A 461,373-nucleotide genomic window follows, 5' to 3' on the forward strand; every position below is an offset into this window, starting at 1 on the left:
ATGAGCGAACGTCTTGTGAAGGACGATGTTTATACATCTATTCACATTGAAGAATATGAATCAGAAGCACGTGATACAAAACTTGGACCGGAAGAAATCACTCGTGATATTCCGAACGTCGGGGAAGACGCGCTCCGCAATCTTGACGAACGCGGAATCATCCGTATCGGTGCTGAAGTGAATGACGGAGATCTTCTCGTAGGTAAAGTAACGCCAAAAGGTGTGACTGAACTTACAGCTGAAGAACGCCTGCTTCATGCCATCTTTGGTGAAAAAGCACGCGAGGTCCGTGACACGTCTCTTCGTGTGCCTCACGGCGGCGGCGGAATCATCCACGATGTGAAGGTCTTTAACCGTGAAGACGGTGACGAACTTCCTCCGGGTGTAAATCAGCTAGTACGTGTATATATCGTTCAGAAACGTAAAATTTCTGAAGGAGATAAAATGGCCGGTCGTCACGGTAACAAAGGTGTTATCTCTAAGATTCTTCCAGAAGAAGATATGCCTTACCTTCCTGACGGCACACCGATTGATATCATGCTTAACCCGCTTGGCGTACCATCACGTATGAACATCGGGCAAGTATTGGAGCTTCATATGGGAATGGCAGCTCGTTACCTAGGCATTCACATTGCTTCGCCGGTATTTGACGGAGCACGTGAAGAAGACGTGTGGGAAACACTTGAAGAAGCCGGAATGTCCAGAGATGCGAAGACTGTTCTTTACGACGGACGTACTGGAGAGCCGTTTGACAACCGTGTATCTGTCGGTATCATGTACATGATTAAACTGGCTCACATGGTTGACGATAAACTTCATGCACGCTCTACAGGTCCTTACTCACTTGTTACGCAACAGCCTCTTGGCGGTAAAGCTCAATTTGGCGGACAGCGTTTTGGTGAGATGGAGGTTTGGGCACTTGAAGCTTACGGTGCTGCTTACACTCTTCAAGAAATTCTTACTGTTAAGTCCGATGACGTGGTTGGCCGAGTGAAAACATACGAAGCCATCGTGAAAGGCGATAATGTTCCAGAACCAGGTGTTCCGGAATCATTCAAAGTATTAATTAAAGAACTTCAAAGCTTGGGTATGGATGTTAAAATCCTTTCCGGTGATGAAGAAGAGATAGAAATGAGAGATTTAGAAGACGACGAGGATGGCAAGCAAGCTGACGGTCTGGCTTTATCAAATGATGAAGAGCCGGAAGAAGCTGCTGCACCTGCAGACGTTGAACGTGATGTAGTAACAAAAGAATAGTCTCTAAGTTATAAAGGCAAGTGACATCGGTTAATCCGAAGATAAAAAGGGAGGTAGGCCCCTTGCTAGATGTGAACAATTTTGAGTATATGAACATCGGTCTTGCTTCACCGGATAAAATCCGTTCATGGTCTTTTGGTGAAGTGAAAAAGCCTGAAACGATAAACTATCGTACGTTAAAACCTGAAAAGGACGGCCTGTTTTGCGAACGCATTTTCGGACCGACTAAGGACTGGGAATGTCATTGCGGGAAGTACAAGCGAGTTCGTTATAAAGGCGTTGTTTGTGACCGTTGCGGAGTTGAAGTAACGAGGGCTAAAGTCCGTCGTGAGAGAATGGGGCATATTGAACTTGCTGCCCCTGTTTCTCACATTTGGTATTTCAAAGGAATCCCAAGCCGGATGGGACTTGTACTGGATATGTCACCGCGTGCATTGGAAGAAGTGATTTACTTTGCTTCTTACGTTGTTACAGACCCGGCAAACACACCGCTTGAAAAGAAACAGCTTTTATCTGAAAAGGAATACCGTGCGTATCTTGATAAATACGGCAGCAAATTCCAAGCGTCAATGGGTGCGGAAGCGATTAATAAGCTTCTTCAAGACATTGATCTGGTAAAAGAAGTGGACACGTTAAAAGAAGAGCTGAAAACATCTCAAGGACAGCGCCGTACGCGTGCGATCAAACGCCTTGAAGTATTGGAAGCCTTCCGTAACTCAGGAAACAAGCCTTCATGGATGATCCTTGACGTGCTTCCTGTTATCCCGCCTGAGCTTAGACCGATGGTTCAGCTTGATGGCGGACGTTTTGCGACGTCTGACTTGAACGACCTTTACCGTCGTGTTATCAACCGTAACAACCGTTTGAAACGTCTTTTGGATCTTGGTGCACCAAGCATCATCGTTCAAAACGAAAAACGTATGCTGCAAGAAGCTGTCGATGCTTTAATTGATAACGGACGCCGCGGACGCCCTGTTACCGGTCCTGGTAACAGACCGTTGAAATCTTTATCACATATGCTGAAAGGGAAACAAGGACGTTTCCGTCAAAACCTTCTTGGTAAACGTGTCGATTACTCCGGACGTTCTGTAATCGTCGTAGGTCCTCATTTGAAAATGTATCAATGCGGTCTGCCGAAGGAAATGGCGCTTGAACTCTTCAAACCTTTCGTCATGAAAGAGCTTGTCGAAAAAGGCCTTGCACATAATATTAAAAGCGCAAAACGTAAAATTGAGCGAGTACAGCCTGAAGTATGGGATGTATTAGAATCAGTCATTAAGGAGCATCCGGTTCTTTTAAACCGTGCACCTACGCTTCACAGACTCGGAATTCAGGCGTTCGAACCAACTCTTGTTGAAGGTCGCGCAATCCGTCTTCATCCGCTCGTATGTACAGCTTATAACGCTGACTTTGACGGAGACCAAATGGCGGTTCACGTTCCGTTATCTGCAGAAGCACAAGCTGAAGCTCGTATTCTTATGCTTGCTGCTCAAAACATCTTGAACCCTAAAGATGGTAAACCGGTTGTTACACCGTCTCAGGATATGGTATTAGGAAACTACTACTTAACTCTTGAGCGTGCTGGAGCTGTCGGTGAGGGTATGGTCTTTAAAAATACAGATGAGGCGCTTCTTGCTTATCAAAACGGATATGTTCATCTTCATACGAGAGTAGCTGTTGCAGCTAACTCACTTAAGAACGTGACATTTACCGATGAGCAGCGTTCAAAACTGTTAATTACAACTGTAGGAAAACTTATTTTCAATGAAATTCTTCCTGAATCATTCCCTTATATGAATGAACCTACGAAGAGCAATATTGAAGAAAAGACACCTGAGCGCTTCTTCTTAGAAAAAGGTGCCGATGTAAAAGCTGTGATCGAACAACAGCCTGTCAACGCACCGTTTAAGAAAGGCATTTTAGGTAAAATCATTGCGGAGATCTTTAAAAGATTCCACATTACCGAAACATCTAAAATGCTTGACCGTATGAAAAACCTTGGCTTCAGATATTCAACAAAAGCCGGTATTACAGTAGGGGTTTCCGATATCGTCGTTCTTGATGATAAACAAGAAATCCTTGAAGAAGCACAGGGCAAAGTTGACAATGTGTTGAAGCAGTTCAGACGTGGTTTGATTACGGAAGAAGAACGTTATGAACGAGTGATTTCAATTTGGAGTTCGGCTAAAGATGTAATCCAAGGTAAACTGATGCAATCATTAGATGAAGTCAACCCGATTTACATGATGAGTGACTCAGGTGCCCGTGGTAATGCATCTAACTTTACGCAACTTGCGGGTATGCGTGGTCTGATGGCCAACCCGGCTGGACGAATCATTGAATTACCGATCAAATCAAGTTTCCGTGAGGGTCTTACTGTATTGGAATACTTTATCTCTACTCACGGTGCACGTAAAGGTCTTGCTGATACAGCCTTGAAAACGGCTGACTCAGGTTACCTTACTCGTCGTCTTGTTGATGTTGCACAGGACGTTATAATCCGTGAAACAGATTGCGGAACTGACCGAGGTATTTTGGCTAAACCGCTTAGAGAAGGCACTGAAATTATCGAGCGCTTAGAAGAACGTCTTATCGGCCGTTTCTCTAGAAAACAAGTAAGACATCCTGAAACAGATGAAGTGCTTGTGAACGAAAACGAACTGATTGATGAAGATAAAGCTCTCGAAATTGTTGAATCTGGTATTGAAGAAGTTTGGATCCGTTCCGCGTTTACATGTAACACGCCTCATGGTGTGTGTAAACGATGCTACGGCCGAAATCTTGCTACAGGCACTGATGTTGAGGTTGGAGAAGCAGTCGGAATCATTGCTGCCCAATCTATCGGAGAGCCTGGTACACAGTTAACAATGCGTACCTTCCATACAGGCGGGGTTGCAGGAGACGATATTACACAAGGTCTTCCGCGTATCCAAGAGCTTTTCGAAGCGCGTCATCCTAAAGGTCAAGCGACAATTTCTGAAATTGACGGTAAAGTTGCCGAAATTAATGAAGTCCGTGATAAGCAGCAGGAAGTTGTGATTCAAGGTGCGGTTGAAACACGTTCGTATACGGCTCCTTATAATTCTCGCCTTAAAGTTACGGTTGGAGATGAAATTACTCGAGGCCAAGTTCTGACAGAAGGATCAATTGATCCGAAAGAACTTCTCAAAGTAACTGATATTACATCAGTTCAAGAGTATCTTCTTCATGAGGTTCAAAAGGTTTACCGTATGCAAGGTGTGGAAATCGGTGATAAACACGTAGAAGTAATGGTTCGCCAAATGCTTCGCAAAGTCCGTGTAATTGATGCCGGAGATACTGATGTACTTCCTGGCTCATTGCTTGATATTCACCAATTTACTGAAGCGAACAAAAAAGTATTGCTTAAAGGCGATCGTCCAGCTACTGGCCGTCCTGTCTTACTCGGTATTACAAAAGCTTCGCTTGAAACTGACTCATTCTTATCAGCTGCTTCCTTCCAGGAAACAACACGTGTCCTTACAGATGCAGCAATTAAAGGTAAGCGTGATGAACTTCTCGGCCTGAAAGAAAATGTTATCATCGGTAAACTTGTTCCGGCTGGTACAGGTATGATGAAATACCGAAAAGTACAGCCGATTTCAAAGGTACAGCCGACTGATGATATGGTGCCGGTTGAATAGAGTAGAAAAAACTGATGCTTGCTGTTTGAAGGGCTGTTTCGACAGCCTTTCAGCAGTATCATTAGTGAAATATGTCATTCTTTGAGAACATTGACACTAAAAATTGTCATGCGATGTTGACATCCTTCTCCTAGAGTGATAATATAACCAAGGTGCTCGAATTAAACCTGTTACTTTGGAGGATATGTTTATGTCTTATGATAAAGTATCGCAGGCCAAATCAATTATTATTGGTACGAAGCAAACAGTGAAAGCTCTAAAACGAGGTTCAGTAAAGGAAGTCGTCGTTGCAAAGGACGCTGATCCCATTCTTACGTCAAGCGTTATAAAGCTTGCGAAAGATCAAGGTATCGCAGTCTCTGTGGTTGAATCCATGAAAAAGCTCGGCAAAGCCTGCGGAATTGAGGTAGGAGCAGCAGCTGTTGCCATTATGTTATAACGTACTTGTTGTTTTTGCGTAAGATTTTTTCTTGTGTAAAGACATTGTTTTTTGCCTTTTGATGAACCACCTGGGTATGTGGGTTATAAAACATAATGAAGGGAGGAATTACAAAATGCCTACAATTAATCAGCTAATACGTAAAGGACGCGTGAGTAAAGTTGAAAACTCAAAGTCTCCTGCACTTAATAAAGGATACAACAGCTTTAAAAAAGAGCACACTAACGTATCTTCTCCACAAAAACGCGGGGTTTGTACTCGTGTCGGTACAATGACACCGAAAAAACCGAACTCAGCACTTCGTAAATATGCTCGTGTACGTCTAACTAACGGAATTGAGGTTACTGCTTACATTCCAGGTATCGGACACAACTTGCAAGAGCACAGTGTTGTACTTATCCGCGGCGGACGTGTAAAAGACTTACCAGGGGTACGTTACCACATCGTTCGTGGTGCGCTTGACACTGCTGGAGTTGAAAACCGTGCGCAAGGCCGTTCTAAATACGGAACTAAGCGTCCTAAAGCAAAATAATAAACGTTAAGAATTATAATAGATGAAGGGAGGATATTCAGATGCCACGTAAAGGTCCTGTAGCAAAAAGAGATGTTTTACCTGATCCGATTTACAACTCTAAGCTTGTATCTCGTCTTATCAATAAAATGATGATCGACGGTAAAAGAGGTAAATCTCAAACAATCCTATACAAGTCATTCGATATCATTAAAGAACGTACTGGCAATGATGCAATGGAGGTTTTCGAACAAGCATTGAAAAACATCATGCCTGTACTTGAAGTAAAAGCACGCCGTGTAGGTGGTGCGAACTACCAAGTGCCTGTAGAGGTTCGTCCAGAACGCCGTACAACTCTTGGGCTTCGCTGGTTAGTAAACTACGCTCGTCTTCGCGGAGAAAAAACGATGGAAGAGCGTTTAGCTAACGAAATCCTTGACGCAGCTAACAATACTGGTGCTGCTGTTAAGAAACGCGAAGATACTCATAAGATGGCTGAAGCAAACAAAGCGTTCGCTCACTATCGCTGGTAGAATATATAGTTTTAAAAATCATAATTTCCTAATAAGGAAGGAGAAATTACCCAATGGCAAGAGAGTTCTCCTTAGAAAAAACTCGTAATATCGGGATCATGGCTCACATTGATGCCGGTAAAACGACAACAACTGAACGTATCTTGTTCTACACAGGCCGTATCCATAAAATTGGTGAAACTCATGAAGGAGCTTCACAAATGGACTGGATGGAGCAGGAACAAGAACGTGGTATCACAATCACATCTGCTGCAACAACTGCACAGTGGAAAGGTTACCGCGTAAACATCATCGATACACCTGGACACGTAGACTTCACAGTTGAAGTTGAACGTTCACTTCGTGTACTTGATGGTGCAGTTGCTGTACTTGATGCACAATCCGGTGTTGAACCGCAAACAGAAACTGTTTGGCGTCAAGCAACTACTTACGGAGTACCGCGTGTCGTATTTGTTAACAAAATGGACAAAATCGGTGCTGATTTCCTTTACTCCGTAGGAACTTTGAGAGACCGTCTTCAAGCAAACGCTCATGCAATTCAATTGCCGATCGGTGCTGAAGATAACTTTGAAGGTATCATCGACCTTGTAGAAAACGTTGCGTATTTCTACGAAGATGATCTTGGAACTCGTTCTGATGCGAAAGAAATCCCTGAAGAGTACAAAGAACAAGCTGAAGAGCTTCGCAGCAGCCTGATTGAAGCTGTCGCTGAGCTTGATGAAGAGCTTATGGAAAAGTACCTTGAAGGTGAAGAAATCACAATCGATGAGCTGAAAGCTGCTATCCGTAAAGGTACATTGAATGTTGAATTCTATCCTGTACTTGTCGGTTCTGCTTTCAAAAACAAAGGTGTTCAGCTAGTGCTTGACGCAGTTCTTGATTACCTTCCTGCACCGACTGATGTTGAGGCAATTAAAGGTATTCTTCCTGATTCAAATGAAGAAGTGGTTCGTGAATCTTCTGATGATGCGCCATTCTCAGCACTTGCATTTAAAGTTATGACTGACCCTTACGTTGGTAAGCTGACGTTCTTCCGTGTGTACTCTGGAACACTTGATTCCGGTTCATATGTAAGAAACTCATCTAAAGGCAAACGTGAGCGTGTCGGACGTATTCTTCAAATGCACGCCAACAGCCGTGAAGAAATCTCTACTGTATACGCAGGAGATATCGCAGCTGCTGTAGGTCTAAAAGATACTTCTACTGGAGATACTCTATGTGACGAGAAAGACCATGTTATCTTGGAATCAATGGAATTCCCAGAACCGGTTATCGACGTTGCGATCGAGCCTAAGTCAAAAGCTGACCAAGACAAGATGGGTATCGCTCTAGCTAAGCTAGCTGAAGAAGATCCGACTTTCCGTACACAAACAAACCAAGAAACTGGCCAAACAATCATCTCTGGTATGGGTGAACTTCACCTTGATATCATTGTTGATCGTATGAAGCGTGAATTTAAGGTTGAAGCTAACGTTGGTGCACCTCAGGTTGCATACCGTGAAACTTTCCGTTCCGCTGCAAAAGTTGAAGGTAAGTTCGTACGTCAGTCTGGTGGACGCGGTCAGTTCGGACACGTTTGGATCGAATTCGAACCAAACGAAGAAGGCGCTGGCTTTGAATTCGAAAATGCGATTGTCGGCGGTGTGGTTCCTCGTGAATACATTCCTGCTGTACAAGCTGGTCTTGAAGATGCACTTGATAATGGTGTAATCGCTGGATTCCCGCTAATCGACATTAAAGCAAAACTTTTTGATGGTTCTTACCATGACGTTGACTCAAACGAAATGGCGTTTAAAATCGCTGCTTCTATGGCATTGAAAAATGCGGTCAGCAAATGTAACCCTGTTCTTTTGGAACCGATTATGAAAGTTGAAGTCGTTATTCCTGAAGAATACATGGGAGACATCATGGGCGACATTACTTCTCGTCGTGGCCGTGTAGAAGGTATGGAAGCTCGCGGTAACGCTCAAGTTGTTCGCGCTATGGTTCCTCTTTCTGAAATGTTCGGGTACGCTACTGCACTTCGTTCTAATACGCAAGGCCGCGGTACGTTCACAATGCACATGGACCATTACGAAGAAGTGCCGAAGAGCATCTCTGAAGAAATTATCAAAAAAAATAAAGGCGAATAATTGATTTTGCCACTTAACTCAAGTATAACTACTATTGTAAGATGAGAAAGTGAAAGCCTGCTTTCACTTTCTATCACTCTATACATTACTAATTTAAAGCTCTTAAGGAGGATTTTAGAATGGCTAAAGAAAAATTCGACCGTTCCAAATCACATGCCAATATTGGTACAATTGGACACGTTGACCATGGTAAAACAACATTAACTGCTGCTATCTCAACAGTACTTCATAAGAAATCTGGTAAAGGTACAGCTATGGCGTACGATCAAATTGATGGTGCTCCAGAAGAACGCGAGCGCGGTATTACTATCTCTACTGCACACGTTGAGTACGAAACTGACACACGTCACTATGCACACGTTGACTGCCCAGGACACGCTGACTATGTTAAAAACATGATCACTGGTGCTGCGCAAATGGACGGAGCTATCCTTGTAGTATCTGCTGCTGATGGCCCAATGCCACAAACTCGTGAGCACATCCTTCTTTCTAAAAACGTTGGTGTACCTTACATCGTTGTATTCTTAAACAAATGCGACATGGTAGACGACGAAGAGCTTCTTGAACTAGTTGAAATGGAAGTTCGCGATCTTCTTAGCGAATACGATTTCCCTGGCGATGATGTTCCTGTTGTTAAAGGTTCTGCTCTTAAAGCTCTTGAAGGAGACGCTGAGTACGAAGAAAAAATTCTTGAGCTTATGGCTGCGGTTGATGAGTACATCCCAACTCCAGAACGCGACACTGAAAAACCATTCATGATGCCTGTTGAGGACGTTTTCTCAATCACAGGTCGTGGAACAGTTGCTACTGGACGTGTAGAACGCGGACAAGTTAAAGTCGGTGACGAAGTTGAAATCATCGGTCTTCAAGAAGAAAACAGCAAAACAACTGTTACTGGTGTTGAAATGTTCCGTAAGCTTCTTGATTACGCTGAAGCTGGAGACAACATTGGAGCACTTCTTCGCGGTGTAGCTCGTGAAGATATCCAACGTGGTCAAGTACTTGCTAAACCAGGTACAATCACTCCGCACAGCAAATTCAAAGCTGAAGTTTATGTTCTTTCAAAAGAAGAGGGTGGACGTCATACTCCATTCTTCTCTAACTACCGTCCTCAGTTCTACTTCCGTACAACTGACGTAACTGGTATCATCCAACTTCCAGAAGGCGTAGAAATGGTTATGCCTGGAGACAACACTGAAATGATCGTTGAGCTTATCTCAACTATCGCTATCGAAGAAGGAACTCGTTTCTCTATTCGTGAAGGCGGACGTACTGTTGGCTCTGGTGTTGTTTCTACAATCACTGAGTAATCGTATAAATGAAACGAGGCCCTTTGGGCCTCGTTTTTTCTTTGTGTCTGATTAAATGTATAATAAAGCTTATCTAAATGTAGGAGATAAGGGCATGTGTGAAAACAATCATAAGAACCTTCATATTTCTATACTAAAAAAATATCAGATAGGGAACACCGAACAGGTTCTGATGATCAATGGAGCCAATAGAGCCAATCCTTTACTGTTGTTCTTGCATGGCGGCCCGGGAACTGCACAAATTGGCTATGCGAGACATTTTCAAAAGGAATTGGAACAGCACTTCACTGTTGTGAATTGGGATCAACGAGGCGCTGGATTATCCTATTCAAAACAGGTCCTAAAGAGATCAATGACAATCAGGCAGTTTACTGAGGATGCCATTGAGATTGCAGAGATGCTTGTCAATTCTTTTAAGGTGCAAAAAATCTATTTGGCCGGCTATTCATGGGGAGCCTTATTAGCTCTAACTGCGCTGCAGGCAAGACCGGATTTATTTTATGCTTATTACGGTATCAGCCAAGTTGTTAACGTGCGAGAAGAAGAACAGGCTGCATATCGGTATCTTGAGGAAATGAATCATGAAAACAAAAAATCCATACCTGCTATTTTGCTGCGGTTAATCGGGCCTCCGCCATGGAATAAACAAATCCGCCATGAGATATTTCGATTGTGTATCGAGCTGAGAAGGGGAGGCTTTACTCATAAGAGGCAGCAAGCTATTAAGATATTCAGCCAAATGTTGTTTGGGAAAGAATATGGTGTAAAAGGCTGTTTGCAATATATACGAGGACAAAGCTTCAGCTCTAGAACTTTAATGGATGAACTATATCACTTTGATGCTTTTAAATCAGTTCCTTCTATTAAAGTACCATGTTGTTTTATTTCCGGCAGGCATGACTTGATTATCCCTGGTACGATACCGGAATCTTACTACCAAAGATTATCCGCTCCCGATAAAAGCTGGCATTGGTTTGAAAATTCAGCTCACTCACCTCATTTAGAAGAGCCTAAATTGTTTGCGGACATACTCAGCACACATGGAAGATACCATTTATGATAGAGATGTTACTGCAGTGTGCACTCAACCTTGATTAATTCAAAGATCACCTGTATAATAAAAAAAGTGTGCAAAACACGTATTATTTAATTAGGTCTTGCAACATGCGTCTATTTTTTGTATAATAGTGCATGTTGGTCTTTGACTGCGATGAAGTGAGAGGTTGCTGACACACCCGGCCGCTTTGCCATGGCAAGGTGATCAGGTTTTTCTCACGGAGAACTGTCTAACGTGAAGTAGGCGAAAAGGAGGGAAAATAATGGCAAAACAAAAAATTCGTATTCGTTTAAAAGCATATGATCATAGAATCCTTGATCAATCTGCAGAGAAGATTGTTGAAACGGCAAAACGTTCTGGTGCTAGTGTATCTGGTCCGATTCCGTTGCCAACTGAAAAATCAGTTTACACGATTCTTCGTGCGGTGCATAAATACAAAGATTCTCGTGAGCAATTTGAAATGCGTACACATAAACGTTTAATCGACATTGTGAACCCAACACCACAAACTGTTGATGCTCTAATGCGATTAGATTTACCATCTGGTGTTGATATCGAAATCAAACTTTAATTCTAAAATATAGAATGATCATAATAGGAGGTGTGACGAATGACCAAAGGAATCTTAGGAAGAAAAATTGGTATGACGCAAGTATTCGCAGAAAACGGTGATCTTATCCCGGTAACTGTTATTGAAGCAGCTGCTAACGTTGTTCTTCAGAAGAAAACTGCTGAAAATGACGGCTACGAAGCTATCCAGCTTGGTTTTGACGACAAGCGTGAAAAGCTTTCAAACAAACCGGAAAAAGGACACGTTGCAAAAGCGGAAACTGCTCCTAAGCGCTTCGTTAAAGAATTACGCGGAGTGGAAATGGATGCGTATGAAGTTGGTCAGGAAGTCAAGGTTGAAATTTTCTCTGCTGGAGAAATCGTAGATGTAACAGGAGTATCTAAAGGTAAAGGTTTCCAAGGTGCAATCAAGCGCCACGGACAATCTCGCGGACCTATGTCTCACGGTTCACGTTACCACAGACGTCCTGGTTCAATGGGACCTGTAGACCCTAACCGTGTTTTCAAAGGCAAATTATTGCCTGGACGTATGGGCGGAGAGCAAATCACTGTTCAAAACCTTGAAATCGTAAAAGTTGATGCAGAACGCAATCTTCTTTTGATCAAAGGTAACGTACCTGGTGCGAGAAAATCTTTAATCACTGTTAAAAGTGCGGTTAAATCTAAATAAGTCTCTTAGGAAAGGAGGAAATTGATCATGCCAAAAGTAGCATTATACAACCAAAACGGTTCTACTGCTGGTGATATCGAATTAAACGCTTCTGTATTTGGAATTGAGCCAAATGAAAGTGTTGTATTCGACGCTATTCTTATGCAAAGAGCTTCCTTACGTCAAGGATCTCATAAAGTGAAAAATCGTTCTGAAGTTCGTGGCGGAGGTCGTAAACCATGGCGCCAAAAAGGTACTGGACGTGCCCGTCAAGGTTCTATCCGTTCACCACAATGGCGCGGAGGCGGTGTCGTATTCGGCCCAACACCACGCAGCTATTCTTACAAATTACCTAAAAAAGTTCGCCGCTTGGCAATCAAATCAGCATTGTCTTCTAAAGTGGTAGACAACAATATCGTTGTTCTTGAAGATCTTACTCTAGATGCGGTTAAAACTAAAGAAATGGCAGCTATCCTTAAAGGGTTATCTGTTGAGAAAAAAGCTTTAATCGTAACTGCAGATGTAAACGAAACGGTTTCCTTATCGGCTCGTAACATCCCTGGAGTTACAGTTGTTCAAGCTGACGGAATCAACGTATTAGACGTTGTCAACCATGAGAAGCTTCTGATTACGAAAGCTGCGGTTGAAAAAGTAGAGGAGGTGCTTGCATAATGAAAGATCCTCGTGATGTTCTTAAGCGCCCCGTCATTACTGAACGTTCTGCTGATTTAATGACTGATAAAAAATATACTTTTGAAGTTGATGTAAGAGCTAATAAAACAGAAGTGAAAGATGCAGTAGAAAGTATCTTTGGAGTGAAAGTTGACAAAGTCAACATCATGAACTACAAAGGGAAATCTAAACGTGTCGGCCGCTACTCTGGTATGACTAGCCGTCGCAGAAAAGCGATCGTGAAACTTACTGCAGACAGCAAAGAAATCGAAATTTTTGAAGCGTAATTATCTGTAAAAAGAAGGAGGGAAATTCAAAATGGCGATTAAAAAGTATAAACCGACCTCTAATGGACGTCGTGGAATGACAACTTCAGATTTTGCTGAAATCACGACTGACAAGCCGGAAAAATCCTTGCTTGCTCCCCTTCACAAAAAAGGCGGACGTAACAACCAAGGTAAATTGACTGTACGTCACCAAGGTGGCGGACATAAACGCCAATACCGTGTTATCGACTTCAAACGCGATAAAGATGGTATACCTGGACGCGTTGCTACAGTTGAATACGATCCAAACCGTTCAGCTAACATCGCACTAATCAACTATGCAGACGGAGAAAAACGTTACATTCTTGCTCCTAAAGGAATTCAAGTGGGTACTGAAATCATGTCAGGTCCAGAAGCTGACATCAAACCAGGTAATGCACTTCCACTTATCAACATCCCTGTTGGTACAGTTGTGCATAACATTGAATTAAAACCTGGTAAAGGCGGACAGCTAGTACGTTCTGCCGGTACTTCTGCTCAGGTTCTTGGTAAAGAAGGTAAATACGTTCTTGTACGTCTTAATTCTGGTGAAGTTCGCATGATCCTTTCTGCTTGCCGCGCTTCTATCGGTCAAGTAGGTAACGAGCAGCACGAACTTATCAACATTGGTAAAGCAGGACGCTCACGCTGGAAAGGTGTTCGCCCAACAGTCCGCGGTTCTGTAATGAACCCTAACGATCACCCACACGGTGGTGGTGAAGGACGTGCGCCAATCGGACGTAAATCACCAATGTCTCCATGGGGCAAACCAACTCTTGGATTCAAGACACGTAAGAAAACGAACAAATCTGATAAATTTATCGTACGTCGTCGTAAAAATAAATAACGGGGTTGTCTACGGTTCATATCGGACCGTAGTGCAATCACGAAGGGAGGTTCCAAAATGGCTCGCAGCTTAAAAAAAGGACCATTTGTCGATGGACACTTGATGACAAAAATCGAGAAATTAAATGAAACGGACAAGAAGCAAGTTGTAAAAACTTGGTCTCGCCGTTCTACTATTTTCCCACAGTTTATCGGTCACACAATCGCAGTCTATGACGGACGCAAACACGTGCCTGTTTTCGTATCTGAGGATATGGTAGGTCACAAGTTGGGTGAATTCGCACCAACTCGTACGTACAAAGGCCATGCTAGTGATGACAAAAAAACAAGACGCTAAGAGAGGAGGCTTTTAAATGCAAGCAAAAGCTGTCGCAAGAACAGTCCGTATTGCTCCTCGTAAAGCACGTCTAGTAATGGACCTGATTCGAGGCAAGCAAGTAGGTGAAGCAGTATCTATCTTGAACCTAACACCGAGAGCTGCTTCTCCAATTATTGAAAAAGTTTTAAAATCTGCAATCGCAAACGCTGAGCATAACTATGAATTGGACGCTAACAGTCTGGTTATTACTCAAGCTTTCGTTGACGAAGGCCCTACGTTAAAAAGATTCCGCCCACGTGCTATGGGACGTGCGAGCCAAATCAACAAACGTACTAGCCACATTACAATCGTTGTATCAGAAAAGAAGGAGGGATAAGTCGTGGGTCAAAAGGTAAATCCAGTCGGTCTTCGTATCGGAGTCATTCGTGATTGGGAATCTAAGTGGTACGCTGGTAAAGATTACGCTGACTTCCTACACGAAGATTTAAAAATTCGTGAATACATTAGCAAACGCCTTTCTGACGCTTCAGTTTCTAAAGTTGAAATCGAGCGTGCAGCAAACCGCGTTAACATTACGATCCACACTGCTAAGCCTGGTATGGTAATCGGTAAAGGCGGATCAGAAGTCGAAGCACTTCGTAAAGCCCTTAACAGCCTTACTGGCAAGCGTGTACACATCAACATTCTTGAAATCAAAAGAGCAGATCTTGATGCTCAGCTAGTTGCTGACAACATCGCTCGTCAATTAGAAAACCGTATTTCTTTCCGCCGTGCGCAGAAGCAACAAATCCAACGCACAATGCGTGCTGGAGCACAAGGTGTGAAAACAATGGTTTCTGGTCGTCTTGGCGGTGCGGATATCGCTCGTTCTGAATACTACAGTGAAGGAACTGTTCCATTGCACACATTGCGTGCTGATATTGACTATGCAACATCTGAAGCTGACACAACTTACGGTAAGCTTGGTGTGAAAGTCTGGATCTATCGTGGAGAGGTTCTTCCTACTAAGAAGAAAACTGAGGAAGGAGGAAAATAATATGTTATTACCTAAACGCGTTAAATATCGCAGAGAGCATCGCGGAAAAATGCGCGGTCGCGCTAAAGGCGGTACTGAAGTACATTTCGGTGAGTACGGTATCCAAGCTCTTGAAGCTTCATGGATCACAAACCGCCAAATCGAAGCTGCCCGTATTGCGATGACTCGTTACATGAAACGTGGCGGTAAAGTTTGGATTAAAATTTTCCCTTCTAAACCTTACACTGCTAAACCACTTGAGGTACGTATGGGATCCGGTAAAGGGGCTCCTGAAGGTTGGGTAGCTGTTGTAAAACCGGGCAAAGTTTTATTTGAAATTTCTGGTGTGTCTGAAGAGGTTGCTCGTGAAGCACTTCGTCTTGCATCTCACAAATTGCCAATTAAAACGAAGTTCGTAAAACGTGAAGAAATTGGTGGTGAATCAAATGAAAGCTAATGAAATTCGTGACCTTACCACTGCTGAAATTGAACAAAAAGTAAAGTCTCTTAAAGAAGAACTTTTCAATCTTCGCTTTCAATTAGCGACAGGACAACTTGAAAATACTGCTCGCATTCGTGAAGTGCGCAAAGCTATCGCGCGCATGAAAACTGTGATTCGTGAAAGAGAAATTGCTGCTAATAAATAATCACTGAGGGGAGGTCGTGAGCATGAGCGAACGTAACCAACGCAAAGTTTACCAAGGCCGTGTTGTTTCTGACAAAATGGATAAAACCATTACTGTTGTTGTAGAAACTTACAAAAAACATTCACTTTACGGTAAACGCGTAAAATACTCAAAGAAATTCAAAGCACATGATGAAAATAATCAAGCTAAAATCGGAGACATCGTTAAGATCATGGAAACTCGTCCATTATCTGCGACTAAACGTTTTCGTCTAGTTGAAGTTGTCGAAGAAGCTGTTATTATCTAATAAAGTTCGGAATTATGTTTTCCGAAGGGAGGTAACAAAAAATGATTCAACAAGAGACTCGTTTAAAAGTAGCTGACAACTCTGGCGCTCGTGAAGTACTTACAATTAAAGTTCTTGGTGGTTCTGGACGTAAAACGGCTAATATTGGTGATGTAATTGTTTGCACGGTTAAACAAGCAACACCAGGAGGCGTTGTCAAAAAAGGTGAAGTCGTAAGAGCTGTTATCGTTCGCACGAAAAGCGGAGCGCGCAGAAAAGACGGATCATACATCAGCTTCGATGAGAATGCATGTGTTATCATCCGTGACGACAAAAGCCCGCGTGGAACTCGTATCTTCGGACCGGTTGCTCGTGAATTACGTGAAAACAACTTTATGAAAATTGTTTCTCTAGCTCCAGAAGTTATTTAATGAATTAAATGCCTTAGTCAAGGAGGTGCGATCAGGATGCATGTTAAAAAAGGCGATAAAGTAATGGTTATCTCTGGTAAAGATAAAGGCAAACAAGGAACGATCCTTGCTGCTTTCCCTAAAAAGGACCGCGTTTTAGTTGAAGGTGTGAACATGGTGAAGAAACACTCTAAACCAACTCAAGCAAACCCTCAAGGCGGTATTTCTAATCAAGAGGCGTCAATTCATGTATCAAACGTTATGCCGCTCGATCCTAAAACAGGTGAAGTGACTCGCGTAGGATACAAAGTGGAAGATGGCAAAAAAGTTCGTGTAGCAAAGAAATCTGGGCAAGTCTTAGATAAATAGTATTAAAAGGAAGGGAGGTCTATCTCATGAACCGCCTTAAAGAAAAGTACACAAAAGAAATTACACCTGCATTAATGACAAAGTTCAATTATGATTCTGTCATGCAAGTGCCTAAAATCGAAAAAATCGTAATCAACATGGGTGTTGGTGACGCTGTTCAAAACGCTAAAGCAATCGACAGTGCTGTTGAAGAATTAACGTTTATCGCAGGTCAAAAACCTGTCGTTACTCGTGCGAAGAAATCAATTGCTGGATTCCGTCTTCGTGAAGGAATGCCGATCGGTGCGAAAGTAACTCTTCGCGGAGAGCGCATGTATGATTTCCTTGATAAACTAATTTCTGTATCTTTACCGCGTGTACGTGACTTCCGCGGGATTTCTAAAAAATCTTTCGACGGTCGCGGTAACTACACACTTGGTATTAAAGAACAGTTAATCTTCCCTGAAATTGACTACGATAAAGTAACAAAAGTTCGCGGAATGGACATCGTTATCGTAACGACAGCTAATTCTGATGAAGAGGCTCGTGAGCTATTAACTCAAGTAGGTATGCCATTCCAGAAATAATCAATGAAAGGGAGGCGAAATCGTGGCTAAAAAGTCTATGATTGCGAAACAACAACGCACACCAAAGTTTAAAGTACAAGAGTACACTCGCTGCGAACGCTGCGGGCGTCCGCACTCAGTTATTCGTAAATTTAAACTTTGCCGTATTTGTTTCCGTGAACTTGCATATAAAGGACAAATTCCTGGCGTGAAAAAAGCCAGCTGGTAAACCCCGTTAATGGGAAGGAGGTTATTAAATAATGGTTATGACAGATCCAGTTGCAGATATGCTGACTCGCATTCGTAATGCAAACATGGTGCGCCATGAGAAGCTTGAAATCCCGGCTTCTAAATTGAAGAGAGAAATTGCTGAAATTTTAAAGCGTGAAGGTTTCGTTCGTGACGTTGAGTTCGTAGAAGACAGCAAACAAGGTATCATCCGCGTTTTCTTGAAATACGGCCAAAACAACGAGCGCGTTATCACTGGTCTTAAAAGAATCAGCAAACCAGGTTTGCGTGTTTATGCTAAATCTAATGAAGTACCTCGCGTACTTAACGGTCTTGGAATTGCAATTCTTTCTACATCACAAGGTGTTTTGACGGACAAAGAAGCTCGTGCAAAACAAGCTGGTGGAGAAGTTCTAGCATACGTTTGGTAAGAAGTTTAACATGAATGGAGGTGTTTGGTATGTCTCGTGTAGGTAAGAAGTTACTTGAGATTCCTTCTGAAGTTACAGTTACGTTGAACAATGACAATACTGTAGCAGTGAAAGGACCAAAAGGAGAATTAACTCGTACGTTTCATCCTGATATGGAAATTAAAATAGAGGACAATGTGCTTACAGTCGCTCGTCCTTCTGATCATAAAGAGCACCGTGCATTGCATGGTACTACTCGCAGTCTGCTTGGAAACATGGTTGAAGGTGTATCTAAAGGTTTTGAAAGAGGTTTGGAATTAGTCGGTGTCGGTTATCGTGCAGCTAAATCCGGAAATAAACTTGTTTTAAACGTTGGGTACTCTCATCCTGTTGAGATCGTTCCTGAAGAAGGCATCGAAATCGAAGTTCCTTCTCAAACAAAAGTAGTCGTGAAAGGTACAGACAAAGAACGTGTAGGAGCTACTGCTGCTAACATTCGCGCTGTCCGCTCTCCAGAGCCTTACAAAGGTAAAGGAATCCGCTACGAAGGTGAAGTTGTTCGCCGTAAAGAAGGTAAATCTGCTAAGTAAGACCGTTTAAAGTGAAGAAAGGAGTGACCTAGATGATTACGAAAACAAGCAAAAATGCTTCTCGTCTTAAAAGACATGCTCGTGTTCGCGCAAAACTTTCGGGTACTGCTGAAAGACCTCGTCTTAATGTTTTCCGTTCAAACAAGCACATTTATGCTCAAGTCATCGATGATGTGAATGGTGTTACACTTGTAAGTGCATCTACTCTTGATAAAGATTTGAACATTGAAAGCACTGGCGATATTTCTGCTGCTACTAAAGTTGGAGAACTAGTTGCGAAACGCGCTGCTGAAAAAGGCGTTTCAAACGTTGTGTTTGACCGCGGCGGATACTTATACCACGGACGTGTAAAAGCGCTGGCTGATGCAGCTCGCGAAGCTGGACTTAAATTTTAATAAAAGAAGGAGGGACACATGACTATGCGTCGTATTGACCCAAGCAAATTAGAGTTAGAAGAACGCTTAGTTACGGTTAACCGCGTAGCGAAAGTTGTTAAAGGTGGTCGTCGTTTCCGTTTCGCAGCTCTTGTCGTTGTCGGCGACAAAAACGGTCACGTAGGATTCGGTACTGGTAAAGCGCAAGAAGTACCAGAAGCGATCCGTAAGGCTGTTGAAGATGCGAAAAAGAATTTGATTGAAGTACCAATGGTTGGAACTACAATTCCACACGAAATCATCGGACGTTTCGGTGCAGGTAACATCTTGTTAAAACCTGCTTCTGAAGGTACTGGAGTTATCGCTGGAGGCCCTGTACGTGCGGTACTTGAGCTTGCTGGTGTAGCTGACATCCTTTCTAAGTCTTTAGGTTCTAACACACCGATCAACATGATTCGTGCAACACTTCAAGGTTTAAGTGAGCTTAAGCGTGCTGAAGATGTTGCGAAGCTTCGTGGAAAATCTGTAGAAGAACTGTTAGGATAAGGAGGGAACATTAATGGCTAAATTAGAAATTACCCTCAAACGCAGTGTAATCGGTCGTCCGGAAGATCAGCGTGTTACTGTGAGAACGCTTGGTTTAAAGAAAACTAACCAAACCGTTGTGCATGAAGATAACGCAGCGATCCGCGGAATGATTAACAAAGTATCTCATTTAGTTTCTGTTAAAGAACAATAAAAATAAATTATAGGCTAAGGAGGTGTCCTAATGAAACTTCATGAATTAAAGCCTTCAGAAGGTTCACGTAAAACGCGTAACCGCGTAGGTCGTGGTATTGGTTCTGGTAACGGTAAAACAGCTGGTAAAGGTCACAAAGGTCAAAACGCTCGTTCTGGCGGCGGTGTACGCCCAGGATTCGAGGGGGGGCAAATGCCTTTATTCCAACGTCTTCCTAAACGCGGTTTTACAAACATCAACCGTAAGGATTACAGTGTAGTCAACTTAGATAAATTAAACGGTTTTGCAGAAGGAACGGAAGTAACTCCTGAACTTCTTCTTGAGACTGGTGTTATAAGCAAACTTAATGCAGGAGTAAAGATTCTTGGCAACGGTAAATTAGAGAAAAAATTAACTGTAAAAGCCAATAAATTCTCTGCTTCTGCGAAAGAAGCTGTTGAAGCTGCTGGCGGTACAGCTGAGGTGATCTAACTTGTTTAAGACAATCTCCAACTTTATGCGTGTGAGTGATATTCGGAATAAAATCATATTCACTTTACTCATGCTTATCGTCTTTCGCATAGGTGCGTTTATTCCTGTACCTTATGTTAACTCTGAGGTATTACAGGCACAGACTCAAATGGGGGTATTTGATCTCCTTAATACATTTGGCGGCGGGGCGCTTTACCAATTCTCTATTCTTGCAATGGGAATTACCCCTTATATCACTGCTTCAATCATCATTCAGCTTCTACAGATGGATGTTGTGCCGAAGTTTACCGAGTGGTCTAAGCAAGGTGAAGTCGGCCGCCGTAAATTAGCTCAGTTTACGAGATACTTTACAATTGTGCTTGGTTTTATCCAAGCATTAGGTATGTCATATGGATTTAACAATCTCGCCAATGGTGCGCTGATTCAAAAATCCGGTATATCCACATACCTAATTATTGCTTTAGTGCTTACGGCTGGAACTGCTTTTTTAATGTGGCTTGGAGAACAAATTACATCACATGGAGTAGGCAACGGAATTTCGATCATCATCTTCGCGGGGATTGTGGCTAGTATTCCGAAAACAGTTGGGCAAATATATGAGACTCAATTTGTCGGTGGCGATGATCAGCTATTTATGCATATTGTAACAATCGCTCTTTTAGTAGTTGCGATTTTAGCAGTTATTGTTGGAGTTATTTTTATTCAGCAAGCCGTTAGGAAAATTGCGATTCAATATGCTAAAGGCACAGGTCGTTCACCTGCTGGCGGAGGACAGTCAACACACCTTCCGCTTAAAGTGAATCCAGCAGGGGTTATTCCGGTAATCTTTGCGGTTGCGTTTCTTATAACGCCGCGTACGATCGCGTCATTTTTTGGATCTAACGATGTTACAAAGTGGATTCAAGCAAACTTTGATAACACGCACCCGGTTGGTATGATTGTATATGTTGCTTTAATTATTGCCTTTACGTACTTTTATGCTTTTGTCCAGGTTAATCCTGAACAAATGGCTGATAATCTTAAAAAACAGGGTGGCTATATCCCGGGGGTTCGTCCAGGGAAAATGACTCAAGATAGAATTACGAGCATTTTGTATCGACTTACGTTTGTGGGTTCTATATTTTTAGCCGTGATTTCCATTCTTCCTATCTTTTTCATTCAATTCGCTGGATTGCCTCAAAGTGCGCAAATTGGCGGTACATCTTTGTTAATTGTTGTCGGAGTAGCCTTAGAGACAATGAAACAACTAGAAAGCCAGTTGGTGAAACGAAACTATCGAGGTTTTATGAAAAATTAGAGGAAATGGTTTATCCATTCCCTCTAAAAAAAGAGAAGACGGGGGAAATCCGAAATGAACTTAGTCTTAATGGGGCTTCCTGGTGCCGGTAAAGGTACACAGGGCGAACGAATTGTTGAGGATTATGGGATACCTCATATCTCAACAGGAGATATGTTTCGTGCTGCTATGAAAGAGGAAACATCACTCGGACTCGAAGCAAAATCTTATATTGATAAGGGAGAGCTCGTACCTGATGAAGTCACAATCGGCATTGTCAAAGAAAGACTCGGCAAGGATGATTGTGAAAGAGGTTTTCTTCTGGACGGATTTCCGCGAACAGTCGCTCAAGCTGAAGCTCTTGAAGCAATTCTTGAGGAATACGGCAAACCGATTGATTATGTCATCAACATTAAAGTGGATAAAGATGCTTTAATGGAACGTCTGACTGGACGCAGAATTTGCAGTGTTTGCGGCACAACCTATCATTTAGTCTTTAATCCGCCGAAAACGCCGGGTATTTGTGATAAAGACGGAGGCGAACTCTATCAACGGGCAGATGATAATGAGGAAACCGTCTCTAAACGGCTTGAGGTAAACATGAAGCAAACTCAGCCTTTACTCGATTTTTATTCTGAGAAAGGATCTCTTGTTAACGTCAATGGCCAACAGGACATTAAAGACGTTTACGGTGATATTAAAGAGCTTCTTGGAGGATTGAATAAATGATTATCTGTAAAACCCCACGTGAACTTGATATCATGCGGGAAGCAGGGCGAATCGTGGCTTTGACTCATGAAGAGATGAAAAAGCACATTAAACCAGGTATCTCGACAAAAGAATTGGATCAAATTGCCGAACGTTTTATAAACAAGCAGGGTGCAATCCCATCTTTTAAGGGGTATAATGGGTTTCGCGGGAGCATTTGTGTATCAGTTAATGAGGAACTCGTTCACGGGATCCCTGGTGACAGGGTGCTGCGTGACGGTGACATCATCAGTATTGATATCGGTGCAAAATTAAATGGCTATCATGGTGACTCTGCTTGGACATATCCTGTAGGAAACATCAGTGATGATGATAAAAAACTGCTGGAAGTGACAGAGGAGTCTTTATATAAAGGCTTGCAGGAAGCAAAACCAGGTGAACGTTTGTCGAATATTTCCCACGCAATACAAACTTTTGTCGAAAATGAGCAGTTTTCAGTTGTTAGGGAGTATGTTGGACATGGTGTTGGTCAAGACTTGCATGAGGACCCGCAAATTCCTCATTACGGTCCGCCAAACAAAGGGCCTCGGCTAAAACCTGGTATGGTTCTGGCTATTGAACCAATGGTGAACGCTGGCAGCCGCTATGTGAAAACATTGGCTGATAACTGGACTGTTGTAACGGTAGATGGGAAAAAGTGTGCTCATTTTGAACATACAATTGCGATTACGGAAACGGGTTTTGATATACTGACAAAAGTCTAGGTGATGAGATGATTCCGAAGACAGTTGTTTTTCCGCCTGAAGTAGGGCAGATTGTTCGGATCAAACAGGGGCGGGAAACAAATCATCTTGCTGTTGTCATAAGAATTGTTGATCATCATCATGTGCTAATAGCAGACGGAGAAAAGCGTACTTTTCATTCTCCTAAGAAAAAGAATATCAATCATTTAACCCTTTATGATTGCGTATCTCCGGAAGTTCAGAACAGTATAAACGAAACAGGGCGTGTGACAAACGGAAAACTGAGATTTTCTCTTTTGAAATTTGTCAGAGAGCAAGTTACTGATTTGAAGAAGGGAGAACACTTGAATGGCGAAAGACGATGTAATTGAAGTGGAAGGTACGATAGTCGAAACGTTGCCAAACGCGATGTTCAAAGTTGAACTTGAGAATGGTCATACAGTTTTGGCTCATGTATCTGGTAAAATCCGCATGCACTTCATTCGCATTTTACCTGGAGACAAAGTTACGGTAGAATTATCTCCATATGACTTAACTCGTGGTAGGATTACGTACCGTTACAAATAAAGCACTCCGGAAACTGAAGGAGGTTGGAAACACATGAAAGTGAGACCATCAGTTAAACCAATCTGTGAAAAATGTAAAGTTATTCGCAGAAAAGGAAAAGTAATGGTGATCTGTGAAAATCCAAAGCATAAACAAAAACAAGGATAATTTATAAGGAGGTGCCCAGAGAATGGCTCGTATTGCTGGTGTAGATATCCCACGTGACAAACGTGTTGTTATTTCATTAACATATGTCTTCGGAATTGGCCGCACAACGGCTCAACAAGTCTTGAAAGAGGCTGGTGTTTCAGAAGATACTCGTGTACGTGATTTGACTGAAGATGAACTTGGTAAAATCCGTGATGTTATTGACAAACTTAAAGTAGAAGGTGACCTTCGCCGTGAAGTTTCTCTTAACATCAAGCGTCTGATCGAAATCGGAAGCTACCGCGGAATTCGCCATCGCAGAGGATTGCCTGTTCGCGGACAAAACTCTAAAAACAACGCGCGTACTCGTAAAGGTCCGCGTCGTACTGTAGCTAACAAGAAAAAATAAGTAAGGGAGGTACCTAAACAATGGCTGCTGCTCGTAAAACAAACACGCGTAAACGTCGCGTGAAAAAGAATATTGAGTCTGGAATCGCTCATATTCGTTCAACTTTCAATAACACGATCGTTACGATCACTGATACTCATGGTAATGCTATTTCTTGGTCAAGTGCCGGAGCTCTAGGTTTCAGAGGATCTCGTAAATCTACTCCTTTTGCTGCGCAAATGGCTGCTGAAACAGCTGCTAAAGGATCAATCGAACACGGACTTAAAACTCTAGAAGTTACTGTTAAAGGACCTGGTTCTGGTCGTGAAGCTGCTATCCGTGCACTTCAAGCTGCCGGACTGGAAGTCACTGCTATCAGAGACGTAACTCCTGTTCCTCATAACGGATGCCGTCCACCAAAACGTCGCCGCGTGTAATTTGTTTGTATAGATTTTGTGTCCCTGTCAATAATGGGTTATGATACAGTTATTTATGAAACGAATGCACCGACTCGTTGCCTGAGCACATACGGGACTAAACAATGGGGAATTTCGGATGGAATCTCATATGATTCTATTCGAGGTTTCGACGTTTTGAAGGAGGGTTTTAAGTAATGATCGAGATTGAAAAACCAAAAATCGAAACGGTTGAAATCAGCGACGATGCCAAATTTGGTAAGTTTGTCGTAGAGCCACTTGAGCGTGGATATGGTACTACTCTGGGTAACTCCTTACGTCGTATCCTCTTATCCTCACTCCCTGGTGCCGCTGTAACATCGATCCAGATAGATGGTGTACTACACGAATTCTCGACAATTGAAGGCGTTGTGGAAGATGTAACAACAATTATCTTACACATTAAAAAGCTTGCATTGAAAATCTACTCTGATGAAGAGAAGACGCTTGAAATTGATGTACAGGGTGAAGGTACTGTAACAGCAGCTGATATTACACACGATAGTGATATTGAGATCTTGAATCCTGATCTTCATATTGCAACTCTTGGTGAGAATGCGAGTTTCCGAGTTCGCCTTACCGCTCAAAGAGGACGTGGGTATACACCTGCTGATTCAAACAAAAGAGACGATCAGCCAATCGGCGTGATTCCGATCGATTCAATCTTTACGCCAGTTTCTCGTTTATCTTATCAGGTAGAGAACACTCGTGTAGGCCAGGTTGCAAACTATGATAAACTTACACTTGATGTTTGGACTGATGGAAGCACTGGACCTAAAGAAGCGATTGCGCTTGGTTCAAAGATTTTAACTGAACACCTTAATATATTCGTTGGGTTAACTGACGAAGCTCAGCATGCTGAAATCATGGTTGAAAAAGAAGAGGATCAAAAAGAGAAAGTTCTTGAAATGACGATTGAAGAATTGGATCTTTCTGTGCGTTCTTACAACTGTTTAAAGCGTGCGGGTATTAACACGGTTCAAGAGCTTGCGAACAAGACGGAAGAAGATATGATGAAAGTTCGTAATCTAGGTCGCAAATCACTTGAAGAAGTGAAAGCAAAACTAGAAGAACTCGGACTCGGCCTTCGCAAAGACGATTGACTAGTTTCGATGTGAACTAGGATTTTCGTGTGTTTTTTATTTCAGAACAGCATTCCAATAAAGGAGGGGACATCACATGTCATACAGAAAACTAGGACGTACGAGTGCACAGCGTAAAGCTATGCTTCGTGATCTTACAACTGATTTGATCATCAACGAAAGAATCGAAACAACTGAAACTCGTGCGAAAGAACTTCGCTCAGTAGTTGAAAAAATGATCACGCTAGGCAAGCGCGGTGACCTTCATGCTCGCCGTCAAGCTGCTGCTTACATCCGCAACGAGGTTGCCAATGAAGAAAATAACCAAGATGCACTTCAAAAATTATTCTCTGACGTTGCAACTCGTTACGAGGAGCGCCAAGGTGGATACACACGTATTATGAAGCTTGGTCCTCGCCGTGGTGACGGAGCACCAATGGCAATTATCGAATTGGTTTAATCACATATCTTTGTGTATCTAAAGAAGGGCGGGACAGTTTCTAACTGGATCTATGCCCTTTTTTTAGATACAAAAGCTTTTTGTACAAGAAGATGAAGAGAAAAGCAGAGTTTTAGTTGAGAGGAGGCCAGGCTGTCCATGAATGAAAAACACTTGATATCAGTAAATGACATTACTTTTCGGTATCGAAAAGATGCAGAAAGACCGGCACTTGACGGTGTATCCCTGCAAGTGTATGAGGGCGAATGGCTTGCAATAGTTGGTCACAATGGTTCTGGGAAGTCAACGCTGGCCAGAGCATTAAACGGCTTAATTATGCCTGAGACAGGTGAGATTGAGGTAGGCGGCATACCACTGACTGAGGAATCAGTTTGGGATGTTCGAAAAAAGATTGGAATGGTCTTTCAAAATCCGGATAACCAATTTGTCGGAACGACGGTTCGCGATGATGTGGCTTTTGGTTTAGAAAACAATGGTGTACCGCGGGAAGAAATGATAGAGAGAGTAGATTGGGCGACAAAACAAGTCAACATGTTTGATTTTCTCGATCAAGAGCCGCACCATCTCTCCGGAGGCCAAAAGCAAAGAGTTGCGATTGCGGGAGTTCTCGCCGCACGTCCTGATATTATTATTTTAGATGAAGCAACCTCTATGTTAGATCCGATTGGCAGAGAAGAAGTGCTTGAAACGGTAAGACATTTAAAAGAGCAAGGCATGGCCACAGTTATATCCATTACCCATGATTTGAATGAGGCCGCTAAAGCTGACAGAATCATTGTGATGAATGGCGGCAGGAAGTATGCTGAGGGACCGCCTGAAGAGGTTTTTCGATTAAATGAGGATCTTGTTCAAATCGGCCTTGATCTGCCCTTCTCATTCCAGCTCAGCCTACTGTTGAAAGAAAGCGGAGTGGCTCTGGAAGGAAACCATCTGACTCAGGAAGGGCTGGTGAAAGAGCTATGGACATTACGATCAAAGATGTAGAGCATCGCTATCAGGTGAAAACGCCGTTCGAACGGCTTGCCTTATATGATATCAATGCTTTGATTAAGGAAGGAAGCTACGTGGCAGTAATAGGGCACACAGGTTCCGGCAAATCAACTCTTCTTCAGCATTTGAATGGACTGCTGAAGCCGACAAAGGGACAGATATCGCTGGGGGATACTGTGCTTCAAGCCGGTAAAAAAAATAAACAGCTTAAAGCCCTTCGGAAAAAAGTCGGAATCGTTTTCCAATTTCCGGAGCATCAGCTATTTGAAGAAACAGTTTTGAAAGATATTTCTTTTGGTCCAATGAACTTCGGCGTGAGAAAAGAAGATGCTGAACAGAAAGCCAGAGAAATGTTAAAACTCGTCGGGCTGTCTGAGGAACTTCTTGATCGATCACCCTTTGAATTAAGCGGCGGACAGATGCGCCGAGTCGCAATAGCCGGCGTTCTTGCCATGGAGCCGGAAGTGCTTGTCCTGGATGAACCGACAGCCGGACTCGATCCAAGAGGGCGTCAAGACATTATGGGCATGTTCTATGAGCTTCATACCAGAGGTAATTTGACGACCATACTTGTCACCCACAGTATGGAGGACGCTGCTGCGTACGCCGATGAAATGATTGTGATGCACCAAGGGACAATTAAAGCAACGGGAACTCCCCGGGATTTGTTTGCAAAGGGTGAAGAAATGGCCGATTTGGGTCTTGATCTCCCTGAAACGATTAAATTTCAAAGGCAGCTGGAGACGGCACTCGGCGTCAAATTTGAAAAGCCTATGCTGACAATCGAAGACGCTGCAGCCGAAATCCGCGCTCTCTTTCAGGAGGAGAAAACCTTATGATGGATAGCATGATTATCGGCAAGTATGTACCCGGTTCTTCACTTGTTCACCGTTTGGATCCAAGAACAAAGCTGATTACCATCTTTATGTTTGTTTGTATTGTTTTTTTTGCTAATAATGCCCTGACGTATGCTTTGCTTGGTGTGTTTACATTTGGTGTTGTCTCCTTAACGAGAGTCCCGTTTCACTTTTTGCTGAAGGGTTTAAAGCCGATTATATGGATTGTGCTGTTTACCTTTCTGCTTCATATTTTAATGACGCGTGAGGGACCGGTCCTCATAGATCTGGGACTCATCAAAATTTATCAAGGCGGACTTGTTCAGGGGATTTTTATTTCTCTCAGATTTGTGTACCTCATCTTAATAACCACACTTCTGACTTTGACCACAACGCCGATTGAAATAACAGACGGAATGGAACAGCTGCTTCACCCTTTTAAAAAGCTCAAGCTTCCCGTCCACGAGCTTGCACTCATGATGTCGATTTCTTTACGTTTTATACCGACTTTGATGGAAGAGACGGATAAGATTATGAAGGCTCAGATGGCAAGAGGGGTGGACTTCACAAGCGGTCCTTTAAAAGACAGAGTAAAGGCAATTGTTCCATTGCTTGTTCCGCTGTTTGTCAGTGCGTTTAAACGGGCGGAGGAGCTTGCTGTCGCCATGGAAGCGAGAGGCTATCAAGGCGGAGAAGGACGTACGAAATACAGAAAGCTTGTATGGACGGGGAAGGATACAGCAGTAATTCTTACTCTTGTACTTTTGGCTGTTCTGTTACTTTTCTTAAGGTCGTAGAGGTGCCGTATGAAAATGAAATGCACGATTTCTTATGATGGACATTTGTTTAACGGATATCAGGTACAGCCGGGAAAAAGGACGGTTCAGGCTGAGCTTGAGAAAGCCTTGGCCATTCTCCATAAGTCTGAAGACAAGGTTCCGGTGATTTCTTCCGGAAGAACGGATAGCGGGGTTCATGCGGCCGGACAGGTCATTCATTTTGATACCCCGTTATCTATTCCGGCAGAGAGGTGGCCGTATGCATTAAATGCATTGCTTCCGGGAGATATCGCCGTAAAAACGGCAGAACATGCGGATGATGGGTTCCATGCGCGATTTAGCGCGATCAAAAAAGAGTACCGCTACTTTGTGTACACGGAAAAACACCCGGACGTATTTAAACGGCATTACGCTTACCATTTTTCATATCGTCTCAATGTGCAGAAAATGAGAGAAGCATCAGAGCACCTTATAGGCACTCATGATTTTACGAGCTTTTGCTCCGCTAATACAGAAGTGCGGGATAAAGTCAGGACTATTTATGAACTGGACTGGACCGACACGGATGACGGTTTGCAAATGCGGATTGTAGGGAGCGGTTTTCTATACAATATGGTCAGAATTATCGCGGGCACGCTGTTAGATGTCGGTACTGGAAAATTTTCCGCAGACGATGTGAAAGGCATGCTTGATGCGAAAGACCGAGAAGCTGCGGGGCGTACAGCACCCGGGCATGGACTATATTTATGGCACGTTTACTATGACAACTAAACCAGGTGTAACATTTTCTTGACAGAGTCTGCATAAAGTTATAAGATATCATATGGTATGTATTTCAACCCCACGATAAGCCCCGGAACTTATTGTGTTGTGAAATAGAACGTAACAGAAGTTTATTGAAAATGACAGATTATTTAGGAGGGAAATTCAATGCGTACAACACCTATGGCTAATGCAAGTACAATTGAACGTAAATGGCTTGTTGTTGATGCTGCTGGCAAGACTCTAGGACGTCTTTCTACAGAAGTTGCATCTATCCTTCGCGGAAAACACAAACCAACTTACACACCACACGTTGACACTGGAGATCATGTGATCATCATCAACGCTGAACAAATCGAGTTAACTGGTAAAAAGTTAACTGACAAGATCTACTACCGTCACACTCAGCATCCAGGCGGTTTGAAATCTAGAACTGCTCTTGAGATGCGTACAAACTACCCTGAGAAAATGCTTGAGCTTGCGATCAAAGGCATGCTTCCAAAAGGTTCTCTAGGTCGTCAAATGTTCAAGAAATTGAACGTATACCGTGGTTCTGAGCATCCACACCAAGCACAACAACCTGAAGTTTACGAACTTCGCGGTTAATTAAAAGGGAGGTTACCAATTTGGCACAGGTTCAATATTACGGTACTGGCCGTCGTAAAAGCTCTGTAGCGCGCGTGCGTTTAGTTCCAGGAGAAGGCCGTATCGTCGTTAATAATCGTGAAATCAACGAATACATTCCATTTGAAGCGTTAATCGAAGATATTAAACAACCTTTAACTCTGACTGAAACAGCTGGAAGCTATGATGTTTTAGTAAGTGTTACAGGAGGCGGTTTCGCTGGACAATCTGGCGCAATCCGTCACGGTATCGCTCGTGCTTTGCTTGAAGCAGATCCTGAATACCGTTTAACTCTTAAACGCGCTGGACTTCTTACTCGTGACTCAAGAATGAAAGAGCGTAAGAAATACGGACTTAAAGGCGCACGTCGTGCACCTCAGTTCTCAAAACGTTAATTTCATCTTGTCAAAAGACTCTCACCCTTTATGGGCTGGGGGTCTTTTTTTTGTCTGAACATAACTCCGCTGAACTTGGGGGGGACAACCATATGGTTTCCCAAGTAATAATGTGTCATTCACTGTATCAGTAATCTGTATATCCCTTCTTTCTTTTACAGGAGGAGCTGGTGAAACTGATTACCTCCTCACTAAAGTTTCAGCGGGAGTTCTGGCAAGTACGGCTAAATTTGCTATCTCAGACTTATTTGAGTAACCAAAGCACTGCGATTTATATAAAGAGTAAGAAACCCTAAAACTCAATTGTTGCAAATTTTTGAATTTTTTTCTATTTTCAAAGAGGGATAGCGATGAAAATCTAGAAATATTTGATATACTCTAAACGACTATGACTAAGGAGCACGATTCATGAACTCGCTAGTAACACACAACAGTAAGGCATGGGATAATAAAGTAGAATCAGGCAATGAATGGACTGTTGCTGTAGAAAAAAGGACCATTGAAAAAGCCAAAAACGGGGAGTGGGATATAAGGTTAACGCCGACTAAGGATGTCCCAAAGGAATGGTTCCCGTCTGTAAAGGGCCTAAAAGTGCTTTGTTTAGCTGCGGGCGGAGGCCAGCAAGGCCCAATTTTAGCTGCGGCGGGGGCAGACGTCACCATCTTAGACAATTCAGAAAAACAGCTTCAGCAGGATCAATATGTGGCTGAACGTGACGGCCTTACATTACATACTGTAAAAGGAAGCATGAATGATCTTGGGCGCTTTAAGGATGAATCGTTTGATTTCATTGTACATCCCGTCTCAAATGTTTTTATTGATAATGTGCTGCCGGTATGGAAAGAGGCGCATAGGGTACTGAAAAAAAACGGCACATTGATTTCCGGCTTTGTCAATCCGGTGGTGTTTCTCTTTGATATTGAGTTAGAAAAGCAAGGCATTTTAAAAGTGAAGCACTCCATCCCTTACTCCGATCCAGCAGATCTTCCAAAGCAAAAAGTAAAAGAACTTATCCAAAACAATGAAGCACTTGAGTTTGGACATTCATTAGAAGACCAAATCAAGGGACAGATTGATGCTGGATTTATGATTTCCGGCTTTTATGAAGATAAAGGCGGATTTGTATTGGACGAGTATATTAATACATACTCAGTGACAAGAAGCATTAAAGTGTGAAACCAACAGCATCCTCTTATTGGATGCTGTTTTCTGAGGAAGCAGTTATATCGTTCTGTTGAAAAAGTTTGCTGCCACAGGAGGGATTCCGGCAAACAGACAGCAGTTTCCCGATGTGATGGATTTCATGAGTCATGACGTGTCTTAGAATGTCGGCTTTACTAAATTGTTTAGCCACCAGCTTACTGTAACCTGAATACACTCCATCCTCTTCCCCGCAGCTGTTGATTACCTCAACTGATAATCCACTGAAAGCTGTTTGATTGCTGATGCTTTTAAAGATACATAATCGGAGTGGAAAACTTTTTCCCCTAATATTTCATATATCCAGCTTATTTCTCCGTCGATTACGTGGAATCGTGTCTTTAGTATGCTCCCCATACCGCCCGTTCTGCTCTTTAGTAATTCTTCTTCGCTTATTTGCTCGCACCAAGAGCAAATAGTTTACTCATTAAAAACTCACCTCTGTTATTAAATTCGCTCGTTTTTTTACAGACACCTTCTTTTGGCGGAATTTCCATCTGAATGCGGGCATGGTTTTCCCAGCCCAGCTTCAAAATAAATGTTAAAAGGAGGGTGCGTTGTATGGCAGAGGTTTTATCATTTATAGAAGTAAAACGTCAGAAAGATTTTGAACTTGAAAAAAATTTACTCAAAGAACTCTCGCTTAGGGAGATCATTCAGTCTGTAAAAGCTTGTCTCACCCCGTTATTTCCATTTCTGCATGACGAAAGGGATATCATCAGTGAAGGCTGTATAGATTTTGCTATAGAAGCTTACCTATTGGGAGGGCGCTTTGGTATTTTCGGTTATTACGGTGAATCCATGCAAAGCATAAATGCCCGCTCTGAAAGGGAAGAGGAAGAATTGCGGTTGGAGTTTTTTGATTATCTATATAATTGGACACACGAGCAATACTCCACTTTTGATAAAAAAATGGTTTATGAAGCCTCACGTCAGTTTATTAAAGACTGGTGGACGGAGGGCTTTACCCAAAGAGAAAAACAATGTAAGCTTCGCATGCGGTAATCATAATTCCCGACCCTGTCCCATATTTATTAATAACGGACAAGCGGGAGGGAAAGGGATGAGGAAAAAGCTTAAATGGCTCAGTTTTTTGCTAGGCTTTATCATATTACTGTTTTTATTTAAATATCAATTCAACAATAATGATTCCTGGAAGCCATGGAGTCTGCCTTTGAGCGGGAAGATCATTTACCTGGATCCGGGGCATGGCGGACCGGATGGAGGAGCTGTTGGCGGAGAGCTTTTAGAGAAGGATATTACACTTGAGGTTGCTGACAGGGTAAGGGATTATCTGCAAGAGCAAGGCGCCCTCGTCATTATGACCAGAGAAAGTGATACTGATTTGGCTCCTGAGGGTATGAAAGGCTATAGCAGACGAAAAGCTGAAGATTTAAGAAAACGTGTGACACTGATTAATAAATCAGAGGCGGAACTCTATATCAGCATCCATCTCAATGCAATCCCGTCCCAAAAATGGAGCGGGGCACAAAGCTTTTATTATGGAAAATACAAAGAAAATGAAAAAGTAGCGAAATACATTCAAGACGAATTAAGAACAAATCTTGAAAATACAACCCGAAAAGCAAAGAGGATTCACGGGATATACTTAATGCAAAATGTCACAAAACCTGGAGCGCTTATAGAAGTCGGCTTTCTATCCAATCCCGGGGAAGCGAAACAGCTGGGGAAACCAAAATATCAAGATAAGGTCGCATCTTCTATATATAAAGGCATATTAAGGTATTACACTGAAAAAGGAGACCCTCCGGAATAAGGAGGGTTTTCTCATGCGGTCCTTACTGTTTATGTATGATATAATAACGTTTGTAAACGAATACACAAAAGGGTGAGGTTCGATGATAAGAGAAGATGAAGTAAGAAAGATAGTTGGGGAAATGCGCGAACCTTTTCTTCAAAGACCTCTGGGAGAATTGGATGCAGTAAAAGAAGTGAAAATAAAGCCTGAAAAGCAGCATGTCAGCGTGAAAGTTGCTCTTGCTAAAACGGGTACTGCTGAACAAATGCAGATCCAGCAAGAAATTGTAAATGTGCTAAAAGGTGCAGGAGCTGAAACTGTCGGACTCCGTTTCGAAGAACTGCCTGAAGAAACAGTAGCGAAGTTCAGAGCGCCCTCTGCGAAGAACGAAACGCTGTTAAATAGGGATCAGCCGCCGGTATTTCTTGCGGTAGCAAGCGGGAAAGGCGGAGTAGGCAAATCAACAGTATCTGTAAATCTGGCTATTTCTCTTGCGCGGCTTGGAAAAAAAGTCGGTTTGATTGATGCTGATATTTACGGATTCAGTGTCCCGGATATGATGGGTATCACAGTACGGCCAACCGTAGAAGGAGAAAAATTACTTCCTGTCGAAAGGTTTGGAGTAAAGGTCATGTCTATGGGCTTCTTTGTAGAAGAAAATGCTCCGGTTGTATGGAGAGGACCTATGCTGGGCAAAATGCTCAACAACTTTTTCAATGAGGTCGAGTGGGGAGAAGTGGACTATATCGTTCTTGATCTTCCGCCTGGTACTGGAGATGTGGCACTTGATGTTCATACCATGCTTCCGAGCTGTAAAGAAATTATCGTATCCACACCGCATCCGACTGCTGCGTTTGTAGCCGCACGGGCCGGATCTATGGCCATAAAAACCGATCATGAGGTCGTAGGTGTTATTGAGAATATGGCTTATTATGAAAGTGCAAAAACTGGTGAAAAAGAGTATGTCTTTGGAAAAGGCGGAGGAGATAAGCTTGCAGAAGAGCTGAAAGTGCCGCTGCTTGGCAGAATTCCTTTGAAACAGCCTGATTGGAATAAAGACCAGTTCGCGCCATCTGTTTATGATAGAAGCCACCCTATCGGTGAAATTTATTATGAGATTGCAAAAGAAGTTGCTGAGAAAGCTTCTGTTAATGCATAAAGGGGAACCGGGATGATTGTAATCCCGGTTGCCGTCTTATTCTTTTTCTTTAGCGGAACTGCTGGCTGCTTTTTTTAATTCATCCTCGAATTGTTTCTTGTATAAAGGACTTGAAAGGGTTTCAGTGATTACTTCCTCTAAGTAACTGCGGAATTCTTGGCTCTTAGCAAGCTCGCTGTATTTCTTATTCATTTCAGGATCCTGCATAATCTGCATCAGCATTTTTTGATAATCAGGATCTTTCATCAGTTTTTTAATGACTTTCTCATGTTCAGATTGAAGGGTTTTAGCAAAGCTCTCGGAAAACTCGGTGTCTTCAAAGATGTTCTTCCAGAAATCTGCGCCCTTTTTAGATGTCAGTGTTTTCTCAATCGTTGACTTAATCGCATCCTGATCAATCACCAACGCTTCATTCATCGCATCATCGTTTAATAATTCCTTAATCGCTTTTTTTCCATCATCCGTCTTTAATATATCGACAACCATTTTTTTAGTCTGGTCATAATCCATATCCGCTGCTTGGTCTTTTGGAGCGCAAGCTGTTACAGATAATAATAAAAAACAGCTTATCAATAGCGTTTTGGCTTTTGACATGCTTAAGCTCCTTTCACATACTTGTCTTACTTTTAATATGAAGAATCCGTCTGAAAATATACATAACAAAATATCGCTATTTGCGATTTTTAGGGGTTGGATAAGAAATGAAAAGCCGTGGACTTGTTCGTTTTTTCTTTTCTATATTGGCAGTAGGTGCACTTATCACGAGTATCGTTGGTTTTGCATTAAAATGGGGAGAATACAAAGAATTGTTTATAAACCTGGAGATAGGTGAGATCTTCTCTGTATTATTGTGGTTTGTAGGGGTGGGCATGATATTCAGCGTAATCAGTCAGATGGGCTTTTTTGTGTTTTTAACTGTTCATCGTTTTGCACTGGAAATCCTAAGATCCTCATCGTTATGGAATTGGCTCCAATTGTTTTTAATCTTATTTGTAGCGTTTGATTTAATGTATGTTCGGTTTTTATTTTTTGGAGGCAGCGGAGAGTCCATCATAGGCTATGCCTGGCTGCCGTTGTTTTTGCTGGTGTTTGGATTGCTTGCGGCATACATGAAGCAAAAGCAGTCCTCAAAAAAAACATTTATATCATCTCTGTTCTTAATGGTTGTCATCACTGCTTTAGAATGGTTTCCGGCTCTAAGAGTAAATGAAGAGGACTGGCTTTATTTAATGCTCTTTCCTTTAATGGGCTGTAATGCTTTTCAATTGCTGATGCTGCCTAAGTTTGCGGAGAAATAAACTCATTTGATTTCTGAAGATTTAGCTTCGGTATTTGCAATGAGATCCCCGACGGAGACATTTTTTAATCCTTTTTCTTTTAAACGGTTTATAATTTCCGGTAAAGCTTCTTCAGTCTGTTTTGCGGAATCTGAGGCGTGTAAAAGGACGATGTCTCCGCCCGCAAGCTGGCTGCTTACATTATCAATAACTTTTTGAACGCCCGGATTTGTCCAGTCGTGTGAGTTAATACTATAGTGAACGACAGTATAATCATACTGGTTCGCAATCTTCAATACATCTTTGTTGAATTGTCCGGTAGGCGGTCTTAATAGATGCACATCTTTAATGCCTAATTTTTCAAATGCGTTCTGAGCCCGGACAATATCCTTCTTAATATCGCTGTTCTCCAGATTTGCGTAGTTTTTATAAGCATAACCCATGCTCCCTATTTGGTGGCCGTCCTTTACGATGCGTGCAACTGTGTCAGGATGACGCTCAGCCCAAGAGGCAGATAAAAAAAACGTCGCGTTTTTAATTCCGTTGGCTTTCAGGGTGTCGAGAATAGGTAAGGCTCTTTCGTCTCCCCAGCTGATATCGAAGGTGAGAGAAACAGAATCAGACTTTGTTTCTCCTTTATAAATTGCTTTTGGACCGCTGTCAGTCGAAAATACAGGAAGGGGAACTGCTTTTTGTATATAAAAGAAACCGGCTGTGGCAAAAGCTGCGATGATGATAATGATTATTTGTTTTACACGTTTTATATGCCACACATAAAAATGATTCACCAGATGACGCCTCCTTATCTTGTCCATAATCCTTGCTTAATCGTATGAAACAAGCCGGACAAATATAACAATCAAAAAGACTTTGAAAAAAAACGAAATTAACTGTTGACCTTTTTAAAGAAACCATGGTATATTATTATTCGTCGCTGATGAACAGCAGACAAAACATAAAAGCTTCAAAATAACTTTTAAAAAAGTTGTTGACATAAAAGAAGCTGAATGGTATAGTAATAAAGCTGCTTCAAACGAAGCGGACAAGATGATCTTTGAAAACTAAACAAGACAAAACGTACCTGTTAATTCAAAGTTTTAACATAAAAATCGCACAGCGATGTGCGTAGTCAGTCAAACTACTTTATCGGAGAGTTTGATCCTGGCTCAGGACGAACGCTGGCGGCGTGCCTAATACATGCAAGTCGAGCGGACAGATGGGAGCTTGCTCCCTGATGTTAGCGGCGGACGGGTGAGTAACACGTGGGTAACCTGCCTGTAAGACTGGGATAACTCCGGGAAACCGGGGCTAATACCGGATGCTTGTTTGAACCGCATGGTTCAAACATAAAAGGTGGCTTCGGCTACCACTTACAGATGGACCCGCGGCGCATTAGCTAGTTGGTGAGGTAATGGCTCACCAAGGCAACGATGCGTAGCCGACCTGAGAGGGTGATCGGCCACACTGGGACTGAGACACGGCCCAGACTCCTACGGGAGGCAGCAGTAGGGAATCTTCCGCAATGGACGAAAGTCTGACGGAGCAACGCCGCGTGAGTGATGAAGGTTTTCGGATCGTAAAGCTCTGTTGTTAGGGAAGAACAAGTGCCGTTCAAATAGGGCGGCACCTTGACGGTACCTAACCAGAAAGCCACGGCTAACTACGTGCCAGCAGCCGCGGTAATACGTAGGTGGCAAGCGTTGTCCGGAATTATTGGGCGTAAAGGGCTCGCAGGCGGTTTCTTAAGTCTGATGTGAAAGCCCCCGGCTCAACCGGGGAGGGTCATTGGAAACTGGGGAACTTGAGTGCAGAAGAGGAGAGTGGAATTCCACGTGTAGCGGTGAAATGCGTAGAGATGTGGAGGAACACCAGTGGCGAAGGCGACTCTCTGGTCTGTAACTGACGCTGAGGAGCGAAAGCGTGGGGAGCGAACAGGATTAGATACCCTGGTAGTCCACGCCGTAAACGATGAGTGCTAAGTGTTAGGGGGTTTCCGCCCCTTAGTGCTGCAGCTAACGCATTAAGCACTCCGCCTGGGGAGTACGGTCGCAAGACTGAAACTCAAAGGAATTGACGGGGGCCCGCACAAGCGGTGGAGCATGTGGTTTAATTCGAAGCAACGCGAAGAACCTTACCAGGTCTTGACATCCTCTGACGCCCCTAGAGATAGGGCTTCCCCTTCGGGGGCAGAGTGACAGGTGGTGCATGGTTGTCGTCAGCTCGTGTCGTGAGATGTTGGGTTAAGTCCCGCAACGAGCGCAACCCTTGATCTTAGTTGCCAGCATTCAGTTGGGCACTCTAAGGTGACTGCCGGTGACAAACCGGAGGAAGGTGGGGATGACGTCAAATCATCATGCCCCTTATGACCTGGGCTACACACGTGCTACAATGGACAGAACAAAGGGCAGCGAGACCGCGAGGTTAAGCCAATCCCACAAATCTGTTCTCAGTTCGGATCGCAGTCTGCAACTCGACTGCGTGAAGCTGGAATCGCTAGTAATCGCGGATCAGCATGCCGCGGTGAATACGTTCCCGGGCCTTGTACACACCGCCCGTCACACCACGAGAGTTTGTAACACCCGAAGTCGGTGAGGTAACCTTTATGGAGCCAGCCGCCGAAGGTGGGACAGATGATTGGGGTGAAGTCGTAACAAGGTAGCCGTATCGGAAGGTGCGGCTGGATCACCTCCTTTCTAAGGATATTTAACGGAATATAAGACCTTGGGTCTTATAAACAGTACGTTCCCTGTCTTGTTTAGTTTTGAAGGATCATTCGATTCTTCGAGATGTTGTTCTTTGAAAACTAGATAACGATAAGTAAGACATCACATTCAAAAGTAAGACCAAGAATAACTGTAGTGATTCTTTTTTAACGGTTAAGTTAGAAAGGGCGCACGGTGGATGCCTTGGCACTAGGAGCCGATGAAGGACGGGACGAACACCGATATGCTTCGGGGAGCTGTAAGCAAGCTTTGATCCGGAGATTTCCGAATGGGGAAACCCACCACTCGTAATGGAGTGGTATCCATATCTGAATACATAGGATATGAGAAGGCAGACCCGGGGAACTGAAACATCTAAGTACCCGGAGGAAGAGAAAGCAAATGCGATTCCCTGAGTAGCGGCGAGCGAAACGGGATCAGCCCAAACCAAGAGGCTTGCCTCTTGGGGTTGTAGGACACTCTATACGGAGTTACAAAGGAACGAGGTAGATGAAGAGGTCTGGAAAGGCCCGCCATAGCAGGTAACAGCCCTGTAGTCAAAACTTCGTTCTCTCCAGAGTGGATCCTGAGTACGGCGGAACACGTGAAATTCCGTCGGAATCCGGGAGGACCATCTCCCAAGGCTAAATACTCCCTAGTGACCGATAGTGAACCAGTACCGTGAGGGAAAGGTGAAAAGCACCCCGGAAGGGGAGTGAAACAGATCCTGAAACCGTGTGCCTACAAGTAGTCAGAGCCCGTTAACGGGTGATGGCGTGCCTTTTGTAGAATGAACCGGCGAGTTACGATCCCGTGCAAGGTTAAGCAGAAGATGCGGAGCCGCAGCGAAAGCGAGTCTGAATAGGGCGCATGAGTACGTGGTCGTAGACCCGAAACCAGGTGATCTACCCATGTCCAGGGTGAAGTTCAGGTAACACTGAATGGAGGCCCGAACCCACGCACGTTGAAAAGTGCGGGGATGAGGTGTGGGTAGGGGTGAAATGCCAATCGAACCTGGAGATAGCTGGTTCTCTCCGAAATAGCTTTAGGGCTAGCCTTAAGGTAAGAGTCTTGGAGGTAGAGCACTGATTGGACTAGGGGCCCCTACCGGGTTACCGAATTCAGTCAAACTCCGAATGCCAATGACTTATCCTTAGGAGTCAGACTGCGAGTGATAAGATCCGTAGTCGAAAGGGAAACAGCCCAGACCGCCAGCTAAGGTCCCAAAGTATACGTTAAGTGGAAAAGGATGTGGAGTTGCTTAGACAACCAGGATGTTGGCTTAGAAGCAGCCACCATTTAAAGAGTGCGTAATAGCTCACTGGTCGAGTGACTCTGCGCCGAAAATGTACCGGGGCTAAACGTATCACCGAAGCTGCGGACTGTTCTTCGAACAGTGGTAGGAGAGCGTTCTAAGGGCTGTGAAGCCAGACCGGAAGGACTGGTGGAGCGCTTAGAAGTGAGAATGCCGGTATGAGTAGCGAAAGAGGGGTGAGAATCCCCTCCACCGAATGCCTAAGGTTTCCTGAGGAAGGCTCGTCCGCTCAGGGTAAGTCGGGACCTAAGCCGAGGCCGAAAGGCGTAGGCGATGGACAACAGGTTGATATTCCTGTACCACCTCCTCACCATTTGAGCAATGGGGGGACGCAGGAGGATAGGGTAAGCGCGGTATTGGATATCCGCGTCCAAGCAGTTAGGCTGGGAAATAGGCAAATCCGTTTCCCATAAGGCTGAGCTGTGATGGCGAGCGAATTATAGTAGCGAAGTTCCTGATTCCACACTGCCAAGAAAAGCCTCTAGCGAGGTGAGAGGTGCCCGTACCGCAAACCGACACAGGTAGGCGAGGAGAGAATCCTAAGGTGATCGAGAGAACTCTCGTTAAGGAACTCGGCAAAATGACCCCGTAACTTCGGGAGAAGGGGTGCTCTGTTAGGGTGCAAGCCCGAGAGAGCCGCAGTGAATAGGCCCAGGCGACTGTTTAGCAAAAACACAGGTCTCTGCGAAGCCGTAAGGCGAAGTATAGGGGCTGACGCCTGCCCGGTGCTGGAAGGTTAAGAGGAGCGCTTAGCGTAAGCGAAGGTGCGAATTGAAGCCCCAGTAAACGGCGGCCGTAACTATAACGGTCCTAAGGTAGCGAAATTCCTTGTCGGGTAAGTTCCGACCCGCACGAAAGGCGCAACGATCTGGGCACTGTCTCAACGAGAGACTCGGTGAAATTATAGTACCTGTGAAGATGCAGGTTACCCGCGACAGGACGGAAAGACCCCGTGGAGCTTTACTGCAGCCTGATATTGAATGTTGGTACAGCTTGTACAGGATAGGTAGGAGCCTTGGAAACCGGAGCGCCAGCTTCGGTGGAGGCATCGGTGGGATACTACCCTGGCTGTATTGACCTTCTAACCCGCCGCCCTTATCGGGCGGGGAGACAGTGTCAGGTGGGCAGTTTGACTGGGGCGGTCGCCTCCTAAAGAGTAACGGAGGCGCCCAAAGGTTCCCTCAGAATGGTTGGAAATCATTCGCAGAGTGTAAAGGCACAAGGGAGCTTGACTGCGAGACCTACAAGTCGAGCAGGGACGAAAGTCGGGCTTAGTGATCCGGTGGTTCCGCATGGAAGGGCCATCGCTCAACGGATAAAAGCTACCCCGGGGATAACAGGCTTATCTCCCCCAAGAGTCCACATCGACGGGGAGGTTTGGCACCTCGATGTCGGCTCATCGCATCCTGGGGCTGTAGTCGGTCCCAAGGGTTGGGCTGTTCGCCCATTAAAGCGGTACGCGAGCTGGGTTCAGAACGTCGTGAGACAGTTCGGTCCCTATCCGTCGCGGGCGCAGGAAATTTGAGAGGAGCTGTCCTTAGTACGAGAGGACCGGGATGGACGCACCGCTGGTGTACCAGTTGTTCTGCCAAGGGCATCGCTGGGTAGCTATGTGCGGACGGGATAAGTGCTGAAAGCATCTAAGCATGAAGCCCCCCTCAAGATGAGATTTCCCATTCCGCAAGGAAGTAAGATCCCTGAAAGATGATCAGGTTGATAGGTCTGAGGTGGAAGTGTGGCGACACATGGAGCTGACAGATACTAATCGATCGAGGACTTAACCACACTTTTGAATTAGTGCTTACGCGTTATCTAGTTTTGAGAGAACACTCTCAAATTGTTTGGTGGCGATAGCGAAGAGGTCACACCCGTTCCCATACCGAACACGGTAGTTAAGCTCTTCAGCGCCGATGGTAGTCGGGGGCTTCCCCCTGTGAGAGTAGGACGCCGCCAAGCAGTTTTTGTTTTATTTTCTACCATGTTTGTATATGAAGCCTATATCATTCCGCAGTAGCTCAGTGGTAGAGCTATCGGCTGTTAACCGATCGGTCGTAGGTTCGAGTCCTACCTGCGGAGCCATTGCTTCCATAGCTCAGCAGGTAGAGCACTTCCATGGTAAGGAAGAGGTCAGCGGTTCGAGCCCGCTTGGAAGCTTATCTGAATACGTTGACATGACGCAGTTTTCCGCATTGGTGGGACTGTTATTTTTTTTGTCTAAAATAATTGGGTGTCATACGGGTGGCAAATTAGAGAGATATCTCTAAAATGTCCCCGTTTTTAATATATTATTGATTGCATCAGCAACTAATATATCTGATTCACGGTTAGCATGAGTGTAAATATTCAATGTGGTTTGAACGTTCGCGTGGCCAAGCCTTTGGGAAATTGCTTTAATGTTCAATCCAGGTACTTTCCCAATTTGATTTATTAACATTGTCGCGTGTGAGTGTCTCATATCATGGAGACGCCCAGGCTTGATATTGTGCCTCTTAGTGAATCTCTGCCACCAAGTATTGGGGGAGGTTGGATACTGAGGCTGCCCCATATCCCCACCAAATAATAAAAGCTTGTCTGTTCCTCTCCACAATTCACCCAACAGTAATTTGTTCTTCTTGATCTCTCGTAACAAAATAGCTGCTTCCTGCATTACATTAGGTGGCATCGTTATTTTACGGAAAGAGTTACTTTTAGGGTCTTTAAACCGGTAGCCTTTCTTCTTTGTATATTGCAAAGACTCATCAATTCTGACTTCATTCGTATCAAAAAATAAGTCTGTTTCATCGATCGCCAATAGCTCACCCCTACGAAGACCACCTGTAAATGCAAATTTAATCATAACTCTGTTCCTCAATGGAGCGTGTTCATCAAGTAACATAAAGATTTCCTTTATTTCTTCTTCAGTATAAATTTCATATTCATTGTATTTTTGTTTTGGACGCTTTACATTTTCAGTAGGGTTTTCGTCTATGATTTTCCACTCAGCTGCTCGTCCTAAAATATCTCTGATAATCCGATACCTTGCATGAATGCTTGAGGTGGAAACTTCATTCTCTCGTTGATATTCTTCCAGAAAATTTAGTATGTGTATTGGTTTGATCTCGTCTAAGTACATATCTCCAAAGTAGGGCTTTATTTCTTTCCCCATAATATATTCATAAGTCTCAAGAGTTTTATCATCGAGATGTCCGTAGGCGTATTTTTTCTCCCAGTCCTCTATAAACATGTTGAATGTTCTCTCGTGAGGTGTGATATAAGCGCCGGCTTCAACTTCTGTTTTGAACTTATACCATTCACTCTCCAGGTAATTACGCAGCTTCTTAGTGGTTTTTAATAAAGCCGGATCATCTATTCTAATTGTTTTAACCTTTCTTTTCCGCTTACTCTTTGTACCAATATCAACAACTAAACGGAATGATTTTTCGCCTCTTTTTTCAATTGTTGGCATATAAGATTTTCTCCCTTTCTTGATTTTTTTGAATCATAAATGATTGGTATTTAAAGCTGAATAGCTTACGGAGGTGCATATCCAATCTTTTTTCCGCAAAAGGATGAGTAACCTGAAAAAGATCAGATATGAGGCTTATAGATTCCCGCTTGGTTGCCGCTAATTTGATGTTTTTCAGCATAAAGCTTGGTACAGCAAAGTGATACATAAATGCATTTGCTTGATTCTCCTGTAATTCTCTAAAAAGTGGGGGTAATTTGTATTGAACACCTACATGATTTATGTGATGGCATAGTTCATGGGAAAAGTCTTCCCATTGCTTCTTTTTGGATATTCGTGAATCAAGTATAATGCAAGCCATGCCCAACAACTTTACTGCTGCTGAAGATCGATTCTTATAATGAACTATTATTTTTAACCTATCAGCGATTAGCTCTAAGTTCCATGTACTCGGATCTGTAATTCCAATACCGGTGTATATTGTCTTGATTCGATCTTCAAGAAGTGATAATTGATACAAGATAAAGCCTCCTACTAACGTAACACAAACTTATGTTCGGTTTTGCGGTGTAAAGAAAAGCCCCCTAAAGAGCTTAAATACTATATTTAGTTTATATCTAATTTAATAGTCTTTTCTTTTGTTATAGTTTTATATGATTCGCTATCATAAGTGTGTCCCAGAACAAGAGTCAAAGAATTTATCTCTTCTGGATCCCCGTCATATATAACTCCTATTGTGTACTCATCTTTAGCGTTCCCGTAGATATCATGTGGCCCATTCTCCATAAGGTTATTTTTATCTACTTCTATTTGTTCCTTTGTGTTTGGGATGACCGTAGTAATACCTTTCCATTTTACAAGTGCATCTCCTGTATTTTCAGCTGTAACAGTTATTTGAATATAACTTAACGGTTCATCAAGCTGTTTGGCGACTTTCAGTTCATACATCTGGAGAGTATCGCTAGGAATATTTGTGCGAGTTAACACTTTTATATCGTCTATTGTCACTTTAAGAGGTGAAATATCGATATGTTTATCTGGATTCTTTATTTTATTTAATTCAACAATCTCCCCGGTATCTTCTTTGTACTTTTGACCGGGTTCAGTTAAAGAACGGTTGTTTCCTGTTTGATATGTATCTTCCTGATTTTCGCTTGCTGTGTCCGCTTTATTGTTTGCCTCATTTGACGAATCAGAAGAGCTGCAAGCAGTTAAGTATAAACTCATCATAAATAATAAAAGTAATACGAGTCTTTTTTTGAAAAGCTGCAAGTAATTGTCCCCCTCAATATGAATACACTTTTTGATGAATTAATTTTTCTTTATCTTTCATTTAACTTAATGAATGTTAAACAGTTTGTTTTACAGTGTGCACCCTTAATAAACCCTTGATATATCTATGTTTTTAGGGGGTGCAAAAAGTTTTATTTAACACTTAGACTTCGTTTTATTAAACAAATGTTTAACGAATGTTTTACCAGAAGAAGAATTAAAGAATTAAGAATAAAGAATAGCTGCTACTGTTCATCGAACCCTTTTTTCAAAAGATAATCCAAAAGTTCTTTTGCTTGTTCTTTAGTGATTTTTCCATCACGACCAGCAATTAATGTTTCGGGATCATTTAAAAGTTCATCTATTTGAGAGTCGTTAGAAGTTCCCTTTAACAGATAGTCTGTAGTGACATCCAAGACTTCAGCTAACTTAATTATTTCTGAATCAGTAATAGGTCGAGTGCCTTTTTCTATACGGTTCATAACAGCATAATTTAGGTCTACACGGCGGGCTAATTCCCTTTGGGACCAACCTTTTCTTTCTCTTAATAAAACTATCCGATCACCTATATTCATTGTTTTCACCACTTTCTAAGTAAGACAAATAATAACATGTTTCCGTTATGGAAACAAAAAAAGTTTCTAAATCGTAAACGAAACTTATTGACATTTCTGTTTTAGAACTGTATTATGTGGTTACAAAGTTTCTGAAACAGAAACGAAAGGAGTGAAAGATATGCAGAAACTCGATTTAGTTTTTATCAAGAATAGAAGAATCGAATTAAAAATTTCTCAGCGAGATATGGCAATAAAGCTAGGTTTTAAAACTGGTTCAAGTTATTTAAAGTACGAGCAGGGTGTTTATGCATTTAAAGCAGAGCAATTGCCAACCTTAGCGCAACATTTAAAATGCAAAATCACAGATTTTTTTGCTGAAAATGTTTCTGATTTAGAAACAAACAGTGCTTAGGAGGATTTCATTATGAGCAACAAACCATTAAACCCTCAGGAAGCTGCTAGTGTACTGAGGGTTCATAAAGAAACCATTTATTCCATGGTTAGAAATAAGGAAATTCCGCATTTCAGAATTGGAAAGAAAATATTTTTCCGACCAGAGACCCTAAATGCTTGGATAAGCCAATTAGAACAGAGCAGTGTTGATGATTCTGCTTAATATCTTTTATCTAAAGTTTACCAATTCGCAGTTAAAAATTTGGTAGAAAAAGGAGAGGTTTAAAGTGAAATTTGGTAGAGCACCGAAAGCACTAAAAAGCGCTCGTAAAGAGGCTGAACTTACACAACAGCAGTTGTCTATGGACGATGAATTATTTCTTTCACGTGAATCTGTATCTCATCAGGAATGCGGCCGCCATAAAGTTCAGCCGGAGGTGGCCCAGTATTTTGCTGAGAAACATAATGATCCGCGGCCTGCCCTTGAAGCTGCTTCTGATTATACAGGCTGGGGACCTTTAATCTTGGATGGGGAAACAGCTGATTTGCACAGGGTGAATCTTCTTGTTCAATCCAAGATACAAATGACAGAAGCCATGGACGCCCTACAAAATTCAGTCGAACATATTTCAGTCAATCCCAAAACATTGTCAGATACAAATATGATTGAGAAATCGATTCAGGAATGTTTAGACGTCATAACAGCTTTAACTCAACTAATCGTTGTTCTCTGTAAGGAATACTCGATTTCATGGGTGAAGATGTGGGGCAAGCATAAAATGAAGCTTTTAACGAGGGGGTTAATCAAAGGTGCTTCTTGAGGACATGGTTTTAAAAAAACATTGCGATTCAGCAAGGCGGGAACAAATTTTTATTGAGGAATACTCAAAGTTCTTGATCAAAGCTGTTGCCAACGGAGATATGAAAAAGGCGAATGAAACGGTTAACGAACTTCGTAAATCTGTAAAACAACTAGATCACTACATAAAATCCAAGCGAGACTTCAATCGCATTGTTGAAGTTATTCCGTCAAAAGATTTTTTTGAAAAAAAGTTAGAGGGGATGATTTAAATGTCATTTGTATTTTCTGCAAGCCGTTTGATGAAAGCTTCCGAGGTTGTGAAACATTGTCGAGAAGTAAAGAGAAATCCAGCTCTTATCCTTATGGCAAATACCCAAGCAAAAGAAGCTATAGAGAAAATAAAAAAGCAGCAAGCTCCTACACTCACTGCTTAAGCAAATAAAACGTTACGGAAGTATTATAGCGCTCTTTTATGAGCACGGCAAGCTTGTTCTTGTCGTCAGGCCAGGGGGAGATCTTTTTTATCCATCCATTCCCCCTTTTAACTTACCGCCACTCTCTCTGGTCTGACGATGCGTACAAGCATCAGAAAGGAGGATTTCAGTGTTTTACCTGGTTATTCCGCCAAGAAAGTGCCCTAATTGCGGAAAGATTGAAGAACAATCTTACAAAATTTATTGCAGCAAATGTGAACACAAAATTCCTGATAGTGTTCAGGAACTACTTCAAAAAGTGAAATAAAAAAAGCTCGCTTTGCAGAGCGAGCCGTAGAAGGTGTTACAAACTTTGGTATTCATAGTTTACTGTATCACCTTCCAAAAATCAATCTTTGGAGGTCTTTGACAAATGAATAATGTTATTTACACTGAACCATTTAGTGATCGTCGGCGTGATCAGATTAATCTTGTTACTGTAGGCGGATCAATTTCCTTTGATCTTAAGGGGAATACATGCTTTCACTTCCCGACAGCTGAGGCACGAAATGAGTATCTTTCTCTCAAGTCTAAAGAGAAAGGACGTGATGCCGAATGAAGAAGGAAATTAAACTGCTCAAATTAGAACTTCGTAATTTTAAGGGGATTAAACATTTTACTCTCGATACTCAAGGCGAGAACGTCAAGGTCTACGGTGATAATGCAACAGGAAAAACAACTTTGTTTGATGCTTTTATTTGGCTCTTATTCGATAAGGACAGCCAAAACAAAAAAGATTTTCAGATTAAAACTCTCACAAAAGAAAACAAGCCTATTAGCGGACTGAATCATGAAGTCAGCGGCTTGTTTTTGGTAGATGGTGCTGAATTGTCTTTGAAAAAGGTGTACTCCGAGAAGTGGACAAAAAAGCGGAGTAGTGCTGAAGCTGTATTCTCTGGCCATACCACTGATTATTTTATTAACGAAGTACCATCAAAGAAAAAAGAGTTTAATGATCGAGTCAGCTCAATTATTGAAGAAGATAAATTCAAACTCATTACTTCCCCATCATTCTTCAATGAGCAATTGAAATGGCAAGACAGACGGAAGATTTTACTTGAGATCAGTGGCGATGTAACAGCCGAGGAAGTATTCAGTAAAAACCCTTCTGTGGCTGCCCTGGAAAGCATCTTAAAGAAACGGTCGCTTGAAGAGCATAGAAAGGTGATCGCGGGAAAACAGCGTGAAATAAATAAACAGCTCGATGCAATACCGGTAAGAATCGATGAAGTCCAGCGCACAGTCGAAGATACATCTGGTCTAGATGAACAAGAATTACATGACGAGATAAATTTTCTTCAAAAAGAAGTTGAGTCATTGGAGGAGAAACTTCGTTCAGCTCGTAATGGTGAAGCTATTTCTGAGAAGAGGAAAGTAATTCTCCAGCTGGAGAATGATCTTCAGGAAATCAAAAATGGTCATCAGGAAAAAGAATACAAAAAGATCAATGAGATTAAAGAGCAGCTATACCCTGTGAAAAGCAAGATTGATGAAATTTCAATGGAGATTAAATCGAATCAGCGGCAGTTATCACTTGAAAAAGACAATTTGGATCGATTAAATACGGAAATCGAGTCGCTGCGCCAGAGTTGGTGCGACAAGAATGAGGAGACGTTTGATCAACATCAAACTGAATGCCCTACATGCGGCCAAGAATTACCGAAAGAAAAAATTGATCAAGCCATTGAAAAATTCAATTTTCATAAAAGCCAAGCTTTAGCTGAAATCAATGAAAAAGGCAAGTCGGTTAAGAGTCAAAAAGAAAAGTCTGAGGATGCTATTCAGGAATTAGAAGCTGCAATATCTAATTTGCAGGATGCCTATAAGAGTGAAGAAGAGACTTTATTATCACTTGAAAAAGAATTAGAGGGCGCGCAAAACAATAGATCAGATATTTCAGCGGATCCAATTTATCAAAATAAACAAGCTGAGATCGAGGACATCCAGAAGGAAATTCAGCAATTAGAATCTTCCACAGATCAAGCCGTTCAATTGATTAAGGATGATATCAACAGTAGAAAACAAGAGATTTTGCTGCTTCAAAAAGATCAAGCGAAAATTGATCACGCAAAGCACGTTAATGATCGAGTAAGACAGCTTGAGCAAGAACAAAAAGAGTTAGCAGAACAATATGAATATCTACAGCATCAGCTCTTTTTGACTGAAGAATTTGTTCGTACTAAGGTGCATCTCCTCGAAGAGAAGATAAACAGTAAGTTTAAATATGCTCGTTTCAAGCTCTTCAAGGACCAGATCAACGGGGGACTGGAAGAGACATGTGAAACCCTTTATGAAGGTGTGCCGTATTCGTCCGGCTTAAACAATGCTGCACGTATTAACGTTGGGCTGGACATCATTAATACCCTTAATGATTACTACGGGATCGCTGCTCCTATATTTGTTGATAACTCTGAAGCGGTGACGAAATTGATCAACACAAATTCACAGATCCTCAGTCTGATTGTTTCCGAGAAAGATAAGCAGCTTCGTGTGGAGTTTCAAGACGAACTCGTTCAGGAGGCAATCTAATGGGATCCTATTACATTATCGAACAGGTTGAGACCAAAACTACTAAATCGTTAATTGTTGCTGACAGCGCACAGGATGCTTACAAATGTCTTGAACGCGGCTATTATGACGAGTTTGACAGTGAAATCAAAGTTGAAACTCGTGTAAGTGTCAAAGAAGCATGTACTCCAAGGGAGAAGCAACTATTATTGACTGCGCCACAAGAGGGGGATTCAAATGAATAGCCAGAATCAATTGGCAATTATTCAAAAAGATATAACTGATGATGTGAACAAAAGTTTAACCAGATTGCAGGACGATGGTTTAGTCCTGCCTTCTAACTACAACGCAAGTAATGCTTTAAAAAGTGCTTTTTTTAAACTGCAAGAAGTAAGAGATAAAAACGGAAAGCCAGCATTGGAAGTGTGTTCTAGGGAATCAATAGCTAACTCTTTGTTAGATATGGTTGTTCAAGGTTTAAGTCCAGCAAAGACACAGTGCTACTTCATAGTTTATGGAAATCAACTACAACTTAACCGTTCTTATTTTGGAACACAAGCTGTGCTTAAACGGCTGACCAATGTCAAGGATATTTGGTCAAACGTAATTTTTGATGGTGATGTATTCGATTACGAGATTGTGGGCGGGCGCGAAAAGCTACTTAAGCATGAAACCAAATTCCAGAACAGAGACAACGATATTTTAGGGGCTTATGCAGTTATAAAAACAATAGAAGATGAAGAAATATTAACTGTTATGACGCGTAAAGAAATTGAAACTTCATGGACTCAAGCGAAAACAAAGAGCGTTCAAAACAAGTTTCCTCAGGAAATGGCCAAAAGAACTGTTATCAATCGTGCCGCAAAATCTTTTATAAACACAAGTGATGACAGCGATTTACTTGTACAGGCGATTAATAATTCAACAGAAAATGAATATGACAACGAACGTGTAGATGTAACTCCAGCCGAAGTACAGAAGCAAATTGACGAAAACGCGAATACAGAGGTTATCGATATCGAACCAATTCCGGATCCACAAACAGAACAGCCGGAGCCCCAACCAACAAAAAAAGATGAGAAGCCTTCAGTCTTTGAATCGGACGGACCAGATTTTTGATTGAAATTACAGCCCTGTCATCGAGCAGTAAGGGGAATTGCTATCGGGTCACCGATGGTAAGACCCCGCTTCTTTTGGAATGCGGCATCAACTTTAAACAAATGCAAAAGAGCTTTCAGTATAAAATGTCTCAATTCGCTGGCTGCCTTGTTTCTCATGAGCATGGGGATCACTGCAAAGCAATTAAGGATGTTCTGAAAGCCGGCATTGATTGTTACATGTCTCCTGGGACGGCCGGAGCAATTGGCATTTCTCATCACAGAATAAAGCCTGTGCGCGCTAAACAGCCGTTTAAAGTTGGTTCTTGGTCTATTATGCCCTTTGACGTGCAGCACGATGTGGCGGAGCCGTATGGCTTCCTGTTGGCTAATGAGGACGGTGACAAGCTTCTGTTTGCCACTGATACCTATTACATCAAATACAAGTTTCCAGGACTCACTCACATTATGGTGGAATGCAATTACTCGAATGAAATACTGAACGAAAACATCGAAAGCGGCCGTACACCGCCTTTTATGAAAAGACGACTCTTACAGTCGCACTTCAGTTTAGAAAACGTAAAAGAGTTTTTGAAGGCAAATGACTTGAGCAGGGTTCAGGAAATTTTGCTGCTGCATCTTTCTGAATCAAACAGCGACGAGGAGCTTTTTAAAGAAGACATCATGAAATTGACTGGAAAGGTTGTTTATATACCATGACTGACAATGACTTAATTGCGGTTCCTTACCCTTATTGTTATGTGTCATTGGCCAAGACAGTGGCTCCAGATATGCGTAAGGACATTCTATTAATGTACGTTTCAACCTATTTTCGAAAATATGAACCCAATCTTACTCTTGTGACAATCAAAGGGTTAAAAGCTATCTGCAGAAAGAAATAGCGATGGAAAGGAGGCGAGGCCCTTGGCTGGATGGGTGAGACTATATAAGTCAATGGTCGATCATGAGATCTTTACAGATAATGTCGGCTTTAGGTTGTTCACTTTCTTAATTGCCAAAGCTGCGTTTCAGGACGGTATGAAGATTAATGATTATGAGTTGAAAAAAGGTCAGTATATCCGCTCATATTCAAAACTATGTGATGACTTAGCAATTAAAAAGGGCAGAGGTTTAACAAAATTCACTAGAGCCGCAGTAAAGGCTGCAGCTGAAAGGCTTCAGGCAAAAGGAATGATTACTGCAGAGGAAACTGAATACGGGATGCTTTGGACCGTATTAAATTATTCGAAATTCCAAGGTGCTGTTGAAGAACCTGCATATGAAAATAAGGCTAAAGAAAAGCCAAAAGCACCTCAGCCGAAGGACGAGGGCTCGACTTCTTTCCAAAAAATCGAAGAAAAATTCACTTCGAGAAAAGGCTCTCTATTTTTATCTGCTGTAGATACAGCGGCAATCAAAAGAGTCATAGAGGCAGAGATACCTATCGACGAAGTTTTGACTTGGATAGATGAAATTTTTGATCAATATAAACCTAAATATCCAGGAGACAAGATAAATTCTTTTTCTTACTGTGAACCAATTATTCGTGATAGATGGGCTGCTAAACAAAGCGAAAAACAGCCTTCTAATGTCTCAGAATTTAGGCCGCGAGGATCGATACAGGAAAAAAGCTTTGCCGCTCTCGAGGATTATGCAAAAGAGAACGGCATTAAGGTGAATTAGGAAGGTGATTAATTTGGAAAAAGCAGAAGCAATGAAATTATTGTTGCGGCTTTCCGCAGCATATCCTCGTTTTGATTTAAGCGGCGAGGTCGGGAAAGAGCGAATTGAATTGTGGATGGATCATCTTCAAAAAATGCCGTTCGAAGCCGCGAAAACAAAGATCAATGAGCATATTGCAAATAAACCATTCCCTCCAACAATTGCGGAGATTAGCGTCAAACAACCAGAGAAAAATGAATTTTTAGAGCAACAGAAAGAGTGGGAACGAAATGCAAAACATGCTAAAAAACCTTGAAGCAGAAGAGAGCCTGTTGGGATGTATCCTTGTTGAAAGCGAGCTGATTAAGGAAACCACTTTGGAGCCAAAGCATTTTGCAGATGAGCGGCATAAACGGATTTTTAAGGCTATGCGTGATGTAGATTCCTCCGGACAGCCTGTTGAAATGGTGACAGTAGTTACAGAGTTAGGGGATACAGTCGAAGCGATCGGCGGCACCTCTTATCTTGTAGATCTAGCAAGTGCGGTTCCTTCCGTTATTAATTTTGAAACCTATCAAACACTAATCTATGAAGCTTTTAAACTTCGAGATATGCAAAAGACAGCGCTTGATTTTGCAAACAATCCAAGCGATGAGGGTATTTTGCAAGTCTATCAGAAGACCGTGGAGCTGCAGGAGATTGGAATTAAAAATAATCGTACAAAGATGGATGTTTTAACTGAAATATACAACGACATGTATCAAGAGAAAGGCGAAATAACAGGAGTGGAAACTGGGCTAGCTGATCTAGATGCTATGACTGGAGGCTGGCAGGATAGTGATTTAATTATCGTAGCTGCACGGCCTTCCATGGGAAAAACAGCTTTCGCTCTAAATTTGGCGCAGAATGCGGCGCTAAAAGGTGGGGTTGTGGATGTTTTTTCTTTGGAGATGTCCGACCGTCAACTCGTTAACCGGATGCTCAGCAATTTAGGTTCAATCGAAGGTACAAAATGGAGAAACCCGCACAAGTATTTCAGTGAAAAAGACTATGAAAACGCGAATCGGGCCATCGGTGAATATGAAAAGTTAGACATCTATATTCACGACAAACCATCACAGTCAGTGGCTGATATTCGTTCTGCCATTCGGAAGACCACAAAGGACCACCCGGATCAAAAGCATTTGGTTGTGATTGATTATCTTCAATTAATCCGACCTATTGGCAAATTTGAAACGAAAAACTTAGAGGTCGCAAGCATAACAGGCGAATTGAAGAACATAGCCCGGACCTTCAATGTTCCAATCATTCTGCTTTCTCAACTTTCTCGCGGTGTTGAGCAACGGCAAGATAAGCGGCCGATGATGTCTGATCTTCGAGATTCGGGCAGCATTGAGCAAGATGCCGATATCGTTAGTTTTCTCTATAGGGATGACTATTACGATAAGCAAAGCGACCTTAAAAACATAGTGGAGATCATTTTTGCAAAACAAAGAAACGGCTCGGTTGGCACTGTGATGGCAGCCTTTATTAAAGAGTACGGACGATTCTTAAACCTTGATAGACAAATGGAAGCCCTTGTGGGTTGAAAAGGAGCGGTTTTATGCCAAGGAATGAAGTGAAGAAGCGGAGAGAATTTCTGATCAATGAATTGATTCGGTATGGCTATCCGATCGAAAAAGGAGAAGCTTCGAGTCATTTGACACTATTTGATCTGGAGAATCTCACAATAACAGTAAAATGCCGGTTTGGCCGTGAAATGTCCTTCGAGGAGGGAGATTGATGCTCGGCACGCTCCGCTCCTTAACATTCATTATCATGAACGGAGATTTAATAATGACGGAAATTGAGCAGCTGGAGGCAGCTGACGGGAGGTAACAGTATTGATCAGATTCACAATTTACGGCGAGCCGGTAGCGCAAGGGAGACCGAGAGCTACTACGATTAATGGTATGACCAGGCTGTATGATCCAAAGAAATCAAGGGACTTTAAGCAATATGTGAAGCTGGCCGCTTCAGATTATCGTCCATCAAAATTGCTAGAAGGACCACTTGAATTATCTGTAAAGGTTTATAAATCCACTTTGAAAAGCTTTAGTAAGAAAAAAACTGCAGAAGCAGAACAAGGACTGTTGAGGCCGAGCAAAAAGCCAGATGTTGATAACTATATAAAGGGAATCAAGGACGGTTTAAATAAGGTTATCTGGCATGATGACAGCCAAATAGTAGACCTTCATGTCAGCAAGTTTTATAGCCAAAAACCAAGAATTGAAATACAGGTAAAACCACTATCACAAGAGGAGGAACAGTTATGTCTTTCGTTGATTTCAAAGGATTAGTAAAAAAGGTGAATCATAAACCAAAAGGTATCACTGAAGTTGTTGTAGAGGTCTCAACTAAAGAACTTGGAAACAACATTCAAAATTTAGCTGAAATGATTGATAGAGAAGTAGAAACACAACTTGAATCTGAAGTAATTCAATACACAGTAGAAATTAATACTAAAACAGATCGACCGATTACAAATTACACAGTGGATCAAAATGGCATCGTAAATGTCTCTGATCCAGAACCGGAACAACTTGAGGCAGATCTCGGACTTCCTAAAGAAAAGCCTAAAATCGAAGAAAAATCAATGGAAATTGAGCGAGAAATCGTTGATTCTTTCATCACTGAAGGTATGGCTCCCACTCTTGATGGATTCCCTGAAAATATTGATGAAATTGCGAAACGCCGGATTGAAGGTGAATCATACAGCAAACTGGCGAATGAGCTTGAAATGTCATCTGGTGTCATTGTGGACCTCATTAACGAGTACAGAAAAGAGGTTGCTCCGCTTGCTGTAGCTTGGTGGGATTGGAAGCAAGATCAAGAGGCTGAAGCTGAGCCTATGGAAGAAGAAAAGCCGTCTGTTCCTTTGGATGAAAGCAGTGAATACGATTTGCCTTCAAACGATGAAAAAGAAGAAGACAACCAGGATGAGGGCGAACACGGAGCGGCTTAATGGTTAAAAGGCAGCGGCGTTGGTATTTGCTGTTTCGCATGGAGGATGGACGAGCAGTCCACCTCTATGAGCCTTTAAGAAAATACGAGCTGCTTCAGCGGCTTAAAAATGGATGGAGGGTTATTGGTGGTCTCAAGGAGAGAGTATCTTATAAAACGTCTTACGGAAGATTTCAGGATGGTCCCAGGACACGGACCGGATCTTTCTAAGATGACAGTTGAAGAACTTGAAAAGCGATTGAGATTTTTAGAATCTGCGTTCAAGATGGCTTGGGAAGAAGAGGACGAGGAAGAGGACGAGGATATATAAAAAAACCGCAGCATAAGGCCCCGGTTTAGTTAATCTCGACAATTAATTATAACACGGGGAGTGCTGCAAAATGAACCGACCTATTGAACTTGAAAACTTACACCAACTTTCCGTTGGAGACTTGATTGAACGAAACAAAATAAAGCTAGTTATTCTTGATGGTAAGGATGGCTGCGCATATTTAGCAGATACACCTGAGTACGGCATTACAAACGTGCATACCAGGGACAATGAATATACAAGAATCCATTTTGATTATGGATTTAAGAAGTAAAGCGGAGGGGCACCCTCTGCTGTTATTGGGGGGAGTGTTTATGGCCATGAAAGGCAAATGTCTCAGTTCGGACATTACACCATTAGACAAAGGGCGAGAATACTTCCTCTTCCCTTTAGGAGATAGCCACTATTATGTATCTAAATTTGACAGTGTAAACGCCCATTGCGGAGCTTATGAAAAGAAACATTTTAAAGTCATCGATGCGGGCTTAGGAGAAGAGCCGCCTGCAGGTAATTATGAGCATCTGGATTCTTCAAAGATTTACAGCGCAGAACTTATTTGGATGAAGCCGGCTTATGCTCTCTTAGAGCCGCTTGGCACATATTATGTTAGGCCGAAGGCTCCAAGGATGACGCACTGCTATTACTTCCATGATAGAGAGTTAACAAAATACGGAGGGATTTTTCCGCTCCATTGGTTTATAAATTTTCAAGAAGTGGATGAAACTCTGCTTGATCAGATAGAAGAGAAAAAGGAGCTGCCGTCAAGTGAATGGCAGCAAATGAGCTTGTTCTGAGATAAGGAGGAGCCAATATGAAAGATAAGATACAGAGAATCGAAAATGAGGTCAGGCAGCATATGGGGCTATCTCTGGCCTCAACGGAGTGGCTGATTGATACGGTTAAGCAACAACTGGCCGTCATCGAGGAAAACAAACGGCAGGAAGAAATAGCAGTCAATCAGTTCAAGCAGGCCCAGCAAGATATCCGACGCCTGAGCGGGGAAAGCAACAGATATAAAAAGGCTTTACAGCAAGTTATCAAGAACCTGCAATTCACAATAACAGCTGCTAAAAATGAATTAGAAGGTGAGAATAGTTGATACGAATTTATGAAAAAAGTGATTCGCAGTTTAATAACCTGGCTGCTGCCTGGTCTAAAATGACTCACCTTGATAAAAACTTGTTTGAAGTGAGCGCCATCATTCTGGCATCGGATCATCAAGAAGAAGAGGCTGAAAAAGTAGCTGCGGCTTTGAAAGGATCAACAGCATCGAGAACGGAAAAATTCACTTCTGTAATGCCTTGTACCATGGTTTGTTTGTTATCTGAGGTGAAAAAGGAATAATCTTGTTATTTTTATCACAACCCCCATAAAAAGGATATAATCAAACTTAAAAGAGAAAAAATGGGGGGATTCAAATGAGTGAAGAAGGTAAAAAGAACAAGTGGTTCGACAATGAAAATAGTTGGGCTAATGCAGGAAAAACAGTATCTGTGGTAGCCGTTATAACACCCTTTATAATTTTGTTTTTTGTTTGGGTTATTGCAAAAAGTATAAATTTTAATGATTTAGGACCTGTTGGTGATTTTTTCGGAGGCATTACAGTTGGACTATTTAATTTAGCCAGTATACTCCTAGTTTTATCTACAGTTAAATTACAAGGGGAAGAACTAAAAGAGACACGGAAAGAATTTAAAACTACAAATGAAACTTTATTAAAGCAACAAACTGATAATACATTTTTTAATATGATCAACCTTCATAATCAGATTGTTAGTGAATTAAATATTTTTGGCTACCAGGGCAAATATGCACTTAATAAATTAAACAAAGAGATTAAATCTCGTTATAAGACTGTTTTGTTAGAAGATAAGAAAGAAAGGATATTGAAACCATACGAAGATTTATATAACGAGTATTATTTTGGCCATTATTTTAGGAATATGTATAGAATAATGAAATTTATAGATCAAGCTAAAGAGTTAAGCGAAGATGAAAAAAAGAATTATATTGGTATTTTAAGAGCACAGCTATCAACAGGAGAATTGTTACTAATTTTTTATAATGCTTTAAGTAAAAGAGGGGAAAAGTTTAAAGAGCTAATTCTTAAATATGATTTTTTTGATGACTTATTAGATGATGATGTTTTCTATAAACAACTTAAACATTATTTGAAATAATAAAGAAAGAGCGGATACTGACCATTTAGCTAATGTTAAATGGGACGTGCCCGTTTTCTTATAGTAAGGGAGGAATTTGGATGACAGCAGCAGAGCAATTATCATTTCTTCCGGAAGTGAATGAAAAGGAAGTTCGTAACCTTGTTATTAAAGAGCTGAAAACCTATAGATCATTAAAAGTTCAGGCGGAGAATAGGAAAGAACAAAAGGAAAAGGGAGTCATTGGATTATTTCCGCAGCTTCGTAAAAACACCGAATATAATCAGCTGAAGGTCAAGCAGATGGACAGGGCGCTAAAGCACTGCCTTGATCAAGATGAATATAGGATCATAGAAAAGAAATATTTGTCTCCGGAAAAAATAAAAGATCTTGAAATCATGATAGAACTGGGTCTCAAAAGAGATAAGTTCTACCAGGTGAAAAGACAGGCTATATACAACATCGCGACAGCGCTCGGAATAATCTGAGGGCTGTTTTTTTATGTGTATATTATTACCAAACTTTATGCTATAAACTAAAGGTAAGGGGGTATAGAATATGATGAATGGTTGGCTTATAAAATTTTTAAGACCAGAACATGTGTCTGAGTTTTTAGATGGTTCCCTTTTCTTTATGAACACTGGTTATTTTATTGACTTAGAAAAGAATGGTCAAAATAAAGGGATTGGAGACAAGTATGAAGGTTCTCTATTTAAACTTTTAGATCCTAAAAAAAATATAATACAAATTGAAATTGAAGGTGAGTGCCTTACACTTCCTTTTGAAAGGGCATTTTCGACAGAATCAAGAGAGGGGATTCGGTCATTACTCTTAAATTGCTTTACTTTCATAAAATTTGACGGTTTCACCGAGGATTTTAATAATTTTTACCTTGATTATCATGAAGATATCGGTCATGCCTGCAAAGTCAAACCAAATATTTTGGACAGTTTAGAAAAAGAATTTGAAGGGCGTATACCAGTTTGGATACACAATAGTAAACTCTTTATGGAACGATTTGAAGCTGAAACTGAGAATATTCGTTATAGACATGGACCGGTTGTGTATTTTGATGAATTCTCAGATTACCCATTGTCTTTAGAAGAAGTAAAGAAAGACTTTGCTAATACACTTTTTTGTAAAAGGAAGTTCTATGAAAATCAACGGGAATACAGAATTATACTAAAAAACCCAAAGGAATTAGATAATTTTAAAATTAACATTGGTGATTTAAGAGATTGCGCAAAACCATTAGAAAGTGTCCAAGATTTACGAGGGGCATTCTGGTCAATTGAACAAACTGAGGAGCATTCTGTTTAATGAATGCTCTTTTTTGTTGGGGGATAATGAACCGATAAAATACCGACAAAAAGCCGACAAAATGGGGGATAAAATGGGTACTTTTTTCAATCGCGTTTTGTCATACGATAGAAACAAGAAAACGAACGTGAATAACAGTCCAAAAAGGAGATACCTACGGACGCTGATCTTTTGTACATGGAAATTTGTACAGCTGATTAGTGGCCGTTTTTTTATGGCCAAACCAGGAGACGCACCTTTCCTTTATCAAGTGTGCACCCGGATGTATCGAATGACTATGAAGGTCGTTAGCTTCACAGGAGGAGCGACTGGAGTCTATGCAGTATTGCGCGCGATAGTCACGGGGAACGCTAGCGGTGAGATCCCGCTTGCAAGGAAAGTCTTAAACCGGCTCTCCATTTTCTTTGCTTACCTCCTGGGGGAAATCGGCGGGCCACAAATAAATAAAAGCGAATAGCGTAAGGCGGTGCTTATTCGGCAAGGAGAAATAAAAGATGAAGATGAGAGACGTTTTATCTGCTGACACGAAACAGCAGCTTAAAAAAGTGTTAAGTCCCTCAACAAAGGCAGATGAACCTTTGACGAGAAGGGATTGGGAAAAAATCATGGGAACGAAACGTGACACCTTCAGACGTGTAGGCGGCCGGATCCGGAGAAATTAGGTTTTGAAAAAATAGGGTTAATAATGATCCCTATTTGTAAATGGATAACAAATTTTTGGGCAAAATTCCTTTTTTTTAATATACTTAAGTAGCAGGGCTGATATGTTGATATTAGCCTTGCAAAAAAAGGGGGAATAGAAGATGAGTGAATTTACTGGTAAAGAAGTAAAAAGGGCTATAAGAGATTTTGAATCAGCAGTAGAAGATGTAATGAATGCAGGCTATAACACTTATAAGTCAAGGATTAAGCGACTTGTAAATTTATCGCAAACTAACAGAGTTGTGAATTCAATTGTTGGTCCCATCTTTAATTTAGATGTGAATTTATCGGAAATTCATTATCATAGAAACGGTAGTGGTTGGATTGATATTAAACTACCGATAACTATAGATGAACAAATCGCTTATGTTATCAAAGTATTTCAATTAGTTTCTGAAGAAAGCCTATCACTCGATAACTTAACCTTTACAATTTATAAACAGCAGAGAATTGCTGATAACATAAATATGTATTTATCTGAAGTTTGCTATCCATGTTTAAGAGAACTTATTTATAAACTCCGTGACTTAATTGAGGATGAGGTTGAAGGCAAAGAAGAGGTACCAAAGGCAGCACTTCAAATTATTAATTATGGGAATTTATCAGCTCAGAATGGAAGTTCTATTGCCGTAGGTAAAGATATTCAACAAAATATAAATTACAAAAATTTGAGAGAAGAAATTATGGAGAAGGTTAAGGAAGCTCAATTAGTACATGAAGATTCTCTTGAGGAAGTAGAAAGACTATCAGGTGAAGTGGAAGAAGAGCTAAATCAACCTGAACCCTCTCAATCCAAATTGAAAAGTCTAGCTAAAAAAGCGTATGAGATTGGAGAGAGTGGCCTGCTTAAAGTGTTCACAACTGTTGTTAACGACCCGCGTTGGGGACAGGCTGCGGCGGAAGCTCTACTAAATATACAATAATAGCTTTAAGCATCCTTAGATGGGATGCTTTTTTGTTTGGAGGTTAAAACATGATAATAAAATCTATTCCAGTTAAAAAAATTAACCCCGCTGCATACAACCCTCGGATTGACCTTCAGCCCGGCGATCCGGAATATGACGCCCTCAAAAAATCTATAGAACAATTCGGATACATTGATCCACTTATCTGGAATGAAAAGACCGGTCATCTTGTTGGTGGCCATCAGCGCTATAAGATCCTGATGGAGAATAAACCGAAAGAAATCACCGTCTCCGTTGTCTCCTTAGATAATGATGAAGAGAAGGCTCTCAACATTGCACTAAACAAGATCGGCGGTGATTGGGATGAATCCAAACTCGAACAAGTCCTTACGGAACTAAAAGAAAATGATTTCGATCTAAGTCTTACTGGTTTCTCAGAAGTTGAGTATGAGGAGTTGCTATCTAATTTGAATGTGGACACAGGAATCACAGTGGTGGAAGAGGATGATTTCGACGTTAAAGAAGCACTGGATAATATTCGTGAACCTGAGACTAAGTACGGTGATATATGGCGTCTCGGCCGCCACACTTTAGTATGTGGTGATGCGACTAAGCCAGAAGATGTTGATAGATTAATGGATGGTCATAAAGCGGATTTGGTTGTGACTGATCCTCCATATAATGTGGCTGTCAAAAGTGACAGTAAGAAATTAAATGAAGATGGCCACGCATCTATCATGAATGATGAAATGGATGCCGATCAGTTTGATGAGTTCTTGAGAAGTGTTTTTCAAAACTACTCATCCGTAATGAATAATCGAGCGGCTATTTATGTATTCCACCCGTCGTCCTATCAACGTGCCTTTGAAAATGAAATGAGAAATGCAGGTATCGATATTCGATGTCAGTGTATTTGGGTAAAGAATTCACCAACATTCGGATGGGCTCAATATCGTTTCATGCATGAGCCTGTTTTCTATGCTTTCAAAGAAGGGTGTTCACCGCATTGGTATGGTGATCGAAAACAGACAACAGTCTGGAGATCGGATTTACCTGAGGAGCATGTACCTGATACCGTTTGGGAAATTTCAAGAGGAGACATTTCAAAATATGTCCATCCTACTCAGAAGCCATTAGAGCTCTTAAATATCCCGATCAGTAACAGCAGTAAAAATGGTGATACTGTCCTTGATTTCTTTGGTGGAAGCGGCTCGACCCTTATGACTTGCGAACAAACAGATAGAGAATGTCGTTTACTCGAATTGGACCCGTATTTTTGTGATGTCATTAAAATGCGTTTTCAAGAAGCAACTGGAGAAGAGCCAGTACTTATCAGTTCTTTATAAATAAAAAAGAGGGTGCTGACAACACCCTCTCTTTCTAAACAGAGATAAACTCCCTGTCAAGGAGCGTGATCAAGACGCGGCCGCGTTGTGGGAAAACATCACGCTCTCATCTCATATTGTAATGGAGGACAGGGAGTATGGCAATAGAAAACAGAAACGTATGTTCCTTTTCTGACGATGAAAAAGAAAATCTCCTTCTCCTGCATAGTGCCGAGTTGTTAGAGAACATCAGTCAATCAAAAGAGAAATACCGAAAAATCGTTCAAGCAGGTATCGCCCAGTGGGTCAAAGATTTTCAAAGTGGCCATATTAAGGTGAACACTGTGGACGATTTGAAAAAGCTCATAGAGCTTGATATAGAGCTTCAGAAAGATGAAGAAATTTGAAATTTAGTCAATTTCGATTTCTATTCTATCCATAATTACCCTTGTGGCGTTTATTCCACAATTATAAGTCCCTGTACCCGTTGGATAAACAATTCTTACAAAATTATCCGGAGTAACATCTGCAATAAATATTCGCGTAGGATTACTTAATTCAGCTATACCTTCAACTGAGGCTGTAACGAACTTACCAGCTTCAATTTGACTTGCAGTTGCTTCTTTAATTGGATCTCCTTGAAAACTATGTTGTACGTTTGAATATCCATGGGAACTTTGCTGCACATTTGGAATTCCGTGGTAACTTTGCTGTACGTTTGGGTATCCAAGGTAACACGGAACAAATAGAGGGTATTGATAATGCATGATCATATCTCCTTTGAATTTAATTTACAAATTATGTATATGAAAGACAATCTCCTACTCGGAACAGGAGAAAATACTCATTTTAAAAACAAACACAAACTCAAACATGAGGTCCGGGGGTGGGTGAAATGTAATGCCGAGACCAAGAAATCCACGCAGAGACGAAGCTTTTCGTTTGTGGGAAGAAAGCGGCGGAAGCAAGAAATTAAAAGACATTGCCGAGCAATTAAACGTTACAAGCAGCACTGTCCGCAAATGGAAAGCAAACGATAAATGGGAAGAAAAAATGAATGGGAGCGCTCCTAAATCGAAAGGGAGCGCTCCTTTTCGTCCAGGTGCTCCAAAAGGTAATCAAAACGCCAAAGGAAATAAGGGAGGGAAGGCGCCTCCTGGCAATCAAAACGCTAAAGGAAACAAAGGCGGCGCAGCCCCTAAAGGGAATAAAAACTCTGTGCGTACTGGCGAGTATGAATCAATCTTATTTGATTTCATGGATGATACAGAAAAAGAGCTGTTTGGCCAGATCGAAACAGACCCGCTCTATCAAATTGATCTAACAATAAGGGAGCTGAGCCTGCGGGAGCGGCGGATGATGCAGAGAATAAGTCGAATTGAAAACGGCTTAACAGAGAAGCAGCGTCGGGTCCTTCAGCAGATGCGAAAGGTTAAAGATATCGTACAGACTCCAGAGAAAAACGGACTGGTTAAATCCGTCCCAATCATTAATGAGCGGCTTGTGGTTACTGAAATTGAGGAAACTGAAATGAGGGCGATTGATGATATCTTAAACATCGAGGAAGCAATGACCCGTGTAACGGATAAGCGTCTGAAAGCCATTCGCCAGAAATACGATATGATCCGCTTATTGGATGAACACGAACTGAAGCTGCGCGGCATTTACCTTTCAAATGAGACGAAACAGGCAGAGCTTGAACGGCTTACAGCCCGTCCGGTTGATAATTCTGTTCACATTACTATTGAGCGTAAGCATAAGGATGAGGACAAATGATTAACAAGGAAGTAAATCCACACTTTGAAAATTTCCTCTTTGATTGGAATCAAAAGTTTCAGTTTCTAGTCGGTGGTTATGGATCCTCGAAGAGTTATCATGTGGCGCTCAAGATTGTTCTGAAATTACTGGAAGAGAAGCGGACCGTTCTTGTCGTGAGGGAAGTATACGACACACACAGGGACTCAACCTTTTCCCTCTTTGATGAAATTATCAATGACCTTGAGATCGATCATATTGTTAGATGCGTTTCTTCACCAATGCAGATCCGCTTTCCAAACGGCGGCCGGATCATATTTAAAGGGCTGGATAAGCCGGCCAAGCTGAAATCAATCAATAACGTTTCTCTCATATGGATTGAGGAATGTTCTGAGGTGAAGTATGAGGGATTCAAGGAGCTGCTTGGACGTCTGCGTCACCCGACATTGCCGCTTCATATGATTCTTTCAACAAACCCGGTCGGAGAAGATAACTGGACATATAAGCATTTCTTCAAAGATGACCGACAAAAACGGTTTGTGCTCGATGACAAGGAATTATATTTTAAACGAACAATTGTTTTAAATGACACCTACTATCACCATTCAACCGCAGAAGACAATCTATTTCTTCCGGAAAGCTACGTGAAGCAGCTCGATGAAATGAAAGAATACGATCCAGACCTTTACCGAATTGCGCGGAAGGGTCATTTTGGCGTGAATGGGGTTCGTGTGTTGCCACAATTTGAAGAACGGCCACATGAAGAGGTTATGACAGCAATCGCTAATATTAACCGTCCGCTTATGAGGGTTGGCATGGACTTTGGTTTTGAAGAATCATATAACGCCATTGTCCGCCTCGCTGTGGACCATGAAAAGAAATACCTCTATATCTATTGGGAGTATTACAAAAAAGGCATGACGGACGACAGGACGGCTGAAGACATCAAGGAATTTGCTGAGTCAAAGGAATTGATCAAAGCCGATTCCGCTGAGCCGAAAACGATCCGGTATTTTATTCAGCAAGGCTTCAATATGGTGGGTGCTCGTAAATACCAGGGCTCGCGTCTCCAGTACACAAAGAAGATCAAGCGGTTTAAGAAAATCATTTGCTCCGATCTATGTGAAAATACGATCTATGAACTGAAGCCGCTCACCTACGCTAAGGATAAGCTAGGACACATCATAGAAGACGAGTTCACCATAGACCCACATACACTTTCAGCGATCTGGTACGCCCTTGATGATTACGAGGTGACTGACTTGAAAGATGAACCAAAAGGAAGGCCACAGCGGACAAGACCAGAACGAAAAGAAAGGGGGTAAATCTTATGTCGAAGCAATCAGTTAAGGCCAGGGTAATTAAAGCAACACCGCCTACCGAAACCACAAAACAAATATATGAGGATGATTTCGCAGGCAGATATACGGAAAACATGATAGAGCCTCCATACAACCTAAAGGAATTAAAAATGATTGCTGAGTATTCAACCATGTTACAGCAATGTGTGGATGCCTACAGGACAAATATTCTCGGCTTTGGCTTTGATTTGAAATACTCAAAGGATATCAATTCAGATGAAGTGGATTCTGCAGAAAAAACGGCTGCGGATAAAGAATGGCAACAGCTTGAGGAGTTCATAAAGTATCTGCATTTTGATGAATCAGCCGAAACGCTGCTCGGCTTCTGTTTAGAAGATCGGGAAAAGACAGGGAACGGATATATAGAGGTTATCCGTAACGGTAAAAATCAGCCTGCCGGCATCGAATATATGGCCGTGGAATATATCCGGGTATGCAAGCTGTCTGATCCGATAGAAGTTGTTTTTAATTACTTTGAATCAGGTCAATTAAAGAAGATGAAAAGGCAGAAGCGGTTCCGTAAATATGCTCAAATGATCGATGGTCGAGTCATTTATTTTAAGGAGTACGGCGACCCACGCACTCTCAATCTCGAAACAGGGGAATATGATGAAAACACTCCTTTTGAAAAGCAGGCCCATGAGGTCGTGCATTTTAAGATAGGGAGCGGCGCATATGGTAAGCCCCGTTGGATCGGTCACATTGTCAATCTATACGGCGCTCGGAAAGCAGAAGAGCTGAATTTCATGTACTTCAAACAGGGCCGGCATATTCCCGCGGCTATTACCATTGAGAACGGAATGCTTTCTGAGGATTCATATAAACAGCTGCAGGACTATATGAATGGTCTTGAAGGTGTGGAAAACGCACATAAGTTTCTGTTGCTTGAAGCGGAAGGGATAGCGAAAGGAAAGAATATTCATGGTGATGAAGAAATCGTTCCAGTCAAAGTAGACATCAAGTCTCTTGCTGAGATTCTTCAGGAAGATGCTTTGTTTCTGGAATATGACCAAAAGAACCGTGATAAAATCCGCTCTGCCTTCCGTCTCCCGCCGATCTATACCGGAGAAGCGCAGGACTACAATAGAGCGACAGCTGACACAGCGAGAAAGATTACAGAAGAGCAAGTCTTTCAACCGGAACGAAAGATACTTACCAGCAGGCTAAACGCCTTATTTTTAAATGACCTTGAAATTCATAAAGTAGAGCTGCAGTTAAAAGGCCCGGATTTTCAGGATCCGCTTGAAATTGCAAAAGTGCTGACTCCTTTCATTACGGCTGGGGCTGTATCGCCTAATGATCTGCGGGATCTGGCTGGACGTGTACTTGGCAAGACGCTTGAGGAATGGCCGGAGGAAGAATACAATCGGCCGATTGGTAAGAATGAAGCGACGCCTGCCTCGGATCCATTTGCAGCGCTGTTTAAATCCAATAGCGGCACTCCGGATATGATTGGGCTGTTGAAGGATATGCGGGATGTTTTGGAGGATTTGAAGCAATGAACAAAACGGATAAGCTGCTAGAAAGCTTAAATGCCTTTATTCAAAAAGCCGAGGAAGATGAGAAAGAGAAGCTCGTGGAGGTCGTACCTGATTTCCCCGGTCTTTCTAAGATACCCGGATTTGTTGAAGAATATGAAAAAGGCATCGCCAGATTACTCAGACGCCAGCGTAAGAAGTTTTTAGATGGTCTGAATGGTTTTATAGGCAAAGACTCAACAGAGACACTGGAAGCCCTTCTGGTGTTTTTTACGCAGAACCTATTTGCTGAGGATGACTTTGAGGAAGAATTTCAGGAGCTTACCGAGGGATTTCTGCAGCAGACCGTTGAAGAGCTGGCCGGGGTGATCATGGATTCATTGGATCCGGAAGTCCCGTTCAAAGCTTTATCAACCAGGGCAGTAGATTGGATCAAAGGCTGGTCTGAAAAGCTTGCCGAAATCATGAAGTTAAACACTCATGAAGCGGTGGAAGACGTGCTGACAGATGCCATCGAGAACGGATCATCCATCCAGGACATTGAGTTGACTCTCAAAGACATGCCGCAATTTGATAGGGAGCGGGCGCGTACTACGGCCATTACTGAAGTGCTTGCCGCTTCCTCAGCCGCGCAGCATGAATCATATGCACAATCACCGGTAGTAAAGAAAAAGAAATGGCGACACAGCGGAGGGAAGAAGAACAATCCGCGTGAAAATCACATCGATCTTGACGGCACAATCGTTGAGGTGGATGAAGAATTTCAGATACCAGGAAGCAGCGAGACTTGCATGTTTCCGCGGGATCCTAAACTCTCAGCAGGAGAGCGGGTTCATTGTCATTGCGTTCTATCGCCTGTGGTTGATAACGAGATTTTGGGATTGTCAGCCGAGGAAAAAGAAGAGATTCGAAGAGAAGCCTTAGCAAACATGGAATAAAATAGTATAATTACCTCATTACTTTCGTAAATGGGGTTTATATATGAATTGGATGGAATTTATATCATCAGTAGTAAAATCAATTGTTTGGCCTGTAGCTATTATTATCATAGTTATAAAACTGAAAAGACCTGTATCAAATTTAATCAGCACGTTGGCGAAAATAAAATATAAGGACTGGGAATTCGAGTTTCTAATAAATAAGAAGTTGGATTTGGTTGAGTTTTCACTTTCAAATGAAAGTTCTAAAGAAACTAATGTTAAAGATAATCCAACTAGTGGTGTAACAATAGAGGTAGAACGTCCTCCTCGCCAAGGTTATGTGGAAATGGAAGTAGGGACCGGCAAAACTAACCCCTTTCTTCGTACTATAAGAAATGATTTATACCGTCTGGATAGTGCAATTATTGACCTGTATTATACCGTGAAAAGCAGAAAAAATGAAACGCCTCAGAAAGCATCGATTGGGAAGATAATTGGATATTTGGTCAGTGAAGATATAATTGAGGATAAATTAGGTGAGGCCATACTGCTACTAAGGCAAACTCCAGACGAGCTTGAAACAGTGTCGGTAATACCAGAGTCCATAATAGACAGGGCCCGAAAATATATAAAAACTCTTACAAAATATTTTAATTCAAAAAATGAATTATTAGCTGCTAACACTAAGTCTTCTGAATAAAGAAGGCTTTTTCTTTTTGAAAGGAGGTGAACACATGCCAAGAGAACTGATAAACGCAAAAATCACACATGTTTCTTACGTAGACAAGGCTGCTAATCAGAAGCAGTTCTTTTTTATGAAATCAGAAAAACAGCCGGACTTTCAAAAGGAAGTCAAGGTCCTTGCGAAAGAAGCGGACGAGCAAAAACTTGTTTACGGTATCGTTTATGAACCGGACACCGTGGATGCTCACGGGGATTTCATGACAGCTGCAGAAATTGAGAAGGCCGCTCACGGCTTCCTGAAAGATGCCCGTGAAATTGATAAGCAGCATGACTTTCAGGGCGGCGTTGGTGAAGTGGTTGAATCTTATGTCGCTCCTGCTGATTTTGAAATGAATGGTGAAACCATCAAAAAAGGATCATGGGTGCTTGTGACAAAGGCTTCCGAGGCAGTTTGGGATGAGATCAAAAAGGGTGAGATTACCGGTTATTCAATGGCCGGCATCGCAGATATCGCAAAACAAGAAGAAAAGCCTGTTTCTCCAGAGGACAACAACGAGAAAGGGCTTTTTAATTTGGTCAAAAACTTTTTTAATGGTAATGCCAATGTTACCAAGGGCGCAGTTCGGGACAAATATGACGAGGGGCGCCAACGCCGTGAATTTTGGGCCGCGCAAGATGCATTAAACTCAGCTTTATTCAAATGGGACTATCCCGGAGAAATGGAAAATGATCCTGCGAAAATTAGAGAAGCCCTTCAAGACTTCGTGAATATCGCCCAGGAAGTATTGATTTCTGATGACGTTCTGAAAGCGATCGGGCCAAAGCCTGAAGAGCTGCAGAAGGCTGGCCGTAAATTATCGGCCGCTAATGTACAGGAGCTTAAAAATATACAGGACAATATCAGCAACTTGTTAAGCCAAGCAGAAGAAAAGGAGGAAGAAGAGATGACTTCAGAAGAAGTAACAAAATCCATTCAAGAAGCATTAACACCGATTGAAAAGCGGCTCACTTCTTTAGAAAAAGAGGAAGATCCTAAAAATAAAGATGAGAAAAAAGCAGCAGAGGAAGAAGAGGCTGAAAAAGAGGCAGAGAAGTTGAAAAAAGCCATCACAGATGCTGTTCAACCGCTCGCTGAGCGTATTGAAGCTATTGAAAAAAGCCGTGGCACCTCTAAACAAAAAGAGGAAACGGGAAATGAAACGAACGTCGAAAAATCTATCTGGTCAGGGTTGCTTTAATCCCTGGCTTATAACACACAAGGAGGAAACATATGAGAAATCAAGATGTAATTGAAAAAGCAGAGATGACGCTTGCCAGCTTAAAGAGCGGCGGCATTATGAACCCAACACAAGCAAATGCTTTTATCCGAATGGTTCAGGATACACCAACAATCTTAAATGATGCACGGGTCATTCAAATGGATCATGATACTCAGAAGATCGAAAAAATCGGTTTTGGCCAGCGTATTCTTCGCTCAGCACAAGAGGGAATCTCTTTGACAAAAGACCAAAAGGCAGTTCCATCGACAAGTACAGTCGATCTAAGCACGAAAGAAGTCATTGCAGAAGTGAATATCACCTATGACACACTTGAAAACAACATTGAAAAAGACGGCTTGCAAAATACAATCATGCAAATGCTTGCTGAACGTGCTGCCGTTGATATTGAAGAGCTGCTGGTGAACGGGGATACGACTTCCTCTGACTCTTATCTCGCTCAGTTAGACGGTATCAGAAAGCAAGCAACTTCTCATATTGTTGACGCAGCGGGCGAAGAACTGACGCGCCAGACATTCAAGCGGGGATATAAAGCAATACCTTCTAAATATTTGCGTATCCCGCAGGAGTTCCGCTTCTATACGTCGCCTGGCATGGAAGTCGAGTGGAAAGACCGAGTGGCTGACCGTCAGACATCTTTAGGGGATACCGCTGTACAAGGTGGGCTTTCTTCTGCTTTTGGTGTTCCGGTCAAAGGCATTGCGAATATGCAGCCGTACACCATTGGCGAAGGGGATACAACATCTGACGTTTCTGATATTATCCTTACCCATCCGAAGAATATCATTCTTGGATTCTCTCGAAACATCCGAATCGAAGTGGACAAAGATATCAGAGCGCGTAAATTTATCATCGTCCTGACAGCTAAGCTGGACAGCAAATTCGAAGAGGAAAATGCTGTGGCCAAGATCGTGAAAGTGAAAGAGTAGGTGAAAAAATATGGCCGACACATATACAGCGGAGTTGATAGCGGGCAAGACATATGACGTTATGGGGTATGTCTTCCTGCTCAACCAAAAGCGTGAAGTGGAGAAAGCCGTCTATTCTTATTTGCGGAATAATGAGCAGTTTGAGTGTCATTTGATTAAAGAAGAGCCAAAGGAAACGGAAAAACCTAAAAGCGATTATGACATCGCATCAAAGAAGAAGTACACAGAAACAGAATTGAAGGGCATGAATAAAACTGAACAAGAAGCCATTGTTACTGATCTTGGTGGCAATCCGTCTGACTTCAAGAATGCAGATGAAAGAATTGCCTTCATCCTTGAACAGCAAGGAAAAGAAGAGTGAGCGGCATGTTAATTACACCCGCTGATCTAAAGGCTTATTCAGTTTTTGATTCGGTCAAGGATCGGGCGGACGAACTGCTCGCCCAGGATATCATTGAAGCCGTTGCTGAAATTTCGTTAGAAGTTGGCCATGATTTTTCAGGAGAGAAATATGACCCTCTTCCTGAAAAGGTCCGGCTTGCCGTTATAAAGATGGCGCAGTTTTATGCTCTGATCAATTCTGATGAGTCGATTACAAAAGGATATACGACCGAGAAGATAGGAGATTATTCGTATACTCTCGGCAATGGAAGCACCATTCAAAAACCAGATGTTTATGCACTGATTAAAGGTTACGTGATGCCGGCTGATTCAACTCTTGAGGGCACAGAAGTAAAAATGAGGATGAGGTCCATATGAGTTACTTCTCCTTATTGACACACCGGTGTGATGTTTATCATCTGCAGGAGAAACACGAAGGGCAAGAAAAGAGATACGGCGTGCCTGTTCACGATGCGCAGCCGGTCTATTCTTACCCCGCTGAGCCTGATATAAAGAGTCAGCCCTGCTATTTCACTGAGAAGAGCCAGTCAATTGTCCAGCAGGAGCCAAACGCATCAATCTATCAGTCATTTATGGTTCATTTCCCTGCTTCTGCAGATATTCGTATCAATGACAGAGTGAAGTGGGAGGGGACTGCCTACAAATTGCAGCAGCCGCGCTTAATTAAAAAGCATCATTGGGAAGTGACGGCGGTAAGGGAGGTTAATTACCTATGAGAATTAAGGGACTTGATCAATTCGTTCAGGCGCTGCACCACGCATCCCACGGAGGGCTGCGGCAAGAATATGAGACTTGGCTTGAAGCAATGGGGTATCAATTCCTTGATATTGTTCAGGATGAAGTAATTCGGACTCAGACAGTAGACACACGCCGCCTGCTTAACTCGTTTCATAAGGGCGATCAGGAAAATATCTTTTCGATAACAGCTGGTAAATTAAAGCTGGACGTAGGAACGAATCTCGATTACGCCTCTTACGTTAATGACGGGCATTTCACCATAGACCCATCTAAAAATCAGGACCGTCGCTGGGTGCCGGGCCGCTGGAAAGGTGATCGCTTTGAATATGATCCGGCTGAAAAAAACTCCGGAATGCTGCTGAAATTCCAATGGATTGACGGTTCAGGATATTGGGATAACGCAATGGCCATCTTTGAAATGATGTTTGAGCGCAGCCTTGAGCGGAAGCTTCAGCAATGGATTGAAAATAAATTTTAAGGTGGCGGCAACATGAACAGTGAAGTTGGCTCAATCATGGGCTATCTATACAAATTGTATCCTGTACAGGTGTATGAGGAAGAGATACCGCAAAATTTCGCTGTCCCATCTCTTTACTTCCCTCCAGCTTCTACCGTCGATGGGCCGGACACAGTCTCAACATTTCAGAAAGCCTACGTACTAAACGTGAAACTCTTCCATGAAAACGCACAGAAGGCTCATACAGAGGCGGAAAGGATTGCGGATACTCTTAGGAGTAAAAGGGGGATCATTCCGCTCATACAGGAATCTGGAGAAGATACGGGTGATTTTATTCGTCTGTCTCGGATAGAAACCCGAGTGACGGATGATTTCGCAAGCATAGTCTTGAATTGGACAGGCCGCTACTGGTACGAGCGAGAAGAAAAGCCTGCACTAAAAAATATTGATTTCACAAGCGGGGTGAAATGATGGCCACTAAATTAGAAAAAGCAGAAACTGCTTTCTATATCAATGATTTGAGGGAGCACAGTCGTGAGCTCTTTGGGGTAAAGCCCGAAGTATTTGACGGTGCTCTTTTTCATGTAGACAAAAAAAGAATTACAAAAACAGAGGCGAAGAAGCTCATAACTCAGTTTCTTCAAAAGGAGGTTAAATAGATGAACGGCGGAACATTTACACCAGGCAAGGAAAAAGAGCGTGCCGGTATTTACTTTAATTTTAAAACAACCGCTGAGGAGCGCGTATCTGTCGGCGAAAGAGGAACCGTAGCGCTGCCGATCGCTTCAAGTTGGGGAGAACTGAAAAAATTCATTTCTATCTCTTCCATTGAGGATCTAAATAAAAAAATCGGATTAAACATTGATAATCCTTCTCTTCTTCTGCTGCGTGAAGCAATGAAAAAGGCAAAAACAGTCTTGCTCTATCGACTGACTGAGGGTCTTCGTGCTTCTGCTGATATTAGCGAAGGAGTCAAGGCAACCGCTCTTTATGGCGGAACCAAAGGGAATGACATCATTATCCGGATCGCTGAAAACGTCGTTGATTCAAAAAAGGTTGATGTCATTACGTATCTCGATCAGTCAGAAGTTGACAAGCAGACTGTCTCCGCTGCCGAGGAACTGAAGGCTAACAGTTATGTAACGTTTACCGGGAAAGGAGATTTGACTGTATCTATCCCGCTTACCGGTACATCTCCGGCAGATGCAAGTGGGGACTTAACTGCTTCAGCCGGAACCCGTCTTTCTGGTGGTACGGATAAAACACCGACTAATGCCGACTATATGGATTTCTTAGAGGCAGCCGAAACGGAATACTTTGATACAATCGCTCTTCCGGTAGAAGATAACGAGCAGTTGAAAGCAACATTCGTAGCGTTTGTGAAGCGGTTAAGGGATAACCAAGGCCAAAAGATTCAAGGCGTCCTCTCAAAATATAAAGGGGATCATGAAGGAATCATCAATGTGACAGGCGGGGTTTTGCTGGAAGACGGGACTGAAATCACTCCTGAAAAAGCTACCGCTTGGGTAGCTGGTGCAAGTGCGGGGGCTACCTTTAATCAGTCTCTCACGTTTGTCGAGTATGAAGGGGCAGTGGACGTTTTAATCCGCATCGACAATGATGAAATCATTGAACGACTGGCGAAAGGTGAATTTTTGTTCACTTATGATCCCCGCGATAAGGCGGTATCTGTTGAAAAGGATATTAATTCCCTGACCAGCTTAACGGCTGAGAAAAACAAGGTATTCCAGAAGAACAAAATTGTTCGGGTCCTTGATGCCATTAATAACGATCTGACATCACAGCTGAAAGCATTAATCAAATCCAGAAAAGCGAGCGGCAGCGATGTCCCGGCTTCGGACGATGGTCTGCAGTTCGTGAAAACCCTCATCACTCAATACATGGGAATCCTTCAAGATGGGGGCGGCATTACGGGGTTTGACTCCGAGACTGATATTGCGATTGTTCTGAATGAAGATCGAGACGGCTTCATCATTGACTTGGCCGTGCAGCCTGTTGATGCAGCAGAAAAATTCTACTTTAACGTGGAGGTGAAGTAAGGTGGGTTTTAAAGCACAGAATACGATATCTGGTAAAGAGGGGCGCCTTTTCTTGGATGGTGAGGAATTGGCTTTTATCAAAACGTTTGAAGCGAACGTGGAGAAAAATAAAGCGGAAGTCAATGTCATGGGCCGACGCATGACCGGTCATAAAACGACTGGCGCAAACGGAACAGGAACAGCGACATTCTATAAGGTCACGTCCCGATTCGTGCAGTTGATGCTCAATTACGTGAAAAAAGGAGAAGATCCGTATTTCACCCTGCAGGCGGTGCTTGATGATAAATCATCTGGCCGCGGGACTGAGCGGGTTACTCTCTATGATGTGAACTTTGACTCTGCGAAAATCGCCGGGCTGGATGTGGATTCCGAAGCGTTGGAAGAGGAAGTGCCGTTCACCTTTGAGGATTTCGATCTTCCTGAAAAGCTGAAGGATGCGTTTTAAAAATGAGATAAATAATGTAACAAAAAGCAAATAACAAATAATGATATAAAATAATGCTTTGTGTTATAATCACATTGATGTTAAATGTAACACAACATTATCGTCAGCTATGTTGTGTTACATTCAGATAACATTTCTGATGACAATATTGTAATTTGTTTTGTCGTATTTCTTTCTAAAGAAATGCATATAATAAAAAGACCCGGCAGCCACCGGGTCAGTGCAAATGAATATGCCCTTGTTGGGCAGCTCATTACTGTTTTTTTGATGAATAGACTTTATTCCTTAGAACTTTGCAGGGTCCATAAGGAAGGGTCTATTTTTTCTTTAGTAGCGACAACAATGAAACGATTATGGCCAGAAGGCTTACGGTATACGTACCAAAAGCAATCATTAAGTAAATCGCTTGATAAGTTGTCATGGCAACTCCCCCTTTCGAAAGGGTGTAGCTGCCTACTTAAAGCCGATTCATTTGCACTCTAATATATATTATATTAAAACACTCAAACTTTCACAGAAAACGAGAGTGTTTTTTTTCTTGATCAAAGACATGAAGGGAAAATGGTTCCGTTCATCTTTGTGTAATGCATTTCTTGCAATGCATTTCAGGTTTTATACTCTTAGAAATCCCTAAATTCTAGTGGAATCTAACAAAATCTAATAAAAACCAGTACATTAACACTTGCTATCGCTGGGGCGAAGTGGTTACAATATTAGTGTAATAGTAGTATAGTTAGTATCAATACTACTGTTAGTATCAATACTACTGGCATTAAGGTATTCATGAATACCGATGTAATGCATTTCGTTTTTCTTGGTTTTCCATGTATTTCTTTTACAAGAAATGCATAAAATAAAAAAGACCCGGCTGCAACCGGGTCGGTATAAATGTTGGCCCATCAAGAGGGCTGGCTTAACAACTTCATGAAAGATTTAAGGATAGACTTAACCCTTTAACTTTTCGACGAGCTCAAGGGTGGGTCTATTTCTTTTTTATATAAGTCAACAGGGCAATTATAAAAGACCCGAAAGCAAGCATGAGCATTAATGCTTGAAACGTTGACATGAGCATCACCCCCCTTCATGAGGGAGTGAGCCAGACCGCCCTTGAGGTGTTGAAAGCCAATTCATTTATACTAAACCATATTGTACCATAACACTCTCAAAAACCGAGAGTGTTTTTTTATTGCCTGAAGACAATCAAAACAAAAAAGGAGCTAATTAACATGAGCGAAAAACAAAACGAAAAAGTATACGATCTTTCATTCTTTATGCCAGGACAAACAATTGAAGCGGAAGAGGTAAAAGTACCGATTTCAAAACGGTTTAAAGATAAAGCAGGGAACGTGATTCCATTCGTATTCAAAGCAATCACGACAGAGCGTATTGACGAGCTAGAGAAAGAGAATACAACATACAAAAATGTAAAAGGCCGCGGTCGCGTAAAAGATTTGGACAGCCAACGCTTTTATGCTCGTATTGCTGTTGAATCAACCATCTATCCGGATTTCCGTTCCAAGGAGCTGCGAGAAGCATATAAAACAGCAGACCCTGTCGAAGTCGCAAAACGTGTACTTGCAGTCGGCGGGGAATATGCTAACTGGCTGAATAAGGCTATCGAGATCAACGGTTTCGAAGATGATCTGGAGGACCTTGAAGAAGAAGCAAAAAACTAATACGAGGCGGGGATAAAGAGGCTGTGTATTTCTATTACGCTATGCACGAGCTGAAATACTCTCCGTCTGAATTAAGAGAGCTATATGAAGCGCCTCGTGAATACAAGGCGCTTTTGTATGGTGCCATTGCTTATAAACTTGACGTGCTTGAAAAAGAAGCGAAAAAAGCAGGGCAATAATTATTGAGCTGTTAGAAAAAGGAGCAGAGGAAGGAGGAAAATAACCATGGCTAAACTAACAGCCACATTTGATCTTCACGATAAGATGACAAAAAAACTCCGTAAAATACAAGGAAATGCTGAAAGACTCCAGAGGGCCGCTAATGGCCCTCTTATTTTTGAAGCTGATGACCGGACGCAGCGAACCATGCGCAGAATAGACCGATCAGCCAGCCAATTGACGCGGCGTCCCCGCTCTCTTGATGTCCGTCTCGATGATCAGGCTTCAGGAGGGTTAACCCGCATAAGGCGGCAGACTGAGGACATCACAGAAGGAGAACATGAGGTCAGGGTATCGGTGGAAGACCGGGCGACCCCCCGCCTGCGTTTAATCAGGGGAAGTCTGTCTGATTTAGATCGATCAGACGCAGCGCCGACTGTCTCCGTCAGAGACCGCGCATCCGGGGATTTAAATTCCCTTCGGCATCGCGTTTCCGATTTAGATGGATCTGAGGCGACGCCTACTGTATCTATTAAAGACAAAGCTTCCGCTGCTCTCGATGCTATTGAAAAGAGATTGGATGGTTTAAAGACTGTCACGATTACGTTAGCGGCAGCGGGTGGATTATCTGGCGGCGCTATTATGAATTCGGGAAAAAATGCGATGGCCCAAGATGCCTATGTCTCAGCAACTTCAAACGTGAGTAAAAAAGACGCAGCGCGGATGACTGACGACATTTTCTATAAAAACAAAGTGGGCGGATCACGGGAGGAAGTCAGCTCAGCATTAAAGGGGCTCTCGCAATTGACGGGGGCATCCGACCGAGCTCTCGCAGAACTCACTGAGTCATCAAGTAAAGTCGCTCAACTGATGAATGCTGACCAAGCTGAAGTAGACCGGGCATTCAGTGCTATGTATAACAACTTGAAAATGACCGGGAAAGAGAGCGGGGACACCATCGCCTACATCTACCGTAATGCTGGCGACCAGGCCGACGATTTGCTGGACACAATGAATGAATACAGTTCCACTTTCAAAGACATGAAGCTCACAGGCGGTCAAATTGCTAACGCCATGATAAAAGGGACCAAGGGCGGCGCACGGAACTTTGACAACCTCGCTGACAGTATGCGTGAGTTCAACATCCGCCGTACGGAGATGTCGGATAACCAAGTCGCGGCATTCGAACAATTATTTGGCGGTAAAGAAACGCAAAAAATGTTCAAAGGCTTTAAAGATGGCTCAATCAGTGGACAGGAAAGTCTTTTTAAAGTGGCTGATGCGCTATCCAAGGTCAAAGATAAGACCAAGCGTGCTGCTATAGCAACTGAGCTGATCGGGACACAGTACGAGGATTTAAAGCAGCCTATTCTTGATATGGCTGAAGGGATCGGCACAAGTGCAAAAACAACTGGCGAGCTAAACCGCAGCTTTACTCAACTCCGGAATAACAATCCGATGACGCCTGTAAATGATGCGTTGAGGGATTTTGAAAGTATATCTAAGGATATGGGAACTTCATTGTTAACCGGCCTTGGCCCTGCTTTTGATAAGATTAGTGACTTCCTGAATAGCAAAGAAGGCAAGGAAAAGCTGAAAGAAATCAAGGCGGACATTACTGATCTTGGAGAAGCCATCGGTGACAAATTGAATAAGGCTATCGAATTTACGGTGAATCACTGGGATGAACTGAAAACAGCGTTTAAGGTTGTGGTCCCGCCTCTGATCGGTTTAATAGCTTATCTGAAGATTCTCCGCCCGCTCCTGAAAGGAATAGGCACAGCCGGTGGCGATGCTGCCCGAGTCATAAAAAGCCTGATTCCTTCCCGATCGCCTTCCGCTTCTGCAGATCCTAACACGAGAAGTGGCAGAAGAAACGGGAGGTCTGGAAGAAGAAGTCCAACAAGTATAGCACGGAGTGGAAGTTTAACCGGCTGCTGCTGTGCTGGAGGTTTTGGTGGGGAAGACCGGGCATCTGGCCGGCAAGGAGGCCCCGCCCGAAGAAATCCCGCTCGCGGGACAATCAGCGTGCCTGCTGATCGTTTAGGAAGGCAAAGTGGACGTACAGGGTCGGGCTCTGCTGCAGGTCGGGCAGGAGTTTCAACGACAAGAACTGAACTTCGCTCTGCTGGACAGGCTTCATCTAAAATGGGGAAAATACTCAAGCCGCTTTCAGGTGTTGGCAAGTTTGCAAAAGGGATCCCTTTACTTGGTACAGCTTTAGCTGCTACGGGGCTTATCGGTATGAATAAAGATAATGCCGGCGAAAAGCTCGGCTCTTTTGGAGGCAATATGGCAGGAGCGGCCGCAGGTGGTGCAACCGGCGCGGCAATAGGCTCTGTCGTTCCTGTTGTTGGAACTGCTGTCGGCGGAGTTGTCGGTAGTATCGCAGGCGGTATCGGGGGTTCTGATTTAGGATCATCTATTGGCAAATGGTTTGATGATGGTGGCGCTTCTAAAGCATGGGATGGAATTGTTGACGGTGCAGAAAAAGCCGTTGATTGGATCAGCGATACTTGGTCTGATTTCTCGGATTGGTTTATGGATAATGTCTGGAATCCTTATAGTGATTGGGCCGGAGATAAGATTGATAAGATCACCAAAAAATTCGAGGATGCTAAGAAATGGCTGACGGATACCTGGAATGACGTGTCATCCTGGTTTGTGGATAACGTGTGGACACCTATTTATAACACAGCAGTCCCGATCATTAATTTAGTAGTAGGTGCCTTTTTATTTGCCTGGGATGGTATCAAGGCTCTCTGGAAGATTGTTTCAACCTGGTTCATGGATAATGTTTGGGATCCATTAGTTGACGGTGTCACTGACGCCGCAGATTGGATTTGGAAAAAAATAAATGACGCTTGGAAATGGATTTCGGATGTATGGTCCACTGTCTCAACTTGGTTCATGGATAACGTGTGGACGCCGGTGAGTGATGCGGTCACGACAGCGGCAAACTGGATTTGGACGAAGCTTAACGAAGCGTGGACATTTATTTCTGGCTTATGGTCCACTGTCTCAACTTGGTTCATGGATAACGTGTGGACACCGGTGAGTGATGCAGTCACGACAGCCGCAAATTGGATTTGGACGAAGCTTAACGAAGCGTGGACATTTATTTCTGGCTTATGGTCCACTGTCTCAACATGGTTTATGGATAACGTGTGGACGCCGGTGAGTGATGCGGTCACGACAGCCGCAAATTGGATTTGGACGAAGCTTAACGAAGCATGGACGTGGATATCTGACAAATGGAGTGCTGTTTCAGTTTGGTTCAGTGAAAATGTTTGGAATCCAATTGTCTCAAAAGTGGAAGATGCCAAAAAATCCATTTCGGAAAAATTTGAGTCAGCGAAAAAAGCTGTTAAAGATGCCTGGAATGGTATTTCTGAATGGTTTAGTGAAAATGTAGGAGATCCCCTTGAAAAGATAGCTGACGGAATTAAGAAGAAGTTTGAAGATACCTTCTGGTGGGTCATTAAGCTGAAAGGATTAGCTGACGCTGGAGGAGAGATCATAGGCAATATCATAGGGAGAGGTGAGGAAGCTACTGGATTAACAACAAAGAAATCCGGTAAGTCTTCATCTGGTAAAAATACTAGCGGTGGCGGAGGAATTGCTGGTCTTGTTCAGTCGCAGTCATCAGGGCCAACAAGTATTTTCCCTAAACAAAAAAGCGTTCTTGAAAAGAATGCGACGGGCGGCTATATTACGAAACCAACTATTTCTTGGATTGGTGAAGCAGGTAAAGAGTTTGTGATCCCTGTTGATAACAACAAGGGTCGCGGTAAAATGCTTCTTTCTCAGGCAGCTTCAAAACTTGGAATGAGCGTTGTTGACGACATGGCTTCTGCTTCATCTGCAGGTGGAGAAACTGCTGTTTCACCATTAGCCGGCGGAGCAACAGTTTCCGCTACGGTATCTCCTACCGTTGATACTTCGAGCCTTAATGAACAGGCTACTTCTTTCGGTCAACAGTTCACGCAAGGTTTTGATCAAGGTATTGGCGATAATGTCGTTTCAATGGATGCTTGGAAACAGAAAAACGTTGGCCAGCCTATGAAAAATTTGGTCTCCTACTCTCCGAATTACGGAAAACAAGTGGTCAATGGTTATGCTAACGGTCAGAACAGTACGGCAACCGGAACAGATGGCTTCCTGCAGACGAAAGTCAAAACACCATTCCAGAACACTGTGAATAAATCCACTTCATGGGGAAGCGGTACAATCAAAGGGTTTGCTTCCGGACAAAATAGTTCCCAGACCGGTACTGATCAATACGTAAATACTCATGTGAATAAGCCATTTTTGCGATCTAAAGAATCATCAAACGGCTGGGGAACAGGAATGATGGGGAATTTTGTTTCAGGCATGACTTCAAAGGGCAGTGAGGTCCATGAGGCTGCCAAGGAACTAGCAAAAAAAGTCGAGAAAGCTTTTCGTGAAGAGTTAGATATCCATTCACCTTCTCGTGTCATGATGAGCTTGGGGCGTTTCGCCTCTGTTGGTGTTATAAAAGGTCTGGATTCTGTCGATGTGAAAAAATACGCTGAGAAGCAAGCCGGTTCACTGGCAGCTGCTTATTCCGGAATGGGCGCTGTAGGGGGAAATGTGAAACAGTGGCTTATGACAGCAATGATGGCCACAAAGACACCATTGAGCTGGCTACCGGGATTAATGACGATTGCTCAGCATGAATCAGGGGGCAACCCGAACTCTATTAACCTGTGGGATAGCAACGCGAAGGCGGGAAATCCATCACAAGGACTCATGCAGACAGTCCCGACCACATTTAATGCTCATAAAGCACCGGGCATGGGTAACATTCGAAACCCAATTCACAATGCAGCTGCAGCGATCGGATATATTAAGAGCAGATACGGCTCAATTGACAATGTGCCTGGCATTAAAAGCTTGAGACATGGCGGTCCGTATGTTGGTTATGCTAACGGTGGCCTGATCACAAAAGAACAAATTGCTCGTGTCGGGGAAGGAAATAAACGTGAATGGATCATTCCGGAAGAGCGTGGCATACGTGGCCGTTATTTATTGGGACAGGCTGCTAATGCACTAGGTATGGAAGTATCTGATCCCGCACAAACTGGTCAAGCTGAACTGTCTTCTGGACAGTTGAATGCTGCCACTTCGGGAAGCACACGGACGCCGGTAGCTGTTTCCGGCGGTAAAGAGGTTGTCATTCAATTTAATGGAGATCAACATTTTCACAATGATCAGGACACGGAAAGCTTGATTGCAAAAATCAAGCAGGCGCTAATTAACGAATTAGAACAGGACATCAACATCGGAACGAAAGGAGTCGTGGCTTATGACTAAATCCGTCTATGAATTTTGGATTTCACAGGGGAAGGACAAGCTTCGGCTTCCCGTTCTTCCTGAACAAATTGATATATCTAATACTATTCAAAATGAATCGGTTAAAGTGGCCAGTTTTGGGGAGATCACTTTTATTGATAATCCGGGAGCGAAAGAAATTTCGTTCTCTTCTTTTTTTCCAAAGAGATATAGTCCGCTTGCCGAATATAAAGGCTTTCCGTCTCCTGAAAATGCAATCGCCAAAATAGAGAAGTGGGTGAAATCAAAAAAGCCGGTTCAATTTTTAATCACTGGTACAAAAATAAATTTCACCTGCAGCATTGAAGGCTTTTCTCATAACGAGGGCCAGAAAGACATTGGGGATCGAGATTTTGAAATCAAGCTAAAAGAATATAAAACCGCCTCACCGCGGAAGATCAAGCAAAAGAAAAAGACGAAGAAAAAACGGCCGTCCAAGTCTGCTCCTAAAACCTATACAGTCAAAAAAGGAGATACATTGTGGGACCTTGCCGGGAAATTCTACGGTAACAGTACCAAATGGCGTAAGATTTGGAATGCCAATAAAACGGCCATGATTAAACGCAGCAGACGAAATATCCGGCAGCCGGGGCACTGGATTTTTCCCGGACAAAAATTAAAGATACCGCAATAAAAGCAGGTGATGACCAATGATAGAGTTATTTGTCATTAAAGAAACGGAATGGCTTGAGCTGGTGACAGAAAGTGTTTCCCTTGAAGGGCAACGATACCAGGCACCGCGAACAATTACAGCCAAGATTGTTACGAAACAAGACAATCATTCATATTACAGTGTGTCGGAAGGGGATACGGTTTTATTTAAGTGGAAAGGGAAAGAGCTTTTTCGCGGTATCGTGTTTTCTCGAAACCCAGAAGAACATGGATTGACATTCACCGCTTATGACCAACTGCAATATCTGGTGAAGAATAAGGATGTATATGTGTTTTCTAATCAGCGAGCTGACCAGATCGTCAGACGCCTTGCTCGAGATTTTCAGATTCCGACTACAACTATTGCCAATACAGGTTACACCATAAAGTCGCTTGTCTTCAAAGATGATACGAGTCTTTATGACATCATACTAAAGGCATTGAAACAGACAAAAAGCCAAACTGGCCATAATTTTCAATTGTACTCTGCTAAAGGAAAGTTGGGCCTTAGGGCTTGGCCGGACCCGACAGAAATATGGGTGCTGGAAACAGGAGTGAATATCACAGGATACCAATACAGCACTTCTATCGAAGACACTGCAACCCGCGTTAAACTTCGCCGGCAGAAAGACAATAAGACGTATACGGCTACAGCCAGTGATAGTTCAGGAATAAGTAAATATGGGGTGCTGCAGTATGTTGAAACGGTTTCAGATAACATCAACCAGGCGCAGCTTCAGCAGCGCGCCAATGTACGGCAAGCGCAGAAAAAAGGTGTTAAAAAAGAATTGAAAAGTATTCAGGCCATTGGTATTCCTGATTTACAGAGCGGCTTGCCTGTTTATATCTCTATTCCGGAAGTTGGGGTCAAAAAAACATATTGGATTGATTCAGACAAACACGAATTTAAAGGCAGCTCCCACACGATGACAATCGATGTGGTTGAGAAAAACTCTATTCCGGATGGTGTTTCTTCATGAGGTTAAGTGAAGCAATCAAACATTTGGCTGTCGGCGCCGTTGGTTCTGAGTCGCCGTTGGATATGCTGCCGGCTGAAGTGGTTTCTGTTTCTCCTATTGAAATTAAGCTCAATGAAAATGACAAATTGGTTATACCTTCTGATTTAATTATTGTTCCTAAACGGCTGCGCGCCGGTGAAGAGGATGAACTGAATACAGGTGAGAGTGTGATGGTTGTCTCCTTAAAAGGCGGACAATCATTTTTTATTCTCGACAAAATATAGGGGGTGCTTGGATTGGCCCTTTCACCAGAAATAGAATTTGATGATATTGAAGATGACAGCGAGGTTATAGAGACATCGCGAACATATAGAATCGACTTTGAAAACGGGCGAATTACCAACGAGCTGATTACAGGACTTGAGGCAGTTAAGCAATTTGTTTACATGGCTCTTCATACAGAACGCTATTCCTATTCCGTTTTCAGTCACGATATCGGAAATGAGCTTCAGGAGGTTCTTTCTGACAACGAAACAACAGACGCATATAAAAAAATGGAGATTCCGCGGCTGGTCGAAGAAGCTCTAATTTATGATGATCGAATTTCTTCTGTTACTGAGTTTGAAATTGAAAAATCAGGTGATAGGTTTTTAGTTTCTTTTATTGTAGAGACAGATGAAGGCACGCTGGAGATCGAGGAGGTGCTTGGAAAGGATGTTTGAGGATCAAACGTTTGAAGAGATTATGGACCGTATGCTGGCCCGTGTCTCCGCAGATATTGATACGAGAGAAGCCAGCGTTATTTATAGCGCATTAGCGCCTGCTGCCGCTGAACTTGCAAAATCGTATATATGGCTGGATACAGTGCTGGAACTCGTTTTCTCTGATACCGCACAAGGTGAATTTTTAGACCGACGAGCGGCTGAGGCCGGTATAGAAAGAACAGCTGCTACGAAAGCTGTGCGAGCGGGAGAATTTACAGCCGGTGTAAAAATCCCCGTGGGATCCCGCTTCTTTGTTGATAATCTCTATTTTCAATATACAGCTGATGGAACACTAGAATGTGAGACTGCCGGTGAAGCTGGCAATGCGAATATTTCCGGCCAAAATCTTTTATCACTTGATACGATACCAGGACTTCAAAAAGCCATAGTGAAAGAAATTCTGATTCCTGGTCGTGAAGAAGAAGATGACGACAATTTAAGAGAACGCTATTTTATCCGCGTGCGCCGAGAAGCAGTCAGTGCCAATAAAGAGCATTATAAACAGTGGGCTGAAGAAGTAGACGGAGTGGGGAAAGCAAAGGTCTTTCCGCTTTGGAGAGGGGACGGCACGGTCAAAATTATAGTTACAGACGCAAAGCTGGAACCTGCCTCAGATATTTTGATAGCAAAGGTCAAAGATTATATCGACCCCGAACCCGGACAAGGAGAAGGACAGGCGCCGATCGGAGCATTTGTGACAGTAGAAAGTGCAGAATGGAAAGAGATTGAGATTTCCGCTTCTGTGCTTGCTGAGATTAATAGTTCAATTGATCAAGTTAAGGCTGAGATAGAAGCGGGGGTCTTAAATCTTTTCAAGAAGATGGCTTTTGAAGACAATGTGATCCGGCTCTCCCAGATCAATAACATCGTATATAATTCACCATCCGTCAGCGACTATTCAGATATAAAAATCAATGGTCTGTCTGAAAACTTGGTTCTGGATGATATTGAAATCCCTAAGCTTAGGCAGGTGACGATCGTTGAGCAAACTCGATGAAATGACGGCTTACCTGCCGCCGTTCCTAACCAAGTTGAAAGAAATGGCCGAACTCCTTCAGGCGGAAGCGCCAGAATTTGAGAAGCAAAATAATGGCATCTTTGATCTGACAGATCAGCTGTTTGTTACTACGGCAACCTGGGGGCTTGAACGGTGGGAAAAAATATTGAACGTACCGAGAGAGTCCGGCGATACGGATGAAATCCGCCGGCTGCGCCTGATCTCCAAAATGTCCAATATTCCACCGGCAACTTATCGGGCCATTGAGCGGGCACTTAATAGGTTCCTTAAAAACCCGTCTGCCTTTGTTCGGCTGATACCTGGTGAATATCGTTTCAATGTTGATATCAATATAGATGATCTGCAGCACATGACTGAGCTTATTGAAACGTTAGAAAACATGAAGCCGGCACATCTGGCCTACACTCTCAGACCGGCTTTTAATGAACATCTGCAGATAAAGGATACAATCATCCTAAATCATCGGAGATACCGCAGAGTAAGTGAGCTGAAGGTGGGATATTCCGTAACACTTGATAATAATGAGGTGATCTTGACTTGATCTCAAAAGCTTATAGGAAAAGAACTGCTGCTGATTTAAAAAGCAGAATCAGTAAAGTGCTGTTGAATGGAAAAGAGACTGAAATTGTGGAGCTGTCGATCAGTGGCGCGGTGGTTACGGTTCTCACGCATCGTGAAGAAGATATCAAGCATATCGAAACCGTGCAGGTCATTGATGATACAGGAAATGTGATTACTGAACGGGTCACTGATTTAGACGTCAGTGACAACAGAACTCTGGATTTTAGATTTACCTTTGAGGTGGTGTAACGATGGCTTACGAAGAAAAAACAGATTGGCTTCCGGACGATCCGATTAACGAAGATGACGTCAACCGCTGGGAAAAAGGCATAAAAGACGCTCATGCGGATCTGGCAGCCCATAAAATCGACATGAACAACCCACATAAAACGTCAAAGGGACAAGTCGGGCTCGGAAATGTGGACAATATACAGCAGGCTGCGAAAAAAGATTTTGATAATCATGTCGAAGATAATGAGCGTCATATCAGCAAAGCAGAGCGGGAAAATTGGGACGGTAAAGAGACGCCTGATGGGGCTCGACAAAAGGCTAATCAAGCATTGGATGAAGCTATGAAGTATGTGGATTATAACATCACAAACGAGAAGTTAATTTGCATACGTGATGGAGATGAAAGAGCCATCGTCGATGCAAGAACGCCAGGCACTGAATATCCTGAAGGAATAACCTTTATGGGGATTTATGAAGCGAACACTACAGGTTATCCCCTCAGTTATGGATTCGTTAAAAACGAAAACTTAAACAAATGGCGTTTTGCTCAGTATTTCTATGGTAATGCTGATTCAACCAACGGGAAAAATCACATGACCGGAATTTGGGTTCGTCATTGGTGGGATAGCTCCGGTTGGACAAAATGGGAGAAAATCTCGGGTTTCGTACATGCAAATATTGGTGTATCGGATGTTCAATATTTAAAGCAGATTGATCACACCAAGATTGCTTTTAACCGAAAAATAAAAGACAGTCACAATGCTTTTGACACTAAAAATAATCGATTTGTGGCGCCGAATGACGGCGTGTACTTAGTTGGTGTCGGGCTTTATATGATCAACTATGCTATGTACATCAACTTTCATTTAAAGGTGTATCTGAATGGAAAAGAGTATAAAACACTTGATCACTATAGAGGGTACTTCGACAATGGCAAAGAAATGAATCTGGGCTTAAATGGGACAGCAACTATACCGATGAACAAAGGGGATTACTTGGAAATCTTCTGCTACTGTAATTATGGCGGAGACGAAACTGTTAAGAGAGGCATTACTGATAAAAATGAGGTTTACAACTATTTTGATATCCAGGAAATCGGAGGACTAAACTATCCAAGAGTGTAAGGAGGTAAAGAATGAATTTAGGTGAAGCGATTCTTTATAAATATCCAAATGCAGATCCGACTACTGATTTTATCATACAGAATAATGGCGATGGCACGCCCTCTTATATTGCACAGTGGAATATGCGGGCGCCTATCCCGACCGAAGCGGATTTACAAGCTTGGTGGGACGAACTAAAGCAGACACCGCCATTTGAGCCGCCCGACCAAATTCAATTACTGGCACAGGAGCTCTCGGAAGAAAAACTGGCCCGTAAGCAGCTTGAAGAATTAAACCAGACACTTGGACGGCAGCTGTCAGAAATGAAGCTTGCTATTATGTCATGGAAAAAGGGGGATGAATCAAAATGAATTATTGGGTATGGGCGCTTTATTATAAATGGGCCACCACAGAGATGGTGAAAAAAGCAATTTATTATGAAGACTGCTCTGAAGAAGACTTGCAGCAGGGGGTTGAAAGAGAGCTCGTTACTCCGCAACAGTATAAAGAGATTACAGGTAAAGCCCTTTAGGCTTTTTTTATTTTGCCTGAAAGGGGGTGAGGGCATGCGGTGAGAGGAGAAGAGTGGTCGTTACAAATCTAAATTATTATGAAGGAGGACAATCATGTTATCTTTAGGATTTACATTTCCAACGGATGCCGCGGGAAAGCCGGGCGCAGTAAAACCATTTAGAGAAGGGAAAAGTGACTTTGTTGAGCCGGTTGCTGATATTTCAGGCACAGCAGAACTTCTGACCAATGCAACATTAAAGGCAACAGATTCTTATAGCCAATACGGCCAGGATAGATTGGGATCGATCTTAATCTCTAAAGTGAAAGGCTATGCTTATTCAGATCGTGAGGGAACCTTATTCGTTGAGCAAAGTAACGATAACGTCTCATGGTCCACCATCACATCATTAGAAGTGAAAGCCAATACTCTTTCTGAAACTGATTGGATTTATTTATCACAGAGATACTATCGTTTCAGATATGCGAATGGAAATCTGCAGCAGTCTGAGTTTTTGCTGTATCAATCTCTCGGAGCTGGGCAGGAGGATTTGAAAATTAGAGACTCAGTCTCAATCACATCTGATAAACCGCTCCCGCTTCAATTTAATTCAAGTAACGTATCGAAAGACGGCCGATTAAAGGTAGAAACTCAGGGGGTCTCAATTAATCCGTCTGATTTTGAAAATGTTCAGGCTAAAACAGCGGATATCGTTTTTCATGACAAAGTGGAGACGAAGGGTGAAGGAAATACACTGACAGTCGGAGCCTTTAAAACACTGCTTATCGAAGTGTATGGTACAGCTGAAACAAGCGAATTAAAATTTTGGGGTAAATCTCTTTCAGGGACAAAACGACCAATCCGCGGCCAGAAGATTGATGATGGCACCATGGCAACGAGCACAGTCGGTAAGTCAGAGACTTGGACTTTTGATATTACAGGATTTAAAGAAATCATTATGGAACTCACATCTGTAACGAATGGAAACTTTTCAGTAAAAGGGACAGCCGTCTCATAATTTGCGGCTGTCCCTTTTACTATGCCTCGAAGGAGGTGATCAAAAAATGGAGGGAACGAGAGTGCTTATAAACTTTGAAACTTTAGATTTAGCGAGAATATATTTATTTGGAGGTGTGAAATACCTTGATTTGTTGTTAATCCTTAGCATCATTGATGTAATCACAGGAGTGATCAAGGCATGGAAATTCAAGAAGCTACGTAGCCGGAGCGCTTGGTTCGGTTACGTTCGCAAGATGCTCAGCTTTCTTGTAGTCATTGTGGCAAATATAGTTGATACGATTACGAACCTGAACGGCGTCCTGACTTTCGGAACCGTTCTTTTTTATATTGCTAATGAAGGCTTGTCAATTACCGAGAACCTTGCACAAATCGGGGTGAAAATACCGGCGGCCATTACAGACCGGCTGCACGTAATTGAAAATGACAATGAACAGACAACAAATAAAACAGATAAAGCTGCTGGCTAACCCGCGGCTTTTTTATATTCAAAAACAGAATAGGAGTGAAAATCTATGACAATAAAAGTAGTGAAAAACTTAGTTTCAGATGATAAATACAAGTTAAAATGTCCTAACGGTATGACTGCAGAGTATATCACAATCCACAATACGGCCAATGATGCGCCAGCTAAAAACGAAATCAGTTTCATGAAGAATAATACAAGTTCGACAAGCTTTCATTTTGCGGTTGATGACAAACAGGTAATTCAAGGGCTACCGTTAAATCGCAACGCCTGGCACACTGGTGACGGCACAAACGGCCCAGGAAACCGTAAGTCTATCGGCGTTGAAATCTGCTACAGCAAGTCAGGAGGCGCAAAATATAAGGCTGCTGAAAAGCTGGCAATCAAATTTGTGGCGCAGCTTCTTAAAGAGCGCGGCTGGGGTATTGATCGTGTCCGTAAGCATCAAGACTGGAACGGCAAGTATTGTCCCCACCGGATTTTGTCAGAGGGTAGATGGGATGAAGTAAAAGCCGCTATTGCTGATGAATTAAGCAAGATCGGCGGTAAAAGTTCAGCAGCTTCAGGCGGTTCATCAGGATCCGCAACAACATATACAGTCAAAAAAGGAGATACTCTTTCCGGAATTGCGAAGGCTGAAGGGGTAAGTGTTGCAAACCTCCAGAGCTGGAATAACATTAAGGATCCAAATAAAATCACAGTTGGCCAAAAGTTAAAACTGAAAGGATCCAGTTCATCCAGCAGTACTAAAACAAGCAGTAAAAAAACATCATACTCCTTGCCTTCTGGTGTCTTTAAAGTGACAAACCCGATGAGAAAGGGAGCAGAAGTCACAAAGATTCAAAAAGCGCTGGCGGCTCTTTACTACTATCCGAACAAAGGAGCAAAGAACAACGGAATCGACGGCTATTACGGACCGAAAACAGCAAATGCGGTCAAGCGATTCCAGTCAATGTACGGATTGACTGCTGATGGAATTTACGGGCTGAAGACGAAATTAAAATTAGAGTCTTTGCTGAAATAATAAAAAGCTCTCTCTTTTTCTTAGGGAGAGAGGGCTTTTCAAAGTTATTAGATACCTCAGTTGTATAAAAATTTTAAAAATGCAAATGTTAAATTGAAAGGAGATGATTACTGTGAAAAAAATAATTGTAATGGTGATCTTATGTTTTTCGTTAAGTTCTATCACAGTAGAAGCTGCTAAACAAGAACAATACCAGAACACAGAAGTTTCACAAGAACTATTTGGTGTTTTTATGCATGAACTTTTCTTTAAAGATATATTAGACAGTGTCCGGGAATTTTATAAAGATGACTCAATCTCTGTTACCATTAAAGGAGGCGTTGAATTATCGGAAGACAAAGAAGGAAGATATATAATGAAGTTTATTGTGCTGCCTCATTCAAGGCTTTCAGGGAAAAAGGACAAGACTTCAGGAACCGATACTTTGACTTTCAGAGTAAACCCATTCCTTTTGGGTACTGAATCTAAAGATAGAAAATCAGCAGTCACATTCCTAAATCTAGAACATAACGATTCAGCAAAATAAAAATGATAAAACAGGGCGCTCTACATAACGTCCTGTTTTGACATTTCAAATTACTCATGTTAAAAATGAAAGATTTTTCAATTTCCCTCATTCGTATCATACAAATGCTGTTCATGAAAAGTATCTATGGATATAAAAGAAAATGTTTCATTAAAATGGATTTATTAGAAGGTATTACCTGAAAAATATAGAACCTATTATATATGAAATATATAAAGGGGGTGAAAAAATGGGAGATATCTTAATATTTACTTGGCTACAATTAATACCATTATTGATTATTTATTCAGCAGTGATGTTTTTACGTTATCGAAAAAGGAAAACTTCTTTCATTCAACAAATTGTTTACCTTTCCTTCTTTATTTATTCAGTACTAGTCATAAGCAAAACATTCCTTCCTATTCCGATAAGTAAACGTTATATTCAGATTATTATAGAGTCAAACACCGCACAAAAAAATAACTTTATTCCTTTCTCTGATATTTATAAACTCCTTATGGTTAACCCCAATCATCTTTTAGATGTAATACTCAAACAAATTGGAGGTAACATACTATTATTATTACCTCTAGGATTTTACGCTCCAATCTTATGGAAGCGCTTTAACAAAGTCAAGTCTGTTTTAGCTTTAGGTTTTTTGGTTTCTAGCGGGATTGAATTAACACAATTAATAACTTCTACAATTTTAGGAGTTACCTATCGTAGCTTTGTTGTTGACGATATTATCTTAAACACGATTGGAGTATTAACTGGATATTGCTTATTTAAAATCATCAGTCCATTGTTGATAAATATTATCAAAAGCATTGACACACAAAACAATAAAAATTTAAAACTATTAAATTTATGGAGGGATTAATTAATGAAACTCAAAAAAACTATTCTATCTTTTGTTCTTCTATGCACACTCACACTGCCGACAGTAGCTTTTGCTGCTGTTGATACTTATACTTTTTCATATGATTTTAAATATAGATTAAATTCGCAACTGTTCAGTTTTTCCAATGGAACCCATTCGAGAACTTTGAAAATTACTCCTCAAGTTCCAGGTAATTTTAGTGTCGATTTATACAGGGCTAATAATGCGGGAGTAGGAGTATTACAGGATACCAAAAGTTTTTCAGGGGATAAGGAAGTATCAAAAAAGTTTTCTGTAAAAAATAAAAATGGGAAATTCCAGTTTAGAATGAGGAAAGCTGATAATGGAAAATATGTTGTCGGTCATGGATTATTCATAGACAAATAAGATGATAACAGGTAGTGAGGATCTACGGTCCTAAAATGAAAGTAAACTTAAAGCACTTTTTAAATAACAAAAGAAAAGCCCTTCTCATCACGAGAGGGGGCTTTGTTTATTTAACAAGATAATCCAATCAAACTCAAACAGCTTCGTTAATATAACCATTTATTGATTGAATAAAACCGGTGTCAGCTTTGATCTTTGCGTTAATTTCACCTGTTACATTAATGTCTAATAAGCCTTGTTCATCCTTAGTTATCTCAATGTTTCCTCTGTATGTATCTGAAGAAGTTTTCATTTCTAAGGAATGGATATCGAAGAAGTCCACTTGAAGGGCGATTGAGTTGTATCCCAGATTAGCCCATTTCTTAGGTGGATTCTCGGCATAGAATGGCATATCAAAATGTAATGTTACTTTTCTACCTTCTTCTTTTATATAAATACCCTCAATGCGTACATTATCTAAGTCTGGTATCTCGTTATATAAACTTTTTAAAAAATGACTTTCTTCTAAATTCATGTACCACATAAAATCACCTCAAATTATTTGTTAAAAGGATAATGTTCTTTTGTGCCAGGAACCTTTCCTGTTCGAGTATTGTCAATTGGTCTAACGTTAAAGTGCGGACCTTGACCACCTTTTTCATGTCCAGCGCTATGATCCTGTATGATAATCTTTTCACCTTTATTATTAGTGAAGGTGTATTCCCTAGTCCTTATGATTTTACCATTTTTATCTTTAATTACACGACCGCCTTCGTGAGGAGCAGTACGCATTTCTACACGATTGATTGACTCTGGTTGTTGAGCACGTTGTATACCGGCATCTCTTTTCGCTTCTTTAAAAGCTCCTTTTCTACTAACTGTAACTTGAGTTACGGTTTCAGTTGATGATGAAGCTTTAAGACCGGTTTTTCCGGAAAACCCCTTTGCACCAAAAGGCATTAAAACAGCAAGTGCTGCATTTATACTGTTATGCTGCTGTTCTTTTGAAATCTTATTACCAAACATGTCGCGGCCAGTTATAGCTTCGCTAAAACCGTTCGCAGAAGCAAGACCATAAAGACCTTTACTTGAATTTTGAAGGACGTGGAATGTCTTTGGCGTTTTGTAGACATCAAGTGCTTTGTCTGCTTTGTAGAGTGCTTTACTGGTTGAATAAACAGCTTTTCCGCCTTTTGCTAATTTTCCAGCCCATCCCACAATCGGGACATAACCTGCCGCAGCCATCGCTCCAGCTGCTACACGTTGGCCCTCTGTCAACTTTTCGCCGGTAACAGGATCAACTCCATCAGCGGCTCTTTTATAATCATAATATCCAGAGACTTCCCCTGTAAAATTACAAACAACATCCCACGTCTTTTCGTACCATGTCCTGTTCGCTAGCTCTTCCTGTTCTTTTACTATCCTTCTTTGTTCAGCCTGCTGGTCTTTAAAGGCGATATAATCAGTTGATTGTTTTTTTACATCCTCAGTCATCTTGTGAATTTCACTGTCTCTATAAGCCTTTGCGTTATAGTGGATGGGAGAGGCACTCTTGCCTTGTGCTGTCGCGTTCATAAGTGCCTGATAATCAGCCTGTATCATTTGTTCATTGGCTTCCGAAAGGGCGTATTCTGACGTTAGATTCTCATCGACTTCACTTATTCTCTCGACTGCATTTTTCCGTTTTTTCTCAGCAGAAGATAACTCATCTTTAAAATCTTCTGTTGAAAAAACATCTAAGGGAAGGATCTCGTGTATGTCATTTAAGATGTCTTTGATCGCCTTTTTGTGTTCTGAAATGATAGATTTTGATTTTGTGTAGGCGTTAGCCAACTCATGTTCTAAGAAGGATTCCTCTATGTAGGCATCTGATAAGCTGGCGTCTTCCAAGATACCAGAAATACTCGTTAAAAAAGAAATTTTCATCTCGATTAGATCAATCCATTGGTCAGCAATGCCGGCCTGATCTTCATAAAATGATTTGATGTTATTGGCGCCTTTACCAGAAAACTCACTATCATCTAAATCAGCGACAGCTTTGAATGCTTTCTTTAATTTGACCATTTGATTCCTTGTTTCTTTGTATTCTTTTGCACGGTTTTCAGCTTCGGAAAGCAGTGATTTAGCTTCAAATACCTTCATGATCATATCCTTTCTTATTAAGCTTTGTGGTTCACTGATTAACAAAATTTTACCATATAAAGATATCAAGAAATACAAAAAACCTTTTATTTGGAAAATGAACCCCGAACAAAACTAACCGAAGAAAATGTTTGCGGTTTTTTTGCGGACATACATATTGTTAGAAATGTTAGAATATTACATAAGAGAGTATATAAGGAGGGGTCATGTGAATCCGGTTTTACCATCGTCAAAAGTTGGAATAAAGATCAATGAATGGTATAAAATGATTCGCCAATTCAGCGTCCCGGATGCGGAGATTTTAAAAGCGGAAGTGGAACAAGAAATAAACCAAATGGAAGAAGATGAATATTTACTGATTTATTTTACTCTCATGAAATTCCGTCACCAGCTCATGTTAGATTATTTAGAACCGGTGACCACACGGGTAAGACCGACAATTGACGAGTTACTAGAAAAAATAGAAGCATCAAATAAAGGTATCTCGGGTCTTCTGAGTTATTATTCTTTGTTTTTCCGTGGAATGTATGAATTTGATAAAAAGCAGTATATGAAGGCAATTAGCTTCTATAGAGAGGCTGAAAAACAACTTATGCACGTTCATGATGAAATTGAAAAAGCAGAATTTCATTTTAAGCTGGCAGAGGCTTATTACGGTATGAAGCAAAGTCATGTATCAATGCACCATGTCAAACAAGCGTTGGACGTTTATAATCAATATGAGCTTTATAAAGTGCGAAAGGTGCAATGCCTTTTTGTCATATCAGGGAATTATTGTGATTTTAAACGTTATGAAAAAAGTCAGCCGCATCTTGAGAAGGCTCTTGAATTATCAAAAGAGTTAGATAATAAGAGGCTGATTAGTTCTGCTCTTTATAATTTGGGTGCAAATTACTCCGATAGGGGCGAACATTCACAGGCTGAAATCTTTTTAAAACAAGCTGTAGAAATTACAGAAAAAGAAAAGCTGAGCAATTTACCGCATTCCTTATTTACTTATGCAAAGGTCCTTTTTAAACAGGGAAAAATGGGAGAAGGAATTCAAGCGAGCAAGAAAGGGTTATCGGCCGCAGTATACCAAGGGGATAAGCTTTTCGAGACATTACAGGGCTATCTAAAGGCTCTTTATGTTGATGCGGTGGATCAGCAAGGGGTTAACAATACGATAGAATACCTAGAGAAAAATAAGAATTACTCATATGTTGAGGATATCGCTTGCGAGACTGCTTCTGTTTATGCAGACTCAAGGGAGTTTGAAATATCCTATTTTTATCATAAAAAAATGGTTGATACGCAAACACAAATTCAAAGGGGAGAATGCCTGTATGAATTTTAAAAAAAGCGTCTTCATTATTCTTGGTTTATCATTGACTTTAGTAACCGGCTTGGGAGTAAGCTTAGCGGAAAAACAAAATCAAGATACAATGCAAGCTTCTGACCGTTTTCAAACATGAGCATTATTTCACCTTTTCTTCGGAAAAGGTTTTTTTAGTTTCTTCATTATAATGTGTCAAAACATCCATTTGTTCTTTTTCTTATCCCATTTCAACAAACGCTGCCTCATGAGATTCTTGACCGCTTCTCGTATAGCGCATTCATCCTTCCCGGTTTTTCTCTTCAATTCGCCCAAAGAGGGATTTTTCCCGAAGTGGGTCATGTTAAAAATGATCCGGTATACTTTCCGCTCAAAGTCATTCATCCCGATTGCCTCCTCCTCCGAGTAAATAATACCAGAACAAACATTCCCTTTTCAACTTGAAACAGAACAAAAGTTCGTATAAAATGATGGTAACGAAGGAGGAGTGCAGCATGGATACACTGTTAAAAAAATCGTTAAGAGAACAAACATCTTTAGATATGATTTATATGAAAATAGACGGTTCTATTTCAAAAAGAGCTATAATCGTACATCAACTTAATAAACATTACATAAGAGCATTTTGCTTCAAAAGCCGGCAAACAAAGACATTTAAAACAGAAAATATCCTAGCTGTTGCTCCGGCCAGATATAGAAAAGGGGACGTCAATTTTGCGTAAAATTACAAAGCGGCAATCAGAGGTATTAGAAACTATATCTCAATTTATAGATCAAAAAGGATATCCACCTTCGTACAGACAGTTAATGAAGGAACTGGGGGTAAACTCGCCAAGTACAGTAAAAGGATTGCTGGATGCATTAAAAAGGAAAGAATATATAACGTGGCAGGAAGGATTACCGCGTACACTTAGATTATTAGAGGAAAGAGCCCAACAGAATTGAGGGCTCTTTTTTATTTGTTGTCAGCTTGCATATAGGTGGAAAGGGTGGCAGAAAGGTGGCAAACACGATTATTCGCCACCTTTCTAAATTTGTCTAAATCATTTTGTCATTTATCAAAACCCTGATAGAACAGTGTTTATCAGTCTAAACTATTCTAAGACTTTCACTAAACTCTTCCATGGTAAGGAAGAGGTCAGCGGTTCGAGCCCGCTTGGAAGCTTATCTGAATATACTGATCTGACGAGGTTTCTCAAGAATGAGAAAGCTTTTTTTGTTTATTAAAAAACTGCACACAAATACAGTGCTCAAATAATTTATTCCTTAAACAGATTCTTTCCACAATCATATGTGCAATGTTGTCTGTTTTTATATCGGCAAACCAGTCTCTCATGCTTCTGATTAAAAGCCCTTTGTATTCGGGGAGAATCATCTTACTGAATCAGCATCAACAGCTCAAATTCAAAAAGCTAATGACCCTATACATGGTCATTAGCTTTTTTTACTTCTATATGGATTCGGTTTTGGATTGTCCATGTGTACGCATTTTAGCTGATTCCAATATCTTTAACGCAATAACAAGAATCAGCATGAATGCCATTAAAATAGTAAATAACCAAAAGGCTGTCTGTACTGGGAATTCGTCTAAACTCCAGCCAACTGCTATTGGCAAGAGTGAACCGCCGAGTCCGTTGGAAGCGAGCAAAATGCTTGTCGTTTGTTCAGTTTTCCCCGGGAAAAACTGATTTGTAATGATCAAGGCAATGGCGAACATACCGGCCATAAACAGGCCTAAAAAGAAACAAAGAGCAAATCCGACCCAAACGGTTTGACTGACCGCTAATATGGCCAGTGCAATCAGACCGCCTATGTTTATGAAACGGAGAAAGCGATGGTATGTTATTTTTTCAGAAACTGGTCCTGTCAGTAACCGTCCAATGATCATTCCTGACCAATAAATCGTTACCGTTATCGTCGCTAATGAATTGGGAATATCCCATTTTTCAGCGAAAATGGAAGGTATAAAGTGTACAATGGATACTTCACTGCCGCCATAAAAGAAGAAATAGGCTGCTGCTAAAGCAATAAATAGGAAACCCTTGCTGCGATAGCTTGTATGGCCTTGTGTTTTAATATCCGGACTGCTTTCTTTGCGAATAAGTAAGTGGTCTAAACTGCCAAAACTCATTTGTCTCCAAACGATCATAAGCAGAAATGAGCTTACTCCTAACACAAGAAATGCCAATGCCCATAGGCCGTTGCTGATTAAGAAACTTGATAATAGCGGCATAAAGAGCGCTCCCAGCCCATAAGCAACTTCCATCTTACTCATGGCAACGGCTTGTTTCTCTTTAATCGCTGTAAGGATAATCGTCCCTACACATGATTCAACTAATCCAGCTCCAAGCCCCGCCATACTTACAAACAAAAAGAGTAACGGCCACGGCGGTAAAAAGAAAATGAACAGCTCACAGCTAATCATGGCCAAGCCGACTACAACCACATTTTTTCTGCCTAGTTTCTTAACGAGTAAAGGCATTCCCAGTACGCCTATTAAAAAACCCATAAATTGAGAAAATACTAACACCCCGCCATTACTATAACTTTGGGTGTAATGTGAAAGTAATTCAGGCAATACGGCTCCTAGTATAACGAGTGTAAAAGCAATTAATCCGTAGGAAACACAACCGATCCACAGCAGACGAGTTTTCATCATTTAATCTCCTTATTAGTCAAATAAGCACCATTTTGTACCTGCTAATTTTAGTTGACGGGAGCACTATTTTATTGGAGGGCTGCAATGATTAGTTCAGAAGAACCTTTTTAAAAATAGTAAATATTGTCCTGTATCAGTTTTGAAAACCTATTGCATACAGGTTTTTTTTACATTATATACAATTATTGTTATCGTATCATACAATTTTTAGCCGCGCATCCCTAATCGCAGAGTTAACAAATATTTAACATATTTAACGAAAATATCGTTGACATTATTTTCTATACTGAATACGATAGTTAACAGTTTCACATGTTTCTATTAAAAATTAGGGGTGGTAATGTGGGGACGAAGGAAATTACAAATCCAGACAGTTTGTATTACAAAGTGGACGATGTGGTGATGGAAAGAGGAGAAGGAATCTATTTATACGATCAAGAAGGAAATGAGTATATTGATTGTGCATCCGCCACGTTCAACTTGAATTTGGGATATAGCAACAAGGAAGTGATAGACACAGTTAAAGATCAAGCGGACAAGCTTATTCATGTCACTTCTTCTTATCAAACAGACGCCGTAAATAAACTAGCTGAAAAACTTGTAGAAATTTCCCCCGACAATCTCACAAAAGTACACCCTAAAGTCAGCAGCGGTTCCGCTGCAAACGAAGGAGCCATAAAAATGGCTCAGTACTACTCCGGAAAAACGGATGTCATCTCACTATTTCGAAGCCACCTCGGACAAACTTATATGATGTCAGCTTTATCCGGAAATTCATTTCGAAAAGAACCATTCCCTCCACAATTCTCTTTTGGCTTGCAAGTTCCCGATCCTTATTGTAATCGTTGTTTTTATAACCAGAAACCAGGCTCGTGCGGTATGCTGTGCGTAGAAAGAATCAATGACTTTATTGAATACGCTAGCAATGGGAAAGTTGCCGCAATGATTGTTGAACCGATCTCCGGGAACGGAGGAAATGTCGTTCCGCCTAAAGATTACTTTAAACAGTTAAGGAAATTATGTGATGAGCATGATATTGCCCTCATTTTTGATGAGATCCAGACTGGATTTGGAAGAACCGGAAAGATGTTTGCTGCCGACCACTTTGATGTAAAACCGAATATGATGACTGTCGCAAAGGGGTTAGGAGGTACAGGATTCCAAGTCGCCGCCACCCTGACGGAAGAAAAGTATACTGGATTGCCAGGCTACACTCACTCCTTCACTTACGGTTCCAACGTGTTGGCATCTGCCGCTGCATGTAAAACCATTGACATCATGCAACGACCTGGATTTTTAGAGAATGTTACAGTTGTTGGAAATTACATTATGGATTCACTAGAAAAAATGAAAGAAGACTTTACATTTATTGCAGATGTAAGAGGTGTCGGTCTGATGATCGGCGTTGAGATTGTTAAAGAAAACAATGTGCCGGATGTAGAACTGACAAATTACATTGCGGATAAAGCAATGGAGTATGGACTGATCCTTCGTACTTCTCGATATGGATTCGGAAATGTGTTCAAAATCCGTCCGCCATTGACGATTACGCTCAGTGAGGCTGAAGTGCTTTGCTTCAAACTCCGTAAGTTATTGGAGGATATAAAGTGAGAGACTATATTATTGGAATGGGGAAGTTTGTTTATCAAAAGGTGAAAGATCAAAAAGGGACATTGAAAAATCGGCTGGTCAACGGTTATTCTCCGGGTGGAGATGCACAGTTTAATATTGATGCAGCCGCTGAAGATGCCGTACTTGAATATATACAAAAGCAAGAAGTGCCAATCGCGTTCTATACGGAGGATGGCGGATTAAAGTTGTTTGGGGAGAATCCGCAATACATTTTAATCGTTGATCCTATTGATGGGACCCGCCCGGCTGCTGCCGGTCTTGAAATGTCATGTATCTCCATAGCATTAGCTGCGTACAAACCGAATGCGCAAATTAAGGATATTGAATTTGCTTTTCTGTTGGAGCTTAAAACCGGTGCCTACATGTACGGCGATATCTACTCCGACTGTATTCACTATGAAGGGTTTCAGGGAGAACTGCCAAATTTAAGCGAGGTAAAAGAAATAAAAAATATGTTCTGGAGCCTTGAGTTCAATGGACACCCCGCTCACCTTATGATTGATGCATACGGCCATTTGATTGACCAGTCAGCAAATAATGGAGGAGTCTTCGTTTTTAATAGTGCCTCCTACTCGATTTCCAGAATCATCACGGGACAGATGGACGCTTATGTGGATATAGGCAATCGTTTACTCAAAGACAATCCTGGGTTACTATCCGATTTTCAGAATGTAGGGAACGGACAAGTTCTGCATTTGTTTCCATACGATATTGCGGCCAGCGTATTTTTGGCTAAAAAAGCCGGCGTTATGATAACAGACGCCTATGGAAATTCTTTGGATAGCACGCTTCTTACGGATCTCAGCTACGATAACCAGCAATCTTGCATTGCAGCGTCAACAAAGGAACTCCATCAAATGTTGTTAGACCAAATCCGCTGGGACAGAAAGGAAGAGAGCTATGAAGGCGTTGGTCTGGACTCCTAACGACAAACTTGAATATGTAGAGGTGGACGAGCCTCAGATACGGAAACTGAATGATGTAAAAGTGAAAATATATGGTACCGGTATATGCGGTACCGATCTTAATGTACTGAAAGGAAAAATGAATGCCACTCACAACATGATCATGGGACATGAGTCAGTTGGTGAGGTAGTGGAAATTGGTGAAGATGTCAGAGATGTAAGGGTGGGCGACCGAGTTGTCATTGACCCTACCCAATTCTGCGGGAAATGTTACTATTGCAGAAAGGGTTTAACCTGTTATTGCGAGTCCTTTGAAGATTGGCAGTTAGGCCTTGGAGCACACGGAACTTTTGCGGATTACTATGTGGGCGAGGATCGATTCATGTACAAAATACCGGAATCTATGGAATGGGAACGAGCAACTTTAATTGAGCCCCTTTCCTGCGTCTTGAATGTTGTGGAAAAGGCCGCGATAAAACCGGATGATTCCGTATTGGTTTTAGGATCGGGTCCGATCGGGCTCCTTGTTCAGATGATGGTAAAAAAATCAGCAAGGCTGACTGTTGCGACCGAGATTGGAAAATTCAGATCGGAAGCGGCGCAACATATATCCGATTATGTTTATCATCCTGAAACATTGACTGTTGAAGAGGTTGAACGAATCAATCAAGGAAGAAAATTTGATGTTATTTTTGATGCGATCGGCAATCAGCTGGATTGGGCTTATCCGTTAATAGAAAAAGGCGGAAGACTTGTGCCTATGGGTTTTGACGATACGTATGAAATGAAAATCAGACCTTATCAATTACTCTCCAATGGAGTGACCATTATAGGAACCGGAGAGGCAAGGCAGATCATGGAGACTGCGTTGTCATGTGCGATTGACCTTCCTCAGCTCTCTGATTTGATCACAGAGAAAGTAGAATTAGAGAATTTTGAACAAGCTGTTCAGAACCTCATGGGCATAGATCCGAATTCAAAGGAAAGAAAAGATATAACAGCTATAAAAACGATCCTTGTATCTGATCCGAAGCTGGTGTAAGCAACAATGAACGGCTCATGTCACCCTTGATTTGAGCCGTATTTGTATGATGATGCATGTGATTGGTCTGGACGTAAACGGAGCGAGGGAATATAATCCAATTGTTTTGTGGCACAATTTGACCTTGCATATCCTAAATAAATTTATTATGATACTCTTTGTATATAACTCCTTTCCCCTATATCCTATACTCTGAACGTTTCCCCTGTTTCTCCGGAAGAAGTTGCTTCTTGCTTTCCCGTATATTAACAATTAAAGCTCCCAACTGACATGATGCGGAATTTTACATTTAAAAAAGGAGTCGTTATATTTGAAAGGTTTTTCATTAAAACAGCAATGGTTCGGGAATGTACGTAAAGATGTTCTGGCCGGCATATTGGTTGCATTGGCTTTAATTCCTGAAGCGATTGGTTTTTCCATTATTGCCGGTGTCGATCCGATGGTCGGTCTTTATGCGTCATTTTGTATTGCTATTATTATTTCTATTTTTGGCGGCAGACCGGGAATGATTTCCGCTGCCACAGGGTCTATGGCGCTTGTTATGGTGTCCTTGGTTGCAGATTACGGACTGCAGTACTTGTTTGCGGCCACTATACTGACAGGCATTATACAAGTCATATTGGGCATAAGTAAGATTGCAAAACTAATGAAGTTTATACCTAGATCAGTCATGATAGGATTTGTGAATGCACTGGCTATTCTTATTTTTTCAGCCCAGCTTCCGCAGTTTGCAGGAGCTTCTTGGATGATGTATGCCATGGTTGCAGGTTCTTTGTTGATTATATATATCCTTCCTAGGTTTACAAATGCCGTTCCTTCACCGCTTATAGCGATTATTGTAATGACCATTATCGCTATTACCCTTCACGTGGATGTGCGGACGGTTGGTGATATGGGTGAGTTAACAAGCTCATTGCCGGGATTTTTGATCCCCGACGTTCCGTGGACGTTTGAAACACTTCAAATCATATTCCCATATTCCATTGCATTGGCGCTTGTCGGGCTGCTTGAATCACTGCTCACAGCACAGATTATTGATGAAATGACGGATACGGATAGTGATAAAAACAAAGAAAGCCGCGGACAAGGGATTGCCAATATCGTGACTGGGTTTTTTGGCGGCATGGCGGGCTGTGCTATGATCGGCCAATCCGTGATTAACACGAAAGCAGGCGGCCGCGGCAGGCTATCTGCATTTGTCGCCGGGGCTTTTCTGATGTTTTTAATTGTGGTGTTAAGCGATGTGGTCGTGAACATCCCAATGGCGGCGCTTGTTGCCGTAATGATTATGGTTTCTATTGGTACGTTCGACTGGTCTTCGCTGAAGGGTTTACGGAAATCGCCGCTTACTGATTCGATTGTTATGGTTGTTACCGTCATTACAGTCGTTCTGACTGATGATTTATCAAAAGGCGTTTTTGCCGGTGTCTTATTAAGCGCGGTGTTTTTTGTAGCAAAAATATCGAAATTGAAAATCATTTCTCATGCAGATGATCAAAAACTGAGAACATATAAAGTAACAGGACAGATCTTTTTTGCTTCAGTATCTGATCTGATGAATGCGTTTATGTATCGAGAGGATATCGAACGGGTTGTAATTGATTTAAGTGAAGCTCATGTATGGGATGATTCCGGTGTAGCTGCGCTTGGTAAAATCGTTGCGAAGTTTAAAGAACAAGGAATTGAAGCAGAACTGAAGGGCTTAAACGAAGCGAGTCAGGCTCTTTTAAAACAGATGGCGTAAGAATGAAAGTCCAGATTATAAATGTCTGGGCTTTTCACTGTGTAGAAAAATTGATCCGGACATAAGAATATAAGATATTTGGTTAAAACTGTTGATTGTCATTGATATAATAGAATGAAAACACATTAATAGGAGACTTATATATGATGCTTCAGAAGTTGAACCAAGTGCTGGGCCGGATTATGCCGTTGTTAACACCGTCTAGTGTGGTGATCGGTGTGCTTCTGTCTCAGTATATAAGCGGATGGAACGGCGCGGTGCCTTGGATATTTGCTTTTATCACGTTTGCAGGCAGCCTGAGCGCCAATTTTCAATCGCTTAGACATGCTCTGGCTCATCCCCTGCCTATGATTCTTGCTTTGTTTGTTCTCCATATCTTCATGCCGGTTTTTGCTTGGGGCAGCGGTCATCTCATTTTTAAAGGCGACCCCTTGACTATTACCGGACTTATATTGGCGGTTGTGATACCGACTGGGATTACGAGCCTGATTTGGGCCTCGATGTATAAAGGGAATGTCGGTTTGACGCTTTCCATTATACTTGTGGATACGATTTTGTCGCCTTTGATTGTACCTGTGAGCCTTTCTCTATTAGCAGGCGCCCAGGTCCATATGGATGTATGGGGTATGATGAAAGGGCTTATCATTATGGTGGTGATTCCATCATTTTTGGGGATGCTTGTCAACCAGTTTTCTCCTGCAGAACGAACAGCCGTTTTAAGCCGGACGTTTTCTCCTTTTTCTAAAATATGCTTGATGGCAGTCATTGCGATTAACAGTTCTGTGATTGCCCCTTATTTTCAAGTGATTGATTTGAGATTCGCCGGGATTGCTGTGATGGTATTTTGCATTGCTTTGACCGGATATGCGGTTGCTTGGATGATAGGAAAAGTAATGAAAAGAAGACAGGAAGAAATCGTGGCTCTCATTTATACCGGAGGCATGAGGAACATCAGCGCGGGAGCTGTTCTTGCTGTTGGCTTTTTTCCTTCGCAAGTCGCGGTCCCTGTTGTGATCGGTATGCTGTTCCAACAGATATTGGCCGCTTTGTTCGGCCATTTGCTCAAGCGCTATGAATTAAAGCCTGTATTGCAAAAAGCGTAAAAAAAACCGCTCAAAGGGATGAGCGGTTTTTTTCGTAAAGCCATTCTAACGCGTTTGCAAATTGCCGGGTAAAAAACTTGTGATGATGATCTGCGTCCTCTTCAATTGTGAATAGCAGCTGATCCGGTGTGAAGCCTTTATTCTTAAGGCTGTTATACACTTGTTCTGTTTTGGAGAGCATTTCTTTTTGAATGGTTTGCTTTCCGATTCCTTCTTTACTTCCGACAGACATATAAATCCGCTGTTTTGCAGGCTGTATGGCGGATCGGTTGATGATATCCGCCGCATTCTCATACCAGAAAGAGCCGGAAATAGAGCCGATGTTCCCAAACATGTGCGGATGTTTCAAGAGAGCAAACATGGAGATCAGCCCGCCCAAGGAGGAGCCGATAAATCCTCTTGTTTGTGGGCTTCCGTCTATGTTCCAGTTTTCCTCAATATAAGGAATCAGTTGATCTATGATTTCGGACAGATATTGATCCCCTTTTCCGCCAAAATCATCAAAGGCTTCATGCAGTGATGCCGCAGGCCAAGGCGTGTACTCATTTAGTCTGTTTTTGGGTTCAATGCCGGCAATAATCAGTTCGGGCAGCTTTCCATGGTGAAATTTCTCCTCCAAACACTCGATTTGTTCTTCAAACAGCGATCCGCCATCCTGCACGTATACGCACGGAAATGATGTGCGGCGGCGGTGGTATGAAGGCGGGAGGTAAAGCTTGAATGTTCTTGTACGGAAGATGTGTTCGTTGAAAGAGCCATTCATTTGTTAGTCGCCTTTTTTTGCTTGAAAAGCAGGTATAAGAAATATGGTACACCGAGTATAGCGAGAATGATTCCTGCCGGGACCTCTGCCGGCTGGAAAAACAGTTTACCCGCAAAATCAGCACATAACACAAGCAGCATGCCTATCAAACCGCTTAACGGCAAAATATAGCGGTGTTCAACGCCGGCCAGTCTGCGTGCAATATGCGGTGCGATCAGACCGACGAATCCCATACTGCCTGCTACTGATACGCAGGCGCTGATAATGGCGATGCAAGAAATCAATAAAATTGTTTTTTCTTTATTAGAAGAGATGCCTAGGCTTTTGACCGTATCTTCGTTAAATCGGATGGTATCCAGCAGTCTGGATTTAGCAAAGAGAGCAGGAATAAATACCAAAAGCCATGGAAGAATGGCTGTGATGTACGTCCAATTTGCCGACCAAATGCTGCCGTTTTTCCATACCATGGCCATTTCATAGTCTTGAGGATCCATTTTTAAGGACAAGAATAAAGTAAGCGCACTAAAACCTGAATTAATTGCAATTCCCACGAGAATGATTCTGCCTGAATCCAGATTTCCCCTGTGCCAAGCAAACATATAGATCAGCGCTGCAGCTAACAGGCCGCCTATCAATCCGAAAAAAGGTGTTCCCATTGCGGCTGCAAGAGTCGTTGTTTTCGCTTGTCCTTGAAAGATCAGCATGAATCCGACAATACCTGCTCCCGCTCCAGCGTTAATCCCGAGAATCCCCGAGTCAGCCAATCCATTTTTCGTAACGGCCTGTATAACGGCGCCGGCTATTCCGAGCCCGAGTCCAACGATAGCAGCCAGTATGATACGGGGCAATCTTAAATCAAACAGCAAAATTTCATATTGAGGATTGGGGTTAATTTGAAAAAAAGTGGAGAGCAGCTCTCCCGGACGTACAGCGAATGACCCGCTCGTCAGGCTGAAATAAGCGACAGTAAGGATCAGTACAGCTAAGATGATATACATTCCCGTCATTTTTTTAACCATGTTGCTCTCCCCCTTTTCTTTTGATCAAATAAAGGAAGAAAGGCACGCCGATGATGGATGTGACGACTTCGATCGGTGTTTCAAACGGATAATTGATAAATCTGCTGGCGAGATCGCATAGTGTTAAAAAAACGCCCCCTATGACACAGGAACAAGGAATCAGCCTGCTGTAATCAGAACCAACTAGAAATCTTGTTATGTGGGGAACGACTAATCCCACGAAAGCGATTTTTCCGGCGAGGGCTACAGCGCTACCAGTCAGGATGACCACTGAAATCATCGCCATGAGTTTGATTGCCTTTTTCTTTTGCCCCAGACTTTTTGAAATATCGTCTCCTAATGAGACCGCCGTGACCTTTTTGCTGAGTGAAGCGGCGATCACTATTCCTATAACGAAAAAAGGGACGGCGAGCTTTAATATGTCTGGGTTCATTTGGTGAAGTCTTGCACTGTACCAAAAGGTTAGATCTTGCGAAATTTGAAAGTAAATCGACATGGCAGCCGACAAACTGCTTAACAGCATGCTCGTGACAGTGCCGATGATCGCAAGCTGCACGGGAGTAAAACCGTTAGGCAGCATGGAGGCCAGACCGAAAACAAGCGCGGCGCCTAACGCCGAGCCGATAAATGAGTAAATGATCATCTCGATTGAAGATGATTGAGGGAGCAGCACCATACAAAGCGTGATGATAAATGCAGAGCCGTCAGATACGCCCATGATAGAGGGCGAAGCTAAGTAGTTGCGTGTAATGCCCTGCATGAGCGCTCCTGAAACAGCTAGGGCCGCCCCGATCAAAAGAGCGCCGGCAGCCCTGGGAATACGTGAATGCCATATAATCTGATGGTCTGTATTTTGCGGATCAAAATGCAGAATCGATGTGAAAATGATATCTGCATGAAGATGTTTCGCGCCATATAGAACAGAGAACAACAGAGATAGAGCAATGGCAAATGGAGAACTGATCATAATGATACGTGTCCACTGTTTTGAATACATATAAAAACCTACTCTAAGTTAGTCTTGTGTCAATTTTTCAGTTGCTGCTTTCAGGAAACGGACTTTGCTCCAAGCTGTGCCGCCTTGTGCAAGAGGATCTACTGAATTGACATAAACATGATCTTCTTTAACCGCAGTGAGGCTTGACCAGATCGGGTTTTTTTCTAAGTCTTTTAAAGCATCAGGCTTATCTGCGTTTTCATCATCAGAAAATTGGACGAAAATATGGTCAGGATTCATTTCACTTAGTTTTTCTAACGAGATGAGTTCTTGCGCTTTTGCCGCTTTGACTTCATCAGGAGCGGTGAGGCCTAAATCTCCGTAAAGAGTTGAGTTGAAATATACTTGTTCCGGGTAGATATAAATATTACCTTGTCTGATTCTGATGACAAGAGCATTTGAATCTTTCGCTTTGCCGTTTATTTTCGTTTTTGTGTCTTTAAGATCCTGTTCGTAGTCCGCAATGATTTCTTTTGCTTTTTTCTCTTTTCCTGTAAGCTGGGCAAGCAGCATCATGTTTTCCTTCCAGTTAGAAGAAATGTGGGAAACGGGAATGGTGGTCGCTGTATTACTTAGTTTTTTTATTGTGTTTTCCGGAAACTTCGTAGATGCCAAAATGACGTCAGGCTGAAGCTCAAGAATCTTTTCTATGTTCGGTTCCATTTTTTCACCGGTAGAGGTTGCTTTGTCTGTAATGTCTTTAAACATATCCGGGAATTTGCCTGAGAATGAGATGGCACCGGCTGGGTGGACATCGAGCAATTTCGCATCTTCCATAGATTCGACGCTTCCTGTAATGGCGATCTTGTCTGTTGGTACTTTCACTTCATACGTTTTGTCGAGATATTCTATTTTCTTTTTTTCTGATTTTGTTCCAGCGGCGCTGCTGCCGTTGGTTTCCTCTTTACTGCCGCACGCCGCAGCAGTCAATGCGAGAAGCAAAATCAATATCGCAATGTACATTTTTTTCATCTATAGTGCCCCCTGTTCAATTGATAACTATTATCAATTGAGATTATAGAGAATGAATAGATATAACACCATGGACAATTTCCGGCATTATGATGGACTATTACCGGAAAGTAATGAAATGGTTTGCTGAATGATCCGTTCATGGCCGCAAGCTGAATATTCACACCAAGGGTCCGGTGTAATGTGATAAACCTGTTTGTTGCGCACCGCTGTTAGGTTTTGCCATGTTTCGGTTTCCTGAATTTGCTGATAATAGGCTAATGTTTCCGGTTCTTTGAAAACCAAAAGCATAAGACAATCAGGTTGGTAATTTGTCAGCATTTCCAAGGAAATCTTTTGTTCCGGAGGTGTGTGTTCGGGTTTTGCTGATGCAAAATCCAGATCTCCAAAGAACACATCTTGAATGCTTCGGTTATGCGACAGGTAAAAATGTTGTTTATGCAGGCGCACAAACAGAAAACGTTTCTCCTGCATATGGCGAAAAGATTTTCTGACCGCTGCGGCCTGCTGCTCATACGTCTCAAGCCAATTGCGGACTTCAGATTCTTCCTCCAAATATGAAGCGGTGAGCATCAGGTGGATTCTCCAATTTTCCTGTGAAGGAAGATAGAAAACGTCAGCGATTCGTTTCAAACGCGTTTGTTCCTCTTGGGAAATGGAATCCATGCTGACAATCACTTCAGGTTTCGCGCGCGATAACGTATGGAGATTTTCTTCCCATTGTTCATTAAAACGGTATGCGCTAAGGTGAACCGGGATATCGGATGAAAAATGTTTATAATAATGGGCTGTCCATTTTGGGTGAAGCGGTGCCGCAAAAGGAATGAGATGGAGCGGGATAAGCTGTCCCATTGTCCCCTTTCCGTATGCAGCTATTTGTTTTCGCCTTTTTTTCATATAGCTTGTAGGTGAACATCCCGTATGTTTTTTAAATGTTCGGCTGAAATAAAATTCATCTTGATAGCCGGTTTGGTTAGCAATTTCTCTAAGTTTGTAGTTTGCTTTGGCCATCAGCCGTTTTGCTTTTGTCATTCGGGTTTCTGTAATGAATTCAGTCACACTTTGCCCGTACCATTTCTTAAAGGTTTCGCTGTAATGCTTCGCGCTGATACCTGCCATTTGAGCGAGCTGGTCTAAGGTGATTTTTGTATCGGCGTGATTCTTGATAAATTCTTTTGTTTTTACGATTGCTGATTTTGTATCAGTTTGGCAGTAGGTTTTCGCTGAAAAGATGTCATAAACCAGGCTTTGAACATCTATGCTGCACTTCATCTGCTGAAGCGGTGAAGAAGCGGGCCATACATCAGCAAGCTGTTGAAGCCGGCTTGCAAGATTTTCGACAGGCTGTACATTCATCATCTGAAGATCAGAAAAAACATCCCAATCCGTGTTTGGAATCAAGGTCCTTTGATCAGCTTCATAAGAATAGGTGTGCAGTCTGACCAGATAGATACTGATTTCTTTTGCGGAACGGGGGAAAATACCGAATGTTTCAAAGGGAGGACAAATATAAAGTGTTTCTTTTTGCAGCGGAAGGCTGCTGGTCCCGATGGAAATGGCGCCGTCACCTTTTAAATGAAAAATCAGAACGAAGGAGTCGGCGAGCTGTTGTTCTGTATGGATTTCACTTGTTTTTTTTATAAGTTTTATTTGTATCGGCTGATAAATAAGTGAAGAATGCAATGGAAAGACCACCTTTTCTGAAAACATTCATTTAAATGATAATCATTATCAATAAAATTGTACCAAATAAATGAATGTTTTCCTATAAAAAGCGGTGAAAACATTACAGCCAAGTTCCTTTAGCGATCAGATGGTCCCTTCCGCCGCCGCAACGATGATATAAAAATCCATTTTCTCCACACTCCTTTTCTCATATTACAGAGAAACTCTTTCTAAATCATAGGAAAAAGCCCCTGCTCGTGAGGCAGGGGCTGGAAAGCTATAGCATACATGAAAGTTACACGTGTAACTTTCATGTATGCTTTTTTAGAAACATTATATTGCTATGCTAGTAGATGAGATATTTTTTTCTGAGTTTCTTAAATTCCTTGAGGGGCTTCTGATAGGCATCTGTAATTTCTTGTATGTCCGCGCCTTCTTCAATTTTTGTTCTGACCCAGCCGTTGCCGATTAATTTGTCAAAAGAGCCTGTCGCCAGAAATTCAAAGTCATCAGGGTAGAGGTCGTGTATGGTTTTAATGAGCGAGAGTCCTGTTTTGACTGCTTCGAATTTTTTTCTGTCCGTCACATACATTTGAACCCCGTGGCATAGTTTGCCTTGATGCTTGGAGAAGGTTGGGATATAGGATGCTGCTCTGAACGTGACGCCCGGCAGGCCGAGGCTGTTTAACTTTTCCTCCAGTTGTGTGCTTTTCATGTAGGGAGCGCCGATGAATTCGAACGGTTTTGTTGTGCCTCTGCCTTCGGATACATTTGTTCCTTCTATTAAACCTGTTGCAGGGTAAACGAACGTGCTGTCAATCGTCGGCATATTAGGCGAAGGGAGGACGAAAGGAAGTCCTGTATCTTCAAAATTCATCTTCCGCTTCCATCGTTTCATTTTGACGACGGTGAGGTCGGCGTTGATCTTAAACTCTTTGTTAAACAGTAAGGCTAACTCTCCAATCGTCATCCCGTGTTTTAAAGGGATAGGATAAAGACCGACGAAGGAAGAGTAGCCAGGTTCAAGGACCGGCCCTTCAACTTTCTGTCCTCCTTGCGGGTTCGGACGGTCTAACACAATAAAGGGAATGCCGTTTTCCTTGGCGGCTTCCATCGCATAAGCCATCGTGTAAATATACGTGTAATAGCGTGTTCCGACATCTTGGATATCAAATACGAGGATATCGACATTTTTCAGCATCTCAGGTGTCGGTTTTTTTGTTTTGCCGTATAGGCTGTAGACTGGCAGCCCTGTTTTTTCATCAATATAAGACGCAACTTCGTCTCCGGCCTGAGCATCCCCGCGGACGCCATGCTCAGGACCATATAATGTTGTGAGCTGAATGTCAGGATCTTGGCTGAGGACATCGACACTGCTTTTGAGTGAGGAGTTTACGCCTGTCGGATTGGTAATCAGCCCGATTTTTTTGCCTTTCAGTTGTTTTTTATAATCGGATAAAAGGATGTCGATGCCCGTTTGGACCTTGGGTTTTTTGACTGCTTGGTTTTCTTGGTCTTGGGAAGCTGAGGCGGCCGTCATGGTTCCGATCATAAGCATTCCTGCGAGAAGCGCTAATCCTGTTTTTTTCATATTCAGCCCTCCTTGTTACAGCGGTTTTCCGGTTTTGAGGTTTACCCCATGGCCATACGGATACAATATGTCTCCCGGTCTGGTGACAGATGGAATGTTAACTGGGAGTGTGCCTTTTGGTTTGGTCTGCCCGAAGATCGCTTCAATGCCTGCTGGGATATTCGGCTGAAGATAACGGCCGTCGGCATATCCTTTGAAGCCGTAGACGGCAATAAGGGCCTGAGCTTCTTCAAAATTGGCCGCATCATATGGATTACGCAGGCTCATCAGTACAAATTTCTTATGATTTTGCTGTGCTGACTTCATGACGGCTCTCGGAAAAACTGTCGCCCATTTGCTTGAATCGGTCACAGTGTCGTCGATGACGCCATCGTTGATGACAGGATCATTTTTTACGACATAAGAGCCGGTAATCACATAATCAGCCTCTTTGATTTGTTTCTCAGTTTCAGCATCGAATACTCGGCCCTCAAAGTTCAGTTTACTGAGGGAAACGGGTTTGATTTTCTTTCGTTGGACAAGATCGGTAATGGTTTGCGCGATGGCTTCTGTCTGTTCTTCGTAAGGTGCAGCGATTAAAATCGAGCTTCCTTTTTTAGGTTTAAAGGGCAATGTATGCTGCTCGTTTTTAAGAATCGTCACTGCTTTTTCAGCTATTTGTTTCTCAGCTTTCCGGTGTTGTTTCCTTCCTACGGTTTTGAGGGCTTTTGCAATTTTTTTATCTATACTGCCTTTGTTCTGAGCGGGGTAAATACCGCGTTTTATTTTCAGGGAAATGATTCTTTCAACTGATTGGTTAATTTGCTGTAAAGGAATGTCTCCCTGAGTAACTGCTTTTTTTAAGGCTTGAAGAACGCTGTCGAAACGGTTTTCTGTTTTGAGAGAAGTGACTGCGGCAGGCATTAATGCGATATCGACGCCCGCCTTAACTGCCATGACGACGGCTTCTTCCTGGCCGAAATGATCCGCAATGGCTTTCATATTGAGTGCATCAGTGACGATGACGCCGTCAAATCCCATTTCCTCACGGAGCAGCCCTGTCATGACTTTACGTGAAAGTGTTGCAGGAACAAGGACATCACTTCCGTCCAGCTTGCTTTTATAGGTCGTGTCGTCAAAGGCAGGAAATTGAACATGTGCTGTCATCACCATATCCGCACCAGCATTTATTGCTTTTTGAAAAGGATAGAGTTCAACCTCACGAAGGCGCTCTTTGTTATGAGAGACGAGCGGCAATCCGTAATGGCTATCAACATCTGTGTCTCCATGTCCCGGGAAATGTTTAACCGCTGAAGCAACATTTTGTTTTTGTAAGCCTTTCATTGAGTACATCCCAAGCTTTGCGGTTACCTCTCGATTTGAACTGAAAGATCTTACGCCGATGACTGGGTTATTGGGGTTGTTGTTAATGTCCAGAACAGGTCCGAAATTAGTGTTAATGCCCAAGGCTGAGAGCTCCTTGCCGATCACAGTCCCCGTAAGATACGCATAGTTGCTGCTCCTCGCTGCACCGAGAGCCATATTGCCTGGGAAATTAGTTCCCTCTCCGAGTCTTGTCACGATCCCGCCCTCTTGATCAATACTGAGTAACAGCGGAATATTGGGACTCGCTTTTTGAAATGCATCTGTCAGGCGAACGGTTTGTTCGGTTGTTTTTACGTTTTCTGCAAAGAGAATGACTCCGCCAAATTGATATTTCTCAACAAGACCGGCGACTTCATCATTCATTTCAGTGAGTGCAGCAGGAGATGCCGCCCCTTCTTTTTGCCAGTTTCTGAAATCAGGCATCAGCATCTGGCCCAGCTTTTCATCTAATGTCATTTGTGCCGTCAGCTGTTTAGCTGTTGTGGCCCCGGAAGGTTTTGCAGCTGAGGCCGGACTTGCCACAAGACACGCTGATAAACATAATACGGTTGATAGAGTAATGGAAATGATCGACTTCATAAAACGTCCTCCTATCGTTGTAGTCTAGACAAAAGACTTGTAATTTCATTCCATTGCTTCATAAATCGCGGTAATCACGCTTCCGTAACTGCCGGTTGGAAATTGATCTCCCTCAAACACATTCGGATTTACATCGGGATTCACTACAGGTGAATGTTTTTTATTTGTTAAAAGCGCGATGCCTAAGTTGTATTCAGGGTCAATGATTGTAACCGTGCCGGTCCAGCCTGTATGGCCGTAAGCTTTCTCGCTCGCGTAAGGACCGAACATCCACTCCATATCTTTACTGCCATTTCTTCTCCAGCCAAGTCCGAACGTCGGATCTGTTTCGGATGGAGCCGTAAATAGATCTGCGGTTTGCCGGTTAAATAATGAAACTTTTTTGTAGCTTCCGCCGTTTAACATGACTTGCAGAAGAACTGCCATATCATCCACCCGTGAAAATAATCCGGCATGGCCTGAAACGCCGCCCATCGAGTAAAATGCTTTTTCATCGTGGACTTCCCCTTGCAGGGTTTCGGATCTGATATTAGGGAAATGTATAGCGCCGTCTCTTGTATTGCCCAGCCTCTCGGTTGCAGCGAAGTTCTTTGGCTTAAAGCCTTTTTGAAGCGGATTATAGACTGTATGTGTCAGTCCGAGCGGCTTGTAAAGCTCTTGCTCCGTATAGACATCAATTGGCTTGCCGGTGATGTTTTCGATGATACACCCCAGCAGCATATACCCGATATCACTATATACGTGTTTTGTCCCGGTTTCGTATTCTAAGGGGATTTGAGTAAGGTACTGAATCGTTTTTTTACGGTCCTGTGAATAATAATCCCCGGCAGAATCCGGTCGATAAAAATAAAAGCTGGATGGCAGCCCTGATCGGTGCTGAAGGACATCAATCACACGAACAAGGCTTTTTCCTTTGATTTTATCTTCTTGGTGATCTTTGAATTCAGGCAAGTAGGCAGAAACCTTTTGATAAATGTCCAGTTTCCCTTGGCTGACTAATCGCTGAAGAGCAAAGTTGGCTGCGTACATTTTGGTGTTAGAAGCTAAATCAAACATCGTATCGGTTTTCATTTTCATTGGATGACGCAAAAGTGTGTCCCCATCGTATTTTTTGCTGTAGCCATATGCTTTCTTTTTGATAATGCGTCCGTCCTTGACGACGACAAGAACGGCTCCCGGAAAGCCTGCTGCAATGTCATGTTCAATCATTCGATCAACCTTCCTTAATTTCTTGGACGAAAAGTGTGATTTTTCTGTATTTAATGGTTTTGTATAGACTGGATCGACTGTTTGTCGGAGGGATGTTTGTGCCAATGCCCCATGCGGCGTCAAAACTGAGACTGTCAATAATGAGCTGAGTATCGCCAGAGTCATGATTTTCATAAGATCGCTCCTGCTATAAAAGTGTCGCCATGCCGTTTACTATCCCAAAACAGCCCGGCCTTAATCGAATTCATCCGCCATTTCATCTTTAAAACCGAATGCGTACGTTAACAAAAAGCCAGCCGCGTATGCAATCAACAGTCCTATTAAGTACAGAACGATTTGGTGTGTATGGACGAGAAAAGTAAGCGGCAGTCCTGATACTCCAATTGATGTCGTGGCAATTTGAAATTGGGCTTGAAAGGCGCCGCCGACGCCTGCTCCTAAACAAGCTGTCAAAAATGGGCGGCCGAGCGGAAGTGTCACACCGAAAATAAGCGGTTCGCCGATACCGAGCAGACCTGACGGAATCCCGCCTGCGATCGCTCTCTTTAACGCGGTCTTTTTTGTTTTGATGAAAATGGCAAAGGCTGCGCCGACCTGTCCTGCGCCTCCCATAGCTAATATAGGAAGGAGCGGGTCATCCTTGATGGACTGAATTAATTCAAGATGCACCGGCGTTAATCCTTGATGAAGGCCTGTTACGACAAGCGGGAGGAAGGCTGCGCCCAGTATAAACCCGGCAAACACACCGCCAACTTGTAAAATGGCTAACAGACCCGAAGTGATCAGATCGGAAATGAATCCTCCGGCCGGCATAAAGATTACATATGTCAAAATGCCGGTTAGAAGCAGCGAGATAGTAGGAGTAAGGATGATATCAAGTGATTGAGGAATAAAACGGCGAACGAATTGTTCTGTATAGGCAATGAATATAGCTGCGAATAAAACGCCGATCAGTCCTCCCCTGCCTGGAAGCAGGTGTTCACCGAATAAACTGATGTTCGCAATCTCTGGATTGATAATCAAAATGCCTGCCAGAGCGCCAAGCGCGGGTGTCCCGCCAAATTCTTTGGCTGCATTGATGCCGACGAGAATGCCGAGATAGGTGAACAGCCCGGAACCGATAACCGTTAAAATAAGCGCTATTTGAGATTCTTTAGGGAGCCACCCCGCCTGAACGACGGCTTTGGTAATTCCCGTGATCAGTCCTGATGCGACGAGTGCGGGAATAAGAGGGATAAAGATGCTGGCGATTTTCCGCAAAAACAGTTTAAACGGAGTCGCATTCTTTTTATTAATGGCCGCTTTCTTATTCGCGGCCGCTTCTTTTAAATTGAAATCTTCGCCTGATGACAGAAGCTTAGAGAATGCGGCAGTGACATGGTTGACGACTCCTGTGCCAAGGATGATTTGCAAGGTTTCGGCTTCGACAACGCCAAGAACGCCGTCAAGCTGTTTTAAAGCCTTAATATCAGTTTGGTCAGAATCATAAGGCGTGATCCGCAAGCGTGTCATGCAATGGGTATAGGATGAGATATTGGCTTTACCGCCGCAATACTCTAGGATTTTTTCCGCCAAAGTGCTGTAATATTCTTCTTTGCTCATGCAAAACCCCTCCCAATTTTGAAAAGCTTATGTCTTTCTCATGGATCGGATGGCTTCTCTTGTTTTATCTATATAACCGACTGTTTCTTCATATCGCTCCGCTGCCATGCCTAAAAATAGCATATCAATCATAAAAAGCTGAGCGAGGCGGGAAGATGTGGCGGCACTGCGAAATGGCGCTTCATTTGAATGAGCGGTATATAAGGAAACATCAGCTAAAGAGGATACAGAGGTCTGGCTGAATTGCGTAAGGCTCATTGTGGTAATCCCCTTTTCCCGCGCCATAGAAAGAAGGTCAATCATTTCCTGTGTTTCTCCTGAAAAAGAAATGGCAAAGACAATGTCACGCTCGTCGGCATTCGCGATTAAAGACGCCACCAGATGTGTATCTGTAAAAGCTGTCGCCTGTTTATGAATGCGGAGCCATTTTTGCTGAGCGTCTTTGGCGACAATACCGGAGGCACCGACGCCGATAAAATGAACGGTGTGGGCTTGGCAAAGCATAGAAACTGCTCGTTCCAGCTCTTGATAATCGAGCATATCAGAGGTATCTTGGATGGCTTGAATGGCATTGCCTGCCGTCTTTTCAGCAATCGAGTATAGCGGCTCGTGGGGAGCGATGTCTCTGTACCCTTGAAGAGAGGGCTTCATAAGATCTCCCGCTATTCTCATTTTGAGATCTTGAAACCCTTTTAAACCGAGTGATTTACACAGCCTGATGACTGCCGCGTCACTCGTGTCGGCTGAGGTGCTGATTTCATTGACAGTGCTGTTTATGGCTTCATGGGGATGCTTTAATATGTAGTCTGCAAGTTTTCGTTCTGATTGAGGGAGTTTTTGCTTCATTGATTGAATGATAGACAATCCGCCGGTAGCCATATGACTCTCTCCTTATGTTGAATGGTAGTGTTCAATTGCTTTGTCGATAAAACCGTCTGCTTTGTTAAGTAAAGCCGTCGCGCGGTGTTGGTCTGTATTGGTTTTCAGCATGACAATGGCTGTTTTGACGTGAAGATCGGCTTTTTCGAGTGTTTCTTTAGCTATTTCATATGAAACTCCTGTGACGCTTTGAATAATCCCGATAGCGCGTTCTTTTAGTTTTTTGTTGCTGATTTTGACATCTACCATCAGGTTTTCATACACCTTGCCGATCCGAATCATCACGGCAGTTGATATCATGTTTAGAATCATTTTATGAGCGGTTGCCGCTTTCATGCGTGTAGAGCCTGTAATCACTTCAGGGCCGACGAGAACTTCAATGCTGTGGTCCGCTTCTTTACTGATAACTGAATCTTTATTGCAGGTGAGAGATACTGTCTTTGCCCCGATTTTTCGGGCGTATTTCAGCGCGCCGGCGGCATATGGTGTCCTGCCGCTTGCCGCAATTGCGATGAGTGTGTCGTTTGCGGTGAGCCCTATCTTCTTCAAATCTTCGACTCCGGCCTCTTCATGATCTTCAATGCCTTCTGAAGCCCGCAAAAATGCGTCCGCGCCGCCCGCCATTAATCCGATCACTTTCTCAGGGCTTACGCTGTAGGTGGGAGGGCATTCCACTGCATCTAACACGCCGAGTCTGCCGCTCGTGCCTGCCCCCGCATAAATGAGCCGGCCCTTATTTTGAAATGAATCAAATGCAAAATCGACTGCGGTTTCTACATCAGGAAGAACTTGTTGAACGGCCTCTGCGACCTTAAAGTCTTCATTGTTGATCATTTGTAAAATCTCCAGTGTTTTGGCTGTATGAATACTGGAGGTTTGTTTGTTTCGCGATTCGGTTGTTAGATGATGGATGTTCGGTTGTTCTGACATTTACATGCCTCCTTATGAATAATTCTTACTATTCAGTATATGATATTTTGGAATGATATTTCAATAACGACTAGGTAATTATAAAATTTTATTTCAGTCATCACATTTTAGAGGTAATAATGAAGAATTAATTGTTCGCCGATCGGTCCGATTTTTCTGCGCCCTTTATCCAAAAAACCTGTTTTCAGATAAAGGTGTTTCGCACGGGTGTTAAGATGATTGACTGCAAGCAAAATTTCATCACACCAAGGGAAATATGCGCTTACAAACGCGGGAAGCTGGAGCATTGCATGTTTTGCATAGCCTTTCCCGTGATGAACAGAATTAATCGACAAGGCGCTGAGTAATATGGCGTACGGATTATTGGAATAGGGAGCGATGGTTTCTTTAGATATATGTAAAATGAAAAAACCGACTGGAAGATCTTCTTTTAAAATAACGACAGGATAACGGTCTTGGATCGTTATTGCTTGCGTAAGCACATCCTTAGGCAGCGCCGTGAAGCGTTTATCGGTCTCCTTAAGTTCAAAATCAGCAAGCTCTGATAAGTGTTCCGGCTTGTATAAGGATAAAGATACATCGTTGTTCATAGGTTTGCCCCCTTTTACATGATGTCGTCTAGCTGATGTTCAGAAATGACACGGTAGCCTGCCTGCTTTAAAAGAGCGGAGGTCACACCATTACCGGCGATTTTTTGGCCTGAGAAATCTCCATTATAAATAAAGCTGCTTCCGCAGGACGGACTGTTCTCTTTCAAAATGACAGCAGAAGCCTGTATCTCTTCAGCATAGGCCAATGTTTTGGCAGCGCCCTCCACATATAAATCAGTTACATCCTCGCCTGATGCGGTGATGATTTTTGCTTTGCCTGAAAGTACGTCTTCGCCCGTGCCTCCAATGATTTCGGCCGGTTCGCGCGGAGTCGTGAAGCCGCCGAGAAGCTCTGGGCAAGCCATCACCGCTTTATTTTCTTCGATAAGCCGCCGGATTTTTTGTGAAGCTGCATGGGAGCCGTTATACCGGCATTCAATACCCGCCAGGCATGAGCTGACTAATATCATATGAATGGTCTCCTCTCATAGCGTGTGATAGCTCTATCATAAAATAAATGTCCGCGAATTGAAGGACTTTTTCAGTTAAAAAAGGGGTAAAAAAGTTTGAAAATAAAAAAAATAAATTTTCTCTTTACAAAAGGTGTGCAACCTGTATATAATAACTTTTGTCAGCTTAACGGAAACAAAAACGGCCCGTTGGTCAAGCGGTTAAGACACCGCCCTTTCACGGCGGTAACACGGGTTCGAATCCCGTACGGGTCACCAAATGGAGGATTAGCTCAGCTGGGAGAGCATCTGCCTTACAAGCAGAGGGTCGGCGGTTCGAGCCCGTCATCCTCCACCATTTGCCGGCCTAGCTCAATTGGTAGAGCAACTGACTTGTAATCAGTAGGTTGGGGGTTCAAGTCCTCTGGCCGGCACTGTTTTCCAAATGAATATGGAGGGGTAGCGAAGTGGCTAAACGCGGCGGACTGTAAATCCGCTCCCTCAGGGTTCGGCAGTTCGAATCTGCCCCCCTCCACCATTTTTGGGCTATAGCCAAGCGGTAAGGCAACGGACTTTGACTCCGTCATGCGTTGGTTCGAATCCAGCTAGCCCAGTCACAGACACCTTTTGTTAAAAAGGTGTCTTTTTCTATGCTGATTCTTTTCGTTTTTTGATTATTAACCATATATACTATTTTTAAGCATATATTAAGGTAGTATATTGTCGATTTTCCATCTACACCCTGCCAAAAATTTGATAAACTATTTTTATAATAAAAAATGAAACCTTTTGAAACGAAGTTCGTATACATACAGACCGGTGAAGGCAGAGGTTAGATAAAACATGGAAACAATGATCAAAAAAAGAATCAAGCAAGTAAAAAAAGGCGACCAAAACGCATTCGCAGACATCGTAGATATTTATAAGGACAAAATTTATCAGCTTTGCTACCGTATGCTTGGCAATGTGCATGAGGCGGAGGATATTGCACAGGAGGCTTTCATCAGAGCGTACGTCAATATCGACAGTTTTGATATTAACCGGAAATTTTCAACATGGCTTTACAGAATTGCAACCAATTTGACCATCGACCGTATTCGTAAAAAAAAGCCGGATTATTACCTGGATGCAGAGGTGGCGGGCACAGAAGGCCTGACTATGTATTCGCAGATCGCCGCAGACGGGGTTCTCCCCGAAGACGCAGTACTGTCGCTTGAGCTGTCGAGCACCATTCAGCAGAAAATATTAAAGCTTCCAGACAAGTACAGGACTGTCATCGTATTAAAATATATTGATGAACTCTCATTAATTGAAATCGGCGAGATTCTGAACATTCCTGTGGGAACGGTGAAAACAAGAATTCACAGAGGCAGAGAGGCTCTCAGAAAACAATTAAGGGATCTTTAAGTGGGGTGATGAAATGAGCTGTCCGGAACAAATTGTTCAGCTTATGCATAAACATCTTGATGGAGATATCCTTCCGAAAGATGAAAAAGAATTAAAAGACCATTTGCGATTATGCGAAGGGTGCAGAAAGCACTTTTACGAGATGGAGAAATCCATAGCGCTTGTCCGGAGCACATCGCATGTTGAGGCCCCTGCCGACTTTACCGCTAATGTGATGGCGAAACTGCCTAAGGAGAAGAAAAGAGCGTCAGTTAAAAGATGGTTCAGATCCCATCCTATTATCGCGGCCGCGGCGGTATTCATTATCCTGATGGGCGGAGGGTTTTTCAACAGCTGGCACAGTGACCACAATTTCAGCGTGTCAAAGCAGCCGAATCTCCTGGTGCATAACAGCACTGTCATCGTGCCTGAGGGCGAGACGGTGAAAGGCGATGTCACTGTAAAAAACGGCAAGCTTATTATTAAAGGGAAAATAGATGGCAACGTAACAGTGGTAAACGGTGAGAAATACATGGCGTCTGCAGGACAAGTTACCGGTGAGATCGAGGAGATTGATGAATTATTCGACTGGGTTTGGTATAAAATGAAGTCAGCGGGACAAAGTGTAGTACACGCCGTAAACCCGAACGGAGAAGAGTAAAGCATTTCTGCTTTACTCTTTTTTTATAAAGCAATTACAATTTTTGGGCGGCTGTGCGATTTCACTTGAGAAAACAAAATGTGGTATAATGGGCTCGCTATGTAAAGTACATATGCCATTGTTGAACGAAAATTGACATAAGAAACGAAATGACTGAATTCTTGGAGGACGAGGAAATGGCTTTTGAGGATATCCCTTTTTTGCAGTACCTCGGCAATGCCGTTGATATTCTCCTTGTTTGGTATGTGATATATAAATTAATTATGGTGATACGGGGCACGAAAGCGGTCCAGCTCTTGAAAGGGATCGTTGTCATCGTGTTAGTCCGGACCGCCAGTTCATATTTGGGATTCAGCACACTATTGTGGCTGACAGACCAAGCGATAACATGGGGATTTTTAGCAATCATCATTATATTCCAGCCGGAGCTGAGAAGAGCGCTTGAACAGCTTGGCCGGGGCCGTTTTTTCTCAAGAAGCGGCACTCCTGTGGAGGAAGCACAGCATAAGAAAATCGAAGCGATTACAAAAGCGGTTAATTATATGGCAAAACGCCGGATTGGCGCCCTTTTAACAATTGAACGGGATACAGGTATGGGGGATTATATTGAAACGGGTATTCCGTTAAAGGCTCAAGTGAGTTCTGAGCTTTTAATCAATATCTTTATTCCGAATACCCCGCTTCATGACGGGGCCGTCATTATGAAGAATAATGAAATCGCGGCAGCCGCCTGTTATTTGCCTCTTTCCGAAAGCCCGTTCATTTCTAAGGAACTGGGTACGCGGCACAGAGCCGCTGTCGGCATCAGTGAAGTCACGGACAGTTTAACGATTATTGTGTCCGAAGAGACCGGCGGCATCAGTGTAGCGAGGAACGGAGACCTTCACAGAGAATTGACAGAAGAAGAGTTGAAAGAAATGCTTGAAGCCGAGTTTAAGAAAAATTCCAGAGACACTTCTTCGAATCGCTGGTATTGGAGGGCGAAGAAAAATGGATAAGTTCCTAAACAACCGCTGGGCTGTGAAGATCATCGCGCTGCTTTTTGCACTTTTGCTTTATGTTGCGGTGAACAGCGAACAAGCGCCGACTCCAAAAAAACCAGGGGAATCATTTTTCCCGACATCGACAACTGATGAAGCAACACTGACGGATATACCCGTCAAATCGTATTATGATGAAGAAAATTACGTCGTCACAGGTGTTCCGCAGACGGTGAATGTAACGATAAAAGGTACAACAAGCGCTGTCAAAAAAGCGAGACAGACAAAGAATTTCGAAATTTACGCCGATATGGAGAAGCTGAAGACCGGCACACATAAAGTAGAACTGAAAGCCAAAAATGTTGCCGAAGGGCTGACGGTTTCAATCAATCCATCCGTGACAACAGTGACGATTCAGGAAAAAACGTCGGAAAGCTTCCCCGTTGAAGTCGAATATTATAATAAAAATAAAATGAAAGAAGGCTACTCTCCGCAGCAGCCGATTGTCAGTCCGAAAAATGTTCAGATTACCGGTTCTAAAGACGTAATTGATAATATTTCTCTTGTCAAAGCGTCAATTAACCTTGAGAATGCAGATGAGACGATTGAAAAGGAAGCCAAAGTGACCGTCTATGACAAAGACGGGAATGCGCTCCCTGTCGATGTTGAGCCGTCAGTGATCAAAATCACGGTCCCGGTGACAAGCCCGAGCAAAAAGGTACCCTTTAAAGTCGAGCGTACGGGCAGCCTTCCTGACGGTGTCAGCATTTCTAATATAGAGTCAAGTCCGAGCGAGGTGACCGTCTACGGCCCGCAGGATGTATTGGATTCGCTTGAATTTATCGACGGAGTTAACGTTGATTTAAGTAAAATTAGTAAGGACACAGAGATGGAGGCAGATATTCCGCTTCCAGACGGAGTGAAAAAAATATCGCCTGAAAAAATCACATTAAATATTAAAGTGGACAGTGAGGCCGATAAGGATTTTGACGGAGTTTCCATTAAAACGGTGGGGCTGAGCAGCACGCAAAATATTGAATTTCTTGATCCGAAATCCAAAATGATGAACGTCACTGCAAAAGGTTCTCCCAGTATTATAGACAGTCTGAAAAAATCAGACGTCGAGCTGTATGTCAATGTCTCAGATCTGGACGACGGGGAACACAGCGTCAAGCTTGAAGTAAACGGTCCGCAGAATGTAACTTGGTCCTTGGCGAAAAAAAACGCCAAAATAAGGCTTACATCTAAAAACAGCACTTCTTCAACTGAGAAGAAAGACAGCAGTACGTCCGGCAATCAGAATGAAAGTGACCAGACAGATGAAAAAGAGAGTGACCAAAAAAAGAATCAGGACAGTGACAAGAGCAAGGATCAAAAACAAGACAAAAACCAAGATCAAAACAATGATCAAAACGAAGATGAATCAGATACAGATTCACAATCTTCATGAGAATGAAAAAGGAGCGATTATAAATGGGCAAGTATTTTGGAACAGATGGTGTAAGAGGTGTTGCCAACAGTGAACTTACACCTGAGCTGGCCTTTAAAGTCGGTCGTTTTGGCGGGTATGTGCTGACAAAAGATAAACAACGTCCAAAAGTGCTGATTGGCCGCGATACACGCATTTCCGGACATATGCTGGAAGGAGCCCTTGTCGCCGGACTTTTATCAATCGGAGCTGAAGTGATGCGTTTGGGTGTCATTTCAACACCGGGAGTTTCTTATTTAACCAAAGCCATGGATGCCGAGGCGGGCGTCATGATCTCCGCCTCTCATAATCCAGTACAGGACAACGGCATTAAGTTTTTCGGAGGAGACGGATTTAAGCTTTCAGATGAACAGGAAGAGGAAATCGAGCGTCTGATGGATGAGCCTGAGGATAAGCTGCCAAGACCGGTCGGAGCTGATCTTGGCCTTGTTAATGACTATTTTGAAGGCGGGCAGAAATATCTGCAATTCTTGAAGCAGTCAGCGGACGATGATTTCACAGGCATTCATGTAGCGCTTGACTGTGCACACGGTGCCACGTCATCGCTCGCGACACATCTGTTTGCAGATTTGGATGCGGACGTGTCGACAATGGGAACCTCTCCGAACGGCTTAAATATCAACGACGGAGTCGGCTCAACGCACCCTGAGGCGTTAAGTGCTTTCGTAAAAGAGAAAAACGCCGATATCGGCCTGGCTTTTGACGGTGACGGCGACCGCCTGATTGCCGTTGATGAAAAAGGAAATGTCGTGGACGGCGATCAAATCATGTACATATGCGCGAAATACTTGAAATCTGAAGGGCGCCTGAAGGAAGAAACAGTTGTTTCAACAGTAATGAGCAACCTCGGCTTCTACAAAGCCCTTGAGAAAGAAGAAATCAAAAGCATACAGACGGCAGTCGGCGATCGTTATGTCGTAGAGGCAATGAGAAAAGAAGGTTACAACGTCGGAGGCGAGCAGTCAGGACACTTAATTTTCCTTGACTACAACACAACCGGCGATGGACTGCTGTCAGCGATCATGCTGATGAACACGCTCAAAGCATCCGGCAAACCGCTGTCAGAGCTTGCGGCTGAAATGCAGAAATTCCCGCAGCTTTTAGTGAATGTAAAAGTATCTGATAAGTATAAAGTGGAAGAAAACGAAAAAGTAAAGGCAGTCATTTCTGAAGTCGAGAAAGAAATGAACGGTGACGGCCGTATTTTAGTGCGTCCGTCGGGTACGGAGCCGCTCGTTCGTGTTATGGCTGAAGCTCGGACAAAAGAACTTTGTGACGAATATGTCACAAGAATTGTTAATGTCGTCCGGTCAGAAATGGGAATCGAGTAACGAAACGTATAAACAGAGAAGAGAACGAGACAAGCGCGATTGGCATAGAATGATTGTGAGACATGTTGCAAAGATGGTTCATAAATCAATTGACCATTCTTGGCACATGTTGTAAAATCAAGCTTGTCTTGTCTTTGTTTTTCATTCAACAGGAAAGGCAGGATAGTAAGGTACTTATAATTATAGCGCCCGGACTAAGCGCCCGAAAAACGGCTTAGTTGACGAGGATGGAGGTTATCGAAATTTCGGCGGATGCCTCCCGGCTGATTTATCAAGATCACAGCCGTAAGGATTTCTTCAAAACAAGGAGGCGACTCCTTGAACAAAGAGAAATCACATGGTCTTCCAAAATAACATGTATGAGGGGACGACTGAAAGTCCCCATGAAATCGGCTTTCTTCGTCTCCTTGTATAACTTAGGAGGAAGAAAAAATGTGTGGTATTGTAGGTTATATCGGTCAGCTTGATGCGAAGGAAATCTTGTTAAAAGGGTTGGAGAAGCTTGAGTATCGCGGCTATGATTCCGCCGGTATTGCAGTTGCGAATGAACAGGGCGTACATGTGTACAAAGAAAAAGGACGCATCGCCGATCTTCGTGAAGTCGTTGATCAAAACGTCGCTTCTCAAGCAGGTATCGGACATACACGCTGGGCAACTCACGGCGAACCAAGTTATCTGAATGCCCATCCGCATCAAAGCGCATTAGGCCGCTTTACACTTGTTCATAACGGCGTGATCGAGAACTACGTTCAGCTGAAGCGCGAGTATTTACAGAACACAGAATTAAAAAGCGATACAGATACGGAGGTTGTCGTTCAAGTAATCGAGCAATTTGTAAACGAAGGACTTGAGACAGAAGAAGCGTTCCGCAAAACACTTACACTGTTAAAAGGCTCTTATGCAATTGCTTTATTCGACAGCGAGAACAAAGAAACGATTTTTGTCGCAAAAAACAAAAGCCCGCTATTGGTCGGACTTGGAGATACATTTAATGTTGTTGCATCTGATGCGATGGCGATGCTTCAAGTAACGAATGAATATGTGGAGCTGATGGATAAAGAAATGGTGATCGTCACTGATGACCAAGTCGTGATTAAAAACCTTGACGGTGAGATCATGACACGTGCGTCTTATATCGCAGAACTTGATGCCAGTGATATCGAAAAAGGCACATACCCTCACTACATGTTGAAAGAAACGGATGAACAGCCGCTTGTCATGCGCAAAATCATCCAAACGTACCAAGACGAAAACGGCAAGCTTTCAGTGGCAGGCGATATCGCTGACGCTGTAGCTGAAGCGGACCGCATTTACATTGTGGCTTGCGGAACGAGCTACCACGCGGGACTTGTTGGAAAACAATACATCGAAATGTGGGCAAACGTGCCTGTGGAAGTTCATGTTGCGAGCGAATTCTCATACAATATGCCTCTTCTATCGAAAAAACCGCTTTTCATCTTCCTTTCTCAAAGCGGAGAAACAGCGGACAGCCGAGCAGTTCTCGTACAGGTAAAAGCAATGGGCCACAAAGCCCTGACGATTACAAACGTACCGGGATCAACTCTTTCCCGTGAAGCGGATTACACATTGCTTCTGCATGCCGGCCCTGAAATTGCCGTTGCATCAACAAAAGCATACACTGCACAAATTGCCGTTCTGGCAATCCTTGCATCAGTGGCTGCTGAAAGAAACGGCGTTGACATTGGTTTTGACCTCGTTCAAGAGCTGGGAATTGCAGCGAATGCAATGGAAGCCCTTTGCGATCAGAAGGATGAAATGGAAATGATCGCCCGTGAATACCTGACTGTTTCAAGAAACGCATTCTTCATCGGCCGCGGCCTTGACTACTTCGTATGTGTCGAAGGCGCGCTGAAGCTGAAAGAGATTTCTTACATTCAGGCAGAAGGCTTTGCCGGCGGAGAACTAAAGCACGGCACGATTGCCTTGATCGAACAAGGTACACCAGTATTCGCACTGGCAACACAAGAGCACGTAAACCTAAGCATCCGCGGAAACGTCAAAGAAGTTGCCGCTCGCGGAGCAAACACATGCATCATTTCACTGAAAGGCTTAGACGATGCGGATGACAGATTTGTACTACCGGAAGTAAACTCAGCGCTTGCTCCATTGGTTTCTGTTGTTCCATTGCAGCTGATCGCTTACTATGCTGCACTGCATCGCGGTTGTGATGTTGATAAGCCTCGTAACCTTGCGAAGAGTGTTACTGTAGAATAAAGTGTTTTACCCCTTTGGATATGATTGTAGTTTTATAAAAAAGATTGATCATTTATAATAAAGTTTGATAAAAAATAACCTCTTCGTTATGATATCCGTAAGAGGTTATTTTTTATTATTCAAGGTGGAGTGAAAATGTTACCCAAATATAATCCCAATAATCCGAGTCTATTAGAATCGATAGTTTGTTTTACTGATATTTTAGGTTTTTCAAGTTTAATTATAAACACACCTAACCTACAGTCTGGAAATCACTTACTTAAAGATCTTCATAAAATTCTTACAAAACAATATGCGTTAATGAGAGAGATGAACCCATATGGTCATTTTAAAACATTTACTGACAATGTCATACTAGCATATCCAAGATTTGAAGATGGTGAAGGGCAATCAGGTAGTTTGTTTATGTCATTTATTGATTACCAATTAGAGATGACATTAAATGGGTATTTCTTGCGTGGCGGTATTGATTTAGGAGATTACTATGGTGATGATGATTTTGCTTATGGACCAGCGTTAATTGAAGCGCATGATTTAGAAAGTAGTAAGGCAATTTATCCTAGAATTATTTTAAGTGATGAAATGATTAAAATGGTATCGCAACACCTGGGCTATTATGGTTCTGCATCATATGCTCCACAGAATTCACATTTATTAATAGATGAAGATGATAAAGTTTTTATTAATTATTTGTATGGACTACATGAAGTATATAACACGACTGAAGATATCATGGAATATATTCAAAAAATACAAAGTCACAAGGATATTATTTTAACTAAATTGAACAACTTCAAAAGCGATAATAAACTTTATTCTAAATACGAGTGGGTAGCTCAATATCATAATTATTACTGTGATGAGTATTTTGAAAAGAATGCAATTCAACAATTCAATTTGAAAATACCTAGTATACAGAAACGTAATTTTTCTAGAATAGCTATAAATGTGATTTAATACTTATTTAAATTTAGGAAGAAGGTAAAGATAGAATGTCCAAGCGAAAACGTTCGCCCTCTATTGATAAGAAAATATAAAGAAGGTCGCGGACAAGGTTTAGGGGTTGATTATAAGCCGTGGGTGACAATTCAAGATGTACCTTCATTGGGTCGTGTTACACGTTTGAAGGGCATTAAAATCCCTTGCCGTTTTCCAGTTCTTATCATATTTGGAACAAAACTACTTATATTTGTTGGAATATTCCGATTTGGTAATTGATATGTGAACAATATCCACTGCTACCTATTGAAGAAACAATCGTTATTGCAGGTGAGCTAGGTATCAAGCATCCAACTAACCCGAAGACTGGAGAGCCAGTTGAAATGACGACAGATTTTTTAATAACGATTAATAAAGACCAGCAACATCAGTATTTAGCACGCACGTTAAAATACAAAGACGATTTAATGGACGAACGCGTTTTAGAGAAATTTGAGATTGAACGTGTCTATTGGGAACGACAAGATGTTGACTGGGGGATTGTGACGGAGCTAGAAATACGAAAAGACATGGCACATAATATTGCATTTGTGCATGGCTATTCGGACCTTTCTGTTATTGAAGGATTTGAAGAAGTTACAGCATATGAGATAGATGATATGAGCATATATTTTATCAAAAATTATTAGCGGAAGATCAAACGGTGAAACAGCTTGTTAAAGAATTTGAACGTGATTTTGGCATGGCTGTTGGTTGTGGTCTTTCGCTATTTAAGCATTTAGTTATCACTAAAGCGATAGAACTAGATTTATTAGATAAGCTGGATGTAAACCAAATTCAACAAATCAAAACAGTAAGAAAAGATTTTTCTGAGAAGGTGAGAGCAATATGATTCATCGTAAATACACAAAAGACAATTTTCTCTATCAATTAGTTTGGCTACTATCCAATCAAGATTTAAGAAGAGTATTTAAAATGTAGCCTACACATTTATCAATACTGGGCCTGTAAAATTGGAGTGGTTATTTACAAAGCCAATAACAATTAAAGCGATTGTTAAACCAAATTCTAATGGTGGCACAATTCTTAGAATCACCATGTGAAGAACAAACAAATACCTTATAGTGAAATTTTATTTTCACACCCCGAAATCGTACAAACAGAAAAGTCAGGAGCGAAAAAGTACACGATTCATAGTAAAAGCAGTAATGGCAGCCAACAAAATGAATTAACGCTTGATGAAGAAGTTGAAGGTACTACAGATAAATTCGATTTAATTGAAATGGATAATCAAGTGCATGAGTATGCGAAGCTACCGAAAGTAACAAAAATTCGTAGAAACTCTAATATGCAACGTAATTTTGAGGATGAAAATACGAAAAGATATTTTATTGATAATCAAGGTAAAAGAGCTACCTCAGATGTTGGTGGAAATACGGTTACTAAGGGATTAGAAAATAAATCCCTTTACGATATTCAAGTACAAGGAGAAGTGCAGTCGATAAATGTGAACCTTCAAGGGAGTTTGAAGGAGTTTTCTGATATAAAAAGGTTTGTTTATTTGAGTGATGGTGTTACTGAAAGGAAGTATGTGATTGCTGAGATCAAGCTATTTTCAAATAAAGAAGTCAGCGTGATTGAAGTAGAACGTGAAGACAGAGCATTATCAACTTTAATATGTTTCATTAATAACCAGCAGAATAAAAGCTATTGTTATCCTCAAATTTTAAGTGGAATAATTGATAGTCATAGAACTTGGGATAAGGAAAGGTTACATTTTAACAAAAAAATTTTTTGACTTTACGGCATGAAAAGAAAGATTTTAGGCATAGAGCTAAAGCAATAATTAGAAAAATTTATTAAGAGGTAATGTTATGTATAAAGATATAGGTATTAATTGGGATGTGTTTCAATATAAATTTACTGAGAAGGCTAGAGATGTATTTGAACATTTAGCTTATATACTCTTTTGTCATGAGTTTAAAATCGAAACAGGAATATTTAGATACTTTAATCAGCCGTATGTGGAAACTTTACCTGTAACAATTGGAGAAGGATGTATTGGATTTCAGGCGAAATATTACGATGCAGGTACTAGTATTGCTGATAAAAAAACAGAATTAAAAAATGCTATTAAGGGCGCAAAAACTAAATATCCTGAAATTGATAGATTTATAATTTATACGAATAAAGAATTGAGTGCAAGTAGTAAGAAAGATGCTGTAAAGCCTGAATATCAAACAGAAATTGAACAATATGGTCTTGAGAGAGATATTCTTGTGGAATGGAGAGTCAAAAGTAATTTCGAGATAATGTTAATGAGACCTGAATTGGAACTTATTAGAGATTATTTTTTTAATCCAGATTCAGGAATTAAAGGGTACTTAGCTCAAGTTAAACTTCATAGTCAAAGTAAATTAGAGAATATAAAGTCAACTATAAGATATAGAGACCAAATCATTAAAATAAATAATAATAATGATTTTGATATCCACTCTTTTTATGAGTCAGAAATTCCATGTTTAATTATTTATGGTGAGGGGGGATCGGGTAAGTCGGGCTTTGCAAAAGATTTATTAGAAAATGAAAATGGAGCTAATATCGCTTTTAAAGCGACAGATTTTGATGTTACTACTTTTGCAGAGTTCTCACGGAGATTTGGAGAGTATACTTTTGAAGATTATTTAAAGCTTTTCCAAGATGATGAAAATAAGGTTTGTTTGATTGATTCCACGGAAAAAGTATTAGTGATGAATAACCGAGATACATTTAATGAGTTTGTGAACTTATCGATTAAGTATGGATGGAAAATTATTTTTACAGTAAGGACAGTACACAAGGATAATTTTATTAATACTTTTTTACATGGGATAAGATATCAAGAATTAAAGATAGAGACTTTGTCAAAACAAGAATTACAATATTTATTAAAGGATTCAGATTTTCCCCTTCCGAAAGAAGAATCCTATATTAATCTAATTTGTAATTTGTTTTATCTAAATTTATATATTGAGATAGCTTGTGGAAATAATAGCGATATTTCAACAATTGAACAATTTATAGAAAGTATATGGACGTATAAAATTAAAAATACTAATCATTATAGAGAGTTGGATATTCGTAGAGAAAAGACTATTTGTAATATTGTCCTATCTTGTGCGAATAGGGGTGTATATTACTATGAATATCAACTATATGATGATTCAGAAGCAATTGCGGCACTCAGGGAAGATGAAATAATATTCTATGATGAAGTTATGAGAGGATATTCCTTGAGTCATGATATCTATGAAGAAATTGTATTAAAACATATATTTGAAAATTTATATATTAAGAAAGAGGACTGTAAAAGCTTTTTTGAAGAGATTGGTGACAGTTTAGTTGTGAGAAAAAATCTTCGTTTATGGCTTAAAGATAAGTTGGTACAAAAAACAGGAGGTATTAAAGATTTTATTATAGAAGTATTTTATACGAGTAAAATTTCTTCAATTTGGAAAGATGAGATTTTGATAACTTTAATGAGCATTGAAGATAATCAAATTTCAATAAACCTTATAAAACCCATGTTAACTAGAGATGAATACAAATTATTATTCAGGGCAATATTCTTATTAAATACTACTTGTAGAATTATAAATGATGACTTTTGGAATAAAATTTTAACTTCTGAAGAACAAAAATCTGCAAATCTTTATAGATCCACAAAGCCAACTGGAGCAGGATGGGGTTATATTTTTAATTTCATCTATGAAAATCTAACAACAATAGAATGGAAACCTCAAAATATAATGTTAGTTATTGAATGTTTATATAATTGGACTTCACATAATGTAAAAGGCAGTGAAACCAAACATGCAGGTTTAATTGCATTATATTTATACAATAAAGTAAAAGCTGATGAATCGTTAATCTATAAGTTAAATGATAAAAAAATCGAGAAAATAAATAATGTGATATTATCAAGTGCCTGGGAAATTGACAGTGAGTTATCTATCATTGTAGAAGAGGTAACAACAGATACAGATTTCAATCATCTGCATAAATATTATGATTTGTGTGTGCAGGGATTAACTAATGTATATAATTGTGGAAATTTAGTTGACTCGAATCCTAAATTAGTATTTGATTTAGCAAATAAATATTGGTTTTTTAAAAAAGACAGTGTGTTTTATAGTCCACGTGAAATTGAAGATGCTTTTGGACTAAATGACTCAACTTCTCATGATTATTATCCATCAAGTGCTTTTCAAACACCTATATTTAGACTATTGCAGTCTAGCCCTTGGGAGACCATAGATTTTATTATTGATTTATTCAATAAGATAACCATAGATTACTCCAATTCGGAATTGGTCGAGAAGTATGATGAACTCTTAACAATTAAAATTAACCTACCTAATGGAAAAGAAATAGAGCAAGTAGCGAGCGAACGTTTATGGCTGATGCACAGAGGTACATATCCAGCTCCTAATTTACTTGAAAGTATCCTGATGGCGTTAGAAAGATGGTTATTATTCGTTTTCAAAGAAATACCAGGAGTTATAGAAAAGATTTGTATAAAACTATTAAGTTCTCAATCGGCAGCTCTAACATCAGTAGTAGTAAGTTTAGTGGAGGCATACCCTCAAAAGTTATTTAACATCGCATGCATATTAATTTCTTCCAAAGAGATTTTTATATTAGATAACATCCGAGCTGTTAAAGAATTTGGATCAAATTTTTTGAAGGGTGTAGTTCCGGCTAACAAATTATATGAAGATGAGAGAATAAGGACCAATAATCAAGATTTTAGAAAGAAAAGGCTAGAAGATGTAATTCTTGAGTATCAATTAAATTTAGAAAAACTACCTATTGAAGTTTTAGAGAATAGAAATAAAATTTTATATAGTCAACTCGATAAAGTGTTTGAGAAAATAGAGCAATTTGAGGAAGAATATCAATTCGCATACTATAGAATGGATATCAGAAAATTAAAGCCTGATACTGATAATTTTTTCGAAAAGGATGGACACACATATGTCCCTTTGGTGTTCGAACTACCTGCTTCTTTAGTTGAAATTCATAATGAAACGGAAGAGAAAAACAGAAAAATATTTAATAGAAATGATTTGTATATGTGGGCAATTGCACGTTTTGTGCATAAAAGGGATAATGAAAAGTATATAGACTATGAAAATAATCCTTTAAAAGCCTTAGGGGAAGCTAGAGAAATTTGGGAGAGTAAAAATAATGAATATTTTTATCTTCAAAAATATGCTCCAATATATGTTTTCGCTATATTAATAAGGGACTATAAAGAATTAATTTCTGAAGATGACTATCACTACTGTAAAGATAGTATTTTAAATTATATTGAATTAAACATTGAAAGTGGGAATGTTATTCAAGCAGGAAGTGGTTTTGAAGCGGCAATTAATATTTTGCCACTAATACTATCAAATGAAGATATGAGTGACATATCTCTAAAGAAATCTATTGAATTACTTTTAATATTAATACTAGATTCTAATAAACTAGTAATTCAATCTTTTGCAACTAAAATGTGGGAACAAAATTTTAAAATAGCATCAGGTATTTTCTGTGGTTATGTTAAATTAAAACCCCTATATGATTCAGAGGTTACTATATATAATGGAATTTCATCGATTGAATTTATCAATAAAAATCAACATGTAATAAATAATATTATAAAAAATGTCTATGCTATTCCGAATGATTTTTCAAATTTAAGTTATAATTCGTTACTTAATTTAAATATGCTTTTGGCACCAACTAATGAGATTACTGTAATGAAATCAATAGAAATCGGAAAAAATATTTGGGAAGTCTTATTTGAAAAACGACATAAAAGAAGAGAAGATGTTGTAGCAAATATAGAAACCGAAATGGAGTATATTAAATGGTTGGCAAAATATTTGATGTGTATATCATTAGAAGAACAAAAGAAGTTAATAAGAGCTTTTGAACCGTTTATAAATAGTTGTGAAAGCTTTGAGTGGCTTTTAAGAGATATTATTCTTAAACAAGATGAAATGGATAAGTATGATGAATTTTGGAATATATGGAACAATATTCAACCTATTATAATATCTTTATGTAAAAAAACAGAAGAAAGGGATAGAACCGTTTCTTCAAGAGAATATCATGATGATATTCATCAAATAGTTATAACTTATTTATTTGCATTCCATTGGTGGAACGATAAGATAAAATCTTGGCATTCATTAAAGAAGGATGACCATTTATTTTTTAGATATATAAGTTATGAATTAGGTTATAAGCCAGGTGTTTTGTATGCTATTGGAAGAGTTTTAAATACTGTTGGATATAATAATTATCTTTCACAAGGGATTGATTGGTTATATGAAATAATTAGCAATAATCTGCATCTTGAACAAAAAAAGTTAGAAGTAAATACGGAATATTATATAGAAGAGTATATGCAACGATATATTTTAGAAAATAGATTAAGTTTCAAGAAAAAACCCGCATTACGTAACAAAGTGATAGTTGTTTTGAATTTTTTGGTCAATAGAGGTTCTACAGTTAGTTATATGCTAAGGGAAGCTATTGTGTAGTAAAAATAGTTGAATGCTAACTTAAGATTATTATCTTTAAAGATAAATATGAAATAGTAGGAGTGTATTTAATGGTGAAATGTAAAGAATGTCAAAGCGCTTTACTGTTAACTCCTGAAAGTAATTATTGCGAAGAATGTACTGTAGAATTTTTTAAGTTTTCGCTTTTTAAGAGTATTGAATCTTGGGGAGAAACTTTGTTTAAAGATGACTTTTTATTTTATAGAAGCGAAACTTATTTAAGAGAACAATTTAATGGTATGGAATATACAGTAGAAAATATTAATCGATTAATTGAAGATATTAAATGCATTATTAAAGCGCATTTGTCTTTTTATACAAGAGAAGATGTAATAATGGTAATGCTTATGCATAGGCAATATTTTAGAGCTGCAATTGATTCAGGAGATAAAGAATACTGGCTTTGGATGAATGAATATGGTATTACAAATTTGTTGATTGAACTAGTTTATGAAATTGATAATGATGATTTTCTTGGTACCTCTATAGGTGAATTAGAAGCGGGGTATTGTAACTTGGTTACTGCAATTTCCTTATCGAGAATATTAATAAACTTAGAGAATGTGTTAGATAGTATTTTTAAAGATAGACAAGAAAAACTTGATATTTCAGAGATATTAGAACGTCAAAAACAAGATGAAATAGTAGATACATACTATGAAAAATCAAAATTCGATTCTAGTATCGAGAAACCAGAGAATTACGTTATTAAAAATAAAAATTTATTATCTAAATTAGAAGAAATGAATTTGGATCTTTTATCAATGAAAGAAAAGGTAGAAGAGTTTCTAAAAGAAAAGTATGGTATTACCTCTGAAGAAATACGCTCTGTAGTTGCAATGCCTTTTAGATTAAAAAGTCTGTTTGACGAATATACATTTGGATATCAATCTTTACAATTAATTATGATTAGTAAAGAAAAATTATATGAAATCATCAAATGTGAATTGGGATTAGACAGGACCAAGTTTGAAAAAATAATAGATTTATTTTCTTTAAAAAATTTAAGTATACAACAAAGTATAAATAATAGGATTATTTATGAGTTGAAATCTATAATAAGGGTAAATGGTCTCGTTATTTTTGGACCGTATGATTTAATTTAAAACTATGGAGTTTTTAAAGCTTTACATCACTCAAGTCATTTTCCATATTTCTTTATTAAGGATTATCAAAACAATATGTCTTTAATGAATACTGAAATGGATGAAATAACTAAACATATGACGTGTTATTTTGTTGCTAGCGTTGTAGATGTTTTAATGAATCATGGATATCGTTTACCTTCAGAGAAAAAGAAATATAATGGAAAAAATATTTTCGTTCCAAGATTCGAAATAAATAAAATTATCAGTGAGAATAAAAATATTTTAGCTAATAAAGGTGATATTGATGTATTAGCCTTGGATGAAAAAAAGAAAATTATATTTAATATAGAAGTAAAGTATTATCAACCTGCGATTTCATTAAAAGAAATGAGATTTAAAGATGAAAAGAAAATTAGTAAAAAGAATACTATTGAAAAAATTAAGAATAGACATGAAGTAATTGAGTTAAATAAAAATTTAGTTTTAGATTTATTTGATATTCAAGATGTAAGTGATGAATATACAGTGAAATCATTAATCGTTACCGCAAGAGAAAATTTCTTTTTAACCTCAAATGATTATCCTTATTATAATTGGAATGAATTTAATAGAGTAGCTGAAGCTAACGAACTTTAATTTTAATCAATCTTTTTTCAAAATGCATGGTTTTCTTCTCACTATAAAATCAATGTTTTCGGCACGCTTTCGATCAAACTTTATTCCAAAGCTACTCACTATAATTGTCTAAAGGGGTGTTTTTATGTCCAAAAGAAAAAGAACATCTACAGTGGAAAAATGAATAAAAAAAGGTGTGGTATAGGACCCGACTTCGATCGGCCCATGGCTATAGATTTAAGATGTTTCTACATAAGGCTGGTCAACGAGCTTAAAAGGCTTTAAAACTAGTAGACTGCATGAATTTTTCAGTGGAGCGAAACTGCTTTTGCTTCACTGAAATAGCAGGTGAACTTGGAATAAAGGACCTTAGAAATCCGAAAACCGGAGAGCCTATTGTAATGACAACAGATTTTTTATGACAATTAATAAAGGGCGAGAAATTCATGACATTAAATTGTGGGCCTTAGGTTTTAAAGGTAAGTCTGCTTTTTATTGCGTACATTTGTGGTTTAGTCGTAATTATTCAGTAAAGGACACGCCACAAATAAAAGGTAGCGTATGATTCCCATTCTTTCCAGGAAAACGATATTTCTAAGATTTCATCTTTCGTAGGCTTTCGGTTCATATTACGTAATATTTTTATCGAATTAATAAGGCCCACATCATCGATTGGAAAAGCTGTCGGGAACCTAAGGCAGCGCATTAGAACATAATTGGCTGTCCAAGGACCGATTCCTCGTATTTTAATTAAGTTTTTTTCAGCATCTTTAAAGTTCATTTTCATTAATTTTTCCCTCGATAATTCTCCACTGGCCATTAATCTGGCAATTCCAATGATATATTCACTTTTTTTTACCGTCATTTTAATATCTGCTAAGTCGGTAGGTGTTAACTGTGCAATTCGTTCGTATGGTGGGAACACCCAATACTTTTTACCATTCCATTCGATAGAATCGCCATCTTTAAGGAGTACGCGAAGGCTAAGTTAATTTGTTGCCCTAACACTCCCCAACATAAAGCTTCAAATAAATCGGGAATGCCGATAACGCGCAATCCATAAAATTTTCGGGTAGGCATTTGAAGTAATGGATCTACTTTTGCCATTTCATAAAATGGTGTTAAATCGTTATCAAGATCAAACCATTCATGAATATATTTTACAACCTTTTCCCGTTTCCACTTTTCAATAGGTCTAGAATCGTTTAGGAATTGAACAACCATTTGTTTATTATTGATTACGCTTATCTGTACTAAGGACCGAATTTCTCCAATGGCTATAACTTTTGTAATTATATCGTTCTCTATTTCATACATGCATTCATTTTTTTCCCTAGTCAGATAGCCTAGGTTAACATTCATGTCGAAATCTTCAGGTAATGTAATTACAATAACGTCATTGACTTCATGCCATGTCACTTATTCATTCTCTTTATCTTAAATAATTATAAGAAAACTCACACTGATTGAAATTTTACTTTATCACATAATAAGCTTTACTCATTTTGTTATCTTGCTATTACATTCTAACCACCTTATTTTTTTCTATTTATGAGGTTATAGTGTTAGTTATCAAGAATGCTAAACGGGAGTGGATTAAAATCGCCCAAGATATAAAAACACGTGTTGAAAACGTAAATTGGGATTCAATTCAAAATGAATTAGATGAGCATTGTAAGGAGAGGTGAGATAAATGCCGGATAGTATCAATAACGGACATAAAGAGAGCCATGATCATAGAATTTCGAATGATGTAGAAATAATAACAGATGAACAGTGGCAAGCAATTATAAATAATGATGCAGCGTACAATAATCAATTTTTATATGCTGTAAAGTCGACAGGGATATTCTGTAAACCATCCTGTAAATCTCGCGTTCCGAAAAAAGAGAATGTATGCATCTTTCCAAACGCAGAACAAGCTCTCCGCGCAAATTTTCGCCCTTGTAAACGTTGCAGGCCCACTAATGAAAATCTGCCTGATAGCGAGTGGGTTGATTTCATTACTGAATACATTGATAAAAAATTCACAGAAAAATTAACTCTAGAATCGTTAGCAAATATTTGTCATGGGAGTCCGTATCATATGCATCGAACATTTAAAAAGATTAAAGGCATAACGCTGGTTGAGTATATACAACAAGTTAGAGTACACGCGGCCAAAAAGTATTTGATTCAAACAAATAAAGCGATTGGGGATATCGCCATATGTGTGGGTATGGCCAACACGTCTTATTTTATTACCTTATTTAAAAAGAAAACTGGACAGACACCAGCACAATTTCGTCAAATGAGTAAAGTGGAGGAAACGTACAATGGAAACAAAGAGTAAACCAACCCTTTATTGGTCTTTACTAATGTTTAAGAATTGGAATTTGTATATTGCTTCAACGTCAAAGGGGCTTGTGTTTGTAGGTTCACAGAACAAACCATTCGAGGAATTGTTCGAATGGGCTAAGAAACGCTTTCCAGGAAGTCCTCTTGTTGAAGATGATGAAAAGCTTGATCCCTATGTCGTTGAAATTACTCAGTATCTAGAAGGAAACCGGAAAAACTTTACTGTTCCAATTGAGTACGTAGGTATGACATTTCAGCTAGCAGTCTGGAATGCACTTGTGAAATCCCTTATGGACAAACGAAATCCTATTCCGACATTGTAAATGATATAAATAAACCCGCAGCTGTTCGAGCTGTAGGCGCCGCTATTGGGGCTAATCCGGTAATAATTACTGTACCGTGCCATCGTGTAATAGGAAAGAATGGCTCATTAACTGGCTATCGGGGCGGATTTGAAATGAAGACACTGCTCCTCGATCTGGAAAAGCAAGCTTCATCTAGCAATGAGTAATAAAATGAGTTTTAATGTAAGAACAGTTACTATGCTTTTTAAAACCATTAAAACCAGGAGTTATGTAAATGTCGTAGTTCATTTAAACCAGCGATGCAGGAGCTACCATCATTTCATGGGTTTCTACAAAAAAATAGAATGGTAGATATGATGAGCCTTGGTTAAATGTACAGGATGTATCTTCAGAGGGAATGAAGGGTTTGATACGTCATTCTCTGTATTCCAACAGCTTGACAACTTTTAAAATTTAGCATATCTTATACTTAACTTAATAACGGCACAGATGTTTATTTTCGTTTGTTTAATTATTAGGTCTTTAGCATTCTTTCAACTAATCTTGACTGGATGAAAAAGAATCCTAATTTAAATGGAAGAGAAACATAAGTCGATTTATTTGATAATCAAGCACTATATTAAATAACGATAATTTCATTCCTTTAGAAGGAAGTTAAAACATAGTATAAAGTAAAATGACCAATAATAAGGTAGCTCTTCAAAAAACTTCGCAGAAGTTAGTTGAAGTGAAGCCGACAATTTTCAAGATTCAATGATCAAAAATATCATTGAAATTTTGAAGTTGTCGGTTTTTTTATTGGAAAAAAATAGAGATAAATAAAATTTGTATTAAATTATAGAAAAATATGATCTGACTTAAAGGTCTTTTGAACAATAACGACATTTAAAAAGGGAGAATTTGAAATGTTAGATTCGCTGAATTTGTCATCATTGTTAACATTATTTTTTATTATGCTTATTGCTTCTGGGATAAGTGGACTATTATTTTTACATCCACGCGTACCCTTGAGTTTTGTTCGCATTCATATCGGTATCTTGGCTTTACCACCGTTGGTTTCCTTAGTGATTCTTGCCAATAGGAGTGTGAATGGGAATGTTGGCCCTTGGTACTTAGACTCCTTAGCTTGGTTAATGACTTTCTTTGTTTTGGCAATTGGTCTAATCATTCAGCGTTTTTCTGTACGTTACTTAATGGGTGATCGATCTTATCGAAAATATTTTACACTTTTTACTTTCACTACAGGTGCTGCTTCAGTTGCATGGTTAAGTGGTGATCTCCGCTTGATGGTTATATTTTGGGGAGCAACTCTTGTCGGTTTAACCCTGCTTATCAGGTTAAACAGTGCTTGGCAAGTGGCCAGTGAAGCAGCCAAGGTTACTGGTCGATTATTTTTGTTAAGCTGGTTTTCTTTGTTTTTCGCGATGGTTTGGCTTTTTCAAGTCACAGGTCAATGGCAGTTATCATTGGTTTTAACAAATGAAAGCTTAGCTCAATTGGGGGCATGGGAGAGAACAGGGATTAATCTATTGATTGTATTAGCAGTGATCATTCCTGCAGCTCAATGGCCATTTCAAAGATGGTTAATTGAGTCTATTGTTGCTCCAACTCCTGTTTCTGCGATTATGCACGCAGGTTTAGTAAATGCAGGCGGGATCATACTGGCTCGATTTTCACCTCTATTTAATGGAGGTATAGCTTCGATTATTTTACTTATACTTGCTAGCATTTCAGTATTGATTGGAACTGGTATTAGTTTAGTCCAGGTTGACTATAAACGCCAGTTAGTAGGCTCAACGATTGGACAAATGGGATTTATGCTCATCCAGTGTGCATTAGGAGCCTATATAGCAGCCATTATTCATCTTATTTTACATGGTTTATTCAAAGCTACGTTGTTTTTAAAGGCTGGTTCGGCAGTACGGCGTCATGAAGGATCAGCTCGCGCTAATGAAGGAACATCCTATTTATGGATCATAGCTGGTCGGATTTTATCCTTAGTTATAGGCGTTGCTTTTTGGCTCATTGCTCCTGGAGAGGGGTATCAATTAATTAGTGCGCTGATCTTAGCGTGGTCATTGTCCGTTTCCTGGACTCAGCTCGTAGCTTTTGGAGAGGGGAGAATTGGTCGAATTGCTGGCTTAACATTTTTAGGAGGAGCAGCCCTCGTATATTTTATCATTCATAACCTCTTCTATAAGTGGCTGCATACAACCATTTTTCAAAGTGTTCAACCTCCGATGTCAGCTGTCATCATTGTCGTATGTCTCTTACTTATTGGTAGTGCTTTAGGTACGTGGGTAGCTCGTCATCGTTCTTCCGTTTTCTTCGCAGTACTCTATCTTCGGTTAGTACGATTAGGTGAAGCAAAATCAAAGACAGTAGAGAATCACCCAGACTACCTTAAACAATATTTATCATAAGGAGCTAATCAGAGATGGGCATTACATCCGTATTAACGAAAGAGAATGTAAAAAAGAAAGAGACAGATATTGATGTTCAAGAAAGAGATCTTAACGTTTTAATCGAATCTGCCAGCCGAGTGATTGCGCCACTTTGGCCTATTTCTACCTTTGCCGCACGTAACCCGTGGATGGGACTTGAAAACCAACCTTTTGATCAGGTTGCAAGTTGGCTGAAAAATACTCGTGATGTTGATATATACCCTAGTGCGTCTATGATTCGTTCAGCAAAGAATAAAGGTGAGATTGATGAAGATTTTGTGGAAATGGGGCTACAGCGTTGGCTTGATTCATATTCCTTTAACATCCCGCGGGACGTGGCGGAGCGATTTTGTCATGCTGGATTAAAATTAGAACCACTGCCTTCCAACCTTTTATCATCACATAAGCTGGAGCAATTGGTGAATGAATGCAGTGGATTGGATCATATCGAGAATGTTTTTATGCAACCAATCAGTTCGTATATAGAGAATCAGGATGGTGAAAGGTTAGTCAATATACTGGATCATCATGTCATTAAGTGGAGTAAATTATATCTTGATGACTCTCAAGCAGGTTGGACAATGCCCAATCGTGAGGAAGGTTTCTATCGTGCCTGGCAGCATCTCATTCAATATGATCCAGCACTTAGTAAAAAGCAGCGTGAAAGGTTAAAAGGTTGGCCGCAAGAGGCACATTTGGCTTTACAGGAAGCCTTAGTTGCGCTAGAAATCCCAGAATCAGAAATTCAGGCTTATCTTGAAGGTCATTTACTTTCCTTACCTGGATGGGCAGGGATGATGCTTTGGCGCTCCCAACAATCGAGCCATGAACATGCACTCCTGACAGATTATTTAGCGGTCCGAATATCCATGGAGTGGGCTCTTATAAAGCCTTATTTACCTTTCAATAATAAACGATCTGAGAAAAACGTTTCGATTACTCCCCTTTTAGCAGCTTGGATTCATTGGGGGGGACTTACATTAGAGGAATGGCCACAGATGTCGGCCGATGAACAAAACGAATATTTATCATTTGCCTATAGCTTTGATGAGAAACTTCGCAGGAAACTTTGGCTAGAAGCTTGGGAACAAACATACACTGATCGATTAAGTCAGAAAATCATCTCAAAACAACGTGAAACCAACGGTAAAAAATCTACATTAGCTCAATTAGCATTCTGCATCGATGTACGATCAGAACCTTTTCGTCGTCAACTAGAAAAAGAAGGTCCGTTTGAAACGATTGGTATTGCTGGTTTCTTCGGGGTGCCGATTGCAACTTGTGAACTTGGCGGTAAACACAGTCATGCCTCCTTGCCGGTCATACAAAAACCACAACATAAAATAAAAGAGTTCGTAGATGAAGATGTACTTGAAAAGTACAACCAACGCAAGCAGGCAGTTCATTCCTTAAGCCATACATTTAAAACGATGAAACAGAATGTACTTACGAGCTTACTTCTACCTGAGCTAAGCGGACCTTGGCTTAGTCTGCAAATGGTGGCACGCAGCTTTGTGCCAAGAAGAGCAGATCGTTTTATTCGTAATCTTCGTGAGACTTGGTTACGGAAACCGGATACAAAACTCTCGATTCATCATGTTAATGACATAGAGGCAGAGATACCTGTGGGTTTTACTGAAGAAGAAAAAGTGAACTATGCTCGCCAAGCTCTAAAAATGATGGGGTTAACAGAAAATTTCGCACCATTAGTTGTGATATGCGGACATGGTAGTCAAAGCACCAATAATCCTTATGCCGCGGCTCTTGACTGTGGTGCCTGCGGTGGAGCAGCCGGCGGATTCAATGCAAGAGTTTTAGCTGCTTTATGTAATCTTTCAGAGGTAAGAGAAGTTCTTTTAACTGAAGGAATTAAAATCCCGGAGGATACGGTTTTTGCCGCCGCTGAACATAATACAACGGTGGATGAATTACATTGGCTTTATGTACCAGAACTTTCCGAAGCTGCACAGGAAGCATTTGAACATATCGAAGCTATTATGCCGAAAGTGAGACATAACGTAAATGCAGAACGTCTAGCCCAATTACCGAATTTCCAATCGAAACTTAAAAATCCGAAGGCTGAGGCACACCGATTTGCGGAAGATTGGAGTGAGATACGTCCGGAATGGGGACTGGCTCGTAATGCCGCTTTTATTATCGGCCAACGTGAACTAACACAGGATTGTGATTTGGAAGGAAGAGCTTTCCTTCATAATTATGATTGGAAGCAGGATGAAAGCGGTGAACTCCTAGCAAATATTATTGCAGGACCTGGAACTGTGGCCCAATGGATTAATTTACAATATTATGCATCAACAGTAGCACCTCATTATTATGGCAGCGGAAATAAAGCAACTCAAACCGTTACTGCAGGTCTCGGAGTTATGCAGGGGAATGCAAGTGACTTGTTAGCCGGACTGCCTTGGCAATCCGTCATGCAATCAGATCATGAGGCTTATCATTCTCCTCTTCGTTTGTTGATTGTCATCCAAGCACCTAGACAACATGTAGAACGGTTATTAAATAATGACTCAGTATTTCTGCAAAAAGTCCAAAATGGATGGGTTCGACTGGCTAGTATTGATCCAGAAGGATGTTGGGAAAGCTGGTAACTATTAATATAAACATTTATCAAATGGATTTGTTACTCAATATAAAAATGATAAACATAAAGAAGAGGTGTGCTATATGAATGTAAATAAAAATAAAAAAGTATTATTTTTGACGGACATTGAAAACGGCTTGGAGCCTATTTTACAAGAAGTGACTAACACTCCAGCAGAAAATATGTTGACTCTACAAAGCTATGGTGCCGCTATCTCACATCCTTATGAAGAAATAATGAGGTCTGTTATTATTGCAATTTATCAGGAAAATGTTGAGGAGATTTTTGTTGTAGGAACAAAAGATAAGAGAACTTCAACAGGTAATGTACTAACTCAACTTGAAACAATGAAAGATAAAATACAAACATTGGATTATCTTTTTCAAAATTGCAGGCCTGAATTTTCAGGTGGTACATTCGATGAATGGCTAAATGGGGATGAAAATAGTAGTGACGCTATCGAAAAAAGTGTTGATATCATTCGTAATCATCCACTAGTGCCGTCATATGTTAAAGTTAAAGGTTTAATTGTTAATCATAAGGATGGAAAATCCTCAATTGTTGAGGTTCCTGCTATTAAAACGGCGTCAAGCTTACCTGATCATTGCTTGTCATGATGAAATGGAAGGAGTCAACTTCTATGCACCATATATGGGGGAGAAAGCAGGTCTAAGGAGAATGTAATGGGCGCTAATTTAACTGATTTTGTCACGAAAACAATAGAGGAAATGAGTCAGTTTGATCGTGAAAATATGGAATGTCTGAAAAAAATAATTAGAAAAGCAATTGATTTTTATCATTTAAAATCTTATGAAGAAGTTGAGGAAACCCATTTAGGGAGCATTCGTATTTTGCATGTACACTCTATGATGGAAGAAAATATGTTATCCAAAATGATAGTGGTCTCTAGAAACGGTAAAACTGATTTGGATATTGAAGGTGTATATGAAGGACATGTTGTAAGAGAATATTAATGAGACGAACTAACAAATAGAATATGCTGCTAATTATTTTGCCAGGAGATGTTTTATATATGAAGAAATCGAAGGGTTCTTATGAATCAGAGATCAGTAAGTCAATTACGCAATGGGAAAAGGATTATCTTGGGCGCGGGTCTGTGTCTGTTAAGACTGATATATTGCGGGATATGATCATTGTTAATTTAAAGGGAATTTTAACACCAGCTGAATATACAGTTTGTGGAACAAAAGAGGGTATGTTATCTATAAAACAAACTCGTTCGGAATTAGTTGAATCAGGTATAGATGGTCTTAAGGATATCATCCTAACGATAACTGGAGAAAAAGTGAAAAGTTTTCATACTGATTTAAGCTCTCGGACAGGTGAACGAGTGATGGTATTTAAATTATGTAATGATCTGGAGAAAAAATTATAATATAAAGAATTAAAATGTTTTATTAAACACTGCTACTCAAAAATGTCTGCGATTACTAGTAGAGCTAAGTAGAGGTCTGAAACATTCGGGTTATTCGTTTAAAATTTTACTTTTTTGAACAGGACGGAAGTTATTATTAATTGAACATAATTTTACAGCTCTTGCATCATTGATGATTTAAATTCACAACCTAAGCGGATGCAAAGAGATATCAATTCATAACACACTGTCTTGTTTTTCCAAAAGATTCAATGGTTCATTTTGAAAAATCTAACATCCGCTTTTGTTACGAGCGGATGTTTTTTACAGTCTATTTAAAATACATGAATGTGATGCTGGTGGATCACTTGAACAATATTAAATTCATTTTAACTGGAAGTCATGAAAAACATTCTTAAATACCCGAACACAAGCATTCGCGGAAACGTCAAGGAAGTTGCCGCTCGCGGAGCAAACACATGCATCATTATGGCTTTGAAGCGAAAATTTATGATGTTATGGATATTGGAGAGATAAAAAAGCAGTATTAGAGCAAAGTATATATAAAGCAACGCTTTCTAATGGTCAATCTAGCAGTAGATATGCGAAAGTTAAGTTCTGTAATACCTCCAACGGGACTGAAATAAGTCTTCAGATTTTTAAGAAGTCAGTCATCAAAAACGAAAAAACAAATTGACATATCGAAATATAACGATATAATAATCGATATGGAACCAATTGAAGTATTCAAAGCCTTATCAAATGAATCAAGGCTGCAAATTTTACAATGGCTGAAGGAGCCTGATCGTCATTTTGCACCCCATGAAGGGATTGATATGAACACAATCGGGGTATGTGTCAGTCAAATAACAGACAAATTGAAAATGACGCAATCAACGGCTTCCCAATATCTCACCATCCTTTTAAGAGCCGGCCTGATTAAGGCGGAACGAATCGGAAAGTACACGTATTACAAAAGAGATGAAAAAGCCATTGGGAAACTTGCTGACTTTCTTAAAACAGAGATTTAAAAAATAAACATCAAAAGATGTTTATTTTTACGTTAAACATATCGACATATTACGATGTGTTTATTTTTTAAAATTAACATATCGATATTTCGTGATATGTAGTTTTATTAATAATTAAGGAGTGAACGTTTATGTCTAACACCTGGAGAATTTATACTTTAGCCATTGTAAGCTTTTTAGTCGGAACTTCAGAGTACATCATTTCCGGTATTTTGGATCACATTGCTCATACACTCGGGATAACCTTGGCTGCCGCGGGCCAGCTTATTACGATCTTTTCACTTGTATATGCTCTTTTCACACCCGTACTTATGGCATTGACAGCAAGTATTGATAGACGCAGATTGATGATTTATGCTCTCGGTTTGTTTGTGTTCGGCAATATCTTGGCCTTTGTCCTGCCTGGTTATGGATGGTTTATTGCAGCGCGGATCATTATGGCGATGGGAGCAGGTGTTGTTGTTGTAACCGCATTAACGATTGCCGCTAAGATTGCGCCGGAAGGGAAGCAGGGCAGTGCCATCGCTACGGTCGTTATGGGATTTACCGCTTCTTTAATCATTGGTGTTCCGCTTGGAAGAATGATAGCAGTAACATTAGGCTGGAAGTCTGTATTTGGTGCAATTGCTTTGTTGGGATTGATCGCAATGGTCGTTATATTCTTTACTCTTCCGCATACTGAAGGGGATAAACCTGTACCCTTGCTTCAACAGCTTGCTCTTTTAAAAAAACGGAAAGTAGCGATGGGATTATCAATCACTTTCTTCTGGCTCGGGGGATATTCTGTTGCTTATACCTATTTGTCACCTTATCTCTTGAACATTTCAGGAATAAGCGGCAAGCTGCTTAGCGGTGTTTTGCTTATATTTGGAATTGCTAGTTTGGTTGGATCAAAGTTTGGGGGGTATAGCACCGATAAATGGGGAGTGCCCTTTACACTCGTTGGCGGGATGACATTGCATATCGTCACACTGATTCTGCTGTCACTTGTCACCCATTCCTATATCGGAGTGTTGGTGATTCTGATATTATGGTCGTTTGCCGCATGGTCTACCGGTCCGACACAGCAATTTCACCTGGCTACAATAGAACCGGAAATGTCAGGTGTTTTGCTTAGCATGAATCAGTCAATGATGCAATTCGCCATGGCAGTCGGAGCAGGAATAGGAGGGGTTTTTGTAGAAAACGTATCATTGGCCTCGATTACCTGGATTGGTGCATTAGGGGTTATGATTGCAATTATTGCATCATTGATGATTTTTCATTCACAACCGAAACAGGCGCTAAAAGATATCAATCAATAATATGCTGCTTTGTTTTCCTTCTTAAAATTCAATGGGTTCATTTCGAAAGATCTAACATCCGCTCGTAAATACAAGCGGGTGTTTTTTACAAGCTGTTCAAAGTCCGTCCATAAGCCTTCCAAGGACCGACACCGTTCTGTATGTGTCGAAGGCGCACTGAAGCTGAAAGAGATTTCTTAAGGCTTTGCCAGCGGCGAGCTGAAGCACGGCACGATTGCCTTGATCGAACAAGGTACACCAGTATTCGCACTGGCAACTCAAGAGCGTATAAACCTAAGCATCCGCGGAAACGTCAAGGAAGTTGCGAAATTTAAAAAGGCAGCCGAGTTTCTTATAGTAGGACTGATACTAATTGATAAACAAGTTAACACTAACTAGTATATGATGTCAAAATGGTCAGTTTGTTAGTCATTTTATTAGCTCCTCACAGGAGTATTTACAGTGCTTGTGGTATTTATATGTTAATTGGAAGTTAAGGCGCTTACTGATATATCTCTATGGAAAAAATATGCTGAGTGTCTGTTATCAAACGAGGGGAGGGGCTCTTTTATGAAATCAAATGGGGATGAATTATCGCTGTCTGTTCAGAATTTAGCGAACACAAATGAGATCACGATTGTTCAAGCGATAGGGGAGTTAAAGAAATCAGGAAAAGATGCAATACCTGTTTTGGTTGAGGCCTTAAAAGAGGAAGGCTCTTTGCGTAATATCGCTGCGGCTGTTTTAGGTGAGTTTGGGGAAGATGCGGGTGAAGCAGCGGAGGAGCTGTCATGTTTATTAAAAAGTCATGCCGAAGATACAAGGATGGCTGCGGCCATTTCACTCATGAGAATCGGGAAGCCCAGTCTGCCCTTTGTCATCAAAATCGCTCAAGAAAATGAAGGACAATCATGCTTTTGGGCGTCTTGGTGTATTGCATGGATCGATCCGTCTCGCATTGAACCGAAGATGTATGAATGCCTAAAACACGAGCAGGAACATCCTTCAGGAATAGTTGCTCCGTTTGCGGCTGAAGAGGCATTAGGAAAGCTGATTGCTTTTCAGCTTAAAGATAAGGAGGATTGAAAGTAGGGTAGTAGATGTGGAAGTTTTGTATGACTAAGAAAATAACACCTTCAGGGATTTTTAGTAAAAATAATCATAAGGAACCCTCATTCTCTATTTAGTTCGCGATGAAATTAGAAAATTGACGGGACGAGATTTTCTAATTGGCGGTTATTGGCAGCCTTCTCTAAGGAGAAAGATATTGAGAAGGCTGCCGCTTATTTCGATGCTTTTCTTCTCCATTTTAAGTTTAATCTTTCATAGGCAGGACAATGCACTCCTTAATTAACTGCCACCTATCACGAGCATTCATGGTGAATTCTGATGCGATCGCTACGACCAGGTCTTTTTCTGGAACACAGCAAATCACATTACCGCCATCGCCAAGCGCTGAGTATGAGAAAACACCTTCCTCATCACGCAGCCACCATAGATAGCCGTAGTTATTGGGGTTCATCGCTGTTGATTCGCCAATCCATGATCTTGGAATGATCTGTTGATTGTTCCAAGTACCATGATTCAAATAAAGATAACCAAACCGTGCCATATCCCGTGGAGTCAGCGTAAGCCCCCATCCTCCGGTTGAGTTGCCGTCCGGGTCGTTCACCCACCCCTTCACATGTTTACCGAATAGATCGTCAAAGCCAAATGATTTCATTTCATAATGGGGAATTTCTTTCATGCCAAGCGGTTTAAACAAGTGTTCGTTGGCAAACTCGCGGGCGCTTTTGCCTGTGCTGCGGGTGATGATGGCTGACAGCAGATGCGCGCCTGCGGTGGAGTATTTAAATGTGCCGATTGTTCCTGATTGGCCCAGCATATCCAGCGTATAGGTGATCCAATCTGGCTGCATACACATCTTGTCGAGCGGTTCGTGCAAGTCTTCAAATGGATAGGGAGCCGTCATTGTAAGTAGATGGCGTATGGTGATGTCTCGTTTCTGTTTGTCAGCAGGATGGGGTATATATTCCGGGAAAAAGTCGAGCACCTTTTGATCGACATGTTTTATGCATCCTGTATCTATCGCAATCCCGATGAGAATGGACATGATACTTTTGGTTACTGATGCCACATGATGCGTATCTTCCGGTCCATAGCCATGATAATAGCGCTCATAAACGATGCAGCCATTTTTCACAACCACAATACCGTTTATATTGCTGTATTCGGACTTTATCTTAGGATCAAGCTCAGACAGTTTTTCGGCGTCCATCCCCAAGGCTGCCGGGTTTGCAGTTGGCCAGTCGTTTCTTTGCATGACAGTTACCTCTCTTTTTTCTTTATTGGAAAATACACTTCGGTCACAATATCCTCTGAAACGGCGGCATGAAGGTGATCGGTTACATACACTTCATAGGGTGATTTCACCAATTCATAGCCTTCATCTTCGACCCATTCCCTCAGCTTAGCGTATACCGAGGTCAATTCTGCATATGGCCCCTTTAAAACAGACTTCGCGCAAAGGCCTCCGGGCAGATCTCTCGTACCCTTTACAGTCTCCTCTATTGGAATCGCAAACTCTGTATCATTGCCGGCAGGGTCGTACTCAGGGCTGTGATAAATTGTCATGGGCGTACCGAGCAAGGTAAGTTTATCAACGGCAATTCTTTCATATAGCCTGCTAAAATACTTCTCATACCCTAGGGTGTAGTCATCACTGCTCATCATTTGGCGTATATAAAGGATGTTCATTGGCTGGGTTTCAGCAAGCACTACTTCTATATCGTCAAGCCATGACATCATTGGTTTGCCTTTCTCTGCACGCAGAATATCGTGGTTCAATTGTGTAAGGGTATATTCATAAGCATTGATCTTTTCCTGTACTTCTTTTCTTTTTCGATGAAGGGCAGAACCAAGCTTTTCTTCTGCCTGATCCTCTTCTACATCGAGAATGTTTTTGATTTCTTCCAGAGAAAAATGATACGACTTTAAACGATTAATCAAGAGCATTTCTTTCAGCTGCCTGATCGAATAATATCGATATCCATTTTCAGGGTTAATGTCTTCGGGGTGGATTAATCCAATTTCATCATAGTATCGCAGTGTTTTTGTTGATACTTTGCATATCTTCGAAAATTCACCAATCGATAGCAAGCGATCACCTCCATGCTCCAAATGTACACCTTTCCGTACGGGCAAAGTCAAATGTGAAAATAAAACTGTTCCAGTTATTTATTTTCATATCGTATCCTTTCAGTATAGGTGAGATGAAGGGGGTGAGAAACGAATGGGTAAGAAAAAATTAAGACTTAAATACGAAGTAGAAATTCATGGATTGATAGAGTTATTTTTTAGCAGGGAATAGAATCATACTTATAGAATAGTTTTATGTACGATATAAAGGTTGTTTTTTTGTGGGTTGGAAGATTGCATTTTTAAAATAAATTAACCTTTTATGGAGGGGAATATGAGCGAGCAAATTTATTATTGGTCTCCTATTAAGCATTGGGAGAAGTGGGATAATGGAGTTTTGATAGGGGAAACGAGATATACAGGAGTTGTGTCTGAGTGGTTTCCTGAGTTTTATTTTCTTGCTCAAAAGGGGGTGACGGTCAGTCAGCTATTAGAGCGCTTTTCGTTAGGGAGTGAAGAAGAGGCACAAAAAATAGTAGAACTTATGATAAAGAATCGGGTGTTAATAAGTAACATATTACATCCAAGAGAAGTTTTCTCCACACAAGAAAAAATTTTTCCGAATCCATATAGCGATCAGATTCGCTTCTCTAAAGATGATCTAGATAAGTATATCAGTGAACAATTAAATCGAATGCATCCTGCTGCGCGGTCAACCGGAATTCAGCTCGAACCAAAAGGTGAGCTTCCCGCTATGATCAGGGAGCGCAGATCTTGCCGCCAATTTGATATGAAAAACCCCGTACCTTTTTCAGAAATTTCGCAACTGTTCTCAACTTTCAAACAGAGGAAAGAAGAAAAAATCTACTACCATTACGCCAGTGCGGGCGGAGTTTATCCCATTGATATTTTTGTTTATATAAAACCGAAACGTGTAGAAGGTGTGAAAGCTGGTTTTTATTATTATAGCCCATCAGAGAATAGTCTTTTGCTTGTAAACAACATTGACCAAGTAATCAAGAGTGACCATGAGATGATTAACCAGGAATTATTTACCCAGTCTGCCTTTTCGGTTTATCTAGTCTATAATGCAAACGCTTCCATGCCTAAATATGGTTCAGATGGCTATTTATTTGCTTGCATTGAATCAGGCATCATCACTGCTACGTTAAATATGGTGGCTGAGACATTAAACTTGGGGATTTGTTCCGTTGGGCATATGAAATTTGAGGATATTCATCGCTTTTTAAGTTTGGACAACCATCAAGTATTTCTCCACGGGATTGAAGTTGGGTTAAAAATCAGCGAATAGATAGAAATTAATGTTAAGGGGCTGAAGATAAAAATGCAAATTAAAGATCTGAGTTCGATTCATGATTATAAAGTGACAGAATCGTTTTGGAAAGAGCAATTATCTTCCGATGTACCCGATTATTCGTTATTTAATAGCGGTTATCAAATGAATAAAGACAATCCATGCGGCCATGTTCAAGTCATAATGGATGCAGAGCTTAGTCAAAGTTTACAAAAAGTAAGTAAGTCACAGGATTTATTTTTATTTAGCTGGTTACAGGCTGCTTTAAGGGTTTGCTTGGTACATTATACAGACCAAGAAAGGATCACAATCGGGGTTCCTGTAATTGGAAAAGATCACGAACAAAGAGAGAATCTGAATGATTTGCTTCCTATAGGAACTGAAATCGATCCCCATCACTCCTTTAAGCAAGTAGTGGAGCAGGTTCAACAAACGACTTTACTTGGTTATGAAAATCAGCGTTATCCACTCTCTGAATTATTAGCGAAGCTCTATTCAACTCCATTTCAAATCGTTTTGGGGATGGAAGGATTACATAATAAGAGTTCAATAGAAGAATGCTTAGAGAATGAATTAGCCATCTGGATACGAAGAAAATGGAATGAAAAGCATAATGAATTTGAATTTCAATTTTCTTGCAAGTCTCATTCTCTTTTTCCTTTGCAACAGTTTGCCAAATCTTATCTTTATGTTTTAAAGCAAGTGTTGAGAAATCCTGATCTGGCTGTAAAAGACATCTGTATCATTTCGGAAGAAGAAAAAGAGTTGCTGGAAGGATTTAATCAAGTTCAGATGGGCATAGATTTGTCCCAAACATTTCAGGATTTGTTTGAGGAGCAAGTGTTGAAAACTCCAGATCAAATTGCTGTTATTTGTAATGATCAATCTTTGACATATAGAGAATTGAATAAGAAAGCAAATCAATTGGCTTCTGTTCTTCAAAGTAAGGGTGTATCCAAAGAAAGTATTATTGGGGTTATGGTAGATCGATCATTGGAAGTGATTATTGGGATGATGGGGATTTTAAAAGCCGGAGGGGTTTATCTGCCAATCGATCCTCACTATCCCATTGAACGAATTGAATATATGTTACAAGATAGTCAAGCAAAATGGTTACTGAGCAAGCGAACAGAGCAAGAATTGCCGCAATTTGCCGGTGAGGTGTTGTATCTTGATGAGGAACATCTCTTCCAAGGTGAAGAAAGCAATCTAGATCGAGAAAGTGAACCTAGTGATTTGGCTTATATTATTTACACATCAGGATCAACAGGAAATCCAAAAGGCGTAATGGTCGAACAGAGATCCCTCGTCCATTTCTTAAGCATTATGAGAGAAAAGCTAAAAGATAATCAGTCGTTCTTGTTTCTTGCCAGTGTTTCTTTTGATATATCTCTGTTAGAAATATGTATCCCTTTAACTCAAGGCTCGAAGGTAGTCATTGCTACAGAGGGACAGTTTGCAACAAAAGAATTGGCTCATTTGGTCAAAGAACATAAGGTGGATTTATGGGAATCGACCCCATCGCGAATGGAATTGATTTTGAGTGATCCAGAAGGGGCAGAGTTTCTAAGAGATTTAAAGTCCATTTTGTTAGCAGGAGAAGCATTTTCGATTGATTTGATTGAAAAAATCCGAAGCATCAGCGAAGCGCAAATTTTAAATATCTATGGTCCGACAGAAACCACCCTTTGTGCAGCATTAAAAGATTTGAGTACCGCCAAAGAAGTGACGATCGGGAAACCTAATCCCAATTATCGTTCTTATGTATTAAATAAATATAGTCAAATGAAACCTTGGGGAATGCCGGGAGAGCTCTGTGTTGCCGGAGTGGCGGTAGCTCGGGGTTATCTTGGCAAATCTAAATTGACAGATGAAAAATTTGTCCCGAATCCTTTTGTGGCTGGAGAAACGATGTATCGTACCGGTGATCTCGTCCGATGGTTACCTAATGGAGAACTTGAATATCTCGGTCGAATGGATCATCAGGTGAAAATACGGGGATATCGGATCGAATTAGGGGAAATCGAGGCTCAGCTAAAGAGACATCCAGAGATAAGCCGAGCTGTTGTTGTTGATCAGGTAGATGGAAACAGAAAATTGTTAGCTGCTTACTATGTATCAGATAAGAAGATCCCTTTTGAAGAGCTCAGAAAATATCTAAACAATAAATTGCCTGAGTTTATGATTCCCGAAAAAATGATTCAGGTAAAAGAGATTCCACTGAATCCAAATGGGAAAGTGGATCGAAAAAGGTTGTTGGATTTAACTCAATCAGATCAAATATCCATCCCATATGCCGCCCCGCGTAATCAAATCGAACAGAAATTGGTGCAAGCATGGGAAAAAGTGATGGAGATCGAGCGGATCGGTATTCATGATAACTTTTTTGCCTTAGGAGGAGAGTCAATTAAGGCACTACAGATTATCAACTTATTAGGAAAAGACCATCTGAAAGTAAGTACAAGGGATATTTTTAAACATCTCACGATTGCTCAACTTAGTTCTTGTGTAGAAGTGGAGCAGAAAGAAGAAAGTCTAGATAAAATACCAACCCGTGTTAAAGATTTGTCCAAGCCATTTTCCTTAACAGAAGTTCAGACAGCGTACATGTTAGGGCGTAATCCGCAGTTTGAATTAAGCGGCATTTCACCTCAAACGTATTCTGAATATGAAACAAAATTAGATATCAATCGGCTTTCGCAAAGTTTCCAAAAGGTAATTCAGCGCCATCCTATGTTACGAGCTGTGATCTTGCCAGAGGGAAAACAGCAAATCTTACAAGACGTTCCTGATTATCAGATTGAAATAGAAGATCTCACTGGTTTAGATGATGGAAAACAAAATGTTCGATTGCAAGAAGAACGTTCTCGAATGACCAACCATGTATTTCCTTTGGGGCAATGGCCTTTGTTTGAATTGAAAGCCTTTCTTTTAAAAGAGGACACTTATTTGTTATGTTTTCGATATGATGCTTTATTGATGGACGGGGCAAGCATGAACATTGTTGGACATGATTTGTTGCATTATTATCACAAACCAGATCAAAGGTTGGAATCTCTTTCTTTTGATTTTCAAGATTACATGTTCATCTATGATGAAATGGAACAAAGCAAAGAATATAAAAAAGCAAAAGATTATTGGACAAGCAAGCTGCCTGACTTTCCATTTGCCCCATCTCTGCTGTTAAAAAAGGATCCGGCAGAGATTGCTACACCTACCTTTCAATCACTTACTAAGATTTTGGACAAAGACAAATGGACGAAGTTACGAAAGCTGGCACAAGAGAAAGAAGTGACTCCTTCCGCCCTTCTTTGTACGATATATGGAGAAGTGTTGGCATATTGGAGTAATCAACGTCGATTGGCAATTAACCTGACTGTATTTAACCGTTATCCTGTTCATGAAGAAGTAGAGCAGATTGTTGGAGATTTCACGTCACTCATCTTGTTAGACATGGATATGAATCCAGAGCAATCTTTCTTTACCAGAGTGGAGCAAACTCAATCGACTTTGTTAGATGGACTTGAACATCGTCATTATGATGGAGTTAGCTTTATTCGAGATTTTACTCGTTATCACCAAATGAGACCAAAAGCAGTCATGCCAATTGTTTTCACCTCGATGCTGGCAGGCGCAGGTGCTTTTGCTTGGGAGCAGCTTGGCTCTCTCCGCCGTATTCACGCTCGGACGCCGCAAGTATATTTGGATAATGTGGTAATTGAAAAAAATGGAGAGTTATTGATTAGCTGGAACTATGTAGGAGAATTGTTTGATGTTGATGTGATGGAAGCAATGTTTTCCCAATTTGTCGATCTGTTGGAACAATTGGTGAAACAAAGAGACGTAACCTCTCTGCAAGTGAAAAAATCGGATCAGACTTTAATTGAGCAGTACAATCAGACAACAGAAAAAATACCTTCCGCTACCCTGTATCAATTGTTTGCAGACCAAGTACAACGTACCCCTGATCAAGTGGCAGTAGTCTTTGAACAAGAGTGGTTGACTTACTTAGACCTTCATCAACGCTCCAATCAAGTTGCTCACTATTTGCAGGAACAAGGGATTGGTCTAGGTGACAGAGTTGGTCTTTTGGTACAGAGACGGGTTGATACGATTGTTAATATGGTGGGGATTTTAAAAGCAGGTGCTGCTTATGTACCCATCGATCCCGATCATCCACCAGATCGACAAACATATATCTTAGAAAATAGCTCATGCAAACTTTTGTTGGAATCTGGTCTTTATGAAGAGAAACATTTGTCATCATATGCAGCCGAAGATCTGCCTGCCATTGCTGGTCCGGAAGATCTTGCCTATATTATCTATACTTCAGGAAGTACCGGAAAACCAAAAGGAGTGATCATTACTCACCAATCGGTTGCAAATACCATTCAAGATATCAATCAAAAATATCAGGTGAATGAAGATGATCGCATTATTGGCATCTCCTCTATGTGTTTTGACCTCTCTGTATACGATATTTTTGGAACGTTAAGTACAGGTGCAATGTTGGTGATGATTCGTGATCCGAGAGACATGCAAGAACTGATCCGTACGGTCGAGCGCAGAGGAATTACGATCTGGAATACAGTACCTGCAATCATGGATTTGGCATTGGATCAGGTAGGTTCTCATTTTGAAAATTCTTCCTTGCGTTTGGTCTTACATAGCGGGGATTGGATTCCACTTCCTTTACCAGAAAAAATAAAACGACATTTCCCGGTTGCGGAAGTCATTTCACTGGGAGGGGCAACAGAAGCATCAATTTGGTCGATTTACTATCCAGTCAAACAGGTGGAAGCACACTGGAACAGCATTCCATATGGGATGCCTTTGGCAAACCAAACGTATTATGTGCTGAACTACGATAAAAAAATGTGCCCAGTTGGTGTGATCGGTGATTTATACATTGGGGGAGTGGGTCTTGCCCAAGGATATTTGAATGATGAACAGAAAACGAACGAAGTGTTTGTGTCACATCCAGACCTGGGTCTTATTTACAGGACAGGGGATTGTGGCAGGATGCATCCCAAGGGGTATATTGAATTTTTAGGACGTCAAGATTACCAAGTCAAAATTCAAGGATATCGAGTGGAGTTAAAAGAGATCGCCCATTGCCTTCTCACTTACAAACAAGTAGACCAAGCTGTAGTGATTGACCAGACAGATGAGAATGGGATGAAATTTTTAGTTGCATATGTGGTAACTGAGCAAGATATCAGTACAACAGAACTGCGAAAACATTTGCGAGACCACTTGCCAGAGTACATGATCCCTTCTTATTTTGTTTATTTGGAGCGACTGCCCTTGACCCCTAATGGAAAATTAGATCGAAAGGCGCTTCCTGCTCCGGAGAAACAAACAAATGAGGTATATATTGCTCCAAAAACTGAAATGGAAAAAGTATTGACCAGGGTATGGCAAGAAGTGCTCAAAGCAGACCAAATCGGAGTAAATGATCATTTCTTCGCCTTGGGCGGTGATTCGATTAAGGCCATTCAAGTTTCTGTACGACTTTATGCACAAGGATTTCAGTTAGACCCTAAAAGTCTATTTGACTTCCCTGTATTAGGTGATATGGTTCATTCTGTTAAGAGACTAGACCATCCTTCACACTCACAAACAGATGATAACAAAAAGAAAGAAAATAAAGTTACATCACTGGATGTTAGTGATAAACAGCTTAATCAACATACGCTTCACAAAATACTAGAAAAAATGCCGGATATAAAAATAGAACGAATCTATCCATTGGCACCCTTCCAACAAGTTATTTATGAACATGCTGTAGCTGAACCCGATACCAATGCTTATTTTGAACAAACGATTTGGACACTTGAGGGGAAACTGGATGTAGATCTCTTTATTCAGTGTTTTAAGCAATTAGTTGATCGTCATGATTCTCTAAGAACGATTATTGTGCAAGATGAACAAGAACAGCCTTGGCAAGCTGTGTTACATGATGTTCAAATGATTTCAGAGGTACAAAGCTTGATTGAAATGACGAGACAGGAGCAGCAGGAATACTTGGACCAGTGGATGAGTGAAAATTCAGGTCGAGGGTTCAATCATGATGAACTCATGACCCGTCTCTGTGTATTTCAACTAGGGAATGACGAGCATAAGGTAGTTTGGAGTGCCCATCATCTATTATGTGATGGTTGGAGTGTCAGTATTTTGGTAGACGAATTATTCCAACTCTATGAAGCAAAAAATGCGGGAACTACAGTAGAATTATCTCCAGCAAAACCTTTTCAAGCATTCATTGACTGGACTTTAGAGCAAGACCATGAGAAAGCACGCCATTTTTGGCGCGATTATTTATCAGGGTACAATCGAAAAATCAGTATTCCCAAAAAGAAAGTACCAACTCAAAGTAAAGAGTTAAGCTTCACATTTATGGATTTAACGTTGGATGAGGATCTGACCAATCAGTTACGGACATTTGTAACCAAACACCATGTAACCATGAATTCGGCTTTACTAGCTGTATGGGGTATATTGCTTGGCAAATACAATGGAACGAAAGAAGTAGTATTACCCAATCTGGTATCAGTCAGACCTCCCAAAGTGGAAGGGATTGAAAATATGTTTGGTCTGTTCACAAATGTTTTGCCTATCCGAGTAGCCTGGGCAGAAACGCAATCTTTTGTGGATCTTCTGCAAAAAGTTCAGCAAGAAACATTGAAATGTAATGAGTATGCTTACTTTTCATTTGTTGAGATCCAAAAACAAAGTGAGTTGAACGATCAGTTGACCGACCATCTTTGGGTGTTTGAAAACTATCCCGCCAACCCAGCCATTTTCTCTTCAAATGAGAACAGAAATTTTGCCATCACAGATTACCAAGTCGTTGATGAACCGCATGTGAAGTACGGAATTATATGCTTCCCTGAAGAGAAACTTACAATGAAGTTTGGATATAATCAAAATATCTATGAAGCGGAGCAAATACAGGAAATATTGAATCACCTCCATACGTTAATCAAAACGATCGTTCATCATCCAACACAGACAATCGACGATTACCAATTATAAAAAATGAAAAGGCGAGCAACAACTCGCCTCTTAAAATTGAATAGGAGTGAAACAAGTGTCGGAAAACCTGCAGTTATCAGCCGAAGAGATGCGTCAGTTAGGATATCAAGCAGTTGATTTGATCATTGATCATATGAATCATTTGAAAAGCAAACCAGTATCCGAAACGATTGATAGTGATATTCTCAGAAACAAGCTGACAGAATCGATCCCAGAAAACGGATCCGATCCGAAAGAGCTCCTTCATTTTCTTAATAGAAACGTGTTTAATCAGATTACCCATGTGGATCATCCTCATTTTTTGGCTTTTGTGCCGGGTCCCAATAATTATGTCGGAGTAGTAGCAGATTTTTTAGCAAGTGGTTTTAATGTATTTCCGACAGCTTGGATAGCAGGCGCAGGTGCTGAGCAAATCGAATTAACGACAATCAATTGGTTAAAATCGATGTTAGGATTCCCTGATTCGGCTGAAGGACTATTTGTAAGCGGAGGTTCCATGGCTAATTTGACCGCGCTTACTGTAGCTAGACAGGCCAAGCTAAATAATGACATAGAAAATGCGGTTGTTTATTTTTCCGACCAGACTCATTTTTCTGTGGATCGGGCACTAAAAGTATTGGGTTTCAAACACCATCAAATTTGCCGAATCGAAACGGATGAGCATTTGCGAATTTCAGTCTGTGCTTTGAAAAAGCAAATAAAAGAAGACCGAACAAAAGGGAAAAAACCATTCTGTGTCATTGCTAATGCTGGAACAACTAATTGCGGAGCGGTTGATTCCCTCAATGAGTTGGCTGATCTTTGTAATGACGAAGATGTATGGCTACATGCGGATGGATCCTATGGTGCCCCGGCAATTCTCAGTGAAAAAGGAAGTGCTTTGCTTCAAGGAATTCATCGGGCCGATTCCTTGACGTTGGACCCTCATAAATGGCTTTTTCAGCCTTATGATGTAGGCTGTGTACTCATTAGAAACAGCCAGTACTTAAGCAAAACATTTCGTATGATGCCAGAGTATATTAAGGATTCGGAAACCAATGTAGAAGGAGAAATCAATTTTGGAGAGTGTGGAATTGAACTGTCGCGCAGATTTAGGGCGTTAAAGGTGTGGCTGTCTTTTAAAGTGTTTGGAGCCGCAGCTTTTCGCCAGGCAATTGATCATGGCATCATGTTGGCTGAACAAGTTGAAGCGTTCTTAGGGAAAGCGAAAGATTGGGAGGTGGTAACACCTGCCCAGTTGGGAATTATTACTTTTCGTTATATTCCTAGTGAATTAGCATCAACAGATACAATCAATGAAATAAACAAAAAACTGGTGAAAGAAATTACTCAAAGAGGATTTGCCATGTTAAGTACGACCGAATTGAAAGAGAAAGTGGTTATTCGACTTTGTTCCATCAACCCGAGGATGACAACAGAAGAAATGCTCCACATCATGACGAAAATCAAAGCATTGGCAGAGGAAGTAAGCATATCGTATCCATGCGTTGCTGAATAAGGCTGGACAATTCTTCTCTTACTTTTGGACTTATTTTTTCTTTACTCATTAGATAGTTATTTGCTATATTCAAATGCTTGTTTTCATTAAAAGATAATTTTGCAAACGCTTCTTTCTTTAGGTATAGGAGTCAGAAAAGGTCGTCCCTTTTTCAACGATTGGATAAGTGAAAAACTCAACGATCTTGCGAAAGCAAGAAGAATAGTGGATGAAAATGGTGACATTTATCATTTTAGATTCCATCAGTTTAGACATACGTATGCAGTAAAAATGTTAAATAGTGGAGCTGATTTACTTACAGTTCAGGAACTATTAGCTCATGCCTCTCCTGAAATGACTATCCGATATGCAAAATTATTAGATAGTACCAAGCGAAGAGTTTTTGAAGAAGCTATGAAACAGGGTTTGTTCAGCTTAGATATGAATGGCCAAATGAAACAAATTAGTCCAGATGATGAAATGCCAACAGATATACTCGAAATGCTATGGCGTGATCATAAATTAAATGCAATTGATAATCCATACGGAAGTTGCCACGCAAGAATAGCCGTTATACAAGTATTTTAAACACTATTGAGGGCGGACACACACCTACACCTAAACAAGTTAAACGATAAATGAATGAGAGCAACAAGGATGCTCTTATTGAATTACTGAGACGAAAGATTAAGAAGCTAGAAGATGAAAACAAGCAACTAAGAGACCAATTGAAAGTAGCGTACGCAGAGGTATTTAAAAAATACTAGTATCGATTGGAGAAAAACTCCCTTCCTGCTTGTCTTTATATACAACAATCGGCCAGATTGTTGAGGAACGTTTACATGTATTGTGTAGAATAATAATAGATTGTGACATCTTTCGTTTAAACAAACGAGCAGGTCTGACAACCCAGCGCTCTTGTAAAATGAACTGCCCCGTAATTGTTAGACAGACCTAACGATTACGGGGTGCTTTTTTATGACCAAGCCTTTTTTAAGAGCTTCACACCAAGTTGGATATCCTCAAAAGAAAGATTAGTAAAGCCAAGTTTTATAATAGGGATATCAGTATTGTTGTTAACGAAATAGATTGAAGTAGGATACACCTTAACTCCATAAAGAGAAGCCTGTTGAATTAACCATTCTTCTGAACGTTCTGAGTACACTTTGACTAACAAGTATAGACCGGATTGCTCGCCAATAATAGAGATATTTTGATCAAATTGTTTTTTAAATTCGGAGACTAAATGTTGCATTTTTTGTTTGTAAACGAGACGCATACGTTTAATATGACGATTCCATTCTCCACTTTCCATAAATTTAGCCATTGTGATTTGGCTAAGAATCGAAGTGGTACTCTCGAAATTCAGAAACTGCTTTTTATATCGATTTAAAAGTGGCTGTGGTAATACCATATAACTTAAACGAATTCCCGGAAGAAAGGATTTTGAGAAATTTCCTAAATAAATGACTCTTGCTGAGTCAATGGAGGCAAGAGCTGGGAATGGTTGTTGTGTATAACGAAATTCACTATCATAATCGTCCTCAATAATATATCCTTTCATTTTGTTAATCCATTGAATAAGCGTATGCCGTTGTTGAATTGGCATACTTACTCCATATGGACTGTGATGAGAAGGTGTTACATAGATTAACCTCGATTTCATTCGTTCTAATTGTAAAAGGTCAGCACCTGTTTCATGCACTGGTAAAGTTTCAAAGGAAAATTGATGGAATTTAAAGGATTCTCTAGCCCCGTCGTATCCGGGATTTTCCACTATAATACTTAGAAAATCATCTTTCAGTATATGTCCAAGATTAATAAGCATTTGTTGGGTACTACTGCCGATAATAATAGAATGTGCATCTGTTTTCACCCCTCTAGCTTGGAGCAAATACGTAGCAATTTGTTCTCGTAGGCATACTTCACCAAAAGGTTCTCCATATTGAAAGCTCTCGGATAACGTTAATACTTGATTAGACATTCTTCGCCAAATTTTTAAAGGAAAATGTTCTTGGTCTACAGCCCCTGCTCGAAAATCAATAAGAATGGGGTTCAATGATTCTGGTGGCTTTTTATAATGAGAGCTTAACGTTTCTTGAAATGAAAGGGTCTCTAATTCATTTATAAAATAACCTTTCCTCCCTTCTCCTCGAATGTATCCCTCAGCTACCAGTTGTTCATAGGCCATTAATGTCGTATTTCGACTCACTTGAAGAGAGTGTGCCAATTCACGGATAGAAGGCAATTGTTCATTAGCGTCCAGTTTTCCTTGCTCAATTAATAATTTAAATTGCTCATAGATTTGTTTGTATTTAGGTAAGTCATCCTTGAAAGCAAAAATAATATTTTTCATTTAAATACCTCTTTGACATGTATGTTTATTCAAAATTGTACCTTTTTATATGTCAGTTTGTATAATACTATATTTTATATCAAATATTTATGACAAACGTTTTAGGTTCGAGGAAGCTACCTGTTATATTTCAAAATTTATATGTAAGGTGAAAGGAGATTTTTTATGTATATTCCTAAATATTTTAAAGTTACCTCTGTAAAGGAAATTGAAGAGTTTATTCAAAAAAATTCATTTGGTACTATTGTTACCACAAAACAGGGTAGACCAATTGCTACTCATATTCCCTTACTTTTAGAAAAAGGTGAAAGGGATGATTATTATATAACAGGACACGTGGCTTATGGAAACCCGCAATGGAGAACATTTAAGGAATCCCAAGAAGCTTTAGTTATATATCAGGGGCCGCATGCCTACGTATCATCCTCTTGGTACAGTCATGAAAATGTTCCTACATGGAACTATCAGGCTGTACACATATACGGTAAGGTAGAGGTATTAAGTCAAGATGAATTAAAAAAGTCACTTACTAACATGCTGTATAAATATGAGAGTCATCGTGAAAATCCAATATTATGGGAAAAAATTTCTCCTGATTTATTAGAAGCAGAACTAAGGGGCATTGTAGGCTTCAGGATAAAAGTACAAGAAATTCAAGCTGCATATAAACTAAGTCAAAATCGTAGTGAAGATGACTATAAAAATATTATTCAAAACTTATATGCAGAACAAGATTTAGAATCTCATCAACTTGCAGATGCAATGAAAAAGATAAAAAAATAAAAGCAGTTTAACTGTTTTCTATAATTAAACGTATAAATTATTAAGGAGTTAGAAAAATGAAAAATCCATTTGTCCCTTTTAGTATTGCAATGATTACTCCTTTTTCTGAAAATGGAGAGCTTTATTTAGAAGGTATACCATCACTAATTGACTATTATAAAAAGCATGAAGTTCCTGCGTTATTAATAAGCGGAAGTACTGGTGAACAACATTCTATGACAATCGAGGAACGTACTTCATTGTTTCATGCAGTGAAAAAAGAAACAAAAAATGATTTACTCTTATATGGAGGAGTTGCAGCTGTTCAAACAAAGGATGCAATGGCATTAGCGATTTCTGCAGAAGAAGCAGAACTAGATGCAATTATGCTAGGTTTTCCCCCTTATGTACGAATTAATCAACAGGAAGCGTTTAACTATGTTGAGAGAATTTGTTCAGTTACTAATCTGCCGATTATGATCTATAACAACCCTGTAAGAACAGGGTTTAATTTACAAGTTGAAACATTAATAACATTAGCAATGACATTCCCACAAATCGTCGCATTTAAAGAAGCTGGTAATTCAAATAATGTACCAATTGTCAAAAAACAACTGGGTGCAGAATTTAATGTATTATCTGGTTTTGACTTAAAAATATTTGAAGATGCCAAACTTGGATTTGACGGAATTACTAGCGTCTTGGGTAATATATTTCCAGTAGAAATACAAAAGATTATTAAAGCTGTTCAATCTGGTAAAGAAGAAGATGGAAAAAAGCATTTAACTGAAATTTCTCCTTACATGAACTCAATAATAGAAATGGGAACACTTCGCCCAATTAAATATCTCTTAGAAAAACAAAATATACAGGCTGGTGTCTGCCGGGAACCTCTTTCAACGTTAAGTGTAGAGGAGAAAAAAATTATTGATAAAGTTTTTCAGTCATTTTGAAGTAGTCTACTTACTATATAACCGGACACATGGAGAAAAGGTCGCTTTTTTTTAAAATAAGAGAGCGTCCTTTTTGGCTTTTTGTATTGGGAAAAATGAGTTATTCCGCAAAAGGTCGCGATTGTTGAGGAGTATTCCTAATAAAAAGGCTGTTTACATATTAGTCATGTATAATATGTCAAACAGCCTATGTTTTTTGCAAATAAGAAATTAAAACTGCTCCAAAATTAATCAAAAATTTATTTTCATATCGTACCCTTTCAGTATCACTTGAGAGGAGAAATCATATGAAAAAATTACTGAAAGTCTTAAAAATCTTATTTGGCATTATCGCTGCTGTGGTCCTAATTCTGTCCGTTCTCTCCTTAAAACTCCTCATAAACCGCCGGATCTTGGTCGTTGATTCTTCCATCCGGACGAGAAAGTGAAGCGATTTCCTTCATATCCTTTTCATCAAGTGAGAAATCGAAAATAGAAATGTTTTCAAGCTGACGCTCTGGTGATGCTGACTTTGGAATTGGAATAGCACCTAACTGGCAGTGCCATCGTAAGATCACTTGAGAAATTGTTTTATTATACTTCTCTGCGATTTGCCCAAGCTGCTTATTGTTCAATATCTCACTGGCACGGGCTAAAGGACTCCAAGATTCTGTTTGAATGCCTTGTTCTTCATGCCATTTATGCTGGTGTTCTTGATTGAAAGCGGGGTGCAATTCAATCTGGTTAATACTTGGCTTAACCCCTGTTTCACGTTGAAGCTGTTCAATATGTTCAGGCAAGAAGTTGCAAACGCCAATGGAACGAATTAGACCCCATTTTTTGGCTTCAATTAATGCTTGCCAAGCTTCTGTGTAGTGTCCTTGTTTTGGATTTGGCCAATGAATAAGGTACAAGTCATAGTAATCCAAGTCAGCCCGATATAAAGACTCTTGGATAGCTGTGACGGCTTTGTCATATTCATGATAGCGTCCGGGAAGTTTGGATGTAATGTATAACTGTTCTCGGGGAACTGAGGAGCGGCGAATGGCTTCTCCGACAGTTCCCTCATTCTCGTAGTTATAAGCGGTGTCGATCAAACGATAGCCAATATCTATGGCGCTGTTAATGGCATGAACTCCTTCATTCCCGTTAAGAGCGTATGTACCAAAGCCGATAGCAGGAATGGTTGTACCATCATTAAGTGTCAATTCCGGTATTGCTTTATCCATTATGAATCCCTCCCTTTCACTCTACTTTACCATTATTCTTACAATTAAAACATGATAATGGAAATGAAGGTGAATGTGATAGATGAGTTGGTGATAAGGGAAAAATTGAGTTGCAAAAATGGCTCTTTGCAGCAGCTGAGTGTGCGCATATAAAAAAGCTGACGATAGGCTGTCAGCTTTTTTGCCGTTAAATCTGAAACATCCACGCCACAACCGGGCCGAATACAGAGCCTAAAACTGCACACAGCGTCATGGAAACGGAGCTCATGGACACTGTTAATTCTCCGTATTCCATCGCTTTTGAGGTTCCGAGCGCATGTGAGGCGCTGCCGAATGCGATTCCTTTTCCGAGTGAACTGTGGATGCGAATCCATTTGAGAAGCAGCGGTCCGAGGATGACGCCTGAAAAGCCCGCGATCATGACAAACACCACTGTCATGGATGGAACGCCGCCCAGTCCGGTGGCGATCTGAATGGCGACAGGGGTCGTAATGGATTTTGGAATAATAGACAATATCAAATTCCGGTCGATGCCAAACAGTTCTGCGAATAGCAGGCCGCTCACCATTCCTGAAAATAAGCCCGCCAATACGCCTCCTATGATCGGGAAGCTGTATTTGAGTAAAATGCGGCGCTGCTTATAAAGCGGATAAGCTAATGCGACGACAGCGGGGCCGAGCAGTGAATTAATCCATTTTCCGCCGATCATATAGTCTTTATACGGAATGTGAAAGGCGAGAAGCAGCACAATAATCAAAATCGTCGTAGTCAGTACCGGAATGAGAAATGGATATGAAAAGCGTATATATAATTTTACCATTGCCAAATAAGCGGCAGCCGTTGCTGCAATTATAAGGATTGCGATACATGCTTGCTGCACTTCTTTTTCTCCTTTCGTTTATTAGCTTTGTGTTCCAGCAGCTGGCTGGCGTATCCCGCAGCGATCATTGTGACGACGGTGCTCAGCACAATAATGCCAAGCAGAGCGGCTCCGCTTGCGGAAAACAGTGACGGATAGTTCATCACGCCCGCCATTGCCGGTATAAATAATAATGGAAGAAAAGACAGTAAAAAGCCTGCGCCGTCTTCAATCATTTTCACTGGAACAATCTTAGTCGTTAAACAAATGAGCATGAGGATTAAGCCGATGATGCTTCCCGGAATAGGAAGATGAAACAGCTGATGGGCGGCCTCTCCGATCATGGAAAAAGCGTATAAAATCAAAATTTGTAAAATGATGCGTATAGCTTTCACAACAAGGTGCTGTTCTTTGAAAAAGAACAGCTTCCCCCTTTCTTGGTGACGGTGTCCCGGTGATTTTCTTTACTTTTTGTTCGTATATTTGTAATATACAAATATATGTAGGTAAAACCTATTTTATATGTTTTTATAGTGAATGTTTATATGCTTGTATTATACAACTAATTATGCTGTTGTCAATTATAAGGAGAGATTCCATTTGCAAAAACAAGATCCGATTGAATTAATTGAATATGAGCTTACCACTTTTATCAGGCGGGCTGTTTATCTGGATACCTCGGACCGGAAAATCGGGAATCTGGAAAGGGCCGCTTATCTGTTATTAAGGCAGTTAGACGAATTTGGGCCGGCGCGTGTCAAAGAATTGGCAGATTCCTTTAAGCTGGATATTTCCACGATTTCGAGACAAGCCGCAGCCTTGGAGGCGAAAGAGCTGATTTATCGCTTCTCCGATCCTTCTGACGGACGGGTCAGCCTGTTTACGATTACAAAGCTCGGCAAGCAGAAATTAAAAGCTGAGAAACAGAAGCGGCTTGAACGGTATCATCGTATGCTTGAAGATTGGTCAGGTGATGAAAAAGAATTGTTCGGCAAGTTGTTAATACGGCTGAATGAGGGATTTATTGATTCATAAAAAGAATGGGAATTCGTGCCGGGCAAGCAGGATTATGGTGTATCTGAAGGAGAATGAAAGAAGGTGAGGAGGTTTCAATCGCTTCACCTATTTTGAATTGGGAAAAACAGGGAGTACTGGCGTGGTTCTCCTGATACATTACTTATAGATGGGGGGCATGAGATGAAAAGCGAGTGACTATTTTTTTGCGGCTGTCTATCATTTATTATCTTAATATTCATAATTCAATAAAATGAAAGCGATTTCATTCAAATTGTTCATCTTAAGTTCGGAAGGTGTTTACCTGAAAAAAACAATTGTATTTTCCACAGAAATTTATTATGATGAGAAAAGGAAATTGGAGATTTTATAACAATAGAAAGATAGAAAATTTCCAATATTGCGAGAAATGAAGAGTGAGTCAGGTTCAAAAAGGTGCACCTTCTGCTTCATTATTTCAAATATATCAGCGCGGTTAAGAGGAGGAAGCGGAGTGGCAAATAAAGAGTTGAAGAGAGGATTAAAAGCGCGTCATATTCAGATGATTGCGTTGGGCGGTACAATTGGTGTTGGTTTATTTATGGGTTCAGCCAGCACGATTAAATGGACGGGGCCGTCTGTTCTGCTTGCTTATGCAATCTGCGGAATATTTATCTTTTTTGTGATGCGTGCGATGGGAGAAATGTTGTATGTAGAGCCAAGTACGGGTTCATTTGCGACGTTTGGCCATAAGTATATACATCCATTAGCCGGTTATATGACTGCTTGGAGTAACTGGTTCCAGTGGGTGATTGTCGGGATGTCTGAAATTATAGCTGTTGGTTCATACATGCAGTACTGGTTTCCGGATCTGCCTGCTTGGATACCCGGTATCATCGCGATGGCAATTCTTGGAGCGGCGAACTTAATTTCGGTTAAATCATTCGGTGAATTTGAATTTTGGTTTGCGATGATTAAAATCGTTACCATTGTATTAATGATTATTGCTGGGCTCGGTATTATTTTCTTGGGGTTTGGTAACGGCGGACATGCCATCGGATTATCTAATCTTTGGGCACATGGCGGTTTCTTTACAGGCGGTTTCTCTGGATTTTTCTTTGCTTTATCTCTTGTAATCGCAGCTTATCAAGGTGTTGAACTGATTGGGATTACGGCCGGCGAAGCGCAAAATCCGCAAAAAACGTTAACAAGCGCAATTCGCAGTATTATTTGGCGCATTTTAATATTCTATATCGGTGCTATTTTTGTGATTGTCACGGTTTATCCTTGGGACCAGTTGAATTCACTTGGAAGCCCGTTTGTTTCAACTTTCGCCAAAATTGGGATTACAGCAGCGGCTGGTATTATTAACTTTGTCGTGATTACAGCGGCAATGTCTGGCTGTAATAGCGGTATTTTCAGTGCGGGACGTATGCTTTATACATTAGGAGTGAATGGACAAGCGCCGAAATTCTTTGCGAAAATCTCTCGTAATGGTGTGCCGTTATACGGTACGATTGCTGTCCTTATCGGTTTGGCAGTTGGTGTTGTTTTAAACTATATTGCGCCGCCAAAGATATTTGTGTACGTATACAGTGCAAGCGTGCTTCCGGGTATGATTCCATGGTTTATCATTTTGTTCAGCCATATTGGATTCAGAAGAGCAAAAGGTGCTGAGATAGATAAACATCCATTCAAGATGCCTTTTGCGCCTGTGACAAACTACTTAACGATTGCATTCTTAATTATGGTGTTAATCGGTATGGGATTTAATGATGATACACGTATTTCTCTGATTGTAGGGATCATTTTTCTTGGCCTCGTGGTCATTAGTTATTATGCATTCGGGATTGGCAAGCGTGTCCCGCTAGATGTACAAATCGATGATAAAGTGTCGAACTGACGAACTAATCATTCATTTTGATAAAAAATATAAACTGAACCAAAAACCTGTTTTCAATAAACAGGTTTTTCTTTTTGGGTTTTATCCAGTCTGGTGATTTCTTGCTGTATGTTTTGTTTACGAAGGTGCAAGTTGGAATAAAGTGTCTTGGATTTTTGAAATTGTTTGTATGAATTATAATCATTTCAGCAACCTATAGAATATAGATCTGAAGCAAAGGAGATCATTGAATGGATAAAACCTTGGGTTATTTACGGGAATCGCTTTCCAATCATCTTGATAACGATGTATGCCAGCGAATTTACAAGAAGATGTTAACTCGGCATTATACGGGGGAAGGCAACTTTGTAAAGGATTTAAATGATGATGAAATGTCTTATCTGAACACTATATTAGAAAAAGAAATCAAGTACGCTCAAAATGAACAAGACCAACAGCGGGCAAGCGAGTTAAACGAGGTTTATGAATTGCTGTTCTGATGATGTGAGGGCAGTAAGGAAAGGCGGGAAGCGGAATGGGTGCCATTGAACGAAATGGCTATACGTTTGAGCCGGAATTTAGTGTAATCAGACAAAACGGGGCCATTCATGTCTATCATCACGGAAAATTTGTGGAGGAGATTCGTTTTGAATTCAATGGTGAATTTCCTGATCATGATGAGATAGAAGAATTAGTGAATCATTATTGCTTTGAACATAATATATAGCCAAGCTTAAAAAGTCCTGTATTCCGTATACAGGACTTTTAGGCGTCTTTTAGTTTGTCATCAGATGATACTTTTTTAAAATATCGGTTGTGATGTTTTTCGCTGTGGTTCCTGAGGCATCTACATTTGTGACAAATATATAGGAATGGTTATCCGTTGTAATAAACCCAACAAACCAGCCCAATCCATAGTCTGTTAATCTTGTTCCTGTTTTGCCGTACAGTGTATAGTGATCGCCTTCTTCTTGGATCATCATTCGTTTGACTGTTTTCATAATAGGCTTGTCAAAAGGTAGATCTTCTTTATACAGGCGTTCTATAAAATCTTTCTCTTCCAATGGAGAAATCTTCAAGGAGCTTTGTAACCAAAATTTGTCGATTCCGCCGCTTATGTCTTCATTTCCGTAAGAAATACGATGAAGCCAATCGGTCATCCGGTCTTCGCCGATATCTCTGGCCATCGCTTGATAATACCAGATGACAGAATCCCGCATCGCTGAGCCGAGGGTATGGTCCCGGTTCCATGATTCGAATTCGCGCTCTGTCCCGTCCCATCGTTTCACATCATATTCATCACGAACCGCCTTTACTTGCAATCCAATTAAAGCGTTCGGCACTTTAAATGTGGACTGCGGAGTTTGTCTTTCTTTGGCTCTTGATTCATTGTATATAAATGTTTTGTCCTTCTGTACGTCATGGAGAATAAACGTTCCGTCGCGGTCTTTGAAGAATTCGTCTACGTTCAGTTTGCTTACATTCACACTCTTTTCACCAGGCATTTTGGCACCAGCTGATGATGTGCTTCCTAATCCTGCAACCAAAAATAAAATGAATATATACAACCATTTTTTCATACCCGTTGCCTCCCTTTGTTTTTCTTTGAACATTTCTATGTATCCTGCTGTATTGCCTTTTATCTAAGTGTACTGCTTCAGCCAATATATTTGTAAGAATTTTTTATCCGAATGATTGATAGGGCTGCTGCGCATAAAATCGGTCGGGTGTTTCAATACTTAAAGGGTAGATGATGTTTAATTCGTTTTATAAGGTGAAAAAAAGAAAGGAAAGGCTTTTATTGTATAAACTGCCAGACAAGACAAAAGGAGTAGATAGTGATGTCAATGGATAAACAGGTCCCGCATGATAAAGCTCTGGACAACAGTCTGGCTATGATGCGGGAAGGATATTTGTTTATTAAAAATAGGGTTGACCGATATCAGTCAGATCTGTTTGAAACGCGCTTGCTGGGGCAAAAGGCGATTTGTATGAGCGGAGAAGAAGCGGCAAAGGTATTTTATGATCCTGAGCGAATGAAGCGAAATGGCGCATTGCCGAAGCGATTACTGAAGACGTTATTTGGCGTAGATGCCATACAGACGATGGATGGTGATGCTCATACTCACCGAAAGCTTCTTTTTATGTCATTAATGACGCCGCCGCATCAAAAACGATTAGCCGAGCTTGCCATGGAGCAGTGGCTGGCCGCACTCAGTAAATGGGAAGGTGCAGAGAAGGTTGAGCTTTTTGAGGAAGCCAAGAACGTGTTATGCAAAATTGCCTGCCAATGGGCCGGGGTTCCCTTGAAAGAATCGGAAGTCAAAGAGCGTGCGGATGACTTCAGTGCGATGGTGGATGCCTTTGGGGCTGTTGGGCCGCGGCACTGGAAAGGCAGAAGAGCGAGACCGAGAGCTGAAGAGTGGATTCGGGACATTATTGAAAATGTGCGAGCCGGAAAGACGGAGGCTGAGAAAGGTACGGCACTTTATGAAATGGCATTTCACACTGAACTGGATGGAAGCCGGCTGGATACCCAAATGGCTGCGGTTGAACTCATCAATGTGTTGCGGCCTATTGTGGCGATTTCAACCTTCCTCACGTTTTCTGCTTTAGCATTACATAATCATCCAGAGTATAAAGAAAAGCTGAAGTCAGGAAATGGCGATGATCTTGAAATGTTTGTCCAGGAAGTTCGGCGCTTCTATCCGTTTGGCCCTTTTCTCGGTGCCCAGGCGCGAAAAGATTTTGTTTGGAATCAATGCGAATTCAAAGAAGGAATGCTGGTTTTACTTGATCTATACGGTACGAATCATGACGCTCGCCTGTGGGAAGATCCAAATGAATTCCGTCCGGAACGATTTAAGGATCGGAAGGACCAGTTATTTGATTTAATTCCCCAAGGAGGGGGCGATCCTGCCAAGGGACACCGCTGTCCGGGTGAGGGTATTACGATCGAAGTTATGAAAGTAACTCTCGATTTTCTTATTAACCACATTGAATATGAAGTTCCTGAGCAAGATCTAAGTTACAGCTTGGTCAGAATGCCGTCCTTGCCTGAAAGCGGATTTGTTATGAGCCGTATTAGACGGAAATGAAAATGGCCTGCAAATCATTTGCGGGCCATTTTTTGGTTGGATTCGATTTGAGTTTACATGCGAGTTATAAAGCGTGGAAGAACGGTAAAAAAGAGGACGCAAAAGATTGCAAAAAAGACTGCTGGGTTAGTAAGCCGCCAACAGTCTTGCCTCACTCTTTATTTTGTCTTTTCATCATGGTATTGCACGGGAAACATAGAGCCTTCGGACACCATTTTGTTGTCTTCAATATCTTCGGGGTGCGGATTGCCTGCTTTATTTACGGGGAAAGCATCAATGTTTGGCTCACTGGAAAATTTTCTTTTCACATCGTAAATAAAGTTTTTAACCTTTTGGCGATTTGAAGGATCTTTTAATAGATAAGAAGTGATGCCGACAGTGGAAACAGCAAGACCTGAGATTAACAGTTTTTGTTTCATGGTAAAGAACTCCTTTCTATTTTAAAGGTAATGTTTCATATTATATTCCCGCCATCCTTGAAACTAAACCTTCCAGTAGCTAAAGGTGTTTCTGCAGCTGTGACCGGACGGGAAAAACGCAACCTTGCGTCGTTCGTGCCGAACGTGCTGCCTGTATTCATATTTGAACGATTGAACCATCGGCGTCTCATACGGCAGCGGTATTAGAGGATCATAGGAAGAAATGAGGATTATATGCAGATGCGGGCGTGTTTTTTTCTAGTCTGACAGTCATCATATATACGAAATGTTACACAAATGTAAATTCGAATTAGGTCTATCAGACTGATTGTTAAGTTATTGTAAAATTAACAGGTGACTTATTTACAATCCTAGGGACTTCAAACATAATCATAGGGAGTTTGTTGATAAATGTCGTAAACAGAGGTGAAAGCGTTGACTATTGATGTACAGACGTTATTGTTTGAATTTCTCGGAGGTCTCGGTATTTTCTTGATAGGGATCAAGTTTATGGGAGAAGGCCTTCAGAAATCGGCTGGAGATAGATTAAGAAATATTTTAGATCGCTTTACAAGCAACCCGCTGATGGGAGTTTTGGCCGGAATCATTGTGACGGTCTTAATTCAAAGCAGTTCCGGGACGACTGTCATAACGGTTGGCCTTGTCAGCGCGGGCTTTATGACGCTTCGACAGGCGATCGGGGTCATTATGGGGGCCAATATCGGAACAACGGTTACAGCGTTTATTATTGGTATAGACATTGGGGCGTACGCTTTGCCGATTATAGCCGCCGGCGGATTTTTACTGTTTTTCTTTAAACAAAAAAAAGTGCAAAATGCGGGCCAGATTGTCTTTGGCTTTGGGGCACTGTTTTATGGATTGGAATTAATGAGCGGCGGGATGATACCGCTGCGGTCGCTTGAGGCTTTTCATGAGTTAACGGTTAATATGAGTTCGAATCCGGTTCTTGGCGTTGTCGTCGGTACTTTGTTTACCGTTATCGTGCAAAGTTCCAGCGCCACAATCGGTATCCTGCAAGGGTTATTTGCGGATCAGCTGATTGATATCAAGGGTGCGCTCCCCGTTCTATTTGGAGACAATATCGGGACAACCATCACTGCGATTCTTGCGTCTCTTGGCGCTTCAGTGGCAGCGAGACGGGCTGCGGCGACCCATGTGCTGTTTAACTTGATCGGGACGGCGATATTCTTGATTTTGCTTAAGCCGTTTACAGCCTTAATTTTATGGTTCCAAGCTTCGATGGGACTTGATCCTAAAATGACGATTGCTTTTGCGCACGGAATCTTTAATACATCAAATACGCTCATTCAGCTTCCTTTTGTGGGCTTGTTAGCTTTAGTGGTAACAAAACTGATACCGGGCAAGGATACAATGTTAGAATACAAATCACATCTTGATCCGATTTTCATTGAGCAATCTCCATCCATTGCTCTCGGACAAGCAAAAGAAGAAGTTCTGCAAATGGGAAATTTCGCGGTGCAAGGGCTGGAAGTAACAAAACAATTTCTAGTGACAAAACAGCCGAAACACGCTTCTAGCGCATATCAGATAGAGGATGCGGTCAACAATCTTGACCGAAAAATCACAGATTATTTGATCGAACTTTCTTCAAGTTCTCTCTCAGACCATGAGTCAGAGGAACATCATATGCTTATGGACACAGTCAGAGACATTGAACGAATCGGCGACCATTTCGAAAATGTGATTGAACTGGTGGAATATCAGCAGGCGCATCGAGTCGTCGTTACAGAGTCAGCCATGGCGGACTTAACGAGTATGCTGGATCTGACGATTTCCACTGTGAAGGCGTCTATGGAAGCCCTGAAGCATGATGATGACGAGATAGCCGCACAAGTGGTTGAAAAAGAAGATGAAATTGACAAGATGGAACGGAAGCTTCGCAAAAAACATATTATCCGTCTTAATGATGGACTGTGTACAGGACAAGCTGGTATAGTGTTTGTCGATATGATCAGCAACCTGGAACGAATCGGCGACCATGCGGTGAATATTGCGGAGGCTGTACTTGGTGAAAATTGATGAGAAAAAGCTTTGAATCCTAGGATTCAAAGCTTTTTTTGTAGTCTTTTTTAACATGTTGAAACACATCTGGATAATTCGTAAACACCCCGGTAACTCCCAAGTTCAGCAGACGACGCATATCAGGTTCTGTGTTCACGGTATAAGGGTGCAGCAGAAGGCCGTGGCTGCGGATTTTTCGGACATTTTCAGCGTTCAGCGCTTTATAATCCGGTCCCGCCCCAACCGCGTATGTTTTGATTTCTGCTAATTCAGAATCTGTCATAGATGCAATCTGTTCTGCTTCTAATAACTGAACAGTCGGCAAGTTAGCATTCAATTGATGAATTTTTAACAGGCTTTCTTTACTGAAAGCAGGCGATTTAGTTCATAATGGCACGCTGACTGGGGAGGGGCTGATATTTGCTTCTGTTTTGCTTGTGATTTATTTTTTGCTGAACTATTGGACAGTCAACTTGTTTTCCAAAGCAAATTCACTGATCACCATTTTTAAAATTATTATACCGGGACTTACAATTGGCGCTCTTTTGTTTGTCGGGTCTCTGTTAGTGGCTACTGTAATTTATGTGCTTTTGCAAGTCGCGTTTATCGGAGCCGTTGACCCTTCGATGATTGCAAATGGCTGGAGCCATTAATTTTAATTCTCCTTTTGCCGATTTGGCGATTGCGCTGAATATTAACTGGCTTGTGATTGTTTTGTATGCGGATGCGTTTGTATCACCATCGGGGACGGGGATTACGTATACAGCGACAACTTCCCGGATGATTTACGGCATGGAGAAAAACAAATATTTGCCGAGTTTGTTAGGGAAGCTGCACCCGATTTACGGCGTCCCGCGCCAAGCGATGTTCTTTAATTTGGCTGTTTCATTCATATTTTTATTCTTGTTCAGAGGATGGGGCGTCTTAGCTGAAATCATCTCGGTGGCAACGTTAATTTCATATATTACCGGACCTGTTACCGTTATGACCTTGAGACGGACAGGAAAAGATTTGTATAGGCCGCTTCGCTTAAAAGGCTTAAGCGTGATCGCGCCGCTTGGTTTTATCTTTGCGTCACTCGTGCTGTACTGGGCGCGCTGGCCGTTAACAGGACAGGTGTTATTTATTATCCTGATCGGTCTGCCGATTTACTTCTATTATCAGGCGAAAGCGAAGTGGAAAGGCTTTCGGCAAAACTTCAAAGGCGGCGCCTGGATGGTCTTTTATCTGTTATGTATGATGATGATTTCATACCTGGGCAGTGAAAAATTCGGCGACCTGAATGTCATTACTTATGGATGGGATATGGCGGTTATTGCCGTTGTATCATTAGGTTTCTATGTGTGGGCGCTTAAGAGCGGCTTCCAGACAGAGTATTTAAAGGATGCGAAAGAGATCAATGATCAGCTGGCAGGTGCACAGGCTGAAGCCGCTGCCGGGAAAGAATAGAATGATATAAAAAAACCTTGCGATGGGTGTCGCAAGGCTTTTTTTGTTTCCTTGAATGACACAAGACAACAGTCTTCAAAGGGAGGTTCTTAACTCTGCTTATGCTGTTTGTTTAAATTTACTTTAAATATATCCTGGAAAAACTGAATAAAAATAGGTTTGTGGTAAAATTGTCTAGTTAAATGCACGTTTCTTTTTTATTACATTTATACTAATTATTGAACATGCATAAGAATTTATTAGGATAAATATATGTGTACGTCGAAAGGAATAGGGGGAAAGGTATGAAATTTTCAATTGCAATACCAGTATATAATGACCGAAACTCAATAAAAACATGTTTAGATAGTGTGTTAAATCAAACTATCGGGCAAGACAGACTTGAAATTATTTGTGTGAATGACGGTTCAACTGATGAGAGCGGTGCCATATTAGATGAATACATGAGTAAATACCCGTGCATAAAAGTGATTCATCAAGAAAATAGCGGAGCGCCTGGCCGACCTAGAAATAAGGCAATAGATATTGCAACAGGAGATTATATCTATTTTGTTGATGGAGATGATTATTTAGGGATTGAAGCCTTGGAAAGAATGGAAGAAAAGATACTTGAATACCAAAGTGATATTGTCATAGGACGTTATGAAGGGATTAATAGAGGCGTACCTGTTTCAATTTTTAAGAGAAACCCGGACTGTTTTTCTTTTTTTGGTTCAAACGCTCTTTTTACAACGAGTGCTCAGAAATTATTCAAACTTGATTTATTGAAGAAACATAATATTCGTTTTCCGGAACATTTCTCTCTGGGAGAGGACCAGCCGTTTATCATTCAGGCATATGCCTATTCAAATTCAATTGCATTGGTTAAAGATTATGTATGCTATTACTTGACGAATCATCAGACCGTTGGAAGAATCCAATTAACGAAAAAACCTTTATCCGGTAAACTTTTTATGCATAGAATTGAAGAGACATTGGCTGCTATTGAAGCGTTAGAACTCGACAAGGATAAAAAATTAATGGTTTTTCACCACTACTGGGAGAGAGTTTTAGATGTAGAACTCAGTGCGCTCATCTCAAGATCATTTTTAGTAGAGGACAAACTTTATATATTCAATACATTTAAAAAAATGCTTGATAAGTATCATTATCTGGATTATTACTCTCACTTTTCATCCAGGCAGAAGCTATTAATTCGGTTGATTGACAATGGCAAGATGGAGGATTTAATTGCCTTTTGGTATGCGGAAAAACATACGGGCAATATGGTGGTTTTTCATGGGCAAGTATATCCAAAACCCAAAATGGCTTATGAACTAGCGTTAAATGAATCCATATCCTTTCATCGGCTTAATAAATTTGAGGGTGAAATAACGAGATTAGAACGTATGGAAAACACTCTTTTACTGGAAGGGTTTTGTTATCATTCTCACGTTGATTCATCAAATGAAAATTTATTTATTGAAATCTCTTTAAGGGGCCGGCAAGAAGGAAGGGTTACGTTACCGGCCTTCAGAAACAGCTATGAAAAACACCGCCCAATAGAAATTGACTCCTCCTATTTGAAAAAAGAACGTATTACCTATTTTCACACCTTTATCCCGGTACAATCCCTTCTCCGTTTTAACCAAGAAGGAGACATATTGGATGTAAGATTAATTAGTAAGATAGAAGATTATACGAAATCGGTAAGATTAAGAGCAAAACCAACAGTGTTATTAAAAGAGTCATTATTTATTCCTAAAGAGCATAAAGAGTGGACATTATTGTCTTCCTATTTGACCAAATGGGGAAATCTTTCTTTTGTCTTAAAAACTCAAGAGCTTGATATCAAAAATTTCACATTATCATACAATGATTCTGAAGTGAAAGGGCATTTTAGTTTGGCTTCAAGTGTATCTTTGGATGAATCAAGCCGCTTTCAACTCATATTTACAAAATTTCTTACCTATGAACCTGAAGTTATACTTCAATCCAGTGGCAATAGACAGTTGTGCCATTTTCGTTTCGGAGTCTCTAAGAGTGAATTAAAGCAGCTGAGACAAAAAAAGAATGTGGATATTGCGCTGCGGCACTATAAGAAAAGAGTCCCTGTTTTTTATAAAGAAAGACCCTTTATTATAAAACGCGTACTAAATAAATTAAGACGGCTATTCAACTAATATATTTTTAAATCATATAAAAGAGCTTTGAATCCAAGGAGATTCAAAGCTCTTTTTTTACTTTTTATAGGATTTTTTCACATGATGAAACACATCTGGATAATTCGTAAACACCCCCGTAACTCCCAAGTTCAGCAGACGACGCATATCAGGTTCTGTGTTCACAGTATAAGGGTGCAGCAGAAGGCCGTGGCTGCGGATTTTTCGCACATTTTCAGCGTTCAGCGCTTTATAATCCGGTCCCGCCCCAACCGCGTATGTTTTCATTTCTGTTAACTCAGAATCTGTCATAGATGCAATCTGTTCTGCTTCTAATAACTGAACAGTCGGCAAGTTAGCATTCAATTGATGAATTTTTAACAGGCTTTCTTTACTGAAAGATTGAATGATAACTTGTCCCGGCTTTTTATGTTTTCCTATCAGTTTATGTTTTTGTAAGGAAGCGATCAGTTTTTCTTCCATACCAGGATACGTATCAGGCGATTTTGTTTCAATGTAATAGTTGGCATGCTTTCCGAAATGGTCTAATACCTCATCCAATGTAGGAACTTGAAGGCCGACGTACCGAGCCTTTGCTTTTTCCGGATAGGCTTCATTAAACCATGATCCCGCGTCAAGCTGCTTGATTTCTGCAAGCGTGTAGTCTTTGACCCAGCCCTCTCCGTTTGTGGTACGGTCTAATTTTTCATCATGCATCACAATTAACTTGCCGTCCTTTGTCATCTGTAAATCCAATTCAAGATAATCGGCTTTCATTTTTTGGGCCGTTTCGTAGGACAATATCGTGTGCTCCGGTACATATCCGGAAGCTCCCCGGTGAGCGACAGTCAGGATACGCTCAGGAGACAGCAGGTTCCCCTTTGACTTGGCAGAGACAGGCGGACAAATAAATGTCACCAAGCTAAAAGACAACAATACCAAAACTAGTAATCTATTTTTCCTCATTCTATAATCCCCCTTAAGTTAAACAATGCAGCAATTGTGACCCATCCCCATCATAAAAAAACGATATGAATAGCGTTTTTAGAAAATATTAATCTTTTATTTATTTTCGTTAAGATTTTTTCAATTTTTGCTGCTGTATGGACGAGCTTAAAATCATAATTCTTTCTTAAACATGCTCCGCTCTTTTTCCTGTATTCCATGTTAGCGCCAAGAACACAATAGCCAGCACACAAGAAGAGATAAGCATGATAAAGCCGCCAGTCCAGTCAAACTGGTCAACGACAAGTCCCATTATCGCATTGGCAAAGGCTGATCCTCCGATATAGCCAAAGAATCCGGTCAAACCCGCAGCTGTTCCGGCGGCTTTTTTCGGTGCGAGGTCAATCGCCTGCAAACCAATCAGCATAACAGGTCCGTAGATTAAGAAGCCGATGCTGATGAGAGCAATGTTATCTATCAACGGATTGCCCGCAGGATTTAGCCAATACACCAATACGGCGATGAAAACGCCCGCCATAAACAAAACGCCTGCCGGTGCGCGGCGGCTTTTGAAAAAGCGGTCACTGATCCAGCCGCATAAGATGGTTCCCGGAATTCCTGCATATTCATAAAGGAAATAAGACCAGCGAGAATCTTCCGGAGAAAATCCTTTTGCTTCGGTTAAATAGGTAGGCGCCCAGTCGACGACACCGTACCGCACAAAATATACAAACACATTCGCAAATGCGATATACCAAAGAAATTTGTTGTTAAGAACGTATTGAAAAAGGATTTCTTTAGTGGTCATCTCTTTTTCTTGATCTTTAAAAGCGTGTTTCGGGTAATCATTCCGATACTCTTCAATTGGCGGAAGACCGACAGATTGAGGTGTGTCCCGAACAAGAAGAACAATCAAAAATGAGATAATAATAGCGATGATAGCCGGAAAGAAGAACACGCTCTTCCAAGTTACAAACATAGCGATTCCAAGAGTGACAAGAGGCGCAAGAATACCGCCGCCTATATTGTGGGCGACATTCCATATCGACATTTTGGTGCCGCGTTCACTGATGGAAAACCAATGGGCCATCGTCCTTCCGCATGGGGGCCAGCCCATTCCTTGAAACCAACCATTGATAAACATAAAGATAAACATGATGGTGACGCTTGAGGTCACCCAAGGCATAGAAACAAACAAAATATTGACAATAGCAGATAAAAATAAGCCCGTCGCAAGAAAATACCTCGGATTACAGCGGTCGGACACCATCCCCATGATGAACTTACTGAATCCGTAAGCAATGGACACAGCGGCAAGCACCAATCCCAGTTCAGTTTTTGAAAACCCTTCTTCCTGAAGATAAGGGATCGCAAAAGCGAAGTTTTTCCGCAGCAGATAGTAGCCTGCATAGCCTATGAAAATCCCCATAAACACTTGCAGCCTTAAACGCTTGTAAGCTGCATCCGTCTTTGATTCATCCAGTCTCTCGATATGCGGAGCTGGTTTGAAAATATTAAACATATAATCCTCCCCTTTATTGAAAATAGTTCAGTATGTCTGTACGACATGCCTCCCTTCAAAAAACAAAAAGAGCCAGAAAATACCCCTGTCAAAAGGGGCGGTATCTTCTGGCTCTCCTCATCTCCGTCCAACTTATTAACTTGTGTCTGATAGCGCTTTCTTAAATTATCACAGTCCGCTGAAAATGTAAACAGTTTGTCACATTTCAATTTTAAAGTTTTTTAGATTAAAGGTGCTGAGATGTGAGACAGCGGTGCAAGGCTGTTTTTTGAGGGACTGTAAAGGGTAAGTGGTAAAGGAATATACTGGGATATCGGTTGAAGACCGTATACAATCTACTTAAAGTATTATAGGTTTTGTGAAATGTTTGTGTAAAAAATATCTTTTTAGTGATCATATCCTTAAGCAAACATATGATGAAGTGATATAAGAGGAGGTTCTTCTATGGATGAGTTAGATCTTGCGTTTGTCGTTTTGCCGCTTGGCATTATTGTATTATCCATCGTGGGGACGTATTTATTTAAAAAAAAGTACATTATGCCGTTGTTCAGTTTGATTATTTCTCTTGTTCTCACTTTTACTGTTTTTAATGCTTCTTTTTTAGGATGGGCTGTTATTTATAGCTTGGCCTCACTTGTTGTTTCGTACATTACGATGGCTGTGATACAAAGAAAATCATTATGATCTCAGCAGTTAATGAAAAAAAAGCTGTCATAAATGTAGCATGTTTTATTGCTTGATTCTGATGATGGGAGGGATCTGGAAAGGAAACTGCAGCTGTACCTAATTAAGAACATAAAGAAAAGCAGATCGGACGTGGATCTGCTTTTCTCATTTACAAAGAATGTGAGAAAGGAATTTATACCGAGGCATATTTATTTATTAATGCTGTCTTTATATTTATTTTCTAAAATAAATTCTATCATCCCAACAATTCTAGCGTGTTCAGATTTCTTTTTGAAGTTTTGGGAAATTTGAATGGCTTTTGCGTTTTTAAAGCAAGAGGCGAGCCAGATGAATCCTATCACGACAAGAAATAATCTGAAAGATAAACTCCATACATGGGGCATTTCATTAGTTACAAAATACATAAATAAAGTAACCAATGTTCCATAGACTACGATTTTTATACTATGGATAAGTGTCAGTTGAGGCTCGCTAAGGAATATTTTTAATTGATTAAGCATGAAAGAGTCCTGTTTTTTTAAAAAAGCCAGTAGTTCATTATCATTTTTACTATACTGTAGTAAAATAGATTCTGCTGTTTTTTGGGTTTCTTTGTATGTTTGTTGATCTAGATTCATACAGTGACCTCCTAAAAATTAGAGCACTACATGATTAACTGTATAGTTATCATGTAGTGCTAAGCTATTATTTATTTGCGGAAGGGAATAAAGCTAAAAATGCACTTATAAACGCTGTAGCACCTCCTACTACTACTGCTTCAGGAGCAGCGGTTATTAAGACAATAACTCCTAATACCACACCCGCTCCTATAGCCGTGCCAGTAAGAATTGATTCCCAATCTGGTGAAAAAACTGTTTCTGTTTCTGGTAATTGAAAATGCTTTTGTTTTATTTTAAATGTAATAGTAGTAAGTCCGGTTGTAGCCCCGTCTCCTGTCGGAATGTCTGGTGTAATATTTAAATTGAATATCTAGTGAATCACGGATGGATGAATATATATTTCTATAAAACCATCTCTAACTGATAGACTGATGTTATTTAATAAATTTTGGTAAGAATCCATTTGTGATGCTGTTAATGACGTTTGTGTATCCCCTAACAAACCAGTAATATACGCCCCAGGTTTCCCGTTTGTAACAGTTATCGTATTTGGCGACCCTTCACTAGGTATTGTAGCTAAAAGTGAAGTGGATAAGATGATATCCAAATTCGGTGATGTGAAAATCGTTTCAGTCGTATCAAATTCAAACATAGCATTAGCAAGCCCCGTTAAATTGTCTAACGCCGGAATACTGGACAGGATATTTTCGTTAATGTACGTAATCGAGCGTTGTAAACGGGGTCAGACGGAGGTTCAACGCTTGCAACAGCCTTATCTCTGCCGGAAAAGCTATCTTTATCAATCGCCCAGTTATCCGGCATTGGGTAGCCGAGGTTGCCGCTGAAACCTGTTGACATATTTGCGACAAAACTCTATTTTGGTAACTCTGCCTCTGCTGTTCGGAATATATATCCTCTTGTAAAAAAATAAAGTTTATGCTTCCAAAGGTAAAAATATCAGTTTACTTAATCAGTGTATTGTATTTTTCATTTGAAATAAAATTTATTATTCCTGTAATCCGTAAATATTCGGCTCTTTTTGCAAAATGTAAAACAGAGTGCAATTGTCCTTTTCTTACTATACTTAAGAGTCTAACCACGTTGATTAAGTTTTTTAGGAATATAAAGAATAAAAGAACAGAAAAAAAATACGGTATATCAATGTAACTAATTTGACCTGAAAATAAAGTAGTTGCATAGATGACAATTATACTGCCAATAAACATCCATTTTATATATTCAGAAACAGTTAATGGTTGAGGAGAAAAATACGTTCTTAAATTGCTTAACACTTCATCATCCTGAGAATACAAAAAGTTAAAAAGATCTTTGTCATTTTTACAATATGTAAGTACTTGTTTTGCAACAGCATCTAAGTTCTGATGTGTATCTTCTTTATGTGTGTAATTAGATTCAAACTCCATGGTCTGTTGTTGATTTGTGTATTTTTTTAACAGTATTGCATTAACTAAGTTTTTCATTTTGTAAGATCTGGTTTGTTGGAGGAAATGAGTTGTATTTTTTCTGTTTTTTCCTCTTATGATCTTTAAATAAGTGAGAATGATAATTAAAACTGTAAAAATTGTAAATGCAAATGGTAGTACATCCGATATAGGGACGGCAAAAAAGGTTTTGACCTGGATGAAAAAGAAAGAGGCTAGTGCCATAGCGATAAACATACACGAAACGGCTATTTTCACAAGAAATTGCAGCGGCAAATAGGGAGTAGAATAGTATTGCTTTAATTGATTGAGTGTAACTGAATCATGTTTGTATAGATAATCTATAATATCCTGATCATTTTTCAACTGCTCAACATGTTCAGCGATTTTTTTAGCTTTATCAAAAATAATTTGATCTGTTTTCATTTCTGTTAGTCCCCCAAAAATGATTATTAATTGGTATGAAAAAATAAAACTGCATTGCAAGTTTAGCCGATGCTTCTTCTCCTTTATTATCGGTTAATTTACCAAGTTGTCCAACAACAACCAATGCGGCAATTCCTACTACAGGAAATAAATATTGATTATAAGAGTTCCAGTCTAATGCCAATTCACTCTCAGGAGATGTAACTGGTACTCCCTTGTACATTTTTCGGTATAATGCTCTTCCGAAAATCCGCAAACCATTTTGACTTTGTTGGACGGTTCAGGCAAGCCACTGTGAACAGTGACATCTGAATAATGGCCAATCAGCTCTTCAAGCAGATGAAAGAACAGCTCCTCCTTCTGCAAAGCCTGTTCTCCCCCGAGAAATCAGGACATGCAATTCCTGAAGGTTGGACGTCAGTTTGTGTTGGTATAGAACATGCTTGGAGAAATAAGGGAGATGCCCCGTACCGGTAATCTCCTTCTTTCTCCATGACATCCGGCATGACATTGATACACCTTAATCGAGCGTGCGCCCGTCAATCTGCTCACAGCTGTGCGTATCACGGGGGTTAAAGAGAAGAAGGTCAACTGGATTGATGATATATTCTTGATCTTGATAGGCCAGATACCGCTTCCCTTTTTCAATAAAACGAATCACATAATAATCGTGAAAGTGATTCGGGAATTTTTGCATAATCCCCTTAAAACGGTAGGCTTCTATATTAAGATGCGGGTGTTCGGGTTTCGTTTTGCATGGGATGATACCTCCTGTCGGTGGTGTGATGGTTGATGGGTTAAGTGTGCATGATTATTGGAGATTTCTTGTATGATGTTGCTGTTGAAAAGTAGAGAAAGCAGACCATTATTGGTCTGCTTTATACAATATTTAGAGTTGTCTTTTTCTTATCCTATCCCAAGAGTTAATAGCATTAGCTATTTTGGAGATTTTTAGAGATTTCCATACTCCTCAATAATAGCTTTATTTGCGCAATACTCGTAGAAATTTTTTATTAACTTATCAATATCTTGTTTGCGAACAATTTTTTCTAACCATTCTTCAGGGATTCCATCCATCTTATAATAAATTCCTGCTATTGAACCTGTTATTGATGCTACGGTATCAGTATCTTCTCCTAAGTTTACTGCTTCTAGTACTGCTTCTGTAAATGAAGATGTAGTCCCGAAACACCATATCGCCGCTTCTAAAGTATGAACAACATATCCGTCTGATTGAATTTCTTCTCTAGGTGTATTGAAGAAATCTTTGTTGAAAATTCTCTTATATTTTGTTAACTCTTCATGATATATATGACTTTTTTCAAAATTCTCATCGAACAGCTCTTGTACTTCACGTAGAGATTTTTCAATTGAATTGTTATGGTATAGCCTTAGTAATAACTCAATATAAATAATTGAACCAACTATAGCACGGGGATGGGCATGAGTTATTTCAGTATATTTCTTAATCATCTCTGTTTTTTTCACAAAATCAAATTCCCTTTGTAAAATAAATACCAATGGTGAAATTCTCATTAATGCGCCATTTCCATTATCAAATTCAGACTGACCTCCGCATTTTTCGGGCAGAACGCCTTTCTTGAATCTAGTAATTGCTTCAACGGTTGTTCTGCCGATGTCAAACATTTCATCGTAGGGAGTCCAATAGCCTTCGTCTTGATATTGTTTGAATTTTTTCATTAAGTCATTCTCATTACCTTTTTCAACCATATTCTCCATCAGACACAAGGTCAATGATGTATCGTCAGACCAGGTTCCAGGAGGTTGATTATAAGTTCCATATCCAACAATATCTTGGATATGAAACTCTCCTCTTTTTTTAAATTCAACTGGAACACCTAATATATCCCCAATAATTCCACCGTATATAGTCGGTAGTACTTTGTTTTTTATATTAAGTTTAACAAAACTTTTATTGTCATCTTCCCATCTATCTATTATTCTTCTGCCTCTCATTTTTTCACCCACTTAAATTAGATCTAAAACAATATGTAACTTATTACTGCTATCAACACGTGCGCTTTTAATTACCATTTCTTGTCCAAAATTCAAAAGTAACTCAGCTTCATTAGGGAAATGACTTATCTTACCAATATAAGCTGCATTGGCTCCTGCTGGAACATTTATTTCCCATGAGACTTTCATGTGGTCAAAGGATGACTCTTTTACAATTGCCGTACTAACAAAGCCGTTGTCCCTGAAAGTTTTCCCAATTAATGATTCAGCATTAACATCTCCATATTTGTCAAATTCAATTAATGACTCTAAAGGTCTGAGATCTGTCCCTCTATAGACTTGCATAGTGTGTGGCACTCTCGCTTTATTCAACCCATTCTTTATATTATAGATAGTATCTAAATCAATGCCATCTAAAGAATCACTAATCCCTCTTAAATAATCATTTATTTTTTTATAATCGTCTCCAGTATACTGCTTAATTGAATTTTGTTCACTTGGAGTTAAGGACTCAATCCAATTGTCATAATACTTGCTTCCCCATTGATGTGCTTGCTCTACAGTTTTGATATCAGCTGTAATATGAGAGGTTTTTCTCGTTTCTATCTTACCTGCTTTACTATGATCACTACCATTAATTTGAACATAGTTTTCCTGCTTCTTATCCAGTTCCTTCTCCAGCTTCGAAATAGGATTCTCAAAACCCCCGGCACCTTGTAAAGCGGGTTCTAATCGATTGGTGTTTGGTCCTTTGAAATAAGGTTTTGCTTTTTCAGTAATGTTTTTTGCGACATCTTTCTGATCCTTCAAAAATGCCTTCGTTTCCTTCGTCACAAACTTCCCGGCCTTGGTTGTTGATGAGACTTTTCCGAGCCCTTTGGCTCCGAAGAGGGAGGCGATGGCGTAGGTGACGTAGTGGGAGCGGCTGTAGGCGTCTCCGTGAATCATATTGTCGTTCCAGGATTTTTTGAATGATTCGACCATATAATCAAATGTTTCTGGCGCGCTGTAGATGACGTTTTGAAATTCCTGTCCGGCTTTGACTTGTTCTTTGATTCCCATTTTTCCTCTTGCTCTGTACGACCAAACAGCGAGATCATATGAACCGACGGCCAGGTCGTAAGCGCCGATGACGATGTCCTTGCCTGCATCCCACAGTGCGACGACAAAGCCTTTTGTGCTGTCTGCTAATATTCTTCCAGTTTCCTGCAGCCCTTTCATGTAGACAAGGTTTGAGTAATATTGTAATTGTTCCGCTGTCAGGTTGTCAGCCCCAAGCTCATCAGCGATCTTTAAATACTCGTCAGGATCTGTGGTTTTGTCGAGCTTTGTTTGAAGATGCTTGATTTCTTCCTGCTGTTTAACCTTTAGATACTGATGGGCTTGTTTTTGGATGTCGGCTTTCTTTTTGTAGGCATCGGTTTCGTGAAACGCTTTTGCGTTAAAGGTTATGGGATCTATGCTTTTGCCTTTATTGGTGGAGCCGGTCAAGGTTTCAAAAAACGCCTGAACCTCTTGTTCGAGGGCTACAGCGGCTTCATAATCGCTTTTTAGCTTTTCATCAAGTTTATGTAAATCTGTAATGGTTTTCTTTCGTTTCTGATCAGCTTTATCCAATTGATCAGTTACTGTTGATTTGTCAAAAAGCGTCAATGAGATGATGTCATCAATAGAATGTAAGATTGATTTCATGTCTTTATGGTGTGCGTCTATGATGCCGTCTGCTTTTTGGATGGCGTTATTGAGTTCGCTATCGAGATAGGATTCTTCGACGTATGCATTGTCATCAAACTTGGCGCTTTCTATTTCTCTTGGAACGCTTTTGAAAAAAGCGATCTTCATGTCGATGAGATCAAGCCATAAGCCCGCGCCTTCCGCTTGTTCGTTGTAAAAGGCTTTGATTGCGTTTGCGCCCTTTCCTGTCATGGCATCGTCCAAGTTCGCCATTCCCTTAAACTGTTTCTTCAGAGCGGCCATTTCTTCTCTCATATTTTCATAGGCTTTAAGACGTGTTTCGGCAGATTCCAAGAGGGAGTGTGCTTCTAGTATTTTCATGTGCTATGTCCTTTCGCCTGTTTTTTGCTGTAAATATATTACCATGAGGGTTGAGAAGAATGGATTAAAATTGAAAAAAATAGAAAAAACAGTTCTTTTTTACTGATTCTTTTGGTTTAGAACATCTGCAAAAAGAAGTATTGAAAAAGGGAACAAAAAGTGTAAAATTACACTAAACGTTACATTGAGCTTCGGAGGATAAGATGGATCAAGATTACATGATTGAGCTTGTCTCGTCTAAAATGAAATTAATTCGAATGGAAAGAGGCTATACGCAAGAAAAAATGTCAGAAGTGCTTGGGATTTCAAAGAAAACACTTGTTCAGATTGAAAAGGAGAGGACACTTGCTGGATGGGCGCATGTGGTGGCTGTGTGTGCTTTGTTTAAAAACAGCGAAGTTCTGCAATCTGTGTTAGGGGATGAGCCGTTAGAGGTGATTGAAACAGTTGCCCATCGGAGTATTGACCGGCCTAAAGGAAAGACGATGGGCGGGAAAGTGTGGTGGAGAGAGATGAAGGCAAAGGGAGATTTCCGTTTACAGCAAAATTTGATTTCTCAGCATTATCGCATTTTAGATTCCTATGATGATTTGTGGTTCAGCACTTTTGAAAAACGGGATGCCATTGAGCGCCTGGATGAGCTTGCTCAAGAATAATGGATATCCCGCTGATCGAACGGCAGGCATAATGCTTATTCCAGTACATAAGAGAGCATCTTCCACATCAGCTCGCGGCGGCTTCCTGTCTCCGTTTTTGCAAAAATTGACTTCAAATGATCCTGCACTGTATAGGCGGAAATGTGCAAGACCTCCGCGATCTCCTTTGTTGAAAGCCCTCGTATAATGCGGTCCGTAATGTCTGTCTCCCGTTCGGTCAGACCGCAGGCATCAATCAGGAGCGGCATGGTATCCGGCGGAGCGGCGGGTTCAAACGAGACCGCGATTTGGCCGGGTTCAGCCGTACTTTTCAAGAGGCTCGCTTTCAGGAGGAGATAAGGGTGGTCGGGGATGGTGATCAGGATCTTAGCCGTTGAGTTCTCCAGTGCGTTTGTGCAGACGGCCCGAATGGGTCTTGGGAGTGTTTCCGAGTCTGTTTTCTCCCATTGACGCAGGACGGTAAGCCATTTCCGGGCTGTTTGATTGTGTGAGACGATTCCAAGTGTACGGGACATGATCAGAATTCCGGTGTCTTGTATGCGCTGCGTTGTTCCGTTTGGGAGTGCCAGCCTGAACTGCCGCAGGGCATTGCCGATTACCGGCGCCGCTGCTGCGAGGAGGTCGCGTTCCTCTGGTTGAAAAAAAGGCTCGCCGCTGCACCGAAGCAGTGTGATATATCCCCAGCATTTACCCTTACTCATCAAAACGGCACGTAGTTCGTCCTCCAATCCGGCGGGGCGCTGATCAGCGATTCTTGCGTCATAGATGTTTGACAACTTTTTCATGAGAGTGAGATGATGGGTAGAAAAAAGAGGAGAGATTCATATGCAGCCTGAAGATATTGTGCGAAGCGGTCCGAATCAATACGTATGTAAGGAAGGAATCGTAAAAGAGCTTCAGGAGTTTTTGAATGGATTTCACCATCCTGTCGTGGTCACCGGAAATAAATCATATGAAGCGTTTACAACGTATACGGCGTTCCCTTCAGAATGGAAAGTGATTCAGCATGAGGGATATAGTTCGCCTGAAGCGATCCACGGGATTGCTGAGGAAGCAGGTGAAGCAGATGTCTTGATCGGAATTGGCGGTGGAACGGTTTTAGACACGGCGAAAGCGGCGGCTGATCGTTTAGATATAGAAGTGATAACCATTCCGACGATTCCCGGAACATGCGCGGCGAGCACGCCGTTAAGCGTAATCTACGATGAACGAGGTAATTTTATCAGGGTGGATTATCATAAGCGCTCAAGTTATGTGACGCTCGTTGATCCGTTATTGCTTCTTTCTTCACCGATTGAATATGTCAAAAGCGGAATCGGTGATACTCTCGCCAAGTGGTATGAAGCGGAAGCGGTTGTCAGGAATACAAAGGACTCTCTTTCCTTGATGGTCCAAGCGGGTTTAAGGCAATCCGTCTATATTCGCGATATCTTATTGAACGAAGGCCTTCAGGCGGTGGAAAGCATTGAAAAAGGAGAGTCCTCCTCTTCCTTAACGAATGTCTTGGAAACAATTATTACACTTGCGGGTACTGTGGGCGGCTATGCGGGGCGCTATGGCAGAATGGCAGGGGCTCACGCGATTCATAACGGGCTTAGCTTTATTCAAGAAACCCATCGTGTGCTGCACGGGCAAAAGGTCGCGTATGGAATATTGGTGCAGCTTGCCCTAGAAGCGCGGACAAACGAAATTCAGGAGATCATTCCGTTTTATCAAAAGCTTGGCTTCCCGGTAAAGCTGAGCGATTTAGGCATACTGGAAAATCAGGAGCAAGCGAAACGGGATATCGCCGCACATGCTTGTAAGCCGGAGGAATCTCTATGCTTAATGGGGGCATTTAGTGAAGCGGAAGTCATTGCGGCGATCGAGTCTTTAGAATAAAGAGTGAAAAAGGCAAAATAAGACCAGTTTCTTATCTTGCCTTTTTTAATTGGAAAATTCATTTTTCTAATATTTCAGTTTATAATGATGGGTGAATAGAGGAGGGCTAAAGACATGTATCAATCAAAGAAGGTTTTGTTACTGGGTTCAGGCGAATTGGGGAAAGAGGTAGTCATTGAAGCGCAGCGTCTTGGGGTGGAGACGGTGGCGGTTGATAGTTATGAGCATGCGCCGGCCATGCAGGTTGCGCATAAAAGCTATGTTGTTGATATGCTGAATCGGGAGCAGATCAGAGAAGTGATTGAGAAAGAAAAACCGGATTTGATTGTGCCTGAGGTGGAGGCAATCGCCACGGACGAGCTGTTGAAGCTTGAGGCAGAAGGATTCCGCGTCATTCCGAATGCGCGTGCGGCAAAGCTTACGATGGATCGGGAAGGCATCAGAAGGCTGGCGGCTGAAACCTTGGGTCTTTCAACGGCCGGCTATGAGTTTGCGGATACATATGAAGAATTCACTCAAGCGGCAGGTCAGATCGGCTTTCCCTGTGTTGTGAAACCGCTTATGAGCTCTTCAGGCAAAGGGCAGAGTGTGTGCCGCTCAGAAGCCGATTTGGAAGGCTGCTGGGAAATGGCAATGGAAGGCGGAAGAGTGAAAAACGGAAGAGTCATTGTGGAGGAGTTTATTCCCTTTGAGTCAGAAATCACGCTTCTTACTGTACGTGCGGTGAACGGTACTGCGTTTTGCGCGCCGATCGGGCATGTCCAAAAGGACGGAGACTATATTGAATCGTGGCAGCCTCATCAAATGACAGAACAGCAAATTGAAGAGGCGAAGCATATTGCGAAGACGATTACGGACGAGCTTGGCGGATACGGTTTGTTCGGCGTAGAGCTTTTCCTTGCGAAAGATAAAGTCTATTTCAGCGAAGTGTCCCCCCGTCCGCATGATACAGGGCTGGTCACACTCGTCACACAGCAGCTGTCAGAATTTGCGCTGCACGTACGGGCCATCTTAGGATTTCCGATACCGGAAATTACACAGCTTTCGGCGGGAGCGAGCCGCCCGCTGAAAGCGCCGGAAGAGCTGGCGGATTACACAGTAAGCGGACTGGAACAAGCTTTGGCAGTGCCGAATACCCAGGTTCGCGTATTTGGAAAACCTGTCACAAAAATCGGGCGCCGCATGGCGGTTGCGCTCTCTGCCGCGGACACAATCGAAAAAGCGAGAGAAAACGCGAAGCAAGCACTGGATCATTTGACTGTAGAATAATTGAAAAAAGGCGGTTTCCCAAGGGAACCGCCTTTTTCTTATATATTAATTTCCACTTTCGCGTTTTTCTTGAGTTTTTCCACTTGTTTCACAAGCTTTTCCTGTTGCTTTTGCTGCTCAAGCTGCTGCTTGATTTGTGTTTTTACCTCAGACAGCTTTGGAAGCTTTTGACCTTCGCTGCTGCCTTGCTTGGCGGCGTATTGATCATAATAGTCTTTCACTTCTTTATCGGTTACTTTATCTTTCGGTACTTCTTTTTCGACATATTTTTCGTATTTAATGTTGTCCGCCAGTTCTGATTTCAGTTTCGTTGTATTCAAACCTGCCTTTTTAAGGGCAGCGTTAAATTCCTTATCGCTTTTGTACTGTTTTTTGCTTTCGGCGAGTTGTTTGTCGACTTCTTTCTCAGATGCTTTGTAGCCTTTTTTATTGGCCTCTTGAAGCAGAAGTGTCTGCCCGACGAGGCTGTTGATGGTTTGTTTCTTGATTTGCTTTGCTGCATCTTTTGAAGTCGGGTCCTGCCCGCTTTGCTGATATTGCGTTTGCGCGGACGTCAGCACGCTGTTATAGTCACTGCCCGTCAGTTTTTCATTATTGACAACGGCAACGGTTTTCTTATCGTCAGTTTTTTGCTTATCCAGCTTTTTCTGCATGGCTTCCATCTGCTTTGCCTGATCCTGCTGCTGTTCAGTCTGAGCTGATTTTGTTTGATCCGCAGCGTTTGCTTCTTTTTTTCCTTCGTCATTTGATCCGCAAGCTGTTAGAGCCAATGCCATTACACCTATTAATAGAGGGGACATCAATGATTTCATCGTGTATCTCCTTTCATCAATCAATAAAATGATCTAGTGCGCATTCTAAATGATCTTGAGTGAAAAAGAAACCATTTGGGCGTAATTTTCCAATTTGTAATCGGATTGAAACGTTTCGTAATGTTTTTAATCTATATTAGAAGACTATATACCGGAAAAAGCGAATATGAGATAATAACTGGGTATATTTTCTTATATGAAATCGTGAGAGATTAGAGCAGCACTCGTTCTGGGGTCAATCTTGCGCTTTACATATCAGCTATTTTATTAAGGGAATTGGAAGCCGTTTATTATTGAAGAAACCTATTTTCGGGGCTGCCGGTTACTTCCAATGAAGAAAAATATGTACATAAGTATTTTCATGCATACTGCGGGTAACATTGTGTCTCCTGCATTAGTATTTCGAATTCTTTTATAAATGAAAGGGGAATTTCAATGTCACATAATAAAATCACAAGTAAAAGCGGTGCGCGTTTTTATCAGGCTTATGATGAGAGTCTTTCTTTGTGGCCGGTGGCATATGACACTTTCCATGTCTCTACAAGTTTCGGCCAAACTCATATTATAGCAAGCGGTCCAAAGGATGCACCGCCGCTTATATTGCTGCACGGCGCTTTGTTCAGCTCGGTGATGTGGTATCCGAATATAGCGGAATGGAGCAGCCGCTATCGGACGTATGCAATTGATATCATAGGTGATAAGAATAAAAGCATGCCTGAAAAGCCTTGCAATACAAGGTCAGATTATGCCGGCTGGTTATCGGAGGTGTTTGATTGTCTCGGATTAGAAAAGGCTCATGTTGCGGGGCTTTCGCTAGGCGGGCTTCATGCTGTGAATTTTGTCATGGAAGCACCTGAGCGAGTAGAGCGCGCTGTCATCATGAGTCCGGCTGAGGCATTTATACCGTTTCACCCTGACTTTTACAAATATTCAATGGGCCTCGCTCAGCCTGACGGAGTTGAAGCGTTTTTACAATGGATGATGGCGGATCGGTTTGATTTGCATCCCGCCTTTGAAAAGCAGTTTCAAGCGGGGATCATGTGGCAGAATCCGCAAAGAGGACTGAAGCCGAAAGAAAATGGATTTCCATATGTGTTTTCTGATCAGGAATTAAAATCGGTAACGGTCCCGATGCTGTTGATGACCGGGGAATATGAGGTGGTTTTTGATCAAGAATTGGCTTTGCGGCGGGCCGCGGCACTGGTTCCCCATATTGAAACAGAAATGGTGAAAGGGGCGGGCCATGTACTAACAATGGAGCAGCCTGAGTACGTCAATAAACGTGTTTTAGCGTTTTTGGGGGAATGATTTCCCCTTTAACACGCCAGGGAGTGTTATAGATTGTAAGAAAGATTGGTCAATAGGTATGCGGAATGAGAGACTGCTCTTGTCCAAATCCTAATAAATGTAGTATAATGAAAGAATTTGGTGTGTGTATTTTCATGAGTCTCTATGAAAGTAATTGAATTCCATAAATTTAAGCTTTTTTATGAACCAATTGCCTTCTTTTGAAATATTCAGGATCAAAGGCTTTATATAAAACGGTTTCTTTTAGCGGAGGTGTGGATAAACTGTGAATTATATACCTAGTATGATTACAATTGGAAATTTTATTTGCGGGCTTTTAGCTATTCATTCCCTATTGTTTCATAACATTCATTCAGCAGTCATATTCATTTTTACCGGTATGTTTCTTGATTTTTTTGACGGTATGGCAGCTCGAAAACTGAATGCCGTTTCGGATGTCGGCAGGGAGCTGGATTCCTTTGCCGATCTGGTGACGTTTGGTGTGGCGCCGTCAATGCTGGCCTATTCTGTGTCACTGTATACGCTGCCGTTTCTCGGCATTTTTTGTGCCTTGGCGTACAGCGTCTGCGGGATGATTCGTCTATCGAAATTTAATGTGGAGCAAAGTAAATTGCCGACATTTATTGGGATGCCGATTCCCTTTGCGGGAATGTGTTTAACGATTTTAAGTTTTATTAACAATTCAATATTGCTGGTGCTGGGTACATGCATACTATCTTACTTAATGGTCAGCAGAGTAAAATTCCCTCATTTTAAAAAACATGCAGCTGAAAATTTGGAGAGAAGAAGATGGAGTTAGTCCAAGATCTGTTATCTCAATATGGCTACATTGCCATTTTTTTTATGCTGACGTTAGGGATTGTCGGCTTGCCGATTCCTGATGAGGTGATGATGACGGTCGTTGGATATTTTACGAACAGTGATGTATTGAATTATGAACTTGCCCTGTTATGCAGCTTTTTCGGCGCGCTGGCAGGGATGATTATCAGTTATTTTATCGGCAAAAAAGCGGGGCGCCCGTTCATAGACAAGTATGGGAAATGGGTTGGGCTGAAAGAAAAAAGAATGGTGAAAGTGGAAAGATGGATGAAGAAATACGGTCCGTACTCGATTATTTTGGGTTATTTTATTCCGGGTGTCAGACATGTGACCTGTTACTTCTCCGGGATTGGCAAAATGGAGTTTAAAACGTATCTTTCTTTTGCGGCGATTGGCGCTTTTTTGTGGTGTTTTATTTTTATTACTATCGGAAAGTGTATAGGAGTTATCAATGTTTAAACATGCAGCCTTAAAGATTTTTTACCGATCATTCATTGAACTGACAAATAATCCTTTAACCTCCAGGCTATTAAAGCGTTTTTGTGAATCGAAAATGAGCAAACCGATGATACCGTTATTTTCAAAGTATTATCATATTAACTGGAATGACGTAAATGGGTCTGCGGCTGAATATGAGACGCTCTCAGCCTTATTTATACGTAATATTAATCTAGAGCTTCGGCCTGTTGCTCAAGAGGAAAACGCCGTTGTCAGCCCTGTTGACGGTGTGGTTCAGACGGTGGGGAAAATCAATTCGAATCAGACATACAGAGTGAAAGGGAAGGATTATTCATTCGCTGAGCTGACCGGATTTAATAGTATGGAACACAATTACAACGGCGGCTATTTTGCGGTTCTGTATTTGAGTCCCAGACATTATCACCGGTTTCACTCCCCGATCAGCTGTACTTATCAAAAGTTAGCGGAGCTTGGGAAGCGATCATATCCGGTGAACCAATTAGGTCTGACGTATGGCAAGGATGTGCTTTCTAAAAACTATCGGTACGTGTATGAGCTTACTGGAGAGAGGCAGAAAATGCTGATGATTCCTGTGGGAGCGATGAATATTAATACCATTGTGCAAACCAGTGCCAAGGATCATTTGAAACTGGGAGAGGAACTGGGGTATTTTTCGTTTGGCTCGACAGTCATTTTAATTTTTGAAAAACAAGCTTTTGAGCCGGCCGCTGATCTGACAGAAGGACGGGAAGTGCAAGTGGGACAGGCAATTGGCTACGTGAAATAAATAAAGAGGCGCCGGCTTTTGATAAGCCCGGCGCCTTTTTGCTTTTATATAACGCCTTGAGAAACCATGGCATCTGCTACTTTTAGGAATCCGGCGATATTCGCGCCTGTGACCAGGTCTCCCGGCTGGCCATATTTTTCAGCCGCCGTCATACTGTCACGATAAATATTGATCATAATATCGTGCAGTTTGGCATCTACTTCTTCCGCCGGCCAAGACAATCTGGCGCTGTTTTGCGCCATTTCAAGGGCTGACACGGAGACACCGCCCGCATTGGCTGCTTTCGCAGGGCCGAAAAGAATTTGATTGCTTCTGAAAACCTCGATGGCTTCCAATGTAGACGGCATGTTCGCACCTTCTCCAACAGCCTTTACGCCGTTTCTCACGAGAATGTTTGCGGCTGTCTCGTCAATTTCATTTTGTGTGGCGCACGGCAAAGCGATGTCACATGGAATGGACCATATACCAGAACCGCCTTCCACATACTGCGCTTGCGGATGTTCTTTCACATACTCGCTGAGCCGATGGCGTTCAACCTCTTTTAAGCGCTTCAGTGTACCAAGGCTGATGCCGTTTTCGTCATAAATATAGCCGTTTGAATCGCTGCATGCCACAACGGATGCACCAAGTTCTGCGGCTTTTTCCATCGCGTAGATGGCCACATTTCCAGAGCCGGAAACAACAACTGTGCTGCCTCCAAAAGTAAGGCCATTGTCTTTCAATAGCTCTTGCATAAAGTAAACCGTGCCGTAGCCGGTAGCTTCTGTGCGGATTAAGCTTCCGCCAAAGCCGGGGCTTTTCCCTGTTAATACGCCGGCCTCATAGCCGCCTTTTATTTTCTTATACTGTCCGAACAGGTACCCGATTTCTCTCGCCCCGACACCGATATCGCCAGCAGGAACATCCTGATCCGGTCCTATGTATTTACAGAGCTCGGTCATGAAGCTTTGGGTAAAGCGCATCACTTCTCCGTCTGATTTCCCTTTTGGATCAAAGTCTGATCCCCCTTTTCCTCCTCCGATCGGCTGGCCCGTTAAGGAGTTCTTGAAAATTTGCTCAAATCCCAGAAATTTTGTAATGCTGGCATTGACGGAGGGGTGGAACCGCAAACCGCCTTTGTAAGGACCGATCGCGCTGTTGAACTGTACACGGAACCCGCGGTTGACCTGAACGCAGCCCTGATCATCAACCCATGGGACGCGAAACGTTATCATTCGTTCAGGTTCTGCGATTCTTTCAAGGATATTGTGTTTGATGTATTCTGGATGTTTGGCTAAGACTGGCGGGAGGGAATCGAATATTTCTTTTACTGCTTGAAGAAACTCTGCTTCATGAGGGTTGCGCTGCTCCACAGCTTTATACACTTTATTCACATAATCTGCTGCGGCCTGTAAGTCGGATTGTTTTACATCTTCTAAGGTAGGCATGTTTCAGTTCTCCTTTTCCATCAAGTATTAAAAAATAATGGAGATAATCTGACAAATAAGTTGATATGTTTTGTTAGATTTCATATTGTGGTACATTTTACAAGTTTGGCTATCTTCAATCAATATGGAAAATAGATGAAACTGATGCTGGTATGAGATGAATTGCCATTCAAATGAAAAAACAGGGAAAAAAGCTTCAATAAATGCGGGAGAATAGAAACAAATGCAAACAGGAGCGCATGTAGAAAATCTGACAAACGATAAACGAACAGATTGGCAGATGATTTCTGGCGGCGTATCATTGTAGGGGGTGATAATAATGGAAGAACAACTGATGAACTGGATACAGCATTTTCAGCATACGGGGGATCACGAAGCCCTCCTGAACCTTCGGGAAGCGTGCTGGCCGGTTGTAGAGACTCTCATTGGTGAGCTTGTAAAAGAAAATGAACCGGAAAAAGCAGATGAGCTGCGGCAAAAAGGAATGGAACGTTTTCCGTTTATCATAGGTAAGTACCGGCAAGAGGTGCAATTACCTATCGAGACGTTTTTGCGGAATACGTATCGGTTTTATTTTCAGCAGGTTATGCGAGAAAAATAAAACGAGGCGCTTTTTACATAAATTTTTATGTAAGATTCGGATTTCTCAGGTCCTATAAACGTGTTTTTTTCTATCTATCTTTCAGTATAAATTATAGACTGATTAGATTACAAAACCCTCATAGAATCCCGATTCTCTTGAAAAAACTGCTCTATTCTTCAATTCGAAACTAGTCCTATTTACTGTTTAAGGCGTATTTGCATTCATGATAACCTGCTAAAAGATTCAATTTTTCAGGAGGTTATCAAATGAAAAATCAGAAAATCAGTCCGCTTTTGGTATTGGTTCTTACAGGTATGCTGCTATTCAGCTTGTTTATGCCTGCTAAAGCAAGCAAAGCCGCTGCGGAAAATGGAATCGACCAAGCAGTCAGCCTGACCAAAGGCAAAGAAGCAGAGGGAACACTAGAAAAACCTGAGCAGTCACAATGGTATAAAATATCTCCTTCAAAAGAGGAAATCTCCAAGGATTCTCACATGAAGCTGAAAGTAAAGAGCAATGAGCTTCTAGCAGTTTCTGTTTACTCCAGTAAAGAAAAGGCGAAGCAAGATGACACTTTTGATCAATATCGAGTGAGCACGGCCGCGGAACAGAAGGCCGAAGTCAACGTTCCCCATGCGTGGGAAGGGCCTTACTACATAAAGGTGGAATATCTCGGTGAAGAAGAGCCTCCAGAAGGCGAGGTGCAATCCGAAGCACCGGGAAAAGCGACATATACGATCGGTTATGACGGGATCACAATTCAGCCATCAGATCAAGAGGCGGCTTCTCAGGAAGAGTGCCCGGTTGAACTGAGTGTGGATCAAAAAAAGTCAGGAAAGACGATCCTGTCACAGCTGCGCACCATTCGAGACCAATGGCTGAACAAGACGGAGGAGGGCAAGAAGCTGTCAGGGCTTTACTATAAAACAGCGCCATTCCTTGTCTCCCATCTGGTTGCAAACAAGGATGACCGAAACGCTGTTTATCAGAACCTTGTGACGTTAAAGCCGCTTTTTAAAGACGTGGCGGAAAACGGCGCAAACAGCTCACATACAGTAACAGAAAAAGAACAAAAAGCGATCAACAGCCTCTACAAAATGACCCTGCAGTCTGTGCCTGACTTTATAAAAGAAGACATGGAAAAACAGGCTGAAAAGATCGGATTGACAAGCCTTGAAGGGAAATCGTCAGGCTATTTGATTTCCAAACAAAAGCTCGCGCCGGAAAGCGCCGGCCAAACGAGTAAAGTCATTGTCAAAATGAAGCATGGAAAAAGCCTGAGCTCTCTGCAAAAAAGCATGAAGGGCTACGGCATCCAATCAAATGAGGTATCCAGCCCGGATAAGAGCGATGAGCTGTTTGATGATATGTATTCACTGGATATCAATGGTGAAAAAGAGTCTGACGGCACATTTAAAGCTCAAGCAGAAAGCACGGCGGAGAAGCTGTCCAACATGCCGGATGTTGAATTTGCGGAGCCTGTGCAAACCTATCGCAGCCTTTCTAACGATGTTCAATATCCGCATCAATGGCCGCTTCATAACTCGGGAAAAGATGGCGGAAATAGCGGATCTGATGTGAAATTTGAGGCGATGCAAAATCTTCTCGGCAATAAAACATTACAAGATACGCTGATCGCGGTTGTTGATACGGGAGTCGACAGCACTTTAGCTGATTTAAAAGGAAAAGTCCGTACAGATTTAGGCAAAAACTTTGTCGGCCGGAACGATAACGCGCTCGACGATCAAGGGCACGGCACACATGTATCCGGAATTATTGCGGCACAGCAGGATAACGGGTACTCGATGGCAGGATTGAATGCCCATGCACAGATCATTCCGGTAAAAGTGTTGGATTCTACAGGAATGGGAGATACAGAACAAATTGCTTTGGGAATTAAATATGCGGTCGATCAAGGTGCGAAAGTCATTAACCTAAGCCTTGGCGGCGGATACAGCCGCGTGCTTGAGTATGCCTTGAATTATGCGGCGTCTCACGGTGTCACAGTGGCTGCAGCGAGTGGAAATGAAGCCGCGCCGGAAGTTGGTTATCCAGCTTCATCACGCTATGCCATTTCCGTCGGAGCTACAAACAAGCTTGATGTCATATCAGAATTCTCTAATTATGGCGAAGGATTAGATTTGGCGGCACCTGGATCAGATATTCCAAGCCTTGTTCCAAACGGAAATGTGACCTACATGAGCGGGACTTCTATGGCCACTCCTTATGTCACAGCTGCGGCAGGTTTGCTGCTTTCTCAAAATCCAAGCTTAACACCAAGTGAAGTTGAAAAAATCCTTGATGAAACGGCCGATAATATCACATTTGACAGTGTGGACGGCGGCGGAGAAGCTCCGACAGATGAAAACGGGGATCCGATTACAGATCCGAAAATCCCCGGCATTGACTGGTACTCAGGCAACGGGCGTCTGAATGCGTTCCATGCGGTAAGCGCGGTTGAATTAGATATGGCAGTCAATCAGGTGAAGGATAACCAGCAAAAGGTCAAGGGTTCTGCAAAAGAAGGCACAAAAATCGAAGTGGTGAGCGGGACCAAGACATTGGGCACAGCAACTGCCGGAGCAGACGGAACCTATCAAGTCAAAATCCCGCTGCAAAAGAAAAACACGGTTCTTCATGTGAAAGGAACAAAAGGAAAAGCTGAAACATCAATAAAGACAGTCGTAAAAGAAGGACAGCCCCCGGCCAAGCCGGAAGTCGGCTCAGTCACGGTAAATGACACGGCTGTCACAGGAAAAGCAAGCGCCAATGCCAATATTAAAGTGATGGATAAATCGAAAAAAGGATTGGCATCAGCTAAAGCAGACAGCAAAGGCAAATTTTCTGTGAAGATAGCAAAGCAAAAAGCGGGAACAGTGCTGTACGTCACAGCAACCGATACCACGAAAAAGGAAAGTGAACCGGTAAAAGTGGTAGTGGAAAGTTAAAGATAGCTTGATTGGAATCAGCTTGTTGATCGAGCCTTTTGAGGCAGGTCAACAAGCTTTTTTATTTGGGAACGGAAACTTTTGATCAATCTATCTCGTAACAAAGAGGAAGATAGATTGATCAAAAAGGAGAGATTTCAATTGAAAAACACGTTATTGAAAGTGACCATGCTGCTGCTCAGTGTTTGTTTGTTGTTCACCCCCTTGACTGCCTCAGTCCAAGCCGCTGCCGGAGAGAAGGATATCAAACATTGGGAGCGGTGGATCAAACGAAACGCACATCCTATAGAAATGTCAGATTCTTCACAGAAAGATTTGCGATTTTTAAAGAACGTTTTAAAAGATAAACGAATTGTTCAACTGGGAGAAACCACACATGGCGCTGCCGAGATGAACCAAACAAAAGTCCGTCTGATCAAATATCTTCACGAACATTTAGGCTATGATGTGATTGCATTTGAATCAGGGTTTTCCGACACAAATGCCTCCTACCGCAATATAGATCAATTATCTGCCAGGGGCCTAATGAAGGATTCTATTTTTGGTGTTTGGCACACTGAAGATGTGCTGGAATTATTTCAATATATCAAAGAACAAAAAGAAAAAGGAGACCCTCTCATTTTGACCGGTTTTGATATTCAAGATATGCCGGGCAAATTCAACAAGTCTGTTCATGATTTGTTTAAAAAAGTTGATCCTGCGAAAGCAGAGGAACTGACTCAAGCGGAAGACCAGTATTTCAGCCTTGTCTCCGACAGCAGCACCCTTGAAGAATTTCATAAGAAAAAAGAAGCGTTGGTTAAGGAATATAGTGAGTTATTAAAGTTTGTTGACAGCCATTCTTCAGCGTTTAAAGATCCCCGCCACCCAAAGTCTCTTGATATCGTAAAACATAGCCTCCAATTAAGGATGGAAATTATGGAGACGTATCTTTTACAAGAAATGAGAGAAAAGCTGGAGATATATCCAGAGCCAGACCAGATGGAGAATTTGACTTTCTTTTTGCGCGACAAGATGATGGCGGAGCAATTGGAGTGGGTGGCAGAGGAGTTATACCCTGATAAAAAAATCATGGTATGGGGGCATAACTACCACCTGCGCAAGCAAAACACAAAGGTAATCAAAGACTGGATCCAAATCAGTGGTCCCAATATGGGTGATTATTTGCCGGAACGTATCAAAAAGCAAACCTATACCATTGGCATCTATGCGTATTCAGGTGAGAGTTTAGGTAATGACGGCACCATTACGCCAGTCAATAGCTCGCATCAGCCAACAAGCTTGGAAGCCTTACTTAAAAGTGCCCGGCACCCATACACCTTCGTCGATTTCCTTCATACGAAAAACCGCAAAGGCACATCATGGATCTACACTCCGCGTACGGCTTTGTACTGGGGGAACAATGAAGAAGAGATGATATTAAAGGAGCAGTATGACGGTGTGATTTGGATTGAACATATTTCTCCTTCTGTTATTATCTAGTCCCGCATACTAGTGAAATTTAAAGTCCCTTGTCTAATAGCAGGGGATTTTTTTATGATGTCCGCAAAAATAATCAAAAAAACATTCTGGCTGTCATTTATTCTAATAAAGAAAGGAGCCGTGAGCCTGTATGTCTCATGAACAAATCATCCAAAAGACGATCGAGTGGATTGAATCTCATTTACACGAGCAGATGTCGGCCGAAGATATAGCGCATGTCGCCGGGTTTTCAAAATACCACTTTCACAGGATTTTTCAATCTGCGGTTGGGATGTCTGTCACTTCTTACATTCAGAGGAGACGCTTCGCAAACGCAGCGGCTGCCTTGCTGCATACAGACCATCGGATCTTAGATATTGCGCTGCTTTACCAATTTGAATCACAAGAAGCATTCACAAGGGCATTTAAGAAAATATATCATCTGCCGCCCGGTAAATATCGAAAAATCATGAAGAGTATCATATCGAAAAAGGAGGAATTATGGATGGAAAAGACAGTGAAAGGCTGGGTATTAAGCGGAAGCCACCCATTTCATTATGAAATGGGGGTTGATCATGAAAATGTTCATCAAGGAAAGGCGTCGGGGTATGTAAAGTCTAAAACGGTACAGGATGCCGGTGAATTTGCTACGATGATGCAGCAGTTTAAAGCCGAGCGTTATATAGGAAAAAGAATCAGGCTCTCGGGGTTTATTCAGACGAAACAGGTTCAGCAATTTTCCTCACTCTGGATGAGGGTGGATAGTGCAGCGGGAGATATTCTTCAATTCGACAATATGAGTAATAGGCCGATTACCGGGACAACGAACTGGAATTATTATTCTGTTGTGTTAGATGTTCCGGAAAATAGCGCTGTAATTTCATTTGGCGTTTTATTATCCGGTCCGGGCCAGATTTGGATTGATCAAGTGTCTTTTGAAGAAGTGGATGAACATGTGCCGTCTACGAACATGGAAATGGCTTCTGAACTTTTGGAAGAACCCGTGAATTTATCGTTTGAAGAAGAGATGGAGTAAGAGAAACAGCAAATCAACCTATTAGTAAATTAATGGGAAAAATCGTATAAAAACAGTCAAAATCCTTTTCTGCCCCCATGTATCAGCCATTCTGCGTAAAAATAGAGCGTGGGCTGATATGTTCAACTTTATGGTGTTTTCCTGTATGATATAGTAGAGTATGCAAAGAACTTAATTATAATTGAACAGGGTGTTTGAAATGGAAAATAAATACAGAGTATTACTTTATTATAAATATGTTCCGATAGAAGAGCCGGAGGAATTTACGGCTCAGCATTTGTCGTTTTGTAAAGAACTTGGTTTGTTAGGCCGTATCCTTATTTCAGCAGAAGGGATTAACGGCACAGTCTCCGGTACGTTCGAACAAACTGAGCAATATATGCAGGCGCTGAAAGCGGACCCGCGGTTTGCTGATATGCCGATTAAAATTGATGAAGCCAGCGGCCACGCGTTCAAAAAAATGCATGTCCGCCATCGGGATGAGCTTGTCAGCCTTCGTTTGGAAGATGATGTTGACCCGAATGAGATCACAGGCAAACATTTGAGCCCGCCGGAATTCTTTGAGCAAATGCAGTCAGATGATACGGTTGTCATTGATGCCCGTAATGATTATGAGTATGACTTAGGCCATTTTAGAGGGGCCATCAGACCGGATATTGAAGCCTTCCGCGAATTGCCGGATTGGATTCAAGACAACAAAGAAATTCTCGAAGGTAAAAAAATTCTGACCTACTGCACAGGCGGAGTCCGCTGTGAAAAGTTCTCTGGCTGGTTAATGAAAGAGGGCTACGAGGATGTGTCCCAGCTTGACGGCGGAATCGTCACGTACGGGAAGCACCCTGAAGTACAAGGGAAGCTATGGGACGGTCAATGCTACGTCTTTGATGAAAGAATCAGCGTGCCCGTCAACCGTGTGGAGCATGTGATCGTGGGGAAAGACTGTTTTACGGGCGAGCCGTGCGAACGGTATGTAAACTGCGCTAACCCGTCATGCAATAAGAAAATGATCTGCACACCGGAAAATGAATACAAGTATATGCGCAGCTGCAGCCACGAATGCCGCACAAATCCGAGAAATTTATATGTAAAAGAACACGGCATGACTGCCGAAGAAATCAACGCCAGACTGGCAGCGATTGAAACGGAAGATCAGGCGTCTGCTGAATAAAATATATGTTAAAACCTCTGAGACATGGTCGTCTCAGAGGTTTTTTTTATACGTTCGTATCAGAGACTTTCTGTTTGTCCGTAATCTTTTGGCGGTGTCCAATCCTTTTCGCGGAAGACTTTTTCCCATTTAGAGACAACGATGCAGGCTACCGCGTGTCCGGGTACGTTGACACCGGTTCGGGCCATATCCATGATACGGTCCACACCCGCAATGATGGCGACGCCTTCAGCCGGCAGCCCGACGGCGTTGGCTGTGGCCAAAAGAACAACAAGTGAGCCTGAAGGCACGGCTGCGATGCCTTTACTTGTCATAACAAGCACAAGCATCATAAGCAGCTGCTCTGAGACGGACATATCCACATTGAAAGCTTGAGCCAGGAATATACAGGAAACTGATAGATATAAACTGGAACCGTCACAGTTTAAAGACAATCCTGATGGAACCACAAATGAAACCACTCTTTTTGGGCATCCGTACTTCTCCATCCGGTCCATGAGCTGCGGCAAGATCGTTTCCGTACTGGTGGTGGAGAAGGCGATGAGAAACAGATCCCAGATCATTTTCAGCACTTCAAAATATTTGATTTTAAAGATGAGTCCGACAAGCGGGAATAACACAAAGAGGATAATGAACAGGCCGAGAAAAACCGTACCGACCAATTTTAGCATTGGAAGCAAAAGCTCGATTCCGAATTGGCCTACAGAAGCGGCCATGAGGGCAAGCACACCGATCGGCGCTGTGACCATAACGATTTGAGTCAGCTTAAACATAATTTGGGCTGTGGCTTCAAAAAAATTCATCACAGGTTCAGAGGCTTTTCCGATCCCGGCAGCCGCCACACCGAATAATATCGCGAAGAAAATGACTGCCAGCAGATCATTTCTCGCCATGACATCAATAATGTTAGTGGGGATGATGTCGAGGACCATTTGTTTAAAATCAACGACTTTTTCAGTATAGCCAGACAGTTCCCCGATATCTTTTTTCGCCAGATGAGAGAGATCAAGTCCGACACCGGGCTTTAATACGTTGGCCAAAACAAGTCCGAGTCCTAACACGATGGTGGTAATGACTTCGAACCAGATAATCGTTTTCACACCGAGACTTCCCATTTTTTTCATGCTTCCGCTTCCGGCAGCCCCTATCACGATCGTAGAAAACACAATCGGCACTACAATCATTTTAATCAGGCGGATAAAACCGTCTCCGACCGGCCTTAACGCCATACCGAAATCAGGAAAAAAATGTCCGATAACTGCTCCGATAGCCAACGCGATTAAAATCTGAAAAGCAATAAATTTTTTCAAAGCAATCCCCCTCACATAAACTGGTGTTAACTTCCATAGTAGGGACATTCGTTATTTGATTGAAATCACCTCCTTAATTGTTTAAAATTGTGTAATTTTTCTGACAAGTTGAAAGGGTTTTACTATTTTATTTTGATAACGCTTACATTATGATAGGGAATACAGAGGAACCAAAAAATCCCCCGTTTACAGGGGGATTAGTTCATGCGTATACTCTTCATCTCTTCTTCGGTTCTATTCGTAAAGATCATCGGTGAAATCGCTGAAGCTGCGTGTTCTTTTATATCATTCAAATCGAACGTTAAAAGCCGCTGTCCTTGTTTGACTTTTTGTCCGGCGACTGGCGTCATTAATGCCCGGCTAAGCTGCTGTAAGATTTGGAATGCCTTTTTAAACATGGAAGCCTCCTTTTCTGCATGAAGTTATGATGTCCGGTATAAAGATTGATTCTTTAATTTTTGCCCTGCTTTTTGATCGACGATAACGGTTACATTGTGATGCGTTTGCAGAATGGAGGCCGGCATGTCCGGAGTGACGGGGCCTTCAGCCATTTGCTGGATCGCGTCCGCTTTCTCTTCACCGTTTGCTAATAAGACAATGTGCTTGCTGAATTCCATAATCGTTTTGATTCCCATTGAAATCGCGAGTCTGGGAACGAGCGCAGTATCGCCAAAAAATCTTGCATTTGCTTCGATTGTGCTTTCTGACAGCCGGACTACTCGTGTTCTGGCTTCCGGATCAGAACCCGGTTCGTTAAAGCCGATATGGCCATTAGAGCCGATCCCGAGAATTTGAAGATCAATTCCTCCTGCGCGGCGGATGAGATCCTCATACTGCTTGCACTCAGCTTCAAGCTGAGGGTGATCCCCTTGAGGAATGTGAATGTTGTCCGGGTGTATATTAACATGCTGAAAAAAATGATCATTCATAAATTTATTATAACTTTCAGGATGTGATCGAGAGAGCCCGACATATTCATCCAGATTAAATGTAGTAACATTTGAAAAATCAACATCCCCGGATTGATAATCCAGAATGAGCTTTTTGTACAGGCCGATCGGCGTGCTGCCGGTTGCCAGTCCGAGAACCGCCGCCTCTTGTGTTCGAACGCACTTCTTTACAATATCAGCGCTTACTTCACAAAGATTATCATAGTGGTCTGCAATGATAATATTCATGTGGCACCTCCTATTTTGATATAGACAAATATGAAATTTGTATTAGTAAATTGAATATTTGTTACTACGAATTTAGCACCTTAAACAGGAAACTGTCAATATCATTTTCAGATAATTTGTTATGAAAGGATGATACCAATCTTTTATAAATCATTTGTAGATGATATTATTAGGACAACCATAGAAGATCGTTATGTATTCAGGATAGGGAGGAACGCTATGACGGCTCTATATTCAGTTATCAAGTTTAAAATCATTGAATTGATCAAGTCAGGCAAATACCAGGCAAATGATCAGCTGCCGACAGAAAGTGAGTTTTGCGAGCAATATGATGTCAGCAGAACCACTGTGAGACTGGCTTTACAGCAGCTGGAGCTGGAGGGGTATATTAAGAGAATCCAAGGAAAAGGAACATTTGTGTCAGCGGCAAAAATCCAAGCGCCGATTCCGCATAAGATCACGAGTTTTGCAGAACAAATGAGAGGGCTTCGTTCAGAGTCAAAGGTGCTTGAGCTTGTTGTGATACCCGCTGATCACTCCATCGCGGAGCTTCTGAAAGTGAAGGTAAATGATCCCGTTAACAAACTGGTCAGAGTAAGATATGCGGAAGATGAGCCTTTGCAATATCATACGTCGTATATACCGTGGAAAGCCGCTCCGGGATTGGGTCAGGAAGAATGCACGGGATCGCTGTTTGCTTTGCTGAGGACAAAATACCATATACAAATCAGCCGCGGCACGGAGTCTATTGAACCGATTTTGACGGATGAAACGATCAGCGGCCATCTATTAACCAACGTTGGAGCCCCGGCATTTTTATCAGAGTCCCTTACATATGATGAAAATGAGGAAGTCGTGGAATACGCCCAAATTATCACAAGGGGCGACCGGACGAAGTTTATGGTGGAACAAACGTATCGCGTATAATTTTCAGAAGAAAGAAACCGCTTAGCTCGACAGCTTTTTAATCGTTTAACTCCCTTTAGTATGTGCTTTGTATTTAAAGCAGGTTTTAAAAGCGGATAAGTAAAACAGCGAACGGTATAAAATCTTTAACACGAAGAGGTGTGCGTATGTTTTTAATGAATAAAAGAGTGCTGTGGGGATCGGTTGTTATTGCTTTTATCCTGTCGATTGCTTTTTATCCGTATCTTCCGGCTGATATGCCCATTCATTATGATGTAACTATTCAACCGGATATGTCGATACATAAGATGATCGGTGTCTTGGTTCTGCCCGTTCTTATGATTGTTTTTATGTTTCTAAGAAACACGGCTGCCCGGCTTTGCTATGTGGTGTATGTTTTGCTAATCCTTCATATTGTTGTTTTGTGGTTAGCGTTACGTTAATGAAATAGCCGGAGGGAGCCCGGCTGTTTTTTCTTTATTCTTTTCCCTAATCGCCCTTCATCTTACAAATCATGTATTGTATAATAAATAAATATCATACTGAATATTGTGAAAATAATTTGTTGCAATCCAGTATAAGATCATCTTTTCGGTTGAGGCAAGTGAAACTGCCGGGTGATAAAGCAGCCTGTTGAAAGGAAAGGCGGTAAGGATCTGCTACTTTAAATTGACTGAAAATTTAAACAACTATGAGCAGAAAGGTGTGCGTGTCGTGAATAAGCTTATTGAAAGAGTTAAGGTAACTGAAAGAAAAGAAAAACCGGACCCATCTTCACTCGGATTCGGGCAGTATTTCACTGATTATATGTTTGTGATGGATTATGAGGAAGGGAAAGGGTGGCATCGTCCTAGGATCGCTCCGTATGAGCCAGTCACGTTAGCCCCGTCTGCTTCTGTTTTTCATTACGGCCAGGCGGTTTTTGAAGGGTTGAAGGCCTATAGAGCGGCGGATGACCGGATTTTGCTGTTTCGGCCCGATCAAAATATAAAAAGATTAAACAGATCATGCCGGCGAATGAGTATGCCTTCTTTGGATGAGAACGTCGTGCTGGAGGCGCTGACTCAGTTAATTGATTTGGAAAAAGAATGGGTGCCGAGGGAAAGGGGAACGTCTCTATATATTCGGCCTTTTGTTATTGCGACAGAACCATGTTTAGGCGTCAGGCCTTCAAAGAGTTATACATTTATGATCGTGCTGTCTCCTGTCGGCTCATATTATTCATCCCAATTAGAGCCGGCTAAGATTTATGTGGAAGATGAGTACGTCAGAGCAGTAAACGGCGGAGTGGGCAATGCCAAAACTTCCGGAAATTACGCCGCCAGCTTGCAGGCCCAGCAAAAAGCGAACGAATTAGGATACGATCAGGTATTGTGGCTCGACGCTATTGAAAAGAAATACGTGGAAGAAGTAGGGAGCATGAACATCTTTTTTGTTATCAACGGGGAAGTTGTCACCCCGGCGTTAAGCGGGAGCATCTTGAGCGGGATCACACGCGCTTCCGTTATTGATCTGTTGCGAAGCTGGAACATTCACGTCAGAGAAGAGCGGATCTCAATAGAAGAGATTTACGATGCATCGGTTCGGGGAGATATAACAGAGATTTTTGGGACGGGAACGGCTGCTGTTATTACACCTGTCGATGAATTGAATTGGCATGGGAAGAAGCTTTCGATCAATGACGGCCGGATCGGAAGAATCGCAGAAAAGCTGCATCAGACCCTTACCGATATCCAGCTTGGCAAAGAGCAAGACGCATTTCATTGGGTAGTGGAAGTATGATGAAAAAGAAGAACCTGTACGGCACAGGTTCTTCTTTTTATTTTGAATGGGTCACTTTGGCAGCCGAACGGCTTTTTCGGTTCTTCGCGTAATAAACCGCATAACACAAGGCCATAAACGGCACACCGCAATATAAGGCGATTCTTTGATTCGGATCAAATGCGATGCCGATGCAGGACGCGAGACATAGTAGGAACGCGGCGATCGGCACAGCGGGATAACAAGGTGTGCGGTATTTTAAATCAGTGACTTTGTTGCCTTCTTCCAAAAAACGTTTTCTGAACATGAATTGGGATGCGGCAATGCCCATCCAGACCACAACGACCGCAAACCCTGAGATGGATACCAGGACCAGGTAGACGGTGCCGGGCGCGAACACACTGGAAAGCAATGATAAAATACCGCCGATCATACTGAAGATCAAAGCGTTAAACGGAATTCCTTTGGAGGTGAGCTTCGCAAAGGAAGGGTGCAGTGTTTTCTCTTTAGACAGTGACCACAGCATACGTGATGAAGCGTACAGCCCGGAATTGGCGGCGGAAAGCAGTGCGGTCAAAATCACGATATTCATGATGTCAGCGGCATAGGGGACGCCGACTCTGTCAAAGACGACAACAAACGGGCTTTGGATGACGCCCGCTTCTTTAATGGGAATCATTCCTGAAAGAACAAATATCGTCCCGACAAAGAAAAGCGCGAGCCGCCAAATGGTTGTTTTAATGGCTCTCGGTATGTTTTTTTCAGGATCAACGCTTTCTCCGGCGGCAATGCCGATCAGCTCCGTGCCTGAAAATGCAAAATTGACGGAGAGCATGGTCATGAATATAGGAAGAAAACCATGCGGGAAGAGTCCTCCCTCTCCCATGAAATTTGAAAGCATCGGCACGGTTTCTGAATTTTTGATCGGAATGATGCCAAACATCGCCGCTCCGCCTAAAATGATAAATAATAAAATGGCTAACACTTTGATGCTTGAAAACCAAAATTCTGATTCAGCAAAAAATTTCACAGAAAACGCATTTAATAAAAAAATTAACAGGGCGAAAACAGCGCTCCACATCCAGACTGAGGTATGGGGGAACCATCGCTGCATCAGTAACCCGGAGGCGGTAAACTCAGAGCCTAATGCCACGGCCCATGTCAGCCAGTACAGCCATGCGACAGTGAACCCCGTTCCGGGTCCTATGTATTTCGCTGCGTAGGTATGAAATGCGCCCGTAACCGGCATGGCAACGGATAATTCTCCAAGGCACAGCATCACAAGGTATACGATTCCGGCGCCGACTAAATATGCGAGAATGGTTCCCGCGGGGCCTGCTTGCTGAATCGTATAGCCGGAACTTAGGAACAGCCCGGTGCCAATGACGCCTCCCAGTGACAGCATAAAGAGATGTCTGCTTTTCATACTTCTCTGAAAGTTTGTCTCATTCTTGTTGTTAACGGATTTCATCTTTTTCCAACTTTCTTTAGAACGATTTTTATACCTATCTAATAAAAAATCTCATGTCAGGTGACACGAGACTTCGGTGAAACAACTTTTAGCATAGAATATACAAACTATTCCGATAAGTCAAATGGATTTTAAGATCTCGCCCAGTCAGCAATGGCTTTGATGTCCTCAGGAGTCGTTCTGCAGCAGCCTCCGATGAGCTGTGCACCACATTTATGCCAGTTTTGAGCGCTTTTTTTGTATGGCTCTGCACATGCCGCTCCGTTCCATGTTTTGGTGTCCGGATCGTATTGCTCGCCTGAATTCGGATAGACGATGATCGGTTTTGCTGTATTCTTTTTACATTCTTTAATTAATGAAGGAATGTATTGAATCGGGGTGCAGTTGATACCCGCCGCTGCCACTTGGCCGTGCTGATCGAGCCATTTTGCACATTCGGCAACCGGGGTTCCATCGCTGATATGCTTCTCGTCTTTTGCGCTGAAGCTGATCCAGGCATACGTTCCGGGAAATTTCTGCAGCAGCCTGACAATGGCTTTTGCTTCTGAGAGGCATGGAATGGTTTCACAAGCCAAAATATCAGCTCCGGCTTCAATAAGGGCTTTCATCCGCGGCATGTGAAAATCCATCAGTTCTTCCTCTGTCATCTGATAATCTCCTCGATATTCGGAGCCGTCAGCAAGAAAGGCGCCATAAGGGCCGACTGACGCGGCGACAATAGGCTTCGGCCGGTCTGAGCTTTTGTGTTGTTCCCAAAACTCGTCCCTTGCTTCCGCCGCGATATGGACAGACTTCTGAATAAGCCGCAATGCTTCCGCTCTGTTTACCCCGCGTGCTGCAAAGCCTTCAATCGTGGACTGATAACTGGCGGTAATCGCGCAGTCCGCCCCAGCCGCGAAATAATCGGTATGAACCTGTTTAATAAGATTCGGCTGCTCCATCAGGATTTTTGCAGACCAGAGGCTGTCATTCAAGTCACAGCCCTTGCGTTCAAGCTCAGTAGCCATTGCGCCGTCTAATATGAGCATGGGAAATGTATCTAAAATGTGTGTAATAGGATTCATGGTAAGCACCTGAACGCTTCCTTTCTGACTTTTTAAAAATATATGAAAATGGTAATGGACAGCTTCTTATTTGTCAATGAAGGTTTTCATCTCATTAAAGTAATAAAAGGTGTTCAGATTGGTCATATCTGAACACCTTTTATATTATGATATGTGTTTATTTTTTGGATCTATTATAGCTTCAGAGTGCTCCCAGCATTCAATGCCGTCATGGTCTTTCAGCACATTTTTATAGAACACGGGATCTTTTCCTGCTTTTTTCTGACGCATATAGTCATGCAGTGCAGTAAACACTACTTTTGATAATAAGAAAATGGCAATTAAATTCACAACCACCATCAAGCCCATAAATAAATCAGCCAAATCCCAGACTAGCTGGACTTTCGAAACACAGCCGAATACGACCATTGCCAGTACGCCGATTCGATAGATAAATAACCACATTTTATTATTATTTTTGTTTAAAAATCCAATATTGGTTTCTCCGTAATAGTAGTTTCCTATTAACGCACAGAATCCAAATAATAATATCAGGATGGCAAGGAACCCTGATGCCCACGGCCCGATGTGCGAGCTAAGGGCGGCTTGGGTCAATGCGATTCCGCTTAGCCCCGGCTGGTGATAAGCGTCGGAAAACAAAATGATGAAAGCGGTGCTTGTACAAATGATTAACGTATCTGTCAGAACACCGAATGCCTGAATCAGGCCCTGCTTTACAGGGTGGCTTGTTGTTGCGGTTGCGGCTGCATTCGGCGCGCTTCCCATTCCTGCTTCATTTGAAAATATCCCGCGTCTGACACCTTGCATTAACGCAGCGCCCAAAGCGCCGCCTGCCGCCTGTTCAAACCCAAACGCATTTTTCACGATCAGTGACAGCACTCCGGGCAGTTGTGTAATATTTGTGAGAATAACGAAGAAAGCAACTCCGATATATAACACGGCTAACACAACGACGATATATTCAGATAGTTTTGCAATCCGTTTGATACCGCCAAAAATAATAGCGCCGAAGACAATGATTAAGATGATTCCCAAGGTGAGGCGGTCCGTTCCGAACGCGTTTTCAAATGCAATACTGATCGTATTGGATTGGACCGAGTTAAATACGATACCGAACGATAAGGTGATTAAAATAGCGAACAGTGCGCCCATCCATCGTTTTTTCAGCCCTTTTTCCATGTAGTAAGCCGGGCCGCCGCGGAAACCGTTTTGATCCTTCACTTTATAAACTTGCGCTAGCGTACTTTCAACAAAGCTTGAAGCCGAACCAATGATTGCAATGATCCACATCCAGAAGATGGCGCCGGGTCCACCCAAGGCAATCGCAATGGCAATTCCCGTGATATTTCCCGTTCCGACACGGGCCGCCATGCTGATACAAAACGCTTGGAATGGAGAAATATCGGTTTTAGACCGAGCTGCCGCGCCTTCTTTTAAAACGCGGACCATTTCTTTCAGCATACGGACTTGTAAGAATCTCAGCCTGAACGTAAAGTACATCCCTAAGGAAAGAAGCAATACAATTAAAAGTTTCGACCAAAGAAAATCATTTGTTGAACCAATGAATTCTTGAAAAATTTGCTGCATCCTATCACCTCTTGTTTCGATTTTTTAAAAAATGCTGAGCTCCCACTCTTGTGCGATATGCTTCAAGAGCATTCCGCCTGTCAGGCTGTTTCCGTACTCATCAATGGCCGGACCGTAAATACCGATGCCGCAGCCATTTTGAAAGGGCTGCTCTCTTCTCGCGCTTGGGGGAACCAAGGCCATGATTCCGCCGGATACACCGCTTTTGGCGGGCACGCCGACAAATGCCGCATATTTGCCTGAGGCATTGTACATGCCGCATGTCAGCATTAATGCTTTGGCCAGTTTTGCCACGTCTTTCGGAATTACTTGCTGTTGCCGGATCGGGTGATAGCCGTCATGGGCGAGAATCAATCCGATCAAAGCGATGTCTTCCGTAGTGCCTTCCATGGCGCATTGTTTAAGGTACACCTCTAATGTCTCTTCTACATCCGCTTCCAAAAAGTCTGTTTCTTTTAAATAGTAGGCCAGCGCCCGGTTTCGGTGGGCGGTTTCCCACTCAGACCGGAAGACTTCCTCATGAATTCCGGGCCGTTTGCCTATCATTCTCTCGATAACGGAGTAAAGATACTCTAATTTATCGTGTGCCGATTCTCCTGGAAGAAGAGAGGCGATGGTAATGGCGCCTGCGTTGATCATAGGATTAAATGGTTTTCCCGGCTTGTGTATTTCCAGCCGGATGATGGAATTAAACGCATCGCCGGTCGGCTCAACGTCAACACGATCGAGCACATAGGAAATCCCGCGGCTCATACATGCGGCGATAAAGCTGACCACTTTTGAGATGCTTTGCAGCGTGAAAGGAACTTTCCAATCGCCGGCATGTATCATCTTTCCGTCGGGCTCTGTTATACAAATGCCAAGCTGTGAGTCATTGATTTTTCCTAAAGCGGGGATATAATTCGCGCTTCGGCCATTGGCGGCAAAGGGGCGGTAATGGTCTACCCAGTCATTTAGAAGTGAAGCCCAGTCCGTTGTTACAGGACGCTCCTTTACGAGTTCTTTCATAAAATTCCTCCTATCTATAACGTGTTCATTAATATGAGGGATGCAGATCAAATTGAGAGAAGCAGCAGCGGAAGGGTGTTAAACGTTTTCATGAAATGGAAAAGGTATATTTACTGTATAATGACAACTACAGAATCATACAAAATACGACAAAAACATTTTTAAAATAAGCCGATGGATTTATAAAAAGGAGGTCCGTGCTTCCATACTGGGTCAAAAGAGATTTGCAGGTTTTCAGTTAAATATCCAAAATAAAAAAGGAGGAAGTGATCACGATAAAACTTGAGTATTTTCTAAAAAAAGACGGTTATATTTTGGCTCTCATGCTGATTACCGTGCCGCTTGCCGGCGAACTGAAATTTTATCCTCTGAATGAAGAATTCCGTATCAGCTTCGGCGCACCGGCTTTTTTCTTTTTCTTATTACTGTTAAGACATGTGCCGGCAGTGTTACCGGGGCTTTTGACAGGAACAGCGGTTGTCGCATTTCGTGTGTTCCTGGAATTATACGGCGGGGAACATGCCGAATTGATTTCCGTTTTGAGTGACCAATCGTCCAGCTTTTTCTTTTACTTTACATATGCATGTTTGTTTTATTTCTTAAAGGTAAAGCGTTTTCGTGATCGGCCGTTTATGCTTGGTTTTATTGGGTTTATGATCGAAATTGCATCTGATTGCATCGAGCTGGCCGTGCAATTTTTCATCTATGGGACGGTTGTGACACCGGAAAAAATAACAGATATTGCGGTGATCTCCATTTCCCACACGTTTATCGTTCTTAGCTTTTTTAATGTGATGAAGCTGTATGAGGCGCAATCAAGGGAAAAGCAAACCCGAAGACAAAATGAGCACATGCTGATGATCGTCTCGAATTTATACGAGGAAACGGTTCAATTGAAAAAAACGCTGAAAACGACAGAACACGTGACAAACGAATCGTACCAGCTGTACCGGGAATTGAATGGGAAAGATGAGCTGCTCAGCAGCAGAATCTTAAGGCTGGCCGGTGAGATTCATGAAGTGAAAAAAGACAATCAGCGAATATTTGCCGGTCTATCAAAACTGATTTCAAATGAAAGCTTCAGAGATTATATGAATGCCGCCGATTTGATTCAGCTTGTCATTCGAATGAATGAAAAGTATGCGGAGTCTATGGGAAAAGATATTGCGTTTCACTATTCGATAGAGGGAAAGCATACCGATTATCATGTATTTATCATTCTTTCTATTATTAATAACTTGACGGCTAATGCGGTTGAGGCAATGAGGGGCAAGGGAATGGTCGTCCTTAGGCTTCGTGAGCTTGAAGGAGGTATGGTAGAATTTCAGGTGGAAGACAATGGTCCCGGCATTCCTGAGAAAATCGGAGAAATTGTATTTGATCCGGGATTCACCTCAAAGTATGACGAATTTGGCACTCCCTCGACAGGAATCGGACTCTCATATGTAAAGGAAATCGTGACAGACCTTGACGGGGATATCAGGTTTCAAAACAAGCAAAACGGTGGTGTGGTTTTTACCATCAGGCTGCCGGCCCGGCATTTGATTCAGAAAGGGTGATTCCATATATGCGTTTTTTTATAGCGGATGATGACCGTGCGGTTCGTTCCATCCTGAGACAGATCATAGAAGATGAAGATCTGGGAGAAGTGGCGGGTGAAGCAGAGGACGGATGCCAAGTGGAAGGGCATACGCTGCATTTTAAAAAGGTCGATATTTTGTTAATTGATTTATTAATGCCGGTACGCGACGGCATTGAGACGATACGCCACCTTAAAGACTCCTACTCTGGAAAAATAGTGATGATTTCGCAAGTGGAAGCAAAGGAAATGGTGGGAGAAGCATATTCTCTCGGCATTGAATATTTTATCCATAAGCCTATTAACCGTATTGAAATGATAAGCGTTCTGCGAAAGGTGAGAGAACGGGTGGAGCTGGAAAACTCAATTGGAGATATTCAAAACTCCTTAAGCCGGCTGGTCAATCGGAATGAATCTGCAAACGCCCGCCCTCAAAATAAGAATGGCAAAAGCGTAAAAGAAACCGGAACCTTTCTTTTATCAGAGCTGGGCATTATGGGAGAAAGCGGAGCACACGACTTAATGGCGATTCTTCAGTATTTATTTGAGTATGAACAAGCCGCGCCTTTTGAAAAAAACATGCCGTCTTTAAAACAGATCTTCACAAATGTCGCAGAACGAAAACTCGGGGCGGCGGCATCACAAGCCGATATTAATCGGGAAACGAAAGCTTCGGAACAACGTATACGCAGAGCCATTATCCATTCGTTACACCATTTTGCCTCTTTAGGCACAACAGATTTTTCAAATCCAAAGTTTGAAAACTACGCATCGAAATTCTTTGATTTTCCGGTCGTCAGCCAGAAAATGAAAGAAATGCAATCCAACGATAAAAGACCTGTCGCACCTGCAAGAGTGAATACAAAAAAATTCATTCACGTGTTCTTTTTGGAAGCGAAGTATTTGAGTGAGAATTTCAGAAACGGAAGAGAAAGAAGTATGTAAACACTGGCAGCCGGTCTCGATCGGCTGTCTTTTTTTGTTCTGAATCTTGCCTGAAGCATAGGATTTTCCTGATCTTTTCCCTACAAAAACAAAGAAATCTGAAAATAAAGATATTGACATATTGTTTATTTGTCTTACAATAAAACAAAAGCCCAAAGGGAAAGGAGAGAGTGTCAGAGGTTTGTTTATAGAGCGCTTTCATATTTCTGGAGCAAATCACCACAAACTATAGGAGGTTATATGATGAGCCGTATAAGGAAAGCACCAACAGGAATTTTAGGTTTTCCAGTTGCTCCTTTTAACAGGCAAGGCAAATTAGAGGAGGAAGCCCTTTTTCAAAATATCGAATTTTTGTTAGAAGAAGGGTTGGAGGCGATTTTTATCGCTTGCGGATCTGGTGAATTTCAATCTCTCAGCCAGAAAGAATATGAGCAAATGGTGGAAGTCGCGGTTTCGGCAGCCGGCGGAAAGGTCCCCGTATACACTGGAGTGGGAGGCAATCTCAGTACAGCGCTGGATTGGGCGGAAATATCCCAGAAAAAAGGAGCGGACGGCTATTTGATTCTGCCTCCTTACCTGGTGCATGGCGAGCAGGAAGGCTTATACCAATATGTGAAGACGATTATTGAAAGCACGGATCTTAACGCCATTCTCTATCAGCGTGATAACGCGGTGCTTTCTCTCCGGCAGGTCAAACGTCTGACGGAGCTTGAACAGCTTGTGGGCGTGAAGGACGGTCTGGGAAATATAGATTTGAATATTAATCTCGCTTATACGATAGGAGACCGTTTAGGTTGGCTCAACGGGATGCCGATGGCTGAGGTGACGATGCCGGCTTATATGCCGATCGGCTTTCACTCCTACTCTTCAGCAATCTCCAATTATATTCCGCACATTTCAAGAATGTTTTTTGAGGCCTTAAAAAACGGAGACCAGCAATTAGTAAAGGAACTTTATCAGCATGTAATCCTGCCGATCAACGATATTCGAAAACAAAGAAATGGATACGCTGTCTCTTTGATTAAAGCCGGTATGGAGATCATGGGAATGAATGTAAGAAATACAGCCAGACCGCCAGTCGGACCGGTAGAAAAAGAGCATTATCAACAATTAGAAACGATTTTAAAACGAGCGGCAGACCGATTTCCCAAAAAAGCCGCAACGGTGTAACGATCAATTTCAAAACAGGAAAGGGGCAATTGGCATGTCTGTGATGACGGAAAAAAACACATACCTTAATTATATTAATGGAGAGTGGGTCAAATCCCATTCAGGCGATATGGTAAAGGTCGAGAATCCGGCTGATATCCATGATCTTGTGGGCTATGTGCAAAACTCGACGGCTGAAGATGTGGACCGGGCCGCAGCGGCTGCAAATGAAGCGAAAGCGGCATGGAGAAAGCTGTCTGGCGCTGAACGGGGCCAATACTTGTACAAAACGGCGGATATCATGGAACAGCGTCTGGATGAAATTGCAGCCTGCGCTACACGCGAGATGGGTAAAACACTGCCGGAAGCAAAAGGGGAAACCGCCAGAGGGATTGCCATCCTTCGATATTACGCCGGAGAAGGCATGCGCAAAACAGGCGATGTCATTCCGTCTACTGACAAAGACGCGCTGATGTTTACAACCCGTGTTCCTCTCGGGGTGGTCGGCGTTATTTCTCCATGGAACTTCCCGGTCGCAATCCCGATTTGGAAAATGGCTCCGGCATTGGTGTACGGCAATACCGTTGTCATTAAACCAGCGACAGAAACAGCTATTACCTGTGCGAAAATCATCGCATGCTTTGAAGAAGCGGGGCTTCCGGCGGGCGTTATCAATTTGGTGACAGGCCCGGGATCAGTCGTCGGCCAAGGACTTGCCGAGCATAATGGAGTGAACGGCATCACATTCACCGGATCGAACCAGGTTGGAAAAATCATCGGGCGAGCCGCTTTAGAACGGGGAGCCAAGTACCAGCTTGAAATGGGCGGGAAAAACCCGATCATCGTAACAAATGAAGCTGATCTTGATGCCGCCGCTGAAGCAGCGATTACCGGCGCATTCCGTTCGACCGGCCAAAAGTGCACAGCCACCAGCCGTGTCATTGTACAAAGTGAGGTTTACGACAGATTCAAAGAAAAATTAATACAGCGCACAAAAGACATTACCATCGGTAACAGCTTAAAAGAAGACGTATGGATGGGACCGATCGCAAGCAAGAATCAGCTTGATCATTGCCTTTCCTATATCGAAAAAGGAATACGAGAGGGCGCTTCCCTTTTGATCGGGGGAGAAAAGCTGGAGGCTGGAGACTATCAAAATGGTTACTATGTTCAGCCCGCAATCTTTGATAACGTCACCTCTGACATGACCATTGCCCAGGAAGAGATTTTCGGACCGGTCATCGCCTTATTGAAGGTCGACACAATGGAAGAGGCTTTAGATATCGCCAATGATGTGAAGTTTGGACTAAGTGCTTCGCTTTTCACTCAAAACATCGGCCATATGCTGTCTTTTATAGATGATATTGAAGCAGGACTTGTTCGGGTCAACGCAGAAAGCGCAGGGGTTGAACTTCAGGCTCCTTTTGGCGGCCTCAAACAATCAAGCTCCCACTCCCGCGAACAGGGCGAGGCGGCTAAAGACTTTTTCACGGCGATTAAAACCGTTTTTATTAAACAGTAATGATTCCTTGCGTTGGAAAGGGGCAGTTGTCTCTTTCCAATCTCTATTACCGGCCAGCATATTTTTCTCTAAATTGATAAAGGAGAAGATGTTATGAAAAAAGACAAAGCGAATTTTTCACCTGCGGGCAAAAAAACATCTGTGCGCTGGTTCATCGTATTTATGCTGTTTGTTGTGACGTCAATCAATTATGCGGACCGCGCGACGCTTTCCATTGCGGGTGATGCTGTCCAGCAAGACCTTGGATTGGATTCAGTGGCCATGGGGTATGTTTTTTCCGCTTTCGGCTGGGCATATGTCATCGCGCAGCTTCCCGGAGGCTGGCTGCTTGATCGTTTCGGTTCTAAAACCATTATCGCCTTAAGCATTTTTTTTTGGTCATTCTTTACGCTGCTGCAAGGCGCGATTGGATTTTTTTCCGCTGGGACTGCTATTATCCTGCTGTTTACACTGCGTTTTTTGGTGGGGATTTCTGAAGCGCCGTCATTTCCGGGGAACGGCAGAGTGGTTGCCTCATGGTTCCCAAGCGCCGAGCGCGGCACGGCTTCAGCCTTCTTTAATTCAGCTCAATACTTCGCTATCGTTATTTTTTCTCCTTTAATGGGCTGGCTCACCCATTCTTTCGGCTGGCATTCTGTCTTTGTTGTCATGGGTGTGGGGGGAATCCTTCTAACTTTTGTTTGGCTTAAAACGGTGTATGAACCGAAAAAGCATCCGAAGGTCAACCAAGCTGAACTCGAGTATATTGAAAAAGGCGGCGGGCTGATTTCAATGGATGACAGCCGGGAAGAAAGCAAGCAGAAAAAGGAATCCAAATGGCCGTATATCAAGCAATTATTAACGAACCGTATGTTAATCGGCGTGTACATCGCGCAATATTGCATTACAACGCTCACCTATTTCTTTCTGACATGGTTTCCGGTATATCTGGTTCAAGCCCGCGGAATGTCCATCCTTGAAGCGGGGTTTGTGGCTTCGATGCCGGCGCTGTGCGGATTTGCAGGCGGAGTGCTTGGCGGCATCGTATCTGACTTTTTACTGAAAAAAGGCCGTTCACTCACTTTTGCCAGAAAAGTGCCGATCATTATCGGGATGCTGCTGTCTTGCAGTATGATCATCTGCAACTATACAGAATCTGCTTGGCTTGTCGTTGTGATCATGTCACTCGCGTTTTTCGGAAAAGGCTTCGGCGCGTTGGGCTGGGCTGTTGTTTCCGATACGTCTCCGAAAGAGTGTGCGGGATTAAGCGGCAGTTTGTTTAATACATTTGGCAATATTGCTTCTATCACCACCCCGATTATTATCGGTTATATTGTAAACGCAACGGGATCATTTAATGGCGCGCTCGTCTTTGTAGGCGCTAACGCGATCGCGGCGATTCTCAGCTATTTGCTGCTTGTCGGGCCGATCAAACGGGTCGTGTTGAAGAAACAAGAGCAAAACCCCGATCAATCACTGCCTGTCTAATAATTTTGAAAGCGTTTTACATGAGGAGGATGAAAAATGAGTTCACCAATACAGGAGCAGGTTCAAAAAGAAAATAGATCGAATATTCCGTCTATTACTGAAATGAAGGTTATTCCAACAGCGGGTCACGACAGCATGCTTTTGAATTTAAGCGGAGCCCACAGCCCGTTTTTCACCCGAAATATCGTTATTTTAACAGACAGCAGCGGGAAACAGGGTGTCGGTGAGGTGCCTGGCGGAGAAAAAATCCGCCGCACGCTGGAGCTGGCAAAGCCGCTTGTGATCGGAAAATCAATCGGCGCGTATCAGTCGATTTTGCAAACGGTCAGAAAGCAGTTTGCAGACCAGGATAGCGGAGGCCGCGGTATCCAAACGTTTGATTTGCGAACAACGGTTCACGCCGTGACAGCATTGGAAGCGGCATTGTTAGATGTGCTGGGCAAGTTTCTCAATGAACCGGTCGCGGCTTTGCTGGGAGAAGGCAAGCAGAGGGATAAAGTGGAGATGCTCGGCTATCTATTCTACATCGGTGACCGTAAACGGACGACACTGCCGTATCAAAGCGATCAGGAGTCAGATTGTAAGTGGTTTCGCCTTCGCCACGAGGAAGCATTGACACCTGAGGCTATTGTCCGCCTTGCGGAAGCCGCTCATGAACGCTACGGCTTTCAGGATTTCAAACTGAAAGGCGGCGTACTGCGGGGAGAGGAAGAAATGGAAGCCATCACCGCGTTATCAAAACGTTTTCCTGATGCGAGAATTACTCTAGATCCGAACGGGGCATGGTCATTAGACGAAGCGATCGAATTATGTAAAGGGCAGCATGGCGTGCTTGCGTATGCCGAAGACCCATGCGGGGCAGAAAACGGTTATTCCGCTCGCGAAGTGATGGCCGAATTCCGCCGCGCGACAGGGCTGCCGACTGCAACCAATATGATTGCGACCGACTGGCGGGAAATGGGGCATGCGATTCAATTGTATGCCGTAGATATTCCGTTAGCTGATCCGCATTTCTGGACGATGCAGGGCTCGGTGCGTGTGTCGCAAATGTGCCATGATTGGGGATTGACGTGGGGCTCTCATTCTAACAATCATTTTGACATCTCACTCGCCATGTTTACCCATGTGGCAGCCGCAGCTCCGGGACGGATTACTGCGATTGATACCCATTGGATCTGGCAGGACGGGCAGCGTTTAACGAAACAGCCATTTGAGATTGCCGATGGCTATGTGAAGGTGCCGAATAAGCCGGGGCTTGGGATTGACATTGATATGGAACAAGTGGAGAAGGCGAATGCGCTGTATCAAAAAATGAATGTAGGCGCGCGCAATGACGCGGTTCCTATGCAGTTTTTGATCAATAACTGGGAGTTTAACCACAAACGGCCTTGTCTCGTTCGATAAGAATTGATTCTAAATATTGTAATAAGTTTTATTTTGTCTTACAATTGAACAACTGAAGGGGGAGTTGTTCGTGTATGAAGGTTTAGAAGAACTGAAAGTGGATTCAGTCAATCGTAAAACACTAGCTAAACAGGTGATTGAGCGGATCGTCCACTTATTATCAAGCGGCCAATTGAAGGCAGGAGATAAATTACCGACCGAAATGGAATTGATGGACATTTTACATGTCAGCAGGCCTGTCCTTCGAGAAGCATTAAGTTCGCTTGAAACGCTTGGTGTGATTACGAGAAAAACCCGTGGCGGAACCTATTTCAACGATAAAATCGGCATGCACCCGTTTTCCGTCATGCTTGCTTTAGCGCTTGATAATCTGCCGGCTATCATAGAAGCGCGGATGGCATTAGAGCTTGGATTGGTGACGATTGCCGCGGAGAAAATAAACGAAGATGAGCTCAAGCGTTTAAAGAAAACCATCGACGACATCGCCAATAGCACAGACAATAATTACGGCGAAGCGGATAAAGAATTTCACAGAGTTATTGCATTGAGCGCCAATAACCCGGTTGTCGAAGGAATGATTCAATCGTTGCTGATCACCCATGCGAAAATAGACAGTCAAATCCCGTACAGAGAAAGGGACGTTACGGTTGAATATCATAAACGAATTTATGATGCCCTTGCCAAAAGAGATCCTTATCAAGCCCATTATCACATGTATGAGCATTTGAAATTTGTGCGTGACAAGATCATAAAAGGCATGGACGGAAAATAGCCGTAACACACCAGCCGCAGATTAGATTTCATCTTTGCGGCTTTTTTTATAATAAGTACGGAAAACGCTTACAAATATTTGGAGGGAGTGTTTTTCTAATGGTTTTGAACCTCAGACAAAATCAATCGCCGCTTTACATCAAAGTGAATGCAAATGACAACGTAGCGATTATTGTAAATGACAGAGGACTGCCGGCAGGTACTGTTTTTCCATGCGGCCTTACGCTTGAGGAATATGTTCCGCAAGGTCATAAAGTGACTTTAACTGATTTGAAACAAGGTGCTGCTATTGTACGTTACGGAGAAGTGATTGGATATGCCGACCGGCAGATCAATCGGGGATGCTGGCTGCAAGAAACTCTTGTAAGAATGCCCGCCCCTCCGGCATTAGAGGACCTGCCCATTGCAAACAGAGTGCCCGGCCCGCAGCCTTCCCTTGAAGGATATACATTTGAAGGCTATCGAAACGAGGACGGGAGCGCGGGGACAAAAAACATCCTCGGAATTACCACCAGCGTTCAATGCGTCGTCGGCGTCCTTGATTATGCGGTAAAACGCATCAAAGAAGACCTCCTTCCGAAATACCCTAACGTTGATGATGTCGTGCCGTTACATCATCAATATGGATGCGGAGTGGCGATCAATGCGCCGGATGCCGTAATCCCCATCCGCACGATTCAAAACTTGGCAAAGCATCCTAATTTCGGCGGGGAGGTAATGGCGGTCGGCTTAGGCTGTGAAAAACTCCTTCCCGAAAGAATTGTCCCTGGCGGCGAACCTGCAAATATCATTTCATTACAAGACCAGCAAGGCTTTACGAATATGATTCAATCCATAATGGAAATGGCGGAAGAGCGGTTAATTAAACTAAACAGCAGAACCCGTGTCACCTGTCCTGTTTCTGATTTGGTGATCGGCCTGCAGTGCGGTGGAAGCGATGCCTTTTCCGGCGTCACGGCCAATCCGGCGGTAGGGTATGCAGCTGATTTATTGGTTCGGGCGGGGGCGACTGTTTTATTTTCAGAAGTCACGGAAGTAAGAGATGCCATCCATTTATTAACGCCGCGGGCAATCAATGAAGAGGTCGGGCACTCACTTATTCATGAAATGAAGTGGTATGACAGCTATTTGAAGCGTGGGGAAGCGGATCGAAGCGCCAATCCATCGCCGGGCAATAAAAAAGGCGGTTTATCAAATGTGGTGGAAAAATCATTAGGATCTGTGGCGAAGTCAGGCACAAGCCCCATTTCCGGCGTGCTGGGTCCCGGTGAAAAGGCGGATCAAAAAGGGTTACTGTTCGCGGCGACTCCGGCAAGTGATTTTGTCTGCGGAACACTTCAGCTTGCGGCCGGCATGAATGTGCAGGTATTTACGACAGGAAGAGGAACGCCGTACGGTCTGGCAGCAGCGCCGGTGATTAAAGTATCAACCCGGCATTCGTTATCAGAGCAATGGGGAGATTTAATAGATGTGAATGCGGGACGAATCGCAACGGGTGAGGCGAGCATAGAAGAAATCGGCTGGGAAATATTCCGGCTGATCGTGGACGTCGCCAGCGGCCGCAAACAAACGTGGGCCGACCATTGGGGGCTTCACAATGATTTGTGTCTCTTTAATCCATCGCCGGTGACTTGATTGATTTAGATTTATGGTAGTTATCACATGGAATGTATTGTAAAATGGTCTTAACTTATAAAGAACGGAGGGGTTCTGGTATGGCATTCATAAGATTCCGTTTCACACTTTGTCACACTAATTAAATAGTGAACAGAGTCTCTGCCTGTGTGCGGGGGAATCGGGATAGGCCTGCCTATAATAAGGAGCCCTAATATTGTATGAAATAGGGGGAGGCAATGCTGCCTTCTTTTTTTGCGTCTTCAAAAATCCTTCTCCATTATCCTGAACCGCAGGCGGAGCCTTATATGTTAGCAAATAGGGAAAAGGGGAAAAGCAGATAACAATTCAGAACGAACAACAGTCCATTGAGGAAATTGTAAGACTTGCACATAAAAATGGCCTCATGGTAAATCGTGAAAGCACGCAAATTAATGAAACGGGTATGGATTTTCAAGTTGTATTTGCGGATGATGAAAACGGTGTGCCATGGGTGCTGCGAAAACCGCGCCGGCATGATGTGGTTGAAAGAGCTGCCGCAGAAGGCAATGCTCTCGCCTTTCTCCGCAAACATCTATCGGCCTCTGTACCGGATTGGCGAATTCATACACCGGAACTGATTGCTTATCCAAGGCTTGACGGAATACCCGCCGCCGGTATTGATCTAGAAGAGAAACAATATGTATGGAATATGGACCATCAGCCGCCTTCAGATCATTTTGTCCGATCGCTTGCCGGCATATTAGCTGAATTACATGGGACAGATCCAGCGGCCGCGGCTGAAGCCGGCATTGAAGTGTTAAGCCCGAACAATACCCGGCAGTCAATAGCGGAATCCATGGATAACATAAAGAGAGAGCTGGGCGTATCCGATCACCTTTGGCGAAGGTGGCAAAAGTGGATTAGTGACGATTCATACTGGCCGGGGTTCTCCGCCCTCATTCACGGCGACTTGCATCCCGCGCATATGTTGATTGGGAAAAATCAGCACGTGACAGGTCTTCTGGATTGGACGGAAGCAAAAGTCGCCGATCCGGCCAAGGATTTTGTTGCGTATCAAATGATTTTAGGCGAACAAGAAACCGCGCGCCTGCTGAGGCATTATAGTGAGGAAGGAGGAAGAAGCTGGCCGGGGATGCAGGAGCATATTACAGAAATGGAGGCTGCCTATCCGATCGATATCGCAAAGTTTGCGCTGCAGACAAAACAAGATGATCATATGGAAATGGCGCGGGAGGCGCTTGGTTTGGATAAATGAAATGATCGTTCCGGCAAGCGGGCGGTTATGAGACCGGGCGATGGCTAATCGGATTCCATTTCAGCCTCTTTTCGTTTTTCTTGAATGGTAATGAATTTATCACCAACTATGCCGGCAAACATGAAAATAAGCCAAACATAAAGATTTACAACGTGCGTACACACTAAAAATAATACTGCCAGCGCAAGAATGACACCTTTCAGCATCGACTTTTTAGCTGTAGCGTTCATATGCTTCACCTCATTGCAGTTGTAGTGATTTTTTTGAAAATGATCTCCCTATGTAATGACTGGTTTCCTTGAAACTGGTTTTCTTAAACATCAAATATGCAGTCGGCCCATATTGAAGAAAAACCAAAACGATCGAAGAAATTTGTTCGAATTGACTTCCTTCAACTGACGGAGTATTATAAATTTTACAAATAAAGAACGGATCAACAATCTGGAGGAAGAGTAAGTACGTATCAGTGTGCGGGGTCCAGAGAGTCGGTGGTTGCTGAGAACCGATCCTCCCCTGATACCGAATGGGCTTCTGAATTGCATCGCCGAAACAATAGTAGGCGCTGCCGGGATTCTCTCCCCGTTACCAAGAGAGGAGTATCGAAACTTACGTTTTCTGTACTTATGAGTGAATGGCTTTTTGAGCTGTTAATAAAGGTGGTACCGCGAAACCCTCGTCCTTTGATATGGACGGGGGTTTTTTGTGTTTTTAAAGGAGGTGACGGCCATGGAGGAAGGCTGGCGAAACACATGTACAGGAGACTTATCAATCAAAAAGGAGGAATAAGCATGGTAATCGCTTTAGATGATTTGGAATTAACTTGCCCGCATTGTAAAAGAACAGGGGAGGAAGATGGAAAGCCTTGTCCGAAATGCGACGGAAAAGGCGTCATTCTCACCGCTCAAGGAAATACCCTGCTGCATTTTATCAAAAAACATTTGAACGAATCGAGATAACGGAGGTAAGTGAGCTGAGATGAGTCAAGTTGAGGAGGGCTAGGTTCGTCAGGCTGTCATAGGAGTGGCCCTTCTGGTTTGCGGCACCGTCTGTTTCACTTCAAAGTCAATTTTGATGAAGCGGGCGTACGCTCAGGGTGCAACGTCCGCCGCGATTTTGTTATTCAGGCACAGTTATTCCCTTTGTTTTGAGTTTTAGGGCATCAAACGGATTGGAGCTGAAAGAGGAGCGATGATCTCAATGGCGGGACCGGTCATTACAATTCTGCTGAGCGCTTTGTTTCTTGGCGAGCATTTGAGCTGTATTCTATGGACGGGGTGTCTGGTTGTATTGATGGTGATTACTTTTATGGAATATAGGAAGCTGATCATAGGAAAAACATAATATGTTATATAAAAGACGCACGTTTTTGATTACACTTAATGTAATTAAACGTGTGTTTCTTATTTTAAAGAGGTTGGTGGAGAAAATGCAGCAGATTTTGCTTGTAGAGGATGACCGGTCAATCAGTGAAGTGGTTGATCATTATTTAACAAAGGAAGGGTTTCACGTAGTTCATGCTTTTGACGGCGAAGAGGGCATTCAGCTGTTTCGGCAGAATGCGTTTGATTTGATCCTGCTAGATTTGATGCTGCCTAAGCTGAATGGGATGGATTTGTTGAAAATCATAAGAGAGCAAAGCAAGATTCCGGTTTTGATCATTTCCGCTAAAGACGGTGATGTGGAAAAGGCGCTGGGTCTGGGGTTCGGCGCGGATGATTATATCGCCAAGCCGTTTTCAATGATCGAACTGTCCGCAAGAGTAAAGGCCGCAATCCGAAGAGCGACACAGTATGCCGTAAATGAACCGGCAGAAACGAATATCATTCGCGTACATGAGCTGACGCTGGATATTGAAAATGTCCTTATCACAAAAAAGGATGAAGTGATTCAGCTGACCTCAAAAGAATGGCAGATCATCAAGCTATTCTTTACTAATCCTAAAAAAGTATTTACGAGAGAACAGATCTATCGCTCGGTTTGGAATGAGGATTACTATGGCGACGAAAATATTATTAACGTTCATATGCGGCGTCTGAGAGAGAAAATTGAAGACGATCCGTCATCGCCTCAATATATCAAAACACTTTGGGGAATCGGCTATAAATTGGGAGAGTTTTAGCATGACAGCTTTATTGATTGGCGCTGTGATTATATTGGCGGTTGTCAATATGGCACAATACCAAATGAAGAGAAGCCGCGACAGGAGCCTCGAGTATATAACAAAAAAACTATACAGCCTGACCGAACAGCATTCCGCCGGGCAGATTTTGCTTCTGACTGACGATCGCAAGCTCCAGGCGCTTTTGGTGCAAATCAATCAGCTGCTGGATGATAATCAAAAAATCACAGCCCGATTTACAAGAACCGAACACTCGATGAAGCGGATGCTGACCAATATGTCACATGATCTAAAAACGCCTTTGACAGTTGTTCTGGGCTATATCGAAGCGATTCAAAATGATTCGGATCTGGCAGATGCAGAGAGAAAGGCATTATTAGAAAAACTTCACCAAAAGACATATGAAATTATCAGGCTGATGAATTCATTTTTCGACTTAGCCAAACTGGAATCCGGAGATAAAGAGATTCCGATTACAAAAATACATATCAATGAACTGTGTAAAAAGAATATCCTTTCTTACTATGACGTGGTTCAGGCGAAAGGCTATGAGGCAGCAATCGACATCCCTGACATTCCGGTGTATGCGAAGGGGAATGAAGAAGCGCTTGACCGGGTTTTTCAAAATCTGTTATCGAACGCGATTCAATATGGAGGCGACGGAAAGGTTATCGGTTTGTCGTTATCAAGCGATGAGCAGTATGTCTATATCAGCGTGTGGGACCGGGGGAAAGGAATTGGCGAACGGGAACAAGAGCGGGTATTCGAAAGGCTGTACACGCTTGAAGAATCAAGAAATAAATCATTTCAGGGGAGCGGGCTCGGCTTGACGATTACAAAAAGGCTTGTTGAACAAATGGGCGGTGCTATTGCCCTTCAAAGCAAACCATACGAACGGACAGCGTTTACCATCACATTAAAAAGAATGACGTATTAAACGTAAGATTTTCTTAAGAAAAAGGAAATAAAAATGACACCGCTCATGTCTATAATAGAAAACAGGTTCAGACGGAAGGAGAAAGATAATGACCTATACTGTGAATATCAACGGCCTGACCAAAACCTTTCAAGGCAAAGAAGTCGTATCAAATGTAAACATGCATATACGAAAAGGAGAAATATACGGATTTCTAGGACCAAACGGCGCGGGTAAAACAACCGTCATGAAAATGCTCACGAGCCTTGTAAAACCGACCGGCGGTGAGATTGAAATCCTTGGACATAAACTGACAAATACGTCATACAAAGTACTGGGCCGAATAGGCAGTATGATTGAATATCCTATTTTTTATGAAAAACTGACAGCACAAGAGAATTTAGAACTGCATTGTGAGTACATGGGTTATCACGATAAAAATTCAATTCAAGAAGTGCTCGGCATGGTGAATTTGAAAAATATTGAGGACAAGGCGGTAAAAACCTTCTCCCTCGGTATGAAGCAGCGGCTCGGCATAGCGCGGGCAATTATCACCAAGCCTGAATTGCTGATTTTAGATGAACCAATTAACGGACTTGATCCCGTCGGAATTAAGGAAATCCGACATTTGTTCCAAGTGCTGAGTAAAGAGTATGGCATGACACTGCTGATATCCAGCCATATGCTCAGTGAAATAGAGCAAATCGCCGATACAATCGGAGTGATCCGTGACGGAAGGCTGCTTGAAGAGGTTTCCATGGATAAAATTAGAGGACAAAATACGGAATACATTGAGCTGGTGACGACAAATCGGACGAAGGCGTGTTTTGTGCTTGAGAATGAACTAGGCATCGCCAATTTCAAAATATTGAATGAAAAAACCGTACGGATCTATGATTCTGACGCATCACAGGCAGCCATCTCAAAAGCACTGATTCTAAATGATATAGACATCGAGTCAATCAACAAAAAATATACCTCGCTGGAGGACTATTTCCTAAGCCTGATCAACGGTGACAGCATCAGTGCGTAAAAAGGGGCGGAGCTAATGAGGAATTTAATGAGAATCGAATTAAAGAAAATGAAGCTGGGCTGGTATGCGCGTGGAGCAATTATCGCCAATCTTATCCTTCTGGGATTTTTATGGATGGTCAGCTATGTAGAAAAAATAGAAGGCGAGGAGACCATGCAAACCATTGATGAATCGTTCCTCATCATCGGGACATTGGTCAGAGGGGTTTTCATCATCTTCGGGGCGGTATTGATTGCAAGATTAGTGATTTCGGAATTTAAAAACAAAACAATTCTTGTGCTGTTCACCTATCCGGTCAATCGAAAAAAACTGCTGGCATCCAAGCTGATGATTGCCTTCGGACTGACCTTTATCACGATTTTAATATCAAATGTATTTGTCGCTTTTGCTTTCTTTTTTTTGAACTCAATCTATCATATGATTCCCGGGGAAGTGACATCGGATATAATCTCTCAGCAAGCTGTGAAAATGGCGGTTTTCGCCTTTGGCGCCGCTGGAACAAGCTTAGTTCCCATCTTTTTTGGGATGCGTAAATACTCTGTTCCGGCAACCATTATTTCGTCTGTTATTATTGTCATGGCCATAAGTTCAACAACCTCGGAATTTTCACTATCCTCAATTGTGTATATTCCTTTATCCCTGGCTGCCGTGGGCTTAGTTTTTTCTTACTTGGCTGTCAGAAAAGTAGATAAAACGGATGTGTTATAGCGGGGTTGATAACAAAATGTTAAAACTGGTGAAATTAGAATTGAAAAAAACAACATTAGGTTGGTATTTCAAGGGCGCCGTCATTGCGAATCTATGTATTTTGGGTTTTATGTGTCTGATAGGTTCAGAGGAAAAAACAGTTTCTACCGCCAAAATGGCGTTTGCTGATACGGCCTCAACAGTATTCATACTGGGGCTCTTTGTCAGATCTGTTTATATCGTCTTTGCGGCAGTGCTCATTGCCAAACTGGTCATCGGCGAGTATAGAAATAAGACGATCACGGTTATGTTCACCTATCCCATCAGCCGAAAAAAGCTGATGACTGCCAAGCTATTGATCGTTTCCGGGCTGACCTTTGTCACTATTATCGTGTCCGAGCTGGTGCTTTCGGCCATCATTTTTAAGGTAAATGATTATTTTCATTTCAGTTCAGGTAAGCTGGCGTTCCATGCTTTGGGCGGGGAGATTGGCGCTATGCTGGTATATGCGGCTGCCGCTGCGGGGTTATGCCTTGTTCCCTTATACTTTGGAATGCGAAAACACTCTGTTTCTGCAACCATTGTCTCGTCAGTTATCTTGATGATATTGATCAGTCAAAATAGCTCAGAATTATCGTTAGCTAACATTATTTATATTCCTTTAGCCCTTGCTGCTGTCGGTATCATTATCGCTTACCGGACGATCCGAAAGACAGATCAGGAAGATGTAATGTAAAAAAGGCCGGATAAAACCGGCCTTTCAGCGTTACTCTGTTCTTTCAATGAAGCGTGGTTTGCCCAGCTCTTTACTCATCATATAGAAATGGAAGAAGTACTCCCCGATTGCCATGACAATGGCCGCAAAGAGGGCTGCCAGCGCCAGCATTCCCGGAGATAACCCCATAGAGAGCGGCATTCCCATCAGCCAGACAACGAGGAAGGCTAAGCCAAAATCAGCCAAAGTCGCTATCATATTGTTCCATTTAGGCAATACATAAAGATCCCCGAGTAAATAAGAAACAACCCCTAAGACGATCGTCATCAGCAGCGTATCGCCAAAAGTGAAATTAAAGCCTAGGCCAAGAACCAAATACAAAACAATAATTGTCATAATTCCTTTAATAGCAAGCGCTTTCACGTGAACCATATTAAACTCCTCCTCCAATCTTATATTTTGTTATGTGTATGTTTCCTCAATTCAAGAAAATTAAACCTTGTGCCGCTTTTTTATTGAAATATTTCCCATTCGGTGTTAGTGTCTTTGGTGATAAAATCCGCTTTGAAGAGGGTGATTGCAATGGAGTGCAGACAAAAAAACGGATGGATGATGTTCCTCTTATTGTTGTTAGCACTGGCCGGATGCCGACAACCATCGGCTGAACACCCGGCCACTCAAACGCCTTCATCTAAGACGTCTCCATCTGAACGGTCGGCGGATGGAATACATAAAGAGTTTATAGAAGCTGAGAGGCTTTTTGGAATTTCCGTATTTCATCACCTGATTGAACAGCAGGGCACAGAGAAAAATGTGTTTATATCTCCATACAGCATTCAGCAGGCACTTGTCATGACGGCAAATGGCGCTGATGGGGAGACAAAAGAAGAAATGAAGAACACCTTGCTTCTATCTGAAATGAAAGACAGTGAAATCAATGAAGCAGCAAACACCCTCATGAACTCCTTCCGTACTCTTTCTGATGGTGAATTGCTTGCGGCCCATTCGGTTTGGACAGGACTTGACATCAATCCGCAATTTAAACAAACGATTGAACAATATTTTGACGGGAAAGCATGTAAGCTGGGACCTCATCCTGAAAAAGCAAAGAGGAAGATCAATGAATGGGCCGCGAAAAAAACAAAAGGCCATATAGAAGATATTGCTGGCAATCTGTCCCCGAACACAATCGCTGTTTTACTAAATACAATCTACTTTCAAGGAGACTGGGCACAACCGTTTGATAAGGCAATGACCTATATTGAACCATTTTATTTACAGAACGGAGCGGAAAAGAAGCATCCGATGATGAATCAGACGGCTCTCCTCCCATACCAAGAGAACGAGCTGTTTCAAGCTGTAAAGCTTTCTTATAAGAATAAGGACTTGTCTTTTGCTGTATTTTTGCCGCAGAAAGATAAGAACCTTTCACCACTCACTGCTGCATTGACGCATGAGAATATGGAAAAATGGGAGAACCGCTGGGAAGAAAAAATGGTGAAGCTGAGTCTTCCGCGCTTTTCCTTTGAAGAAAAATACAATCTGAGAGGTATACTGGCTCAGTTGGGAATGAAAACAGCATTTGGCAAAGCTGATTTTTCAAATTTGTTTCAAGGCAAAAGCACGGATGCAAAAATCAACGATGTCAATCACCATACGTTTATCAAAACGGACGAAACAGGAACAGAAGCAGCGGCGGCGACGTCTGTAGAGATCATTGAATCCGCCTCTGAGCCTGAATTGTCACTGACGGTGAACCGTCCTTTTTTATTCGTAATAGCGGATGAAAAGACGAAAAGCATTTTATTTTTGGGGACTGTAGCAGAGCCTGCTGAGTAAAATAAAAAGTTTCTGCTGTTCACCCGTCATCTCCTTGACTGTCCAGCAATATGATGAAAGGAGGATACAGGGAGGTGACACGATGGCAGTCGTGAAAGCGTCAAGTGCGGATATCGATCTGATGGCAAGACTGCTCAGAGCGGAGGCTGAGGGTGAAGGACAGCAGGGAATGCTGCTTGTCGGAAATGTAGGGGTCAATCGGTTAAGAGCCAATTGCTCTGATTTTAAAGGACTGCGCACGATTCGGCAAATGATCTACCAGCCGCACGCATTTGAGGCGGTGACACATGGATACTTCTATCAAAGACCAAGAGAAAGTGAAAGAAGGCTGGCGCGGCGCACCATTAATGGAGAACGATTCTGGCCTGCCAAATTCAGCTTATGGTATTTTAAGCCGGGCGGGAATTGCCCTGCACAATGGTATAACCAGCCGTTGGTAGCCAGATTCAAGTCCCATTGTTTTTACCAGCCGACAGGGGAAACGTGCGAGAATGTCTATAATACATTTTAGTTCAGAAACACCGTCCGAATCGCCGGGCGGTGTTTTATTTAATGGTATCGGAAACACTGAGTGATTCATGTTTAACCGCTCAGTGTTTTTTTATTCTTTAAGAATGTGTGAAGAAAAATAGGCAAAAAGAGCAGTTGCTTAAAAGGGAATTTTACTGAAAACACGATTTTTTTCCGTGAATCGACACATTTCGATCAATGGCCTGTGAAGGTTGTCCTATTTGTCATTTTAAGGGCAAACAATACGTTTATATTTCTTTAACAAAGGTTTCCTATAATGAAGGCGATCAATGAGAAGAGAGGGGATCTTAAATGGCACATGACAGTCGTTTAGATGAGTGGGTGAAGAAGTTAAAGGAAGAAAGCTTTGAAAACAATACGTTTGACCGCCGCCGTTTTATTCAAGGGGCGGGAAAAATCGCGGGTCTTTCTCTAGGTTTAACCATTGCTCAGTCGGTCGGCGCATTTGAAGTGAATGCCGCGCCTAAGTTCTCCAGTTATCCGTTTACACTCGGTGTCGCTTCGGGAGATCCGATGTCTGATAGTGTCATTTTATGGACCCGTCTTGCGCCCGATCCGCTGAATGGCGGAGGAATGCCCAAACAGGCTGTTCCTGTGAAATGGGAGCTGGCGAAGGATGAGCATTTCCGGCGCATCGTAAAGCGCGGAACGGAAATGGCCAAGCCGAGCCTTGCGCACTCGGTCCACGTTGAAGCTGACGGTCTTCAGCCTAATCAAGTGTACTATTACCGTTTCAAAAGCGGTCACGAGTTAAGCCCTGTCGGAAAAACAAAAACCCTGCCTGCCGCGGGAGCAAATGTTTCGAAAATGACTTTTGCGTTTGCCTCCTGTCAGCAATATGAGCATGGTTATTACACGGCGTATAAACATATGGCGAAGGAAAAACTCGATTTGGTATTCCATCTCGGCGATTATATTTATGAATATGGCCCGAATGAGTACGTATCAAAAACAGGAAATGTACGCACGCACAGCAGTGCAGAAATCATTACGCTTCAAGATTACCGAAATCGCCATGCCCAATATCGTTCCGATGCGAATCTGAAATCGGCGCACGCGGCGTTTCCATGGGTTGTGACCTGGGATGATCATGAAGTGGAAAACAACTATGCCAATAAGATACCGGAAAAAGGGCAGTCCGTTGAAGCATTTGTCTTGCGCCGTGCCGCTGCTTATCAAGCGTATTACGAGCATATGCCGCTTCGCAGATCCTCTTTGCCAAACGGTCCGGACATGAAGCTTTTCCGCCATTTCTCTTATGGAAACTTGGCATCGTTCAATGTGCTCGATACACGGCAATACCGAGACGATCAAGCGAATGGCGACGGGAATAAGCCGCCTTCAGATGAATCGCTTAATCCAAACCGCACATTGCTGGGGAAAGAACAGGAAGATTGGCTGTTCAAGAACTTGGGAAGCTCAACCGCTCATTGGAATGTGCTGGCGCAGCAGATTTTCTTCGCCCAATGGAATTTCGGGACAAGCGCAAGTCCGATCTACAGCATGGATTCTTGGGATGGCTACCCGGCACAGCGCGAACGGATCGTCAATTTTATTAAAAGCAAAAATCTAAATAATATGATCGTTTTGACGGGAGATGTCCACGCGAGCTGGGCGTCGAATCTCCATACCGATTTTAATAAAACCAATTCGTCTATTTTCGGAGCCGAATTTGTCGGAACGTCTATTACATCCGGCGGGAACGGAGCGGATAAGAGAGCGGATACAGATCAAATTTTAAAACAAAATCCTCACATTAAATTTTTCAACGACTATCGGGGCTATGTCCGCTGCACAGTGACGCCCGAACAATGGAGAGCGGATTATCGGGTAGTGCCGTTTGTAACTGAACCTGGAGCATCCCTATCGACAAGAGCATCATTTGTGTATCAAAAGGATCAAACCGGATTAAGAAAAGTATCGGCAGCGGCTGTTCCGGGAGGCTTGAAGCAGTCTAATGAGGTAGAAGAAGACCGCTTCTTTGCCCATAATAAAGCCCACGAAAAACAAGTGATAAAGAAAAGAGCCAAAATAACAAAATAAGGAGCTGAATGTCATGTTTTCAAACATCGGGATACCCGGTTTAATCTTAATTTTTGTGATTGCTTTGGTTATCTTTGGACCTTCAAAGCTTCCGGAGATCGGCCGGGCGGCAGGACGGACCCTCCTTGAATTCAAAAGCGCGACAAAATCTCTCGTGTCCGGTGAAGATAAAGAAGAGGAAAAACCATCAGCTGACTTAACGGCTGTCAAAAAGGACAAACCAGCGGGCTGAATGCTGATGAGGCAGATCAATCAGTATCTGCCTCTTTACTGATTTGATAAGGAGGGCTTCCGGCATGGATAAAAAAGAAACGCATTTGATCGGACATTTGGAAGAGCTGCGAAAAAGAATCATTTTGACGTTAGCTGCATTTGTCGTGTTTTTGATTGCCGCTTTTTTATTTGTACAGGATATTTATGACTGGCTAAGCAGAGATTTGGATGGAAAACTGGCTGTTCTGGGACCGAGTGAAATTCTATGGGTGTACATGATGATTGCCGGGGTATGCGCCATTGCCGCTTCCATTCCTGTAGCGGCATTCCAGGTGTGGCGGTTTGTAGCCCCGGCGCTGACCGAAACAGAACGCAAGGTGACTCTTTTGTATATACCGGGATTATTTGCGTTATTTTTGACAGGCATTTCGTTTGGATACTTTGTGCTGTATCCGATTGTGCTTGGCTTTTTGATGAAGCTGTCGTCAGGCCATTTTGAAACAATGTTCACCGCTGATAACTATTTTCGATTTATGGTGAATTTGAGCCTGCCGTTTGGTTTTTTATTTGAGATGCCTCTGGTCGTCATGTTTTTAACCCGCCTTGGCATTTTAAACCCTCTGCGGCTGGCGAAAGCGAGAAAACTTTCTTATTTTCTCCTGATTGTGGTGTCGATTCTGATTACGCCGCCGGATTTTGTTTCTGATTTTTTGGTCATGGTTCCGCTTCTCGTCCTGTTTGAAGTAAGTGTGGCCCTGTCCGCGTTTGTCTATAAAAAGAAACTGGCCAGTGAACCATTGATGACATGACGGAATTTAATGGAGTGAACCGCCGGAAGAGCGGATGTCTGTATCATACTTTGCGGCAGTAACAGCGGCGATCCTTAGTGCCTTGACGATCATTTCAAGGCTGAGGCTCGGCGCTTGTTTATTTAAGGTTTGTTCCGGGATGTACGGGATATGGATGAAGCCGCCCTTTATCCTTGGGGAATTCTTGTTAATCTCATCCATCAGCCCATAGAATAGGTGGTTGCATACAAATGTTCCGGCAGTATGGGAAACGGCCGCAGGAACGCCGTTTTCCTTCATGTGCTCAACGATTCGTTTGATCGGCAGCCCCGTCCAGTAAGCCGCGGGACCATTTTCAGAGATGGGTTCATCAATCGGCTGATTCCCTTCGTTATCAGGAATTCGTGCATCATCAAGGTTAATCGCCACACGTTCCGGCGTGATTTGCATTCTGCCGCCTGCTTGTCCCACACAAATGACGATGTCCGGCTGATGTTTATGAATGGCCTGCCGCAGGATTTTAAGTGACTTTTTAAATACGGTAGGCACCTGTTCCGACACGATTACAGCATGCTCGGCATCCTCGCCGTTCAGCTGTTTGACAGCTTCCCACGCCGGATTTACTGTTTCACCTCCAAAAGGATCAAAGCCAGTGAGCAACACTTTTGGTTTCATACTAATTCCCCCTTTTCATCTATTTTATTGTAAATCTCTGCTTTTTAGAAATCATCTCTGAATCAATTCGAAAATACAGAAACCGGTGGGTCATTTATCAATGTTCAACAGAATCAAGCGTTAACTTTTCTTTTTTTATCGTTTGAATATTTTTGAAATGTAGCGGACAATGGGTAAAAGGAGTGGATCATATTGGAGGATCTTTCTCAGCAATATCGGTCACTGTTTCCGGTGCTGCATACGCATACTATGCTTGCGAGCTGCTCTCAAAGCGCATTGGCACTGCCGGTTTCAAGAGCTATAAAAGAGTACCATGACAGCTTACTGCAAACAGGAGCCAACTGGGATGAAGCGATTAAAAAAACAGAAAGCGCCAGAAATGAATTTGCTGTTCTGATTGGCGCGGAGCCTGAGGAGATTGCGGTCTTGCCTGCAGTTTCCGATGCAATTGTTTCGATCGCATCTGCTTTGCAAGATGGGAAAAAAAAGAAAGTGGTTTATACAGAAATAGATTTCCCCGCAGCAGCTCACATTTGGAAGGCGCAAAGAGACTATGATTTATCAGTTATTCCTTCTTCAGATGGGATGGTGCCGCTTGAGAATTATGAAGCATGTATCAGTGAAGAGACCCTGCTGACCTGTGTGCCTCACGTCAACTACTATAATGGCTTTCTTCAAGATATCAAACAAATCGCAGCCATTGCGCGGGAAAAAGGCTCGTTGTTATTTGTAGACGCCTATCAATCCGCCGGACACGTCCCGATAGATGTAAAGGAAAGCGGGATTGATATGCTGGCTGCAGGTTCACGAAAATATATGCTCGGCATTCCGGGAACCGCTTTTCTTTATGTGAGAAAAGAGCTGGCGGAACAGTTGCGGCCGAAAGCTTCAGGCTGGTTTGGCCAGCAAAGCGCGGCGGCTTTTGACTTAAACCGTTTTTCATTTGCAAGCGGAGCTAAACGTTTTGAAACAGGAACGCCGTCCTTTATCAGTTTGTATGCCGCACATGAAGGCTTGTCGCTGCTTAATGAGATAGGAGTTTCGCGTATACATGTTTATATAAAAGAGCTGAGTGCATATGCTTTTCAATACGCAAGTGAAAGAGGGCTGCGGGTGATGGGGCCGACATCCAGCGACCAGCGGCCTGGGATGATCTCCATTTATGATGAGCGGGCATCGGAGACAGCGGAACGATTGAAAAAACAAAAGATTGTTTGTGCACCGCGGAATAATGTCATCCGGCTGGCTCCTCATTTTTATAATACAAAGGATGAATTGGAGTATGTGATTGATGAGCTGGTAAATATATTTGCCTGCCGTCAATGATGCACATATCAATAAAAAAAGCAGACCCTAAAAGAGTCTGCCTTCTTATTATTGGTCTACTTTCACACGTTTAATGAAGAAAGCACAGACCAGACCGAGGATGGCCACAATCATGGCAAAGATAAATGCATGCTGCACACCTGCGGTCAGTGCTTTTGGAATGAGGGACGGATCAGCCGGATTCTTCACACCGCTCATATAATCTTGCTGTCCTGCGGCCATAATGCTGACCGCCACCGCAGTACCGATCGCGCCTGCCATTTGCTGAAGGGTATTCATAATGGCTGTGCCGTCTGGATAAAACTTCGGCGGAAGCTGGTTTAATCCATTTGTTTGCGCCGGCATCATGATCATAGAGATACCGATCATCAAACATGTATGAAGCACGATAATAACTGCCGCCGTTGACGCTGTGGTGACATTTGAGAAAAACCAGAGAACGGCTGTAACAATGACAAAACCGGGAATGACAAGCCATTTTGGTCCGTATTTATCAAACAAGCGCCCTGTAACCGGCGACATAAAACCGTTTAGAATTCCGCCGGGAAGCATCACAAGTCCTGCTGTAAATGCCGTTAAGGCCATGCCGCCTTGTAAGAACATCGGCAGCAGAAGCATGGAAGATAGAATAACCATCATACAGATGAAAACCATGAGCACGCCAAGGACAAACATCGGATAGCGGAAAGCACGAAGATTCATCATTGGCTGTTTCATCGTAAGCTGGCGGATTGAAAACAAAATAAGGGCGATTACGCCGACAGCGAGTGAGCTGATAACAATAGGACTTGACCAACCGCCAGACCCTTCACCCGCATTACTAAAGCCAAACACAACGCCTCCGAACCCAATCGTCGATAGAATAATAGAAAGGACATCAATTTTTGGTTTTGTAATTTCAGACACATTTTGCATGTAAGCAATTCCGAAAATAAGAGCCAACACAAGAAAAGGAAGAGAAATCCAAAAGATCCAATGCCAGTTAAGGTGCTCTAAAACCAAACCGGAAAACGTCGGTCCTATGGCCGGCGCAAACATAATGACAAGCCCGATCGTTCCCATGGCAGCTCCGCGTTTATGCGGCGGGAATATGACCAAAATGGTATTAAACATCAACGGTAACAGCAATCCTGTTCCGAGGGCCTGCACAATTCTTGCAATTAATAAAAATGAAAAGCTTGGTGATATCGCAGCGATCAGTGTCCCCAAAATTGAAAAGGCGAGCGATACGATAAAAAGCTGTCTGGTTGTAAACCATTGAAGGAGAAGTCCTGATACCGGAACAAGAATTCCGAGAACAAGCAAATATCCGGTCGTTAACCATTGTACGGTTGACGCCGTAATGTTCAGCTCCTTCATGAGATCGGTCAAGGCGATATTTAATGCTGTTTCACTGAACATGCCGATAAAACCGGCGAGCAGCAATGAAATCATAATAGGCATTACTTTATATTGTTTAGAAGGTGCAGCTGTTTCCAAAACGATTCTCCTCTCTATAACCGGCAATAGACCAGTCTGTATGAAATGTAGTTAAGATGTCTCTATTTTAAGTTTTCAGCAGCTTTGGAATAAGGTTGGCGATATGCAGAAGCGGTTTGCTGTCTTTCCTCGTTATAGAAAGAATAATGCCGCCTTCAATCATTGAATTAATGACGGTGCTTATTTCCTTCGCTTTATTCTCGCAGAAACCTGATTGCTGTAATTTCTCCGCAAATGCGTTTTCCCATGTTTCATAGGCTTGATCACACGCATGACGTAAAAATTCACTTTTCAATGAAGTTTCCGCCGCAAGTAAGCCAACGGGCAATCCTTCAATATTTTCCGGACATGTGAACTGACAGGACAGTTCCTTCAGAAATGATTGAATGCCTTCCGCAGGATCTGAACATTTTTCAAGGCTTTCGGTTATTTTTAAACGGACATATTCCTTCATTTGATTCACAGCTTCAATCGCCAGTTGTTCTTTACCCTCGGGAAAGTGATAATAAAGAGATCCTTTAGGCGCGCCGCTTTCTTTAATTATTTGATTTAGTCCCGTTCCGTAATATCCCTGCAGCTGAAAAAGACGAGTCGCAGCTGAAAGTATTTTTTCACGAGAATCTCCATGACTCATATAATTCCCACCTTAAAAATGCAATAGCTAAAATATAGTGACTGGTCTATTATCTTTGTCAGGTGAATGAATGTCAAGAAAGACTTAATAAAAAAATCCGGAAAGCCATCTCCTGTATTTTGAAGGATAACCTCCTTAAAACCGGGACATACCTTAATGTGTATGAATATTAAAAGTTGAGCAAAGTAAGCATCCCCATCTTTCCAAATATTGTGCAGAGTCCATTTTGTAAGAGGAAAAAATCTGAAAGAAAAGCTGAGGGGCCTCCCGCCCTCAGCTTTTTCAAATCAACGCGTAAAAGCACAAATACGTTATCGCGAAAGGTCAATTGTACTCATTTTTTAAGGGTTATTTTTTTCGTCGAAAAGAGGAAAAAATACCCTATATTTCCCTCTGTTTCTTTAATAGAATAAAGTCTGTTAAATCGTTACATATTAGGGGGAAATATCATGAATGCTGTAAAATCTAAACTATTAGCCGTATTAATGATTTGTATGCTGAGTGTCGTGTCTGTGTTTACGATCCAGCCAAACGTTTCAAAAGCTGCTGCAGAACACAATCCAGTGGTCATGGTCCATGGTATTGGCGGGGCGTCCTTTAACTTCGCGGGAATTAAATCTTACTTGGTGTCCCAAGGATGGTCGAGCAAAGACCTGTATGCAATTGATTTTTTGGATAAAACAGGGAATAATAGAAACAATGCGCCAAGATTATCATCATATGTGAAAAAAGTGCTGAGTGAAACAGGAGCGAGTAAAGTGGATATTGTCGCGCACAGCATGGGCGGCGCTAATACTCTTTACTATATTAAAAACCTGGACGGCGGAGACAAGATCGCTAACGTCGTGACTCTTGGCGGAGCGAACGGACTGGTCACAAACAGAGCGCTGCCGGGCACCGATCCGAACCAAAAGATTTTATACACATCCGTTTACAGCTCAGCTGACATGATTGTCATGAACCCGCTGTCCAGATTAATCGGAGCGAAAAATGTGCAAATTCACGGTGTTGGCCACATCGGTCTTTTGATGAACAGCCAAGTAAACGGGCTGATTAAAGAAGGCCTTAACGGCGGCGGGGAAAATACTAATTAATAGATTTAAAGCCTTGAAGAGTGCTTGCTCATCAAGGCTTTACGTATATAAGGAGATATATCGTCACTCATTTCCAAATTCTTTTTTCGCTCGAAACCAAGCCCTCGGAAGTTATTTTTGTTAAAATAGTAAAGTTACAATAGAATTCGGAGGGTTTATCGTGGGAAAAGTGAAAAGAAATGCCCCTTGTCCATGCGGCAGCGGTAAGAAATATAAAAAATGCTGCGGAAGTAAGGTTGTCGATTTTCCAGCAGAAATGGCAGCAAAAGAAGCGAAACAAATTCAGGAAGACTTGATGGAGTATGCCTTTACAGTACATAGAGAAAGCATTTCAGCATTTATCAATCAGTATGACATTCTTTCAGCTATGGACAGGCAGACAAAAGACATCAGCGTGTTTAACTTAGGCATCTGGGGAATATTCTTTCACCCGCTTGCCGGCAATCAAACGATTTTTGAAGACTATCTTCAGAAAAAAGCCGATTCCATTACACGCCCGAAAACGCGTGAGCTTGTTGAATCATGGAAAAGTATGACTCCGGCTTTATTGCTGTTGAAAGAAATGGACGAGACAGTCATTCAGTTTGAAGATGTGGTGACGAAAAAGCAATTTAATGTTGAGATGGACGTGAAAAAGCAAGAGCTTCCGCCGCTTGGAAGCCTGATTTTAGGCTATCCGATTCACGAGGCGGAAAAAGCGGAATTCTTCATGCAGTTTACTATCTTCCCGGCAAAGAAAACAGACGCTTTGATCAGCAAAGTGATGAAGATTGCAGATCCTGCTTTGCAAAAAGGCAAAACGCCGGAAAGCTTTATGAAAGAAGACTTCCAGCAGGTTCTTTTTGCCTTGTTAGGCGAAGAAGAGAAACAGCCGGCTGCTGAAGAAGAAAGCATAGAGTGGGCAAACGACTTGGAGAAGGAAACAGCCCTCGCCATCGAAAAAGGAATGAGCGGAGAAGAGTATCCGGACAAGCTGATTCCGGCAGTCATCGGCCTGTGGAAAACCTTCTGTGAGAAAAAAGAGCCTGTTATCAGAAAGCCTGAAGCTTTTGCTGCGGCGGTCGAGTATTATGTGAATTCCATTTCTCTAAACGGCGCTTCCCTTTCACAAGCCAAATTGGCGAAGAAATACGGTGTAAGCGCATCGACCATTTCCAGCCGCTATAAAGAAATTGAAAGTGTGTTAAAGAGCGAAGCAGACAGCTTTGCAGCAGCAATAACATCATAACAGCAGATAAAAACCTTGAGAAGCCGCGGCTTTTCAAGGTTTTTTCTTTTGAAACGGAATGTTAATTTCTAAATGAAAGACCTTTCTGAAAGACAAATGGGTGCTGCCAAAATAAGTCGAAAAAAGGAGACATGCGCTTTCTCCTTTTTTTGTATGCTGAAAAAGCAGGAAAATAAATTTAACTTATCTAATAGTAGAACGTGACGCGAAGTTTGTTTTTATGATAATCCAAATAGGCAAATGGCAAAACATATCGTTTCGGAAGGAGAATGAACAATGGATCAAACACGTACTCTTGGCAAAACAGATTTACAGGTGAAACGAATCGGTTTTGGAGCTAACGCGGTCGGAGGACATAATCTGTTTCCGAATTTGAATGATGAGACTGGCAGGGACTTGGTTCGCACAGCTTTAGACGGCGGCGTGAATTTTATCGATACCGCCTTTATATATGGATTGGGCCGTTCTGAGGAATTAATCGGAGAGATTGTAAGCGAGAGAGGCGGACGGGACCAGCTGGTTATCGCTTCTAAGGGAGCGCATAAAGAGGTCAACGGAGACATTGAGTTAGACAACAGCCGGGAATTTCTCCGCCGCGAAGTTGAAAAAAGCTTGAAGCGCCTGAAAACGGATTATATTGATCTGTATTACGTCCATTTCCCGGATGGCAAAACGCCTATGGCTGAGGTGGCGGGAACGCTGAAGGAATTGAAGGACGAAGGCAAAATTAAAGCGATCGGCGCTTCTAATCTTGATTTTAAACAATTGCAGGAATTTAACGCAGACGGGTATTTAGAGGTCTTTCAATCCGAATACTCTTTAATTCACCGCGATGCTGAGAAAGACTTGCTCCCTTATTGCGAAGAGCAGGGCATTTCATTTATCCCGTATTTCCCGCTCGCATCAGGGCTGTTAACAGGAAAGTTCACAAAGGATTCGACATTTGATGACATCAGAAAAGACAATCCGCAGTTTCAGGGAGAAACATTTATTAAGAATCTGGAAAAGGTGGACAAGCTGAAAGCCCTTGCCAAAGATAAGCAGGCAAAGACGGCTCACCTCGCTCTTGCATGGCTCTTAAAGAGACCCGCAATTGATGCGATCATTCCAGGCGCCAAACGTCCTGATCAGCTGAAAAACAACCTGAGAACGCTCGATATTCAATTAACGGATGATGAAGCTGAATATATCAGCGGCATATTTAAGTAAAATAACAAGAGGAAATAGCGGCTGCTATTTCCTCTTACCTTATTATTCTTTAATGAAAGCTGATGCGAATTCCGATGCTCTGTAATCCTTCTGGTCAAGCTGCCATTGGTCAATATCGTTTTTCTTCATTTTGACTTCTACTGTTTCTTCAGTTGACGCAGGACCGAGCTTTTTGAATTCGTCCGGATATACGTTTAGGGCGTATTTAACTGCATCTTCATAGCTTGAACCAGAGTTCTTGCTATAGTAATCTTCCACCCGGTCTTTGATACGGTCGGAAAGAGAGGATGCGTCAACCGGCTTAATCGTGGCTTCCACAATCGCTTCGTCTCCTGTGATGGATTTTGTCTTCGTTTGAACGGCAGATTTTTCGCTTAACGTTGATGTAATGGCACCGAGTATTTTATCAAGTGTTTTATCATCTGCGTATTGACTGGAAAGACCGGAAGCAGATACATAGCTTTCCTTTGCCGCTTTGTTAAATTCGTTTACTATTTTGTTTTTGTTATCACCCGTAATTTTTTCGAAATCTTTGTTATCCTTTCCGAATAACAGGATATCCACATACGCAGACAGCGCCTTTGCCGGGTTTTGAAGCTGGTCGGCGGTAGCGAGGATTTTCTTGCTGCTTCCATCAATTTTAAATGTTAACGATTTTTCCTTTTTATCGCTGCCGCTGCTTGGCGGATTATAGACAAGCTCATATTTTTTGCCTTTGTCTACGACATAGAACAGGCTGCCTTTGATTGCTTTATCAGGATTCAAAGAACTGCTTTGGAGGCGTTCATTATAATCGTCAGGTGTAGACTCTGAAGACTTTGTGTCCCCTTGGTATAAGGTGAAATCATTGCTGTTGACATATAAAATGTCTTTCCCTGTGTTTTTCACAGAAACGTTTACTTTTAATACGAGCTGATCATTTGAAGCAGAGTTGTCATATTGCGGCGGAAGCGTGTACTCGGTACTATCAATCTTTACTTCTGCCGTATCTGATTTCTTCTCAGAATCTGAGTTTTTCTTTTCCCCATTCGCTTTACTTCCTGAACAAGCTGCTGTAAAAAGCGTCAGGATCAGTATAAGGAAAACAGCATACGTTTTTTTCTTGAACATTTAATTTCCCCCTCAATTCATTTACGGATGGGACGCGGCTTTTGTCTTAGAGAAATGGATCTTTTTGAATGGCTTTTGGCACTTATGCAAAAAATCAGTTCTTTTCTCATGGTTTTGTCCGCCGATTTTGGAAAATTTGGCCCTCCATCACGATTGATTACCTATAAAAATGTTACAACGTGTTTAATTTTAAGATTATTAGCTTTTATATTGAATAGGTTCATCCTACTATTTTTGGTGAAAAATGTTCTGGATGTACTGCCAATTCTGGAAAATGTGTGAGTATTAGACTAGAACTTTTAGATTATTTTGAAATGGATTTCATTTTATGACTTGGTAAATGATGAATGAAAGGAAGTGATCGTTTGAAGAAAGAGGAGTTAAAAGAAAGAGCCCGGCAGATCGGAAATGTACCGAAACATTTCCAACTAAACATTGAAGATTATGGAGAAGACGCTGAAGAAAACAGAGCTTATTTTTGGTGGGGTAATCCTGATGATGAAGACGAAGCTGTCTTCGTTGAACTTGGCATGGATGGTCGGCTTGAAGCGCTTGGCCGCTATGTCGCCGATCCAGAAGAGAATACGCTGTCTGATGAGCTTTTGTTTGAAAGAATGCTTCAATTTACAGAAACCCATTATCCCGGAGCTTCGTCGCAATTTGTGCTGCAAGAACAAGCTGAGGAAGAAGATGGAAAAGTGAGATTCTCATATATTCAGATGGCGGACGGACTTCCGATTCCCATGACCGGATGGTACGCGGATGTATCCTTGGCGGGGGAGATAGTCAATTTTCGCTACTGCGGGCACGCGGAGGCTCTTGTCAAGCCGGAACACATTGCGGATGAACAAACGGCTCTGGCCCATTATGTGAAGAATGTTGATTTCAAACTCATGTTTACCGTTCTTCATAGCTCGGTATATGAGTCTGGAGATGATAATCCTCATTTGGTATACGAGTCTTATTTGAGTCCGTTACCCGCTGATTTATCAGAATGTCCAACGGAATGTGAGGACGGAGAAATTGAATCAGAAAGCTTTCCGCTGCCCCTTTTCGAGGGTGTTACGGAAAAAGCTGATATCAATAGCATGATCGGTTGGCATGATGGTTTAACAAAAGTACGGGAAGCAGATATGGGGGACGGAACGATCGGCGAAGTTTGGCGCGAGGGCCCCGCTCCGGAGCCAAAAGACAAAAGCATGAAAAGCTGGTTTGAAGGGAGGATGGAAAAGGTAATGAAAATGATCCGTCACAAAGAAACCGGAAAACTGGCCGGAGTCATGTCTTTTATGGACAAAAAAGGGCCGTTCCATTTGTCCCGTGCGGAATGTGAGAAAAGGGCGCTCCGGTTTCTGTTCACCCTATTTCCCAATGCTGACCGATTTTTTCAATTAAAATATGATGAACCGGAGGATGCGGAAACGATAGTCGGGTTTACATTTGAAGCAGTCTGCAACGGCGTCCCGCTGAGGTTCAGTTATACAAGGATCTGCGTGAACCGTACAACGGGCCAAGTCACTACATATATGGCGCCGGATATTGACCCTGAAACATTACAATCCATAGACCCCGTTCCCTCGGTTTCAATAGAAAAGGCCAGATCCATTTTTCTCGACGCACTCAAGGTGAAGCTGGCTTGGGATAAGCAATACGGCGATGATGCCAGCATGAGCTACCAGCTTGTGTATCAGCCGGTTTTTCCGAGCTTTATTGAAGCTCATAGCGGAAAGGTTATAAGAAGTCTTATCTGAAAAAACCTGACTTGATGCCTGCGATGAACGTATCACATCAAATCGGGCAAAGACAGTTGATGTAAAAAAGAGGTGTTAGAAGAATGTCTGAGCTGAAACAGGAAGCTTTAGAGCAATTAAAAGGGAAAGGAATACGGATTACGCCCCAGAGACTCGCAATCTATCACGATTTATCGGTAAAAAGACATCACCCGACCGCGGATGACATCTATCAATCACTGAAGGCTGAATTTCCGGCAGTCAGTACAGCAACCGTGTATAATACACTGCGCTATTTCAAAAAAGAAGGCCTGATAAGGGAGATGGGCTTTGGAGAGCTTGTCCGTTTTGATTTAGCCGAAGACGAGCATTATCACGTCATATGTGAAACGTGCGGAAAGATCGTTGATTTTCATTACCCTTACTTGGATGAGGTTGAGGAATTTGCCGCGCAAATGACAGGGTTTAAAGTCATGCATCACCGTCTGGAGTTTTACGGATTATGTGAAGATTGTCACAGGAAAGAGAAGGATAGGCAGTAAACCGTATCTCATTTCTTCACATGGCAAAAAATTTAACAAGAGAAAGGGACCTTTCTTCACTGTAAAGAAGAAAGGTCTTTTTATATAATAAAATTCGGTTCTCTTTGCCGTAAACTCTTTTGTGAAAGGATGACTTCATTGGTAAAAGAACAGCTCAAAAAGAAGGCGATGGAGATCGGAGATGTGCCGCCCCATTACGAACTTGAAATAGAAGATTATGACGAAAGGCAAAAAAAGAAGGCTAAAGCCTATTTTATTTGGAGAGACCCCGAACATACAGGAAAGAAAATTACGGTCGAGCTGGGGATGGACGGTTCTTTGCTCAGATACTCAACTACCGCCTCTCCCATGTTAGATAAGAGGCTTTCGGACGCTGAGCTGAAGCTGACGGCTCTTCAATTTGCCGCCGGCCATCATCCGGATACTTTTATGTATTTTCATTTTCAAGCAAAGGAAGAACGGAAACATCATGTCCGTTTTATTTATATAAAAAAAGTGCTGGAGCTGCCTCTCCCCAATTCAGGCTTTCTCATTGATATCAGCCGCAGCGGACGCGTCGTCAACTTTTTATACTACGGAGGAGAAGGAAGAGCCGACATTCCCGAAGAGTTTGTGGAGAAAGAGAAGGTCATTTCTCATTATGTAAATACGCTGTCTTTCAAGCTGGTGTATGATGTCATCGATAATGAAAAGGCGCCTCGTCTTGTATATGAACCGATCATGCCCGGCTACAGCTATCCAGCCGATGTAAGTGCAATTGTCCCGGACCAGAATCTCTCCGATGAAAGAACGGAACAAGGAGCACCCTTGCCTCTTTTGGAGAAAAGCGGGCAAGAACCTGATATCTATCAGATGATGGGTTTTACCAATGACATGAAAAAAGTCGGTGAACGGGACTTTGGGGACGTATACGGTACCACATGGCGAAAAGGAGAAGCACCGGAGCGGAAGGATTTAAGCATTGGAAGCTACTTTGAAAGCCGCAACCAAAACACGATGAAAATGAAAACGGATAAAAAAACAGGGAATATAACTGCCTTTATTTCATTTGTAAAACAACAGGGCGACATCAAATATTCGAAGGAAGAATGCGAGACAATAGCGCTCCGATTTTTGTATGCGCTCTTTCCGCGAGCAAGGGAGTTTTTCAGAGTCAACCCATCCAGAACAGACGAGAAAGGCAGGATTCGAAACCATTTTTCGATTTGGTATAAAGATGTCCCTTTACGTTTTGGAGCGGCCCGCATCATCGTCAATCGGGAGACTGGACACGTTGACGCGTATATGGCGCCGGACATTGACCCGGAAGTATTGGAAAAAATCAAGCATCGGCCGGACGTGCCTGTTGAAGAAGCCAGAGCGGCATTTTTGTCCGCGTTCGATTTGAAGCTGGAGTGGCAGCCCGATTTCTCCCCTCACAGTGAGTATGATTATAAGCTCGTATATACCCCGGTGTACCCATCATATATTGACGCACACAAAAGGCGAAAGAAACGGCTCTAGTTCCGCCTGGTTAATCAGGAACCATTTGCAGATGAGGGTAGTCCTTGAAACGCTTCCAGTCGCCGCCCCATTCAAATCCGAGTTTTTTGGCAATGGCCACAACTTCCAGCCAATCTGACGTTCCGTTTCGGTTGCCGTCATATTCTATATCCCATAAGAGACTGCCGTTTTTTTGCTGAAGGGCAAAATCAATGGCAAGCCCATAGTTATGATAGGATTCGCCGCCTTTTGCATAAGTAACAATATTCCCCTTTTTGGACCGTCCTTGTTTATACAATTCGTTTTGCTCCTCGATCGACCTGAATCCTTCCGTGATCACAATGGAGATGCCTTTTTTCTCAGCCGCCGCCTTTAGAATTTCCGTGTTTTGTTTGACGATCGGATGCAGGCCTTCCGGGATCGGCCTGTCCTTTAATGCCTGTTTTGGCAGCCAATCATGCTGTACATACGTCGAACATAGATGCAGCGCTAATAGAATGAATAAAATCATCAGTATTCTTGCGGACAATTTCATGCTGGGTCACTCTTTCTAAGGATGTGCTGAACATTCTGTTTCAGGTAATTCGCACTCTCTAAAAAATCATAGCTATGATAAAATATAACATAAATAGTAGCAGGAGGAAGGGGGCAGATGATGAAATCAAAGATTCCATCCGAAGAAGTTGCAGTAAAACTAAACGAATGGTACAAGCTCATTCGCGCGTTTAAAGCTGACGAAGCAGATCAATTAAAGAGAGAGATCGAGCGCGAATTAGAAGACATGGAAGAAAATCAGGACTTACTATTATATTTTTCTTTGATGGAATTCCGGCACCGGATTATGCTGGACAAACTGAAGCCTGTAAAAGACAGCGGCAGCCAGCCTCCATTCTCTGAAATGCTGAACGACATTGAAATGAATCAGCAAAAACTGACGGGATTATTGGAATATTATTTCTATTATTTCCGCGGAATGTATGAATTTAAGCAAAAGAATTTCATTTCGGCGATCTCTCATTATAAGCAGGCGGAGGAAAAGCTGGAGTACGTTGAAGATGATATTGAAAAAGCTGAATTCCTGTTTAAAGTCGCCGAGGTTTATTATCATATGAAGCAAACGTATTTTTCGATGAGTTATGCGAGTCAGGCGCTTGATATTTATACGAAATATGAGTTATATGGAACGAGAAGAGTGCAATGCGAATTTGTCATCGCGGGGAACTTGACGGATGTTTATCATCACGAGAAGGCGCTGGAACACCTTCGAAGCGCGTTGCACCACGCACAGCTGCTTGAGGAAGATTATATGATAGCGGCGGCCCATTATAATTTAGGGCATTGTATGTACAGCTTGGGCAACTTTGCCAAGGCGGCGGGCTATTTTGAAAAAGCGGCCGCCATTTTTGAGGAGCACAACTTTCAGCAGGTCATTCAAGCCATTTTTTCGCTGACCCATATCTATTTTAAAGAAGAAAAATACAGTAAAGCAAAAGAGTCCTATCACCGCGGTATGAAAAGTGCTTCAGAGTGGAGCGATGACATTTACGAGACGAAATTCCGTCTTCTGAATGAGCTTTATCTCGAAAAAGGTGATCAGGCAGTGCTTGATGCACTTTTTGATAAACTGGAATCGAAACAGCTTTTAGCAGATACTGAGGAATTAGTGCTTGATGCAGCTGATTACTTCAATAAAAAGGAAAATTATCAGTCAGCGGCTTATTTCTACCGAAAGCTTGCAAATATTAAAAAACGCTTGCAGAGCAGCGACTGTTACAATGTATAAAGAGTGCGGAGAAACCACGGTTTTTCCGCGCTCTTTTTTTGTCCTGTTTTCTTAGACGGCAAAACGGGTATTTTGTCAGTAATCGAAACAGAGTCTAAGGGGGCAGAAAAACATGTATGAAGATTTACAAGGAAAAACAGCGATCGTGACAGGATCGTCAAAAGGAATAGGAAAAGCCATTGCCGAACGCTTCGGAAAGGAAAAAATGAACGTTGTTGTGAATTATCACAGCGATCCGAGCGGAGCGGAGGAAACAATCGAAACGATCAAGCAAAACGGCGGCCAAGCTGTAGCGGTTGAGGCTGATGTGTCCTCGGAAGCGGGTATTGAAGCTTTGATGGATACGGCCTTACAACAGTTTGGCACACTCGATGTGATGGTGAATAATTCAGGTTTTAACGGCGCTGAAGCAATGCCGCACGAAATGAGTTTGGAAGATTGGCAAAAGGTGATTGATGTGAATGTAACAGGAACCTTTATGGGGGCAAAGGCGGCGCTGAAGCACATGATGAAGCACAACATTAAAGGAAATGTATTAAACATCTCCAGCGTCCATCAGCAAATTCCGCGTCCGCTGAATGTACAATATTCCACGTCCAAAGGCGGCATGAAGCTCATGACAGAAACGTTAGCGCTGAACTATGCTGACAAGGGCATTCGAGTCAATGCTCTGGCGCCGGGTACGATCGCAACGGAATCAAACGATGATCTTCAAGAGGAAGAACATAAACAAGTACAGCTGAAAAAAATTCCGATGAAAACATTCGGCAAACCCGAAGAAGTTGCCGCCGCGGCAGCATGGCTCGTATCAGAGGAGGCAAGCTACGTGACCGGAACCACACTCTTTGTAGACGGCGGCATGACGCTGTATCCGTCTCAGCTGGAATAGAAGAACAGAGAGAAAGAGAAGGGAAGCCTTCTCTTTTTTGTTTCGTTTCTTTCAAAATAAGGAAATAAACAATAAAAAAACAGGGGGATGCTGACATGAAGAAGGATTGGTGGAAGGACTCTGTCGTTTATCAAGTGTATCCGAGAAGCTTTCAAGATAGTAACGGTGACGGAATCGGAGATTTGCAGGGGATTATTTCCCGGCTCGATTATATCAAACAGCTAGGTGCTGATGTCATTTGGATTTGCCCGATTTATCCTTCTCCGAACGTGGATTATGGATATGATGTCACGGACCATAAAACGGTGATGGAATCGTATGGGACAATGGAAGATTTTCATGAGCTTCTGGAAGAGGTACATAAGCGGGGCTTAAAGCTTGTGATGGATTTTGTGTTAAATCATACGTCTACTGAGCACGCGTGGTTTAAAGAGGCGGAACTAGACAAAACGAGCAAATACCGCAGCTTCTATTTTTGGCGCCCGGGCACAAAACATGGGCCGCCGACAGATTGGCAGTCTGATTATGGACAGTCAGTCTGGCAGTACGAGGAGCACACGGGTGAGTATTATCTGCATATGAACGCAGTGAAACAGGCGGATTTGAACTGGGAAAACGAAGACGTACGTCAGGCTGTGTATGAAATGATGAGATTCTGGCTTGATAAAGGGGTGGACGGCCTGCGAATTGATCAGCTTCATCTCATATCTAAAAAAGAATATCTTCCGTCATACGAGGATTACGTCCAGGGCAAGGCTGAATCGAAGCCCTTTCAGCCAAACGGCAGGCGGATTCACGATTACCTGACAGAAATGACCGAAGAGGTATTTTCTCAATATGATGTAATGTCTGTCGGAGAGGCAGGATCCGTGACACCCGAGGAAGGTTTAAAATACACGGGAACTGATGAGCATGAATTGAATATGATCTTCCATTTTCAGCATATGGAGCTTGACCAGCAGCCGGGCAAGGAACATTGGGATCTTAAGCCCCTTGAGCTTTCTGATTTGAAATCTGTCTTAACAAAATGGCAAAAGAAGCTTGAGAACAAGGGTTGGAACACGCTGTTTTGGTGCAACCATGACCAGCCGCGAATTGTCTCCCGGTTTGGCGATGAGGGGAAATACCGCAAAGAATCCGCGAAGATGCTTGCCGCCGTGCTCTATTTGATGAAAGGAACGCCGTATATTTATCAGGGAGAAGAGCTCGGGATGACGAATGCGCTGTTTACCCGGATTGAAGACTATAAAGATATTCAAACGGTCAATATGTATCATAAACGCGTGTATGAAAAAGGCTATGATCCAAAAGAGGTGATGACATCCATTTTGGCAAAAAGCCGCGACCACGCCCGGACGCCGATGCAGTGGAATGACGGGAAGCATGCGGGCTTTACGGACGGCACGCCGTGGCTGAAAGTGAATCCTAACTATACATCCATCAATGCCGCCGAAGCACTGGCTGATCCCGATTCCATCTTATCCTATTACAAAAAGCTGATCAGCTTGCGAAAACAGTACGCGGACCTTATGAAAGGCAGCTATGACTTGCTTCTGCCGGACGATCCGAATCTGTTTGTATATATCAGGCAGACAGACACCCGGCAGCTGTTGGTCATTAACAATTTCTCTGACAAAGAAGCCATATTCCAATGGCCGGACGAGCTGGAACGGGAAATGGCACAGCTCCTTCTCAGCAACTATGATGGCGGCAGAGAAGCTCTTCCATCCATAGAATTAAAACCGTTTGAAAGCAGGGTGTATCTGTTAAAAAGGGATTGAGTCAGATCTTCATCCTCTTCGCCGCAGTCCTGTTACGGGCAAACAGCCTCTGGTTTTTGCCGGACCGGATGCGGGCATATGCCCGCAGGCCCACATATGTTTCATAATACCGGCTGGCTTTGGAGTCAGCCGCCATCAAACAAGCAGGCGGTCTGTGCCGTCTGTTTTTTTAATGAATAAATTTATAAATTATCCTTGCAAAACGTAATTACTTCGTTTTATTATTATAAAGGATACAAAACGAATACCTCAGTTTATTTACAAAATCGTTATCATTTTGATTTACAGAATCATAAAGTCATTTTAAAAAAAGAGGGGATTACTATGCGTAAGAAATGGAGCGGCCTGTTTATGATCGCAGCATGCTTTTTGTTAGTCGCGGCATGCGGCAATTCATCATCTAAAGGATCATCAGGGTCATCTGATAAGAAAAACGGCAAATTGCAAGTTGTCACTACTTTCTATCCAATGTATGAATTTACGAAACAAGTCGTAAAAGACAAAGGCGATGTGGATCTTTTAATACCGTCTTCTGTTGAGCCTCATGATTGGGAGCCGACGCCGAAGGACATTGCCAATATTCAAAACGCAGATCTGTTTGTCTACAACAGCAAGTACATGGAAACATGGGTGCCGTCTGCTGAGAAAAGCATGGACAAAGACCACGCCACATTCGTTAATGCCAGCAAAGGCATTGATCTGATGGAAGGTTCTCATGAAGAGGAAGAAGAGCATGAGCACGGGGATGAAGAGGAACACGAGCACGAGCACAGCCATGAAATGGACCCTCATGTATGGCTCAGCCCAGTTCTTGCACAAAAAGAAGTTGAAAATATCACTGCACAAATTGTAAAACAGGACCCGGATAACAAAGAATATTATGAGAAAAATAGTAAAGAATATATTGCAAAACTGAAAGATCTTGATAAACTATATCGTACAACAGTAAAAAAAGCATCGAAGAAAGAATTTATCACACAGCATTCGGCTTTCAGCTATTTGGCAAAAGAATACGGTCTGACACAAGTTCCGATCTCCGGTCTTTCACCTGATCAAGAGCCAAGTGCGGCCAATTTAGCTAAACTCAAAACATTTGCAAAAAAACACAACGTGAAAATCATTTATTTTGAAGAAGTCGCATCATCTAAAGTTGCCGATACTCTTGCCGGTGAAATTGGCGCGAAAACAGAAGTGCTCAATACACTGGAAGGTTTAAGTAAAGAAGAACAGGATAAAGGCACAGGTTACATCAAAATCATGGAGAAAAACCTGGATGCCCTTAAAGATTCACTATTGGATAAATAAAGATAGTGTGCGCCGCAGGGTGCACACTATTTCTTTGTGAGAAAGGAAGAGCATACATGAATCTCGTCTCATTGAAAGATATCGTGTTCGGCTATTCACATACCCCCGTACTCGATAAGGTTTCGCTGGAGATCGAAAGCGGTGAGTTTGTCGGAATCACCGGACCGAACGGAGCGGCGAAATCAACGCTCATCAAAGTCATGCTCGGCATGCTGAAGCCGTGGGAAGGAACTGTAACCCTCAGTAAAAAGAATGAAGCGGGCAAGCGCCTAACCGTCGGCTATGTGCCTCAGCAAATCTCTTCATTTAATGCGGGATTTCCAAGCACCGTGCTTGAACTGGTACAGTCCGGCCGATATACAAAAGGGAAATGGTTCAAGCGGCTGAATGAAGAAGATCATGAAGAAGTGGAAAAAGCCCTGAAAATGGTTGAAATGTGGGACCTGCGCCATCGTAAAATCGGTGATTTATCAGGCGGGCAGAAGCAGAAAATCTGTATTGCCAGAGTGCTGGCGAGCAACCCTGATCTGCTGATGCTGGACGAACCGACAACTGCGGTCGATTATGAAAGCAGACAAGGTTTTTACGAGTTTATGCACCACCAAGTGAAAAACCACAATCGGACGGTTGTGATGGTGACGCATGAGCAAAATGAAGTTCAGCAGTACTTAGACAAAGTGATACGTTTGGAAAGGGGGGAAAAAGGCGGATGGAAATGTTTGACTTGGAATTCATGCGACGAGCTTTTTTAGCCGGAAGCATGATCGGAATTATCGCGCCGATATTAGGCGTTTATCTTGTACTTAGAAGACAGGCGTTAATGGCGGACACGCTTTCGCATATTTCACTGTCAGGGGTTGCCATCGGCTTTTTCCTGAACACCAATATCACCGCGGCCAGCATCATCGTCGTCACAGCAGGCGCGGTCGGAATTGAATACATGCGGCGTGCTTACCGCACCTATTCAGAGGTGTCCATCGCTATTTTGATGGCTGCGGGATTATCGTTTGCGATGTTCCTGATCAGCCTGTCAAAAGGCGGCACGACGATGAGCATAGATCAATATTTGTTTGGTTCGCTCGTAACGGTGAACCAGCAGCAGGTCTATATTATCGGCGGAGTCACACTGCTGATTTTACTTTACTTCATTATCTTAAACAGACCGCTCTATTTGCTTACGTTTGATGAAGCGACGGCAAAAACGTCAGGGATCAATACAAATATGCTGTCCATGTCGTTTAGCATTGTGACGGGTCTTGCGATTTCAGTCATTATCCCGATTATCGGCGTTTTGCTTGTATCAGCCCTGCTCGTATTGCCGGCCGCTTTTGCGATCAGACTTGCAAAGGGCTTTAAAATGGTCTTTACAGCGGCAATCTTGATTTCTTTATTTAGTGTGTTCATGGGCCTCACGTCCTCCTATCAGCTGGGGACACCGCCGGGTCCGTCCATCACTCTGCTTCTGATCGCCCTGTTGATCATCGGATTTTTGCTTCAGGCAATATGGAATTTCATTAAGAAGGAAACAGAACGGAAAAAACATCGCCGTTAAGGCTTGTCAGCAGTTTTTTGAGATATGCGAAAAACTGCTGATCTGCTCTTAACGGCGTTTTTTTATAAAAATAATGCTGCAAGCCGCTCGTAGGATTGTTTTTTAGCTTCAAAGTCATATATGTTGCAAAGGACCATAAGTTCCTCTGTGTCATAGCGGCCGGCAAGCTCCGTCAGCTGCTGCTTGACTGAGCTTGGAGAACCGATAACCATACGCTTGCGGTTTTCTGCTATTTGTTTTTTATCGGAAGCGGTATAGGTGTATGATCGGGCTTCCTCAATGCTCGGCACGCGGCTGTCCAAGCCTTTTCCGACACGGAGAAGCCACAAGTCTTGGCTCAAGGCAAGCTCCTCCGCCTCTTCATCTGTTCGAGAGCACACCACAAAAATGGTGCACAGCGCGGCCGGGGATGAAAAGTGGGCGGAAGCCTTAAAGCTGTCCCGGTACACGCGAAACGCATTCTCACCGCGTTCAGGATTGATAAAATGGCCGAAAACATACCCGATACCGAGCTGGCCTGCGCGTCTTGCGCTGTTTTCTCCAAGTCCGAGTACCCAGAGTTCAGGGGCCGTATCAATAAGGGGCGCTGTTTTGATGCCCGCGTAATCATGGCCCGCAGGCAGCGAATCTGTCAGGAAATAGGACAAGTCCTGAAGCTGCCGATTAAAATCAGTCAAACTTTTTTTGACGCCATCTGTTAATGCGAGCCGTGTTTTTGTCGTACCGCCCGGCGAACGTCCGACTCCGAGGTCGATCCGGTTCGGATGGAGCGCTTCAAGCTGGCGGAATGTTTCAGCCACTTTATAGGGACTGTACTGCGGCAGAAGAACGCCGCCGGAACCGACACGGATTGTCGTGGTATGTGCGGCAATATGAGCGATCATAATTTCCGGTGCCGTGCTTGCCAATCCTTTCGTGCTGTGATGCTCTGCGAACCAGTATCGTTTATAGCCCCACAGTTCACTAAGCTTTGCAAGTTCAACTGAATGCTGAAGGGTCGTAACAGGGCTGTCCCCTTTGGAAACAGGAGCCTGATCAAGAATACTCAATTCAATCAATAGGCCGCTTCCTTTCTATGTTAGGATCTGACACAAGAATAGGAAAAATAGCTCTCTGGAGTCAAATGCTTTGTTTGACAGGCTTTTTTAAATCATGAATCTTATGATTTGCAAATAACGCTCAATTATGGGAGATTTTTTTCGAGGATTTTCGCCAATTATTCTTAACTTTTATGAAACTTTGATATAATAAAAAACGTATATATAAATAATTTACGACATTTCCATCTTAGCATTTGTCGAATTTACAGGTGAAAAAAGATGTGACTATATTCACATTTTGATGATTAGGAGTGAATCATGTGGCAATTTCTTTAGAAAAAGGTCAGCGGATTGATTTAACAAAAGGTAAAGCGGGGCTTTCCAAATTATTGATCGGACTCGGCTGGGACCCTGTATCAGCCGGCGGCGGGTTTCTCGGCAAGCTGTTCGGAGGCGGCGGAGCGAATATTGATTGTGACGCTTCCGTTCTGATGCTGGACAATGATAAGTTTACAGAGAAGAAAAACTTAATTTACTTCGGACATTTAAAAAGCAGCTGCGGCAGTGTGAAGCATACGGGTGATAACCTGACGGGTGACGGCGAAGGCGATGACGAGCAAATTCTCGTCGATTTAACAAAAGTGCCTTCTCACATTAATAAGCTGGTATTCGTTGTAAATATTTATGATTGTGTCAGAAGAAAACAAGATTTCGGCATGATCCAAAATGCGTTTATCCGTGTTGTTGATCAATCAAAAAATGAAGAACTGGTCAAATACAACTTAAAAGAAAACTATTCAGGGAAAACAAGCCTGATTGCGGCCGAAATTTACCGTCAGGGCAGCGAGTGGAAATTCGCGGCTGTCGGCGAAGGCACAAACGATACAAGATTAGAAGAATTGATCAGACGGTACGCATAATTTTTAAAAGGAGAGTGAAAGAATCATGGCAATTTCACTGGCAAAAGGACAAAAAGTAGATTTAACAAAAACAAATCCGGGCCTTTCAAAAGTCGTTGTCGGCTTAGGCTGGGATACCAATAAATATGACGGCGGGCATGACTTCGATTTGGATTCAAGCGTCTTTCTTTTAGATGCGGCGGGTAAATGCGCGTCTCAAAGCGATTTTATTTTCTATAACCAGCTTGAAGGCGGAGCGGGTTCTGTCGTTCATTCAGGAGATAACCTGACAGGACAGGGCGAAGGCGATGATGAGAGCGTGAAGGTGAACCTTAACGCCGTTCCTGCCAATGTTGAGAAAATTTCATTTGTCATCACCATTCATGAAGCAGAAGCGCGCAGCCAAAACTTCGGACAAGTTTCTAACGCCTTTGTCCGTATCGTAAATGAAGAGACAAATGAAGAGCTGATCCGCTACGATCTTGCGGAGGACTTCTCGATTGAAACGGCGATTATCGCAGGAGAGCTATACAGACATAACGGCGAGTGGAAATTCTCGGCTATCGGTTCAGGCTATCAAGGCGGCCTTGCCCGCATCGCAACGGATTACGGTCTGCAAATCGGATAACTGATACTAAAATTACAGAAGCAGAAAGGAGACATGCAACATGGCCATTCAATTATCAAAAGGACAGCGTGTTGATTTAACAAAGACAAATCCGGGGCTTACAAAAGCAGTGGTCGGTTTAGGCTGGGATACGAACAAGTATTCAGGCGGAGAAGACTTTGATTTGGACGCTTCAGCCTTCCTGGTTGATGCCAATGATAACTGTGTGAATGATCTTGATTTTGTCTTCTACAACAATCTTGAGCATCCGAGCGGGGGTGTCATCCATACGGGTGACAACCGCACAGGCGAGGGAGACGGAGACGATGAGCAGCTGATCGTTGATTTCTCTAAAATCCCTGCCAATATTGAGAAAATCGGCATTACAGTAACCATTCATGATGCGGATGCACGCAGCCAAAACTTTGGACAAGTTTCCAACGCGTTTGTCCGTGTGGTAGATGAAAATACACAAAATGAGCTACTTCGTTTTGATTTAGGAGAAGATTTCTCCATTGAAACAGCTGTCGTTGTTTGTGAGCTATACAGACACGGAAGCGAGTGGAAATTTAACGCGATCGGCAGCGGCTTTTCCGGCGGCTTGGCTTCTCTTTGCCGGAACTACGGTTTACAGGTTTAAGCGAGCGGCCTATAGAAACAGCCGCCGTTTTTTTAATAAATAGGAGGAAAAAACTTGGAATTCTTACATCATATAATGTCAACTTACGCTTCATTTTTCGATTGGGAAATGTGGGGGGAAGTTCTGACTGACCCTGTTTCATGGGGGCTGATCGGCTCCTTGGTTCTTTTGGAAGGTCTTCTGTCTGCGGATAATGCGTTAGTGCTTGCTGTCATGGTTAAACATCTTCCGGAAAAACAGCGCAAGAAAGCATTAACGTACGGCCTGTTCGGGGCTTATATTTTCCGTTTTATTTTCATCGGTCTCGGTATGCTTCTCATCAAATTCTGGTGGATTAAATTACTTGGCGCGCTATACCTGGCTTGGCTCGTCATTCAGCATTTCGTAATCGGGGAAAAAGAAGACGAAACAGACGGTATGAAGAAAAATACATGGATGGTCCGTACATTCGGAATCTTCTGGGCTACCGTTCTTTCTGTAGAACTCATGGATTTGGCGTTTTCAGTTGACAGTATTTTGGCCGCGTTTGCGGTGTCAGAAAAAGTTTGGGTGCTGCTGATCGGCGGTATGCTCGGAATCTTAATGATGCGTACAGTCGCAAAATTGTTCCTTGTGTTAATTGATAAGATACCTGAGCTTGAAAATACAGCTTTCGTCTTAATCGGTATCATCGCGTTGAAAATGGGTGCAAGTGCGTTCCATTATGAAATGCCGCACGTTTATTTCTTCGGTATCATTATTGCCGCATTTGTGGTGACGTTTATTATTCACTTTATGAACAAGCAGAAACAGGTGCGTGAACAAACGGCTGCATCAAAAGAAGAATAAAACAAAACAGGGGGGAGATTGACTCCTTCCTTTTTTGTTACAGAAAAGAGGCGGCAGGTTTGCGGTATTTCCATTATTTATCAGGATTACAGCAAGAAAATGTATTTTATCAAAAACCGAAACCGGTCACAAAAGAAGCTCCGAAGAAGCTGCTTGAGCAAGCGCTGGGGGCCGTATTATATATGCCCGCCACACGCCATGACATTGCAGCTGTTATAACGAATCAAAAATATGAAGATTTATCCTCGGTTGTTTTCTGTTTGGAGGATGCGGTTGGCGATGATGAAGTCAAACAGGCTGAACACAATCTCAAGCATCAATTAGAGCGTATTGATCAGGCGGTTCAGCAGCGAAAACAATTGGCGGAACATTTCCCTTTTATGTTTGTGCGTGTACGTTCTCCGCAGCAGCTAAAAACGCTGGCTGATATGCTGCCACACTCTCTCCATTTGTTAACCGGCTTTGTTTTTCCTAAATGTTCAATAGAAAATGCGAATCTTTATTTTGAAGCTCTTCAGGAAGTTTCTCAACAATATGGGACCGTACTCTACGGCATGCCGATTTTAGAGACGCCTGATGTGCTGTCTAAAAAGACAAGAATGGATGTTTTGTCTGAATTACATATGATCTTTCAGCAAAACAAAGATGTGATTTTAAACGTAAGAATCGGCGCCACCGATCTTTGCGGACTATACGGCATCAGGAGAAAGCCTGACCAATCCATTTACGATATCCGCCTGATTGCAGACTTTATGGCGGATATCATCAATTATTTCGGTGCGGATTTTACGATTTCAGGCCCTGTTTGGGAGTATTTCGATCCTTCCCTGAAAGCTGCACCTCATCCTTTTCACCAAGCTTCCGATTTCAGTGAGTATATGGAGGGGCTTGTGAAGGAAACAACGCTTGATATCGCAAACGGCATTCACGGAAAAACGGTGATTCATCCGACGCAGTTGAAAGTCGTGAACAGCCTGTATGTTGTTTCCCAAGAAGATTACACGGATGCGTTACACATTGCTCATCATGCGAAAGGCACACTCGGTGTGTTGAAAAGCAATTTTTCAAATAAAATGAATGAAATGAAGCCGCATATGAAATGGGCTGAAACCATTCTATTAAAATCAGATATATACGGGGTGTTTCATGAAAACCGACATTTTACCGACTTGCTCACAGAACAGCCAAATGCTGCACATTATGGACAATATGGCGGTTGACCTTTCCATAACAGACAACCCGCTGTCCATACCGGAACATCATTTGTTTGAAATGGCGGCTCGGGTGAACAAAAAAAGAGGTTTCTTATTTGTCAGCAAAGTGCTCGGCAAACATATTCCTGTGCACCCGCTGAAACCGCTGTTGGCCTCCGGTCTCTTGGCTTTTGAATATGCAGAGCAAAAAACAGGAAGGTCTCTGAAGAATAAAAAAGACATCTTAAAGGGGTTCCTTTCAGAAAACCATAGCGATATTCAAACGGCATATCAAATCTTACAAGCACAGCGATTTACGCTTCCCGAAGCGCCGCTGGTGATTGGATTCGCGGAAACAGCCACAGCCCTCGGCCACGGTGTCTATGATTGCATGGAGAACGCATCATATGTCCATACCACACGTGAGCAGATCAGTGATACAGAGCCTGCGATCACATTTGTGGAGGAACATTCCCATGCGACCGATCAGGTTTGTTATGCGGAGCATCATGTCTTGGACAATCAATGTCCGATCATTCTTGTAGATGATGAATTGACAACGGGCAAAACTGCATTAAACATCATTCGAGATATTCAGTCGAAATATCCCCGTAAGGAATACGCCGTTCTGTCATTACTGGATTGGCGTACAGAGGCGCATCGGCAGGATTTTTCAGCAGCAGAACGGGAATTGGGTATTACGATTTCAACTTCCGCTTTATTATCAGGCCTGATTTCCTTCCGGGGCGAGCCGTTATCGGATTCAATCCACAATTACCAGCCGAAGCTGCAAGGTTCCCATGTATGCAGAACGGACATTGATTTATCTGGGTTTTTCACATCTGTTTCTTATCAGCCCGAAACAGCGCCTAAAGAAACCGGTCCGTTTCCTTATATAAAAGAAACGGGAAGATTCGGTTTGACGCCTGCTGACCGAGTATCTGTACACGAAGCCTGCCAAAAAGCCGCTCATCATATCGAGGGTTTTCGGAAAGGGAATAGGACGCTTGTGCTCGGAACGGGAGAACTGATGTACGTTCCGATGAAAATCGCGGCGGAGCTGAGCGGCGCTGTGTTTTATCAATCAACAACCCGCAGTCCGATTCATCCTGCTGCAAGAGAGGGGTACGCGGTGCAAAACGGGTATTCCTTTATGAACCCTGAAGATGAGTCGATTCGCCATTTTGTCTATAACCTACCGGATGAAGGCTATGATGAAGTCTTCTTGTGTTTTGAAAAGGCGGTTTCAGACGAGTCGTTACAGCCGATTTTCGACATTTTTAAAGAAAAGGGAATGTCACATATTCATATCGTGACCATTTCGGGAAGGGCGTGAGCTGCATTGGCAGACGTTATTGACCAGCTTGGGAGCTATGCGAAAGAGGATGTAACGTTTCTTTTAAAAGACCTATCCGATATTTCAATAGAAAAAAGCACAGAAGAGCGGGAACAATCGATTCAAAGCGGGACTCATTATTCTGAAATGCTGCCGATTGAATACAAGCCGACAGATGAATATATGAAGCTGTTTTATGCATCGCTTGAAGACAGCAAACAAAAGGTTGCGCTGGCGGCGGGCATTGTCGCGGAGCAAATTTTCGCTAGGAGCGGGAAGAATACTGTGCTGTGCAGTTTGGCAAGAGCGGGTACGCCCATCGGTGTTTTAATCAAACGATATATTGAGAGAAAGTATCACACCTCTGTTCCTCATTACAGCATATCCATTATTCGCGATAGAGGAATTGATGAGAATGCATTGCATTATATATTGAATCATCACCCGAACGGGGCAGTCGCCTTTATTGACGGGTGGACGGGGAAAGGCGCTATCACAAAAGAACTGATCCGTTCAGTGGAGCGGTTTAATCAACAGTATGACAGAGGGCTTTCCTCAGAACTGGCGGTGCTTGCGGACCCCGGACATTGCGCTGATATTTACGGAACGAAGGAGGATTTCCTGATTCCGAGCGCGTGCTTAAACTCTACTGTATCTGGCCTTGTGAGCCGCACTGTTTTGAATGAAAAATGGATCGGCCCGTCCGATTTCCACGGGGCGAAGTACTATCGGGAGCTTCTCGCAGAAGATGTTTCAAATCTTTATATTGAAACGATAACGGGTCAATTTTCGTCTATTGAGAAAGAAGCCGAACACTGTGCAGCGCTGCTTCAGCAAAAGCGGGAAGCGCCTGATTGGAGCGGACTGGCCTCCATTCAGTCGATCCAGAAGGATTTTGGAATCAGCAACACAAATCTGATTAAGCCTGGAGTGGGCGAAACAACCCGTGTGCTTTTACGGCGGGTGCCTTGGAAGATCCTTATTCAACCGGGCTCCGAGGAAGCGCTTCAGCACATTTTGCTGCTTGCGGAAGATCGGGGAGTTCCGGTAATAGAATACGAAAATATGTCTTATAGCTGCTGCGGGCTGATCCGTCCGGCGGAGAAAAGCCTATGAACGCATTTGCCAGTGATTTAGACAGAACATTAATTTATTCCAGACGCATGGTCGGAGCAGCCGAAATGGAAGCGGGCATTGAGCTGACGGAAACGCTGCACGGCAGGGAAATCTCCTATATTAGCGGTATCACAAAAGAAAACTTGAAACGGATTCAGAAAGAGAACTATTTTATCCCAGTCACGACACGCACTAACGAACAGTATAAGAGACTTCAATTTTTACAGCATGATATTGTGCCGGAATACGCGGTGACCACAAACGGCGGCTGCATATTAAAGAATGGGGAACCTCTGACAGAATGGGCTGAGATCATAGAAGAACAGCTGGCAGCCTGTCTCCCGATTGAGCAAATGCTGAGAGAAATCGCAAGCCTGCCTCTATCGGCCGCAGTTGAAAGGACCCGCACGGCGCATCACTATTTTGTCTATTTGATAATGAATGAAGAAAAAATAGCGCACATTGACAGTGCTGCTGTGAAGGAATGGGGCGCGAGTAAAGGCTGGCAGGTATCCTTACAGGGCCGGAAGCTTTATTTTATTCCAAATCCGCTCAATAAATGGAAGGCTGTCGCTTATTTGAAATCAAAGCTTTCGCTTGAAGAGGTCTGTACGGCGGGAGATTCGCTGCTGGACCTTGAGCTGATTCAAGAAGCTGATTTTGGCATAGCGCCAGCCCACGGCGAAGTGCTGCGGCATTACCCGAATTTACGCAAAACAGCAAGCAGCGGTATCCAGGCGGGAGAAGAAATGACAGCGGCTGTTTTGTCCCGTCTGTCCCGTTTAAAACAAGTGTAAAAAAATGACGTATGAGAAAGGAGGATATGATGAGACAAGAAGAGTTGACCATCCATAAGGCCGAGCCAGTGAATGATGATTGGAAGAGCATTCTGCTTCAGCCATTGCCGGAGCGGGCTGTTTATGAGAAAGAGCCGGGACCTGCTTTCACGCGGCTGGCCGGGCAAATTCTGGGTACACCCTTTGATGAGACCGACTACTATAATGAATTGTACGAGCTGTCAGCAAATGAGAATATCCATGTATTAAGCGAAACGCTGGATAAAACAATCGCGCCGGAGACCTTTCAGGCGCTTCAGCACATTCATACCATCAATCAAAAAGAAAAAGGGCTGTCTGTCGGCCGATTTGTCGCCTTTCTTGACGGGGAGCAGCTGATTGCGAAGCATACTGATCCCCTCATGCATCGGCATTTGCGAAAATGCTTGATGACGGTTTTACATACGTTTGCGACGAACCATGAGCAGGGGCTGAATCATCCCGATTTTCGAAGAGTGCTGCTGGATGTTTCAAAGTTTTCGTTAAATCATCTGAATCCATGGCTTGAAAAAGCCGATATAGATCGAGAGATGCCGAAGGTGGTTTGGTACGGGGACGCATCGAAAAGCCAGTTGTATTTTTTATATTATCTGATGCTGATTGGCTGTGATGTCCTCCTTTTTCATCCGGCGGGAACGGACCAGCTCATACAGATTGATCCGCAGCGGCAGCTGACATTTACGCTCAAACTTCCGGATGTATCAGAGCCCCAGCCTTTCCCGAAAGAGAAGCCCGACCGGAAATCTACGGTTGCCTATCGGTCAACAAAGGAAATCGAGCATGTCCTGAATCATGAGGAATCCATGCTGTACAAGCCATGGCAATTCAGAGACCATACGCCGGTATCCGTCACGCTGAAAACCACTTATGATGAACTGTTTTTAATCGCGAAGGAGCGCGCGTTTATCAGGCCTAATTTTAAAGCGGATAAGCAATCGGTCGACATTCCGAATGTATTTGCCAAAATCATGGGTGTGTCAAAGGACAATAAAGAATATTGGAACAGGCTGCACACGATGGCGGAATACCAAGAAACTGAAATGGTCAGAAGCTTCCCGTTTACGGAGGAAATCAAATCGAACTATCAATTTCATTACAGCCACGCACTTAATCAGGAAGGCATCATTGACCCGGATAAACTGATGGAGAGCAATGTGTGGCAATATAAGCAATTGCCGTCAGGGATTCAGTCCGCAATCGCCAAAACCATTTCTAGAATGTGCAGGCATCCGCGGCTGAAGGCTTTAAATAAGGAACAGGAAAAAGATGTGCAAATCTACTTATTTAAACAAACGACAAATCTTCCTGCAAAATTGCTGAAATTGATCCAAACATTTGATTATGCGCAAACCGTGCCGAAGCTTCTCCTGTATCACACGGAATTCAACGGGGAATTGACACGCTCAGATGCGGCGGCGCTTCTGTTTTTGAATGAGATCGGAATTGATATCGCCATTTACAATCCTCCCGGGCATCAAGACATCGAACATTATATAGAAGAGGATCAGTACGATATTCACTGGCTGGAGGATATGGTGTTTCAACAGGACTATAAAGAGCCTTCAATCGTGAGAAGATTATTCAGAACCATTACCCAAAAGTAAGGAGAGAAGAAAAGCATGACAACAGATAACAATAACTTGCTTGTTCTTGATAAAAATGAAGAAATTTCTGAGCAAAAAGCGGATGACATCCGCCTGCAGCTGCGCCAGGAACCTGAGGTGCAGCGCATTGCCCAGCAAATTGACGTGAAAAACCAATTGGAGCTGTTAGAGTACGGAAAGGAGCCTGCCGTTGAGATCTCCAAGTTCTCTGACCGTATCTTAGGAATGATGAAAACAACAAGTGTCACAGATTCCGGTACGATGCTTACGCAGCTTGGGAAAATTATGGACCGCTTTGACAAAAATGATTTTGACGAGCCCAAAGGCCTGATGGCCAAGATTTTCAAGCGCGGCGGCAGTATGGTTGAAAAAATCTTTAAAAAGTACCAGACACTCGGCGGAGAGATTGAGAAAATCCATGTCGAGATTTCAAAATATAAAGATGAAATGACGAAAACAACTCATACTCTTGACGAAATGTACGAAAACAACATCAATTACTACATGGAGCTTGAAAAGTATGTGGTTGCCGGTCAAATGAAGCTTGAGGAGATGCAGTCTATCATACCTTCTTACGAAGAAAAAGCAGCTGGCGGCAATCAGCTGGCGCAAATGCAGCTTGATACGCTCCGTAACGGTATTCAGGCTTTGGAGGAACGGGTATACGACCTTGATATGGCGCGGATGGTCGCACTTCAAACCGCACCGCAAATCCGCCTGCTGCAGCGCGGAAATACAAAGCTGATCGGAAAAATTAACTCTGCCTTTATCATCACGATTCCGATTTTTAAAAACGGAATTATTCAGGCTGTTACAGTAAAACGGCAAAAGCTTGTGGCTGATTCCATGAGTGAACTGGATCGCCGCACAAATGAAATGCTGAAGAGAAACGCCGAAAACATTTCAAGCCAAAGTGTTGAAATTGCGAGAATGGCAGGAAGACCAAGTATTGATATTGAAACAATTGAATCGTCTTGGAATACAATCGTCAGCGGGATGCAGGAAACAAAACAAATCGAAGAAGAAAATAAACGCTTGCGTGAAGACGGAGCAAAACGCATTCTGCAGCTTCAAGACAATATTAAAAAAGCGGCATTGCAGCAATAAAGGGAACCCCACTTGTTTACGGACAAGCGGGGTTTTTTTGTTCGGACAGGCGCCCATAAAATTTTTAATGACAAGGTGTAAAGACATGTGTAAACTGAAACGGTAATTACTTTTCGATCAGGGGTGCTGTCAATGAAGAAACAACAGCCTATTTCTCAGCGGAAATTGCTGGGTGTCGCCGGACTTGGGTGGCTGTTTGATGCAATGGACGTCGGAATATTATCGTTTATTATCGCCGCACTGCATGTGGAATGGAATTTATCTCCCGATGAAATGAAGTGGATCGGCAGTGTGAATTCCATCGGCATGGCAGCGGGCGCGTTTATGTTCGGATTGCTGGCTGATCGGATTGGCCGGAAAAAAGTATTTATTATCACGCTCTTATTTTTCTCAATCGGAAGCGGCATTTCAGCATTTGCGACAAGCTTGTCCGCTTTTCTTATATTACGCTTCTTTATCGGCATGGGGCTTGGCGGTGAACTTCCCGTTGCTTCAACCCTAGTATCTGAAACGGTTGCCCCTGAAAAACGGGGAAGGGTGATTGTGCTGCTTGAAAGCTTTTGGGCGGTAGGCTGGCTCGCCGCCGCTGTCATTTCTTACTTTGTCATCCCGAGTTATGGGTGGCAAACGGCATTGCTTTTAACAGCGCTATCGGCTTTTTATGCGCTGTATTTGCGGACGGGGCTGCCTGATTCGCCTAAATATGAATCGCTTCAGCCTCAGAAGAAATCGGTATGGGATAATGTGAAAAGCGTGTGGTCGGGACGGTATTTGCGTCCTACGGTCATGCTGTCGGTTGTGTGGTTTTGTGTGGTGTTTTCTTATTACGGGATGTTTCTGTGGCTTCCGAGCGTGATGCTGATGAAAGGATTCAGCATGATCGAAAGCTTTGAATATGTGCTGCTGATGACTCTTGCACAGCTGCCGGGTTATTTTTCAGCCGCTTGGCTGATTGAAAAAGCTGGCCGGAAAAGCATTTTGGTCATTTATTTACTGGGTACGGCGGGCAGCGCGTTCTTCTTCGGCACCGCGGATTCACTGGCATTGCTGCTGACTGCCGGCATGCTGCTGTCCTTCTTTAACCTTGGAGCATGGGGCGTGCTGTACGCGTATACGCCGGAGCAATACCCGACATCCATCCGTGCAACAGGCTCGGGGACAACGGCCGCGTGCGGCAGAATCGGCGGCATTTTCGGCCCGCTTCTAGTCGGTACGCTAGCAGCACAGCATGTATCGTTTTCTGTTATTTTTACGGTCTTTTGCATAGCGATTCTGGTCGCGGTCGCAAGTATTCTGATCATGGGGAAAGAAACGAAACAAACAGAGCTTGCGGAATGAGCATCAATTTATGAATGCTTTTCGCTCCGTTTTCGAGACTCCAGACGCAGGGAAGGGTCTGGCTCTTTTCGTTATGGTTCATACGCCGCAACACAACCTTCATAACAAACTTACTGCAATGATCAAATCGATAATCTCCTGCAGGGAAGCTATTTGACTTTCGATGTCCAAGCAAAGGTGCGGGGATAACATGGCATTATCCTGTGAAAGATCAAGTGAGAGAGCTGCAGTTCACCCGGCAAGGGAAGAAGGTTCTAGAGAAAGTGAGTTCCGTATGAGTTTTTTTATGAAATTTATTCCATTAACTTTTTAGCAGGTTATTTTAGAGGGCGCCGCATTATGGGTGCCTTTTTTCCAGTTCTCTGCGTTATTTGTCTGCAAAGCAGCCAGTTTCGCACAGCGTGCATAGACTAGTTGTAGTCATAAAATATTTTTGTTCTGCATTGAACTTATGATTGTTTTATAACTCGAATTTCCATGAAAAGGAATAAAAACCGATGATATTACCTGGAAAGCACATTTTTAGTAATCGCTTTCAACTGTTAAAAAGACTGAATTTTACCTATAAAATATATTAATTAAGGAGGATTAGAGAGCATTTAGAAGCATTCTCGAGGATATTAAGACACATGGATGTTTTTCGAGTTATGGTACAGAATAAAAGGGATTATGATGTTTGGTGGTCTTGTTACAAACATGTTACGGTATAAAAGATTGCTTAATATGGAGGGAAAATATGAGTATAGATGAGAAGCCAATTAAGATAAAAGTCGAAAAAGTATCTAAAGTTTTTGGCAAACAGTCAAAGAAAGCCATTCAAATGCTTGACAGCGGTAAAAATAAAAAAGAGATCTTAAAAGCAACTGGATCAACCGTTGGTGTCAATCAAGCAGACTTTGACGTATACGATGGGGAGATATTTGTCATCATGGGTCTATCGGGGAGCGGAAAATCAACTCTAGTGCGGCTGTTAAACCGGCTGATTGAACCGACTGCCGGAAAAATTTATATTGATGGTGACATGATAACAAATATGTCAAAAGACCAGCTCCGGGAAGTCCGCCGGAAAAAGATCAGCATGGTCTTCCAAAAGTTCGCTCTGTTTCCTCACAGAACCATTCTTGAAAATACTGAATACGGTTTGGAACTGCAAGGTATTGAAAAAGGAAAGCGGCAGCAAATAGCGATTGAATCACTTAAGCTTGTCGGACTTGAAGGATATGAAGAACAATATCCTGACCAGCTGAGCGGCGGAATGCAGCAGCGTGTCGGGCTTGCGCGGGCGCTGACTAATGATCCGGATATATTGCTGATGGATGAAGCATTCAGTGCGCTTGATCCGCTGATCCGCAAAGATATGCAGGATGAATTGCTGGATCTGCATGATTCGGTTGGAAAAACGATTATTTTCATTACTCATGATCTTGATGAAGCACTTCGAATCGGTGACAGAATCGCGCTGATGAAGGATGGAAACATCGTTCAAATCGGCACGCCGGAAGAGATTCTCATGAGCCCGTCTAATGAATATGTAGAAAAATTCGTAGAAGACGTTGATTTATCAAAAGTACTGACTGCGGGCCATATCATGAAACGTGCTGAGACAGTACGGATTGACAAAGGGCCTCGTGTTGCTTTGACGTTGATGAAAAACCTCGGTATTTCTTCTATATATGCTGTTGATAAACAGAAGCAGCTATTGGGCGTCATTAATGCAGCAGATGCGAAAAAAGCAGCCGAGTCGGATTTATCTCTTCAAGATATCTTGAATACAGAATTTACGACTGTGCCTGAAAGCACGTATTTGACAGAGATTTTTGACGTCGTATCTGACGCCAATATTCCAATCGCGGTTGTAGACGAAAAGCAAAGAATGAAAGGGATTGTCGTCAGAGGCGCATTGATCGGCGCGCTTGCGGGCAACAACGATTACATCAATGTTGAAAGCACTGATGAACAAGCACAAAACCCTTCTATTCAGGAGGTGAAATAGATGGACAGATTGCCTAGAATACCTTTAGCAGATATCATTGACCGGTTTGTCGACTGGCTTACTTTAACATTCGGCGGCTTCTTTGACGGAATCGCTACCGGACTTGCCGTTTTCGTAAACGGAATTGTCACCGGACTGGGTTATATCCCGTCCATTCTGTTAACACTCATTTTTGCAGCTCTTGCATGGTGGATCAGTACGAGAGGAATTGCACTATTTACATTAATCGGTTTCCTTGTTATTGATTATTTAGGATATTGGGATCCAATGCTGCAAACGCTGGCTCTTGTGTTAACATCAGTCATTATTTCAGTTGTAGTGGGAGTTCCGATTGGAGTTTGGGCGTCTCAGAAAGAATCAGTCCGCAGAATCGTAACACCGATTTTAGACTTGATGCAGACAATGCCTGCTTTCGTTTATTTATTGCCTGCGATCTTCTTTTTCAACATCGGTGTCGTACCGGGGGTTGTGGCGTCTGTTATTTTCGCAATGCCTCCAACGATCCGCATGACGGTTCTCGGCATCAAGCAAGTGCCTGCTGACCTGATTGAAGCGACTGAAGCGTTCGGTTCTACAACGTCACAGCGTTTGTTCAAAGTACAGCTGCCGCTTGCGACGAAAACCATTCTTGCCGGTATTAACCAAAGTATCATGCTTGCGCTTTCCATGGTTGTTATCGCGGCTATGGTCGGAGCACCGGGACTTGGTTCTGAAGTATACAGCGCAGTTACACAATTAAAAACGGGAATTGGCGTAGAAGCCGGTATCGCAATCGTTATCGTAGCTATCACACTTGACCGGATTACTCAAAATATTAAAGTGAAGAAGAAGAGCAGGGGGAATGCCTGATGTTTAAAAAAATCATCGGGATCGGCGTTTCCGCTATGCTGGCTCTATCTTTAGCCGCTTGCGGTTCCGAGGCGGATGAAAATTCATCAGCAGCTGACCAGGTCAACAAGACCATCATCGGGATAGATCCGGGCTCAGGTATTATGGGACTGACGGATCAAGCGATGAAAGATTATGATTTGAATGACTGGACGCTGGTCTCCGCTTCCAGTGCCGCGATGACGGCTACGCTCAAAAAGTCATATGACCGTAAGAAACCGATTATCGTAACAGGATGGACACCGCACTGGATGTTCTCAAGGTATAAATTGAAATATCTCGATGATCCGAAAAAATCTTACGGTGAAGCAGAGCAGATTCATACGATCACCCGTACAGGCTTCAGCAAAGAACAGCCGAATGCCGTCAAACTTCTGAGCCAGTTTAAATGGACGGAAGACGATATGGGAGAAGTCATGATCGCCGTGGAAGAGGGCACAAAGCCCGCAAAAGCGGCTGAAGACTATGTGAAGAAACATAAAGATCAGATCGCTGAATGGACAAAAGGCGTCGATAAGGTCAAGGGAGATAAAATCAACCTTGCCTATGTTGCATGGGACAGTGAAATTGCAAGTACAAATGTCGTCGGTAAAGTCCTTAAAGATCTCGGTTATGATGTAGAGCTGACACAGGTTGAGGCTGGCCCAATGTGGACTGCCATCGCAACCGGCAGTGCAGATGCTTCTTTATCTGCATGGCTGCCGAATACCCATAAAGCATATGCTGCCAAATACAAAGGGAAATATGATGATGTAGGCGTCAGCATAACAGGTGTGAAAATGGGGCTTGTCGTTCCGCAATATATGAAAAACGTAAATTCATTAGAAGACTTGAAGAAGTAAGAGGAAAAAGCAGCCCCGTACAGGGCTGCTTTTTTTATTTATGAAGCCTCAGTATTGGCTGAGGCAAGCGTTCCCGCTTTGTGAAAGGTTTTTAAAACCGCGTTCGCTAAGATTTCAACCCCGATATAGATGGCGTCCCGATCAAATGTCATGTGCGGATGGTGAAGCCCCGGCTGTAGTCCGCAGCCAAGCCCGAGCATGGTTGTCTTGATGTTCGGCATCCGTACGGCGTAAAAATGAAAATCCTCACCGCCGGTGGTGACAAGCGGTTCGTCCAAATGTTCCTCTCCGATAATATCTGTGATCGCTTCAGCCATAATTGCTTCCGCTTCTTTATTTTGCGTGGCTGCCGGCAGGCTGTGTTCCTTCTGCAATTCGATTTTAGCGCCGAATGCGGCAGCGGCGGCTTCACAGGCTCTTTCCGTTTCCTGTATCAGCGCTTCCATCGCTTCGTTGGTCTGGGCCCGCAAATCAAGGCTGAAGGATGCTTTTCCCGGTATGATGTTTGAGCTTTCTCCGCCGGCTTGAAGCTTCGTCATTTTCACCGTGTGGGGAACCATCGGATCAATGTGGATCATCCCGAGTTTATGAACAAGAAAAGCGGCGATCTCTATGCTGTTTTTGCCGAGATGAGGCCGGGCGCCGTGGGCTTCTTCACCGATAATGGTGCCTTCAATATGCTGGCTGGAGCCATGAAGGATGGACGGCGCACAATGGCCGTTTTGTGTTTCCTGAATCGGGCGGACGTGAACGCCGTACAAATAATCAACATCATCTAACACGCCTTTTTCAATCATTTTCAGCGCCCCGCCGCCTTTTTCTTCAGCAGGCTGAAAGATAAAACGGATGGTGCCTTTAGGAAGCTGCTGCTTTTGTAACAGCATTAATGTTCCAAGGGCCATTGTCATATGAGAATCGTGTCCGCAGGAGTGGTTTGCCCTGAATGTTCCGTCTACCTCTTGCCACAAAGCGTCGATATCCGCTCTGACAGCCACTACAGGCGAGCCTTCGCCCAGTTCGCCGACGACACCCGTACAATCAGAAAAAGTGCGCGTACGGCAGCCTGATGCCTCTAATTTTGCTGTGAGGTATTCAGTCGTTTTGTATTCCTTCCAGCTCACTTCAGGGTAGGTATGGAGGTGATCGAATATGTCCATGATCGTTTCTTTCATATTTTCTGAGAGCTTCTTCATGCCCAAATGACCTCCTTGATAGAAATAAGACTTTGATTTCTTTTCTTTTTTTTATATTGAAACAGGTAAATGGTCTGTATATAATATAGCACATATATTCATTTTTCTGAATAGTGTATATATTCTAAAAAGGGGGATGAACACTCATGAGCGCACCAACAGCCGAAACCGTAACAAAGAAGAAGCGCCCGACATTTAAAATGCCCGATGCCTACGTCCTTCTCTTTACCATTGCTTTCATTTGTGCCATTGCTTCATACGTCGTACCGGCCGGAGAATTTGACCGGGTGACAAAGGGAGAAGTGACGACGGCGGTCCCCGGAAGCTACCATTCGATTGAACAATCTCCAGTCAGTCTTGTCAGTTTTTTCACATCCATTCAGGATGGAATGACAAACTCTGCTTCCATCATCTTTTTGATTCTCTTTACTGGCGGAACGATTGCGATTTTAGAGAAAACCGGAGCGATTAATGGATTGATACATAACGTCATCAGCAAGTTTCGCACGAAGCAGCTATTATTTATCTGTATTGTCGGCGCGTTGTTTTCAATTCTCGGAACAACGGGTATTGTGGTGAACTCAGTCATCGGGTTTATCCCGATCGGCCTGATTGTGGCCCGTTCGCTGAAATGGGATGCCGTCGCAGGTGCGGCCGTTATCTATATTGGCTGTTACGCCGGCTTTAATGCGACGATCTTATCCCCTTCACCGCTTGGCTTGTCGCAAAGCATCGCAGATCTGCCGCTTTTTTCAGGAATCGGTCTGCGGGTGATCATCTACATCTGCTTTTTGCTGTCCACTATTATTTATATCTATCTATATACGAAAAAACTAAAAAAATCTAAGGATGCGAGCATTTTAGGCCGTGATTGGTTTCCGGCAAGCGGGCTTGGAGGAGAAGCGGCTGATTCAGACGCGGAGGACAAGCCCGTTCCCTTTACACTTCGCCATAAACTGATTTTGGCTATTGCGTCTTTATCGCTGATCGGATTTTTGTATGGCGCGCTGAAGCTTGGCTGGTCTGATTCGCAAATGGCTGCTACTTTTATATTTATCTCAGTTCTGGCAGGCTTAATAGGCGGTCTGGCTGCGAATGATATAGCAAAAACCTTTATCACCGGGTGTCAGGGCCTTGTTTACGGAGCACTGATTGTCGGAATGGCACGGAGCATTTCCGTTATCCTTGAAAACGGCAAGCTGCTTGATACGGTTGTGAACAGTTTGGCATCCGTATTGGATGGCTACAGTCCGATGGCCGGCGCGATCGGCATGTATATCGCCAGCGCGCTGCTGCATTTTTTGATTTCCTCGGGATCTGGGGAAGCTGTCGTCTTTATTCCGATTCTTGCGCCGCTTGCTGATTTGATGGGAATCACAAGGCAGGTGGCTGTTGAAGCGGTTATGCTTGGAGAAGGAGTGGTCAACTGTGTGAACCCGACCTCCGGCGTGCTTATGGCGGTGCTTGCGGCCAGCGGCATTCCGTATGTGAAATGGCTTCGGTTTATGCTGCCGCTTGCGCTGATTTGGTTTGTCATCGGGCTTGTGTTTATCTGTATCGGTGTGATGATCAACTGGGGTCCGTTTTAAAGAGAGCCCGCCGGCGCGGCCGGCGGTTTTTTCAAGGGTCCGTTATTGCAGGCGGGCGTTCAGCTGTTGTAAGATGTAAGTCATACTTAATAAGGAGTAACCAAAGAAAGCGGGAGGAAAGTAATGAATAAGCTGAGGAATCGGTTCTCAAGCCTGAATGAAAAGACTGAAAGAGTGAAAGAAAAAGAACATCGGATATGGGCTGAAGTGGGAAAGCTTGGATTTGCGCTGACGCTGCTGGATGTGATCATCCGGGGGCTGTTATTGGATGAGCCGTTTAAAGAGTGGTCCGGGAGCTTAGCTGTTTTTTTCATTATAACCTTTTATTACTGTATCAGAGCGCTTATAGCGGGAGTACTGCTGCCGAAGATAGACTCCGAAGAAAAAAAGAGAAAAAGGGTGAAGGAGCAGCTGATCGAATCAATTGCTGCCGCGCTGATTATCACATGGTTCACCATGTACCATATCGGCTTTCCGCATACCTTTACGGGCTGGTTTAAATATCTATTGTTATGCTTATTATGCGGTGCCGTTCTCTTCCTGATTAGATATATCATTGTGATTCTATTATTTAAAAGATCAAATAAAAGATCGTAAAGACGAAATCATCATTTGTGATTTCGGTTTTTTTTGTCATAAATCAGACAAAACTTTTCTCTTGCAAAAGTTTGTGAAATGTTGCACAATATAAATGTGAAATACTTCACAATATAAAAACAACAACGATATGTACGCTGGAGGATGATGATAAATGATGAACGAACGAGTGAATAAAGTTGCATTAATCGGAGCGGGTTTTGTTGGAAGCAGTTATGCATTTGCGTTAATTAACCAAGGGATCACAGATGAACTTGTGGTCATTGATTTAAATAAAGAAAAAGCAATGGGCGATGTCATGGATTTAAATCACGGGAAGGCGTTTGCTCCGCATCCGGTCAAGACATCTTACGGAACTTATGACGATTGCAAAGATGCCGATATTGTATGCATTTGTGCAGGAGCGAACCAGAAGCCGGGTGAGACACGTCTTGAACTGGTGGAAAAGAACTTGAATATTTTCAAAGGAATTGTCGGTGAGGTCATGGCGAGCGGCTTTGATGGAATTTTCCTCATTGCGACAAATCCGGTTGATATTTTGACATATGCGACATGGAAATTCAGCGGCCTACCGAAAGAGCGTGTGATCGGAAGCGGCACAACTCTTGATTCTGCGAGATTCCGCTATATGCTCAGTGAATATTTCGGCACGGCGGCTCACAATGTACACGCGCATATTATCGGAGAACACGGAGATACGGAGCTGCCTGTTTGGAGCCACGCCAATATCGCCGGTGTGCCAGTGAACGAATTGATGGCGAAAAACGATACGTATAAACAAGAAGATCTTGATCAAATTGTTGACGATGTGAAAAACGCGGCGTATCACATCATTGAAAAAAAAGGCGCCACGAACTATGGGGTGGCAATGAGCCTTGCCCGTATTACAAAAGCGATTTTGCATAATGAAAATAGCATTTTAACAGTCAGCGCGCATTTGGACGGACAATACGGAGCGGATGATGTGTATATCGGCGTGCCGGCCACTGTGAACCGCGGCGGAATTTCAAGCATTACAGAGCTGAACCTAAACGCGGTTGAAAAGGAACAGTTCCAGCACAGCGCCACTGTTTTGAAAAACATTTTACAACCCCATTTCACAGATAAAAACGCTAAGTAAACGTCTACTTTTTAAGAAAAGGGCTGATTGTCAATGTGGGAGCAATTGTATGATCCGTTTGGTAATGAATATGTGAGCGCACTAGCGGCGCTCACCCCCATTCTCTTTTTTCTGTTGGCTTTAACGGTTTTTAAAATGAAAGGCATTCTTGCGGCGGGCCTTACGCTGATTGTCAGTTTTCTCATCGCCGTACTTGCTTTTCATATGCCGGTTGAGAAAGCAATTTCGTCTGTTATATTAGGAATCGGAAACGGGCTGTGGCCCATCGGATATATCGTCTTGATGGCGGTGTGGCTGTATAAAATTGCAGTCAAAACCGGAAAGTTTACTATTATTCGGTCAAGCATTGCGGGAATTTCTCCCGACCAGCGATTACAGCTATTATTAATCGGTTTTTGCTTTAACGCGTTTTTGGAAGGAGCAGCGGGCTTCGGCGTTCCGATTGCCATCAGCGCAGCCCTTCTGGTCGAGCTTGGTTTTAAACCATTAAAGGCGGCGGCGCTGTGTTTGATTGCCAATGCGGCCTCAGGAGCGTTCGGCGCCATAGGCATTCCCGTTATCACAGGTGCGCAGATCGGTGATTTATCAGCTCTTGAGCTGTCTCGTACACTGATTTGGACGCTTCCGATCATCTCATTTCTTATTCCGTTTCTGCTAGTCTTCTTATTGGATCGAATGAAAGGAATAAAAGAAACCTGGCCCGCCCTGATCATTGTCAGCGGAATTTACACCGCGGTTCAGGTCTTGACCATGGCTGTTTTAGGCCCGGAATTAGCGAATATTTCGGCCGCTTTATTCAGCATGGGAGGGCTTGCCTTGTTTCTTCGTAAATGGCAGCCGAAACACATTTACCGGGAAGAGGGCGCTCAGGAAACACATGGACAAAAGGCGTACAGCGTTTCGGAAATTGCCAAGGCGTGGTCTCCTTTTTACATTTTAACGGCGGCGATTACGGTCTGGAGTCTTCCTGCATTTCAAGCGCTTTTTAAAGAAGGCGGCTTGTTATATCAAACCACTGTTTTATTGAAGATGCCTTTTCTGCATCAGCAGATTATCAAAATGCCGCCCATTGCGCCGGCAGCCGTACCGCTTGATGCCGTGTTTAAGCTGGATATTCTGTCCGCCACGGGTACCGCTATCTTTGCGGCTGTCATTGTGACCGGGCTGTTCAGCAAAAAGTGCTCATATAAAGAAAGTGCGGCCTGTCTGAAAGAGACGGGGAAAGAACTGTGGGTGCCAATCTTGACAATTTGCTTTGTGATGGGGTTTGCCAATCTGGCGAACTTCGCCGGACTTAGCTCTTCAATCGGTCTGGCGCTGGCCAAAACAGGGGATCTGTTCCCGTTTGTCAGCCCTGTTCTCGGCTGGATCGGCGTGTTTATTACCGGTTCTGTGGTCAGTAACAATGCCTTATTCGGACATTTGCAGGTCGTAACCGGAGCACAAATCGGTACAGGATCTGACTTGCTTCTAGCCGCAAATACAGCAGGAGGCGTCATGGCGAAGCTCGTTTCTCCGCAGTCAATTGCCATCGCCGCAGCTGCGGTCGGGCAGACAGGGAAGGAATCTAAGCTGTTTAAACGAACAGTGGGTTATAGTCTGATTCTGCTGCTGATCATATGTATATGGACGTTTGTTCTTGCGAGAATAGGAGTCTAGCAAAAAAAGCAGTACATGCCGTTTCGCATGTACTGCTTTCTCATTAACCCGTTTTTTTCTCCATTTCCTGCGTTGTCTTTACTCTTGCTTTTCCCATAAATAAAACCGTCACAGCGGCGATCACAATCGGGATGAGTGCAAGCATAAATACATAGGTGATGCTGGCTGACATTGCTTCAATAATCCGGTTTAATACGGCTGAAGGAATGTGCGACCGAGTGCCGGCCTGGAAAATTTCCTGCGGGTCGCCCATATTTTGGGCCGCCGCGCCTGCGGAGCCTTTCATGCCGCTGAAAGAGTCTGTCAGCTTGTTTGAAAATACGTTCGTTTGAATCGTACCGAATATCGTTACGCCAAGTGTCATGCCAAACGATCTCAGGAAGGAATTCGTTGAATTGGCCGTTCCTCGATAACGGGGATCGAGATTGTTCATTGATGCTGCCGGGAGCAATGAGAAGGAGAAACCCACACCAAAGCCCGAAATCAGCATAAACACAGTGAGCCACGCTCTTGCCGTATCCGGTGTCATATTTCCAAGCAGCAGCATGCCGATAAAGAAGGAAATAACAGATACGATCATTAAGCTGCGGAAGCGGAATTTTGTCTGGAAGATCCCGCCGATCATACTTCCGAGAACAGAGCCGAGCATCATCGGCGTCAAAATAAAGCCTGCGCTTGTCGCTGAGCTTCCGTATACAGCCTGGACAAAAATCGGAATAAACACAGCTAAAATAATAAAAGTCCCTCCATAAAGGAAAGCCAAAATTTGAGCTGTGGCAAAAAGCCGATTTTTAAACATCCAAAACGAAATAATCGGTTCTTCCGCTTTTCTCTCCACAATAAAAAAGGCTATAAAGAAAATGGCAAATACGATAAACAGACCGATAATCTGAACGGAATTCCAATCGTAGGTTTTTCCGCCAAGCTCCAGTGCGAACATCAGGCATACGATGGATACGACCAATGTAACAGCGCCGCCCCAGTCGATTTTTTGCTTTTTATGCTCCAGAGATTCTTTATAGTAGCGAATGATGAAAAATAATGAAAATGCACCGATCGGAACATTAATATAAAAGACCCAATGCCAGCTGATCGAATCTGTAATCAGGGCGCCCAGAAGCGGTCCGAGAACACTGGACAAGCCGAATACGGCGCCGAACATTCCGGACATTTTGCCGCGTTTTTCAGGCGGGAACAGATCGAATATAATGGTAAAGGCAATCGGAAGCAGTGCGCCTCCTCCGATTCCTTGAATCACCCTGAATAAGATGAGCTGATTCATGGATTGTGCGATTCCGCATAATGCAGATCCCAATAAGAAAAAAATAAGTCCAAACAGAAAAAAACGTTTCCGGCCGTACATATCCGAAAGCTTTCCGTAAATCGGCATTCCGGCCATGACCGCCACCATGTATGACGCAGTGACCCAGGCGAATTTATCAAAGCTTCCGAGATCAGCCACAATGGTTCCCATAGCTGTGGCGACAATGGTGTTATCCATAGCCGACATTAAAATGCCCAGCAAGAGACCTATGACCACAAATTTAGTGGAAGGATCCTTTCCAGCAGTTGATTCCATATGTTCTACCTCCTTCATCTTACTTTTTTTATTCAGTTTTGCTATGATATAAATATCTTGGCCGTAAATTATCTTGATTATCAAGATAAATAGATTCTATAGGGAGGACTGTCAGTTGTCAACAAGAAATTCCAGAAATGAGCTGGAGCAGACCGCCATTCGAATTTTTCGTCAATTGGGTACGAGAACAATCCTTTTTCATCAGGCTGCCGCTCAATCCCTCGGACTGTTTCCCACCGATTTAAAATCAGCTGACTTATTAAATGAATGGGGTCCAATGACCGCCGGAGAGCTTGGAAAAAAGACGGGTCTCAGCACAGGATCAGTCACCGCTCTTATTGACCGGCTTGAAAAAGCGGGATACGTGATTCGGGAAAAAGATCCGAACGACCGCAGGCGGGTGATCATTGTGCCATTAACCGAGTCAAAAAAACAGGTGAAACAACTGTTTTCTTCTTTATCGGAATCAACTGCGAATCTTTGCAGGCAGTACACGGAAGAAGAGCTTACACTTATTTTTGATTTTTTGAGAAAGTCCTCTTCTATTATGGAAGAAGAGCTAGAACGGCTGAAACAATAACTTATTTCTGGGCATAGCCTGGCCCTCTCCCGAATAAATTGTACAAGTTGAGTAAAAGAGGGGAGTTCAGGCCAGTGAATATCTTTTTTAGCTATATCATCTTGGGCTTGTCATTGTCAGCGCCTGTAGGGCCGGTAAACGCTGCGCAAATCGATAAGGGCATCAAAAACGGGTTTTGGCACGCATGGGTTTTCGGTTTAGGCGCGATGGCAGCGGACGGGCTTTATATGATTTTGATTTATTTCGGGCTGTCCCAATTTTTGACGGCGCCGTTTGTGAAAACCTTTTTGTGGCTCTTTGGTTTTTTTGTCTTAACGTATACGGGCATTGAAACATTAAAAAACGTCAGAGAAGCGATGAATGTCCGAAGCTCTAAAGGAAAGGCAACCTTTAGAAAGACATTCACTTCCGGCTTTTTTATTTCACTGTCCAACCCGCTGAGCATTCTATTCTGGCTGGGGATTTACGGAAGTATTTTGGCAAAGACAGCAGAAGCTTACAGCATGAATCAGCTCCTTCTCTATAGCTCAGGCATCATGATCGGCATTTTGATTTGGGATTTCTGTATGGCGCTGTTAGCCGGCGCGTTTAGATCGCTGTTAAATGAAAAATTTCTCAGAGGGCTGACTGCGATTGCCGGTGTGTCTTTGATCGTGTTTGGTGTGTACTTCGGTTATCAAGGTGTGAAAGAACTTTTAGGGTAATATGGAAGGGGACAGTCACTCGCCGCCGCCGCTTGTAATATAGTATCCAGACGATACTGGAGGTGGATCATGGTGGGTGAACTTTACACCAAAAGTTGCCTTGAGGAAAAACGATCAGAACTGCCGGAATGGCAAAGGTTCGCGTTTGAGCTTTTCTCTGAAACCGTGGCCGATGAAGCAAATACATTCCCATGTATTCCCGGACGTCAGGGATTTCTTACAAATCAGCTTCGCTTCGTGTTTGCCGGAGATCCGAGGGAGTATGGCACGGCGGAAGAGCTGGCTCCTTTGCTGGCTGAGTATGGCGCATTGGCAAGGGAAACGGGTAGATACGCGTCGCTTCTGGTTTTTTTTGAAACGCCGGAGGACTTGGCTGAGCATTATTCAATTGAAGCGTATGAAGAGCTGTTTTGGACGTTTTTGAACAGGCTGAGCGAACAGGATGAAAAGGAGTGGCCCGCAGACTTTCCGGCTGATCCAGAGCATTATAAATGGGAGTTTTGTTTTCATGGTGAGCCTTATTTTATTTTATGCTCCACGCCCGCGCATGAGGCAAGAAGAAGCAGAAGTTTTCCCTATTTTATGCTGGCGTTTCAACCGAGGTGGGTATTCGAGGGTCTAAACGCTTCTACGTCATTCGGCAGGAAAATGAGCAAAATGATCCGCTCGCGTTTGGAGAAATATGATGAAGCAACGATACATCCCCATTTAGGATGGTACGGAGGAAAAGGCAATCTGGAGTGGAAGCAGTATTTCCTCCGCGATGATGAAAAACAGGTTTCGAAATGTCCTTTTTCTTATATAAAGAACATGTTTAAAGGATCAAAATAGATAACGCATTAGCAGGGCTGTTTCGTTCCCCCTGCTTTTTTTTGTACAATCCACGTGACAATGGCGATAATCGCCAGGAACCCCAGACTGACAAAAAACCCCGGGCGGCTGGACTTTTCGAACAGCGTGCCTGAAACAGCGGCAGCAATAAGGAACATGGCGCAAAAAATTTGCATCTTTCCCATTCCCGAAGGCTTGGTCAATTTCTTACTGGAAAATAGAATAAACATCCACGTATACAAAAGCATTAACCCCGCAGCAGTGGTCATATGTTCGTAGATATTTTTAGGCAGCACTAAAGAAAGAACGATAGATAGGACCAAGCCTGCAAAAGTCAAACCGAGCGCCGGCCAGCATATTTTTTTGTTTTCTTTTAATGTAAAGCATTTAGGCGCGTCACCGTCATCGGCCATCGTGCAAAGCAATGTTGTCACCGCAAATAGGGAGGCGACAAGGGTCGAAAAGCCGGCGATAATAAAAATGCCGTTGAAAATATCCAGTATGACATCGAGATTGTATCCTTTTAATGAAGTGATAAACGGACTGTCCTGTTCAGAGAAATGTTGTAAAGGAACCAATAACAAAGCAAGTCCGATGGATATGACATAAATAATCGCCAGTGATGCGAGCATCAGTTTACCTGATTTTGACGCTTCTTCCGGCTTCTTTAAGTGAACGGCCATCAGCCCCATGACTTCAATTCCGCCAAATGCGTAGAACGCATAGATTAAGCCCGTCCATAACCCCATTGCGCCAAAAGGGAAAAATTCCTTTGTTTCATTGGGAATCTGTACATCAGGTCTGCCTCCGGACAAAACCCCGCACAGAGCCAAAATCGCAATGACGATAAACATAAAAATCGCGGCTGTTTTGACAATCGCCAAGATATTTTCTGTCTTTTCAAAGGTGGAAAGCCCGGTGAAAATAACCAACAGCCCAAGAACAGCGTAAATAGAAGCGAACACCCAAAGCGGCACATTGGGAAACCAGTGCTTCGTAAATAGAGAAATGGCTGTCAGCTGGCTCCCTGTGATCAGCATTTCAGAGGACCAATACAGCCAGCCGTTGCTGAAGCCTGCCCATTTTCCGAATGCATTTCTTGCATAAGCGCAAAAAGAGCCTTTTTCAGGATGTTTCGCTGAGAGTTTGGCAAGCTGCTCAAAGACAAAAAAAGTGCCGAGGCCCGCGATGAGAAACGACAAGAGCACGGAAACACCGCTTTTCGTTATAGCGATGCTTGATCCCAGGAAAAAGCCGGTGCCGATCGTACAGCCGATTCCGATTAATGAAAGCTGCCACCACGCCAGATTTCCTTTTGGTTGGTTTTGTGTTTTTTGACTCATAAGTTTCAACCCCTTTTATCTAGGATTATGATGCGACGTGCCGGGGTGTAATATACATCGGGAATTTTGCTGATGCCGTACATGAAACAAATGTTTGACACAAATACTTAGAGTAAAAAAGGAGCTGGCCGATGACACAGCAGTTTATCGTTCTCCCGAAAAAAGGCTTGGGGCTGAAAGTGCATAAAGGGCAAATCTTGAAAGTGGTTGATGTCGAGGGGCAGCAAGTTGCAGACTTTGTCGCGTATCATGCCAAAGATTTTTACGAGCATTTCGATCAGGGCGCGACCATTGATGCCAACCAATCCATTCATGTGAAAGTAAACGATCATATTTACTCGAATCTGTATAAACCGATGCTGACGTTAATTGAGGACACGGTCGGCAAGCATGATCTGCTGCTTCCCGCATGCCGGCCTGAAATGAACAGGCTGTTATACGGAAAGCATAAAGATGAGCTTCAGGATACGTGTTATGACAATATGAGCGGAGCGCTTGAACCATTTGGGGTTCCGAGGCCCCATATGCATTATCCGTTTGCGATCTTTATGAATACGGTATTAGATGAAAAAGGGAACCTGTCAGTAGAAAGGCCGCTTTCCAAAGCGGGAGATTATGTGAAGCTGAGGGCGGAGATGGATCTTGTGGTGGCTTTTTCTTCATGCCCGATTGAAAAAGGGAAATGCAACGGGGACAGTATCACAGCGCTGCGTGTGGAAATCACCTGACCCTGCCCCGTTATTCACTTGCCATCGGGACCTGTGCTATAGTTAAAAAAGATACATATTGAATTGATTTATTTTCACTTTTTTAGGGAAATGAATCAGTAAGAAACAGTGAAAATGTGCAGGAGGAATGATCGGGATGAGCATGCAGGAAAAAATTATAAGCGATTTACATGTGAAGCCTTCAATTGATCCAAAACAAGAAATTGAGGACAGAATCAGCTTTTTAAAGAACTATTTAAAGAAAACAGGCGCTAAAGGGTTTGTATTGGGAATCAGCGGCGGACAAGATTCAACGCTTGCGGGACGTCTTGCCCAGCTTGCTGTAGAGAGCGTGAGGGAAGAAGGCGGTGAGGCTGAGTTTATCGCCGTCCGTCTTCCGCATGGCAAACAGCAGGACGAAGATGATGCCCAGCTGGCTTTGCAGTTTATTAAGCCTGATAAATCGTGGACGTTTGATATCCAATCAACTGTCAGCGCATTTGCTGAGCAATATAAGAAAGATACAGGCGATACACTGACAGACTTTAATAAAGGGAATGTGAAGGCAAGAACGAGAATGATCGCCCAATATGCGGTCGGCGGACAAGAGGGTCTCCTTGTGCTTGGAACGGATCATGCCGCTGAAGCGGTCACAGGCTTTTTTACGAAATACGGTGATGGCGGCGCGGATCTCTTGCCGCTGACAGGGTTGACGAAGCGCCAGGGCAGAAGCTTGTTAAAAGAGCTGGGAGCAGTTGAACGTCTATACTTAAAAGCGCCGACCGCAGATTTGTTAGACGAAAAGCCGCAGCAAACGGATGAGACTGAGCTTGGCATTACGTACAATGACATTGATGATTATTTAGAAGGTAAATCTGTGTCAGCAGAAGTTGCTGAAGCAATAGAAAAGCGCTACCGCAGCACAGAGCACAAACGCCAAGTGCCGGCTTCTATGTTTGATGACTGGTGGAAATAGGCTGACTGGAAAACATCCCCTTTTTGATAAAAGGGGATGTTTCAGCATATACGGATATGCTTTAATGTGACGAGTAATCTGTCAGCACGTTTTCGGAAGCGCCCTCTCGTATCCGGTTCCAGCGTCAAATTAGCTTTGGAGGCGATCGTTTCGGCAGCCTCTTCAATGGACATATGATCTGTATCAATGTGCTCCTTGAAGATTTGATCAGCGAGACCTTCTGTACACCGGTCAATTTGCTTTGCGGCCCATGAGCTTTTTCCTTCAGCTCTGCTTCTCAGCCGTTTTTGCAGCACGTGTTTCGATGCCATCAATGTATAATGCTGAATGTGCAGTCCATCTGTTCTGAGCTTTCCTATTATGTCCTCAAAGTACTCGGGATTGACGATTGTCATCGGAACGATAATCACGCCTTTATATTCCGCAGCCACATATTTCAGCATGGAATAATTGTATTCCCGCCACAAACTGTAAGATTGAAAGTCCTCTTTGGCGATCTCCTTTGGAATCATTGACCGCATTGAAAAACCCAGCTTTTCAGGATCATACACATAAGATTGTTTCAGCCTTCTGTGCAACTCAAATGACGTTTGCGTTTTTCCTGATCCGAAAGCGCCGTTAATCCAAATGATCATCTGCCGCATCCCCTTTCATTGTGTATTATACATAAAAAAGACCCTTCCATAGGAAAGGTCCGGGCTTTATTTTTGCGTAAAAAATGCCTCTAATTCTGTCAGCGATTCTTTGATGTGCGCCACGCTGTGTTCTCCAAAGTATTCTAATGAGACAAACCCTTCATATTGCCGGTTCATTAATTCTTTCAGAAAGCTTTTTTGATCAAGATCCCCTTGGAAGATAGGTTTCGGTTCACTCAAATACCAGCTGTCGAAGTTCCAATGATAATCCTTTAGATGGATATGGCTGATGGTGTGAAAGACGGTTTCTAAAGCAGGAAGCTGGTCTATGTGATTGACGTGAAGATTCGATCCGTCGAAAATCGTCCGAAGTCTCGAATGTCCGATATCCTCCAAAAATTTCAGCGCGGCTTCGGGTGTGTCCGCATATGTATCGTAATGGATTTCCAGACCGATATTCACTTCATAGTCATCTGCTATATGCGCCGCTTTTTGAAATTGGTCAACTGCACTCTGCCACTTTTCGGGAGACGTTCTGTTGGAAGCGAGATTGCCTGCAAATACTCTGATAAGAGGACTGTGAAGCTGTCTTGCCGCATTCAGACCGTTTTGAACAGCCTGTTCGGTTTGTTCTTCACCCTGCGACACGAAATCAGTGTACAAGCTGACGGCGGGCACCTTCAGTCCTTTTTCCTGCAATAGATCATACAGACTGTCGAGCGGACCGTGTTGCTGCTCGTATTGCTCAACGTGGCCATACCACATATCAATTCCATCAAAGCCGTGCTCCTCAGCAAAAGAAATGACATCCATTACATTCTGTTTTTTTAGCCCTGTTGTACAAAAGCTTACTTTCATAAAAAATACCTCCGTTCATTCCGTCATTTTGTACCTTATTCCCTTCGTTTATCATAGGTAAACAGCACTGAAAGTGATATAAAACCTTTTTTTGAAAAAACTTACTTTGTGATGCTGTACTTGCTGCTAGGCGTAGAACTGCTGAGCGGGAAAAAGGCAAATCTGTTTGAGAGCACCTTCTATCGCCGCAGCCAGAATGTCGGCATTTCGCTGTGGCAAGGGAGATTAATTTTGCTGGGGAGATATACACGGAGGTGCTATCCGTAAGTTAATTTTTTGGAAGTGTATTCATGTAGAATTTATCACTTTTTTGCGTCGAAGTATTAAAATATCTTCAGGATTATTGTACAATTAATCTCATTCGAGTAAGGGGGATAATGGTATGCCGGAAAAAAAGAATACCGCAAAGCAAAAGTGTCTTACCAGCAAATATCCAAAATGCACGAACTTCTATATAATTAAACACTGAATTGTCATATAATAAATTTAATCTTTTCATTCCTTAGGAGGATTTCGCCGAAGATGAACGCAAAACGAGCCATTCCTGTGAGAGAAAGAAATATTGTACTGATCGGATTTATGGGTGTAGGAAAAACAACAATCGGCCAGCTGGTCGCCAAGAAATTATATAGAGATTTTATAGATGTTGATCTTGCGATTGAAAAAGATTTTAACATGACGATACCTGAGATGTTTGAGCAAAAAGGGGAGGACTTTTTCCGGAAAACGGAGAAGGACTATATCCTGAATATTTGCCGCAATACAAAGTTTAAAATCGTTTCCTTAGGCGGCGGCTCCTTTAAACAAGAGGAGATCAGACAGTGCTGCCTTGAAAATTGTCTTGTGCTCCATTTGGATTTATCGTGGGAAAACTGGAAGCAGCGGGCGAATCTTCTGATTGAAAGCCGTCCGGTTCTGCATAACCGCACCATGGATGAAATGGAACAGCTTTTTAACGAAAGAAAAAGCATATATGATAAGCATAATTCAAAAGTAGTAACAGATAACCTCGCTCCTGAAGAGATTGCGGATTATATTGTTGACACTTTGAAGATCGGATGGGACTTGTACCAGCCGATGAAATAAAAGCCAGCCGTGTCGCTTCATGCGCACGGCTGGCTTTTATTTATCTTTTTACCCCTTTGATGAGGATGGCTTTTAAGCAAAAAGCGTCCGGCATACCATTTGAATCACATGTATCTTACTCTTCAATCCGCTCCGTCGCGCACGCTTGTCTTTGCTTTTTTAAAGGAGCGGCATGTCAGTCTGACGGCACAAACCATCAGCCGGATACGTTAAAACAAACGTTTAATCAAATATGAGTTGAAAGATAATAGGCTGTTGTAAAAAAATTTCGAAAATGAGAAGTGAACATGATATTATAGAAACATAAACTTTAAATCATATAAAACAAAGGAGTTTAATCGGAAATGCAACTATTCGATATGCCGCTCGACCAACTTAAAACCTATCAGCCAAAACAAACAGCACCGGATGACTTCTCTGATTTTTGGGAGGCGTCACTGGCGGAGCTTGCGAATGTTCAAGCAGAGCCGGACTTACAGCCAGTGGATTATCCCGCTGCCGGAGTTAAGGTGTTCCGCCTGACATATAAAAGCTTCGGCAGCGCAAAAATTGCCGGATGGTACGCTGTGCCTGATAAAACGGGCCCGCATCCGGCGATCGTGAAATATCACGGTTACAATGCGAGTTACGATGGCGAAATACATGAAATGGTGAATTGGGCGCTTCACGGATACGCTGCATTCGGTATGCTAGTCCGCGGGCAGCACAGCAGTGAGGACACAAGCATTTCTCCGCACGGGCACGCATTGGGCTGGATGACAAAGGGAATTCTAGATAAAGAGACGTACTATTACAGAGGTGTTTATTTAGATGCCGTACGCGCGCTTGAAGTCATCAGCAGCTTTGACGAGGTGGACGAAACGAGAATCGGTGTGACGGGCGGAAGCCAAGGCGGCGGCCTGACAATCGCCGCAGCCGCCTTGTCAGACATTCCGAAAGCGGCGGTGGCGGAGTATCCCTATTTAAGCAACTTTGAGCGTGCCATTGATGTCGCTCTTGATCAGCCATACCTTGAGATTAACTCCTTTTTTAGAAAAAACGGCAGCCCTGAAACAGAAGAAACGGCCATGAAGACACTCGCGTATTTTGATATTATGAACTTAGCTCACCGGGTGAAAGCGCCTGTCCTTATGTCAATCGGCCTGATTGACAAAGTAACCCCGCCATCGACAGTGTTTGCCGCGTATAATCACCTGAAAACAGAAAAGGAACTGAAGGTATACCGCTATTTCGGCCATGAGTATATCCCAGCCTTTCAAACGGAAAAGCTCGCCTATTTCATGCAGCATTTAAAAGGCTGAGATACGTGTAGCCGCCAATAGTAAGCAGGCGGCTTTTTTTCTGTAAAATCAGGGGGAATGAAAAAAGACGGGAGTCGAATAGATATGAAAAAGAGAATCCTTCAAGAATTGAAACAAATTGAAGAAAAATATGCAGTCAAAATTGTATATGCCGTTGAATCGGGAAGCCGTGCATGGGGGTTTCCGTCGCAAGACAGCGATTATGATGTCCGTTTTATTTACGTGCCGAAAAAAGAGTGGTACTTTTCCATCGAACCTCAGAGGGACGTGATTGAAGAACCGATTCATGATTTGCTTGACATCAGCGGCTGGGAATTGCGGAAAACCCTTCGCCTTTTTAAAAAATCAAATCCGCCGCTTCTGGAATGGCTGTCGTCCGAGATTGTTTATTACGAAGCATTTACCACAGCAGATCAGCTGAGAGAGCTGCGGACGGCGGCTTTTTCTCCGGAAGCCAGTGTGTACCACTATCTCAATATGGCGAAGGGGAACGTCAAGGATTACCTGCAAAAGGACGAAGTGAAGATCAAGAAATATTTTTATGTCCTGCGGCCGATACTGGCATGCGGGTGGATTAGAAAACACGCAACCATTCCGCCAATGGATTTTTCAGTGCTGATGAATGAACTCATTACGGATGACGGACTGAAATCTGAGATTGAACACTTGCTGGACCGCAAAAGGAAAGGAGAAGAACTCGATCTGGAGCCGAGAATTCATTTGATACATGAGTTTATCGAGACCGAGATAGAGGGCATCGCCCAATTCGCAAGGGCCTTAAAAACGGATAAAGCGGATATCACCCCAGAGCTTGACCGCCTGCTTTTGCAAACCGTTGAAGAGGTGTGGACTCCTTAAACAGGGAACGGAAAGATGATGAATCTTGTCGCTTTCTGTTCTTTCTTTTCGACAAATATCGCCCCGTTTCTACGAAGCTGATTGTGGTAAAACCACAAAAATAATCAGAATCTTTGTATTTTGAGAATATTGTGAACGGAGGTTTTGTCCCTTTACAATAAACACATACAAATACTTCTTAGATTGCGGGGTGTTAATGTTGGAAGTGATTACAAGAGATTTTTTCTTATTTTTGTCCAAAAGCAGCTTATTGAATAAGATGGCGCAAAGCTGGGGAAGCCGAGTGGCGGCGGGTAAAATTATCGGGGGCAATGATTTTAACAGTTCGATCCCGACAATTCGACAGCTTAATCATCAGGGCTTGTCTGTTACTGTCGACCATTTGGGTGAATTCGTAAACAGCAGTGAAGTCGCGAAAGAACGGACTGAAGAGTGTATTCGGACGATCGAGACGATTGCGGACCAGCAATTAAATTCGCAAGTTTCTTTAAAAATGACGTCATTAGGTCTTGATATAGATCTTGATCTTGTCTATCAAAATATGACGAAGATCCTTCAAACGGCGGAAAAACACAAGATCATGGTCACGATTGATATGGAAGATGAAACAAGATGCCAGAAAACGCTTGATATTTTCAAAGATTTCAGAAGCCGTTACGAGTATGTGAGCACAGTTTTGCAGGCGTACTTATATCGGACGGAACAGGATATTGATGAACTGGATTCGTTAAAACCGTTCCTGCGTCTCGTAAAAGGGGCTTATAAGGAATCAGAGAAGGTTGCTTACCCTGAAAAGGCTGACGTGGATGCCAATTATAAAAAGATCATTCGAAAGCAGCTTTTAAACGGTCACTATACTGCAATTGCGTCGCATGACGACAAAATGATTGAGTTTACGAAACAGCTTGCCAGTGAGCATAACATCACGAAAGACATGTTTGAGTTTCAGATGCTGTACGGCATGCGCTCGCAAACCCAACAAAGCCTCGTAAAAGAAGGATATAACATGAGAGTGTACCTCCCATATGGAAACGATTGGTACGGCTATTTTATGAGACGTCTGGCTGAACGCCCGTCAAACATCGCATTCGCATTTAAAGGTATGACGAAGAAATAACACCAACACAGAAGGAGAGATTACTATGACAACACCTTACAAACACGAGCCATTCACTAATTTTCAAGATCAGAAGAATATTGAGGAATTCCAAAAGGCGCTTGCCGTTGTAAACGAATATTTAGGCAAAGATTATCCGCTTGTCATCAATGGAGAAAAAGTGGAAACAGAAGCAAAAATCGTATCTATCAACCCGGCGAATAAAGAAGAAGTTGTCGGCAGAGTCTCAAAAGCATCACAAGAACATGCAGAACAGGCAATCGAAGCCGCTGCGAAAGCGTTCGAAGAGTGGAGATACACAACTCCTGAAGAAAGAGCGGCTGTTCTATTCCGCGCTGCTGCCAAAGTCCGCCGCAGAAAGCATGAATTCTCGGCTTTGCTTGTGAAAGAAGCGGGAAAACCTTGGAATGAAGCGGATGCTGATACGGCAGAAGCGATTGACTTTATGGAATATTACGCGCGCCAGATGGTTGAATTGGCAAAAGGAAAGCCTGTAAACAGCCGCGAAGGCGAAAAGAACCAATATGTATACACGCCGATGGGTGTAGCGGTTGTTATTCCGCCTTGGAACTTCTTATTTGCGATCATGGCAGGTACAACTGTAGCGCCGATTGTGACAGGAAATACGGTTGTTCTGAAACCGGCTAGCGCAACACCGGTCATCGCTGCTAAGTTCGTAGAAGTGCTTGAAGAATCAGGTCTTCCGAAAGGCGTTGTCAATTTTGTTCCGGGAAGCGGCGCTGAAGTGGGCGACTACCTTGTCGATCATCCGAAAACAAGCCTTATTACGTTCACTGGATCAAGAGAAGTCGGAACAAGAATTTTTGAGCGCGCCGCAAAAGTACAGCCTGGCCAGCAGCACCTGAAGCGTGTGATTGCTGAAATGGGCGGTAAAGATACGGTTGTTGTCGATGAGGATGCAGACGTTGAATTGGCTGCCCAATCGATCTTTACTTCAGCGTTCGGATTCGCAGGCCAAAAATGTTCCGCGGGTTCACGTGCAGTAGTTCATGAAAAAGTGTATGATCAAGTCTTGAAGCGCGTTATTGAAATCACGGAATCAAAAGTGACGGCAAGCCCTGACAGCGCAGATGTTTATATGGGACCTGTCATTGATCAAGGTTCTTATGATAAAATTATGAGTTATATCGAGATCGGAAAAGAGGAAGGCCGTTTAGTGAGCGGCGGCACTGGTGACGATTCAAAAGGCTACTTCATCAAGCCGACCATTTTCGCCGACCTTGATCCGAATGCAAGATTGATGCAGGAAGAAATTTTCGGTCCTGTTGTCGGTTTCTCTAAAGTGTCAAATTTTGATGAAGCTTTAGAAGTGGCGAACAATACGGAATACGGTCTGACAGGCGCGGTGATCACAAACAACCGCAAGCATATTGAACGCGCGAAACAGGAGTTCCATGTGGGCAACCTATACTTCAACCGTAACTGTACAGGCGCGATTGTCGGCTACCATCCGTTTGGCGGCTTCAAAATGTCCGGTACGGATTCAAAAGCCGGCGGTCCGGATTACTTGGCTCTGCACATGCAGGCAAAAACAATCAGTGAAATGTTTTAATCGGGAATAAATGGGCATCCTCCCTGCGGGGATGTCCATTCTATCCATATCACAACATAGCGGAGGAGGAAGTGCTATAGAAAACACGCAGCTGATTATTTCAATATGTATTTATATGGTGGGCATGCTTTTGATCGGCTACTTTGCTTACAAACGAACTTCAAATCTGACAGATTACATGCTTGGAGGAAGGTCATTAGGTCCGGCCGTTACGGCTCTCAGTGCGGGAGCGGCTGACATGAGCGGCTGGCTCTTAATGGGGCTGCCGGGCGCAATGTTTTCAACCGGGCTCAGCGGCGCATGGATTGCGTTCGGACTCGTTTTAGGTGCATGGGCAAACTGGCTGTTTGTAGCGCCTCGATTAAGAACGTATACCGAAAAGGCGGGGAATTCCATCACAATTCCGGGATTTCTTGAAAATCGCTTTGGTGATCATACCAAGATTCTCAGACTGTTTTCGGGACTCGTCATCTTAATCTTTTTCACCTTTTATGTTTCGTCTGGAATGGTATCAGGCGGTGTATTGTTTAACAGTATTTTAGGTATGGATTATCATACGGGGTTATGGGTTGTGACAGGTGTCGTCGTCGCTTATACATTGTTTGGAGGGTTTCTTGCGGTCAGCTGGACTGACTTCGTTCAGGGGATTATTATGTTTGCGGCTCTTATACTTGTACCGATTGTCACATTGTTTCATACCGGCGGAGTAGGAGAAACAACTGCCGAAATCCGTTCAGTTAATCCGGAATTGTTTGATATTTTCAAAGGAACCAGCGTGCTTAGTATTATTTCATTGTTTGCTTGGGGTCTGGGTTACTTTGGCCAGCCTCATATTATTGTGCGTTTTATGGCGATTACGTCAGTAAAAGAGATCAAACGGGCCCGAAGAATCGGAATGGGATGGATGATTCTTTCGGCTATCGGCGCATTGCTGACTGGTTTGGCGGGAATCGCATATTACAATCAGCGGGGCCTTACATTGAAGGACCCGGAAACAATCTTCATCCAATTGGGAGATATTTTGTTTCACCCGATCATTACCGGATTTTTGATTTCAGCCATCTTAGCAGCCATTATGAGCACGATTTCTTCGCAGCTGCTTGTAACATCAAGCTCTTTGGTGGAAGATTTGTATAAGGCGGTATTCAGACGTTCAGCTTCAGATAAAGAACTGGTGTTATTAGGCCGGCTGTCTGTGCTTGCTGTTTCAATCATCGCTTTAATATTGTCATGGGAGAAAAACAACACGATCTTGGGCTTAGTCAGTTATGCCTGGGCCGGCTTTGGTTCAGCATTCGGGCCTGTTATCTTGCTCAGTTTGTTTTGGAAACGGATGACCAAATGGGGGGCACTCGCCGGCATGATTGTAGGGGCAGTTACTGTAATCATTTGGGCGAATGCCGGTCTTTCGGACTTTCTGTATGAAATGATTCCCGGCTTTGCCGCGAGTCTGCTATCTGTCTTTGTTGTCAGCTTATTGACACAGGCTCCGTCAAAAGCAGTCGCAGAGCAGTTTAAAGACTATAAAGATACGCTGTCACAGTAAAGGGGATATAGAAAAGAGGAGGAAGGGAATCATCTTTCTTCCTCTTTTTTCCTTGAGGAGAGCATTTAGGAAACAATCTTATATTTTCCTATACAAAAAGCCCTTGTACAAAGTATGATTAAAGTAAAAAAGCATAGGAGAAAAAAGGTATGGAAGAGCTTTTAGAGAGAGTTTTTTCATTTTCAGACATTGATAAATTAATTGATTTTATCAGCTATGAATTACAAAAACCGGTGATTCTGGAAAGCGCGGATTTCTTTTTGCTTGCCTACAATTCTTATTACATTAACCATTTTGATTCCGCGAACCAGCAGACGATTTTCTCGAAGAAGTGTCCGGTGCAAATATTCGAGAGATTTTTGAAAGACGGAATCATAGAAAAGTTAAAAACGGTTCCTGAACCATTTCGAGTCACAAAAATAGAGAGCATCGGGTTAAACCAGAGGGTAGTCGTGAGTGCTAAGCACAAAGGGGAAGTCATGGGCTACATCTGGATTCAAGAGCTTGATTGCAATCTTACAGAGGAAGAGCTGGCGTTTTTGTACGAGACTTCCTTTCATGTAGGGAAGATCATATATAAAACAAAAAAGCTGAAACAGGAAAAAGAAGAAAGATCGGAAGACTTGGTGAAAAGGGCTATTTATCAGCAATTTTCATCCGAAAAGGAACTCAGGCGGGAAGCTGAGAAAATCAACACCGTGCTGCCTTCCGTGTTTTCTGTCGTGATCTTACACGCTGCCAATGGGGATGGAGAAGCCGTGGAGGATTTAAAAGAAAACATCAGATCATACCTCAATTTACGGGATAAGGTCAGCCATGTGCTAACCATTGAATCGAATATTGTAATTGTCGTAGCGAGTTTTTCCCAAAAAAGCTCCGTCTCCTCAGCAGCTGCTGAATTTATTAACAAGCTGTTAACTCATTTTCACTTTCAAAAAATTCCTACCCCAATTTATATCGGTATCGGTAACGTTTATGATAACATTTTGAATCTTGGCAAGAGTTACATAGAAGCACTGGAAGTCATTAAAGCGGCGGAAATCACGGGTAATCAGGAGAACATTCCGTATGAATACGCCAAACTCGGCATTTACCGCTATCTTGAAAGCATAGATGAAAAGAATCAGCGTCTCGGATATTTCAATAAAGACTTGGCATTAATAAAGGCGAAGGACAGGGAAAGCAGTACAGAGCTGCTGAAAACACTGGAAATCTATCTCTTGAATAATTGCAAAACAAAACCAGCCGCAGAACAGCTGTTTATTCATCAAAATACATTAAACTACCGCATTAAGCAGATACTCGAAATGACATCCATTGATCTAAGCGACTTCAAAACGAGGTGCCAGCTTTATCTTGATTTGATCCTGATGAAAAAGGATTAAAAAAGAAACCAGTACTTGTACTGGTTTCAAATTTTCAATATCCCCGGTATACATAGGGATCGTCAGGTTTCTTAATCGTCTTCCAGTCTGTCACTTTCACGACGGGAAGCGTTGATTTGAATGGCTGGTAATATTCTGAGGACAGTGTGCCCTTAATATGAATCCATTCGTCATCTTTTATATCCATGTCCTTCGGAAACTCCACAAGCATCCCATATACGCCGGAATCAGCGATACAGTGAATGATGCCGAATCTCAGCACAAAGAGCTGCTTCTTGTTAATGGCATTCCCCTTATAAGCAAATCCGTTAAACTCAATCGTTCGTCCGAGGAATTCACCCGGATAATTGTAGATGGTTTCCATCCCTTTCAAGAAATCCTCATCGGTTAGAGAAATATGTTTCTGGCCCGAGTATTTCTTATACAGCTTTTTCATGAGCTTGTTGTAGCTGTCATCAGCATAATAAAGACTGGAGTCCGGCCGCAAATATTGGGTTTGCGAGTAGTGATCGCCGGATTCCATGGCTTTGAATGAAAAGCCTTTTGCCTTTACAATCGTTGAATCGAGCGTGGCGATCGGGAAGAAAATGCCTGAAACCAAAGGGAAAAGAAAAACTAGATAAATAAAATAACGTTTGTAAAATGGCTTGTGTTGTTCATGATCATGATCGTGGCCGCAGCCGCAGTTTTGATCATGATGATGGTGTTTTCCTTTTTCCGGCGTTTTGATATAAAGATACGCCTGAACGACTGTCAGGATGCCCAACAGGAAGATCGCGATAAAGGACAGGTAGGAATATTTCATATTAATATATTTTGTCAGATTTCCTGAGGCGTGCAGATGATAAAAGAAAAAGGTAAATCCCATCAGCACTAATAGACGAAACATCCGATCACCCCTTCACAAGTAATGATCCCGCCAATACAATCACGACGATATACGTAATGAGCAGGAAAACAAATCGTTTCTTAAAAGCCGCAAGCATCATTAACAGATTTTTAATATCAACCATCGCACCAAAAACAAGAAAGGCGATTAACGATCCTAATGAAAATGTGCTGCTGAAGGAAGATGCGATAAAGGCATCTACTTCTGAACAGAGAGATAAGACAAACGACAGACCCATCATCACAAGGGAAGAGGACACATCATTTTGCCCGATTGAAAGCAGAGTGGAGGTCTTGACATACGTCTGCATGGCGGCCGCGATGAAGGCGCCGATAATCAAATATTTTCCCACTGAAAAAAACTCATCAATGGCATGCCGCATCGTTCCGCCCAATTTTTGCAGCAAACTTTGTGTATGATGATGCTGATGTACGGGTTCGGAAGGCTCAAGCAGCTGGTTGTCCTTGAACTGGTACGATAAAATCAGCCCGACAGCAATAGACACGACAAGTGCAAGCCCGCCCCGGTAGAAGACAACGCTCCATTTGTTTCCGAATGCAATGTATGTAGAGAACAAAACAATCGGATTGATGATAGGCGCGGTCAGCATAAAAGCGATGCCCGCGTGGAGCGGCACCCCTTTGAGAAGAAGCCGTCTCGTGATCGGCACGATGCCGCATTCGCAGGCCGGGAACAATATTCCGGTCAGCGCCCCGAATAGCACAGCCAGGAACCGGTTCTTCGGAATAATTTTTGCAATCATTTCTTCTGAAACAAACATTTGAATGAGTCCGGAAAGAATGACGCCAATCAAAATAAATGGAATGGCTTCTATTAATATACTGATAAAAATAGAATTTAGCTGAAGAAAAGAAGATTGTGTCGTCATATAAAACCTCCGCTTTTTTTAAAGCTGCCTATGATTATATCATGAAGAAAGGCACTTATTGTTTGACGGAAGAGGAGGAAGGATCGTTTCACCCGCTTCTATCCCTAGCCAAATCAGGTGCCCCCATGAGTGAAGCAAACAGAGAACAGCGTCAGGAATGTGTTTTTTTGCGTGATTTGCGTGCGACTGCTGCACCAGTCCGTCGTTAAGGCTGTGCATAATAAGGGCAGGGCATGAAATGGCTTGCAGATCCTTTGAGGAGACGGAGCCGGTTTGTGACAAGTCAATCAGAAATCCTTCTCCTGAGCGCTGGCGGCTGTTCATTTTCCGAAACGCTTCCACGTCTTCCTCGGCCATCATGGGCTTGATTTGCTGAAAAGAAAGCGTACTGAACTGGGGGCTCATTGCGGCAAACATCATGCGAGGGAAGGCATTATTCAGGGAAGAAACTAGCTTCCACACCCACTTTTCAATCGGCGGACGGAAGAAAACTCTGCCCACTTTGTATTCCGTGTCTTGAGGGGTGAGCCATTCTTTAGTGACTGCAGATTGCAGAATCAGGCTATTAACTCGTTCTGGATACTGTGAGGCAAGGCATATGCCGCTCGGACCTCCTGCTGATATGGCGAGTACGTGAACGCTTTCTATGTGTAAATGATCTAATAGTTTTACATAAAACCGGCAGGCTTGGGCAAGACTTTTTCCGATCTCTTTTGATGTTTGTCCATAACCAGGTCTTGAAGGAGTGATGATTGAATAACCATGTTCAATCAGTGCCTTGTATCCAAATTCTTCGTAACAATTGGCATGTCCGCCATGCATGAGAAGGAGGGGCGCTCCTTTGCCGGCGATCGAATATTCAAGTGTAAGGCCTTCGACTGTTATGGTTTCGACTCGTCGTTTCATCAATTTCGCCTCGTTTGTTTTCTGACTATTATAGGATCTTTGACTATTTTCCACAAGCTGATGAAATGAATGGACACCAAACTCTTGAAATATGATATACTTTGTATTGATATTCATTCTCAATTAAAATGAAGCAACGTTGATAATAGATTTAAACGGGAGGCAGGACGGATGGCTGAGAACCAAGAGGTGTATGACGTCACGATTATAGGCGGGGGACCGATCGGGCTGTTTACTGCTTTTTACAGCGGCATGCGGGAGCTGAAAACGAAAGTGATCGAGTTTCTGCCGCGGCTCGGGGGAAAGGTGTCTTTATTTTTCCCTGAGAAAATCATTCGCGATATCGGCGGGATACCGGGGATTGCCGGGGAGAAGCTGATCGAACAGCTGAAGGAGCAGGCGGCAACGTTTGACCCTGATATTGTCCTGAATCAGCGAGTGACCGGATTTGGGCGTCTGGATGACGGAACCATGGTGCTGACAAGTGCTGAGGGGGAAAAGCACTATACACGAACCGTCATTTTGGCTGTCGGTATGGGCACGCTTGAGGTCAATGAGTTTGACAGCGAGGATGCGAGCCGATATGCGGGGAAAAATCTTCATTATAAAGTGGAGAAGCTTGATGCGTTTAAAGGCAAACGGGTCGTGATTTCTGGTGGGGGAGATACTGCGGTCGACTGGGCCAATGAGCTGGAACCGATTGCGGCGTCTGTTACTGTCGTGCACCGCCGGGAGGAATTCGGCGGACTGGAAAGCAGCGTGACGAAAATGAAGCAGTCATCTGCACGGGTGCTTACTCCTTATCGGCTGGAACATCTCAGCGGCACAGAAGAACGCATCGAAAGCGTCACCGTTTGTCATACTGAGTCTGGGCATACCGAAGAAATCGACCTTGATGAACTCATTATTAACCACGGGTTTAAAATTGATCTCGGCCCGATGCAAGACTGGGGTTTAGATATTGAAGAAGGCCGGATTAAAGCTGACAGACATATGCGGACGAATCTTCCCGGTGTGTTTGTCGCGGGTGATGCTGCTAGTTACGAGAGCAAGCTCAGATTGATTGCCGGGGGTCTCACTGAAGGTCCGACAGCGGTCAACAGCGCGAAGGCCTATCTCGACCCAGAGGCGGAAAACATGGCGATGTATTCGACGCATCATAAGAAATTAATCCATAAATAGAAGAAGGCCCTTGCGATGGTCGAAAGCAAGGGCTTATTGTATATCAGCTGTGAAGGAGCCTTTTTTCTGCGTGGTGCTGATGATTGTGAATATAGTCGATTAGAGAAGTTCCGTCAGCTTTGACACGTTGGACATCCGGAAACCCGTGTTGTCTGGCAGTTTCTTCAGCTTCCTCACTTAAACAAACAACCGGTATCGGCTCTTTGCTTTGTTCGGGTAAAACTCCAATTTGTCCTTTCTCACGAATAAGCTGTTCCATACATTTTTTGTTTTCACACAAAATGAGTTGTAATGGAGTTTCATCGATCGTTCGTTTGAAAATAGATGTGAATCGGTCATCAATCACATTTTCATGAGTGATGAATACGTCATAAGAGCTGCACAAGTCCAGATGATGAAATTTCTCTTGAACGGTCTGTTTTTCTCCTATGATTAATAAGGCCCCGTTATACTGAATATTACTCGCAATGTAGAATCCTCTTTTTTCAAGCTCAGCCTTAGCCGATAAAGAGTCAGCGGACAGACGGCCTCTTAGTTGGCGAATGTCCATCTTCTTTGATGCCAACATACGAAAAAATTCACATACAGCACGCCGGGACGTAAATAATATGTCTTCAAAGGACTCAAGCCGATTCAATATGTTTTCATCGATCGGTGTTTTTTGCACGTTCCATTTTGGCCATTCGATGACATCTGCTCCATTTTTGCGCAGCTCTTTTGCGATGGGGCTTTCTTCTTCACCAGATGTAATCATCATAATATGGCGGCCGATTAAAGGTTTTGATTCAAACCAGCTATGCTTTTGAAAAGAGACGATATCGCCGATTACGATAATCGCAGGGTTTTTAATCTGTTCATCTGCCGCTTTTTGATGGATGTCCATTAATGTGCCTTTTACGCTGCGCTGCCGGCCCCACGTTCCCCATTGAATGACCATAACAGGGACGGAAGGAGACTTTCCGTATGCGATGAGCTGTTGACAGATAAAGGCCAAATTCTTAACACCCATGTAAAATACAAGGGTTTGAACACCGCGGGCAAGCCCTTCCCAGTCAAGATTCGGAGTGCCTTTTAGTGATGTATCATGTGCGGTGATCATGGCGAAGGAAGAGGCGAAATCCCGATGCGTGACGGGGATTCCCGCATATAGCGGCGCTGCAATTCCTGATGTAATGCCCGGAACCATTTCATAGCGGATACCGTGTTGATAGAGGGCTTCGGCTTCCTCGCCGACCCTGCCGAAAACGCTCGGGTCTCCGCCTTTCAAACGGACAACGGTTAAGCCTTCTGATGCTTTTTCAATCAGCAGGGCATTAATTTCTGCTTGCTTCATAAAATGGCGGTCAGGCAGCTTTCCGCAATAAATGAAATGGCAGGCCGGCTGAGCATATTCAAGCAATTTAGGGTTTGCAAGCCGATCGTATAGAATCACATCCGCTTCCTCCAACGCTTGTTTTCCTTTCAGGGTGATCAGCCTTGGATCTCCAGGCCCGGCTCCCACAAAATACACGATCCCATTTTTCATGATAACGCCATCCTTCCGTCACTGTAAAAAATGAAGGATCACTTGGAAAGTGATCCGCAGCGTGCCGACAAACCATCGCATTCGTTGTCAGTCCTGCGCTTCGGTGCTCACGAATTTCAACATTCGCTGCGCTCCGATGCTCGGTCTTCCTAGACTTCAATGGTTTTCAATCACGCTGAAAAGATGACAAAATCCTAAAACCATCAAACTGTTTTAGGATTTTGTCAACAATCTGAGGATCACTTGGAAAGTGATCCGGTCTTTACTCAATATACAAGATACACATGTTCTCCCTCGATCAGCGTTTCGTATGTTTTGACACAGCCGTGATCCGGCTCTTGGACTTTTCCGTCTTCTAAGGAGATTTTCCAGTCGTGCATTGGGCAGAAGACATATTCGCCGCTGACGATGCCTTCTGCGAGGACGCCGCCCTTATGGGGACAGCGGTTTTCGATCGCGCGGATGCTCCCGTTCGAGAGCTTAAATACCGCAAGCTCCTTATCTTCAATATACACTGTTTTTCCTAATTGTTCAGGCAATTCATCCATTCTCCCGATACATACTTTCGTTACGTTTTTGTTCACCATGTCCATTCCTCCTCAATGTTTGTTTCCGTCATTATGATGTGGTTACGACATTTTCAAATAATTCTTTAGAGGTTTGTTTATCTTCCAAGAAGTCTTTCCACGGATCTTTGTGGACAGAGAGTGTTTCATTCATTCGGTTGTTCAGCTCCTGCCGTTTTTCCGGATCATTTAATACGGTTTGGACATGGGATAGACCGACCCGCTCCAGCCATGCGGACGTACGTTCTAAATAATGAGCGGTTTCCCGGTAATATTGCAGATAAGCGCCTGCGATTTCCAAGACTTCTTCATCTGTTTTGACCTTCATTAATAAATCTCCTGCACGCAAATGGGTTCCGCCGTTTCCGCCGACGTAAAGCTCCCAGCCGCCGTCAATGCCGACGACGCCAAGGTCCTTAATGCCGGACTCTGCGCAGTTTCGCGGACAGGCGGACACAGCCATTTTGACTTTGTGAGGCGTGTTCAGTCCTTCAAATTTTTTCTCAAGGGCGATGCCTAAGGCCATGGAATCTTGTGTGCCGAAGCGGCAGAATTGTTCGCCTACACAGGTTTTTACCGTGCGGAGCGTTTTTCCGTACGCGTAGCCTGACGGCATATCGAGGTCGGACCACACCTTCGGAAGGTCTTCTTTTTTCACGCCGATCAGATCAATCCGCTGGCCGCCTGTCATTTTGACGAGCGGAATCTCATACTTGTCTACCACATCGGCAATTTTGCGCAAATCATTTGAGTTGGTCACGCCGCCGTACATTCTTGGCACGACAGAGTAAGTTCCGTTTTTTTGAATATTGGCGTGCATCCGTTCATTGACAAAGCGGGATGTTCTTTCATCCTCGTATTTGGTCGGATTGACCATGCCTAAGTAGTAGTTAAGCGCCGGGCGGCATTTGGAGCAGCCCTCTGGCGTTTTCCAGCCCAGAACGTTCATGACTTCCTTCGTATGTGACAGCCCTTTGGCTTTGATTTCTTCCACCACTTCGTCTCTCGACAATGATGTGCAGCCGCAAATGGCTTCTTTTTGCGCCGATGCGTCAAAGTCTGATCCCAGCGTATACTGAAGGAGTTCCTCCACAAGCGGTTTACAGCCTCCGCATGAACGGGATGCTCCGGTGCATGCTTTGATTTCATCCGTTGACGAACAGCCCTGTTCCTGAATGGCATGAATAATATTTCCTTTTGACACACCGTTACAGCCGCAAATGATTTCATCATCACTCATGGCGGCGACAAGGCTGGTGCCTGCCTCTTGGTTCAGCGGCTGTAAAATTGAGATTTTAGATGTTTCAGAGATATCAGCTTCTTTTTGGATCATTGAAAATAGGCGATTGCCTTCGCTGCTGTCACCGAATAAGACAGCCCCGACGATTTGGTTTTCACGAAGCACGATTTTTTTATAAATGCCGTCTTGCTCATCAAATACCTTGATGGCCTTTTTGCCGTCTGATTCGTTAAAGTCACCGGCAGAGAAGACCTCGACTCCGGATACTTTTAATTGAGTGGAGAGAACAGAGCCTTCGTATGGGTTTGTATCAATGCCGCAAATCTGCTTGGCCAGTACCTTTGCCTGCTCATAAAGAGGCGCGACGAGTCCATACGCTATTCCTCGGTGCTCGGCGCATTCGCCGACCGCATAAATGTGCGGGATTTCAGTTTGCATATAGTCGTTGATGATGATTCCGCGGTTGACCGGAATCCCGCTTTCCGCTCCAAGCTTGGTATTCGGGCGGATGCCGACGGCCATGACGACTAAGTCAGCCTCGATGCTTGTGCCGTCTTTAAATCTGACGCCTTTGACCCTGTCATCGCCGTAAATTTCTTCTGTTTGCTTTTCAAGTAAAAAGGTCATTCCTTGTTTTTCTAACTCGTTTTGTAAAAGGCGGCCGGCTGTTGCATCAAGCTGACGCTCCATCAGGAAGGGGGCGAGGTGGATAACGGACACGTCCATGCCAAGGTTGAGCAGCCCGCGTGCGGCTTCCAAGCCCAGTAAGCCACCGCCGATCACTGCGGCTTTTTTATATTCTTTTGACGCGGCAAGCATGATGTCTGTATCCTTTATATCTCTGAACGCTGTGACGCCTTTTTTATCTGCGCCCGGAATCGGAAGGATAAAAGGGACTGAACCCGTGGCCAGGATCAGTTCATCATAAGGCTGTATTCTGTCTGAATCGGTGATCACGGTTTTGTTTTCCGGGTCCACTTTGATGACTGTTTCATTTGTATACAATTGAATATTGTTTTCTTCGTACCAGTTCCAATCATTCAAGGTAATGTCTTTGATATCGGTATCGCCTTGCAGCACTTTTGACAGAAGGATTCGGTTGTAGTTGGGATGCGGTTCAGAACCAAAAATTGTGATTTGAAATTCGTCTTTTGAAACGTTAAGTATTTCTTCAATGGCCCTTACCCCGGCCATTCCATTTCCAACAAGGACTAGCTGTTTTTTTCCCATCAGATGATCCGCTCCTTATCAATGTTTTTTCCAGCGTAGCACAGTGAAAAGAAATATTTAAGATGCATGTTATAAAATGTAACAAAAAATACGAAACTTTCTAAAAATTTTATGAAAAATTATGCAGAACTGATTCGTACCGCACAAACTTTAAAACCCGGCATTTTACAGGATGGATCTAAGTCATCGCCAATCAGATCATTCACATTTTGAGAATCCGCCCAATGGATCGGGACAAAAATGGTATCTGGTCTCATTTGTTCTGACCATTTACTTCGAACAACAATGCTTCCTCGCGGGGATTCTATTTTAATGAGCACACGGTCTTCGACATTGTAGGTTTCAGCCGTTTTCGGATGGATTTCCATAAACGATTCAAAGTGTCTGGCGGCAAGTGCGGCGCTTTTTCTTGTTTGGACACCTGTTAAGTAGTGGGACATGACTCTTCCGGTAGTTAAAAATAAAGGATATTCGGCTGTCGGCTTCTCTTTTTGCACAGCCGGTTCATTTGGGATCACACTTAATTTCGCTTTTTGATCCGGATGGGCGAATGAAGATTCAAATAATCGCTCAGTTCCCGGATGACCCGGTTCCGGACAGGGCCACAGAATGCCGCCTTCTTGTCTGAGCCGGTTGTACGTGATGCCGGAATAATCGGCAATGCCGCCGCGGCTTGCCTCTCTGAGTTCGTTAAAGATGTCCTCCGCTGACGTATAGGAAAAATACTGACCTTTCCCGAGAACAGACGCAATATCACAAATGATCTGCCAATCGTGTTTCGCTTCTCCGGGGCAAGGTCGGCTCGCCTCCCTTAGAGTCACGCGGCCTTCGACATTTGTCATGGTGCCTTCATCTTCTAAGTAAGAGGAGGCGGGCAGGATGACATCAGCGAGTCTCGCAGTCTCTGATATAAACAAATCGATAGCGACAAAGAATTTCAGTTTTGCCAGAGCCTGTTTGACAAAGTTGGCATTTGGATTGGAGACAACGGGATTTGAACACATCAGAAACATGCCCGTGATGCGGCCTTCATTGATTTTTTCCATCAATTCATAGGCAGAGACGCCTTTTCGCGGCAGATCGTCCTGACTGATTCCCCACACTTTTGCAATATGCGCGCGATGTTCTTCGTGTTCGATCGAACGGTATCCGGGGAGCTGATCGGCTTTTTGTCCGTGTTCTCGGGCGCCTTGCCCGTTTCCCTGCCCTGTGATTGCGCCGTAGCCTGAGTAAGGCTTGCCGATTTTCCCTGTAATCAAAAGCATATTTAAGAAACCTCTGACAGCTGCCGTTCCGTCTGTCTGCTGTTCAATTCCCCGCGCTGTAAACAGCATGCCGGACTCTTCCTTGGCGAATTTCACAGCGGCTTTTCGGATATATTCAAGAGGAACACTCGTCTTTTCAGCAATGTCATGTATGCTGAAAGCCGCCGTATGACGTTTTAGTTCTTCAAATCCGGTTGTCCGGGTCTGGATGAAGTCTTCGTTGATCAGTTGTTCTTCTATGATGATTTTGACTAAACCATTGGCAAGTGCGGCATCTGTTCCGGGTTTGATTTTAAGGTGGAGATCGGCAATTTTAGTTGTCGGCGTTTCTCGGGGGTCGATGGCGATGATATAAGCCCCGTTTTCTTTCGCTTTTTCAAAATAAGGCATGATCGTCGGCTGGCATTCAGCGATATTGGTACCGCCCAGAATAATGACGCGTGTATGGGGAATCTCCGATAAAGCGTTCGTCATGCCTCTGTCCGCGCCGAATGTTTGATTGGCTGCCGTCGCTGCCGCGGACATACAGAGCCGGCCGTTGTAATCGATGTATTTTGTCTTTAAGCCGACTCGGGCGAACTTTCCTAACAGATAAGCCTCTTCATTGGTAATAGAAGCGCTCCCGTAGACCGCCATTGCGTCATGGCCGTCTTCTTGTTGAATCGTTGTGACTTGTTCCTTGATGTAGTTTAAGGCTTCATCCCAGGTAGCCCGCACGAATTCGCCATTTTTTTTGAGTAACGGGTGGGTAATGCGGGCTGAATGCAGGACGTGCTGATGGGCGTTCATGCCTTTCATGCATAAACGGCCCTGTGTCGTTGGATTGTCGATGCCGATTGCCGTGTACTTTTTTCGTGTGACAATGGTTTGTTCAATGAGCTGCATTTTGCATTGCATGCTGCAAAACGGGCATTGAGTGTCATACGTTTTTTCTGATTGGATGTCTTGCTGTTTCTCGCGGAAATATTTTAGCAGTCGTTCTGTCAAAATGCCTCACCCTTTCTTATGAGCGCTTTACATGTGTAAGCGGGTTCTGAATCAGTGACACGTCTGTTTCAAGACTTTCAAGAAGCTGTATCCGCAGATCCTGATCAAACAAAATCTCTCTGATATGAATGATGCCGAGGCGGCTCATCCATTGATGCAGTGCTTCTGAGTAATTTGCCGTTTCTCGGTAATATTGAAGAAGACATTTGATCATATTTGCAGTGTCTTTTTGATTCTCAGTGACACAAAGCAGCTCTCCGGCATGTGCATGTGTTCCTCGGCGGCCGCCGGCGTATATGTCCCAGCCTTCATGGTTTTGAATGGCACCGATATCTTGTATCGCCGCATCTTCGCAGTCCTTTTCGCAGGATAGACTGATCGAAACCGGAGCCGGCATGGAGAGGTTTTCGATTTTCTTTTCTATGCTGCCTGCCAGCGTTTGAAAGGAGCTGTTTTGACCGCACGTACAGGATGTCACGCTATGCACCGTGTAGTGATGATTGGAGCAAATCGGCATTTGTAAGGCTTGCCGGATGTTTGGGAGATCGTCCGGTTTGATTCCGGAGAGCCGCAGTCTTTGGCTGTGAGTGATTGAAACGCTTGGGATGTTGTATATTTCAATGATGTCGGCTATCCTTCTTAATTCCTCCGCATTGGTCAGCCCGCCGTACATTTGGGGGATCAGGGTGCATGTATCTCCTTTTTTCATGGCTGTTTCATGGTTTTGCACGAGGCCCGGCCGTATCATTCCTAAGTAGTATTGAATTGCCGGAATGCAGGTTTGGCAGCCGTTTTTCGTTTTCCAATCCAGATGATTCATGACCTCTGCCGGAGCAGTGAACGGACGGCGCTGCAGTTCGGCTATGATTTCTTCTTCAGTAAATCCGGTACATCCGCAAAACGGCGGTTTGCCCGCTTTTTCTGTATGTTCGCCGCTTAACACATATGCCAGAAGCTCCTCAACGAGCGGCTTGCATCCTCCGCAAGAGCCTGACGCCTTTGTGCAGTTTCTGACTTCCTCGACTGTCTTCAGGCCTTTTGTGTTAACGGCCTCCATCATCGAACCTTTCGTCACGGAGTTGCATTGGCAAATGGTTTCACTGGCAGGCATCGATTCGAATACGTTTGCGGTTTGATTCGGTTCAATGAGTTGTTTTTTGACAATTGAAATGTCTCTTTGTTTGAGCAGACTGTCGAGAAGCTGCTGTTTGTTACGGGTGTCTCCGAATAAAATAACGCCGGACAGCTTATCATCTTGGAATAGCGCTTTTTTGTAAATGCCGGCTTGTTCGTCATAGAGCTGGATGCTTGTTGTGGTTTCGTCTGCGTGTACCCTTCCTGCTGACCAAACATCAATGCCGGCTATTTTTAACGCGGCTGACTGGGGAGTACCTTGATACCCCTCGCCGAGAACGCCGCAAATGTGTTTTGCAAGGGCTTTTCCTTGTTCATAAAGCGGCGCTACCAGGCCGTATACGATTCCGTTATGTTCAGCGCATTCTCCAACGGCATACACATTCGGCATGCTGGTCTGCATGTATTCATTAACAATGATGCCGCGATTTGTTGAGATACCTGCAGATGCGGCCAATTGAATATTGGGTCTGACGCCCGCTGCCATCACAATTAAATCGGCCTCTATGGATGAACCGTCTGTAAAGCGGACGCCGCTTGCCCGCGAGTTTCCTAAAATAGCTTCAGTATCTTTTTGTAATAGGAAGGCCAGCCCTTTTCGTTCCAACGCTGATTTCAGCATATGTGACGCTGTTTGATCCAGCTGTTTTTGCATAATGGAGAAAGAGTGATGAATAACGTTTACGTCCATTCCGAGTTTTTTTAAGCCGATTGCCGCCTCAAGGCCCAATATCCCGGCGCCGATGACGGCCGCTTTTTGATAATGACCGGCTATGTTTATAAATGACTGGCAATCTTCTATTGTCCGAAAGCTGTACACGCCTTCTTTGTCATGTCCGGGTACCGGGAGAATATAAGGTGATGAGCCTGTAGCCACAATCAGCTTATCGTAAGACAAGCTGCGCTTATGGTCCGTGATAACGATCTGCTTAGCTGTATCTATATCAACAACGGTTTCTCCTGTATAAAGGGTGATTCCATGTGTGGCGTACCAGTTGCTATTGTTCAGTGTAATCTCATCCAGTGAGGCATCACCCTGCAAAACGGAGGACAATAGAATTCGATTGTAGTTGACATGCGATTCACTTCCGATAATGACAATCTCAAAGGCGCTGCTATCAAGCTTTACAATTTCTTCAATACAGCGGACGCCAGCCATGCCATTCCCTATTAAAATCAGCGTTTGCTTATTCATTTGCCAGACCTCCTTATAACGCCGCTTGTAAAAACTCTCTTTTTAAGAATTATGGCATATTACATTGCCAACGCATTAAACGTGTCACATTTACTTACACATGTCTTTTCCGAAAAATTGCACTCAGATATTCTTAATTCAGAAAATTTAAAATAAAAAACGATTTGAGAGGGGAATGTTATGAAGCTGTCGGATCTCAAAACAAGCGGACATCCATCCACTTTGGCCTGTTCTTTTTTATACTTTGATGTAAGTTTTATGATTTGGGTGATGCTAGGTGCGCTTGGCGTATATATTTCTCAGGATTTTGGACTTTCACCTTTTGAGAAAGGGTTTGTGGTTGCTGTACCGATTTTATCAGGCTCGGTGTTTCGGTTGATTTTAGGCGTCATGACTGACAGAATTGGTCCGAAAAAAACAGCAGTGATCGGCATGCTCGTGACCATGGTTCCATTGCTTTGGGGAACGGTCGGGGGGCGCTCTCTTCCTGAGCTTTATGCCATCGGGATTCTTCTTGGAGTGGCAGGCGCAAGCTTTGCAGTTGCACTGCCGATGGCAAGCAGATGGTATCCGCCGCATCTTCAGGGGCTCGCGATGGGGATTGCCGGTGCGGGGAACAGCGGCACCCTGTTCGCAACGCTGTTTGGCCCCCGTCTTGCAGAACAGTTTGGCTGGCACAGTGTGATGGGAATCGCTCTTATTCCTCTTACTATCGTCTTTATCATGTTTGTCGCCTTTGCCAAGGATTCCCCTTCACAGCCTGCGCCGCAGCCGCTGAAAAACTATCTGCATGTGTTTGCGCAAAAGGAAACGTGGTTTTTCTGTCTGCTTTACAGTGTCACATTCGGCGGTTTTGTTGGCCTTTCCAGCTTTTTAGCTATTTTCTTCGTCGATCAATACCAATTATCGAAAATTCACGCGGGTGATTTCGTGACATTATGCGTAGCCGCAGGGAGCTTCTTCCGGCCTGTGGGAGGCTGGATTTCGGACCGGATCGGGGGCACTAAGGTTCTTTCAGTATTGTTTATCGTTGTAGCCCTCTGTATGGCCGGGGTCAGCAGTCTTCCGTCTCTCTCCATCGTGATTGTTCTTTTATTTATCGGAATGATGGGGCTCGGAATGGGGAACGGGGCGGTATTTCAGCTTGTCCCGCAGCGTTTTCGAAAAGAAATTGGAATGGTGACGGGCATCGTCGGGGCCGCAGGTGGCATCGGAGGATTCTTTCTGCCGAACATTTTAGGAGCGTTAAAACAGATGACCGGTTCTTATGCCATTGGATTTATCACATTTTCATGTATCGCATTGCTGGCTTTCGGACTTGTGCTTGGGGCGGGATATTACTGGAGAAAGGCGTGGCGCGCTGGCAGCGAGCCAGCCGATGCTTCTTAGTCTGGACCGCCTGGCAGTTTTGCTGGACCTGTTTTGTTACGGGTCTTTTTTTTATGTCATTCAACATTTCTCTTGATTTTAACAAGGGAAATCATCAAAATAAATAGTAATCATTACGATTTTTTAGAGAGAGGGGTTTTCTTATTGAAACGAAACATCATGCTGCCGAAAAAGGCGAAGCGCCATCAATATTTCGGTTCGGTTGATCCTGTCAAAGGCGAAAAGCCTGTTGAAAAGGAGAAAATGAAGGACCTTCAAAATACAAACAAGGATTATTTTTTTGAGATTAATCATGTAGGGGTATCCAATGTGTCTCACCCGATGTCGATCACTTCAGCCATGGAGCCTTTTGAACAGGCCACGGTCGGGAATTTTACAATGGCCACCAATTTGAAGCGGAATCAAAAGGGCATTAATATGAGCCGGTTAACAGAACAGCTTCAAGACTATCATCAAAGAGGATGGGTTCTCTCATTAGACTCTCTCCAGCAGTTTACGAAAGAGCTGGCGGAGAAGATGAATCAGATGTCTGCTGCGGTTGAGGTGCGGTTTCCTTGGTATTTTGAACGGAAAAGCCCTATGCTGCAAAAAACGGGATTGATGCATGCTGATATAACGATTCACATGACGTATCAAGAGGACCTGCCGTACCTTCAGCGTGTCGGCATCTCAGCAAAAGTCACGACCCTTTGCCCTTGCTCTAAGGAAATCAGTGAATACAGCGCCCATAATCAAAGAGGGACGGTCAACATTCTGGCCGACATACACCCGGAAGCCCCATTGCCGAAGGATTTCAAAACGGATCTTTTGCATGCGGCGGAATCAAATGCGAGTGCCATGCTTCACCCTGTCTTGAAGCGGCCTGATGAAAAAGCAGTAACAGAAACCGCTTATGAAAATCCAAGGTTTGTCGAGGATCTCATCCGTCTCATTGCCGCTGATTTGTACGAGCTTGATTGGGTGGCAGCTTTTGAGATTGAATGTCACAATGAAGAATCCATTCACCTGCACGACGCCTATGCGAAGCTGAGTTTTTCAAAATAAATCCTTGTGCTTTGACAGAAGCGGGCTGTAAAAACGTCAAGATGAAGATTTATAGATTGTAAGTGAGGGAGGATTTTAAATGAAACAAACGCGGCGGATTGTATTATTGATGCTGGCTGTCATATTGCCAGCCAGCCTGATGGCGGCTTGCTCACAGCAACATCATGAAACGGAACAGGCAAGCTCTGAAACAAGCAAATCTAATGAAAAGGGCGAAACCGTATCAGCAAAAGAAAAAACAGATTGGACAAAGCCCTCAGGCGGGGAATATCCTGACATTAAACATAAAGATTTCATTTGGATTGATGTGTCTGCGAAAAAACAAGAGGCTTATATAAAAGAAGGCAGCAAAACAATTTATACAATGATCATCTCGTCCGGGCTCGATCAAACGGATGATGATTCAACACCAAAGGGTACTTACTATGTTGAACCTGAACGGGGGGAGTGGTTCTTTTCCCAAGGATATCAGGAAGGCGCGGAATATTGGGTGTCATGGAAAAACCATGGAGAATTCCTATTCCACAGTGTCCCGATGACCGAGGATAAAAAGGTGATTGAAAAAGAAGCCAAACAATTAGGAACAAAAGCATCCCACGGGTGTATCAGGCTTACGATCCCAGATGCAAAATGGATATATGAAAACATACCTGAAAAAACAAAAGTGGTGATCAGCTGATAAGAGAAAAGGCTTTTTGTTTAGTATCGGCTTGACAAATAGAATAAAAGAACATACGATTGAATTAAATCGTAACAATTACGTTTTGTGACGTAAATGGCGGCGGAATCACAAGGTGAAAGGCGGGGGTCAATCAACGACCACTGTACCTCACGACCGGTCGCTGGAAAGCTGGAAGAGAAATACCGACTACATTCGCAGCGCAGGTTCGGCAAAGTATACGATTTAAATCGTAATGATTCTATTTTGTTATGGAGTAAAGGAGGATTCTCATGAATAAAATTCCGGTTACAGTATTAAGCGGGTATCTTGGCGCGGGAAAAACAACACTTTTAAATAGCATTCTGCAAAACCGTGAAGGCTTAAAAATTGCGGTGATTGTAAATGACATGAGTGAAGTGAACATTGATGCGGGTTTGGTCAAGCAGGGAGGAGGACTCTCCAGAACAGATGAGAAGCTTGTGGAAATGTCAAACGGCTGTATTTGCTGCACACTCCGCGAAGATTTACTCATAGAAGTCGAAAAGCTGGCGAAAGACGGACGGTTTGATTATATCGTGATTGAGTCAACCGGAATCAGCGAACCGATTCCGGTTGCCCAGACCTTTTCGTATATAGACGAAGAAATGGGAATAGACCTCACACAATTTTGTGAATTAGACACGATGGTGACAGTGGTGGACGCCAATCGTTTCTGGCATGATTTTCAGTCAGGCGAGAGTCTCTTAGACCGTAAGGAAGCGCTTGGGGAGGAGGATGAGAGAGAAATAGCTGACCTATTGATTGATCAAATTGAGTTTTGTGATGTTTTGATTTTAAACAAATGCGACTTGGTAAGTGAATCAGAGCTTGTTCAGCTTGAGAAAGTGCTTCGCACACTGCAGCCTAGAGCCAAACTCATTCGTTCTGTCAAAGGGAACGTCAAGCCGCAGGATATCTTACATACCGGCTTATTTCATTTTGAAGAAGCAAGCGCATCTGCCGGCTGGATAAAAGAGCTGACGGCCGGCCATGCGGAGCATACACCGGAAACAGAGGAATACGGCATTTCTTCATTTGTGTACTCCAGACGTCTGCCGTTTCATTCAGCCCGCTTTGACAACTGGGTTCACCACTCAATGCCTGAAAATATTGTACGAGCGAAAGGGATAGCCTGGTGCGCGTCTCATAACAGTCTCGCTTTGCTTATGTCTCAAGCCGGTCCGTCTGTTACGATTGAGCCGGTATCCTATTGGGTGGCAGCGATGCCGAAACTTGAACAGGAGCAAATAAAAAAACAAGAGCCGCAAATCTTGGATGATTGGGATATTGAGTTCGGCGACCGCCATACAAAGTTGGTCTTTATCGGCACGGACTTGGACCCGGAAGCCATTACAAAAGAACTTGATCAATGCCTGCTGACTGAATCAGAGTTTGATTCTGATTGGTCGCAATTGGAAGATCCGTTCAAATGGAATATCAATCAGGCGTATTAAAAACTGCCCGTCTCCCCTGTGGAGGCGGCTTTTTTGATTTAATGAAACGTTTGTTTAAATACTTGAGCCCTTTGATGGTAAAGGTTGAAGAACAACTATTATAAAAAACGCCAGTCACGCTTCGTGATGCGTAACTGGCTGCCATATCATAAGTAATGAGCGTATTTTTTCTCAAGTATATTCTGAAAAGCCGCCGCAACAGAGCATATCGCCCAATAAATAAGCGCTGTCAGGATATACATTGTCATATAATCAAACTCTCTGCCGCCGATGATTTTCGCATGCTGGAGCAGTTCCGGCACAGTAATCATCGCGGCGAGAGAAGAAGCTTTAATAAGATCGAGCAGAACATTCGCAAGCGGAGGCAGCGCGACCCGCACAGATTGCGGCAATATGATACCTCTCATCGTCTTCCAATAAGACAAGCCGAGAGAAGCCGCCGCTTCCCACTGGCCTTTATCGACAGATGAGATAGCGGAACGATTGATTTCTGCGATATATGCAGCGCTATTGAGACTGAAGCCGAGCAAGGCCGCAGTGACAGCGGAAAACTCGATGCCGATATAAGGAAAGCCGAAATAAAGAATAAATAAAATCACCAAAATCGGTACGCCGCGCATAAAGGAAATATAGAGCCTCGCGGGCCACCTCAGTAAAGCAAACTTGGACATTCTGGCAAGAGAGATAAACAAGCCGAGCATGGTTCCGGCAAACATACTGACAAATGAAATGAGCAGCGTATACCAGATTCCCTTGATCACATAAGGAAATGATTCAATTGCAAGTTTCAGGTTAAAAATATATTCCCATTGAATGGTATACATATCCTGAACCTCGTGTTACAGGTCAACGTCTTGGACGTCGACATCCGATTTTTTTGATACATCTGCTTTATTAAAGAACTTCTTTGACAGCTTGGTAATAGTGCCGTCCTTTGCCATCTTTTTCAACGTTTGATTCATCTTTTTCTGAAGCTCTGTATTGCCTTTCTTCATGACAAGCGCTTGTTTATTCGGCATGTATTTGATATCGGGATGGATCGTAATGTTAAGATCCGGAAAGGCAGCAAGCGCGAGCGCCTGTAAGTAATAGTCGTTTAATATGACATCCGTGCGGCCATTTGCGACATCTTTTAAATATTGCTCGTTCGTGGCATTGTCGTAAATGACTTCTTCTGCCCCGTACTTACGGGCGACATCCATATACACAGTGGTTGCGGCGCCGGCCGCTTTTTTCCCTTTTAAGTCTTTTAGCGTGTGAATGCCTGACAAATCATCTTTTCTGACAATAGCTGTCCCGTATGAATATTTGTATGGGGCGGAGAACGCGAATTTTTTCTCACGGTCTTTCGTGACATCAATATCGTTAGCCGCCGCGTCAATCTGTCCGCTGTTGACAGCCGTCAGCATCCCGTCAATTCCCATTTCCTTAAACTCAACCTCTACACCCAGCCGTTTTGCAGCCTCGCGAATAACTTCCACCTCGTAGCCGGTCAGTTTATCAGATCCTGAATCCGTATCGTGATACGAAGTGGGATACAAAGTTCCAGACGTCGCGACAACAATCTTGCCTTTTTCCTTAATCTGATCCCAATCAGATGTTTTGGAATCAGCCTCTTCTTTGCCTGAGCAGGCTGTCGTTATGAGAAAGAAAGCCAGTGTCAAGATCAGCACGGCGGCTTTCGAACGTGTAAATGATTTCACCTTTCATTCCTCCAATCTGTAATCAACTAAAAAGATAGCATTGAACATACAGGGTGGCAACGTTTAAATTCCGTTTTCAAAAAGTACGAATTGTGTAGACAAATGGGTTTTGAAGAGTTTAAGAGAAAACGCGAAGGGAAGGAGTGAAGAAAAAGGAGCTGTCCAAAAATGAAAGCACTGACTTACCAAGGAAAAGAACACATGGAAGTAAAAGAAGTCGCAGATCCCCGAATTCAGCATGCCCAGGACGTAATCGTGAAAATCACGGCAACCGGCATTTGCGGATCTGACCTTCATTTATATAAAAACGGAATTCCTGCCCAGCCGGATTATATTGTCGGCCATGAACCAATGGGAATTGTGGAGGAAGTCGGGAGCGAAGTGAAAAAGCTGAAAAAAGGCGACCGCGTGGTGATCCCTTTTAATATCGGGTGCGGCGAATGCTTCTACTGTAAGCACCAAATGGAGAGTCAGTGTGATGAGTCTAATCCTAATCCCCATACCGATGCCGGCGGGTTATTTGGTTTCTCCGAATTTAACGGCAATTTCCCGGGCGGCCAAGCCGAATACCTGAGGGTTCCTTACGCCGACTTTTCTTCCTTCATCGTTCCTGATGACAGTGAGCTTGAAGATGAACAGGTGTTATTATTATCAGATGTCATGCCGACAGCCTTTTGGAGTGTGGAGCACAGCGGTGTAAAAAAAGGCGATACTGTCGTGATCCTCGGGGCGGGTCCGATTGGATTGATGGCACAAAAATTCGCTTGGATGAAGGGTGCGAAGCGGGTCATTGCCGTTGATCAGGTCCCTCATCGTCTCGAGCATGCAAAACAGACAAACGGTGCAGAAACGTTTAACTTTACCGAACATGATGAAATCGGACAATTGCTTCATCAGGAGACGCATGGCGGTGCGCACGTCGTCATTGATTGCGTCGGTATGGACGGCACACCGCTTCCGAAGGAAAAAGCCAATGAAAAACCGAATCAGTTCGGAACGATCAGCCCGATTCTCACTGCATCAGAGGCAGTGAGAAAATTCGGTACGGTCCATCTGACAGGAGCCTACATTTCACAAGCAGACGGCTTTCCGATCGGGGACTTCTTTACACGTAATGTGTCCTTAAAAATGGGCCAGGCTCCGGTCATTCATTTAATGCCGATGCTGTATCAAATGGTTGAAAAAAAGGAAATTGATCCGACTGACATTATCACGCATAAAATGAGTCTTGCCGAAGCACCGCTGGCATATGATATATTTGACAAGAAGGAAGATGGAAACATTAAAGTCATACTGAAACCATAGTGAGGGGATAGCATGAATATTTACAAACCGGCTGGATTTTGGATCAGGCTGGGAGCATCGTTATTAGACTATTTGATTATATCATTACCCATTTTGCTTATCTTTTGGCTGTTAACAGGAAAAGATCCGGATGAAAGCACGTTTATCAGTGTCATTATGGCAATCTACTCGATTTTACTGCCGGTATTGTGGAATGGTTATGTTGTCGGTAAAAAAATCTGCGGGATTAGGATTGTGAAAAAAGATGGCTCTCAAGTCGGCATATTGGCAATGGTGCTAAGAGTAATAGTCGGCGGCATTATTTATACACTGACGTTCGGAATTGCAGCCATTGTCAGCGCCTTCATGGTCGGTCTTAGAGAAGATAAACGATCCATCCATGATTTTGTGGCGGGAACCTACGTCACGTATGCCGAACCCGGTGAAACAGAAATGAATATGGACGAACAGAGTATTAAGAGCGAATGATGATTCGCTCTTTTTTATTGGAAATGCATAAAAACTGATTTATAACAAAACATATGAAAAAAATAAGACAGGAGGAATAAACTGGATGAAAACAATCAAAGTTAATCTGATCGCTTTACTGATTGCTGCAGCGGCAATGTCTCTGGCAGGCCCAGCACAAGCATCTGAAAAACAGCAGCCCCAAGTGCCGCAAAGTGCCTCACTGACAGAACAACAAAAGAAAGAAATTGAAGAACTCGAAACAGATATATTAGAAAAACGCAAAAACGTCATTTCGAAATACGTGGAGTATGGCGTGCTGGCTAAAGAAAAAGGCGAACACATCAAAACCCATATAGAAAAACATTATGAAATGAAGAAACAAAACGGTTTCGTCCCAAAGCTCCACCCTCATCAAATCGAAAAAAGACATTAAGCCTCGAAGCATCCAATGTGAATTGGATGTTTTTTTATTTCCGTGACTATTTGTTTATTAGTGACTTTGGCGCTTTTGCTTAGAGCATCTATGCCAATCTTTTGATCTGTATGTTTAAATATAGTGGGATGGGCCGTTTTTTTACTTGTGCAGCAAGCGGTATTCAAATATTTTTTTAATTAAAAATGGAGAGGTGAATGTCATGTTTTTAAAAAAGGTAACACTTCTGCGAGATAAGGTTTCTTCCTTTCAAAAGTATCCTTTTTCTATCCCGATAGTTAAACATTTGCATGAACTTACATTTACGAAGAATGTGACTTTTTTTGTGGGTGAGAACGGTTCCGGCAAATCAACATTGCTGGAAGCGATAGCTGATAAATGTGAATTCAATACTGCGGGAGGAAACAGGAACAATTTCTATGATGTTAAGGCGTCCGAATCTCACTTAGGTGATTACATACGTTTATCCTGGCTTCCGAAAGTAACCAATGGTTTTTTCTTAAGAGCAGAATCTTTTTATCAGCTATCTTTGCATCTTGACGAGATGGACAGAGGTGCTAAACAACCGTACAAATCATATGGCGGAAAGCCGCTGCATATGCAATCTCACGGAGAATCTTTCATGTCGCTGTTTCAAAACCGTTTTACCGGGAAAGCGATCTATCTTCTTGATGAGCCGGAAGCAGCGCTTTCTCCCGCGCGCCAGCTTGTTTTTTTAAGAGTGATACATCAATTGATGAAGGAGAAAAATGTGCAAATGATCATTGCGACACACTCACCGATTCTCCTTGGCTATCCTGATGCTGAAATATTAAGTTTTGATGATAACAGAATTCATAAAACAGAATATGAACAGACCGAGCACGTACAGCTGACAAAATATTTCCTCCAACATAGAGATAGGATGCTGGATGAACTATTTCGTGAATAACATCCATTTGTTATGAAACGCGTTTCATAACGTATGATAGAGATATCAGACATAGTAGGAGTGAAAAATATGATTCATCAACAACCAGATGCATTTCCGGAAACATTTCTATGGGGTTCAGCTTCTGCCGCTTATCAAGTAGAAGGGGCGTGGAATCAAGACGGTAAAGGACCTTCCGTATGGGACGTCTTCACAAAGATACCGGGAAAAACATTTAAAGGCACCAATGGCGACATCGCGGTTGACCATTATCATCGCTATAAAGAAGATGTAGCGTTAATGGCTGAAATGGGGCTGAAGGCGTATCGGTTTTCTGTCAGCTGGCCGAGAATTTTTCCGAACGGCAAGGGAGAAATTAATGAAGCCGGTCTTGCATTTTATGATGACCTGATTAATGAATTAATCTCCCATAACATTGAACCTGTTCTGACTCTGTACCATTGGGATATGCCACAGGCGCTTATGGACGAATACGGCGGTTTTGAGTCAAGAAGGATGATAGAAGATTTCAATCAATACTGTGTTGCGCTGTATAAACGCTTTGGTGACCGGGTGAAGTATTGGGTGTCCTTAAATGAACAAAATTATAATTTTAATCACGGTTTTATCACAGCGATGCATCCGCCGGGCGTAAAAGACAGAAAGCGGTTTTATGAAGCAAACCATATCGCTTTTCTGGCAAATGCCAAAGCGATTGAATCGTTCCGCAAGTATGTTCCTGACGGGAAGATTGGTCCAAGCTTTGCTTATTCACCGGCTTATCCGCTCACAAGCCACCCGGAGGACATCACAGCTTTCGAAAATGCCGAAGAGTTTATGAACAATTGGTGGCTTGACATGTACTGCTGGGGAACTTACCCGCAAATTCCTTTTCGGTACCTGGAAGAAAAGGGCTGGGCGCCAACAATAGAACCGGGAGATATGGAGCTTCTCGCCAAAGGCAAACCTGATTTTGTCGGTGTGAACTATTATCAAACAATAACATATGAACGAAATCCGCTGGACGGGGTTTCAGAAGGAGAAATGAATACAACCGGACAAAAAGGAAGCAACCAGGAAACAGGCATGCCAGGATTGTTCAAAACGAAGAAAAACCCTAACCTTGAAACGAGCAATTGGGACTGGACAATTGATCCGACGGGCTTGCGCATTGGTTTGCGCCGAATTACAAGCCGCTATCAGCTTCCGGTGTTTATAACAGAAAACGGTTTAGGAGAATTTGATAAAGTTGAAAAAGACGGGTCCATTCAGGACGACTACAGAATCGATTATTTACGTTCTCATCTTGAGCAATGCAGACAGGCAATCAGTGACGGGGTGGACCTCATCGGCTATTGCAGCTGGTCGTTTACCGATCTGTTAAGCTGGCTGAACGGTTACCAGAAAAGGTATGGATTCGTATATATTAATCGTGATGAAGAGAATGAAAATGATTTAAGACGCATAAAGAAAAAAAGCTTTTATTGGTATCAAAACGTCATAAAAACAAATGGAGAAAATTTGTGAAGATGTCCCTGAGAGAAAGTTCTCTCAGGGATTTTTTATTGTGCAGCAGCGTCAATAATATATGTATCTGCATGCAGGTCTGACGCTTCAGCGGGAACGGTATAGCAAGTGAAGACGTATTGACCTTTCGGCAAATCAAATGACAGCCTCTTTGACATGACACTTTCTATATTTATCCCGTCCCCTGAGACATGAAAAGGAACAGTTGCTTTTTTTTCATAGGATTCAACTATGTCTGAGCTGTTGAGACGCAAGATAATAAACACTTTGGAGTTTCTCTGCGCTTCGAATGAAACGGCTCCGTCGGCCTCTGCATATCCTTTTTCAATCGCTTCATCCGTCCAATCTATTATAGGCGGCTTTGAATTCTTTTGAAAAATGGTAAATTGATGATATGAGATAATGAGCTCTTGCGGTTTCCATGAATTTGTCAATGTTATCTTCCTCCTGCCTTATTGGATGGTAAATAACACTTTCGTTCCATCTGGATAATCAGTGAGCTGATGACCGACCCATGAGCCAGCCCCGCGATTGTCCGACGGGGCGATATACTCCACAGACGCACCTTCTCCGCCTTCTTTACACATTGCCATCGGCCATTCGTCCCGATCGTATCCTGTTTTGACTGCCACATCTTTTAAAGATTGTTCTCGTCGTTCTTCAGCCCCGTCCCTGTCAATTGTGCACACATCTGACTCACCTTCATTGATCGCATCTTGAATATGTTTCGCAGTTTCAGGATAACGATCTGATGGGAAAGAAATCGTTTCGTCATACTCTTTGTCTTCAGACGCCTTTTGATTTTCTGAGGAAAAATCGCCTTTAACCAGCCCGGCAATGGCGGCAGCAATGATCACCAATATGAGCAGCAATGATTTCAATAAGTCCATTCGCGATTATCACCTCCTCTAGTCCGGCGGTTTTAAAAAACTGTTCACAGAATAAAGCAAAAGCCTTTGGCTGTAAAGGTTTGAATTTTGCGTTTTGCAGCTATTTAATTAACGAAAAGTTATCATTTTGCCTAGTGAAATACTTTTTTAAAAAGAGATAGGGACTCAATAATGATATTTTAGGAGTTATGGAACTCGGGAATCCGCAAAATTTTCTGTTGCTAATCGATCTTAAACTCATTTATTATGGCGTTAAGCTCGCCGGCCAGGTCAGAAAGCGTATCTGATGCGGCGGTAATTTCCTGCATGGCGGCAAATTGCTCCTCTGTAAGAGCCGCAGCCTGCTGGGAATTCTCAGTTGATTCTTTGATAGCAGCTGTATTTTCTGTAAAGGAAGCTGCGATTTCTTGAGTGCTGGCTGAAATATTTTGTGTCGCTGATGAAAGCCCCGAAATGCCAACGCTGATCTCTTTTGTTGCAGAGACAATTTCTTTAAATACTTCTCCGGTGCGCTGAATCATGCTGACACCCTCAATTGCTTCAGTTTTCACGGTTTCAATTGATAACGCTGACTGGTTCATGTCGCTTTGAATTTCTGTGATTAATTCAGAGATTTGGCCAGTTGATCGTTGTGATTCTTCTGCGAGTTTACGCACTTCATCAGCAACAACTGCAAAACCTTTCCCGTGTTCTCCTGCTCTGGCAGCTTCAATGGCTGCATTTAATGCAAGAAGATTTGTTTGATCGGCAATTTGGGTGATAACAGACAAAATTTGTCCTATTTGTTTAGAGTGATCATCAAGCCGCTGAATCATCTCGCCGCTTTTTTGTATAGAATGATGAATTGTATCCATTTGATTCTGAGTATCAGCAATCTCTTTTCCGCCAACTTCCGCCTTTTCTTGGGCATACTGTCCTTGTTCGGCAATAGACAGTGCCTTCTCAGTAATGTATTGAATGTCCGCCACGGCCTGTTCCAGCGATTTTTCACTGTTCACTACTTTTGTCATTTGAAAATCAGAAGTATTGGCAATGTGCTGGACTGCTTCTGTGATTTTTTCTGACGACTGGTTCGTTTCTTCGGCTCCTGCTGCAAGCTGCTGGGAAGATGATGCGAGCTGCACGGCTGATTGCTGCACGGTTTGAATGGTTTTGCTTAAAGTCTTTCTCATATTATTATAGCAAACACTTAAATCTGCTAATTCATCACTGGATCTGTCCGTTATCTCTATTGTAAAATCACCGTTTTCGGCTCCTTCAAAAGCGCCCTTGAGAGCATTCAGCCGTTTGTTGATTCTTCTTGTAAACAGCAGGACGAGAATAATAGATAAGATAATGGCTGCCGCGAGTACAATTGCGAATTGGATGAACAATGATTGGGTAAGTGACGTCAGTATGTTTTGATTGGCACCGGTGTAAAGCATGCCGATGATTGCACCGTCTTTATCTTTTAAAGGCTGATACGCCGTTTGATAGACAGAGCCTGCAACATTTGCTTCACCATAAAACTCCCGTCCGCCTTTCAGCACGGCATCAGTGACCTCAGGAGAAGCCTGAGTGCCGACAGCCCTTTCTCCGTCTTTTATAACATTTGTGGCGACTCTTGTATCTTCCTTAAAAATAGTGATGGTATCACCGGTTTTTTCACCGAGCATATCAACGATTTTTTCATTATTGTTAATGGGTGTGTCTCCTTTGTACAGTTCATTATGTTTGATGTTCCAATCACCGGTGATGACATCATCAATATAGCGGCTGCTTAAAGCGAGATCCCCTTTTGCCTTTTCGGTAGCCATTTTTTTCAGACTGTTCGTTATGTCTTTGATAATGACAGTTCCGACTGATACTGAAAATAAAAGAATAATTGTAAGAACCATGCATAATATCTTGGTTCCAAGCTTAAATTTCATGTTCTTCTTCAACATGATTCCTCCTAATGTTAATGTTTTTTGGGTCTTATTACTTATCGGGTGTTAAGGCTAAAAGTTTTATTAGAGGAAGAGAGAGAATACAAAAAAGCCGGCTCATCAATAAATGGCCGGCAGCAGCGTTGCTATTCGAGATTTGCGTGTTTTGTGAACATCGTTTGGGAGTTCAGGCCTTTTTTCTCCATGATCTTTAAAATAACTGCATCATAGAACAGCAGCAGCGTTTGTTCAAATAAAGAACCCATCGGCTGAATCGTTTTATAGTCACCTTCGGATTTGTCTTTTGGCGAGCCTGGCATTTTGATGATCAAGTCAGATTGGCTGCCGATGCTTGATTCCGGATTAATCGTTAAAGCAGCGATAACGGCTTTCAAACTTCTTGCTTTTTCTGCTGTGTGGATCAGACTTTTTGTTTCACCTGAACCCGAGCCGATAATCACGAGATCTCCATCGTGAAGCGGCGGGGTTAATGTCTCGCCTACGATATACGCGTTAAGGCCCAAGTGCATCATTCTCATAGCAAAGGATTTGGCCATTAAGCCGGATCTTCCCGCTCCTGCTGTGAAGATCTGATTGGACGAAAGAATATGATCGGCAAGCTTATCCGCTTCGTCATCGGCTATGAATGAGGCTGAGCGGTTTAGCTCATTCAAAATTTTCGTTAAGTATTCAGTCGTTTTCATTAAGCCTTATCCTTGAGTGATGAGCTGTTTCATTTTCGATGCGGCAGATGCTTTATTTTCGGCACCTGTAATTCCGCCGCCAACGATCACGAGGTCAGGTTTTTGTTTGATAACCTCAGGCAATGTTTCAAGTTTGATTCCGCCGGCAATTGCTGTTTTTGCGTTTTGTACGGCATGTTTGATCGTTGTTAATTCTTCAAATGAGTTTTTGCCTTCCGCCTGAAGGTCATATCCTGTGTGCACGCAGATGTAATCAACGCCAAGTGCGTCAATCTCTTTTGCGCGTCTTTCAATATCTTTCACGTTAATCATATCAACTAAGATTTTCTTCTGCTGTTTTTTTGCTTCTTCTACAGCGCCTTTGATTGTGGCATCGTCTGTTGCGCCGAGAACAGTGATGATATCTGCTCCTGCTTCTGAAGCTTTCATGATTTCGTAGCCGCCCGCGTCCATAATTTTAAGATCGGCCAGCACTTTCAAATTCGGAAACGCTTCTTTCATTTCTTTAACGGCTCGGAGGCCTTCGTTAATGACAACGGGAGTTCCAATTTCAACAACGTCGACATATTGTTCCACTTCTTTGACTAATTGAATTGCTTCCGGAATATTCACAAGGTCCAATGCTAATTGCAGTTCCATTAAAATCCACTCCTCATCAAGATGTATCTTACATTCTATAGAGCGGTCTAACGGTTGGGAAGTAGGCACTTTAAAGTCAAATAGTTACTTGCAGGATACTGTGGAAGGCCGGATGGGCCGAACTGATTTCTTTCTGCGCCATCTTCAAGTTAGTATAATAAAAAGGGGCATAATAAAATGTAAACTAGTATTTATTGCATACACCGGAGGTAGATTAAATGAGTCGCATGGATGAGAAAGTGTTTAATTGCGAAAAGGAATTAACACTCGCTGTGATCGGAGGTAAGTGGAAAATGCTGATATTGTGGCATTTGGGAAAAGAAGGAACGAAACGATTTAATGAATTAAAATCTTTAATCCCTGATATCACTCAAAAAATACTTGTGAACCAGCTTAGAGAGCTGGAGCAGGATATGATCATTCACAGGGAAGTGTACCCGGTCGTCCCTCCAAAGGTAGAATATTCGCTGACCGTACAAGGGGAAAGCCTGATGCCGATCCTTGACGCCATGTATGAATGGGGAAAAGGATATATGGAATTAATTGATATTGATAAAAAGGTTATTAAGGAAAATCTGTCTTGAGCCGCTCTGAATTTTAGAGGGCTTTTTTTTTTTGCTGTTTACGACGAAAAGACAGATTTATGGATCTGAAGGACAATTCATAGCAATTTACTCGGGAAATATATAAGGCGCCATTTCGGTTTTTGCGCCCTAGATGGAATTATTGTCCAGAATGTAAACGGCTTAAAGCTGAGGTACCTATAGACACAGTCTATAGGTAAAAGTAGTGTGTGTTTTCTGTTAAATATGTTTATGGAAATAATTGCGGCATACCGCAAAAATATTCCTGTAAATGAACTGGATTTTTGCGGCATGCCGCATGAAACTTTTCACCCATTTTTCGGTGATAAAAACAGTATTTTCATTTAAAGTGAACGTAAGTAAGGATAAAAATATAGAAGAAAAAGAAGAATTAGGTAAACTTTTTTAACTTAGGGACTCGGCGCTTTGCGGTCTTGAAGCCGCTGGAAAATTAGCGGCAGGTTGATAGGTTGCAAAGGCATTCGGGTCCCTCCGTTATAGATGCGGGGCGGGCTTTTTTCTGCACATAAAGCAGCCTTTTGTTTGAATGACGGCTTTGCGGGATGTAGTTCTTTTGACTCTTGTGTTGTTTGAATCAATAGACGGAGAACGGATGAAGGGATAAGAAGTAAATGAAGAGCAATGTTCACAATCTATTGAAATTAGGGGAGGCGCAAAATATGGAAATGACTTTTTACCCTTTAACGGATGCACAAAAACGAATTTGGTACACAGAAAAGTTTTATCCAAACACTAGTATTTCTAATCTGGCTGGTTTTGGTAAGCTCATTTCAGATGAGGGAGTAGATTGGAAGCTTGTAGAAAAGGCGATTCAAGAGTTTATCCGCAGAAATGAGTCTATGCGGCTTCGCTTGAGACTGGATGAGGATGAGGAGCCTGTTCAGTATGTAAGCGAGTATCAGCCTTTGGAAATTCAGCATACAGATATCAATGAAGGCGGATATTCAAAGGAATCACTATCTCAGTGGGGACGGGAAGAGGTCAAAAAACCGCTTGCATTATATGACAGCCCATTATTTCGGTTCGCTCTGTTTACCATTAGTGAAAATGAGGTCTGGTTTTATGCAAATGTTCATCATGTGATTTCTGACGGGATTTCAATGACAATCCTCGGCAATACAATTACAGATATTTATTTAGATTTGGCAGCCGGCACTGTCGATCATGAAAGCGGAACTCCTTCATTTATCGAGCATGTGCTGTCAGAAAAGAATTATGTTCAGTCAAAGCGGTTTGAAAAAGATAAGGCGTTTTGGACCGGCCAGTATGAAACCATTCCAGAGCTTGTTTCGCTGAAACGTAATGCTTCCTCTCAACAAGGACTTGATGCCAGCAGGCTGTCCAGAGAGGTAGATCAAGAGGTACATAAGCGTATTCAGCCATTTTGTGAGACTCATAAAGTCAGTGTGCTTTCGCTGTTCCAATCGGCTCTTGCCGCCTATCTGTACAGAGTGACCGGGCAGAATGACGTGGTGACGGGGACGTTCATGGGAAACCGGACGAACGCAAAAGAAAAGCAAATGCTCGGCATGTTCGTTTCTACGATTCCGATGCGGACAAGCGTGAATGGCGATCAGGCGTTTTTAGACTTTGTGAAAGAGCGGATGAAAGATTTGATGAAGGTTCTGCGTCATCAAAAGTATCCGTATAATCTGCTGATTAACAATTTGCGTGGGACTCAAAGCTCTTTGAACAAACTGTTTACGGTTTCGCTTGAATATCAAGTGATGCAGTGGCAGAAAAAAGAGAATCTTTCCTTTTTGACTGATCCTATTTTCAGCGGGAGCGGTACGAATGACATTTCGATTCATGTAAAGGAACGATGGGATACTGGAAAGCTGACAATTGATATGGATTATCGCAGCGATTTGTTTACCCGGGGTGAAATGGAGTCGATCTTGGGTCGAATCATCACGTTGCTGGCAGATGCGCTTTTGCATCCTGAACGTGCGATTGATGATTTAAAACTTATTCCTGATGATGAGAAAGAACGGCTGCTTTTACAAGCTGGCGGTAAACAAGTTCATTATCGTAAGGAGATGACGATTCCGGCTCTTTTTAAAGAAAAGGCGGAGGCGCTTGCTGATGACCCTGCGGTTGTGTTTGGAGAGAAAAAATTGTCCTATAGAACGTTACATGAACAGTCCGATCGCATAGCGAAAAGACTCAGAAAGCAAGGGGTCGGAGCGGACAGTCCGGTTGCCGTCTTGCTGGAACGGTCAGAGCGGGTCATTGTAGCGATTATGGGGATTTTGAAAGCCGGAGGCGCTTATGTTCCGATTGATCCTGATTTCCCGTCTGAGCGCATTCAGTATATTTTGAAAGACAGCGGTGCTGCAGCTGTTCTGACTGAATCACATCTGGAAGCTCCTGAAACATCTGCTGAGCTGATTGATTTTGATCAGGCACTAGCCGGGGAAACCGGCGGAGAGCTGCCTGAATATGGTGAGGCTCATGATTTGGCTTACATCATATACACGTCGGGAACAACGGGCCGGCCGAAAGGTGTCATGATTGAGCATCGGCAGGTTCACCATTTGGTTCAGTCACTGCAGCAGGAGATTTATCAGAGCGGCGATCAAACTTTGCGAATGGCTTTATTGGCGCCGTTCCATTTCGATGCTTCTGTTAAACAGATTTTTGCGGCTCTGCTTTTAGGGCAGACGCTTTATATTGTGCCGAAGAGAACGGTGACAAACGGCGCGGCCCTGGCAGATTATTATCGGACGCATCGCATTGAAGCAACTGACGGAACGCCTGCTCACTTACAAATGCTTATCGCAGCAGGAGATGTCACCGGCCTTGAGCTGCGCCATCTCCTGATCGGCGGAGAAGGCTTATCCGCTGTTGTGGCGGATCAATTGGCAAACCTCTTTAAGCAGGCGGGTCTGGAACCCCGCTTAACAAACGTGTACGGCCCGACTGAAACATGTGTGGATGCGTCTGTTCACGCTGTTCTGTCAGATAAATCTGCGGATACGCAAGCCGCATATGTTCCGATCGGCAAAGCTTTAGGAAATAATCGCTTGTATATATTGGATAAAAATGGCCGCTTGCAGGCGGAAGGCATAGACGGAGAACTTTATATTGCTGGAGACGGAGTAGGCCGCGGCTACATGAATATGCCGGAAGCCACCGCCGAAAAATTCTTGAACGACCCATTTGTACCGGGGGAAAAAATGTACCGGACTGGAGATGTTGTGCGCTGGCTTCCGGACGGAACGGTTGAATATATCGGCAGGGAAGACGACCAGGTCAAAGTCCGGGGCTACCGGATTGAGCTTGGAGAAATCGAAACCGTGCTGCAGCAGGCGCCTCAAGCTGCAAAAGCAGTGGTGCTCGCCAGACCGGATGAACAAGGAAATCTTGAAGTGTGCGCGTACATCGTGCAGAAGCCGGGATATGAATTTGCTCCTGCCGAGTACAGGGAGTATGCAGCCAAACGGCTTCCTGACTACATGGTGCCGGCTTATTTTGCCGACATACAGGAAATTCCGCTGACGCCAAGCGGCAAAGTGGACCGTCAAAAGCTTTTTGCGCTTGATGTGAAGGCGGTTAGCGCAACAGCGTATGCCCCGCCGAGAAATGATATGGAAAAAGCGCTGGCTGATATTTGGCAGAATGTGCTGAATGTCGAGGCTGCGGGTATTTATGACAATTTCTTTGAAACGGGCGGACATTCTCTTAAAGCGATGACGCTTTTAACAAAGATTCATAAACAAATCGGCATTGAGATTCCGCTGCAATATTTGTTTGAGCAGCCGACAATCGCAGCTCTTGCCGACTTCGCTTCACATACTGAAAAACAAGAGTTTGCCGCAATAAAACCAGCAGAAGAGCAAGAGCATTATCCGCTTTCTCTTGCTCAGCAGCGGACATACATTGTCAGCCAGTTTGAAGATGCTGGGATCGGCTACAACATGCCGGCCGCGGCCATCGCAGAGGGGCCTTTAGATATTGCGAAGCTGGAAAGAGCGTTTCAAGCATTAATCAGGAGGCATGAATCACTCAGAACCTCTTTTATTCTGGAAGGCAGTACGCCGAGACAAAAAATTCACAAGGACGTTCCGTTTCAGATCGAAGTCATTGATGGAGAAGGCAGGTCGAATGAGTCGGTGATGACTTCCTTTGTCCGCCGATTTGATCTGTCACAGGCGCCATTATTCAGAATCGGACTAGTGAAGCTTGAAGAAAACCGCCATATGCTGCTGTTTGATATGCACCATCTTATTTCTGACGGTGTTTCCATCGGCATCATTCTGGAGGATCTGGCTCGGATATACGGAGGCGGCCAGCTGCCTGAGCTGCGTCTGCAATATAAGGATTATGCGGTGTGGCAAAGCGGACAGGCGTCTGAAGGATACCAAAAGGAAAGAACATATTGGAAGGAAGCTTTTGCGGGCGAGCTGCCTGTGCTTCAGCTGCTTTCAGATTATCCGAGACCACCTGTACAAAGCTTTGAAGGCGACCGGGTGTCAATTAAGCTTGACGGAGATTTGAAGAAACGGCTACACCATCTGGCAGAGAAAAATGGAGCTACCCTTTATATGGTGATGCTGTCCGCCTATTATACGATGCTGGCCAAGTATACGGGTCAGGAAGATATCATCGTCGGCACGCCGTCAGCCGGAAGACATCATTCAGATACAGAAGGAATTGTCGGGATGTTCGTCAATACGCTTGCGGTCAGAAGCGAGGTGAAACGGGGTGAGTCCTTTATCAGCCTTCTAAAGAATGTCCGCCAGCAAGTGCTTGACGCTTTTGCTCATCAAAATTATCCGTTTGAATGGCTGGTCGAGGAGTTGAATATTCCTCGGGATTTAAGCAGACATCCTTTGTTTGATACGATGTTCAGCTTTCAGAATGCAACCGAAGGCATCCCTGCGGTGGGCGACTTGACATTATCCATACACGAGACCAATTTCAATATTGCAAAATTTGATCTGACGCTTCAAGCCAAGGAAACCGATCAAGGCATTGAGATTGATTTGGATTACAGCACCAAACTGTTTAAACAAAGCACGGCAGAGCGTATGCTGACGCATTTTTCTAATCTTCTGGAAAGCGCGGCGGCCGAGCCCGAGAAAAAGATCGCGCACTATCAGCTTCTTTGTGATGCGGAGGCGGTTCATCAGGTTCAGCAATTTAATCAAGAAAGAACGCCATATCCGAAAGAGAAGACCATCGTACAGATGTTTGAGGAACAAGCTTCTAAAACACCGGATCATCCAGCGCTTCAATATGAAGGCGAGACATTGACGTATGCAGAGCTGAATCGTCAGGCCAATCAGCTTGCGCGGTATATTCTGACGGTGGGAGCTGGTGACGGCCGGCCGGCAGCTGTTCTGTTTGAACGGTCAATGGACATGGTTGTTTCTATTCTGGCTGTATTAAAATCCGGTTCCGCTTATGTGCCGATTGATCCGGAACATCCGATACAACGTATTCGCCATTTCTTCAATGACAGCGGAGCGAAGGTGCTTTTGACACAGCGGAGTTTGAAGCCGCTTGCGGAAGAAGCGGGTTTTGAAGGCGTGATTGTGCTGGCTGATGACGAGGCGAGCTATCATACAGATGCCTCTGATGTGCTGCTGCCGTATGATTCGAATACGTTGGCGAATCTGACGTACACATCCGGTACGACAGGAACGCCAAAAGGGAATAAGGTGACGCATGCCAATATTCTTCGCACGGTCAAGCAAACGAACTACATTGACATTACTGAAAAAGATACGATTCTCGGTCTTTCCAATTATGTATTCGATGCCTTTATGTTTGATATGTTCGGCGCTCTTTTGAACGGAGCCAAACTTGTGCTGATTCCGAAGGACGTTGTTCTGGATATGCCGCGCCTGTCAAAAGTGCTTGAAGAAGAGAACATCAGTATTCTCATGATTACCACAGCGCTGTTCCACCTGCTGGTTGATCTGAACCCATCGTGCCTGTCAAATATCCGCAAGATTATGTTTGGCGGAGAACGAGCGTCCGTCGACCATGTCAAGAAGGCGCTGCAAACCGTTGGCAAAGGCAAGCTGCTTCACATGTACGGACCGTCGGAAAGCACTGTATTCGCGACATACCACCCGGTTGATGAGATTGAAGAACATACACTTTCCATCCCAATCGGCAAGCCTGTCAGCAATACAGAGGTGTATATCCTTGATCCGTCAGGCAGAGTGCAGCCGGTCGGCGTTGCTGGTGAATTATGCGTCAGCGGAGAGGGGCTTGTCCAAGGCTACTACAACCGCCCTGAACTGACTGAGGAAAAATTTGTGCCGCATCCGTTTAAAGACGGAGAACGCATGTATAAAACAGGTGACTTGGCCAGATGGCTTCCGAATGGCGATATCGAATTTATCGGGCGGATTGACCATCAGGTAAAAATCCGCGGACAGCGGATCGAGCTGGGAGAAATTGAGCACCAGCTGCAAAGCCATGACCGTGTTCAGGAAAGCATTGTTCTTGCTGTCGATCAAGGCGCAGGAGACAAACTGCTTTGCGCTTACTTTGTCGGACAGGGAGAGATCTCGAGCCAGGAGCTGAGAGAGCATACGGCGAAGGATCTGCCTGCTTATATGATTCCGGCTGTTTTTATACAAATGGATGAGCTGCCGCTGACGGGGAACGGGAAAATCGACCGCAGAGCGCTTCCGGTTCCTGATGTGAACGTATCTGCCGGTGTGTCATATGTTGCTCCGCGAAATGAAACAGAACAAAAAGTGGCGGATATCTGGACTGAAGTGCTTCAGGTTGAACAGGTCGGAGTTTATGACCAATTCTTTGAAATCGGCGGCCATTCTTTAGCCGGTATGAAGCTGTTAGCTCTGATTCATCAGGAATTTGGAGCGGAGCTGACATTAAAGGAGCTATTCCAGTCTCCGACAGTGGAGGGCTTAGCGCAAGCGATCGTATCTGCCGATAAGGAGACAGCCGTCCACATTGCTCCGGCGAAGAAACAAGAAACCTATCCCGTTTCTTCTCCGCAAAAACGGATGTACGTCCTGCAGCAGCTGGAAGGAGCCGAAAAAAGCTACAATATGCCGTCGGTTCTGCGACTGAAGGGCGAGCTGGATATTGAAAAGCTCAACCGTGTCATGAAACAGCTGATTGACCGTCACGAGGCCTTCAGAACAACCTTTGAAATCAAAGATGGAGAAACCGTGCAGCGCATTTGGGACAAGGCTGAGTTTGAAATGGAATATACAGAAGCCGCTGAAGGGGAAACGGAATGCATCATTGACGCGTTTATCCGTCCGTTCGAATTGGATCAGCTGCCTTTAGTCAGAATGGCGCTCATCAAGCTTTCTGATGCAGAGCATTTGCTGTTGTTTGATATGCATCATATTATATCCGACGGTGCGTCTGTCGGCGTATTGATTGAAGAAATGTCGCAGCTCTATGCAGGAGAAACGTTGGAGCCGCTCCGCATTCAGTATAAAGATTATTCGGTGTGGCAGCAGCAGTTTATCCAGTCTGAGCTGTACCGGAAGCAAGAGGATCATTGGCTTAAGGAGCTTGACGGGGAACTGCCTGTTTTAACGCTTCCGACGGATTACAGCCGCCCTGCTGTTCAGAGCTTTGAAGGGGACCGAATCACATTCTCATTGGAAGACCGGCAGACACATGCCCTCCGCAAACTGGCGAAGGAAACCGGTTCAACCATGTATATGGTTCTTTTGGCTTCATACAGCGCCTTTTTGTCAAAGCTGAGCGGACAAAACGATATTATTGTCGGCTCACCGATTGCCGGACGCTCACATGCGGATATCAGCCAAGTGATAGGTGTATTTGTGAACACGCTGGCCATGCGATCGTATCCGAAGGGAGAAAAAACCTTTACAGCTTATCTTGAAGAGGTCAAGGATACAGCACTCGGCGCCTTTGGAGCGCAGGATTATCCGTTTGAAGAACTGATCGGAAAAGTTCAGGTTCAACGGGATACGAGCAGAAATCCACTGTTTGACGCTGTGTTTTCTATGCAAAATGCAAATGTAAAAGCCTTGACGATGGAAGGGATTGAACTTGAACCGCATCCGTTTGAACGGAACTCGGCCAAGTTTGATATCACACTGACGGCTGATGAAACAGAAGGAAGGCTGGAGTTTGTACTTGAGTACAACACGGCATTGTTTAAACCAGAAACCATTGCAAAATGGAAAACATACTGGCTCCATCTGCTCCAGATGATTACCGCCAGCCCTGACCAAAAACTCTCAAGCCTGTCACTGGCTGACGAAGCAGAAAAACAAAGCCTGCTTGATGCATGGAAAGGCAAAACGCTTTCTGTGCCGCGGGACAAAACAGTTCATCAGCTATTTGAAGAAACCGCTGATCGCTTCGGCACTCGCCAAGCCGTTACGTACAACGGAAGCTCATGGACATACAGTGAGCTGAACGCCAAAGCGAACCGTCTGGCGCGTATTCTGATCGACTGCGGCGTCAGTGCGGATGACCGCGTCGGCATTCTTACGAAGCCGTCGCTTGAAATGTCCGCCGCGGTGCTGGGCGTGCTGAAAGCAGGCGCGGCATTTGTGCCGATTGATCCTGAGTATCCGGATCAGCGGATTAAATACATTTTAGAAGACAGCGGCGCGAAGCTTCTGTTCACACAGGAAGAACTCAGTGTGCCGGAAAGCTACACGGGAGAAGTCATTCTTCTGAATGGGGAGCGCTCTATTTTGAGCCTGCTGCTTGACGAGAACGACCGGGCGAATCCGCAGACAGAGACAAACGCGGATCACCTCGCATATATGATTTACACGTCAGGAACGACTGGACAGCCGAAGGGTGTCATGGTCGAACACCACGCGCTTGTGAACCTGTGCTTCTGGCATCACGACGCATTTGGTATGACGGCAGAGGACCGCAGTGCGAAATACGCGGGCTTCGGATTTGACGCATCCATTTGGGAAATGTTCCCGACATGGACGATCGGTGCCGAGCTTCACGTGATTGATGAAGCGATCCGTCTCGATATCATCCGCCTGAATGAGTATTTCGAACAAAACGGCGTTACGATCACCTTCCTGCCGACCCAGCTGGCGGAGCAGTTTATGGAGCTTGAAAACACATCGCTCCGAGTGCTTCTGACAGGAGGAGACAAGCTGAAACGGGCGGTGAAACAGCCATACACGCTCGTCAATAACTACGGCCCGACTGAAAACACGGTCGTTGCCACAAGTACAGAAATCGATCCTGAGGAAGGTTCGCTTTCCATCGGACGCGCGATTGCCAATACGAGAGCCTACATTCTCGGCGACGGCGATCAGGTCCAGCCCGAAGGGGTGGCCGGAGAGCTTTGCGTTGCGGGCCGCGGGCTTGCGCGCGGCTATCTGAACCGCGAAGAGGAAACAGCGAAGCGGTTTGTCGCCGATCCGTTTGTGCCGGGTGAACGCATGTACCGGACGGGCGACCTTGTCAGATGGACGGCAGAACACGGCATCGAGTACATCGGCCGGATCGACCAGCAGGTCAAGGTGCGCGGCTACCGGATCGAGCTGTCAGAAATTGAAGTTCGCCTCGCCCAGCTTTCGGCTGTGCAAGACGCGGCAGTGGCTGCGGTGAAGGATAACGCGGGCAACACCGCGTTATGCGCGTACGTTACACCGGAAGACGCTGATACTGAATCACTCAAGTCCGCGTTAAAAGACACGCTGCCGGACTACATGATCCCGGCGTACTGGGTAACGATGGACGAGCTTCCTGTGACCGCCAACGGAAAGGTTGACCGCAAAGCCCTGCCTCAGCCTGATATTGAAGCGCAAAGCGCGGCATACAAGGCGCCGGCAACGGAAATGGAAGAGCTGTTAGCTGCGATTTGGCAGGATGTCCTCGGCATCCCGGACATCGGCATAAGCGACAACTTCTTCACACTTGGCGGCGATTCCATCAAAGGAATTCAAATGGCGAGCCGCCTGAACCAGCACGGCTTGAAGCTGGAAATGAAGGATCTCTTCCAGCATCCGACGATCGAAGAGCTGGTGTCTTACGTAGAACGCACGGAAGGCAAAGAGGCTGATCAAGGTCCTGTAGAAGGAGAAGCGATGTTAACGCCGATCCAGCGCTGGTTCTTTGACCGCAAATTTACGAATCAGCACCATTGGAACCAATCGGTGATGCTTCACGGACCGAAAGGCTTTGACCCGATAGCGGTTGAGAAAACGTTACAGGCACTGACGGAACATCATGACGCGCTTCGTATGGTCTATCTCGAAGAACAGGGAGACGTCATTCAATATAACAGAGGACTCAACGAAGCATCTGTAGATATGAAGGTGTTCCAACTCAACGGGCCGGCGATTGACAATGAGGAAAAAATCGAGCGTGAAGCAGACCATCTCCAAAGCAGCATTGTATTGGAGACTGGCAATCTGTTAAAAGCCGGGCTTTTCCAAGCGGAGGACGGCGACCATTTACTGCTTGCAGTTCACCACTTAGCGGTAGACGGTGTTTCTTGGCGGATTTTACTGGAGGATTTCGCTGCTGTCTATACCCAGTTAAAGCAAGGAAATAAGCCGGTCCTTCCGCAGAAGACCCATTCATTTGCCGAGTATGCCGAGAGGTTAAAAGAATTCGCCAACACGAAGGCCTTCTTAAAGGAAACGGATTATTGGAGACAACTAGAGGAAAACACAATTCAGACGCCGCTTCCGAAAGACCGTCAATCCAGCGATCAGCGAATGAAGCATACAAGAACGGTTCAATTCTCGCTGACTGCCGAAGAAACAGAAAAGCTGACAACAAAGGTTCACGAGGCTTATCACACGGAAATGAATGATATTTTACTGACAGCGCTCGGTTTGGCGATGAAGAACTGGACAGGCCAAGACCAAGTAAGTGTTCACTTAGAGGGACATGGCCGTGAAGAGATACTCGATGATATATCCATTTCGCGGACTGTCGGCTGGTTTACAAGCATGTACCCGATGGTGCTCAACATGAAGCATGCCGACGATTTGGCATATCAGCTAAAGCAAATGAAAGAAGATATCAGACACGTTCCGAACAAAGGCGTCGGCTACGGCATTTTACGTTATCTGACAGCGCCGGAACATAAAACAGAACTCGAATTCTCTATTCAGCCGGAGATCAGCTTCAACTACTTAGGGCAATTTAACGAAATGGCGGATTCCGGATTGTTTACAAGATCCTCAATGCCATCTGGACAATCATTAAGCCCGGAGACAGAAAAACCGAATGCGCTGGATATCGTCGGTTATATCGAGAATGGAACGCTGACGATGACACTGGCCTATCATTCTCTGGAATTTCATGAAAGAACCATCCAGGCTTTCAGCGACAGCTTTAAAACCCATTTACTCAAAGTAATAGAGCATTGCTTAGCCCAAGATGGCACAGAGCTTACGCCTAGTGATCTTGGTGATGATGATCTGACACTTGATGAGCTTGATAAATTAATGGAAATTTTTTAATAGAAAAAGACAGAGGTGGCATATGAGCAAAAAATCGATTCAGAAGGTGTACCCGTTGACACCGATGCAGGAAGGGATGCTGTATCATGCGATGCTTGATCCGGATTCTTCCTCTTATTTCACACAATTAGAGCTGCGCATTCACGGTGTCTTTGACCTTGAAATCTTTGAAAAAAGCGTCAATGAGCTGATACGGTCATACGATATTCTTCGCACTGTATTTGTGCATCAGCAGCTTCAAAAGCCGCGCCAAGTCGTATTGGCGGAGCGTAAGGCCACAGTGCATTATGAAGATATAACTCAATTAGACGCCCAGCGTCAAAAAGATCGTCTTCACCGTTATAAACAGGACGTGCAGCAGCAGGGCTTTAATCTGGCGAAGGATATCCTGTTTAAAGTGGCGGTTTTCCGGCTGGATGCGGATCATCTGCATCTTGTCTGGAGCAATCATCATATTATGATGGACGGCTGGAGTATGGGAGTGCTCATGAAAAGCTTGTTCCAAAACTATGAAGCGCTCCGCTCGGGACGCCCGGCTGTCAATGGACAAGGCAAACCTTACTCCGACTATATTAAATGGCTCGGAAAGCAAGATAATGAAGAAGCGGAACGCTATTGGAGCGAGCGCTTGGCTGAGTTTGAACAGCCAAGCATGCTCCCGGGCCGCATTTCTGCCGAAAAGGGCATGTACAAAAGCGAAGAGTACAGCTTTGTATGGGATGAGGAGCTGGTATCGCTTATTCAGCAAACGGCGAATCAACATCAGGTTACAGGACCCAACCTTTTTCAAGCTATTTGGGGAATTGTTCTCAGCAAATACAACTTTACGAACGATGCCGTCTTCGGCACAGTGGTTTCCGGACGTCCATCTGACATTAACGGGATTGAGACAATGGCGGGGCTGTTCATTAACACCATACCGGTCCGCGTAAAGTATGAAACTGAATCTGTCTTCGCCGATGTATTTTCAGCCGTACAAAAGCATGCCGTCGAAGCGGAGCGTTATGATTACGTGCCGCTCTACGACATTCAAAAGCGTTCAGCGCTGGACGGAAGCCTGCTTAACCATCTAGTCGCTTTTGAAAACTATCCTCTTGATAAAGAGCTGGAAAACGGAAGTATGGAAGACCGGCTCGGCTTTTCCATTAAGGTAGACAGCGCTTTTGAACAGACAAGTTTTGATTTTAACCTGATCGTGTATCCGGGGAAAACATGGACGGTCAAAATCAAATATAACAGCGCCGCGTACGATACGGCATTTATAAAAAAAACAGCGAACCATCTGACACGCATGATCAAAGCGGCTGTTCGGCATCCGGAATCCCGCGTGCTGGATCACGGGCTTGTGGATGGAGCGGAAGAACGGCAGATGGTGGAAATTTTCAACGAAACGAAGACAGAGCTTCCGGAAGAACAAGCCGTTCACAAATTGTTTGAAGCGCAAGCGGAACGGACGCCGGCAAGCCTTGCTGTCGTATACGGGGAGCAAGAGCTGACATACCGGCAGCTGAATGAAGCGGCGAATCGTCTGGCAAGAAAACTTATCGAACATGGCTTGCAGCAAGGACAGACAGCTGCAATTATGAATGACCGTTCGGCCGAAACCGTGATCGGCATGCTTGCCGTATTGAAGGCAGGCGCCGCATATGTTCCGATTGATCCATCCTTCCCTGAGGATCGGGTTCGCTTTATTGCGGACGACAGTTCCATCCGGCTTGTGCTGACTGTAAAGGCATATGAAGAGCAGGTGAAATGGTTACAAGTCCCTGCCGTTATGATGGACAGCGGCTCAGATCAGGCTGTGAGCGCCGCTGATCTGAACTTGCCTGCCCGCGCTGCGGATTTGGCATATGTTATGTACACTTCCGGTTCTACCGGGAAGCCAAAAGGCGTCATGATCGAACACAGAAATATCATACGACTGGTGAAAAACGCCGGGTATGTTCCCGTTCATGAAGAGGATCGGATGGCTCAGACGGGGGCTGTCAGTTTTGATGCCGGAACGTTTGAGGTGTTTGGCGCATTGTTAAACGGCGCGGCGCTTTATCCTGTCAAAAAGGATACGCTGCTGGACGCGAAGGGCTTTTCGGCATTCCTGCGTGAGCATCGCATTACGACGATGTGGCTGACGTCTCCTTTATTCAATCAGCTGGCCGCAAAGGATGCCGCCATGTTCCAAACGCTTCGCCATTTAATCATAGGCGGCGATGCTTTAGTTCCGCATATCGTGAACCAAGTCAAACGGGTTTCTCCAGAGCTTTCTCTTTGGAACGGATACGGACCGACAGAGAATACGACTTTTTCAACGAGCTTTCTTATTGATCGGGAATACAATGGCTCGATACCGATCGGGAAACCAATCGGAAACTCCACCGCTTACATTATGGATGAACAGCAGCGCCTTCAGCCGATCGGGGCACCCGGCGAGCTGTGTGTCGGCGGAAACGGAGTGGCGCGGGGCTATGTAAACTTACCTAAACTGACAGAAAAGCAATTTCTCCAAGATCCTTTCAGACCAGAGGAAAAAATATACCGGACAGGTGATTTGGCGAGATGGCTTCCGGACGGAAATATCGAGTTCTTAGGAAGAATTGATAATCAGGTAAAAGTCCGCGGCTTCAGAATCGAGCTGGGTGAGATTGAAACAAAAATCAGTTTGGCAGACCATGTGACAGAGGCTGCCGCTGTCATTAGAAAAAATAAAGCGGATGAAAACGAAATTTGTGTGTATTTCACCGCTGATCGTGAGCTGTCTGCGGCTGAGCTTCGTAAGTCGCTGTCGCAATCTTTGCCGGAATATATGATTCCAGCTCATTTTATGCAAATGGACAGCCTGCCGCTCACGGCGAACGGAAAGGTCGATAAAAAAGCGCTGCCGGAGCCTCAGTCAGATGCCGTGCAGCCGGAATATGCCGCGCCGCAGACGGAGACGGAGAGAAAATTAGCAGACATTTGGGAAGGGATTCTCGGCGTAAAAGCCGGAGTTACAGACAATTTCTTTACGATCGGCGGCCATTCGCTTAAAGCGATGATGATGACGGCCAAAATCCAAGAGCAGTTTCATAAGGACGTTCCGATTAAAGTGCTGTTTGAAAAGCCGACGATCCAAGAACTGGCACAATTTTTGGAAGAAAACAACAAGGAGGAGCAGCGTTTTGAACCGATTCAGCAAGCGCCTTATCAAGAGCATTATCCTGTATCCTCGGCCCAGCGAAGGATGTATATCCTCAATCAGCTTGGACAAACAAGCACAAGCTACAACGTCCCTGCTGTACTTCTGCTGGAAGGAGAAGTAGACAGAGACCGTCTTGAATCCGCGATTCAGACGTTAATCAACCGATATGAAACATTGCGCACTTCTTTTGACATGATAGACGGAGAAGTCGTGCAGATCATTCATAAAAATGTTTCTTTTCAGCTGGAGGCTGCCAAGGCCCGGGAAGAAGACGCGGAAGAACTGATCAAAGATTTTATCCGGCCGTTTGAGTTAAACCGCGCGCCGCTCGTCCGCTCGAAGCTGATCCAGCTTGATAAAGAACGCCATCTGCTGCTGATTGATATGCACCACATTATTACAGACGGCAGCTCAACGGGCATTTTAATCGGGGATCTGGCTAAATTGTATCAAGGCGCGGACTTAGAAACGATTAAGCTTCATTATAAAGATTTTTCTGTATGGCAAAACGATCAAACACAAAAAGAAAAACAAAAAGCGCACGAAGAATATTGGCTCAATACGTTTAAAGGGAATTTGCCGGTTCTCGATCTGCCGACGGATTATCCGCGTCCGTCCGAACGCAGCTTTGCCGGAGAACGGGTTATGTTCGGCATCGACAAACAAGTCACCGCACAAATTAAAAAGCTGCTGTCTGACACGGACACAACGATGTATATGTTCTTATTGGCCGCTTTCCATGTATTGCTGGCTAAATATGCATCACAGGAAGATATTGTTGTCGGCTCTCCGACCGCGGGCAGAACGCATCCTGATCTTCAGGACGTACCGGGAATGTTTGTCAACACGGTGGCTTTACGGACATCGCCTTTAGGTGAGAAAACCTTTAAACAGTTCTTAGATGAAGTGAAAACAATCAGCCTTCAGGCATTTGAGCACCAGAGCTACCCGCTCGAGGAATTAATTGAACAACTGCCGCTGACAAGAGACACAAGCAGGAGTCCGCTGTTCAGCGTGTTATTTAACATGCAAAACATGGAGATTCCGTCCTTGAGATTAGGAGATTTGCAGATTTCCTCTTATTCCATGCATCATCATGTGGCTAAATTCGATTTATCCTTAGAAGCGGTGGAGCGCGGGGACGAGATTGGTTTAAGCTTCGATTACGCGACAGCTTTGTTTAAAGACGAGACCATCCGGCGTTGGAGCAGCCATTTCATAAACATGATAAAGGCTGCTGCCGAACATCCGAATATGAGGCTCGCTGATTTGGAACTGCTCTCCCCAGCGGAACGGGAAGCTCTTCTGACAGAAGAAACACATTCAGCAGCGGACGTGTCGGAGCATACGACATTTGCATCTTTATTTGAAAATAGAGCGCAGCAGTCACCTGAACGGACAGCGGTTTTCGGTGAAAGGAAATTGACCTATCGCGAGCTGGACGAGCAGGCAAACCAGCTGGCGCGTCATCTCCGCACACATGGAGCCGGCAGTGAAGAGATCGTCGGCATTGTCATGGATCGGACTGTCAATTTGATGGTGTCTATTCTCGGCGTCATGAAAGCCGGTGCCGCTTTCCTTCCGATTGATCCGGATACACCTGAAGAAAGAATCGGTTATTCATTGGAAGACAGCGGAGCGAAGATTGTTCTCGCTGACGAGAGAAATATGACGGCCATTGCCGGTTATCAAGGAGAAATAGTCAATATTGATACTGCTGATTGGCGCCGGGAAAGCAAGGAGCGGCTAGAACCTGTTGCAGGTTCTGGCAATCTTGCTTATGTCATTTACACATCCGGTACGACCGGAAAGCCTAAAGGCGTGCAGATTGAACATCGTAATCTCGTGAACTATGTGTCTTGGTTTTCAAAGGAGGCCGGGCTGACAGAAGGAGATAAAGCGGTACTGGTGTCGTCCTACTCATTTGATTTGGGCTACACAAGTCTGTTTCCTGTTCTCTCCTCAGGCGGCGAGCTTCATATCGTGCCGAAAGAGACATACACCGCGCCGGATCAGCTTGGGCGTTATATGAAGGAACACGGCATTACCTATATCAAACTGACACCGTCACTGTTTCACACGATTGTCAACACCTCCCGTTTTTCAAAAGAGAAGCATTTTGACTCGCTCCGTTTGGTTGTGCTCGGCGGAGAGAAAATTATTCCGGCTGATGTCAGCGCCTTCCATGCAGTCTATGCCGATACAGCTTTTATCAATCATTACGGTCCGACAGAAACAACGATCGGCACAGTCGCCGGACGCATTGATCTGTCAGACCTGGCGCAATACGCAGAACGTCCGACAATCGGTCGGCCGATTGCCAATACAGGCGCACTTGTGCTAAACGGGGCATTAAAGCTTGTTCCTCCGGGGGCGAGCGGCGAGCTCTATATTACGGGCCGTGGGCTTGCCAGAGGGTACCTCCGCCGTCCGCAGCTCACAGCCGAGAGATTCATTGAAAATCCATATTCACCGGGAAGCTTGATGTACAAGACCGGAGACGTGGTGCGAAGACTTTCTGACGGAACGATTGAATTTATCGGACGTGCCGATGATCAAGTGAAAATCCGCGGATACCGTATCGAACTGAAAGAAATTGAAACCGTTCTGCTCGGGGTAAGCGGTATTCAAGAAGCGGTCGTTCTGGGGGTTTCAGAAGGCGGTCTTCAGGAACTTTGCGCTTATTATAAAGCGGACAAAGCGTATGAAGGGGCTGAAATTCGCAAGCTGCTTGCGAAGAAGCTTCCGTCTCACATGCTGCCTGCGTACTTTGTGCAGATTGAGTCAATCCCGCTCACCGCAAATGGGAAAACCGACAGAAACGCTTTGCCGAAACCAAACACGGCCCATACGGGGCATCTCGCATCGGCTGCTCCGGAAACTGAGCTGGAAGAGAAGCTTTGCCGTATTTGGCAGAATACCCTCGGCATTGAAACGCTTGGCATAGATGATAACTTCTTTGATCTCGGCGGCCATTCCTTAAAAGGAATGATGCTGATCGCCAATATTCAGGCTGAGATTGAAAAAACAGTACCGTTAAAAGCACTTTTTGAGCAGCCGACGATTCGCCAGCTGGCTGCCTATTTGGAAGCCTCGGCTCAATCGGGCGGTTATCGGAAGATTACCCCCGCCAAAAAGCGTGAGGTCTATCCGGTGTCTTCGGCTCAAAAACGGATGTATGTGTTGAACCAGCTTGACCGAAACGGCACGAGCTATAATATGCCGTCCGTTCTTCTGATGGAAGGCGATCTCAACATCGCGCGTTTGCAGGAGGCGCTCAATCAGCTTGTGAACCGCCATGAATCGCTGCGAACCTCATTTGCTGAGGCTGACGGCCAGCCCGTCCAAACGATCATGGAGCAAGCTGAGATAGACCTGCATGTGTTTGAAGCTGAAGAAGCGGAAGCAAAACAGCGGATCAAAGCATTTATCCGTCCGTTTGATGTAAGCTCAGGACCGCTCATCCGCGCTGGATTGATCCGCGTGGGAGAGAAGAAACACCTTCTGCTATTGGATATGCATCATATTATCGCTGACGGAGTTTCCAGAAGCATTTTTGTACAAGAACTGGCATCGCTGTATAAGGGAGAAACCCTTCCTAAACCGCAGCTTCATTATAAAGATTTTGCAGTTTGGCAGAATGAATCAGCGCAAGTTGAACAGATGAAGGAACACGAGGAGTTCTGGCTCTCGGCTTTTGCGGGCGATCTTCCGGAGCTTGACCTTCCGCTTGATTATCCCCGTCCTCCCGTAGAGAGCTTTAAAGGGGACACGATCCGCTTCGCAGCAGAAAGAGAGACGGCGAAGGCGATTGAAGAATTGCTGGCCGCTACCGGAACAACCTTGCACATGGTGCTGCATACCGTATTCCATGTCTTTTTAAGCAAAATCACCGGCCAAAAGGATATTGTCATCGGCTCAGTTACAGCGGGCAGAACAAATGCTGATTTGCAGGGAATGCCAGGTATGTTCGTCAATACGCTTGCGCTGCGCAACGAAGCAGGTGAAAACCAAACCTTTGCTCAGCTTCTTGAGCAAGTGAAACATACGAATCTTGAGGCATTAGAGCATCAGGACTATCCATTCGAAGACTTGATCGGAAAGCTTGAACTGGCAAGGGATATGAGCCGAAACCCATTGTTCAATGTCATGGTGACAACAGAAGACCCTGATAAAGAACAGCTTCAGCTCGAAAATCTGAAAATCACCCCGTATCAAGCAGATCAAGGCACGTCTAAATTTGATCTGACTCTCGGCGGGTTTGAGGATGAAAACGGTATTGGCCTTCAGCTGGAATATGCGACCGATTTATTTAAAAAAGAAACGGCCGAACAATGGAGCGTATATCTTTTGCAGCTGTTAGAAGCGGTTGCTGCCAATCCTGACCAAAAGCTCTCAAGTCTGTCACTGGCTGACGAAGCAGAAAAACAAAGCCTGCTTGATGCATGGAAAGGCAAAACGCTTTCTGTGCCGCGGGACAAAACAGTTCATCAGCTGTTTGAAGAAACCGCTGATCGCTTCGGCACTCGCCAAGCCGTCACGTACAATGGAAGCTCATGGACATACAGCGAGCTGAACGCCAAAGCGAACCGTCTGGCGCGTATTCTGATCGACTGCGGCGTCAGTGCGGATGACCGCGTCGGCATTCTTACGAAGCCGTCGCTCGAAATGTCCGCTGCGGTGCTGGGCGTGCTGAAAGCAGGCGCGGCATTTGTGCCGATTGACCCTGAGTATCCGGATCAGCGGATTAAATACATTTTAGAAGACAGCGGCGCGAAGCTTCTGTTCACACAGGAAGAACTCAGTGTGCCTGAAAGCTACACGGGGGAAGTCATTCTTCTGAATGGGGAGCGCTCTATTTTGAGCCTGCCGCTTGACGAGAACGACCGGGCGAATCCGCAGACAGAGACAAACGCGGATCACCTCGCATACATGATTTACACGTCAGGAACGACTGGACAGCCGAAGGGTGTCATGGTCGAACACCACGCGCTTGTGAACCTGTGCTTCTGGCATCATGACGCATTTGGTATGACGGCAGAGGACCGCAGTGCGAAATACGCGGGCTTCGGATTTGACGCATCCATTTGGGAAATGTTCCCGACATGGACGATCGGTGCCGAGCTTCACGTGATTGATGAAGCGATCCGTCTCGATATCATCCGCCTGAATGAGTATTTCGAACAAAACGGCATTACGATCACCTTCCTGCCGACCCAGCTGGCGGAGCAGTTTATGGAGCTTGAAAACACATCGCTCCGAGTGCTTCTGACAGGAGGAGACAAGCTGAAACGGGCGGTGAAACAGCCATACACGCTCGTCAATAACTACGGCCCGACTGAAAACACGGTCGTTGCCACAAGTACAGAAATCGATCCTGAGGAAGGTTCGCTTTCCATCGGACGCGCGATTGCCAATACGAGAGCCTACATTCTCGGCGACGGCGATCAGGTCCAGCCCGAAGGGGTGGCCGGAGAGCTTTGCGTTGCGGGCCGCGGGCTTGCGCGCGGCTATCTGAACCGCGAAGAGGAAACAGCGAAGCGGTTTGTCGCCGATCCGTTTGTGCCGGGTGAACGCATGTACCGGACGGGCGACCTTGTCAGATGGACGGCAGAACACGGCATCGAGTACATCGGCCGGATCGACCAGCAGGTCAAGGTGCGCGGCTACCGGATCGAGCTGTCAGAAATTGAAGTTCGCCTCGCCCAGCTTTCGGCTGTGCAAGACGCGGCAGTGGCTGCGGTGAAGGATAACGCGGGCAACACCGCGTTATGCGCGTACGTTACACCGGAAGACGCTGATACTGAATCACTCAAGTCCGCGTTAAAAGACACGCTGCCGGACTACATGATCCCGGCGTACTGGGTAACGATGGACGAGCTTCCTGTGACCGCCAACGGAAAGGTTGACCGCAAAGCCCTGCCTCAGCCTGATATTGAAGCGCAAAGCGCGGCATACAAGGCGCCGGCAACGGAAATGGAAGAGCTGTTAGCTGCGATTTGGCAGGATGTCCTCGGCATCCCGGACATCGGCATAAGCGACAACTTCTTCACACTTGGCGGCGATTCCATCAAAGGAATTCAAATGGCGAGCCGCCTGAACCAGCACGGCTTGAAGCTGGAAATGAAGGATCTCTTCCAGCATCCGACGATCGAAGAGCTGGTGTCTTACGTAGAACGCACGGAAGGCAAAGAGGCTGATCAAGGTCCTGTAGAAGGAGAAGCGATGTTAACGCCGATCCAGCGCTGGTTCTTTGACCGCAAATTTACGAATCAGCACCATTGGAACCAATCGGTGATGCTTCACGGACCGAAAGGCTTTGACCCGATAGCGGTTGAGAAAACGTTACTGGCACTGACGGCACATCATGACGCGCTTCGTATGGTCTATCGCGAAGAACAGGGAGACGTCATACAATCATTCCAAGCAATAGACGAATGCAAGATCAGCTTAGAAATTGTGGATCTGTACGGTTCTGATGAAGACATGCTGAAAAGCCAAATCAAAGTGCTGGCCGATCGGCTGCAAAGCAGTCTTGATATCAATAACGGGCCGATTGTAAAGGCGGAGCAATACCGCACGGAAAAAGGAGATCATCTTCTGATCGCCATTCACCATCTGGCGGTCGATGGCGTGTCATGGAGAATTTTATTACAAGACTTTGCATCGGGCTATCTTCAGGCTGAGAAGCAGGAGGACATTGTCTTCCCGCCGAAAACAAACTCCTTTAAAGACTGGGGAGAAGAATTGCTGGCTTTCTCTCAATCAGAGCAGCTTACAAAGCAGGCTGATTATTGGGAGCAGATTGACGCCGAGCACATTTCTCCGGTGCCTAAAGATCACGAATTGGAAAAACGTCTTGTGAAACATACATCATCTGTCATTTCTGAGCTGTCTGAGAAAGAGACGAAACATCTTCTGACGGATGTTCACCACCCGTATGGAACGGAGATTAACGATCTTCTTCTCAGCGCTCTCGGCTTAACGATGGAAGAATGGACAAAGCAGCAAAAAATCGGCATCAACCTAGAAGGGCACGGCCGGGAAGACATTATTCCGAACGTCAATATATCCCGGACAGTCGGATGGTTCACGGCTCAATATCCTGTTGTATTAGATATGCCAGGAGAACGCGATCTCTCAGCCGTCATCAAAACGGTGAAAGAGGGCTTGCGCCGCGTTCCGGATAAAGGCATCGGATACGGAATTCTCCGCTATCTATCTGAATCTAAGCAGAAAAAAGGCTTCACCCCTGACATCAGCTTTAACTATTTAGGCCAGTTTGACAGTGAAGTGAAGACTGAATTTTTCGAGCCGTCCTCATACGATATGGGCCGTCAAGTAAGCGAGGAGTCAGAAGCACTTTATGCCTTGAGCTTCAGCGGTATGGTCCGCAACAATCGTTTCGTCATTTCTTGCTCATACAATGAAAAGGAATACGACAGAAGCACGGTTGAGGAACTAATGGAACGTTTTAAAGACAATCTCCTGCTGCTCATCCGCCATTGTACAGAAAAGGAAGACAAGGAATTCACGCCGAGCGACTTTAGCGCGGAAGATTTGGAAATGGACGAGATGGGAGATATCTTTGACATGCTTGAGGAGAATTTGAAATAAAAGGCGGGAGCGAAACAGATGAGTCAATTTAGCAAAGATCAGGTTCAGGATATGTATTATCTATCACCGATGCAGGAAGGGATGCTGTTTCACACCCTTTTGAATCCCGGCCAAAGCTTTTACATTGAACAAATCACAATGAAGGTCAAGGGCAGCTTTGAAGTGAAACTGCTAGAACAAAGCATGAACGTGATGATGGACCGGTACGATATTTTTCGTACCGTGTTCATTCATGAAAAAGTAAAAAGGCCCGTTCAGGTCGTGCTGAAAAAGCGGCCATTTCAGATAGAAGAAATCGACCTTTCCCATTTATCTGAGAAAGAGCAAGAGCAAAAAATAAATGAATACAAAGAACAGGATAAGCGCCAAGGCTTTGATTTAACACGTGATATTCCTATGCGCACGGCTGTTTTTAAGAAGGGTGAAGCAAGCTTCGAATGGGTATGGAGCTATCACCACATTTTGCTGGACGGCTGGTGCTTCGGCGTCGTTGTGCAGGATCTGTTTCAAGTGTACAACGCCCTGCGTGAGAAAAAGCCTTACAGCCTAAAGCCTGTTAAACCATACAAGGAATATATCAAATGGCTGGAAAAACAGAATAAACAAGCATCACTTCAGTATTGGACGGATTACTTGTCAGGCTTTGAAGGGCAAACGACTTTCGCGGAGCAAAGAAAGAAAGAGAAAGCGGATTATAAACCGAACGAGCTGCTCTTTTCATTGCCGGAAGCGGAAACAAAAGCTTTCACAGAGCTTGCGAAATCTCAGCGAACCACTCTCAGCACGGCGCTTCAAGCCGTCTGGAGCATCTTGCTGGGCCGGTATCAGCGGACAGATGATCTCGTCTTCGGAACCGTCGTATCAGGGCGGCCCGCAGAGATCAGCGGCGTTGAGCATATGGTCGGCCTGTTTATCAACGTTGTGCCAAAACGGGTAAGGCTGACTGAGGACATCTCCTTTAACGGCTTGCTTCAGACGTTGCAGGAGCAGTCATTACATTCAGAGGCGCATCAATATGTTCCGCTTTATGATATTCAGAGCCAAGCCGATCAGCCGAAACTGATTGACCATATCATCGTATTTGAAAATTATCCGCTTCAGGATGCAAACACCAATGGAAACAGCCAAAATGGCTTTGAAATGGAGGACGTCCATGTCTTTGAGAAGTCAAACTATGATCTCAACCTCATGGCATCGCCGGCAGACGAAATGCTGATCAAGCTGGCCTACAATGAAAACGTCTTTGATGAAGCCTTTATTTTGCGCTTAAAATCGCAGCTTCTCGCAGCCATCAAGCAAATCGTGCAGCAGCCGGATACACCTGTTGCCCATATCAATATCATTGAAGAAAAAGAACGTCAGCACTTGTTAATGGGCTTGAATCCGTCCGCCGAAAAGCCTGAGATAAAAAGACTGACAGAATGGTTTGCACAATCTGCGAAGCGCACGCCGGATGCTCCGGCCCTCACAGCAGGAGGCGTAACGCTGACCTATCACGAATTAAATACCGAGGCTAACAGGCTTGCTCACCGCTTAAGAAAAAGTGGAGCCGGCAAAGGGTCTGTCACCGCACTCTTTACGAAACGTTCGCCTGAGATGGTCATCGGCATACTGGGGATTTTAAAAGCGGGAGGGGCCTACCTTCCGATAGATCCTGAATATCCGGAAGACCGGATCGCTTATATGCTTGAGGACAGCGGAGCGAACTGTCTGTTAACCCATCTGCCGCTTCAGAATGAGGCCGGTCAGCTTCCATACAAGGGAGAGGTTGTGTACATTGACGATACCAGCCGTTTTGAAGAGTCCGGCGCTGATCCAGATGAAGCCGGTGAACCGGATGATCCTGCGTATATCATGTACACCTCGGGAACAACCGGAAAACCGAAGGGAAATATCACAACTCATGCCAATATTCAAAGGGTTGTAAAACAGACGAATTATATTGCGCTTTCTGAGCGTGATACGATTTTATCGCTTTCCAATTATGCATTTGACGGATTTACCTTTGAACTTTACGCGGCGCTCTTGAATGGCGGCAGACTTGTCATTGCTGAACAGGAAACCATTTTGAACACAGACAGACTGATGGCGCTCATCCGAGATGAGAATATCAGCGTCATGTTCGTCACGACCGCTTTATTTAATCTGCTTGTCGATGCTGGACAAGAGTGGATGAAGGGGCTCCGGCATGTATTATTCGGCGGAGAACGTGCGTCGGCCGCCCATGTTCGCAAAGCCTTGCAAACCATGGGTCCTCATAAACTGATTCATGTATACGGACCGACAGAGGTTACGGTCTTTGCCACTGCTCATCAGGTTCAGGAAGTTCCGGAATCAATGTCGGCGATTCCGATCGGCAAACCGCTTAATGAAACAGAAGCATACATCTTAACAGAAACCAGCCAGCTTCAGCCATTTGGGGCAGTCGGTGAATTATGCTTGAGCGGAATGGGCGTGTCAAAAGGGTACCTCAACCGCGAGGAACTGACAAAGCAGAAATTTATCCAGCACCCTTTCAAGCCCGAAGAAAGGCTGTACCGCACCGGCGACTTAGCGCGCTGGCTGCCGGACGGAACGATTGAGTTTGCGGGGCGGATAGATGACCAAGTTAAGATCCGCGGACACAGAATCGAGCTTGAAGAAATTGAAAAGCAGCTTCAGGAATACGAGGAAGTAAAAGACGCTGTTGTCGTCGTGGACAGAACTGAAACAGGTGACGCTTCAATCAACGCATACCTTGTGTGCGAAACACAAGCTTCTTCCAAGGAGATTCAAGCCTTTATCAGTAAGCAGCTTCCGGCGTACATGGTGCCGCAGTCGTTTACCTTCCTGGATCAGCTGCCGCTCACACCAAACGGGAAAGTGAACAGACGCCTGCTGCCGAAAGCAGAGGCTGATCTGTCAGCCGGAAGCGAATGGATCGGACCGCGAAACCAAACCGAAGACACGATCTGCCGAATCTGGTGTGATGTCCTCGGCAAAACCAAAATCGGCATCCATGATGATTTCTTCACGCTTGGAGGCCATTCCTTAAAAGCGATGACAGCCGCTTCCCGCATCAAGAAAGAACTCGGAATCGAGCTGCCGGTTAAGCTTTTGTTTGAAGCGCCGACGATTGCCGGCATTTCAGACTATCTGAAAAACGGAAACTCAACTGGACTACAGGACGTTACGGTCATGAATGCGGATCAGGATCAAACCATTTTCGCATTCCCGCCGGTATTGGGTTATGGCTTAATGTATCAAAACCTAGCGAAGCACTTGCAAGCTTACAAAATATGCGCCTTCGATTTCATTGAGGATGAAGACCGGCTTGATCGTTATGCCGCAATGATCCATGAGCTTCAGCCGGAAGGACCTGTTACACTGTTCGGCTATTCGGCAGGCTGCAGCTTGGCATTTGAGACAGCCAAAAAACTCGAAGAACAAGGACGCAGCGTTGAGAGGCTGGTCATGGTGGATTCCTATAAGAAACAGGGTGTTAGTGACCTGGACGGCCGCACAGTAGAAAACGATGTCGAAGCGCTTATGAATGTAAACCGAGACAATGAGGCGCTTCACAACGAAGCTGTCAAGCAAGGCTTAAAGAAAAAAACACACGCTTTCTACTCATACTTCGTCAACCTGATCAGCACGGGGCAGATAAAAGCAGATATTGATTTGCTTACATCTGATACTGATTTTGAAATGCCTGAGTGGCTTCAATCATGGGAAGAAGCCACAAAAGGGTCTTACCGTGTCAAAAGAGGTGCGGGAACACATGCGGAAATGCTGCAAGGAAAAAGTCTTGATAGGAATGCCGAGATTTTGCTCGAATTTCTAAGTGAAGAAACAATCAAGCTCTCATAAATGAATTGATGAAAGGGGGAGACGACAATGAGTCAACTCTTCAGATCGTTTGATACATCAGAAAAAACACAGCTCATTTGTTTCCCGTTTGCCGGAGGCTACTCGGCATCATTTCGCCCTCTCCATGCCTATTTGCAGGGAGAGTGTGAAATGCTGGCTGCTGAGCCGCCCGGACATGGCACCAACCAGACGTCTGCCATTGAGGATTTGGAGGAGCTTGTCCGGTTGTACAAGCAAGAATTGAATCTCCGTCCTGATCGGCCCTTTGTGCTGTTCGGACACAGCATGGGCGGCATGATCGCCTTCAGGCTTGCGCAAAAATTGGAACGCGAAGGCATCTTTCCGCAGGCGGTGATTATTTCTGCGATTCAGCCTCCGAATGTGAAGCGGAAAAAGGTCTCGCACCTTGAAGATGAGGCGTTTCTTGAGCATATTATGGAGTTGGGCGGTATGCCGGCAGAACTTGCTGAAAATAAGGAAGTCATGTCATTTTTCCTCCCTTCCTTCAGATCTGATTACCGGGCGCTCGAACGGTTTGAACCCCGTGATCTGGGGCAGCTTCAGTCACCTGTCCATATTTTTAACGGCCGTAAGGATGAAAAATGCATGAGAGATGCGCACGGCTGGGATCAATGGGCCCAAAATCCGGCTTATCATGAATTTGACGGCGGACATATGTTTTTACTGTCTGAGACTGAAAAGGTGGCAGAAGAGATTTTTTCTATCCTGAATCACTGCAAGCCGGCCGTTTCTCATAAATAAAAAACAAGCGGACAATACCTCTGTCCGCTTGTTTTACTTTTCCCCGCCGCTTGGGCATAATGACAGTATAAAAACAAAAACGGAGGGTACATGATGAAAAGCGCAAGCCCGTTTGTAGTAGTGGATAACTGTAAGGAATCCGTCGAGTATTATCAAAGCATCTTAGGCGGGGATATTAAAATACTCAACAAACACGAAGGAAAAATCATGCATGCCGAACTTCATCTCGGCAGTAGTCTGATTCATTTTTCTGACACGTTCGGCAGAATCCCAAAAGCTGAAAACGTGAAAATCATACTTCAGCTTGAGAGTGAGAAGGAAATCAGGGAGACGTACGATTCGCTGCTTCAGGACGGAGAGGTGACGGTTGAATTGCAGGATACGTTTTTCAACGCGATTCACGGACAGGTCACTGACAACAAAAACGGCATTTGCTGGGTGCTGAATTATATGAAATAAGAAAAAGGACAGACGCGGTCAGCGCTGTCCTTTTCTTTTGCGTATAGCAGCATTGCTGCCAAGGACGCCGATGATAATGCAGAGCGCGCCAATCACATGATAGAATGCGAGTGTTTCGTGCAGAACAGCAACACCTGCAAGCATCGTGACAAGTGTAGATAAATTGTTGAAGGCGCTCATTTTAAACGCCTCGATCTGTGACAGCGCGTAATTTGACAGATATGATGTAACCAACGAAGACAGGATGCCCAAATAGATCATAGAGAAGATAAAATCGGTCTCACGAAACGGAGCGAAATACTGGCTGATGGTCCCGGCCGCTCCGTGCTGTATAAGAGCGATGCCGTTAAAGGTCAAAAATCCGATTGCAGACATCAAGTATGTCAGTTCCATCAGTCTGAAACGCTGTGTCATTTTTCTTGCTGCCGTGTTATAAGCTGCGGACGAAAGTGCTGACAGCAAAATCAGTATGGAGCCTTTTAAACTGGCTGATTCAACCTGAACGCCTTTCATTGCAAAAATTACAATCACACCCGCCACTGATAAACACGTAAACCCTTTTTGGGCCCGCGACGGACGTTCCTTTAGAAAATAAGCCGCAAACACCATCGTGAAAATGGGAATAGCCGCCTGAATAATTCCAGCTTCAGATGATGAGGAGTAAACGAGTCCAAATGCCTGAAAGCTGAAAAATAAAGCCGGATATAACAGAGCCAGCGGCAAAATGGAGAGCACATCCTTCAAGCTGATCGACAGCTTAATCCATCCGAATAAAACTGGAATTGATGCTGCCGCGAAAGACAGCGTGAAGCGATGAGCCAGTATATCAAACGGATTGGCCGATTGAAGTGCGATTTTAACAAATAGAAAAGAACAGCCAATAATCAATGCGTTTAAAATAGCAGCGATGTAAGCTGACGTATGACGATCTGAAACGTGCATATAGTTTCTCCTTTAGATAAAAAAGTAGCGCCGGCCGCTCCCTTTTATTGTATGAGGAGGATAGGAACGGTACAATGAGAAAAACAATGAACTGTACCGGTACAAAACAGGGGGAGAACGAATGGAGAAGTATATGAGTCTCTTGACGAAAGTAGAAGAGATGATGCAAAGCAGCGCCTATCAAGAGGGAGACAGGCTGCCGTCTATCCGGCAGCTGTCCGATCGCTATCGTGTCAGTAAAAGCACCGTTATCCGCGCGCTGCAGGAGCTTGAAAAGCGTCATCTCATCTATTCCGTGCCGAAAAGCGGCTATTACATTGTGAAAAAGACAGGAAAACTGAAAAGCGGCCATTCGGGTACGATTGACTTTGCGACTTCAGCGCCGGACCCGGATATTTTTCCATATAGGGATTTTCAGCATTGCATCAATAAAGCGATTGATACATATAAAAACGATTTGTTTATTTACGGAACACCAAAGGGCCTTCCGTCGCTGATTCTCATCCTTCAGAAGCTGTTTGCGGACCACCAGGTTTTCGCAGAGGAGCGGCATATTTTCATTACATCAGGCGTCCAGCAGGCATTATCACTGCTTTGTGCGATGCCATTCCCGAATGGAAAAGAGAAGGTTGCCGTTGAACAGCCGGGCTACCATTTGATGATTGAACAGATTGAAGCGCTCCGCATACCTGCGGTCGGCGTGAAAAGAACGGCGCAGGGACTTGATTTGGCGGAGATAGAACGGCTGTTTAAAACGGAGTCGATCAAATTTTTTTATACAATGCCTCGCTTTCATAATCCGCTCGGAAGCTCACTGGCAGAAGCGGATAAAAAAGAACTGGTAAGACTTGCTGAGAAATATGACGTCTATCTTGTTGAGGATGATTACTTGGGGGATTTGGATGATAACAAAAAAGCAGACCCGCTGCATGCATACGACTTAGCTTCACGGGTCATTTATGTAAAGAGCTTTTCGAAAATGATTTTTCCCGGCCTTCGTGTGGGAGCCGCCGTTTTACCGGATGCGCTGATTGATACCTTCAATACGTATAAAAGGCTGAATGACATTGACTGTTCGATGATCTCTCAGGCGGCGCTGGAGGTCTATGTGAAAAGCGGCATGTTCCGGAGGCACAGGGAGAAAATCAGAGAATCCTATACGGAAAGATCCTTGCTGTTACATGAAGCGATTCAAACCCACGGACAAAACGGACGGTTTACCTATTCAGACGGCCAGGCTCCTTGTATCCATACTCACCTTGTACTGAATAAGGAGCTGCCGGCCTCGCGGGTCATTCAGCGGCTGAAGAAGCAGGGCGTGCTCCTCGAGTCGATTGACCGCCATTATCTTTTGTCCTTTCCGAAAGAAAATCTGCTGAAAATCAATATCTCCAACGTGAAGAAAGAAGAGATCGAACACGGTATCAAGCTGATCATGAACAGCCTATAGCAGCTCTTCATACGTTTTCATCACTACACTTTCAGGGAAACGCGAATGAGCCGCGCATACCGCCATTTTGTAGTCCGGGTCAATGTCATACGTTTTGATAAAGCAAGGCTTATGGTTTTCCGGGAGCTCCACCGATACACGTCCGTCTTGGCGCAAACGGACCGAAAAAGAGTCAAGCGGCAGTGACAAGCCTTTTCCGGCCTGTTTAATAAAACTCTCTTTCATTGACCACAAATGATAAAAATAAGAGATTTGCTCATCCTTGTGTGTTGATAAAAGATCTCTGTACTCAGTTTCCGAAAAGAAGCGCTTAGCGATATCCAAGCTGATGGGTTTCATTTTTTCAATATCAGCGCCGATCGGCTCTGCATCAATAGCGCAAATCACCCAGCGGCCGGAATGGGAAATGTTAAAGTCAATATCGGGGAAAGCCGGTGCGTACGGCTTCCCGTACTCCTGTGTGAAAAAGTCAATGCCCGCTTTATTCACCCCATATTCCTCACTGATGACAGAGCGGACAAGCACATCGCCGAGCAGCGTGCGGTGTGCGTCCTCTTCATGATAAAATCGGCCGCATTTTTCCCGTTTTTCTGCCGACACAAAAGACATCAGCCTATCCGTCTCGTGCTGCTTCAGCGGGCGCTCCATACAAATTCCGTAGATCTTCATACTCTATCCTCCGTCTGCAAATGATTGTTAAAACTATCCTATCACTTCTTTTTACTTTAAAGAATAAAAAAATAGCTGGGCAGTCACATTCCTGATCTTAATATCAGGTTTTTACATTACCTTGAAGAATGTGGACGGGATTATTTCTTGAGGAAAAGGCGATGGATAAAGGTAAGGCGCAAACGCGATCATCTACATGTGGAAGGATGGATAATAAAAAAGCTGTTATCAAAAATTGATAACAGCTTTTTATAATGAAGTGCCGGTCTGAGACACCTTTTCAACCCGTTTCATCAGCATATAACGCAAGAGCTGCGTGGACTGCGGGAGGGAAAACCGTAAAATTAATCCGGTCAGTATGGCTATGATGATGGTTCCGATGCCGATCGGTCCGCCCATTCCCCAAGCGACGGCCAAAATGGTTAATTCAATTCCGTTTCGGACCCATTGCACATTCCAGCCTGTTTTTTCCGAGATGAGCATCATAAGCGAATCTCGCGGACCCGCTCCCAGCCCCGCCGATACATACACACCGACGCCATATCCGATCAGCAGCACACCGAGAGAGAAGACAATCACTGATGCCGTATAAGTAGACGGTTCGGGCAGGAGGATGTTGAAGAAATCTATAAAAATGCCAATCAGCACCATATTCAGAATCGCGCCGATTTTAGGTAATGCTTTCGTAAATACAGAGGTTAAACATACGATGATCGCACCGATGATAATCGCCCATTGGCCGATCGTAAGCCCAAAACGCTGGAACAGCCCGTAATGAAAGGCATCCCATGGGCTGATGCCGAGAGCTTTTCCTTCAATCGTAAGTGATATGCCAAAAGACAAAATCAGCAAACCGATAAAATAAAATGCCCAGCGCAAAACAAATTCTCGCTTCACACGTTTTCCCTTCTTTCTGATCAATCACTCGATTGCCATTGTAGCATAGATTGAAAACGGGTGAAATAGGCTTTGCGTCAGGGGGCCTATCATAAAAAAACAGGGCGCCTTTACGGCGCACCTGTTTACACGTTTATTTACAGCGGATTTAAAATCCGGTTTAAAAACCGTTGTGTCCGTTCTTCTTTCGGAGCGGAGAAGATCTGGCTCGGCGGTCCTTGTTCCACGATGACGCCGCCGTCGATAAAGATGACTTCATCCGCCACTTCTTGTGCGAATTTGATTTCATGGGTGACGACAACCATCGTCCAGCCTTCATTGGCTAAGTCTTTAATGACCTTCAGCACCTCGCCGACAAGCTCGGGATCAAGCGCTGATGTCGGTTCGTCAAACAGCATCAGCTCCGGCTGAATCGCAAGCGCGCGGGCGATGCCGACACGCTGCTGCTGCCCGCCTGAAAGCTGGAACGGGTACAAGTCCATTTTGTCCCCCAAGCCTACTTTTTCAAGAAGCTGTATCGCTTCTTTTCTGACTGTTGCTTTGTCACGTTTTTGCACTTGGATAGGGCCTTCCATGACATTCTCAAGAGCGGTGCGGTGCGGGAACAGGTGATACGCCTGAAAAACCATGCCGGATTTCCGGCGCAGCCGCAGAAGATCAGACTGTTTCACTTTGCTGTTAAAATTGATAGAGAAATCATCAAACGCCAGCTCGCCGCGGTTGGGGATTTCCAAAGCGTTCAGACAGCGGAGAAGGGTCGTTTTTCCTGAACCGGACGGCCCCAGGATGGCGATGACTTTCCCCTTTTCTATCTTCATATCTATCTTTTTTAAAATTTCATTTTGACCGAATGATTTATTTAATCCGTTGACAGTCAGCATACGGAAACCTCCTTATTTGGCCACATAGCGATCGAGCCGCCGTTCAATCAGATGCTGTGCGAGGGAAAGCAAAGAGCAGATGATCCAGTAAATAAAGGCGGCTTCAATATAAATGACCAAGATTTGGTCAAGGTTGCGCGCCCCGATTTCCTGCGCTTTTCTGAACAGTTCCACAACCAAGATCTGAGAAGCAAGCGATGTATCCTTGATCAAGCTGATAAATGTATTTGATAAAGGCGGGATCGACACGCGAAACGCTTGTGGCAAAATGACGCGGAACAGTGTTTTTTGATGGGTCATGCCGATTGTATAGCCGGCTTCCCACTGACCTTTCGGCACGGATAAAATAGATGCCCGGATAATTTCAGAAGCATAAGCGCCGACGTTTAATGAAAAAGCGATAATTGCGCTTGGGAACGGGTCCAATGTAATATTGAACGCTGGGAACATATAAAAAATGATAAACAATTGAACGAGAAGAGGGGTGCCGCGCACCGCGGAAACGTACACGCCGAACACCCATCTCAATGGTGTTATCTTTGACATTCTGGCAAGCGCCGTCACAAGCGCGATGATCATTCCGAAAATAAAAGAAAGAATGGTAAGGGGAATCGTATAATAGATTCCCCCGGAAAGTATCGGCCAGAATGACTGCTCCACAAGGTCCCAAGGAATTGCTGTCCCAAGTGTCATTTCAGGCAGATTATTCAGTAACATCTTCGCCAAACCATTTTTTAGAGATCTTAGAAAGAGTCCCGTCCTCTTTCATTTCTTTTAATGCTTTGTTCACTTGGTCTGTGAGCTCGCCGCTTCCTTTACGGAAAGCAAAGAACGTATCTTGCGGATCGCCTGTTTCAAACGCGATTTTTAAATTTTTGTTGCCTGATGTTTTCAAGTAGTTCAGCACGGCAAGCTTATCGTTGTACGTCATATCGACACGGCCCTGCTGAATTAACTGAAACGCCTGAGCCATGCCTTCGATGCCCTCAACCTTTGCTCCGGCTTTTTCCGCTAATTGATTATAGTTGCTTGTTAATGATTGAGCGGATGTTTTTCCTTTGACATCTGCTTCAGATGTAATGTCTTTGTTGTTTTTCTTAGTCACGACAACTGCATTAGACGTTGTGTATTTATCTGAGAAATCATATTTGCCTTCACGGTCCGTTTTGCCGACTTGGTTGGCGATGACGTCAAACCGTTTGGAGTTTAAACCTGCAAACATGCTGTCCCATTGAGTTTCCTTGAATTCGGCTTTCAGACCGAGACGTTTGGCGGCTTCCGTGATAACCTCCACGTCATAACCAGTCAGTTTATCCGTTTTTTTATCATGATAGGTGAAAGGCTCATATGTCCCTTCCGTCCCGACCGTAAGGACTCCTTTTTCTTTAATAGAAGCCCAAAGATCGCTGTCTTTTGCGTTATCTTTCGACCCGTTGTCACTTGATGATCCGCAAGCCGCAAGAACCGCAAAGCTAACCATCATACATAAAGCGAAAAATGCCTTTTTCATCCTATTCCCCACTTTTCTGATTAATTTTATTGAGTTAAAAAAATATAGCTCACAAATGTAAAGCATAACTTTTTTTTAGTATGAGTCAAGTAATTGGTTTTCATGAAAGAAAAAAATGTCCCGTCACATCAAAATAAATTCAAAAATTGCTGGACCGGTTTTGGCAGATAACTGTCCGCTCTCCACATGACGGCGGGGGTCATGATGAACGGGTTGTCCTCAATATGTACCGTATGAATATGGTTTCTCATATGAAGCGGTATCATGGTAAGAGGCAGAATGGTTGCCCCGAAGCCTGATGACACCAGACTGAGCAAAGTCGCCGAATCGTGGCATTCACAAACAATCCTCGGCTCCAGATCCAGCCGTTTAAACTCATTAATGACTTGATCATACACGCCCCTCCCATTTACAGTCCGCAGAAGGATGAGCGGAAACGAAGCGATGTCTTCCATATTGATCGTGTCACCGCAAGTGTTGTCCGCTGCTTCTGACATGATAAAGACACACGGAATGTCTTCGAGCTTCTTTGTTTGGATGCCGTCGCTTTTCAGGAGGGTGGTGGTAACAGCCGCGTCGATTTGCCGTGATTCCAATAATTCTAACAGCATCACCGGTTCATTCTCCCAGATGTTAAAGGTGAGGTGGGGATATGCTTCCTTAATCTGCGTCACTTTTTCCAGCATCAGAGCGGCGCAGTAAATGGTTGAACCGACTGCCAGTGTTCCCGCGACTTCCTCTTTTAGCTCCTGTACCTCAATGACGGCGTCTTCAAACTTGTTCAAAATGTCTTTTGCCCTTTTTAAAAAAACGGTTCCCTCGTATGTCAGAGTCATTTGCTTTTTTTTATTGCGGTCGAAAAGGATGACTCCCAGTTCCTCCTCCAGTTGTTTGAGCTGTCTGCTTAACGGCGGCTGCGCCATATGAAGTTTTTTTGCGGCTGACGTGATTTTCTGTTCTTGAGCGATTGTCACGAAGTATCGTAACTGACGGATATCCAATATGGACTCCTCCTTTTTTTCTATACCTTTAAGGTATTGTATATAGATTTAATGAATATTTTTCATATGGATATATCAGGAGTATGATGGATTTGAAGACATAATTCAAGCGTAAGGGAGGGGTCATATTGAAACTCGTTGTCGGGATGACCGGAGCTACAGGGGCTATTTTCGGAGTCAGGCTTTTAGAATGGCTGAAGGCCGCAGGAGCGGAAACTCACCTTGTCGTTTCTCCTTGGGCTCATGTCACAATCAAACATGAAACAGGTTATAGCTTAAAAGAAGTTGAAGAGCTTGCCTCATATACGTACTCTCATAAGGATCAGGCGGCTGCCATTTCAAGCGGGTCTTTTCAAACGGACGGCATGATCGTCGCCCCGTGCAGTATGAAGTCGCTCGCAAGCATTCGCACGGGGATGGCGGACAATCTGCTGACCCGGGCTGCAGATGTCATGCTGAAAGAGAGAAAAAAGCTTGTCCTGCTGACGAGAGAAACGCCGCTTAACCAGATTCATTTAGAGAATATGCTCGCATTAACAAAGATGGGAAGCATTATTCTTCCGCCAATGCCGGCTTTTTATAATCAGCCGGCCAGTCTGGATGAAATGGTGGACCATATTGTATTCAGAACGCTGGATCAATTTGGCATTCGCCTTCCTGAGGCAAAACGCTGGAATGGAATTGAAAAAGAAAAAGGAGGAGCTTGATCATGGCTTATCAAGATTTCAGAGAATTTCTCGCTGCCCTGGAAAAAGAGGGACAGCTATTAAAAGTGGATGAAAAGGTGAAGCCGGAGCCGGATTTAGGAGCCGCAGCCCGCGCAGCCAACAACCTCGGCGATAAAAGCCCGGCTCTTTTATTTAACAATATTTACGGCTACAACAATGCACAAATCGCGATGAATGTCATCGGATCTTGGCCGAACCACGCGATGATGCTTGGCTTGCCGAAAGATACACCGGTGAAAGAACAGTTTTTTGAATTTGCGAAGCGATATGAACAGTTTCCGATGCCGGTCAAACGGGAAGAAACTGCGCCATTTCATGAAAATGAAATCACAGAGGACATCAACCTATTCGATATATTGCCTCTTTTCAGAATTAACCAGGGTGACGGCGGCTATTATTTAGATAAAGCGTGTGTCATTTCCCGTGATCTGGATGACCCTGACAACTTCGGCAAGCAGAACGTCGGAATTTACCGGATGCAGGTAAAAGGGAAAGACCGCCTCGGCATTCAGCCAGTTCCGCAGCATGACATCGCGATTCATCTTCGCCAAGCAGAAGAACGCGGCGTCAATCTTCCGGTCACCATCGCGCTTGGCTGTGAGCCGGTCATTACGACCGCGGCGTCAACTCCGCTCCTATATGACCAATCAGAATACGAAATGGCGGGAGCGATCCAGGGCGAACCGTATAGAATCGTCAAATCAAAGCTGTCTGACCTTGATATTCCTTGGGGCGCAGAAGTCGTGCTTGAAGGAGAAATCATTGCCGGAGAACGGGAATATGAAGGGCCGTTCGGCGAATTTACCGGCCATTATTCAGGCGGACGCAGCATGCCGATTATCAAAATCAAACGCGTATCTCATAGAAATCATCCGATATTTGAACATTTATATCTCGGCATGCCTTGGACAGAGTGCGATTACATGATCGGCATTAATACATGCGTGCCGCTTTATCAGCAGCTGAAAGAAGCGTATCCGAGTGAAATTGTCGCTGTGAACGCAATGTACACACATGGCTTAATCGCCATTGTATCTACAAAAACCCGTTACGGAGGATTTGCAAAAGCTGTCGGAATGAGAGCACTGACTACACCGCACGGACTCGGCTACTGTAAGATGGTGATCGTCGTGGATGAAGATGTTGATCCGTTCAACCTCCCGCAAGTCATGTGGGCGCTTTCAACAAAGATGCATCCGAAGCATGATGCCGTAACCATTCCTGATTTATCCGTGCTGCCGCTTGATCCGGGATCAGACCCGTCCGGCATTACTCATAAAATGATTCTCGATGCCACAACGCCTGTTGCGCCGGAAACAAGAGGCCATTATTCACAGCCGCTTGACTCTCCTTTAACAACAAAAGAATGGGAACAAAAACTAATGGACTTGATGAATAAATAAGAGAAAGGATGATCCGACATGCATACATGTCCTCGATGTGATTCAAAAAAGGGAGAAATCATGAGCAAATCGCCTGTAGAAGGCGCTTGGGAAGTCTATCAATGCCAAACATGTTTCTTCACATGGAGATCATGTGAACCGGAAAGCATTACAAACCCGAAAAAATACAATCCATCATTTAAGATCGATCCGAAGGAAACAGAAACAGCTGTTGAAGTGCCGGCTGTTCCGGAAAGAAAGGCCTGACATATGAACAGTATGTCAGACCGCCTCTTTGAGCTTCTGGACGGGAACCGCTTAAAAGAAAAACAGCACGAGGCCTTTGTCCTGCAAACTGTATCGGAGGACGGCTGGCCCTATGCCGCGATGATCAGCGCGGGAGAAATCATAGCAACCAGCCGAACCGGTCTCCGAATCGCCCTTTGGAAAAACACAACGACTGCGGGCAACTTGATCCGTACAGGACAAGCCCAGCTCGCCCTATGGTGGAAGGGAGCCGCTCACTACGTCAAAATGCAATGTGAACCCCTGCCGCCGCTTGCGGACGCAGCATTCGACAGAGAACGTTTTTCCTGCCGTATCGTCTCAGTAAAGGAAGATATAGCGAAATACGCAGATTTGACTTCCGGTGTCAGCATTCAGCTGCACAACCCGGAAGAAGTGCTAAAAAGATGGGCCGTAACGCTTGAGGAACTGAAACGTTAATGCAGAAGGCCTGACGCTATGCGTCAGGCTTTTATTGTCTGAAAAATTGTATAATGAAAAAGTAACTCATTACAGCCAAAGGGGACATTGCGATGGGAAACAGAGGGATATACCGGGTTGATGGTTTTGATTTATCTTATGATATCGAAGGGGCAGGCACACCTATTCTGGTGATAGGCAGTGCCGTTTACTATCCGCGTCTCTTTTCAGCGGAGATCAAACAAAAATACAAATGGATATTTATTGACCACAGAGGGTTTGCGAAGCCGACGCGGACATTACAGCCGGAAGATCAAAGGCTGGATCGCGTATTAAAGGATATCGAAACAATGAGGCAAGCGCTTCAGCTTGAGGATTTTGTGATTATGGGGCACTCAGGACACGCCTTTATGGCCGCAGAATATGCCAGAACATATCCTGAACAGGTTCGGAAGGTTGTATTACTAAATACGGCTCCTGACAACAGTGAAAACAGACAACGCAAAAGCGAGGCATTTTTCGAGAACACAGCCAGCCCTGAGAGAAAGAGCCGATATGAAAAAGAGATTACTAAATTGGCGGGCGACATTGAAAAAGACCCGGAAAGAAGATTTGTGCATATGTGCATTCGCTCTGCGGCCAAGAACTTTTACAACGATAGATCCGATGCGGCTGCTCTATGGGATGGTGTTTCCGTCAATATGCCGATCATGGATTACTTATGGGGAAAAGCGTTCGCAGAACTTCATCTTATTCAAGTGTTAGCCGATGTTCAGGTGCCGGTTTTTATCGGCTTAGGGAGATATGATTATGCAGTTGCCCCTGTTTCTTTATGGGATGCCGTTGATGACTCGTATCCGCATGTGAAGAAGGTTGTTTTTGAAAAGAGCGGGCATAACCCTATGCTGGAAGAACCGCAAGCCTTTGAGCAAAGTTTGGCCGATTGGATAGAAAATAAAAAACGCCCGCAGAGCTGATCTGCGGGCTGTTTCTATTCTATAAAACACCTTTCATCGCCCGTTTAATGACCGGCGAGAGCAGCAGCAGGATGCCGCCGAGAATAATAGAGACCAAACCAATTGTACCGAAATAAGCTGAATCTGATACTTTTCCGAAAAATACTGAAACTTTTGCATTGATCGCTTGGGCTGAAGCATTTGTCAGAAACCACAAGCTCATGGTCTGCGCTGAGAAAGCAGCCGGCGCAAGTTTCGTTGTAACTGATAAGCCGACAGGTGACACGCACATCTCGCCAAGCACCACAAGCAGGAAGCTGAGAACCAGCCAAAGCGGGCTGACGAGTGCATCTTTTCCTTGCATCGCAGGGAAGATCATGATGACAAATGACAATCCGGCTAAAATAATCCCAATCGCGAATTTAACAGGTGTGGAAGGCTGGCGTTTACCAAGCTTCATCCAAAGCCATGCGTAAATTGGGGCGAAAATCACCACGAATAATGGATTTAATGATTGGAACCATGATGACTGAAGCTCTAATCCGCCTAATGACAGTTTTGTGCGCTCATCGGCGTATAACGCAAGAATGGTCGCTCCTTGTTCTTGAATCGCCCAGAACATCATAGCTGCGATAAACAGAGGAATATACGCGGCAAGCCGTGATTTTTCTGTTTTTGTCGCTTTTTTGCTTGTAAACATCACAATAAAGTAGGCAATTGGAATGAGAATACCGAGGATACTGACAAGGTTAATGAATCGTTCGATATTTAATATTCCCGTTTGAATCGCAATGATAGCTGCAATAATCACAATGATGAGGCCGATTCCGGTGCCAAGCGCTGCTTTTTTAGAAAGGGGATTTGGCACATTTGAGCCTGCAAGCCCAAGATTTTTCTTTCTGGTTAACGCAAATACGATGAGTCCGAGCAGCATTCCGACTGCGGCAGTTCCGAAGCCGAGATGATAACTATATTCTTGTCCGAGTGTTCCGACAATTAGCGGCGCGATTAAAGCACCGAGGTTGATTCCCATAACAAAGATACTAAAACCTGAATCGCGGCGCGGGTCTTCTTTTGTATAGAGATCGCCGACGACGCTGGAAACGTTCGGTTTTAATAAACCCGTCCCAATAATGATAAGCGCCATGCTGATAAAGAACGCTGTCGCACTTCCTGGAAAGGCTAGTACAATGTGTCCGAACATAATTAAAATCCCGCCGTAAAACACAGTGTTTGCCGTACCGAATAACCGGTCAGCGAGCCAGCCGCCGATGATGCCTGACATGTATACAAGAGATCCATAAATCGACATAATGGCAACCGCTGTGCCTTTGTCGAAGCCGAGACCGCCGTTTACTGTCTCTGTATACAAGTAGTAAAGCAGGATCGCTCTCATGCCATAGTAGGAGAAACGCTCCCAAAATTCTGTGAAAAACAGAGTGAATAGTCCTCGCGGGTGACCAAAGAACCCTTTTTGCGGGACGCTTTTAATGATACTTTCGTTATCAATCGAAGCCATGTCAGCCAAACCCTTTCTGAAAGAAGTGTATTATAAAAATAATATTCTTATATAATACGCGTGTCAATATGAATTATACTCATTTCAAAAAGTTCCATTATCGAAAAATAAAATCATAGATTAGTAGTGGGTTTTTCCTATTTCTTAAGACTCCTTTGTTAAATAATCTTACAAAGATATATTGAGAAAATATTTAAATAAAATTTTAGATACCTGTCCAAGCGGATATGGACATGCGACATAAAATGAAATGAATAAACGAGATAGAGGGGGATGCTTTCATCATGGCTGAATTTGTATTGGATGTGACAGACTATGGCGTTTCAGGAGACGGTAAGACAGACTCGACCGAAATGATTAATCAATGTCTAACCGCGGCTTCTGAAAAGGGATACCATACTGTCTGGTTTCCAAAAGGCACGTATATGATTGACGGAACCCTTGGAGGAGATTCGGATCAGGCCTTCCGAAACGCGGGTATACAAGTTCCTGATGACTTGACCATTTTAATGGACCCAGAGTGTATGATAAAAGTGATACCGAATGATTCGTGGGGGTATTCTGCATTTTATGTAGGCAGAAAAAAGAATATAACTATTTCCGGCGGACAAATTATCGGAGATCGGCATGAGCATACGTATAAAAACGCAGGCCTCAGACAGACCCATGAATGGGGCTTCGGTATATGTATAGAGGGCAGCTTGAACATTCTGGTCGACAATGTCAGCATTTCAGATTTTACAGGAGACGGGATTATCGTCAGTCCGCGAGGGTTAAAGACAAATCCCGATTACACCACGTCAGAAAATGTTATAATTCAGGACTGTGAAATCAGACGGTCACGGCGAAATAACATTTCGATTACAGGAGGTGAAATAGTCACTGTGCAAGACTGTATCATTGAGGATGCGGGAAAAGGAAATGGCATAGCGCCGAAATTCGGAATTGATATTGAGGGGTATGGCGAAGGAGATTTAGATTATGAGGAAGCGCTGAATATTACAATCCGCAACAACTTTTTTAATGGGAACGTTTCCTGTTCAGTATGCAATTTTAACGGCTATGGCGTCATTATAGAGGGGAATCAAGCCGACAATACAATCAGCTACGGCTACGGAACAGAGACTCTCATTTTAGGAAATATTATTAAGTCTGAGAACGGTATTATACAGAGTGCCGGAATTGCGGGACTGGGTGTATCACAAGGGAAAGACGGAAGCGATGCGGTTATTGAAAGCAATCTCATCACTGGATTCTCCACTGGAATTGATATCAGAGGCAAAAGCGTCCTTGCAGCCAATAACAAAATCAAAAACTTCGATAATACGGGAATATCCGTCTATCAGGCTTCGAATGTGTTAATCGAGGGAAACATAATTGAAAACGGAATATCCCAGACAAGGCGAAGCACAGGTTTCAGAGCAACGTTGTCGGACGATACGATATTTGCCAATAACAGCATTACCCAAGTCATTGACGGCATCAACATATCCGGCGGTGATATAACGGTTAAGCAGAACGTCCTGAAATCGTTCAGCAGAGGAATTTGGGTTACCCAAGGCAGCCCGGTTATTGAAGGAAATACGCTTGTTCCAAATGCTTTTGAAGGTTTTATGGAATCCTATGCCGTATCCATTACGAACAATGCCTCAGCTATTATCAAGAACAACACATTCCGCAGTTTTAAAAACTATCCGATTTACTGCGCCACAAACGCAAAAACATCCATCATCGGCAATCACTTTGAGCAATCCCCCCTGCTCGTGACCATTTATATCAACTCCGGCACCCACGACATTATGGATAATACGATCACCGTAAACAGAACAGCCGGTACACCAATTGCTATATATTTGAACAGTTCTTCAGGCTCAACGATCTCCGGCAATACCATCCACAACCTGTCAGCAAACACGGCCTCTGCCATCCAAACGAACACATCCACAAATTCACGCATCATCGCCAACCGAATCATCAAAGGAACCATCGTCAGACACAGTACGGATATTTCAATAGGCAATATTGTCGTATAAGCATAAAAAACGCCCCAGATCAGGGGTTGTTTTTTTTCAGTTTTCGTAACGAAATCGCTTCTTTCAGCAGGACTAAGAAAAAAATGAAAGATGTAACCCACTCCGCAAAGGTTGTCATTTTGATGGTGTTCAAATTATTTTGGATCGCTGCCATCAGGCTTAATCCCTGCGCCATATCCATTAAAACCGATATCACGAGCATCAAACCGATTAAAAATGCCGTTACTGCGAAAATTTTCAAATGAGATCACGCTCCGTTTCTTATTTTAATTCTTTTACGTAAGGTTATTCAGATGCTTCATATGTATATTTTTTCAGATGTGCAGGAAAAATACGAAAAAATGTGAAGGAAAGGTATTTTACGACATGCCGCGATTTTTTAAACGAAAGCAAAAGAAAAATACCGATCAAGAAGAACCCGAAAAGAACCTGTCTGAGGCGAAAGACAAGGCAGATCAACAAGACCGGAAAGACAGCTCAAAACATATCCATTCTGCTCTTTCAGAAAATCTTGCAGATATCACAGAAAAAACGGGCGGCAGTTCTGACGTGGTGATCCGGGAACTCGAAATCGGAGAAAAGGGAAGCGTACATATTGCCATCATTTATATAGCCGGATTAGTTGATAATCAGTCAGTGAATGAATCCTTAATTGAAGCCTTAATCAGCAACAAATCTCTTCAAAAAGATGACACGATCGAGCAGGTGCTTGAACAAACGGTAGCGCTCGGGAGCGTCAAGCCTGAACAAACGTGGGACGGGCTTTTAACAGCGTTAATGCTGGGAAATACATTGATTTTCGCAGAAGGAGCCGACCGCGCGCTTATCGCAAGTACGGAGGGGGGAGAGCGGCGTTCTATCGAAGAGCCGGGTACTCAAGTGTCGTTTCGGGGACCTCGTCAAGGCTTTACGGAATCCATCCAAACGAATGTTTCCATGATCCGCAGATATATTAAAAACCCGAATGTCTGGGTGGAGAAAATGAAGATCGGCACCGTTACACATACAGAAATCGCCCTGATGTACATCAACGGCATCTGCGAAGACAAGACAATAAAAGAAGTGAAGCAGCGCCTGAAAAAAATTGATATCGACAGCATTTTAGAATCAGGATACATTGAACAGCTCATTGAGGATGAAACATATACCACGTTTCCGACCATCTATCATACAGAGCGGCCTGATATTGTAGCGGGAAACTTATTAGAAGGCAGATTTGCTATTATCGTGGACGGAACGCCGTTTGTGCTTATTGCGCCGGCGGTCTTTATACAATTTTTTCAATCGGTTGAAGATTATTATTCGCGCTTTGATATTGCCACAAGCATCAGGCTTTTGAGGATATTAATCTTTTTCATTTCACTGGTTGCGCCGGCGATATATGTAGCGGCTACCACATTTCATCAAGAAATGATTCCGACCCAGCTTTTGATTGTAATTGCGGCGCAGCGGGAGGTTGTTCCGTTTCCGGCCGTGATTGAAGCGCTTACGATGGAAGTCGCCTTTGAAATTCTAAGAGAGGCGGGTGTCCGTCTGCCGCGGGTTGTGGGCTCCGCCGTTTCGATCGTCGGAGCGCTTGTCATTGGACAGGCTGCGGTTCAGGCGGGAATCGTATCGCCCGCCATGGTAATCGTTGTGGCGATTACCGCGATTGCAAGTTTTGCCACACCGGCATTCGCCATGGCCATTTCGGCGCGTCTGATCCGCTTTACCTTTATCATCGCAGCCGCCACATTTGGTTTTTACGGGTTGATCTTAGGCATTATTATGATGGTTGTCCATCTGTGCAGCCTGCGTTCCTTCGGTGTTCCTTATATGTCGCCTCTCGCCCCGTTTTCGTTTCAGGGGTTAAAAGATACATTCGTAAGGGTGCCGTGGTGGGCGGATAAAAAAAGGCCGGCGGTCATCGGCGGGAAAAATAAAGTTCGGGAAGCCGAACATCAGCGCCCTCAGCCGGATTCTTCCCGGGGAATGGTCAACAAAGATCTGAAAGATGGTGGACGTGATGATTCGTAAGCGGGTTTTAGCCGTATTGATGCTTGTTAGCATTGTATTCTTGCCGGGGTGTTGGGATAAACGGGAACTGACAGACCTTGCCCTCATATCAGCGATTGGGATTGATAAGAAAAATAACGGCAAATACGTGCTCCACTTTCAAATCATTAATCCGGGCAATGTAGCTGGAGGGCTTCAAGGCGGCGGGGCGGGAGACAGACCGCCTGTATCCGTTTATTCCGTAGCCGGTGATAATCTGACGGAAGCGATGAGAAGAGCATCTGTAAAGATATCAAGGCGGCTGTATTACTCTCACACAAATCTCGTGGTCATCAGTGAAAAGCTGGCAAGAGAAGACGGACTTAATGATGTATTTGATAATCTGGAACGCGATACAGAGTTCAGGACAACTGCAACTGTCGTGATTGCTCATAAAACAAAAGCTGAAAATATCATTAAGGTCCTCACGCCGATTGATAAAATCCCGTCCAATAAAGTGAACAAAACATTGGATTTTACAGAATCCCAATATGGAAAAAATATAAAAACAAACATACAGGATATCATAAAATGCCTTGTTGTCCCGACCAAATCACCCATTATAACCGGATTTACCATGAAGGGTGACAGTGAAAAGGGAAAAAGTTTGGAGAATACGCAGTCAACAGAATCGAAAGCCGTTCTTCAGGCAGACGGCCTGGCGGTATTTAAACATGACGGCCGCTTACAATATTGGATTGAGGATAAGAACGGTATCGGAGTCATGTGGCTGCTGAACCGAATCAAACATACGTATATCAACGCCGATTGGAAACAAGTTGAAAATGCAATAAGCCTTCAAGTGAGCCGCCAAAAAACAAAGGTGTCCGCTTCTCTTCAAAATGGCCAGCCGCACATTCAAGTCCATATCACTGTGGAAGGGACAGTGGACGCAGTCAAATATCCATTCCATTTATCAGACCCTAAAGTATTGGAGCAGCTAGAACGCGTTCTCAGCAAACAGTTAAAAAAGGATATTGCCGGCACCGTCCAGAGTATTAAAAAGAACAAAGTGGATATTGTCGGATTCGGTGATCCGATCTTTAGAAACTACCCAAAAGTATGGAAAAAAATAGAGCCGAAATGGGAAGCTGAATATCTGCCCAATCTGCCGGTTGATATTAAAGTGGAAACATTTATCAGAAGAACTGGTTTGAGGAACAATCCTCTTCAAGATAAGTTTGACCGTGATTAAACGTGAAGAAAGGAGCTTTTGACTGATGGAGAAGGCCCGAATCACAGGAAGACAGTTATTTGTCATGATTTTGATTTTTGAATTGGGCAGCTCATTATTAATTCCGCCGGGAACGACGGCCGGGCGCGATGCCTGGATTGCAGTTCTGCTTGGAAGTGCCGTCGGTCTGCTCCTTTACTATGTGTATCAGGCCCTTTATCAATATTATCCGGATTACTCGCCGAAAGAGTATATGAACGAACTTTTAGGAACCAAGATAAGCTGGCTTATTTCCCTGCTGTATATTTTATATTTTGCTTATATCGCGGCACGCGTGCTCCGGGATTTTGGTGAGATGCTGCTGACGTTTGCATATCCCGATACGCCGATTGTGGTGGTTAATGCTTTATTAATAGTCGTCAGTATATACGCAGTCAGAAAAGGGATTGAGGTAATCGCCAGAGCCGGAGAGCTTCTTTTTGGTGTGATGTATTTATTAGGAGCGGTCGGATTGCTCCTGATTATCTGCTCCGGCATGATTGATCTTACCAATTTGAAGCCCATTCTGGCGGATGGGATTTCGCCTGTCATTCATTCCGTTTTCACGCAGACCCTGTATGTTCCGTTTGGTGAAATAATCGTATTTGTCATGATACTTCCTTATTTAAATAACCAGAGACATGCAAAAAAGACAGGGCTTTGGGCAATAGGGATCAGCGGGCTGATTTTAGCTTTGTCCATTGCGATTACGATGAGTGTGCTGGATGTGAATCTCACCCTGCGTTCTCAATTTCCGCTTCTTACCACTATTCAGACGATTAAAATCGAAGAGTTCTTAGATCGTCTGGATGTCTTTTTTATGCTGGCGCTTGTAATCGGAGGTTTTTTCAAGGTAAGCCTTTACCTGTATGCTGTCGTTATGGGGATTTCAACCTTGTTTAAAGAAAAGAACCCATCTCAATTGGCCTATCCTGTCGGTCTTGGCATTTTAATTTTATCCATTACAATCGCAAGCAGTTTTTCAGAGCATATGAGCGAAGGGCTGAAAATTGTTCCGATCACCGTCCATTTGCCGTTTCAAGTCATTTTCCCCGTTGTGCTCCTGCTTATCGCATTCTTGAAAAGACGGATAAAAGGAAAAAAGAAACCCCATTAACAAGAAACAGTTGATCCCGGCTGCCATTCGGGGTTTTTTGTGCTGAAATAGAAAAATAATTCAGCTCAACTAATTGACAAACTTGCGAGACAATTGTACATTTTGATTTATTCATATTAAAAACCTAGGAAATATGGGTTTAAGCTGTCGGAATATTTCAGCTTGACCAAAAAATAGATAAAAGGAGAAAACACACCATGGCAAGCAAAAAACGTGAAATCAAATTGGGGGTTTTCCTTGCGGGTACGGGGCATCATGTATCATCTTGGAGACATCCGAAGGCTCCTGCGGACGCAAGCATGAATTTGGATTACTTTAAAGAACTTGCAAAAACAGCGGAGCGGGGCAAGCTGGATATGCTGTTTTTGGCCGATAGCTTATCAATAGACAGCAAGTCGCATCCGAATGTCTTAACAAGGTTCGAGCCTTTTACGCTGCTCTCTGCACTGGCACAGGTTACTTCCAAGATCGGACTTGCAGCTACGGCTTCCACGACATACAGTGAACCGTTTCATATTGCGAGACAGTTCGCCTCTTTGGATCATCTGTCGAACGGGCGGGCCGGCTGGAACGTTGTGACCTCATCTATTGAATCAACAGCGCTGAACTTCAGCGGGGAACAGCACCTTGAACACCATCTCCGTTATCAGCGGGCCGAGGAATTTGTTGATGTGGTAAAAGGGCTGTGGGATTCATGGGAAGAGGATGCCTTCATACGAAATAAGGAATCGGGAGAGTTTTTCGAGAAGGAAAAAATGCACGAACTTAATCATAAAGGAGAGTATTTCTCAGTTCGCGGGCCTTTAAACATCGCGAGAACGCCGCAGGGCCAGCCGGTTATTATTCAGGCAGGCTCATCAGGAGATGGAAAAGCGCTGGCCGCTAAGACGGCGGAAGTGATTTTCACGGCGCAAAACCATTTGGAATCCGCTCAAGAATTTTATACATCTATTAAAGAACAGGCTGCTGAATTCGGACGTGACCCTGAAAAAATCGCGATCATGCCGGGGATTTTTCCGATCATTGCCGATACAGAAGAAGAGGCGCAGGCGAAATACCAAGAGCTTCAGGATTTAATCATTCCGTCAGTCGGTTTGCAAATCCTTCAGAATTATTTAGGCGGCATCGACTTGTCCGCGTATCCGCTTGACGGGCCTCTGCCTGAATTGGACGCAGAAGCTTCAAATGCGGTGAAAAGCCGTTTCAAACTTGTTCAGGAGATGGCCAAGCGCGATAACATGACCATTCGAGAGCTATACAAATACGTGGCAGGTTCCCGAGGCCACCACATCTTTGTCGGCACGCCGGAGCAGCTTGCAGATAAGATGGAGGAATGGGTCGAAAAACAGGCCTGTGACGGCTTCAATATCATGCCGCCGCTCCTTCCGGAAGGGATCGAACTATTCGTGGACAAGGTGATTCCGATCTTGCAGGAACGCGGCGTGTTCAGAAAAGAATACGAAGGTACGACATTAAGAGAACATTTCGGTTTGGAAAAACCGGTTAACCGTTATACAAAATAAAAGGAGGAACGTGCAATGCAGGGACAATACCGGCTGGCGAAAGACAGTGATGCCGAAGAACTTCTCGCTCTGACATGGCGGGCCTATGAACCGGTTCGCAAGCTTGGCATCAACTTTGCCGCCGCACATGCAGACCTGGAGCTTGTATTGAACAATATCCGAAAAAACGCATGTTATGTTATGGAAGAAGATGGACGGATTATCGCTACGATTTCCTTGCGGATGCCATGGGGACAGCAGCCGGGACCGTACGGAGTGCCTCACATCTGGTGGTTTGCGGTAGATCCGGATATCGGCAAAAAAGGCGTAGGGTCAGAGCTTTTGCAATGGGTCGAGCAGACCGTGCTGCGCGATACCTTAAAGGTTCCGTTCGTATCGCTCGGAACAGCTGATAAACATCCCTGGCTGATTGACATGTATGAAAGAAAAGGCTACGTCCGCGCCGGGGAACGAGATCTCGGCAAAGGACACATCACGATTTATATGAAAAAAGAACTGCGGACTGATATATAAAACAAAAAGGCGGGAAATAACATGAAAATGAAAAAATGGACTTTGCTGTTCGTTGCTGCGCTATTAGCTGTATTGTCAGCATGCGGTAACGGAAACAGCAGTGATAATAAGGATGACAAGGTGCTTCATGTCGGGGCGACCGGCCAAAGCTATCCGTTCGCCTATAAAGAAGACGGCAAGCTGACGGGTTTTGATGTGGAAGTCATGGAAGCCGTAGCAAAAAAACTCGATATGAAACTTGACTGGAAACTGCTTGAATTCAGCGGGCTGATGGGAGAGCTTCAAACAGGTAAGCTTGACACGATTTCAAACCAGGTTGCCGTAACAGACGAACGCAAGGAAGTGTACAACTTTACAGAACCGTATTCCTACGCGGGGACACAGATTGTCGTAAAAGATGATAACAAAGATATTAAGTCAGTAGACGACTTAAAAGGAAAGACAGTTGCGGCCGTTCTCGGTTCGAACCATGCGAAAAACCTTGAAAGCAAAGATCCTGATAAAAAAATCAATATCAAAACATACGAAACACAAGAAGGTACGCTGAAAGACGTAGCTTACGGACGTGTGGATGCTTACGTCAACAGCCGGAGTGTGCTTCTCGCGCAAATAAAGAAAACAGGTCTGCCTCTGAAGCTTGCCGGAGACCCGATTGTCTACGAACAAGTCGCATTCCCGTTCGCAAAGGATGACGCGCACGATAAGATCCGCAAAAAAGTAAATAAAGCATTGGATGAACTCCGTGAAGACGGAACGCTTAAAAAGCTTTCAGAAAAATATTTTAAAGAAGATATCACAACAGAAAAGAAGCAATAAGAAACGGCGGTGAACCACCAGAATGAATACGATCGATTGGGGATTCATGATTTCGGCATTCCCGACATTAATTGGAGCCCTCCCGATCACCCTTTTCATGGCTGTAGCGGCCATGATTTTTGCGGTCATCGGAGGACTTGTTCTCGCACTTATCACCAAAAACCATATACCCGTGCTTCATCAGCTGTCAAAAATCTATATTTCATTTTTTCGGGGTGTACCGACGCTGGTGCAGCTTTTCTTAATTTACTACGGACTGCCGCAGCTGTTCCCGGAGATGAGCAAAATGACTGCCTTAACGGCTGCCATCATCGGTTTAAGCTTAAAGAACGCTGCCTATTTAGCGGAGATCTTCCGCGCCGCTCTGAACTCGGTGGATGAAGGGCAGCTGGAAGCGTGTCTGTCTGTCGGCATGACGAAGCTTCAGGCATACAGGCGGATCATTCTCCCGCAAGCCGTCAGAAACGCAATTCCGGCAACGGGAAACACGTTTATCGGTCTTTTGAAAGAAACATCATTGGCATTTACATTAGGCGTTATGGAGATGTTCGCGCAAGGGAAGATGTACGCCTCAGGCAATTTGAAATACTTCGAAACCTACTTGGCGGTTGCGGTTGTGTACTGGATTCTCACAATTATATATAGCGTCTTGCAGGACCTGTTTGAACGCGCCATCAGCAAGCCATACCGAACCTAGGGGTGAAATCAGTTGATACAAGTCAAAAATATTCGCAAAGCCTTTAAAGATCTCGTCGTGCTGGACGGGATCGACCTTGAAGTGAAACGCGGGGAAGTTGTGGCGATCATCGGCCCGTCCGGTTCCGGCAAATCAACGCTTCTCCGCTGCCTGAATCTATTGGAACGCCCTGATCAAGGCTTGATTGAAATTGGAGAAGCCAAGCTGAACGCTGAAAAATATACACGTAAAGAAGCGCATCAGCTTCGCCAGCAGACAGCCATGGTTTTCCAAAATTACAATCTGTTCAAAAATAAAACAGCACTGCAAAACATTACAGAAGCGCTGATCGTCTCGCAAAAAAAATCGCGGGAAGAAGCGAACCGCATCGGTATGGATATCTTAAAACAGGTCGGCTTGGAGCATAAGGCGAACAGCTATCCGATTACGATGTCCGGCGGGCAGCAGCAGCGGATCGGCATCGCGCGGGCGCTCGCCGTTAACCCGCACGCGATTTTGCTCGATGAGCCGACCTCCGCGCTTGATCCGGAGCTTGTAGCGGGTGTGCTGCAAGTGATTCAATCCATTGCGGAAAAACAAACAACGATGATCATCGTTACTCATGAAATGGCGTTTGCCAGAGAAGTCGCTGATAAGGTAATTTTTATGGCGGACGGCCATATTATCGAGCAGGGAACCCCGGAAGAACTGTTTGACCATCCGAAAAGCGAACGGACGAAAAAGTTTATCAAACAGGTGGGAGAGCCTACCGAACTTATATAGAAGGGAAGAAGAACAATGGCTGAAGAGTATAATGATGCGTTAAACAAACGTTTAATTAACATGCGCCGTGACCTTCATGAACACCCTGAACTGTCGTTTGAGGAATTTGAAACGACGAAAAAAATCCGCCGCTGGCTTGAAGAAGAGAACATTGAGATTCTTGACGTTCCTCAGCTTGAAACAGGCGTGATTGCGGAAATCAAAGGGCATGCGGACGGTCCCGTTATTGCGGTGAGAGCGGATATTGACGCGCTTCCGATTCATGAACAGACGAACCTGCCGTTTGCCTCTAAAACTGACGGAACAATGCACGCATGCGGACACGATTTTCATACAGCCTCCATTATCGGCACAGCGATTTTGCTGAACAAAAGAAAGGACGAGCTGAAAGGAACGGTCCGCTTCATCTTTCAGCCCGCTGAAGAAATTGCCGCCGGAGCGAGAAAAGTGATAGAAACAGGGGTGTTGGACGGCGTCTCTGCCATTTTCGGCATGCATAATAAACCGGATCTTCCGGTCGGTACCATCGGTCTGAAAGAAGGTCCGCTGATGGCAAGCGTTGATCGCTTTGAGTTAGTCATTAAAGGCAAAGGCGGACACGCCGGTATTCCAAATAACAGCATTGATCCGATTGCCGCGGCAGGCCAAATCATCAGCGGCCTGCAATCTGTCGTCAGCCGTAATATCAGTTCATTGCAAAATGCGGTCGTCAGCATCACAAGAATACAGGGCGGCAGCTCATGGAACGTCATACCAGACCAAGCAGAAATGGAAGGAACGGTTCGAACCTTTCAAAAAGAAGCAAGAGAAGCCGTTCCGGAACATATGAAACGGATCGCTGAAGGAATTGCGGCCGGATACGGAGCACAGGCGGAATTTCGCTGGTTCCCGTATTTGCCGTCCGTGATGAATGACGATCAATTCTTGAATGCTGCTTCAGAAGCCGCAGCCCGTCTAGGCTATCAGACTGTCCCCGCTGAACAGTCGCCTGGCGGTGAAGACTTCGCTCTTTATCAAGAAAAAGTCCCAGGCTTTTTCGTTTGGATGGGAACAAACGGAACAGAAGAATGGCATCATCCGGCGTTCACATTGGATGAAGAAGCATTGCAGGTAGCGGCCCGCTATTTTGCTGAGCTGGCCGTTACTGTCCTGGAGTCGATCGAATGAACATACAAGAACTGACGGCAGGCCTTGCTCAGTCTGTGAGATCATCACGCCCTGAAGCTTCCGTTGAAGCGATGCGTGAAGCAAAGAAGGGGCTGCTTGATTTTACAGCAGCTTCTTTTGCAGGGAGAAATGACAGCGGCGTTGAAAAACTGTTGAACTTGATCGAGGGAGAAGGCGGCGTGCCAATTGCCCCTCTTATCGGACAAGGAAAAAAGGCATCACCCTCGCAGTCGGCGCTGCTGAATGGATTTATCGCCCACGCGCTTGATTTTGATGATGTCCATTCTGATGTCAGAGGGCATCCGAGCGCCGTTATTCTTCCGGCGCTCATTGCTTCCGCCGCCCGCCGAGATGGCGGGCGGTTTCTTGGCGCTTATATTGTCGGCGTGGAAGTGATGGCAAGGCTGGGTGAGTCGATTGGCAGACACCACTATGAAAAAGGCTGGCACAACACAGGGACGCTTGGAGCGATAGCGGCTGCCTGTGCGATCGGTTATGCAGAGGAGCTGTCCCAGGAAGAGCTGGAAAGAGCAATCGGCTTTGCCGCTGCGCAAGCCGGCGGGATGAGAGTTCAATTCGGCACAGAAATGAAACCGCTGCACGCCGGCTTGGCGGCTCAATCCGCCTTATTTGCCGTCAAATTGGCGCAAACCGGCTTTGGCGGCTCACACACAGCACTGGATGGAAAGCAAGGGTTTTTCAGCCTCTACGGTGATCTGGAAAAGGCGGAATCCACATTTTTAAGTAATTGGGGAACACCTTGGAGAATCGTTCAGCCAGGCCTCTGGTTTAAAATTTATCCGTTCTGCTCCGCCGCTCATCACGCCGCAGACGCCATCCGCAAGCTGATGGTTCAGCATGAGATCTCTGCTGGCAAGACGGACCGGATCGAAGTTGTCTTTCCTCCGGGCGGAGACGCCGCATTGACGGAAAAGCAGCCGGAAACAGGGGAAGAAGGACGTTTCAGCGTGGAATACGTCATCTCCCTTGCTTTGCACGGACGGGAGCTGACGGCGGCCGGGCATTTTAACAATGAGCCGATACCACAGAACATTCAAGCCTATCTGCCGCGTATTCACCGTGTTTATGACGCTGAGATTCAGCCAGACCCGCAAGCCGTTCCAAAGGGCCGCTTCACCATCGTACGCGTTTTTCTGTCAGACGGACGTGTTTACGAAGCCCGTGTCAATTGTCCGAAGGGGGCGCCGGGAAACGGACTGTCTGAGGAAGACATAAAAGAGAAGCTGCAACTTGCGCTTCAAGGAGACGAACGAAAAGCGGCAAGTTTGATCACTGCCATTGAGCATGCCGACATTCAAAGCTATTTATCACATATATAAATAAAAAGAGCGGGGGGATGCAGCCACCGCTCTTTTTACGTTCACTTCTATATAAAAGGGGGATATAGGCTGCGCCCCTGTCTGCACTGGCAGAGGCGCAAGTTATTAAACCGCTGCGCTGTTTTCCTTCAACGTAAAGCTTCCTCTAGAAAGTCTGATGTTGATATCAGACACTTTTGCGATTTGTTCATCATGCGTCACCATGATTACACACTTATCGTCTTTGCGCGCCAAGTCTTGGAAGAGCCGGACGATTTCTTTTGAGGTATCCTCATCAAGGTTCCCCGTCGGTTCATCGGCTACAATCAAGTCTGTGTCACAGCAGAACGCTCTAGTGATCGAAACGCGCTGCTGCTGTCCGCCGCTTAAAGTTAACACCTTTTGACGTGCCTGCTTTTCGCTGATGCCGACCTTTTCCAGCATGTCCAGCGCGTACGCTTCTTTATTCGTCTCTTTCGAACCCGTAATTTCCATCGCTGTTGTCACATTCTGAACAGCGGTCATATAGGGAAGCAGATTGTATGCCTGAAAAACGATGGATACATATTTGTTTCTGTAATTCGTTAAGCCGATTTTAGAAACATCCTTTCCTTCGTAAAGGATGCTTCCTTCTTTCGGGACGTCAAGTCCGCCCGCCAGAGACAGGAAAGTTGTTTTTCCTGACCCGGACGTACCGGCGATGGTATAGAATTTCCCTTTTTCGAAATTGATATTGATATCCTGAAATAAGGGCTGGCTTTTGTCTTTGTACCAGTAGCCGACTTGTTGAAATTCTAATAAGCTCATGTGTATTCGCCTCTTTCTTATTCCTGTTTTGTCAGTATCGTCTTAGGATGGAGCCGCAGTACTGAGATAGACGGCAATAATGTTGCGATGACCGCGATCAGTATGCCGATGCCTCCGAGAAGCAATAATTCGTTCATAGAGACTGCGACATTCAATGAGTCAATCACATCAGCGCTTGATGAGTTCTGGCCGAACATGCCGCCTCCGCCCATACTGCCACCGCCGCCAGGCATGTGACCTCCGCCTTGGCTGCTGCTTGCTGTTTGTGCCGTATCAGTTGATGAACTGATTTGCTGCGATAAGAGCTGATTTCCGAGCTGATTTGCAATCAGGCTGCCTGTCACTGAAGCAATGCCAATCGCAATAACAGCGACGATCAGAACCTCCGTCAGGAATTGCCCGATAAGCTTCCAGCGTTTTTCGCCGATTGCCATTAAAACGCCCATTTCATATTTGCGCTCTCTGATAGACATCATGACAATCAGACCGAGAATTACCGCGCCTGCAACTGATACAAGATACACGACATGTTTAGAGAAAGAAGCTACGTTTTCAATCGGACCGACCATTTGCTGGTACAGCTGATCATTTGTTTCAAGTGTATACGTATCAAAATCGATAGACGTCTTTTTCGCTGCCTTAACAAAAGCATTAATATTTTCAGCATCGTCCATGTAATAAACAGCTGAATCAATCATGTTTTTATAATCGTCACCCTTCAAAGCAGCAGTTGCCGTATAAGGTATATAGATTTTATTGTAAGGATTTAAGAAAGAGAAATTCTGAGCTTGGGCAACTCCGGAAGATGTCGTTTTATAAATGCCGACAACCTCCAGCTTAACGGTTGTATCTTCATCTGCTGCTGTTTCAACCGTGATGGAATCACCGACGCTTAAGTTATTTTCTTCCGCAAGCGTTTCATTAATGAGCGCGACTTTTTTACCGGCATCTGATTTTGTAATCGAGCGTCCGTCTGTAATTTTTGAATCTCCGTCTGAGAATTCATCTACTAATGAAGTGCTGACTACACCTTCAATCGAAAGATCAGCTGAAGTCATCTGCGACCCGCCTTGTCCGCCGCCTTGGTTATTTTTCGAATCAGAATTTGAATTATCAGAGCTGGAGCTGGAATCACTTGAGCTTTCAATCGCATCGAAGTTTCCGGCGTTGGCTGAAGCTGACGTGATAAAGTTATAACTCTTCACGTGATCAAGGCTTATCAGCTTTTTCGCATCAGATACCGAAATCGGCGTTGATTCAAAGCTGCGTTTCTCTCCGTCATCTTTTTGCTGTTCCATTTGCTTTTGGCGGTCAACTTGCAGCGTCACGTTTCCGCCCAGCTCCTGTCTTGCTAATTCGCTTGATTTTTGCGCTGCTGACTGGATGGTGAGACCCGACAGAACGAAAATGCATATGACTGTAAAAACAAATAACTGCAACAATGTTTTCCCTTTTTTGGCCTTCATGCTCCAAAAGGCTCGTTTGATAAAGTTCATTTATGTTCCTCCGTATTGGTAAGTTTTATCTCTGTAAGACCGTCCGAAGCAGTGGTCCGTTTGATGATAAATTCATAGTAGTTCAAAGGTATGAAAAAAGTATGAACAATCTATTTCTAGTTGATTAAATAAAAACTAACAATTGTGAAACCCAAAACCTTCTGTATAAAATGGTGCTATTATAAAAAAGCGTCAAAACAATCGGAGGAAACGATGAGAATATTAATGATAGAAGATAACGTTAGTGTTTGTACGATGACTGAGATGTTCTTTTTTAAGGAAGGGTTTGAAGCGGAATTTGTTCATGACGGATTAGAAGGATACCAGCGTTTTACGGAAGAGGAATGGGATCTGGTCATTCTCGATATCATGCTTCCGTCTATGGACGGCGTGACCATCTGCAGAAAAATAAGAGAAACGAGCAGTGTTCCGATTATTATGCTGACCGCAAAAGATACCGAGTCTGATCAGGTGATCGGTTTTGAGATGGGGGCCGATGATTATGTCACAAAGCCATTCAGCCCATTAACCTTGGTTGCGCGCATTAAAGCCGTGATCAGGAGATACCAGGCAACTGGAAGTGCAATTAAAAATGACGACGATATGATTGAAACGGCTTGCTTTACCATTAATAAGAAGACAAGAGAAGTATTTCTAAACGGACAGCCTGTTGAAAACCTCACGCCAAAGGAATTTGATCTGCTTTATTATCTTGTGCAAAATCCGCGGCAGGTGTTTTCAAGGGAACAATTGCTGGAGCAGGTATGGGGATACCAGTTCTACGGAGATGAGCGTACCGTTGATGTTCATATTAAAAGGCTGCGGAAGAAGCTTGCCAGCGAAGACAAGTCTTTGCTATACACCGTATGGGGGGTAGGCTATAAATTTGATGAGGATTAAATACTTATATCAGCTGCTGCTGAGCCATATCAGCATTTTGATTTTAGCATTTGTTATTATTATTTCTCTGTTTTCCCACTTTGTGAAGGAGTTTGCCTATCAAAGCAAAGTGGAGGAGCTTACGTCTTACGCCAGCCAAATCGCGACGGAGTTTCAAGACGGGCAGCATGTGGACTTGCGGCGCTTGTATCCGTACCAGGATATATTAAAAACAAGAAAAACACAGTTCATTATCTTTGATGAAAAGCAGCAGCCTTTTTTCTTGCCTGAAGGCTTTCACCCGAGGGAAAAGCTGAAGAATACGGAGTGGATGAAGCTGAAAAAAGGGCAGACGGTGATGGTCAGAACGGATGGCCGTTTTAATGAAGAAGTTTCACTTGTTGCCAAGCCTATTTTAATCAACAGCGAGTTTAAAGGTGCAGTGCTGCTGATTTCTCCGATCAGCGGAGTTGAGCAAATGATCAATCAGGTCAACCGATACATGTTTTATGCCATTATCAGCACGCTTGTCATTACGATTCTGGTCAGCTGGCTGCTGTCAAAATTCCATGTCAAACGGATTCAAAAGCTGCGGGATGCAACGGATAAAGTGGCTTCCGGAGACTATGACATCCATCTTGAAAACAAACATCAGGATGAAATCGGAATTCTGGCCTCTGATTTTAATATCATGGCTAAAAAATTAAAGCAATCAAGAGATGAAATCGACCGTCTGGAGAAACGGAGACGGCAGTTTATCGCCGATGTCTCGCATGAGTTAAGAACGCCGCTCACGACCATCAACGGCTTGGTCGAAGGGCTGAACAGCAATACAATTCCTGAAGAGAACAAAGATAAATGCTTCTCGCTTATCAGTGAGGAAACGAAGCGCATGCTGCGGCTCGTGAAAGAAAACCTGGATTACGAAAAAATCAGATCACAGCAAATCACCCTGAACAAGCTGGATGTTCCGCTTATCGAGGTGTTTGAAATTATCAAAGAGCACCTAAAACAGCAGGCTGAAGAAAAACAAAACAAGCTGATGATTCAGGTTGAGGATAATATTATCGTTCATGCGGATTATGACCGTTTGATTCAAATTCTCGTCAATATCACAAAAAACAGCATCCAATTTACGCAAAACGGGGAAATTTGGCTGGGGGGATCAGCGGGATATAAAGAAACCATTATCGAAATTGAAGATACCGGGATCGGCATTTCGAAAGAGGATATCGAGCATATTTGGGAGCGGTTCTACAAAGCGGATATTTCCAGAACCAACACAGCGTACGGCGAATACGGCCTCGGCCTGTCCATCGTCAAACAGCTCGTTGAAATGCATCAAGGCACAGTAGACATCGAGAGTGAAAAAGGAAAGGGGACAAAATTCATTATTCGCCTGCCGCTGAATACGAAACAGTAATAAAAAACGGCCGCCTTTCATGCTGCCGTTTTCTTGTGTTTTGAACAAACATCTGCTTTCCGAATTCATACCGCTTCGGCGCTTCATGCATTTATTGCGCTCTGCCGAAAACAAAGTTTGCGTGTTTTTCGGGATGTGGCCGTCTGGAAACATGATAAAATATGTCATAAACAGGTTTTGGATGGGGAGGGTGAAGGAATGAAGAGCGAGGTGATTCCTTCTTCAGCAGTCGGTCAAAAAATTAACGAGTGGTATAAGTATATTCGTACGTTCAGTGTACCGGACGCCGAAATTCTAAAAGCCGAGATTGAACGGGAAATTGAACATATGGAAGACGATCCGAACTTGCTGCTATATTTCTCATTAATGGAATTCCGCCACCAGCTGATGCTTGATTATCTTGAGCCGTTAGAAAAATTAAAAATAGAGGACCAGCCGAGCTTGTCAGAATTACTGCGCAACATTGACAGCAATCAGGCTGATTTAAAAGGGCTGCTTGATTATTATGTAAACTTTTTTCGGGGGATGCACGAATTTGATAAGAGAGAATTCATTTCAGCCATCACCTATTACAAACAGGCTGAAAAAAGACTTTCCTTTGTAGCGGATCATATTGAAAGAGCCGAGTTCTATTTTAAAGTGGCCGAAGCTTATTACTATATGAAACAGACGTATTTCTCACTGATCCATATCAAAAATGCCTACGAAATATATGCTGAGCAAGAAACATATAATGTGAGAATTATCCAGTGTCATTTTGTTTTCGGAGTAAACTTGATGGATGAAAGGCGTTTCGAACAAGCCGCGCGCCATTTTGAACTCGCATTACATATGGCGGAATCAGAAAATAAAGCACAATTGGTCGGAAGAGCGCTTTATAATATTGGGTTGTGTTATTACAACCAAGATCTTCTTGAGCCTGCCATTGACTATTTTGAAAGAGCGGTTTCTATATTCGAAAGCAACGCCATCATTAAATCTCTTCCTCAGGCATATTTTCTGATCACGCAGATTTATTATAAATGTAAAAATAATTCTAAAGCAGTGGAATATCACAGCAGGGGTTATGAATATGCTAAAGAAACAGATGATATTGACTACATGGTGAAATTTGAATTTTTAAAAACTCTATATCAAGCCCAGCCGGATGAACAAGGAATCGAAAAATGCTTTTATTACCTAAAAAATAAAAATATGTATGCTGATATAGAGGATTTAGCACTAGTAGTAGCTAAATATTACTATGAACAAAAAAACTTCGAAATGTCATCTTCCTACTTTCTCAAAGTAGAAGAGGCCAGAAAACAAATACAAAGGAGTGAAGGTTTATATGAAATTGAAATCTAAATTGCTCATTATTTGTTTGGCTGCAGCTGCTGTGTTTGCAACAGTTGGAGTGTCCAATGCTGAAGCGCCTGATTATCAGGTGACAGAAAGAGGAATGACGTAAGAAAATAAAAGTCCCTTCCTGAAAAGAAGGGACTTTGCCGTTTTAAACATAAACAGTAAACGCCATAAGACAAAGTCTTATGGCGTTTACCTTTACAAGAGGAGGTTCTTACATATGGGGGCTGCCAGTCTGTTCTAGAAGCCGCCATTAAAAAAGGATGTTCCCACAATAATCAATAGTACAAACAACACTACGATTAACGCGAAAGAGTTAAAGCCGTTACCAGATCCGCAACCTGACATAAGGCGTCACCTCCAAGTGAGAATACTATAAGATATGCGCAGAATACCAGAGTGTAAAGGGTAAACGTGCAGATGAGAAAAAATAAATCTATCAATCAGCGCCCGATATTTTGGCAGCCTAAAAGGAAAAACGCCATAAGACAATATGGTCTTATGGCGCTTCACCTCTGCGATAAGGAGGTTACAGGGTCATACTAGTTTGATCTAGAAAAGACCACCGTTAAAAAAAGATGTTCCTACGATAATCAATAGAATAAACAATACAACGATTAAAGAGAAAGAACTGATGCCGTTTCCATTAGATGGATACATACAGCGTCACCTCCATGTGAGAATACTATAAGATATGCAGGAGGCGACAAATTGATAGAGATACTAGTGGACAAGAGAAAAAATGAGAATTTCGGCTATGAAAACGTTAAGAGATTAAAACCCCTGCAAAAAACTCTTGGTACAATGCTTGGACTGCCCGCTCTTCCTGCGCCTCTTTCACTCCGAACATCATGCTCACCTCCGATGACCCTTGGTTGATCATTTCGATGTTTACTTGAGCCTCAGATAATGCTTTTGACGCCCTTGCAGTTGTGCCGACGTTGTGGCGCATGGCTTCTCCGACGACCATAATCAGCGCCAGGTTATGCTCGACAATCACCTCATCCGCCTGAAGATCCTCTTCAATCCGCCTGATGAGCTGACGCTCCATGGAGCCATCCATTTGATCTTGTCTTAATATAATGGTGATGTCATCAATTCCGGACGGGACATGCTCGTACGTTAAACTGTAATCTTCTAAAATTTGCAGGGCTTTCCGCCCGAAGCCGATTTCTCTATTCATTAAATACTTACTGATATAAATGCTGCAAAATCCGGTGTCGCTGGCTATCCCGACAACTGGGCCGTTCGTGTTGTCTCGTTTGCTGACAACACGTGTTCCTTGTGCTGCCGGATTGTTCGTATTTTTAATTTGAACCGGAATTCCCGCTCTGAACGCGGGGATCAGGGCTTCATCATGGAAGACGGAAAAGCCGGCATATGAAAGCTCGCGCATTTCCCGATATGTCAGTTCGCTGATTTCTTTAGGATTCTTCACGATAGATGGATTGACGGAATAAACCGCATCGACATCGGTAAAGTTTTCATACAGGTCGGCCTGTAAACCGTTTGCGAGAATAGAGCCCGTAATATCTGACCCGCTTCTTGAAAAAGTGATCACATCGCCTGCTTTGCTGAAGCCGAAGAAACCGGGAAAGATAATAAGACCGTCCCGCTCTCTTAAGCGGTACAGATTTTCATAGGATTCAGGCAGCACCTGAGCGTTTCCCGGCTCATTTGTGACGAAAAGACCCGCGTCTTTAGGATTCACATACTCTGCTTGAATGCCCTTGTGCTGAAAGTAAGCGGCGATCAGCTTTGCATTGTTATCCTCGCCGCTTGCTTTGATTGCATCTATATATTGCACGGGATTGCTTTTGTCTCCGTTTAACAAAGTGAAGAGGTCATCCCGTATTCTTTCTATAATATGCTGATCCAGATGAAGCTCCTGAGCGATTTCGGCATACCGTTCAATGACAGCTTCGCAAAGTTCGGGCGCATCACCCGATGATATGTATTGCTCCGCGCAGGCGATTAAGAGATCCGTTACCTTTGTATCCTCGGAATGGCGTTTCCCCGGCGCTGATACCACAACAGCTTTGCGCGAGGGATCGGCTGTTACGATATGAAACACTTTTTCAAGCTGAGCGCCAGATGCGAGAGAACTGCCTCCGAATTTAACGACCTTCATGTTGACAACTCCTAATGTTTAAATTTTCACACAAATTTAGTACTTATTATCTCTCTTTCGGTTCTTGAAATCAAGGGTTATTTTCTACGTGGTATGAACAATTGTTCTTTCCAGGAGGAATTAGCGGCTGTGATGTCAGTTTTTCTTCTGCGAATCTTGCGCAAAATGAAAAAAATGCTAAACAGACGAACGAATGGTTATAGAAAGCGGTTCAAATTCTTGGTAGACTTAAATAATGATATATTTGAATGACTCTTAGAGAGACCGGCTTAGCAAAGCCTTTTTCAGAAAAGAATATTGACTATAGCGAGAAAGGTGATAAGATTATATTGTCGTTGATAATGATAATCATTTACTGTTATCGGCGAATCTGTTGAATTCTTGCGGAAAGGGAAGCAAGGTCTTTTGTTGTAAGGGTGTGAGGAGGCAGCATGAAGCTACGTTACTTAGTTGTTTTACTTATTTTACTTGCATTCTGTTCTATTTTTATCGGCGTAGAGGATCTGTCGCCGCTGGATCTTTTTCATATGAATAAAGAAGAGGCTTCAACGCTTTTCGCCAGCCGTTTACCGAGATTAATCAGCATTATTATTGCAGGCATGAGCCTGAGCATCTGCGGTTTAATTATGCAGCAGATCAGCCGGAATAAATTCGTTTCGCCGACAACTGCCGGCACGATGGATTGGGCGAGGCTCGGGATTTTGATTTCATTAATGCTGTTTACCTCTGCCAGTCCGCTGATAAAAATGCTGATTGCTTTTATATTTGCGCTTGCGGGCAACTTCCTGTTCATGAAAATCCTTGAGAGAATAAAGTTTAATGATACGATCTTTATTCCTCTCGTGGGCTTAATGCTTGGGAACATTGTCAGCTCGATTGCGACGTTTATCGCGTATAAATATGATTTAATCCAAAATATTTCTTCATGGCTTCAAGGAGACTTCTCTCTCATTGTGAAAGGGAGATATGAACTTTTATTCTTGAGTATCCCGCTTGTGATAATCGCATATGTATTTGCTGACAAATTCACAGTAGCAGGAATGGGGGAAAGCTTCTCCGTCAACCTTGGCCTGAAATATAAACGGATTGTGAATATCGGGCTGATTATATCGTCGCTGATCACGTCCCTCGTGATTTTGACTGTCGGTATGCTGCCGTTCCTTGGGCTAATCATTCCGAATATCGTATCCATTTACAGGGGAGACAACCTGAAAAGCAGCCTGCCCCACACAGCTCTTTTAGGTGCCGTTTTTGTGCTGCTTTGCGATATATTGGGCAGGATTATCATTTTTCCGTACGAAATCTCGATTGGCTTGATGGTCGGAGTCATCGGCAGCGGTATTTTCCTGTATATGCTGTTAAGGAGAAAAGCCTATGCGTAAAAATATGAAAATCACGCTGCTCATTGGAATCGCCATGATTTGTATCGGCCTGTTTTTGTTTTATGATTTGGGCAATTGGGATTATACCTTTCCAAGAAGATGTAAAAAGGTGCTCGCTATTATTCTGACAGGCGGAGCCATCGCGTTTTCAACGATGATCTTCCAAACGATTACGAACAACCGCATCCTTACACCAAGCATCTTAGGGCTGGATTCTCTGTATATGCTTATTCAGACTGTTATTGTCTTTCTGTTTGGTTCAATGAATGTCGTCATGATGAATGAGAACGTCAATTTCTTGATTTCAGTCTTCCTGATGATTTTGTTTTCCTTTGTGCTGTATCAGATCATGTTTAAAGGAGAGGGCAGGAATATCTTTTTCCTTCTGCTCGTCGGAATTGTCTTCGGCACGCTGTTTGGCAGCTTGTCTTCTTTCATGCAGATGCTGATTGATCCGAATGAGTTCCAAGTTGTGCAGGATAAGATGTTTGCCAGCTTTAACAACGTCAATACGGATCTTTTATGGCTGGCGGGCATCATCTTTCTGCTTGTCGGCTTCTACGTCTGGCGTTTCACGAGGTTTTTTGATGTGCTGTCTCTCGGAAGAGAACACGCCGTCAATTTAGGAATTGATTATGATAAAGTCGTGAAGCAGATGCTGGTTGTCGTAGCGATTCTCGTTTCCGTCTCAACGGCTCTTGTAGGACCGATTATGTTCTTGGGGCTTCTCGTTGTGAACGTTGCCAGAGAGTTTTTGAAAACGTACAAGCATACATACTTGATCGCTGGTTCTGTGCTGATCAGTATTATTGCGCTTGTCGGCGGCCAGTTTGTGGTTGAAAAGGTATTCGCTTTTTCAACGCCTTTAAGCGTTATTATTAATTTTGCCGGCGGGATTTATTTTATTTACTTGCTGTTAAAGGAGAATAAATCATGGTAGAAATCACAAACGTAAGCAAGCAATATGGAGGAAAAATTGTCCTTGAAGAAACGTCAGTCACGATCCAAAAAGGCAAAATCACCTCATTTATTGGTCCTAACGGCGCCGGCAAAAGCACGCTGCTGTCTATCATGAGCCGTCTGATTAAGAAAGATTCAGGCGAAATCAAAATAGACGGCAAGGAGATCGGCTCTTGCGACAGCAATGAACTGGCGAAAAAAATCAGCATCCTGAAACAGGCGAACCAGATCAACATCAGGCTGACGATCAAAGACCTTGTCAGCTTCGGAAGATTTCCTTATTCACAGGGGAAGCTGACAGAGGAAGACTGGGTTCATATTAATCAGGCTCTCGGTTATATGAAGCTTGAAGACATTCAGGATAAGTACTTGGACCAATTAAGCGGAGGGCAATGCCAGCGGGCGTTTATCGCGATGGTAATCGCCCAGGACACAGATTACATCTTTCTGGATGAACCGCTTAACAATCTGGATATGAAGCATTCTGTGGAAATTATGAAGCTGTTGAAACGATTGGTAAAGGAACTGGGCAAAACGATTGTTGTCGTCATTCATGACATTAACTTTGCGTCCGTCTATTCCGACTATATCGTGGCCTTAAAAAACGGCCGTATCGTAAAAGAAGGATCAGCGGAAGAAATCATAGAGACCTCGGTGCTAGAGGAGATTTACGATATGACCATTCCGATTGAAACGATAGATAATCAAAGAATAGGTGTCTATTTTTCTTAAAAACATAAAGAGGTGAATCACATGAAAAAGTTTGCATTGCTTTTCATCGCCTTGGTTACCGCGGTTGTTATTTCAGCATGCGGAAACCAAAGCTCAGACAGTAAAGGGTCAGAGAACAAAGAGGATCAAATCACAGTGAAGCACGATTTAGATAAAAACGGAACAAAAGTTACCAAAAATCCTAAAAAAGTCGTAGTCTTCAACTTTGGTATTTTAGATACACTTGATAAACTTGGATTACAAGGAAGCGTTGCGGGACTGCCAAAGAATAGCCTTCCCGATTACCTTTCATCATACAAAAATGACAAGTATACGGATGTCGGCAGTTTAAAAGAGCCTGATTTTGAAAAGGTGGCTGATCTAGATCCGGATCTCATCATTATTTCAGGCAGACAATCCGATTCTTATAAAGAATTCTCACAAATTGCACCAACCATTTATCTTGATATAGATAGTGCAAAATATATGGAATCCTTTAAGTCAAACACGGAAACAATCGGAAAAATCTTTAACAAAGAAGATGAAGTGAAGAGCCAGCTTGCAAAAATTGATGATTCGATTTCAGATGTGAAGAAAACGGCTGAGAAAGTAAATAAAAAAGGCTTGGTGATTATGGCGAACGACGGCAAAATCAGCGCGTTCGGCCCTAAATCAAGATATGGCCTGATTCATGATGTCTTTGGCGTGACACCTGCTGATCAAAATATTGAAGCATCCACCCACGGACAAAGTGTGTCTTATGAGTACATCTCAAAAACAAACCCTGATTACTTGTTTGTTGTAGACCGCGGCACAGCGATCGGCGAAACATCGTCTACGAAGCAAGTTGTTGAAAATGATTATGTGAAAAAAGTAAACGCCGTGAAAAACGATCATGTCGTCTACCTTGATTCAGCAACATGGTACCTATCAGGCGGCGGACTTGAGTCTATGGCTCAAATGATTAAAGAAGTAAAAGATGGTTTAGAGAAATAAAATGAAGAAGAACCCGATCAATGGAACCTGTAAATGGGGACCTTGATCGGGTTTTTTGTTTTCTCTTCATTACGATAGTTCATTTCTGGCGCACAGTTATTCTTAACGTTAATAGCAATGGGGAAGGGGCAATTCGTTAACTGAATTTGAAGCTTTAAAATGAAGCGAAGAGTTACTTCTGTGTAAATTCTTTGATCAGATTCTCAATGTTTCAGAAGGGGGCATCATTCTAAGCGTTGTTGCCTTATCAATTCAAAACAAAAAACTCAGCCCCGGAAGGGCTGAGTTTTTTATCGTGCAGGCTGCTGTTCGGCAGGCCGCGGTTTTTTCTTCAAAGTAAACGATAGCAGGAAGCCGGCGAGTGCGATGCAGGCGGCCACGATAAAGGCTGCGTTCATGCCGTGCAAAGCCGCCTGTCTTGAACTGGAAGCAGCCGCATGTGCTGCCTGATTGCTCATGACAGATACTAAGAGCGCTGTACCGATGGAGCCGCCGACTTGGCGAATGGTGTTGTTCATAGCTGTGCCGTGCGGGATCAGGTGGCGCGGCAGCGCGTTGATGCCCGCCGTTGTGACCGGCATCATAATCATCGCCGTTCCCAGTAATCGGGCGGTATATACGATCACAATCCAGGTGAGTGATGTATGCTCCGTCAGCTGCATAAACGGTAAAGAAGTCAAAAGGATGATGGAAAAGCCTAGAATGGCGAGTCCTTTTCCGCCGACCCGATCAAAGATTCTTCCGATAATCGGCGACATGATTCCCATAGCAATTGCCCCTGGCAGAAGCATTAATCCTGTATCAAATGCTGATATGCCTCTGACGTTTTGCGTATAAAGCGGCAAGATCGTCTCTGTACCGATCAGCAAAGCGAATACAATGGTTCCAAGCAGTGTTGTTAAGCTGAAGATGCCGAATTTAAATACACGGAATTCCAGCATCGGTTTTGTAAGCTTCATCTGCCTTGTGATAAATAAAAGCAGGGAAACAATACCCACAATCAGCGAAATAAGGACGGTTGAGCTTGTCCATCCGTAAGAGCCGACGCTTGAGAATCCGTACAGCAAACCGCCGAAGCCTAAAGTAGACATAATCACAGACAACATATCAATTTGTGTTTTTCTAAGAGTTGTCACGTTTTTCATCAAAATAATCGCAAGCATCAGGTCAATGATGGCGATGGGAAGGATAATGTAGAACAGCGATCTCCACGAGAAGGCTTCGACTGCCCACCCGGATAATGCCGGTCCGATCGCAGGCGCGAAGGAAATAACCAATCCGACCATACCCATCGCTTGACCGCGTTTTTCGATCGGGAAAATGGTAAGAAACACCGTCTGCATGAGCGGCATCATAATGCCGGCTCCGGCAGCCTGAATGATACGGGCTGTTAAAAGCAGCGGAAAGTTTGGTGCGAATGCTCCGACGATCGTTCCCGCCGTAAATATGCTCATCGCAGTAATCAGCAGCGTCCGGCTTGTGAATTTTTCAATCAGAAACGCGGTGATCGGAATTAAAATCCCGTTCGTTAGCATAAAGGAGGTGGTCAGCCACTGGACCTGGTTGGCATCGATATTAAAATCACGCATAATATGCGGAAGAGCTGTAATCAATAGCGTCTGGTTCAAAATGGCGACAAAAGCTCCCGCTAACAATATGCCAACGATCACAGATCGATTAAAAGGCTTTGGTTCAATACTGGTATTCAAATCATATCCCTTCTTTTCTCTATAAAGTCAGTAATGTTTTAATCATCGAAATAGGCTGCGTTAATTTGCCGGTTTGTTCCAGGTAGCCAATCAGCGCCTTTAGCAGAAAAGGCCGCGGTTCGTCTTTCACTGCCTCCTCTTCAAGCAAATCAGCGGCTGATGACAGCTCATCTACCTGATAATCGTGCTCTGGCAGAGAAGAGATCGCCTTTTTCAGCTCTTGAAGGCTCTCGGATAACAAAATCGCTTTGTCTTTCGGCTGATGCGATGAGGCCGAGCTGATGTATAGTTCAATGACTTCCGGCTGAAGTCCGGACTGCTCCGTTCCTCTGTTTTTCACAATCTGGTTAAGCGTGCTGATGATAAAATCTGCAATTGGAGCCAGCTCAAGCGGTTTATGCTCAAGTTTGATGAGCATGAGAAATTCCCTCATCATGCCGTGAAGAATGATCACTAATTCCCACACGAACGGAGTAATGTGTTCGCCGTAGTTTTGAATCAGCGAATCGCGGTGCCAGCAGATAATCGTTGATCTGGCCTGCATGATGTGCTGCTTTACCCTGTCATTATTGAAAGATGAATTTCCGTAGGTTAACATGTTGAAAAACTGCTGATCCCGCCGGAAGCCCTCAAGCTCCATTGTCAGTTTTTTGGCAAAACGTTCATCAGGGGTCAGCGAGCTTTCTTCATGAAGCAGTGAGGCCGCTGCCATCATCTTCTTTTGGTTAAATGCCAGCAGCTCCAAAAGCAGGTCTTCCTTTGATTGGAACAATTTATAAATTGAAGCTTTTGACATCTTACATTCCTCTGCAATGGCCTGCATCGAAACCGATGTGAAATCCCTCTCGGAAAAAAGCTTCTTTGCCGCTAATAAGATATCTGTTTTTTTCTCAAGCATCGACATGGCTTCCTTCTTTCTTTAAAACATAGAAAACTCATTGGTTCAACAAAAACCAATGAGTATTTATAGTGAAAATTTTAGCAGTTTCCCGAAGCGGAAGTCAATGTTTTTGAACTAATATAAGGGGGGCAGAGGGAGGAACAGCAAAACACCTGCTGACTTATAAACGAAGCCGGGCAGGTGTTTGATCATGTCGTATAGAGAGGCGGAAGTTTGATTATCCTCCGATAATCTTTTCGGCAACTTCAAACGCTGAACCTGAATGTTGAAGAGCCGCGATTGAAACCGTAAGTCCCAATACAATTAATGCTGACCATGTAAACTTTTTACCCATTTTACATCCACTCCAATTTCTTTAATTTTTGTTCTGCTTCAATCGACTTGTTAAGCAGCGCCACGGCATGCTGATAAAACCCTTTATTCTCATACACCTTGGCTGCAAGCCGTGATAATTCTTTTACACTATCCGTATGGTTGCAGTTCTCTAATAGGTCCAGCTTCTCTGTTATTCTGAGAAGGCTGTTATCATGATGTTCTTCCAGATAGAGGATGGACAATATATCTGTTTTGGCTATAAAAACTTTTGATGTATCGCCGGATGCTCTCTTACGCCCCTCCGTCAAGATAGTCTGCGCCTGGCTTCTATTACCTATGATACACAATTCTTTGATGAGCATAAACGAAGAGTTATAATAATATTCAGATTTATAATAGTCTGAATGGGTGAGAGCTTTTTCGAGATGTGTGATGGATAATGCTGATTTGCCCCAATGAGAATATAAGATTCCTTTATTATGATGCAATTGGGCTTCAAGAAATGGATCATTTATTAATTTGATCATATTCTCAGCTTCATTGTAATATGATTCAGCCTTTTCATAATGCCCGGTCTCTGTACAGTTGCCGGCCAGTAAAAACAGGGACAAGGCTTGTTTTTTGTTGTAATCAGGCTTTTCTTTGTAAATGGCGAGTGCATCTCTAATATAACGGAGCGAGAGAACATGCTGGTCTAGCCTGTAATACAGCCATGCCATTTTGAAATAGAATTCGGCTCTTTCAATATCATCGGGAATAGCCGATAATTTTTGTTCAGCTTCTCTGTATAGGCCGATTGCAACGTCATAATTGCTGTTGCTTGCCTCATACATCGCTTCAAATAAGAAGAAATAGTAATCTGTAAGCTCAGAGGTTTTAGCGTTATGGAAAGAATCTGACACATGCTTGTCTCTGTCGGGAATAATCGTGCCTCTTAAATCATAAAGCAGTATTTTATGTCTGTGTTCGAGTAAAGAATAATAAATCAAAAGCTCCTGGTCTTCTTCCATTTCATCTGTCATTGCCTTTGCTTTCTCGGCAAATTCAATCGACTTATCCACTTGAAGCTTTCTGATAGCGACATACCAATCGTTTAATACATTTGCAACCTCTAAAGACGGTATTTTATTCAAGACATGCACCTCTTTTCACGTAGATGATATGCTGTTCATTTTAGCACGATATGAACAAGATTTGTGAGGAAAGGAGGATATAGTTGACAGGATGAATGACATATAGGCAATAAGCAAAAAAAGCCTGCCGAGCGAGACCGGCAGGCTTTGGTGAATTTCATTATTTTTCAACGTTAAATCCTTGCTTCTCAAGCATTTCACGAATATGCGGGTAGTAGAGACGCTGATAGTAAGCCGCGATGCCTTGTGACCAGTTTCTTGTTTCCTTTCCGTTCGTGCGCTGCTTCATATACTCGGACATTTGCTCATCATAAGCTTCAATGAGCGGCTTTAATTGTTCCGCTTGATAGGTTTCTTTGTGGCGTACTGCAGCTTGCGGCAGACGCGGTTTTTTTGCTGAGCGGTCCGCAGGGTGTCCGATGACAAGACCTGAGACAGGGAAAACATATTTCGGAAGCTCAAGCAATTCAATCATTTCATCCGGCTTTCCGCGGACGGCGCCGATCGGTACAGTGCCTAAACCGAGCGATTCGGCAGCGGCAGTTGCGGTGCCAAGCGCGATTCCCGCATCAACGGCGCCTACTAGAACAGATTCCAGTCCGTCTGTCACTTTCAGTTCGATGTTGTTTAATTCCTCAAGCGCGATTTTGGCCCGGTTAAAGTCAGCACAGAATAGCAAGAAGACAGGAGCTTGGTCAATCCACGGCTGGCCTCCCGCCAATTCAGATATTTTCTTTTTGCGTTCTTTATCCTGAACTGTAATCACTGTTACCTGCTGGCCGTTGATGGATGTCGGAGCAGCTTGAACAGCTTGAATGATTTGGTCTATTTGTGCATCAGACACCGGCTCGTCGGTATAGCTCCGGATCGAGCGGTGATCTGTTAAGGTGTTGAGTACTTCGTTCATATCGGCCATCCTTTCGTTACTCTCCAAGTTCTGTGCGGACGACATCAAGAGGTGCGCTCAGAAATTCTTTGCCTTTCGCCACAAATCCTTGGAAATGCGCTGTTTCATTATGGAATTTCATCGCTGCTTCGTCTTTCCATTGCTCAAGCATAACGAAGGTATTTTCCTCGCCTACTTTTTCAAACAGGTCATATTGAACGTTGCCTTCTTCCGCGCGGGAGTGACTGAGCAGTGATTGGGCCTCTGCTAAAAATTCCTCGCGTTTTTCTTGTTTTACTTTCATGTAAGCTTGTAATACGATCATAAAATCTCCTCCTATTGTGTTAGACACTTTTTCGTAGTTTGTGTTCTTATGACTGATTTATCCATTGTTCGAGTTTCATCGAACTAAATGTAACATGTAATGAAAAAGAGGTAAAGCGAAAACACTTACCTAGTAAAATTGTCATCATGCGCGGTTGTGTGTTAAATTTGTGTCATGAACATTCCAAACCATCCAAAAACAGAAAAGTTGCAGCTGACAAAAGTTCTTCACGCTCTCAGCGATCCGCTTCGGCTTGAGCTTGTGAAGCGCTTAGCCGAAACGAAAGAAAAAACGTGCAGCACGTGCGCAGATATACAAGTCGCCAAATCTACCCTGTCCCATCATTTTAAAGTGCTGAGAGAATCGGGCATCGCTCAAGTCCGTATAGAAGGGAAGCATCGTTATTATTCGCTCCGCACCGATGATCTTCAACAGGCGTTTCCGGGTCTGCTTGAAGCCATTCTGAATGTGGAACAAGACCGCTGGTAGAACCAATCCCCAAAGAAGGGGATTTTTTTATTACCCGTAAACCGCTCGTTGAAGCCTTTTGACTCCCTCGCCTATATCCTCGTCTTTCAGCCGGGCAAACCCGATGATTAGTGCAGGGGTGTTTTGTTTTTTGCGGCCTTCTTCCAACTGAAAGCGGCTCATCCCGAACACTTCTAGCTGCAGCCTTGAAGCGTGTGCTAATATCTCTTTTTCCGGCCGGCTTGTATCGAACTCAGTGACAAAGTGAAGGCCTGCGTTCGCTCCTTTTACCGTTATCTTTTCTCCAAAAGCTTCATCTAAAGCATGAATGAGCTTTTCCCGCTTTTCTTTATACATCTGTTTCATTTTTTTTATGTGTTTTTGATATTCTCCCGAATCAATAAATTCCTGTAAGGCAAGCTGGGCGAGCGTGTTGCACGTCTGCAAGTCATAGCTCCGTTTCTTATATTTTCGCAAAAGCTCCGGCGGCAGAACCATATAGCTTATGCGAAGGCCGGGAAGCAGGGATTTTGAAAACGTGCCCATGTAGATGACGTTTTGAAAACGGTCAAGGCTTTGAAGCGCGGGAATACTGTCTACATCATATTTAAACTCACTATCATAATCATCTTCAATAATATAGCGGTCCGCAGCCTCAGCCGCCCAGTTTAAAAGCTGAATTCTTCGGGAAACCGGCATGATGACTCCTGTCGGAAATTGGTGAGACGGGGTTGTGATTAACACATCGGGGTTCTGTTTGTTAATCTCCCGCATGGACATGCCTTTATCATCAAGCCTGATCGTTTTCACTTCTTTTCCAGCGCTGCAGAGAAGCTGGTACATCCGCCTGTAGCCCGGCTCCTCCATTGCATACAGCGCATCGTTCGGAAGCAACTCGGTTAACAGATGTATCAGCATTTGGGTCCCGGCACTGATGACGATTTGTTCAGGGCTGCATTTCACGCCCCGCGTAAGGGAAATCAGCCGGGTGATGGTTTCGCGGACACCGTAAATGCCTTGCGGGTGAGCCATGTCGCCAAGCGTGTGAAAGGCGCGGGCAGCGGATTTTTGCTCACAGCGGAACCAGCTTTTTAACGGAAAATGAGCCATATTCACACTCATATGAGAAAAGGAAATCCACTCGCCGCGATCTTCAGCAGGCTCCTTCAGATCATCAGGCAAAACAAATGAGGATGTCTGTTCCTCGGTATAGAAGGTATCAAGCTGCTCGACGAAAAAGCCTTTTCTCTCTATCGCGTATAAATATCCTTCCGCGAGGAGCTGCTGATAAGCGGCATTCACTGAATTGACGCTGACCCTCAGCTTTCCGGCCAGCTCCCGTTTTGATGGAACCTGTGAATGAGGAAGCAGGTTGCGGTTCAAAATCTCTTTTTTTATTTTTTGATAAATTTGCTGATAAATATAATCTGCTTGTTCCGAATGGTCGATTGAAATGGTGATCATGTCCATCATATTTTCTCCCTCTGATACCATTGAAAAGTTAATTTTGGTACTTTTCATCATACCAAAAAGAAGTCAGAATGATAAGAAAATAATGTGCAGGGGGATGTAAATATGAGCCAAACAACGAAACAAATGAGAACAAGCGCGGAGTGGCAGCAAAAGCGTGATCAATTTGTATCCAAAGGCGTCAGCAATGGAAACCGCAGTCTGGCGGTAAAGGGAGAAGGGGCTGTGCTGTATGACTTGGACGGCCGTCGGTTTGTTGATTTTGCGGGTGCGATCGGAACGTTAAATGTCGGCCATTCGCATCCGAAAGTGGTCGAGGCTGTGAAGCGCCAAACGGAGGAGCTGATCCATCCGGGCTTCAACGTGATGATGTATCCGTCCTATATCGAATTAGCCGAAAAGCTGTGCGGCCTTGCACCGGGAGAGCACGATAAAAAAGCGATCTTTCTCAATTCAGGAGCGGAAGCGGTGGAAAACGCCGTGAAAATCGCAAGAAAATATACGAAACGCCAAGGAGTTGTCACCTTTACGCGCGGCTTTCATGGCCGTACAAATATGACAATGAGCATGACAAGCAAGGTGAAGCCTTACAAATTCGGGTTCGGTCCGTTTGCGCCGGAAGTCTATCAAGCACCGTTCCCGTATTATTATCAGAAGCCTGCCGGAATGAGCGATGAGAGCTATGATGACTTTATCATTCAGTCGTTTCATGATTTCTTTGTTGCGACAGTGGCGCCGGAAACAGTGGCTTGTGTCGTCATGGAGCCGGTACAAGGGGAAGGCGGCTTCATCATTCCTTCTAAACGATTCGTGCAGCATATCGCCGATTTCTGCAAGCAGCATGGAATTGTGTTTGTCGCTGATGAAATTCAAACCGGCTTTGCGAGAACGGGCACTTACTTTGCGATCGAGCATTTTGACGTTGTGCCTGACTTAATCACGGTTTCAAAATCACTCGCAGCTGGTCTTCCGTTAAGCGGCGTGATTGGGAAAGCCGAGATGATGGATGCGGCGGCACCCGGAGAACTGGGCGGCACGTATGCGGGCAGCCCGCTCGGATGCGCGGCTGCACTAGCGGTGTTGGAAATTATAGAACATGAAGGGCTGAATGAACGGTCTGAGGAAATCGGAAGAATCATTGAGGAAAGAGCGCTTGAATGGAAAAAAGAACATGCCTTTATCGGTGAAATTCGCAGACTGGGAGCGATGGCCGCAGTAGAAATCGTTAAAGATCCGGAGACTCGTGAGCCTGATAAAGCAAAAGCCGCCGCCATTGCAGCTTATGCGAATGATAATGGTCTTCTTTTGCTGACTGCCGGAATCAACGGCAATATTATCCGATTCCTTACACCGCTTGTTATTACAGATGAACAGCTGAAGGAAGGGCTGGACATTATTGAAGCGGGGCTGTGACAAGTCCGAGTTCAATCATTGGAAAACAGAGGGCGGCGTCTGATATCCTTTTAATATAGATTCACCTTTGATGCATGAAGTACTTGATAGATATTAAATAGAAAGGAATGTTTCATATGCCAGATAAGTTAACGGTTTATAACCCGGCTACAGGCGAGGTGATCAAGTCCATTCCTCAGCAATCGGCTAAGGAAGTGGAAGAAGCCATTGAACGTTCACACCAAGCGTTTAAAACCTGGTCCAAAACATCAGCTTCAGAAAGAGCGTCCCTTTTGAAAAAATGGTATGAACTGATTGTTGAACATAAAGATGAGCTTGGAAAACTGATTACTGCGGAAAACGGGAAACCGTACCAGGAAGCTGTCGGCGAAGTCCTATACGGAGCGGGATACATTGAATGGTTCGCAGAGGAAGCAAAACGCGTATACGGAAGAACCGTGCCTGCGCCAACCACAGGGAAACGCATTGTCGTCACACGGCAGGCTGTCGGACCGGTTGCGGCGATTACGCCTTGGAATTTTCCTAATGCGATGATAACCCGAAAAGCCGCGCCTGCCTTGGCCGCTGGCTGCACCTTCATTATTAAACCGGCGCCGGATACGCCGCTTTCAGCGTTAGAGCTTGCCCGCCTTGCGTATGAAGCCGGCATTCCAAAGGACGTGCTGCAGGTTGTAAATGGTGATGGAGAAGAGATCGGGAATGTCTTTACAAGCAGCCCGAAAATCCGCAAAATCACATTTACCGGATCGACGCCTGTAGGGAAAATTCTAATGAAAAACAGCGCGGAAACAGTGAAGCATGTCTCAATGGAGCTTGGCGGACATGCGCCGCTCATCGTCGATGAAGACGCAAACCTTGACCTCGCCGTTGAACAAGCGATGGTATCTAAATACAGAAACGCGGGCCAGACCTGCGTATGTGCGAATCGTTTGATTGTCCATGAATCCGTCAAAGATGAATTCGCGAAGAAATTGAGCGAACAAGCAGCTAAGCTGAAGGTCGGTAACGGACTCGAAGAGGGTGTAAACGTCGGCCCGATCATTAACAAAAAAGGATTCGAAAAAATCGTCAGCCAGATCGACGATGCTGTTGAAAAAGGCGCCAAAGTGCTTGTCGGAGGATCGTATGACCGAAACGATGACAAAGGCTGCTACTTTGTTCATCCGACAGTGCTTGATGATGTGGATACGTCCATGAACATCATGCACGAGGAAACATTCGGTCCGGTTGCGCCGATCATTTCTTATACTGATATTGATGAAGCCATCGAGCTTGCAAACGACACACCGTTCGGACTTGCCGCTTATTTCTTCACAGAAAATTACCGCCGCGGCATTTATATTTCTGAAAACCTTGATTACGGAATCATCGGCTGGAATGACGGCGGACCATCTGCGGTTCAGGCGCCATTCGGCGGAATGAAAGAAAGCGGCGTCGGCCGTGAAGGCGGTTCTGAAGGCATCGAGCCATACCTTGAAACAAAATATATGTCCATCGGTTTATAAAAAAAACACGCTTCACAAGGCTGCCGGCATGATCGGCGGCCTTTTTTTGCATGCCGAAAACTCCTCATCTGTCCCTCTTTCAAGATATCCGGAATAATTACGCATACTCAAGCCAAAATAATGACAAATACTTTTGAAAGAAGGTTCCCCATCTATGGATTTATTATTGGCTCTTCTCCCGGCTTTGTTTTGGGGGAGCATTGTGTTATTCAATGTCAAATTAGGCGGCGGACCGTACAGCCAAACGCTGGGAACAACGATCGGGGCGCTGCTTGTTTCAATTGTGATCTACTTTTTTGTTCAGCCTGTGCTCTCGATGAAGATTTTCCTCGTTGGGATTGTGTCCGGCTTATTTTGGTCACTCGGGCAAAGCAACCAGCTGAAAAGCATTCAATTAATGGGTGTATCAAAGACGATGCCCATCTCCACCGGGATGCAGCTTGTATCAACTTCCTTGTTCGGTGTGATCGTTTTTAAAGAATGGTCCACACCCATCGCAATAACATTAGGAATCCTTGCCCTTATCTTTATCATTGTTGGAATCGTACTCACTTCATTAAATGATAAAAAGGGAGAGGCTGACGGTGAGCCTGGAAACTTTAAAAAAGGCATTGTCATCCTGTTGATTTCGACACTCGGCTATTTGATTTATGTCGTCGTGGCGAGATTGTTCGGCGTTTCCGGCTGGTCGGCTCTTTTTCCGCAGGCGATCGGAATGGTGATTGGCGGAGTGATATTAACCTATAAGCATAAACCCTTTAACAAGTATGCCGTCAGGAATATTCTTCCGGGTCTGATCTGGGCGGCGGGGAATATGTTTTTGTTTATTTCTCAGCCCAGGGTCGGAGTCGCGACAAGCTTTTCACTGTCCCAAATGGGAATTGTTATTTCCACGCTCGGCGGCATTTTTATCCTGCGGGAAAAGAAAACAAAACGTCAGCTTATCGCCATTGCGATCGGCATCATACTGATTATCGTAGCAGCCGTATTCTTAGGGATAGCTAAAGCAAATTCATAACACATATTAGGAGGATGGACATGTATACAGATTTAAAAGGAAAAGTCGTTGCCATTACAGGGGCGTCATCAGGACTGGGAAAATCAATGGCTCTTCGTTTCGGAAAAGAGCAGGCAAAAGTTGTCATTAACTATTTTAACAATGAAAAGGACGCAAACAGCGTAAAAGAAGAAGTCGTTCAAGCTGGCGGCGAAGCGGTGGTCGTTCAAGGAGATGTCACGAAAGAAGATGATGTGAGAAATATCGTCAAAACAGCGATCCAAGAGTTCGGCACATTAGATGTCATGATTAATAATGCAGGCCGTGAAAATCCTGTTGCTTCTCATGAGATGCCGCTTGATGATTGGAACAAAGTCATCAGCACAAACCTGACCGGCGCTTTTTTAGGAAGCCGTGAAGCGATCAAATATTTTGTTGAAAACAATATCAAAGGAAATGTCATCAACATGTCCAGTGTGCATGAAATGATCCCATGGCCATTATTTGTCCACTATGCGGCAAGTAAAGGCGGCATCAAATTAATGACCGAAACATTGGCGCTTGAATACGCGCCGAAAGGCATTCGTGTCAATAATATCGGTCCTGGTGCGATTAACACCCCGATCAACGCGGAAAAATTCGCAGATCCAGTGCAGAAGAAAGACGTAGAAAGCATGATTCCGATGGGTTATATCGGGGAACCTGAGGAAATCGCTTCTGTAGCGGTGTGGCTCGCTTCCAAAGAATCCAGCTATGTAACGGGTATTACTTTGTTTGCTGATGGAGGAATGACCAAATATCCTTCATTCCAAGCAGGACGCGGGTAATCAAAAAAAAGCGATCTCAGATACTTGATCTGGATCGCTTTTTTATTATGCGCGCTTTTTCTTTACAAGTGCGGCAATGGATAGAATAATGGCGGCTGCGGACAGCACGATGGCTGTTATATCAAGCGCTGAAGGACCGGATGCTGCTGCATCGGATTCCTCTTTCGTCTGTGTAGCGCCATGCTCATCTGTTACATTTGCTGATTTTGTAATCTGTGTGATGGAATGAGGCGTGTCAGCGTCCTCATCTCCGGTCCATTCTACAATGCTGCCGTCTTTGTAATATTGATACGCGTCCCAAGCAGCTTGTTCTGCTTTATCAGGATTCTTCGCTACAAAAGTGAACTGCTGGAACTGGCCGGGCTGAATACCGCCGTCCGTTGCTTCCCAAGTGACAGATACTGATTTGTCATCATGCTTTGCGCTTGAGACTTTCCAGCCTGGAACCGGTTCATATTGCTGGAATTCTACACCCTTCGGCATTTTCAGCACAAGCTTTGTCGTCGGCTGGTCTTTTTCCACCGGTACTTTCATTGTATACGTTTCCCATGAGCCTGCTGCTGATTCAGCCGGCTTCACAGACACGTGTGCGCTGGCCGGAACTGTGAAAAATAATAACGATGCCACAACAGCGGGAAGAAAAGCGATTGCATATTTTTTGATCATGACAAAAACTCCTTTTTAATTCGTTTTAGAAAACATGATATTGATTTCATTAAAATCACCGGTTAACCCGTGGACCTTGACCTTCCAGTTGCCCTTTTCATTAATGGACAAATTCTCTGCTTCGAATACGCCTTGCTTTGACTCTTTTAATTGGAAGGTGCTCTTATTTTGATTGCCGGACAATCCTGTTTTATATACGGTGATGCTGATCTGTTGAATATCTTTAACCGGATCGCCGTTATGGTCGGTCACTCTCAGGTCAAACTCATTTTTCCCCGGCTGGTTCGGGCTGATGCTGAGTGAAACCATTTGGCCTTTTTCAATAGCTTTTGATTGGAAAAACGGCTCTGGTACCGGTTCAGGCGGACTTGGCAGGCTTGTAAAGACGGCAGCTGTAATCAGCACGGCAATCCCGATGGCCCACTCGGCCTTTATTGTCCTTCCGATCCCTTTTTGGCGCGGTTTTCTTGTGGACATATAATGGATCGCGCCGAATATGAGCATCATGACAAACAGGCCGCTTTTGAGTAAGAGCGTCTGGCCGTATGCTGTATGGAACAGCGAATCCATCGACCGAATGATAAAGAATCCATTCAGCAATCCGGAGAACAAGATAACACCGACAGACACGAGTGCCCATGGTGAGAAGCGTTTGACAGTTTCCCATGCGAGCGTTTTGTCAGCGTGTTTCCATTCATTCCAAAGCAGCAGCGTAAGAGCCGCAATTCCGCCGACCCAAATGGAGGCAGACGACAGATGAAGGAAATCCATGAATACACCGACCGCTTTTTCTTCCACGACTGCCGCATGCCCGGTAAATGCCTTCGCAAGCAGCAGGCCGAAAAAGAAGATGAGCGGCGCAGTCCAATATTTGAACGAATCAAAGCGGTTCTTGCGTAAAGCCGGGAGGACGGATAGGACAAGCAGCGCGTATAATCCAATCTGAATCATCCAGATGGCGCCTCCCGCGGTTTGCAGCAGGGTTTCCTTTAGATAGCCGGCTTGAAACGCCGCCGCCCAGCCGCCTCCCGCATTTGCCTTTGTTTGGATGGGGAGCTGAAGCAAGAGGGCAATCCCCATACACACAACTGATAGAATCAGTATGTTCCTCGTGCGCCGTATAAGCGGGTCAGACAATTCCGCGGCCGCTTTAAACCAAACGAGATGAAATAAGACCGTTCCGATAAACAGAGAAAACGCTGTGTACAAAACGGCGCGGTCAATGGCTGTTTCAGGGTGAAGCTCGGAACCCGAAGCCTTCTGGCCGCCGAACCCCCCATCGGCTTTTCCGATACTGAACGGGATGACACCGGAAACCGGGTGCCCGTCAGCAGACACCGCGTTCCATTCCGCTCTGTAAATATCCTCGGGCAGGTTCTTTTTCAACTTTGTGATCATGATGTGTTTGTTATCTTTTTTTATGTCTGTATGATTTTTATCAACCCGTTCGCCAGATGAATTGTACACTTTAATGTAATGAAAGCCCTCTTCTACAGGTTCATTAAATTCAATCTCAACCTGTGATGGCGCTTTTTTTAATTCACTGTTTTCACTTGGCGTCGAATTGACAATATAGGCGTGAGCAAAGCTTGTTTTCGGAATGAAAACAAGAAAAAGCAGAAGGATGATCCATATTCTGTTTCGTTTCATTACTCAGACACCACCTTCCGCAATAGATAATGTTATGTCTTGGTGCAGGCGCATCCCTTTTGCCTGTCGTTTAAAATGATTTCGAGCGCTTTGCCGAAGGTGCAGATCGTTCCGCCAAAGCCTTTTTGAAATCGCTCCGCATGGTCAAGCGACGCAAACGGAATGGCCTGTGGCTGACAGCAGTGCAGATCAAGCTCGGCATGCAGCAGAAAAGCAGCAGACGCGGCACTGACCGTTGTTTGCAGCAGAAAGTCTTTGCAGATGAGATGAGAGACCTCTTCCTTTTTATCTTCGTACCGCAAAAACGCGCAATGGGCGCAGCAAAGCTGTTCAACTTCCTGACCCACGGTTATCAGCTGGACTGAATATGTGTGATTAACCGGCTTCAGACAATAACTGCACAGATTTGCCGCTGGTAAAGAACTGTTTTCAGCGAGCGCAATGCCGCCGGACGTTTTGATCACCTGCTTTGTTTTCGCAAGCTGATTCACATCCCTGTAAACCGTCATTTCAGAAACACCGAACCTTGCGCTGATATCCGCTATTCTTAGGGCGCCTTCTTCCTTCAGCCACTCGATCAGCTTCTGCTGCCTGTTAATCGGGAGCATACCGTTTATTCACCCCTTTGTTTTAGTTCATCTTTAGCGTAGATGATTTTACAGGTGTGTACAAGTATGAGAATGATGAAAAATGTGAAAATGTGTTGAACAGCAACAAAACGTATCGCAATCGTCTCTGTTATAATAAAGAGCGTACTGAATGATTGAGAGTGAGGAATACCACATGAAAGAAACATTATGCCCAAACTGCGGCAAACCTTTAACAGGCGACATGGTCAGATCGTCCAATATCCCATGTGCATTTCGCTGCGGACACTGCCGGGAACGGCTTCATGAATATAAAGTATCAGCTCCGATTATGATTGCGGCGCTTGCTTTGATCGTATTTTTGATTTATCTTGCAGAAATCATTCGCAATGCAGTCAGCCCAATCCTTCCGGCGGTTCAGCATATTCCGGTGGCCGTGTTTGCGCTCGTCTGTGCGTATCCCGTTTTTATCGTAAGTGAACGGCTGATGGCGAAGTACGTGATCAGCAATGGAACGATTATTTATAAAGGAAAAAGAAAAGGCTCCTGATTGCGCAGGTGTCTTTTTTTATTTTTAAAATTTTGTCACAGCCTCTGTGCCAAACTCCTCTTTACTTTCAATTGTGTGCTTGATGAAAGCGTTTTAATATGTAGGTAAGGGGCAGACAACATGATGAAAAGCCCTATGATGACAGCACAACAGGGAGGGTTTATATATGCAGCAGCAAGATGAGCAGCAGGCTGGCATGAAAGTGAAAATTCAGCGCTTCGGCAGCTATTTGAGCGGGATGATCATGCCGAATATCGGCGCGTTTATCGCGTGGGGGATTATCACGGCGCTTTTTATTCCGGCGGGATGGCTTCCGAATGAGCAGCTGAATACATTAGTCAGCCCGATGATAACGTATTTACTGCCGCTCTTGATAGCGTATACAGGCGGAAAAATGATTTACGACCACCGAGGCGGAGTCGTCGGAGCGACTGCGGCCATCGGGGTGATTGTCGGATCAGATATTCCAATGTTTTTAGGTGCCATGATCATGGGTCCGTTAGGCGGATACCTGATCAAGCAGATTGATAAATTGTTTAAAGATAAAGTGAGACAAGGCTTTGAAATGCTGATCAACAACTTTACGGCAGGCATTATCGGAGCAATTTTAACGATTATAGCGTTTTACGCCATCGGCCCGGTTGTTCTTTCTTTAAATAAAATTCTGGCGGCCGGTGTTGAAGTGATTGTACACGCCAATTTATTGCCGATTGCGAGTGTGTTCGTTGAACCGGCAAAGGTATTGTTCCTGAATAACGCGATTAACCACGGAATTTTAAGCCCGATCGGAATCGAACAGGCTGCGAATACTGGTAAATCCATTCTGTTCTTGGTTGAAGCGAACCCGGGACCTGGCCTAGGCATTTTGCTGGCGTATATGTTCTTTGGAAAGGGCTCTTCAAAATCAACAGCACCAGGCGCGGCGGTCATTCATTTCTTCGGCGGAATTCACGAGATTTATTTCCCGTACATTTTAATGAAGCCGATGCTGATCCTAGCGGCCATCGCCGGAGGAGCTAGCGGACTGTTAACATTCTCGATCTTTAACGCGGGTCTAGTGGCAGCCTCTTCACCGGGAAGCATCTTCGCCATCCTTGCAATGACACCGAGAGGAAACTATCTGGGCGTCATTGCCGGTGTCATTGTGGCAACCGCCGTATCGTTCATCGTGTCAGCCGTTATCTTAAAATCCTCTAAAGCGGGTGAAGAAGATTTAACGGCCGCAGCGGAAAAAATGCAGGCAATGAAAGGCAAGAACAGCCAAGCGGCAGCCGCTTTGACAGAAACAGAAAAAGAAGCAGCAGAAGCTGAAGAAACAGCTGAAGTAACGCATGAAAACGTAAATAAAATCATTTTTGCATGTGATGCAGGAATGGGATCAAGCGCAATGGGCGCCTCTATTTTAAGAAACAAGGTGAAAAAAGCAGAGCTTGATATCAGTGTCACCAACACGGCGATCAACAACCTGCCAAGTGACACGGATATCGTCATCACTCATAAGGATTTAACAGAACGAGCAAAAGCGAAATTGCCAAACGTGACGCACATTTCGGTTGATAATTTCTTGAACAGCCCGAAATACGATGAGCTGATTGAAAAGCTTAAAAATAATTAGTTGAGAGAAAGAGAGTGTGTTTATGATGCAAGTACTCGCAAAAGAAAACATTAAATTGAATCAGACAGTGAAGTCAAAAGAAGAAGCGATTCGTTTGGCGGGTCAGACGCTGATTGAAAATGGCTATGTGACAGATGACTATATTGCCAAAATGTTTGAACGGGAAGAAACATCATCAACATTTATGGGGAACTTCATTGCCATTCCGCACGGCACGGAGGATGCGAAGGGAGAGGTCCTTCACTCAGGTATCTCCATCATTCACATTCCTGACGGAGTGGAGTACGGTGAGGGCAACACAGCCAAAGTGGTGTTCGGCATCGCCGGAAAAAATAACGAGCACCTTGATATTTTGTCAAACATTGCGATCATTTGTTCAGAAGAAGAAAACATTGAACGGTTAATAAACGCGAAAAGTGAAGAGGAACTGATCGCCATTTTCAACGAGGTGAACTAATATGATTGCCTTACATTTCGGTGCCGGAAATATTGGCCGCGGCTTTATCGGCGCATTGCTTCATCATTCCGGTTATGAAGTGGTGTTTGCAGATGTGAACGCTGAGATGGTTGATGCCCTCAATGAAAAGCGGGAATATACAGTGGAGCTTGCCGAAGCCGGACATTCGTCTGAGGTAATCGGGCCGGTCAGCGCGATCAACAGCGGCAGCCAGCCGGAGGAGCTGTATCGTTTGATCAACGATGCAACGCTTATCACAACAGCGGTCGGGCCTCATGTTTTGAAGCTGATTGCCCCCGCTATCGCCGAAGGATTGAGACGAAGAAGCTCAGCCAATCCATTAAATATCATCGCTTGTGAAAATATGATCGGCGGAAGCAGCTTTTTGAAAAAAGAAATCTATACCCATTTGACGGAAGCGGAGCAGGAAGCTGTCAGCCGCTCTGTCGGTTTCCCTGATTCCGCTGTAGACCGGATTGTGCCGATTCAGCATCATGAAGATCCGCTGAAAGTATCAGTTGAACCGTTTTTTGAATGGGTGATAGATGAATCAGGCTTTAAAGGGAAAACACCGGTGATTGAGGGTGCGCTATTTGTTGATGATTTAACCCCTTTCATCGAAAGAAAGCTGTTTACTGTCAATACAGGCCATGCGGTCACAGCCTATGTCGGCTATCAGCGCGGATTAAAAACGGTGAAAGAAGCCATTGACCATCCGGAAATCCGCCGTGTTGTTCATGCGGCGCTTTTAGAGACAGGCGAGTATCTAGTGAAAACGTACGGCTTTAAGCAAGCGGATCATGAGCAATATATTAAGAAAATCATCGGCCGCTTTGAAAATGAATTTATTTCCGATGATCTCACCCGGGTGGCAAGATCACCGCTCAGAAAGCTCGGAGCGAATGATAGACTGATAGGCCCTGCCAAAAAAATAAAAGAGCCTAACGCATTGGCGGAAGGTATTGCCGCCGCGCTTCGATTTGACTTCAGCGGCGACCCGGAAGCTGTTGAACTGCAAGCGCTGATCGCTGAAAAAGGTTACAGCGGCACACTTCAAGAGGTTTGCGGCATTCAGCCTGATGAACAGCTGCATGCGATCGTCCTAAAGAAATTAAATCAATAATCGTCCGCGCCAAGAAAGGCGCGGGCTTTTTTTTGCCTTCTATAAGTCTGCTATAATAGAAAGAGACTTTAAAAAAACAGCTCTGTCAAAATGGGCTGAGTCAGGATTTGCAAACCCGTGGGGCGCGTCGAATTGATAAAGGCTAATAAACCGGTTTTCTTTCTTTTTTATGCGAGTGATCACATCTGAAACATCAAACGACGGTTCATACGCAGGGAAAAACAATAACACCGGACATGCCGGATGAACGTCAAGGTGATCACGGATTCGAGAGCCGTAATAACAAACGGCGCCGCTCAGCTCAGGCATGCTGCTGCATTTCCACGCAATGGTTGCCCCCGCGCTGAACCCTATGACATATATAATCCGGCCGGCGTTTTTGTTACGCACAATCAACTTTCTGATGATTTTTTCCCCGGCTGTCAGACGATTATGCATTGAGAACTGCTCGTATGCCGCCTTTTCCTCTTTTAATGAATAAACCTCTTGATCTCCGAGAAGATTTGGCGTCATGACATCATAACCCGCCATTTTGATGAGCCGGGCCATCTTTTTTATATGCGAATTCACCCCGTATATTTCATGAATGAGAATGACGAGCGGCTTCTGCAACATGAGGGTCTCCTTCCCGTTTTGTTTTCCATTATATCCTATCAGACGGCAGTCAGCTGGGGTATAATGAATCAAAAAGGATTGAAACTCAATGAATCAATTATCATTACCTCACCGCTACCCATTTTTATTCATTGACGGCGTAACGGAAAGCGAGCCAGGAAAACATGCCGCCGCTTATAAGCTCATTAGTGAAAACGACTGGTTTATCACAGATACACAAAGAGAAATGCCGTTTTCTCTCGTGATTGAAGCACTTGCCCAAACAGCAGCCTTCACCGGCATTACGGATGAGAACCGTCTGGGCTTGCTGTCATCGGTGAAGAAAGCGGAAAAAAACGGAGCAGCGATGCCTGGGGACCGTCTTGACCTGTTCTTTGAAGTCACCCGCAACAAACGGGGGTTTGTTTTTGGCCATGCCAAAGCGTCTGTGAATGGAACCTCCGTTGCAGAGGCGGAAATCGGCATCTATATCGAACAATCATGAAGGTATTCGGTTTAAAAAAAGAAGAAGCGGTATACGAACCGAGAACAGGTGTGTATGCCGTCATCTTCCATCCTTCTTTGGATCAAGTCGGGCTCATCCGGACAGACTGCGGCAAATTGTTTTTGCCGGGAGGCGGCATTGAAGGTCAGGAAACACATGAACAATGTCTCGTGCGAGAGGCGAGAGAAGAAATGGGCTCCGCCATCTCAGTCGGTGAGTATATAGGCAGCGCCAAGAGATATTTTTATTCAACAAAAGAGCATAAGGATTCTTTAAGCATCGGGCACTTTTATATATGTAAAAAGGGTGAAAAGATGTGCGAGCCGACGGAGGAAGACCATCATTATGAATGGGTGCCCTCAGAAGACGCAATCGGCGGGCTGTTTCATGAACACCAAAGCTGGGCTGTACGGGAAGCCGCTCTAAAGAAAAAAACCCTTCACAATAAACCGTGAGGGGTTGCGTTATTTTTTGTCATAGTCTTGTTCGCTTTGTGAGTCTTCTCTTTGATCGCGTTTGTGTTTTTCGTCATTTGCATTTTCCTTTAATTCTTCAAGCGGGATCGGATCGGTCAAGTCGTTATGTTCAGGATTCTCATTTTTATGGTTTTGCTGTTTTCTTTCTTTCATTTTTATCACCTCTCCAATTGTTTTCCTCTTATTTCTTTTGGCCAAACATGTGAAATCGCTTTTTTGTCCCGTTGGGTATAATGTATTAGAATAGACAAGAGACCGACTAAAATAGATAAAGTGAGGTACATATATGCCAATACAAAGAGAAGAAGTGGATATAAAACTAATCGCCATTGATATGGATGGCACCCTGCTGAATGATGAGCAGCTGATATCAGAAGGAAATCGCCAAGCGATACGCGAAGCGGAGGACAAAGGCGTTTACGTGGTAATCAGCACGGGGCGGACGCTAATGACGTGCCGGGAGCTGGCAGAATCACTGAAGCTGTCATCCTATTTAATTACAGCAAACGGAAGCGAGATTTGGGATTCTGAGTTTAACTTGGTAGAGCGCCAGCTGCTTCATACGGATCACATTCAAATGATGTGGGATTTAAAAAATAAGCATAATACAAATTTCTGGGCTTCCACTGTGGATAAAGTGTGGAGAGGTGAATTTCCTGAAACCATCACTGACCATGAATGGCTCAAGTTCGGCTTCGATATAGAAGATGACGATATTAGAAACGAAGTGCTCAAAGAGCTAAAGAAAAACAAAGAACTTGAAATCACGAATTCAAGCCCGACAAACATCGAAGTCAATGCCCTCGGCATTAACAAAGCGGCCGCACTTGCGAAGGTGTCGGAGAAGCTTGACTTCACGATGGAAAATGTCATGGCGATGGGCGACAGCCTGAATGATATCGCGATGATTGAAAAAGCGGGAGTCGGCATCGCTATGGGCAATGCGCAAGATATCGTAAAAGAAACCGCTGACTGGGTCACAGATACAAACATAGAAGACGGTGTCGCTAAAGCAATACGGCACTGGGTATTATAAGGATAAAGTGAAAGCTCCCTCGTTGTGAGGGAGCTTTTGTTATTTTAAAATATGTAAACGCTATCTTCTGGTGCTGGCGGCTTTTTCAGGACTTGCGTGTAATCTAATCGAGCAGTTTCTGGGTAAATGGTAGGTTTTCTGACAAAAGTATTTCGCAATCTGACAAAATTGTTATAATCAAATAAAGTTCAAAAATTCGGAATAATGGTTCCGGATAATGGAACGCTATAAATGAAGCGAATCAGGAGGGGTCTTATGTTTCAGATTGATTTGAATTGTGATTTAGGAGAAAGCTTCGGAGCCTATAGAATCGGGCTTGATGAGGATATTTTGGCATTTGTCACATCTGCGAACATTGCTTGCGGTTTTCATGCTGGGGATCCCGGTGTGATGCGCAAAACAGTTGCGCTTGCGGCTGACAACGGAGTGAAGATCGGCGCGCATCCCGGACTGCCGGATTTACAAGGCTTCGGCCGAAGAAATATCGCGATTACGCCTGAGGAAGCGTATGACCTTGTGATCTATCAGATCGGCGCGCTGTCGGGATTTTTGAAAGCCGAGGGGCTTGAGATGCAGCATGTGAAGCCGCACGGCGCACTTTATAATATGGCTGCAGGCAGCGAGAAGCTGTCACATGCAATTGCCAAAGCCGTTTATAACGTTAACCCGGAGCTTATTCTTTTTGGGCTTGCCGGAAGCGAGCTGGTCAAAGCCGGAGAAAAAATCGGGCTTAAGACGGCTCAAGAAGTCTTTGCTGATCGAACCTATCAAGCAGACGGTACATTGACGCCGCGCTCGCAGCCGGATGCATTAATCCAAGATGATGCCGCGGCTGTCGGACAGGTGATCAAAATGGTGAAAGAAGGAGCCGTAAAATCCCAGCAAGGCCGGGATGTGCCGTTGAAGGCTGATACGGTATGCATTCATGGAGACGGCGCCCATGCGCTGACCTTTGCGAAAAATATCAGAAAAGAACTGAAACAGGCTGGAATTCAAGTAACCCCTATTTCAACCCAAGAGTAATCCGAAAAGGAGGAACAAAAGATGGAGCAGCAGAAAAAAGCAGCAGGAAAGAAGTCAGGCAGCTGGTCATTGCTCATGGGGGCGGCATTCTTAATGGCAACGTCCGCCATCGGCCCGGGTTTTATGACACAAACGGCCACCTTTACCAATACATTGGCGGCAAGCTTCGGATTTGTCATTTTAATCTCTATTATTTTGGACATTTTTGCCCAAACAAATGTATGGCGGATTATTGCGGTTTCCGGAAAACGCGGACAGGAAATCGCGAACATGGTATTACCGGGCTTAGGTTATGTGATCGCGTTCCTCGTCGTTATTGGGGGTCTTGCGTTTAATATCGGAAACATAGGCGGCGCGGGGCTCGGACTGCAGGTTTTATTCGGCATCACGCCTGAAATGGGCGCTTTGATCAGCGCAGTCATTGCCATTTTAATATTTGTTATTAAAGAAGCCGGTAAAGCAATGGACCGCTTTACGCAAATTGCAGGATTCGTCATGATTTTGTTGACGGTTTATGTTGCGGTGACAACTTCTCCGCCGGTCGGACAGGCTGTTGCTAAAACCTTTGTCCCGGAAGATATCAGCATCTTCGCTATCGTGACATTAGTTGGCGGAACCGTCGGCGGTTATATTACATTTGCCGGAGGCCACCGTTTGCTTGATGCCGGAATTAAAGGGAAGGAATCTATTCCCCAAGTGACAAAAAGCTCTGTCGTGGGAATTTTAATTACGTCTATTATGCGGATTGCCCTTTTTCTTGCGGTGCTTGGTGTTGTTTCCAGAGGCCTGCACATTGATGAAAGCAACCCTGCGGCATCTGTGTTTCAGCTTGCGGCTGGAAATGTCGGGTACAAAATATTCGGTTTGATTATGTGGAGTGCTGCTATCACCTCTGTGATCGGAGCCGCTTATACATCCGTTTCGTTTTTCAAAACTTTTTCACCGAAAATCGAGAAAAACTCACGGGGAATCATTATGGGTTTTATCGTGATATCGACATTAAGTTTTGTCACCATTGGCCAGCCTGCTAAAATCCTCGTGCTTGTCGGCTCTTTAAATGGATTGATTCTGCCGATCGCATTGGGAACCCTTCTTGTGGCTGCGTATAAGAAAAACATCGTAGGCGATTATAAACATCCGCTCTGGCTGACGTGCGCAGGAATATTTGTTGTAGTCATTATGGCGATTATGGGGATTTACACATTGTTTACACAAATGCCTACTTTATGGAGCTGATAAAATGGAGTGTTCGTGGAACGAAATGGCGCCGAAGAATGTCCGTGCTTTGATACGGGAGGGGAAAATCAGCGGGCCGACCGCCGGAATGTCCGCGGGTTATGCGCAGGCCAACCTCGTCATTTTAAAAAAAGAGCTTGCTTTTAACTTTCTATTATTTTGCCAGCGCAACCAAAAGCCGTGCCCGGTGCTGGATGTAACGGAAGCGGGCTCTCCCGTTCCGGCAATTATCGCCCCGCAGGCTGATATCAGAACTGATTTGCCCAAATACCGAATCTATCAACACGGTGTTTTGGCTGAGGAAGTGACGGATATTACACCATATTGGGAAGACGATTTTGTCGGGTTTTTAATCGGGTGCAGCTTTTCCTTTGAGCAGGCGCTCATTAATAACGGAATAGGTGTCAGACATATTGAAGAAGGGACAAATGTTCCGATGTACAAAACCAATATAGATTGTGTTCCGGCGGGCCCGTTCTGTGGACAGATGGTTGTCAGTATGAGGCCTGTGCCGGAATGGCAGGCTGTCCGCGCAGCTCAAGTCACTTCACGATTCCCGGCTGTGCATGGCGGTCCGATTCAAATCGGCAACCCGCAAGCCATCGGCATTCATGACCTGAACAAGCCCGATTTCGGAGATGCGGTTAGAGTTCGGGAAGGCGAGGTTCCGGTTTTTTGGGCATGCGGAGTGACGCCGCAAGCCGTCGCAATGCAGGTTAAACCTGAGATGATGATTACACATGCGCCCGGGCACATGCTGATAACCGATATTCGTGATGAAACGCTCGGCGTGCTGTGACACACAACAATGAACTAAACGAGGTGATCTAATTGAACCGACAGACGGCCAAAACGATAGTCAACATGCAGCCGCACGGCGATTCTGCAATTGTGATTCAGTTCGGCGAAGATATTAATGAACAGGTAAACGGCCTTGTCCACGCGGCCGCTGCTTGTATTGAGGAACAGCCGTTTCCGGGATTCATTGAATGTATTCCGGCTTTTACGAGTGTGACGGTCTTTTATGATATATATGAAGTGTATCAGCACATGTCTCAAGAAGTAAGCTCTCCTTATGAACAAGTGAAGGCCTATGTGGCAGCGCGTGTAAACCGCCTGTCAGCAGGAGAAAGAAGCAGCCGCAGGGTTGTCGAGATACCCGTTTGCTATGGCGGCGAATTCGGACCTGATTTAGAAGAGGTTGCGCAGATGAATGAGCTGACATGTGAAGAAGTGATTTCCATACATACAGAAGGAGAATACATGGTTTATATGCTGGGCTTTGCGCCGGGCTTTCCGTTTTTAGGAGGCATGTCGGAACGCATCGCAGCTCCCCGGAAATCGTCGCCAAGACCGTCGATTCCCGCAGGCTCAGTAGGGATTGCCGGGCGTCAGACAGGCGTTTATCCCATCTCTACTCCAGGCGGATGGCAGCTGATCGGCAAAACGCCGCTTGCTCTTTTTCGTCCTGAAGAAAATCCGCCGAGTCTGCTGAGAGCAGGCGATACAGTCAAATTTGTACGAATATCGGAGGCTGAATACAGCGGCTATAAGGAGGGAGCCAATTGAGCATGAAAGTATTAAAACCCGGGCTGCTCACAACGGTCCAGGATACAGGCAGAACCGGCTATCAAAAATATGGCGTGCTGGCAAGCGGGGCTATGGACACCGTCTCGCTTCGCATCGCCAATATGCTGATTGGAAACAGCGAGACAGAAGCCGGGCTGGAGATCACCTTAATGGGCCCCGGCCCGTCGCTTTATTTTTCACAACCGGCGTTAATCGCCGTGACTGGAGCGGACTTTACTCTGCGCATTAATGAAGAAGAGGCTCCGCTGTGGAAGCCGGTATTCGTCCGGGAAAACAGCACAGTCACTTTTGGTCCTTGCAAGCTTGGCTGCCGTGCTTATTTGGCAGCTGCAGGAGGATTTGATGTTCCGGCTGTTATGGAAAGCAAAAGCACATACGTCAGAGCCGGAATCGGAGGATTTCACGGGAGAGCGCTGCAAAAGGAAGACGAACTTCCGATCGGAGAGATGACCGCGCTTTCAAAAAAAATCACTGCTAAATTAAGCACAGAACCGGATCAGAATGGCTTTTCAGCGCCGAATTGGAGCGTCAGCAAGTACAGATTTCTCCCGCTGAAGAAAAATCCCGTTATTCGAGTTGTGGAAGGAAAGCAATTTGCCGATTTTTCAGATAAATCGAAAGACCGGTTTTACGAAGAACCGTTTCGTGTAACACCGCAGTCCGACCGGATGGGCTACAGGCTCAAAGGAGAGCCGCTTGAACTAAAGCAGCCGCTCGAAATGGTTTCAGAAGCGGTATCCTTTGGTACGGTGCAGGTCCCGCCTGACGGAAATCCGATTATTCTTCTTGCGGACAGACAAACGACAGGGGGATATCCGAGAATCGCGCACATCATTGCAGCTGATCTTCCCGCTGCCTCTCAGATCATGCCGGGGGAGCAGATTCATTTTCAGGCTGTTCCCCTTCAGGAGGCGGAAGCTCTTGTCATCAAGAGAGAAAAGCACATGAAAGAATTGCAGACGAGAATCAAGATGGAATGGCTCACTTAAAAAAGGGGATGGAATGATGCAGAACAAAAACAAAACGGTCGTAAAATCTATGGCGCTGCTCAATCTGTTTTTAACTGAACCGAAGCTCACGCTAAGCGAGCTGATTTCTCTATCGGGAATGCCGAAAACCTCTGTCCACCGAATGGTCAGCTCTTTGGAGGAAATGGGACTTCTCAGTCGCGACCGCAATGGCGCCTATACATTGGGTCTTGTATTCCTGGAGTTTGGCCAGCTTGTGTCGGAACGTCTGGATATCAGACAAATCGCAAAACCGGTGATGGAAGAGCTTTGTCAAGAAGTGGACGAAGCCGTACATCTGATTATGAGGGACGGAAATGAAGCGATCTATGTCGAAAAAATCGAAGGTACACAGACCGTCCGCCTGTATACAGCCATCGGCCGCCGCTCTCCTCTGTATGCCGGTGCCTGCGCCCGAAGCATATTGTCCTTTCTGCCGCAGGAACAAATTGAAACATATATCAGACAGACTGAGTTTGTCCCGATCGGCTCAGGAACCATTACAGACCCGGCAGAGCTGCTTCAAACCATCAGTTCGTCTTTAGAAAACGGCTATACCGTCAGCTATTCCGAACTTGAAAACTATACAGCGGCGATCGGCGCCCCGATATTCGGCCATAAAGGGCAAGTGGCGGCCGGCATCAGCATTGCGGGTTTTGAAGCAAGATTTACAAAAGAACGGCTGCCTTATTTAACCGAAAAGGTCAAAGGCGCTGCTTTACAGATTTCTGAAAAAATGGGGTATAAACTGCCGCACACACAGTAGCCAAATTTCCCTCCGCTGCGTACATTAGGATATCAACAATAACGTAGTGGAGGAAAGAATATGAGGATTGAATATACGGCGCTCGGCGATTCTTTGACTGTAGGGAGAGGATCGGGGCTGTTTTCCAGCGGATTCGTCCAGCGCTTCCGGCATATCATGCAAGCTGACTTAGAGGCAGAAGTCTCCGTATCGGTCTTCGCGAAATCCGGGCTTGAAACAGAAGAAATCCTGCACCTGCTGTCGCTGCCACATGTTCAAAAGCGGATACAAACCGCTGATATGATCACTATTACAGGATGCGGAAACGATCTCTTTGAGTCTGTCCGAGCGTTTCAAGAGAACCCGGACGAAACCATTTTTCGCCGCGCATCCGAGCACTGCCACGAAAATTTCGAAAAAATGATCACCCAGATTGCCCGCATCAAGTGGAAAAATGCGCCCCCTTATGCTATCCGAGTCTTCAATTTATACAACCCTTTTCCGGACATCCCAATAGCGGATAAATGGATTACTTCCTATAATTCACACCTCAGCCAATTAGCTTCAGCACCCCATGTGAAAATCGCTGATGTATACAGCGCTTTTAAAGGAAAGGAGAAAGAATACCTATCCTTTGACGGCGTCCACCCCAACAGTCAAGGCTATCAAGTCATGGCTGATACACTGAAAAAGATCGGCTATGGAGAAATAGCTCATTGATAGCAAAAAGCGCTCTTGTCCAGAGCGCTTTTTTAGGCGGCGGACAGAGCGTCTGTCCAAACATTAAAAGAAACTTAAAATTTACCATTCTCTGTTCTATAGACAAAAAAAGTGCGCTAGAATAATGGAGGACAAAGTCAAATATAGGTATTGCGCTCAATATTTCATTTATGAGAAAGGATGGTACTTTTGATTCGCATCATAAAAATGTCTCTTGCATTTATTATCGTTGTGCTTGCTATTTATGCATTTAATTATGCTGAACATACCTCTGTCATTCAGTCGGTTATGCTGGTATTTCTGGGGGCGGTGATGTTCATTCAAGGGGTTGAAGAACGGAAAAGGGAAAACGACAGCTCTGGAAGATTTAACTTCTACACTGCCGGTTTTGTATGGTCCGTCTCTCTTATCGGGTTTACGCTGAATGTCATTTGATTCTATTAAACATCTTGAAAATGCTCGACCACAGGAAACGGAGAATAAAAGCGATGCAGCAAGGCTTTCCATTCTTGATATTCAGCAGACCCGCGAAAGCCTTTTGTGTGATCCTCAAGTGTTTCCCATTCTACGAGCAGCAGATATTTATGAGTTTCTTCCATACATTTTGATAAAGAATGTGTCATATAACCCTTCATCCCGGATATAATCGGGGCCGCCCGGCGGAACGCCTCTTCAAATTCATCCTCGAGCCCTTCTTTTACATACAGCATGGCCGCTTCTCTAATCATGTGATCGCTCCCTTTCTTATAGACAAAGTGTACCAGATACTTCCGCCGAAAAAAGGCTTATATTCTGTTTTTTAGATCTTTCTAGAAAAAAATCCTTGCACGGTTCCTTCATTTTAGGAGAAAATAACAATTGGAAGGCAGGGGGAAAATGTGTTGAAAAAGTGTATTTTATTACTATTATTTATAGGGCTTATCGGCTGTTCAAAAGTAGATTCGGCCGAAGACAGAATGGAAGAGTTCGTTAAAGAATGGAACGGCCAACATTTTGAACAAATGTATCAAAGCCTGTCGAAAGACGCCAAAAAAGAGATATCAAAAAAAGACTTTGTGACTAGGTACAAAACCGTCTATGAACAGGCCGGTGTAAAAAACTTAAAAGTCACTGCAGGCAAACAGGATGAAGAAGATACGAAAAATAAGGACATGCAGCATATTCCATACAAAGTCAGCATGGAAACAAAAGCAGGCAAAGTAGCCTTTGAAAATACAGCGGTGCTCAAAAAAGAGAAAACGGACGACGGGGAATCTTGGAATATTGATTGGGACCCATCCTTTATCTTTAAGCAGCTGGCAGACGAAAAAACCGTGCAAATCGCCAGCGAAGAGCCAAAACGGGGACAAATTTACGATAAAAATGGCAAAGGCTTAGCCATCAATACAGAAGTGCCGGAAATCGGCATTATTCCAGGCCAGCTTGGAGACAAAAAAGCCAAGGTGCTGAAAAAGCTGTCTGAAAAACTGGAGATTTCTGAAGACGATATTGAGAAAAAGCTTTCACAAAACTGGGTGAAAGATGACTCATACGTACCGCTTCAAAAGATAAAACCGGATGAAAAGGATTTAATATCAGAGCTGACATCGCTTGACGGTGTGACGAAAACGAGCGTACGCTCCCGCTATTATCCTTACGGCGAAAAAACGGCTCATCTTACAGGATATATCAAGGCGATAACAGCCGAAGAATTAAAGAAAAAGAAAGACGGCGAATACAGCGATACCTCCAAGATCGGAATCGCAGGCCTTGAAAATGTATATGAAGACAAGCTGAGAGGAACAACTGGCTGGAAAATATACGTGCCTGAAACAGGTGATGTCATTGCCGAAAAGAAAGCGAAAAACGGTGAGGATCTGAACCTTACAATTGATATGAAAACCCAAACGAAATTGTATGACGATTTGAAGGATGACAGCGGAGCGGCAGTCGCGCTTCAGCCGCAAACAGGAGAGACACTTGCTCTTGTCAGCGCTCCTTCCTACGATCCGAACGGATTTATTTTCGGGTGGAACGATAAAGAATGGAAAAAATTAAACTCAAATAAACATCTGCCTTTCTCGGCCAAGTTTAAGAAAACATACGCACCCGGTTCTACAATTAAACCGATTACAGCCGCTATCGGACTGAAAAGCGGGACACTTGACGCTGCAGAAAAGAAAAAAATCACGGGAAAAGAATGGCAGAAGGATTCAAGCTGGGGCGGCTATTCCGTTACAAGGGTGTCAGAGCGCCTTGACGAAGTCAATCTGGAGAATGCGTTAATCACATCAGATAACATTTATTTTGCACAAAACGCGCTTGATATGGGTGCGGATACCTTTACAAAAGGTCTGAAAACTTTCGGATTTGCGGAAGATATCCCATATGAATTTCCGGTTGAAACGTCATCCATTGCCAATGACAAGCTTGATTCCGACATTTTATTGGCGGATTCAGGTTACGGCCAAGGGCAGATGCAAATGTCTCCGCTTCACTTAGCGGCGGCTTATACGCCATTTGCAGCCGACGGCAATTTAGTGAAGCCGAGTCTCGTAAAAAAAGATTCAAAAACAGCCGACATCTGGCATAAACAGGTTGTTTCTAAAGCGGGCGCGGAAGAAATCACAAAAGGATTAAAAGGCGTTGTGGAAGACGAGCGCGGCTCAGCTTATCAGCCGATTGTGAAAGGAATCACCGTAGCCGGAAAAACAGGAACAGCCGAGCTGAAAAAATCAAAAGATGAAGACGGCGCAGAAAACGGCTGGTTTGTCGGATACGATTACAAGAACAAAGACTTGCTGGTGGCTATGATGATTGAAGACGTCAAAAAACGCGGCGGCAGCCATTATGTCGTTGAAAAAGTGAAAAATCAATTTCAATCTAAATAAAAAACCATTTTCGTGAGGCGAAAGGAAAAAGGGCGGAAAAAGCCGAATAAAAAAGCATGAAGCACTTTCTATAAGCTTCTAAAGTCAGCTCAAAGAAAAGAGGGAGTTATATGCAGCGCGTACAGTTGGCGGAAGATCTTCAATTTTCCCGAGTGATACACGGGCTTTGGCGCCTCAATGAATGGAATTATTCAGACAGGGAGCTGCTTCAGTTCATCGAGTGGTGTACGGAACACGGCATCACCACGTTTGATCATGCTGATATTTATGGAGGGTACACATGCGAAAAGCTGTTTGGCAGAGCACTCGCCCTTTCGCCTTCCATAAGAGAAAAAATAGAGCTGGTCACGAAGTGCGGGATTGTCATTGAATCACCGGAACGGCCGAGCCACAGATCGCATCATTATAATACAACCAAGTCCCACATCCTGGCATCCGCTGAGCAATCCTTGCTGAATCTGAACACAGACTATATTGACGTCCTGCTGATTCACAGACCGGACCCGCTCATGGACCCTGAGGGAGTGGCTGAAGCATTTCAGGCGCTGAAATGCTCAGGCAAGGTCAAGTACTTCGGAGTCTCTAACTTTAAAGAACATCAATACCGGATGCTTGAATCCTATTTGCCTGAGCCGCTTGTCACCAATCAAATTGAACTGTCCGCTTATGAATTGGAAAATATTCATGATGGCACTCTGGATTTTTGCCAAGAGAAGCGCATCGCTCCGATGGCTTGGTCACCGCTTGCGGGAGGCAAAGTCTTTTCCGGAGAAATGGACAAAGATTATCGAATACGCGCGGCGCTTGAAGCCGTCCAGTCAGAAATCGGCGCCGCTTCAATGGATGAAGTCATGTATGCTTGGCTGTTTACGCACCCTGCGGGTATTATGCCGATTGTCGGAAGCGGCAAGCGCGAACGGCTTTCTGCTGCGATAGATGCGCTAAAACACAAGCTAAGCCACGAACAATGGTTTCGGATTTACACAAGTGTGCAAGGATATGATATTCCATAACGGAAAAGCATCAGCTATTATGGCTGATGCTTTTTTGTACCCTGTTTTTCAATCCTGTCACACAGTCCAGTGCCAAATTGCCATTTAGTAGTTGTTGAATATATATTGAAAGCGTTTTATATTATAAGGAAAACCTCTTCAGTTGCTCCTGTATACTCCCCTTTCATAACAAATACCGCATCACGAAAGTCTGGAGGCACTTTTCATGTATATGACTGCTAGAGAACAAAAGCTTATGAAACATCTTTTATCGCAAAGCCGGTATGTGACGGTTAATGAGATGGCTGAGGCGATGCAAGTCAGCACAAGGACCATTCACAGGGAATTAAAATCTATCAAGCCTATCATGCAGCGATATAACCTGACTCTCGACAAACAGCCCGGCAAGGGATTAAAGATGGTCGGGAGTATGGAAGGCAAACAAAAGCTCTTGACCGACTTGTCCCAAGAACAGCATGAGTACAGCGCCGATGAACGGAAGCTTCTGATTCTCTGTTCGCTATTAGAGTCTCAGGAGCCGATTAAGCTGTATACCTTAGCAAAGGACTTACAGGTGACCAATGCGACCGTCAGCTATGATTTGGATGAGCTGGAGGAATGGATTTCGCCCTTCGGATTAACGCTGATCCGCAAAAGGGGATTTGGCATTCAGCTTATGGGGCCTGAGGACGCAAAACGGAAAATCGTCGGAAACCTGATCGTCAACCGTTTAGATATTCAGATGTTTTTAGAAGCTGTTGAATTAAATATTAAGGGCAAAACGGACGCATCAGAAAAAATGTTCGGCGTCGTCAGCAAAGGAGAGCTTTTGAAAATGGAACGGGTTCTGTTCCGTCTGAAAGAAAAAACCGCATACCCTCTCTCTGACAGTTCGTATATCGCCCTTGTCGTTCATCTAACCTTTGCGATGGAGCGCATCCAGCTTGGCGAAACCATCAGTATGGAGGCTGAAGAGCTTCATGCATTGAAAAATACGAAGGAATACAGCTCAGCCCTTGAGATTGCCGGTGAGCTAGAAAAGGCATTCGGTGTCACCATTCCCGAAGCGGAAGTCGGCTATATTACCATCCATTTGCGAAGCGCGAATCGTAAATATGAAACCGAATACAAAGCGCAGGAGATCGAACTGGAAATCGCGCTGCAAACGAAACGGCTGATCGCTTTTATTTCTGAAAAAATCAGGATGGATCTCACTGAAAACCGCTCCTTATACGAAGGACTTATTGCCCATCTGGAACCGGCGATGAACAGGATAAAGGAAGGCATGGGCATCTACAATCCGATGAAGGAACAGATCAAACGCGACTACTTTCTCCTTTACATGGCGATCGAAGAAGGGATGGAAAAAAGTTTTCCGGACATGACTTTTTCTGATGATGAGATTGCTTATCTCGTGCTTCATTTCGGTTCCGCGCTGGAGATTAAGAAAGAAGAAGCGAAGATCAAAGCGCTGATCGTCTGTTCAAGCGGCATCGGTTCTTCGAAGATGCTCGCGTCAAGGCTGAAAAAAGAACTGCCCGAAATCCAATCATTCGACATGTCCTCGCTGATCGAGCTGAAGGACCGGGATATCAGGGCGTATGATATGATCGTCTCAACAGTGCCGATTCCTTATGAAAACATAGATTACATTGTGGTCAGCCCGCTGCTGAATGAAGAAGACGCCAATCAGGTCAAGCAGCACATTAAGCGAAAGATCCCGCTGATTCTGGAGAAAAAACGCAGACTGGATAATAGCCGATGTAAAGAAACGGACATCCCCGATACCCTGAAAACAGCGGAGAAAATGGGCCGATATTTGGACTCGATTCAACATGTCCTGAAGAATTTCACCGTCAATAACATAGACACGAAGCCCGATGATGAACCGCTGCCGCACCAGATGTTCCGTCTGCTGGAGGCGGAAGGCTTGATTCATGACGCCAAAAAGGCCGCTGTCTGCCTGCTGGAGCGGGAAAAGCAGGGGGGATTGGGCATCCCTGAAACAGGGATGGCGCTTTACCATCTCAAAAATGATGAAATCGTCCTGCCTTTTTTCAAAATTTATGATCTCTGCAAGCCGTATGAAGTCAATGGCATGGACGGAAAGCCCCTCAGCATGAGCCGTGTGCTTGTCATGATGGCGCCCGCTGATCTGCCGGCTGAGGGGACGGAAATATTAAGCGCTATCAGCTCCGCTATTATCGAAAGCAAAGAGAGCATGAAAGTATTTCAGAATGAAGGAGAACAGGCGCTTTATCAGCGTTTGAACATGCTGTTCCATGCATGGATGAAAGAGAATTTATATCAGTGAAAAAGAAGCACACGCCGGAAAAACGGCGTGTGTTTTTGTATGTCATAAAGTGATGTATGCGAAAGATTCCTATTGCAGAAAATAACTGAAACTGGGACTATTTTATCATTCTCAAATAAAATCATTCCAAAACGAAATTGTTTTACAAGTTATCTTTTTTGGTTTAAAATGGATTTGGAAAAGGAAGATAATCTAACGAGACAATTGAATTATGAACATCATATAGGAGATGAAAATATGAAGACACTACAGCATCTGATTCTGCATGACATGCCGAACAGTGAAGAGATAGAAGCTGTGAAAACCGGAGAGGATACACAGACATACGCCGTTTACCGCAAAAGAATTAACCAGCTTGCGAACGCCCTGCTGCAAAAGGGCATCAAAAAAGGCGATCGGGTCGCAGTGCTTTGTAAAAACGGCAATGCTGCATCAACCGTTATGTTTGCCGCGCTTGAAATTGGCGCAGCGGTGGTCCCTGTCAGCTGGCAGCTGATGCCATATGAGCTTAAAGGAATATTAAAAGCCTGTGAGCCAAAAGCCTTATTTTACGGCAGTGATTTTGAGGACACCATGAAAGAAGTGCTTCCGGAGATTTCATCACTGCATACAACAATCGTAACCGGGACCGCTTCGGAAACAACATCTGAATTTGAAGATCTTTTTGCAGGTCCCGGCCATTTGCCAGAAGCAGAAACGGTATCTGAAGATGATACAGCACTGCTTATGTTCACTTCAGGAACCACTGGCAACCCAAAAAGATGTATGCTGACGCACGGCGGAATTTACAATTATGTAACTGAAACCATTAAAAGCCGAGGCCGCATGAAAGATCTTCGTTTTCTTGCTTGCCATCCGATTTATCACACAAGTGCGATCATCTGTTTAATGCAGGGCACGATAACAGGCGCAACAATCATTTTTACAAATGATCAGGATCCCGCTCATATTCTGAACCTGATAGAGGAAGAAAAGATTCAGTGCGTGATGGCTCTTCCTGTTTTTTATACCTACCTTCTGGAGGAATGGGAAGCCCGCAAGACTGATCTATCATCTGTCTTATACTTTATGACTGGCGGAACAAAGGTGCCGAGCAGCCTGATTCGCCGATATCATGAAATCGGAGTGCCTCTAGTACAAGGCTACGGTAGCACCGAGGCATGGGGTATCAGCACATGGAGCCCGGAAATGGGCTGGGACAAAGCCGCTTCAGCAGGAAAACCGATGTCCGTTGTTGATGTGAAAATCGAGGATCCTGAAACGGGAGAAGAGCTGCCTCAAGGATCTATCGGAGAAGTTGTCGTGCACAGTCCTTTTTTGTTTAAAGGCTACGAAGAAAACCCGGAAGCCACACAAAAAGTGCTGCAAAACGGCTGGTTCCGCACAGGCGATTCAGGTTATATAGATGAGGATGGCTTCATCTTTATTACCGGACGCTATAAGGACGTCATTATTTACGGCGGCGATAACATCTATCCTGACCAGATTGAAGAGGTTGTTCAGCAAGTGCCTGGCATTCTTGAGGCCGCTGTTGTCGGCGTGCCTGACCCGCTCTACGGAGAAAAACCGAAAGCGTTTATTGTCACAAACGGCACTCAAGATCTGACGGAAGAAGATGTTACCCGCTTCTGTACAGAAAGACTGTCCGCTTACAAAATTCCGGAGATTGAATTTGTAGACGAACTTCCGAAAAACAATCTCGGCAAAGTGAAGAAAGATATTTTGCGCAAGCAAGCCACTCACTCATAAGAAAGAAAACCCGGCTCTATTAGATGCCGGGTTTTTTTGCGGTTACGCAAACTGACAGTTCTGGTGTGATGTATTTAAATTGAATCTCTATATCTTCAAAACCGGCCGCGTATAAATCGGCATATATTTGTTTGGCGAATGCTTTTGTTTTCTCCGGACTTGCGTCTGCTTCTCTGGGCTGCATCGAAATGGCCGTCTTGCCGCCGGGTTTTAAGGCTTGATATATATGGTTCACGCCTTTTTGCCGATCATTCCAGATGGTGTAGTTGTTAACCGAAAGCACCTTATCATAATAAGCGGAAGGGAGAGGGACTGTTTCAATGCCGCCTTTCATCAGCCGCACCGACCTCTGTTTGACCTTGCGCTCCGCCTGTTTTTTCATGACCCCCGAAGCATCAATCCCATCAATTTTTACCGTGGGCTCACGCTTCAGCATCTGCTTCAGGCTGTATCCGGGCCCGTAACCTACTTCAAGGACAACGTCATGACGTTTTAAGGTAAGCTGATCAATCGTCCATTTATTTAATGTTTTATTTTCAGCGGCCATGATGTATCCGGCAATTACTCCAATCAAACCTTTTGGCCGGCTGAACCTCTTTGAAATGGCATTAATCATCTTGTCACCGCCTTTTTGTATGATTAATCCCTCCAAACGTTTCATGTGAAACATTTTTCTGAAAAAGCATTTCCAAACTGCTCTTTTATGTTTAGACAAAGAATGCAGGAGGTAGACAGAAAATAGCACATGAAAAAAGAGGAGGAGAAAACACATGGGAAATTATCCAAACGAATTACCGGCGCAATCACAAAATCGGCAGCCTGGAATTGAAAGCGAGATGAATCCAAGTCCCGTATATGAGTACGAAAATTATAAAGGGGCGGACAAATTAAAAGGAAAAGTCGCGCTAATTACAGGGGGCGACAGCGGAATCGGCCGCGCCGTATCTGTAGCCTATGCCAAAGAAGGCGCTGATATTGCGATCGTCTATCTTGATGAACACGGAGATGCGGAAGATACAAAAAAACGTGTAGAACAAGAAGGCGTAAAATGCCTGCTGATCCCGGGAGATGTAGGGGAAGAGGAGTTCTGTAATGAAGCTGTGGAAAAAACGGTGAATGAACTTGGGCGCCTTGACATCCTTGTAAATAACGCTGGAGAACAGCATCCGAAGCAAAGCATTAAGGATATATCAAGCGAACAGCTGCACAGAACATTCAAAACCAATTTTTATTCACAATTTTATTTGACTAAAAAAGCAATCGACTACCTTAAACCGGGAAGTGCGATCATAAATACAACATCTATTAACCCATACAGAGGAAATCCGCAGCTTATTGATTACACGGCAACTAAAGGCGCAATCAATGCCTTTACAAGAACGATGGCTCAAGCGCTCGTTCAAGATGGGATCCGTGTAAACGCAGTAGCACCGGGTCCTATTTGGACACCGTTAATTCCGGCTACGTTCCCGGATGAAACTGTCGCCAAATTCGGTCAAAACACACCGATGGGCCGACCTGGACAACCGGTTGAGCACGTGGGCTGCTATGTTCTGCTTGCTTCAGATGAATCTTCCTATATGACAGGCCAGACGCTCCATGTTAACGGCGGCGACTTTGTGACGACATAATAGGGAGTGATGAGTGTGAAGGTAACAAAGGAAGACGTAAACAGCTATTATAAAAAAGCGGGAATTATTTTGACAGATGATGAAGTTGACCAAATCCAAATCATGGACTACGGATTAGGAAAGCTTGATAAAGTCGGGCTGCAGCTTTTTATCTACGTCAATACGGACCGATACTGTTCAAAGGAATTGGTGCTGTTCCCGGGACAGACTTGCCCGGAACACCGCCATCCGCCTGTGAACGGCGAGGAAGGAAAACAAGAAACCTTCCGCTGCCGCTACGGTAAAGTTTACCTTTATGTAGAGGGAGAAAAAACGGAGCTTCCGAAGGTTCTTCCGCCCCATGAAGACAGAGAGCACTATACCGTCTGGCATGAAATCGAACTGGAGGCAGGGGGGCAATACACCATTCCGCCCAATACGAAACATTGGTTTCAAGCGGGAGAAGAAGGTGCGGTCATAACCGAAATGTCTTCAACAAGCACGGACGATTACGATATATTTACGGATTCAAGAATATAAGGATGGGGCTGAAATGCCCATCCTTTTTTTATGATCATCACTGACTTATAAAGATGCGCGCATTCAAAGGTTTAAATTTCTCCGGAATGTGGAAAAGTAACAGCGGAGATTAAAAAAGGAGTGATTCATAATGAATCAACAAGAAATTAAACAAAAAGTGCTGGATGTACTGGATAACCATAAAGTAGGTTCACTTGCCACCGTTGAACAGGGCAAACCGCATTCCCGTTATATGACGTTTTTTCATGACGGCTTGACCATTTATACGCCGACAAGCAAAGAGACACATAAAACAGAAGAAATTGAAAACAACCCGAATGTGCATGTTTTATTAGGATATGATTGTGAGGGCTTCGGTGATGCGTACGTAGAAGTATCCGGAAAAGCTAAGCTGAACAATTCAACTGAACTAAAAGATAAGCTCTGGAACAGCAAGCTTGAACGCTGGTTTGACGGCAAGGACGATCCGAATCTGGTCATTCTTGAAATTGAACCGGCAGACATCAGATTAATGAATGCAGGCGAAAAAACATCTGTTTCATTAAATTTATCTGAATAAAGTGTTGTACTATTCAGGGCGATGTAGTATAATAAGTTGTTAAGAAAGATAAATGTGCAAATAATAAAGAAAGTAAACTTCTTTTTTCTGTTTTAAGAGAGAAGCTTTACCGCTTCCATACAGCTATGGTACAAAAAAGCTGACCTTATTCTTTTCCCTCTGACACTCGCCCCTAACGATGAGATGGAAAAAAGACTTTTTGTTTTACAATTCACACCGGCGCGGCTTCGGAGCCGCAGTGACGATTGAGAGGTAGGGCTTTCGTTGTCTTGTTATCAAGAACTTCCATGGTGTTTACTTTCGAAGATGATTCTATCGGAACAATCTTAAAGACGAATCTAAACCGTCCGACTACGGCGGAATATATAACCTTTTATTTGCGTAAGAAAAGAATAAGACAAACCGCTCGGCAACCCCGGGCGGTTTTTTTGTATTGTCTATTGATGTGAAACGCGTTTCATCCCTTATTATAATAATGTAAGCGCTTCACAAAATGGTGCGGGAGGTTTCTGTATGAACAAAAAAAATAATATTCTTACGATTACCGAGTCATTAAACCAGCGTCTTCAACAAGAGCCTTTGAGAGTGCTGAGTGAAGAGGATTGGGCGTTTTGGAAGGAAAACGGATATGTCGTCATCCATGACGCTGTGCCGAAAGATTACATTGAGCGCACAGCCAATCTGATTTGGGAGTTTGAAGAAAAAGATCCGGAGAATCCTTCTGATTGGTACGCGCCAGCCCGCCGTGAGATTCAAATGAAAGAATTGAAAAACACAGGTATGGTAGAGCTTTATCATCATCAATATTTGTGGGATAACCGCACACATGAGAAGGTGTACAACGCTTTTGTGGATATTTGGGGCACTGACAGGCTATGGGCAACCATTGACAGATGCAATCTCAATCTGCCGATCAAACCGGGTTATGAGTATGAGGGCTTTATCCATTGGGATGTGGATACCTCATTAGACCCGCTTCCGGTCAACGTGCAAGGTGTCTTATCCTTAGTGGATACGGATATAGAAATGGGCGGATTCCAGTGCATCCCTGAATTGTACTGCAATTTTGAGGAATGGGTGCAAACACAGCCTGCGGATCGAAATCCTTATCGGCCTGATACAGCCGGGTTTACACCGACAAAAGTCGTCACAAAAGCCGGTGATCTGCTCATCTTTAACAGCATGCTGGCCCACGGCATTCGGGCGAATCACTCGACAAAGCCGCGGCTTGCCCAGTACATTTCCATGTTTCCTGCGCAAGAACATAATGAGGCGCTGCGCGAATCAAGAATTTCTCAATGGAGCGAGCGAATTCCGCCAGACGGCGAGGCATTTCCGGGAGATCCGCGAAACTGGGAACAAACCAAATACAGCCGAGCCGTCTTAACTGAATTAGGTGAGAAATTGCTTGGGCTTAAAAAATGGTAATGTGGTTCGAAACCTCGGCCTTCCTTAATCAGTCTAATCTGTATTAATAAGTGGAGGAAGACATAGTGGAAGTTATCACATTACAGGTATTATTCATTTTTTGTTTTTTACTGCTGATTCACTCAATTGAAACACTGGCATATGCGACAAGGCTTTCAGGAGCGCGGGTTGGGTTTATCGCGTCCGCTCTTTCACTCTTCAATGTCATGGTCATCGTATCCAGAATGTCGAATATGGTGCAGCAGCCTTTTACAGGACATTTAATTGACGACGCCGGAAAGCATGCGCTCACGATTGTAGGAGAGCAATTCAGATTTTTGATTTTCGGATCAACAGTCGGCACTATGCTTGGAATCATTCTGTTACCGACGTTTGTCGCTATATTTTCACGGGCGATCATCCATCTTGCTGGCGGGGGAGGGTCCGTTCTGCAAGTATTTAAAAAAGGTTTGTCGATAAACGGACTAAAAAACGCCCGTTACTATTTGAGAAAACCATCTGTTTCGTATTTCAAAGGTTTTCAATTTCGCTTTATTCCAAAGCGTCTTTTTGTCATCAACATGGTGATCACTTCAATTTATACGATCGGCGTGCTCTCAGCACTCTATGCCGGACTGCTCGCGCCGGAACGAAGCACGACGGCAGTGATGGCCTCCGGGCTGATTAACGGCATTGCCACAATGCTCTTAGCCGTCTTTGTCGATCCGAAAATATCCGTGCTCGCTGATGACGTGGCAAAGGGAAAACGAAGTTACACCTACTTAAAGTGGACATCGGTAACGATGGTGACCTCAAGGGTGGCGGGCACGATTCTCGCCCAGCTCATGTTTATCCCCGGCGCCTATTATATTGCGTGGATGACAAAGTGGTTTTAAAGAAGCAACCAAAATGCCAAAAGCGAAATCATTACATGACAAATGATTTCACTTTTGGCATTTTGGTTGCACGCTTTAATGTTCTCCGGCAGCTGTCCAACTGTTAATTTGATTAATGATATCTAAATCAACATATTCTCTTTCATCGTAAAATGCACGAGTGTCCTGATAGACTTCGTCTGGAACCTTTTTAGCAGAAATGAACATGAGAAAAAATGAAAAAAAGAAAAACCCTGCATTTTTAATACAGGATTTTACTCAAACTCTTAAATTTACACTTTGAGTCTAAAAAAGACATGGCATTGGATCAGACTTGCACAGAATCGTTGAAAGGGGCATTCGAAAAGGCGCCCGACGGACTCGTTGCATGCCTGACAGCCAATGCAAAATCATTTATTTATAATTTCTCAATCCCCGGTCATACAAAAAGTTTCCGAATGGAACAAAAGCGGCGACGAATCCGGCGGCAGACCATTTTAATGACCATTTGACAGAGAGCGTCACATAAGCCAGCACAAGCAAATACAAAACGAACAATCCGCCATGCACGGAACCGACAATCGTAACGGCAAGCGGAAGATCAGCCCAGTATTTAAGAGGCATAGCGATAAACAGCAGGATTAAGAGAGACATTCCTTCAATAAAACCCATCGTACGAAGCCTTCCGATCGGTGTTTGCAGCATAAATCGCCCTCCTTATGTACACGTTTTCACCTATACTATATACGATCAGGGGGACAAATATGACAAGTTAGGCTAATGTTCAAAAAACCTTCAATTTTAACTTACTCATCATCGAAAATATCTTTATTTTTGCGTTAGGATATGCTCAGGCTTATGAAATGAACCATGAAGTAAAAGATCGTAAACAATATGGCCAGTACAAGGGCATCAAACCAATCCTCGGAGTTCTGCGGGAATCCGGTAAAAAGGAAACTGACCGCAAGAAAAATAAGGCCGGTACAGGCGCTGACGGCGGTTATTTCCTTTCTTTTTTTTCGATAGACCCTTTTATTCGATATGTCCGGATGCTCCATGCCTGATAATAGGTAGCGAAGTAAGATATATCCTGCATATACGATAAAACCAATACCGCTCACCATATATTCAGAAGGTTCTTTGTGCAGAATTCCGCCTCTGATGATGAGATCCAAAAGCATCAGAGCAGCCACAATTAAACCAGATTCCCCGTAGAATTGATTCATCTTCTTTTTCAACGTATTCATCGGTCCGCCCGGAGGAGGCTTGTAAAAACGGAAGCTTCATTTTGTTTCAATCCCTTCCCAAAATAATTGATCCAACGTATGATCCAAGGCTTTTGCTAATGCGATGCAAAGCTGCAATGTCGGATTATATTTGCCTTTTTCAATCAGCCCGATCGTCTGCCTGGTGACACTGACGTGAGCCGCAAGCTGAGATTGGGTCCATCCTTTTTCAATCCGAGCCATTTTAACCCGATTAACCATTTGCTCACTCCAATGCAATATATATGTGTCTTTATGTAATGTATATATTACATATGTTATTTCGTAAAGTCAATTAATGGGAAGCGGCCTCCTTGTCTTTTTTTCAAAATCCCGCGATAATATGAACAAAAGAGCAGAAGGAAGTATGAGGCCAAATGAAACTCGACAAACTCGATCTCAGCATAATCAGAGAACTTAAAGAAGACAGCCGCCTGTCAATGAGGGAATTAGGCAGGAAAATCAAGCTGTCTCCGCCGTCGGTCACAGAGCGGGTCAGACAGCTGGAGTCCTTCGGCGTCATTAAACGATATACATTGGAAGTTGATCAGAAAAAAATAGGACTTCCCATTTCCTGTATGATAGAAGCAACCGTCAAAAACGGAGATTACGAACGATTTAAAACGTATATTCAATCGTTTTCGAATATAGAATTCTGCTACCGCATCGCCGGGTCTGCCTGCTATATGCTGAAAATCAACGCCGAAAGCCTTGAAGCCATTGAAGAATTCATCAATCAAACCTCACCGTACGCTCAAACCGTTACTCATGTCATTTTTTCAGAAGTTGAGATGAAAAACGGGCGCGGTTAGAGAGAGGCCGCTCCGTCTGTTATAATAAAAGGATGAGCGTGAAAGAAAGAGAAGTGATAAAGCATGTCAAAAACAGTGGTATTAGCTGAAAAACCTTCAGTCGGCCGGGATTTGGCCCGGGTGCTGAAGTGTCATAAAAAGGGAAACGGGTATTTAGAAGGAGACCGGTATATCGTCACTTGGGCGCTCGGCCATTTGGTGACGCTCGCTGATCCTGAGGGCTACGGCAAGGAATTTCAATCATGGCGGCTGGAAGATCTGCCGATTATTCCAGAGCCTTTAAAGCTCGTCGTGATTAAAAAAACCGGAAAACAGTTCAATGCGGTGAAAGCCCAGCTCACCCGCAAGGATGTAAGCGGCATTGTCATTGCGACAGACGCCGGACGTGAAGGGGAGCTTGTCGCCCGCTGGATTATTGAAAAAGCGCACGTTAATAAACCGATCAAACGTCTGTGGATTTCCTCAGTAACTGATAAAGCGATCAAGGACGGCTTTCAAAAACTGCGCAGCGGCAAAGAATATGAAAATCTGTATCACTCAGCCGTCGCCAGAGCGGAAGCGGATTGGATTGTCGGAATCAACGCGACCCGCGCGCTGACCACAAAATTCAACGCGCAGCTGTCATGCGGACGGGTGCAAACGCCGACACTGGCGATGATTGCGAAACGTGAAGCCGATATTCAAGCATTTACGCCGGTACCGTATTACGGTATTCGTGCGGCGGTTGAAGGGATGACCTTAACCTGGCAGGACAAAAAAACGAAGCAAAGCAGAACATTTGACCAAGCCGTCACTAGCCGATTGCTGGACAAGCTGGAAGGTAAATCTGCAACAATTGCTGATCTGAAAAAAACAGCGAAGAAAAGTTTTGCGCCGGGTCTTTATGATTTAACTGAATTGCAAAGAGACGCACACAAACGGTTCGGTTTTTCTGCAAAAGAGACGCTGTCGGTTTTACAAAAGTTGTACGAACAGCATAAGCTTGTCACGTACCCGCGTACGGATTCACGATTTATTTCAAACGACATCGTGCCGACATTAAAGGACCGGTTGGAAGGCATGGAAGTTAAACCATATGCCCTGTACGTCACAAAAATTTTAAAACGCGGCGTCAAAGCGCATAAAGGCTTTGTGAACGATGCGAAGGTATCAGATCACCATGCCATCATTCCGACTGAAGAACCGCTTATCCCCAGCAGTCTGAGCGATAAAGAACGCAAGCTGTATGATCTGATCGCGAAGCGTTTTCTTGCCGTATTGATGCCGGCATTTGAGTATGAGGAAACAAAGGTCATTGCCGACATCGGGGGAGAAACGTTTACCGCTAAAGGAAAAACCGTTCAGTCTCAAGGCTGGAAGGCTGTTTACGATGCTTATGACGAGGAAGACGATCAAGACGAAGACAGAGACCAAACACTGCCGGCTCTTCAAAAAGGCGATAGTTTGCCAGTGCGCGCCTTGAAGGAAACAAGCGGCCAAACAAAGCCGCCTGCGCGTTTCAATGAAGGAACTCTCCTGTCCGCCATGGAAAATCCAAGCGCTTTTATGCGGGGAGATGAGAAGAATCTTGTCAAAACATTGGGCGAGACCGGCGGGTTAGGCACAGTCGCAACCCGCGCCGATATCATTGAAAAACTGTTTAACAGCTTTTTAATTGAGAAAAAGGATAAAGATATTTTCATCACCTCAAAAGGAAAACAGCTATTACAGCTCGTTCCTGAGGACCTGAAATCACCGGCTCTTACAGGAGAGTGGGAGCAAAAACTCTCTGCCATTGCGGCAGGGAAATTGAAATCATCCGTCTTTATTAAAGAAATGAAGGCCTACGCGAACGAAACAGTGAAAGACATTAAAAACAGCAGCCAAACCTTCAGGCACGATAATGTGACGGGAACAGCCTGTCCGGAGTGCGGCAAAATGATGCTGAAAGTAAACGGCAAACGCGGCACAATGCTTGTATGCCAGGATCGGGAGTGCGGAAGCAGAAAAACGATCGCCAGAAAAACAAATGCCCGCTGTCCGAACTGCCACAAGAAGCTGGAGCTGCGCGGGCAGGGAGAAGGACAAATCTTCGCGTGCGTCTGCGGCCATCGCGAAAAACTGTCCGTTTTTGAAAAACGCAAATCTAAAGAAAAAACAGGACGCGCCTCTAAACGGGATGTATCCTCATATCTGAAACATCAAAACAAAGACGAGCCGATTAATAACGCGCTGGCGGAACAGCTGAAAAAGCTCGGTCTGGATAAATAATAAAAAAGAAACCTGCGATTGATCAGCAGGTTTCTTTTTTTATATGTCTAAAGGCATCTTTTTCCTGTTAATCAAAAGGAAAAAAAGCTAGTAATCTTCAATTTTTTCTTTTATAGTAAATATAATTTGCAGTTTAGGTGTAAATACCCAGTATTATAATAATTTGATTCTTACATTTTATTTCTGAGCCATATATAATGATCGTCTGACTGAGTTTCAGATGAAAAGGGAGATTTGCCAGTGAAGAACGTGAGCATTTTTGTCATGATCCTGTTGATTTCAATCGGACTTTCAGCGGGATGCATGAAAGCTGACCACAAGGAATCGGCGGATGTACCAAACAGCGTTCCGCTTCAGCCTGCGGAACACTTTGTCTATCAAAATCTGATGAACGAAAAGGGCTGGATTCAAACAAATCTAAAAGGTCATCCCGCCTATTTATCCGAATCACTCGGCCTCTGGATGGAATTTTTACTCAGCAAAAAGGACGCCTCTCATTTTCAGGAACAATATCAGCACCTTGCCGAATCCTTTCTGATGAAAAACAATCTGATTACGTGGAAGATTGAAGACAATATACCCGCTAAGTCCAACGCTCTGATAGATGATCTCAGAATCATGCTGTGTCTGGACCAGGCGGCGGCTCTTTGGAATCACAATGAATATGCTCAAACGGCCCGGCAGATCGGCGCCGCTTTGAAAAAGCACAATATGAACAACGGCGTGTTTACTGATTTTTACGATTCCGGCCATCAAGCAGCGGGAAAAGACGTCACCCTTTCCTATATCATGCCGGATGCGTTAGCGGTGTTAAAGAAGAACGGACTGATAGATGAAGAAACTGTACAGCGGAATCTGAACGTTCTTTATCATGCACCTCTTAAGAACGGCTTTTTGCCGAAAACGTACAACACAGAGACGGGAGAATATAAGTACGACAGTGAAGTCAATGTCATCGACCAGCTGTATGCCGCACTGCACTTGAAAAAGGGAGATGAAAAAGCGGCGGCTGCAGCAAACTGGGTTAAGCAGGAGTTTGAAGCAAACGGAAAGCTGTACGGACGGTATTCAGCGGAAACAAAAAAGCCGGCGGTTCAATATGAATCACCGTCTGTTTACGCCTTGGCTATCCTATTTTTGGCTGAACAAAAAGAAGACACCGCCGTTATCAAGGCGTTATATGAAAAAATGACCGAGTTTGAAACCCTTGATCCGCTGAAGACACATTATGGAGGATATATGAGCGGCAATGACACGCACTCTTTCGACAATTTGCTGCCGCTTTTGGCTGAAAGGAAGCTTTTTAATGAAAATATCATTCAATGACACTCAAAAAATCTTTAGTTATTTTGTTCTGCTGGCTGCGGCCCTATCCATCTTTATTTATTACGTATCGCCGCAGCAATCAGAAGGCATTCTCATCATCTGCATCACCCTGCTCGTCATTGGCGCCGGGGTATGGTTCGGCCCGGTGTACTCGCTTGTGATCACCCTCATCGTTTTGTTTATTCTCGGGAGCTTAATGCTTTGGTTTCAGTCCGTACAAGTCGCGCTCTTTTCCGCGGCTGAAGGGCTTAAAACACTTGTGATATGGGGTGCCGCACTGCTCCTGTTTTCCTTTATTTCTGGAAGAATTCACGATTTGGCCGGAGGGCTGGGCAAGTCGGTCAAGCATCTGCAAGCCGAGATCAAGAGTTTTGTAGCGGTGGACAGAGTGACAGGCTTCGATAACAAACAGAGAATGAAGCTTGAATTATCAGAGGAAATGAAGCGCGCAGAGCGATATGGCAATTCCTTCGTCTTTTTGCTGCTCCACATGCACTACTTTAAGGAGTTTAAATCCTTATACGGAGAAAAAGAAACAGACCGCCTGTTTACATTCGTCAGCCGGCAAATCAGATCAAGTGTGCGGGAAACGGATAAAAAATTCCGTCCCTCTGAGGAACGGTTCGGTATTGTGCTCACGCATACGCCGGCAGAACACATGCCGGCCGTTTTGAAAAAATTAAAAACACAATTGGACACTTACCGGCTGCAAAACGGAAAATACGTATCATTAACCTTTCATGTGTGCTTCTTGCCTTATCGAGAAGACTTAAAAACCGTTGAACAATTTTTAGAAGAACTGGAAAACGAGATGATGATGAATGAACTATAACGTAATACGACTGCTGTGTGCCGCGGCGCTTCTGGTATCGTCTGCTTTTTTTCCAAGCCGGGCTGAGGCGAAGCAACAAAACGGGATTCTGATCATCTACTCAAGTGTAGACGGAAAAGAGTCAGCAAATGTCAAAAAACTCGATTTGCTGGCCGGGCATTTTTCCTCCCATGTCACTGTGCGCAAGGATACAGATGTCAAAGCATCGGACATGGCAGGTAAAGACCGTGTGATCTATTACGGACAAACAAAAAGAAAGCTTAATCAAAAGCTTGTCGCTCTTATCAATGATAGGAAAGAGCCGCTGATCAGCCTCGGTTATAACGCGGAGCAGTTTAGCCGATTTGCTCATCTGAGTCTGAAACGCAAGGAAAACATATATCAGATTCACAGCAATCAAGAGAAAACCGATATCTCATTGGAGAACGGGCTTAACGTGCTGGAGGTATCGGCTTTGAAGGGACAGGCGTTGGTGACCTATAAATCATCTGACGGACAGACACATCCTTTTATCTGGAAAACGAAAACGTCAGACTATTATATCGGCCTGACTGATTTATTAAACGACAATTTGATTACGGCGAAGCAGCTTAGAGAAGCCTTCGGTGAAACCCCGGGCAGCACCTTGCTCTACCTGCGGCTTGAGGATATCAGCCCGATGTCGGATGAAAAATTGCTGCTTCAGGCAGGTTCCTTTCTGTCTAAAAGAAACATCCCATTTGTCATGTCCGTTATTCCGGTATATCTGAATCCAGAAACAGGCGACAAGGTCTATCTGTCTGACAGGCCTAAGATGGTCAAAGTTTTAAAAAAACTGCAAAGTATGGGAGGCAGTGTGATCGTTCACGGATACACACATGCCTATCGGTACAGTGAAACCGGGGAAGGCTTCGAATTTTGGGATGCCAAGGCAGATCAGCCGATTACAGAGGAAAACGCGGAAGACACGCCTGCCGTACTGGAAAAAGAGCAGAATTTCCCGAATGAAACGGCGTATCACAGCTATCTCCGGCCGTACCGGGACAATGAAAACACATACACACGAACAAAGCTGAAGCTTGCCATTGAGGATTTAACAGCGTCCGGCCTGTACCCATTGTCCTTTGAAGCGCCTCACTATACGATGTCTGAGCAAGGCTACAAGATTGCTTCAGACTATTTCTCAAGCATATTCGGACAGGTGCAGCTCAGTGATACGACGTGGAAAACATCCGGCACCGCTCCGTTTCTGACAACGCCGAGCATGCTTCACGGAATGACGCTGTATCCTGAGACCATTGGATTTGTCGATACGTCTGACCGAAACCCCCTCGGTGATATAGAAGATCACATTTCCCGGATGATTGATTTTGAAGGCGGGGTTGCCGGAGGGTTTTATCATCCGTATCTCGGCATGAAGTATCTGCCCGAGCTTGTGGATCAAATGGAGCGTATTCCGAACGGTGAATGGCTTGATTTAAAGAAAACAAAACAGACTGTTAAAACGGACAAAGTCAAGATCACTACAAACGGAGACGGCACCATCCATGTGGAAAACAAGCTTAACTTCTTTACGGAGTTCGTTAAACATCACCAGCAAAGCCCGCTGGAAAAGGCCTTGTGGATTCTCTCGGCAGTGGTGCTTTTATTTGTTGTCATGTTTGTTATATATACCTTTTATTTAAGAGCCACATTGAAAAAACGAATCTTTAAGGAGAGAAGAAACCTTGGGTAATGTTCTGTTCTTTATCTCGCTAAGTTTAATATGGGTTATGCTTCTCTACCACATGTTTCTGATGCAGGGCGGATTTCGCCACTACATGACCTTTGAGCGGAATATCCCGAAGTGGAGAGAAAACATGAAGGAGCTTCCGAAGGTCAGCGTCCTGATACCCGCCCATAATGAAGAGATTGTGATCAGGCAGACGCTAAAAGCCATGGTCAATCTCTATTATCCGAAGGACCGTCTGGAAATTATCGTGGTAAACGACAATTCATCGGACCTGACGGGTGATATCGTAAATGAATTTTCGAGGCAATATGATTTTATCAAAATGGTCGTCACCAAACCCCCGAACGCCGGAAAGGGAAAATCCTCAGCGCTTAATTCCGGTTTTGCTGAATCAAACGGTGATGTGATCTGTGTATATGACGCCGATAATACGCCGGAAAAAATGGCGGTGTATTACCTTGTCCTCGGCTTAATGAATGATCAGCAGGCAGGCGCGGTTGTAGGGAAATTCCGCGTCATCAATGCTGCGAAAACACTGCTGACGAAGTTTATCAACATTGAGACCATTTGTTTTCAGTGGATGGCACAGGGCGGAAGATGGAAATGGTTTAAAATCGCGACAATACCGGGCACCAATTTTGCTATCAGAAGAAGCATTATCGAAAAGCTTGGCGGCTGGGATGACAAAGCGCTGGCGGAGGATACTGAACTCACTATCCGCGTCTATAACCTCGGCTATCATATTCGCTTTTTTCCTGCGGCGGTCACATGGGAGCAAGAACCGGAAACGTGGAAGGTCTGGTGGCGCCAGCGGACAAGATGGGCGCGCGGCAATCAGTATGTCGTACTGAAATTTTTGGCGCAATTTTTCAGGCTGAAACGAAAACGAATTATCTTTGATTTGTTTTATTTTTTCTTTACGTATTTCTTATTTTTCTTTGGCGTCATTATGTCAAATACGATTTTTGTTGTGAATTTATTTTATGATTTACACCTGTCAGTCGGATTGTTGGCGATGATTTTGTGGATACTTGCCTTTTTCTTATTTATGACGGAGGTTATGATCACGCTAAGCATCGAAAAAACAGAAATGAACAGGCAAAACGTGTTCATCGTGTTTCTGATGTATTTTACATACTCACAAGCATGGATTGTGCTCGTTATCTATTCATTATTTGTTGAGATTAAACATCGGCTGTTCAGACAGGAAGTAAAATGGTACAAAACCGAACGATATAACCAAAATAAAAGCGGGTGACCTTTTTGAAAAAAGCAATCGTATTATGTACAGCCTTTATGCTGATCGCAATGGAGGGCCGTGCGGCTGCCGCGTCCCAAGAGCTGCAGGTCGACAGTTCCATTTTAGGAAAAGGAGACCGTGCCGAGGCCAAGCAGCAGGCGCTCACAAGTGATTTGATTACACTGTACGGATCAAGAGACAGCTCCGAATTGACTTACCAAATTCCGGCGGGTGCGTCTTCTGAAAACCAGCAGCTAGTGATCGAGTATGAGGCCTCTGACTTATTAATTTCCCCATCTTCTTTAACCGTTGCCATTGATAATGAACCGGTAAAAACCTTAAAGCTTGAGGGGATATCAAAGCACAAGTCATTGAAGCTTTCATTGAACAAAAGCCAATCTGCGCAGGGCTATCACAGCATGTCATTGAATTTTTACGGTGTACTGAAAGAGGGCGTTTGTGTCAGGCAGGATACGTCGGGCAACTGGATCAAAATATATCCTGACAGCCGTCTGATGCTTGCCGAAAACAGTAAATCAAAGGGAGCGACACTTGATCATTTTCCTTATCCCTTTGCCCAATCAGGAAATACTGATGAAGAAACGGCGATTGTCATCCCGGACAAGCCAAGTTCTGCGGAAATTGAAGCAGCCGTCAAAACAGAGGGCTATCTCAAATCTACAGACAGCAAGATCAACATTACGTATCTCAATGAATCAGAAGCGAAACAAATCGATAAACCGACCATTTTCATAGGAGCTGATCAACATTGGAACGGCAAGGTAAAACAGCTCCTTGAACAAGCCGGCTTGAAACCGGAAGGAAAAAAGCTTCTGCTGGCTGAAAGAATACTGAAAGCAAAGGACAAGCAGCAGCCTGTTCTGTTTGTGACGGCGAAATCAGATCATGTGATGGCTGATAAAATCAGTGTCATCACCGATCAAACATACACATCACAGCTGAGCGGCGAAACCTTAATGATAGACAAGCTGCAAAACAATAAACAAACAGCGGACAATGAGCTGACACTGGCGAATTTTGGCGCCGATGATATCACCATCGGGTCTGCGAATACATCATCACCGCACTACTTTTACCCAACAACAGCCGTTTACGATAAAGATCAATCGGCAAAGCTGTCGCTTAAGCTGAAAAAATCTGAAACCATTCAAAAAGCGGAAACAAGAAGCGGCACAGCCGAATTGAAAGTCATGATTAACGGACAGCCGCATTCTGTCAGACTTGATGAGTTAGGCAAAGAAGATAAAGCCGGATATTATCACGTCTCACTGAAAGTCGATCCAAAACTAGTGCAGAAGAACCGCTACATAGATATACAATTTGTGGCGACAGGATTAAAACAAAACAACCCGTGTATAGATACGGATGAAGAGAAATGGCTTTTTATTGATAAAAGTAGCACGCTGTCATTCCCTGAAAGCGATACAGCGGCAGCAGCCGATTTTCAAGCATGGCCGCTTCCTTACGCCGGAGACCGGAACAATCCGACGCTGATCATCCTTCCTGACGGCGTAAGTGTGTCAAAACTGAAAGAATTGTCGCTGCTTACAGACTCATTTGGCAGCGACGCCCAGCAAGCCTTCACGATAAAAACATCATCAGAAGTACAGGGGAAAGATGTAAAAGGCCGCCATCTCATTTTTGTCGGCGACGTGAACCAATTCCCGCTTCTGAAGGGGCAAGCGTCAACCCTTGCCGTTCCAACGGAGAAAAACGGAACGTATGATGTATCGGGCTTCGATATGCTGAATGAAACGACAAAACAAGTCGCGTTTACACAAGCATCTTTATGGGATTCAGGTTACAGCATGGCCGTTTTTGCTCCTTTATCGGGGAAAGGTGCATCAATCACAAAAGAAATGATCAGTTTTCTGGACAGCAACAATGACACAGCGACTGTTATCAATGAAACAAGCAGCCAGCAGATATTCACAAACCACCAGCAGCTGCAATCAAAAAATAATGATTCTGAAACAGAAAAAACAGGCCAAGACAAACAGCCGGACCTTTTGTATATCAGCTTATTGGCTGCCATCATCGTCATAGCCGCAGTCTTGATATGGTATACGGCACGGCGAAGAAAGAGAAAAAATGACAGAGGGCGGGACGTATCATAAAAAGAGGCGAATCAGCCTCTTTTTTTTATGGCCATTCACGGCTTCTTATGGATTGCTGCTTGTATAATATGAAAATGTCACAAAAAATGGATTAGTTATTCCAGTTTTGGAACAAGAAATTTTATTCTTTATTCTAGCCATTTTCCCTCTTTACAACCCGTCATAACGGGAGTATGATCTCTCTTATAAAACATATCGCTTAATCTGTTAAACAGAGCGGGGGACCCATTTCGGCGGCATTTTGCCGCTTGGGGTGAATCCTTTTTAGGTAGGGCTAACTCTCATAGGCCCGAATCCGACAGCTAACCTCGTAAGCGTTCATGAGAGGAGATGAATGAAACCTGTGTTCGATTTATGGCACAGGGGCATCCGTTTGCCTCTGTGTTTTTTGCTGTTTTCTTTTATCGAATGGTAAATAAGACAGAGATATGATTGCCAAAAGGGACTTAGAATGTGGGACTGTTCATTTTAAAAGGTAAAGGGGAAGAAGACACTCATGTTACATTCAATCAAACGATTTTTGATTGGAAAACCGTTAAAATCACAATCAGCCGGAGAACAAAAATTGACAAAGCTAAAAGCGCTGGCCATGCTCTCATCAGATGCTTTATCATCGGTTGCTTACGGAACGGAACAAATATTGATTATTTTGGCTGCGGTCAGTGCGGCCGCATTCTGGTACTCAGTGCCGATTGCCGCCGGTGTTCTTATTTTGCTTCTGGCGCTGATTCTTTCATACAGACAGATTATATACGCGTATCCGCAGGGCGGAGGCGCGTATATGGTTTCAAAAGAAAATCTCGGAGAAAAACCGGGTCTGATCGCAGGCGGATCACTGCTTGTCGATTACATTTTAACGGTTGCAGTCAGCATTTCCGCGGGAACAGACGCGATTACCTCGGCGTTTCCCGGATTGCATGATTATCATTTGCCGATTGCTGTTTTGCTTGTCATCGTTATCATGATTTTGAATTTGCGGGGCTTGTCCGAGTCGGCGTCCATTCTGGCCTATCCAGTTTACCTGTTTGTAGTGGCACTCATCATCTTGATCGCGGTCGGCACGTATAAGCTCGCGACCGGCCAAATCGACACTGCCCACCATACGCCGATCGGCACGCCGGTCGCCGGAATTACACTGTTCTTATTACTAAAAGCTTTTTCATCCGGCTGTTCGGCTCTTACAGGGGTGGAGGCCATTTCAAACGCGATTCCGGCATTTAAAAATCCGTCAGCTAAAAACGCGGCCAAAACACTGGCAATGATGGGGATTTTGCTCGCTGTTCTGTTTACCGGCATCACGCTGCTCGCGTTCGGATACGGAACGGCGCCGAAACCGAACGAAACGGTTATCTCTCAAATCGCCGCAGAAACATTCGGCCGAAACAGTTTTTATTATGTTATACAAGGCGTTACGTCACTTATTTTAATTCTTGCGGCAAATACGGGTTTTTCCGCTTTCCCGCAGCTTGCCTTTAACTTGGCGAGAGATCAGTATATGCCGCGCATGTTTACGGTAAGAGGAGACCGTTTAGGATTTTCAAACGGCATTATCTTTCTCGGCGTTGCGTCGATCCTGCTCATTCTTTTATTTGGCGGACAGACCGAACATTTAATTCCTTTATACGCAGTCGGCGTATTTATTCCGTTCACTTTGTCGCAAACGGGCATGTGCGTCAAATGGATCAGGCAAAAACCGAAAGGCTGGGCGGGCAAAATGATGATCAATGCAGCCGGCGCCGCGATTTCTTTTATGGTGCTGTCGATATTGTTCGTGACGAAGTTTCATCTTGTTTGGCCCGTGCTTATATTCATGCCGCCGGTCGTTCTGTTGTTTTTTGCGATCAAAAATCATTATACTTCTGTCGGCGAACAGCTGCGCATCGTCAATAAACCGGCAGAGGAAATTAAAGGAACGGTTGTTATCGTGCCGATCGCCGGTGTCACAACCGTAGTGGAAAAATCAATTCAATATGCGAAATCCTTATCAGACCAAGTGATCGCCGTGCACGTTTCATTCGATAAAGAACATGAGAAAAAAGTCGAAAAACGCTGGGAAGAGCTTAACAACGGAGTCCGCCTCGTCACGCTCCACTCTTCATACAGAAGTCTGGTGCATCCATTCGATAAGTTTCTGGAAACGGTAGAAGCAAAAGCGAGAAAGCGTCAATTTTCCGTTATGGTGCTGTTTCCGCAATTTATCACAAAAAAACGCTGGCATACGATTCTGCACAACCAATCAGCCTTCCTGCTGAGAGTCCGGCTGTTCTGGAAAAAAGATATCATCGTCGCTACATTGCCTTATCATTTTAAGAAATAAATGACGAAAGAGACCGGGGATCACTTGCCCCGGTCTTTTTTTCTGTGAAACTTTACATTGGATTTATTTGTTTAAATGATAGTGAAAGGCGGATGATCATGAAAACACAAGGAGCTTTTGTGGTCGTATGCAATAAAGAGCAAGGCATTTTACTTGTAAAACGAAAAGAGGTACCGCTGTGGGATTTGCCCGGCGGAAGGGCTGAACAAGATGGTTGAAGAATGGAAACGGGGCACATCATTGACATTTCATACAAAATAGGTGAGTACGAAAGACCGAAATTTCATGCTGTGCAGCATATTTTCAACAGCAGGATTACGGGCGGCAAAGCACTGAAACACGGTACAGAAACCGCAAACACAAAATGGTTTCATCCCCATCGATTGCCGGCTCTCATGATTCCGAACCGAAAAGAACAAATTAATGATTTTACAAGTAAGGCTATGAATCTGAAAAAAGTACTGCCGAATCACAGTTTCCTTGCGACTCTCGATCTGCTTAGAAAAAAATTCACCAGATCAAACGTATCCACTAGGTTTTAACAAACTCTTCCTGTGGTATGCAATAGGTAAAAGGAGGATACGGCATGTCACACAAAACAGCAGGACAAGCAGTAACAGAATTGCTAGAACAATGGGGAGTCAACCATGTATACGGAATTCCCGGAGACAGCATTAACGAATTTATTGAAGAGTTAAGGCATGAAAGAAACGAATTGACATTCATTCAGACCCGCCACGAAGAGGTGGCTGCGCTTTCTGCCGCGGCTGAGGCTAAACTCACCGGCAAAATCGGCGTCTGCCTTTCCATCGCGGGACCCGGAGCCGTACATTTGCTGAACGGCCTGTACGATGCAAAAGCGGACGGTGTTCCGGTGCTTGCCATTGCGGGACAAGTATCATCCAATGAAATCGGACGGGATTATTTTCAAGAAATTAAATTGGAGCAGATGTTTGAAGATGTGGCGGTATTTAACCAGCAGGTACATACAGCAGAATCTCTGCCGGATCTTCTGAATCAGGCGATCCGCACCGCTTACAGCCAAAAAGGCGTTGCGGTCTTGACGGTATCGGACGATCTCTTTGCGGAAAAAATTAAACAAAAGCCGGTATATACATCACCGGCGTATATTGAAGGGAATATCGAGCCGAAAAAAGAACAGCTTGTCACTTGCGCCCAATATATTAATAACGCGAAAAAACCGATTATTTTAGCAGGGCAAGGGCTGAAATCAGCAAAACAGGAGCTGCTCACTTTCGCGGACAAAGCCGCCGCGCCAATCGTCGTCACTCTGCCGGCAAAAGGCGTTGTGCCTGACAGACATCCGCACTTTCTCGGCAACCTTGGCCAGATCGGGACGAAACCGGCCTACGAGGCAATGGAGGAATGCGACCTGTTAATCATGCTCGGGACGTCGTTTCCTTATCGTGATTATTTGCCAGAGGACACACCGGCGATCCAGCTGGACTCCAATCCGGAGAAAATCGGCAAGCGTTATCCGGTCACCGCAGGAATCGTCAGTGACGCGGCTCTTGGATTGCGCGAATTAACAGAGTATATCGAACGCAAAGAGGACAGAAGATTCCTGAATGCGTGCACAGATCATATGAAGCATTGGTGGAATGAGATCGAAAAGGATGAAACAGAAGCCACTAACCCGCTCAAACCGCAGCAAGTCATCGCCAGACTGCAGGATGCGGCGGCTGATGATGCCGTGTTATCAGTAGACGTGGGCACAGTGACCGTATGGATGGCGCGACATTTTAAAATGACGAATCAGGATTTCATCGTTTCAAGCTGGCTCGCGACAATGGGCTGCGGCCTGCCGGGTGCCATCGCTGCAAGCTTGGCTGAACCGGAACGTCAGGCTATCGCCATATGCGGAGACGGCGGCTTTTCCATGGTAATGCAGGATCTGCCGACCGCCGTGAAATATAATTTGCCTATCACCGTCGTTATTTTAAATAACGAAAACTTAGGCATGATCGAATATGAACAGCAGGTGAAAGGCAATATTGACTACGGCACCACACTCCAGAATGTGGATTACGCCGCATTTGCAGAAAGCTGCGGGGCAAAAGGAATTAAAGTGACAAAGCATGAAGACTTGGCCCCAGCTTTCCATGAAGCGCTCAATTCCAATCAGCCGGTTGTCATTGACGCCATCATTGGAAATGAACCGCCGCTTCCAGGGAAAATCACATATGGACAAGCAAAAGGCTTCAGCAAATATATGCTGAAAAACTTCTTCGAAAATCAAAAAATAGAAATGCCTTCATTGAAGAAAAGTTTAAAACGATTATTCTAAAAAAAACAGGCGTCCATAGCAGACGCCTGTTTTATTTTTGTTTTTTCGAAAGCGCAAAAAAGAAAGGGAATCCAGAACCGACCAATAGAGTCCCGAATAAAAACATCCCGCCAATAAAGACATGATAATTAACACTGCCGATCCAGAGCCCGACAATTAAAGAAATAATACTTAATACGATCATCACAAAGCCTGGAACGAGCTTTTTCTTTCCTGTCACCTTATAGGCGATGACTGAGCATAAGATGCCGATGACGATTGGTACGATCCATAAATAAAAGAGGATAAATACTGACATATGCAAAACCCCGATTTTTTCTCTTATCATAACAAATTTATGCCAAAAAAGATATTCATGTATATCATTCCGGACTCATCATCTGCAACGCTCCCATGATCATGCGCCGCTCACATTGACGGAGCGGGCCATCATCTCTTAGGCAGAAAAAAACCGGCCCATCTTTGGCCGGTTTTTTCTATCGTAATGTATCCACAATCAAAAATATGTTTAAAGCAACAATCAACACTGCGATCACCCAAGAAATCATGGTCACCCATTTCGCATTGATTAATGAGCCCATAATCCGCTTATTGCTCGTAAACATAATGAGCGGAATCAATGCGAATGCGATGCCGAAGGAAAGAACAACCTGGCTCAGCACAAGAGCCGAAGTCGGATTTACTCCTGATGCAATAATGATAATCGGCGGGATGATGGTGATGAACCGCCGTACATAAAGCGGGATGCGGTAGCGGATAAAGCCCTGCATGATCACATCGCCTGAAAGTGTGCCGACAGATGAGCTGGACAGCCCGGCAATCAGCAAACCGATACCGAATAACACGGCGGATATGGGACTGACAAGGCTTCCGAATTGGTCGAACGCAACATCAAGATCTTCTACATATAATCCGTTATTAAAAAACAGTGCAGCGGCCACAATCAGCATGCTGGCATTAATCGCACCCGCGATTAACATGGCTATTAATATATCAATAAATTCAAATCTGAATATCTTTTTCCTTTCAGCATCCGTCGTGCCGACTACCCGCCGCTGGGTAAGGGCGGAGTGTAAGTAAATCGCGTGCGGCATAACGGTGGCCCCCAGGATTCCGGCGGCAAGCAGCACGCTGTCAGTGCCTTGGAACGTCGGGATGAAAAGCCCCTTCATCACTGAGCCGACATCCGGCTTTGCGAAAAAGGTTTGCAGGGCAAAAGCGATCACCACGACAAACAGCATGCCGGCGATTCCTGCTTCCAGCGAGCGGTAGCCGCGGCGCTGAAGCTCTAAAATCGCGAACGAACCGATAGCCGCGATAATAGACGATTCAAGCAGCGGAATGCCAAACAGCAAATAAAGCCCAAGAGCTGCGCCGATGAATTCCGCAAGGTCGGTCGCGATAATCACGAGCTCCCCTTGAATCCATAAACCGATGGAAACCGGTTTTGGGAATTCCTCCCGCGCAACTTCCGGCAGGTTTTTGCCGGTTGCGATACCAAGCTTGGCTGAGAGAGACTGTATCAAAAGCGCCATAATATTAGAAAACAAAATAACCCATAACAGCATGTACCCGTACTTAGAGCCCGCTGATATGTTTGTCGCGAAATTACCTGGATCAATATAAGCAATAGCCGCTATGAAAGCAGGGCCTAAGAAAGGGAGGAGCCCTCTGAATCCCCTGATTTTTCCGTCAAGGGCGTCCTGTACTGCTTTCGTACGCGGAGATTGTGCTGAGATGTCTTTATCCATCATGTCATCACCTGAATTCTCATGTTTTTGCCGTATAACAAATAGTTTCCTTAGTCCAAATTATTTTATCTACATCATATGACCATCAGGTTCTGTTGTCAACCAATGACTGTCAAAAACTGACCGTAAAATGTTTCCCTGATATGTAACATGATATGTAAAGTCTTTAAATAAAGGTCCATAAAATAAAGGCACCGTTCCATTGAAGAAACGGTGCCGGCTGTTCAGTTTTCTGATAATGAATTTAAGCTTCCTTCCGCATTCCGCGGAACACAAGGCTTAATAAGAAAACAAAGATCACTGCGCCGATAATGGCGGGAATAATCGCAAATCCTGCGAGACTTGGACCCCAAGTTCCGAGAAGTCCGTGACCGATCCATGCCCCGATAAGTCCGGCAATCATAGATCCGATAATTCCTCCGGGCATCCGATTTCCGACAATCGCACTTCCGATTAAACCTATAACAATTGCAACAAGTAAAGATACTAAAAAGCCTAGCATGGTATTCACCTCTCCTTGGTTATTTACTGATCAATAGCCGTTCTGTTTATGTTCCAAACATCTGAAAGCATATTGCTGACATATTTGCGCTTTCCGTTGTTATTTCTCCATGTCCATCTTTTTTTGAACATTGCCATTTGCTTTATGAACGATGACTTCGGTACCTTTATTTTCAGCTATTTCTTTAGCGCGGCTGATGGCTTCCTGCTTCGTATCTTTGACTTCTGTCACCCGCTTCGCATCTTCCGTTTTAACGGCCCATCCGTCTTTATGCTTGATGACATGCTCGGCTTTGTCCATCAGCTCGGGTCTGGCGCCGCTGTCGCTGTCACGATCCCGTTTCGTTACATTATCATGTTTAACGAAATCATCAATTTCATCCTTCGATGCATGCTGCGCCCATTCCTTCGCCTGGCTTGTGGCGATCGGAATCGCGCGTCCTTCTTCATAGCCCTCATTAATCATGGCATTGGCGATTTCAATCGCTTTTTTTTTCACAGGCTTATCAAGATTTTTAAACGAATTCGGATAATCTTTCATTGACCAAGGCATGTCTGTCCCTCCTTTAGCTTTTATAAAAATGATACCCAAAGGTGTAAAAAGAAAACGTTCCTGGGAAAAATGAAGGTATACTGTATAGTAGAAAAAAAGAAGGGAAGTGCTGGTTGGGTGACTGAACATCAAGAAGATCTTCAAAAACAATTGAAGGAAATTGAAAAATGGGAAAAGGAACAGCAAAAAGTCTGGTTCTGGGATAAGCTCAGCCGCCTCCCATTTCAGCTGCTGGACAAGCTGACTCCTGATTTTATCCATAAAAAAATCGGCACACTGCTGGATGAAGTGGGGAGCTTTATTCAAACGGGCGGGCAGTACCTCACATCTGAGAAACAAATTATCAAGCACTTTCAAAAGAAGCTGCCTGATGAGCCGATTGAATCGCTTCAAGATGTTCAAAAAGCTCCGCTTGCCATTATGGACGACATTGCGGAAAGCATGGGTCGGAACCGGGCCAATGCCGCAGCCGTTCAAGGAGCCACAACAGGCGTAGGCGGTGTATTTACATTGGCCGCTGATATTCCGGCAGTACTCGGATTATCATTAAAAACGCTGCAAGACATCGCGGTCGCTTATGGCTATGACCCTAAAGAAAAAAAAGAGCGGGTATTCATCGTGAAATGTTTGCAGCTCAGCTCAGCCGACATTGTCGGAAAAAAATCAATCCTGAAAGAATTAAAAGACTATGATCAAGACTCGCGTACATATAAAAGCGCCGCTTCCCAAATTCAAGGCTGGCGGGAAGTCGTATACAGCTACCGGGACTCCTTTGGCTGGAAGAAGTTCTTTCAAATGGTGCCGGTGGCGGGCATGGTCTTCGGGGCTTCTGCCAATCGATCGGCATTACACAGCATCGCGGAAACGGGCATGATGCTTTACAAAAAACGACGCATTCTGGAACGGCTGAAAGAAACAGAATAGAAGAAACCAAGCAGGCGGACGCCAAATTCCGGCTGCTTTTTTTATAGGCTTTTGCCGTCCTTTCACCGCGAGTGAAACCTGAAATTACGGATAGCGAGCATTGGAGCAGTCTGGATGTTTTCCTTCGTGAGCCCCCGTCCTGACAACGATTCCGAGGTTATCGGACATGCCGAAACACATTCAATGTGTTTTCTTTGTTTAAAAGATATGAGAGCGGGAAATCAACAAGCAACACCAATTAAAGGAGGAATTCAAAATGGCACAAGATAACAAAATGAGTAGAGAAGAAGCAGGTAGAAAAGGCGGAGAAACTACTAGCAAAAACCATGACAAAGAATTCTATCAAGAGATTGGCGAAAAAGGCGGAGAAGCCACTAGCAAAAACCACGACAAAGAATTCTATCAAGAGATCGGTGAAAAAGGCGGAGAAGCCACTAGCAAAAATCATGACAAAGAATTCTATCAAGAGATCGGTGAAAAAGGCGGAGAAGCCACTAGTAAAAATCATGACAAAGAATTCTATCAAGAAATCGGCCAAAAAGGCGGAGAAGCCACTAGCAAAAATCATGACAAAGAATTCTATCAAGAAATTGGCTCAAAAGGCGGAAACAACAACAATCGCAACGATTAATCAGCATTGTAAATACAACAGGCAGACAAACTGTACCCAAAAAGCGATCCAGATCTAATCTGAGATCGCTTTTTGGTGTTTGAAAAACCTCTTTTGTTGTCAGAAAATTCTTTATGAAAACAACCGTCCCCGTTACAATAGATGAAAAAAGGGGATGCAAGTAAATGCCGGATATACAGAACTTGATCAGCATGGCAAATGAAATAATAGGCACGTACGCGAATTTTTCAGTCTCAGAGGTGAATGATCACTGCCTCCGTCTCGCAGTATTTACGGGAGAATATGACTGGCATGTCCATCCGGAGTCCGACGAATTATTCATCATTCTGGAAGGGGAATTGTACATCGATTTTAAAGACAAAGAAACGGCGGTTTTGAGATCGAATGACTCATTACTGGTACCTAAAGGAACCGTTCACCGCACAAGGTCGTATGTGAGAACCGTGAACCTATGTATTGAGCATAGTCACGCCGAAACGCTGATCACGGAGACAGAACATGCTGATTAAAGAAATGAAATGTGAAGTGGAAGCCGCACATAAGGAAGCATTTTCAAAAGCGCAGTCAAGGTGGGAAGAATTAAAGTACGTAAATGGATTTATTAAACAAGCCGGAGGATGGAGAAAAAATGAGAACGGCATGTTTACTGCAATAGTCATTGGCGTGTGGGAAGATCAACAAACATACGAAGAATTCATGACCAATGAACATGACAGGATCTACGCTAACACTAAGCAGCAAGGCACATTTCGCTCCATACAAGTCAAACTGTATCAAGAAAAACCCCCAGTCGACACAGAGCGCTTTCTCATGACAAGCAATGTTCAACGCGAACCGGGCTGGACGATTCAAAGGCAATAAAAACAGCCCTATTACAGGGCTGTTTTTTTACTCCCGGCCAGGAAGCGTATTGTGCACATATGGGGGAACCGGATTTAATGTCTGCATCTCTCCGTACGCTTTCGGTTCCTTCACATATTCAAAAGACTCTCCGTCAGGCGCTGCTTCATTCAGCCAGTTTTGTTTGGCGCTTTCTTCGCCTTCTGAGAAATTAATAAGCTGATGAGAAAATTCCTGCTTTTCAAGAGCTTTAGGGAATGTGCCCGGAACAATAGGGCCTTCCTGCGCTTCTAATTCTTTAATCGCTGCAAGCCATTGGTTTTGGTGCATCGTATCGCGTGCCAATAAGAAGGCCAGCATGTCTTTTACGCCTTTATCATCTGTCATCTCATAGAGACGCGCGACCTGCAATCTTCCCTGTGATTCGGCATTCAGATTAGCCCGGAAATCTGCCAAAAGGTTTCCGCTCGCTACGATATACCCTGCGCTCCAAGGAACGCCTGTACTGTTTTCCGGCATCGCGCCAAGTCCAGATACGATAGCGTGATGAGGATTCATGCCTCCCATGATGGAGCCGATTACCGGATCATCAGCAGCTTCTTCCTGCTCATGAAGCGGGGCGTCCTCAAGAAGTCTTGCGATCATTGTGGCGATCATTTCAACGTGGCCGATCTCTTCGGTAGCCGTATCCATGATTAAATCTTTATATTTTTCGTTACCTCGTGTATTCCATCCTTGAAATAAGTACTGCATGGCAACAGAAATTTCTCCGTATTGCCCGCCTAAAATTTCCTGCATTTTCTTAGCGAATAATGGATCTGGCCGGTCTGGTTTAGCCGGATGCTGAAGCATCTTTGTATGTTTGAACATGTATCCCATCTCCTTTTTCGTTTTATCACTCTCTATATCCCCCTCAGATACATGCATCAAACGAAAAAGAGAGTATCGGGACGGCAAAACCTGCTACGAATCAGTTTCGTAAGACTTCCGCAATTCCAGCAGCTCGCGAATCAATTTACGGCCGATCACCGATTCATATTGCTGATACACGGGATCAAGGCGTTTCATCCACTCATCTTGCTCTGCCTTTGTCAGCTGATAGATGCTGATCGGGGAATTCTCTTTGATCTCTTTAAGCTGATCCTTATTCATTTGTTCGGCGTGTTTTTCATTCCACTCCGTCGTTTCCTTCATCGCTTCAGTCAGAATGCGCTTTGTTTCCTCTGTTTGTGAGTTCCAAAAATGCTCGTCCGTCATGACGGCATAGCCGAGATAGCCGTGATTGCTGATTGTCAAATAGTCCTGAACATTATAAAATTTTTTAGAATAGATGTTGGAGATTGTATTTTCTTCCCCGTCGACAAGGTTGTTTTCTAATAGCTGAAAGGTAGAATTGAACGAATCTTGACGGGGCGCTGCGCCGAGCTGCCGGAATTGGTCTTCAATCACGTCGCTCTGCATAATGCGGAGCGCTTGACCCTTTAAATCATCGGGCGTGCGAATCGGGCCCTTATTGGATGTGATTTGCTTAAAGCCGTTTGTCCAATAAGCCAACCCTTTCATATTATTTTTCTTTAAAGAAGCAAACAGCTGCGTCCCGATTTCGCCGTTTAAGCCTTCCTGAACGGCATCGTAGCTCGTAAACGCATAAGGCAAGTCCAAAACGCCCCATTCCGGAGAAAGCATCCCGAGCTTTGAGGTGGAGGGAGCGATAAATTGCACATCGCCTTTTCGCAAAGCGTCAATTTCTTCAATATCAGAATAGAGACTCCCATTCGGAAAAACTTCAATCTTTATGTGTCCGCCTGACTTTTGACGGACCAACTCCGCAAATTTATTGGCAGCCAGCCCCTTTGGCGTATTTTCAGCAACCACATGGCTGAATCTGAAAACAATCTGGTCATTTAAGCCTTCCTGATCATCATCGTAATAGAGCTCCTCATGAGCTTCACGATCATGGAAGCCTATAAATAAAGCGATTACAATACCGAGTATCATCAATCCGAGGCATGTCATCAAACTCTTCATCTCAGGCCCTCCCGTCATCCCTTATGATTAAGCATAATAGGGGCGAAGACATTCGTAAAGATGAAGAGGGGAAAGGAGAAGCCCATGAAAAAGAGGAAGCTTTCGATCCGGTGGAAAATTACCATCCTGTCATACATTGTTGTTACTTTTTCTTTACTTATCGGGGGCATTGTCCTCATTGGGAATATCCAGCATACAGAGGAGCGCGAGCTGAAAAAACGGCTGATGAACACAGCCAGAACCGTTTCGGAGCTTACAGACGTCAAACAGGCGTTAACAGAGCAACATCAAAACGAACAAGTGAGCAGTGCCGTTGAGCAAATCCGTATTATCAACGAAGCGGACTACATCGTGGTGATGGACATGGATCATATTCGCTATTCTCACCCCGTCAGCACCATGATCGGTCAGCGATCCGAGGGGGCAGACGAAGAAGCCGCATTTGCAGAACATATTTATTTCTCAGAGGCAAAAGGCGAAATCGGGACAGCCGTCCGCGCTTTTTATCCGGTTAAGGATCAGGAATTAAATCAGATCGGAGTGGTGCTTGTCGGAAAAAAACTGCCGGGCATCGTCGATATTATCTTAAACTTGAAGCGCGACATCCTTTTCATCGTGATGCTCACCCTCGGATTTGGGCTGGCGGGCTCCTTTTTGCTGGCGCGCCACATTAAAAAACAAATGTTTCAGCTCGAACCGTATGAGATTGTGAGAATGTTTGAGGAACGGACAGCTACTTTTCACTCCATCAATGAAGGTGTCATTGCCATTGATAATCAGCACATCATTACGATATTTAATGAAAAAGCAAAGCAGATTTTCGAAGTGAAGGGCGAACTGGTCGGAAAGCTGATTTGGGACGTACTCAAAGATTCGCGGCTGCCGGAAATCGTGGAACGGAACAAACCCGTTTACAACGAAGAAATACAGGTCAGCGGAAAAATCATTATGAGCAGCAGAATCCCGATTGTCATGAAGAAAAAAGTCATCGGCGCCGTCGCCATTTTTCAAGATCGCACCGAAGCGGCAAAAATGGCTGAGGAACTGACCGGCGTCAAAAACTTTGTGGACGCGCTCCGTGTCCAAAACCACGAACATATGAACAAGCTCCATACCATTGCGGGGCTGATACAGCTGGGGAAATCTGATAAAGCCATGCAATTGGCGTTTCAGGCTTCTTCAGAGCAGGAAAGCGTCAATGAATTTCTTCACCAATCCATTCGGAATGATGCCGCGGCCGGACTGCTTTTAAGTAAAATAAAAAGAGGAAAAGAGCTAGGCATTCTCGTGTCTATTGACGAAAACAGCAGTCTCCGGGATTTCCCCGAACATATTGATCAGCATGATATCGTTGTGCTGCTCGGAAACCTGATCGAAAATGCATTCGGAGCATATGACACGGTCCATGCGGAAGAGAAACGAATTGATATCAGCATAGAACAAACAGATGAAGTGCTTGCGATTTTAATAGAAGACAACGGATGCGGCATTTCAAAAGCGCACATTCCGTATCTTTATGATAAAGGATTTACAATGAATAAAACCGGCGGGACGGGCTATGGCCTCTATTTAGTCAAACAAATCACCGACAAAGGATTGGGCACGATAGAGGTCGCATCGCACGAGGGGCAGGGAACGTCCTTTTCAATCGTATTTCCAATGAAGGGGGAGGAAAGAATTCATGGCAGTTAAGGAGACAATAAAGGTTCTTTTGATAGAAGATGATCCAATGGTTCAGGAAGTGAACAAAGAATTCATCGCAAGTGTAAAAGGCTTTGAAGTATGCGGAACAGCGGGAAACGGGGAAGAAGGCATTAAGATGATCAAAGAAAACCGACCGGCCCTTGTCATACTTGACGTCTATATGCCTAAAAAAGATGGCGTCAAAACGTTACAAGAGATCAGAAAGCAAAAGCTCGAAGTCGATGTCATTGTCGTTTCCGCGGCAAAAGATAAAGAAACCATCAATCTGATGCTGCAAAACGGAGCAGCCGATTATATTCTGAAACCTTTCAAAATCGAACGGATGAAGCAGTCGCTTGAAAAATACAAACAATATAAACGAAGAATAGAAGAAAACGAGACACTATCACAAATTCAGCTGGACATGATTCTCAATATGCCGCAGCAATCCGGCGAAGAATTGCCCAAGGGTTTAAATCATTTCACAATTAATGAGGTCATGACCTACTTGAAGCAGCAAAAAACATCCCTTTCTGCCGAACAGGTCGCAAACGCTCTGGGAATCGCCAGGGTCACCGCAAGACGCTATCTCGATTTTTTAGAAAAGGACGGAAAGATTAAATTGGACGTCCAGTACGGAGGAGTGGGCCGTCCGGTCAACCGCTATTTGTTTGTACCCTGACAAAAGACCAAAAAGACCAAAATGTCCGTTATGATCATAAGCTTCCCCCTATTTAATGAAAACGCTATCATTATAGTAAGAAAGACACATAAATGTATGACAAGACAGGGGGATGGACAAATTGAAGCTGTCTAAGCTATTCAAAAACTTAACCGTTCAAGTCATAACGGCGGTCATTATCGGGGTCATTGTCGGACTGGTGTGGCCTGATGTCGGCAAAGAAATGAAACCGCTCGGCGATACATTTATCAACGCTGTAAAAATGGTGATCGCGCCAATCATTTTCTTTACGATCGTCCTCGGGATTGCAAAAATGGGCGATATGAAAAAGGTTGGAAAAGTAGGGGGAAAAGCATTTATTTATTTTGAGGTTGTCACAACGCTCGCGCTCATCATCGGGCTGTTTGTCGTCAATATTATGAAACCGGGAGAAGGCTTGGATTACAGCAAGCTCGAAAAAGGAGACGTGTCACAGTACACGGCAAATGGCGGACAGGGGATAGATTGGATTGAGTTTATCACCCACATCGTTCCGTCCAATATGGTTGATGCCTTCGCTAAAGGGGATATTCTGCAGGTCTTATTCTTCTCTATTCTATTCGGAGTCGGTCTTGCGGCGTTAGGGGAAAAAGGAAAAAGCGTCATTGATTTCTTTGACAAAATCTCGCACGTATTTTTTAAGATCATCGGTTACATCATGCGCGCCGCTCCGCTCGGCGCATTCGGAGCCATGGCCTACACGATCGGACACTTCGGGCTCGACTCCATCAAGCCGCTCGCCAGTTTAATGTTGTCCGTTTATATCACGATGTTTTTGTTTGTATTTGTTGTTTTGAACATCATCTGCAAAATATTCGGATTCAGCCTATGGAACTATTTGCGGTTTATAAAAGATGAACTGCTGATTGTACTCGGCACAAGCTCATCAGAATCAGTACTGCCGCGCATGATGGATAAAATGGAGCGCTATGGCTGTTCCAAATCTGTCGTCGGCCTTGTCATTCCGACGGGCTATTCATTTAACCTTGACGGAACTTCGATCTATCTGTCAATGGCCACGGTCTTTCTCGCTCAAGTGTTCGGAGTCGACCTCAGCATCGGCCAGCAGATTACGATCATTCTCGTTCTGATGCTCACCTCCAAAGGCGCGGCAGGCGTGACGGGAAGCGGTTTTATCGTGCTCGCCTCAACCTTAGCCGCCCTTCAGGTCATTCCGCTTGAAGGTTTGGCGCTCCTTCTTGGAGTCGACCGCTTCATGAGTGAAGGCAGAGCCATCGTCAATTTGATCGGAAACGGAATCGCCACCATCATTGTCGCAAAAAGCGAAAATGAATTTGACGAAGCGAAAAGCGTAGAGGCAGTCGCAGATATGAAAAAAATGAAAACAGCAGTCTAAAGGGAAAGAACGGCACGTGTCAACGCGCCGTTCTTTTTTATGTTCCCGCGCCGATCCCTCAAACCTCCCCTCACAAAAGGCTTCCTCATGTCGGTATATTTTTCCAGAATTGTAAGGGATGGAAGGCATAATCGGCTGAATGGATAAATAATAATTCTTTTTGAAAATCTTAATGGATGGACAGAGACCTCAGCGTTTTTTTGTTATATAATTTACAAATGTAGATGAAAACTATGTTTATGAATACAAGGGCTTTTGTCCTAGCAGGGGTGTATAAATGACGGCTTTGATTAAATTTTTCCAGCACCCGGGAGTAAGACGTTTTCTCGTCTTTGTTGTATTGGCTGGTGTGTTATATCTCTTTAAAAGCATGATCAATCTGATTTTGCTTACATTTATCTTTACATTTTTGATGAACCGTTTAGAAAATGTCGTTCGCCATTTTTTGAATCGCTTTTTTCGTGTCAGTCAGCGCGGAATCATTACCTTACTCTATATAGCGCTCGCTGTCGGGCTTACGGTTGGCGGTTTTGTCTTTTATCCTGTAGTGGCCGCCCAAATTGAACAGCTTATTAAGCAAATCAAATATATCGCTTATCACCCGAACAGCATTCCTTTCTTCGATGAGGTGTCGAATGTCTTCGGAGATATCAATATCAGTTCGTATGTAAAAGAAGCCTTCAACGTGCTGTACACCTATTTGGCCGATATCAGCACATTCGGATTACAGATCGTGATGGCTCTTATTCTCAGCATGTTTTTCTTATTTGAAAAAAAGCGTCTTTCAGAATTTATGGAAAAATTCAAAACAAGCAAGCTGGCAGTGTTTTATAATGAATTTGCTTTTTTTGGAGGGAAATTTGCCAGAACGTTCGGCAAAGTGCTGGAAGCTCAATTTATTATTGCGCTGGTCAACTGCATCCTAACGTTTATCGCGCTATGGATTATGCATTTTCCGCAGCTGTTCGGCCTCTCCATTATGGTCTTCTTTCTCGGATTGATCCCGGTTGCGGGTGTAGTGATCTCGCTTGTCCCGCTGAGTATCATCGCCTATAGTACGGGCGGAGGGATGTATGTTCTTTACATCGTGCTGGTCATTATGGCGATTCACGCAATCGAAACCTATTTCCTGAACCCGAAGCTGATGTCCGCGAAGACAGAGCTGCCAATCTTTTTTACCTTTACCGTATTAATTTTTTCTGAGCATTTTCTCGGCATTTGGGGTTTGATTATCGGAATTCCGATCTTTGTATTCCTTCTCGATATTCTTGATGTGACGAATAAGGATAATGAACCCGGGTAATGGGACCCCATTCGTCATCTCACAGAAACAAAAAAAGCCGCTCTATCAGTGTATATGGACCATCCGTTCATTCAGTGGCGACAAATGTTATAATACAAACAGTGCCTAATTGATAGGCGCTGTTTATTTTTTATGCGAAAAAGGAGGAAGACTTTATGGATGAGCCCATTTTACATATTGAAGGCCTCAATAAAAAGATTGGCGCAAAACACATTTTAAAACAGATCAGCATGGATGTCCGTCAAGGAGAAATCATCGGGCTTCTCGGTCCGAATGGTTCAGGAAAAACAACCTTAATCCGGATCATCGTCGGGCTGTTGAAGCAAAACAGCGGACGGATTACGATTAATGGATTCCAGCACGACACGGAGTTCGAAAAGGCGCTCGAAGCAGTCGGCGCAATCGTGGAAAACCCAGAATTCTATCCGTATTTAACAGGATGGGATAACTTGAAACATTTTGCCAACATGCACAAAAAAATAGATGAAGAAAGACTTGAAGAAGTCATAGAGCGGGTGGGATTAACCTCCGCGATCCATGATAAAGTGAAAACATATTCCCTCGGCATGCGGCAGCGGCTGGGTATCGCCCAAGCCATCCTGCACAAGCCGAAGCTGCTCATTCTGGACGAGCCGACAAACGGGCTTGACCCTGCAGGCATGAAAGATTTTCGGGAGCACCTGAAGGAGCTTGCCGAGAAGGAAGAGACGACGATTCTTTTTGCGACCCATTTATTGCGGGAGGTCGAGGATCTTTGCGACCGCGTCATCATCATTCAAAAAGGTGAAATCAAAGCAGAAGTGAATCTGAATGAGATAGATGAAAAAACAGAAAAAGCCGTGATCGAAGTGCAGCCGGCAGAAAAAGCGCTTGAATGGCTGGCTGCCAACAAGTTTGTCGCAGAAGTTTACGGGGATGCCATTGCAGTCAATGTCTCAAAACAGAACATTCCTCAGCTGAATCGATCATTAATCGAACAAAATTTCAGCGTATATGCTATTACCCCTTATACGCAATCACTAGAAGATGAATTTATCAAGGCGACCACAGCATTTCAAGAGGAGGGAGAACAGAATGCCTAGATTAATCTGGAATGAACACATGAAGCTCTTCAATCGGAAAGTAACACTCGTGTCGCTTATTTTGATGGCTGTGTTTCACTTTTTTATGGCGCTGATTATTAAACGGATTGTTATCAGTGCGGGAACAGATGAAAATTTCATCGGCTATTTTTCATATACGCCGAGCCTGAATATCTTGCTGCAAGCCTTAACCATTGTGATCGCGGCAACTATTATCTCACTTGAATTTGATAAGAAAACAATCAAATTTTTGCTCATCCGTCCGGTGAAACGCGAGCGGGTCTTTCTGTCTAAATTATTTACGGTCATTTTAGTCAGTATTTATCTGTATCTTGCGTATTACATCCTGTCACTTGTATTCGG

General features: G+C 43.5%; 435 protein-coding genes, 7 tRNA genes, 3 rRNA genes, 18 pseudogenes, 1 riboswitch and 1 other annotated feature (2 of these 465 cut by a window edge). Of the genes and pseudogenes, 341 read left to right on the plus strand and 122 right to left on the minus strand.

From position 1 onward, the window contains the following. The 46 genes from rpoB to AAHT65_RS07370 all read left to right on the plus strand — a co-directional run. On the plus strand, nucleotides 1–1,257 hold the 3' portion of the coding sequence (gene rpoB / locus AAHT65_RS07145) for a DNA-directed RNA polymerase subunit beta (protein WP_003328296.1). 2,328 nt of this gene lie to the left of the window's left edge; the window shows 1,257 of its 3,585 coding nt (coding positions 2,329–3,585); its start codon lies off the left edge, out of view; its stop codon occupies nucleotides 1,255–1,257. Nucleotides 1,258–1,319: 62 nt separating this feature from the next. Next, nucleotides 1,320–4,919, plus strand: a complete 3,600-nt coding sequence (rpoC, locus tag AAHT65_RS07150) for a DNA-directed RNA polymerase subunit beta' (protein WP_003328295.1) — start codon at nucleotides 1,320–1,322, stop codon at nucleotides 4,917–4,919. 190 nt (nucleotides 4,920–5,109) lie between these two features. Continuing rightward, nucleotides 5,110–5,358: a 50S ribosomal protein L7ae-like protein gene (locus AAHT65_RS07155; protein WP_003328294.1), complete on the plus strand. Its 249-nt coding sequence runs from the start codon at nucleotides 5,110–5,112 to the stop codon at nucleotides 5,356–5,358. A gap of 115 nt (nucleotides 5,359–5,473) precedes the next feature. Beyond that, nucleotides 5,474–5,890, plus strand: coding sequence for a 30S ribosomal protein S12 (gene rpsL / locus AAHT65_RS07160; protein ID WP_003156445.1), 417 nt, complete (start codon nucleotides 5,474–5,476; stop codon nucleotides 5,888–5,890). A 41-nt stretch (nucleotides 5,891–5,931) separates the two neighbouring features. Next, nucleotides 5,932–6,402: a 30S ribosomal protein S7 gene (gene rpsG / locus AAHT65_RS07165; protein ID WP_003328293.1), complete on the plus strand. Its 471-nt coding sequence runs from the start codon at nucleotides 5,932–5,934 to the stop codon at nucleotides 6,400–6,402. Nucleotides 6,403–6,455: 53 nt separating this feature from the next. After that, nucleotides 6,456–8,534: an elongation factor G gene (gene fusA / locus AAHT65_RS07170; RefSeq protein ID WP_003328292.1), complete on the plus strand. Its 2,079-nt coding sequence runs from the start codon at nucleotides 6,456–6,458 to the stop codon at nucleotides 8,532–8,534. A 119-nt stretch (nucleotides 8,535–8,653) separates the two neighbouring features. After that, entirely contained in the window at nucleotides 8,654–9,844 is a 1,191-nt protein-coding gene (tuf, locus tag AAHT65_RS07175; RefSeq protein ID WP_003328291.1) for an elongation factor Tu, read from the plus strand. Nucleotides 9,845–9,938: 94 nt separating this feature from the next. Beyond that, nucleotides 9,939–10,904 (plus strand): alpha/beta hydrolase, encoded by a 966-nt coding sequence (locus AAHT65_RS07180; protein ID WP_343311219.1) that lies wholly within the window; start codon nucleotides 9,939–9,941, stop codon nucleotides 10,902–10,904. Between the two features lie 259 nt (nucleotides 10,905–11,163). Then, nucleotides 11,164–11,472 carry a 30S ribosomal protein S10 gene (rpsJ, locus tag AAHT65_RS07185; protein ID WP_003156464.1) on the plus strand — a complete coding sequence of 103 codons (309 nt, stop codon included), beginning with the start codon at nucleotides 11,164–11,166 and terminating at the stop codon, nucleotides 11,470–11,472. A 39-nt stretch (nucleotides 11,473–11,511) separates the two neighbouring features. Beyond that, nucleotides 11,512–12,141, plus strand: a complete 630-nt coding sequence (gene rplC, locus AAHT65_RS07190; protein WP_003328288.1) for a 50S ribosomal protein L3 — start codon at nucleotides 11,512–11,514, stop codon at nucleotides 12,139–12,141. 27 nt (nucleotides 12,142–12,168) lie between these two features. Then, on the plus strand, nucleotides 12,169–12,792 hold the full coding sequence (gene rplD, locus AAHT65_RS07195) for a 50S ribosomal protein L4 (protein ID WP_003328287.1): 624 nt from the start codon (nucleotides 12,169–12,171) through the stop codon (nucleotides 12,790–12,792). Next, nucleotides 12,792–13,079, plus strand: coding sequence for a 50S ribosomal protein L23 (gene rplW, locus AAHT65_RS07200; RefSeq protein ID WP_003328286.1), 288 nt, complete (start codon nucleotides 12,792–12,794; stop codon nucleotides 13,077–13,079). Before rplD ends, rplW begins: the two co-directional genes overlap by 1 nt. A gap of 31 nt (nucleotides 13,080–13,110) precedes the next feature. Next, nucleotides 13,111–13,944, plus strand: a complete 834-nt coding sequence (rplB, locus tag AAHT65_RS07205) for a 50S ribosomal protein L2 (protein ID WP_003328285.1) — start codon at nucleotides 13,111–13,113, stop codon at nucleotides 13,942–13,944. 57 nt (nucleotides 13,945–14,001) lie between these two features. After that, on the plus strand, nucleotides 14,002–14,280 hold the full coding sequence (rpsS, locus tag AAHT65_RS07210) for a 30S ribosomal protein S19 (RefSeq protein ID WP_003328284.1): 279 nt from the start codon (nucleotides 14,002–14,004) through the stop codon (nucleotides 14,278–14,280). 16 nt (nucleotides 14,281–14,296) lie between these two features. Further along, nucleotides 14,297–14,638, plus strand: a complete 342-nt coding sequence (gene rplV / locus AAHT65_RS07215) for a 50S ribosomal protein L22 (protein ID WP_003328282.1) — start codon at nucleotides 14,297–14,299, stop codon at nucleotides 14,636–14,638. Nucleotides 14,639–14,641: 3 nt separating this feature from the next. Then, nucleotides 14,642–15,298: a 30S ribosomal protein S3 gene (gene rpsC, locus AAHT65_RS07220; RefSeq protein ID WP_003328281.1), complete on the plus strand. Its 657-nt coding sequence runs from the start codon at nucleotides 14,642–14,644 to the stop codon at nucleotides 15,296–15,298. 1 nt (nucleotide 15,299) lies between these two features. Further along, nucleotides 15,300–15,734 (plus strand): 50S ribosomal protein L16, encoded by a 435-nt coding sequence (gene rplP, locus AAHT65_RS07225; RefSeq protein ID WP_003156478.1) that lies wholly within the window; start codon nucleotides 15,300–15,302, stop codon nucleotides 15,732–15,734. Beyond that, the gene (gene rpmC, locus AAHT65_RS07230) at nucleotides 15,724–15,924 is read left to right on the plus strand and encodes a 50S ribosomal protein L29 (RefSeq protein ID WP_003156482.1); all 201 of its coding nucleotides are present in this window, start codon (nucleotides 15,724–15,726) and stop codon (nucleotides 15,922–15,924) included. The genes rplP and rpmC overlap by 11 nt, the downstream gene beginning before the upstream one ends. A 22-nt stretch (nucleotides 15,925–15,946) precedes the next feature. Beyond that, on the plus strand, nucleotides 15,947–16,210 hold the full coding sequence (gene rpsQ, locus AAHT65_RS07235; RefSeq protein WP_003178345.1) for a 30S ribosomal protein S17: 264 nt from the start codon (nucleotides 15,947–15,949) through the stop codon (nucleotides 16,208–16,210). A gap of 41 nt (nucleotides 16,211–16,251) precedes the next feature. Then, nucleotides 16,252–16,620 carry a 50S ribosomal protein L14 gene (rplN, locus tag AAHT65_RS07240; protein ID WP_003328280.1) on the plus strand — a complete coding sequence of 123 codons (369 nt, stop codon included), beginning with the start codon at nucleotides 16,252–16,254 and terminating at the stop codon, nucleotides 16,618–16,620. A gap of 36 nt (nucleotides 16,621–16,656) precedes the next feature. Then, complete coding sequence (rplX, locus tag AAHT65_RS07245) at nucleotides 16,657–16,968, plus strand: 50S ribosomal protein L24 (RefSeq protein WP_003328278.1); 312 nt, start codon at nucleotides 16,657–16,659, stop codon at nucleotides 16,966–16,968. A 26-nt stretch (nucleotides 16,969–16,994) separates the two neighbouring features. Further along, nucleotides 16,995–17,534, plus strand: a complete 540-nt coding sequence (rplE, locus tag AAHT65_RS07250) for a 50S ribosomal protein L5 (protein ID WP_003328277.1) — start codon at nucleotides 16,995–16,997, stop codon at nucleotides 17,532–17,534. Nucleotides 17,535–17,556: 22 nt separating this feature from the next. Continuing rightward, nucleotides 17,557–17,742 carry a 30S ribosomal protein S14 gene (gene rpsN / locus AAHT65_RS07255; protein WP_003156488.1) on the plus strand — a complete coding sequence of 62 codons (186 nt, stop codon included), beginning with the start codon at nucleotides 17,557–17,559 and terminating at the stop codon, nucleotides 17,740–17,742. A gap of 31 nt (nucleotides 17,743–17,773) precedes the next feature. Beyond that, nucleotides 17,774–18,172, plus strand: a complete 399-nt coding sequence (gene rpsH, locus AAHT65_RS07260; protein WP_003328276.1) for a 30S ribosomal protein S8 — start codon at nucleotides 17,774–17,776, stop codon at nucleotides 18,170–18,172. 29 nt (nucleotides 18,173–18,201) lie between these two features. Then, on the plus strand, nucleotides 18,202–18,741 hold the full coding sequence (rplF, locus tag AAHT65_RS07265; RefSeq protein ID WP_003328275.1) for a 50S ribosomal protein L6: 540 nt from the start codon (nucleotides 18,202–18,204) through the stop codon (nucleotides 18,739–18,741). 32 nt (nucleotides 18,742–18,773) lie between these two features. Further along, nucleotides 18,774–19,136: a 50S ribosomal protein L18 gene (rplR, locus tag AAHT65_RS07270; protein ID WP_003328274.1), complete on the plus strand. Its 363-nt coding sequence runs from the start codon at nucleotides 18,774–18,776 to the stop codon at nucleotides 19,134–19,136. 24 nt (nucleotides 19,137–19,160) lie between these two features. After that, the gene (rpsE, locus tag AAHT65_RS07275) at nucleotides 19,161–19,661 is read left to right on the plus strand and encodes a 30S ribosomal protein S5 (RefSeq protein WP_003328273.1); all 501 of its coding nucleotides are present in this window, start codon (nucleotides 19,161–19,163) and stop codon (nucleotides 19,659–19,661) included. 13 nt (nucleotides 19,662–19,674) lie between these two features. After that, nucleotides 19,675–19,854 carry a 50S ribosomal protein L30 gene (gene rpmD / locus AAHT65_RS07280; protein ID WP_003156497.1) on the plus strand — a complete coding sequence of 60 codons (180 nt, stop codon included), beginning with the start codon at nucleotides 19,675–19,677 and terminating at the stop codon, nucleotides 19,852–19,854. A 30-nt stretch (nucleotides 19,855–19,884) separates the two neighbouring features. Beyond that, on the plus strand, nucleotides 19,885–20,325 hold the full coding sequence (gene rplO, locus AAHT65_RS07285) for a 50S ribosomal protein L15 (RefSeq protein WP_003328272.1): 441 nt from the start codon (nucleotides 19,885–19,887) through the stop codon (nucleotides 20,323–20,325). Between the two features lies 1 nt (nucleotide 20,326). Further along, a complete protein-coding gene (gene secY / locus AAHT65_RS07290) occupies nucleotides 20,327–21,622 on the plus strand; it encodes a preprotein translocase subunit SecY (RefSeq protein WP_010787430.1) in 1,296 nt (431 codons plus the stop codon). Nucleotides 21,623–21,676: 54 nt separating this feature from the next. After that, the gene (locus AAHT65_RS07295; RefSeq protein ID WP_003328269.1) at nucleotides 21,677–22,330 is read left to right on the plus strand and encodes an adenylate kinase; all 654 of its coding nucleotides are present in this window, start codon (nucleotides 21,677–21,679) and stop codon (nucleotides 22,328–22,330) included. Continuing rightward, nucleotides 22,327–23,073, plus strand: coding sequence for a type I methionyl aminopeptidase (map, locus tag AAHT65_RS07300; protein WP_003328268.1), 747 nt, complete (start codon nucleotides 22,327–22,329; stop codon nucleotides 23,071–23,073). The genes AAHT65_RS07295 and map overlap by 4 nt, the downstream gene beginning before the upstream one ends. Nucleotides 23,074–23,081: 8 nt before the next feature. Continuing rightward, nucleotides 23,082–23,423 (plus strand): KOW domain-containing RNA-binding protein, encoded by a 342-nt coding sequence (locus AAHT65_RS07305; RefSeq protein WP_343311220.1) that lies wholly within the window; start codon nucleotides 23,082–23,084, stop codon nucleotides 23,421–23,423. Then, nucleotides 23,401–23,619: a translation initiation factor IF-1 gene (gene infA, locus AAHT65_RS07310; protein ID WP_003156508.1), complete on the plus strand. Its 219-nt coding sequence runs from the start codon at nucleotides 23,401–23,403 to the stop codon at nucleotides 23,617–23,619. Before AAHT65_RS07305 ends, infA begins: the two co-directional genes overlap by 23 nt. Nucleotides 23,620–23,652: 33 nt before the next feature. Then, a complete protein-coding gene (rpmJ, locus tag AAHT65_RS07315; protein ID WP_003156543.1) occupies nucleotides 23,653–23,766 on the plus strand; it encodes a 50S ribosomal protein L36 in 114 nt (37 codons plus the stop codon). Nucleotides 23,767–23,788: 22 nt separating this feature from the next. Beyond that, a complete protein-coding gene (gene rpsM / locus AAHT65_RS07320) occupies nucleotides 23,789–24,154 on the plus strand; it encodes a 30S ribosomal protein S13 (protein ID WP_003328266.1) in 366 nt (121 codons plus the stop codon). 20 nt (nucleotides 24,155–24,174) lie between these two features. Next, on the plus strand, nucleotides 24,175–24,570 hold the full coding sequence (gene rpsK, locus AAHT65_RS07325; protein ID WP_010787431.1) for a 30S ribosomal protein S11: 396 nt from the start codon (nucleotides 24,175–24,177) through the stop codon (nucleotides 24,568–24,570). Nucleotides 24,571–24,746: 176 nt separating this feature from the next. Beyond that, on the plus strand, nucleotides 24,747–25,691 hold the full coding sequence (locus tag AAHT65_RS07330) for a DNA-directed RNA polymerase subunit alpha (RefSeq protein WP_003328264.1): 945 nt from the start codon (nucleotides 24,747–24,749) through the stop codon (nucleotides 25,689–25,691). Between the two features lie 76 nt (nucleotides 25,692–25,767). After that, on the plus strand, nucleotides 25,768–26,130 hold the full coding sequence (gene rplQ, locus AAHT65_RS07335; protein ID WP_003328263.1) for a 50S ribosomal protein L17: 363 nt from the start codon (nucleotides 25,768–25,770) through the stop codon (nucleotides 26,128–26,130). A gap of 138 nt (nucleotides 26,131–26,268) precedes the next feature. Beyond that, nucleotides 26,269–27,114 (plus strand): energy-coupling factor ABC transporter ATP-binding protein, encoded by an 846-nt coding sequence (locus AAHT65_RS07340; protein ID WP_010787432.1) that lies wholly within the window; start codon nucleotides 26,269–26,271, stop codon nucleotides 27,112–27,114. After that, nucleotides 27,090–27,959 (plus strand): energy-coupling factor ABC transporter ATP-binding protein, encoded by an 870-nt coding sequence (locus tag AAHT65_RS07345; RefSeq protein ID WP_343311221.1) that lies wholly within the window; start codon nucleotides 27,090–27,092, stop codon nucleotides 27,957–27,959. Before AAHT65_RS07340 ends, AAHT65_RS07345 begins: the two co-directional genes overlap by 25 nt. After that, nucleotides 27,956–28,753 carry an energy-coupling factor transporter transmembrane component T family protein gene (locus tag AAHT65_RS07350; protein WP_013390724.1) on the plus strand — a complete coding sequence of 266 codons (798 nt, stop codon included), beginning with the start codon at nucleotides 27,956–27,958 and terminating at the stop codon, nucleotides 28,751–28,753. The genes AAHT65_RS07345 and AAHT65_RS07350 overlap by 4 nt, the downstream gene beginning before the upstream one ends. Before the next feature lie 9 nt (nucleotides 28,754–28,762). After that, the gene (truA, locus tag AAHT65_RS07355; protein WP_003328258.1) at nucleotides 28,763–29,506 is read left to right on the plus strand and encodes a tRNA pseudouridine(38-40) synthase TruA; all 744 of its coding nucleotides are present in this window, start codon (nucleotides 28,763–28,765) and stop codon (nucleotides 29,504–29,506) included. A gap of 159 nt (nucleotides 29,507–29,665) precedes the next feature. Next, nucleotides 29,666–30,103, plus strand: coding sequence for a 50S ribosomal protein L13 (gene rplM, locus AAHT65_RS07360; RefSeq protein ID WP_003328257.1), 438 nt, complete (start codon nucleotides 29,666–29,668; stop codon nucleotides 30,101–30,103). A 20-nt stretch (nucleotides 30,104–30,123) separates the two neighbouring features. Further along, nucleotides 30,124–30,516 (plus strand): 30S ribosomal protein S9, encoded by a 393-nt coding sequence (rpsI, locus tag AAHT65_RS07365; protein WP_003328256.1) that lies wholly within the window; start codon nucleotides 30,124–30,126, stop codon nucleotides 30,514–30,516. Between the two features lie 408 nt (nucleotides 30,517–30,924). After that, the gene (locus AAHT65_RS07370) at nucleotides 30,925–31,692 is read left to right on the plus strand and encodes a class I SAM-dependent methyltransferase (RefSeq protein WP_343311222.1); all 768 of its coding nucleotides are present in this window, start codon (nucleotides 30,925–30,927) and stop codon (nucleotides 31,690–31,692) included. A 16-nt stretch (nucleotides 31,693–31,708) separates the two neighbouring features. Here the strand turns inward: AAHT65_RS07370 and AAHT65_RS21600 are convergent, their stop codons facing one another. Together AAHT65_RS21600 and AAHT65_RS21605 are read right to left on the minus strand one after the other, a co-directional pair. Continuing rightward, nucleotides 31,709–31,894, minus strand: a complete 186-nt coding sequence (locus AAHT65_RS21600) for a DinB family protein (protein ID WP_425524846.1) — start codon at nucleotides 31,892–31,894, stop codon at nucleotides 31,709–31,711. A gap of 26 nt (nucleotides 31,895–31,920) precedes the next feature. Then, nucleotides 31,921–32,073 (minus strand): hypothetical protein, encoded by a 153-nt coding sequence (locus AAHT65_RS21605; protein ID WP_425524847.1) that lies wholly within the window; start codon nucleotides 32,071–32,073, stop codon nucleotides 31,921–31,923. A 204-nt stretch (nucleotides 32,074–32,277) separates the two neighbouring features. Between AAHT65_RS21605 and AAHT65_RS07375 the strand changes: the two genes are divergently transcribed. The 3 genes from AAHT65_RS07375 (at nucleotide 32,278) to AAHT65_RS07385 (ending at nucleotide 34,634) form a co-directional block, all read left to right on the plus strand. Continuing rightward, nucleotides 32,278–32,721 (plus strand): DUF2521 family protein, encoded by a 444-nt coding sequence (locus tag AAHT65_RS07375; RefSeq protein WP_010787438.1) that lies wholly within the window; start codon nucleotides 32,278–32,280, stop codon nucleotides 32,719–32,721. A gap of 58 nt (nucleotides 32,722–32,779) precedes the next feature. Further along, nucleotides 32,780–33,493, plus strand: coding sequence for an N-acetylmuramoyl-L-alanine amidase CwlD (gene cwlD, locus AAHT65_RS07380; protein WP_010787439.1), 714 nt, complete (start codon nucleotides 32,780–32,782; stop codon nucleotides 33,491–33,493). Between the two features lie 82 nt (nucleotides 33,494–33,575). Further along, nucleotides 33,576–34,634, plus strand: coding sequence for an Mrp/NBP35 family ATP-binding protein (locus AAHT65_RS07385; protein ID WP_343311223.1), 1,059 nt, complete (start codon nucleotides 33,576–33,578; stop codon nucleotides 34,632–34,634). Between the two features lie 36 nt (nucleotides 34,635–34,670). On the opposite strand, the gene gerD is transcribed toward AAHT65_RS07385, so the two are convergent. Continuing rightward, nucleotides 34,671–35,228 (minus strand): spore germination lipoprotein GerD, encoded by a 558-nt coding sequence (gene gerD / locus AAHT65_RS07390; RefSeq protein WP_003328251.1) that lies wholly within the window; start codon nucleotides 35,226–35,228, stop codon nucleotides 34,671–34,673. A gap of 107 nt (nucleotides 35,229–35,335) precedes the next feature. On the opposite strand from gerD, the gene kbaA reads away from it, so the two are divergent. Next, on the plus strand, nucleotides 35,336–35,932 hold the full coding sequence (kbaA, locus tag AAHT65_RS07395; protein WP_010787441.1) for a KinB-signaling pathway activation protein: 597 nt from the start codon (nucleotides 35,336–35,338) through the stop codon (nucleotides 35,930–35,932). A gap of 2 nt (nucleotides 35,933–35,934) precedes the next feature. On the opposite strand, the gene pdaB is transcribed toward kbaA, so the two are convergent. Then, a complete protein-coding gene (pdaB, locus tag AAHT65_RS07400; RefSeq protein WP_088116370.1) occupies nucleotides 35,935–36,699 on the minus strand; it encodes a polysaccharide deacetylase family sporulation protein PdaB in 765 nt (254 codons plus the stop codon). Nucleotides 36,700–37,054: 355 nt separating this feature from the next. Here pdaB and AAHT65_RS07405 point away from each other — a divergent pair. The 5 genes from AAHT65_RS07405 to AAHT65_RS07425 all read left to right on the plus strand — a co-directional run bounded on the left by AAHT65_RS07405 (nucleotide 37,055) and on the right by AAHT65_RS07425 (nucleotide 42,082). Further along, nucleotides 37,055–38,604: ribosomal RNA gene (locus tag AAHT65_RS07405) — 16S ribosomal RNA — on the plus strand. Nucleotides 38,605–38,785: 181 nt separating this feature from the next. Then, nucleotides 38,786–41,713 (plus strand): 23S ribosomal RNA (locus AAHT65_RS07410). Nucleotides 41,714–41,768: 55 nt separating this feature from the next. Further along, nucleotides 41,769–41,884, plus strand: a 5S ribosomal RNA gene (rrf, locus tag AAHT65_RS07415). The 16S, 23S and 5S rRNA genes sit together here with 2 tRNA genes alongside, the layout of an rRNA operon. A 48-nt stretch (nucleotides 41,885–41,932) precedes the next feature. After that, nucleotides 41,933–42,007: transfer RNA gene (locus tag AAHT65_RS07420), tRNA-Asn, on the plus strand. A gap of 2 nt (nucleotides 42,008–42,009) precedes the next feature. Next, nucleotides 42,010–42,082 (plus strand) — tRNA-Thr (locus tag AAHT65_RS07425). Nucleotides 42,083–42,188: 106 nt separating this feature from the next. Here the strand turns inward: AAHT65_RS07425 and AAHT65_RS07430 are convergent. From AAHT65_RS07430 to AAHT65_RS07445, 4 genes are all read right to left on the minus strand, one after another. Next, the gene (locus tag AAHT65_RS07430; RefSeq protein WP_343311224.1) at nucleotides 42,189–43,373 is read right to left on the minus strand and encodes a site-specific integrase; all 1,185 of its coding nucleotides are present in this window, start codon (nucleotides 43,371–43,373) and stop codon (nucleotides 42,189–42,191) included. Further along, nucleotides 43,360–43,893, minus strand: a complete 534-nt coding sequence (locus tag AAHT65_RS07435; protein ID WP_343311225.1) for an ImmA/IrrE family metallo-endopeptidase — start codon at nucleotides 43,891–43,893, stop codon at nucleotides 43,360–43,362. Before AAHT65_RS07435 ends, AAHT65_RS07430 begins: the two co-directional genes overlap by 14 nt. 86 nt (nucleotides 43,894–43,979) lie before the next feature. Beyond that, on the minus strand, nucleotides 43,980–44,645 hold the full coding sequence (locus tag AAHT65_RS07440) for a hypothetical protein (RefSeq protein ID WP_343311226.1): 666 nt from the start codon (nucleotides 44,643–44,645) through the stop codon (nucleotides 43,980–43,982). 245 nt (nucleotides 44,646–44,890) lie between these two features. Next, nucleotides 44,891–45,220, minus strand: coding sequence for a helix-turn-helix domain-containing protein (locus AAHT65_RS07445; RefSeq protein ID WP_268397136.1), 330 nt, complete (start codon nucleotides 45,218–45,220; stop codon nucleotides 44,891–44,893). A 160-nt stretch (nucleotides 45,221–45,380) separates the two neighbouring features. On the opposite strand from AAHT65_RS07445, the gene AAHT65_RS07450 reads away from it, so the two are divergent. From AAHT65_RS07450 to AAHT65_RS07580, 27 genes are all read left to right on the plus strand, one after another. Beyond that, nucleotides 45,381–45,614 (plus strand): helix-turn-helix domain-containing protein, encoded by a 234-nt coding sequence (locus AAHT65_RS07450; RefSeq protein ID WP_044430524.1) that lies wholly within the window; start codon nucleotides 45,381–45,383, stop codon nucleotides 45,612–45,614. A 12-nt stretch (nucleotides 45,615–45,626) separates the two neighbouring features. Continuing rightward, the gene (locus AAHT65_RS07455; protein WP_343311229.1) at nucleotides 45,627–45,818 is read left to right on the plus strand and encodes a helix-turn-helix domain-containing protein; all 192 of its coding nucleotides are present in this window, start codon (nucleotides 45,627–45,629) and stop codon (nucleotides 45,816–45,818) included. A 64-nt stretch (nucleotides 45,819–45,882) separates the two neighbouring features. Then, nucleotides 45,883–46,416, plus strand: coding sequence for a helix-turn-helix transcriptional regulator (locus tag AAHT65_RS07460; RefSeq protein ID WP_343311230.1), 534 nt, complete (start codon nucleotides 45,883–45,885; stop codon nucleotides 46,414–46,416). Continuing rightward, complete coding sequence (locus tag AAHT65_RS07465) at nucleotides 46,406–46,666, plus strand: hypothetical protein (protein WP_343311231.1); 261 nt, start codon at nucleotides 46,406–46,408, stop codon at nucleotides 46,664–46,666. The genes AAHT65_RS07460 and AAHT65_RS07465 overlap by 11 nt, the downstream gene beginning before the upstream one ends. Next, nucleotides 46,667–46,831, plus strand: a complete 165-nt coding sequence (locus AAHT65_RS07470; RefSeq protein WP_165882342.1) for a hypothetical protein — start codon at nucleotides 46,667–46,669, stop codon at nucleotides 46,829–46,831. 594 nt (nucleotides 46,832–47,425) lie between these two features. After that, on the plus strand, nucleotides 47,426–49,399 hold the full coding sequence (locus AAHT65_RS07475) for a hypothetical protein (RefSeq protein ID WP_343311232.1): 1,974 nt from the start codon (nucleotides 47,426–47,428) through the stop codon (nucleotides 49,397–49,399). Then, nucleotides 49,399–49,623, plus strand: a complete 225-nt coding sequence (locus AAHT65_RS07480) for a hypothetical protein (RefSeq protein ID WP_343311233.1) — start codon at nucleotides 49,399–49,401, stop codon at nucleotides 49,621–49,623. The genes AAHT65_RS07475 and AAHT65_RS07480 overlap by 1 nt, the downstream gene beginning before the upstream one ends. Then, entirely contained in the window at nucleotides 49,616–50,497 is an 882-nt protein-coding gene (locus tag AAHT65_RS07485) for a RecT family recombinase (protein ID WP_343311234.1), read from the plus strand. The genes AAHT65_RS07480 and AAHT65_RS07485 overlap by 8 nt, the downstream gene beginning before the upstream one ends. Beyond that, a complete protein-coding gene (locus AAHT65_RS07490) occupies nucleotides 50,494–51,195 on the plus strand; it encodes an MBL fold metallo-hydrolase (RefSeq protein WP_343311235.1) in 702 nt (233 codons plus the stop codon). Before AAHT65_RS07485 ends, AAHT65_RS07490 begins: the two co-directional genes overlap by 4 nt. Nucleotides 51,196–51,513: 318 nt before the next feature. Next, nucleotides 51,514–52,158: a hypothetical protein gene (locus tag AAHT65_RS07495; protein WP_343311236.1), complete on the plus strand. Its 645-nt coding sequence runs from the start codon at nucleotides 51,514–51,516 to the stop codon at nucleotides 52,156–52,158. Nucleotides 52,159–52,171: 13 nt separating this feature from the next. After that, on the plus strand, nucleotides 52,172–52,453 hold the full coding sequence (locus AAHT65_RS07500; RefSeq protein WP_087992043.1) for a replicative helicase loader/inhibitor: 282 nt from the start codon (nucleotides 52,172–52,174) through the stop codon (nucleotides 52,451–52,453). Then, on the plus strand, nucleotides 52,428–53,726 hold the full coding sequence (dnaB, locus tag AAHT65_RS07505; RefSeq protein WP_343311237.1) for a replicative DNA helicase: 1,299 nt from the start codon (nucleotides 52,428–52,430) through the stop codon (nucleotides 53,724–53,726). The genes AAHT65_RS07500 and dnaB overlap by 26 nt, the downstream gene beginning before the upstream one ends. Nucleotides 53,727–53,740: 14 nt before the next feature. Continuing rightward, nucleotides 53,741–53,920, plus strand: a complete 180-nt coding sequence (locus tag AAHT65_RS07510; RefSeq protein WP_217020801.1) for a Fur-regulated basic protein FbpA — start codon at nucleotides 53,741–53,743, stop codon at nucleotides 53,918–53,920. Nucleotides 53,921–54,020: 100 nt separating this feature from the next. Continuing rightward, the gene (locus AAHT65_RS07515; RefSeq protein WP_343311239.1) at nucleotides 54,021–54,476 is read left to right on the plus strand and encodes a RusA family crossover junction endodeoxyribonuclease; all 456 of its coding nucleotides are present in this window, start codon (nucleotides 54,021–54,023) and stop codon (nucleotides 54,474–54,476) included. After that, entirely contained in the window at nucleotides 54,449–55,141 is a 693-nt protein-coding gene (locus tag AAHT65_RS07520) for a hypothetical protein (protein ID WP_343311240.1), read from the plus strand. The genes AAHT65_RS07515 and AAHT65_RS07520 overlap by 28 nt, the downstream gene beginning before the upstream one ends. A 126-nt stretch (nucleotides 55,142–55,267) precedes the next feature. Beyond that, the gene (locus tag AAHT65_RS07525; RefSeq protein ID WP_343311241.1) at nucleotides 55,268–55,450 is read left to right on the plus strand and encodes a hypothetical protein; all 183 of its coding nucleotides are present in this window, start codon (nucleotides 55,268–55,270) and stop codon (nucleotides 55,448–55,450) included. A gap of 70 nt (nucleotides 55,451–55,520) precedes the next feature. Continuing rightward, nucleotides 55,521–55,724: an XtrA/YqaO family protein gene (locus AAHT65_RS07530; RefSeq protein WP_014112378.1), complete on the plus strand. Its 204-nt coding sequence runs from the start codon at nucleotides 55,521–55,523 to the stop codon at nucleotides 55,722–55,724. A 40-nt stretch (nucleotides 55,725–55,764) separates the two neighbouring features. Continuing rightward, entirely contained in the window at nucleotides 55,765–56,244 is a 480-nt protein-coding gene (locus AAHT65_RS07535; RefSeq protein WP_343311242.1) for a hypothetical protein, read from the plus strand. A 17-nt stretch (nucleotides 56,245–56,261) separates the two neighbouring features. Continuing rightward, nucleotides 56,262–56,549 (plus strand): hypothetical protein, encoded by a 288-nt coding sequence (locus AAHT65_RS07540; protein ID WP_343311243.1) that lies wholly within the window; start codon nucleotides 56,262–56,264, stop codon nucleotides 56,547–56,549. Further along, nucleotides 56,546–56,794 carry a hypothetical protein gene (locus AAHT65_RS07545; protein ID WP_343311244.1) on the plus strand — a complete coding sequence of 83 codons (249 nt, stop codon included), beginning with the start codon at nucleotides 56,546–56,548 and terminating at the stop codon, nucleotides 56,792–56,794. Before AAHT65_RS07540 ends, AAHT65_RS07545 begins: the two co-directional genes overlap by 4 nt. 74 nt (nucleotides 56,795–56,868) lie before the next feature. After that, complete coding sequence (locus tag AAHT65_RS07550) at nucleotides 56,869–57,630, plus strand: putative phage abortive infection protein (RefSeq protein WP_343311245.1); 762 nt, start codon at nucleotides 56,869–56,871, stop codon at nucleotides 57,628–57,630. Nucleotides 57,631–57,710: 80 nt separating this feature from the next. Beyond that, a complete protein-coding gene (locus AAHT65_RS07555; protein WP_343311246.1) occupies nucleotides 57,711–58,097 on the plus strand; it encodes an ArpU family phage packaging/lysis transcriptional regulator in 387 nt (128 codons plus the stop codon). 70 nt (nucleotides 58,098–58,167) lie between these two features. Then, on the plus strand, nucleotides 58,168–58,929 hold the full coding sequence (locus tag AAHT65_RS07560; protein WP_343311247.1) for a hypothetical protein: 762 nt from the start codon (nucleotides 58,168–58,170) through the stop codon (nucleotides 58,927–58,929). A 494-nt stretch (nucleotides 58,930–59,423) separates the two neighbouring features. After that, nucleotides 59,424–59,591, plus strand: coding sequence for a hypothetical protein (locus AAHT65_RS07565; RefSeq protein WP_343311249.1), 168 nt, complete (start codon nucleotides 59,424–59,426; stop codon nucleotides 59,589–59,591). Nucleotides 59,592–59,732: 141 nt separating this feature from the next. Continuing rightward, nucleotides 59,733–60,554, plus strand: coding sequence for a hypothetical protein (locus AAHT65_RS07570; protein WP_343311250.1), 822 nt, complete (start codon nucleotides 59,733–59,735; stop codon nucleotides 60,552–60,554). Between the two features lie 50 nt (nucleotides 60,555–60,604). Then, the gene (locus AAHT65_RS07575; RefSeq protein WP_343311251.1) at nucleotides 60,605–61,882 is read left to right on the plus strand and encodes a site-specific DNA-methyltransferase; all 1,278 of its coding nucleotides are present in this window, start codon (nucleotides 60,605–60,607) and stop codon (nucleotides 61,880–61,882) included. Nucleotides 61,883–62,019: 137 nt separating this feature from the next. Further along, complete coding sequence (locus AAHT65_RS07580; protein ID WP_343311252.1) at nucleotides 62,020–62,268, plus strand: hypothetical protein; 249 nt, start codon at nucleotides 62,020–62,022, stop codon at nucleotides 62,266–62,268. Nucleotides 62,269–62,271: 3 nt separating this feature from the next. Here the strand turns inward: AAHT65_RS07580 and AAHT65_RS07585 are convergent, their stop codons facing one another. Further along, on the minus strand, nucleotides 62,272–62,628 hold the full coding sequence (locus tag AAHT65_RS07585; RefSeq protein ID WP_343311253.1) for a hypothetical protein: 357 nt from the start codon (nucleotides 62,626–62,628) through the stop codon (nucleotides 62,272–62,274). A 133-nt stretch (nucleotides 62,629–62,761) separates the two neighbouring features. Between AAHT65_RS07585 and terS the strand changes: the two genes are divergently transcribed. From terS to AAHT65_RS07660, 15 genes and pseudogenes are all read left to right on the plus strand, one after another. Beyond that, nucleotides 62,762–63,637 carry a phage terminase small subunit gene (gene terS / locus AAHT65_RS07590; protein ID WP_343311254.1) on the plus strand — a complete coding sequence of 292 codons (876 nt, stop codon included), beginning with the start codon at nucleotides 62,762–62,764 and terminating at the stop codon, nucleotides 63,635–63,637. Beyond that, entirely contained in the window at nucleotides 63,634–64,941 is a 1,308-nt protein-coding gene (locus AAHT65_RS07595) for a PBSX family phage terminase large subunit (protein ID WP_343311255.1), read from the plus strand. Before terS ends, AAHT65_RS07595 begins: the two co-directional genes overlap by 4 nt. A 5-nt stretch (nucleotides 64,942–64,946) precedes the next feature. Further along, entirely contained in the window at nucleotides 64,947–66,479 is a 1,533-nt protein-coding gene (locus tag AAHT65_RS07600; protein WP_343311256.1) for a phage portal protein, read from the plus strand. Further along, nucleotides 66,476–67,393, plus strand: coding sequence for a phage head morphogenesis protein (locus AAHT65_RS07605; RefSeq protein ID WP_343311257.1), 918 nt, complete (start codon nucleotides 66,476–66,478; stop codon nucleotides 67,391–67,393). The genes AAHT65_RS07600 and AAHT65_RS07605 overlap by 4 nt, the downstream gene beginning before the upstream one ends. A gap of 43 nt (nucleotides 67,394–67,436) precedes the next feature. After that, nucleotides 67,437–67,620, plus strand: a pseudogene (locus AAHT65_RS21610) (hypothetical protein); the annotation flags it as partial. A 489-nt stretch (nucleotides 67,621–68,109) separates the two neighbouring features. Continuing rightward, nucleotides 68,110–69,297, plus strand: coding sequence for an XkdF-like putative serine protease domain-containing protein (locus AAHT65_RS07615; protein ID WP_343311259.1), 1,188 nt, complete (start codon nucleotides 68,110–68,112; stop codon nucleotides 69,295–69,297). 32 nt (nucleotides 69,298–69,329) lie between these two features. Next, nucleotides 69,330–70,265: a phage major capsid protein gene (locus AAHT65_RS07620; protein WP_343311260.1), complete on the plus strand. Its 936-nt coding sequence runs from the start codon at nucleotides 69,330–69,332 to the stop codon at nucleotides 70,263–70,265. A gap of 10 nt (nucleotides 70,266–70,275) precedes the next feature. Continuing rightward, on the plus strand, nucleotides 70,276–70,626 hold the full coding sequence (locus AAHT65_RS07625) for a YqbF domain-containing protein (RefSeq protein ID WP_343311261.1): 351 nt from the start codon (nucleotides 70,276–70,278) through the stop codon (nucleotides 70,624–70,626). Between the two features lie 5 nt (nucleotides 70,627–70,631). After that, on the plus strand, nucleotides 70,632–71,024 hold the full coding sequence (gene yqbG / locus AAHT65_RS07630; protein ID WP_343311262.1) for a protein YqbG: 393 nt from the start codon (nucleotides 70,632–70,634) through the stop codon (nucleotides 71,022–71,024). Next, nucleotides 71,021–71,383 (plus strand): DUF3599 family protein, encoded by a 363-nt coding sequence (locus AAHT65_RS07635; RefSeq protein ID WP_343311263.1) that lies wholly within the window; start codon nucleotides 71,021–71,023, stop codon nucleotides 71,381–71,383. The genes yqbG and AAHT65_RS07635 overlap by 4 nt, the downstream gene beginning before the upstream one ends. Then, a complete protein-coding gene (locus AAHT65_RS07640; RefSeq protein WP_343311264.1) occupies nucleotides 71,380–71,883 on the plus strand; it encodes an HK97 gp10 family phage protein in 504 nt (167 codons plus the stop codon). The genes AAHT65_RS07635 and AAHT65_RS07640 overlap by 4 nt, the downstream gene beginning before the upstream one ends. Nucleotides 71,884–71,895: 12 nt before the next feature. Continuing rightward, a complete protein-coding gene (locus AAHT65_RS07645) occupies nucleotides 71,896–72,333 on the plus strand; it encodes a phage tail terminator family protein (protein WP_343311265.1) in 438 nt (145 codons plus the stop codon). Then, complete coding sequence (locus tag AAHT65_RS07650; RefSeq protein ID WP_343311266.1) at nucleotides 72,330–72,521, plus strand: hypothetical protein; 192 nt, start codon at nucleotides 72,330–72,332, stop codon at nucleotides 72,519–72,521. The genes AAHT65_RS07645 and AAHT65_RS07650 overlap by 4 nt, the downstream gene beginning before the upstream one ends. Next, nucleotides 72,522–73,922, plus strand: a complete 1,401-nt coding sequence (locus AAHT65_RS07655; protein ID WP_343311267.1) for a phage tail sheath family protein — start codon at nucleotides 72,522–72,524, stop codon at nucleotides 73,920–73,922. Between the two features lies 1 nt (nucleotide 73,923). Next, nucleotides 73,924–74,367, plus strand: coding sequence for a phage tail tube protein (locus tag AAHT65_RS07660; RefSeq protein ID WP_343311268.1), 444 nt, complete (start codon nucleotides 73,924–73,926; stop codon nucleotides 74,365–74,367). Nucleotides 74,368–74,683: 316 nt separating this feature from the next. On the opposite strand, the gene AAHT65_RS21615 is transcribed toward AAHT65_RS07660, so the two are convergent. Continuing rightward, on the minus strand, nucleotides 74,684–74,788 hold the full coding sequence (locus AAHT65_RS21615) for a putative holin-like toxin (protein WP_106360939.1): 105 nt from the start codon (nucleotides 74,786–74,788) through the stop codon (nucleotides 74,684–74,686). A 561-nt stretch (nucleotides 74,789–75,349) separates the two neighbouring features. After that, nucleotides 75,350–75,439, minus strand: coding sequence for a putative holin-like toxin (locus tag AAHT65_RS07665; protein ID WP_073982158.1), 90 nt, complete (start codon nucleotides 75,437–75,439; stop codon nucleotides 75,350–75,352). A 154-nt stretch (nucleotides 75,440–75,593) separates the two neighbouring features. Here AAHT65_RS07665 and AAHT65_RS07670 point away from each other — a divergent pair, with 154 nt between their 5' ends. The 19 genes from AAHT65_RS07670 (at nucleotide 75,594) to AAHT65_RS07760 (ending at nucleotide 91,634) form a co-directional block, all read left to right on the plus strand. After that, complete coding sequence (locus AAHT65_RS07670; protein WP_106360938.1) at nucleotides 75,594–76,043, plus strand: phage tail assembly chaperone; 450 nt, start codon at nucleotides 75,594–75,596, stop codon at nucleotides 76,041–76,043. 23 nt (nucleotides 76,044–76,066) lie between these two features. Continuing rightward, nucleotides 76,067–76,222, plus strand: coding sequence for a hypothetical protein (locus tag AAHT65_RS07675; RefSeq protein WP_181279864.1), 156 nt, complete (start codon nucleotides 76,067–76,069; stop codon nucleotides 76,220–76,222). A 46-nt stretch (nucleotides 76,223–76,268) separates the two neighbouring features. Continuing rightward, nucleotides 76,269–81,539, plus strand: coding sequence for a phage tail tape measure protein (locus AAHT65_RS07680; protein WP_343311269.1), 5,271 nt, complete (start codon nucleotides 76,269–76,271; stop codon nucleotides 81,537–81,539). Continuing rightward, nucleotides 81,532–82,191 (plus strand): LysM peptidoglycan-binding domain-containing protein, encoded by a 660-nt coding sequence (locus AAHT65_RS07685; RefSeq protein ID WP_268518304.1) that lies wholly within the window; start codon nucleotides 81,532–81,534, stop codon nucleotides 82,189–82,191. Before AAHT65_RS07680 ends, AAHT65_RS07685 begins: the two co-directional genes overlap by 8 nt. A 16-nt stretch (nucleotides 82,192–82,207) precedes the next feature. Beyond that, complete coding sequence (locus AAHT65_RS07690) at nucleotides 82,208–83,188, plus strand: XkdQ/YqbQ family protein (RefSeq protein ID WP_268370206.1); 981 nt, start codon at nucleotides 82,208–82,210, stop codon at nucleotides 83,186–83,188. Then, the gene (locus AAHT65_RS07695; RefSeq protein ID WP_214917676.1) at nucleotides 83,185–83,451 is read left to right on the plus strand and encodes a DUF2577 family protein; all 267 of its coding nucleotides are present in this window, start codon (nucleotides 83,185–83,187) and stop codon (nucleotides 83,449–83,451) included. The genes AAHT65_RS07690 and AAHT65_RS07695 overlap by 4 nt, the downstream gene beginning before the upstream one ends. A gap of 12 nt (nucleotides 83,452–83,463) precedes the next feature. Continuing rightward, nucleotides 83,464–83,889, plus strand: coding sequence for a DUF2634 domain-containing protein (locus AAHT65_RS07700; protein ID WP_277714241.1), 426 nt, complete (start codon nucleotides 83,464–83,466; stop codon nucleotides 83,887–83,889). Further along, complete coding sequence (locus AAHT65_RS07705; RefSeq protein ID WP_343311270.1) at nucleotides 83,882–84,928, plus strand: baseplate J/gp47 family protein; 1,047 nt, start codon at nucleotides 83,882–83,884, stop codon at nucleotides 84,926–84,928. The genes AAHT65_RS07700 and AAHT65_RS07705 overlap by 8 nt, the downstream gene beginning before the upstream one ends. Beyond that, nucleotides 84,912–85,490, plus strand: a complete 579-nt coding sequence (locus tag AAHT65_RS07710; protein WP_343311271.1) for a putative phage tail protein — start codon at nucleotides 84,912–84,914, stop codon at nucleotides 85,488–85,490. The genes AAHT65_RS07705 and AAHT65_RS07710 overlap by 17 nt, the downstream gene beginning before the upstream one ends. Continuing rightward, nucleotides 85,487–85,759 carry a hypothetical protein gene (locus AAHT65_RS07715; RefSeq protein ID WP_106360931.1) on the plus strand — a complete coding sequence of 91 codons (273 nt, stop codon included), beginning with the start codon at nucleotides 85,487–85,489 and terminating at the stop codon, nucleotides 85,757–85,759. Before AAHT65_RS07710 ends, AAHT65_RS07715 begins: the two co-directional genes overlap by 4 nt. Before the next feature lie 2 nt (nucleotides 85,760–85,761). Then, the gene (locus AAHT65_RS07720) at nucleotides 85,762–86,865 is read left to right on the plus strand and encodes a hypothetical protein (RefSeq protein WP_343311272.1); all 1,104 of its coding nucleotides are present in this window, start codon (nucleotides 85,762–85,764) and stop codon (nucleotides 86,863–86,865) included. Nucleotides 86,866–86,876: 11 nt separating this feature from the next. Continuing rightward, nucleotides 86,877–87,215, plus strand: coding sequence for an XkdW family protein (locus AAHT65_RS07725; RefSeq protein ID WP_268370192.1), 339 nt, complete (start codon nucleotides 86,877–86,879; stop codon nucleotides 87,213–87,215). Further along, nucleotides 87,212–87,376 (plus strand): XkdX family protein, encoded by a 165-nt coding sequence (locus tag AAHT65_RS07730; RefSeq protein WP_268370190.1) that lies wholly within the window; start codon nucleotides 87,212–87,214, stop codon nucleotides 87,374–87,376. The genes AAHT65_RS07725 and AAHT65_RS07730 overlap by 4 nt, the downstream gene beginning before the upstream one ends. A 94-nt stretch (nucleotides 87,377–87,470) precedes the next feature. Then, nucleotides 87,471–88,373 carry a phage-like element PBSX protein XepA gene (gene xepA, locus AAHT65_RS07735; RefSeq protein WP_343311273.1) on the plus strand — a complete coding sequence of 301 codons (903 nt, stop codon included), beginning with the start codon at nucleotides 87,471–87,473 and terminating at the stop codon, nucleotides 88,371–88,373. Between the two features lie 46 nt (nucleotides 88,374–88,419). Beyond that, the gene (locus tag AAHT65_RS07740) at nucleotides 88,420–88,842 is read left to right on the plus strand and encodes a phage holin family protein (RefSeq protein WP_239815348.1); all 423 of its coding nucleotides are present in this window, start codon (nucleotides 88,420–88,422) and stop codon (nucleotides 88,840–88,842) included. A 45-nt stretch (nucleotides 88,843–88,887) separates the two neighbouring features. Continuing rightward, nucleotides 88,888–89,862, plus strand: a complete 975-nt coding sequence (locus AAHT65_RS07745; protein ID WP_268370184.1) for an N-acetylmuramoyl-L-alanine amidase — start codon at nucleotides 88,888–88,890, stop codon at nucleotides 89,860–89,862. 112 nt (nucleotides 89,863–89,974) lie between these two features. Beyond that, the gene (locus AAHT65_RS07750; RefSeq protein ID WP_268518313.1) at nucleotides 89,975–90,388 is read left to right on the plus strand and encodes a hypothetical protein; all 414 of its coding nucleotides are present in this window, start codon (nucleotides 89,975–89,977) and stop codon (nucleotides 90,386–90,388) included. Nucleotides 90,389–90,617: 229 nt separating this feature from the next. Beyond that, nucleotides 90,618–91,247, plus strand: coding sequence for a VanZ family protein (locus AAHT65_RS07755; protein WP_328184999.1), 630 nt, complete (start codon nucleotides 90,618–90,620; stop codon nucleotides 91,245–91,247). A 3-nt stretch (nucleotides 91,248–91,250) separates the two neighbouring features. Then, nucleotides 91,251–91,634: a hypothetical protein gene (locus tag AAHT65_RS07760; RefSeq protein ID WP_268370179.1), complete on the plus strand. Its 384-nt coding sequence runs from the start codon at nucleotides 91,251–91,253 to the stop codon at nucleotides 91,632–91,634. Between the two features lie 133 nt (nucleotides 91,635–91,767). Here AAHT65_RS07760 and AAHT65_RS07765 read toward each other — a convergent pair whose 3' ends face one another. Both AAHT65_RS07765 and AAHT65_RS07770 read right to left on the minus strand, forming a co-directional pair. Next, nucleotides 91,768–92,148 carry an Imm50 family immunity protein gene (locus tag AAHT65_RS07765; protein WP_268370177.1) on the minus strand — a complete coding sequence of 127 codons (381 nt, stop codon included), beginning with the start codon at nucleotides 92,146–92,148 and terminating at the stop codon, nucleotides 91,768–91,770. Nucleotides 92,149–92,171: 23 nt separating this feature from the next. Then, on the minus strand, nucleotides 92,172–93,755 hold the full coding sequence (locus tag AAHT65_RS07770) for a T7SS effector LXG polymorphic toxin (RefSeq protein WP_343311274.1): 1,584 nt from the start codon (nucleotides 93,753–93,755) through the stop codon (nucleotides 92,172–92,174). A gap of 208 nt (nucleotides 93,756–93,963) precedes the next feature. Between AAHT65_RS07770 and AAHT65_RS07775 the strand changes: the two genes are divergently transcribed. Further along, complete coding sequence (locus AAHT65_RS07775; RefSeq protein WP_268518436.1) at nucleotides 93,964–95,091, plus strand: Rap family tetratricopeptide repeat protein; 1,128 nt, start codon at nucleotides 93,964–93,966, stop codon at nucleotides 95,089–95,091. Further along, nucleotides 95,081–95,209 carry a hypothetical protein gene (locus AAHT65_RS07780; RefSeq protein WP_268370171.1) on the plus strand — a complete coding sequence of 43 codons (129 nt, stop codon included), beginning with the start codon at nucleotides 95,081–95,083 and terminating at the stop codon, nucleotides 95,207–95,209. The genes AAHT65_RS07775 and AAHT65_RS07780 overlap by 11 nt, the downstream gene beginning before the upstream one ends. 56 nt (nucleotides 95,210–95,265) lie before the next feature. On the opposite strand, the gene AAHT65_RS07785 is transcribed toward AAHT65_RS07780, so the two are convergent. Next, the gene (locus tag AAHT65_RS07785) at nucleotides 95,266–95,454 is read right to left on the minus strand and encodes a hypothetical protein (protein ID WP_343311276.1); all 189 of its coding nucleotides are present in this window, start codon (nucleotides 95,452–95,454) and stop codon (nucleotides 95,266–95,268) included. 110 nt (nucleotides 95,455–95,564) lie between these two features. Here AAHT65_RS07785 and AAHT65_RS07790 point away from each other — a divergent pair, with 110 nt between their 5' ends. Both AAHT65_RS07790 and AAHT65_RS07795 read left to right on the plus strand, forming a co-directional pair. After that, nucleotides 95,565–95,792 carry a hypothetical protein gene (locus tag AAHT65_RS07790; RefSeq protein ID WP_106360919.1) on the plus strand — a complete coding sequence of 76 codons (228 nt, stop codon included), beginning with the start codon at nucleotides 95,565–95,567 and terminating at the stop codon, nucleotides 95,790–95,792. Next, entirely contained in the window at nucleotides 95,785–96,015 is a 231-nt protein-coding gene (locus AAHT65_RS07795; protein WP_106360918.1) for a transcriptional regulator, read from the plus strand. Before AAHT65_RS07790 ends, AAHT65_RS07795 begins: the two co-directional genes overlap by 8 nt. A 505-nt stretch (nucleotides 96,016–96,520) precedes the next feature. Here the strand turns inward: AAHT65_RS07795 and AAHT65_RS07800 are convergent. Beyond that, on the minus strand, nucleotides 96,521–97,726 hold the full coding sequence (locus tag AAHT65_RS07800; protein WP_343311511.1) for an MFS transporter: 1,206 nt from the start codon (nucleotides 97,724–97,726) through the stop codon (nucleotides 96,521–96,523). Between the two features lie 345 nt (nucleotides 97,727–98,071). On the opposite strand from AAHT65_RS07800, the gene AAHT65_RS07805 reads away from it, so the two are divergent. The 5 genes from AAHT65_RS07805 (at nucleotide 98,072) to AAHT65_RS07825 (ending at nucleotide 104,155) form a co-directional block, all read left to right on the plus strand. After that, a complete protein-coding gene (locus AAHT65_RS07805; RefSeq protein ID WP_063638624.1) occupies nucleotides 98,072–99,340 on the plus strand; it encodes an aspartate aminotransferase family protein in 1,269 nt (422 codons plus the stop codon). Beyond that, nucleotides 99,337–100,287, plus strand: a complete 951-nt coding sequence (locus AAHT65_RS07810; protein WP_061570967.1) for an inositol monophosphatase family protein — start codon at nucleotides 99,337–99,339, stop codon at nucleotides 100,285–100,287. Before AAHT65_RS07805 ends, AAHT65_RS07810 begins: the two co-directional genes overlap by 4 nt. Next, nucleotides 100,262–101,308: a zinc-dependent alcohol dehydrogenase gene (locus tag AAHT65_RS07815; RefSeq protein WP_343311278.1), complete on the plus strand. Its 1,047-nt coding sequence runs from the start codon at nucleotides 100,262–100,264 to the stop codon at nucleotides 101,306–101,308. Before AAHT65_RS07810 ends, AAHT65_RS07815 begins: the two co-directional genes overlap by 26 nt. Nucleotides 101,309–101,618: 310 nt before the next feature. Next, nucleotides 101,619–103,052: a SulP family inorganic anion transporter gene (locus tag AAHT65_RS07820; RefSeq protein WP_343311279.1), complete on the plus strand. Its 1,434-nt coding sequence runs from the start codon at nucleotides 101,619–101,621 to the stop codon at nucleotides 103,050–103,052. A gap of 182 nt (nucleotides 103,053–103,234) precedes the next feature. Next, complete coding sequence (locus AAHT65_RS07825; RefSeq protein WP_094233136.1) at nucleotides 103,235–104,155, plus strand: bile acid:sodium symporter family protein; 921 nt, start codon at nucleotides 103,235–103,237, stop codon at nucleotides 104,153–104,155. 10 nt (nucleotides 104,156–104,165) lie between these two features. Here the strand turns inward: AAHT65_RS07825 and AAHT65_RS07830 are convergent, their stop codons facing one another. The 13 genes from AAHT65_RS07830 to AAHT65_RS07890 form a co-directional block, all read right to left on the minus strand. Further along, a complete protein-coding gene (locus AAHT65_RS07830; protein WP_094231247.1) occupies nucleotides 104,166–104,918 on the minus strand; it encodes an alpha/beta hydrolase in 753 nt (250 codons plus the stop codon). Beyond that, nucleotides 104,915–105,925 (minus strand): iron ABC transporter permease FeuC, encoded by a 1,011-nt coding sequence (feuC, locus tag AAHT65_RS07835; RefSeq protein WP_343311512.1) that lies wholly within the window; start codon nucleotides 105,923–105,925, stop codon nucleotides 104,915–104,917. Before feuC ends, AAHT65_RS07830 begins: the two co-directional genes overlap by 4 nt. 4 nt (nucleotides 105,926–105,929) lie before the next feature. After that, nucleotides 105,930–106,934, minus strand: a complete 1,005-nt coding sequence (locus tag AAHT65_RS07840) for a FecCD family ABC transporter permease (RefSeq protein ID WP_010787452.1) — start codon at nucleotides 106,932–106,934, stop codon at nucleotides 105,930–105,932. 18 nt (nucleotides 106,935–106,952) lie between these two features. Then, complete coding sequence (locus AAHT65_RS07845) at nucleotides 106,953–107,906, minus strand: iron-hydroxamate ABC transporter substrate-binding protein (RefSeq protein ID WP_010787453.1); 954 nt, start codon at nucleotides 107,904–107,906, stop codon at nucleotides 106,953–106,955. A gap of 87 nt (nucleotides 107,907–107,993) precedes the next feature. Then, a complete protein-coding gene (btr, locus tag AAHT65_RS07850; protein WP_094231248.1) occupies nucleotides 107,994–109,589 on the minus strand; it encodes a bacillibactin transport transcriptional regulator Btr in 1,596 nt (531 codons plus the stop codon). A gap of 328 nt (nucleotides 109,590–109,917) precedes the next feature. Further along, nucleotides 109,918–111,162, minus strand: a complete 1,245-nt coding sequence (locus AAHT65_RS07855; RefSeq protein ID WP_343311280.1) for a DUF1343 domain-containing protein — start codon at nucleotides 111,160–111,162, stop codon at nucleotides 109,918–109,920. Between the two features lie 15 nt (nucleotides 111,163–111,177). After that, nucleotides 111,178–113,106 carry a glycoside hydrolase family 3 protein gene (locus tag AAHT65_RS07860; RefSeq protein WP_268494483.1) on the minus strand — a complete coding sequence of 643 codons (1,929 nt, stop codon included), beginning with the start codon at nucleotides 113,104–113,106 and terminating at the stop codon, nucleotides 111,178–111,180. Between the two features lie 45 nt (nucleotides 113,107–113,151). Next, a complete protein-coding gene (gene pbp4b / locus AAHT65_RS07865; protein WP_268494484.1) occupies nucleotides 113,152–114,489 on the minus strand; it encodes a penicillin binding protein PBP4B in 1,338 nt (445 codons plus the stop codon). A 60-nt stretch (nucleotides 114,490–114,549) separates the two neighbouring features. Continuing rightward, nucleotides 114,550–115,917, minus strand: coding sequence for a PTS transporter subunit EIIC (locus tag AAHT65_RS07870; protein ID WP_010787458.1), 1,368 nt, complete (start codon nucleotides 115,915–115,917; stop codon nucleotides 114,550–114,552). 27 nt (nucleotides 115,918–115,944) lie between these two features. Further along, on the minus strand, nucleotides 115,945–116,796 hold the full coding sequence (locus tag AAHT65_RS07875; protein WP_094231253.1) for a MurR/RpiR family transcriptional regulator: 852 nt from the start codon (nucleotides 116,794–116,796) through the stop codon (nucleotides 115,945–115,947). A 12-nt stretch (nucleotides 116,797–116,808) separates the two neighbouring features. Continuing rightward, the gene (gene murQ / locus AAHT65_RS07880; RefSeq protein WP_343311281.1) at nucleotides 116,809–117,726 is read right to left on the minus strand and encodes an N-acetylmuramic acid 6-phosphate etherase; all 918 of its coding nucleotides are present in this window, start codon (nucleotides 117,724–117,726) and stop codon (nucleotides 116,809–116,811) included. Nucleotides 117,727–117,833: 107 nt separating this feature from the next. Continuing rightward, entirely contained in the window at nucleotides 117,834–118,316 is a 483-nt protein-coding gene (locus AAHT65_RS07885; RefSeq protein ID WP_268494486.1) for a GNAT family N-acetyltransferase, read from the minus strand. Nucleotides 118,317–118,330: 14 nt separating this feature from the next. Further along, nucleotides 118,331–118,786, minus strand: a complete 456-nt coding sequence (locus tag AAHT65_RS07890; RefSeq protein ID WP_010787462.1) for a DUF523 domain-containing protein — start codon at nucleotides 118,784–118,786, stop codon at nucleotides 118,331–118,333. A 183-nt stretch (nucleotides 118,787–118,969) separates the two neighbouring features. On the opposite strand from AAHT65_RS07890, the gene AAHT65_RS07895 reads away from it, so the two are divergent. The 18 genes from AAHT65_RS07895 to AAHT65_RS07980 all read left to right on the plus strand — a co-directional run bounded on the left by AAHT65_RS07895 (nucleotide 118,970) and on the right by AAHT65_RS07980 (nucleotide 136,109). Then, nucleotides 118,970–119,044 (plus strand) — tRNA-Glu (locus AAHT65_RS07895). 3 nt (nucleotides 119,045–119,047) lie between these two features. After that, nucleotides 119,048–119,123: transfer RNA gene (locus AAHT65_RS07900), tRNA-Val, on the plus strand. A 3-nt stretch (nucleotides 119,124–119,126) separates the two neighbouring features. Continuing rightward, nucleotides 119,127–119,199, plus strand: a tRNA-Thr gene (locus AAHT65_RS07905). A gap of 19 nt (nucleotides 119,200–119,218) precedes the next feature. Further along, nucleotides 119,219–119,303, plus strand: a tRNA-Tyr gene (locus AAHT65_RS07910). A 4-nt stretch (nucleotides 119,304–119,307) separates the two neighbouring features. After that, nucleotides 119,308–119,379: transfer RNA gene (locus tag AAHT65_RS07915), tRNA-Gln, on the plus strand. Nucleotides 119,380–119,608: 229 nt separating this feature from the next. Then, nucleotides 119,609–120,172, plus strand: a complete 564-nt coding sequence (gene sigW, locus AAHT65_RS07920) for an RNA polymerase sigma factor SigW (RefSeq protein ID WP_003327877.1) — start codon at nucleotides 119,609–119,611, stop codon at nucleotides 120,170–120,172. Nucleotides 120,173–120,185: 13 nt separating this feature from the next. Then, on the plus strand, nucleotides 120,186–120,812 hold the full coding sequence (rsiW, locus tag AAHT65_RS07925; RefSeq protein ID WP_003327878.1) for an anti-sigma-W factor RsiW: 627 nt from the start codon (nucleotides 120,186–120,188) through the stop codon (nucleotides 120,810–120,812). Nucleotides 120,813–120,988: 176 nt separating this feature from the next. Beyond that, nucleotides 120,989–121,810, plus strand: a complete 822-nt coding sequence (gene cdaA, locus AAHT65_RS07930) for a diadenylate cyclase CdaA (protein ID WP_003327879.1) — start codon at nucleotides 120,989–120,991, stop codon at nucleotides 121,808–121,810. Then, complete coding sequence (locus tag AAHT65_RS07935; protein WP_010787464.1) at nucleotides 121,803–123,242, plus strand: CdaR family protein; 1,440 nt, start codon at nucleotides 121,803–121,805, stop codon at nucleotides 123,240–123,242. Before cdaA ends, AAHT65_RS07935 begins: the two co-directional genes overlap by 8 nt. A gap of 23 nt (nucleotides 123,243–123,265) precedes the next feature. Beyond that, entirely contained in the window at nucleotides 123,266–124,612 is a 1,347-nt protein-coding gene (gene glmM / locus AAHT65_RS07940) for a phosphoglucosamine mutase (RefSeq protein WP_003327882.1), read from the plus strand. A 432-nt stretch (nucleotides 124,613–125,044) separates the two neighbouring features. Continuing rightward, entirely contained in the window at nucleotides 125,045–126,847 is a 1,803-nt protein-coding gene (gene glmS / locus AAHT65_RS07945) for a glutamine--fructose-6-phosphate transaminase (isomerizing) (RefSeq protein WP_343311282.1), read from the plus strand. A gap of 135 nt (nucleotides 126,848–126,982) precedes the next feature. Then, nucleotides 126,983–127,804 carry a hypothetical protein gene (locus tag AAHT65_RS07950; protein WP_343311284.1) on the plus strand — a complete coding sequence of 274 codons (822 nt, stop codon included), beginning with the start codon at nucleotides 126,983–126,985 and terminating at the stop codon, nucleotides 127,802–127,804. A 257-nt stretch (nucleotides 127,805–128,061) separates the two neighbouring features. Further along, complete coding sequence (locus AAHT65_RS07955) at nucleotides 128,062–128,475, plus strand: TnsA endonuclease N-terminal domain-containing protein (protein ID WP_343311285.1); 414 nt, start codon at nucleotides 128,062–128,064, stop codon at nucleotides 128,473–128,475. Between the two features lie 14 nt (nucleotides 128,476–128,489). After that, complete coding sequence (locus AAHT65_RS07960; RefSeq protein ID WP_343311286.1) at nucleotides 128,490–128,678, plus strand: TnsA endonuclease C-terminal domain-containing protein; 189 nt, start codon at nucleotides 128,490–128,492, stop codon at nucleotides 128,676–128,678. Nucleotides 128,679–128,885: 207 nt separating this feature from the next. After that, entirely contained in the window at nucleotides 128,886–129,584 is a 699-nt protein-coding gene (locus AAHT65_RS07965; RefSeq protein ID WP_343311287.1) for a Tn7-like element transposition protein TnsE, read from the plus strand. A 76-nt stretch (nucleotides 129,585–129,660) separates the two neighbouring features. Further along, on the plus strand, nucleotides 129,661–134,364 hold the full coding sequence (locus AAHT65_RS07970; RefSeq protein ID WP_343311288.1) for a hypothetical protein: 4,704 nt from the start codon (nucleotides 129,661–129,663) through the stop codon (nucleotides 134,362–134,364). Between the two features lie 71 nt (nucleotides 134,365–134,435). Continuing rightward, nucleotides 134,436–135,491: a hypothetical protein gene (locus AAHT65_RS07975; RefSeq protein WP_343311289.1), complete on the plus strand. Its 1,056-nt coding sequence runs from the start codon at nucleotides 134,436–134,438 to the stop codon at nucleotides 135,489–135,491. A 75-nt stretch (nucleotides 135,492–135,566) separates the two neighbouring features. Further along, complete coding sequence (locus tag AAHT65_RS07980) at nucleotides 135,567–136,109, plus strand: hypothetical protein (protein ID WP_343311290.1); 543 nt, start codon at nucleotides 135,567–135,569, stop codon at nucleotides 136,107–136,109. Nucleotides 136,110–136,614: 505 nt separating this feature from the next. Here the strand turns inward: AAHT65_RS07980 and AAHT65_RS07990 are convergent. Further along, nucleotides 136,615–137,507, minus strand: a pseudogene (locus tag AAHT65_RS07990) (DNA glycosylase). A 274-nt stretch (nucleotides 137,508–137,781) separates the two neighbouring features. Between AAHT65_RS07990 and AAHT65_RS07995 the strand changes: the two are divergent. The 12 genes and pseudogenes from AAHT65_RS07995 to skfG all read left to right on the plus strand — a co-directional run bounded on the left by AAHT65_RS07995 (nucleotide 137,782) and on the right by skfG (nucleotide 148,554). Further along, the gene (locus AAHT65_RS07995) at nucleotides 137,782–138,420 is read left to right on the plus strand and encodes a bifunctional transcriptional activator/DNA repair enzyme AdaA (RefSeq protein WP_343311291.1); all 639 of its coding nucleotides are present in this window, start codon (nucleotides 137,782–137,784) and stop codon (nucleotides 138,418–138,420) included. Continuing rightward, nucleotides 138,404–138,936 (plus strand): annotated as a pseudogene (adaB, locus tag AAHT65_RS08000) (methylated-DNA--[protein]-cysteine S-methyltransferase). Before AAHT65_RS07995 ends, adaB begins: the two are co-directional and overlap by 17 nt. A gap of 699 nt (nucleotides 138,937–139,635) precedes the next feature. Next, nucleotides 139,636–141,153, plus strand: coding sequence for an NADH dehydrogenase subunit 5 (locus tag AAHT65_RS08005; protein ID WP_343311292.1), 1,518 nt, complete (start codon nucleotides 139,636–139,638; stop codon nucleotides 141,151–141,153). A gap of 14 nt (nucleotides 141,154–141,167) precedes the next feature. Further along, nucleotides 141,168–143,786, plus strand: coding sequence for a YbcC family protein (locus tag AAHT65_RS08010; RefSeq protein ID WP_343311293.1), 2,619 nt, complete (start codon nucleotides 141,168–141,170; stop codon nucleotides 143,784–143,786). 76 nt (nucleotides 143,787–143,862) lie between these two features. Next, entirely contained in the window at nucleotides 143,863–144,396 is a 534-nt protein-coding gene (locus tag AAHT65_RS08015) for a carbonic anhydrase (protein ID WP_088116384.1), read from the plus strand. A gap of 66 nt (nucleotides 144,397–144,462) precedes the next feature. Next, nucleotides 144,463–144,753: a DUF6407 family protein gene (locus AAHT65_RS08020; RefSeq protein WP_088116385.1), complete on the plus strand. Its 291-nt coding sequence runs from the start codon at nucleotides 144,463–144,465 to the stop codon at nucleotides 144,751–144,753. A 59-nt stretch (nucleotides 144,754–144,812) separates the two neighbouring features. Beyond that, on the plus strand, nucleotides 144,813–145,175 hold the full coding sequence (locus AAHT65_RS08025; RefSeq protein WP_061570988.1) for a DUF2294 domain-containing protein: 363 nt from the start codon (nucleotides 144,813–144,815) through the stop codon (nucleotides 145,173–145,175). Nucleotides 145,176–145,571: 396 nt separating this feature from the next. Next, a pseudogene (locus tag AAHT65_RS21620) lies at nucleotides 145,572–145,643 on the plus strand (hypothetical protein); the annotation flags it as partial. A 239-nt stretch (nucleotides 145,644–145,882) separates the two neighbouring features. After that, on the plus strand, nucleotides 145,883–146,185 hold the full coding sequence (locus AAHT65_RS08030) for a metalloregulator ArsR/SmtB family transcription factor (protein ID WP_343311294.1): 303 nt from the start codon (nucleotides 145,883–145,885) through the stop codon (nucleotides 146,183–146,185). A gap of 131 nt (nucleotides 146,186–146,316) precedes the next feature. Beyond that, nucleotides 146,317–147,489: an MFS transporter gene (locus AAHT65_RS08035; RefSeq protein ID WP_343311295.1), complete on the plus strand. Its 1,173-nt coding sequence runs from the start codon at nucleotides 146,317–146,319 to the stop codon at nucleotides 147,487–147,489. Nucleotides 147,490–147,627: 138 nt separating this feature from the next. Beyond that, a pseudogene (locus tag AAHT65_RS08040) lies at nucleotides 147,628–147,795 on the plus strand (hypothetical protein); the annotation flags it as partial. A 243-nt stretch (nucleotides 147,796–148,038) separates the two neighbouring features. Further along, nucleotides 148,039–148,554 carry a sporulation killing factor biosynthesis/export protein SkfG gene (gene skfG, locus AAHT65_RS08045; RefSeq protein WP_343311296.1) on the plus strand — a complete coding sequence of 172 codons (516 nt, stop codon included), beginning with the start codon at nucleotides 148,039–148,041 and terminating at the stop codon, nucleotides 148,552–148,554. 229 nt (nucleotides 148,555–148,783) lie between these two features. On the opposite strand, the gene AAHT65_RS08050 is transcribed toward skfG, so the two are convergent. Together AAHT65_RS08050 and AAHT65_RS08055 are read right to left on the minus strand one after the other, a co-directional pair. Next, nucleotides 148,784–149,791 carry a serine hydrolase gene (locus AAHT65_RS08050; protein ID WP_343311297.1) on the minus strand — a complete coding sequence of 336 codons (1,008 nt, stop codon included), beginning with the start codon at nucleotides 149,789–149,791 and terminating at the stop codon, nucleotides 148,784–148,786. A 5-nt stretch (nucleotides 149,792–149,796) separates the two neighbouring features. Continuing rightward, nucleotides 149,797–150,627, minus strand: coding sequence for a MerR family transcriptional regulator (locus AAHT65_RS08055; protein ID WP_343311298.1), 831 nt, complete (start codon nucleotides 150,625–150,627; stop codon nucleotides 149,797–149,799). 313 nt (nucleotides 150,628–150,940) lie between these two features. Between AAHT65_RS08055 and AAHT65_RS08060 the strand changes: the two genes are divergently transcribed. From AAHT65_RS08060 to AAHT65_RS08080, 5 genes and pseudogenes are all read left to right on the plus strand, one after another. Beyond that, nucleotides 150,941–151,918 carry a SagB/ThcOx family dehydrogenase gene (locus tag AAHT65_RS08060; RefSeq protein WP_343311299.1) on the plus strand — a complete coding sequence of 326 codons (978 nt, stop codon included), beginning with the start codon at nucleotides 150,941–150,943 and terminating at the stop codon, nucleotides 151,916–151,918. 33 nt (nucleotides 151,919–151,951) lie between these two features. Beyond that, complete coding sequence (locus tag AAHT65_RS08065; RefSeq protein WP_343311300.1) at nucleotides 151,952–158,959, plus strand: amino acid adenylation domain-containing protein; 7,008 nt, start codon at nucleotides 151,952–151,954, stop codon at nucleotides 158,957–158,959. 55 nt (nucleotides 158,960–159,014) lie between these two features. Further along, on the plus strand, nucleotides 159,015–160,457 hold the full coding sequence (locus tag AAHT65_RS08070; RefSeq protein ID WP_343311301.1) for a pyridoxal phosphate-dependent decarboxylase family protein: 1,443 nt from the start codon (nucleotides 159,015–159,017) through the stop codon (nucleotides 160,455–160,457). Between the two features lie 126 nt (nucleotides 160,458–160,583). After that, nucleotides 160,584–161,003: pseudogene (locus AAHT65_RS08075) on the plus strand (tyrosine-type recombinase/integrase); the annotation flags it as partial. 44 nt (nucleotides 161,004–161,047) lie between these two features. After that, nucleotides 161,048–161,203 (plus strand): annotated as a pseudogene (locus AAHT65_RS08080) (DUF6262 family protein); the annotation flags it as partial. 209 nt (nucleotides 161,204–161,412) lie between these two features. On the opposite strand, the gene AAHT65_RS08085 reads toward AAHT65_RS08080, so the two are convergent. Further along, the gene (locus AAHT65_RS08085) at nucleotides 161,413–162,792 is read right to left on the minus strand and encodes a PLP-dependent aminotransferase family protein (protein WP_343311303.1); all 1,380 of its coding nucleotides are present in this window, start codon (nucleotides 162,790–162,792) and stop codon (nucleotides 161,413–161,415) included. A 165-nt stretch (nucleotides 162,793–162,957) separates the two neighbouring features. On the opposite strand from AAHT65_RS08085, the gene AAHT65_RS08090 reads away from it, so the two are divergent. Then, nucleotides 162,958–163,575 carry an FMN-binding negative transcriptional regulator gene (locus tag AAHT65_RS08090; protein ID WP_106273187.1) on the plus strand — a complete coding sequence of 206 codons (618 nt, stop codon included), beginning with the start codon at nucleotides 162,958–162,960 and terminating at the stop codon, nucleotides 163,573–163,575. A 56-nt stretch (nucleotides 163,576–163,631) separates the two neighbouring features. Continuing rightward, nucleotides 163,632–164,507 (plus strand): dihydrodipicolinate synthase family protein, encoded by an 876-nt coding sequence (locus AAHT65_RS08095; RefSeq protein ID WP_277714269.1) that lies wholly within the window; start codon nucleotides 163,632–163,634, stop codon nucleotides 164,505–164,507. Between the two features lie 365 nt (nucleotides 164,508–164,872). Here the strand turns inward: AAHT65_RS08095 and AAHT65_RS08100 are convergent, their stop codons facing one another. From AAHT65_RS08100 to AAHT65_RS08110, 3 genes are all read right to left on the minus strand, one after another. Beyond that, entirely contained in the window at nucleotides 164,873–165,715 is an 843-nt protein-coding gene (locus AAHT65_RS08100) for an aldo/keto reductase (RefSeq protein ID WP_268513419.1), read from the minus strand. A gap of 187 nt (nucleotides 165,716–165,902) precedes the next feature. Beyond that, nucleotides 165,903–166,595, minus strand: coding sequence for an LrgB family protein (locus AAHT65_RS08105; RefSeq protein WP_003327898.1), 693 nt, complete (start codon nucleotides 166,593–166,595; stop codon nucleotides 165,903–165,905). Continuing rightward, complete coding sequence (locus AAHT65_RS08110; RefSeq protein ID WP_343311304.1) at nucleotides 166,565–166,969, minus strand: CidA/LrgA family holin-like protein; 405 nt, start codon at nucleotides 166,967–166,969, stop codon at nucleotides 166,565–166,567. The genes AAHT65_RS08105 and AAHT65_RS08110 overlap by 31 nt, the downstream gene beginning before the upstream one ends. Before the next feature lie 205 nt (nucleotides 166,970–167,174). On the opposite strand from AAHT65_RS08110, the gene AAHT65_RS08115 reads away from it, so the two are divergent. The 4 genes from AAHT65_RS08115 (at nucleotide 167,175) to AAHT65_RS08130 (ending at nucleotide 170,176) form a co-directional block, all read left to right on the plus strand. Further along, nucleotides 167,175–167,609 (plus strand): MarR family transcriptional regulator, encoded by a 435-nt coding sequence (locus AAHT65_RS08115; RefSeq protein WP_343311305.1) that lies wholly within the window; start codon nucleotides 167,175–167,177, stop codon nucleotides 167,607–167,609. 472 nt (nucleotides 167,610–168,081) lie between these two features. Then, nucleotides 168,082–169,470 carry an amino acid permease gene (locus AAHT65_RS08120; RefSeq protein WP_343311306.1) on the plus strand — a complete coding sequence of 463 codons (1,389 nt, stop codon included), beginning with the start codon at nucleotides 168,082–168,084 and terminating at the stop codon, nucleotides 169,468–169,470. Nucleotides 169,471–169,700: 230 nt separating this feature from the next. Then, the gene (locus tag AAHT65_RS08125; protein ID WP_010787490.1) at nucleotides 169,701–169,949 is read left to right on the plus strand and encodes a sigma-G-dependent sporulation-specific acid-soluble spore protein CsgA; all 249 of its coding nucleotides are present in this window, start codon (nucleotides 169,701–169,703) and stop codon (nucleotides 169,947–169,949) included. A gap of 35 nt (nucleotides 169,950–169,984) precedes the next feature. Then, a complete protein-coding gene (locus AAHT65_RS08130) occupies nucleotides 169,985–170,176 on the plus strand; it encodes a YbxH family protein (RefSeq protein ID WP_003327903.1) in 192 nt (63 codons plus the stop codon). Nucleotides 170,177–170,225: 49 nt separating this feature from the next. Here the strand turns inward: AAHT65_RS08130 and blaOXA are convergent, their stop codons facing one another. After that, nucleotides 170,226–171,029 (minus strand): class D beta-lactamase, encoded by an 804-nt coding sequence (gene blaOXA / locus AAHT65_RS08135; protein WP_343311307.1) that lies wholly within the window; start codon nucleotides 171,027–171,029, stop codon nucleotides 170,226–170,228. Between the two features lie 267 nt (nucleotides 171,030–171,296). On the opposite strand from blaOXA, the gene AAHT65_RS08140 reads away from it, so the two are divergent. Next, nucleotides 171,297–172,547: a cytochrome P450 gene (locus tag AAHT65_RS08140; protein WP_343311513.1), complete on the plus strand. Its 1,251-nt coding sequence runs from the start codon at nucleotides 171,297–171,299 to the stop codon at nucleotides 172,545–172,547. 158 nt (nucleotides 172,548–172,705) lie between these two features. Here AAHT65_RS08140 and AAHT65_RS08145 read toward each other — a convergent pair whose 3' ends face one another. Then, nucleotides 172,706–172,966, minus strand: coding sequence for a hypothetical protein (locus AAHT65_RS08145; RefSeq protein ID WP_010787493.1), 261 nt, complete (start codon nucleotides 172,964–172,966; stop codon nucleotides 172,706–172,708). A 435-nt stretch (nucleotides 172,967–173,401) separates the two neighbouring features. Here AAHT65_RS08145 and AAHT65_RS08150 point away from each other — a divergent pair, with 435 nt between their 5' ends. Continuing rightward, complete coding sequence (locus AAHT65_RS08150; protein WP_343311308.1) at nucleotides 173,402–175,027, plus strand: Na/Pi cotransporter family protein; 1,626 nt, start codon at nucleotides 173,402–173,404, stop codon at nucleotides 175,025–175,027. A 19-nt stretch (nucleotides 175,028–175,046) separates the two neighbouring features. Here AAHT65_RS08150 and AAHT65_RS08155 read toward each other — a convergent pair. After that, nucleotides 175,047–175,382: pseudogene (locus tag AAHT65_RS08155) on the minus strand (glycerophosphodiester phosphodiesterase family protein); the annotation flags it as partial. Nucleotides 175,383–175,389: 7 nt separating this feature from the next. On the opposite strand from AAHT65_RS08155, the pseudogene AAHT65_RS08160 reads away from it, so the two are divergent. Both AAHT65_RS08160 and AAHT65_RS08165 read left to right on the plus strand, forming a co-directional pair. After that, nucleotides 175,390–176,458: pseudogene (locus AAHT65_RS08160) on the plus strand (APC family permease); the annotation flags it as partial. 284 nt (nucleotides 176,459–176,742) lie between these two features. Next, nucleotides 176,743–178,620, plus strand: a complete 1,878-nt coding sequence (locus tag AAHT65_RS08165) for a glycosyltransferase family 2 protein (protein ID WP_277714270.1) — start codon at nucleotides 176,743–176,745, stop codon at nucleotides 178,618–178,620. A gap of 57 nt (nucleotides 178,621–178,677) precedes the next feature. On the opposite strand, the gene AAHT65_RS08170 is transcribed toward AAHT65_RS08165, so the two are convergent. Together AAHT65_RS08170 and glpT are read right to left on the minus strand one after the other, a co-directional pair. Further along, nucleotides 178,678–179,565 carry a glycerophosphodiester phosphodiesterase gene (locus AAHT65_RS08170; protein WP_343311309.1) on the minus strand — a complete coding sequence of 296 codons (888 nt, stop codon included), beginning with the start codon at nucleotides 179,563–179,565 and terminating at the stop codon, nucleotides 178,678–178,680. A gap of 166 nt (nucleotides 179,566–179,731) precedes the next feature. Next, complete coding sequence (gene glpT, locus AAHT65_RS08175) at nucleotides 179,732–181,066, minus strand: glycerol-3-phosphate transporter (protein WP_010787497.1); 1,335 nt, start codon at nucleotides 181,064–181,066, stop codon at nucleotides 179,732–179,734. A 444-nt stretch (nucleotides 181,067–181,510) separates the two neighbouring features. Here glpT and AAHT65_RS08180 point away from each other — a divergent pair, with 444 nt between their 5' ends. Next, nucleotides 181,511–181,750, plus strand: coding sequence for a DUF2651 family protein (locus tag AAHT65_RS08180; protein WP_003327910.1), 240 nt, complete (start codon nucleotides 181,511–181,513; stop codon nucleotides 181,748–181,750). A 191-nt stretch (nucleotides 181,751–181,941) separates the two neighbouring features. Here AAHT65_RS08180 and AAHT65_RS08185 read toward each other — a convergent pair whose 3' ends face one another. The 7 genes and pseudogenes from AAHT65_RS08185 to AAHT65_RS08215 form a co-directional block, all read right to left on the minus strand. Next, on the minus strand, nucleotides 181,942–182,370 hold the full coding sequence (locus tag AAHT65_RS08185; protein ID WP_343311310.1) for a hypothetical protein: 429 nt from the start codon (nucleotides 182,368–182,370) through the stop codon (nucleotides 181,942–181,944). A 67-nt stretch (nucleotides 182,371–182,437) separates the two neighbouring features. Beyond that, a pseudogene (locus AAHT65_RS08190) lies at nucleotides 182,438–183,225 on the minus strand (glycoside hydrolase domain-containing protein); the annotation flags it as partial. An 89-nt stretch (nucleotides 183,226–183,314) separates the two neighbouring features. Beyond that, nucleotides 183,315–184,220, minus strand: a complete 906-nt coding sequence (locus AAHT65_RS08195; RefSeq protein ID WP_343311311.1) for a hypothetical protein — start codon at nucleotides 184,218–184,220, stop codon at nucleotides 183,315–183,317. Then, the gene (locus tag AAHT65_RS08200; RefSeq protein ID WP_142396850.1) at nucleotides 184,195–184,443 is read right to left on the minus strand and encodes a hypothetical protein; all 249 of its coding nucleotides are present in this window, start codon (nucleotides 184,441–184,443) and stop codon (nucleotides 184,195–184,197) included. Before AAHT65_RS08200 ends, AAHT65_RS08195 begins: the two co-directional genes overlap by 26 nt. Further along, nucleotides 184,437–184,978, minus strand: a pseudogene (locus AAHT65_RS08205) (AraC family ligand binding domain-containing protein); the annotation flags it as partial. The pseudogene AAHT65_RS08205 and the gene AAHT65_RS08200, both read right to left, overlap by 7 nt. Nucleotides 184,979–185,171: 193 nt before the next feature. Further along, a complete protein-coding gene (locus tag AAHT65_RS08210; protein ID WP_343311312.1) occupies nucleotides 185,172–186,197 on the minus strand; it encodes an ADP-ribosylglycohydrolase family protein in 1,026 nt (341 codons plus the stop codon). A 12-nt stretch (nucleotides 186,198–186,209) separates the two neighbouring features. After that, a complete protein-coding gene (locus AAHT65_RS08215) occupies nucleotides 186,210–188,252 on the minus strand; it encodes a T7SS effector LXG polymorphic toxin (RefSeq protein ID WP_106034301.1) in 2,043 nt (680 codons plus the stop codon). A 203-nt stretch (nucleotides 188,253–188,455) separates the two neighbouring features. Between AAHT65_RS08215 and AAHT65_RS08220 the strand changes: the two genes are divergently transcribed. After that, nucleotides 188,456–188,908: a helix-turn-helix transcriptional regulator gene (locus AAHT65_RS08220; protein ID WP_063638660.1), complete on the plus strand. Its 453-nt coding sequence runs from the start codon at nucleotides 188,456–188,458 to the stop codon at nucleotides 188,906–188,908. Nucleotides 188,909–188,943: 35 nt separating this feature from the next. Here AAHT65_RS08220 and AAHT65_RS08225 read toward each other — a convergent pair whose 3' ends face one another. Then, the gene (locus tag AAHT65_RS08225; RefSeq protein ID WP_343311314.1) at nucleotides 188,944–189,693 is read right to left on the minus strand and encodes a LuxR C-terminal-related transcriptional regulator; all 750 of its coding nucleotides are present in this window, start codon (nucleotides 189,691–189,693) and stop codon (nucleotides 188,944–188,946) included. Nucleotides 189,694–189,733: 40 nt separating this feature from the next. Between AAHT65_RS08225 and AAHT65_RS08230 the strand changes: the two genes are divergently transcribed. Then, complete coding sequence (locus AAHT65_RS08230) at nucleotides 189,734–190,789, plus strand: iron-containing alcohol dehydrogenase family protein (protein WP_343311315.1); 1,056 nt, start codon at nucleotides 189,734–189,736, stop codon at nucleotides 190,787–190,789. Between the two features lie 114 nt (nucleotides 190,790–190,903). Further along, entirely contained in the window at nucleotides 190,904–192,058 is a 1,155-nt protein-coding gene (gene purT / locus AAHT65_RS08235; RefSeq protein WP_199681259.1) for a phosphoribosylglycinamide formyltransferase 2, read from the plus strand. Between the two features lie 38 nt (nucleotides 192,059–192,096). On the opposite strand, the gene AAHT65_RS08240 is transcribed toward purT, so the two are convergent. Then, nucleotides 192,097–192,870 (minus strand): SurA N-terminal domain-containing protein, encoded by a 774-nt coding sequence (locus tag AAHT65_RS08240; RefSeq protein WP_343311317.1) that lies wholly within the window; start codon nucleotides 192,868–192,870, stop codon nucleotides 192,097–192,099. Between the two features lie 435 nt (nucleotides 192,871–193,305). Between AAHT65_RS08240 and AAHT65_RS08245 the strand changes: the two genes are divergently transcribed. The 4 genes from AAHT65_RS08245 (at nucleotide 193,306) to AAHT65_RS08260 (ending at nucleotide 196,243) form a co-directional block, all read left to right on the plus strand. Beyond that, complete coding sequence (locus AAHT65_RS08245; protein ID WP_106273167.1) at nucleotides 193,306–194,178, plus strand: alpha/beta fold hydrolase; 873 nt, start codon at nucleotides 193,306–193,308, stop codon at nucleotides 194,176–194,178. 265 nt (nucleotides 194,179–194,443) lie between these two features. Next, nucleotides 194,444–194,977 carry a CDP-diacylglycerol--serine O-phosphatidyltransferase gene (gene pssA, locus AAHT65_RS08250; protein WP_003327934.1) on the plus strand — a complete coding sequence of 178 codons (534 nt, stop codon included), beginning with the start codon at nucleotides 194,444–194,446 and terminating at the stop codon, nucleotides 194,975–194,977. Further along, nucleotides 194,968–195,456 carry a DedA family protein gene (locus AAHT65_RS08255; protein ID WP_003327936.1) on the plus strand — a complete coding sequence of 163 codons (489 nt, stop codon included), beginning with the start codon at nucleotides 194,968–194,970 and terminating at the stop codon, nucleotides 195,454–195,456. The genes pssA and AAHT65_RS08255 overlap by 10 nt, the downstream gene beginning before the upstream one ends. After that, nucleotides 195,449–196,243, plus strand: a complete 795-nt coding sequence (locus AAHT65_RS08260; protein ID WP_106047565.1) for a phosphatidylserine decarboxylase — start codon at nucleotides 195,449–195,451, stop codon at nucleotides 196,241–196,243. Before AAHT65_RS08255 ends, AAHT65_RS08260 begins: the two co-directional genes overlap by 8 nt. A gap of 44 nt (nucleotides 196,244–196,287) precedes the next feature. On the opposite strand, the gene gdhA is transcribed toward AAHT65_RS08260, so the two are convergent. Next, nucleotides 196,288–197,670 carry an NADP-specific glutamate dehydrogenase gene (gene gdhA, locus AAHT65_RS08265; protein ID WP_343311319.1) on the minus strand — a complete coding sequence of 461 codons (1,383 nt, stop codon included), beginning with the start codon at nucleotides 197,668–197,670 and terminating at the stop codon, nucleotides 196,288–196,290. A 319-nt stretch (nucleotides 197,671–197,989) separates the two neighbouring features. On the opposite strand from gdhA, the gene AAHT65_RS08270 reads away from it, so the two are divergent. The 5 genes from AAHT65_RS08270 to AAHT65_RS08290 all read left to right on the plus strand — a co-directional run bounded on the left by AAHT65_RS08270 (nucleotide 197,990) and on the right by AAHT65_RS08290 (nucleotide 204,866). Next, nucleotides 197,990–198,271 carry a hypothetical protein gene (locus AAHT65_RS08270; RefSeq protein WP_094231285.1) on the plus strand — a complete coding sequence of 94 codons (282 nt, stop codon included), beginning with the start codon at nucleotides 197,990–197,992 and terminating at the stop codon, nucleotides 198,269–198,271. 248 nt (nucleotides 198,272–198,519) lie between these two features. Beyond that, entirely contained in the window at nucleotides 198,520–201,201 is a 2,682-nt protein-coding gene (locus tag AAHT65_RS08275) for a S8 family peptidase (protein WP_343311320.1), read from the plus strand. A 141-nt stretch (nucleotides 201,202–201,342) separates the two neighbouring features. After that, nucleotides 201,343–202,683 (plus strand): erythromycin esterase family protein, encoded by a 1,341-nt coding sequence (locus tag AAHT65_RS08280; RefSeq protein WP_343311321.1) that lies wholly within the window; start codon nucleotides 201,343–201,345, stop codon nucleotides 202,681–202,683. Nucleotides 202,684–202,813: 130 nt separating this feature from the next. Next, complete coding sequence (locus tag AAHT65_RS08285; protein WP_343311322.1) at nucleotides 202,814–203,698, plus strand: AraC family transcriptional regulator; 885 nt, start codon at nucleotides 202,814–202,816, stop codon at nucleotides 203,696–203,698. Between the two features lie 199 nt (nucleotides 203,699–203,897). Continuing rightward, complete coding sequence (locus tag AAHT65_RS08290) at nucleotides 203,898–204,866, plus strand: rhodanese-related sulfurtransferase (protein WP_010787511.1); 969 nt, start codon at nucleotides 203,898–203,900, stop codon at nucleotides 204,864–204,866. 59 nt (nucleotides 204,867–204,925) lie between these two features. Here AAHT65_RS08290 and gltP read toward each other — a convergent pair whose 3' ends face one another. The 3 genes and pseudogenes from gltP to nagB form a co-directional block, all read right to left on the minus strand. Continuing rightward, nucleotides 204,926–206,176 (minus strand): glutamate-aspartate/proton symporter GltP, encoded by a 1,251-nt coding sequence (gltP, locus tag AAHT65_RS08295; RefSeq protein ID WP_010787512.1) that lies wholly within the window; start codon nucleotides 206,174–206,176, stop codon nucleotides 204,926–204,928. A 197-nt stretch (nucleotides 206,177–206,373) separates the two neighbouring features. After that, nucleotides 206,374–206,514: pseudogene (locus AAHT65_RS08300) on the minus strand (PTS glucose transporter subunit IIA); the annotation flags it as partial. 84 nt (nucleotides 206,515–206,598) lie between these two features. After that, nucleotides 206,599–207,354: a glucosamine-6-phosphate deaminase gene (gene nagB, locus AAHT65_RS08305; RefSeq protein WP_063638665.1), complete on the minus strand. Its 756-nt coding sequence runs from the start codon at nucleotides 207,352–207,354 to the stop codon at nucleotides 206,599–206,601. 219 nt (nucleotides 207,355–207,573) lie between these two features. On the opposite strand from nagB, the gene gamR reads away from it, so the two are divergent. The 3 genes from gamR (at nucleotide 207,574) to AAHT65_RS08320 (ending at nucleotide 210,042) form a co-directional block, all read left to right on the plus strand. After that, a complete protein-coding gene (gene gamR, locus AAHT65_RS08310; protein WP_088116413.1) occupies nucleotides 207,574–208,281 on the plus strand; it encodes a transcriptional regulator GamR in 708 nt (235 codons plus the stop codon). Between the two features lie 146 nt (nucleotides 208,282–208,427). After that, nucleotides 208,428–208,703 carry a DUF1648 domain-containing protein gene (locus AAHT65_RS08315; protein WP_258728547.1) on the plus strand — a complete coding sequence of 92 codons (276 nt, stop codon included), beginning with the start codon at nucleotides 208,428–208,430 and terminating at the stop codon, nucleotides 208,701–208,703. 271 nt (nucleotides 208,704–208,974) lie between these two features. Next, a complete protein-coding gene (locus AAHT65_RS08320; protein ID WP_063638854.1) occupies nucleotides 208,975–210,042 on the plus strand; it encodes a branched-chain amino acid aminotransferase in 1,068 nt (355 codons plus the stop codon). A 37-nt stretch (nucleotides 210,043–210,079) separates the two neighbouring features. Here the strand turns inward: AAHT65_RS08320 and AAHT65_RS08325 are convergent, their stop codons facing one another. The 4 genes from AAHT65_RS08325 to AAHT65_RS08340 form a co-directional block, all read right to left on the minus strand. Next, on the minus strand, nucleotides 210,080–211,492 hold the full coding sequence (locus AAHT65_RS08325) for an amino acid permease (protein WP_343311323.1): 1,413 nt from the start codon (nucleotides 211,490–211,492) through the stop codon (nucleotides 210,080–210,082). 131 nt (nucleotides 211,493–211,623) lie between these two features. Continuing rightward, entirely contained in the window at nucleotides 211,624–212,556 is a 933-nt protein-coding gene (gene mmuM, locus AAHT65_RS08330) for a homocysteine S-methyltransferase (RefSeq protein ID WP_343311514.1), read from the minus strand. Between the two features lie 144 nt (nucleotides 212,557–212,700). Beyond that, nucleotides 212,701–214,143: an alanine/glycine:cation symporter family protein gene (locus AAHT65_RS08335; RefSeq protein WP_343311324.1), complete on the minus strand. Its 1,443-nt coding sequence runs from the start codon at nucleotides 214,141–214,143 to the stop codon at nucleotides 212,701–212,703. A gap of 24 nt (nucleotides 214,144–214,167) precedes the next feature. After that, nucleotides 214,168–215,151, minus strand: coding sequence for a glutaminase (locus AAHT65_RS08340; RefSeq protein ID WP_343311325.1), 984 nt, complete (start codon nucleotides 215,149–215,151; stop codon nucleotides 214,168–214,170). A gap of 323 nt (nucleotides 215,152–215,474) precedes the next feature. Between AAHT65_RS08340 and AAHT65_RS08345 the strand changes: the two genes are divergently transcribed. From AAHT65_RS08345 to AAHT65_RS08385, 9 genes are all read left to right on the plus strand, one after another. Beyond that, a complete protein-coding gene (locus AAHT65_RS08345) occupies nucleotides 215,475–216,710 on the plus strand; it encodes a sensor histidine kinase (RefSeq protein ID WP_088118432.1) in 1,236 nt (411 codons plus the stop codon). A gap of 8 nt (nucleotides 216,711–216,718) precedes the next feature. Next, nucleotides 216,719–217,675, plus strand: coding sequence for a DNA-binding domain-containing protein (locus tag AAHT65_RS08350; RefSeq protein WP_343311326.1), 957 nt, complete (start codon nucleotides 216,719–216,721; stop codon nucleotides 217,673–217,675). A gap of 243 nt (nucleotides 217,676–217,918) precedes the next feature. Further along, nucleotides 217,919–218,845, plus strand: coding sequence for a 5-dehydro-4-deoxyglucarate dehydratase (gene kdgD, locus AAHT65_RS08355; RefSeq protein WP_343311515.1), 927 nt, complete (start codon nucleotides 217,919–217,921; stop codon nucleotides 218,843–218,845). A gap of 34 nt (nucleotides 218,846–218,879) precedes the next feature. Further along, nucleotides 218,880–220,346 (plus strand): alpha-ketoglutaric semialdehyde dehydrogenase GucD, encoded by a 1,467-nt coding sequence (gene gucD, locus AAHT65_RS08360; protein WP_343311327.1) that lies wholly within the window; start codon nucleotides 218,880–218,882, stop codon nucleotides 220,344–220,346. Nucleotides 220,347–220,439: 93 nt separating this feature from the next. Next, nucleotides 220,440–221,813, plus strand: a complete 1,374-nt coding sequence (locus AAHT65_RS08365; RefSeq protein ID WP_088116419.1) for an MFS transporter — start codon at nucleotides 220,440–220,442, stop codon at nucleotides 221,811–221,813. A 36-nt stretch (nucleotides 221,814–221,849) separates the two neighbouring features. Next, nucleotides 221,850–223,217: a glucarate dehydratase gene (gudD, locus tag AAHT65_RS08370; RefSeq protein ID WP_343311328.1), complete on the plus strand. Its 1,368-nt coding sequence runs from the start codon at nucleotides 221,850–221,852 to the stop codon at nucleotides 223,215–223,217. A gap of 70 nt (nucleotides 223,218–223,287) precedes the next feature. Then, the gene (locus AAHT65_RS08375) at nucleotides 223,288–223,989 is read left to right on the plus strand and encodes a FadR/GntR family transcriptional regulator (protein WP_343311329.1); all 702 of its coding nucleotides are present in this window, start codon (nucleotides 223,288–223,290) and stop codon (nucleotides 223,987–223,989) included. 98 nt (nucleotides 223,990–224,087) lie between these two features. After that, entirely contained in the window at nucleotides 224,088–225,623 is a 1,536-nt protein-coding gene (gene garD / locus AAHT65_RS08380; protein ID WP_343311331.1) for a galactarate dehydratase, read from the plus strand. A gap of 319 nt (nucleotides 225,624–225,942) precedes the next feature. Further along, nucleotides 225,943–226,860 carry a macrolide 2'-phosphotransferase gene (locus AAHT65_RS08385; RefSeq protein WP_343311516.1) on the plus strand — a complete coding sequence of 306 codons (918 nt, stop codon included), beginning with the start codon at nucleotides 225,943–225,945 and terminating at the stop codon, nucleotides 226,858–226,860. A gap of 44 nt (nucleotides 226,861–226,904) precedes the next feature. Here AAHT65_RS08385 and AAHT65_RS08390 read toward each other — a convergent pair whose 3' ends face one another. Continuing rightward, on the minus strand, nucleotides 226,905–227,090 hold the full coding sequence (locus AAHT65_RS08390) for a hypothetical protein (RefSeq protein WP_003327969.1): 186 nt from the start codon (nucleotides 227,088–227,090) through the stop codon (nucleotides 226,905–226,907). A gap of 203 nt (nucleotides 227,091–227,293) precedes the next feature. Further along, nucleotides 227,294–227,544: a binding site (T-box leader), on the plus strand. A 104-nt stretch (nucleotides 227,545–227,648) separates the two neighbouring features. Here AAHT65_RS08390 and AAHT65_RS08395 point away from each other — a divergent pair. The 7 genes and pseudogenes from AAHT65_RS08395 (at nucleotide 227,649) to AAHT65_RS08425 (ending at nucleotide 232,351) form a co-directional block, all read left to right on the plus strand. Further along, entirely contained in the window at nucleotides 227,649–227,816 is a 168-nt protein-coding gene (locus AAHT65_RS08395; protein ID WP_010787529.1) for a hypothetical protein, read from the plus strand. A 170-nt stretch (nucleotides 227,817–227,986) separates the two neighbouring features. Further along, nucleotides 227,987–228,201 (plus strand): annotated as a pseudogene (locus AAHT65_RS08400) (EamA family transporter); the annotation flags it as partial. Between the two features lie 97 nt (nucleotides 228,202–228,298). Then, nucleotides 228,299–228,979 (plus strand): response regulator transcription factor, encoded by a 681-nt coding sequence (locus tag AAHT65_RS08405; RefSeq protein WP_268369112.1) that lies wholly within the window; start codon nucleotides 228,299–228,301, stop codon nucleotides 228,977–228,979. 1 nt (nucleotide 228,980) lies between these two features. Beyond that, nucleotides 228,981–229,916, plus strand: coding sequence for a HAMP domain-containing histidine kinase (locus tag AAHT65_RS08410; protein ID WP_343311332.1), 936 nt, complete (start codon nucleotides 228,981–228,983; stop codon nucleotides 229,914–229,916). Nucleotides 229,917–230,004: 88 nt separating this feature from the next. Further along, nucleotides 230,005–230,928, plus strand: a complete 924-nt coding sequence (locus tag AAHT65_RS08415; RefSeq protein ID WP_010787533.1) for an ABC transporter ATP-binding protein — start codon at nucleotides 230,005–230,007, stop codon at nucleotides 230,926–230,928. 15 nt (nucleotides 230,929–230,943) lie between these two features. Beyond that, nucleotides 230,944–231,636, plus strand: coding sequence for an ABC transporter permease (locus tag AAHT65_RS08420; RefSeq protein WP_343311333.1), 693 nt, complete (start codon nucleotides 230,944–230,946; stop codon nucleotides 231,634–231,636). Between the two features lie 16 nt (nucleotides 231,637–231,652). Continuing rightward, nucleotides 231,653–232,351, plus strand: coding sequence for an ABC transporter permease (locus AAHT65_RS08425; protein ID WP_010787535.1), 699 nt, complete (start codon nucleotides 231,653–231,655; stop codon nucleotides 232,349–232,351). 30 nt (nucleotides 232,352–232,381) lie between these two features. Here the strand turns inward: AAHT65_RS08425 and AAHT65_RS08430 are convergent, their stop codons facing one another. After that, nucleotides 232,382–232,762, minus strand: a complete 381-nt coding sequence (locus AAHT65_RS08430) for a DUF2512 family protein (RefSeq protein WP_061669481.1) — start codon at nucleotides 232,760–232,762, stop codon at nucleotides 232,382–232,384. A gap of 150 nt (nucleotides 232,763–232,912) precedes the next feature. Between AAHT65_RS08430 and AAHT65_RS08435 the strand changes: the two genes are divergently transcribed. From AAHT65_RS08435 to tatC, 5 genes are all read left to right on the plus strand, one after another. Continuing rightward, nucleotides 232,913–234,169 (plus strand): serpin family protein, encoded by a 1,257-nt coding sequence (locus tag AAHT65_RS08435; RefSeq protein ID WP_343311335.1) that lies wholly within the window; start codon nucleotides 232,913–232,915, stop codon nucleotides 234,167–234,169. A gap of 82 nt (nucleotides 234,170–234,251) precedes the next feature. Next, nucleotides 234,252–234,680 carry a cell wall hydrolase gene (locus AAHT65_RS08440; protein WP_061571031.1) on the plus strand — a complete coding sequence of 143 codons (429 nt, stop codon included), beginning with the start codon at nucleotides 234,252–234,254 and terminating at the stop codon, nucleotides 234,678–234,680. A 311-nt stretch (nucleotides 234,681–234,991) separates the two neighbouring features. Next, nucleotides 234,992–236,743: an alkaline phosphatase gene (locus AAHT65_RS08445; RefSeq protein WP_343311336.1), complete on the plus strand. Its 1,752-nt coding sequence runs from the start codon at nucleotides 234,992–234,994 to the stop codon at nucleotides 236,741–236,743. 13 nt (nucleotides 236,744–236,756) lie between these two features. Further along, nucleotides 236,757–236,975 (plus strand): twin-arginine translocase TatA/TatE family subunit, encoded by a 219-nt coding sequence (locus tag AAHT65_RS08450; protein WP_003327982.1) that lies wholly within the window; start codon nucleotides 236,757–236,759, stop codon nucleotides 236,973–236,975. A 64-nt stretch (nucleotides 236,976–237,039) separates the two neighbouring features. Further along, complete coding sequence (tatC, locus tag AAHT65_RS08455) at nucleotides 237,040–237,765, plus strand: twin-arginine translocase subunit TatC (RefSeq protein WP_010787540.1); 726 nt, start codon at nucleotides 237,040–237,042, stop codon at nucleotides 237,763–237,765. Between the two features lie 6 nt (nucleotides 237,766–237,771). Here the strand turns inward: tatC and pcp are convergent, their stop codons facing one another. Continuing rightward, the gene (gene pcp, locus AAHT65_RS08460; RefSeq protein WP_315916328.1) at nucleotides 237,772–238,419 is read right to left on the minus strand and encodes a pyroglutamyl-peptidase I; all 648 of its coding nucleotides are present in this window, start codon (nucleotides 238,417–238,419) and stop codon (nucleotides 237,772–237,774) included. Between the two features lie 192 nt (nucleotides 238,420–238,611). On the opposite strand from pcp, the gene AAHT65_RS08465 reads away from it, so the two are divergent. Beyond that, nucleotides 238,612–239,745: an aminotransferase class V-fold PLP-dependent enzyme gene (locus AAHT65_RS08465; protein ID WP_425524848.1), complete on the plus strand. Its 1,134-nt coding sequence runs from the start codon at nucleotides 238,612–238,614 to the stop codon at nucleotides 239,743–239,745. Nucleotides 239,746–239,793: 48 nt separating this feature from the next. Here the strand turns inward: AAHT65_RS08465 and lmr(B) are convergent, their stop codons facing one another. Together lmr(B) and AAHT65_RS08475 are read right to left on the minus strand one after the other, a co-directional pair. Then, entirely contained in the window at nucleotides 239,794–241,230 is a 1,437-nt protein-coding gene (lmr(B), locus tag AAHT65_RS08470) for a lincomycin efflux MFS transporter Lmr(B) (protein WP_063638858.1), read from the minus strand. A gap of 61 nt (nucleotides 241,231–241,291) precedes the next feature. Further along, nucleotides 241,292–241,858 (minus strand): TetR/AcrR family transcriptional regulator, encoded by a 567-nt coding sequence (locus tag AAHT65_RS08475; protein ID WP_343311339.1) that lies wholly within the window; start codon nucleotides 241,856–241,858, stop codon nucleotides 241,292–241,294. A 449-nt stretch (nucleotides 241,859–242,307) separates the two neighbouring features. Here AAHT65_RS08475 and AAHT65_RS08480 point away from each other — a divergent pair, with 449 nt between their 5' ends. From AAHT65_RS08480 to AAHT65_RS08490, 3 genes are all read left to right on the plus strand, one after another. Continuing rightward, nucleotides 242,308–242,952, plus strand: a complete 645-nt coding sequence (locus AAHT65_RS08480; RefSeq protein WP_094231304.1) for an esterase/lipase family protein — start codon at nucleotides 242,308–242,310, stop codon at nucleotides 242,950–242,952. 160 nt (nucleotides 242,953–243,112) lie between these two features. Further along, nucleotides 243,113–244,180 (plus strand): helix-turn-helix domain-containing protein, encoded by a 1,068-nt coding sequence (locus tag AAHT65_RS08485; RefSeq protein ID WP_094231305.1) that lies wholly within the window; start codon nucleotides 243,113–243,115, stop codon nucleotides 244,178–244,180. Nucleotides 244,181–244,456: 276 nt separating this feature from the next. Continuing rightward, nucleotides 244,457–245,389: an aldo/keto reductase gene (locus tag AAHT65_RS08490; RefSeq protein ID WP_343311340.1), complete on the plus strand. Its 933-nt coding sequence runs from the start codon at nucleotides 244,457–244,459 to the stop codon at nucleotides 245,387–245,389. 42 nt (nucleotides 245,390–245,431) lie between these two features. Here AAHT65_RS08490 and AAHT65_RS08495 read toward each other — a convergent pair whose 3' ends face one another. Further along, the gene (locus tag AAHT65_RS08495) at nucleotides 245,432–246,499 is read right to left on the minus strand and encodes a DUF5105 domain-containing protein (RefSeq protein WP_003327992.1); all 1,068 of its coding nucleotides are present in this window, start codon (nucleotides 246,497–246,499) and stop codon (nucleotides 245,432–245,434) included. Between the two features lie 347 nt (nucleotides 246,500–246,846). On the opposite strand from AAHT65_RS08495, the gene AAHT65_RS08500 reads away from it, so the two are divergent. From AAHT65_RS08500 to AAHT65_RS08510, 3 genes are all read left to right on the plus strand, one after another. Next, on the plus strand, nucleotides 246,847–248,250 hold the full coding sequence (locus AAHT65_RS08500) for a YcdB/YcdC domain-containing protein (protein ID WP_343311341.1): 1,404 nt from the start codon (nucleotides 246,847–246,849) through the stop codon (nucleotides 248,248–248,250). 83 nt (nucleotides 248,251–248,333) lie between these two features. After that, nucleotides 248,334–248,771 carry a Fur family transcriptional regulator gene (locus AAHT65_RS08505; protein ID WP_094231309.1) on the plus strand — a complete coding sequence of 146 codons (438 nt, stop codon included), beginning with the start codon at nucleotides 248,334–248,336 and terminating at the stop codon, nucleotides 248,769–248,771. 138 nt (nucleotides 248,772–248,909) lie between these two features. Then, a complete protein-coding gene (locus tag AAHT65_RS08510) occupies nucleotides 248,910–250,274 on the plus strand; it encodes a YcdB/YcdC domain-containing protein (protein ID WP_343311342.1) in 1,365 nt (454 codons plus the stop codon). Between the two features lie 10 nt (nucleotides 250,275–250,284). On the opposite strand, the gene AAHT65_RS08515 is transcribed toward AAHT65_RS08510, so the two are convergent. Then, the gene (locus AAHT65_RS08515) at nucleotides 250,285–250,788 is read right to left on the minus strand and encodes a M15 family metallopeptidase (RefSeq protein ID WP_088116439.1); all 504 of its coding nucleotides are present in this window, start codon (nucleotides 250,786–250,788) and stop codon (nucleotides 250,285–250,287) included. Between the two features lie 120 nt (nucleotides 250,789–250,908). Here AAHT65_RS08515 and AAHT65_RS08520 point away from each other — a divergent pair, with 120 nt between their 5' ends. The 6 genes from AAHT65_RS08520 to AAHT65_RS08545 all read left to right on the plus strand — a co-directional run bounded on the left by AAHT65_RS08520 (nucleotide 250,909) and on the right by AAHT65_RS08545 (nucleotide 257,563). After that, the gene (locus AAHT65_RS08520) at nucleotides 250,909–252,036 is read left to right on the plus strand and encodes a tetratricopeptide repeat protein (protein ID WP_063638859.1); all 1,128 of its coding nucleotides are present in this window, start codon (nucleotides 250,909–250,911) and stop codon (nucleotides 252,034–252,036) included. 112 nt (nucleotides 252,037–252,148) lie between these two features. Next, a complete protein-coding gene (locus AAHT65_RS08525) occupies nucleotides 252,149–252,925 on the plus strand; it encodes an SDR family oxidoreductase (RefSeq protein WP_003327998.1) in 777 nt (258 codons plus the stop codon). A 95-nt stretch (nucleotides 252,926–253,020) separates the two neighbouring features. After that, entirely contained in the window at nucleotides 253,021–254,706 is a 1,686-nt protein-coding gene (locus AAHT65_RS08530; RefSeq protein ID WP_343311343.1) for an alpha-glucosidase, read from the plus strand. A 324-nt stretch (nucleotides 254,707–255,030) separates the two neighbouring features. Continuing rightward, nucleotides 255,031–256,011, plus strand: coding sequence for a metal ABC transporter substrate-binding protein (locus AAHT65_RS08535; protein ID WP_343311345.1), 981 nt, complete (start codon nucleotides 255,031–255,033; stop codon nucleotides 256,009–256,011). 56 nt (nucleotides 256,012–256,067) lie between these two features. Beyond that, a complete protein-coding gene (gene znuC, locus AAHT65_RS08540; protein WP_003328002.1) occupies nucleotides 256,068–256,763 on the plus strand; it encodes a zinc ABC transporter ATP-binding protein ZnuC in 696 nt (231 codons plus the stop codon). After that, nucleotides 256,721–257,563: a metal ABC transporter permease gene (locus AAHT65_RS08545; RefSeq protein ID WP_003328003.1), complete on the plus strand. Its 843-nt coding sequence runs from the start codon at nucleotides 256,721–256,723 to the stop codon at nucleotides 257,561–257,563. The genes znuC and AAHT65_RS08545 overlap by 43 nt, the downstream gene beginning before the upstream one ends. 62 nt (nucleotides 257,564–257,625) lie before the next feature. Here AAHT65_RS08545 and AAHT65_RS08550 read toward each other — a convergent pair whose 3' ends face one another. Beyond that, entirely contained in the window at nucleotides 257,626–258,621 is a 996-nt protein-coding gene (locus AAHT65_RS08550; protein WP_343311346.1) for an LLM class flavin-dependent oxidoreductase, read from the minus strand. 302 nt (nucleotides 258,622–258,923) lie between these two features. On the opposite strand from AAHT65_RS08550, the gene AAHT65_RS08555 reads away from it, so the two are divergent. The 14 genes from AAHT65_RS08555 (at nucleotide 258,924) to AAHT65_RS08620 (ending at nucleotide 273,830) form a co-directional block, all read left to right on the plus strand. After that, entirely contained in the window at nucleotides 258,924–259,523 is a 600-nt protein-coding gene (locus AAHT65_RS08555) for a TerD family protein (protein ID WP_003328005.1), read from the plus strand. Nucleotides 259,524–259,548: 25 nt separating this feature from the next. Beyond that, on the plus strand, nucleotides 259,549–260,130 hold the full coding sequence (locus AAHT65_RS08560; protein WP_003328006.1) for a TerD family protein: 582 nt from the start codon (nucleotides 259,549–259,551) through the stop codon (nucleotides 260,128–260,130). A 40-nt stretch (nucleotides 260,131–260,170) separates the two neighbouring features. Then, nucleotides 260,171–260,749 carry a TerD family protein gene (locus AAHT65_RS08565; RefSeq protein ID WP_003328007.1) on the plus strand — a complete coding sequence of 193 codons (579 nt, stop codon included), beginning with the start codon at nucleotides 260,171–260,173 and terminating at the stop codon, nucleotides 260,747–260,749. Between the two features lie 54 nt (nucleotides 260,750–260,803). Beyond that, complete coding sequence (locus AAHT65_RS08570) at nucleotides 260,804–261,577, plus strand: TerC family protein (protein ID WP_003328008.1); 774 nt, start codon at nucleotides 260,804–260,806, stop codon at nucleotides 261,575–261,577. A 59-nt stretch (nucleotides 261,578–261,636) separates the two neighbouring features. After that, complete coding sequence (locus AAHT65_RS08575; protein ID WP_343311347.1) at nucleotides 261,637–262,797, plus strand: HpcH/HpaI aldolase/citrate lyase family protein; 1,161 nt, start codon at nucleotides 261,637–261,639, stop codon at nucleotides 262,795–262,797. Further along, on the plus strand, nucleotides 262,787–264,106 hold the full coding sequence (locus tag AAHT65_RS08580; RefSeq protein WP_343311518.1) for a phosphoribosyltransferase family protein: 1,320 nt from the start codon (nucleotides 262,787–262,789) through the stop codon (nucleotides 264,104–264,106). Before AAHT65_RS08575 ends, AAHT65_RS08580 begins: the two co-directional genes overlap by 11 nt. 6 nt (nucleotides 264,107–264,112) lie before the next feature. Further along, nucleotides 264,113–265,222 carry a cysteine protease StiP family protein gene (locus tag AAHT65_RS08585; RefSeq protein WP_343311348.1) on the plus strand — a complete coding sequence of 370 codons (1,110 nt, stop codon included), beginning with the start codon at nucleotides 264,113–264,115 and terminating at the stop codon, nucleotides 265,220–265,222. Then, the gene (locus AAHT65_RS08590) at nucleotides 265,219–266,019 is read left to right on the plus strand and encodes an HAD family hydrolase (RefSeq protein ID WP_285978466.1); all 801 of its coding nucleotides are present in this window, start codon (nucleotides 265,219–265,221) and stop codon (nucleotides 266,017–266,019) included. Before AAHT65_RS08585 ends, AAHT65_RS08590 begins: the two co-directional genes overlap by 4 nt. A gap of 29 nt (nucleotides 266,020–266,048) precedes the next feature. Then, complete coding sequence (locus tag AAHT65_RS08595) at nucleotides 266,049–267,662, plus strand: YceG family protein (RefSeq protein WP_343311519.1); 1,614 nt, start codon at nucleotides 266,049–266,051, stop codon at nucleotides 267,660–267,662. Between the two features lie 15 nt (nucleotides 267,663–267,677). Further along, the gene (locus tag AAHT65_RS08600) at nucleotides 267,678–268,769 is read left to right on the plus strand and encodes a toxic anion resistance protein (protein ID WP_061571053.1); all 1,092 of its coding nucleotides are present in this window, start codon (nucleotides 267,678–267,680) and stop codon (nucleotides 268,767–268,769) included. A gap of 132 nt (nucleotides 268,770–268,901) precedes the next feature. Beyond that, the gene (locus tag AAHT65_RS08605) at nucleotides 268,902–270,107 is read left to right on the plus strand and encodes an MFS transporter (RefSeq protein ID WP_343311349.1); all 1,206 of its coding nucleotides are present in this window, start codon (nucleotides 268,902–268,904) and stop codon (nucleotides 270,105–270,107) included. 736 nt (nucleotides 270,108–270,843) lie between these two features. Next, complete coding sequence (gene opuAA / locus AAHT65_RS08610; protein WP_088116449.1) at nucleotides 270,844–272,100, plus strand: glycine/proline betaine ABC transporter ATP-binding protein OpuAA; 1,257 nt, start codon at nucleotides 270,844–270,846, stop codon at nucleotides 272,098–272,100. Then, the gene (opuAB, locus tag AAHT65_RS08615) at nucleotides 272,101–272,949 is read left to right on the plus strand and encodes a glycine/proline betaine ABC transporter permease subunit OpuAB (protein WP_003328020.1); all 849 of its coding nucleotides are present in this window, start codon (nucleotides 272,101–272,103) and stop codon (nucleotides 272,947–272,949) included. After that, nucleotides 272,949–273,830 (plus strand): glycine betaine ABC transporter substrate-binding protein, encoded by an 882-nt coding sequence (locus tag AAHT65_RS08620; RefSeq protein ID WP_003328021.1) that lies wholly within the window; start codon nucleotides 272,949–272,951, stop codon nucleotides 273,828–273,830. The genes opuAB and AAHT65_RS08620 overlap by 1 nt, the downstream gene beginning before the upstream one ends. 38 nt (nucleotides 273,831–273,868) lie before the next feature. Here the strand turns inward: AAHT65_RS08620 and AAHT65_RS08625 are convergent, their stop codons facing one another. Then, nucleotides 273,869–275,023, minus strand: coding sequence for a M20 peptidase aminoacylase family protein (locus tag AAHT65_RS08625; protein ID WP_343311350.1), 1,155 nt, complete (start codon nucleotides 275,021–275,023; stop codon nucleotides 273,869–273,871). Nucleotides 275,024–275,169: 146 nt separating this feature from the next. Between AAHT65_RS08625 and AAHT65_RS08630 the strand changes: the two genes are divergently transcribed. The 4 genes from AAHT65_RS08630 to AAHT65_RS08645 all read left to right on the plus strand — a co-directional run bounded on the left by AAHT65_RS08630 (nucleotide 275,170) and on the right by AAHT65_RS08645 (nucleotide 279,988). Continuing rightward, nucleotides 275,170–276,612, plus strand: coding sequence for a YfcC family protein (locus tag AAHT65_RS08630; RefSeq protein ID WP_343311351.1), 1,443 nt, complete (start codon nucleotides 275,170–275,172; stop codon nucleotides 276,610–276,612). Nucleotides 276,613–276,735: 123 nt separating this feature from the next. After that, nucleotides 276,736–277,209: a DUF6773 family protein gene (locus AAHT65_RS08635; protein ID WP_010787567.1), complete on the plus strand. Its 474-nt coding sequence runs from the start codon at nucleotides 276,736–276,738 to the stop codon at nucleotides 277,207–277,209. Nucleotides 277,210–277,363: 154 nt separating this feature from the next. Then, nucleotides 277,364–278,329, plus strand: a complete 966-nt coding sequence (locus AAHT65_RS08640) for an L-lactate dehydrogenase (protein ID WP_343311352.1) — start codon at nucleotides 277,364–277,366, stop codon at nucleotides 278,327–278,329. A 33-nt stretch (nucleotides 278,330–278,362) separates the two neighbouring features. Beyond that, nucleotides 278,363–279,988 carry an L-lactate permease gene (locus AAHT65_RS08645; protein ID WP_343311353.1) on the plus strand — a complete coding sequence of 542 codons (1,626 nt, stop codon included), beginning with the start codon at nucleotides 278,363–278,365 and terminating at the stop codon, nucleotides 279,986–279,988. A gap of 43 nt (nucleotides 279,989–280,031) precedes the next feature. Here AAHT65_RS08645 and AAHT65_RS08650 read toward each other — a convergent pair whose 3' ends face one another. Then, nucleotides 280,032–281,651, minus strand: a complete 1,620-nt coding sequence (locus AAHT65_RS08650; protein WP_285978470.1) for an MDR family MFS transporter — start codon at nucleotides 281,649–281,651, stop codon at nucleotides 280,032–280,034. 31 nt (nucleotides 281,652–281,682) lie between these two features. On the opposite strand from AAHT65_RS08650, the gene AAHT65_RS08655 reads away from it, so the two are divergent. The 3 genes from AAHT65_RS08655 (at nucleotide 281,683) to AAHT65_RS08665 (ending at nucleotide 283,682) form a co-directional block, all read left to right on the plus strand. Further along, nucleotides 281,683–282,147, plus strand: coding sequence for a MarR family transcriptional regulator (locus tag AAHT65_RS08655; RefSeq protein WP_010787570.1), 465 nt, complete (start codon nucleotides 281,683–281,685; stop codon nucleotides 282,145–282,147). A 74-nt stretch (nucleotides 282,148–282,221) separates the two neighbouring features. Then, nucleotides 282,222–282,851 carry a LysE family translocator gene (locus AAHT65_RS08660; protein WP_010787571.1) on the plus strand — a complete coding sequence of 210 codons (630 nt, stop codon included), beginning with the start codon at nucleotides 282,222–282,224 and terminating at the stop codon, nucleotides 282,849–282,851. Between the two features lie 69 nt (nucleotides 282,852–282,920). Then, nucleotides 282,921–283,682, plus strand: coding sequence for a YqcI/YcgG family protein (locus AAHT65_RS08665; protein ID WP_343311354.1), 762 nt, complete (start codon nucleotides 282,921–282,923; stop codon nucleotides 283,680–283,682). Here the strand turns inward: AAHT65_RS08665 and AAHT65_RS08670 are convergent. Then, nucleotides 283,666–285,025: pseudogene (locus tag AAHT65_RS08670) on the minus strand (amino acid permease). The gene AAHT65_RS08665 and the pseudogene AAHT65_RS08670 sit on opposite strands and share 17 nt — an antisense overlap. A gap of 131 nt (nucleotides 285,026–285,156) precedes the next feature. Between AAHT65_RS08670 and AAHT65_RS08675 the strand changes: the two are divergent. After that, on the plus strand, nucleotides 285,157–285,753 hold the full coding sequence (locus AAHT65_RS08675) for a DUF1989 domain-containing protein (protein WP_343311355.1): 597 nt from the start codon (nucleotides 285,157–285,159) through the stop codon (nucleotides 285,751–285,753). 136 nt (nucleotides 285,754–285,889) lie between these two features. Next, the gene (nadE, locus tag AAHT65_RS08680; protein ID WP_088116456.1) at nucleotides 285,890–286,708 is read left to right on the plus strand and encodes an ammonia-dependent NAD(+) synthetase; all 819 of its coding nucleotides are present in this window, start codon (nucleotides 285,890–285,892) and stop codon (nucleotides 286,706–286,708) included. A gap of 41 nt (nucleotides 286,709–286,749) precedes the next feature. Here the strand turns inward: nadE and AAHT65_RS08685 are convergent, their stop codons facing one another. Together AAHT65_RS08685 and AAHT65_RS08690 are read right to left on the minus strand one after the other, a co-directional pair. Further along, nucleotides 286,750–287,343 carry an AAA family ATPase gene (locus AAHT65_RS08685; protein WP_327853110.1) on the minus strand — a complete coding sequence of 198 codons (594 nt, stop codon included), beginning with the start codon at nucleotides 287,341–287,343 and terminating at the stop codon, nucleotides 286,750–286,752. A 66-nt stretch (nucleotides 287,344–287,409) separates the two neighbouring features. Further along, nucleotides 287,410–288,201 carry a sugar phosphate isomerase/epimerase family protein gene (locus tag AAHT65_RS08690; RefSeq protein ID WP_343311356.1) on the minus strand — a complete coding sequence of 264 codons (792 nt, stop codon included), beginning with the start codon at nucleotides 288,199–288,201 and terminating at the stop codon, nucleotides 287,410–287,412. Nucleotides 288,202–288,723: 522 nt separating this feature from the next. On the opposite strand from AAHT65_RS08690, the gene AAHT65_RS08695 reads away from it, so the two are divergent. From AAHT65_RS08695 to AAHT65_RS08730, 8 genes and pseudogenes are all read left to right on the plus strand, one after another. Beyond that, on the plus strand, nucleotides 288,724–289,287 hold the full coding sequence (locus tag AAHT65_RS08695; protein ID WP_003328039.1) for a shikimate kinase: 564 nt from the start codon (nucleotides 288,724–288,726) through the stop codon (nucleotides 289,285–289,287). 108 nt (nucleotides 289,288–289,395) lie between these two features. Then, nucleotides 289,396–289,523 (plus strand): annotated as a pseudogene (locus tag AAHT65_RS08700) (LysR family transcriptional regulator); the annotation flags it as partial. A gap of 108 nt (nucleotides 289,524–289,631) precedes the next feature. Then, nucleotides 289,632–290,588: a cephalosporin C deacetylase gene (gene cah, locus AAHT65_RS08705; protein WP_343311357.1), complete on the plus strand. Its 957-nt coding sequence runs from the start codon at nucleotides 289,632–289,634 to the stop codon at nucleotides 290,586–290,588. Between the two features lie 84 nt (nucleotides 290,589–290,672). Further along, nucleotides 290,673–291,446, plus strand: a complete 774-nt coding sequence (locus AAHT65_RS08710) for a nucleotidyltransferase domain-containing protein (RefSeq protein ID WP_094231331.1) — start codon at nucleotides 290,673–290,675, stop codon at nucleotides 291,444–291,446. Nucleotides 291,447–291,651: 205 nt separating this feature from the next. Beyond that, entirely contained in the window at nucleotides 291,652–292,563 is a 912-nt protein-coding gene (locus tag AAHT65_RS08715) for a proline dehydrogenase family protein (RefSeq protein ID WP_088118438.1), read from the plus strand. Nucleotides 292,564–292,588: 25 nt separating this feature from the next. Continuing rightward, nucleotides 292,589–294,136 carry an L-glutamate gamma-semialdehyde dehydrogenase gene (gene pruA, locus AAHT65_RS08720; RefSeq protein WP_343311358.1) on the plus strand — a complete coding sequence of 516 codons (1,548 nt, stop codon included), beginning with the start codon at nucleotides 292,589–292,591 and terminating at the stop codon, nucleotides 294,134–294,136. Nucleotides 294,137–294,227: 91 nt separating this feature from the next. Then, nucleotides 294,228–295,682, plus strand: coding sequence for a sodium/proline symporter PutP (gene putP / locus AAHT65_RS08725; RefSeq protein ID WP_425524853.1), 1,455 nt, complete (start codon nucleotides 294,228–294,230; stop codon nucleotides 295,680–295,682). 149 nt (nucleotides 295,683–295,831) lie between these two features. Beyond that, nucleotides 295,832–297,067 carry a PucR family transcriptional regulator gene (locus tag AAHT65_RS08730; RefSeq protein ID WP_343311359.1) on the plus strand — a complete coding sequence of 412 codons (1,236 nt, stop codon included), beginning with the start codon at nucleotides 295,832–295,834 and terminating at the stop codon, nucleotides 297,065–297,067. 34 nt (nucleotides 297,068–297,101) lie between these two features. Here the strand turns inward: AAHT65_RS08730 and AAHT65_RS08735 are convergent, their stop codons facing one another. Genes AAHT65_RS08735 through AAHT65_RS08745 form a run of 3 tightly spaced genes read right to left on the minus strand, consistent with a single transcriptional unit; the run spans nucleotide 297,102 to nucleotide 299,751 of the window. Continuing rightward, on the minus strand, nucleotides 297,102–297,956 hold the full coding sequence (locus AAHT65_RS08735; RefSeq protein WP_061669450.1) for a TIGR03943 family putative permease subunit: 855 nt from the start codon (nucleotides 297,954–297,956) through the stop codon (nucleotides 297,102–297,104). A 4-nt stretch (nucleotides 297,957–297,960) separates the two neighbouring features. After that, nucleotides 297,961–298,845 (minus strand): permease, encoded by an 885-nt coding sequence (locus AAHT65_RS08740; RefSeq protein ID WP_343311360.1) that lies wholly within the window; start codon nucleotides 298,843–298,845, stop codon nucleotides 297,961–297,963. Between the two features lie 39 nt (nucleotides 298,846–298,884). Next, nucleotides 298,885–299,751 carry an alpha/beta hydrolase gene (locus AAHT65_RS08745; RefSeq protein WP_343311361.1) on the minus strand — a complete coding sequence of 289 codons (867 nt, stop codon included), beginning with the start codon at nucleotides 299,749–299,751 and terminating at the stop codon, nucleotides 298,885–298,887. Between the two features lie 171 nt (nucleotides 299,752–299,922). On the opposite strand from AAHT65_RS08745, the gene AAHT65_RS08750 reads away from it, so the two are divergent. Beyond that, entirely contained in the window at nucleotides 299,923–300,933 is a 1,011-nt protein-coding gene (locus AAHT65_RS08750; RefSeq protein ID WP_343311362.1) for an NAD(P)/FAD-dependent oxidoreductase, read from the plus strand. Between the two features lie 43 nt (nucleotides 300,934–300,976). Here the strand turns inward: AAHT65_RS08750 and cobA are convergent, their stop codons facing one another. The 5 genes from cobA to nirB form a co-directional block, all read right to left on the minus strand. Further along, complete coding sequence (gene cobA / locus AAHT65_RS08755; protein ID WP_343311363.1) at nucleotides 300,977–302,458, minus strand: uroporphyrinogen-III C-methyltransferase; 1,482 nt, start codon at nucleotides 302,456–302,458, stop codon at nucleotides 300,977–300,979. Between the two features lie 266 nt (nucleotides 302,459–302,724). Further along, entirely contained in the window at nucleotides 302,725–303,045 is a 321-nt protein-coding gene (gene nirD, locus AAHT65_RS08760; protein ID WP_277714304.1) for a nitrite reductase small subunit NirD, read from the minus strand. 31 nt (nucleotides 303,046–303,076) lie between these two features. Further along, the gene (gene nasD / locus AAHT65_RS08765) at nucleotides 303,077–305,494 is read right to left on the minus strand and encodes an NADPH-nitrite reductase (RefSeq protein WP_343311364.1); all 2,418 of its coding nucleotides are present in this window, start codon (nucleotides 305,492–305,494) and stop codon (nucleotides 303,077–303,079) included. Nucleotides 305,495–305,613: 119 nt separating this feature from the next. Then, nucleotides 305,614–307,746, minus strand: a complete 2,133-nt coding sequence (gene nasC, locus AAHT65_RS08770; protein ID WP_343311365.1) for an assimilatory nitrate reductase catalytic subunit NasC — start codon at nucleotides 307,744–307,746, stop codon at nucleotides 305,614–305,616. Nucleotides 307,747–307,762: 16 nt separating this feature from the next. Next, entirely contained in the window at nucleotides 307,763–310,075 is a 2,313-nt protein-coding gene (gene nirB, locus AAHT65_RS08775; protein ID WP_343311366.1) for a nitrite reductase large subunit NirB, read from the minus strand. Between the two features lie 180 nt (nucleotides 310,076–310,255). Between nirB and AAHT65_RS08780 the strand changes: the two genes are divergently transcribed. The 4 genes from AAHT65_RS08780 (at nucleotide 310,256) to AAHT65_RS08795 (ending at nucleotide 314,662) form a co-directional block, all read left to right on the plus strand. After that, on the plus strand, nucleotides 310,256–311,464 hold the full coding sequence (locus AAHT65_RS08780) for an MFS transporter (protein WP_268529340.1): 1,209 nt from the start codon (nucleotides 310,256–310,258) through the stop codon (nucleotides 311,462–311,464). 159 nt (nucleotides 311,465–311,623) lie between these two features. Continuing rightward, nucleotides 311,624–312,508, plus strand: coding sequence for a GTP cyclohydrolase FolE2 (gene folE2 / locus AAHT65_RS08785; RefSeq protein ID WP_425524854.1), 885 nt, complete (start codon nucleotides 311,624–311,626; stop codon nucleotides 312,506–312,508). Between the two features lie 79 nt (nucleotides 312,509–312,587). Next, the gene (locus AAHT65_RS08790; protein ID WP_315916358.1) at nucleotides 312,588–313,187 is read left to right on the plus strand and encodes a L,D-transpeptidase; all 600 of its coding nucleotides are present in this window, start codon (nucleotides 312,588–312,590) and stop codon (nucleotides 313,185–313,187) included. Between the two features lie 272 nt (nucleotides 313,188–313,459). Then, entirely contained in the window at nucleotides 313,460–314,662 is a 1,203-nt protein-coding gene (locus AAHT65_RS08795; RefSeq protein WP_106360832.1) for a GTP-binding protein, read from the plus strand. Between the two features lie 146 nt (nucleotides 314,663–314,808). Here the strand turns inward: AAHT65_RS08795 and AAHT65_RS08800 are convergent, their stop codons facing one another. Together AAHT65_RS08800 and AAHT65_RS08805 are read right to left on the minus strand one after the other, a co-directional pair. Beyond that, nucleotides 314,809–315,486 carry an amino acid ABC transporter permease gene (locus AAHT65_RS08800; RefSeq protein WP_094231345.1) on the minus strand — a complete coding sequence of 226 codons (678 nt, stop codon included), beginning with the start codon at nucleotides 315,484–315,486 and terminating at the stop codon, nucleotides 314,809–314,811. A 15-nt stretch (nucleotides 315,487–315,501) separates the two neighbouring features. After that, nucleotides 315,502–316,365: a transporter substrate-binding domain-containing protein gene (locus AAHT65_RS08805; protein WP_343311368.1), complete on the minus strand. Its 864-nt coding sequence runs from the start codon at nucleotides 316,363–316,365 to the stop codon at nucleotides 315,502–315,504. A gap of 168 nt (nucleotides 316,366–316,533) precedes the next feature. Between AAHT65_RS08805 and AAHT65_RS08810 the strand changes: the two genes are divergently transcribed. The 5 genes from AAHT65_RS08810 (at nucleotide 316,534) to AAHT65_RS08830 (ending at nucleotide 320,990) form a co-directional block, all read left to right on the plus strand. Continuing rightward, nucleotides 316,534–317,670: a zinc-dependent alcohol dehydrogenase gene (locus AAHT65_RS08810; RefSeq protein ID WP_343311369.1), complete on the plus strand. Its 1,137-nt coding sequence runs from the start codon at nucleotides 316,534–316,536 to the stop codon at nucleotides 317,668–317,670. A gap of 12 nt (nucleotides 317,671–317,682) precedes the next feature. Then, nucleotides 317,683–318,138 carry an RDD family protein gene (locus AAHT65_RS08815; RefSeq protein ID WP_088116474.1) on the plus strand — a complete coding sequence of 152 codons (456 nt, stop codon included), beginning with the start codon at nucleotides 317,683–317,685 and terminating at the stop codon, nucleotides 318,136–318,138. An 85-nt stretch (nucleotides 318,139–318,223) separates the two neighbouring features. After that, complete coding sequence (locus tag AAHT65_RS08820; protein WP_088116475.1) at nucleotides 318,224–318,553, plus strand: YckD family protein; 330 nt, start codon at nucleotides 318,224–318,226, stop codon at nucleotides 318,551–318,553. A 202-nt stretch (nucleotides 318,554–318,755) separates the two neighbouring features. Next, the gene (locus tag AAHT65_RS08825) at nucleotides 318,756–319,484 is read left to right on the plus strand and encodes an AAA family ATPase (protein WP_063638715.1); all 729 of its coding nucleotides are present in this window, start codon (nucleotides 318,756–318,758) and stop codon (nucleotides 319,482–319,484) included. 69 nt (nucleotides 319,485–319,553) lie between these two features. Then, the gene (locus AAHT65_RS08830; RefSeq protein ID WP_088116477.1) at nucleotides 319,554–320,990 is read left to right on the plus strand and encodes a glycoside hydrolase family 1 protein; all 1,437 of its coding nucleotides are present in this window, start codon (nucleotides 319,554–319,556) and stop codon (nucleotides 320,988–320,990) included. A 35-nt stretch (nucleotides 320,991–321,025) separates the two neighbouring features. On the opposite strand, the gene AAHT65_RS08835 is transcribed toward AAHT65_RS08830, so the two are convergent. The 5 genes from AAHT65_RS08835 to hxlA form a co-directional block, all read right to left on the minus strand. Further along, the gene (locus tag AAHT65_RS08835) at nucleotides 321,026–321,424 is read right to left on the minus strand and encodes a competence protein ComJ (protein ID WP_010787604.1); all 399 of its coding nucleotides are present in this window, start codon (nucleotides 321,422–321,424) and stop codon (nucleotides 321,026–321,028) included. 18 nt (nucleotides 321,425–321,442) lie between these two features. Continuing rightward, the gene (locus tag AAHT65_RS08840) at nucleotides 321,443–321,880 is read right to left on the minus strand and encodes a NucA/NucB deoxyribonuclease domain-containing protein (protein WP_343311370.1); all 438 of its coding nucleotides are present in this window, start codon (nucleotides 321,878–321,880) and stop codon (nucleotides 321,443–321,445) included. Nucleotides 321,881–322,101: 221 nt separating this feature from the next. Further along, complete coding sequence (locus AAHT65_RS08845; protein WP_343311371.1) at nucleotides 322,102–323,805, minus strand: methyl-accepting chemotaxis protein; 1,704 nt, start codon at nucleotides 323,803–323,805, stop codon at nucleotides 322,102–322,104. Between the two features lie 128 nt (nucleotides 323,806–323,933). Further along, nucleotides 323,934–324,491, minus strand: coding sequence for a 6-phospho-3-hexuloisomerase (gene hxlB, locus AAHT65_RS08850; protein ID WP_010787607.1), 558 nt, complete (start codon nucleotides 324,489–324,491; stop codon nucleotides 323,934–323,936). A gap of 6 nt (nucleotides 324,492–324,497) precedes the next feature. Next, nucleotides 324,498–325,130 carry a 3-hexulose-6-phosphate synthase gene (gene hxlA / locus AAHT65_RS08855; protein ID WP_315916363.1) on the minus strand — a complete coding sequence of 211 codons (633 nt, stop codon included), beginning with the start codon at nucleotides 325,128–325,130 and terminating at the stop codon, nucleotides 324,498–324,500. Nucleotides 325,131–325,348: 218 nt separating this feature from the next. On the opposite strand from hxlA, the gene AAHT65_RS08860 reads away from it, so the two are divergent. The 6 genes from AAHT65_RS08860 to AAHT65_RS08895 all read left to right on the plus strand — a co-directional run bounded on the left by AAHT65_RS08860 (nucleotide 325,349) and on the right by AAHT65_RS08895 (nucleotide 353,029). Then, nucleotides 325,349–325,714, plus strand: a complete 366-nt coding sequence (locus AAHT65_RS08860) for a winged helix-turn-helix transcriptional regulator (RefSeq protein ID WP_003328081.1) — start codon at nucleotides 325,349–325,351, stop codon at nucleotides 325,712–325,714. A gap of 680 nt (nucleotides 325,715–326,394) precedes the next feature. Next, entirely contained in the window at nucleotides 326,395–337,167 is a 10,773-nt protein-coding gene (gene srfAA, locus AAHT65_RS08865; protein WP_343311372.1) for a surfactin non-ribosomal peptide synthetase SrfAA, read from the plus strand. Between the two features lie 22 nt (nucleotides 337,168–337,189). Beyond that, complete coding sequence (gene srfAB, locus AAHT65_RS08880) at nucleotides 337,190–347,959, plus strand: surfactin non-ribosomal peptide synthetase SrfAB (protein WP_425524849.1); 10,770 nt, start codon at nucleotides 337,190–337,192, stop codon at nucleotides 347,957–347,959. A gap of 18 nt (nucleotides 347,960–347,977) precedes the next feature. Beyond that, entirely contained in the window at nucleotides 347,978–351,808 is a 3,831-nt protein-coding gene (locus AAHT65_RS08885; RefSeq protein ID WP_343311373.1) for an amino acid adenylation domain-containing protein, read from the plus strand. A 27-nt stretch (nucleotides 351,809–351,835) separates the two neighbouring features. Further along, nucleotides 351,836–352,570: a surfactin biosynthesis thioesterase SrfAD gene (srfAD, locus tag AAHT65_RS08890; RefSeq protein WP_106034381.1), complete on the plus strand. Its 735-nt coding sequence runs from the start codon at nucleotides 351,836–351,838 to the stop codon at nucleotides 352,568–352,570. Between the two features lie 93 nt (nucleotides 352,571–352,663). Beyond that, nucleotides 352,664–353,029 (plus strand): VOC family protein, encoded by a 366-nt coding sequence (locus AAHT65_RS08895; protein WP_343311520.1) that lies wholly within the window; start codon nucleotides 352,664–352,666, stop codon nucleotides 353,027–353,029. A gap of 18 nt (nucleotides 353,030–353,047) precedes the next feature. Here the strand turns inward: AAHT65_RS08895 and AAHT65_RS08900 are convergent, their stop codons facing one another. Further along, nucleotides 353,048–353,971: a DMT family transporter gene (locus tag AAHT65_RS08900; protein WP_343311374.1), complete on the minus strand. Its 924-nt coding sequence runs from the start codon at nucleotides 353,969–353,971 to the stop codon at nucleotides 353,048–353,050. 121 nt (nucleotides 353,972–354,092) lie between these two features. On the opposite strand from AAHT65_RS08900, the gene AAHT65_RS08905 reads away from it, so the two are divergent. Then, nucleotides 354,093–355,421: a PLP-dependent aminotransferase family protein gene (locus AAHT65_RS08905; RefSeq protein ID WP_343311375.1), complete on the plus strand. Its 1,329-nt coding sequence runs from the start codon at nucleotides 354,093–354,095 to the stop codon at nucleotides 355,419–355,421. Here AAHT65_RS08905 and AAHT65_RS08910 read toward each other — a convergent pair. The 6 genes from AAHT65_RS08910 to AAHT65_RS08935 all read right to left on the minus strand — a co-directional run bounded on the left by AAHT65_RS08910 (nucleotide 355,416) and on the right by AAHT65_RS08935 (nucleotide 360,379). Beyond that, the gene (locus tag AAHT65_RS08910) at nucleotides 355,416–356,090 is read right to left on the minus strand and encodes a 4'-phosphopantetheinyl transferase family protein (RefSeq protein WP_268476176.1); all 675 of its coding nucleotides are present in this window, start codon (nucleotides 356,088–356,090) and stop codon (nucleotides 355,416–355,418) included. The genes AAHT65_RS08905 and AAHT65_RS08910 overlap by 6 nt on opposite strands. 249 nt (nucleotides 356,091–356,339) lie before the next feature. After that, the gene (locus AAHT65_RS08915) at nucleotides 356,340–356,987 is read right to left on the minus strand and encodes a YczE/YyaS/YitT family protein (RefSeq protein ID WP_063638726.1); all 648 of its coding nucleotides are present in this window, start codon (nucleotides 356,985–356,987) and stop codon (nucleotides 356,340–356,342) included. Nucleotides 356,988–357,124: 137 nt separating this feature from the next. Continuing rightward, nucleotides 357,125–357,868, minus strand: coding sequence for an amino acid ABC transporter ATP-binding protein (locus tag AAHT65_RS08920; RefSeq protein ID WP_004430190.1), 744 nt, complete (start codon nucleotides 357,866–357,868; stop codon nucleotides 357,125–357,127). Between the two features lie 12 nt (nucleotides 357,869–357,880). Then, nucleotides 357,881–358,585 carry an amino acid ABC transporter permease gene (locus tag AAHT65_RS08925; protein ID WP_004430194.1) on the minus strand — a complete coding sequence of 235 codons (705 nt, stop codon included), beginning with the start codon at nucleotides 358,583–358,585 and terminating at the stop codon, nucleotides 357,881–357,883. Continuing rightward, complete coding sequence (gene tcyA / locus AAHT65_RS08930; protein WP_004430197.1) at nucleotides 358,572–359,378, minus strand: cystine ABC transporter substrate-binding lipoprotein TcyA; 807 nt, start codon at nucleotides 359,376–359,378, stop codon at nucleotides 358,572–358,574. The genes AAHT65_RS08925 and tcyA overlap by 14 nt, the downstream gene beginning before the upstream one ends. Nucleotides 359,379–359,506: 128 nt before the next feature. Further along, nucleotides 359,507–360,379: a LysR family transcriptional regulator gene (locus AAHT65_RS08935; RefSeq protein ID WP_010789727.1), complete on the minus strand. Its 873-nt coding sequence runs from the start codon at nucleotides 360,377–360,379 to the stop codon at nucleotides 359,507–359,509. A 128-nt stretch (nucleotides 360,380–360,507) separates the two neighbouring features. On the opposite strand from AAHT65_RS08935, the gene AAHT65_RS08940 reads away from it, so the two are divergent. The 5 genes from AAHT65_RS08940 to AAHT65_RS08960 all read left to right on the plus strand — a co-directional run bounded on the left by AAHT65_RS08940 (nucleotide 360,508) and on the right by AAHT65_RS08960 (nucleotide 364,171). Then, the gene (locus AAHT65_RS08940; protein ID WP_301282476.1) at nucleotides 360,508–361,086 is read left to right on the plus strand and encodes a non-oxidative hydroxyarylic acid decarboxylases subunit B; all 579 of its coding nucleotides are present in this window, start codon (nucleotides 360,508–360,510) and stop codon (nucleotides 361,084–361,086) included. Between the two features lie 2 nt (nucleotides 361,087–361,088). Next, a complete protein-coding gene (gene bsdC, locus AAHT65_RS08945) occupies nucleotides 361,089–362,510 on the plus strand; it encodes a phenolic acid decarboxylase BsdC (protein WP_216414307.1) in 1,422 nt (473 codons plus the stop codon). 18 nt (nucleotides 362,511–362,528) lie between these two features. Further along, a complete protein-coding gene (gene bsdD, locus AAHT65_RS08950) occupies nucleotides 362,529–362,756 on the plus strand; it encodes a phenolic acid decarboxylase subunit BsdD (protein ID WP_010789725.1) in 228 nt (75 codons plus the stop codon). 3 nt (nucleotides 362,757–362,759) lie between these two features. Continuing rightward, complete coding sequence (locus AAHT65_RS08955; RefSeq protein WP_343311376.1) at nucleotides 362,760–363,215, plus strand: pyridoxamine 5'-phosphate oxidase family protein; 456 nt, start codon at nucleotides 362,760–362,762, stop codon at nucleotides 363,213–363,215. Nucleotides 363,216–363,307: 92 nt separating this feature from the next. Continuing rightward, complete coding sequence (locus AAHT65_RS08960; protein ID WP_343311377.1) at nucleotides 363,308–364,171, plus strand: alpha/beta hydrolase; 864 nt, start codon at nucleotides 363,308–363,310, stop codon at nucleotides 364,169–364,171. 19 nt (nucleotides 364,172–364,190) lie between these two features. Here AAHT65_RS08960 and AAHT65_RS08965 read toward each other — a convergent pair whose 3' ends face one another. Further along, nucleotides 364,191–365,669 (minus strand): peptide MFS transporter, encoded by a 1,479-nt coding sequence (locus tag AAHT65_RS08965; protein ID WP_004430224.1) that lies wholly within the window; start codon nucleotides 365,667–365,669, stop codon nucleotides 364,191–364,193. A 284-nt stretch (nucleotides 365,670–365,953) separates the two neighbouring features. On the opposite strand from AAHT65_RS08965, the gene AAHT65_RS08970 reads away from it, so the two are divergent. Then, nucleotides 365,954–367,702 carry a right-handed parallel beta-helix repeat-containing protein gene (locus tag AAHT65_RS08970; RefSeq protein ID WP_343311378.1) on the plus strand — a complete coding sequence of 583 codons (1,749 nt, stop codon included), beginning with the start codon at nucleotides 365,954–365,956 and terminating at the stop codon, nucleotides 367,700–367,702. A gap of 19 nt (nucleotides 367,703–367,721) precedes the next feature. On the opposite strand, the gene AAHT65_RS08975 is transcribed toward AAHT65_RS08970, so the two are convergent. Beyond that, entirely contained in the window at nucleotides 367,722–367,943 is a 222-nt protein-coding gene (locus AAHT65_RS08975; protein ID WP_088116494.1) for a hypothetical protein, read from the minus strand. A gap of 125 nt (nucleotides 367,944–368,068) precedes the next feature. Here AAHT65_RS08975 and gerKA point away from each other — a divergent pair, with 125 nt between their 5' ends. The 10 genes from gerKA to AAHT65_RS09025 all read left to right on the plus strand — a co-directional run bounded on the left by gerKA (nucleotide 368,069) and on the right by AAHT65_RS09025 (nucleotide 378,884). Continuing rightward, nucleotides 368,069–369,718 (plus strand): spore germination protein GerKA, encoded by a 1,650-nt coding sequence (gerKA, locus tag AAHT65_RS08980; protein ID WP_277714321.1) that lies wholly within the window; start codon nucleotides 368,069–368,071, stop codon nucleotides 369,716–369,718. Then, on the plus strand, nucleotides 369,708–370,931 hold the full coding sequence (locus AAHT65_RS08985; RefSeq protein WP_343311379.1) for a Ger(x)C family spore germination protein: 1,224 nt from the start codon (nucleotides 369,708–369,710) through the stop codon (nucleotides 370,929–370,931). The genes gerKA and AAHT65_RS08985 overlap by 11 nt, the downstream gene beginning before the upstream one ends. A gap of 25 nt (nucleotides 370,932–370,956) precedes the next feature. Next, on the plus strand, nucleotides 370,957–372,066 hold the full coding sequence (locus tag AAHT65_RS08990; RefSeq protein WP_010789718.1) for a GerAB/ArcD/ProY family transporter: 1,110 nt from the start codon (nucleotides 370,957–370,959) through the stop codon (nucleotides 372,064–372,066). A gap of 197 nt (nucleotides 372,067–372,263) precedes the next feature. Continuing rightward, the gene (locus AAHT65_RS08995; protein WP_010789716.1) at nucleotides 372,264–373,589 is read left to right on the plus strand and encodes an LLM class flavin-dependent oxidoreductase; all 1,326 of its coding nucleotides are present in this window, start codon (nucleotides 372,264–372,266) and stop codon (nucleotides 373,587–373,589) included. 15 nt (nucleotides 373,590–373,604) lie between these two features. After that, entirely contained in the window at nucleotides 373,605–374,102 is a 498-nt protein-coding gene (locus AAHT65_RS09000) for a GNAT family N-acetyltransferase (RefSeq protein WP_010789715.1), read from the plus strand. A gap of 21 nt (nucleotides 374,103–374,123) precedes the next feature. Continuing rightward, the gene (locus tag AAHT65_RS09005; RefSeq protein ID WP_010789714.1) at nucleotides 374,124–374,918 is read left to right on the plus strand and encodes an amino acid ABC transporter substrate-binding protein; all 795 of its coding nucleotides are present in this window, start codon (nucleotides 374,124–374,126) and stop codon (nucleotides 374,916–374,918) included. Nucleotides 374,919–374,940: 22 nt separating this feature from the next. Then, on the plus strand, nucleotides 374,941–375,615 hold the full coding sequence (locus AAHT65_RS09010) for an amino acid ABC transporter permease (protein WP_010789713.1): 675 nt from the start codon (nucleotides 374,941–374,943) through the stop codon (nucleotides 375,613–375,615). A gap of 12 nt (nucleotides 375,616–375,627) precedes the next feature. Beyond that, nucleotides 375,628–376,377, plus strand: a complete 750-nt coding sequence (locus AAHT65_RS09015; protein WP_010789712.1) for an amino acid ABC transporter ATP-binding protein — start codon at nucleotides 375,628–375,630, stop codon at nucleotides 376,375–376,377. Nucleotides 376,378–376,392: 15 nt separating this feature from the next. Beyond that, a complete protein-coding gene (locus tag AAHT65_RS09020; RefSeq protein WP_343311380.1) occupies nucleotides 376,393–377,544 on the plus strand; it encodes a M20 peptidase aminoacylase family protein in 1,152 nt (383 codons plus the stop codon). Continuing rightward, nucleotides 377,541–378,884 (plus strand): MmgE/PrpD family protein, encoded by a 1,344-nt coding sequence (locus tag AAHT65_RS09025; protein WP_343311381.1) that lies wholly within the window; start codon nucleotides 377,541–377,543, stop codon nucleotides 378,882–378,884. Before AAHT65_RS09020 ends, AAHT65_RS09025 begins: the two co-directional genes overlap by 4 nt. A 105-nt stretch (nucleotides 378,885–378,989) precedes the next feature. Here AAHT65_RS09025 and AAHT65_RS09030 read toward each other — a convergent pair whose 3' ends face one another. Both AAHT65_RS09030 and AAHT65_RS09035 read right to left on the minus strand, forming a co-directional pair. Then, nucleotides 378,990–379,670: an ABC transporter ATP-binding protein gene (locus tag AAHT65_RS09030; protein WP_343311382.1), complete on the minus strand. Its 681-nt coding sequence runs from the start codon at nucleotides 379,668–379,670 to the stop codon at nucleotides 378,990–378,992. Nucleotides 379,671–379,687: 17 nt separating this feature from the next. Further along, nucleotides 379,688–381,166 carry an ABC transporter permease gene (locus tag AAHT65_RS09035; RefSeq protein ID WP_343311383.1) on the minus strand — a complete coding sequence of 493 codons (1,479 nt, stop codon included), beginning with the start codon at nucleotides 381,164–381,166 and terminating at the stop codon, nucleotides 379,688–379,690. A gap of 213 nt (nucleotides 381,167–381,379) precedes the next feature. On the opposite strand from AAHT65_RS09035, the gene AAHT65_RS09040 reads away from it, so the two are divergent. From AAHT65_RS09040 to AAHT65_RS09055, 4 genes are all read left to right on the plus strand, one after another. Continuing rightward, on the plus strand, nucleotides 381,380–382,066 hold the full coding sequence (locus AAHT65_RS09040; RefSeq protein ID WP_343311384.1) for a response regulator transcription factor: 687 nt from the start codon (nucleotides 381,380–381,382) through the stop codon (nucleotides 382,064–382,066). Further along, nucleotides 382,053–383,468: a HAMP domain-containing sensor histidine kinase gene (locus tag AAHT65_RS09045; protein WP_343311385.1), complete on the plus strand. Its 1,416-nt coding sequence runs from the start codon at nucleotides 382,053–382,055 to the stop codon at nucleotides 383,466–383,468. Before AAHT65_RS09040 ends, AAHT65_RS09045 begins: the two co-directional genes overlap by 14 nt. 198 nt (nucleotides 383,469–383,666) lie before the next feature. Beyond that, on the plus strand, nucleotides 383,667–384,815 hold the full coding sequence (locus AAHT65_RS09050) for a tetratricopeptide repeat protein (RefSeq protein ID WP_004430265.1): 1,149 nt from the start codon (nucleotides 383,667–383,669) through the stop codon (nucleotides 384,813–384,815). Continuing rightward, nucleotides 384,799–384,918, plus strand: coding sequence for a PhrC/PhrF family phosphatase-inhibitory pheromone (locus AAHT65_RS09055; RefSeq protein WP_004430266.1), 120 nt, complete (start codon nucleotides 384,799–384,801; stop codon nucleotides 384,916–384,918). The genes AAHT65_RS09050 and AAHT65_RS09055 overlap by 17 nt, the downstream gene beginning before the upstream one ends. A 134-nt stretch (nucleotides 384,919–385,052) precedes the next feature. Here the strand turns inward: AAHT65_RS09055 and AAHT65_RS09060 are convergent, their stop codons facing one another. From AAHT65_RS09060 to AAHT65_RS09070, 3 genes are all read right to left on the minus strand, one after another. Further along, entirely contained in the window at nucleotides 385,053–385,160 is a 108-nt protein-coding gene (locus tag AAHT65_RS09060; RefSeq protein WP_072053240.1) for a YjcZ family sporulation protein, read from the minus strand. A 204-nt stretch (nucleotides 385,161–385,364) separates the two neighbouring features. Continuing rightward, nucleotides 385,365–385,448 (minus strand): YjcZ family sporulation protein, encoded by an 84-nt coding sequence (locus AAHT65_RS09065; protein ID WP_370499808.1) that lies wholly within the window; start codon nucleotides 385,446–385,448, stop codon nucleotides 385,365–385,367. A 130-nt stretch (nucleotides 385,449–385,578) separates the two neighbouring features. After that, entirely contained in the window at nucleotides 385,579–386,943 is a 1,365-nt protein-coding gene (locus tag AAHT65_RS09070) for an aspartate kinase (protein ID WP_004430267.1), read from the minus strand. A 431-nt stretch (nucleotides 386,944–387,374) separates the two neighbouring features. Between AAHT65_RS09070 and AAHT65_RS09075 the strand changes: the two genes are divergently transcribed. From AAHT65_RS09075 to AAHT65_RS09090, 4 genes are read left to right on the plus strand one after another with little or no spacing between them, the layout of a single operon-like run. Further along, the gene (locus tag AAHT65_RS09075) at nucleotides 387,375–388,325 is read left to right on the plus strand and encodes an ABC transporter permease (RefSeq protein ID WP_258728611.1); all 951 of its coding nucleotides are present in this window, start codon (nucleotides 387,375–387,377) and stop codon (nucleotides 388,323–388,325) included. Then, a complete protein-coding gene (locus tag AAHT65_RS09080) occupies nucleotides 388,318–389,265 on the plus strand; it encodes an iron chelate uptake ABC transporter family permease subunit (RefSeq protein ID WP_010789704.1) in 948 nt (315 codons plus the stop codon). The genes AAHT65_RS09075 and AAHT65_RS09080 overlap by 8 nt, the downstream gene beginning before the upstream one ends. Then, nucleotides 389,259–390,017 carry an ABC transporter ATP-binding protein gene (locus AAHT65_RS09085; RefSeq protein WP_063638742.1) on the plus strand — a complete coding sequence of 253 codons (759 nt, stop codon included), beginning with the start codon at nucleotides 389,259–389,261 and terminating at the stop codon, nucleotides 390,015–390,017. Before AAHT65_RS09080 ends, AAHT65_RS09085 begins: the two co-directional genes overlap by 7 nt. 21 nt (nucleotides 390,018–390,038) lie before the next feature. Next, entirely contained in the window at nucleotides 390,039–390,992 is a 954-nt protein-coding gene (locus AAHT65_RS09090; protein ID WP_088116507.1) for a siderophore ABC transporter substrate-binding protein, read from the plus strand. 290 nt (nucleotides 390,993–391,282) lie between these two features. Here the strand turns inward: AAHT65_RS09090 and AAHT65_RS09095 are convergent, their stop codons facing one another. The 5 genes from AAHT65_RS09095 to AAHT65_RS09115 all read right to left on the minus strand — a co-directional run bounded on the left by AAHT65_RS09095 (nucleotide 391,283) and on the right by AAHT65_RS09115 (nucleotide 396,261). Next, nucleotides 391,283–392,701: an MDR family MFS transporter gene (locus AAHT65_RS09095; RefSeq protein ID WP_343311386.1), complete on the minus strand. Its 1,419-nt coding sequence runs from the start codon at nucleotides 392,699–392,701 to the stop codon at nucleotides 391,283–391,285. 19 nt (nucleotides 392,702–392,720) lie between these two features. Further along, complete coding sequence (locus tag AAHT65_RS09100; RefSeq protein ID WP_063638744.1) at nucleotides 392,721–393,599, minus strand: TetR/AcrR family transcriptional regulator; 879 nt, start codon at nucleotides 393,597–393,599, stop codon at nucleotides 392,721–392,723. 338 nt (nucleotides 393,600–393,937) lie between these two features. Continuing rightward, a complete protein-coding gene (locus AAHT65_RS09105) occupies nucleotides 393,938–395,050 on the minus strand; it encodes a Rap family tetratricopeptide repeat protein (RefSeq protein WP_088116509.1) in 1,113 nt (370 codons plus the stop codon). A gap of 160 nt (nucleotides 395,051–395,210) precedes the next feature. Then, nucleotides 395,211–395,957, minus strand: coding sequence for an NADPH-dependent oxidoreductase (locus AAHT65_RS09110; RefSeq protein WP_010789698.1), 747 nt, complete (start codon nucleotides 395,955–395,957; stop codon nucleotides 395,211–395,213). A 16-nt stretch (nucleotides 395,958–395,973) separates the two neighbouring features. Further along, nucleotides 395,974–396,261: a putative quinol monooxygenase gene (locus tag AAHT65_RS09115; RefSeq protein ID WP_010789697.1), complete on the minus strand. Its 288-nt coding sequence runs from the start codon at nucleotides 396,259–396,261 to the stop codon at nucleotides 395,974–395,976. Nucleotides 396,262–396,435: 174 nt separating this feature from the next. Here AAHT65_RS09115 and AAHT65_RS09120 point away from each other — a divergent pair, with 174 nt between their 5' ends. Continuing rightward, the gene (locus AAHT65_RS09120; RefSeq protein ID WP_010789696.1) at nucleotides 396,436–396,750 is read left to right on the plus strand and encodes an ArsR/SmtB family transcription factor; all 315 of its coding nucleotides are present in this window, start codon (nucleotides 396,436–396,438) and stop codon (nucleotides 396,748–396,750) included. A 5-nt stretch (nucleotides 396,751–396,755) separates the two neighbouring features. Here the strand turns inward: AAHT65_RS09120 and AAHT65_RS09125 are convergent. Beyond that, nucleotides 396,756–398,193 (minus strand): annotated as a pseudogene (locus tag AAHT65_RS09125) (PLP-dependent aminotransferase family protein); the annotation flags it as partial. A 111-nt stretch (nucleotides 398,194–398,304) separates the two neighbouring features. Here AAHT65_RS09125 and gabT point away from each other — a divergent pair. The 4 genes from gabT (at nucleotide 398,305) to gdh (ending at nucleotide 402,941) form a co-directional block, all read left to right on the plus strand. Further along, nucleotides 398,305–399,612 carry a 4-aminobutyrate--2-oxoglutarate transaminase gene (gene gabT / locus AAHT65_RS09130; protein WP_063638747.1) on the plus strand — a complete coding sequence of 436 codons (1,308 nt, stop codon included), beginning with the start codon at nucleotides 398,305–398,307 and terminating at the stop codon, nucleotides 399,610–399,612. Nucleotides 399,613–399,728: 116 nt separating this feature from the next. Then, complete coding sequence (gene gabD / locus AAHT65_RS09135; protein ID WP_343311387.1) at nucleotides 399,729–401,117, plus strand: succinate-semialdehyde dehydrogenase; 1,389 nt, start codon at nucleotides 399,729–399,731, stop codon at nucleotides 401,115–401,117. 154 nt (nucleotides 401,118–401,271) lie between these two features. Next, entirely contained in the window at nucleotides 401,272–402,135 is an 864-nt protein-coding gene (locus AAHT65_RS09140; RefSeq protein ID WP_004430305.1) for a RhaT/GlcU family sugar-proton symporter, read from the plus strand. A 20-nt stretch (nucleotides 402,136–402,155) separates the two neighbouring features. Continuing rightward, nucleotides 402,156–402,941 carry a glucose 1-dehydrogenase gene (gene gdh / locus AAHT65_RS09145; protein WP_004430307.1) on the plus strand — a complete coding sequence of 262 codons (786 nt, stop codon included), beginning with the start codon at nucleotides 402,156–402,158 and terminating at the stop codon, nucleotides 402,939–402,941. A 45-nt stretch (nucleotides 402,942–402,986) separates the two neighbouring features. On the opposite strand, the gene AAHT65_RS09150 is transcribed toward gdh, so the two are convergent. From AAHT65_RS09150 to AAHT65_RS09160, 3 genes are read right to left on the minus strand one after another with little or no spacing between them, the layout of a single operon-like run. Continuing rightward, nucleotides 402,987–403,607, minus strand: coding sequence for a YcnI family protein (locus AAHT65_RS09150; protein ID WP_343311388.1), 621 nt, complete (start codon nucleotides 403,605–403,607; stop codon nucleotides 402,987–402,989). 15 nt (nucleotides 403,608–403,622) lie between these two features. Further along, nucleotides 403,623–405,257, minus strand: a complete 1,635-nt coding sequence (locus AAHT65_RS09155; protein ID WP_343311389.1) for a copper resistance protein CopC — start codon at nucleotides 405,255–405,257, stop codon at nucleotides 403,623–403,625. 32 nt (nucleotides 405,258–405,289) lie between these two features. Further along, nucleotides 405,290–405,865 carry a DeoR family transcriptional regulator gene (locus AAHT65_RS09160; RefSeq protein ID WP_212064657.1) on the minus strand — a complete coding sequence of 192 codons (576 nt, stop codon included), beginning with the start codon at nucleotides 405,863–405,865 and terminating at the stop codon, nucleotides 405,290–405,292. A 175-nt stretch (nucleotides 405,866–406,040) separates the two neighbouring features. Between AAHT65_RS09160 and AAHT65_RS09165 the strand changes: the two genes are divergently transcribed. The 4 genes from AAHT65_RS09165 (at nucleotide 406,041) to AAHT65_RS09180 (ending at nucleotide 409,589) form a co-directional block, all read left to right on the plus strand. After that, nucleotides 406,041–406,394: a hypothetical protein gene (locus AAHT65_RS09165; RefSeq protein WP_004430322.1), complete on the plus strand. Its 354-nt coding sequence runs from the start codon at nucleotides 406,041–406,043 to the stop codon at nucleotides 406,392–406,394. 166 nt (nucleotides 406,395–406,560) lie between these two features. Then, nucleotides 406,561–408,009, plus strand: coding sequence for a PTS mannitol transporter subunit IICB (locus AAHT65_RS09170; RefSeq protein ID WP_343311390.1), 1,449 nt, complete (start codon nucleotides 406,561–406,563; stop codon nucleotides 408,007–408,009). 25 nt (nucleotides 408,010–408,034) lie between these two features. Further along, the gene (locus AAHT65_RS09175) at nucleotides 408,035–408,466 is read left to right on the plus strand and encodes a PTS sugar transporter subunit IIA (protein ID WP_004430324.1); all 432 of its coding nucleotides are present in this window, start codon (nucleotides 408,035–408,037) and stop codon (nucleotides 408,464–408,466) included. A 1-nt stretch (nucleotide 408,467) separates the two neighbouring features. Continuing rightward, nucleotides 408,468–409,589: a mannitol-1-phosphate 5-dehydrogenase gene (locus AAHT65_RS09180; RefSeq protein ID WP_343311391.1), complete on the plus strand. Its 1,122-nt coding sequence runs from the start codon at nucleotides 408,468–408,470 to the stop codon at nucleotides 409,587–409,589. A 39-nt stretch (nucleotides 409,590–409,628) separates the two neighbouring features. Here AAHT65_RS09180 and AAHT65_RS09185 read toward each other — a convergent pair whose 3' ends face one another. After that, entirely contained in the window at nucleotides 409,629–410,204 is a 576-nt protein-coding gene (locus AAHT65_RS09185; RefSeq protein WP_343311392.1) for a dienelactone hydrolase family protein, read from the minus strand. Nucleotides 410,205–410,292: 88 nt separating this feature from the next. On the opposite strand from AAHT65_RS09185, the gene AAHT65_RS09190 reads away from it, so the two are divergent. Then, nucleotides 410,293–410,688 (plus strand): 3-hydroxyacyl-ACP dehydratase FabZ family protein, encoded by a 396-nt coding sequence (locus AAHT65_RS09190; protein ID WP_004430329.1) that lies wholly within the window; start codon nucleotides 410,293–410,295, stop codon nucleotides 410,686–410,688. Then, the gene (locus AAHT65_RS09195; RefSeq protein ID WP_106273006.1) at nucleotides 410,685–411,143 is read left to right on the plus strand and encodes an NUDIX hydrolase; all 459 of its coding nucleotides are present in this window, start codon (nucleotides 410,685–410,687) and stop codon (nucleotides 411,141–411,143) included. The genes AAHT65_RS09190 and AAHT65_RS09195 overlap by 4 nt, the downstream gene beginning before the upstream one ends. A 9-nt stretch (nucleotides 411,144–411,152) precedes the next feature. Here AAHT65_RS09195 and AAHT65_RS09200 read toward each other — a convergent pair whose 3' ends face one another. After that, on the minus strand, nucleotides 411,153–411,317 hold the full coding sequence (locus tag AAHT65_RS09200) for a hypothetical protein (protein ID WP_004430331.1): 165 nt from the start codon (nucleotides 411,315–411,317) through the stop codon (nucleotides 411,153–411,155). Nucleotides 411,318–411,450: 133 nt separating this feature from the next. Between AAHT65_RS09200 and AAHT65_RS09205 the strand changes: the two genes are divergently transcribed. The 9 genes from AAHT65_RS09205 to AAHT65_RS09245 all read left to right on the plus strand — a co-directional run bounded on the left by AAHT65_RS09205 (nucleotide 411,451) and on the right by AAHT65_RS09245 (nucleotide 418,956). Beyond that, complete coding sequence (locus tag AAHT65_RS09205; protein ID WP_343311393.1) at nucleotides 411,451–412,200, plus strand: Cof-type HAD-IIB family hydrolase; 750 nt, start codon at nucleotides 411,451–411,453, stop codon at nucleotides 412,198–412,200. A 255-nt stretch (nucleotides 412,201–412,455) separates the two neighbouring features. Then, complete coding sequence (locus tag AAHT65_RS09210; protein WP_106360795.1) at nucleotides 412,456–413,223, plus strand: LamB/YcsF family protein; 768 nt, start codon at nucleotides 412,456–412,458, stop codon at nucleotides 413,221–413,223. A 21-nt stretch (nucleotides 413,224–413,244) separates the two neighbouring features. After that, a complete protein-coding gene (locus AAHT65_RS09215) occupies nucleotides 413,245–414,459 on the plus strand; it encodes an NRAMP family divalent metal transporter (RefSeq protein WP_094231380.1) in 1,215 nt (404 codons plus the stop codon). A 4-nt stretch (nucleotides 414,460–414,463) separates the two neighbouring features. Further along, nucleotides 414,464–415,258, plus strand: coding sequence for a putative hydro-lyase (locus AAHT65_RS09220; RefSeq protein WP_406589626.1), 795 nt, complete (start codon nucleotides 414,464–414,466; stop codon nucleotides 415,256–415,258). 65 nt (nucleotides 415,259–415,323) lie between these two features. Next, nucleotides 415,324–416,028 carry a 5-oxoprolinase subunit PxpB gene (gene pxpB / locus AAHT65_RS09225; protein ID WP_268514973.1) on the plus strand — a complete coding sequence of 235 codons (705 nt, stop codon included), beginning with the start codon at nucleotides 415,324–415,326 and terminating at the stop codon, nucleotides 416,026–416,028. Between the two features lie 2 nt (nucleotides 416,029–416,030). After that, a complete protein-coding gene (locus tag AAHT65_RS09230; RefSeq protein ID WP_315917021.1) occupies nucleotides 416,031–417,038 on the plus strand; it encodes a biotin-dependent carboxyltransferase family protein in 1,008 nt (335 codons plus the stop codon). A gap of 16 nt (nucleotides 417,039–417,054) precedes the next feature. Beyond that, on the plus strand, nucleotides 417,055–417,822 hold the full coding sequence (locus tag AAHT65_RS09235) for an IclR family transcriptional regulator (protein WP_343311523.1): 768 nt from the start codon (nucleotides 417,055–417,057) through the stop codon (nucleotides 417,820–417,822). Between the two features lie 60 nt (nucleotides 417,823–417,882). Next, nucleotides 417,883–418,521, plus strand: a complete 639-nt coding sequence (locus AAHT65_RS09240) for a GDSL-type esterase/lipase family protein (protein WP_106273004.1) — start codon at nucleotides 417,883–417,885, stop codon at nucleotides 418,519–418,521. A 189-nt stretch (nucleotides 418,522–418,710) separates the two neighbouring features. Beyond that, on the plus strand, nucleotides 418,711–418,956 hold the full coding sequence (locus AAHT65_RS09245; RefSeq protein WP_004430360.1) for a YczI family protein: 246 nt from the start codon (nucleotides 418,711–418,713) through the stop codon (nucleotides 418,954–418,956). A 5-nt stretch (nucleotides 418,957–418,961) separates the two neighbouring features. On the opposite strand, the gene AAHT65_RS09250 is transcribed toward AAHT65_RS09245, so the two are convergent. After that, nucleotides 418,962–419,249, minus strand: a complete 288-nt coding sequence (locus AAHT65_RS09250; protein WP_343311394.1) for an antibiotic biosynthesis monooxygenase — start codon at nucleotides 419,247–419,249, stop codon at nucleotides 418,962–418,964. Between the two features lie 150 nt (nucleotides 419,250–419,399). Between AAHT65_RS09250 and AAHT65_RS09255 the strand changes: the two genes are divergently transcribed. The 4 genes from AAHT65_RS09255 to AAHT65_RS09270 all read left to right on the plus strand — a co-directional run bounded on the left by AAHT65_RS09255 (nucleotide 419,400) and on the right by AAHT65_RS09270 (nucleotide 426,446). Further along, entirely contained in the window at nucleotides 419,400–421,391 is a 1,992-nt protein-coding gene (locus AAHT65_RS09255; RefSeq protein WP_343311395.1) for a penicillin-binding transpeptidase domain-containing protein, read from the plus strand. Between the two features lie 110 nt (nucleotides 421,392–421,501). Next, the gene (locus AAHT65_RS09260; RefSeq protein ID WP_151291250.1) at nucleotides 421,502–422,404 is read left to right on the plus strand and encodes an aldo/keto reductase; all 903 of its coding nucleotides are present in this window, start codon (nucleotides 421,502–421,504) and stop codon (nucleotides 422,402–422,404) included. 205 nt (nucleotides 422,405–422,609) lie between these two features. Beyond that, entirely contained in the window at nucleotides 422,610–424,697 is a 2,088-nt protein-coding gene (locus AAHT65_RS09265) for a BglG family transcription antiterminator (protein WP_343311396.1), read from the plus strand. 237 nt (nucleotides 424,698–424,934) lie between these two features. Next, a complete protein-coding gene (locus AAHT65_RS09270; protein ID WP_094233149.1) occupies nucleotides 424,935–426,446 on the plus strand; it encodes a class I adenylate-forming enzyme family protein in 1,512 nt (503 codons plus the stop codon). A 19-nt stretch (nucleotides 426,447–426,465) separates the two neighbouring features. Here the strand turns inward: AAHT65_RS09270 and AAHT65_RS09275 are convergent, their stop codons facing one another. Then, nucleotides 426,466–427,062 carry a class I SAM-dependent methyltransferase gene (locus tag AAHT65_RS09275; RefSeq protein WP_189318643.1) on the minus strand — a complete coding sequence of 199 codons (597 nt, stop codon included), beginning with the start codon at nucleotides 427,060–427,062 and terminating at the stop codon, nucleotides 426,466–426,468. Nucleotides 427,063–427,216: 154 nt separating this feature from the next. Between AAHT65_RS09275 and AAHT65_RS09280 the strand changes: the two genes are divergently transcribed. From AAHT65_RS09280 to AAHT65_RS09300, 5 genes are all read left to right on the plus strand, one after another. Next, nucleotides 427,217–428,077 carry an SDR family oxidoreductase gene (locus AAHT65_RS09280; protein WP_004430370.1) on the plus strand — a complete coding sequence of 287 codons (861 nt, stop codon included), beginning with the start codon at nucleotides 427,217–427,219 and terminating at the stop codon, nucleotides 428,075–428,077. A 15-nt stretch (nucleotides 428,078–428,092) separates the two neighbouring features. Further along, nucleotides 428,093–428,596 (plus strand): D-lyxose ketol-isomerase, encoded by a 504-nt coding sequence (lyxE, locus tag AAHT65_RS09285; protein ID WP_088116527.1) that lies wholly within the window; start codon nucleotides 428,093–428,095, stop codon nucleotides 428,594–428,596. A 130-nt stretch (nucleotides 428,597–428,726) separates the two neighbouring features. Then, the gene (locus AAHT65_RS09290) at nucleotides 428,727–429,155 is read left to right on the plus strand and encodes a pyridoxamine 5'-phosphate oxidase family protein (protein ID WP_004430373.1); all 429 of its coding nucleotides are present in this window, start codon (nucleotides 428,727–428,729) and stop codon (nucleotides 429,153–429,155) included. Nucleotides 429,156–429,668: 513 nt separating this feature from the next. Further along, on the plus strand, nucleotides 429,669–430,583 hold the full coding sequence (locus tag AAHT65_RS09295) for a phytanoyl-CoA dioxygenase family protein (protein WP_106034443.1): 915 nt from the start codon (nucleotides 429,669–429,671) through the stop codon (nucleotides 430,581–430,583). Between the two features lie 65 nt (nucleotides 430,584–430,648). Beyond that, nucleotides 430,649–431,458 carry a lipid II flippase Amj family protein gene (locus AAHT65_RS09300; RefSeq protein ID WP_004430375.1) on the plus strand — a complete coding sequence of 270 codons (810 nt, stop codon included), beginning with the start codon at nucleotides 430,649–430,651 and terminating at the stop codon, nucleotides 431,456–431,458. Between the two features lie 75 nt (nucleotides 431,459–431,533). Here AAHT65_RS09300 and AAHT65_RS09305 read toward each other — a convergent pair. From AAHT65_RS09305 to AAHT65_RS09320, 4 genes and pseudogenes are all read right to left on the minus strand, one after another. Next, nucleotides 431,534–431,653 (minus strand): annotated as a pseudogene (locus tag AAHT65_RS09305) (hypothetical protein); the annotation flags it as partial. A gap of 198 nt (nucleotides 431,654–431,851) precedes the next feature. Continuing rightward, nucleotides 431,852–432,142, minus strand: coding sequence for a DUF3817 domain-containing protein (locus AAHT65_RS09310; RefSeq protein WP_004430377.1), 291 nt, complete (start codon nucleotides 432,140–432,142; stop codon nucleotides 431,852–431,854). A gap of 134 nt (nucleotides 432,143–432,276) precedes the next feature. Beyond that, nucleotides 432,277–432,684 carry a DUF6773 family protein gene (locus tag AAHT65_RS09315; protein ID WP_343311397.1) on the minus strand — a complete coding sequence of 136 codons (408 nt, stop codon included), beginning with the start codon at nucleotides 432,682–432,684 and terminating at the stop codon, nucleotides 432,277–432,279. Nucleotides 432,685–432,720: 36 nt separating this feature from the next. Beyond that, on the minus strand, nucleotides 432,721–432,924 hold the full coding sequence (locus AAHT65_RS09320; RefSeq protein ID WP_343311398.1) for a helix-turn-helix transcriptional regulator: 204 nt from the start codon (nucleotides 432,922–432,924) through the stop codon (nucleotides 432,721–432,723). Nucleotides 432,925–433,079: 155 nt separating this feature from the next. On the opposite strand from AAHT65_RS09320, the gene AAHT65_RS09325 reads away from it, so the two are divergent. The 10 genes and pseudogenes from AAHT65_RS09325 to AAHT65_RS09370 all read left to right on the plus strand — a co-directional run bounded on the left by AAHT65_RS09325 (nucleotide 433,080) and on the right by AAHT65_RS09370 (nucleotide 447,636). Further along, nucleotides 433,080–433,514: an Lrp/AsnC family transcriptional regulator gene (locus AAHT65_RS09325; RefSeq protein ID WP_010789664.1), complete on the plus strand. Its 435-nt coding sequence runs from the start codon at nucleotides 433,080–433,082 to the stop codon at nucleotides 433,512–433,514. A gap of 63 nt (nucleotides 433,515–433,577) precedes the next feature. Beyond that, nucleotides 433,578–435,764, plus strand: a complete 2,187-nt coding sequence (locus tag AAHT65_RS09330; RefSeq protein WP_343311399.1) for a DNA topoisomerase III — start codon at nucleotides 433,578–433,580, stop codon at nucleotides 435,762–435,764. 240 nt (nucleotides 435,765–436,004) lie between these two features. Next, nucleotides 436,005–437,090 carry a lipoprotein YdaJ gene (locus AAHT65_RS09335; protein WP_343311400.1) on the plus strand — a complete coding sequence of 362 codons (1,086 nt, stop codon included), beginning with the start codon at nucleotides 436,005–436,007 and terminating at the stop codon, nucleotides 437,088–437,090. Next, nucleotides 437,071–437,922 (plus strand): diguanylate cyclase domain-containing protein, encoded by an 852-nt coding sequence (locus AAHT65_RS09340; protein ID WP_343311401.1) that lies wholly within the window; start codon nucleotides 437,071–437,073, stop codon nucleotides 437,920–437,922. Before AAHT65_RS09335 ends, AAHT65_RS09340 begins: the two co-directional genes overlap by 20 nt. 10 nt (nucleotides 437,923–437,932) lie before the next feature. Then, nucleotides 437,933–439,636, plus strand: a complete 1,704-nt coding sequence (locus tag AAHT65_RS09345; protein ID WP_343311524.1) for a DUF2334 domain-containing protein — start codon at nucleotides 437,933–437,935, stop codon at nucleotides 439,634–439,636. After that, nucleotides 439,629–440,891, plus strand: a complete 1,263-nt coding sequence (locus tag AAHT65_RS09350; RefSeq protein WP_343311402.1) for a glycosyltransferase family 2 protein — start codon at nucleotides 439,629–439,631, stop codon at nucleotides 440,889–440,891. Before AAHT65_RS09345 ends, AAHT65_RS09350 begins: the two co-directional genes overlap by 8 nt. Nucleotides 440,892–440,896: 5 nt before the next feature. Continuing rightward, on the plus strand, nucleotides 440,897–443,011 hold the full coding sequence (locus tag AAHT65_RS09355) for a cellulose biosynthesis cyclic di-GMP-binding regulatory protein BcsB (RefSeq protein WP_343311403.1): 2,115 nt from the start codon (nucleotides 440,897–440,899) through the stop codon (nucleotides 443,009–443,011). A gap of 186 nt (nucleotides 443,012–443,197) precedes the next feature. Further along, nucleotides 443,198–443,343, plus strand: a riboswitch (cyclic di-AMP (ydaO/yuaA leader). A 164-nt stretch (nucleotides 443,344–443,507) separates the two neighbouring features. Further along, a complete protein-coding gene (locus AAHT65_RS09360; RefSeq protein WP_004430413.1) occupies nucleotides 443,508–445,328 on the plus strand; it encodes an APC family permease in 1,821 nt (606 codons plus the stop codon). 98 nt (nucleotides 445,329–445,426) lie between these two features. Beyond that, nucleotides 445,427–445,870, plus strand: a pseudogene (locus AAHT65_RS09365) (NUDIX hydrolase). Between the two features lie 44 nt (nucleotides 445,871–445,914). Then, a complete protein-coding gene (locus tag AAHT65_RS09370) occupies nucleotides 445,915–447,636 on the plus strand; it encodes a pyruvate oxidase (RefSeq protein WP_004430420.1) in 1,722 nt (573 codons plus the stop codon). 31 nt (nucleotides 447,637–447,667) lie between these two features. Here the strand turns inward: AAHT65_RS09370 and AAHT65_RS09375 are convergent, their stop codons facing one another. The 4 genes from AAHT65_RS09375 to AAHT65_RS09390 all read right to left on the minus strand — a co-directional run bounded on the left by AAHT65_RS09375 (nucleotide 447,668) and on the right by AAHT65_RS09390 (nucleotide 450,441). Beyond that, complete coding sequence (locus AAHT65_RS09375; RefSeq protein WP_004430424.1) at nucleotides 447,668–447,934, minus strand: hypothetical protein; 267 nt, start codon at nucleotides 447,932–447,934, stop codon at nucleotides 447,668–447,670. A gap of 178 nt (nucleotides 447,935–448,112) precedes the next feature. Beyond that, nucleotides 448,113–449,390, minus strand: coding sequence for an Nramp family divalent metal transporter (locus tag AAHT65_RS09380; protein WP_343311404.1), 1,278 nt, complete (start codon nucleotides 449,388–449,390; stop codon nucleotides 448,113–448,115). A gap of 241 nt (nucleotides 449,391–449,631) precedes the next feature. Next, nucleotides 449,632–449,889, minus strand: coding sequence for a GlsB/YeaQ/YmgE family stress response membrane protein (locus AAHT65_RS09385; protein ID WP_004430429.1), 258 nt, complete (start codon nucleotides 449,887–449,889; stop codon nucleotides 449,632–449,634). Between the two features lie 99 nt (nucleotides 449,890–449,988). Beyond that, entirely contained in the window at nucleotides 449,989–450,441 is a 453-nt protein-coding gene (locus AAHT65_RS09390) for a DUF2188 domain-containing protein (RefSeq protein ID WP_343311405.1), read from the minus strand. Between the two features lie 69 nt (nucleotides 450,442–450,510). On the opposite strand from AAHT65_RS09390, the gene AAHT65_RS09395 reads away from it, so the two are divergent. The 4 genes from AAHT65_RS09395 (at nucleotide 450,511) to AAHT65_RS09410 (ending at nucleotide 452,857) form a co-directional block, all read left to right on the plus strand. Then, nucleotides 450,511–451,365: an EcsC family protein gene (locus AAHT65_RS09395; protein ID WP_151291241.1), complete on the plus strand. Its 855-nt coding sequence runs from the start codon at nucleotides 450,511–450,513 to the stop codon at nucleotides 451,363–451,365. A 256-nt stretch (nucleotides 451,366–451,621) separates the two neighbouring features. Then, nucleotides 451,622–451,996 (plus strand): glucose starvation-inducible protein GsiB, encoded by a 375-nt coding sequence (gsiB, locus tag AAHT65_RS09400; protein ID WP_010789649.1) that lies wholly within the window; start codon nucleotides 451,622–451,624, stop codon nucleotides 451,994–451,996. Nucleotides 451,997–452,160: 164 nt separating this feature from the next. Beyond that, nucleotides 452,161–452,505 carry a cupin domain-containing protein gene (locus AAHT65_RS09405; RefSeq protein ID WP_343311406.1) on the plus strand — a complete coding sequence of 115 codons (345 nt, stop codon included), beginning with the start codon at nucleotides 452,161–452,163 and terminating at the stop codon, nucleotides 452,503–452,505. Further along, nucleotides 452,495–452,857, plus strand: a complete 363-nt coding sequence (locus AAHT65_RS09410) for a YdbC family protein (protein WP_268476443.1) — start codon at nucleotides 452,495–452,497, stop codon at nucleotides 452,855–452,857. Before AAHT65_RS09405 ends, AAHT65_RS09410 begins: the two co-directional genes overlap by 11 nt. A 27-nt stretch (nucleotides 452,858–452,884) precedes the next feature. Here the strand turns inward: AAHT65_RS09410 and AAHT65_RS09415 are convergent, their stop codons facing one another. Further along, nucleotides 452,885–453,706, minus strand: coding sequence for a manganese catalase family protein (locus AAHT65_RS09415; protein ID WP_003328111.1), 822 nt, complete (start codon nucleotides 453,704–453,706; stop codon nucleotides 452,885–452,887). A 93-nt stretch (nucleotides 453,707–453,799) separates the two neighbouring features. Next, complete coding sequence (locus AAHT65_RS09420; protein ID WP_061669612.1) at nucleotides 453,800–454,864, minus strand: TRAP transporter substrate-binding protein; 1,065 nt, start codon at nucleotides 454,862–454,864, stop codon at nucleotides 453,800–453,802. An 84-nt stretch (nucleotides 454,865–454,948) separates the two neighbouring features. Here AAHT65_RS09420 and AAHT65_RS09425 point away from each other — a divergent pair, with 84 nt between their 5' ends. From AAHT65_RS09425 to AAHT65_RS09450, 6 genes are all read left to right on the plus strand, one after another. Next, the gene (locus tag AAHT65_RS09425) at nucleotides 454,949–456,556 is read left to right on the plus strand and encodes a sensor histidine kinase (protein ID WP_343311407.1); all 1,608 of its coding nucleotides are present in this window, start codon (nucleotides 454,949–454,951) and stop codon (nucleotides 456,554–456,556) included. Further along, a complete protein-coding gene (locus AAHT65_RS09430) occupies nucleotides 456,546–457,229 on the plus strand; it encodes a response regulator (protein ID WP_343311408.1) in 684 nt (227 codons plus the stop codon). The genes AAHT65_RS09425 and AAHT65_RS09430 overlap by 11 nt, the downstream gene beginning before the upstream one ends. A gap of 112 nt (nucleotides 457,230–457,341) precedes the next feature. Then, nucleotides 457,342–458,625 (plus strand): C4-dicarboxylate transporter DctP, encoded by a 1,284-nt coding sequence (gene dctP / locus AAHT65_RS09435; RefSeq protein ID WP_034718132.1) that lies wholly within the window; start codon nucleotides 457,342–457,344, stop codon nucleotides 458,623–458,625. Nucleotides 458,626–458,902: 277 nt separating this feature from the next. Further along, nucleotides 458,903–459,928: an AI-2E family transporter gene (locus AAHT65_RS09440; RefSeq protein WP_003328117.1), complete on the plus strand. Its 1,026-nt coding sequence runs from the start codon at nucleotides 458,903–458,905 to the stop codon at nucleotides 459,926–459,928. A gap of 155 nt (nucleotides 459,929–460,083) precedes the next feature. Beyond that, nucleotides 460,084–461,010, plus strand: coding sequence for an ABC transporter ATP-binding protein (locus tag AAHT65_RS09445; RefSeq protein ID WP_088116544.1), 927 nt, complete (start codon nucleotides 460,084–460,086; stop codon nucleotides 461,008–461,010). Next, nucleotides 461,003–461,373, plus strand: the beginning of a protein-coding gene (locus tag AAHT65_RS09450) for an ABC transporter permease (protein ID WP_061669614.1). The gene runs 397 nt beyond the window's last position; 371 of the gene's 768 nt are visible here — the first part of the coding sequence; the start codon lies at nucleotides 461,003–461,005; its stop codon lies off the right edge, out of view. The genes AAHT65_RS09445 and AAHT65_RS09450 overlap by 8 nt, the downstream gene beginning before the upstream one ends.

The sequence above is a fragment of the Bacillus atrophaeus genome (assembly GCF_039519175.1).
In the GTDB taxonomy this organism is placed as follows: Bacteria; Bacillota; Bacilli; order Bacillales; family Bacillaceae; genus Bacillus; species Bacillus atrophaeus.

Coding starts and splice junctions, on each gene's coding strand:
- AAHT65_RS08430 (WP_061669481.1), bottom strand. CDS start 232,762: ATGGTTCACGTGAAAGCGCTTGCTATTAAAGGAATTATGACAATTATT.
- AAHT65_RS08625 (WP_343311350.1), bottom strand. CDS start 275,023: ATGAAGAAGCTCTCAGAAAATATGAAAGAAACGATCATGGACATATTC.
- gucD (WP_343311327.1), top strand. CDS start 218,880: ATGTCTGTGATGACGGAAAAAAACACATACCTTAATTATATTAATGGA.
- AAHT65_RS09210 (WP_106360795.1), top strand. CDS start 412,456: ATGTTTCAGATTGATTTGAATTGTGATTTAGGAGAAAGCTTCGGAGCC.
- AAHT65_RS08435 (WP_343311335.1), top strand. CDS start 232,913: ATGGAGTGCAGACAAAAAAACGGATGGATGATGTTCCTCTTATTGTTG.
- AAHT65_RS07625 (WP_343311261.1), top strand. CDS start 70,276: ATGGCCGACACATATACAGCGGAGTTGATAGCGGGCAAGACATATGAC.
- AAHT65_RS08635 (WP_010787567.1), top strand. CDS start 276,736: ATGAATAAGCTGAGGAATCGGTTCTCAAGCCTGAATGAAAAGACTGAA.
- AAHT65_RS07730 (WP_268370190.1), top strand. CDS start 87,212: ATGAATTATTGGGTATGGGCGCTTTATTATAAATGGGCCACCACAGAG.
- AAHT65_RS09140 (WP_004430305.1), top strand. CDS start 401,272: ATGGATTTATTATTGGCTCTTCTCCCGGCTTTGTTTTGGGGGAGCATT.
- AAHT65_RS09275 (WP_189318643.1), bottom strand. CDS start 427,062: ATGATTAATGCCATTTCAAAGAGGTTCAGCCGGCCAAAAGGTTTGATT.
- AAHT65_RS08275 (WP_343311320.1), top strand. CDS start 198,520: ATGAAAAATCAGAAAATCAGTCCGCTTTTGGTATTGGTTCTTACAGGT.
- AAHT65_RS08565 (WP_003328007.1), top strand. CDS start 260,171: ATGGCCATTCAATTATCAAAAGGACAGCGTGTTGATTTAACAAAGACA.
- AAHT65_RS09235 (WP_343311523.1), top strand. CDS start 417,055: ATGCAGAACAAAAACAAAACGGTCGTAAAATCTATGGCGCTGCTCAAT.
- AAHT65_RS08285 (WP_343311322.1), top strand. CDS start 202,814: ATGTCTCATGAACAAATCATCCAAAAGACGATCGAGTGGATTGAATCT.
- AAHT65_RS08090 (WP_106273187.1), top strand. CDS start 162,958: ATGTATATTCCTAAATATTTTAAAGTTACCTCTGTAAAGGAAATTGAA.
- xepA (WP_343311273.1), top strand. CDS start 87,471: ATGTTATCTTTAGGATTTACATTTCCAACGGATGCCGCGGGAAAGCCG.
- AAHT65_RS08640 (WP_343311352.1), top strand. CDS start 277,364: ATGATGAACGAACGAGTGAATAAAGTTGCATTAATCGGAGCGGGTTTT.
- gabT (WP_063638747.1), top strand. CDS start 398,305: ATGAGCCAAACAACGAAACAAATGAGAACAAGCGCGGAGTGGCAGCAA.
- AAHT65_RS07575 (WP_343311251.1), top strand. CDS start 60,605: ATGATAATAAAATCTATTCCAGTTAAAAAAATTAACCCCGCTGCATAC.
- AAHT65_RS08910 (WP_268476176.1), bottom strand. CDS start 356,090: ATGAAGATCTACGGAATTTGTATGGAGCGCCCGCTGAAGCAGCACGAG.
- AAHT65_RS07535 (WP_343311242.1), top strand. CDS start 55,765: ATGGCCATGAAAGGCAAATGTCTCAGTTCGGACATTACACCATTAGAC.
- nirD (WP_277714304.1), bottom strand. CDS start 303,045: ATGGTGAACAAAAACGTAACGAAAGTATGTATCGGGAGAATGGATGAA.
- AAHT65_RS09430 (WP_343311408.1), top strand. CDS start 456,546: ATGGCAGTTAAGGAGACAATAAAGGTTCTTTTGATAGAAGATGATCCA.
- AAHT65_RS08810 (WP_343311369.1), top strand. CDS start 316,534: ATGAAAGCACTGACTTACCAAGGAAAAGAACACATGGAAGTAAAAGAA.
- AAHT65_RS09190 (WP_004430329.1), top strand. CDS start 410,293: ATGAATCAATTATCATTACCTCACCGCTACCCATTTTTATTCATTGAC.
- AAHT65_RS09160 (WP_212064657.1), bottom strand. CDS start 405,865: ATGCTCCCGATTAACAGGCAGCAGAAGCTGATCGAGTGGCTGAAGGAA.
- AAHT65_RS07295 (WP_003328269.1), top strand. CDS start 21,677: ATGAACTTAGTCTTAATGGGGCTTCCTGGTGCCGGTAAAGGTACACAG.
- AAHT65_RS07770 (WP_343311274.1), bottom strand. CDS start 93,755: ATGAAGGTATTTGAAGCTAAATCACTGCTTTCCGAAGCTGAAAACCGT.
- AAHT65_RS08925 (WP_004430194.1), bottom strand. CDS start 358,585: ATGTTACTGAATAATCTGCCTGAAATGACACTTGGGACAGCAATTCCT.
- AAHT65_RS07870 (WP_010787458.1), bottom strand. CDS start 115,917: ATGAGCAAAGAAGAATATTACAGCACTTTGGCGGAAAAAATCCTAGAG.
- AAHT65_RS09165 (WP_004430322.1), top strand. CDS start 406,041: ATGAAAGAAACATTATGCCCAAACTGCGGCAAACCTTTAACAGGCGAC.
- AAHT65_RS07375 (WP_010787438.1), top strand. CDS start 32,278: ATGGCAGAGGTTTTATCATTTATAGAAGTAAAACGTCAGAAAGATTTT.
- AAHT65_RS08230 (WP_343311315.1), top strand. CDS start 189,734: ATGCAGCCTGAAGATATTGTGCGAAGCGGTCCGAATCAATACGTATGT.
- AAHT65_RS08780 (WP_268529340.1), top strand. CDS start 310,256: ATGAAGCTGTCGGATCTCAAAACAAGCGGACATCCATCCACTTTGGCC.
- AAHT65_RS09050 (WP_004430265.1), top strand. CDS start 383,667: ATGAAGAGCGAGGTGATTCCTTCTTCAGCAGTCGGTCAAAAAATTAAC.
- AAHT65_RS09000 (WP_010789715.1), top strand. CDS start 373,605: ATGCAGGGACAATACCGGCTGGCGAAAGACAGTGATGCCGAAGAACTT.
- gerKA (WP_277714321.1), top strand. CDS start 368,069: ATGCCGCGATTTTTTAAACGAAAGCAAAAGAAAAATACCGATCAAGAA.
- AAHT65_RS08795 (WP_106360832.1), top strand. CDS start 313,460: ATGAATAAAATTCCGGTTACAGTATTAAGCGGGTATCTTGGCGCGGGA.
- purT (WP_199681259.1), top strand. CDS start 190,904: ATGTATCAATCAAAGAAGGTTTTGTTACTGGGTTCAGGCGAATTGGGG.
- AAHT65_RS07740 (WP_239815348.1), top strand. CDS start 88,420: ATGGAGGGAACGAGAGTGCTTATAAACTTTGAAACTTTAGATTTAGCG.
- AAHT65_RS08620 (WP_003328021.1), top strand. CDS start 272,949: ATGTTTAAAAAAATCATCGGGATCGGCGTTTCCGCTATGCTGGCTCTA.
- AAHT65_RS09250 (WP_343311394.1), bottom strand. CDS start 419,249: ATGATTAGAGAAGCGGCCATGCTGTATGTAAAAGAAGGGCTCGAGGAT.
- dctP (WP_034718132.1), top strand. CDS start 457,342: ATGGACAAATTGAAGCTGTCTAAGCTATTCAAAAACTTAACCGTTCAA.
- AAHT65_RS07885 (WP_268494486.1), bottom strand. CDS start 118,316: ATGAACAACGATGTATCTTTATCCTTATACAAGCCGGAACACTTATCA.
- AAHT65_RS08960 (WP_343311377.1), top strand. CDS start 363,308: ATGGGAAACAGAGGGATATACCGGGTTGATGGTTTTGATTTATCTTAT.
- AAHT65_RS08140 (WP_343311513.1), top strand. CDS start 171,297: ATGGATAAACAGGTCCCGCATGATAAAGCTCTGGACAACAGTCTGGCT.
- rplP (WP_003156478.1), top strand. CDS start 15,300: ATGTTATTACCTAAACGCGTTAAATATCGCAGAGAGCATCGCGGAAAA.
- murQ (WP_343311281.1), bottom strand. CDS start 117,726: ATGTCAGAACAACCGAACATCCATCATCTAACAACCGAATCGCGAAAC.
- cobA (WP_343311363.1), bottom strand. CDS start 302,458: ATGAAAAATGGGATCGTGTATTTTGTGGGAGCCGGGCCTGGAGATCCA.
- AAHT65_RS09180 (WP_343311391.1), top strand. CDS start 408,468: ATGATTGCCTTACATTTCGGTGCCGGAAATATTGGCCGCGGCTTTATC.
- rplO (WP_003328272.1), top strand. CDS start 19,885: ATGAAACTTCATGAATTAAAGCCTTCAGAAGGTTCACGTAAAACGCGT.
- AAHT65_RS09010 (WP_010789713.1), top strand. CDS start 374,941: ATGAATACGATCGATTGGGGATTCATGATTTCGGCATTCCCGACATTA.
- rplR (WP_003328274.1), top strand. CDS start 18,774: ATGATTACGAAAACAAGCAAAAATGCTTCTCGTCTTAAAAGACATGCT.
- AAHT65_RS09075 (WP_258728611.1), top strand. CDS start 387,375: ATGAAGCTACGTTACTTAGTTGTTTTACTTATTTTACTTGCATTCTGT.
- AAHT65_RS07705 (WP_343311270.1), top strand. CDS start 83,882: ATGTTTGAGGATCAAACGTTTGAAGAGATTATGGACCGTATGCTGGCC.
- AAHT65_RS08820 (WP_088116475.1), top strand. CDS start 318,224: ATGAAAACAATCAAAGTTAATCTGATCGCTTTACTGATTGCTGCAGCG.
- AAHT65_RS07340 (WP_010787432.1), top strand. CDS start 26,269: ATGAATGAAAAACACTTGATATCAGTAAATGACATTACTTTTCGGTAT.
- AAHT65_RS08750 (WP_343311362.1), top strand. CDS start 299,923: ATGGCTGAGAACCAAGAGGTGTATGACGTCACGATTATAGGCGGGGGA.
- AAHT65_RS08690 (WP_343311356.1), bottom strand. CDS start 288,201: ATGAAAGTAAGCTTTTGTACAACAGGGCTAAAAAAACAGAATGTAATG.
- map (WP_003328268.1), top strand. CDS start 22,327: ATGATTATCTGTAAAACCCCACGTGAACTTGATATCATGCGGGAAGCA.
- AAHT65_RS07685 (WP_268518304.1), top strand. CDS start 81,532: ATGACTAAATCCGTCTATGAATTTTGGATTTCACAGGGGAAGGACAAG.
- AAHT65_RS08495 (WP_003327992.1), bottom strand. CDS start 246,499: ATGTTCAAGAAAAAAACGTATGCTGTTTTCCTTATACTGATCCTGACG.
- AAHT65_RS09025 (WP_343311381.1), top strand. CDS start 377,541: ATGAACATACAAGAACTGACGGCAGGCCTTGCTCAGTCTGTGAGATCA.
- blaOXA (WP_343311307.1), bottom strand. CDS start 171,029: ATGAAAAAATGGTTGTATATATTCATTTTATTTTTGGTTGCAGGATTA.
- opuAA (WP_088116449.1), top strand. CDS start 270,844: ATGAGTATAGATGAGAAGCCAATTAAGATAAAAGTCGAAAAAGTATCT.
- rplQ (WP_003328263.1), top strand. CDS start 25,768: ATGTCATACAGAAAACTAGGACGTACGAGTGCACAGCGTAAAGCTATG.
- srfAA (WP_343311372.1), top strand. CDS start 326,395: ATGGAAATGACTTTTTACCCTTTAACGGATGCACAAAAACGAATTTGG.
- AAHT65_RS09155 (WP_343311389.1), bottom strand. CDS start 405,257: ATGAAACGAAACAGAATATGGATCATCCTTCTGCTTTTTCTTGTTTTC.
- AAHT65_RS09260 (WP_151291250.1), top strand. CDS start 421,502: ATGCAGCGCGTACAGTTGGCGGAAGATCTTCAATTTTCCCGAGTGATA.
- skfG (WP_343311296.1), top strand. CDS start 148,039: ATGAAATCAAATGGGGATGAATTATCGCTGTCTGTTCAGAATTTAGCG.
- AAHT65_RS08170 (WP_343311309.1), bottom strand. CDS start 179,565: ATGAGGAAAAATAGATTACTAGTTTTGGTATTGTTGTCTTTTAGCTTG.
- AAHT65_RS07680 (WP_343311269.1), top strand. CDS start 76,269: ATGGCTAAACTAACAGCCACATTTGATCTTCACGATAAGATGACAAAA.
- AAHT65_RS08735 (WP_061669450.1), bottom strand. CDS start 297,956: ATGTTTCGTCTATTAGTGCTGATGGGATTTACCTTTTTCTTTTATCAT.
- sigW (WP_003327877.1), top strand. CDS start 119,609: ATGGAAACAATGATCAAAAAAAGAATCAAGCAAGTAAAAAAAGGCGAC.
- gabD (WP_343311387.1), top strand. CDS start 399,729: ATGCCAGATAAGTTAACGGTTTATAACCCGGCTACAGGCGAGGTGATC.
- rplB (WP_003328285.1), top strand. CDS start 13,111: ATGGCGATTAAAAAGTATAAACCGACCTCTAATGGACGTCGTGGAATG.
- nadE (WP_088116456.1), top strand. CDS start 285,890: ATGAGCATGCAGGAAAAAATTATAAGCGATTTACATGTGAAGCCTTCA.
- AAHT65_RS08500 (WP_343311341.1), top strand. CDS start 246,847: ATGAAAGGAAGTGATCGTTTGAAGAAAGAGGAGTTAAAAGAAAGAGCC.
- AAHT65_RS08900 (WP_343311374.1), bottom strand. CDS start 353,971: ATGCACGTTTCAGATCGTCATACGTCAGCTTACATCGCTGCTATTTTA.
- AAHT65_RS09320 (WP_343311398.1), bottom strand. CDS start 432,924: ATGGTTAATCGGGTTAAAATGGCTCGGATTGAAAAAGGATGGACCCAA.
- bsdD (WP_010789725.1), top strand. CDS start 362,529: ATGCATACATGTCCTCGATGTGATTCAAAAAAGGGAGAAATCATGAGC.
- rpsJ (WP_003156464.1), top strand. CDS start 11,164: ATGGCAAAACAAAAAATTCGTATTCGTTTAAAAGCATATGATCATAGA.
- rplN (WP_003328280.1), top strand. CDS start 16,252: ATGATTCAACAAGAGACTCGTTTAAAAGTAGCTGACAACTCTGGCGCT.
- nirB (WP_343311366.1), bottom strand. CDS start 310,075: ATGAATAAGCAAACGCTGATTTTAATAGGGAATGGCATGGCTGGCGTC.
- rplF (WP_003328275.1), top strand. CDS start 18,202: ATGTCTCGTGTAGGTAAGAAGTTACTTGAGATTCCTTCTGAAGTTACA.
- pcp (WP_315916328.1), bottom strand. CDS start 238,419: ATGAAACCAAAAGTGTTGCTCACTGGCTTTGATCCTTTTGGAGGTGAA.
- AAHT65_RS08225 (WP_343311314.1), bottom strand. CDS start 189,693: ATGAAAAAGTTGTCAAACATCTATGACGCAAGAATCGCTGATCAGCGC.
- AAHT65_RS08695 (WP_003328039.1), top strand. CDS start 288,724: ATGAACGCAAAACGAGCCATTCCTGTGAGAGAAAGAAATATTGTACTG.
- AAHT65_RS09295 (WP_106034443.1), top strand. CDS start 429,669: ATGAACAAAAAAAATAATATTCTTACGATTACCGAGTCATTAAACCAG.
- feuC (WP_343311512.1), bottom strand. CDS start 105,925: ATGACGGGAATGTATATCATCTTAGCTGTACTGATCCTTACTGTCGCT.
- AAHT65_RS07530 (WP_014112378.1), top strand. CDS start 55,521: ATGAACCGACCTATTGAACTTGAAAACTTACACCAACTTTCCGTTGGA.
- AAHT65_RS08220 (WP_063638660.1), top strand. CDS start 188,456: ATGGATCAAGATTACATGATTGAGCTTGTCTCGTCTAAAATGAAATTA.
- folE2 (WP_425524854.1), top strand. CDS start 311,624: ATGCTGCCGAAAAAGGCGAAGCGCCATCAATATTTCGGTTCGGTTGAT.
- gamR (WP_088116413.1), top strand. CDS start 207,574: ATGACGGCTCTATATTCAGTTATCAAGTTTAAAATCATTGAATTGATC.
- AAHT65_RS07430 (WP_343311224.1), bottom strand. CDS start 43,373: ATGCCAACAATTGAAAAAAGAGGCGAAAAATCATTCCGTTTAGTTGTT.
- AAHT65_RS08990 (WP_010789718.1), top strand. CDS start 370,957: ATGGAGAAGGCCCGAATCACAGGAAGACAGTTATTTGTCATGATTTTG.
- AAHT65_RS07785 (WP_343311276.1), bottom strand. CDS start 95,454: ATGAATGACTTTGAGCGGAAAGTATACCGGATCATTTTTAACATGACC.
- dnaB (WP_343311237.1), top strand. CDS start 52,428: ATGCAAAACATGCTAAAAAACCTTGAAGCAGAAGAGAGCCTGTTGGGA.
- AAHT65_RS07650 (WP_343311266.1), top strand. CDS start 72,330: ATGATGGCCACTAAATTAGAAAAAGCAGAAACTGCTTTCTATATCAAT.
- tuf (WP_003328291.1), top strand. CDS start 8,654: ATGGCTAAAGAAAAATTCGACCGTTCCAAATCACATGCCAATATTGGT.
- AAHT65_RS07975 (WP_343311289.1), top strand. CDS start 134,436: ATGGTGAAATGTAAAGAATGTCAAAGCGCTTTACTGTTAACTCCTGAA.
- AAHT65_RS08125 (WP_010787490.1), top strand. CDS start 169,701: ATGGATAAAACCTTGGGTTATTTACGGGAATCGCTTTCCAATCATCTT.
- AAHT65_RS07580 (WP_343311252.1), top strand. CDS start 62,020: ATGGCAATAGAAAACAGAAACGTATGTTCCTTTTCTGACGATGAAAAA.
- nasD (WP_343311364.1), bottom strand. CDS start 305,494: ATGGGAAAAAAACAGCTAGTCCTTGTTGGAAATGGAATGGCCGGGGTA.
- rplE (WP_003328277.1), top strand. CDS start 16,995: ATGAACCGCCTTAAAGAAAAGTACACAAAAGAAATTACACCTGCATTA.
- AAHT65_RS07720 (WP_343311272.1), top strand. CDS start 85,762: ATGGCTTACGAAGAAAAAACAGATTGGCTTCCGGACGATCCGATTAAC.
- AAHT65_RS08050 (WP_343311297.1), bottom strand. CDS start 149,791: ATGCAAAGAAACGACTGGCCAACTGCAAACCCGGCAGCCTTGGGGATG.
- AAHT65_RS08605 (WP_343311349.1), top strand. CDS start 268,902: ATGAAGAAACAACAGCCTATTTCTCAGCGGAAATTGCTGGGTGTCGCC.
- tcyA (WP_004430197.1), bottom strand. CDS start 359,378: ATGAAAAAGGCATTTTTCGCTTTATGTATGATGGTTAGCTTTGCGGTT.
- AAHT65_RS08095 (WP_277714269.1), top strand. CDS start 163,632: ATGAAAAATCCATTTGTCCCTTTTAGTATTGCAATGATTACTCCTTTT.
- AAHT65_RS09380 (WP_343311404.1), bottom strand. CDS start 449,390: ATGATGGATAAAGACATCTCAGCACAATCTCCGCGTACGAAAGCAGTA.
- AAHT65_RS09425 (WP_343311407.1), top strand. CDS start 454,949: ATGAAAAAGAGGAAGCTTTCGATCCGGTGGAAAATTACCATCCTGTCA.
- AAHT65_RS07385 (WP_343311223.1), top strand. CDS start 33,576: ATGATAAGAGAAGATGAAGTAAGAAAGATAGTTGGGGAAATGCGCGAA.
- rpsQ (WP_003178345.1), top strand. CDS start 15,947: ATGAGCGAACGTAACCAACGCAAAGTTTACCAAGGCCGTGTTGTTTCT.
- AAHT65_RS08860 (WP_003328081.1), top strand. CDS start 325,349: ATGAGTCGCATGGATGAGAAAGTGTTTAATTGCGAAAAGGAATTAACA.
- AAHT65_RS08145 (WP_010787493.1), bottom strand. CDS start 172,966: ATGAAACAAAAACTGTTAATCTCAGGTCTTGCTGTTTCCACTGTCGGC.
- AAHT65_RS08020 (WP_088116385.1), top strand. CDS start 144,463: ATGGGCGCTAATTTAACTGATTTTGTCACGAAAACAATAGAGGAAATG.
- AAHT65_RS07970 (WP_343311288.1), top strand. CDS start 129,661: ATGTATAAAGATATAGGTATTAATTGGGATGTGTTTCAATATAAATTT.
- glmS (WP_343311282.1), top strand. CDS start 125,045: ATGTGTGGTATTGTAGGTTATATCGGTCAGCTTGATGCGAAGGAAATC.
- AAHT65_RS07565 (WP_343311249.1), top strand. CDS start 59,424: ATGAAGATGAGAGACGTTTTATCTGCTGACACGAAACAGCAGCTTAAA.
- AAHT65_RS08445 (WP_343311336.1), top strand. CDS start 234,992: ATGGCACATGACAGTCGTTTAGATGAGTGGGTGAAGAAGTTAAAGGAA.
- AAHT65_RS09325 (WP_010789664.1), top strand. CDS start 433,080: ATGAAACTCGACAAACTCGATCTCAGCATAATCAGAGAACTTAAAGAA.
- rplV (WP_003328282.1), top strand. CDS start 14,297: ATGCAAGCAAAAGCTGTCGCAAGAACAGTCCGTATTGCTCCTCGTAAA.
- AAHT65_RS09340 (WP_343311401.1), top strand. CDS start 437,071: ATGAAAATATCATTCAATGACACTCAAAAAATCTTTAGTTATTTTGTT.
- AAHT65_RS09330 (WP_343311399.1), top strand. CDS start 433,578: ATGTCAAAAACAGTGGTATTAGCTGAAAAACCTTCAGTCGGCCGGGAT.
- AAHT65_RS07475 (WP_343311232.1), top strand. CDS start 47,426: ATGAAGAAGGAAATTAAACTGCTCAAATTAGAACTTCGTAATTTTAAG.
- AAHT65_RS08955 (WP_343311376.1), top strand. CDS start 362,760: ATGAACAGTATGTCAGACCGCCTCTTTGAGCTTCTGGACGGGAACCGC.
- AAHT65_RS08885 (WP_343311373.1), top strand. CDS start 347,978: ATGAGTCAATTTAGCAAAGATCAGGTTCAGGATATGTATTATCTATCA.
- AAHT65_RS08260 (WP_106047565.1), top strand. CDS start 195,449: ATGTTTAAACATGCAGCCTTAAAGATTTTTTACCGATCATTCATTGAA.
- hxlB (WP_010787607.1), bottom strand. CDS start 324,491: ATGAAAACGACTGAATACTTAACGAAAATTTTGAATGAGCTAAACCGC.
- rpmC (WP_003156482.1), top strand. CDS start 15,724: ATGAAAGCTAATGAAATTCGTGACCTTACCACTGCTGAAATTGAACAA.
- AAHT65_RS08560 (WP_003328006.1), top strand. CDS start 259,549: ATGGCAATTTCACTGGCAAAAGGACAAAAAGTAGATTTAACAAAAACA.
- AAHT65_RS07305 (WP_343311220.1), top strand. CDS start 23,082: ATGATTCCGAAGACAGTTGTTTTTCCGCCTGAAGTAGGGCAGATTGTT.
- pbp4b (WP_268494484.1), bottom strand. CDS start 114,489: ATGAAAATCATGACTCTGGCGATACTCAGCTCATTATTGACAGTCTCA.
- AAHT65_RS07780 (WP_268370171.1), top strand. CDS start 95,081: ATGAATTTTAAAAAAAGCGTCTTCATTATTCTTGGTTTATCATTGACT.
- AAHT65_RS09205 (WP_343311393.1), top strand. CDS start 411,451: ATGCCAATACAAAGAGAAGAAGTGGATATAAAACTAATCGCCATTGAT.
- AAHT65_RS08390 (WP_003327969.1), bottom strand. CDS start 227,090: ATGAACGCTACAGCTAAAAAGTCGATGCTGAAAGGTGTCATTCTTGCG.
- AAHT65_RS21605 (WP_425524847.1), bottom strand. CDS start 32,073: ATGGGGAGCATACTAAAGACACGATTCCACGTAATCGACGGAGAAATA.
- gsiB (WP_010789649.1), top strand. CDS start 451,622: ATGGCACAAGATAACAAAATGAGTAGAGAAGAAGCAGGTAGAAAAGGC.
- AAHT65_RS07855 (WP_343311280.1), bottom strand. CDS start 111,162: ATGAAAAAAACAGGATTAGCGCTTCTCGCAGGAATGCTTATGATCGGA.
- AAHT65_RS09035 (WP_343311383.1), bottom strand. CDS start 381,166: ATGAACTTTATCAAACGAGCCTTTTGGAGCATGAAGGCCAAAAAAGGG.
- AAHT65_RS07445 (WP_268397136.1), bottom strand. CDS start 45,220: ATGAATATAGGTGATCGGATAGTTTTATTAAGAGAAAGAAAAGGTTGG.
- AAHT65_RS08240 (WP_343311317.1), bottom strand. CDS start 192,870: ATGAAATCATTGATGTCCCCTCTATTAATAGGTGTAATGGCATTGGCT.
- AAHT65_RS08580 (WP_343311518.1), top strand. CDS start 262,787: ATGGCGGTTGACCTTTCCATAACAGACAACCCGCTGTCCATACCGGAA.
- AAHT65_RS08365 (WP_088116419.1), top strand. CDS start 220,440: ATGAAAAAAGACAAAGCGAATTTTTCACCTGCGGGCAAAAAAACATCT.
- kbaA (WP_010787441.1), top strand. CDS start 35,336: ATGAAAAGCCGTGGACTTGTTCGTTTTTTCTTTTCTATATTGGCAGTA.
- AAHT65_RS08195 (WP_343311311.1), bottom strand. CDS start 184,220: ATGAAAACAGATCAAATTATTTTTGATAAAGCTAAAAAAATCGCTGAA.
- AAHT65_RS07800 (WP_343311511.1), bottom strand. CDS start 97,726: ATGAAAACTCGTCTGCTGTGGATCGGTTGTGTTTCCTACGGATTAATT.
- AAHT65_RS07875 (WP_094231253.1), bottom strand. CDS start 116,796: ATGGCTACCGGCGGATTGTCTATCATTCAATCAATGAAGCAAAAACTC.
- AAHT65_RS08345 (WP_088118432.1), top strand. CDS start 215,475: ATGCTGATTACCGTGCCGCTTGCCGGCGAACTGAAATTTTATCCTCTG.
- glpT (WP_010787497.1), bottom strand. CDS start 181,066: ATGTTTAATATTTTCAAACCAGCTCCGCATATCGAGAGACTGGATGAA.
- AAHT65_RS08800 (WP_094231345.1), bottom strand. CDS start 315,486: ATGTATACCATTCAATGGGAATATATTTTTAACCTGAAACTTGCAATT.
- AAHT65_RS09220 (WP_406589626.1), top strand. CDS start 414,464: ATGGAGTGTTCGTGGAACGAAATGGCGCCGAAGAATGTCCGTGCTTTG.
- kdgD (WP_343311515.1), top strand. CDS start 217,919: ATGAGCCGTATAAGGAAAGCACCAACAGGAATTTTAGGTTTTCCAGTT.
- gerD (WP_003328251.1), bottom strand. CDS start 35,228: ATGTCAAAAGCCAAAACGCTATTGATAAGCTGTTTTTTATTATTATCT.
- AAHT65_RS08325 (WP_343311323.1), bottom strand. CDS start 211,492: ATGAAATCCGTTAACAACAAGAATGAGACAAACTTTCAGAGAAGTATG.
- rpmJ (WP_003156543.1), top strand. CDS start 23,653: ATGAAAGTGAGACCATCAGTTAAACCAATCTGTGAAAAATGTAAAGTT.
- AAHT65_RS09115 (WP_010789697.1), bottom strand. CDS start 396,261: ATGATCGTATTACAAGCTTACATGAAAGTAAAACAAGAAAAACGCGAG.
- AAHT65_RS09120 (WP_010789696.1), top strand. CDS start 396,436: ATGAACATTCCAAACCATCCAAAAACAGAAAAGTTGCAGCTGACAAAA.
- AAHT65_RS07825 (WP_094233136.1), top strand. CDS start 103,235: ATGCCGTTGTTAACACCGTCTAGTGTGGTGATCGGTGTGCTTCTGTCT.
- AAHT65_RS08130 (WP_003327903.1), top strand. CDS start 169,985: ATGGGTGCCATTGAACGAAATGGCTATACGTTTGAGCCGGAATTTAGT.
- srfAD (WP_106034381.1), top strand. CDS start 351,836: ATGAGTCAACTCTTCAGATCGTTTGATACATCAGAAAAAACACAGCTC.
- AAHT65_RS09080 (WP_010789704.1), top strand. CDS start 388,318: ATGCGTAAAAATATGAAAATCACGCTGCTCATTGGAATCGCCATGATT.
- AAHT65_RS07480 (WP_343311233.1), top strand. CDS start 49,399: ATGGGATCCTATTACATTATCGAACAGGTTGAGACCAAAACTACTAAA.
- AAHT65_RS07560 (WP_343311247.1), top strand. CDS start 58,168: ATGATGAATGGTTGGCTTATAAAATTTTTAAGACCAGAACATGTGTCT.
- rpsM (WP_003328266.1), top strand. CDS start 23,789: ATGGCTCGTATTGCTGGTGTAGATATCCCACGTGACAAACGTGTTGTT.
- AAHT65_RS08970 (WP_343311378.1), top strand. CDS start 365,954: ATGGCTGAATTTGTATTGGATGTGACAGACTATGGCGTTTCAGGAGAC.
- AAHT65_RS07765 (WP_268370177.1), bottom strand. CDS start 92,148: ATGAATTTAGAAGAAAGTCATTTTTTAAAAAGTTTATATAACGAGATA.
- AAHT65_RS08665 (WP_343311354.1), top strand. CDS start 282,921: ATGGTGGGTGAACTTTACACCAAAAGTTGCCTTGAGGAAAAACGATCA.
- AAHT65_RS09060 (WP_072053240.1), bottom strand. CDS start 385,160: ATGTCAGGTTGCGGATCTGGTAACGGCTTTAACTCTTTCGCGTTAATC.
- AAHT65_RS09390 (WP_343311405.1), bottom strand. CDS start 450,441: ATGCCTTGGTCAATGAAAGATTATCCGAATTCGTTTAAAAATCTTGAT.
- AAHT65_RS08815 (WP_088116474.1), top strand. CDS start 317,683: ATGAATATTTACAAACCGGCTGGATTTTGGATCAGGCTGGGAGCATCG.
- nagB (WP_063638665.1), bottom strand. CDS start 207,354: ATGAATATTATCATTGCAGACCACTATGATAATCTTTGTGAAGTAAGC.
- AAHT65_RS08840 (WP_343311370.1), bottom strand. CDS start 321,880: ATGGACTTATTGAAATCATTGCTGCTCATATTGGTGATCATTGCTGCC.
- AAHT65_RS08335 (WP_343311324.1), bottom strand. CDS start 214,143: ATGCAGCAAATTTTTCAAGAATTCATTGGTTCAACAAATGATTTTCTT.
- AAHT65_RS08520 (WP_063638859.1), top strand. CDS start 250,909: ATGAAATCAAAGATTCCATCCGAAGAAGTTGCAGTAAAACTAAACGAA.
- AAHT65_RS08025 (WP_061570988.1), top strand. CDS start 144,813: ATGAAGAAATCGAAGGGTTCTTATGAATCAGAGATCAGTAAGTCAATT.
- AAHT65_RS08475 (WP_343311339.1), bottom strand. CDS start 241,858: ATGAGTCATGGAGATTCTCGTGAAAAAATACTTTCAGCTGCGACTCGT.
- AAHT65_RS08965 (WP_004430224.1), bottom strand. CDS start 365,669: ATGGCTTCGATTGATAACGAAAGTATCATTAAAAGCGTCCCGCAAAAA.
- AAHT65_RS07640 (WP_343311264.1), top strand. CDS start 71,380: ATGAGAATTAAGGGACTTGATCAATTCGTTCAGGCGCTGCACCACGCA.
- AAHT65_RS08440 (WP_061571031.1), top strand. CDS start 234,252: ATGGCAGTCGTGAAAGCGTCAAGTGCGGATATCGATCTGATGGCAAGA.
- AAHT65_RS21615 (WP_106360939.1), bottom strand. CDS start 74,788: ATGACAACTTATCAAGCGATTTACTTAATGATTGCTTTTGGTACGTAT.
- AAHT65_RS08035 (WP_343311295.1), top strand. CDS start 146,317: ATGTCTAACACCTGGAGAATTTATACTTTAGCCATTGTAAGCTTTTTA.
- AAHT65_RS08600 (WP_061571053.1), top strand. CDS start 267,678: ATGACAACAGATAACAATAACTTGCTTGTTCTTGATAAAAATGAAGAA.
- AAHT65_RS07605 (WP_343311257.1), top strand. CDS start 66,476: ATGAACAAAACGGATAAGCTGCTAGAAAGCTTAAATGCCTTTATTCAA.
- AAHT65_RS09405 (WP_343311406.1), top strand. CDS start 452,161: ATGCCGGATATACAGAACTTGATCAGCATGGCAAATGAAATAATAGGC.
- AAHT65_RS08790 (WP_315916358.1), top strand. CDS start 312,588: ATGAAACAAACGCGGCGGATTGTATTATTGATGCTGGCTGTCATATTG.
- gdh (WP_004430307.1), top strand. CDS start 402,156: ATGTATACAGATTTAAAAGGAAAAGTCGTTGCCATTACAGGGGCGTCA.
- cwlD (WP_010787439.1), top strand. CDS start 32,780: ATGAGGAAAAAGCTTAAATGGCTCAGTTTTTTGCTAGGCTTTATCATA.
- AAHT65_RS09055 (WP_004430266.1), top strand. CDS start 384,799: ATGAAATTGAAATCTAAATTGCTCATTATTTGTTTGGCTGCAGCTGCT.
- AAHT65_RS08100 (WP_268513419.1), bottom strand. CDS start 165,715: ATGGATAAAGCAATACCGGAATTGACACTTAATGATGGTACAACCATT.
- AAHT65_RS08210 (WP_343311312.1), bottom strand. CDS start 186,197: ATGAGAGGCAGAAGAATAATAGATAGATGGGAAGATGACAATAAAAGT.
- AAHT65_RS09315 (WP_343311397.1), bottom strand. CDS start 432,684: ATGAATACGTTGAAAAAGAAGATGAATCAATTCTACGGGGAATCTGGT.
- AAHT65_RS09170 (WP_343311390.1), top strand. CDS start 406,561: ATGCAGCAGCAAGATGAGCAGCAGGCTGGCATGAAAGTGAAAATTCAG.
- AAHT65_RS08525 (WP_003327998.1), top strand. CDS start 252,149: ATGTATGAAGATTTACAAGGAAAAACAGCGATCGTGACAGGATCGTCA.
- AAHT65_RS08535 (WP_343311345.1), top strand. CDS start 255,031: ATGCGTAAGAAATGGAGCGGCCTGTTTATGATCGCAGCATGCTTTTTG.
- AAHT65_RS08180 (WP_003327910.1), top strand. CDS start 181,511: ATGGATGAGTTAGATCTTGCGTTTGTCGTTTTGCCGCTTGGCATTATT.
- AAHT65_RS07860 (WP_268494483.1), bottom strand. CDS start 113,106: ATGAAGTCGATCATTTCCATTACTCTATCAACCGTATTATGTTTATCA.
- AAHT65_RS07890 (WP_010787462.1), bottom strand. CDS start 118,786: ATGATATTAGTCAGCTCATGCCTGGCGGGTATTGAATGCCGGTATAAC.
- AAHT65_RS07745 (WP_268370184.1), top strand. CDS start 88,888: ATGACAATAAAAGTAGTGAAAAACTTAGTTTCAGATGATAAATACAAG.
- hxlA (WP_315916363.1), bottom strand. CDS start 325,130: ATGGAACTGCAATTAGCATTGGACCTTGTGAATATTCCGGAAGCAATT.
- AAHT65_RS07620 (WP_343311260.1), top strand. CDS start 69,330: ATGAGAAATCAAGATGTAATTGAAAAAGCAGAGATGACGCTTGCCAGC.
- AAHT65_RS08825 (WP_063638715.1), top strand. CDS start 318,756: ATGTTTTTAAAAAAGGTAACACTTCTGCGAGATAAGGTTTCTTCCTTT.
- AAHT65_RS07635 (WP_343311263.1), top strand. CDS start 71,021: ATGAGTTACTTCTCCTTATTGACACACCGGTGTGATGTTTATCATCTG.
- AAHT65_RS08340 (WP_343311325.1), bottom strand. CDS start 215,151: ATGAAAGAACTCGTAAAGGAGCGTCCTGTAACAACGGACTGGGCTTCA.
- AAHT65_RS08985 (WP_343311379.1), top strand. CDS start 369,708: ATGATTCGTAAGCGGGTTTTAGCCGTATTGATGCTTGTTAGCATTGTA.
- AAHT65_RS09270 (WP_094233149.1), top strand. CDS start 424,935: ATGAAGACACTACAGCATCTGATTCTGCATGACATGCCGAACAGTGAA.
- glmM (WP_003327882.1), top strand. CDS start 123,266: ATGGGCAAGTATTTTGGAACAGATGGTGTAAGAGGTGTTGCCAACAGT.
- AAHT65_RS09150 (WP_343311388.1), bottom strand. CDS start 403,607: ATGATCAAAAAATATGCAATCGCTTTTCTTCCCGCTGTTGTGGCATCG.
- AAHT65_RS07585 (WP_343311253.1), bottom strand. CDS start 62,628: ATGCATTATCAATACCCTCTATTTGTTCCGTGTTACCTTGGATACCCA.
- AAHT65_RS08905 (WP_343311375.1), top strand. CDS start 354,093: ATGGAGAAGTATATGAGTCTCTTGACGAAAGTAGAAGAGATGATGCAA.
- AAHT65_RS09240 (WP_106273004.1), top strand. CDS start 417,883: ATGAGGATTGAATATACGGCGCTCGGCGATTCTTTGACTGTAGGGAGA.
- fusA (WP_003328292.1), top strand. CDS start 6,456: ATGGCAAGAGAGTTCTCCTTAGAAAAAACTCGTAATATCGGGATCATG.
- AAHT65_RS08515 (WP_088116439.1), bottom strand. CDS start 250,788: ATGAAATTGTCCGCAAGAATACTGATGATTTTATTCATTCTATTAGCG.
- rpsS (WP_003328284.1), top strand. CDS start 14,002: ATGGCTCGCAGCTTAAAAAAAGGACCATTTGTCGATGGACACTTGATG.
- AAHT65_RS07520 (WP_343311240.1), top strand. CDS start 54,449: ATGTCTTTCGTTGATTTCAAAGGATTAGTAAAAAAGGTGAATCATAAA.
- rplW (WP_003328286.1), top strand. CDS start 12,792: ATGAAAGATCCTCGTGATGTTCTTAAGCGCCCCGTCATTACTGAACGT.
- AAHT65_RS08845 (WP_343311371.1), bottom strand. CDS start 323,805: ATGTTGAAGAAGAACATGAAATTTAAGCTTGGAACCAAGATATTATGC.
- tatC (WP_010787540.1), top strand. CDS start 237,040: ATGGATAAAAAAGAAACGCATTTGATCGGACATTTGGAAGAGCTGCGA.
- AAHT65_RS07615 (WP_343311259.1), top strand. CDS start 68,110: ATGCCAAGAGAACTGATAAACGCAAAAATCACACATGTTTCTTACGTA.
- rpsG (WP_003328293.1), top strand. CDS start 5,932: ATGCCACGTAAAGGTCCTGTAGCAAAAAGAGATGTTTTACCTGATCCG.
- AAHT65_RS07815 (WP_343311278.1), top strand. CDS start 100,262: ATGAAGGCGTTGGTCTGGACTCCTAACGACAAACTTGAATATGTAGAG.
- AAHT65_RS08505 (WP_094231309.1), top strand. CDS start 248,334: ATGTCTGAGCTGAAACAGGAAGCTTTAGAGCAATTAAAAGGGAAAGGA.
- AAHT65_RS07495 (WP_343311236.1), top strand. CDS start 51,514: ATGAAGATTAATGATTATGAGTTGAAAAAAGGTCAGTATATCCGCTCA.
- AAHT65_RS07330 (WP_003328264.1), top strand. CDS start 24,747: ATGATCGAGATTGAAAAACCAAAAATCGAAACGGTTGAAATCAGCGAC.
- rplX (WP_003328278.1), top strand. CDS start 16,657: ATGCATGTTAAAAAAGGCGATAAAGTAATGGTTATCTCTGGTAAAGAT.
- AAHT65_RS08685 (WP_327853110.1), bottom strand. CDS start 287,343: ATGATCATTTGGATTAACGGCGCTTTCGGATCAGGAAAAACGCAAACG.
- opuAB (WP_003328020.1), top strand. CDS start 272,101: ATGGACAGATTGCCTAGAATACCTTTAGCAGATATCATTGACCGGTTT.
- AAHT65_RS09005 (WP_010789714.1), top strand. CDS start 374,124: ATGAAAATGAAAAAATGGACTTTGCTGTTCGTTGCTGCGCTATTAGCT.
- AAHT65_RS07550 (WP_343311245.1), top strand. CDS start 56,869: ATGAGTGAAGAAGGTAAAAAGAACAAGTGGTTCGACAATGAAAATAGT.
- AAHT65_RS08005 (WP_343311292.1), top strand. CDS start 139,636: ATGTTAGATTCGCTGAATTTGTCATCATTGTTAACATTATTTTTTATT.
- AAHT65_RS08740 (WP_343311360.1), bottom strand. CDS start 298,845: ATGACGACACAATCTTCTTTTCTTCAGCTAAATTCTATTTTTATCAGT.
- srfAB (WP_425524849.1), top strand. CDS start 337,190: ATGAGCAAAAAATCGATTCAGAAGGTGTACCCGTTGACACCGATGCAG.
- AAHT65_RS07485 (WP_343311234.1), top strand. CDS start 49,616: ATGAATAGCCAGAATCAATTGGCAATTATTCAAAAAGATATAACTGAT.
- AAHT65_RS09280 (WP_004430370.1), top strand. CDS start 427,217: ATGGGAAATTATCCAAACGAATTACCGGCGCAATCACAAAATCGGCAG.
- AAHT65_RS08065 (WP_343311300.1), top strand. CDS start 151,952: ATGCAAATTAAAGATCTGAGTTCGATTCATGATTATAAAGTGACAGAA.
- AAHT65_RS09420 (WP_061669612.1), bottom strand. CDS start 454,864: ATGAAGAGTTTGATGACATGCCTCGGATTGATGATACTCGGTATTGTA.
- AAHT65_RS08425 (WP_010787535.1), top strand. CDS start 231,653: ATGTTAAAACTGGTGAAATTAGAATTGAAAAAAACAACATTAGGTTGG.
- AAHT65_RS07845 (WP_010787453.1), bottom strand. CDS start 107,906: ATGAAAAAAATGTACATTGCGATATTGATTTTGCTTCTCGCATTGACT.
- AAHT65_RS07180 (WP_343311219.1), top strand. CDS start 9,939: ATGTGTGAAAACAATCATAAGAACCTTCATATTTCTATACTAAAAAAA.
- AAHT65_RS08710 (WP_094231331.1), top strand. CDS start 290,673: ATGAAAAAGAGAATCCTTCAAGAATTGAAACAAATTGAAGAAAAATAT.
- rplC (WP_003328288.1), top strand. CDS start 11,512: ATGACCAAAGGAATCTTAGGAAGAAAAATTGGTATGACGCAAGTATTC.
- AAHT65_RS08010 (WP_343311293.1), top strand. CDS start 141,168: ATGGGCATTACATCCGTATTAACGAAAGAGAATGTAAAAAAGAAAGAG.
- AAHT65_RS07755 (WP_328184999.1), top strand. CDS start 90,618: ATGGGAGATATCTTAATATTTACTTGGCTACAATTAATACCATTATTG.
- AAHT65_RS09385 (WP_004430429.1), bottom strand. CDS start 449,889: ATGCTAGGCTTTTTAGTATCTTTACTTGTTGCAATTGTTATAGGTTTA.
- gudD (WP_343311328.1), top strand. CDS start 221,850: ATGAGTTCACCAATACAGGAGCAGGTTCAAAAAGAAAATAGATCGAAT.
- AAHT65_RS08745 (WP_343311361.1), bottom strand. CDS start 299,751: ATGAAACGACGAGTCGAAACCATAACAGTCGAAGGCCTTACACTTGAA.
- rsiW (WP_003327878.1), top strand. CDS start 120,186: ATGAGCTGTCCGGAACAAATTGTTCAGCTTATGCATAAACATCTTGAT.
- AAHT65_RS09265 (WP_343311396.1), top strand. CDS start 422,610: ATGTATATGACTGCTAGAGAACAAAAGCTTATGAAACATCTTTTATCG.
- AAHT65_RS08410 (WP_343311332.1), top strand. CDS start 228,981: ATGACAGCTTTATTGATTGGCGCTGTGATTATATTGGCGGTTGTCAAT.
- AAHT65_RS07995 (WP_343311291.1), top strand. CDS start 137,782: ATGCCGGATAGTATCAATAACGGACATAAAGAGAGCCATGATCATAGA.
- gdhA (WP_343311319.1), bottom strand. CDS start 197,670: ATGCCTACCTTAGAAGATGTAAAACAATCCGACTTACAGGCCGCAGCA.
- AAHT65_RS08590 (WP_285978466.1), top strand. CDS start 265,219: ATGAACGCATTTGCCAGTGATTTAGACAGAACATTAATTTATTCCAGA.
- cah (WP_343311357.1), top strand. CDS start 289,632: ATGCAACTATTCGATATGCCGCTCGACCAACTTAAAACCTATCAGCCA.
- AAHT65_RS08085 (WP_343311303.1), bottom strand. CDS start 162,792: ATGAAAAATATTATTTTTGCTTTCAAGGATGACTTACCTAAATACAAA.
- AAHT65_RS09085 (WP_063638742.1), top strand. CDS start 389,259: ATGGTAGAAATCACAAACGTAAGCAAGCAATATGGAGGAAAAATTGTC.
- AAHT65_RS07840 (WP_010787452.1), bottom strand. CDS start 106,934: ATGTATTCAAAACAGTGGACACGTATCATTATGATCAGTTCTCCATTT.
- infA (WP_003156508.1), top strand. CDS start 23,401: ATGGCGAAAGACGATGTAATTGAAGTGGAAGGTACGATAGTCGAAACG.
- AAHT65_RS08730 (WP_343311359.1), top strand. CDS start 295,832: ATGGAAGAGCTTTTAGAGAGAGTTTTTTCATTTTCAGACATTGATAAA.
- AAHT65_RS07935 (WP_010787464.1), top strand. CDS start 121,803: ATGGATAAGTTCCTAAACAACCGCTGGGCTGTGAAGATCATCGCGCTG.
- AAHT65_RS09070 (WP_004430267.1), bottom strand. CDS start 386,943: ATGAAGGTCGTTAAATTCGGAGGCAGTTCTCTCGCATCTGGCGCTCAG.
- AAHT65_RS07725 (WP_268370192.1), top strand. CDS start 86,877: ATGAATTTAGGTGAAGCGATTCTTTATAAATATCCAAATGCAGATCCG.
- AAHT65_RS08270 (WP_094231285.1), top strand. CDS start 197,990: ATGGAAGAACAACTGATGAACTGGATACAGCATTTTCAGCATACGGGG.
- AAHT65_RS09185 (WP_343311392.1), bottom strand. CDS start 410,204: ATGTTGCAGAAGCCGCTCGTCATTCTCATTCATGAAATATACGGGGTG.
- AAHT65_RS09200 (WP_004430331.1), bottom strand. CDS start 411,317: ATGAAAGAAAGAAAACAGCAAAACCATAAAAATGAGAATCCTGAACAT.
- AAHT65_RS08480 (WP_094231304.1), top strand. CDS start 242,308: ATGAATGCTGTAAAATCTAAACTATTAGCCGTATTAATGATTTGTATG.
- AAHT65_RS09195 (WP_106273006.1), top strand. CDS start 410,685: ATGAAGGTATTCGGTTTAAAAAAAGAAGAAGCGGTATACGAACCGAGA.
- AAHT65_RS09215 (WP_094231380.1), top strand. CDS start 413,245: ATGGAGCAGCAGAAAAAAGCAGCAGGAAAGAAGTCAGGCAGCTGGTCA.
- AAHT65_RS09415 (WP_003328111.1), bottom strand. CDS start 453,706: ATGTTCAAACATACAAAGATGCTTCAGCATCCGGCTAAACCAGACCGG.
- AAHT65_RS08415 (WP_010787533.1), top strand. CDS start 230,005: ATGACCTATACTGTGAATATCAACGGCCTGACCAAAACCTTTCAAGGC.
- AAHT65_RS08995 (WP_010789716.1), top strand. CDS start 372,264: ATGGCAAGCAAAAAACGTGAAATCAAATTGGGGGTTTTCCTTGCGGGT.
- pxpB (WP_268514973.1), top strand. CDS start 415,324: ATGCAGCCGCACGGCGATTCTGCAATTGTGATTCAGTTCGGCGAAGAT.
- AAHT65_RS07345 (WP_343311221.1), top strand. CDS start 27,090: ATGGACATTACGATCAAAGATGTAGAGCATCGCTATCAGGTGAAAACG.
- AAHT65_RS07510 (WP_217020801.1), top strand. CDS start 53,741: ATGCCAAGGAATGAAGTGAAGAAGCGGAGAGAATTTCTGATCAATGAA.
- rpsL (WP_003156445.1), top strand. CDS start 5,474: ATGCCTACAATTAATCAGCTAATACGTAAAGGACGCGTGAGTAAAGTT.
- AAHT65_RS08630 (WP_343311351.1), top strand. CDS start 275,170: ATGAGCGCACCAACAGCCGAAACCGTAACAAAGAAGAAGCGCCCGACA.
- AAHT65_RS08060 (WP_343311299.1), top strand. CDS start 150,941: ATGAGCGAGCAAATTTATTATTGGTCTCCTATTAAGCATTGGGAGAAG.
- AAHT65_RS07370 (WP_343311222.1), top strand. CDS start 30,925: ATGAACTCGCTAGTAACACACAACAGTAAGGCATGGGATAATAAAGTA.
- rpsH (WP_003328276.1), top strand. CDS start 17,774: ATGGTTATGACAGATCCAGTTGCAGATATGCTGACTCGCATTCGTAAT.
- AAHT65_RS07830 (WP_094231247.1), bottom strand. CDS start 104,918: ATGAATGGCTCTTTCAACGAACACATCTTCCGTACAAGAACATTCAAG.
- AAHT65_RS07690 (WP_268370206.1), top strand. CDS start 82,208: ATGATAGAGTTATTTGTCATTAAAGAAACGGAATGGCTTGAGCTGGTG.
- AAHT65_RS08830 (WP_088116477.1), top strand. CDS start 319,554: ATGATTCATCAACAACCAGATGCATTTCCGGAAACATTTCTATGGGGT.
- AAHT65_RS08920 (WP_004430190.1), bottom strand. CDS start 357,868: ATGCTGACTGTCAACGGATTAAATAAATCATTCGGTCAAAATGAAATT.
- AAHT65_RS09360 (WP_004430413.1), top strand. CDS start 443,508: ATGTTACATTCAATCAAACGATTTTTGATTGGAAAACCGTTAAAATCA.
- AAHT65_RS07540 (WP_343311243.1), top strand. CDS start 56,262: ATGAAAGATAAGATACAGAGAATCGAAAATGAGGTCAGGCAGCATATG.
- AAHT65_RS09410 (WP_268476443.1), top strand. CDS start 452,495: ATGCTGATTAAAGAAATGAAATGTGAAGTGGAAGCCGCACATAAGGAA.
- AAHT65_RS08545 (WP_003328003.1), top strand. CDS start 256,721: ATGGAAATGTTTGACTTGGAATTCATGCGACGAGCTTTTTTAGCCGGA.
- AAHT65_RS08490 (WP_343311340.1), top strand. CDS start 244,457: ATGGATCAAACACGTACTCTTGGCAAAACAGATTTACAGGTGAAACGA.
- AAHT65_RS07695 (WP_214917676.1), top strand. CDS start 83,185: ATGAGGTTAAGTGAAGCAATCAAACATTTGGCTGTCGGCGCCGTTGGT.
- AAHT65_RS08395 (WP_010787529.1), top strand. CDS start 227,649: ATGGTAATCGCTTTAGATGATTTGGAATTAACTTGCCCGCATTGTAAA.
- rpmD (WP_003156497.1), top strand. CDS start 19,675: ATGGCTAAATTAGAAATTACCCTCAAACGCAGTGTAATCGGTCGTCCG.
- AAHT65_RS08215 (WP_106034301.1), bottom strand. CDS start 188,252: ATGAAAATACTAGAAGCACACTCCCTCTTGGAATCTGCCGAAACACGT.
- AAHT65_RS08030 (WP_343311294.1), top strand. CDS start 145,883: ATGGAACCAATTGAAGTATTCAAAGCCTTATCAAATGAATCAAGGCTG.
- AAHT65_RS09230 (WP_315917021.1), top strand. CDS start 416,031: ATGAAAGTATTAAAACCCGGGCTGCTCACAACGGTCCAGGATACAGGC.
- AAHT65_RS07455 (WP_343311229.1), top strand. CDS start 45,627: ATGAGCAACAAACCATTAAACCCTCAGGAAGCTGCTAGTGTACTGAGG.
- AAHT65_RS08255 (WP_003327936.1), top strand. CDS start 194,968: ATGGAGTTAGTCCAAGATCTGTTATCTCAATATGGCTACATTGCCATT.
- bsdC (WP_216414307.1), top strand. CDS start 361,089: ATGGCTTATCAAGATTTCAGAGAATTTCTCGCTGCCCTGGAAAAAGAG.
- AAHT65_RS07665 (WP_073982158.1), bottom strand. CDS start 75,439: ATGCTCATGTCAACGTTTCAAGCATTAATGCTCATGCTTGCTTTCGGG.
- AAHT65_RS09020 (WP_343311380.1), top strand. CDS start 376,393: ATGGCTGAAGAGTATAATGATGCGTTAAACAAACGTTTAATTAACATG.
- AAHT65_RS08245 (WP_106273167.1), top strand. CDS start 193,306: ATGTCACATAATAAAATCACAAGTAAAAGCGGTGCGCGTTTTTATCAG.
- AAHT65_RS08595 (WP_343311519.1), top strand. CDS start 266,049: ATGAGACAAGAAGAGTTGACCATCCATAAGGCCGAGCCAGTGAATGAT.
- AAHT65_RS07155 (WP_003328294.1), top strand. CDS start 5,110: ATGTCTTATGATAAAGTATCGCAGGCCAAATCAATTATTATTGGTACG.
- garD (WP_343311331.1), top strand. CDS start 224,088: ATGGTTTTGAACCTCAGACAAAATCAATCGCCGCTTTACATCAAAGTG.
- AAHT65_RS08350 (WP_343311326.1), top strand. CDS start 216,719: ATGCGTTTTTTTATAGCGGATGATGACCGTGCGGTTCGTTCCATCCTG.
- AAHT65_RS09370 (WP_004430420.1), top strand. CDS start 445,915: ATGTCACACAAAACAGCAGGACAAGCAGTAACAGAATTGCTAGAACAA.
- AAHT65_RS09445 (WP_088116544.1), top strand. CDS start 460,084: ATGGATGAGCCCATTTTACATATTGAAGGCCTCAATAAAAAGATTGGC.
- mmuM (WP_343311514.1), bottom strand. CDS start 212,556: ATGAATCCTATTACACACATTTTAGATACATTTCCCATGCTCATATTA.
- AAHT65_RS07980 (WP_343311290.1), top strand. CDS start 135,567: ATGTCTTTAATGAATACTGAAATGGATGAAATAACTAAACATATGACG.
- AAHT65_RS09100 (WP_063638744.1), bottom strand. CDS start 393,599: ATGCTTGAGAAAAAAACAGATATCTTATTAGCGGCAAAGAAGCTTTTT.
- AAHT65_RS09030 (WP_343311382.1), bottom strand. CDS start 379,670: ATGAGCTTATTAGAATTTCAACAAGTCGGCTACTGGTACAAAGACAAA.
- terS (WP_343311254.1), top strand. CDS start 62,762: ATGCCGAGACCAAGAAATCCACGCAGAGACGAAGCTTTTCGTTTGTGG.
- AAHT65_RS08185 (WP_343311310.1), bottom strand. CDS start 182,370: ATGAATCTAGATCAACAAACATACAAAGAAACCCAAAAAACAGCAGAA.
- AAHT65_RS07950 (WP_343311284.1), top strand. CDS start 126,983: ATGTTACCCAAATATAATCCCAATAATCCGAGTCTATTAGAATCGATA.
- truA (WP_003328258.1), top strand. CDS start 28,763: ATGAAAATGAAATGCACGATTTCTTATGATGGACATTTGTTTAACGGA.
- AAHT65_RS08450 (WP_003327982.1), top strand. CDS start 236,757: ATGTTTTCAAACATCGGGATACCCGGTTTAATCTTAATTTTTGTGATT.
- AAHT65_RS09110 (WP_010789698.1), bottom strand. CDS start 395,957: ATGAACGAAGTACTCAACACCTTAACAGATCACCGCTCGATCCGGAGC.
- AAHT65_RS08165 (WP_277714270.1), top strand. CDS start 176,743: ATGAAATTTTCAATTGCAATACCAGTATATAATGACCGAAACTCAATA.
- AAHT65_RS09375 (WP_004430424.1), bottom strand. CDS start 447,934: ATGTCAGTATTTATCCTCTTTTATTTATGGATCGTACCAATCGTCATC.
- AAHT65_RS09395 (WP_151291241.1), top strand. CDS start 450,511: ATGAAGGTATACTGTATAGTAGAAAAAAAGAAGGGAAGTGCTGGTTGG.
- rplD (WP_003328287.1), top strand. CDS start 12,169: ATGCCAAAAGTAGCATTATACAACCAAAACGGTTCTACTGCTGGTGAT.
- rplM (WP_003328257.1), top strand. CDS start 29,666: ATGCGTACAACACCTATGGCTAATGCAAGTACAATTGAACGTAAATGG.
- AAHT65_RS07600 (WP_343311256.1), top strand. CDS start 64,947: ATGTCGAAGCAATCAGTTAAGGCCAGGGTAATTAAAGCAACACCGCCT.
- AAHT65_RS07555 (WP_343311246.1), top strand. CDS start 57,711: ATGACAGCAGCAGAGCAATTATCATTTCTTCCGGAAGTGAATGAAAAG.
- AAHT65_RS07450 (WP_044430524.1), top strand. CDS start 45,381: ATGCAGAAACTCGATTTAGTTTTTATCAAGAATAGAAGAATCGAATTA.
- AAHT65_RS09440 (WP_003328117.1), top strand. CDS start 458,903: ATGACGGCTTTGATTAAATTTTTCCAGCACCCGGGAGTAAGACGTTTT.
- AAHT65_RS07570 (WP_343311250.1), top strand. CDS start 59,733: ATGAGTGAATTTACTGGTAAAGAAGTAAAAAGGGCTATAAGAGATTTT.
- AAHT65_RS09040 (WP_343311384.1), top strand. CDS start 381,380: ATGAGAATATTAATGATAGAAGATAACGTTAGTGTTTGTACGATGACT.
- AAHT65_RS09310 (WP_004430377.1), bottom strand. CDS start 432,142: ATGCTGCAAACACCGATCGGAAGGCTTCGTACGATGGGTTTTATTGAA.
- AAHT65_RS08290 (WP_010787511.1), top strand. CDS start 203,898: ATGGAAAATAAATACAGAGTATTACTTTATTATAAATATGTTCCGATA.
- AAHT65_RS09090 (WP_088116507.1), top strand. CDS start 390,039: ATGAAAAAGTTTGCATTGCTTTTCATCGCCTTGGTTACCGCGGTTGTT.
- AAHT65_RS07470 (WP_165882342.1), top strand. CDS start 46,667: ATGTCATTTGTATTTTCTGCAAGCCGTTTGATGAAAGCTTCCGAGGTT.
- AAHT65_RS08420 (WP_343311333.1), top strand. CDS start 230,944: ATGAGGAATTTAATGAGAATCGAATTAAAGAAAATGAAGCTGGGCTGG.
- AAHT65_RS07760 (WP_268370179.1), top strand. CDS start 91,251: ATGAAACTCAAAAAAACTATTCTATCTTTTGTTCTTCTATGCACACTC.
- AAHT65_RS08895 (WP_343311520.1), top strand. CDS start 352,664: ATGAAAAGCGCAAGCCCGTTTGTAGTAGTGGATAACTGTAAGGAATCC.
- AAHT65_RS07670 (WP_106360938.1), top strand. CDS start 75,594: ATGAGCGAAAAACAAAACGAAAAAGTATACGATCTTTCATTCTTTATG.
- znuC (WP_003328002.1), top strand. CDS start 256,068: ATGAATCTCGTCTCATTGAAAGATATCGTGTTCGGCTATTCACATACC.
- AAHT65_RS07645 (WP_343311265.1), top strand. CDS start 71,896: ATGAACAGTGAAGTTGGCTCAATCATGGGCTATCTATACAAATTGTAT.
- yqbG (WP_343311262.1), top strand. CDS start 70,632: ATGTTAATTACACCCGCTGATCTAAAGGCTTATTCAGTTTTTGATTCG.
- rpsE (WP_003328273.1), top strand. CDS start 19,161: ATGCGTCGTATTGACCCAAGCAAATTAGAGTTAGAAGAACGCTTAGTT.
- AAHT65_RS08530 (WP_343311343.1), top strand. CDS start 253,021: ATGAAGAAGGATTGGTGGAAGGACTCTGTCGTTTATCAAGTGTATCCG.
- AAHT65_RS08645 (WP_343311353.1), top strand. CDS start 278,363: ATGTGGGAGCAATTGTATGATCCGTTTGGTAATGAATATGTGAGCGCA.
- AAHT65_RS07655 (WP_343311267.1), top strand. CDS start 72,522: ATGAACGGCGGAACATTTACACCAGGCAAGGAAAAAGAGCGTGCCGGT.
- AAHT65_RS09290 (WP_004430373.1), top strand. CDS start 428,727: ATGAATCAACAAGAAATTAAACAAAAAGTGCTGGATGTACTGGATAAC.
- AAHT65_RS08200 (WP_142396850.1), bottom strand. CDS start 184,443: ATGTACAAGGGAGTACCAGTTACATCTCCTGAGAGTGAATTGGCATTA.
- cdaA (WP_003327879.1), top strand. CDS start 120,989: ATGGCTTTTGAGGATATCCCTTTTTTGCAGTACCTCGGCAATGCCGTT.
- AAHT65_RS08015 (WP_088116384.1), top strand. CDS start 143,863: ATGAATGTAAATAAAAATAAAAAAGTATTATTTTTGACGGACATTGAA.
- AAHT65_RS07595 (WP_343311255.1), top strand. CDS start 63,634: ATGATTAACAAGGAAGTAAATCCACACTTTGAAAATTTCCTCTTTGAT.
- AAHT65_RS08315 (WP_258728547.1), top strand. CDS start 208,428: ATGTTTTTAATGAATAAAAGAGTGCTGTGGGGATCGGTTGTTATTGCT.
- AAHT65_RS09175 (WP_004430324.1), top strand. CDS start 408,035: ATGCAAGTACTCGCAAAAGAAAACATTAAATTGAATCAGACAGTGAAG.
- AAHT65_RS07790 (WP_106360919.1), top strand. CDS start 95,565: ATGGATACACTGTTAAAAAAATCGTTAAGAGAACAAACATCTTTAGAT.
- pruA (WP_343311358.1), top strand. CDS start 292,589: ATGACAACACCTTACAAACACGAGCCATTCACTAATTTTCAAGATCAG.
- AAHT65_RS08675 (WP_343311355.1), top strand. CDS start 285,157: ATGACACAGCAGTTTATCGTTCTCCCGAAAAAAGGCTTGGGGCTGAAA.
- rpsK (WP_010787431.1), top strand. CDS start 24,175: ATGGCTGCTGCTCGTAAAACAAACACGCGTAAACGTCGCGTGAAAAAG.
- AAHT65_RS07350 (WP_013390724.1), top strand. CDS start 27,956: ATGATGGATAGCATGATTATCGGCAAGTATGTACCCGGTTCTTCACTT.